General features: G+C 58.4%; 473 protein-coding genes, 4 tRNA genes and 3 pseudogenes (2 of these 480 running past the window's edge). 221 read left to right on the forward strand and 259 right to left on the reverse strand.

Annotated features, from left to right (window positions below):
* Nucleotides 1-562, forward strand: partial view of an FCD domain-containing protein gene (locus tag J7416_RS06215; protein WP_209223883.1) — the 3' portion only. 209 nt of this gene lie to the left of the window's left edge; the window shows 562 of its 771 coding nt (coding positions 210-771); the start codon falls outside the window, past its left edge; it ends in the stop codon at nt 560-562.
* 74 nt (nt 563-636) lie between these two features.
* On the opposite strand, the gene J7416_RS06220 is transcribed toward J7416_RS06215, so the two are convergent.
* The 6 genes from J7416_RS06220 to J7416_RS06245 form a co-directional block, all read right to left on the reverse strand.
* Nucleotides 637-1,497: a glycosyltransferase family 2 protein gene (locus tag J7416_RS06220; RefSeq protein ID WP_209223884.1), complete on the reverse strand. Its 861-nt coding sequence runs from the start codon at nt 1,495-1,497 to the stop codon at nt 637-639.
* Nucleotides 1,498-1,670: 173 nt separating this feature from the next.
* Nucleotides 1,671-2,231 (reverse strand): F0F1 ATP synthase subunit B, encoded by a 561-nt coding sequence (locus J7416_RS06225; protein WP_209223885.1) that lies wholly within the window; start codon nt 2,229-2,231, stop codon nt 1,671-1,673.
* A gap of 5 nt (nt 2,232-2,236) precedes the next feature.
* On the reverse strand, nt 2,237-2,788 hold the full coding sequence (locus J7416_RS06230) for a F0F1 ATP synthase subunit B' (protein ID WP_209223886.1): 552 nt from the start codon (nt 2,786-2,788) through the stop codon (nt 2,237-2,239).
* 86 nt (nt 2,789-2,874) lie between these two features.
* Nucleotides 2,875-3,099, reverse strand: a complete 225-nt coding sequence (locus J7416_RS06235) for a F0F1 ATP synthase subunit C (protein WP_005981269.1) — start codon at nt 3,097-3,099, stop codon at nt 2,875-2,877.
* 70 nt (nt 3,100-3,169) lie between these two features.
* The gene (locus tag J7416_RS06240) at nt 3,170-3,928 is read right to left on the reverse strand and encodes a F0F1 ATP synthase subunit A (RefSeq protein WP_170428883.1); all 759 of its coding nucleotides are present in this window, start codon (nt 3,926-3,928) and stop codon (nt 3,170-3,172) included.
* 2 nt (nt 3,929-3,930) lie between these two features.
* Complete coding sequence (locus tag J7416_RS06245; RefSeq protein ID WP_170428886.1) at nt 3,931-4,263, reverse strand: AtpZ/AtpI family protein; 333 nt, start codon at nt 4,261-4,263, stop codon at nt 3,931-3,933.
* Between the two features lie 231 nt (nt 4,264-4,494).
* Here J7416_RS06245 and J7416_RS06250 point away from each other — a divergent pair, with 231 nt between their 5' ends.
* Complete coding sequence (locus tag J7416_RS06250; RefSeq protein ID WP_209223887.1) at nt 4,495-4,830, forward strand: metalloregulator ArsR/SmtB family transcription factor; 336 nt, start codon at nt 4,495-4,497, stop codon at nt 4,828-4,830.
* A gap of 2 nt (nt 4,831-4,832) precedes the next feature.
* Here the strand turns inward: J7416_RS06250 and J7416_RS06255 are convergent, their stop codons facing one another.
* From J7416_RS06255 to J7416_RS06270, 4 genes are all read right to left on the reverse strand, one after another.
* On the reverse strand, nt 4,833-5,246 hold the full coding sequence (locus tag J7416_RS06255; RefSeq protein ID WP_209223888.1) for a universal stress protein: 414 nt from the start codon (nt 5,244-5,246) through the stop codon (nt 4,833-4,835).
* A gap of 82 nt (nt 5,247-5,328) precedes the next feature.
* Nucleotides 5,329-5,595, reverse strand: a complete 267-nt coding sequence (locus J7416_RS06260; RefSeq protein WP_209223889.1) for a hypothetical protein — start codon at nt 5,593-5,595, stop codon at nt 5,329-5,331.
* A gap of 58 nt (nt 5,596-5,653) precedes the next feature.
* Nucleotides 5,654-6,568 carry a DMT family transporter gene (locus J7416_RS06265; RefSeq protein WP_209223890.1) on the reverse strand — a complete coding sequence of 305 codons (915 nt, stop codon included), beginning with the start codon at nt 6,566-6,568 and terminating at the stop codon, nt 5,654-5,656.
* Complete coding sequence (locus J7416_RS06270) at nt 6,565-7,443, reverse strand: LysR family transcriptional regulator (RefSeq protein ID WP_209223891.1); 879 nt, start codon at nt 7,441-7,443, stop codon at nt 6,565-6,567. Before J7416_RS06270 ends, J7416_RS06265 begins: the two co-directional genes overlap by 4 nt.
* Nucleotides 7,444-7,561: 118 nt before the next feature.
* Between J7416_RS06270 and J7416_RS06275 the strand changes: the two genes are divergently transcribed.
* Both J7416_RS06275 and J7416_RS06280 read left to right on the forward strand, forming a co-directional pair.
* The gene (locus J7416_RS06275) at nt 7,562-8,143 is read left to right on the forward strand and encodes an NAD(P)H-dependent oxidoreductase (protein ID WP_209223892.1); all 582 of its coding nucleotides are present in this window, start codon (nt 7,562-7,564) and stop codon (nt 8,141-8,143) included.
* 73 nt (nt 8,144-8,216) lie between these two features.
* A complete protein-coding gene (locus tag J7416_RS06280) occupies nt 8,217-8,957 on the forward strand; it encodes an aspartate/glutamate racemase family protein (protein ID WP_209223893.1) in 741 nt (246 codons plus the stop codon).
* Here J7416_RS06280 and J7416_RS06285 read toward each other — a convergent pair whose 3' ends face one another.
* Entirely contained in the window at nt 8,958-9,488 is a 531-nt protein-coding gene (locus J7416_RS06285; protein ID WP_209223894.1) for a prolyl-tRNA synthetase associated domain-containing protein, read from the reverse strand.
* A gap of 88 nt (nt 9,489-9,576) precedes the next feature.
* Here J7416_RS06285 and J7416_RS06290 point away from each other — a divergent pair, with 88 nt between their 5' ends.
* From J7416_RS06290 to J7416_RS06345, 12 genes are all read left to right on the forward strand, one after another.
* A complete protein-coding gene (locus tag J7416_RS06290; RefSeq protein WP_209223895.1) occupies nt 9,577-10,095 on the forward strand; it encodes a hypothetical protein in 519 nt (172 codons plus the stop codon).
* A gap of 160 nt (nt 10,096-10,255) precedes the next feature.
* Nucleotides 10,256-11,761: a signal recognition particle protein gene (gene ffh / locus J7416_RS06295; RefSeq protein WP_209223896.1), complete on the forward strand. Its 1,506-nt coding sequence runs from the start codon at nt 10,256-10,258 to the stop codon at nt 11,759-11,761.
* 57 nt (nt 11,762-11,818) lie between these two features.
* Nucleotides 11,819-12,409 (forward strand): GNAT family N-acetyltransferase, encoded by a 591-nt coding sequence (locus J7416_RS06300; RefSeq protein WP_209223897.1) that lies wholly within the window; start codon nt 11,819-11,821, stop codon nt 12,407-12,409.
* Nucleotides 12,406-12,957 (forward strand): GNAT family N-acetyltransferase, encoded by a 552-nt coding sequence (locus J7416_RS06305; RefSeq protein WP_209223898.1) that lies wholly within the window; start codon nt 12,406-12,408, stop codon nt 12,955-12,957. The genes J7416_RS06300 and J7416_RS06305 overlap by 4 nt, the downstream gene beginning before the upstream one ends.
* Complete coding sequence (locus J7416_RS06310) at nt 12,954-13,250, forward strand: chorismate mutase (protein ID WP_074737903.1); 297 nt, start codon at nt 12,954-12,956, stop codon at nt 13,248-13,250. Before J7416_RS06305 ends, J7416_RS06310 begins: the two co-directional genes overlap by 4 nt.
* 43 nt (nt 13,251-13,293) lie before the next feature.
* Nucleotides 13,294-13,683, forward strand: coding sequence for a 30S ribosomal protein S16 (gene rpsP, locus J7416_RS06315; protein ID WP_170561254.1), 390 nt, complete (start codon nt 13,294-13,296; stop codon nt 13,681-13,683).
* 12 nt (nt 13,684-13,695) lie between these two features.
* A complete protein-coding gene (bluB, locus tag J7416_RS06320) occupies nt 13,696-14,331 on the forward strand; it encodes a 5,6-dimethylbenzimidazole synthase (protein WP_209223899.1) in 636 nt (211 codons plus the stop codon).
* Nucleotides 14,332-14,337: 6 nt separating this feature from the next.
* Entirely contained in the window at nt 14,338-14,487 is a 150-nt protein-coding gene (locus J7416_RS06325) for a hypothetical protein (RefSeq protein WP_200818612.1), read from the forward strand.
* Nucleotides 14,480-14,983, forward strand: a complete 504-nt coding sequence (gene rimM / locus J7416_RS06330; RefSeq protein WP_209223900.1) for a ribosome maturation factor RimM — start codon at nt 14,480-14,482, stop codon at nt 14,981-14,983. The genes J7416_RS06325 and rimM overlap by 8 nt, the downstream gene beginning before the upstream one ends.
* Nucleotides 14,983-15,798, forward strand: coding sequence for a hypothetical protein (locus tag J7416_RS06335; protein WP_209223901.1), 816 nt, complete (start codon nt 14,983-14,985; stop codon nt 15,796-15,798). Before rimM ends, J7416_RS06335 begins: the two co-directional genes overlap by 1 nt.
* Nucleotides 15,795-16,604, forward strand: coding sequence for a tRNA (guanosine(37)-N1)-methyltransferase TrmD (gene trmD, locus J7416_RS06340; protein ID WP_209223902.1), 810 nt, complete (start codon nt 15,795-15,797; stop codon nt 16,602-16,604). The genes J7416_RS06335 and trmD overlap by 4 nt, the downstream gene beginning before the upstream one ends.
* 133 nt (nt 16,605-16,737) lie before the next feature.
* Nucleotides 16,738-17,163 (forward strand): hypothetical protein, encoded by a 426-nt coding sequence (locus J7416_RS06345; protein ID WP_209223903.1) that lies wholly within the window; start codon nt 16,738-16,740, stop codon nt 17,161-17,163.
* Here the strand turns inward: J7416_RS06345 and J7416_RS06350 are convergent.
* Nucleotides 17,160-17,963 carry a GH25 family lysozyme gene (locus tag J7416_RS06350; RefSeq protein ID WP_209223904.1) on the reverse strand — a complete coding sequence of 268 codons (804 nt, stop codon included), beginning with the start codon at nt 17,961-17,963 and terminating at the stop codon, nt 17,160-17,162. The genes J7416_RS06345 and J7416_RS06350 overlap by 4 nt on opposite strands.
* A 379-nt stretch (nt 17,964-18,342) precedes the next feature.
* On the opposite strand from J7416_RS06350, the gene rplS reads away from it, so the two are divergent.
* The 4 genes from rplS (at nt 18,343) to J7416_RS06370 (ending at nt 20,139) form a co-directional block, all read left to right on the forward strand.
* A complete protein-coding gene (rplS, locus tag J7416_RS06355; RefSeq protein ID WP_010437578.1) occupies nt 18,343-18,726 on the forward strand; it encodes a 50S ribosomal protein L19 in 384 nt (127 codons plus the stop codon).
* A gap of 11 nt (nt 18,727-18,737) precedes the next feature.
* Nucleotides 18,738-18,959: a 50S ribosomal protein L31 gene (gene rpmE / locus J7416_RS06360; protein WP_170428949.1), complete on the forward strand. Its 222-nt coding sequence runs from the start codon at nt 18,738-18,740 to the stop codon at nt 18,957-18,959.
* Between the two features lie 114 nt (nt 18,960-19,073).
* On the forward strand, nt 19,074-19,817 hold the full coding sequence (locus J7416_RS06365; protein ID WP_209223905.1) for a hypothetical protein: 744 nt from the start codon (nt 19,074-19,076) through the stop codon (nt 19,815-19,817).
* A 94-nt stretch (nt 19,818-19,911) separates the two neighbouring features.
* Nucleotides 19,912-20,139: a hypothetical protein gene (locus J7416_RS06370; protein ID WP_209223906.1), complete on the forward strand. Its 228-nt coding sequence runs from the start codon at nt 19,912-19,914 to the stop codon at nt 20,137-20,139.
* Between the two features lie 6 nt (nt 20,140-20,145).
* On the opposite strand, the gene J7416_RS06375 is transcribed toward J7416_RS06370, so the two are convergent.
* Complete coding sequence (locus J7416_RS06375) at nt 20,146-21,744, reverse strand: MFS transporter (RefSeq protein WP_209223907.1); 1,599 nt, start codon at nt 21,742-21,744, stop codon at nt 20,146-20,148.
* Nucleotides 21,745-21,824: 80 nt separating this feature from the next.
* Nucleotides 21,825-22,712, reverse strand: a complete 888-nt coding sequence (locus tag J7416_RS06380; RefSeq protein ID WP_209223908.1) for an AEC family transporter — start codon at nt 22,710-22,712, stop codon at nt 21,825-21,827.
* A gap of 215 nt (nt 22,713-22,927) precedes the next feature.
* Between J7416_RS06380 and J7416_RS06385 the strand changes: the two genes are divergently transcribed.
* The gene (locus tag J7416_RS06385) at nt 22,928-23,737 is read left to right on the forward strand and encodes a division plane positioning ATPase MipZ (protein ID WP_209223909.1); all 810 of its coding nucleotides are present in this window, start codon (nt 22,928-22,930) and stop codon (nt 23,735-23,737) included.
* 21 nt (nt 23,738-23,758) lie between these two features.
* Here J7416_RS06385 and J7416_RS06390 read toward each other — a convergent pair whose 3' ends face one another.
* On the reverse strand, nt 23,759-24,997 hold the full coding sequence (locus J7416_RS06390; RefSeq protein ID WP_209223910.1) for an adenylate/guanylate cyclase domain-containing protein: 1,239 nt from the start codon (nt 24,995-24,997) through the stop codon (nt 23,759-23,761).
* A 60-nt stretch (nt 24,998-25,057) separates the two neighbouring features.
* Nucleotides 25,058-25,510 (reverse strand): MarR family winged helix-turn-helix transcriptional regulator, encoded by a 453-nt coding sequence (locus J7416_RS06395; RefSeq protein ID WP_209223911.1) that lies wholly within the window; start codon nt 25,508-25,510, stop codon nt 25,058-25,060.
* Nucleotides 25,511-25,567: 57 nt separating this feature from the next.
* On the opposite strand from J7416_RS06395, the gene hmgA reads away from it, so the two are divergent.
* From hmgA to fahA, 3 genes are read left to right on the forward strand one after another with little or no spacing between them, the layout of a single operon-like run.
* Nucleotides 25,568-26,923, forward strand: coding sequence for a homogentisate 1,2-dioxygenase (hmgA, locus tag J7416_RS06400; protein WP_209223912.1), 1,356 nt, complete (start codon nt 25,568-25,570; stop codon nt 26,921-26,923).
* A 7-nt stretch (nt 26,924-26,930) separates the two neighbouring features.
* On the forward strand, nt 26,931-27,554 hold the full coding sequence (locus J7416_RS06405) for a LysE family translocator (RefSeq protein ID WP_209223913.1): 624 nt from the start codon (nt 26,931-26,933) through the stop codon (nt 27,552-27,554).
* A 22-nt stretch (nt 27,555-27,576) separates the two neighbouring features.
* Nucleotides 27,577-28,833: a fumarylacetoacetase gene (gene fahA / locus J7416_RS06410; RefSeq protein ID WP_209223914.1), complete on the forward strand. Its 1,257-nt coding sequence runs from the start codon at nt 27,577-27,579 to the stop codon at nt 28,831-28,833.
* Here fahA and J7416_RS06415 read toward each other — a convergent pair.
* Nucleotides 28,823-29,086, reverse strand: a complete 264-nt coding sequence (locus tag J7416_RS06415) for a hypothetical protein (RefSeq protein WP_209223915.1) — start codon at nt 29,084-29,086, stop codon at nt 28,823-28,825. The two genes, fahA and J7416_RS06415, sit on opposite strands and share 11 nt — an antisense overlap.
* 121 nt (nt 29,087-29,207) lie before the next feature.
* Between J7416_RS06415 and J7416_RS06420 the strand changes: the two genes are divergently transcribed.
* The 3 genes from J7416_RS06420 to J7416_RS06430 all read left to right on the forward strand — a co-directional run bounded on the left by J7416_RS06420 (nt 29,208) and on the right by J7416_RS06430 (nt 31,527).
* Nucleotides 29,208-30,818, forward strand: a complete 1,611-nt coding sequence (locus tag J7416_RS06420) for an FAD-dependent oxidoreductase (protein ID WP_209223916.1) — start codon at nt 29,208-29,210, stop codon at nt 30,816-30,818.
* A 5-nt stretch (nt 30,819-30,823) separates the two neighbouring features.
* Nucleotides 30,824-31,024 (forward strand): DUF2783 domain-containing protein, encoded by a 201-nt coding sequence (locus J7416_RS06425; RefSeq protein WP_209223917.1) that lies wholly within the window; start codon nt 30,824-30,826, stop codon nt 31,022-31,024.
* A gap of 167 nt (nt 31,025-31,191) precedes the next feature.
* The gene (locus tag J7416_RS06430) at nt 31,192-31,527 is read left to right on the forward strand and encodes a DOPA 4,5-dioxygenase family protein (RefSeq protein ID WP_209223918.1); all 336 of its coding nucleotides are present in this window, start codon (nt 31,192-31,194) and stop codon (nt 31,525-31,527) included.
* Here J7416_RS06430 and J7416_RS06435 read toward each other — a convergent pair.
* On the reverse strand, nt 31,524-33,152 hold the full coding sequence (locus J7416_RS06435; RefSeq protein ID WP_209223919.1) for an acyl-CoA synthetase: 1,629 nt from the start codon (nt 33,150-33,152) through the stop codon (nt 31,524-31,526). The two genes, J7416_RS06430 and J7416_RS06435, sit on opposite strands and share 4 nt — an antisense overlap.
* Before the next feature lie 220 nt (nt 33,153-33,372).
* On the opposite strand from J7416_RS06435, the gene J7416_RS06440 reads away from it, so the two are divergent.
* The 3 genes from J7416_RS06440 (at nt 33,373) to J7416_RS06450 (ending at nt 36,215) form a co-directional block, all read left to right on the forward strand.
* Entirely contained in the window at nt 33,373-34,770 is a 1,398-nt protein-coding gene (locus J7416_RS06440) for an aminotransferase class III-fold pyridoxal phosphate-dependent enzyme (RefSeq protein WP_209224517.1), read from the forward strand.
* A 161-nt stretch (nt 34,771-34,931) separates the two neighbouring features.
* On the forward strand, nt 34,932-35,393 hold the full coding sequence (locus J7416_RS06445) for a hypothetical protein (RefSeq protein ID WP_209223920.1): 462 nt from the start codon (nt 34,932-34,934) through the stop codon (nt 35,391-35,393).
* A 177-nt stretch (nt 35,394-35,570) separates the two neighbouring features.
* Nucleotides 35,571-36,215 carry a hypothetical protein gene (locus J7416_RS06450; protein ID WP_209223921.1) on the forward strand — a complete coding sequence of 215 codons (645 nt, stop codon included), beginning with the start codon at nt 35,571-35,573 and terminating at the stop codon, nt 36,213-36,215.
* Nucleotides 36,216-36,349: 134 nt separating this feature from the next.
* On the opposite strand, the gene rplT is transcribed toward J7416_RS06450, so the two are convergent.
* From rplT to pyk, 5 genes are all read right to left on the reverse strand, one after another.
* The gene (gene rplT / locus J7416_RS06455; RefSeq protein WP_008756009.1) at nt 36,350-36,715 is read right to left on the reverse strand and encodes a 50S ribosomal protein L20; all 366 of its coding nucleotides are present in this window, start codon (nt 36,713-36,715) and stop codon (nt 36,350-36,352) included.
* Nucleotides 36,716-36,729: 14 nt separating this feature from the next.
* Entirely contained in the window at nt 36,730-36,930 is a 201-nt protein-coding gene (gene rpmI / locus J7416_RS06460; protein ID WP_010443552.1) for a 50S ribosomal protein L35, read from the reverse strand.
* Nucleotides 36,931-37,112: 182 nt separating this feature from the next.
* Nucleotides 37,113-38,663 (reverse strand): alanine/glycine:cation symporter family protein, encoded by a 1,551-nt coding sequence (locus J7416_RS06465; protein WP_209223922.1) that lies wholly within the window; start codon nt 38,661-38,663, stop codon nt 37,113-37,115.
* A gap of 14 nt (nt 38,664-38,677) precedes the next feature.
* Nucleotides 38,678-39,115, reverse strand: a complete 438-nt coding sequence (locus J7416_RS06470; protein ID WP_209223923.1) for a universal stress protein — start codon at nt 39,113-39,115, stop codon at nt 38,678-38,680.
* Between the two features lie 246 nt (nt 39,116-39,361).
* Nucleotides 39,362-40,807 (reverse strand): pyruvate kinase, encoded by a 1,446-nt coding sequence (pyk, locus tag J7416_RS06475; RefSeq protein ID WP_209223924.1) that lies wholly within the window; start codon nt 40,805-40,807, stop codon nt 39,362-39,364.
* 132 nt (nt 40,808-40,939) lie between these two features.
* Here pyk and J7416_RS06480 point away from each other — a divergent pair, with 132 nt between their 5' ends.
* The 3 genes from J7416_RS06480 to J7416_RS06490 all read left to right on the forward strand — a co-directional run bounded on the left by J7416_RS06480 (nt 40,940) and on the right by J7416_RS06490 (nt 42,375).
* Nucleotides 40,940-41,677 (forward strand): N-formylglutamate amidohydrolase, encoded by a 738-nt coding sequence (locus J7416_RS06480; RefSeq protein ID WP_209223925.1) that lies wholly within the window; start codon nt 40,940-40,942, stop codon nt 41,675-41,677.
* A 66-nt stretch (nt 41,678-41,743) separates the two neighbouring features.
* Nucleotides 41,744-41,983: a DUF6868 family protein gene (locus tag J7416_RS06485; protein ID WP_209223926.1), complete on the forward strand. Its 240-nt coding sequence runs from the start codon at nt 41,744-41,746 to the stop codon at nt 41,981-41,983.
* Nucleotides 41,984-42,060: 77 nt separating this feature from the next.
* Nucleotides 42,061-42,375: a DUF1244 domain-containing protein gene (locus J7416_RS06490; RefSeq protein WP_209223927.1), complete on the forward strand. Its 315-nt coding sequence runs from the start codon at nt 42,061-42,063 to the stop codon at nt 42,373-42,375.
* 43 nt (nt 42,376-42,418) lie between these two features.
* Here J7416_RS06490 and J7416_RS06495 read toward each other — a convergent pair whose 3' ends face one another.
* From J7416_RS06495 to dgcN, 3 genes are all read right to left on the reverse strand, one after another.
* Nucleotides 42,419-43,279 carry a D-amino-acid transaminase gene (locus tag J7416_RS06495; protein WP_209223928.1) on the reverse strand — a complete coding sequence of 287 codons (861 nt, stop codon included), beginning with the start codon at nt 43,277-43,279 and terminating at the stop codon, nt 42,419-42,421.
* A 76-nt stretch (nt 43,280-43,355) separates the two neighbouring features.
* Nucleotides 43,356-44,321, reverse strand: a complete 966-nt coding sequence (gene dgcA / locus J7416_RS06500) for an N-acetyl-D-Glu racemase DgcA (RefSeq protein ID WP_209223929.1) — start codon at nt 44,319-44,321, stop codon at nt 43,356-43,358.
* 64 nt (nt 44,322-44,385) lie between these two features.
* Complete coding sequence (gene dgcN, locus J7416_RS06505) at nt 44,386-45,387, reverse strand: N-acetyltransferase DgcN (RefSeq protein WP_209223930.1); 1,002 nt, start codon at nt 45,385-45,387, stop codon at nt 44,386-44,388.
* Between the two features lie 295 nt (nt 45,388-45,682).
* Here dgcN and J7416_RS06510 point away from each other — a divergent pair, with 295 nt between their 5' ends.
* Entirely contained in the window at nt 45,683-46,642 is a 960-nt protein-coding gene (locus J7416_RS06510; protein ID WP_209223931.1) for an L-malyl-CoA/beta-methylmalyl-CoA lyase, read from the forward strand.
* A gap of 38 nt (nt 46,643-46,680) precedes the next feature.
* Here the strand turns inward: J7416_RS06510 and J7416_RS06515 are convergent, their stop codons facing one another.
* Together J7416_RS06515 and J7416_RS06520 are read right to left on the reverse strand one after the other, a co-directional pair.
* Nucleotides 46,681-47,259, reverse strand: a complete 579-nt coding sequence (locus tag J7416_RS06515; RefSeq protein WP_209223932.1) for a PA14 domain-containing protein — start codon at nt 47,257-47,259, stop codon at nt 46,681-46,683.
* A 111-nt stretch (nt 47,260-47,370) separates the two neighbouring features.
* A complete protein-coding gene (locus J7416_RS06520; protein WP_170469611.1) occupies nt 47,371-47,823 on the reverse strand; it encodes an Lrp/AsnC family transcriptional regulator in 453 nt (150 codons plus the stop codon).
* Nucleotides 47,824-47,896: 73 nt separating this feature from the next.
* Between J7416_RS06520 and J7416_RS06525 the strand changes: the two genes are divergently transcribed.
* Nucleotides 47,897-48,493, forward strand: a complete 597-nt coding sequence (locus J7416_RS06525; RefSeq protein ID WP_209223933.1) for a LysE family translocator — start codon at nt 47,897-47,899, stop codon at nt 48,491-48,493.
* A 1-nt stretch (nt 48,494) separates the two neighbouring features.
* Here J7416_RS06525 and J7416_RS06530 read toward each other — a convergent pair whose 3' ends face one another.
* The gene (locus tag J7416_RS06530; RefSeq protein ID WP_209223934.1) at nt 48,495-49,328 is read right to left on the reverse strand and encodes an AraC family transcriptional regulator; all 834 of its coding nucleotides are present in this window, start codon (nt 49,326-49,328) and stop codon (nt 48,495-48,497) included.
* 121 nt (nt 49,329-49,449) lie between these two features.
* On the opposite strand from J7416_RS06530, the gene J7416_RS06535 reads away from it, so the two are divergent.
* On the forward strand, nt 49,450-50,412 hold the full coding sequence (locus tag J7416_RS06535) for an acetyl-CoA carboxylase carboxyltransferase subunit alpha (protein ID WP_209223935.1): 963 nt from the start codon (nt 49,450-49,452) through the stop codon (nt 50,410-50,412).
* A 4-nt stretch (nt 50,413-50,416) separates the two neighbouring features.
* Here the strand turns inward: J7416_RS06535 and J7416_RS06540 are convergent, their stop codons facing one another.
* From J7416_RS06540 to J7416_RS06550, 3 genes are all read right to left on the reverse strand, one after another.
* Nucleotides 50,417-51,544 (reverse strand): lytic murein transglycosylase, encoded by a 1,128-nt coding sequence (locus tag J7416_RS06540; RefSeq protein WP_209223936.1) that lies wholly within the window; start codon nt 51,542-51,544, stop codon nt 50,417-50,419.
* Nucleotides 51,545-51,655: 111 nt separating this feature from the next.
* Nucleotides 51,656-52,303, reverse strand: coding sequence for a GntR family transcriptional regulator (locus tag J7416_RS06545; protein ID WP_209223937.1), 648 nt, complete (start codon nt 52,301-52,303; stop codon nt 51,656-51,658).
* 30 nt (nt 52,304-52,333) lie between these two features.
* Nucleotides 52,334-53,029, reverse strand: coding sequence for a SprT family zinc-dependent metalloprotease (locus tag J7416_RS06550; RefSeq protein ID WP_247744167.1), 696 nt, complete (start codon nt 53,027-53,029; stop codon nt 52,334-52,336).
* 100 nt (nt 53,030-53,129) lie between these two features.
* On the opposite strand from J7416_RS06550, the gene J7416_RS06555 reads away from it, so the two are divergent.
* From J7416_RS06555 to J7416_RS06565, 3 genes and pseudogenes are all read left to right on the forward strand, one after another.
* Entirely contained in the window at nt 53,130-53,456 is a 327-nt protein-coding gene (locus tag J7416_RS06555) for a TIGR02300 family protein (RefSeq protein WP_209223939.1), read from the forward strand.
* Between the two features lie 141 nt (nt 53,457-53,597).
* Nucleotides 53,598-53,673: transfer RNA gene (locus J7416_RS06560), tRNA-Ala, on the forward strand.
* A gap of 247 nt (nt 53,674-53,920) precedes the next feature.
* Nucleotides 53,921-54,177 (forward strand): annotated as a pseudogene (locus tag J7416_RS06565) (IS3 family transposase); the annotation flags it as partial.
* Here J7416_RS06565 and J7416_RS06570 read toward each other — a convergent pair.
* From J7416_RS06570 to J7416_RS06585, 4 genes are all read right to left on the reverse strand, one after another.
* On the reverse strand, nt 54,174-55,559 hold the full coding sequence (locus J7416_RS06570; RefSeq protein ID WP_209223940.1) for an aldehyde dehydrogenase family protein: 1,386 nt from the start codon (nt 55,557-55,559) through the stop codon (nt 54,174-54,176). The pseudogene J7416_RS06565 and the gene J7416_RS06570 overlap by 4 nt on opposite strands.
* Entirely contained in the window at nt 55,556-57,229 is a 1,674-nt protein-coding gene (locus J7416_RS06575) for an acetolactate synthase large subunit (RefSeq protein ID WP_209223941.1), read from the reverse strand. Before J7416_RS06575 ends, J7416_RS06570 begins: the two co-directional genes overlap by 4 nt.
* 90 nt (nt 57,230-57,319) lie before the next feature.
* Nucleotides 57,320-58,828, reverse strand: coding sequence for an FMN-binding glutamate synthase family protein (locus J7416_RS06580; protein ID WP_209223942.1), 1,509 nt, complete (start codon nt 58,826-58,828; stop codon nt 57,320-57,322).
* A gap of 89 nt (nt 58,829-58,917) precedes the next feature.
* The gene (locus tag J7416_RS06585) at nt 58,918-59,646 is read right to left on the reverse strand and encodes an ATP-binding protein (RefSeq protein WP_209223943.1); all 729 of its coding nucleotides are present in this window, start codon (nt 59,644-59,646) and stop codon (nt 58,918-58,920) included.
* A gap of 330 nt (nt 59,647-59,976) precedes the next feature.
* Here J7416_RS06585 and J7416_RS22820 point away from each other — a divergent pair, with 330 nt between their 5' ends.
* From J7416_RS22820 to J7416_RS06600, 3 genes and pseudogenes are all read left to right on the forward strand, one after another.
* Complete coding sequence (locus tag J7416_RS22820) at nt 59,977-60,939, forward strand: helix-turn-helix transcriptional regulator (RefSeq protein ID WP_209223944.1); 963 nt, start codon at nt 59,977-59,979, stop codon at nt 60,937-60,939.
* A gap of 116 nt (nt 60,940-61,055) precedes the next feature.
* Nucleotides 61,056-61,432: pseudogene (locus J7416_RS06595) on the forward strand (transposase); the annotation flags it as partial.
* A gap of 218 nt (nt 61,433-61,650) precedes the next feature.
* Nucleotides 61,651-62,649 carry a LacI family DNA-binding transcriptional regulator gene (locus tag J7416_RS06600; RefSeq protein ID WP_209223945.1) on the forward strand — a complete coding sequence of 333 codons (999 nt, stop codon included), beginning with the start codon at nt 61,651-61,653 and terminating at the stop codon, nt 62,647-62,649.
* On the opposite strand, the gene J7416_RS06605 is transcribed toward J7416_RS06600, so the two are convergent.
* Nucleotides 62,650-63,783, reverse strand: coding sequence for a Gfo/Idh/MocA family oxidoreductase (locus tag J7416_RS06605; RefSeq protein ID WP_209223946.1), 1,134 nt, complete (start codon nt 63,781-63,783; stop codon nt 62,650-62,652).
* Between the two features lie 42 nt (nt 63,784-63,825).
* Nucleotides 63,826-64,929, reverse strand: a complete 1,104-nt coding sequence (locus J7416_RS06610; protein WP_209223947.1) for a Gfo/Idh/MocA family oxidoreductase — start codon at nt 64,927-64,929, stop codon at nt 63,826-63,828.
* A gap of 115 nt (nt 64,930-65,044) precedes the next feature.
* Here J7416_RS06610 and iolC point away from each other — a divergent pair, with 115 nt between their 5' ends.
* From iolC to J7416_RS06625, 3 genes are read left to right on the forward strand one after another with little or no spacing between them, the layout of a single operon-like run.
* Entirely contained in the window at nt 65,045-66,025 is a 981-nt protein-coding gene (gene iolC, locus J7416_RS06615; RefSeq protein ID WP_209223948.1) for a 5-dehydro-2-deoxygluconokinase, read from the forward strand.
* Nucleotides 66,026-66,034: 9 nt separating this feature from the next.
* Nucleotides 66,035-66,871, forward strand: coding sequence for a 5-deoxy-glucuronate isomerase (locus J7416_RS06620; protein WP_209223949.1), 837 nt, complete (start codon nt 66,035-66,037; stop codon nt 66,869-66,871).
* Nucleotides 66,868-67,707 carry a class II fructose-bisphosphate aldolase gene (locus tag J7416_RS06625; protein ID WP_209223950.1) on the forward strand — a complete coding sequence of 280 codons (840 nt, stop codon included), beginning with the start codon at nt 66,868-66,870 and terminating at the stop codon, nt 67,705-67,707. Before J7416_RS06620 ends, J7416_RS06625 begins: the two co-directional genes overlap by 4 nt.
* An 8-nt stretch (nt 67,708-67,715) precedes the next feature.
* On the opposite strand, the gene iolB is transcribed toward J7416_RS06625, so the two are convergent.
* From iolB to J7416_RS06685, 12 genes are all read right to left on the reverse strand, one after another.
* A complete protein-coding gene (gene iolB, locus J7416_RS06630) occupies nt 67,716-68,522 on the reverse strand; it encodes a 5-deoxy-glucuronate isomerase (RefSeq protein WP_209223951.1) in 807 nt (268 codons plus the stop codon).
* A gap of 47 nt (nt 68,523-68,569) precedes the next feature.
* Complete coding sequence (locus J7416_RS06635; RefSeq protein WP_209223952.1) at nt 68,570-69,751, reverse strand: phytanoyl-CoA dioxygenase family protein; 1,182 nt, start codon at nt 69,749-69,751, stop codon at nt 68,570-68,572.
* A gap of 48 nt (nt 69,752-69,799) precedes the next feature.
* On the reverse strand, nt 69,800-70,699 hold the full coding sequence (gene iolE / locus J7416_RS06640; protein WP_209223953.1) for a myo-inosose-2 dehydratase: 900 nt from the start codon (nt 70,697-70,699) through the stop codon (nt 69,800-69,802).
* Complete coding sequence (iolD, locus tag J7416_RS06645) at nt 70,696-72,528, reverse strand: 3D-(3,5/4)-trihydroxycyclohexane-1,2-dione acylhydrolase (decyclizing) (protein ID WP_209223954.1); 1,833 nt, start codon at nt 72,526-72,528, stop codon at nt 70,696-70,698. The genes iolE and iolD overlap by 4 nt, the downstream gene beginning before the upstream one ends.
* Before the next feature lie 84 nt (nt 72,529-72,612).
* A complete protein-coding gene (locus tag J7416_RS06650) occupies nt 72,613-73,431 on the reverse strand; it encodes an ATP-binding cassette domain-containing protein (RefSeq protein ID WP_209223955.1) in 819 nt (272 codons plus the stop codon).
* 1 nt (nt 73,432) lies between these two features.
* A complete protein-coding gene (locus J7416_RS06655; protein WP_209223956.1) occupies nt 73,433-74,557 on the reverse strand; it encodes an ABC transporter permease in 1,125 nt (374 codons plus the stop codon).
* An 81-nt stretch (nt 74,558-74,638) separates the two neighbouring features.
* The gene (locus tag J7416_RS06660) at nt 74,639-75,553 is read right to left on the reverse strand and encodes a sugar ABC transporter substrate-binding protein (protein ID WP_247744196.1); all 915 of its coding nucleotides are present in this window, start codon (nt 75,551-75,553) and stop codon (nt 74,639-74,641) included.
* 151 nt (nt 75,554-75,704) lie between these two features.
* A complete protein-coding gene (gene iolG / locus J7416_RS06665; RefSeq protein WP_209223958.1) occupies nt 75,705-76,718 on the reverse strand; it encodes an inositol 2-dehydrogenase in 1,014 nt (337 codons plus the stop codon).
* A 280-nt stretch (nt 76,719-76,998) separates the two neighbouring features.
* Nucleotides 76,999-78,417 (reverse strand): CAP domain-containing protein, encoded by a 1,419-nt coding sequence (locus tag J7416_RS06670; RefSeq protein WP_209223959.1) that lies wholly within the window; start codon nt 78,415-78,417, stop codon nt 76,999-77,001.
* Between the two features lie 238 nt (nt 78,418-78,655).
* A tRNA-Arg gene (locus J7416_RS06675) sits at nt 78,656-78,732 on the reverse strand.
* Nucleotides 78,733-78,753: 21 nt separating this feature from the next.
* Nucleotides 78,754-79,230 carry a GNAT family N-acetyltransferase gene (locus J7416_RS06680; RefSeq protein WP_209223960.1) on the reverse strand — a complete coding sequence of 159 codons (477 nt, stop codon included), beginning with the start codon at nt 79,228-79,230 and terminating at the stop codon, nt 78,754-78,756.
* Nucleotides 79,231-79,542, reverse strand: a complete 312-nt coding sequence (locus tag J7416_RS06685; protein WP_209223961.1) for an ETC complex I subunit — start codon at nt 79,540-79,542, stop codon at nt 79,231-79,233.
* A gap of 154 nt (nt 79,543-79,696) precedes the next feature.
* Here J7416_RS06685 and J7416_RS06690 point away from each other — a divergent pair, with 154 nt between their 5' ends.
* From J7416_RS06690 to J7416_RS06705, 4 genes are all read left to right on the forward strand, one after another.
* Nucleotides 79,697-80,176: an SRPBCC family protein gene (locus tag J7416_RS06690; protein WP_209223962.1), complete on the forward strand. Its 480-nt coding sequence runs from the start codon at nt 79,697-79,699 to the stop codon at nt 80,174-80,176.
* Nucleotides 80,177-80,256: 80 nt separating this feature from the next.
* A complete protein-coding gene (gene uvrB, locus J7416_RS06695; RefSeq protein ID WP_209223963.1) occupies nt 80,257-82,443 on the forward strand; it encodes an excinuclease ABC subunit UvrB in 2,187 nt (728 codons plus the stop codon).
* Nucleotides 82,444-82,473: 30 nt separating this feature from the next.
* Entirely contained in the window at nt 82,474-83,340 is an 867-nt protein-coding gene (locus J7416_RS06700; RefSeq protein ID WP_209223964.1) for a hypothetical protein, read from the forward strand.
* A gap of 155 nt (nt 83,341-83,495) precedes the next feature.
* Nucleotides 83,496-84,203, forward strand: coding sequence for an ORF6N domain-containing protein (locus J7416_RS06705; protein ID WP_209223965.1), 708 nt, complete (start codon nt 83,496-83,498; stop codon nt 84,201-84,203).
* On the opposite strand, the gene J7416_RS06710 is transcribed toward J7416_RS06705, so the two are convergent.
* The 3 genes from J7416_RS06710 to J7416_RS06720 all read right to left on the reverse strand — a co-directional run bounded on the left by J7416_RS06710 (nt 84,200) and on the right by J7416_RS06720 (nt 85,433).
* Complete coding sequence (locus J7416_RS06710) at nt 84,200-84,553, reverse strand: MmcQ/YjbR family DNA-binding protein (RefSeq protein ID WP_209223966.1); 354 nt, start codon at nt 84,551-84,553, stop codon at nt 84,200-84,202. The two genes, J7416_RS06705 and J7416_RS06710, sit on opposite strands and share 4 nt — an antisense overlap.
* Nucleotides 84,554-84,603: 50 nt before the next feature.
* Nucleotides 84,604-84,894 (reverse strand): hypothetical protein, encoded by a 291-nt coding sequence (locus J7416_RS06715; RefSeq protein WP_209223967.1) that lies wholly within the window; start codon nt 84,892-84,894, stop codon nt 84,604-84,606.
* Between the two features lie 98 nt (nt 84,895-84,992).
* Nucleotides 84,993-85,433 carry an excalibur calcium-binding domain-containing protein gene (locus J7416_RS06720; protein WP_209223968.1) on the reverse strand — a complete coding sequence of 147 codons (441 nt, stop codon included), beginning with the start codon at nt 85,431-85,433 and terminating at the stop codon, nt 84,993-84,995.
* A gap of 111 nt (nt 85,434-85,544) precedes the next feature.
* On the opposite strand from J7416_RS06720, the gene J7416_RS06725 reads away from it, so the two are divergent.
* Nucleotides 85,545-86,036, forward strand: coding sequence for a pyridoxamine 5'-phosphate oxidase family protein (locus J7416_RS06725; RefSeq protein WP_209223969.1), 492 nt, complete (start codon nt 85,545-85,547; stop codon nt 86,034-86,036).
* On the opposite strand, the gene J7416_RS06730 is transcribed toward J7416_RS06725, so the two are convergent.
* Together J7416_RS06730 and J7416_RS06735 are read right to left on the reverse strand one after the other, a co-directional pair.
* Entirely contained in the window at nt 86,033-86,440 is a 408-nt protein-coding gene (locus tag J7416_RS06730) for a universal stress protein (RefSeq protein WP_209223970.1), read from the reverse strand. The two genes, J7416_RS06725 and J7416_RS06730, sit on opposite strands and share 4 nt — an antisense overlap.
* 65 nt (nt 86,441-86,505) lie before the next feature.
* Complete coding sequence (locus J7416_RS06735; protein WP_209223971.1) at nt 86,506-86,832, reverse strand: antibiotic biosynthesis monooxygenase family protein; 327 nt, start codon at nt 86,830-86,832, stop codon at nt 86,506-86,508.
* 134 nt (nt 86,833-86,966) lie between these two features.
* Here J7416_RS06735 and J7416_RS06740 point away from each other — a divergent pair, with 134 nt between their 5' ends.
* On the forward strand, nt 86,967-87,629 hold the full coding sequence (locus J7416_RS06740) for a hypothetical protein (RefSeq protein ID WP_209223972.1): 663 nt from the start codon (nt 86,967-86,969) through the stop codon (nt 87,627-87,629).
* Between the two features lie 23 nt (nt 87,630-87,652).
* On the opposite strand, the gene J7416_RS06745 is transcribed toward J7416_RS06740, so the two are convergent.
* The 5 genes from J7416_RS06745 to J7416_RS06765 all read right to left on the reverse strand — a co-directional run bounded on the left by J7416_RS06745 (nt 87,653) and on the right by J7416_RS06765 (nt 93,384).
* Nucleotides 87,653-89,941 carry a glycosyl hydrolase family 28-related protein gene (locus J7416_RS06745; RefSeq protein WP_209223973.1) on the reverse strand — a complete coding sequence of 763 codons (2,289 nt, stop codon included), beginning with the start codon at nt 89,939-89,941 and terminating at the stop codon, nt 87,653-87,655.
* Nucleotides 89,942-90,076: 135 nt separating this feature from the next.
* On the reverse strand, nt 90,077-90,478 hold the full coding sequence (locus tag J7416_RS06750) for a DUF4864 domain-containing protein (RefSeq protein WP_209223974.1): 402 nt from the start codon (nt 90,476-90,478) through the stop codon (nt 90,077-90,079).
* Nucleotides 90,479-90,526: 48 nt separating this feature from the next.
* Nucleotides 90,527-92,101: a lysine--tRNA ligase gene (locus J7416_RS06755; protein WP_209223975.1), complete on the reverse strand. Its 1,575-nt coding sequence runs from the start codon at nt 92,099-92,101 to the stop codon at nt 90,527-90,529.
* 121 nt (nt 92,102-92,222) lie between these two features.
* On the reverse strand, nt 92,223-92,576 hold the full coding sequence (locus tag J7416_RS06760; protein WP_209223976.1) for a 4a-hydroxytetrahydrobiopterin dehydratase: 354 nt from the start codon (nt 92,574-92,576) through the stop codon (nt 92,223-92,225).
* A 7-nt stretch (nt 92,577-92,583) separates the two neighbouring features.
* Nucleotides 92,584-93,384, reverse strand: coding sequence for a phenylalanine 4-monooxygenase (locus J7416_RS06765; protein WP_209223977.1), 801 nt, complete (start codon nt 93,382-93,384; stop codon nt 92,584-92,586).
* A gap of 108 nt (nt 93,385-93,492) precedes the next feature.
* Here J7416_RS06765 and J7416_RS06770 point away from each other — a divergent pair, with 108 nt between their 5' ends.
* Both J7416_RS06770 and J7416_RS06775 read left to right on the forward strand, forming a co-directional pair.
* Entirely contained in the window at nt 93,493-93,960 is a 468-nt protein-coding gene (locus J7416_RS06770; RefSeq protein WP_209223978.1) for an Lrp/AsnC family transcriptional regulator, read from the forward strand.
* 81 nt (nt 93,961-94,041) lie between these two features.
* Complete coding sequence (locus tag J7416_RS06775) at nt 94,042-94,464, forward strand: tellurite resistance TerB family protein (protein WP_209223979.1); 423 nt, start codon at nt 94,042-94,044, stop codon at nt 94,462-94,464.
* 2 nt (nt 94,465-94,466) lie between these two features.
* Here the strand turns inward: J7416_RS06775 and dacB are convergent, their stop codons facing one another.
* The 3 genes from dacB to J7416_RS06790 all read right to left on the reverse strand — a co-directional run bounded on the left by dacB (nt 94,467) and on the right by J7416_RS06790 (nt 97,048).
* Entirely contained in the window at nt 94,467-95,945 is a 1,479-nt protein-coding gene (gene dacB / locus J7416_RS06780) for a D-alanyl-D-alanine carboxypeptidase/D-alanyl-D-alanine-endopeptidase (protein ID WP_209223980.1), read from the reverse strand.
* A gap of 66 nt (nt 95,946-96,011) precedes the next feature.
* The gene (locus tag J7416_RS06785) at nt 96,012-96,632 is read right to left on the reverse strand and encodes a nicotinate-nucleotide adenylyltransferase (protein WP_209223981.1); all 621 of its coding nucleotides are present in this window, start codon (nt 96,630-96,632) and stop codon (nt 96,012-96,014) included.
* Between the two features lie 32 nt (nt 96,633-96,664).
* Nucleotides 96,665-97,048, reverse strand: a complete 384-nt coding sequence (locus J7416_RS06790) for an MOSC domain-containing protein (RefSeq protein WP_209223982.1) — start codon at nt 97,046-97,048, stop codon at nt 96,665-96,667.
* A gap of 545 nt (nt 97,049-97,593) precedes the next feature.
* Between J7416_RS06790 and ettA the strand changes: the two genes are divergently transcribed.
* From ettA to J7416_RS06810, 4 genes are all read left to right on the forward strand, one after another.
* Nucleotides 97,594-99,261 carry an energy-dependent translational throttle protein EttA gene (ettA, locus tag J7416_RS06795; RefSeq protein ID WP_010442471.1) on the forward strand — a complete coding sequence of 556 codons (1,668 nt, stop codon included), beginning with the start codon at nt 97,594-97,596 and terminating at the stop codon, nt 99,259-99,261.
* Between the two features lie 167 nt (nt 99,262-99,428).
* Nucleotides 99,429-100,004 (forward strand): hypothetical protein, encoded by a 576-nt coding sequence (locus J7416_RS06800; protein WP_209223983.1) that lies wholly within the window; start codon nt 99,429-99,431, stop codon nt 100,002-100,004.
* 185 nt (nt 100,005-100,189) lie between these two features.
* The gene (locus tag J7416_RS06805) at nt 100,190-100,396 is read left to right on the forward strand and encodes a cold-shock protein (RefSeq protein WP_039523244.1); all 207 of its coding nucleotides are present in this window, start codon (nt 100,190-100,192) and stop codon (nt 100,394-100,396) included.
* Between the two features lie 178 nt (nt 100,397-100,574).
* Nucleotides 100,575-101,135 (forward strand): L,D-transpeptidase, encoded by a 561-nt coding sequence (locus tag J7416_RS06810; protein ID WP_209223984.1) that lies wholly within the window; start codon nt 100,575-100,577, stop codon nt 101,133-101,135.
* Between the two features lie 5 nt (nt 101,136-101,140).
* Here the strand turns inward: J7416_RS06810 and J7416_RS06815 are convergent, their stop codons facing one another.
* Nucleotides 101,141-101,755: an SOS response-associated peptidase gene (locus J7416_RS06815; RefSeq protein ID WP_209223985.1), complete on the reverse strand. Its 615-nt coding sequence runs from the start codon at nt 101,753-101,755 to the stop codon at nt 101,141-101,143.
* A gap of 3 nt (nt 101,756-101,758) precedes the next feature.
* Nucleotides 101,759-102,400: an arylesterase gene (locus tag J7416_RS06820; protein WP_209223986.1), complete on the reverse strand. Its 642-nt coding sequence runs from the start codon at nt 102,398-102,400 to the stop codon at nt 101,759-101,761.
* 50 nt (nt 102,401-102,450) lie between these two features.
* Here J7416_RS06820 and J7416_RS06825 point away from each other — a divergent pair, with 50 nt between their 5' ends.
* The gene (locus tag J7416_RS06825; protein ID WP_209223987.1) at nt 102,451-103,146 is read left to right on the forward strand and encodes an ATP-binding cassette domain-containing protein; all 696 of its coding nucleotides are present in this window, start codon (nt 102,451-102,453) and stop codon (nt 103,144-103,146) included.
* The gene (locus J7416_RS06830) at nt 103,143-105,671 is read left to right on the forward strand and encodes an FtsX-like permease family protein (protein ID WP_209223988.1); all 2,529 of its coding nucleotides are present in this window, start codon (nt 103,143-103,145) and stop codon (nt 105,669-105,671) included. Before J7416_RS06825 ends, J7416_RS06830 begins: the two co-directional genes overlap by 4 nt.
* Here the strand turns inward: J7416_RS06830 and J7416_RS06835 are convergent.
* The gene (locus J7416_RS06835) at nt 105,668-106,120 is read right to left on the reverse strand and encodes an Rrf2 family transcriptional regulator (protein ID WP_209223989.1); all 453 of its coding nucleotides are present in this window, start codon (nt 106,118-106,120) and stop codon (nt 105,668-105,670) included. The two genes, J7416_RS06830 and J7416_RS06835, sit on opposite strands and share 4 nt — an antisense overlap.
* Before the next feature lie 95 nt (nt 106,121-106,215).
* On the opposite strand from J7416_RS06835, the gene J7416_RS06840 reads away from it, so the two are divergent.
* Nucleotides 106,216-106,785: a gamma-glutamylcyclotransferase family protein gene (locus tag J7416_RS06840; RefSeq protein WP_209223990.1), complete on the forward strand. Its 570-nt coding sequence runs from the start codon at nt 106,216-106,218 to the stop codon at nt 106,783-106,785.
* 52 nt (nt 106,786-106,837) lie between these two features.
* Here J7416_RS06840 and gltX read toward each other — a convergent pair whose 3' ends face one another.
* Nucleotides 106,838-108,163 (reverse strand): glutamate--tRNA ligase, encoded by a 1,326-nt coding sequence (gltX, locus tag J7416_RS06845; RefSeq protein WP_209223991.1) that lies wholly within the window; start codon nt 108,161-108,163, stop codon nt 106,838-106,840.
* Between the two features lie 241 nt (nt 108,164-108,404).
* Here gltX and J7416_RS06850 point away from each other — a divergent pair, with 241 nt between their 5' ends.
* Nucleotides 108,405-109,337: an MBL fold metallo-hydrolase gene (locus tag J7416_RS06850; RefSeq protein WP_209223992.1), complete on the forward strand. Its 933-nt coding sequence runs from the start codon at nt 108,405-108,407 to the stop codon at nt 109,335-109,337.
* A 4-nt stretch (nt 109,338-109,341) separates the two neighbouring features.
* On the opposite strand, the gene J7416_RS06855 is transcribed toward J7416_RS06850, so the two are convergent.
* The 3 genes from J7416_RS06855 to J7416_RS06865 form a co-directional block, all read right to left on the reverse strand.
* Entirely contained in the window at nt 109,342-110,670 is a 1,329-nt protein-coding gene (locus J7416_RS06855; protein WP_209223993.1) for an FAD-binding oxidoreductase, read from the reverse strand.
* Between the two features lie 154 nt (nt 110,671-110,824).
* Nucleotides 110,825-111,109: a hypothetical protein gene (locus J7416_RS06860; protein WP_209223994.1), complete on the reverse strand. Its 285-nt coding sequence runs from the start codon at nt 111,107-111,109 to the stop codon at nt 110,825-110,827.
* A 281-nt stretch (nt 111,110-111,390) separates the two neighbouring features.
* Nucleotides 111,391-113,049 (reverse strand): NAD+ synthase, encoded by a 1,659-nt coding sequence (locus tag J7416_RS06865; protein WP_209223995.1) that lies wholly within the window; start codon nt 113,047-113,049, stop codon nt 111,391-111,393.
* Between the two features lie 149 nt (nt 113,050-113,198).
* Between J7416_RS06865 and J7416_RS06870 the strand changes: the two genes are divergently transcribed.
* Nucleotides 113,199-114,656, forward strand: a complete 1,458-nt coding sequence (locus J7416_RS06870; RefSeq protein WP_209223996.1) for a 2-isopropylmalate synthase — start codon at nt 113,199-113,201, stop codon at nt 114,654-114,656.
* Nucleotides 114,657-114,660: 4 nt separating this feature from the next.
* Here J7416_RS06870 and J7416_RS06875 read toward each other — a convergent pair whose 3' ends face one another.
* A complete protein-coding gene (locus J7416_RS06875) occupies nt 114,661-115,326 on the reverse strand; it encodes an SDR family NAD(P)-dependent oxidoreductase (protein ID WP_209223997.1) in 666 nt (221 codons plus the stop codon).
* 286 nt (nt 115,327-115,612) lie between these two features.
* On the opposite strand from J7416_RS06875, the gene J7416_RS06880 reads away from it, so the two are divergent.
* Nucleotides 115,613-117,181, forward strand: a complete 1,569-nt coding sequence (locus tag J7416_RS06880; protein WP_209223998.1) for a 2-isopropylmalate synthase — start codon at nt 115,613-115,615, stop codon at nt 117,179-117,181.
* A gap of 272 nt (nt 117,182-117,453) precedes the next feature.
* On the forward strand, nt 117,454-118,971 hold the full coding sequence (locus J7416_RS06885; protein ID WP_209223999.1) for an ABC-F family ATP-binding cassette domain-containing protein: 1,518 nt from the start codon (nt 117,454-117,456) through the stop codon (nt 118,969-118,971).
* Between the two features lie 45 nt (nt 118,972-119,016).
* Here the strand turns inward: J7416_RS06885 and J7416_RS06890 are convergent, their stop codons facing one another.
* From J7416_RS06890 to rlmJ, 3 genes are all read right to left on the reverse strand, one after another.
* A complete protein-coding gene (locus J7416_RS06890; RefSeq protein WP_209224000.1) occupies nt 119,017-119,511 on the reverse strand; it encodes a DUF2141 domain-containing protein in 495 nt (164 codons plus the stop codon).
* An 18-nt stretch (nt 119,512-119,529) separates the two neighbouring features.
* On the reverse strand, nt 119,530-120,429 hold the full coding sequence (locus J7416_RS06895; RefSeq protein ID WP_209224001.1) for a sterol desaturase family protein: 900 nt from the start codon (nt 120,427-120,429) through the stop codon (nt 119,530-119,532).
* Nucleotides 120,430-120,620: 191 nt separating this feature from the next.
* Complete coding sequence (gene rlmJ, locus J7416_RS06900) at nt 120,621-121,418, reverse strand: 23S rRNA (adenine(2030)-N(6))-methyltransferase RlmJ (RefSeq protein WP_209224002.1); 798 nt, start codon at nt 121,416-121,418, stop codon at nt 120,621-120,623.
* Nucleotides 121,419-121,573: 155 nt separating this feature from the next.
* On the opposite strand from rlmJ, the gene J7416_RS06905 reads away from it, so the two are divergent.
* Genes J7416_RS06905 through J7416_RS06930 form a run of 6 tightly spaced genes read left to right on the forward strand, consistent with a single transcriptional unit; the run spans nt 121,574 to nt 128,141 of the window.
* Nucleotides 121,574-122,620, forward strand: a complete 1,047-nt coding sequence (locus J7416_RS06905) for a rod shape-determining protein (protein WP_039523195.1) — start codon at nt 121,574-121,576, stop codon at nt 122,618-122,620.
* Nucleotides 122,621-122,679: 59 nt separating this feature from the next.
* Nucleotides 122,680-123,582, forward strand: a complete 903-nt coding sequence (gene mreC, locus J7416_RS06910) for a rod shape-determining protein MreC (RefSeq protein WP_209224003.1) — start codon at nt 122,680-122,682, stop codon at nt 123,580-123,582.
* Entirely contained in the window at nt 123,575-124,111 is a 537-nt protein-coding gene (locus J7416_RS06915; protein WP_209224004.1) for a rod shape-determining protein MreD, read from the forward strand. The genes mreC and J7416_RS06915 overlap by 8 nt, the downstream gene beginning before the upstream one ends.
* On the forward strand, nt 124,108-126,057 hold the full coding sequence (mrdA, locus tag J7416_RS06920) for a penicillin-binding protein 2 (RefSeq protein ID WP_209224005.1): 1,950 nt from the start codon (nt 124,108-124,110) through the stop codon (nt 126,055-126,057). The genes J7416_RS06915 and mrdA overlap by 4 nt, the downstream gene beginning before the upstream one ends.
* Nucleotides 126,054-127,193 (forward strand): rod shape-determining protein RodA, encoded by a 1,140-nt coding sequence (rodA, locus tag J7416_RS06925; RefSeq protein WP_209224006.1) that lies wholly within the window; start codon nt 126,054-126,056, stop codon nt 127,191-127,193. Before mrdA ends, rodA begins: the two co-directional genes overlap by 4 nt.
* Before the next feature lie 15 nt (nt 127,194-127,208).
* Nucleotides 127,209-128,141, forward strand: a complete 933-nt coding sequence (locus tag J7416_RS06930) for a glyoxylate/hydroxypyruvate reductase A (protein WP_209224007.1) — start codon at nt 127,209-127,211, stop codon at nt 128,139-128,141.
* Here the strand turns inward: J7416_RS06930 and J7416_RS06935 are convergent.
* The 6 genes from J7416_RS06935 to J7416_RS06960 form a co-directional block, all read right to left on the reverse strand.
* The gene (locus tag J7416_RS06935; protein WP_209224008.1) at nt 128,138-130,153 is read right to left on the reverse strand and encodes a M3 family metallopeptidase; all 2,016 of its coding nucleotides are present in this window, start codon (nt 130,151-130,153) and stop codon (nt 128,138-128,140) included. The two genes, J7416_RS06930 and J7416_RS06935, sit on opposite strands and share 4 nt — an antisense overlap.
* Before the next feature lie 198 nt (nt 130,154-130,351).
* The gene (gene moeB, locus J7416_RS06940; RefSeq protein ID WP_209224009.1) at nt 130,352-131,401 is read right to left on the reverse strand and encodes a molybdopterin-synthase adenylyltransferase MoeB; all 1,050 of its coding nucleotides are present in this window, start codon (nt 131,399-131,401) and stop codon (nt 130,352-130,354) included.
* Complete coding sequence (dut, locus tag J7416_RS06945) at nt 131,401-131,856, reverse strand: dUTP diphosphatase (RefSeq protein ID WP_209224010.1); 456 nt, start codon at nt 131,854-131,856, stop codon at nt 131,401-131,403. Before dut ends, moeB begins: the two co-directional genes overlap by 1 nt.
* A 14-nt stretch (nt 131,857-131,870) precedes the next feature.
* Entirely contained in the window at nt 131,871-133,067 is a 1,197-nt protein-coding gene (gene coaBC / locus J7416_RS06950; protein ID WP_209224011.1) for a bifunctional phosphopantothenoylcysteine decarboxylase/phosphopantothenate--cysteine ligase CoaBC, read from the reverse strand.
* A gap of 63 nt (nt 133,068-133,130) precedes the next feature.
* Entirely contained in the window at nt 133,131-133,946 is an 816-nt protein-coding gene (locus tag J7416_RS06955) for a ChaN family lipoprotein (RefSeq protein WP_209224012.1), read from the reverse strand.
* Nucleotides 133,943-134,821 (reverse strand): RNA polymerase factor sigma-32, encoded by an 879-nt coding sequence (locus J7416_RS06960; RefSeq protein WP_170427070.1) that lies wholly within the window; start codon nt 134,819-134,821, stop codon nt 133,943-133,945. Before J7416_RS06960 ends, J7416_RS06955 begins: the two co-directional genes overlap by 4 nt.
* 100 nt (nt 134,822-134,921) lie before the next feature.
* Between J7416_RS06960 and cobU the strand changes: the two genes are divergently transcribed.
* From cobU to J7416_RS06980, 4 genes are read left to right on the forward strand one after another with little or no spacing between them, the layout of a single operon-like run.
* Nucleotides 134,922-135,443 carry a bifunctional adenosylcobinamide kinase/adenosylcobinamide-phosphate guanylyltransferase gene (gene cobU, locus J7416_RS06965; protein WP_209224013.1) on the forward strand — a complete coding sequence of 174 codons (522 nt, stop codon included), beginning with the start codon at nt 134,922-134,924 and terminating at the stop codon, nt 135,441-135,443.
* Nucleotides 135,440-136,018 carry a histidine phosphatase family protein gene (locus tag J7416_RS06970; RefSeq protein ID WP_209224014.1) on the forward strand — a complete coding sequence of 193 codons (579 nt, stop codon included), beginning with the start codon at nt 135,440-135,442 and terminating at the stop codon, nt 136,016-136,018. The genes cobU and J7416_RS06970 overlap by 4 nt, the downstream gene beginning before the upstream one ends.
* A 58-nt stretch (nt 136,019-136,076) precedes the next feature.
* Entirely contained in the window at nt 136,077-136,961 is an 885-nt protein-coding gene (locus J7416_RS06975; protein ID WP_209224015.1) for a glutathione S-transferase, read from the forward strand.
* Between the two features lie 45 nt (nt 136,962-137,006).
* Nucleotides 137,007-138,521: a YifB family Mg chelatase-like AAA ATPase gene (locus J7416_RS06980; protein WP_209224016.1), complete on the forward strand. Its 1,515-nt coding sequence runs from the start codon at nt 137,007-137,009 to the stop codon at nt 138,519-138,521.
* Here J7416_RS06980 and gshB read toward each other — a convergent pair.
* The 3 genes from gshB to rsmI form a co-directional block, all read right to left on the reverse strand.
* The gene (gene gshB, locus J7416_RS06985) at nt 138,518-139,450 is read right to left on the reverse strand and encodes a glutathione synthase (RefSeq protein ID WP_209224017.1); all 933 of its coding nucleotides are present in this window, start codon (nt 139,448-139,450) and stop codon (nt 138,518-138,520) included. The genes J7416_RS06980 and gshB overlap by 4 nt on opposite strands.
* Nucleotides 139,451-139,511: 61 nt before the next feature.
* Entirely contained in the window at nt 139,512-139,883 is a 372-nt protein-coding gene (locus J7416_RS06990) for a YraN family protein (RefSeq protein WP_209224018.1), read from the reverse strand.
* Nucleotide 139,884: 1 nt separating this feature from the next.
* Complete coding sequence (gene rsmI / locus J7416_RS06995) at nt 139,885-140,742, reverse strand: 16S rRNA (cytidine(1402)-2'-O)-methyltransferase (protein ID WP_209224019.1); 858 nt, start codon at nt 140,740-140,742, stop codon at nt 139,885-139,887.
* Nucleotides 140,743-140,830: 88 nt separating this feature from the next.
* Between rsmI and J7416_RS07000 the strand changes: the two genes are divergently transcribed.
* From J7416_RS07000 to murJ, 3 genes are read left to right on the forward strand one after another with little or no spacing between them, the layout of a single operon-like run.
* Nucleotides 140,831-142,003, forward strand: a complete 1,173-nt coding sequence (locus tag J7416_RS07000) for a penicillin-binding protein activator (protein ID WP_209224020.1) — start codon at nt 140,831-140,833, stop codon at nt 142,001-142,003.
* Between the two features lie 10 nt (nt 142,004-142,013).
* Nucleotides 142,014-144,782: a [protein-PII] uridylyltransferase gene (locus J7416_RS07005; RefSeq protein ID WP_247744199.1), complete on the forward strand. Its 2,769-nt coding sequence runs from the start codon at nt 142,014-142,016 to the stop codon at nt 144,780-144,782.
* Nucleotides 144,779-146,320 (forward strand): murein biosynthesis integral membrane protein MurJ, encoded by a 1,542-nt coding sequence (gene murJ / locus J7416_RS07010; protein WP_209224022.1) that lies wholly within the window; start codon nt 144,779-144,781, stop codon nt 146,318-146,320. Before J7416_RS07005 ends, murJ begins: the two co-directional genes overlap by 4 nt.
* On the opposite strand, the gene J7416_RS07015 is transcribed toward murJ, so the two are convergent.
* On the reverse strand, nt 146,321-147,007 hold the full coding sequence (locus J7416_RS07015) for a rhomboid family intramembrane serine protease (protein WP_209224023.1): 687 nt from the start codon (nt 147,005-147,007) through the stop codon (nt 146,321-146,323).
* A gap of 86 nt (nt 147,008-147,093) precedes the next feature.
* On the opposite strand from J7416_RS07015, the gene trpS reads away from it, so the two are divergent.
* The 13 genes from trpS (at nt 147,094) to J7416_RS07080 (ending at nt 158,664) form a co-directional block, all read left to right on the forward strand.
* Nucleotides 147,094-148,122, forward strand: coding sequence for a tryptophan--tRNA ligase (trpS, locus tag J7416_RS07020; RefSeq protein WP_209224024.1), 1,029 nt, complete (start codon nt 147,094-147,096; stop codon nt 148,120-148,122).
* Between the two features lie 59 nt (nt 148,123-148,181).
* Nucleotides 148,182-149,045, forward strand: coding sequence for a branched-chain amino acid aminotransferase (locus tag J7416_RS07025; protein ID WP_209224025.1), 864 nt, complete (start codon nt 148,182-148,184; stop codon nt 149,043-149,045).
* Nucleotides 149,046-149,109: 64 nt separating this feature from the next.
* Nucleotides 149,110-149,565, forward strand: coding sequence for a universal stress protein (locus tag J7416_RS07030; protein ID WP_170427056.1), 456 nt, complete (start codon nt 149,110-149,112; stop codon nt 149,563-149,565).
* A gap of 10 nt (nt 149,566-149,575) precedes the next feature.
* Complete coding sequence (locus J7416_RS07035; RefSeq protein WP_209224026.1) at nt 149,576-150,169, forward strand: 2-hydroxychromene-2-carboxylate isomerase; 594 nt, start codon at nt 149,576-149,578, stop codon at nt 150,167-150,169.
* Between the two features lie 69 nt (nt 150,170-150,238).
* Nucleotides 150,239-150,802, forward strand: a complete 564-nt coding sequence (locus tag J7416_RS07040; RefSeq protein ID WP_209224027.1) for a NifU family protein — start codon at nt 150,239-150,241, stop codon at nt 150,800-150,802.
* Nucleotides 150,792-151,379: a tRNA (adenosine(37)-N6)-threonylcarbamoyltransferase complex dimerization subunit type 1 TsaB gene (tsaB, locus tag J7416_RS07045; protein WP_209224028.1), complete on the forward strand. Its 588-nt coding sequence runs from the start codon at nt 150,792-150,794 to the stop codon at nt 151,377-151,379. The genes J7416_RS07040 and tsaB overlap by 11 nt, the downstream gene beginning before the upstream one ends.
* Complete coding sequence (locus tag J7416_RS07050; RefSeq protein WP_209224029.1) at nt 151,376-151,789, forward strand: GNAT family N-acetyltransferase; 414 nt, start codon at nt 151,376-151,378, stop codon at nt 151,787-151,789. Before tsaB ends, J7416_RS07050 begins: the two co-directional genes overlap by 4 nt.
* A 159-nt stretch (nt 151,790-151,948) precedes the next feature.
* Nucleotides 151,949-152,947, forward strand: coding sequence for a BMP family ABC transporter substrate-binding protein (locus J7416_RS07055; RefSeq protein WP_209224030.1), 999 nt, complete (start codon nt 151,949-151,951; stop codon nt 152,945-152,947).
* Between the two features lie 85 nt (nt 152,948-153,032).
* Nucleotides 153,033-154,562: an ABC transporter ATP-binding protein gene (locus J7416_RS07060; protein WP_209224031.1), complete on the forward strand. Its 1,530-nt coding sequence runs from the start codon at nt 153,033-153,035 to the stop codon at nt 154,560-154,562.
* Nucleotide 154,563: 1 nt separating this feature from the next.
* Nucleotides 154,564-155,658, forward strand: a complete 1,095-nt coding sequence (locus J7416_RS07065) for an ABC transporter permease (RefSeq protein WP_209224032.1) — start codon at nt 154,564-154,566, stop codon at nt 155,656-155,658.
* Nucleotides 155,658-156,626, forward strand: coding sequence for an ABC transporter permease (locus J7416_RS07070; protein WP_209224033.1), 969 nt, complete (start codon nt 155,658-155,660; stop codon nt 156,624-156,626). Before J7416_RS07065 ends, J7416_RS07070 begins: the two co-directional genes overlap by 1 nt.
* 347 nt (nt 156,627-156,973) lie before the next feature.
* Nucleotides 156,974-157,894: a sulfite exporter TauE/SafE family protein gene (locus tag J7416_RS07075; protein WP_170427047.1), complete on the forward strand. Its 921-nt coding sequence runs from the start codon at nt 156,974-156,976 to the stop codon at nt 157,892-157,894.
* A gap of 2 nt (nt 157,895-157,896) precedes the next feature.
* Complete coding sequence (locus J7416_RS07080; protein WP_209224034.1) at nt 157,897-158,664, forward strand: TIGR02186 family protein; 768 nt, start codon at nt 157,897-157,899, stop codon at nt 158,662-158,664.
* Nucleotides 158,665-158,667: 3 nt separating this feature from the next.
* Here J7416_RS07080 and J7416_RS07085 read toward each other — a convergent pair whose 3' ends face one another.
* From J7416_RS07085 to J7416_RS07115, 7 genes are all read right to left on the reverse strand, one after another.
* Nucleotides 158,668-159,396, reverse strand: coding sequence for an SDR family oxidoreductase (locus J7416_RS07085; protein WP_209224035.1), 729 nt, complete (start codon nt 159,394-159,396; stop codon nt 158,668-158,670).
* Nucleotides 159,393-160,925 carry an AAA family ATPase gene (locus J7416_RS07090; protein ID WP_209224036.1) on the reverse strand — a complete coding sequence of 511 codons (1,533 nt, stop codon included), beginning with the start codon at nt 160,923-160,925 and terminating at the stop codon, nt 159,393-159,395. The genes J7416_RS07085 and J7416_RS07090 overlap by 4 nt, the downstream gene beginning before the upstream one ends.
* 60 nt (nt 160,926-160,985) lie before the next feature.
* Nucleotides 160,986-161,624, reverse strand: coding sequence for an acyl-homoserine-lactone synthase (locus J7416_RS07095; protein WP_209224037.1), 639 nt, complete (start codon nt 161,622-161,624; stop codon nt 160,986-160,988).
* Nucleotides 161,625-161,708: 84 nt separating this feature from the next.
* Nucleotides 161,709-162,428 carry a LuxR family transcriptional regulator gene (locus J7416_RS07100; RefSeq protein WP_209224038.1) on the reverse strand — a complete coding sequence of 240 codons (720 nt, stop codon included), beginning with the start codon at nt 162,426-162,428 and terminating at the stop codon, nt 161,709-161,711.
* Nucleotides 162,367-162,585 carry a hypothetical protein gene (locus J7416_RS07105; protein WP_209224039.1) on the reverse strand — a complete coding sequence of 73 codons (219 nt, stop codon included), beginning with the start codon at nt 162,583-162,585 and terminating at the stop codon, nt 162,367-162,369. Before J7416_RS07105 ends, J7416_RS07100 begins: the two co-directional genes overlap by 62 nt.
* A gap of 206 nt (nt 162,586-162,791) precedes the next feature.
* On the reverse strand, nt 162,792-164,078 hold the full coding sequence (gene ccrA / locus J7416_RS07110) for a crotonyl-CoA carboxylase/reductase (RefSeq protein WP_170427041.1): 1,287 nt from the start codon (nt 164,076-164,078) through the stop codon (nt 162,792-162,794).
* Between the two features lie 111 nt (nt 164,079-164,189).
* Complete coding sequence (locus J7416_RS07115) at nt 164,190-165,578, reverse strand: 1-acyl-sn-glycerol-3-phosphate acyltransferase (RefSeq protein ID WP_209224040.1); 1,389 nt, start codon at nt 165,576-165,578, stop codon at nt 164,190-164,192.
* Nucleotides 165,579-165,680: 102 nt separating this feature from the next.
* On the opposite strand from J7416_RS07115, the gene J7416_RS07120 reads away from it, so the two are divergent.
* From J7416_RS07120 to deoD, 3 genes are all read left to right on the forward strand, one after another.
* The gene (locus J7416_RS07120) at nt 165,681-167,690 is read left to right on the forward strand and encodes a protein meaA (RefSeq protein ID WP_348540248.1); all 2,010 of its coding nucleotides are present in this window, start codon (nt 165,681-165,683) and stop codon (nt 167,688-167,690) included.
* Between the two features lie 124 nt (nt 167,691-167,814).
* The gene (locus J7416_RS07125) at nt 167,815-168,132 is read left to right on the forward strand and encodes an H-NS histone family protein (RefSeq protein ID WP_209224518.1); all 318 of its coding nucleotides are present in this window, start codon (nt 167,815-167,817) and stop codon (nt 168,130-168,132) included.
* A gap of 24 nt (nt 168,133-168,156) precedes the next feature.
* Nucleotides 168,157-168,870 (forward strand): purine-nucleoside phosphorylase, encoded by a 714-nt coding sequence (gene deoD, locus J7416_RS07130; RefSeq protein WP_209224042.1) that lies wholly within the window; start codon nt 168,157-168,159, stop codon nt 168,868-168,870.
* 269 nt (nt 168,871-169,139) lie between these two features.
* Here the strand turns inward: deoD and J7416_RS07135 are convergent, their stop codons facing one another.
* Together J7416_RS07135 and J7416_RS07140 are read right to left on the reverse strand one after the other, a co-directional pair.
* The gene (locus J7416_RS07135; protein ID WP_209224043.1) at nt 169,140-169,286 is read right to left on the reverse strand and encodes a hypothetical protein; all 147 of its coding nucleotides are present in this window, start codon (nt 169,284-169,286) and stop codon (nt 169,140-169,142) included.
* 137 nt (nt 169,287-169,423) lie between these two features.
* The gene (locus J7416_RS07140; protein WP_209224044.1) at nt 169,424-170,203 is read right to left on the reverse strand and encodes a succinate dehydrogenase iron-sulfur subunit; all 780 of its coding nucleotides are present in this window, start codon (nt 170,201-170,203) and stop codon (nt 169,424-169,426) included.
* 162 nt (nt 170,204-170,365) lie between these two features.
* Here J7416_RS07140 and J7416_RS07145 point away from each other — a divergent pair, with 162 nt between their 5' ends.
* Nucleotides 170,366-171,421 (forward strand): glycosyltransferase family 4 protein, encoded by a 1,056-nt coding sequence (locus tag J7416_RS07145; protein WP_209224045.1) that lies wholly within the window; start codon nt 170,366-170,368, stop codon nt 171,419-171,421.
* A 73-nt stretch (nt 171,422-171,494) separates the two neighbouring features.
* Here J7416_RS07145 and sdhA read toward each other — a convergent pair whose 3' ends face one another.
* The 8 genes from sdhA to J7416_RS07185 all read right to left on the reverse strand — a co-directional run bounded on the left by sdhA (nt 171,495) and on the right by J7416_RS07185 (nt 177,679).
* Nucleotides 171,495-173,303: a succinate dehydrogenase flavoprotein subunit gene (sdhA, locus tag J7416_RS07150; RefSeq protein ID WP_209224046.1), complete on the reverse strand. Its 1,809-nt coding sequence runs from the start codon at nt 173,301-173,303 to the stop codon at nt 171,495-171,497.
* Nucleotides 173,304-173,327: 24 nt separating this feature from the next.
* The gene (sdhD, locus tag J7416_RS07155; RefSeq protein ID WP_209224047.1) at nt 173,328-173,699 is read right to left on the reverse strand and encodes a succinate dehydrogenase, hydrophobic membrane anchor protein; all 372 of its coding nucleotides are present in this window, start codon (nt 173,697-173,699) and stop codon (nt 173,328-173,330) included.
* Nucleotides 173,700-173,710: 11 nt separating this feature from the next.
* The gene (gene sdhC, locus J7416_RS07160) at nt 173,711-174,094 is read right to left on the reverse strand and encodes a succinate dehydrogenase, cytochrome b556 subunit (RefSeq protein WP_209224048.1); all 384 of its coding nucleotides are present in this window, start codon (nt 174,092-174,094) and stop codon (nt 173,711-173,713) included.
* A gap of 199 nt (nt 174,095-174,293) precedes the next feature.
* Nucleotides 174,294-174,956 carry a DUF1194 domain-containing protein gene (locus tag J7416_RS07165; protein ID WP_209224049.1) on the reverse strand — a complete coding sequence of 221 codons (663 nt, stop codon included), beginning with the start codon at nt 174,954-174,956 and terminating at the stop codon, nt 174,294-174,296.
* A 57-nt stretch (nt 174,957-175,013) separates the two neighbouring features.
* A complete protein-coding gene (locus J7416_RS07170) occupies nt 175,014-176,042 on the reverse strand; it encodes a MaoC family dehydratase (protein WP_209224050.1) in 1,029 nt (342 codons plus the stop codon).
* Complete coding sequence (locus J7416_RS07175; RefSeq protein WP_170332370.1) at nt 176,042-176,248, reverse strand: DUF1737 domain-containing protein; 207 nt, start codon at nt 176,246-176,248, stop codon at nt 176,042-176,044. Before J7416_RS07175 ends, J7416_RS07170 begins: the two co-directional genes overlap by 1 nt.
* Before the next feature lie 12 nt (nt 176,249-176,260).
* Nucleotides 176,261-176,815, reverse strand: coding sequence for an NnrU family protein (locus tag J7416_RS07180; RefSeq protein WP_209224051.1), 555 nt, complete (start codon nt 176,813-176,815; stop codon nt 176,261-176,263).
* Between the two features lie 6 nt (nt 176,816-176,821).
* The gene (locus J7416_RS07185; protein ID WP_209224052.1) at nt 176,822-177,679 is read right to left on the reverse strand and encodes a CoA ester lyase; all 858 of its coding nucleotides are present in this window, start codon (nt 177,677-177,679) and stop codon (nt 176,822-176,824) included.
* 181 nt (nt 177,680-177,860) lie between these two features.
* Between J7416_RS07185 and J7416_RS07190 the strand changes: the two genes are divergently transcribed.
* Nucleotides 177,861-178,160 (forward strand): hypothetical protein, encoded by a 300-nt coding sequence (locus J7416_RS07190; RefSeq protein WP_209224053.1) that lies wholly within the window; start codon nt 177,861-177,863, stop codon nt 178,158-178,160.
* On the opposite strand, the gene J7416_RS07195 is transcribed toward J7416_RS07190, so the two are convergent.
* Nucleotides 178,161-178,916: a sulfite exporter TauE/SafE family protein gene (locus tag J7416_RS07195; RefSeq protein ID WP_209224054.1), complete on the reverse strand. Its 756-nt coding sequence runs from the start codon at nt 178,914-178,916 to the stop codon at nt 178,161-178,163.
* 160 nt (nt 178,917-179,076) lie between these two features.
* Between J7416_RS07195 and mdh the strand changes: the two genes are divergently transcribed.
* From mdh to lpdA, 10 genes are all read left to right on the forward strand, one after another.
* Nucleotides 179,077-180,039 carry a malate dehydrogenase gene (gene mdh / locus J7416_RS07200; protein WP_209224055.1) on the forward strand — a complete coding sequence of 321 codons (963 nt, stop codon included), beginning with the start codon at nt 179,077-179,079 and terminating at the stop codon, nt 180,037-180,039.
* A gap of 70 nt (nt 180,040-180,109) precedes the next feature.
* Complete coding sequence (locus J7416_RS07205; protein ID WP_209224056.1) at nt 180,110-180,958, forward strand: putative nucleotide-diphospho-sugar transferase; 849 nt, start codon at nt 180,110-180,112, stop codon at nt 180,956-180,958.
* Between the two features lie 225 nt (nt 180,959-181,183).
* Nucleotides 181,184-182,377, forward strand: coding sequence for an ADP-forming succinate--CoA ligase subunit beta (sucC, locus tag J7416_RS07210; protein WP_209224057.1), 1,194 nt, complete (start codon nt 181,184-181,186; stop codon nt 182,375-182,377).
* Between the two features lie 83 nt (nt 182,378-182,460).
* Nucleotides 182,461-183,342: a succinate--CoA ligase subunit alpha gene (sucD, locus tag J7416_RS07215; protein WP_209224058.1), complete on the forward strand. Its 882-nt coding sequence runs from the start codon at nt 182,461-182,463 to the stop codon at nt 183,340-183,342.
* Between the two features lie 41 nt (nt 183,343-183,383).
* The gene (locus J7416_RS07220; RefSeq protein ID WP_209224059.1) at nt 183,384-183,926 is read left to right on the forward strand and encodes a DUF805 domain-containing protein; all 543 of its coding nucleotides are present in this window, start codon (nt 183,384-183,386) and stop codon (nt 183,924-183,926) included.
* Nucleotides 183,923-186,880: a 2-oxoglutarate dehydrogenase E1 component gene (locus tag J7416_RS07225; RefSeq protein ID WP_209224060.1), complete on the forward strand. Its 2,958-nt coding sequence runs from the start codon at nt 183,923-183,925 to the stop codon at nt 186,878-186,880. The genes J7416_RS07220 and J7416_RS07225 overlap by 4 nt, the downstream gene beginning before the upstream one ends.
* Nucleotides 186,881-186,883: 3 nt before the next feature.
* Nucleotides 186,884-188,392: a 2-oxoglutarate dehydrogenase complex dihydrolipoyllysine-residue succinyltransferase gene (gene odhB, locus J7416_RS07230; protein WP_209224061.1), complete on the forward strand. Its 1,509-nt coding sequence runs from the start codon at nt 186,884-186,886 to the stop codon at nt 188,390-188,392.
* A 2-nt stretch (nt 188,393-188,394) separates the two neighbouring features.
* The gene (locus tag J7416_RS07235) at nt 188,395-188,664 is read left to right on the forward strand and encodes a hypothetical protein (RefSeq protein ID WP_209224062.1); all 270 of its coding nucleotides are present in this window, start codon (nt 188,395-188,397) and stop codon (nt 188,662-188,664) included.
* The gene (locus J7416_RS07240; protein WP_209224063.1) at nt 188,661-189,071 is read left to right on the forward strand and encodes an MAPEG family protein; all 411 of its coding nucleotides are present in this window, start codon (nt 188,661-188,663) and stop codon (nt 189,069-189,071) included. Before J7416_RS07235 ends, J7416_RS07240 begins: the two co-directional genes overlap by 4 nt.
* Before the next feature lie 70 nt (nt 189,072-189,141).
* Complete coding sequence (lpdA, locus tag J7416_RS07245; protein ID WP_209224064.1) at nt 189,142-190,530, forward strand: dihydrolipoyl dehydrogenase; 1,389 nt, start codon at nt 189,142-189,144, stop codon at nt 190,528-190,530.
* Between the two features lie 20 nt (nt 190,531-190,550).
* Here the strand turns inward: lpdA and J7416_RS07250 are convergent, their stop codons facing one another.
* On the reverse strand, nt 190,551-191,129 hold the full coding sequence (locus tag J7416_RS07250) for a TetR/AcrR family transcriptional regulator (protein ID WP_209224065.1): 579 nt from the start codon (nt 191,127-191,129) through the stop codon (nt 190,551-190,553).
* Nucleotides 191,130-191,232: 103 nt separating this feature from the next.
* On the opposite strand from J7416_RS07250, the gene J7416_RS07255 reads away from it, so the two are divergent.
* Nucleotides 191,233-191,826 (forward strand): NAD(P)H-dependent oxidoreductase, encoded by a 594-nt coding sequence (locus J7416_RS07255; protein ID WP_209224066.1) that lies wholly within the window; start codon nt 191,233-191,235, stop codon nt 191,824-191,826.
* A gap of 8 nt (nt 191,827-191,834) precedes the next feature.
* Here J7416_RS07255 and J7416_RS07260 read toward each other — a convergent pair whose 3' ends face one another.
* The 4 genes from J7416_RS07260 to J7416_RS07275 are packed head-to-tail and all read right to left on the reverse strand — an operon-like array spanning nt 191,835 to nt 194,740.
* Nucleotides 191,835-192,440 carry a pyridoxamine 5'-phosphate oxidase family protein gene (locus J7416_RS07260; RefSeq protein ID WP_209224067.1) on the reverse strand — a complete coding sequence of 202 codons (606 nt, stop codon included), beginning with the start codon at nt 192,438-192,440 and terminating at the stop codon, nt 191,835-191,837.
* Nucleotides 192,427-193,167 carry a lysophospholipid acyltransferase family protein gene (locus tag J7416_RS07265; protein WP_209224068.1) on the reverse strand — a complete coding sequence of 247 codons (741 nt, stop codon included), beginning with the start codon at nt 193,165-193,167 and terminating at the stop codon, nt 192,427-192,429. The genes J7416_RS07260 and J7416_RS07265 overlap by 14 nt, the downstream gene beginning before the upstream one ends.
* On the reverse strand, nt 193,167-194,066 hold the full coding sequence (locus tag J7416_RS07270) for an FtsX-like permease family protein (protein WP_209224069.1): 900 nt from the start codon (nt 194,064-194,066) through the stop codon (nt 193,167-193,169). The genes J7416_RS07265 and J7416_RS07270 overlap by 1 nt, the downstream gene beginning before the upstream one ends.
* Entirely contained in the window at nt 194,063-194,740 is a 678-nt protein-coding gene (locus tag J7416_RS07275) for an ATP-binding cassette domain-containing protein (protein ID WP_170467143.1), read from the reverse strand. Before J7416_RS07275 ends, J7416_RS07270 begins: the two co-directional genes overlap by 4 nt.
* Before the next feature lie 184 nt (nt 194,741-194,924).
* On the opposite strand from J7416_RS07275, the gene J7416_RS07280 reads away from it, so the two are divergent.
* The gene (locus tag J7416_RS07280) at nt 194,925-195,659 is read left to right on the forward strand and encodes a zinc-ribbon domain-containing protein (protein WP_209224070.1); all 735 of its coding nucleotides are present in this window, start codon (nt 194,925-194,927) and stop codon (nt 195,657-195,659) included.
* Between the two features lie 9 nt (nt 195,660-195,668).
* On the opposite strand, the gene J7416_RS07285 is transcribed toward J7416_RS07280, so the two are convergent.
* The 5 genes from J7416_RS07285 to argH form a co-directional block, all read right to left on the reverse strand.
* On the reverse strand, nt 195,669-198,212 hold the full coding sequence (locus J7416_RS07285; protein ID WP_348540249.1) for a TIGR02302 family protein: 2,544 nt from the start codon (nt 198,210-198,212) through the stop codon (nt 195,669-195,671).
* A 36-nt stretch (nt 198,213-198,248) separates the two neighbouring features.
* The gene (gene lysA, locus J7416_RS07290; RefSeq protein ID WP_209224071.1) at nt 198,249-199,514 is read right to left on the reverse strand and encodes a diaminopimelate decarboxylase; all 1,266 of its coding nucleotides are present in this window, start codon (nt 199,512-199,514) and stop codon (nt 198,249-198,251) included.
* 65 nt (nt 199,515-199,579) lie between these two features.
* The gene (locus J7416_RS07295; RefSeq protein ID WP_209224072.1) at nt 199,580-199,729 is read right to left on the reverse strand and encodes a hypothetical protein; all 150 of its coding nucleotides are present in this window, start codon (nt 199,727-199,729) and stop codon (nt 199,580-199,582) included.
* Nucleotides 199,730-199,813: 84 nt separating this feature from the next.
* Nucleotides 199,814-199,996 carry an argininosuccinate lyase gene (locus tag J7416_RS07300; protein WP_209224073.1) on the reverse strand — a complete coding sequence of 61 codons (183 nt, stop codon included), beginning with the start codon at nt 199,994-199,996 and terminating at the stop codon, nt 199,814-199,816.
* The gene (gene argH / locus J7416_RS07305) at nt 199,996-201,384 is read right to left on the reverse strand and encodes an argininosuccinate lyase (protein WP_209224074.1); all 1,389 of its coding nucleotides are present in this window, start codon (nt 201,382-201,384) and stop codon (nt 199,996-199,998) included. Before argH ends, J7416_RS07300 begins: the two co-directional genes overlap by 1 nt.
* 21 nt (nt 201,385-201,405) lie before the next feature.
* Here argH and J7416_RS07310 point away from each other — a divergent pair, with 21 nt between their 5' ends.
* The 10 genes from J7416_RS07310 (at nt 201,406) to J7416_RS07355 (ending at nt 209,642) form a co-directional block, all read left to right on the forward strand.
* The gene (locus tag J7416_RS07310; protein WP_209224075.1) at nt 201,406-201,972 is read left to right on the forward strand and encodes a TlpA disulfide reductase family protein; all 567 of its coding nucleotides are present in this window, start codon (nt 201,406-201,408) and stop codon (nt 201,970-201,972) included.
* A gap of 327 nt (nt 201,973-202,299) precedes the next feature.
* The gene (locus J7416_RS07315; protein ID WP_209224076.1) at nt 202,300-202,629 is read left to right on the forward strand and encodes a hypothetical protein; all 330 of its coding nucleotides are present in this window, start codon (nt 202,300-202,302) and stop codon (nt 202,627-202,629) included.
* A gap of 60 nt (nt 202,630-202,689) precedes the next feature.
* A complete protein-coding gene (locus J7416_RS07320) occupies nt 202,690-203,076 on the forward strand; it encodes a hypothetical protein (RefSeq protein WP_209224077.1) in 387 nt (128 codons plus the stop codon).
* On the forward strand, nt 203,073-204,044 hold the full coding sequence (locus J7416_RS07325; protein ID WP_209224078.1) for a sterol desaturase family protein: 972 nt from the start codon (nt 203,073-203,075) through the stop codon (nt 204,042-204,044). Before J7416_RS07320 ends, J7416_RS07325 begins: the two co-directional genes overlap by 4 nt.
* 91 nt (nt 204,045-204,135) lie before the next feature.
* Entirely contained in the window at nt 204,136-204,324 is a 189-nt protein-coding gene (locus tag J7416_RS07330; protein ID WP_209224079.1) for a hypothetical protein, read from the forward strand.
* 102 nt (nt 204,325-204,426) lie between these two features.
* Nucleotides 204,427-205,260: an EAL domain-containing protein gene (locus tag J7416_RS07335; protein ID WP_209224080.1), complete on the forward strand. Its 834-nt coding sequence runs from the start codon at nt 204,427-204,429 to the stop codon at nt 205,258-205,260.
* A gap of 183 nt (nt 205,261-205,443) precedes the next feature.
* Nucleotides 205,444-206,619 carry an acetyl-CoA C-acetyltransferase gene (locus tag J7416_RS07340; protein WP_209224081.1) on the forward strand — a complete coding sequence of 392 codons (1,176 nt, stop codon included), beginning with the start codon at nt 205,444-205,446 and terminating at the stop codon, nt 206,617-206,619.
* Between the two features lie 187 nt (nt 206,620-206,806).
* On the forward strand, nt 206,807-207,529 hold the full coding sequence (gene phbB, locus J7416_RS07345; protein WP_155149791.1) for an acetoacetyl-CoA reductase: 723 nt from the start codon (nt 206,807-206,809) through the stop codon (nt 207,527-207,529).
* Nucleotides 207,530-207,831: 302 nt separating this feature from the next.
* The gene (locus J7416_RS07350) at nt 207,832-208,779 is read left to right on the forward strand and encodes a transcriptional regulator GcvA (protein ID WP_209224082.1); all 948 of its coding nucleotides are present in this window, start codon (nt 207,832-207,834) and stop codon (nt 208,777-208,779) included.
* Complete coding sequence (locus tag J7416_RS07355) at nt 208,776-209,642, forward strand: EamA family transporter (RefSeq protein ID WP_209224083.1); 867 nt, start codon at nt 208,776-208,778, stop codon at nt 209,640-209,642. The genes J7416_RS07350 and J7416_RS07355 overlap by 4 nt, the downstream gene beginning before the upstream one ends.
* On the opposite strand, the gene J7416_RS07360 is transcribed toward J7416_RS07355, so the two are convergent.
* The 3 genes from J7416_RS07360 to J7416_RS07370 all read right to left on the reverse strand — a co-directional run bounded on the left by J7416_RS07360 (nt 209,639) and on the right by J7416_RS07370 (nt 210,910).
* Nucleotides 209,639-209,803: a DUF465 domain-containing protein gene (locus tag J7416_RS07360; RefSeq protein WP_082643634.1), complete on the reverse strand. Its 165-nt coding sequence runs from the start codon at nt 209,801-209,803 to the stop codon at nt 209,639-209,641. The genes J7416_RS07355 and J7416_RS07360 overlap by 4 nt on opposite strands.
* Nucleotides 209,804-209,924: 121 nt before the next feature.
* On the reverse strand, nt 209,925-210,698 hold the full coding sequence (locus J7416_RS07365) for a methyltransferase (RefSeq protein WP_209224084.1): 774 nt from the start codon (nt 210,696-210,698) through the stop codon (nt 209,925-209,927).
* The gene (locus tag J7416_RS07370; RefSeq protein WP_170387439.1) at nt 210,695-210,910 is read right to left on the reverse strand and encodes a DUF2007 domain-containing protein; all 216 of its coding nucleotides are present in this window, start codon (nt 210,908-210,910) and stop codon (nt 210,695-210,697) included. Before J7416_RS07370 ends, J7416_RS07365 begins: the two co-directional genes overlap by 4 nt.
* Nucleotides 210,911-210,966: 56 nt before the next feature.
* Here J7416_RS07370 and J7416_RS07375 point away from each other — a divergent pair, with 56 nt between their 5' ends.
* A complete protein-coding gene (locus J7416_RS07375; RefSeq protein ID WP_209224085.1) occupies nt 210,967-211,965 on the forward strand; it encodes a polyprenyl synthetase family protein in 999 nt (332 codons plus the stop codon).
* On the opposite strand, the gene J7416_RS07380 is transcribed toward J7416_RS07375, so the two are convergent.
* The 4 genes from J7416_RS07380 to soxR form a co-directional block, all read right to left on the reverse strand.
* A complete protein-coding gene (locus J7416_RS07380; RefSeq protein WP_209224086.1) occupies nt 211,958-212,779 on the reverse strand; it encodes a 4-(cytidine 5'-diphospho)-2-C-methyl-D-erythritol kinase in 822 nt (273 codons plus the stop codon). The two genes, J7416_RS07375 and J7416_RS07380, sit on opposite strands and share 8 nt — an antisense overlap.
* Nucleotides 212,769-214,481, reverse strand: a complete 1,713-nt coding sequence (locus tag J7416_RS07385; protein WP_209224087.1) for a tetratricopeptide repeat protein — start codon at nt 214,479-214,481, stop codon at nt 212,769-212,771. Before J7416_RS07385 ends, J7416_RS07380 begins: the two co-directional genes overlap by 11 nt.
* Nucleotides 214,482-214,585: 104 nt before the next feature.
* Nucleotides 214,586-216,232, reverse strand: a complete 1,647-nt coding sequence (locus J7416_RS07390) for an electron transfer flavoprotein-ubiquinone oxidoreductase (RefSeq protein ID WP_209224088.1) — start codon at nt 216,230-216,232, stop codon at nt 214,586-214,588.
* A gap of 136 nt (nt 216,233-216,368) precedes the next feature.
* Nucleotides 216,369-216,824, reverse strand: coding sequence for a redox-sensitive transcriptional activator SoxR (gene soxR / locus J7416_RS07395; protein WP_209224089.1), 456 nt, complete (start codon nt 216,822-216,824; stop codon nt 216,369-216,371).
* Nucleotides 216,825-216,913: 89 nt separating this feature from the next.
* Between soxR and J7416_RS07400 the strand changes: the two genes are divergently transcribed.
* The 3 genes from J7416_RS07400 (at nt 216,914) to J7416_RS07410 (ending at nt 218,912) form a co-directional block, all read left to right on the forward strand.
* On the forward strand, nt 216,914-217,294 hold the full coding sequence (locus J7416_RS07400; RefSeq protein ID WP_209224090.1) for a VOC family protein: 381 nt from the start codon (nt 216,914-216,916) through the stop codon (nt 217,292-217,294).
* Nucleotides 217,295-217,434: 140 nt separating this feature from the next.
* A complete protein-coding gene (gene greA, locus J7416_RS07405) occupies nt 217,435-217,905 on the forward strand; it encodes a transcription elongation factor GreA (protein WP_209224091.1) in 471 nt (156 codons plus the stop codon).
* 14 nt (nt 217,906-217,919) lie between these two features.
* On the forward strand, nt 217,920-218,912 hold the full coding sequence (locus J7416_RS07410) for a hypothetical protein (protein ID WP_209224092.1): 993 nt from the start codon (nt 217,920-217,922) through the stop codon (nt 218,910-218,912).
* Here the strand turns inward: J7416_RS07410 and glp are convergent, their stop codons facing one another.
* From glp to J7416_RS07435, 5 genes are all read right to left on the reverse strand, one after another.
* Nucleotides 218,913-220,178, reverse strand: coding sequence for a gephyrin-like molybdotransferase Glp (gene glp, locus J7416_RS07415; protein ID WP_209224093.1), 1,266 nt, complete (start codon nt 220,176-220,178; stop codon nt 218,913-218,915). It lies immediately after the preceding gene.
* Nucleotides 220,175-220,666, reverse strand: coding sequence for a molybdopterin-guanine dinucleotide biosynthesis protein B (gene mobB / locus J7416_RS07420; RefSeq protein ID WP_209224094.1), 492 nt, complete (start codon nt 220,664-220,666; stop codon nt 220,175-220,177). Before mobB ends, glp begins: the two co-directional genes overlap by 4 nt.
* Entirely contained in the window at nt 220,663-221,307 is a 645-nt protein-coding gene (gene mobA / locus J7416_RS07425) for a molybdenum cofactor guanylyltransferase MobA (RefSeq protein WP_209224095.1), read from the reverse strand. Before mobA ends, mobB begins: the two co-directional genes overlap by 4 nt.
* 59 nt (nt 221,308-221,366) lie before the next feature.
* Nucleotides 221,367-222,320 (reverse strand): AEC family transporter, encoded by a 954-nt coding sequence (locus J7416_RS07430; protein WP_209224096.1) that lies wholly within the window; start codon nt 222,318-222,320, stop codon nt 221,367-221,369.
* A 98-nt stretch (nt 222,321-222,418) separates the two neighbouring features.
* Nucleotides 222,419-223,360, reverse strand: coding sequence for a formate dehydrogenase accessory sulfurtransferase FdhD (locus J7416_RS07435; RefSeq protein ID WP_247744169.1), 942 nt, complete (start codon nt 223,358-223,360; stop codon nt 222,419-222,421).
* On the opposite strand from J7416_RS07435, the gene J7416_RS07440 reads away from it, so the two are divergent.
* On the forward strand, nt 223,359-224,075 hold the full coding sequence (locus tag J7416_RS07440; protein ID WP_209224097.1) for an AzlC family ABC transporter permease: 717 nt from the start codon (nt 223,359-223,361) through the stop codon (nt 224,073-224,075). The two genes, J7416_RS07435 and J7416_RS07440, sit on opposite strands and share 2 nt — an antisense overlap.
* Entirely contained in the window at nt 224,072-224,404 is a 333-nt protein-coding gene (locus J7416_RS07445; protein WP_209224098.1) for an AzlD domain-containing protein, read from the forward strand. The genes J7416_RS07440 and J7416_RS07445 overlap by 4 nt, the downstream gene beginning before the upstream one ends.
* Here J7416_RS07445 and J7416_RS07450 read toward each other — a convergent pair.
* The 7 genes from J7416_RS07450 to J7416_RS07480 form a co-directional block, all read right to left on the reverse strand.
* Complete coding sequence (locus tag J7416_RS07450; RefSeq protein ID WP_209224099.1) at nt 224,393-225,025, reverse strand: hypothetical protein; 633 nt, start codon at nt 225,023-225,025, stop codon at nt 224,393-224,395. The two genes, J7416_RS07445 and J7416_RS07450, sit on opposite strands and share 12 nt — an antisense overlap.
* Before the next feature lie 20 nt (nt 225,026-225,045).
* Complete coding sequence (locus J7416_RS07455; RefSeq protein ID WP_209224100.1) at nt 225,046-225,180, reverse strand: aa3-type cytochrome c oxidase subunit IV; 135 nt, start codon at nt 225,178-225,180, stop codon at nt 225,046-225,048.
* 68 nt (nt 225,181-225,248) lie between these two features.
* Complete coding sequence (locus tag J7416_RS07460; RefSeq protein ID WP_209224101.1) at nt 225,249-225,809, reverse strand: hypothetical protein; 561 nt, start codon at nt 225,807-225,809, stop codon at nt 225,249-225,251.
* A complete protein-coding gene (locus J7416_RS22825; RefSeq protein ID WP_209224102.1) occupies nt 225,796-227,634 on the reverse strand; it encodes a glycerophosphodiester phosphodiesterase in 1,839 nt (612 codons plus the stop codon). Before J7416_RS22825 ends, J7416_RS07460 begins: the two co-directional genes overlap by 14 nt.
* Nucleotides 227,635-227,700: 66 nt before the next feature.
* Entirely contained in the window at nt 227,701-228,153 is a 453-nt protein-coding gene (locus tag J7416_RS07470) for a DUF6173 family protein (protein WP_209224103.1), read from the reverse strand.
* Nucleotides 228,154-228,157: 4 nt separating this feature from the next.
* Nucleotides 228,158-229,204: an MBL fold metallo-hydrolase gene (locus tag J7416_RS07475; RefSeq protein ID WP_209224104.1), complete on the reverse strand. Its 1,047-nt coding sequence runs from the start codon at nt 229,202-229,204 to the stop codon at nt 228,158-228,160.
* Nucleotides 229,204-230,907 carry an acyl-CoA dehydrogenase gene (locus J7416_RS07480; RefSeq protein WP_209224105.1) on the reverse strand — a complete coding sequence of 568 codons (1,704 nt, stop codon included), beginning with the start codon at nt 230,905-230,907 and terminating at the stop codon, nt 229,204-229,206. Before J7416_RS07480 ends, J7416_RS07475 begins: the two co-directional genes overlap by 1 nt.
* 135 nt (nt 230,908-231,042) lie before the next feature.
* Between J7416_RS07480 and J7416_RS07485 the strand changes: the two genes are divergently transcribed.
* Entirely contained in the window at nt 231,043-231,987 is a 945-nt protein-coding gene (locus J7416_RS07485; protein WP_209224106.1) for an L-threonylcarbamoyladenylate synthase, read from the forward strand.
* On the opposite strand, the gene J7416_RS07490 is transcribed toward J7416_RS07485, so the two are convergent.
* Entirely contained in the window at nt 231,988-232,542 is a 555-nt protein-coding gene (locus J7416_RS07490) for a YqgE/AlgH family protein (RefSeq protein ID WP_209224107.1), read from the reverse strand. It abuts the gene before it with no gap.
* Nucleotides 232,543-232,693: 151 nt separating this feature from the next.
* Between J7416_RS07490 and J7416_RS07495 the strand changes: the two genes are divergently transcribed.
* Both J7416_RS07495 and J7416_RS07500 read left to right on the forward strand, forming a co-directional pair.
* Nucleotides 232,694-233,494, forward strand: a complete 801-nt coding sequence (locus J7416_RS07495) for a protein-disulfide reductase DsbD domain-containing protein (protein WP_247744170.1) — start codon at nt 232,694-232,696, stop codon at nt 233,492-233,494.
* 13 nt (nt 233,495-233,507) lie between these two features.
* Complete coding sequence (locus tag J7416_RS07500; RefSeq protein WP_209224109.1) at nt 233,508-233,927, forward strand: NUDIX hydrolase; 420 nt, start codon at nt 233,508-233,510, stop codon at nt 233,925-233,927.
* Here J7416_RS07500 and J7416_RS07505 read toward each other — a convergent pair.
* The 6 genes from J7416_RS07505 to J7416_RS07530 all read right to left on the reverse strand — a co-directional run bounded on the left by J7416_RS07505 (nt 233,924) and on the right by J7416_RS07530 (nt 241,418).
* A complete protein-coding gene (locus J7416_RS07505) occupies nt 233,924-237,322 on the reverse strand; it encodes an efflux RND transporter permease subunit (protein ID WP_209224110.1) in 3,399 nt (1,132 codons plus the stop codon). The two genes, J7416_RS07500 and J7416_RS07505, sit on opposite strands and share 4 nt — an antisense overlap.
* Nucleotides 237,323-237,327: 5 nt before the next feature.
* Nucleotides 237,328-238,782 carry an HlyD family efflux transporter periplasmic adaptor subunit gene (locus tag J7416_RS07510; RefSeq protein WP_209224111.1) on the reverse strand — a complete coding sequence of 485 codons (1,455 nt, stop codon included), beginning with the start codon at nt 238,780-238,782 and terminating at the stop codon, nt 237,328-237,330.
* A gap of 106 nt (nt 238,783-238,888) precedes the next feature.
* On the reverse strand, nt 238,889-239,431 hold the full coding sequence (gene moaB / locus J7416_RS07515) for a molybdenum cofactor biosynthesis protein B (RefSeq protein WP_209224112.1): 543 nt from the start codon (nt 239,429-239,431) through the stop codon (nt 238,889-238,891).
* 6 nt (nt 239,432-239,437) lie between these two features.
* Nucleotides 239,438-240,058: a LysE family translocator gene (locus J7416_RS07520; protein WP_209224113.1), complete on the reverse strand. Its 621-nt coding sequence runs from the start codon at nt 240,056-240,058 to the stop codon at nt 239,438-239,440.
* On the reverse strand, nt 240,055-240,654 hold the full coding sequence (locus tag J7416_RS07525) for a metallophosphoesterase family protein (RefSeq protein WP_209224114.1): 600 nt from the start codon (nt 240,652-240,654) through the stop codon (nt 240,055-240,057). The genes J7416_RS07520 and J7416_RS07525 overlap by 4 nt, the downstream gene beginning before the upstream one ends.
* Complete coding sequence (locus tag J7416_RS07530; protein WP_209224521.1) at nt 240,651-241,418, reverse strand: uracil-DNA glycosylase; 768 nt, start codon at nt 241,416-241,418, stop codon at nt 240,651-240,653. Before J7416_RS07530 ends, J7416_RS07525 begins: the two co-directional genes overlap by 4 nt.
* Nucleotides 241,419-241,588: 170 nt before the next feature.
* On the opposite strand from J7416_RS07530, the gene J7416_RS07535 reads away from it, so the two are divergent.
* From J7416_RS07535 to J7416_RS07570, 8 genes are all read left to right on the forward strand, one after another.
* Nucleotides 241,589-241,768 carry a hypothetical protein gene (locus J7416_RS07535; RefSeq protein WP_209224115.1) on the forward strand — a complete coding sequence of 60 codons (180 nt, stop codon included), beginning with the start codon at nt 241,589-241,591 and terminating at the stop codon, nt 241,766-241,768.
* A 409-nt stretch (nt 241,769-242,177) separates the two neighbouring features.
* Nucleotides 242,178-243,113, forward strand: a complete 936-nt coding sequence (locus J7416_RS07540) for an aspartate carbamoyltransferase catalytic subunit (RefSeq protein WP_209224116.1) — start codon at nt 242,178-242,180, stop codon at nt 243,111-243,113.
* A complete protein-coding gene (locus tag J7416_RS07545) occupies nt 243,110-243,628 on the forward strand; it encodes a hypothetical protein (protein ID WP_209224117.1) in 519 nt (172 codons plus the stop codon). The genes J7416_RS07540 and J7416_RS07545 overlap by 4 nt, the downstream gene beginning before the upstream one ends.
* The gene (locus J7416_RS07550; RefSeq protein WP_348540250.1) at nt 243,613-243,999 is read left to right on the forward strand and encodes a hypothetical protein; all 387 of its coding nucleotides are present in this window, start codon (nt 243,613-243,615) and stop codon (nt 243,997-243,999) included. Before J7416_RS07545 ends, J7416_RS07550 begins: the two co-directional genes overlap by 16 nt.
* Nucleotides 243,996-245,276, forward strand: coding sequence for a dihydroorotase (gene pyrC / locus J7416_RS07555; RefSeq protein ID WP_209224118.1), 1,281 nt, complete (start codon nt 243,996-243,998; stop codon nt 245,274-245,276). Before J7416_RS07550 ends, pyrC begins: the two co-directional genes overlap by 4 nt.
* The gene (gene plsY / locus J7416_RS07560; protein ID WP_209224119.1) at nt 245,276-245,881 is read left to right on the forward strand and encodes a glycerol-3-phosphate 1-O-acyltransferase PlsY; all 606 of its coding nucleotides are present in this window, start codon (nt 245,276-245,278) and stop codon (nt 245,879-245,881) included. Before pyrC ends, plsY begins: the two co-directional genes overlap by 1 nt.
* A complete protein-coding gene (locus J7416_RS07565; protein WP_209224120.1) occupies nt 245,878-246,144 on the forward strand; it encodes a hypothetical protein in 267 nt (88 codons plus the stop codon). The genes plsY and J7416_RS07565 overlap by 4 nt, the downstream gene beginning before the upstream one ends.
* A 193-nt stretch (nt 246,145-246,337) precedes the next feature.
* Nucleotides 246,338-246,811, forward strand: coding sequence for a YHS domain-containing (seleno)protein (locus tag J7416_RS07570; protein ID WP_170426955.1), 474 nt, complete (start codon nt 246,338-246,340; stop codon nt 246,809-246,811).
* Between the two features lie 70 nt (nt 246,812-246,881).
* Here J7416_RS07570 and J7416_RS07575 read toward each other — a convergent pair whose 3' ends face one another.
* Entirely contained in the window at nt 246,882-247,871 is a 990-nt protein-coding gene (locus tag J7416_RS07575; RefSeq protein ID WP_209224121.1) for a quinone oxidoreductase, read from the reverse strand.
* A gap of 192 nt (nt 247,872-248,063) precedes the next feature.
* Here J7416_RS07575 and J7416_RS07580 point away from each other — a divergent pair, with 192 nt between their 5' ends.
* Nucleotides 248,064-248,921 carry a DUF2189 domain-containing protein gene (locus J7416_RS07580; RefSeq protein ID WP_209224122.1) on the forward strand — a complete coding sequence of 286 codons (858 nt, stop codon included), beginning with the start codon at nt 248,064-248,066 and terminating at the stop codon, nt 248,919-248,921.
* 28 nt (nt 248,922-248,949) lie between these two features.
* Here the strand turns inward: J7416_RS07580 and J7416_RS07585 are convergent, their stop codons facing one another.
* Both J7416_RS07585 and J7416_RS07590 read right to left on the reverse strand, forming a co-directional pair.
* Entirely contained in the window at nt 248,950-249,936 is a 987-nt protein-coding gene (locus J7416_RS07585) for an NAD(P)H-quinone oxidoreductase (RefSeq protein ID WP_209224123.1), read from the reverse strand.
* 55 nt (nt 249,937-249,991) lie between these two features.
* Nucleotides 249,992-250,684 (reverse strand): COQ9 family protein, encoded by a 693-nt coding sequence (locus tag J7416_RS07590; RefSeq protein WP_209224124.1) that lies wholly within the window; start codon nt 250,682-250,684, stop codon nt 249,992-249,994.
* A 111-nt stretch (nt 250,685-250,795) separates the two neighbouring features.
* On the opposite strand from J7416_RS07590, the gene rpsU reads away from it, so the two are divergent.
* Entirely contained in the window at nt 250,796-251,002 is a 207-nt protein-coding gene (gene rpsU / locus J7416_RS07595) for a 30S ribosomal protein S21 (RefSeq protein ID WP_005614280.1), read from the forward strand.
* A gap of 290 nt (nt 251,003-251,292) precedes the next feature.
* On the forward strand, nt 251,293-252,333 hold the full coding sequence (locus J7416_RS07600; protein ID WP_209224125.1) for a CAP domain-containing protein: 1,041 nt from the start codon (nt 251,293-251,295) through the stop codon (nt 252,331-252,333).
* Between the two features lie 45 nt (nt 252,334-252,378).
* Here J7416_RS07600 and ppk2 read toward each other — a convergent pair whose 3' ends face one another.
* Nucleotides 252,379-253,296, reverse strand: a complete 918-nt coding sequence (gene ppk2 / locus J7416_RS07605) for a polyphosphate kinase 2 (RefSeq protein WP_209224126.1) — start codon at nt 253,294-253,296, stop codon at nt 252,379-252,381.
* A 269-nt stretch (nt 253,297-253,565) separates the two neighbouring features.
* Nucleotides 253,566-254,024 (reverse strand): Lrp/AsnC family transcriptional regulator, encoded by a 459-nt coding sequence (locus J7416_RS07610; RefSeq protein ID WP_209224127.1) that lies wholly within the window; start codon nt 254,022-254,024, stop codon nt 253,566-253,568.
* Nucleotides 254,025-254,161: 137 nt separating this feature from the next.
* Here J7416_RS07610 and ald point away from each other — a divergent pair, with 137 nt between their 5' ends.
* The gene (gene ald / locus J7416_RS07615) at nt 254,162-255,280 is read left to right on the forward strand and encodes an alanine dehydrogenase (RefSeq protein WP_209224128.1); all 1,119 of its coding nucleotides are present in this window, start codon (nt 254,162-254,164) and stop codon (nt 255,278-255,280) included.
* A gap of 191 nt (nt 255,281-255,471) precedes the next feature.
* Here ald and J7416_RS07620 read toward each other — a convergent pair whose 3' ends face one another.
* Nucleotides 255,472-256,278: a mechanosensitive ion channel domain-containing protein gene (locus J7416_RS07620; protein WP_209224129.1), complete on the reverse strand. Its 807-nt coding sequence runs from the start codon at nt 256,276-256,278 to the stop codon at nt 255,472-255,474.
* A gap of 217 nt (nt 256,279-256,495) precedes the next feature.
* On the opposite strand from J7416_RS07620, the gene J7416_RS07625 reads away from it, so the two are divergent.
* Complete coding sequence (locus J7416_RS07625; protein WP_209224130.1) at nt 256,496-257,194, forward strand: glutathione S-transferase N-terminal domain-containing protein; 699 nt, start codon at nt 256,496-256,498, stop codon at nt 257,192-257,194.
* On the opposite strand, the gene J7416_RS07630 is transcribed toward J7416_RS07625, so the two are convergent.
* The 11 genes from J7416_RS07630 to J7416_RS07680 form a co-directional block, all read right to left on the reverse strand.
* Nucleotides 257,175-258,782 carry an FAD-dependent oxidoreductase gene (locus tag J7416_RS07630; protein ID WP_209224131.1) on the reverse strand — a complete coding sequence of 536 codons (1,608 nt, stop codon included), beginning with the start codon at nt 258,780-258,782 and terminating at the stop codon, nt 257,175-257,177. The two genes, J7416_RS07625 and J7416_RS07630, sit on opposite strands and share 20 nt — an antisense overlap.
* 73 nt (nt 258,783-258,855) lie before the next feature.
* Complete coding sequence (locus J7416_RS07635; protein WP_209224132.1) at nt 258,856-259,302, reverse strand: YtoQ family protein; 447 nt, start codon at nt 259,300-259,302, stop codon at nt 258,856-258,858.
* 81 nt (nt 259,303-259,383) lie between these two features.
* Nucleotides 259,384-261,780, reverse strand: coding sequence for a phenylalanine--tRNA ligase subunit beta (pheT, locus tag J7416_RS07640; RefSeq protein ID WP_209224133.1), 2,397 nt, complete (start codon nt 261,778-261,780; stop codon nt 259,384-259,386).
* A 71-nt stretch (nt 261,781-261,851) separates the two neighbouring features.
* Nucleotides 261,852-262,625 carry a type 1 glutamine amidotransferase gene (locus tag J7416_RS07645; protein ID WP_209224134.1) on the reverse strand — a complete coding sequence of 258 codons (774 nt, stop codon included), beginning with the start codon at nt 262,623-262,625 and terminating at the stop codon, nt 261,852-261,854.
* Nucleotides 262,626-262,707: 82 nt separating this feature from the next.
* A complete protein-coding gene (locus J7416_RS07650; protein WP_209224135.1) occupies nt 262,708-263,514 on the reverse strand; it encodes a prolyl oligopeptidase family serine peptidase in 807 nt (268 codons plus the stop codon).
* Between the two features lie 753 nt (nt 263,515-264,267).
* Nucleotides 264,268-265,341 carry a phenylalanine--tRNA ligase subunit alpha gene (pheS, locus tag J7416_RS07655; protein WP_170426939.1) on the reverse strand — a complete coding sequence of 358 codons (1,074 nt, stop codon included), beginning with the start codon at nt 265,339-265,341 and terminating at the stop codon, nt 264,268-264,270.
* A 65-nt stretch (nt 265,342-265,406) separates the two neighbouring features.
* On the reverse strand, nt 265,407-266,474 hold the full coding sequence (locus tag J7416_RS07660) for a Hint domain-containing protein (RefSeq protein ID WP_209224136.1): 1,068 nt from the start codon (nt 266,472-266,474) through the stop codon (nt 265,407-265,409).
* Between the two features lie 119 nt (nt 266,475-266,593).
* The gene (locus J7416_RS07665) at nt 266,594-267,964 is read right to left on the reverse strand and encodes a glutamate--cysteine ligase (protein ID WP_209224137.1); all 1,371 of its coding nucleotides are present in this window, start codon (nt 267,962-267,964) and stop codon (nt 266,594-266,596) included.
* A gap of 66 nt (nt 267,965-268,030) precedes the next feature.
* Complete coding sequence (locus tag J7416_RS07670; protein ID WP_209224138.1) at nt 268,031-268,558, reverse strand: hypothetical protein; 528 nt, start codon at nt 268,556-268,558, stop codon at nt 268,031-268,033.
* Nucleotides 268,555-269,403 carry a GNAT family N-acetyltransferase gene (locus J7416_RS07675; RefSeq protein ID WP_348540251.1) on the reverse strand — a complete coding sequence of 283 codons (849 nt, stop codon included), beginning with the start codon at nt 269,401-269,403 and terminating at the stop codon, nt 268,555-268,557. Before J7416_RS07675 ends, J7416_RS07670 begins: the two co-directional genes overlap by 4 nt.
* Nucleotides 269,400-270,125, reverse strand: coding sequence for a 16S rRNA (uracil(1498)-N(3))-methyltransferase (locus tag J7416_RS07680; protein WP_209224139.1), 726 nt, complete (start codon nt 270,123-270,125; stop codon nt 269,400-269,402). Before J7416_RS07680 ends, J7416_RS07675 begins: the two co-directional genes overlap by 4 nt.
* Nucleotides 270,126-270,137: 12 nt before the next feature.
* On the opposite strand from J7416_RS07680, the gene ubiA reads away from it, so the two are divergent.
* The 3 genes from ubiA to J7416_RS07695 all read left to right on the forward strand — a co-directional run bounded on the left by ubiA (nt 270,138) and on the right by J7416_RS07695 (nt 273,410).
* Nucleotides 270,138-271,100, forward strand: a complete 963-nt coding sequence (ubiA, locus tag J7416_RS07685) for a 4-hydroxybenzoate octaprenyltransferase (RefSeq protein WP_209224140.1) — start codon at nt 270,138-270,140, stop codon at nt 271,098-271,100.
* A gap of 65 nt (nt 271,101-271,165) precedes the next feature.
* A complete protein-coding gene (locus J7416_RS07690; RefSeq protein WP_209224141.1) occupies nt 271,166-273,088 on the forward strand; it encodes an OmpA family protein in 1,923 nt (640 codons plus the stop codon).
* A gap of 1 nt (nt 273,089) precedes the next feature.
* Nucleotides 273,090-273,410 (forward strand): hypothetical protein, encoded by a 321-nt coding sequence (locus J7416_RS07695; protein WP_170426932.1) that lies wholly within the window; start codon nt 273,090-273,092, stop codon nt 273,408-273,410.
* 2 nt (nt 273,411-273,412) lie between these two features.
* Here J7416_RS07695 and J7416_RS07700 read toward each other — a convergent pair whose 3' ends face one another.
* Genes J7416_RS07700 through pgsA form a run of 4 tightly spaced genes read right to left on the reverse strand, consistent with a single transcriptional unit; the run spans nt 273,413 to nt 276,014 of the window.
* Nucleotides 273,413-274,621, reverse strand: a complete 1,209-nt coding sequence (locus tag J7416_RS07700) for a PLP-dependent aspartate aminotransferase family protein (RefSeq protein WP_209224142.1) — start codon at nt 274,619-274,621, stop codon at nt 273,413-273,415.
* Between the two features lie 27 nt (nt 274,622-274,648).
* Nucleotides 274,649-275,092, reverse strand: a complete 444-nt coding sequence (locus J7416_RS07705) for a molybdenum cofactor biosynthesis protein MoaE (RefSeq protein ID WP_209224143.1) — start codon at nt 275,090-275,092, stop codon at nt 274,649-274,651.
* 4 nt (nt 275,093-275,096) lie between these two features.
* A complete protein-coding gene (gene moaD / locus J7416_RS07710) occupies nt 275,097-275,342 on the reverse strand; it encodes a molybdopterin converting factor subunit 1 (protein WP_209224144.1) in 246 nt (81 codons plus the stop codon).
* Nucleotides 275,343-275,345: 3 nt separating this feature from the next.
* Nucleotides 275,346-276,014 carry a CDP-diacylglycerol--glycerol-3-phosphate 3-phosphatidyltransferase gene (gene pgsA, locus J7416_RS07715; RefSeq protein WP_170469205.1) on the reverse strand — a complete coding sequence of 223 codons (669 nt, stop codon included), beginning with the start codon at nt 276,012-276,014 and terminating at the stop codon, nt 275,346-275,348.
* Nucleotides 276,015-276,189: 175 nt separating this feature from the next.
* On the opposite strand from pgsA, the gene J7416_RS07720 reads away from it, so the two are divergent.
* Entirely contained in the window at nt 276,190-277,074 is an 885-nt protein-coding gene (locus J7416_RS07720) for a DMT family transporter (protein WP_209224145.1), read from the forward strand.
* Here the strand turns inward: J7416_RS07720 and uvrC are convergent.
* The 7 genes from uvrC to J7416_RS07755 form a co-directional block, all read right to left on the reverse strand.
* Nucleotides 277,071-278,945, reverse strand: a complete 1,875-nt coding sequence (gene uvrC / locus J7416_RS07725; RefSeq protein WP_209224146.1) for an excinuclease ABC subunit UvrC — start codon at nt 278,943-278,945, stop codon at nt 277,071-277,073. The two genes, J7416_RS07720 and uvrC, sit on opposite strands and share 4 nt — an antisense overlap.
* A gap of 290 nt (nt 278,946-279,235) precedes the next feature.
* Complete coding sequence (locus J7416_RS07730) at nt 279,236-280,015, reverse strand: SDR family oxidoreductase (protein ID WP_209224147.1); 780 nt, start codon at nt 280,013-280,015, stop codon at nt 279,236-279,238.
* Nucleotides 280,016-280,036: 21 nt separating this feature from the next.
* Nucleotides 280,037-280,999, reverse strand: coding sequence for a calcium/sodium antiporter (locus J7416_RS07735; protein WP_209224148.1), 963 nt, complete (start codon nt 280,997-280,999; stop codon nt 280,037-280,039).
* Between the two features lie 168 nt (nt 281,000-281,167).
* Nucleotides 281,168-281,965, reverse strand: a complete 798-nt coding sequence (locus J7416_RS07740) for a S49 family peptidase (RefSeq protein ID WP_209224524.1) — start codon at nt 281,963-281,965, stop codon at nt 281,168-281,170.
* A 119-nt stretch (nt 281,966-282,084) separates the two neighbouring features.
* On the reverse strand, nt 282,085-282,846 hold the full coding sequence (locus tag J7416_RS07745; RefSeq protein ID WP_209224149.1) for an ABC transporter permease: 762 nt from the start codon (nt 282,844-282,846) through the stop codon (nt 282,085-282,087).
* Nucleotides 282,843-283,772: an ABC transporter ATP-binding protein gene (locus J7416_RS07750; protein ID WP_209224150.1), complete on the reverse strand. Its 930-nt coding sequence runs from the start codon at nt 283,770-283,772 to the stop codon at nt 282,843-282,845. Before J7416_RS07750 ends, J7416_RS07745 begins: the two co-directional genes overlap by 4 nt.
* Nucleotides 283,773-283,873: 101 nt before the next feature.
* Nucleotides 283,874-285,139 carry a TAXI family TRAP transporter solute-binding subunit gene (locus tag J7416_RS07755; protein ID WP_209224151.1) on the reverse strand — a complete coding sequence of 422 codons (1,266 nt, stop codon included), beginning with the start codon at nt 285,137-285,139 and terminating at the stop codon, nt 283,874-283,876.
* Nucleotides 285,140-285,262: 123 nt separating this feature from the next.
* Between J7416_RS07755 and J7416_RS07760 the strand changes: the two genes are divergently transcribed.
* A complete protein-coding gene (locus J7416_RS07760) occupies nt 285,263-286,372 on the forward strand; it encodes a CaiB/BaiF CoA-transferase family protein (RefSeq protein WP_209224152.1) in 1,110 nt (369 codons plus the stop codon).
* 47 nt (nt 286,373-286,419) lie between these two features.
* On the opposite strand, the gene hemE is transcribed toward J7416_RS07760, so the two are convergent.
* Complete coding sequence (gene hemE / locus J7416_RS07765) at nt 286,420-287,463, reverse strand: uroporphyrinogen decarboxylase (RefSeq protein ID WP_209224153.1); 1,044 nt, start codon at nt 287,461-287,463, stop codon at nt 286,420-286,422.
* Between the two features lie 107 nt (nt 287,464-287,570).
* On the opposite strand from hemE, the gene hemC reads away from it, so the two are divergent.
* A complete protein-coding gene (gene hemC / locus J7416_RS07770; protein ID WP_209224154.1) occupies nt 287,571-288,539 on the forward strand; it encodes a hydroxymethylbilane synthase in 969 nt (322 codons plus the stop codon).
* A gap of 203 nt (nt 288,540-288,742) precedes the next feature.
* On the opposite strand, the gene J7416_RS07775 is transcribed toward hemC, so the two are convergent.
* The 8 genes from J7416_RS07775 to J7416_RS22830 form a co-directional block, all read right to left on the reverse strand.
* On the reverse strand, nt 288,743-290,020 hold the full coding sequence (locus J7416_RS07775; RefSeq protein WP_209224155.1) for an aminotransferase class III-fold pyridoxal phosphate-dependent enzyme: 1,278 nt from the start codon (nt 290,018-290,020) through the stop codon (nt 288,743-288,745).
* A gap of 418 nt (nt 290,021-290,438) precedes the next feature.
* Complete coding sequence (locus J7416_RS07780) at nt 290,439-290,825, reverse strand: hypothetical protein (RefSeq protein WP_209224156.1); 387 nt, start codon at nt 290,823-290,825, stop codon at nt 290,439-290,441.
* 96 nt (nt 290,826-290,921) lie between these two features.
* On the reverse strand, nt 290,922-292,031 hold the full coding sequence (locus J7416_RS07785; RefSeq protein WP_209224157.1) for an enolase C-terminal domain-like protein: 1,110 nt from the start codon (nt 292,029-292,031) through the stop codon (nt 290,922-290,924).
* On the reverse strand, nt 292,028-292,312 hold the full coding sequence (locus J7416_RS07790) for a cupin domain-containing protein (RefSeq protein WP_209224158.1): 285 nt from the start codon (nt 292,310-292,312) through the stop codon (nt 292,028-292,030). The genes J7416_RS07785 and J7416_RS07790 overlap by 4 nt, the downstream gene beginning before the upstream one ends.
* Complete coding sequence (locus tag J7416_RS07795) at nt 292,309-293,415, reverse strand: enolase C-terminal domain-like protein (protein ID WP_209224159.1); 1,107 nt, start codon at nt 293,413-293,415, stop codon at nt 292,309-292,311. The genes J7416_RS07790 and J7416_RS07795 overlap by 4 nt, the downstream gene beginning before the upstream one ends.
* The gene (locus tag J7416_RS07800; RefSeq protein ID WP_209224160.1) at nt 293,412-293,990 is read right to left on the reverse strand and encodes a dimethylsulfonioproprionate lyase family protein; all 579 of its coding nucleotides are present in this window, start codon (nt 293,988-293,990) and stop codon (nt 293,412-293,414) included. The genes J7416_RS07795 and J7416_RS07800 overlap by 4 nt, the downstream gene beginning before the upstream one ends.
* On the reverse strand, nt 293,987-295,069 hold the full coding sequence (locus tag J7416_RS07805; RefSeq protein ID WP_247744171.1) for an alcohol dehydrogenase family protein: 1,083 nt from the start codon (nt 295,067-295,069) through the stop codon (nt 293,987-293,989). The genes J7416_RS07800 and J7416_RS07805 overlap by 4 nt, the downstream gene beginning before the upstream one ends.
* A gap of 97 nt (nt 295,070-295,166) precedes the next feature.
* Nucleotides 295,167-295,376, reverse strand: coding sequence for a hypothetical protein (locus J7416_RS22830; protein WP_348540252.1), 210 nt, complete (start codon nt 295,374-295,376; stop codon nt 295,167-295,169).
* Nucleotides 295,377-295,444: 68 nt separating this feature from the next.
* Between J7416_RS22830 and J7416_RS07815 the strand changes: the two genes are divergently transcribed.
* On the forward strand, nt 295,445-296,344 hold the full coding sequence (locus J7416_RS07815; protein WP_209224161.1) for a MurR/RpiR family transcriptional regulator: 900 nt from the start codon (nt 295,445-295,447) through the stop codon (nt 296,342-296,344).
* A 152-nt stretch (nt 296,345-296,496) separates the two neighbouring features.
* On the opposite strand, the gene J7416_RS07820 is transcribed toward J7416_RS07815, so the two are convergent.
* The gene (locus J7416_RS07820; protein WP_209224162.1) at nt 296,497-298,110 is read right to left on the reverse strand and encodes an adenylate/guanylate cyclase domain-containing protein; all 1,614 of its coding nucleotides are present in this window, start codon (nt 298,108-298,110) and stop codon (nt 296,497-296,499) included.
* 623 nt (nt 298,111-298,733) lie between these two features.
* On the opposite strand from J7416_RS07820, the gene J7416_RS07825 reads away from it, so the two are divergent.
* The 7 genes from J7416_RS07825 (at nt 298,734) to J7416_RS07855 (ending at nt 304,609) form a co-directional block, all read left to right on the forward strand.
* Nucleotides 298,734-300,035, forward strand: coding sequence for a site-specific integrase (locus tag J7416_RS07825; RefSeq protein ID WP_247744172.1), 1,302 nt, complete (start codon nt 298,734-298,736; stop codon nt 300,033-300,035).
* A 31-nt stretch (nt 300,036-300,066) separates the two neighbouring features.
* Nucleotides 300,067-300,858: a hypothetical protein gene (locus J7416_RS07830; protein ID WP_209224163.1), complete on the forward strand. Its 792-nt coding sequence runs from the start codon at nt 300,067-300,069 to the stop codon at nt 300,856-300,858.
* A gap of 349 nt (nt 300,859-301,207) precedes the next feature.
* Nucleotides 301,208-301,582: a hypothetical protein gene (locus J7416_RS07840; RefSeq protein ID WP_209224165.1), complete on the forward strand. Its 375-nt coding sequence runs from the start codon at nt 301,208-301,210 to the stop codon at nt 301,580-301,582.
* Entirely contained in the window at nt 301,579-301,911 is a 333-nt protein-coding gene (locus tag J7416_RS07845) for a hypothetical protein (protein ID WP_209224166.1), read from the forward strand. The genes J7416_RS07840 and J7416_RS07845 overlap by 4 nt, the downstream gene beginning before the upstream one ends.
* A gap of 104 nt (nt 301,912-302,015) precedes the next feature.
* Nucleotides 302,016-302,150: a hypothetical protein gene (locus J7416_RS22770; RefSeq protein ID WP_280636825.1), complete on the forward strand. Its 135-nt coding sequence runs from the start codon at nt 302,016-302,018 to the stop codon at nt 302,148-302,150.
* A 54-nt stretch (nt 302,151-302,204) separates the two neighbouring features.
* The gene (locus J7416_RS07850) at nt 302,205-302,921 is read left to right on the forward strand and encodes a helix-turn-helix domain-containing protein (protein ID WP_209224167.1); all 717 of its coding nucleotides are present in this window, start codon (nt 302,205-302,207) and stop codon (nt 302,919-302,921) included.
* Nucleotides 302,921-304,609: a hypothetical protein gene (locus tag J7416_RS07855; RefSeq protein ID WP_209224168.1), complete on the forward strand. Its 1,689-nt coding sequence runs from the start codon at nt 302,921-302,923 to the stop codon at nt 304,607-304,609. The genes J7416_RS07850 and J7416_RS07855 overlap by 1 nt, the downstream gene beginning before the upstream one ends.
* Before the next feature lie 85 nt (nt 304,610-304,694).
* Here J7416_RS07855 and J7416_RS07860 read toward each other — a convergent pair whose 3' ends face one another.
* Nucleotides 304,695-305,147, reverse strand: a complete 453-nt coding sequence (locus tag J7416_RS07860) for a very short patch repair endonuclease (protein WP_209224169.1) — start codon at nt 305,145-305,147, stop codon at nt 304,695-304,697.
* Nucleotides 305,148-305,204: 57 nt separating this feature from the next.
* Here J7416_RS07860 and J7416_RS07865 point away from each other — a divergent pair, with 57 nt between their 5' ends.
* Nucleotides 305,205-306,719 (forward strand): DNA cytosine methyltransferase, encoded by a 1,515-nt coding sequence (locus J7416_RS07865; RefSeq protein ID WP_348540253.1) that lies wholly within the window; start codon nt 305,205-305,207, stop codon nt 306,717-306,719.
* A 221-nt stretch (nt 306,720-306,940) separates the two neighbouring features.
* Here the strand turns inward: J7416_RS07865 and J7416_RS07870 are convergent, their stop codons facing one another.
* The 10 genes from J7416_RS07870 to J7416_RS07915 form a co-directional block, all read right to left on the reverse strand.
* Entirely contained in the window at nt 306,941-309,025 is a 2,085-nt protein-coding gene (locus J7416_RS07870; protein WP_209224171.1) for an AIPR family protein, read from the reverse strand.
* Nucleotides 309,018-310,007 carry a PD-(D/E)XK motif protein gene (locus J7416_RS07875; protein ID WP_209224172.1) on the reverse strand — a complete coding sequence of 330 codons (990 nt, stop codon included), beginning with the start codon at nt 310,005-310,007 and terminating at the stop codon, nt 309,018-309,020. The genes J7416_RS07870 and J7416_RS07875 overlap by 8 nt, the downstream gene beginning before the upstream one ends.
* Nucleotides 309,967-312,732 (reverse strand): Z1 domain-containing protein, encoded by a 2,766-nt coding sequence (locus J7416_RS07880; RefSeq protein WP_209224173.1) that lies wholly within the window; start codon nt 312,730-312,732, stop codon nt 309,967-309,969. The genes J7416_RS07875 and J7416_RS07880 overlap by 41 nt, the downstream gene beginning before the upstream one ends.
* Complete coding sequence (locus J7416_RS07885) at nt 312,729-314,234, reverse strand: ATP-binding protein (RefSeq protein WP_209224174.1); 1,506 nt, start codon at nt 314,232-314,234, stop codon at nt 312,729-312,731. The genes J7416_RS07880 and J7416_RS07885 overlap by 4 nt, the downstream gene beginning before the upstream one ends.
* A 406-nt stretch (nt 314,235-314,640) precedes the next feature.
* Nucleotides 314,641-314,722: transfer RNA gene (locus tag J7416_RS07890), tRNA-OTHER, on the reverse strand.
* Nucleotides 314,723-314,943: 221 nt separating this feature from the next.
* Complete coding sequence (locus J7416_RS07895; RefSeq protein ID WP_209224175.1) at nt 314,944-316,281, reverse strand: RNA-binding domain-containing protein; 1,338 nt, start codon at nt 316,279-316,281, stop codon at nt 314,944-314,946.
* Nucleotides 316,282-316,530: 249 nt separating this feature from the next.
* Nucleotides 316,531-316,620: transfer RNA gene (locus tag J7416_RS07900), tRNA-Ser, on the reverse strand.
* Nucleotides 316,621-316,786: 166 nt separating this feature from the next.
* The gene (locus J7416_RS07905) at nt 316,787-317,854 is read right to left on the reverse strand and encodes a hypothetical protein (RefSeq protein ID WP_209224176.1); all 1,068 of its coding nucleotides are present in this window, start codon (nt 317,852-317,854) and stop codon (nt 316,787-316,789) included.
* A 119-nt stretch (nt 317,855-317,973) separates the two neighbouring features.
* Complete coding sequence (locus J7416_RS07910) at nt 317,974-318,291, reverse strand: DUF3775 domain-containing protein (protein ID WP_209224177.1); 318 nt, start codon at nt 318,289-318,291, stop codon at nt 317,974-317,976.
* An 86-nt stretch (nt 318,292-318,377) separates the two neighbouring features.
* Complete coding sequence (locus tag J7416_RS07915; protein ID WP_209224527.1) at nt 318,378-319,151, reverse strand: DUF1365 domain-containing protein; 774 nt, start codon at nt 319,149-319,151, stop codon at nt 318,378-318,380.
* 149 nt (nt 319,152-319,300) lie between these two features.
* Between J7416_RS07915 and J7416_RS07920 the strand changes: the two genes are divergently transcribed.
* Both J7416_RS07920 and J7416_RS07925 read left to right on the forward strand, forming a co-directional pair.
* Nucleotides 319,301-319,957, forward strand: coding sequence for a sigma-70 family RNA polymerase sigma factor (locus tag J7416_RS07920; RefSeq protein WP_209224178.1), 657 nt, complete (start codon nt 319,301-319,303; stop codon nt 319,955-319,957).
* 10 nt (nt 319,958-319,967) lie between these two features.
* Nucleotides 319,968-320,618: a ChrR family anti-sigma-E factor gene (locus tag J7416_RS07925; protein WP_209224179.1), complete on the forward strand. Its 651-nt coding sequence runs from the start codon at nt 319,968-319,970 to the stop codon at nt 320,616-320,618.
* A 47-nt stretch (nt 320,619-320,665) separates the two neighbouring features.
* Here the strand turns inward: J7416_RS07925 and J7416_RS07930 are convergent, their stop codons facing one another.
* The 7 genes from J7416_RS07930 to J7416_RS07960 all read right to left on the reverse strand — a co-directional run bounded on the left by J7416_RS07930 (nt 320,666) and on the right by J7416_RS07960 (nt 329,322).
* Nucleotides 320,666-321,961, reverse strand: coding sequence for an adenylate/guanylate cyclase domain-containing protein (locus tag J7416_RS07930; RefSeq protein ID WP_209224180.1), 1,296 nt, complete (start codon nt 321,959-321,961; stop codon nt 320,666-320,668).
* A 50-nt stretch (nt 321,962-322,011) separates the two neighbouring features.
* Nucleotides 322,012-323,241, reverse strand: coding sequence for a DNA recombination protein RmuC (rmuC, locus tag J7416_RS07935; protein ID WP_209224181.1), 1,230 nt, complete (start codon nt 323,239-323,241; stop codon nt 322,012-322,014).
* Between the two features lie 52 nt (nt 323,242-323,293).
* Nucleotides 323,294-325,144, reverse strand: coding sequence for a DNA mismatch repair endonuclease MutL (mutL, locus tag J7416_RS07940; RefSeq protein WP_209224182.1), 1,851 nt, complete (start codon nt 325,142-325,144; stop codon nt 323,294-323,296).
* Between the two features lie 283 nt (nt 325,145-325,427).
* Entirely contained in the window at nt 325,428-326,357 is a 930-nt protein-coding gene (locus J7416_RS07945) for a metal ABC transporter permease (protein ID WP_209224183.1), read from the reverse strand.
* Nucleotides 326,354-327,559 carry a metal ABC transporter permease gene (locus J7416_RS07950; RefSeq protein WP_209224184.1) on the reverse strand — a complete coding sequence of 402 codons (1,206 nt, stop codon included), beginning with the start codon at nt 327,557-327,559 and terminating at the stop codon, nt 326,354-326,356. Before J7416_RS07950 ends, J7416_RS07945 begins: the two co-directional genes overlap by 4 nt.
* 2 nt (nt 327,560-327,561) lie before the next feature.
* Nucleotides 327,562-328,365: a metal ABC transporter ATP-binding protein gene (locus tag J7416_RS07955; RefSeq protein ID WP_209224528.1), complete on the reverse strand. Its 804-nt coding sequence runs from the start codon at nt 328,363-328,365 to the stop codon at nt 327,562-327,564.
* A gap of 3 nt (nt 328,366-328,368) precedes the next feature.
* The gene (locus tag J7416_RS07960; RefSeq protein WP_209224185.1) at nt 328,369-329,322 is read right to left on the reverse strand and encodes a zinc ABC transporter substrate-binding protein; all 954 of its coding nucleotides are present in this window, start codon (nt 329,320-329,322) and stop codon (nt 328,369-328,371) included.
* A gap of 198 nt (nt 329,323-329,520) precedes the next feature.
* Here J7416_RS07960 and deoC point away from each other — a divergent pair, with 198 nt between their 5' ends.
* The 4 genes from deoC (at nt 329,521) to J7416_RS07980 (ending at nt 334,758) form a co-directional block, all read left to right on the forward strand.
* On the forward strand, nt 329,521-330,519 hold the full coding sequence (deoC, locus tag J7416_RS07965; protein WP_209224186.1) for a deoxyribose-phosphate aldolase: 999 nt from the start codon (nt 329,521-329,523) through the stop codon (nt 330,517-330,519).
* Between the two features lie 47 nt (nt 330,520-330,566).
* A complete protein-coding gene (locus J7416_RS07970; protein ID WP_209224187.1) occupies nt 330,567-332,900 on the forward strand; it encodes an aldehyde dehydrogenase family protein in 2,334 nt (777 codons plus the stop codon).
* A gap of 224 nt (nt 332,901-333,124) precedes the next feature.
* On the forward strand, nt 333,125-333,940 hold the full coding sequence (locus tag J7416_RS07975; protein WP_209224188.1) for an SDR family oxidoreductase: 816 nt from the start codon (nt 333,125-333,127) through the stop codon (nt 333,938-333,940).
* An 86-nt stretch (nt 333,941-334,026) separates the two neighbouring features.
* Entirely contained in the window at nt 334,027-334,758 is a 732-nt protein-coding gene (locus J7416_RS07980) for a cyclic nucleotide-binding domain-containing protein (protein WP_209224189.1), read from the forward strand.
* 6 nt (nt 334,759-334,764) lie between these two features.
* Here the strand turns inward: J7416_RS07980 and J7416_RS07985 are convergent, their stop codons facing one another.
* The 7 genes from J7416_RS07985 to J7416_RS08015 form a co-directional block, all read right to left on the reverse strand.
* Nucleotides 334,765-336,069, reverse strand: coding sequence for a pitrilysin family protein (locus J7416_RS07985; protein WP_209224190.1), 1,305 nt, complete (start codon nt 336,067-336,069; stop codon nt 334,765-334,767).
* Nucleotides 336,066-337,406, reverse strand: coding sequence for a pitrilysin family protein (locus tag J7416_RS07990; RefSeq protein ID WP_209224191.1), 1,341 nt, complete (start codon nt 337,404-337,406; stop codon nt 336,066-336,068). The genes J7416_RS07985 and J7416_RS07990 overlap by 4 nt, the downstream gene beginning before the upstream one ends.
* Before the next feature lie 81 nt (nt 337,407-337,487).
* Nucleotides 337,488-338,006 (reverse strand): DUF3035 domain-containing protein, encoded by a 519-nt coding sequence (locus J7416_RS07995; protein ID WP_170425729.1) that lies wholly within the window; start codon nt 338,004-338,006, stop codon nt 337,488-337,490.
* A 50-nt stretch (nt 338,007-338,056) separates the two neighbouring features.
* Entirely contained in the window at nt 338,057-338,527 is a 471-nt protein-coding gene (lspA, locus tag J7416_RS08000; RefSeq protein WP_209224192.1) for a signal peptidase II, read from the reverse strand.
* Nucleotides 338,527-340,116 carry a bifunctional phosphoribosylaminoimidazolecarboxamide formyltransferase/IMP cyclohydrolase gene (gene purH, locus J7416_RS08005; RefSeq protein ID WP_209224193.1) on the reverse strand — a complete coding sequence of 530 codons (1,590 nt, stop codon included), beginning with the start codon at nt 340,114-340,116 and terminating at the stop codon, nt 338,527-338,529. The genes lspA and purH overlap by 1 nt, the downstream gene beginning before the upstream one ends.
* Nucleotides 340,117-340,138: 22 nt before the next feature.
* The gene (locus tag J7416_RS08010) at nt 340,139-341,878 is read right to left on the reverse strand and encodes a heparinase II/III family protein (protein ID WP_209224194.1); all 1,740 of its coding nucleotides are present in this window, start codon (nt 341,876-341,878) and stop codon (nt 340,139-340,141) included.
* 90 nt (nt 341,879-341,968) lie between these two features.
* Nucleotides 341,969-343,225, reverse strand: a complete 1,257-nt coding sequence (locus J7416_RS08015) for a transcription antitermination factor NusB (protein WP_209224195.1) — start codon at nt 343,223-343,225, stop codon at nt 341,969-341,971.
* Nucleotides 343,226-343,314: 89 nt separating this feature from the next.
* Between J7416_RS08015 and J7416_RS08020 the strand changes: the two genes are divergently transcribed.
* On the forward strand, nt 343,315-343,497 hold the full coding sequence (locus J7416_RS08020; protein ID WP_209224196.1) for a DUF1674 domain-containing protein: 183 nt from the start codon (nt 343,315-343,317) through the stop codon (nt 343,495-343,497).
* A 4-nt stretch (nt 343,498-343,501) separates the two neighbouring features.
* Here the strand turns inward: J7416_RS08020 and J7416_RS08025 are convergent, their stop codons facing one another.
* On the reverse strand, nt 343,502-344,356 hold the full coding sequence (locus J7416_RS08025; protein ID WP_209224197.1) for a LysR family transcriptional regulator: 855 nt from the start codon (nt 344,354-344,356) through the stop codon (nt 343,502-343,504).
* A gap of 97 nt (nt 344,357-344,453) precedes the next feature.
* On the opposite strand from J7416_RS08025, the gene J7416_RS08030 reads away from it, so the two are divergent.
* From J7416_RS08030 to J7416_RS08045, 4 genes are all read left to right on the forward strand, one after another.
* Entirely contained in the window at nt 344,454-345,590 is a 1,137-nt protein-coding gene (locus J7416_RS08030; RefSeq protein ID WP_209224198.1) for a gamma-butyrobetaine dioxygenase, read from the forward strand.
* Nucleotides 345,587-346,177, forward strand: coding sequence for an HD domain-containing protein (locus J7416_RS08035; RefSeq protein ID WP_209224199.1), 591 nt, complete (start codon nt 345,587-345,589; stop codon nt 346,175-346,177). The genes J7416_RS08030 and J7416_RS08035 overlap by 4 nt, the downstream gene beginning before the upstream one ends.
* Nucleotides 346,174-346,842 (forward strand): ureidoglycolate lyase, encoded by a 669-nt coding sequence (locus J7416_RS08040; RefSeq protein WP_209224200.1) that lies wholly within the window; start codon nt 346,174-346,176, stop codon nt 346,840-346,842. Before J7416_RS08035 ends, J7416_RS08040 begins: the two co-directional genes overlap by 4 nt.
* A gap of 106 nt (nt 346,843-346,948) precedes the next feature.
* Nucleotides 346,949-347,806, forward strand: coding sequence for a hypothetical protein (locus J7416_RS08045; protein ID WP_209224201.1), 858 nt, complete (start codon nt 346,949-346,951; stop codon nt 347,804-347,806).
* A gap of 6 nt (nt 347,807-347,812) precedes the next feature.
* Here J7416_RS08045 and dapB read toward each other — a convergent pair whose 3' ends face one another.
* Nucleotides 347,813-348,622 carry a 4-hydroxy-tetrahydrodipicolinate reductase gene (gene dapB, locus J7416_RS08050; RefSeq protein WP_209224202.1) on the reverse strand — a complete coding sequence of 270 codons (810 nt, stop codon included), beginning with the start codon at nt 348,620-348,622 and terminating at the stop codon, nt 347,813-347,815.
* Nucleotides 348,623-348,713: 91 nt separating this feature from the next.
* On the opposite strand from dapB, the gene rbfA reads away from it, so the two are divergent.
* The 13 genes from rbfA (at nt 348,714) to J7416_RS08115 (ending at nt 359,625) form a co-directional block, all read left to right on the forward strand.
* Nucleotides 348,714-349,109, forward strand: coding sequence for a 30S ribosome-binding factor RbfA (gene rbfA / locus J7416_RS08055; protein WP_010438628.1), 396 nt, complete (start codon nt 348,714-348,716; stop codon nt 349,107-349,109).
* Nucleotides 349,106-349,843, forward strand: a complete 738-nt coding sequence (locus tag J7416_RS08060; protein ID WP_209224203.1) for a phosphodiester glycosidase family protein — start codon at nt 349,106-349,108, stop codon at nt 349,841-349,843. Before rbfA ends, J7416_RS08060 begins: the two co-directional genes overlap by 4 nt.
* 60 nt (nt 349,844-349,903) lie before the next feature.
* Complete coding sequence (gene truB, locus J7416_RS08065) at nt 349,904-350,809, forward strand: tRNA pseudouridine(55) synthase TruB (protein WP_209224204.1); 906 nt, start codon at nt 349,904-349,906, stop codon at nt 350,807-350,809.
* 21 nt (nt 350,810-350,830) lie between these two features.
* Nucleotides 350,831-351,334, forward strand: coding sequence for a DUF1643 domain-containing protein (locus J7416_RS08070; protein ID WP_209224205.1), 504 nt, complete (start codon nt 350,831-350,833; stop codon nt 351,332-351,334).
* A gap of 95 nt (nt 351,335-351,429) precedes the next feature.
* Nucleotides 351,430-352,434: a calcium-binding protein gene (locus J7416_RS08075; protein ID WP_209224206.1), complete on the forward strand. Its 1,005-nt coding sequence runs from the start codon at nt 351,430-351,432 to the stop codon at nt 352,432-352,434.
* Nucleotides 352,435-352,577: 143 nt separating this feature from the next.
* Complete coding sequence (gene rpsO, locus J7416_RS08080; RefSeq protein ID WP_209224207.1) at nt 352,578-352,847, forward strand: 30S ribosomal protein S15; 270 nt, start codon at nt 352,578-352,580, stop codon at nt 352,845-352,847.
* An 830-nt stretch (nt 352,848-353,677) separates the two neighbouring features.
* A complete protein-coding gene (gntH, locus tag J7416_RS08085; RefSeq protein ID WP_209224208.1) occupies nt 353,678-354,979 on the forward strand; it encodes a guanitoxin biosynthesis MBL fold metallo-hydrolase GntH in 1,302 nt (433 codons plus the stop codon).
* Nucleotides 354,980-355,057: 78 nt separating this feature from the next.
* Complete coding sequence (locus J7416_RS08090; RefSeq protein WP_209224209.1) at nt 355,058-356,086, forward strand: GTP-binding protein; 1,029 nt, start codon at nt 355,058-355,060, stop codon at nt 356,084-356,086.
* 5 nt (nt 356,087-356,091) lie between these two features.
* Nucleotides 356,092-356,439 carry a DUF1622 domain-containing protein gene (locus J7416_RS08095; RefSeq protein WP_209224210.1) on the forward strand — a complete coding sequence of 116 codons (348 nt, stop codon included), beginning with the start codon at nt 356,092-356,094 and terminating at the stop codon, nt 356,437-356,439.
* A gap of 19 nt (nt 356,440-356,458) precedes the next feature.
* A complete protein-coding gene (locus tag J7416_RS08100) occupies nt 356,459-356,884 on the forward strand; it encodes a DUF202 domain-containing protein (protein ID WP_209224211.1) in 426 nt (141 codons plus the stop codon).
* The gene (locus J7416_RS08105) at nt 356,884-357,777 is read left to right on the forward strand and encodes a hypothetical protein (RefSeq protein WP_209224212.1); all 894 of its coding nucleotides are present in this window, start codon (nt 356,884-356,886) and stop codon (nt 357,775-357,777) included. Before J7416_RS08100 ends, J7416_RS08105 begins: the two co-directional genes overlap by 1 nt.
* Before the next feature lie 38 nt (nt 357,778-357,815).
* Nucleotides 357,816-358,475, forward strand: a complete 660-nt coding sequence (locus J7416_RS08110) for a hypothetical protein (RefSeq protein ID WP_209224213.1) — start codon at nt 357,816-357,818, stop codon at nt 358,473-358,475.
* 40 nt (nt 358,476-358,515) lie between these two features.
* The gene (locus tag J7416_RS08115; RefSeq protein ID WP_209224214.1) at nt 358,516-359,625 is read left to right on the forward strand and encodes a biotin/lipoyl-binding protein; all 1,110 of its coding nucleotides are present in this window, start codon (nt 358,516-358,518) and stop codon (nt 359,623-359,625) included.
* 619 nt (nt 359,626-360,244) lie between these two features.
* On the opposite strand, the gene J7416_RS08120 is transcribed toward J7416_RS08115, so the two are convergent.
* Complete coding sequence (locus J7416_RS08120) at nt 360,245-360,910, reverse strand: GntR family transcriptional regulator (RefSeq protein WP_209224215.1); 666 nt, start codon at nt 360,908-360,910, stop codon at nt 360,245-360,247.
* A 357-nt stretch (nt 360,911-361,267) separates the two neighbouring features.
* Between J7416_RS08120 and J7416_RS08125 the strand changes: the two genes are divergently transcribed.
* The 4 genes from J7416_RS08125 (at nt 361,268) to J7416_RS08140 (ending at nt 366,135) form a co-directional block, all read left to right on the forward strand.
* The gene (locus J7416_RS08125) at nt 361,268-362,230 is read left to right on the forward strand and encodes a hypothetical protein (RefSeq protein ID WP_209224216.1); all 963 of its coding nucleotides are present in this window, start codon (nt 361,268-361,270) and stop codon (nt 362,228-362,230) included.
* Between the two features lie 432 nt (nt 362,231-362,662).
* The gene (locus J7416_RS08130; protein ID WP_209224217.1) at nt 362,663-363,829 is read left to right on the forward strand and encodes a hypothetical protein; all 1,167 of its coding nucleotides are present in this window, start codon (nt 362,663-362,665) and stop codon (nt 363,827-363,829) included.
* 263 nt (nt 363,830-364,092) lie between these two features.
* Nucleotides 364,093-365,109 (forward strand): AraC family transcriptional regulator, encoded by a 1,017-nt coding sequence (locus J7416_RS08135; protein ID WP_209224218.1) that lies wholly within the window; start codon nt 364,093-364,095, stop codon nt 365,107-365,109.
* 99 nt (nt 365,110-365,208) lie between these two features.
* Nucleotides 365,209-366,135 (forward strand): alpha/beta hydrolase, encoded by a 927-nt coding sequence (locus tag J7416_RS08140; protein ID WP_209224219.1) that lies wholly within the window; start codon nt 365,209-365,211, stop codon nt 366,133-366,135.
* A gap of 360 nt (nt 366,136-366,495) precedes the next feature.
* Here J7416_RS08140 and J7416_RS08145 read toward each other — a convergent pair whose 3' ends face one another.
* Complete coding sequence (locus J7416_RS08145; protein WP_209224220.1) at nt 366,496-368,097, reverse strand: BCCT family transporter; 1,602 nt, start codon at nt 368,095-368,097, stop codon at nt 366,496-366,498.
* Between the two features lie 232 nt (nt 368,098-368,329).
* On the opposite strand from J7416_RS08145, the gene J7416_RS08150 reads away from it, so the two are divergent.
* Nucleotides 368,330-369,238, forward strand: coding sequence for a hypothetical protein (locus J7416_RS08150; RefSeq protein WP_209224221.1), 909 nt, complete (start codon nt 368,330-368,332; stop codon nt 369,236-369,238).
* A 200-nt stretch (nt 369,239-369,438) separates the two neighbouring features.
* Nucleotides 369,439-371,586 carry a polyribonucleotide nucleotidyltransferase gene (gene pnp, locus J7416_RS08155; RefSeq protein WP_209224222.1) on the forward strand — a complete coding sequence of 716 codons (2,148 nt, stop codon included), beginning with the start codon at nt 369,439-369,441 and terminating at the stop codon, nt 371,584-371,586.
* A gap of 52 nt (nt 371,587-371,638) precedes the next feature.
* Here the strand turns inward: pnp and J7416_RS08160 are convergent, their stop codons facing one another.
* The 3 genes from J7416_RS08160 to J7416_RS08165 form a co-directional block, all read right to left on the reverse strand.
* On the reverse strand, nt 371,639-372,202 hold the full coding sequence (locus J7416_RS08160) for a class I SAM-dependent methyltransferase (RefSeq protein ID WP_348540254.1): 564 nt from the start codon (nt 372,200-372,202) through the stop codon (nt 371,639-371,641).
* A gap of 21 nt (nt 372,203-372,223) precedes the next feature.
* Nucleotides 372,224-372,382, reverse strand: a complete 159-nt coding sequence (locus J7416_RS22615; protein WP_247744173.1) for a hypothetical protein — start codon at nt 372,380-372,382, stop codon at nt 372,224-372,226.
* Nucleotides 372,383-372,579: 197 nt separating this feature from the next.
* Complete coding sequence (locus tag J7416_RS08165; protein WP_209224223.1) at nt 372,580-373,218, reverse strand: DUF1326 domain-containing protein; 639 nt, start codon at nt 373,216-373,218, stop codon at nt 372,580-372,582.
* A 212-nt stretch (nt 373,219-373,430) separates the two neighbouring features.
* Between J7416_RS08165 and J7416_RS08170 the strand changes: the two genes are divergently transcribed.
* Nucleotides 373,431-374,153 (forward strand): glycosyltransferase family 25 protein, encoded by a 723-nt coding sequence (locus tag J7416_RS08170; RefSeq protein WP_209224224.1) that lies wholly within the window; start codon nt 373,431-373,433, stop codon nt 374,151-374,153.
* 45 nt (nt 374,154-374,198) lie between these two features.
* On the opposite strand, the gene J7416_RS08175 is transcribed toward J7416_RS08170, so the two are convergent.
* Nucleotides 374,199-374,849 (reverse strand): peroxiredoxin, encoded by a 651-nt coding sequence (locus J7416_RS08175; RefSeq protein WP_209224225.1) that lies wholly within the window; start codon nt 374,847-374,849, stop codon nt 374,199-374,201.
* A 205-nt stretch (nt 374,850-375,054) separates the two neighbouring features.
* Between J7416_RS08175 and J7416_RS08180 the strand changes: the two genes are divergently transcribed.
* Nucleotides 375,055-376,491 (forward strand): aldehyde dehydrogenase family protein, encoded by a 1,437-nt coding sequence (locus tag J7416_RS08180; protein ID WP_209224226.1) that lies wholly within the window; start codon nt 375,055-375,057, stop codon nt 376,489-376,491.
* 48 nt (nt 376,492-376,539) lie between these two features.
* Here J7416_RS08180 and J7416_RS08185 read toward each other — a convergent pair whose 3' ends face one another.
* Both J7416_RS08185 and J7416_RS08190 read right to left on the reverse strand, forming a co-directional pair.
* A complete protein-coding gene (locus J7416_RS08185; protein WP_209224227.1) occupies nt 376,540-377,442 on the reverse strand; it encodes a cation diffusion facilitator family transporter in 903 nt (300 codons plus the stop codon).
* A gap of 51 nt (nt 377,443-377,493) precedes the next feature.
* Nucleotides 377,494-378,345 carry a bifunctional helix-turn-helix domain-containing protein/methylated-DNA--[protein]-cysteine S-methyltransferase gene (locus tag J7416_RS08190; RefSeq protein WP_209224228.1) on the reverse strand — a complete coding sequence of 284 codons (852 nt, stop codon included), beginning with the start codon at nt 378,343-378,345 and terminating at the stop codon, nt 377,494-377,496.
* Between the two features lie 118 nt (nt 378,346-378,463).
* Here J7416_RS08190 and nth point away from each other — a divergent pair, with 118 nt between their 5' ends.
* Together nth and J7416_RS08200 are read left to right on the forward strand one after the other, a co-directional pair.
* Complete coding sequence (gene nth, locus J7416_RS08195; RefSeq protein WP_170426444.1) at nt 378,464-379,108, forward strand: endonuclease III; 645 nt, start codon at nt 378,464-378,466, stop codon at nt 379,106-379,108.
* On the forward strand, nt 379,105-380,094 hold the full coding sequence (locus tag J7416_RS08200; protein ID WP_209224229.1) for an adenosine kinase: 990 nt from the start codon (nt 379,105-379,107) through the stop codon (nt 380,092-380,094). The genes nth and J7416_RS08200 overlap by 4 nt, the downstream gene beginning before the upstream one ends.
* A gap of 7 nt (nt 380,095-380,101) precedes the next feature.
* Here the strand turns inward: J7416_RS08200 and J7416_RS08205 are convergent, their stop codons facing one another.
* Both J7416_RS08205 and J7416_RS08210 read right to left on the reverse strand, forming a co-directional pair.
* On the reverse strand, nt 380,102-380,941 hold the full coding sequence (locus J7416_RS08205; RefSeq protein ID WP_209224230.1) for a DUF547 domain-containing protein: 840 nt from the start codon (nt 380,939-380,941) through the stop codon (nt 380,102-380,104).
* Nucleotides 380,938-382,311 (reverse strand): radical SAM protein, encoded by a 1,374-nt coding sequence (locus J7416_RS08210; protein ID WP_209224231.1) that lies wholly within the window; start codon nt 382,309-382,311, stop codon nt 380,938-380,940. The genes J7416_RS08205 and J7416_RS08210 overlap by 4 nt, the downstream gene beginning before the upstream one ends.
* A gap of 145 nt (nt 382,312-382,456) precedes the next feature.
* On the opposite strand from J7416_RS08210, the gene J7416_RS08215 reads away from it, so the two are divergent.
* Entirely contained in the window at nt 382,457-383,149 is a 693-nt protein-coding gene (locus tag J7416_RS08215; protein WP_209224232.1) for an NYN domain-containing protein, read from the forward strand.
* Here the strand turns inward: J7416_RS08215 and J7416_RS08220 are convergent.
* Nucleotides 383,137-383,622 (reverse strand): RNA pyrophosphohydrolase, encoded by a 486-nt coding sequence (locus tag J7416_RS08220; RefSeq protein ID WP_209224233.1) that lies wholly within the window; start codon nt 383,620-383,622, stop codon nt 383,137-383,139. The two genes, J7416_RS08215 and J7416_RS08220, sit on opposite strands and share 13 nt — an antisense overlap.
* 137 nt (nt 383,623-383,759) lie before the next feature.
* On the opposite strand from J7416_RS08220, the gene J7416_RS08225 reads away from it, so the two are divergent.
* The 3 genes from J7416_RS08225 (at nt 383,760) to J7416_RS08235 (ending at nt 386,508) form a co-directional block, all read left to right on the forward strand.
* Nucleotides 383,760-385,787 (forward strand): NADPH-dependent 2,4-dienoyl-CoA reductase, encoded by a 2,028-nt coding sequence (locus tag J7416_RS08225; protein ID WP_209224234.1) that lies wholly within the window; start codon nt 383,760-383,762, stop codon nt 385,785-385,787.
* A gap of 86 nt (nt 385,788-385,873) precedes the next feature.
* Nucleotides 385,874-386,134 carry a hypothetical protein gene (locus tag J7416_RS08230; protein ID WP_247744174.1) on the forward strand — a complete coding sequence of 87 codons (261 nt, stop codon included), beginning with the start codon at nt 385,874-385,876 and terminating at the stop codon, nt 386,132-386,134.
* Nucleotides 386,131-386,508, forward strand: a complete 378-nt coding sequence (locus J7416_RS08235) for a hypothetical protein (protein WP_209224235.1) — start codon at nt 386,131-386,133, stop codon at nt 386,506-386,508. Before J7416_RS08230 ends, J7416_RS08235 begins: the two co-directional genes overlap by 4 nt.
* A 26-nt stretch (nt 386,509-386,534) precedes the next feature.
* Here the strand turns inward: J7416_RS08235 and J7416_RS08240 are convergent, their stop codons facing one another.
* Nucleotides 386,535-386,975, reverse strand: a complete 441-nt coding sequence (locus J7416_RS08240) for a DUF4399 domain-containing protein (RefSeq protein ID WP_209224236.1) — start codon at nt 386,973-386,975, stop codon at nt 386,535-386,537.
* A 229-nt stretch (nt 386,976-387,204) separates the two neighbouring features.
* On the opposite strand from J7416_RS08240, the gene J7416_RS08245 reads away from it, so the two are divergent.
* Complete coding sequence (locus J7416_RS08245; protein WP_209224237.1) at nt 387,205-388,110, forward strand: LysR family transcriptional regulator; 906 nt, start codon at nt 387,205-387,207, stop codon at nt 388,108-388,110.
* A gap of 74 nt (nt 388,111-388,184) precedes the next feature.
* On the opposite strand, the gene J7416_RS08250 is transcribed toward J7416_RS08245, so the two are convergent.
* From J7416_RS08250 to J7416_RS08270, 5 genes are all read right to left on the reverse strand, one after another.
* The gene (locus tag J7416_RS08250; protein WP_209224238.1) at nt 388,185-389,087 is read right to left on the reverse strand and encodes an OmpA family protein; all 903 of its coding nucleotides are present in this window, start codon (nt 389,085-389,087) and stop codon (nt 388,185-388,187) included.
* On the reverse strand, nt 389,084-389,656 hold the full coding sequence (locus J7416_RS08255; RefSeq protein WP_209224239.1) for a peroxidase-related enzyme: 573 nt from the start codon (nt 389,654-389,656) through the stop codon (nt 389,084-389,086). The genes J7416_RS08250 and J7416_RS08255 overlap by 4 nt, the downstream gene beginning before the upstream one ends.
* 5 nt (nt 389,657-389,661) lie before the next feature.
* On the reverse strand, nt 389,662-390,381 hold the full coding sequence (locus J7416_RS08260; protein WP_209224240.1) for a GNAT family N-acetyltransferase: 720 nt from the start codon (nt 390,379-390,381) through the stop codon (nt 389,662-389,664).
* Nucleotides 390,378-391,100 (reverse strand): molybdopterin-binding protein, encoded by a 723-nt coding sequence (locus J7416_RS08265; protein ID WP_209224241.1) that lies wholly within the window; start codon nt 391,098-391,100, stop codon nt 390,378-390,380. The genes J7416_RS08260 and J7416_RS08265 overlap by 4 nt, the downstream gene beginning before the upstream one ends.
* A gap of 70 nt (nt 391,101-391,170) precedes the next feature.
* Nucleotides 391,171-391,734: a TetR/AcrR family transcriptional regulator gene (locus tag J7416_RS08270; RefSeq protein WP_209224242.1), complete on the reverse strand. Its 564-nt coding sequence runs from the start codon at nt 391,732-391,734 to the stop codon at nt 391,171-391,173.
* Nucleotides 391,735-391,833: 99 nt separating this feature from the next.
* On the opposite strand from J7416_RS08270, the gene J7416_RS08275 reads away from it, so the two are divergent.
* From J7416_RS08275 to map, 6 genes are all read left to right on the forward strand, one after another.
* Nucleotides 391,834-392,589: an SDR family oxidoreductase gene (locus tag J7416_RS08275; protein WP_209224243.1), complete on the forward strand. Its 756-nt coding sequence runs from the start codon at nt 391,834-391,836 to the stop codon at nt 392,587-392,589.
* A 39-nt stretch (nt 392,590-392,628) separates the two neighbouring features.
* A complete protein-coding gene (sfsA, locus tag J7416_RS08280; RefSeq protein ID WP_209224244.1) occupies nt 392,629-393,330 on the forward strand; it encodes a DNA/RNA nuclease SfsA in 702 nt (233 codons plus the stop codon).
* Between the two features lie 160 nt (nt 393,331-393,490).
* Complete coding sequence (locus J7416_RS08285) at nt 393,491-393,862, forward strand: hypothetical protein (protein WP_209224245.1); 372 nt, start codon at nt 393,491-393,493, stop codon at nt 393,860-393,862.
* A gap of 81 nt (nt 393,863-393,943) precedes the next feature.
* Nucleotides 393,944-394,219 (forward strand): hypothetical protein, encoded by a 276-nt coding sequence (locus J7416_RS08290; RefSeq protein ID WP_209224246.1) that lies wholly within the window; start codon nt 393,944-393,946, stop codon nt 394,217-394,219.
* 151 nt (nt 394,220-394,370) lie between these two features.
* Nucleotides 394,371-394,577, forward strand: coding sequence for a hypothetical protein (locus J7416_RS08295; RefSeq protein ID WP_209224247.1), 207 nt, complete (start codon nt 394,371-394,373; stop codon nt 394,575-394,577).
* A 181-nt stretch (nt 394,578-394,758) separates the two neighbouring features.
* A complete protein-coding gene (gene map, locus J7416_RS08300; RefSeq protein ID WP_209224248.1) occupies nt 394,759-395,571 on the forward strand; it encodes a type I methionyl aminopeptidase in 813 nt (270 codons plus the stop codon).
* Here the strand turns inward: map and J7416_RS08305 are convergent.
* The 3 genes from J7416_RS08305 to J7416_RS08315 form a co-directional block, all read right to left on the reverse strand.
* Nucleotides 395,559-395,726, reverse strand: a complete 168-nt coding sequence (locus J7416_RS08305) for a hypothetical protein (protein ID WP_348540255.1) — start codon at nt 395,724-395,726, stop codon at nt 395,559-395,561. The two genes, map and J7416_RS08305, sit on opposite strands and share 13 nt — an antisense overlap.
* Before the next feature lie 35 nt (nt 395,727-395,761).
* Complete coding sequence (locus tag J7416_RS08310) at nt 395,762-396,397, reverse strand: HAD family phosphatase (protein ID WP_209224250.1); 636 nt, start codon at nt 396,395-396,397, stop codon at nt 395,762-395,764.
* A 121-nt stretch (nt 396,398-396,518) separates the two neighbouring features.
* On the reverse strand, nt 396,519-397,361 hold the full coding sequence (locus tag J7416_RS08315; protein WP_209224251.1) for an SDR family oxidoreductase: 843 nt from the start codon (nt 397,359-397,361) through the stop codon (nt 396,519-396,521).
* Between the two features lie 124 nt (nt 397,362-397,485).
* Here J7416_RS08315 and J7416_RS08320 point away from each other — a divergent pair, with 124 nt between their 5' ends.
* Nucleotides 397,486-397,818, forward strand: coding sequence for a helix-turn-helix domain-containing protein (locus tag J7416_RS08320; protein ID WP_348540256.1), 333 nt, complete (start codon nt 397,486-397,488; stop codon nt 397,816-397,818).
* Here J7416_RS08320 and rsmD read toward each other — a convergent pair.
* Both rsmD and J7416_RS08330 read right to left on the reverse strand, forming a co-directional pair.
* Entirely contained in the window at nt 397,815-398,372 is a 558-nt protein-coding gene (gene rsmD / locus J7416_RS08325) for a 16S rRNA (guanine(966)-N(2))-methyltransferase RsmD (protein ID WP_209224253.1), read from the reverse strand. The genes J7416_RS08320 and rsmD overlap by 4 nt on opposite strands.
* Nucleotides 398,369-399,580: an FAD-dependent oxidoreductase gene (locus tag J7416_RS08330; RefSeq protein WP_209224254.1), complete on the reverse strand. Its 1,212-nt coding sequence runs from the start codon at nt 399,578-399,580 to the stop codon at nt 398,369-398,371. Before J7416_RS08330 ends, rsmD begins: the two co-directional genes overlap by 4 nt.
* Nucleotides 399,581-399,679: 99 nt before the next feature.
* On the opposite strand from J7416_RS08330, the gene J7416_RS08335 reads away from it, so the two are divergent.
* The 4 genes from J7416_RS08335 to J7416_RS08350 all read left to right on the forward strand — a co-directional run bounded on the left by J7416_RS08335 (nt 399,680) and on the right by J7416_RS08350 (nt 401,215).
* Entirely contained in the window at nt 399,680-400,165 is a 486-nt protein-coding gene (locus tag J7416_RS08335; protein ID WP_209224255.1) for a peroxiredoxin, read from the forward strand.
* Between the two features lie 102 nt (nt 400,166-400,267).
* Nucleotides 400,268-400,513 (forward strand): glycine zipper 2TM domain-containing protein, encoded by a 246-nt coding sequence (locus J7416_RS22775; RefSeq protein WP_209224256.1) that lies wholly within the window; start codon nt 400,268-400,270, stop codon nt 400,511-400,513.
* A 12-nt stretch (nt 400,514-400,525) separates the two neighbouring features.
* Nucleotides 400,526-400,873, forward strand: a complete 348-nt coding sequence (locus J7416_RS08345; protein WP_209224257.1) for a hypothetical protein — start codon at nt 400,526-400,528, stop codon at nt 400,871-400,873.
* 33 nt (nt 400,874-400,906) lie between these two features.
* Nucleotides 400,907-401,215: a hypothetical protein gene (locus J7416_RS08350; protein ID WP_209224258.1), complete on the forward strand. Its 309-nt coding sequence runs from the start codon at nt 400,907-400,909 to the stop codon at nt 401,213-401,215.
* On the opposite strand, the gene J7416_RS08355 is transcribed toward J7416_RS08350, so the two are convergent.
* The 4 genes from J7416_RS08355 to J7416_RS08370 are packed head-to-tail and all read right to left on the reverse strand — an operon-like array spanning nt 401,212 to nt 403,954.
* Nucleotides 401,212-401,505, reverse strand: coding sequence for a 4a-hydroxytetrahydrobiopterin dehydratase (locus tag J7416_RS08355; protein ID WP_170425837.1), 294 nt, complete (start codon nt 401,503-401,505; stop codon nt 401,212-401,214). The genes J7416_RS08350 and J7416_RS08355 overlap by 4 nt on opposite strands.
* Nucleotides 401,502-402,689, reverse strand: coding sequence for a GNAT family N-acetyltransferase (locus tag J7416_RS08360; RefSeq protein ID WP_209224259.1), 1,188 nt, complete (start codon nt 402,687-402,689; stop codon nt 401,502-401,504). Before J7416_RS08360 ends, J7416_RS08355 begins: the two co-directional genes overlap by 4 nt.
* Nucleotides 402,690-402,734: 45 nt before the next feature.
* Nucleotides 402,735-403,502 carry a glycerophosphodiester phosphodiesterase family protein gene (locus J7416_RS08365; RefSeq protein WP_209224260.1) on the reverse strand — a complete coding sequence of 256 codons (768 nt, stop codon included), beginning with the start codon at nt 403,500-403,502 and terminating at the stop codon, nt 402,735-402,737.
* Nucleotides 403,499-403,954, reverse strand: coding sequence for a RidA family protein (locus tag J7416_RS08370; RefSeq protein WP_209224261.1), 456 nt, complete (start codon nt 403,952-403,954; stop codon nt 403,499-403,501). Before J7416_RS08370 ends, J7416_RS08365 begins: the two co-directional genes overlap by 4 nt.
* A 337-nt stretch (nt 403,955-404,291) precedes the next feature.
* Here J7416_RS08370 and J7416_RS08375 point away from each other — a divergent pair, with 337 nt between their 5' ends.
* The gene (locus tag J7416_RS08375) at nt 404,292-405,074 is read left to right on the forward strand and encodes a VacJ family lipoprotein (RefSeq protein ID WP_170426447.1); all 783 of its coding nucleotides are present in this window, start codon (nt 404,292-404,294) and stop codon (nt 405,072-405,074) included.
* Nucleotides 405,064-405,678 (forward strand): ABC transporter substrate-binding protein, encoded by a 615-nt coding sequence (locus tag J7416_RS08380; protein WP_209224262.1) that lies wholly within the window; start codon nt 405,064-405,066, stop codon nt 405,676-405,678. The genes J7416_RS08375 and J7416_RS08380 overlap by 11 nt, the downstream gene beginning before the upstream one ends.
* A 57-nt stretch (nt 405,679-405,735) precedes the next feature.
* Here J7416_RS08380 and ugpC read toward each other — a convergent pair whose 3' ends face one another.
* The 4 genes from ugpC to J7416_RS08400 are packed head-to-tail and all read right to left on the reverse strand — an operon-like array spanning nt 405,736 to nt 409,903.
* Complete coding sequence (gene ugpC / locus J7416_RS08385) at nt 405,736-406,833, reverse strand: sn-glycerol-3-phosphate ABC transporter ATP-binding protein UgpC (RefSeq protein ID WP_209224263.1); 1,098 nt, start codon at nt 406,831-406,833, stop codon at nt 405,736-405,738.
* 3 nt (nt 406,834-406,836) lie between these two features.
* The gene (locus tag J7416_RS08390) at nt 406,837-407,736 is read right to left on the reverse strand and encodes a carbohydrate ABC transporter permease (RefSeq protein ID WP_209224264.1); all 900 of its coding nucleotides are present in this window, start codon (nt 407,734-407,736) and stop codon (nt 406,837-406,839) included.
* Nucleotides 407,729-408,601 (reverse strand): sugar ABC transporter permease, encoded by an 873-nt coding sequence (locus J7416_RS08395; RefSeq protein WP_209224265.1) that lies wholly within the window; start codon nt 408,599-408,601, stop codon nt 407,729-407,731. The genes J7416_RS08390 and J7416_RS08395 overlap by 8 nt, the downstream gene beginning before the upstream one ends.
* A 57-nt stretch (nt 408,602-408,658) precedes the next feature.
* Nucleotides 408,659-409,903 (reverse strand): ABC transporter substrate-binding protein, encoded by a 1,245-nt coding sequence (locus tag J7416_RS08400; RefSeq protein WP_209224266.1) that lies wholly within the window; start codon nt 409,901-409,903, stop codon nt 408,659-408,661.
* A 217-nt stretch (nt 409,904-410,120) separates the two neighbouring features.
* On the opposite strand from J7416_RS08400, the gene J7416_RS08405 reads away from it, so the two are divergent.
* Both J7416_RS08405 and J7416_RS08410 read left to right on the forward strand, forming a co-directional pair.
* On the forward strand, nt 410,121-410,852 hold the full coding sequence (locus J7416_RS08405) for a response regulator transcription factor (RefSeq protein ID WP_209224267.1): 732 nt from the start codon (nt 410,121-410,123) through the stop codon (nt 410,850-410,852).
* Complete coding sequence (locus J7416_RS08410; protein WP_209224268.1) at nt 410,849-412,291, forward strand: HAMP domain-containing sensor histidine kinase; 1,443 nt, start codon at nt 410,849-410,851, stop codon at nt 412,289-412,291. The genes J7416_RS08405 and J7416_RS08410 overlap by 4 nt, the downstream gene beginning before the upstream one ends.
* A gap of 4 nt (nt 412,292-412,295) precedes the next feature.
* Here J7416_RS08410 and fliP read toward each other — a convergent pair whose 3' ends face one another.
* The 4 genes from fliP to fliF are packed head-to-tail and all read right to left on the reverse strand — an operon-like array spanning nt 412,296 to nt 415,492.
* Nucleotides 412,296-413,027, reverse strand: coding sequence for a flagellar type III secretion system pore protein FliP (fliP, locus tag J7416_RS08415; protein ID WP_209224269.1), 732 nt, complete (start codon nt 413,025-413,027; stop codon nt 412,296-412,298).
* Nucleotides 413,027-413,314, reverse strand: coding sequence for a FliM/FliN family flagellar motor C-terminal domain-containing protein (locus tag J7416_RS08420; RefSeq protein WP_209224270.1), 288 nt, complete (start codon nt 413,312-413,314; stop codon nt 413,027-413,029). The genes fliP and J7416_RS08420 overlap by 1 nt, the downstream gene beginning before the upstream one ends.
* Nucleotides 413,307-413,903 (reverse strand): ABC transporter ATP-binding protein, encoded by a 597-nt coding sequence (locus J7416_RS08425; RefSeq protein ID WP_209224271.1) that lies wholly within the window; start codon nt 413,901-413,903, stop codon nt 413,307-413,309. The genes J7416_RS08420 and J7416_RS08425 overlap by 8 nt, the downstream gene beginning before the upstream one ends.
* Nucleotides 413,903-415,492, reverse strand: a complete 1,590-nt coding sequence (gene fliF, locus J7416_RS08430; protein WP_209224272.1) for a flagellar basal-body MS-ring/collar protein FliF — start codon at nt 415,490-415,492, stop codon at nt 413,903-413,905. Before fliF ends, J7416_RS08425 begins: the two co-directional genes overlap by 1 nt.
* Before the next feature lie 119 nt (nt 415,493-415,611).
* Here fliF and J7416_RS08435 point away from each other — a divergent pair, with 119 nt between their 5' ends.
* From J7416_RS08435 to J7416_RS08455, 5 genes are read left to right on the forward strand one after another with little or no spacing between them, the layout of a single operon-like run.
* Nucleotides 415,612-416,109, forward strand: coding sequence for a flagellar basal body-associated FliL family protein (locus J7416_RS08435; protein ID WP_209224273.1), 498 nt, complete (start codon nt 415,612-415,614; stop codon nt 416,107-416,109).
* A gap of 9 nt (nt 416,110-416,118) precedes the next feature.
* Nucleotides 416,119-416,589 (forward strand): hypothetical protein, encoded by a 471-nt coding sequence (locus J7416_RS08440; RefSeq protein WP_209224274.1) that lies wholly within the window; start codon nt 416,119-416,121, stop codon nt 416,587-416,589.
* On the forward strand, nt 416,586-417,161 hold the full coding sequence (locus J7416_RS08445; RefSeq protein WP_209224275.1) for a hypothetical protein: 576 nt from the start codon (nt 416,586-416,588) through the stop codon (nt 417,159-417,161). Before J7416_RS08440 ends, J7416_RS08445 begins: the two co-directional genes overlap by 4 nt.
* A 46-nt stretch (nt 417,162-417,207) precedes the next feature.
* On the forward strand, nt 417,208-418,077 hold the full coding sequence (gene motA / locus J7416_RS08450) for a flagellar motor stator protein MotA (RefSeq protein ID WP_209224276.1): 870 nt from the start codon (nt 417,208-417,210) through the stop codon (nt 418,075-418,077).
* Entirely contained in the window at nt 418,074-420,206 is a 2,133-nt protein-coding gene (locus tag J7416_RS08455; protein ID WP_209224277.1) for a hypothetical protein, read from the forward strand. The genes motA and J7416_RS08455 overlap by 4 nt, the downstream gene beginning before the upstream one ends.
* Before the next feature lie 61 nt (nt 420,207-420,267).
* Here the strand turns inward: J7416_RS08455 and J7416_RS08460 are convergent, their stop codons facing one another.
* The 3 genes from J7416_RS08460 to betB all read right to left on the reverse strand — a co-directional run bounded on the left by J7416_RS08460 (nt 420,268) and on the right by betB (nt 425,636).
* Nucleotides 420,268-421,611: an MmgE/PrpD family protein gene (locus tag J7416_RS08460; RefSeq protein ID WP_209224278.1), complete on the reverse strand. Its 1,344-nt coding sequence runs from the start codon at nt 421,609-421,611 to the stop codon at nt 420,268-420,270.
* On the reverse strand, nt 421,608-424,052 hold the full coding sequence (locus J7416_RS08465; RefSeq protein WP_209224279.1) for an FAD-dependent oxidoreductase: 2,445 nt from the start codon (nt 424,050-424,052) through the stop codon (nt 421,608-421,610). Before J7416_RS08465 ends, J7416_RS08460 begins: the two co-directional genes overlap by 4 nt.
* A 129-nt stretch (nt 424,053-424,181) precedes the next feature.
* On the reverse strand, nt 424,182-425,636 hold the full coding sequence (gene betB, locus J7416_RS08470) for a betaine-aldehyde dehydrogenase (protein WP_209224280.1): 1,455 nt from the start codon (nt 425,634-425,636) through the stop codon (nt 424,182-424,184).
* Nucleotides 425,637-425,800: 164 nt separating this feature from the next.
* Between betB and J7416_RS08475 the strand changes: the two genes are divergently transcribed.
* Nucleotides 425,801-426,130, forward strand: a complete 330-nt coding sequence (locus J7416_RS08475) for a hypothetical protein (protein WP_209224281.1) — start codon at nt 425,801-425,803, stop codon at nt 426,128-426,130.
* A 14-nt stretch (nt 426,131-426,144) separates the two neighbouring features.
* On the opposite strand, the gene J7416_RS08480 is transcribed toward J7416_RS08475, so the two are convergent.
* Nucleotides 426,145-426,645 (reverse strand): potassium channel family protein, encoded by a 501-nt coding sequence (locus J7416_RS08480; protein WP_209224282.1) that lies wholly within the window; start codon nt 426,643-426,645, stop codon nt 426,145-426,147.
* A 76-nt stretch (nt 426,646-426,721) separates the two neighbouring features.
* Nucleotides 426,722-427,627: a rhodanese-related sulfurtransferase gene (locus tag J7416_RS08485; protein WP_209224283.1), complete on the reverse strand. Its 906-nt coding sequence runs from the start codon at nt 427,625-427,627 to the stop codon at nt 426,722-426,724.
* 97 nt (nt 427,628-427,724) lie between these two features.
* Between J7416_RS08485 and pncA the strand changes: the two genes are divergently transcribed.
* Nucleotides 427,725-428,318 (forward strand): bifunctional nicotinamidase/pyrazinamidase, encoded by a 594-nt coding sequence (pncA, locus tag J7416_RS08490; RefSeq protein WP_209224284.1) that lies wholly within the window; start codon nt 427,725-427,727, stop codon nt 428,316-428,318.
* Here pncA and J7416_RS08495 read toward each other — a convergent pair.
* On the reverse strand, nt 428,315-428,848 hold the full coding sequence (locus tag J7416_RS08495) for a hypothetical protein (protein WP_209224285.1): 534 nt from the start codon (nt 428,846-428,848) through the stop codon (nt 428,315-428,317). The genes pncA and J7416_RS08495 overlap by 4 nt on opposite strands.
* Nucleotides 428,849-429,013: 165 nt before the next feature.
* Here J7416_RS08495 and pncB point away from each other — a divergent pair, with 165 nt between their 5' ends.
* Nucleotides 429,014-430,306 carry a nicotinate phosphoribosyltransferase gene (pncB, locus tag J7416_RS08500; protein ID WP_209224286.1) on the forward strand — a complete coding sequence of 431 codons (1,293 nt, stop codon included), beginning with the start codon at nt 429,014-429,016 and terminating at the stop codon, nt 430,304-430,306.
* 3 nt (nt 430,307-430,309) lie between these two features.
* Here the strand turns inward: pncB and J7416_RS08505 are convergent, their stop codons facing one another.
* From J7416_RS08505 to J7416_RS08530, 6 genes are all read right to left on the reverse strand, one after another.
* On the reverse strand, nt 430,310-431,761 hold the full coding sequence (locus J7416_RS08505; RefSeq protein WP_209224287.1) for an aldehyde dehydrogenase family protein: 1,452 nt from the start codon (nt 431,759-431,761) through the stop codon (nt 430,310-430,312).
* Nucleotides 431,762-431,794: 33 nt separating this feature from the next.
* Nucleotides 431,795-433,393: a dipeptide ABC transporter ATP-binding protein gene (locus tag J7416_RS08510; protein ID WP_209224288.1), complete on the reverse strand. Its 1,599-nt coding sequence runs from the start codon at nt 433,391-433,393 to the stop codon at nt 431,795-431,797.
* Nucleotides 433,390-434,205 (reverse strand): ABC transporter permease, encoded by an 816-nt coding sequence (locus J7416_RS08515; RefSeq protein ID WP_209224289.1) that lies wholly within the window; start codon nt 434,203-434,205, stop codon nt 433,390-433,392. The genes J7416_RS08510 and J7416_RS08515 overlap by 4 nt, the downstream gene beginning before the upstream one ends.
* Nucleotides 434,202-435,149: an ABC transporter permease gene (locus J7416_RS08520; RefSeq protein WP_209224290.1), complete on the reverse strand. Its 948-nt coding sequence runs from the start codon at nt 435,147-435,149 to the stop codon at nt 434,202-434,204. Before J7416_RS08520 ends, J7416_RS08515 begins: the two co-directional genes overlap by 4 nt.
* Nucleotides 435,150-435,189: 40 nt before the next feature.
* Entirely contained in the window at nt 435,190-436,260 is a 1,071-nt protein-coding gene (locus J7416_RS08525; RefSeq protein WP_209224291.1) for a hypothetical protein, read from the reverse strand.
* 62 nt (nt 436,261-436,322) lie between these two features.
* Nucleotides 436,323-437,810 (reverse strand): ABC transporter substrate-binding protein, encoded by a 1,488-nt coding sequence (locus J7416_RS08530; protein ID WP_209224292.1) that lies wholly within the window; start codon nt 437,808-437,810, stop codon nt 436,323-436,325.
* A 170-nt stretch (nt 437,811-437,980) separates the two neighbouring features.
* Between J7416_RS08530 and panB the strand changes: the two genes are divergently transcribed.
* The 3 genes from panB to glpK all read left to right on the forward strand — a co-directional run bounded on the left by panB (nt 437,981) and on the right by glpK (nt 441,205).
* Nucleotides 437,981-438,820, forward strand: coding sequence for a 3-methyl-2-oxobutanoate hydroxymethyltransferase (gene panB / locus J7416_RS08535; protein WP_209224293.1), 840 nt, complete (start codon nt 437,981-437,983; stop codon nt 438,818-438,820).
* Nucleotides 438,817-439,659 carry a pantoate--beta-alanine ligase gene (gene panC, locus J7416_RS08540; RefSeq protein WP_209224294.1) on the forward strand — a complete coding sequence of 281 codons (843 nt, stop codon included), beginning with the start codon at nt 438,817-438,819 and terminating at the stop codon, nt 439,657-439,659. The genes panB and panC overlap by 4 nt, the downstream gene beginning before the upstream one ends.
* Nucleotides 439,660-439,726: 67 nt before the next feature.
* Nucleotides 439,727-441,205, forward strand: coding sequence for a glycerol kinase GlpK (gene glpK, locus J7416_RS08545; RefSeq protein WP_209224295.1), 1,479 nt, complete (start codon nt 439,727-439,729; stop codon nt 441,203-441,205).
* 13 nt (nt 441,206-441,218) lie between these two features.
* Here the strand turns inward: glpK and smpB are convergent, their stop codons facing one another.
* From smpB to J7416_RS08595, 10 genes and pseudogenes are all read right to left on the reverse strand, one after another.
* Complete coding sequence (smpB, locus tag J7416_RS08550) at nt 441,219-441,701, reverse strand: SsrA-binding protein SmpB (RefSeq protein ID WP_170382128.1); 483 nt, start codon at nt 441,699-441,701, stop codon at nt 441,219-441,221.
* A gap of 47 nt (nt 441,702-441,748) precedes the next feature.
* Nucleotides 441,749-442,291: an isopentenyl-diphosphate Delta-isomerase gene (gene idi, locus J7416_RS08555; protein WP_209224296.1), complete on the reverse strand. Its 543-nt coding sequence runs from the start codon at nt 442,289-442,291 to the stop codon at nt 441,749-441,751.
* A gap of 209 nt (nt 442,292-442,500) precedes the next feature.
* A complete protein-coding gene (locus J7416_RS08560; protein ID WP_209224297.1) occupies nt 442,501-442,914 on the reverse strand; it encodes a cytochrome C in 414 nt (137 codons plus the stop codon).
* Nucleotides 442,915-443,025: 111 nt separating this feature from the next.
* The gene (locus tag J7416_RS08565; protein WP_209224298.1) at nt 443,026-444,042 is read right to left on the reverse strand and encodes a P1 family peptidase; all 1,017 of its coding nucleotides are present in this window, start codon (nt 444,040-444,042) and stop codon (nt 443,026-443,028) included.
* Between the two features lie 81 nt (nt 444,043-444,123).
* Entirely contained in the window at nt 444,124-444,870 is a 747-nt protein-coding gene (locus J7416_RS08570; RefSeq protein WP_209224299.1) for an SDR family oxidoreductase, read from the reverse strand.
* A gap of 60 nt (nt 444,871-444,930) precedes the next feature.
* Nucleotides 444,931-445,350 (reverse strand): alternative ribosome rescue aminoacyl-tRNA hydrolase ArfB, encoded by a 420-nt coding sequence (gene arfB, locus J7416_RS08575; RefSeq protein WP_209224300.1) that lies wholly within the window; start codon nt 445,348-445,350, stop codon nt 444,931-444,933.
* Nucleotides 445,351-445,615: 265 nt separating this feature from the next.
* Nucleotides 445,616-446,257 (reverse strand): annotated as a pseudogene (locus J7416_RS08580) (queuosine precursor transporter); the annotation flags it as partial.
* 91 nt (nt 446,258-446,348) lie between these two features.
* Nucleotides 446,349-447,233 (reverse strand): esterase-like activity of phytase family protein, encoded by an 885-nt coding sequence (locus J7416_RS08585; RefSeq protein WP_209224301.1) that lies wholly within the window; start codon nt 447,231-447,233, stop codon nt 446,349-446,351.
* Nucleotides 447,206-448,069, reverse strand: a complete 864-nt coding sequence (gene mepA, locus J7416_RS08590) for a penicillin-insensitive murein endopeptidase (RefSeq protein ID WP_209224302.1) — start codon at nt 448,067-448,069, stop codon at nt 447,206-447,208. The genes J7416_RS08585 and mepA overlap by 28 nt, the downstream gene beginning before the upstream one ends.
* Nucleotides 448,066-449,433: an MFS transporter gene (locus J7416_RS08595; RefSeq protein WP_209224303.1), complete on the reverse strand. Its 1,368-nt coding sequence runs from the start codon at nt 449,431-449,433 to the stop codon at nt 448,066-448,068. Before J7416_RS08595 ends, mepA begins: the two co-directional genes overlap by 4 nt.
* Before the next feature lie 129 nt (nt 449,434-449,562).
* Between J7416_RS08595 and J7416_RS08600 the strand changes: the two genes are divergently transcribed.
* Nucleotides 449,563-449,850, forward strand: coding sequence for a YggT family protein (locus tag J7416_RS08600; RefSeq protein WP_209224304.1), 288 nt, complete (start codon nt 449,563-449,565; stop codon nt 449,848-449,850).
* A gap of 78 nt (nt 449,851-449,928) precedes the next feature.
* Nucleotides 449,929-450,110, forward strand: the 5' portion of a protein-coding gene (gene recQ, locus J7416_RS08605) for a DNA helicase RecQ (RefSeq protein WP_209224305.1). It continues 1,858 nt past the right edge of the window; the window shows 182 of its 2,040 coding nt (coding positions 1-182); it begins with the start codon at nt 449,929-449,931; its stop codon lies off the right edge, out of view.

Below are 450,110 nucleotides of genomic sequence, written 5' to 3' on the forward strand. Positions count from 1 at the left end.
AGGCATCTACGTGGCCGAGGTTCTGGGATCAGCCTTTTCCCCCGCTCTGATCCGACTATTCAGCAGCCATGAGGAAGCGGTGTTCGACTATCTCTCTTTCCGGCGCGACCTTGAAGGGCTGGCGGCCGAGCGGGCTGCACGTTTGGGTTCAGCGAGTGATCTGAAAGTCGTTCAGACGATATTCGACAAGATGGAAGCTGCCCATGCCCGCAACGCCGCCGAGGACGAAGCTCAGTTAGACGCGCAGTTCCACATGGCGATCATCGAGGCCAGCCATAACGTCGTTATGCTGCACATGATGCGGTCGATGTACGATCTGCTTCGGCAGGGCGTGTTTTACAATCGGCAGATGATGTTTCAGCAACGAACCACGCGCGAGGCCATTCTGGACCAGCACCGCGCCATCAACACCGCCCTTCAGGCCCGTGATCCCGAAGGCGCCCGCGAGGCCGTGCACAGACATCTGAGCTATGTGCAGCAGTGCATGGAAGACCACCAGAAGGCCCAACGCAACGAAGCCATCGCGCAGCAACGTCTGGATCACGAAACAAGTTACAACTGAACGCCACTTCAGAGTTAAAAGCTTGTTCCGGTGTTTCAGGGCCTAACGCCAATCACCCTGGAAATCCCCTGAAGTCAAAGGCCATAGAAGCGTCGCAACACCGCGTGCTTCATCAGTTTCAGGCGGTCGATTGGTTTGGGGTCTTTCTCGGCCAGTCCGGGAAAACGACCCTCAGCCTCTGAGCGTGTCCGCACAGCAACCGGCGTCGCCAGAATATCCCGGATCACATCGTCTGTGGGCTGTTCTAACTGATGCTCACGCGCAATCGCTGTCAGCATCTCGGCGTGATAGGCCTGCATCGACTCGGACCGTTGGCCCTTGCGGAACCGAAACGCTCCAATTTGGGCCCGGACCGAGGTCAGGTTTGCGTACCGGGAAAATCGCAGCCAGAGTTCACCATCCACGGCCAGACTAAGGGACTCATCCAGATGCCCACCGGCCTTGTCCCACAAGCCGCGCCGCCAATAGGTCGATTCCTGCTGAACCCATTGATAGTCACCCGCCAAAAGACGCGCGCGGGATATCGGTTTCGGGCGAATGTTCGTGACGATGTTGTCGTCCTCATCCAGACAGGTCATGCGCCCCGTCACCCAATCGATACCCGCATTCAAGGCAAACAACGATCCCACCAGGGACAAACCGCCGGGCATGAGCATGTCATCAGAGTTGATCCATCCCATCACCTCGCCCGTCGCCTTGGCAAACCCCTTGTTCAAAGCGTTTGCCTGTCCCGTATCCGGCTCGGAAATGATATGGGAGAACGCATCGCGATAGCGTTCTGCAATTTCAATCGACCCATCGGTGCTGCCGCCATCTGCCAGGATCAGATCCAGCATGGGATAGTTCTGATCCAGTACCGACTTGATCGTGCGTTCGATGAACGTGCTGCAATTGTAGTTCGGAATAACAACACTGATTGAAGGCAGGTCAGGCATTGGACCTCTTGTAATAGCAATCTGGCCCGAACCCTGAGAAGCCGCACCATTGGTGGTGCAAGCGTAGTCGAAAAGCCGCGCGTCGCAACAGCCAAGCGAAAGGCCGATGAACTCAGATCATAAGGAAGGGGAAACGGGTCGGACCCGGCAGGTTACCGCCGGGTCACCAAAGACTAGTGCAGCTTGTCACCAACGTCGGCGATGGCCGCGTCGATCAGCTTGTTGGCCTGCGCCGCAGTCATCTGCTTGGCCAGAACTGCGTTGGCCGCGGAAACCGCGACGGTGATTGCCTGATCACGGACTTCTTTGACCGCCGAAGCCTCGGCCGAAGCAATCTGGTCCTGCGCGGCTGCCAGACGGCGGGCGATGGATTTTTCCAGATCGGCCTTTGCCTGTTCCGCTGCCAGAGCAGCGTCATCCTTGGCAGCGGCTACAATCGCATCTGCCTGGGTCTGAACTTCGCGTTGCTTGCGCTCGTACGAGGCCAGCAGGCTGCGCGCTTCTTCGTGGAGGGCGCGGGCTTCGTCCAGTTCGGACTTGATGCCTTCGGCACGGTTGTCCAGCGCGCCACCGATCATCGACGGCACCTTGAAGTAGAACAGAACCGCGATGAAAACGATGAAGCCCAGGAAGACGACAAAGTCGGTGTTGGCCAGCGAGAAGAACGGACCTTTGGCAGCAAAGGCCGGGCTGGCTGCGCCGAAGGTCAGGATAAGGGCAAGAGTGTTCCGCATGTCACTTATCCTTTCATCTGCGCGTCAATAGCACCGTCGATGGCTTTGGCATCTGCCTCGCCGCCCAGTGCGGTGACCAGTTCAGCTGCCGTATCCTTGGCAACCACTTGAATGCTTTCCAGCGCACCGGCACGGATGTCGGCAATCGCCTTCTCCGATTCAGCCGCCTTCGCAGCGATTTCTGCGTCCGCCTTGGCAATCGCGTCATCCAGATCAGCCTGGATTTCCGCACGTGCTTCGGCAGCGATACGCTGCGCTTCGGCACGGGCATCGGCCAGCGCCTTGTTATAGGCCTCTTCGGCCTCGACCGCCTTGGCCTTCAGATCTTCGGCCGCAGCCAGGTCATTTGTAATGGTCCCCTGACGCTCCGCCAGGATAGCCGCGATGCGAGGCAGAGCCACGCGGGACAGGACCAGAAAGATGACGACCAGCGTGATGACCAGCCAGAAAATCTGGTTGGGGAACCAATCGAAGCAGAGCTGCGGCATCCCGATGGCAGAGCCATAGGAGTCGACGCACGAGCCGGCTACCTCTTCTGTAATGGGTTCAGTCGCCATGATATCCTCCGTCGGAAACTTGTCTTTACAACAGGTGGGCCGCTATGGCTTGGACCCACCTGCGCGTAAGGATCAGGTTCCGCAGATTATACGGCGAACATCAGCAGCAGCGAGACCAGGAATGCGAAGATCCCCAGGGCTTCTGCGAACGCGATACCGATGAACAGGGTTGCGGTCTGCGAAGCAGCCGCCGAAGGGTTGCGCAGGGCGCCGGCCAGGAAGTTGCCTGCAACGTTGCCCACCCCGATTGCGGCTGCGCCGGAACCGATTGCTGCCAGGCCTGCGCCGATGTGTGCGAGATCGCCTTCCATGATGTATCTCCTTACGAATTGGAAGTTTCGATGTTGGGTTATCGTTCCTGTGCTCAGGGCAGCGCCCTGATCAGTGATGCGGATGCAAAGCGTCCTTCAGGTAAACACAGGTCAGAATGGTGAAGACGTAGGCCTGGATGAAGGACACTAGGACCTCAAGGCCGTACATTGCGGTGATCGCCAGAACGGACACGGGCGAGATCGCGGCGATCGCGGCAAAGCCTGCGAACACCTTGATAACTGCGTGGCCTGCCATGACGTTACCGGCAAGACGAATGGAGTGGCTGACCGGACGCACGAAGTACGAGATCAGTTCGATGATCGCCAGGATCGGACGCAGCGCCAGCGGGGCGCTCGAGACCCAGAACAGGCTCAGAAAGCCAGCGCCGTTTTTGACAAAGCCCAGAACCGTCACGGTCAGGAAGACCGCCAGCGCCAGCGGAATGGTCACGGCGAAATGCGATGTGGTGGTAAAGGACATGGGGATCATGCCCAGGAAGTTCGCGCAGACGATGAACATGAACAGGGTCATGACATAGGGGAAGTACTTGACGCCTTCCTTGCCGCAGATGTCTTCCAGCATCTTGTAGATAAAGCCGTAGGTCAGTTCAGCGACCGACTGCATACGGGTTGGGACAATGGCGCGCTTGGACGTGCTCAGCACCAGCAGGCCAAAGACTGCGACGATCGCCAGGAACAGCCACAGGGTCACGTTGGTGATCGTGAACATGCCAACTGCACCGTCACCGAACAACGGCTTAACGATGAACTGATCCATCGGGTGGAAAACCAGGCTGCTGCCTTCTGCTGCGGTGGTCTCAGTTGCCACGTTCAGTCCCTCTCGTCCTTCTCGGCAGCCGTCGCCGCCGCTTGTTTCTCTTGAACCTCTTTCGCGCTGCGGAGCATAACCTTCACGCCCGCGACAAGGCCCAGCAATGTGAACAGCACCAGAAAGATCGGGATCGTCCCGAGCAGGCTATCCAGCCCGTATCCGATGCCAAATCCGATCCCCAGACCGGATACCATTTCGATGACCATCCTCCAGGCAAGTTCGCCCCCGGATATGTCACTGTCTGCGCGGGTCTCGGGCTTTTTGGCCTTTTTCGCCGCCTCGATCTTGGCCTCCAGCTGCGCCATACGCTGCTTTTGGTCGTCATCGGTCACGGGCAAATCCCTCGCACAGTCTTGGGTAGGGTGCTAAGGGCGAAGGCGCTCAGAGTCAACGCTGTTGAGCGCCCGAAATGACGCAGGTTAATGCTTTGTTTTTGAACAATTATTACGTCGGGTGGGAGTGTGAGATTGCGGCCCGCTTATGGCCTAGACCGCCAAAAGCGATGAATCCGCATATTCAACCAAATGGTTGACCAAACCCGAGCGCTATGATTGAGCGAGACCATGTCCAAGGATCTCGACACAGTATTCGCCGCCCTCGCCGATCCCACCCGCCGCGCCATCCTTGCGATGTTGCTTGAGGATGATATGGCAGTGACCGATGTGGCCGAACCTTTCGAGATGTCTCTGGCCGCGATTTCGAAACATCTGGTGATCCTGACCAAGGCCGGGCTGATCTCTCAGGAAAAACGTGGTCGGGTGAAGTGGTGCAAACTGGAGCCCGACGCCCTACGAGCGGCGTCGGTTTGGATGCAAGGGTTCGGTCAATTCGAGCCGGTCAATCTTGACGCGTTCGAACGGTTTCTTGAGACCGAACTCCCCTCTTCAGACAAGGCCTGAGCCTATCTGACCACAAACACCGAAACCTTGGCATGCTTGGCCAGATAGCCAGCATGGCTGGAAAAGATGTGGTCGGTAATTCGCGGTGCATGCGTTCCGACGACGATCAGGTCCGCCCCAATCTCTTCGGCCGCTCGGGTCAGATCACCATCCACCTCGGCAGCCACGTCGACCGAGTGGATATTGCGGGCCTCGACGTCGGCCCCGCTCTGTTCTGACAATTGATCCACGATGGTTTGCAACTCGGCGCTGACCGCCGTACCCGACTGTGCGACGTCGCCGGGCTGCGTTCCCGTTACACTGACAATGGTGACCTTGGCCTGTTGCCATTTCGCCATTTGCGCCGCGACATCCAGCGCTTTGCGAATTTCTGGCGGCAGGTGAATGTCCACCGGGATCATAATGTGACTAAACATGGTTTCCTCCTTCTCCTGACCGCAAATCTAGCGCTTTCACGAGGGCGCACCTTGATCTGCCTCACATATGCGGACGAAAGGATTATCCCTCCTGACTGTACTCGACCCCGATAACCACACCGGTGGCATCCGCCAGGCAAAGCCAAGGGGCCTGAGCGCCTGCAACCTCGACCGTTGTAATAGTCCCGGTCGGAACAGACTCGGTCGAAGTGGCTTTGATATCGGCCGCCTGAACGCCCGTTTCGGCTGAAACCAACGCCTCGCATGAGGCCTGAAGTGGCGTTTCAGACGTGCCCTGAGCGCAGGCTGATAAGGTCACGGCGGCAACACACAAAATGGCTGACCTCATTCTTTCCTCCCGATTGATACGAGCGGAAGGTTGAAGGTTTACCACGAAATAGCAAGCATCATTCGGATTGATGTGCAGCGCCGGCGACGGGCCGGTCTTCGCTTTTGAGCAGAAGGACCAGGGCAATCACGGTCAAAAGCACGCCCACCAGAACAAGGCTTGTCGGTGCAGGCCGGCCCAGCGCGATTTCCCAAAGGATCACCCAAGTGGGAATAATGTAAGTGTAAGCCATGACCTTGGCCGATGGCAGGCGCAGCGCTGCAAATTGCACCAGAACAAAACTGGCCGCCGTGGCAAAGAAGGACAGGTACAGCAAGCTCACCCAGACGATCAGAGGAAGGTTCGCCCAGTCGGTGGCACGAATGTCTGACCAACCAACCACCGTCAGGATCACGCACCCCGCAACCAGGGTGCCGAAAGTGAATACCACGGCGGGTTCGCCCCTATTCAGCTTGCGCACCATTGGCGTGTAGATCGCATGGGCCATGCAGCCCCAGAAAAAGATGATCTCTCCGATCCCAATCTGAAAGGCACGAAAGGCCTGCCAATCGGCCCGAAAGATCACCCACATTGCTCCGGTCGCCCCAACTGTAAGAGCCAGCGCCATGCGTGGAGTTGTGACCTGCCGCAGCAGAACCCAGCCAGCAATGGCGGACATGACAGGCGTCAATGTAAACACCGCAGAGGTACTGACCGGATCAGCCGTTTTCAGGCCGTAGAACATCAGGACAAAGTAGGTGGCGAACAACCCGCCCAACACGGCATAGCGCCACGGAGCCTTGGCCGCGCTGCGTGGCAGGCCGGTGGTCACCAACGCGGCCATGCCAATGATAAGCGCCGCGATCAGAAAGCGACCAGCCGTGATTGCCAAAGGCGCGATCTGGTTGGCCACGATGGACCCGAGCGAGAAGCTGCCTGCCACTAAAATCGAAAATGTAATCATGGCCAGATGGCCACGCGCCTGCGGTGTCACGAAAGCCAGCCCTTGGACTGTTCCTTGAGGAACGACAGAAACGCCTGAACCTTTGTCGTGCGGTGGAGGTCCACGTGGGTCACCAGCCACAGCTTGCCGGACCATTCGGGCAGCGGCTCCATAACTTCGACCAAATCGGGGTCGCGCGACGCTTCCCACCGGGCCATGAAACCGATACCGGCCCCAGCCAGCACTGCCTCGCGCATGCAGAAATTGTTTGTGCAGCGAAATGCGATCGCCTCGGCGGGAACAGTCTCGCGCAGCCACTTGGAAAAAGGTGCCCGGCTGTTTTCGTCATCAGTGCTGACGAACAGATGGTCCGGGAATTCGTCCAGGCTTGACGGTTTGCCGCGGCGCGCGATGTAGGACCGGCTGGCAAACAGCCCGACCTCCTGAGGGATAAAGGGCTGCACCACATTGTCGGGCTGGTCCGGTGCGGCCCCGGCACGAATAGCAACGTGCGCCTCACCATATTCCAGGCGGAACAGGCGGTCGCCCGTCAGATAGCGCACGATCAGGCCGGGATGCATCGTCTGGAATTCGGACAGCGCCGGAACGACCAGAGGCGCCAGCGAAGCCAGCGAGGTCACCACCAGCTCGCCCGAGACATCATCGCCGCGCCCTTTCATGCGGCCGACCAGCTGATTGAACTGATCCTCTGTGGCCTGAGCGACGCGCAACAAGTCTTCGCCGGCATCGGTTGGGGTGTACCCGCGGGCATGGCGTTGGAACAGTTTGACGCCCAACCGCGCTTCAATCGCGTCGATATGGCGGATTACCGTGGCGTGGTGCACCCCCAAAATCTCGGCCGCGCCGCTGACAGTGCCCATCCGGGCGACCTGATAGGCGGTTTTGACTTCGTCCCAATTGTCCATCACCCAAACCTATTGTGCAAAATCCAACAATACCTGTTGGTATATCCGTGTTTCGTTCGCAGACACAACACTCATATTGGTCCCAGACACAGAATCCCTGCCAAAAGGAACCGATGACATGACCAAGACTATCCTGCATATCGACGCTTCGGCCCGTCGCACCGGATCGGCCACCCGTGACCTGTCCAACCAGATTGTCGGCCATTTGGGCGCAGAACGCATCATCCGCCGCGATCTGGCCAGCCCTCTGCCCTTGCTGACCGAAGACTGGATCAACGCCAATTTCACCCCGGCCGATCAGCGCGACGAGGTTCAACGCGACCTGCTGGCCCTGTCGGATGAGCTGGTCAGTGAATTGCAAAACGCCGACACCATCGTCATCGGGCTGCCAATCTACAACTTTTCGGTGCCTGCGGCCTTCAAGGCCTGGATCGACCTCGTTGCCCGCGCCGGTCTGACCTTTGCTTATTCGGAAAACGGCCCCAAAGGTTTGCTGGAAGGCAAACGCGCGATCCTTGCCATTGCATCAGGCGGCACCGAAGTCGGATCCGAGATCGACTTTGCCACCAACTATGCCAAGCACGTCATGGGCTTTATTGGCATTCACGATGTGGACGTCGTGGCCGCTGACAGAATGGCGCTGGATGCAGAAGCCGCCCTGGCCAATGCCCAAAAGGCGGTTTTGGAACTGGCCGCCTGATCCGGCTCTGGCCTTTACCTTTTGAAACGTCCAGTCTGCACCCGAACCAAACTTGGCAGACTGGGCGTTTATCATGAAGAAAATCGGCATTCTGGGCGGCGTTGGCTGGGCCTCGACCGTGGATTACTACCGCGCCATCGCGGAAGGGGCCAGCCGACACTTTGCCGAACGCGGTCATGGGTCCCCCTTACCTATTCCTCCGATGACTATCGAATCCGTGACGCAAGCCAAAACCCGAGCCTTGCGTGGTACTGCTGGGGACGAGGCAAGCTGGGCCGCGTTTGACGCGGTCTTCCGCGAGGCGCTGCTGACGCTGGAAAACGCGGGCTGCGACTTTGGCATCATCGCCTCGAACACGCCGCACGCACGCCTGCACGCGATCCGGCAGGGCGTCACCATGCCCGTCCTCAGCATTTTTGATGCCACAGCCGAAGCAACCGCATCGACAGGTGCGTCAAAAGCGCTGGTATTGGGAACCACCGTGACCATGCAGGCCACCAACTACGCAGACCGGTTGGCCGTCGAGGGCATCACGGCCAACGACCGACTGCCCGAGCCGGAGATTGCCGAGATGCAGGCGATGATCGACAGCGACTTTTACGGCGGCGCATCCGATAACGCGCACGCACGGCTGCTGGCGTTCTGTGACAAGCACGCCCGCCCGGGCACAGCCATTCTGTTGGCGTGCACCGAACTTCCGCTGGCCTTCCCCGACCATCTGGACGACCCTGTGTTCGAGGCGAATGGCCATCTGTTCGTCAACCCATCGGCCGCGCACGTGGCGGCCACGCTAAAAGAGGCATTGCGGGACTAATCAGGGAAGCCAGTTAATTTCGCACTCGATCCGGTCAAAGAATGCCATCAGATCGTCGCGCGTCATGGCAACAGTCCGGTCGTTGACCAGCGGGTGCATATAAATGACGTCTGCTGTCCGGGCAGAGGCGTCCATGAAGAACCGCACGTCGTTTTGCACCCCATTGATCATCGCCAGAGGGCTAACCGCACCGGGACGAATGCCGAGGTTCTGCAACAACCGATCCGCCGATCCAAAGGACAGGCTGCCGACGCCCAATTCTGCACCCAACGCTTTCAGATCAATCTCGCGGCTTTGTTCCAGCGTCACCAGATAGTTTCGCTTTTTCCTGTCCCGCAGGTATAGGTTCTTCAGGCGAAGAGCGTTTTCGCCCGGCACCATGAACTGATCCTCAACCGACATTGCCTCCTCAACCGTGCGCAGTGGCACGTGAGTATGCAGCCGAAACGCCAGCCCCCACGCGTCCAGTTGCGCCAAGAGCGCGTCAGAGCTGAGCGGCAGCGTATCCTGAAAAGCAGATGATGCGTCCATGGGAACCTCCTGTTGGATGCGCTCATCGCCCAACGCGAGGACGAATTCAAGCCACGACAGTGCCAGAATTCGGTGTTAGCGTGCCGCCATGAAAGTGACGCGCAATACCCCCGACCAATTGATCCTGTCCAACACGCCCTGGTTCATCGGCATCTCGCTGGTAATCTTCATCCTCATCTTTTTCGGTGTCGGCCTGTTTATGGTCAGCGAAGGCGGCGAGGGCGTTTTGTTTGGCATCTTCTTTGCCCTGTTCGGTGGCGGGATGGGGATCGGCGCGTTCTGCGTCTTTGTGCGCCGCGTTCAGGTCATATTGGACCGCAACAGCAATAGCATTTTGATCCGTCGCCAATCGGTCTTTGGCTATGACACCGTAGAACATGAGCTGTCGAACTTGTCCCATGCCGAGGTGGAAACCGCCAGGCCGCGCCGCGACAGGACCACGTCCAAGATGCATCGTCCCGTTCTGATCCTGGAAACAGGCATGAGCGCTGGTCGCCACCCGATTGTCGAAGCTTATGTCAGCGGACACGGCGCGCACCGGCTGGTGGATGCCGTCAATGGCTGGCTGCCCGCGCGCAAGGTTGACTCTGCCAGCCAATCGGCCTAAATCGCCGCAAACATCCGGAAGCGTCTGATCTTCCGGTCCCTTGAGTCGTTCAGGGATCGCCCCCCACCAGCGAGTTTCGCCCGTGGGGGCAATTGTGTATTTAACCGGTGTTTCCTACCTAGGAAGTGCCACCAGATAACCGGCTAAGGAGGCCGAAGGCATGTTTGAAAATCTATCCGAACGCCTCTCTGGCGTCTTTGATCGGCTGACCAAACAGGGTGCTCTGTCCGAAGAAGACGTCAAAACCGCCCTGCGAGAGGTTCGGGTTGCGCTGCTTGAGGCTGACGTCTCGCTGCCGGTTGCCCGCGAATTCGTTAAGAAAGTGCAGGATCAGGCCACTGGTCAGGCCGTCACCAAATCGGTCACCCCCGGTCAGCAGGTCGTCAAAATCGTCCACGATGCGTTGGTGGATGTGTTGCGCGGCGAAGAAGATCCCGGCGCGCTGAAGATCGACAACCCGCCTGCACCGATCCTGATGGTTGGCCTTCAGGGCTCGGGTAAGACGACCACAACCGGGAAACTGGCGAAGCGCCTGAAAGAGAAAGAGGGCAAAAAGGTCCTGATGGCCTCGCTCGACGTCTATCGCCCGGCGGCGATGGATCAGCTTGCTGTGCTGGGCACGCAGGTCGGCGTGGATACGCTGCCGATCGTTCCCGGCCAGAAACCCGTAGATATCGCTAAGCGCGCCAAGCAACAGGCGACGCTGGGCGGCTATGACGTCTACATGCTCGACACCGCGGGCCGTCTGCACATCGACGAAGTCCTGATGGACGAGGTCGAGCAGGTCCGCAACGCGGTTGACCCGCGCGAGACCCTGCTGGTCGTCGACGGCCTGACCGGTCAGGTCGCTGTTGAGGTGGCCGAAGAGTTCGACGCCAAGGTTGGCATTTCTGGCGTGGTTCTGACCCGGATGGATGGTGACGGCCGCGGCGGTGCGGCGCTGTCGATGCGCGCTGTTACCGGCAAACCGATCCGTTTTGTCGGTCTGGGCGAGAAGATGGATGCGCTCGAAACCTTCGAGCCGGACCGGATCGCGGGACGTATTCTGGGCATGGGCGACATCGTTGCTCTGGTCGAAAAAGCCCAGGAAACGATGGAGATGGAACAGACCGAGCGCATGATGAAGCGCATGGTCAAGGGTCAGTTCAACATGAACGACCTGAAGATGCAGCTGGAACAGATGATCCAGATGGGCGGCATGCAGGGCATGATGGGCATGATGCCGGGCATGAACAAGATGGCCAAACAGATGGATCAGGCCGGTCTGGACGACAAAATCCTGCGCCAGCAGATCGCCATGATCCAGTCCATGACCAAACGCGAACGCGCCAACCCTCAGTTGCTGCAGGCCAGCCGCAAGAAACGGATTGCCGCTGGTTCGGGGATGGAGGTCAGCGACCTCAACAAACTGCTCAAGATGCACCGGCAGATGTCGGACATGATGAAGAAGATGGGCAAGATGGGCAAAGGCAAGATGCTGAAACAGGCCATGAAGGGCATGTTCGGTAAAGGCGGCCCCAGCCCCGAGGAAATGGCAGCGGGCATGGACCCCAAGGCGTTGGAACAGGCGGCCAAGGCGATGGGCGGCAAGATGCCCGGCATGCCCGGAATGGGCGGCGGCATGGCTCTGCCTCCGGGCCTCAGCGGGTTTGGCAAGAAGAAGTAACGTGGCATTCGCCCCCTGCATATCCCTGCGCGCATGCGCCAAACCGGAGGTTCTGCAATGACCTTCCGGTTCGAAGCTGCGCCGAATGCTCAGGGGGCGGAACTGGCGGCTCGGGTGGCAGGTGCCGTACCGACGTTGGAAACCGAGCGTCTGGTTCTGCGTGCGCCGCAATTGTCGGATTTCGACACCTATGCTCAGATCGTTGCCAGCCCTCGCGCGCGATATCTGACGGTCATGTCGCGCGAGGATGCGTGGTATGATTTCGCCCAGATGGTCGCAATCTGGTCGCTACGTGGCCACGGTATGTGGTCGGTTTGCGCCAAGAACAATGCACAGCTGCTGGGTTTTGTCGTGCTCGGGTTCGAGCCGGAAGACCCCGAGCCAGAGCTCGGCTTCATTTTCACCGAAGCCGGTGAGGGACAGGGTTACGCGTTCGAAGCTGCCTCTGCCGCGCGGGATTTTGCGTTCGACCAGCTCGGATGGGATACGCTCGCCAGTTTTGTCGTCAAAGGCAACGAACGCTCAGCGCGTCTGGCGGAAAGGCTTGGCGCGTTTGTTGAACGCGAAATTGTCGAAGAGGACGGCGTTACGTTGGTTTATCGTCACCTCTCAGCCGATGGTGACGGTGGGATGGAGGCATACGCATGACCTCGTACATCATTCCTACCGTTGAAACCGAAAACCTGATCCTGCGCGCGCCGCAGGAAGGCGACCTACCTGCGATGACGGCTTTCTTCTCATCCGAACGCAGCCACATGGTCGGCGGCCCAAAAACTCCGATCGAGGCCTGGCGGTCGTTGCTGGGTCGGTTCGGGCATTGGGCCATCATGGGATATGGCGGCTGGCACATCGTCGAGAAGGCCAGCGGAGCTTTCGCGGGCTGGACCGGGATCATTAACGCGCCGGGCTGGGACGAACCCGAATTGGGATGGGTTGTGTTCGAAGGGTTCGAAGGCAAAGGCATCGCCTTCGAAGCGGCCACCGCCGCCCGCGCCTATGCCGCCCAGCATCAGGGTATCAATGGTCCGATCTCGTACATCGCCCACCAGAATAACCGCTCGCGTGCGTTGGCCGAGCGCCTTGGCGCTGCTTACGAGCGTGAAGGCGAGGTGATGGGCGAACGCTGCCAGGTCTGGCGGCATCCGAAACTCGATATTTCTGACACCGCTCCGACGACCGAAAGGACCAGCCAATGACCAACCCTGTGACACAGGCTGCGACGTTGCTGAAAGAACATCGCGAAAGCATCGACCGGCTGGACGCGATCCTTGTCTATACGCTGGGCGAGCGGTTCAAGCATACGCAAGCCGTTGGTAAGCTGAAAGCGGCACACGACCTTCCCCCGTCCGACCCCTCGCGCGAGGCCGCGCAGATCGCACGGTTAGAAGACCTGGCGAAAGAGGCCGATCTGGACCCCGATTTCGCCAAGGCTTTCCTGAATTTCATCATTCAGGAAGTCATCCGACACCACAAGAAACATCAGAATTAACCGGAAACGATCCCGGTAAACGCCATCTAAAGGAGATACCACCATGGCAATGAAAATTCGTCTCGCCCGCGGCGGCTCGAAAAAGCGTCCCTTCTATCGCATCGTTGCGGCTGACAGCCGCATGCCCCGCGACGGCCGTTTCATCGAGAAGCTGGGCACCTACAACCCGCTGCTGCCGAAAGACAGCGAAGAGCGCGTGAAAATGAACATGGAGCGCGTTCAGTACTGGCTGGACCAGGGTGCCCAGCCCACCGACCGTATCGCACGTATGCTGGAAGCTGCCGGTACACGTGACAAGGCCGAGCGCAACAACCCCAACAAGGGTACCCCGGGCAAGAAAGCGCAGGAGCGCGCTGAAGAGAAAGCTGCAAAGGCTGCTGAAGCCGCCGAAGCAGCTGCTGCACCGGCTGAAGAAGCTGCGGCAGAAGAATAAGCAGGCGGACGCGTGCAGGATCAGACTTTCACCGACGATTTTCGCACGCAGTTTGAACTGCTGATGCGGCTCCGGCGCGATGTGCGCCGGTTCCGTACAGATCCCGTGGACGAGGCGGTACTGATGCGCTGCCTCGACACGTTTCGACTGGCCCCTTCTGTAGGGCTCAGCGAACCCTGGCGCGTCATTCGCGTCGAAAGCGAAGCGGCACGCGCTGCAGCGCTGAAGAATTTCCAAAACGCCAATGAACAGGCCCTTGCAGGCTATTCCGGCGACAAGGCGCTGAAATACAGTCGCCTGAAACTGTCCGGCATGCAGGAAGCGCCCGTTCAACTGGCGGTTTTCTCGGACGAAAGCACCAACAAAGGCCTGGGTCTGGGCGCGGGCACGATGCCCGAGATGCGCCGCTATTCGGTTGTTGCCGCGATCACCTTGTTCTGGCTGGCCTTGCGGGCTGAAGGGCTGGGCCTGGGCTGGGTTTCGATCCTGGATCCCGAACAGATGAAACACGACCTGGATGTACCGGACGACTGGTCTCTGGTCGGCTATTACTGCGTGGGCTGGCCCGAAGAAATGTCGGAACGACCCGAGCTTGAGCGCGCAGGCTGGGAAAAGCGCAACGCGCGTTTGCATCTGGAAACGCGATAAAGTCAGATGTTTGGACTGATACGACTTCCCATCCTTTTGCTGATCGCATTTATTGTCGGAGTGTTTTTCGAACGCTCGAACCAGCGCGAGGCGTGCGCTACGCGCGGCGACTGGCAGGACGGGCTATGTGTGACGACGGAAGGGCCAAATGACTGATCTGATCTGCGTGGGCACACTTGCCGGGTCATACGGCGTGCGTGGCGAAGTGCGGTTAAAAAGCTATTGCGCCATCCCCGAAGACATCGAAGCCTATTCGCCGCTGACTGATGAGCATGGCAAAGAACGCTATCCTTTGGTTCTGACCAAGGCGATTAAGAACGGGTTTGCCGCCCGTCTGGGCGGCATTGAGACCAAGGAACAGGCCGACGAGTTGAAGGGCCTGCGCCTGTTTGCACGGCGTGATCAGCTGCCATCTTTGCCGGATGACGAATTCTACCACACCGATCTGATCGGGCTTGAGGTTTACGATACAGGTGGCGCATTGCTGGGCCGGGTCAAATCGGTGCAGAACCACGGCGCGGCGGATCTGCTGGAATTGCACGGGCCGGGTTTGAAAGCCACCGTCTTGCTGCCCTTCACGCTGGAGGCTGTTCCGACAGTCGATCTGGACAAAGGCCGCATCATCGCAGACCCGCCCGAAGGGCTGATCTGATGCGGCGTGTTCTGCTGCATTTGGGATTCCACAAGACCGGAACCACTGCGGCACAGTCGTTTCTGTATGAAAACCGTGAGCTGATCTGGCCGCATTTTGCCCTGATGTTGCCCTACAAGACGCGCAAGCTTGGCTTGTCAAATGCCGCTACACGGCACTCTATCTACGGCACGCTGGGCACTCTGTCCGACTTCAGCAAGCAACTGCGGGATTATCTGGCCACGCGCAATTTTGGCACACGGCGCGGCCTGATCCTGAGCGAAGAGAATTTCAGTGGCCTACGCCCCAGCCGCAACATCGACCAAGGCTATGCAGCAGCGCCGGATCTGGCCGCTTGTGTGGTTGACGCGGTACACGACCGGTTCGCAGGCCAGGAGGTCGACATCACGATCTACCTGTCCCTGCGCCAGCGCGGTTCCTGGCTGCGCAGCCTTTGGGCGCATGACCTTGAAAGAACCCGTGAGGTTCAGGACTTTGAGGCGTTCCGCGAGAACATGGATCACCTGCCCTCACTTGAGGACACCGTTGAAGACATCCGCCAAAAGCTGCCCACAGTCAAAGTCACCGTAGATTGGCTGGAGGAGATGCAGTTGCGCCGTTTTGGTTCCGGCACACCCTTTGCCGAGTTCCTGAACCTGCCGCGAGAAAAGGCCGGACAGTTGGGGCCGCCCACAAAGATCAACACGCGCCTGCCCGAAGATGTACTGGCCGAGTTGCTGGTGCTGAACCGATCCCGGCTGGACGAAGCCGCGCTGACCCTGCAAAAGGCCGAGGTAATTGAACAGGCGAAAAACGCGATGGTCGGCACGACATGACAGACAAGCCAGGTAAATCCTATGGACGCAAAGCCATTCGCCCCACGCTCAAGCCGCGCGAATTGCTGACCCCGACCCCCGATTTGCACGGGGTCTGGAAAGCCAAGATCATCACCCTGTTTCCCTCGGCTTTTCCCGGGGTTCTGGGCGAAAGCCTGACCGGTAAAGCCCTGCAAGAAGGTCTGTGGCAGCTGGAAACCGTTGATTTGCGCCAGTTCGGTGTGGGCAAGCATCGCAATGTCGACGACACGCCCGCAGGCGGCGGCGCGGGCATGGTGCTGCGCGCCGATGTGCTGGGCGAGGCGATCGAACACACGATGGCAGGTGTTCGGGGCAACTGGCCGCTGATCTATCTTAGCCCACGGGGTCGCCGGATGGACCAGCGCATGATGCAGAACCTTGCGCGCTGCGATGGAATGACCCTGCTCTGCGGTCGTTTCGAAGGTGTTGATGAGCGCGTGCTGGAGCACTACGGCGTTCAGGAAGTCAGCCTGGGTGACTTCGTCATGACCGGCGGCGAAATCGCGGCGCAGGCCCTGATCGACGCGACCGTGAGGCTGATCCCTGGTGTTCTGGGCAATCAGGCCTCGGCCGAAGAAGAGAGCTTTTCATCAGGCCTGTTGGAACACCCGCAATACACGCGACCGGCCGACTGGAAAGGGCGACCGATCCCTGACATCCTGATGTCCGGCCACCACGGCCGTATCGCCGAATGGCGCCACAAAATGTCCGAGCAGATCACGCGCGAACGGCGCCCGGACCTTTGGGAACGTTATTCAGATCCGGGACGCGACACACAGGACTAAGAGCTTTTGTGTGGTTTTTGTGCCGCAAGCCTGGGCTTTCGCAACACACTACTTGTGGCTGTTTTTCTCCGAAATTACTCATCCATAAGATGGTATCAGAAGTGATTTCCAATAAGACTATACAGGCTGCAATATGAAAAAATACATTTGTGTCTCGGTGCTTGCCTTGTCGGCTTGCACTACGAAACCTCTTGAGATGTCAGTGCCGACACAAGCCGGTCATAAACTGCATTCGGCCCGTGTTGCCGTCCAGTCTTGCGCGACCGAGGCAGACATTGGCGGCAATGCCGCGGTTATCGGCGCTTATCCGACGTTTATCCTGATGTCATCTGTTCTGGTAGGTTCCGTAATCGCCTACACAGGGCGTGAGGAATTGCGCCGCCAAGGCGAAATCGACCAGGTAGATCGCTGCATGACTGAGCTCGGTTTCGAACGCCGCAATCTGACAGGAGGAGAGCAGTTCTGGCTGCATCATTCTTCGGGCACCGAGAGGGTACGCCGCCTGGACCACCTTGTCGGCGGTGGCACAATCGAAAGCTATGCCGAACCCAAAGTCTAATTTCCGCCCGCCTTCCAACGCGCCCAGATCTCGGGCGGGCCGTTAAACGTGTTGATATCTACTTTGCCCTGAACACCCGGAACCAGGCCGGTACCCGTGTATTGCCAGAATCGCCAAACGGCCTTGGGGTAAACGTTGCGGGGGTGCCCGGCCACCGAGCGCAGCCAGAACTCTGTCTTGGGTAGACGGTCAATATCGGTGTCACCGTAAAAGTCCACAGTCGTGTAAACGATGGGGCGGCGGCCATAGTGGCGCTCGAGTATATCAAGGAACCGTTTCGCCTCGGACCGGACTGTCGCGCCATCGGGTCTTAGGGTGCAGGTCTTGGAATGTGGCGTCCACTCCATGTCCAGCACATGCGGCAGGTCCGCGCCCTTGGGTACGTTTTTTATGAACCACCTCGCCTGCTCATGCGCCGGACGACAGAAATAGTAATAGTGATAGGCCCCCCAAGGCACACCCGCGGCTTGTGCACCGCGGCGGTGGTCCTCGAACATGGGATCGGCGACATCCCCGCCTTCGGTGGCCTTGATGAATACGAAGCTGACGCCAGACGCTTTGGCCGTGCGCCAATCTATGGGCCCCTGCCAACGCGACACATCCAAACCATGCACCGGATAGTGACCGGGATGTCGCCCTTCCCAAGGATGCGGATCCGCATCGCCAAACTTGGGGAAGATAACCGAGGGCGACGTTGTGCTTAGAAAAGCCTTTGCCTCGACCTGCTGAGGCGGAGGGCTGCTGCGACCGCAAGACAGTGTCGCAAAGGCCATAACGGCCAGCATCAAAGCTGTGCGCATGGTAAGGTCCTGTTCCAAATTTCTGCTCTTGTAATTCCCCCCAGAATGCCTGATCCGCGTCACAAGGCAACGGTGTTGTCTTTGGGTGGCGAAATCCCACCGTCCAACCCTGGATTTTATGGCGATTCAGGCTTGATCCCTGCGCACAAAGCCCGTAAAGCAGCGCAATCCGGTGCCGCGTCATGCGACTCCGGTGTTTTGGTTTGCATCATGTCGCAACACCCGGCTTTCTTCGGCCATGGCGCGGCGGCGCAGACCAGACATAAGGAACATTCGATCTGACCTCTGGCGGGCTGTACGCAGGACCCGGTGAAGACCAAGAGCTCTCAGGCCGTGCTTAACTTCGTGGACCAACCACGAGCAGATAGGAGTAACAGCGATGGACCTGATCGCACAGCTTGAGGCGGAACAGATTGCCGCCCTGGGGAAAGACATCCCCGATTTCAAAGCCGGTGACACCATCCGTGTCGGCTTTAAAGTGACCGAAGGGTCGCGCACCCGTGTGCAGAACTACGAAGGCGTCTGCATTGCGCGCAAAGGTGGCAACGGCATCGCCGGTTCGTTCACCGTCCGTAAAATTTCGTTTGGCGAAGGCGTGGAGCGTGTGTTCCCGCTGCACTCGACCAACATCGACAGCATCACCGTAGTCCGCCGTGGCCGCGTTCGCCGCGCCAAGCTGTACTACCTGCGCTCGCGTCGTGGTAAATCCGCGCGTATCGCAGAAGTCACCAACTACAAGCCCAAGGCTGGCGCCGAGGCGTAAGGAGCGGAAAGATGAAAAAAGACATCCATCCCGATTATCACGTCATCAACGTCAAAATGACCGATGGCACCGTGGTTCAGATGAAATCCACCTGGGGCGCCGAAGGCGACCAGCTGGCTCTGGAAATCGACCCCTCCTCGCACCCCGCGTGGACCGGTGGCTCGTCGCGCCTGATGGACGCCGGCGGCCGCGTGTCGAAGTTCAAGAAGAAATACGAAGGTCTGGGCTTCTAAGCCTGACCGGGTTGAATTGCAAAAGGCCGTCCCTTGGGGCGGCCTTTTTTGTGGCGTCACCGTCCGACCGCAATTCTATTTGTCGTCTGATGCGATCAGTGGGAACTTGCATCCATGCTTCGGATTTTGCTTCACACTTCTATCGTTTTGATCCTGACTCTGCTGACGCAGATTGGCGGGATCGCCTGGATTATTGCCCTGTGTTTCAAGAGGCGATTGATTTCTTTCGTTCTGGCTTATGTCGCACTCTCAGTTGCTGCAATCTGGATCGCGCCGCAATTTGGACGTGTTGCGCTTGACTGTTCGTCTGATGGTCCGCTGCAAGTGCAAAGCTGGATGTATTGCGCCCTCAACAGAAACTACGTCTCTCCAGAACTTGCGGAGGTATTGCACGATACTGCTCTTGAAATGGATCAGTTGCACCCCGGGACCATTACACTTGTTCTGGACGCAAACTTTCCGTTTCTGGATGGCTTTCCACTGCTGCCTCACTTGTCGCACGATGATGGCGAAAAAGCCGACCTGGCGTTCTACTACGCAGATGAAGATGGGTATTTGAAAGGCGCAACCCGTTCGCCAATTGGATATTTCGCATTCGAAAAGGGTGCGACAGATTGCGAAAAGCGCTGGCCGAGCCTGAGGTGGGATTTCGAGTTTCTGCAGCCTTTATGGCATAGCCACATCGTTGATAATCAACGTATGCAGTCTGTACTTGCGATACTGTCCAAAGACGAACGCGTGTCCAAAGTCTTTGTCGAGCCGCATCTTATCGATACTCTTGGGTCATCTCATCCTAAAATTCGTTTTCAAGGCTGTCGGGCTGCGCGCCATGATGATCACATTCACTTTCAGCTTTGATCCCTCGCATTCATCGAAGGGAAATTTCGTTGACAGAAAACAAGTGCTACAGTGATCGGCAACGCAGGTTCGAAACCCACGGAGGTCCATGAGAATGCCCCAGTACAATGACATGATCGAGCTATCGGTCGAGGATATGGACCTGATCGAAACAGCGCTGCGTGGTTCGGTTGCAACCCTGTCGCAAACTGCACTGCAGGACGGTGATACCGGCAAGGCCCAGCGCGAAGACACGCTGCGGCGAATCCACGATCTTTTGGGCAAGCTTCACGACCAGAAGGTTTTCTATCGCCCCAAAGACAAGGTGTATCTTGGGGGCTAACAGCCCTCAGTTTTGCGGCCCGCGCGTCAGGTCAACCGCGCTGTGGACGGGTGGCACCGGCCCGCGCAGCAACATCAACGCCAGCGCCATGCCGGCCAGCGCTGCGATGGCCGCCATCAGCATTGCGCTGTCAAAGGCATTGTCCTGCACGTCACGCAGTGCTTTGGCCAGGGTCTTGCTGGTCTCGGGGTCCATTGCCGCGATCAATTGCTGAATCTGGCTGGGCGTTCCGTGGGTCAGAGCGTGGGCCAAATCCTCACGCTGGGTCGAGCCCGAAGGCAGGGCTGCGATCACCTCGGACAAGCCCCGGCGGGTGGTGATCGCTTCGGCCAGACCACCCACCACGGCACCCAACGTGGCGCCGAAATAGAGGCAGGCGTTGATCACACCGGACCCCTGCCCCACATGCTCTTCCGGCAGCAGACGCAGGCCCAGACGGGGAAGCAGCGAAAAACAGATCCCCAGCCCGACGCCGACGATCACCAGTTTCCACCAGATTTCGGCATATTGCGTTGTGTTCGTCGTTGTCATCAGCAACAGGAACCCGCAGGCCATTGCCCCCAGCCCAATCGCGATAGGCCACTGAAAGCTGTAGGGTGCCAGGAAACGTGGCGCGGTGACCGAGACCACGAACATGCTGAGGCTCAACGGCATGATCGCAAGCCCAGCGCCGATAGGCGAATACCCAAAGGCATCGGGCGATTGGACAAATGTATTGAAATAGACAAAAAAGCAAAACAGCGTGAACCCGGTGAAGAACATACCAGCGGCGGCCATGAAATACCGCGGGTGCTTGAAGTAGCGCAGCTCGATCAAGGGATCTTCGCTGCGCCGAGACACAACGACAAGGATGATCGTCGCCACCCCCGCAACAGCCAGCGGTACCAGGGTCAGAGGCGTTGCCCACCCGCTGCTTTCCCCATTGCTTAAGGCAAAGGACAACGGCCCCAGGAAAAACAGCACTGCACAGGCCCCAGGATAGTCGAACTTTGTACCGGCCAGGCGCGTGTCCGGCACATATCCCCTTTTGCTGACGGTCAGACCGATCGCGAAAGCAATAACCAGCAACACAAGGTCGGTCGCGAATACAGCCCGCCAGCTGATGTAATGTGCAAAAGCCCCGCCAAGGATGGGCCCGACCCCAATGGCCAAACCTACAATCGCGCCCCATGCCCCGGTGACGCTTGCACGTTGCTCCTCGGGTGTGGCGGCGGTCAGCAACGATAGTGACGTTCCAAACAGCGCGGCGGCCCCCGCCCCCTGCGCGCCACGACCGAACAACAACATCGCACCGTCTTGCGCAAACAGGACCGAAGTAGAGCCGATGGCAAATACGATCATGCCGAAGAAAAAGACACCCATCTTGCCGGTGATGTCACCCAGACGGCTGACGATGGTCACCAACGATGCGCTGGCCACCGTATAAGACGCCATGACCCATTGCAGGCCGGACGGGGTCAAATCGAATTCAGATTTCAGATTGGGCAGAATGGTTGCCACGGCAGTGGTATTGAAGCCGACAACCATCATACAGATGGCCGTCATCGCCAACACGACGCGGGCACCGCCTTGGTGAACCGGATCAGCAGACGGCTTTTCGGTCATAACACCACCCTAAAACTGTTGATCTTTAATGCAATTATTCAGCAGTTTAGCGATTTTTTTCGCTGCGCATAGGGCGCGGCTCATATCCAATAGGACAATGCAATCGGCAAAACGAGGATCGTGGCCAAAGTCGACACGAGAATAAAGCCAGCCACATCCGGCCCGTATTCCGGCACATGCTGGTCGATGAACAGATATGTCGCCACCGAAGACGGCATCAGGCAACACAGGATCACCGCGCCGCGTTCCGTCCCCGTGAACCCGAATGACCACACCAGCGCATTGGCGATGGCAACCGCCATGCCCAGATGCAAAACAGTCAGCAGCACCGCTCGGCCAAGGCTTTTGATCTGTAACGTTGCCAGTGTTTGGCCCAGCGTCAACAGCATCAGCGGGATCGACAATCCGCCCAGGATGTCGAAGGATTTTGCCACCGGCTGAGGCAGGCTATATCCTGTCGCCATCAGGATCAGCGAGATGACCACCGCATAAATGATCGGGGACGTGGCCAGTTTCCGGGGCGAGAACTCACCCGCCGGAATCCACATGCCAACAGTAAAAATGCTGATCAGCACAACAACGACAAATCCCATCGTGTACGCCATGCCCGCGTCGCCCAGCGCAAGCAGTGTGATCGGCAAGCCGATATTGCCGACATTCCCGTGCATGAGCGGTGTCAGAAACGCACGCACGGGCAGGCGCATCACTTTGAGTGCAGCAAAACCCAACAGGCCAAATCCCGCTATGGCCAAGGCCGCGGCCGCCATGACGTCCAAAAAGGTTCCAACGGCAATCTTGGTGGTGGACAGGTGCGAGATGATCAGCGTGGGGTACCCAACCCGCGAAACGATGCCGCCCACAACCTTGTTGTCGAACGGGGCCTTAATAACTGCCAGGGCATAGCCAACCCCGGCACAAATCAACACCGGCAGAACCACGTTCAACACGTTCAGAAACAAATGGTCCAACCGGTTCCCCTATTGCAAAACCCTGAATTAAACAGTGAAACAGCCGTTCTGCTTTGGCAAGCGCGGGGTCTAACCAACGCACCCGATTGAGTTTTCCAAATTAGAGCCTGATATTACCCTGCGATGATGCTCGGGGTTCTTCCCTTCCCGCCTTCCACAACATATAGTGGTTGATAACAACGTGTGGTTAAGCACGGCGGGACGTGGGAAAAAGCATGGCACATATCATCGTAGTGGGGAACGAGAAGGGCGGCGCAGGCAAATCGACCGTGTCGATGCATGTGGCAACGGCGTTGGCGCGTTTGGGTCACAAAGTCAGCACCCTGGACCTTGATCTTAGGCAACGCAGCTTGGGCCGGTATTTCGAAAACCGCGGCAACTTCCTGAAAAACTCGGATCTCTCCCTGCCCAGCCCGCGCCACCACGACTTGCCCGAGATTGACGCGACCAAGCTGAAGCCGGGTGAGAACATCTATGACCACCGCCTGTCCGCCGCCGTGTCCGAGTTGGAAAGCGACAGCGATTTTATTCTGATCGACTGCCCCGGTTCACACACACGTCTCAGCCAGGTGGCCCATTCGCTGGCCGATACACTTATCACACCGCTGAACGACAGCTTTATCGACTTTGATCTGCTGGCGCGGATCGATTCCAAAGGCGAGAAGATCCTTGGCCCGTCGGTCTATTCGGAAATGGTGTGGAACGCGCGGCAACTGCGCGCGCAGGCCGGGTTGAAGCCCATCGACTGGGTCGTTGTCCGCAACCGGGTCGGCACCCAGCGCATGGTCAACAAGGAAAAGATGCAGCGCGCGATTGAAATGCTGTCTCAGCGGATCGGCTTCCGCGTCGCATCGGGCTTTTCCGAACGGGTTATCTTCCGCGAGCTGTTCCCGCGTGGGCTCACCCTGCTGGACCTTAAGGACATCGGGGTCAAACAGCTCAACATCTCGAACATCGCCGCCCGGCAAGAGCTGCGCGACATGATGAAAGAACTGAACCTGCCGGGCGTCGAAATCGACTTCTGACGCGCCTGCACAAGACAACCGTCACTCAGCCGGTTGGTACACCGTGAACAGCTCTTTTGGTTCCGCCACCCCACGCAGCATATAGCGCCCGACCGAGATCAGATCGGCGGACGCGCAGGGTTGAGCAGCCTTGGCCACATCATCCGAGATCAGGATGCGCTGCCCCAGCGCACGGTGCATTCCCGCGATCCGAGCGGTCTGGTTCACAGTCGGCCCAATAACCGTAAAGTCCAGGCGGCTTTCAGACCCGATATTGCCATACAGAATCTCACCCGCGTGAAGCGCCAAAGTGAAGTTCGACACCGGCAAACCATCCGCCTCGCGCCGCGCATTCAGATTGGCCATGCCCTCTTGCAGGTCTGCAACCGCGGCCAACGCGGCACGTGCATCCGCATCGATCTCACCCACATCGAACATGGCAATCAATCCGTCGCCCATGAACTTGAGGATGTTGCCGTCGTTTTGGTGAACGGAATGAACCGCCACGGCCAGATAATCGTTCAGCATGTCGATCAGCGCATTGCCCGGCAGTTCCTCGGACAAGCTGGTAAAGTCTTCGAGGTCAAAATTCAGGATCACCGCATCGATCTGCTGCAAAGATCCGCGACGGATTTCACCGGACAGAACTCTGCGCCCCGCATCGCGTCCCAGATAGACCCGCATGAGGTCTTTCGATATCCGCGCGTCCGAGGCCGCCTTGAGCGCGAGCCCGAGATGCGGCATCGCCGCATTGATCAATGCCAGATCGTCTTCGTGAAACCCCTCGGGCGCATTCGATGTCCAGGACAACAGCACTCCGCTCACCACTTTGTTCGTCGTGGCGGCACCGATATGAGTCGGGGTGTTGAACGAAACACCGGTCGCATAATACTCTGTGGCGCCATGTTCGCGCAGTTCATTCAGCAGCGGATACTTGCTGGGTTCGTTCTGGTCGACCAACCGTTCGTGCACAACGCTTAGGCCCTCGTTCAGGACGGCATACAGAGGGCTCGCGCGCCAGTGGTCGCTGGGTTCTTCGGTATATTCGAACTTCTGATGCTCTCCACCCTTGCCTTGATACCAGCTATAGCCGGTTCCACCGTAGACCGGGTGCAGCGTGGATTGCGCCGCGTGAAAACGCATCAGCGGAACACCCAAGTCCACCAGTCGGTTGCAATACCCGTCCAGCAGTTCTTCTTTTGGCAATCCTTCAAGCCCGCGCGCGACCAGCCAGTTGATAAGGTCGCTTGATTTGCCCGCCACGTTGTCCGAGGTCGTCATATGTTGTCCCGTTTTTGTTCTGCTGTTCATCTGGGAATGAGGACAGGGAATTACCAGTGCCTAATCCATATGCGCCAGTCGTCGAAGCATTTTGCGTAGCAGGTCCGTTTCCTCTGCAGAAAACAATCCCGCGAGTTTTGCGTCATATGCCTGCGCGACCTTGCGTAAATCGCGATATGCCGCTTGACCGGCAGATGTCAATGCCAGCTGTTCCACCCGACGGTCGGCGGCATCACGCGAACGCACCAGGTATCTGCGTTCTTCCAGTTTTGAGACCGAGCGGCTGATCTTGGTTTTGTGGATCCGAGCGCGCAAGCCAATCTCTTTTGCGGTCATCTCGCCGTAGTTGCCCAAGTGAAACAATACCCGCCACTCGGTCCGCAGCATCCCATACCGATCCTTATAGACCTGCTGAAACTCTAACGAGCTTTCCTCGGCGGCCCGGTTTAGCAAGTAGGGCAGGAAATCTTGCGGATCAAACTCATCTTTTTTGTCGGAAACGTCTTGTGTCATCCTTGTTAGTTACAAAATCAACTATTATCCGACAAGCAGCAAACGGAGGAATACGGAATGAATCGTCAGACCGATCCGCATAAATTGAACCAGGCCAGCACGCCTGTTGGCACCCATGCGGGCTATATGCCCGGCTTCGGAAATGATTTTGAGACCGAGGCGCTGCCCGGCGCTTTGCCTCAGGGTATGAACAGTCCGCAGCGCTGCAATTACGGCCTCTATGGTGAACAGCTGAGCGGTACGGCCTTTACCGCCAATCCGCCCGAACGCACATGGTGCTATCGCATCCGCCCCTCGGTAAAGCACTCGCATCGTTACGAAAAGATCGACCTGCCCCATTGGAAATCCGCCCCTTGCGTCGACCCTGACGTGATCAGTCTGGGCCAGTACCGTTGGGACGCGGTGCCTCATTCTGATGAGGGGCTGACCTGGCTGACCGGCATGCGTACGATGACAACGGCGGGCGATGTGAACACGCAGGTGGGAATGGCCAGCCACATCTACCTGGTCACCGAGTCCATGGTGGATGACTATTTCTTCTCGGCCGATTCCGAGATGCTGGTGGTGCCACAAGAAGGTCGCCTGCGGTTTGCGACCGAATTGGGCATCATTGATGTCGAACCCAAGGAAATCGCCATCATCCCGCGCGGTCTGGTCTATCGGGTCGAAGTTCTTGAGGGTCCTGCCCGCGGTTTTGTCTGCGAGAACTACGGTCAGAAATTCGAACTGCCGGGCCGCGGTCCGATCGGGGCAAATTGCATGGCCAATCCGCGCGATTTCAAAGCGCCCGTGGCAGCGTTTGAAGACCGCGAGGTGCCCTCGACCGTTACCGTCAAATGGTGTGGGCAATTCCACACGACGAAGATCAACCAAAGCCCTCTGGACGTGGTCGCCTGGCACGGCAATTACGCGCCCTACAAGTACGACCTGCGCACCTATTGCCCGGTCGGCGCGATCCTGTTCGACCACCCGGACCCGTCGATCTTTACCGTGCTGACCGCCCCCTCCGGCCAACCGGGCACAGCCAATATCGACTTTGTTCTGTTCCGCGAACGCTGGATGGTGGCCGAGGATACGTTCCGCCCGCCCTGGTACCACAAGAACATCATGTCCGAGCTGATGGGCAACATCTATGGCCAGTACGACGCCAAACCGCAGGGATTTGTTCCCGGCGGAATGAGCCTGCACAACATGATGCTGCCGCACGGACCGGATCGCGAGGCGTTCGAAAAGGCCTCAAACGCCAACCTGGGCCCGGACAAACTGGACAATACCATGTCCTTCATGTTCGAAACCCGGTTCCCGCAGCATCTGACGCCCTTTGCCGCCAAAGAGGCTCCGTTGCAGGACGACTACATTGACTGCTGGACCTCTCTTGAGAAAAAGTTCGACGGAACCCCGGGCAAAAAGTGAGGCCGAGATGAGCTTTGATATCTGGTTAACCTATGTGGCCACGGTCTTGCTGCTGATGAGTACGCCAGGTCCCAGCCAGTTGCTGATGCTGTCCAACTCCGCGACCAACGGCCTGGGCCGGGGCATTTTTACGGCTGCCGGGGACCTCACGGCCAATTTGCTGCAAATGCTGGCGGCAGGGCTTGGGTTGGCTGCAATCATCGCAGCCTCGGGTACAGCGCTGGCTGTGATCAAATGGCTGGGCGTTGCTTATCTGGTGTTCCTGGGGGTCAAGATGATCCTCAAGGCGGACCGCAAGACAACGCAGACGGCCCCCCGCGCCAGCCGCAAATCGCTGTGGATGCAGGGCTTTGTCACATCGGCCGCCAACCCAAAGGCAGTCGTGTTCTTTGCCGCCCTCTTTCCACTTTTCATCGACGGCACGCTTCCGTTCTGGCCCCAATTCGCCATTCTCTCGGTCACCTACCTGACGCTTGATGGGCTATTCCTGACAGCTTATGGCGGCAGCGCCAGCTGGCTGGCCACGCGGCTCAAAGGCTCTGCCCGGCTGTGGCTGGACCGCACCGGCGGTGGGTTCATGATTCTGGCCGCTCTCCTGCTGGGACTGAAATCCCTGCGGGATGCCCAATAACTCAATAACGTAAGGATCACAGATGTCTCTGATGAAATCCTGGGTGGTCTCGGCCAACGATGCCGACCACCCGTTCCCCCTGAATAACCTGCCCTATGGTGTCTTCTCGACCGAAGGCGAAGATCCACGCTGCGGCGTCGCAATCGGCGACATGATCCTGGACGTCACCGCAGCCGAAGCCGAAGGGCTGATCACGCTTGCGGATGAGCCGCTGTTTGACCTGCCCTTCTGGAATCCGTTGATGGAAGAAGGTCCCGCCGTTTGGACCGCCCTGCGCAACCGGCTGACCGCGCTCTTGGCCGAAGGGGCGGAAGACCAAGAAACGGTCGAACCTTTGCTGGTCGGCCAAAGTGATGCAGAAATGCACATGCCGTTTGCTGTCAGCGAATACACCGATTTCTACGCGGGCCGGCATCACGCCCAAAACGTGGGCACCATGTTCCGTGGTCCTGAAAATGCCCTGCCCCCGAACTGGCTGCACATCCCGATCGGTTACAATGGCCGTGCCTCATCCGTCGTGGTGTCCGGCACGGATATCCGCCGCCCTTGGGGTCAGCTCAAGTCACCCGATCATGACCGTCCTTCATTCCTGCCAAGCCGCCGCTTTGACATCGAGCTCGAGATGGGCGCAATCGTGGGCACACCTTCGGATGGTCCCATCACCGTGCAAGAGGCAGATGACAACATCTTTGGCTATGTCCTGCTGAACGACTGGTCCGCACGCGACATCCAGGCCTGGGAATACCAACCTCTTGGACCCTTCCAGGCCAAAGCCACCGCAACCTCGATAAGTCCCTGGATCGTGACCAAAGCCGCGCTGGAGCCCTTCCGCTGCGATACGCCCGCTCGTGAACACGAGCTGCTGGATCATCTCAAGGATTGCGGACCGATGCTGTATGACATCGATCTGGAAGTCACGATGGCCCCGGATGGCAAGGACGCCACGACCATCGCCCGGACGAACTACAAAGAGATGTACTACTCTGCGGCGCAACAGCTGGCACATCACGCGACATCGGGATGCCCGATGAATACCGGTGATCTTCTGGGATCGGGCACCATCTCGGGCCCGACCAAGCCTGAACGCGGTTCGCTGCTGGAGCTCAGTTGGGGCGGTAAAGAACCGCTGACACTGGATACAGGCGACACGCGCAACTTTATCGAGGACGGCGATACCCTGACCCTGACGGGCCAAGCCCGTGGCGATGGGTACACGATTGGTTTTGGTGATTGCACCGGCACCGTACTGCCCGCACTCGAAGACCCGTTCAAGCGCTGAAGAAACTAAGCCAGCGCGCAACTTTTGTTGGCTGCATCGCAATGAACCTGGACGGGTTCATTGCCGATGAGGCGGGCAGCAGCGCAATCTGGAACTGCCTGACGTCGCACAACATTCTGTGCGGCATCTTGCAAATCGATTGCAACATCAAAGGCTGACCCAGATCGCCAAGGCCTATGCGTTCCGGGCAGGCTAAAGAGTAGGCACGGTTGCCGCGGCCCGGCAGCCCTGCTGGGGTGAGGAAGTCAGCCAAACTTGATCCAGATCGTTTTTCGTCAGCGGATTAAGTGGAATCATGGACTCAAAGCCTTTGGCACACCTGTGTTGAAGTTCGAACCTTGCGCCCTCGGCGCCAGAGTATTGGGGGAGAACCCATGAACAAGATCTTCGAAGTTCCACTCTATCCCTACGAACGCAGCCCTGATCAGGACGCGGCGACCTCGGTGCGTCACAAGGTGATCGTGATCGGCGCGGGGCCGGTTGGACTGGCGGCAGCTATTGATCTGGCCCAGCAAGGTGTTGAAACCGTAGTGCTGGATGACAATGACAAGGTCAGTTTCGGCAGTCGCGCGATCTGTTTCTCGCAACGCTCACTGGAAATCGCCGACCGTTTGGGTGCCGGACGCAAGCTGGTTGAAAAAGGGGTGCTCTGGGATGCGGGCAAAGTCTATTTTGACAACCGGCAGGTCTATGAGTTCAACCTGCAACCAGATACGGGTTATGGAAACCCGGCCTTCATCAATCTCCAGCAGTATTACATGGAAAAGGCCCTTGTCGAGCGGGTACGGGAATTGCAGGCCGACGGCGCACCCATTGAAATTCGGGGGCAGAACAAGGTCGAAGCCATCGGCACGCACGACGATCATGTCACGCTGGAAGTCGAAACGCCCGAAGGCCCCTATAACGTCGAGGCCGACTGGCTGATCGCCAGCGACGGTGCGAACTCTCCAACCCGCCGGATGCTGGGTCTGGATTTCGAAGGACGCGTCTTCGAGGACAACTTTCTGATCGCCGACGTGGAGATGCAGGCCGATTACCCGACCGAGCGCTGGTTCTGGTTCGATCCGCCCTTCAATCGCGGACAATCCGCTTTGCTGCACAAACAGCCGGACAACGTTTGGCGGATTGACTTGCAGTTGGGGAACGACATCGACCCCGAACAGGAAAAACAACCCGAAAAGGTTATTCCAAGGCTAAAGGAAATGCTCGGCGAGGATGTCGACTTCGAACTGGAATGGGTTTCGATTTATACATTCCAATGCCGCCGTATGGAGCGGTTCCGGCATGGCCGTGTGCTGTTTGCGGGCGACAGTGCCCACCAAGTCAGTCCATTCGGAGCGCGCGGGGCCAATTCAGGCCTGCAGGACGCGGACAACCTGTGCTGGAAGCTGAAACTGGTCATCGACGGCAAAGCGCCTGAACTGTTTCTGGACAGCTACAGCCGAGAGAGGGTTGAGGCCGCGGACGAAAACATCCGTATGTCCACACTCTCGACCGAGTTCATTACGCCGAAATCCGACATGTCACGCCTGTTGCGGGACGCCGTTCTGGACCTTAGCGAGCACTACGAATTCGCCCGCCCGCTGGTGAATTCCGGTCGTCTCAGCACGCCGTGCGCCTATTCTGGTTCGCCCCTCAGTTCAGCCGATGCGCTGAACGGACCTGAGGTGACGCGGCCGGGCTCGGCCTGCCCCGATGCGCCACTGGGTGATGAGTTTCTGCTGCCGAAACTGGCGGGGCAGTTCACCTTGCTGACGATTGATGCGGATGCGCCTGACAGCCTCGAGGAAGGCGGAGTTACGGCCACGCGGTTGGCCCTGTCCGTCAAGGACGATCTGACGTTGGAGCTTAAGCGCAGGTATCTGGGGGATGCACCCAGCGCAGTGTATCTGATCCGTCCCGACCAGCACGTAGCCGCCCGCCGCGACAAGTTCGAAGAAAACGCATTCCGGCAAGCGATCCGCCGGGCCACCGGTAAGGAGTAAGCGATATGGCCGATCTGATCCTCACCCCCAACTTGGACAATGCCGATAGTTTCTATGCCGACCTGGTGGCTGCTCATGACGGGCTGGACCGGCATGACAGCGACGCTCTGAACGCGCGGCTGGTGCTGATACTGGCCAACCACATCGGCGATACAGCCGTATTGTCAGACGCGCTGAAAGCCGCGGCACTGAAAGACACTCGATAGTTTTGGAAGGCTGGAATGAGCGGCCAGCGGCGATCACCACAGCCTTGCCGAAATTAACCCGGACACCAACGCTCGCATGACCCTGCGCACACAAGCTGTGTGTGGGCGCGAGTGGTCACACCGTCCGGCCGTGCTTACCTTCGTCGAAATCGTTGCAGGAGGTCCAGATGCCCGAAATCACCGGCTATCACGCCCATGTCTATTTCGACGCCGACACGCAGGACACGGCCCGACAGGTCTGCGAAGAGGCTGCCCGTCTGTTTCCTGTACAAATGGGGCGGATGCATGCGAAAAATGTCGGCCCACACCCTAGGTGGAGCTGTCAGTTGGGCTTTGCGCCTGACGCTTTTGATCAGGTGATCCCGTGGCTGATGCTGAACCGGCAGGGCCTGACTATCTTCACCCACCCGGAAACCGGCGACCATCTGGCGGATCACCGGGACCGGGCGGTTTGGATGGGCGAACTTCTAGAGCTTGACCTGTCGATTTTCGACAAGGCTTAATCCAACGCCCGCGCCTGATCCCGCAGTTTGAACTTCTGGATCTTACCAGTCGAGGTCTTGGGCAAAGCTCCGAACACCACGGACTTCGGGGCCTTGAAATGGGCCATGTTATCGCGGCAGAACCCAATGATCTCGGCTTCGGTCGCTTGCGCGTCCGGCTTCAGCTCGATGAAGGCACAGGGCGTTTCACCCCATTTATCATCGGGGCGCGCCACCACCGCAGCCTCCATCACGGCGGGATGTTTATATAGAATATCCTCGACTTCGACCGACGAGATGTTCTCGCCACCCGAAATGATGATGTCCTTGGACCGATCTTTGAGCGCGATGTAACCGTCCGGATGCATCACACCAAGATCACCCGAGGCAAACCAGCCACCTCGGAATGCTTTGTCCGTGGCCTCGGCGTTCTTCAGGTATCCTTTCATGACGACGTTGCCTTGCATGAAAATCTCGCCCATCGTTTCGCCATCAGCGGGCACTGGATCCAGCGTATCCGGGTCGGCTACCATCAACCCGGACAAGGCCGTATACCGCACGCCCTGACGCACCTTGAGCGCAGCGCGCTCTTCGGCACCCCTATCGTTCCACTCGTCTTTCCAGGCGCATACGACAGAGGGACCATAGGTCTCGGTCAGACCATAGACGTGGGTAACCTCGATGCCCATGTTCTCCATGCTCTCGATTACGGCCGCAGGCGGCGGGGCACCAGCTGTCATCACCTTGATCTCATGGTCGAAATCCTTGAGGTGATCGGGCGCGTTGGCCAGCATGTTCAGGACGATCGGCGCGCCGCAGAAATGCGTGACCTTCTCATCCCGGAACGCTGCATAGATTGGCTCGTCCCGAACAGCCCGCAGACAGACCGAGACCCCGGCATTCGCCGCCATCGCCCAGGGGAAGCACCAACCGTTGCAATGGAACATCGGCAGGGTCCAAAGATAGACCGAGTGCTTGGGCATGTTCCAATCCAGCAGGTCCGATTGCGCGTTCAACGCAGCCCCTCTGTGATGATACACGACGCCTTTCGGGTTACCGGTCGTCCCCGAGGTATAATTCAGCGTGATCGCGTCCCATTCATCGTCAGGCAAGGACCAGTCAAATTCCGGGTCACCTTCGGCCAGCAGGGCGTCGTATGTCAGGCCACCCAGCTTTTCGCCACCGTCAAAGCTGGGGTCTTCGATGTCGACGACCAGAATGTCGTGATCAACCTGTTTCAGCGCCTCTTTCACAACGCCCGAGAATTCAGGATCGACCAGCAAGGCCTTTGATTCCGCATGGTTCAGGATGAAGGCGATGATCGGCGCGTCCAACCGGGTGTTGATCGCGTTCAGAACTGCCCCCGCCATTGGAACGCCAAAATGTGCCTCGTACATCTCGGGAATATTGGCGGCAATGATTGACACCGTGTCCCCGACCCCAAGCCCACGCGCGGACAAAGCGCCGGCCAATCGGCGACAGCGGGAATAGGTTTCGGCCCAGGCATAGCGGCGCGTGCCATAGATCACCGAAGGGTAATCCGGGTAGATCAGCGCCGTCCGCTCGATAAAACTCAGCGGTGACATCGGCGTGTAATTCGCGCGGCTTTTGTCCAAATGACGCTCATAGATATTGGCTTGTGTCATTTGCTGACCCTCCCTCTTCACTTCGGGCGAATTGAGCACAAACTTGTTCATCTGACAAATCCGTAAAAATACGGCGCGGCCATGGACTGGAATTACGGGATGATGCAATCTGGCCCTATCTCCGAAACAGCTTTCGCGGTGATCTGAGCCATCGAAAACACAAAGCCGGGATAGTCCATTTTTGGCAACCCGTGCACCAGCCATTCTGAAAGGACATGTCATGGACGGCACGTTCAACGAAAACGATCTTTCCCACGTGGTCGAAGCTGACCGCGCCCATATCTGGCACCACCTGCTGCAGCATAAACCCTTTGAAACCAATGATCCGCGTATCATTGTTGAAGGCAAAGGCATGCGTGTCTGGGACCAGAATGGCAAAGAGCATCTGGACGCTGTGTCCGGCGGCGTTTGGACCGTCAACGTAGGCTATGGCCGCGAATCGATCTGTAAAGCCGTCTATGACCAGCTTATGAAGCTGTGCTATTTTGCGAACACGGCTGGCTCGATCCCCGGGTCGATCTTCGCTGAAAAGCTGATCGACAAAATGCCGGGCATGAGCCGCGTTTACTACACCAACTCGGGTTCGGAAGCGAACGAGAAGGTGTTCAAGATGGTGCGCCAGATCGCGCACAAGCGCTATGGCGGCAAGAAAACCAAGATCCTGTACCGCGACCGCGACTATCACGGCTCGACCCTAGCGACCATGTCGGCAGGCGGTCAGGACGAGCGTACGGCTCAGTACGGCCCGTTTGCACCTGACTTCATCCGCGTTCCGCACTGCATGGAATACCGCAAGCACGAACTGGGTATGGAAGACCTGACCGGTGAGGCATTCGGCAAAGCATCCGCAGATGCCATCGAAGAGGTCATCCTGCGCGAAGGTCCTGAAACCGTTGGCGCGCTGTGCCTCGAGCCTGTGACCGCAGGTGGCGGCGTGATCGAAGCCCCCGAAGGCTATTGGGAGCGTGTGCAGGAGATCTGCAAGAAGTACGACGTCCTGCTGCACATCGACGAAGTTGTCTGCGGCGTGGGCCGTACCGGCAAATGGTTTGGCTATCAGCAATACGGCATCAAGCCGGATTTCGTGACCATGGCCAAAGGTGTCGCCTCGGGTTATGCGGCAATTGCCGTGATGGTCACCACCGAAGAAGTCTTTGACATGTTCAAGGACGATGCCTCGGATCCGATGAACTATTTCCGCGATATCTCGACCTTTGGCGGCTGCACGGCCGGTCCAGCGGCCGCGATCGAAAATATGCGCATCATCGAAGACGAAAACCTGCTGCAGAACTGCACCGATATGGGCTTCCGCATGAAGGACAATCTGCAGGCGCTGATGGAAAAGCACAAGGTGATCGGTGACGTGCGCGGCAAGGGTCTGTTCCTAGGTGCCGAACTGGTCGCAGATCGCGCCACCAAGGAACCGATGGAAGAGAAAAAGGTTCAGGCAGTTGTTGCCGACTGTATGGCGCAGGGCGTCATCATCGGTGCCACCAACCGCTCGATCCCCAGCCGCAACAACACGCTGTGCTTCTCGCCGGCGCTGATCGCAACCGCGGACGACATCGACCAGATCACCGACGCGGTCGATGGCGCTCTGGGCCGCGTGTTCGGCTGAACCTAACGGAATACATCTGCCAGCACTCACGCACTTCCGGCAGATGAACTTTAACCGGCGCGCCCACCGCGCCGGTTTTTTGTGTTTTCTGACACGGGTTTGCCAAATCCCTCGCCTCGGGTACCCTGTACCGACCACACCCCATGCAGGAGACGTGTCCAATGGTACTCAACTTTATCCGGAGCCTCGCCACCATTGCCCTTCTCGCGGTCGCCTCCGCCACCAGCGCAGACGAAGGCAGTGGCTTTCCCCAGATCGTAGGTACCTGGCACGGCACCTATCTGGTGGGCTTTGCCAAATCGAACCCGAACCACGAGAAAGGTCTGCTAAAGACCGAAATGGAACTGGAGATCACCAAGCTGGACGGCAACCTGATCACCGCCACCAATCGCTGGCGTCGTATCGGGGATACTGACTGGATCGTTGAAGAGGCGATGGGCACCTTTTCGCTGGACGAGCCCACCCGCTTTGTTCTGGCCGAGGCAGGAATATCCGGGGATGACGTTTCCGCCGGGATATTCAACGGGGTGTATCTGGATGACGTGATCATGATCACCTATGCCGGGCCAGGCACAGGCGTGTCGTTTGCGGCGCAGTTGGTGAAAAAGGACGGCAGCAACTAAAGCCTGCGGAAAGTTTGTTCGACTGAGAACTCCTAATATGCAAAGACCGTTTTCGCTCAAGTCCGCAATGCGGGCAAAGTGAACTTTCGCTGCATCTGCGCCAAGGTCTGCTTTCAAGAACGCTATAAACCGGTCAGCTACGACTAGCATCATCCTAAGCAGTGGAGATTGACGCCGTTGAAGTATAAAGCAGCTCGAAGGGCGAAATTGGTTGATCTTGAACCGATGTTGCGACTGCCTAAAAGGCCGGGGCACAATTCTGTAGGCAGGAGAAGCTTAGCTTTCTGCCATCCAAATCACAGTCGAGAAACGCTAGAGGCTTATTTTGCAACTTTCCCACAAGCGATGTTTGTGAGCGAGGAAGAAGACCAAATCATCAGTTTTGCATGTGCGATCCGAACATCTGGCAAGCCAATCCAAGAGCCAATGGTTTGGTCTGATGCGACAGGTGATGGCGCGGCTTTAAATCACGACAAAAACGGAGCGTGGCTATATGTCAGTCGCTTTGCATATACGGCAGGTCCCGGACATGCTCACGTATCGAAGGAAATTGGTCCGCTCCTTGTGTCCCTGCAAGAATTAGCCGTGAGGCTAAAACTACAAGGCGTAGCTTTCCCTACACATTTTTTTGGATTCCGCGAAAGGTCGGGAACGACCGAGTTTCAAAGGTCGACAATTGACGACCAGGTTTCGTTGGAACGGTCGGGACTACGGCCTCTCGGCATCGCCTTCCAAGCGGGTTTTGAACATGAAATAGCTTTGCCTAACTATCTGGGTGATGGGAAGCACTTCGCAATGATGGTTTGGCGAAACGCGCAGTAAAAAAACGCGAACCTGAAAGCTGACGTTCTTGATCACAGCATTCAGCACTTTGGGCCCGAAGCGGACTTATCTATTCATAAAAAATAGCCGCCCCAACCGGGACGGCCTTTCTTTCACTGTCTCTTTTCAGAGGATCAGGCAGCCAGAGCGGCCTGAGCTTTGGCGACAATCGCGCCGAACGCTTCCGGTTCGTGCACGGCCAGGTCGGCCAGAACTTTGCGGTCCACTTCGATGCCGGCCAGGTTCAGGCCGTTGATGAAGCGGGAATATGTCAGGGCTTCGTCATGCGAACGGACAGCAGCGTTGATACGCTGGATCCACAGCGCGCGGAAGTTGCGCTTGCGGTTCTTACGGTCGCGGGTTGCGTACTGGTTGGCCTTGTCGACGGCCTGACGGGCAACCTTGAAGGTGCTCTTACGGCGGCCATAGTAACCTTTGGCGGCCTTGATGACCTTCTTGTGACGGGCGTGAGTTACGGTTCCACCTTTAACGCGGGACATCTCTTAATCTCCTCTTAGCGGTCGTAGGGCATGTAGCCCTTGACGATCTTGGCGTCGGGGGCGGACAGGGTGGTGTTGCCACGGGCGTCGCGGATGAACTTTTTGGTCCGCTTGATCATGCCGTGCCGTTTGCCGGCCTGGCCAGCAAGGACCTTACCGGTCGCAGTCACCTTAAAGCGCTTCTTGGCGCTCGACTTGGTCTTCATCTTAGGCATTTCCGTCTCCTTTCAGGGTTCGGTACTAAACGCGACTCGGCATGCCATCTCGGCCGGTCACGCGATCAGAAGCGCCGTTTACGCAAGTTCAGTCATAGTGGCAAGGGGGTTTTGACCAGAATCTGCGCTTTTCGCAGTGCGGTCAGGCACCGGGGCAACCTTGGCTGCCCCGGTGCAAGGTCTTAGTGTTCGAATTTACGGATTTCACCGGTTCTCAGTCGTTCGGCATAGCTGGCCAGTTCCTGGCGCACAACCTTCATCAGGAAGTAGAGCGCAAAGACATTGACCACCGCCATCGCAAAGATCGCCGCATCCGAGAAGTCGATGACCGGGCCAAGGTTGGCCGCCGCACCGATGATGACGAAGATGCAGAAGATGACCTTGAACACCAGTTCCTTGGTGTGGCCTTCGCCGAACAGATAGGTCCAGGCCTTGAGGCCATAGTAGGACCAGCTGATCATGGTCGAAAAGGCAAACAGTACCACCGCAATGGCCAGCACATATGGGAACCAACCAAAGGCACTGGCAAAGGCCGCCGAGGTCAGGCTGACACCGCTATTCCCATCAACCGTGGCAATCGCATTGCCCGCTTCGTTCAGCATGTAGTTACCGGTTGCCGGATCAACGATCAGCTGCTGAGTGATGATGATCACCAGCGCGGTCATGGTACAGATCACAACCGTATCGATGAACGGCTCGAGCAGGGAAACAAAGCCCTCGGTGATCGGCTCTTTTGTCCGCACCGCCGAGTGTGCAATGGCTGCAGAACCAACGCCCGCTTCGTTCGAGAACGCTGCACGGCGGAAGCCCTGGATCAGTGCCCCGACCATGCCGCCAGCGACACCGAGGCCGGTGAAGGCACCTGCGAAGATCTGGCCAAAGGCCCAGCCAATTTGATCGGCATGCATAAGGATGATCACCAGCGCGGCCAGAACGTACATGACGCCCATGAAGGGCACGACTTTCTCGGTCACGCGCGCGATGGACTTTAGGCCACCCACAATCACCAGGAAGACGATAATGGCAAAGACCACCCCGGTGATCCAACCCGGATAGTCACCTGTGATGCCCGCGATCTGTTGGTGCGCCTGATTGGCCTGGAACATATTGCCCCCGCCCAGCGCGCCAAGAATACAGAAGATCGAAAACAGAACCGCTAGGATTTTGCCGCCCGGCAAGCCTAGCTCGTCAAAGCCCTTGGACATATAGTACATAGGTCCGCCGGAAACGGTGCCGTCTTCGTACTCGTTCCGGTATTTCACACCCAGGGTACATTCAGTGAATTTCGATGCCATGCCCAGCAAGCCTGCGACAATCATCCAGAAGGTCGCGCCCGGCCCGCCGATCCCGACGGCCACCGCAACACCAGCGATGTTTCCCAGACCGACAGTACCCGAAAGCGCTGTGGCCAAAGCCTGAAAGTGGCTCACCTCACCTGCGTCATTGGGATCAGAGTAATCGCCTTTGACAAGGCTGACCGCATGCCCAAAGAACCTAAGCTGCACGAAGGCGAAATAGAGCGTAAAAACAGTCGCCGCGATCACCAGCCAACCCACGATCCATGGGAACCCGGTGCCGGGAAACGGCGCAAAGATGAAACTGACGAAAGGCCCCGTGAAATCGGCAAAGGCCTGGTTGATCCTATCATCCAGACCCGGTGCGTCTTGCGCAAAAGCAGGGTTGGTGAACAAGGTGGCCAATGCGGCCAAAGCAAAACGTTTCAGCGTGTTCATTCCTCTTGCTCCCCTCAGTTCACGACGGTGACAGGCACGTCGGCGTGCATGACCAGATTCTGGGTCGAGCTGCCGAACAGCCGTTTCTTGAACCCATCGGCCGAGGCGCGCCCGACAATGATCTGCGTTCCGCCGTTTTCGACCGTGATTGCGTTCAGCGTTTCGGCCACATCTCCGTGGCGCACGATACCTTGGGCCGTAAAGCCTTCGGCCTTCAGGGCCTCAACGGCAGGAGTGACAATGCGGTTGGTGGCCAAGGTGACCTCTTCCTCGCGGCGTTTGTGCCGCAACGCATTTTCCTCGGGGGTTTGAAAAGTGAATGGGGACCATTCGATGACATAAACCACCAGCAATTCACATGCGCCGATCAGCTTGGCCAGATCTTTGGCAAAGGCGATGGCACGTTCTCCGGTTTCTGTCCCGTCCAGTCCAATGACAATTTTCGTTGTCATGACGTTCCTCCAATAATTTTGGTTATGCCGGGACCCGTGCCCCCGGCAGGGCAGCCGGAACCTGGAACTTTCTGAGTAGACTGCCCCTGGGGCTCAGTATCCCGGAAAAACCCCAAAAAAGAGAGGGTTATCTTTTCAATTCAACCAAATACGCACTTAAGCACTGAAAATGCTATGTATTTTTTGTCTAAAATTTAGGCAGAATCCCGAGAATCCACGACATTCGGGCGCCCTGCACGACCCGGATCAACCCGGGTCGGTGTTATAGATCAGACGTTCATCACAGGGCGCGATGCGCAGAATATTGGTTGTTCCCGGCACGTTAAAGGGCACGCCGGCGGTCACTACGATCTGATCCCGTTCCGAGGCGAACCCTCCGGCACGGGCGGCGCGGGCGGCGTTTACGACCGCGCCCTTGAATCGCTCAAGCTCGGGCGTCATCACGCAATGGCATCCCCAACTCAGGCACAAGCGCCGCGCGGTTCCGGTGGCGGGGGTCATCGCGATGATCGGAACGCCGGGGCGTTCGCGCGCGGTTAGCAGCGCCGTCGTTCCGCTTTGGGTAAAGCAGCAAATTGCTTTGATGTCGGTCTTTTCAGCGATCTCGCGCGCGGCGGCCACGATGCCGTCCGCAATAGTCGTCCCCTTGGCGGTGCGGGAGGCCGCGATGATCTGCGTATAGGTTGGATCAGCTTCAACCTCGATGGCGACCTTGTTCATGGTTTGAACGGCCTCGACCGGATAGGAACCGGCGGCCGATTCAGCGCTGAGCATGATGGCATCGGTGCCTTCATAGATCGCAGTTGCCACGTCCGAAACCTCGGCCCGGGTGGGCATCGGGCTTTCGATCATGCTCTCCAGCATTTGCGTCGCCACGATGACAGGCTTTGCAGCGCCACGGCATTTTCGCACCAGTCTTTTCTGGATTGGGGGAACGGCCGAGACGGGCAGCTCAACCCCCAGATCGCCGCGTGCGACCATGATCCCGTCCGAGGCATCCAGAATATCGTCAAACGCCTCAACCGCGGCGGGCTTTTCGATTTTGGACAGAATCGAGGCGCGACCGTCGGCCAGTGAACGCGCCTCAAACACGTCCTTGGCGCGCTGCACAAAGCTCAGCGCCAGCCAGTCCACGCCCAGTTGGCACACAAACTCAAGGTCGTCCCGGTCCTTGGCCGACAGGGCTGCCAATGGCAGCACCACATCAGGCACGTTCACGCCTTTGCGGTTCGAAATCGTACCACCGACCTCAACGGTGCAATTGGCAAAGTCCTGGCCACACTCCTTAACGATCAAACGGATTTTGCCGTCATTGACCAGAAGTCGCGCGCCCGTTTCCAGCGCGGCAAAAATCTCGGGGTGCGGCAGGCACACGCGATGGATGTCGCCGGGTTTAGGGTCGAGGTCCAGACGGAACACAGCGCCCTCTTCCAACTCCTCTGCGTCATTGGCAAACACGCCCACCCGCAGTTTGGGACCCTGCAGGTCGGCAAGAATGGCAATGGGGCTGTCCAGATCCTTTTCCACCTGACGGATGATCCGGTGACGCTCGCGGATTTCATCGTGGCTTCCGTGGCTCATGTTCAGGCGGAAGACATCCGCGCCTGCTTCGTGCAGGGCACGGATGGTGTCATAGTCGTTGGACGCCGGTCCCAGCGTCGCCACGATTTTCACATTTCTCAGGCGTCGCATTGGTCTTGCCCCCTTAACGTCTTCTCTTGATTCCGCGAAAATGTTACCGCAAACATTGCTTAGGCCGCTTATTGCGCAATTCCCTTTTCAAAGCAACTCCCGTACACCTGCGACAAACTAGATGACAGGCTTATGACGTATTCCCCGTTTTTTATCCATGGTGCCGATCGCCCTTCGCGTTGGCTGATCACATGTGACCACGCGACCAACATGGTACCCCCGGACATCAATGGGGGTGATCTGGGCCTGCCGCGCGAGGATATGGAGCGCCACATCGCCTATGACGTAGGCGCGTATGAGGTCTCCAAGCATCTGGGCGAACTCCTGAACGCACCGGTCATCGCCGCCAATTTCTCGCGTTTGGTGATTGACCCGAACCGGGGTGAGGATGACCCGACCTTGCTGATGAAGCTGTATGACGGGTCCATCATTCCCGGCAACCGCCACGCCGACGCGACCGAGCGCGAGCGTCGCCTGAACATGTGTTATCGCCCTTATCATGACGCACTGGCGCAAATGGCTGCCCTGCCCCATGCCGTGATCGTGTCGATGCACTCGTTCACGCGGCAATTGCGGGGTCGTGACCCGCGTCCTTGGCATGTTGGTGTTCTGCACACTCCGGACGAACGGTTCGCGCGCCCTTTGATCAACCAACTGGAGGCTGAAGAGGATCTGTGTGTGGGTGTGAACGAACCCTACACCGGCGTTTTACCAGGGGACGCGATCGACAAACACTGCACCAGCTTTGGTCGTCCCAACGCCCTGATCGAACTGCGCAATGACCTGATCGCTGACCATGCCGGACAGCGGGCCTGGGCCGAGCGCCTCGCCCCGATCCTGCAGGATGCACTGGTCGATAGCAGCTTGTGACAAAAGCCCTCACGGCATTGTGAGGGATCACCTAACACCCCACATTATAGGGGAAAGGAGGCGACCATGACACAGGAATTCCTGACGGCCGTCTTTGGCTGGATGGCCGTACTGAACATCGCGGTTCTCTTGTTCACAACGCTGATGATCTTGCTGTTGCAGGACTGGATCGCAGGCATCCACGGCAAAATGTTTCAGATGGAGCGCCCTGCAGTGAAACGGGCGTACTTCCGATATCTGGCCAACTACAAGATCCTGACACTGATCTTCTGTATCACCCCTTGGCTGGCTTTGAAACTGGCCTGAGGCGCTGTTTATTGAAACATCGCCCTGGGGCCGCTAGGTCAGGTACAGCACCCAATACAGTCATTCGGAGCCAAACCATGGACAAGCAAACCGAAATCGAACTTCAGGCCGCCGCGTTCCGTCGGCTGCAGAAACACCTGATGGAAGATCGCACCGACGTTCAGAACATCGACATGATGAATCTGGCCGGGTTCTGCCGCAACTGCCTGTCGCGCTGGTATCAGGAAGCTGCCAATGAAAAGGGCATCGAAATGGGCAAAGACGAAGCCCGTCAAATTTTCTACGGCATGACCATGGATGAGTGGAAAGCCAACTATCAGACCGACGCCAGCCCCGACAAACAGGCCGCGTTCAAGGTCGCATTCGAAGAGAACGTCACAAAAAAGGGCTGACGCCTATAACGAAGAAGGCCCGCCGATCTGGCGGGCCTTTTCTTTAGACTGCGGCCTTGCGGCTTTCGTCCAGGTATATCTCGCGCAAGCGCTTGGCGATTGGCCCGGGCGTTCCATCGCCCAGCGCGACGCCGTCGATCTCAACCACCGGCATGACGAATGCACTGGCCGAGGTGGTAAACGCCTCATCCGCCTCTTTCGCCTCATCAATGGTGAACAAGCGCTCTTCGACTTCCATCTGAGCTTCTGCCGCCATGCGTAGCACGGCCTTACGGGTGATCCCGTGCAGAATGTCGTTCGACAGCGGGCGCGTAACGATCTTGCCGTCTTTGACGAAATAGGCGTTGTTGCTGGTGCCTTCAGTGACGTATCCGTCTTCGATCATCCACGCGTCATCGCAGCCCGCTTTCTTGGCCATCATCTTACCCATCGAGGGGTAGAGCAACTGAACGGTCTTGATGTCGCGGCGACCCCAACGGATGTCCTCGATCGAGATGACCTTGGCACCCTTCTGAGCAGCCGGGCTATTCGCCAGACCGGGTTTGTTCTGCGTGAACAGGACGAGGCTGGGCTTAGTATCCGCAGGCGGGAACACGAAATCCCGGTCGCCATCCGAACCGCGGCTGACCTGCAGATAGACCAGGCCTTCTTCAATGCCGTTCAGCTCGACCAGTTTACGGTGGATTTCCAGCAATTCGTCCTTGGTGCAGGGCTCGGCCATCTCCAACTCGTCCAGCGACCGCTTGAGGCGCACGGCGTGGCCTTCGAAATCAATCAGCTTGCCGTCCAGAACACTTGTGACCTCATAAACCGCGTCTGCGAACAGAAAACCACGGTCAAAGATGGACACCTTTGCCTCGGTCTCGGGCAGGTATTCGCCATTTACGTAAACGGTGCGGGTCATGTCTTATCCTTTTCGTCTCCGGGCTTCGTCCGTTCCTCACTGAAAACGATCCACTGGATCGATTTCCGGGCGTTCGTCACCCCCAAAGCGCAGCCACGGGCGGGTGCACTCCGGCGTTATCAAAAATCAGCGGGTTGTCGCGGTCTTCGGCCAACAGCAGCGGCCCGTCAAGGTCTGTTATGATCGCACCCTGCGCAACAAGTGTAGCAGGCGCCATGGCAAGCGAGCTGCCAACCATGCAACCAACCATGACTTTGTAGCCCTCGGCCAGCGCCGCTTCGCGCAGGGCCAACGCTTCGGTCAGGCCACCTGTTTTATCCAGCTTGATGTTGACCACGTCATACTTGCCTTTCAGCTTAGGCAGGCTGCTGCGGTCGTGGCAGGACTCATCGGCGCACACAGGCACAGGGCGGTCCATTCCGATCAGGGCATCATCTTCGCCAGCAGGCAGTGGCTGCTCGACCAGCGCCACGCCCAGACGCACCAGATGCGGAGCAAGATCTGCGTAAACCGCAGCGGACCAGCCTTCGTTGGCATCCACAATGATCTTGGAATCCGGAGCACCCGCCCGCACCGCCTCGAGCCGAGGCATATCGTCCGGTGTGCCCAGTTTGATCTTCAGCAGAGGACGAAAGGCATTCTCTGCAGCCTGGGCCTGCATCTTTTGCGGCGTATCCAGCGAGAGGGTGTAGGCGGTGATCTCAGGCGCTGGCACCGGCAACCCGGCCAGATCCCAGGCCCGCTTTCGGGCGCGCTTGGCCTCAAGGTCCCACAGAGCACAATCCACCGCATTACGCGCGGCGCCTGCAGGCAACAGGTCCATCAGGCTTTGGCGAGTGAACTCGGCAGGCAGCGCTGCAATCTCGGCCTCGACCGAGTCCAGCGTTTCGTCATAGCGGGCATAGGGTACACATTCGCCCCACCCTTGATGCGTTCCGTCAGAAATCCGTACCGTCAGCACTTTGGCCTCGGTCCGAGATCCGCGCGAGATTGTAAAAACCTGCGCCAGCCGAAACACGTCACGAGAAACTTCTACCTGCACGCGCCAGCTCCTTCTTCATTTGAAAAACTTGTCCGCCGGAGGTGTCCCCGGCGGAGTCTTTTGATCACATCGCAGCCAAGGCGTCGACCAGTTTACCCGCGCCAAAGCGATAGGGGTCGGTCGCGGGCAGGCCCATTTCGGCCTCGACCTGTTCGATATAGGCGCGCGCGTCTTCTTCGCTCAGATGCTGGGTGTTGATCGAGACACCCGCGACCTGACAATCAGGATTGGCAACCCGCGCAAGCGGCAATGCCGTTTCACGCAGCTGCGCCAGCGTCGGCAGCGAGTATTCAGGCAGGCCGCGCATATGTGTGCGGGTCGGCTCGTGGCACAGGATCAGGGCGTCGGGTTGACCGCCGTGGATCAAGGCCATGGTGACACCGGAATACGAGACGTGAAACAGCGAGCCCTGCCCTTCGATGTGATCCCAGTGATCCGCATCGTTTTCCGGCGTCAGATACTCCACTGAACCGGCCATGAAATCCGCAACCACCGCGTCCAGAGGCACGCCCTGACCGGTGATCAGGATGCCGGTTTGACCGGTGGCGCGGAACGTCGATTTCATGCCGCGCTTGCGCATCTCGGCATCCATGGACATGGCCGTGTACATCTTGCCAGCCGAGCAATCCGTGCCAACTGCCAGGCAACGCTTGCCGCTGCGCTTTTTGCCGTTGGCAATGGGATAACCAACTGTCGGGACGCGCACGTCATGCAGAGTACCGCCATGTGTCTGCGCCGCAGCCACCAGATCACCTTCGTCGCGCAGCAGATTGTGCAGGCCCGAGGCCAGGTCATATCCCATTTCCAGCGCGGCAATCAGAACCTCTTTCCAGGCTTCACTGATAATACCGCCACGGTTGGCCACGCCGATCACCAGCGTCTTTGCACCGGCCTCTTTCGCCTCGGCCAGTGTCATATCGGTCATGCCCAGATCAGCCTTGCACCCATCCATCCGGTACTGACCTACGGCGTTCTCAGGGCGCCAGTCTCTGATGCCTATCGCAACTTTGGCCGCCAATTGGTCGGGCGCATCGCCCAAAAACAGCAGGTACGGTGTCTCGATCATTGCGGTTCACTCCTTTGATTCCGACGCAGCCTATGGGACGATTTCAGCGAGTGTTTCGCGTTTTCGTCTGGCAACACCCCGTCACGCGGGAAATTTTTGCGCTCTTTTTGCCCTTGACGCATGATCCTTCCAAGTTTTCAAAGCGATTAAACTTTAATCGCTGTCCAGTCGAGAAAAGACGGCGATTGCTGCGAATGCATTGCCGCATCTGCACAAAGGCGCTTGCTATGGCCCACGCAATTTAATACCTCATGAGGCAAGAAAATCGTAATTTCCTTTCTCGCACGAGGTCCAGATGAGCTTTCGCATTCAACCCGCCGCCCCTGCGCGACCCAACCGTTGCCAACTGTTCGGGCCGGGTTCCAACACCAAACTGTTCCCGAAAATGGCCGCGTCGGCGGCGGATGTGATCAACCTTGATCTGGAAGACTCGGTCGCGCCTTCGGACAAGGACGTGGCGCGTGCGAACGTGATCGAGGCGCTGAACACCGTCGACTGGGGCAACAAATACATGTCTGTACGTATTAACGGGCTGGACACACCCTATTGGTATCGCGACGTGGTTGATCTGTTGGAACAGGCTGGCGACCGTCTGGATCAGATCATGATCCCCAAGGTTGGCTGCGCCGAAGATGTCTATGCCGTGGACGCGCTGGTCACCGCGATCGAGCGTGCCAAGGGCCGCACCAAGCCGGTCAGCTTCGAAGTCATCATCGAATCCGCCGCCGGTATCGCCCATGTCGAGGCAATCGCCGCCTCTTCCCCGCGGATGCAGGCGATGAGTCTGGGCGCGGCGGATTTCGCGGCTTCGATGGGAATGCAGACGACCGGTATCGGTGGTACGCAGGAAAACTATTACATGCTGCGCGAAGGTGAAAAGCACTGGTCCGACCCGTGGCACTGGGCACAAGCCGCCATCGTGGCCGCCTGCCGGACGCATGGCGTTCTGCCGGTGGACGGTCCGTTCGGTGATTTCTCGGATGATGAAGGCTATATCGCGCAGGCCAAACGTTCGGCCACGCTGGGTATGGTCGGGAAATGGGCAATCCACCCGAAACAGATCGCACTGGCCAACCAGGTGTTCACCCCATCGGACGAGGCTGTATCCGAAGCCCGGGAAATCCTTGCCGCTATGGAACAGGCCAAAGCCAATGGCGAAGGTGCCACCGTCTACAAAGGCCGTTTGGTCGACATCGCCTCAATCAAGCAGGCCGAAGTGATCGTCGCACAGGCCGAACTGATCGCGGCCAACTAGTCTAAAAGGATAAGGCGCCCCCGCGGGGCGCCTTTGCTTTATCGGCCGAACACGTCGTTTGGTGTCCAGGTGATCCTCTCACCCTGCTTGCCCCATTTCATCATCAGGCACGACGTTCCGTATTTCTGAAAGTAAGTGATCTTCAGCGGATACCACCCCGCTTGCGGCACCTCTACAGCGGTGCGTTGATTGGCTTCGCAGCCCTGCCTGCCATTGACATAGCCGATCTGCTGACCCCCTACCCAAGCGTCGATGCCATCATTCGACCAGGTTTCGAGCTCATAAACTCCGGGTGAATCGAACCGTATATAGCCCGTGACCTCTGCAGCGACGTTGAATGCCTGATTGTAGGTCAGAACAGGATCGCCTTCGTTCGTGTCCCGATAATCCAATCCACGCAGCGGCGCACCGGGTTTTGCTTTCTTTAGCAAAAAGCCCACTTTACTCAGGTTTTGGATTTTGCGCGGCGGGTTCCCCTCCCACGCATATTTCACATTTAGACCCGCCTGCGGGCTGGGTTGAGGATTGGCCGGTTGCAGCTTGAGCGGTGCAGCAAATGCCGCGCCAGCAAACAACGCCACAACAGTGGCCAGCGCTCCGATCCGAAAAAGTTTCATTGTCTTCTCCCTGTGTGCGGTCTTTGGGTGTTTCCCCCAATTCGACCTTTGAAAAGACAGTAGGCTGTGAAATTTCGCCCTGCAAGACGGTAGGACATCACATTTCCAGCGTCAGGCGCGCATATCCTTGGGCGAGTCCATCACGACATAAGATGTAATCGAGGTGACATGCGGCAGAGTCCCAAGCACTTCGGTGTGGAATGTCTTGTACGACGGCAAGTCTGCGCATTCGACGCGCAACAGGTATTCGATTGTGCCCGTGATATTGTGGCACTCGACCACTTCGGGGGCAAGCTGCAGGGCGCGTTCGAAGCCTTCCTGCGCAGCTTTGGTATGCTCACCCAACCCGACGCCGATATAGGCCACGAACCCCACACCCAAAGCCGACGGGTTCAGAACCGCCCGATAGCCCGAGATCACGCCAGACCGTTCCAACTCCTGAACACGACGCAGGCAGGCCGAGGGTGACAGACCCACCCGGTCAGCCAGATCCAGATTGCTGATACGGCCGTCCTGCGACAGCTCTCGCAATATTTGCTGGTTTATGTGATCAATTTTCGCCATTGATTGCGACATTAGACCAGCGCCGCACTAAAACGCAATTTCATTTGCCGAGATTGCAGCAATTATCCACGATATGACCTACGATATCCTTCTGGCCCTGATCGCCTTTGCCTTTGTCTCGTCCATAACGCCGGGACCGAACAACCTGATGCTGATGGCATCGGGCGCGAATTTCGGGTTCCGCAGAAGCATTCCGCATATGCTGGGAATTGGATTGGGGTTCACCGTAATGGTGCTATTGGTTGGTGCCGGGCTGGTGCAGCTGTTTGACACCTACCCGGTCAGCTACACCGCACTGAAGGTCGCCTCAGTCGCCTATCTCTTGTTTCTGGCGTGGAAAATCGCGCGGGCCGCGCCGGCAGAAGGACATAGTGAGACGGGCACGCCGATGACATTTCTGCAAGCAGCGGCATTCCAGTGGGTAAACCCCAAAGCCTGGGCCATGGCCCTGACGGCAACCACCGCATACACGCCGGATCAAACCCTTCAAGCCATAGTGGTCGTGGCATTGGTGTTCGGCTCGGTGAACCTGCCTTCGGTCAGCACATGGACCGTTCTGGGCCAGCAGATGGCCCGTTTTCTGACTAACCCTCGCAGGCTTGTGGTTTTCAACTGGGCAATGGCCGCGTTACTTGTCGCGTCGCTCTATCCTGTTCTGTGGCCGAACTGAGTTACTTCAACGGCAAACAAATCTCGGTCAGCAAATCCTCGGGCGCGGTAACGCGGGGATCGTTCAGGTAGATCTCATAACAGGGCTGATCTGCTGGTTCCTCGCCCGAGGTCGGCAACCAGTTGCCAAACAAGCTGAGATAGGCCGCGCGAATGCCAGAGTACGGGCCCTTATAGGTCAAAACTGCTGTCTTGCCGCCGGGGATTTCCAGGCTTTCCATACCTTTGGGCGTCTCATCGCCGAAAAACTCGGCCCCGGCAAAACTGCGCAATTGATCCTCGGGGGTGTCCTCCGGGCTGTCCAGAAACACCGCCAGAACCGGGCCAAGCTGAGGCCATAGCTGACGCGATTCACATAAAGCTCCAAAAGCCTCAAAGCTTTTGCCGATCCGCGTATAGTCCCCTTTATGTGGCAGGGCGATAACGCGGCGTGGTGGGTCGGTGCGGGTGACAACGGGGTGCATGGGGTAATCTCCGATTTTGAAACGTGGATGGGCAGGAAGGAACTGACCGGCCTTGCGAAATGCGGCCGGGCTGCTGCCGTAGGCTTCGGAAAAGGTACGCCTAAAGGATTTGAGATTGGGGTAGCCGACATCTGTTGCGATCTCGGCCACCGGCCGATTGGATTGCACCAGCCAATTGGCCGCCCGGTGCAAACGCACACGGCGCACGGCCTGCGCACAGGTCTCTCCGGTGATAGCGCGGAACACGCGATGCCAATGAAACCGCGACATAGCTGCGACATCTGCCAGCGCATCCAACGACAGGTCCTTAGCAGGGTTGTCGTGGATGTAGGCCAACACGCGCAAAACGCGATCTTCGTAGCTGGTAGCCATTTGCGCTTTCCTTTTTTCCTGCCCATTCGACGTTGCATAATCGTCGACCGCAAATCTTGCTGAGTTGCATCCCAGGCGACGTCAGGTCATATAGCAATGAACTTCCGCGTTGAGAGGCGTCATGACCCAGTATCTGGATTTCGAAAAACCCCTGGCCGAGATAGAAGGCAAGGCCGAGGAATTGCGCGCTCTGGCCCGCGCTAACGAAGAGATGGATGTGGCCGAAGAGGCCGCCGCACTGGACGCCAAGGCCGCCAAACTGCTGGACGAGCTGTACGGCGATTTGACCCCATGGCGGAAATGCCAGGTGGCCCGCCATCCCGAGCGGCCGCATTGTCAGGACTATGTCAAAGAGCTGTTCACCGAATTCACGCCTTTGGCCGGGGATCGCAACTTTGCCGACGATCTGGCGGTGATCGGCGGTCTGGCGCGGTTCAACGACCAGCCGGTCATGGTCATCGGTCACGAAAAGGGATCGGATACCAAATCTCGGATCGAACGGAATTTCGGCATGGCCCGCCCCGAAGGTTACCGCAAAGCCGTGCGCCTGATGGAAATGGCGGGCCGCTTTGGCCTGCCGGTGATCACTCTGATCGACACGGCCGGTGCCTATCCGGGCAAAGGGGCCGAGGAGCGCGGCCAGTCCGAGGCGATCGCGCGCTCGACCGAGATGTGCCTGAAGATCGGTGTACCGTTGGTGTCCGTCATCATCGGCGAAGGCGGCTCGGGCGGGGCTGTGGCCTTTGCCACGGCGAACCGCGTCGCGATGTTGGAACATTCGGTCTATTCGGTGATCTCGCCCGAGGGCTGCGCGTCGATCTTGTGGAAAGACTCAGAAAAGATGCGCGAGGCCGCCGAGGCGCTGCGCCTGACCGCGCAGGACCTCTATAAGCTGGGTGTTTGCGACCGCATCATCACCGAACCCAAGGGCGGCGCCCATCGTGACCGCCCTGCTGCCGTCGAGTCCGTACGTGCAGCGATTGCCGCCATGCTGAAAGAGCTGGATGGCAAGGACGAGGCGGCCCTGATCAAGGACCGCCGGCAGAAATTCCTGGATATCGGATCAAAAGGGTTGGCGGCCTAAGCCGTCAGCCCCCAAGCTGGCGCAACAACGCTGCCGAAGGCTCACCGGTCACGGTAAGGCCATTGGCGCGCTGATAGCCGCTGATGGCGGCTTTGGTGTTGTTTCCGATCACCCCATCCGCACCTTGCGTGTCATACCCCGCCGAGGTCAGGCGGCGCTGCAATTCTTTGCGGTCTTCCAGCGTCAAACCGGTCGCATCCGGACCGAACGAGGCCTGGAACGGCGCGCCACCCCCGATCCGGTCCGACAAATGCCCAACGCCGATCGCATAGCTGTCCGAGTTGTTATAGCGCTTGATCACCTGAAAATTGCGGAACACCGCGATGCGCGGCCCGGGTTTCTGCGGTTGCAACACAGCGACTGGCGAGCCCGAGACCGTGCCGACCTCACCCCCCCAGGGCTGCCCGCGCACCCAACCTGCACGCGCCAGATAAGCCGCGGTCGAGGCCAGAGAATCCGTCGGATCCTCGGACCAGATATCCCGGCGGCCATCGCCTGTGAAATCTACCGCGTAAGCCAGATAAGAGGTCGGGATGAATTGCGTGTGCCCCATTGCCCCGGCCCAGCTGCCGGTCATGTTTGCGGGTGTCGTGTCACCTTCCTGAATGATCTTCAGTGCGGCAATCAGTTGTTTTTCAAAAAACGCGCCGCGCCGACCGTCATAGGCCAGCGTTGAGGTCGCGGAGATGACCGGCACGTCCCCACGGCGCGCTCCGTAGCGGCTTTCCAACCCCCAAACGGCTACCACAACCTCTCGGTCGACACCGTACTGCGCCTCGATCGCAGACAATGTACCGGCATGGCGCACAAGCATCTGCTTGCCTGTCGCGATCCGCTCATCCGAGGCAGCAATCGCCAGATAATCCTCGAGCGAGCGTTTGAACTCGACCTGATTGCGATCGCGCTCGATCACGTCCGGCAAATACCCTGCCCCCTGGAACGCGCGGTTGATCGTGGTCTGAGAAATACCCTGCGACGTCGCGCGCGACTTGAACCCGGCGACCCAGGCGTCCCATCCTGCGTTCGGAACCGCCCGCATCCGGGTTGCAGGCGCGCTGGTCGGCGCGCCGGTTGAACATGCGGCCAACAGTGTTGACCCGAGTCCAAATGAAAAAAGGCGTCGATTGATCATGGCTGAAATCTGCTCTTGTTGTGATTTGGGTCAGAGTACCGCAGAGCGGACGCTCAAGCCAGCATGGCGATACTGCTGATCGGTAATCTGACCACCTCGGCAACAAGCCGCTCAGCTGACCAGCATACGCAGCCCCTGCGTCACATCCGACCGCACCGCTAACCGCAATCCAGGCTCATCCCCGGCCTTCAACGCGGCAATGATCAGCTTGTGGTAATGGGGCGGTTCCGTCCGGCGCAGCCGCCCGTACAGCGCGCGCATCGTGGGTCCCAGCTGCAGCCAAACAGTTTCGACAATCGCCAACATCGCTGGTGCCTGGGCGCGCAGGTAAAGAGTACGGTGAAACTCCAGGTTCGAGCGGATATAGCCGACGGCGTCCCGCTTGGTGACCATTTCCGCAACGGTCATGTTGATGCTTTGCAGCCGGTCGATCAGCGCCATATGCGCGCGGGGCAAGGCCCGGCTGGCCAGCTCGACCTCAAGCAGCGCGCGCAGGGCCGCCAATTCTTCAATCCGGTCATTGGACAGTTCGGGCGTAGACACGCGACCGGACGAGGACAGAAACAAGGCACCTTCGGCCACCAACCGCCGCACTGCCTCGCGTGCGGGCGTCATCGAGACATCGAACTCCTTACCGATCCCACGCAGTGTCAGGGCCTGCCCCGGCGCCATCTCTCCGTGCATGATACGAGAGCGGAGCGCCCGATAGACAAGATCATGGGCTGCGGGCTGAGAGTCAGATGAACGGGCACTTAGCATGCCCCCATGTGATCACAAACCGCTGTTTGGTCAACTCGTCGGTGCGTCAAATCTGTACTGATGTAGCTGCGCCCCGTTGTCGCGCAGCCACCGCCTTTGATCTTTGCAGGGACCAAACAAACGTTCAACCTGCGCCCAAAAGGCAGGCGAATGATTCATCTCGGCAAGATGTGCAACTTCATGAGCCGCGACATAGTGCAAGATGTCCGAGGGCGCCAAAATCAAGCGCCACGAGAACATCAACCCGCCGGCGGAACTGCAGGACCCCCATCGAGACCGCGTATCGCGCAACGTCAGGCTGGAATAAGGGCGGCCCAACATCGCCGCATAGTCGTCACAGGCCTCGGTCAAACGATCCCGCGCCAGTTCCTTCAGGAAACGCGCCAACCGGCGCGCCTCGGCTCCTTTCGGCACCCCAATCTCGGTGTCGCCCAGCAGAACGCGCCGACCCTCGGCGGCTACGATTCGCCTGTCTTTGCCTTCGACAGGGACTGTGCGCCCGACCGCGACAACCGCCGGGGTGGGCCGATCCTGCAGATGCTGGCGGATCCAATCTTCCTTGACCCTGGCGAAGTCAAGCGCCTCGGCCTCGGCCACGCCCTTTGGGTAAGTCAGCGTAACCCGCCCATCCAATTGAGAAATCCGCAAGCTGATACGCCGCGCCCGCGCCGATTTGCGCAGCGTCAGCGGCACCGGCGGTTGTCCGGGCAATGCGTGGTCCCCCATATGCCTGTTTCTCCTGCGCAAAGGCTTTGACAGTGCCTGCTGCATGTGGCACGTGACCTGAATCATTATTACGACTCACCTGATATCAAGGGGATTTGACATGCCCAAGGAAGAATGGGGCGTAAAGCGCGTTTGCCCGACCACCGGTAAGCGGTTTTATGACCTGAACAAGGACCCGATCATCAGCCCCTATACCGGCGAGATCGTGGAGCTTGAGACCGGCAAAAGCCGGATGATTGCCGCAGACGCGGAAGACGCCGCATCGGCGAAGGCACGCGAAAACACATCGGACGAAGATCTGGTGCTGGACGACGACGACAATGTCGAAGTCGAGCTGGACGACGATTTGCTGGACGATGATGATGACGGCAACGACAACGTTTCGCTGGATGACATCACCGATATGTCGTCGGAAGACGAAAACTAAAACCGGTCGGGGCGGCCTCTGCGCCGCCTCAAACCACCCGCGGACGCAAGGCAGAATCTTTTCCGCAATTACCATTTTTGGTCTTGCACTCGACGCCGACGTCTCATAAACGTCCGTCCACCGCAACAGCGGTACATTGATGGGGCCTTAGCTCAGTTGGGAGAGCGCTTGCATGGCATGCAAGAGGTCAGGGGTTCGACTCCCCTAGGCTCCACCAAAATCCACTGATTTTATTGAATAAATTTTGGCAGAGCCCGTTTTACCCCTAACCCAACACTAAAATTTAACCGCTTCACCTGGCTTTTGTCAGCACCAACCCAACGCCACCCGAGTCGGAATGTCGCACCCCACCCCCCGGCATCACCCGGACGCGGAGCTCTGTTGTTTAAATCCCCCGCACACAAAGCGCGGGGTTTCTGAACTTTTTGACTGTTAGGTGAAACGAACCGAGGAGGACGTATATGGGTCAGGGAACTCAGCGCGTGGATGCGGTCCGCGAAGTGCGGATCACTGAGCCGACCTACTGCCGCTGACGCAAGCAATATCGCGCAATGTGCACCGACCAACTAAGGGAACAAAAGCGGCTGCAGATAGAGAACGACCGGCTGCGTCGGGCCGTTTCTGATCGGACCGTGGACAAGCTCATCCTGTCGGAAGCCGCAAAGGGAAACATCTGAGCCCCGCTCGCCGCCGGGGCTGCATAGATCATGTGCGCATTCAGAGCCTGATCACAGCCATCTTGTCCTGCGTCATGTCGTGCATCGTGTAGCCGATTCCACCAGTGTTGTATCCAGACTGTCGACGACCCGCGAAAGGCATCCAGTCAACCCGAAAGGCTGTATGGTCGTTGACCATGACGGCAGTGGCATCCAACCGCTGTACGGCTTGCATCGCTGTGCTGAGCGTGTTGGTAAACACCGCAGACTGAAACGCATATGGCAAGTTATTTGCAACCGCATATGCCTGATCGATTTGGTCGTACCCATAGACGCAAACCACCGGACCAAAGATTTCGGCTGTCGACACGCGGGCGTCCGTAGGCGGGTTCAATAGGACGGTTGGCGCGTAGGTGGTAGGGCCCAGGCGCTTGCCTCCGGTTACTGCTTTGGCGCCGCCCTGAACGGCCTCATCAACCCATTCCTCGACCCGATCGACCTCGGCCGGTCGGATCAGGGGGCCGCATTCAACGCTCGGATCACGGGCATCACCGACCTTGAGCGCCGATGCTGCATCCGCCAGTTTTTCGGCCACCTCTGCGGCCATATCCGCGGGCGCGAATACACGTTGGACCGAAACGCAGACCTGACCGGAGTGGTAAAAACCGCCTTTGGCCAAAAGCGGGATCATGGCGTCGACGTCCGCTGTATCGTCAACAATCACTGGGGCAGCACCCCCATGTTCAAGCGCGCATCGGGTTCCGGGTGCCAGTTTCGACCGCAGCATCCACCCCACACGTGCCGACCCGATAAAGGAAAAGAAACCAACGCGCGGATCGGTGATCATTTTCTCAGCCACATCGTTATGACAGGTGACAAACTGGCACCACCCCCGTGGCAGGCCTGCCTGATGCAGAATGTCGACAAGTGTCTTGCAAGACAGCGGTGTGTCCATGGCGGGTTTAATGATCACAGGACAGCCGGTGGCCACAGCTGGTGCTACCTGATGCACAATCAGGTTCAGCGGATGATTAAACGCGCTGGCCGCGACCACCACGCCAATAGGCTCTCGCTGTGTAAAGGCGATGCGGCCCGCTCCGGCGGCTGTCAGATCCATCGGGATTTCCCGCCCGACCATCTGGCCTATCTCGTGGATGCACAATTCGACCCCATCGATGGCGCGCGTAACCTCAACTCGTGCGTCAACCAGGGGTTTACCACCTTCGCTGGCGATCAGCATGGCCAGCTCTTCTGCGCGACCAGACATGAGCCGCGCAGTTTCTTTCAGGATTGCGATCCGCTGATAGGCTGGCAACCACTCATCGCGTTTGCGATAAAGTGCGTTTGCCACGTCCAGCATGGCATCCACCTCATCCCAAGCGCTGAGGTCGACACTGTCGATCACCTCAAGATCAAAGGGGTTAAGGACGTCGACCGAAGCGCTCATATCAGGCAGACCTTCTCGGCCAGTTCGTCGATCAGAACACGCTGGTTCTCGCTGTAATCCACCGGCAGATCAATGAGATGAACCCCGCCCGCCTGGAACGCGTTTTCAAAGGTCGGTACCAAATCCTCGGTACGTTCAACCCGGTGGCCCGTCGCGCCATAACTTTGGGCGTATTGCACGAAATCAGGGTTGTTGAACTCCAGCCCCCAATCATCGAACCCGGCATGAGATTGCTTCCAACGGATCATGCCATATGAGCTGTCGTTCAGGACCGTCACCACCAGATTAAGGCCCAGCCGAACCGCTGTTTCGATCTCCTGACTGTTCATCACAAAGCCGCCGTCGCCGCAGATCGCCATAACCCGACGCTCGGGGTAAAGCTTGGCGGCCATCATGGCCGAGGGCAGCCCCGCCCCCATAGTGGCCAGCGCATTGTCCAGCAAAACGGTGTTGGGCTGATACGCCTGATAGTTTCGGGCGTACCAGATTTTGTAGATGCCATTGTCCAGAGCGATAATATCACAATCGCGCATGACCTTTCGCGTATCGGCCACAAAACGCTGCGGGATCACAGGGAAGCGCGGGTCGTCGGCCCCTTCCGAGGTGTGCAGGTCTGTCTCTTGTTTGACGCGTTGGAAATAACCGCGATCAAACTCGAGCGGGCCACCCAGAATCTCACCCAGACGGGCAATGGATTTCGCCAGATCACCCACCACTTCGACCTGTGGGAAATAGACCTGATCGACCTGCGCTGCCTTGTAGTTCACATGGATCACCTTGGTGCCGCCTTCCTCCATGAAGAAAGGCGGTTTTTCCACCACGTCATGGCCCACATTGATGATCAGGTCGGCGCGATCGATCGCGCAATGCAGGTAATCCCCGTCCGACAGGGCCGCGGTTCCCAGAAACAGGTCCGAGCGTTCATCTATCACGCCTTTGCCCATCTGAGTATTGAAGAACGGAATTTGCGTGACATCGACAAACTGACTGAGCGCACTGCGCGCATCTTTCCGATTTGCGCCCGCCCCCAGCAGCAGCAGGGGCATCTTGGCCGCACGGATCATTTCAGCCGCTTCGTTCAAAACCGTGTCACCGGCCACGGCATAATATCGCGGATGGGGCTGCAGAACGGGTTCGTTGGTCTCTTCAGCGGCGATATCCTCTGGCAATTCGAGCAAAACCGCACCGGGACGTTCCTCTTGCGCGACGCGAAACGCCTCGCGGATCAAGGACGGTATCGTGTTACCGTGAACGATTTGCTTGGACATCTTGCAGATGGGATCAAACAGGCCCACCACATCAATGATCTGGAACTGGCCTTGCTTTGACTTTTTGATCGGTTTTTGCCCCGTGATCATGATCAGCGGCATGCCCCCAAGATGCGCATAGGCCGCAGGCGTCGCAAAATTGGTAGCCCCTGGCCCAAGCGTTGCCATGCAGACCCCGGCCTTGCCCGTTAGGCGGCCATAGGTGGCAGCCATAAACGCTGCACCCTGTTCATGGCGGGTCAGAACCAGTTCGATCTTTGAGGTTCTGAGCGATTCAAGAACGTCCAGATTTTCCTCACCTGGTACTGCAAAGATGTATTCCACGCCCTCTGCCTCAAGCGCTGCGACCAGCAGATCCGAGGCCTTGGTGACGGGCGATGCGGTGTGGGTAGACGCTGACATATGATCTCCTGGTGTGTGGTCGGGTCGACTGGATGAGCCTGACCCGCAGTTTGAACCTAACACTCTGCCATTTTGGTCAGAAAGCTTCGCTTACTCAGCAGCATCAAGACGCTGAGGTTCGGGATACAGGTCGGCCATCGAGGCAGAGCGGCCATTGTCCAGCACGATGCGCGCATGATACCGCTTCAACCGCCGCGGCTCGGCCACACCGCAACTATGCGCGATGATGCTGACCTCTTTCTTCATGTTCTTAGCATAGCTGGCAACGCGCTCCGCCTTGCTGGTCGGATCGAGCCCATACTGCAACTTTGGGTTATGCGTTGTAATCCCGGTCGGGCAGGTATTTTTGTTGCACTGCAAGGCCTGAATGCAACCAAGTGCAAACATGAAACCACGGGCCGAGTTCACAAAATCTGCACCGGCACAAAAGGCCCATGCAACCTCGGACGGGTTGATCATCTTACCGCTGGCGCAAACCTTGATCCGATCTCGAAGCCCGTGCCTGTTCAGCATATCCACGGTCAGAGGCAGGCTTTCACGCAGGGGCATACCCATATTGTCGATCAGGCTCATCGGGGCGGCACCGGTTCCACCATCGGCACTGTCGATGGTCACAAAATCCGGCGCGCTTTCGGGTCCGCGTTTATTGATCTCTTCGCACAGGTCATCAAAGAACCCATAAGCTCCGATCACGGCCTTAAAACCCACAGGTTTGCCGGTGACCTCGCGCACAAAGCTGATCATATCCAGCAAATCGCCAACGCTGTTGACCTCGGGATGTCGGTTGGGGCTGATTGCATCCTCCCCTACTTTCAGGCCACGGATCTCAGCAATATCTTCGGTCACTTTTGCGCCGGGTAGAATACCGCCCTTGCCAGGTTTGGCTCCCTGGCTAAGCTTGATCTCAAACATCTTGACCGCGTCATGCGCAGCGACTGCGCGCAACTTGTCTTCGTCAAAACCCCCTTCGGGTTTGCGCACACCGAACTTGCCGGTTCCAATCTGAAAAACGATGTCCGCGCCGCTTTCCAGATGGTAAGGCGACAACCCCCCTTCCCCTGTATTGATCCAGATACCGGCTTTTTTGGCCCCTTGCGACAAAGCCCGGACTGCCGGGATCGAGATCGCGCCATAGCTCATGCCCGAGATATTGAACAGCGCGTCTGTCGTGTAGGGGATCCGGGCATATGGCCCGACCGTCACGGCCGAGGGACCTTTGGCGTCCTGCTCTAAGGTCGGGAAAGGGCAGTTTACGAAATAGACTGTTCCGGTGGGACGTAAATCGCGCGTTGAACCGAAGGCGACGGTTGAATCCACGTTCTTTGCTGCCCGATACACCCAGGATCGTTCCGCTCGGTTAAACGGCATTTCTTCACGATCCTGCGCAAAGAAATATTGCCGGAAAAACTCGCCCATATGTTCAAAGAAATACCGAAACCGCGCCACGACCGGGTAGTTTCTGCGCAAGGTGCTTTCGGTTTGGGTTTTGTCCCGGAAATACGTGACCACGATCCATAGGACAGCAAGACCAATTGCGAAAATGAATGCATATGCGAGGTACTGAAGCACATTCAAAACAAAAGCAGGAACTTCTGACATCAGTTGGCCTTCCTTTTTTGGTCGCCGCACAGCCTATTTTAATGGCGAAAAGTCATGACAGTTCAGTGCTACAAGGAAAGTAGTCCACGTCAGGTTTTCAATGGGGCAGTCAGTTTCGACAGTGGATCGTCCTGCTTTCCACCTTCCGGAACAGCAATTGGCAACGTCAGGCAGTAGACCGTTCCATCGGCTTTGTATTGCTTGCGTTCCAGTTTCGCCTTGATCTCGATGGCAAGCGAGTCCGCGATCAACAACCCCAATCCGCTGCCTATGCCCTGCTCTTTTGGAGTTGTTCCGGTGCCAGTATCCTCAACAAAAATGAGCGTGCGGCCATCTTTACAATGAGTCCGGATCGATACCTCACCCCCGCGTGAGGCATTCAGTGCAGTGACCGCATTGAAGACAAGATTGGCTAGGATGCGAAACACGGCCGTCGCAATTCTGCCGAGGTTCTGGTCCACGATTCCACAGCAGGTAACTTTTGTGTTAGCTTCAGCAACAGATGCACCCAATTCGGCCACATCTCTTGTTATTCCAAGAAGTCTTTGTTGCGATTTCGTCTTAGCCACTGAGCATTCGCAGACTTGTGCGATCCGCTCACAGGCGCGAAAAATCCGGGCGCCCAATATTCGGGTCCTTACATCTTGTGAGCCCTGCAACTCTTCTGCCGCTAGGTACAGGCTAGAGGCAATGTTCCGCACGTCATGCACCTGCATATTTGCAATGCGCGTAACTTGCCTGGTGGGCAACAGATGCTCTTCTAAAGCACGCGTATGAACCGACATTTGCCCCCCAAAAGACCGAACCATCAAACCCATTCAGGTCTGTTGGCAACGAGCATGCCAGCATGATGCCGATGTATCTTTCACTTGTTTGCAGAATTTCAGCCAGTTGTAGGAAAACTCAACGAAGATGTAACAAATTCGTGAATACTGTCTTTTGCTAGTTAGTTGTCCAACAACCCTTTTTGACCTTCTGATTATCGCTTCCGCAGTTGCACAAAAAATAAACTGGTCTTGGCAGCTTTCATCGCGCAAGCTGGATAGCGTCGGAAACTGCAAGCTCTCATTGTGTCCAAGCTCAAGAGTCGTGCGTAGCAAAGTCTACCCGACATCCAAGTTGTTCTTCTGCTGCAAAGTAACGCTAAAGTGACTGAAACAGGCCCTCAAGAGAACCTTCTGAAAATCGATCAGCTCATTGCCAGCCATCAAGCCGATCATACCACGTTGCTTCGTGGACTTGGACATAGCGACGCGGGCCCCTTTGCAGTAGAACTTCGACGTTCGGCGGGGAGGCATTTTGTGGCCCCTTGCGAATTCCACCGCGTCACGATGCAAATTTCAGGCCGTCAGAATTTGATCTCTTTTGAAATGGGCCAAACACGCCAACCCGTGCCTGCACAAGCGGTACCTGGTACCACCAGTTTTGTTCCCGCTGGCCAGCCGCTGCAAGCCGTAACATCGGGTGACGATTTCCATGCATTTCAGATTATTATACCGCGCGACCAAATGCATCGGGCAAGTGAGATCGTACGAGGTGCCGACGCGCAGAGCGACACCATCTTACTAGGAGGCATTGGTGCCCCAAGCAGTAAGCTGTTCCGCCTTATTCAATTGGTTTACGACGTGTTCCGCGAATGCGGCGTCGGCGATACGGCAATGGTCGAGACTTTAGTTCAGGCGATCTGCATACAACTCGCTCGCGACTTGGAGACAAACAAACAGCACTTGGCGGCTCGGCAGATGTCGACCCTATTGCGAGCTAAGACATTAAGCTTAATGGAAATTGCGGTTGATGGCAGCCTTTCACTTGGGGATCTTGCAGAAGAGCTTGGCATGAAACCATCTGGTTTTTCACGCAAATTCCAAGCTAGTTTTGGAGAGAAACCAAGCAGCTATCTTTCCAGACTGCGCCTGAATCGTGCTCAGCAGATGCTAAGACAAACCGATGCAGCACTCGTAAGCATATCCATGGAATGCGGATTTTCATCGCAAGCTCACATGACAACCCGCTTTGTTGAACACTTCGGAATAACGCCGGCAAAATACCGTGCGCGGCATTCAAGAGTTGAAAAACCTGCGGGTCTGGAATTGAGCAGATCAATCAAGTGAGAAAGTCTTTTGGGTGAATAGGATGCAGCGTGGCACTGAGCAGCCTCGTCTGACTGGTCCAAGTTGATTTTTGGTCGTGTCGTCAAAAGGGATTCACATCAGGCTTTGAGCAGTTCATGCTTTCCGTTCGCGCCCCGAATGGGCGCAAACCCACCAACCACCGCCTTGTTCTTGATGACGTGTTCTGGATAGCACGCACCGGCGCACCGTGGCGGGACCTTCCTGAAGAATTTGGGAAATGGTCGAGAGCATATCCGAGAGGTCCGGCGTTGGATACTTGCTGGCCTCCGGGAACAAATCCTCGATGCGCTGACCGAGAGCAGGATTGTTCCTGACGCCCGGCCAGACGTCCGATTATCTCGGCTTCGATCTCATGTTGGACGACAATCTGCCGGAACCTTTAGGGCTGCTGACCGACAAGGGGTACGATGCCGACAGCATTCGTGACCAAATGCGCAACCGATTCATCCAAACGGTAATTCCCATGCGGAAGTTGGCGACATAGTTACAATATGCAAAGTAGCCCGTTGTTTATTTTACTCTGCCGGGAGTTGGAGCCTTTCATCACCGACCATTGCCCCCAATGAACTACGACACCCAACGTCAAAGAGGTCAACGCATTGCAACCGATTGCAAGTCTCTTGCAATAGTGCATAGTGTTTTCACCATGAATTCACGAATTAGCCTTACCCTGAACAAAGGGTGCCAATCATGGGTGTAACCCTAAAGGATGTGGCCGCATTGGCCGGTGTTTCGCGGTCTGCCGTTTCCAGAACCTTCACCGAAGGTGCGTCCGTTTCCGCCAAGACACGCAGCAAAGTTGAAAAGGCAGCAAAAGAGCTGGGCTACAGCCCCAATGCGCTGGCCTCGTCGCTCACGACGGGGCGCACCAAGCTGATCGGATTGATTTCCAATAACTTTCATAACCCTATTTTCCTTGAAGTATTCGACCAGTTCACGCGTGCGCTGCAAGAACGAGGCCTGCGTCCCCTCATCGTGAATCTGACCGATGAAACCGAGCCGGCCAACTCGGTCCGGATGCTGCGCCAGTATTCGGTCGACGCTGCGATTGTGGCGTCTTCCACCCTGCCGCCCAGCTTTGCCAAGGCCTTTCACGACGCCGGGGTTCCCGTCGTGCACACATTTGGACGCTCGGCAACGTCGCCCGAGGTACACGTGGTCGGGATCGATAACGTCGAATGCGGTCGGATGGCGGCCCGGGAACTGCGCGCGCGCGGCTACAAGCGTATCGGATATCTGGGCGGCCCCAAAGACGCGACTTCGGCGATGGACCGATATCGCGGTTTCATGGAAGAGGTCGGGAAAAACCCCGACCTCGAAGTGTCTCACTCTTTCGCGGGCGCATATTCGTTTGAGGCCGGACGCGAGGAAATGCTGAAGCTGTTAAAGGACAAAGCGGCGGACGGGTATTTCTGCGGCGATGATATTCTGTCCATCGGTGCCTTGTCCGCACTCTCAGATCACGGCCTGAAACCCGGCAAGGACATCGGAATAATCGGCCTGAACGACATGGAGATGTCCCGCTGGGAAAGCGTTAATCTGACCACGATTCATCAGCCGATCAAACAAATTATCACATCGTCGGTCGACCTGGTCGAAGAGATGCTGAAAGACCCGCACCGCTATCCCGAGGCGCGGATCTTTCCCTGTCGTGTGATCGAGCGAGGCACGTTAAGGCCCCGCCCCTGATCAACGGAACATCGGCGGGCGCGCGTCCGTCCAGGCTCCGTCAGCCTCGGACGAAGCGACCGCTGCATGAACCGCCGCAATCGAACGAACCCCATCGGATGGCGTGGGAAGGCCGTCCCGGACCTCTCCTTGAATTGCGTCGGCCAGATCACAATAGATGTTTGCGACCGCCAGAGGGAACCCTTCGGGATGCGCGATGGCGACGCGGGACAGGCGCTGCGCTTCGTCGTGAAGCCCACCTTCACCCTTTTCAATGATCTGCGTGCGGCCGCCAACTGGCGTGTAAATCAGCTGGTTGGGCTGCTCGGACGCCCAGCGAAGACCACCGGTTTCGCCAAACACCTGAATGTCAAACCCGTGCTGACGCCCGATCGCCACCGAAGAGGTCCACAACCGGCCAACCGCGCCCCCTTCGGTGCGGAAGTTGATCATCGCGTCGTCTTCCAGTTCGCGGCTTGAGATGGTCGACGCCATGTCGGCCGACAGGCTTTTCACTTCGTCGTCACTGATAAAGCTGGCCATGTGCAGCGCGTGAATACCGCAATCGGCAAACTGCCCGGATACACCCGCCATCGCCGGATCATAGCGCCAGCGGACACGGGGGTTGTCCGCGTCGGTGGCGTCGCCGTGGTGACCGTGGCTGAAATTGGTCACGACCAGTCGGACTTTGCCAATATCCCCCGCACGCACCATTGCGCGAGCCTGTCGGACCATCGGATATGCGGAATAGCAGTAGTTCACCGCACAGATCTTGCCCGAGGCTTCGGCAACGCGCACGATCTCTTCCCCTTCTTCAACCGTCATGGTCATGGGTTTTTCGCACAGCACATTGAACCCGGCCTCTAGAAACGCCTTCGCAATTTCAAAATGAGTCGAGTTCGGCGTGGCGATCGTAACCAGATCAACTCGATCCGTTCGGTCCTTTTCGCCCGCCAGCATCTCTTGCCAATCGCCATAGGCACGATCCGCGGCGACGCCCAGCCTTTGGGCGTATTCACGACCGACATCGGGCCGGTGATCCAGCGCGCCGGCGGCGAATTCGAACATCCCGTCGGCCAATGCGCCCAAGCGGTGGGCTGGTCCGATCTGGCTGCCTTCGCCACCACCAATCATTCCCCATTTCAGCTTTGCCATGGTTCTCGTCTCTCTTAGGTTCTTTTTTGTTGTTTACAGCGCTCAGAAGTCGCCGATTTGTTGCCATTGCCGCCGCTCAGATGATGCCAAAGCCGCAGCCAGAACACGGTTAACCTCATGCCCGTCACGGAATGTGGGCCAGATTGCCCGTCCGGTGTGGATTGCCTCAAGGAAGTCCTTGGCCTCAATGATGATCTGGTCCTGATACCCGGTCCCATGTCCGGGACCCTGGCAGAATGGCTCATAGTCCGGGTGGGCTGGACCCGTCAGTATCTTGGTAAAACCTCTTTCTGCCTCGGGTCCATCACTGCGATAGAGCCACAAGGCGTTCTGGTCTTCCTGATCGAACCGAATGGCCCCTTTTGTGCCCGATATTTCATAGGCATAGCCCATCTTGCGACCCGTCGAAATACGACTGACATAAATGTTGCCCATCGCGCCATTGGCAAAGCGGCACATGATCTGGGCGTGGTCATCATTGGTTACTTGCCCACCGGGACGCTCGTGGTGAACGGTTTCAACCTCGGCCATAACCTCGATAATCGGCCCGATCAGGGCCATGGCGCCGTTGACCATATGCGGGGCCAGATCGCCGATTGTACCGTTGGCCATTCCGGTCGTGCGCCACGTCGCCGGAGCCTCGGGGTCGGCATAAAAGTCCTCGGTATGCTCGCCGCGGAACCAGGTGATGTCCCCCAGCTCTCCCTGCGCGATCAGCTGGCGCGCAAACTGAGTTGCCGGGGTCCGGACATAGTTGAACCCGACCATGTTGGTGACACCGGCCGCTTCCGCCGCGGCGACCATGGCCTGGCCGTCCTGCAACGACGAACCGAGCGGCTTTTCACACAGGACGGGTTTGCCCAGCGCAAATGCCGCTTCGGCGATCTGTCGATGCGTTGTTTGTGGCGAAGCGATCACGACGGCCTCGACCGCCGGGTCATTAACCAATGCTCGCCAATCCTCGGTCGCCCGTCGAAAACCATAAGCCGCGCGATATCGCTCGGCACTTTCCGGGCTGGACGCACAGATCATCTCAAGGCGCGGTCGCAAGGCAGTGTTAAACACCGCACCGACAGCAGACATCGCGACCGAATGAGCCTTGCCCATATAGCCGCCACCAACGATTCCAATTCCGATTTCAGGCATCTGCCACGGCTCCGAACAATGTATTTGCAACCGGTTGCAAAATCAGTATCGTGTGAATCGATTCAACGCAAGGACCAACGATCCTCGCCAGCCCCTTTTTGCCGGAGGTAACGACGTGAGCGCTTTGATAGACGGTATCAAAGGAAACCGGTTTGCGGTCTTTGGTCGCGCTGGCATGGACCTTTTTGCCGATCCTGTCGGCGTCAAAAGCGAAGACGCCGACACGTTTCACGCGGATCTGGGCGGGTCTTCGGCGAATATCTGCGCGGGGCTGGTCAAGCTGGGCAGTCAGGCGGCGCTGATCACTTCGGTCTCGGACGATGCAGTGGGTCGGTTCTGTTTGAACAAATTGGCCCAGTATGGAGTCGACACATCTTATGTCCGGGTCATCGGTGGCGAATACCGCATGTCGCTGGCCGTCTACGAAAGCCGGATCGAGAACTTCCAGAACGTCATCTACCGAAACGGCGCGGTCGACTTTCAGGTGACCGAAGAAGATATGGACAAGATCGACTACAGTAAGTTCTCGGCCGCGATCTCTGCCGGAACGGTGTTCGCTTCGGAACCTTCGCGCAGCGCCACGTTTCGCGCGTTCGACAACGCCCGCAAGGCGGGTTTGCCGGTGATTTTCGACATCGATTACCGCCCCTACAGCTGGCCGTCTCCTGAGGTCGCCGCCGAGGTCTTGTCGCGCGCAGGCGAAGCCAGCGATCTGATCGTTGGCAATGACGAAGAGTTCGGGTTCATGGCAGGTGGCATCGAAAAAGGCTTTGCCAAAGCCCAGGAACTCGCCTCCAAACCGGGCCGGATCGTCATCTACAAGATGGGCGAAAAAGGCGCGGTTACTTTGGTGGACGGGCAAGAAATAGAAACCGGTATTTTTCCAGTCACTGCCGTAAAACCCAATGGCGCAGGCGATAGCTTTATGGCCGGGCTGCTGGCCTCGATCGCTGCTGGCAGCGCGCTGAAAGAGGCGGTCATGCGCGGCTCGGCCTGCGCGTCAATTGTCGTGTCCAAGCCCGGCTGCGCACCGGCCATGCCTACAACACCGGAACTGGATGCGTTCCTTGCATGCCATCCCGGCCCAACGACATAGGAGACCCACATGCATATCGCGCCCTATGACAATCAGAACAAACCCATCGTCGATGCCGATGACCCCACAGTCCCTCTGAATTACTTCAACATCGTCAAACTGAAAAAGGGCGAAGCGTTCGAGTATCAGGTGCCGGGTTACGAGACCTGCATCGTTCCCGCCACCGGCAGCGTCGATGTCGACGTCGAAGGCGTGCAATACGCCAAGCTGGGCAAACGGGGCGAGGACGTTTGGGATGGTGAACCGGAAGGTGTTTACGTACCGGTCGGTGCCAGGGTTCAGTTGGTTTGCGTATCGGACGACACAGAAGTTTTCATCGCCGGCGCCAAATACGACAAGGTGTTGGAACCCTTCGACGTGCGTGAACATGATTTGGTTCAGTACGGAAGCGACGACACCAAAACCCATCGCAAGATCAAGCACATCCTCGGCCAGAAGCAGCACGATAAGGTCGGTCGCCTGCTGGTCAGCGAGCTGTTCACTGTTGGGCAAGGCGGCTGGTCCGGCTTCCCCAGCCATAAACACGACACCAATCGTTTGCCGGACGAAACGCGGCACGACGAGACCTACAATTTCCGCTTCAAACCCAACTGGGGCTCGGGCCTGCAGATGTTGCAGCGCGAAGACAACGAGCCGGGCGATGCCTACCACATCGTCGACGGCTCAACCATCTGCATCGACAAGGGCTACCATCCATGCTGCGTGCTGCCGGGATATGAGATGTACTATTTCACCATCCTCGGCGGCCTGACTCAGCGATCCCTGGTCCAGTACTTCCAACCAACCCATGCCTATCAGGTCGAGACGATCCCGGGCATCAAAGACATGATAGCCAAGTTCAAATGACACTGGTCACCCTGAAAGACGTCCTCACCCCGGCATATGAACAAGGTTATGCGGTAGGCGGCCTTGTAACCCTTGGGTGGGAAGACATGCGCGCCTATGTGGCCGCTGCCGAAGCCGAAAACGCGCCAGTGATCCTGCAGGCAGGTCCAAGCTGCCGTGAGCACACGCCGTTGCCAATTCTTGGCAAGATGTTCCGCCATCTGGCCGAGAACGCCTCGGTCCCGGTCGTTGCGCATCTGGATCATGGTTACACGTTCGAAGAGTGCAAGATCGCGCTGGACAGCGGCTTCACATCCCTGATGTTCGACGGATCGCGCAAGCCGCTGCGGCAAAACATCGACGAAACCGCCGCCATTGCCGAAATGGCCCATGCGGCCGGTATTTCCTGCGAGGGTGAGATCGGATTTGTGGGCTATTCCGGCGGCGAGGGATCGAACGGAACAGACCCAGCCGAAGCAGCCCAATTCGCGCGCGAAAGCGGCGTCGATGCGATGGCCATCTCGGTGGGTAACGTCCACTTGCAGCAGAACAAGGAAGGCGGCTTGGACGAAGCCCGGATTGCGGACATAGACGCCGCGACCGATGTGCCGTTGGTCATTCACGGCGGCTCGGGCGTACCGGTCGAACAACGCAGCCACCTTGCGCGCGAAACGTCGATCTGCAAATTCAATATCGGGACCGAACTCCGCATGGCGTTTGGCAACGCCCTGCGCGCAGCGGTCAACAGTGACCCGGACCGGTTCGACCGCGTAACGATCCTGAAAGAGACCCACGACCCGGTCGAGGCTGCGGCCCGTGTGGTCATCCGAGCGTTTGGCGCGCCTCCGCAGAGGTAGCCGACGCGTTAGGCGTCGCGCTCCATGATCCACTCGACTTCGGGGGCCGCAACAAAGCGCCATTTGCGCAAAGGACCGGCCATGACGTTCAGATAATACATCTCGAACCCATAAGGTGCGCCGCAAGGATGATGACCGCGCGGCACACACACCACATCGCCATCTGACACGGCCATCGTTTCGTCCAACTGGCCGTCATCGGTATAGACACGTTGAATGCCGAACCCGTTCGCCGGGTTCAGGCGGTGGTAGTAAGTCTCTTCCAGATAGGTGATCCGGGGGAAGTCGTCTTCGTCGTGCCGATGGCTGGGGTAGGATGACCAATGCCCGTTTGGAGTGAAAACTTCGGTTACCAACAGACTATCGGCGTAGTCTTCATTCTCCATCGCGATGTTGTTGATGTAGCGGGTATTCACACCCTTGCCACGCTCGGTCAGAGTTATGCCGTCCGGACCAATACGGCGGGCGGCATGCCCCCCCTTGCCGGGGGCTGAACACACCGCGATAACACAATCCGTTTCCGCTATCGCCGTCCATTCCGTGCCGTTCGGCAGATACAGGCAATGTGGCGCTGTCTTTTCGAACACGTTCATCCGATCCCCCAAAACGCCCCAGTCGCGATCAGCACCAGAGATGCGGGCCTTACCCTCGACCATGACCAGAATGACCTCGCGGTCACCTGTGGCCTCGGCCGCCGTATCGCCTGCCTTCAGGTGGTAAAGCCCAAACCCCACATAGCGCCAACCGGCACTGGCCGGGGTGATGTCGTGTACTTTGCCACGCGCACCAAAAGGCTTTTTCAGCAGATCCGCCATCTCTTCTTCTCCGTCTGGGGCGGGCTAGAACACCCGCCCGTTTTGCGTCAGGCAGCTTGCCTTGATTGCAGCGCCGAGAAGGTCTCGGCCAATTGCGCTTCGGTCCAGCCTTCAGAAACAGCCCGACGTAGAATATCGGCCTGGCTTTCCGGGGCATTGCCACCGACCGGAGGGTCCGTATCCAGATTTGTTGGGAACGGGTATCCCTCTGCCGTAGCAGCGATGGCGGCATCCAATTCAGAGCCGACCAAGGCGCCCCGCTGCTTCAATGCGACAAGCGAGGGGAACACCGCCTCGGACATGGCCCTTCGGTCAATGGCTTCCATCGCACGGCCAAAGGCGGACGAGATCTGCAACAGGTTCGCCATCCGGTCGATACCCGCACTGCGGTTTTCACCGGCAGCATGAAACAGCGCAGGGTTAAAGAACACAGCATCGCCCTTCTCAAGCGGAAGCTGAATGTAGCTGTCCTCGAAATATGCGCGATGGCCTTCGTCATGAAACGCCAGATATCCCGGCGGATACAGTTGCGAAAACGGGAGCAGTTTTGTCGGGCCGCTTTCGACCGGCATATCGCAATGGGCAACCGCCCCCTGCAAGGTCAGTGTTGCCGTGACCAGATGGGCGTGCACTGGATAGCGTGCCGCATTATCGGCGCTTTGGAACCCCAGATGGTAGTCCCTGTGCGCCTGCTGCGCCTTGCCGCCCGGGCGCACCTGGTTGATTTGCGCGGTGACCTGATAGTTCGGCCCCAACCATGCCTCGCACGCGGCTGCGACAGACGTATTCCCGAAATAGAGCGCAAAGCCCTCGGGGTCATGCAGACATTGCTTTTGCAACGCGTTCCAGATCCGGTCATTCGCGCCGGATGCCGCAAAATGGTCACCCTCACCGGCGCCGCTTTGCCGTTCTTCATCGATGATCTGACGAAAGACATCTGTTGCCCGGTCGATCACCGAAGTATCGGCGAATGCAGCTTTCAGAACGATCACGCCCGCTGATTTGTCCAGCACACGCCCCCATTCTGCCAGCAAAGCTTTGCGCTTGCCCGCATCTTCCAGCGCGGGGCGCAGAACGTGCATGTCGTAGATCGGTACGTTCTTTTCGATCGAGGCCGCGTGCGGCACGGCCTCGGCCAAAAGGTTCTGCGAGGTCAACACCTTGAATTCATCCAGATCACAGGATTCCCGGTCAAAATATCCGACAAAACCTAGTTCCTGATTTACCATGAGATATCTCCTTTTTCATGGCTTCGGTGTTTCCCCCGCAGGGGTTGGTTAAGCCTGTACCTCCAGTCCTGCTTGCCCACAGACATCGAGAATGTGCGCGTAGCCTTTCTTGGAGTATTCGTAGGGCGGTGCCTTGGCCGGGTCCTGTTCGGCCTCAACAACAATCCAGCCGTCGTAGTCCATCGACTTGAGCGCATTCGCCACGGCCTGAAAGTCGATGCAGCCATCGCCTGGCACGGTAAAGGCTCCGGCGACGACTGCGTCCAGGAAACTGCGATTATGCTCTTTGACGTCCTGCACAACAGACGGGCGGATGTCCTTGAAATGCACATGATGCACGCGATCACCCCAACGGTTCAGGGTCGCCATGACATTGCCGCCGCCAAAAAGCAGGTGGCCGGTGTCAAAGCACAGCTTCACCTCGGGGCCCGAGCCTTCCATCAACCAGTTCACGTCATCTTCGGTTTCGATGATGGTGCCCATGTGATGGTGGTAAGCCATCGGCATGCCCTGATCGCCCATCCATTTGGCCAGTTCGGTGATCTTGGCGGCATAGGCCAGGACCTCGTCTTTGGTCAGTTTGGGGCGGTTGTTGACCGGAGTTCCAGCCTGACCTTGGACGGTGTTTGAGCATTCCGCATAAACGATGCAAGGGCTGTTCAGCGCCACGAACTGTTCGACCTGTTCGCGCACGGCTTCGCGTTCCGCTGCGAAGTCATTGACCAGCGATGCGCCCGAGCACCAGCCACCGCACAGCGCGATGTCGTTGCCGTCCAGATAGGCGCGCAGTCCCTCAGTATCACTGGGCATACGCTGTCCGCGTTCGACGCCGGTATAGCCGATCTCGCGCGCCTCTTTCAGCGCCTGCTCCATCGTGTACGCCGCCGTCAGGTCCGGCAGGTCATCATTCTGCCAGGCGATCGGAGAGATCCCGATTTTCACGCTCATTTCGTGTTTCTTTCCTTAATCGCCAGTTCGTATGCTGCGCGTTTTTCGTTCACTTCGGGGCGGATGCTGACTTCGGGCACAGCAACTTCCCACCACGTGCCGCCGTATTCGGTCGACGGGTAGGGATCGGTGTCGATGACCACCACATAAGGCCCTTTGATTTCGCCGCGTTTAGCCAGAGCGTCTTCCAGTTCGGCAATCGAGCTGACCTTGACCGAAGTCGCCCCCATCGCCGCAGCGTGGGCGGCAAAATCGATGGCCGATGGGTTTTCGTGCACCGCATGGTCCAGCAGGTTGTTAAACTCGGCCCCACCGGTGCCCATCTGAAGACGGTTGATACAGCCAAAACCGCGGTTGTCAGTGATGACTACGGTAAACGAGACACCCATCATCGCCGCCGTCGCCATTTCCGAGTTGGCCATCATATAGGTGCCGTCACCGGTAAAGCAGATCACATCGCGATCCGGCTGAGCCATCTTGATGCCCATCGCACCAGCGATCTCATAGCCCATGCAGCTAAAGCCGTACTCCATGTGATAGGCACCGGGGCGCGGCGCTTTCCACAGCTTGTGCAGCTCTCCGGGCATGGTTCCGGCCGCGCACATAACGACCGTATCGTCATTTGACGCCCGTTGAACCGCGCCGACCACCTGCATGTCGGTTGGCAGCGCATTGCCGTCATCGGGTGCATCCGTCAGCTTGTCGACCTTGCCATACCAGTCGGCCTTCAGCGTATCCGCCACAGGATCGGCCCGGTATCCTTGCAACGCTGCGCCTAGCTCTTCCAACCCGATCCGCGCGTCCGATTGCAATGGCATTGCGCCGTGTTTTTCCGCGTCATAGGCAGCCGTATTCAAGCAGATCATCTCGCGTTCCGGGTTGGAAAACAGCCCCCATGACCCGGTGGTGAAATCCTGCAGGCGAGAGCCGACGGCCAGGACCAGATCTGCCTCGCCACAGACTGAATTAGCGGGTTCCCCACCAGTCACGCCTACGGGTCCAAGGTTCAGCGGGTGGTCCCATGCCAGCGCGGATTTGCCCGCCTGTGTCTCTGTGATCGGGATGTTGTGCGTTTCCACGAAGTTTTGCAGCGCATCCGTCGCGCCCGAATAGTGCACTCCGCCCCCGGCCACGATGACCGGGCGCTTTGCCGCTTTGATGGCCGCGACGGCGCGGGCCAGTTCGCCTTCATCGGGGCGGATGCGACGCTGGTACCAAACGCGCGGCTCAAAGAAGCTTTCGGGGTAGTCATACGCCTCGGCCTGAACGTCCTGACAGAAGGCCAAAGTCGCCGGGCCACAGTCCGCCGGGTCGGTCATTGTTCGGAACGCGCGTGGCAATGCGGTCAGCAGATGCTCGGGCCGCGAGATGCGGTCGAAATACCGGCTGACGGGCTTGAAGCAATCGTTGGCGCTGACCGTTCCATCACCAAAGCTCTCAATCTGCTGCAAAACGGGATCGGGCCCACGTGTCGCGAAAACATCGCCGGGAATGATCAGAACCGGCAACCGGTTCACATGGGCCAGCGCGGCTGCCGTCACCATATTGGTTGCACCCGGCCCGATGGACGAGGTTACAGCCATGGCCCGCGTACGTCGCACTTGCTTGGCATAGGCGATGGCACAATGCGCCATGGTCTGTTCATTGTGGCCGCGATAGGTCGGCAGGCTGTCCTTCACAGCGTGTAACGCCTCGCCCAACCCGGCCACATTGCCGTGACCAAATATCGCCCAGACACCTGCGATGAATGGCTCTCCGGCCTCATTCATCTGCGCGCCCAGATAGCGGACCAGAGCTTGCGCTGCGGTCAGTCTGATAGTCTTGCCCATATTGATCCCTTTCAACTTAAGGCCACACCGGCCAGTCGGTTGAATTCCAGTTTCTTTGATATGTCCGATCCGCGCGGGACCGCGTCAGACCGTACCGCCCAAAGACCCTTCCAGCTCGGCCAGTTCCTGACCACCTGCCATCAGGTCCTGCAGCTCTTCGGGCGAGATTTCGCCGCGTTTTGCGGTGCCCAGCGTCTGGCCCCGGTTCAACACAGTGAAACGATCGCCAACAGCCAATGCGTGGCGTACGTTGTGGCTGATGAAAACCACGCCCACACCCTGACTGCGCACTTTGTCGATGGTCGCCAGAACGTTCGATGTCTGGCGTACACCCAGCGCCGAAGTCGGCTCGTCCAGGATCAGGATCTTAGCGCCAAAATGCACAGCCCGTGCAATCGCGACTGTCTGGCGTTCCCCGCCGGACAGAGTACCCACAGCCTGATCCGGCCCGCGCAGGTTGATGCCCATCTTGCGCATCTCTTCCATGGTGATTTCATCGGCCAGCTTCTTGTCGAAGAAATTGATCCCCGCAACCTTGCGCGTGGGTTCGTTGCCCATAAAGAAGTTCCGGCTGACGCTCATCAGTGGGATCATCGCCAGATGCTGGTGCACCGTCGCGATCCCGGCTTCGATGGCATCGCGTGGGTCCTCGAAATGCATCGGCTTGTCTTCGAAGATGATCTCACCCGAAGTCGGCTTATGCACCCCCGACATAGTCTTGATGAAGGTCGATTTACCCGCACCGTTGTCACCTAACAGACAGTGACACTCGCCCGGTTTCAGATCAAAGCTGACCCCTGCCAGAGCGATTACGGACCCAAAGTGCTTTTGGATGTCGATCATCTGGATGATCGGCTTCTGGTTCTGAGCATCGCCATGATGGAATTTGGTATCTTCGGTCATCTCAGCGTTCTCCTGTGATGATGCGACGAATGTAGGTGTTCAGGATCACCGCACCCAGAAGGATCACGCCCAGGAACACCCGGAATAGCGAGCTTTCGACGCCCGCGAAGAACAGCCCTTGCTGCACCACGCCAAAGATCAGAGCCCCGAGCGCGGCCCCAAGAACCGAGCCATAGCCACCGGTCAGCAGCGCGCCGCCGATAACCACGGCAATGATCGCTTCGAACTCTTTGAGCAACCCGCGGTCGGCACCGGCCGAGCCAAACTCCATCACCTGACAGGTGGCGAAAACTGTTGCACAGAAGGCGGTGAACATGAACATCAGGATCTTCACCCGGTTCACCGGAACACCCGAGTTCCGCGCGGCTTCGGCGTCTCCGCCCGAAGCAAAGATCCAATTGCCGAACTTGGTCTTGGTCAGCAAAACATGGCCAAAGATGATGATCGCCAGTGCCCAGATCAGCAGCATCGGAATCCCGTCGACCACGGGCTGACCCTGGCGTGTGCCGCGTTCAAATGTTTCGATCAGGCCGTTGTCACCGAGCCAGACGAAAAAACCTTGCCCGACCTTACCGCCGAATACCGACGCCAGCCAATCGCCTTCAGCCACATCGCGGATGCCACCGATGATGGTTTTCCGCTCGATCGTCTGGGGCAAATAGATGGTGAAGCCGCGCAGAATGAACAGGAAGGCCAACGTCACGATAAAGCTGGGCAAGCCGGTACGGACAACGATGTATCCGTTGACCGCCCCGATCGAGACGCACAGCGCAAAGGTGACAATGATGGCCATCCAGACCGGCCAGCTGAGTGTGACCGAGAAGATCGCGATCATCATTCCGGCAAAGCCGATCATCGAACCAACGGACAAATCGAACTCGCCCGCGATCATCAGCAAGCATGCACCTACGGCGATGATCATGAACTGCGCGGAAACCACGGACCAGTTCATTACGCCCTGCGCGGTGAACATGCCGCTGTCAAAGGCAAACAAAAGGAAAAATGTGAACACCGCCACCGTGCCGACCATGCCACCCAGTTCGGGGCGTATCAGGGCCCGGCGCAGGGGTGAGATCTCTTTGATCCGCTCGTCGCCGCCACTCGCGGTTTGCGCTGACTCAGCCATTGTTGCCTCCTTCGCGCGTCGTTCTGAATGCTTGAATAAGGGGGTGCGGACGCATATCCGGCGTCCGCACCGTTATGAAGATCAGCGGTATTCGCCCGCGAATTCTTCGATCTTTTCCAACCCGTCCGCGGTCACGAAACCGGGGCCCGAGTTGATGTTGTTGCCCGGCAGAACGCCATAGCGGTGGTAGTTGGCCATCACGACAACCGGCAGGTAGGCCTGCAGGAAGGGCTGCTGGTCAATACCCCACTGGATCACACCGCTTTTGATGCCTTTGACGATCTCGCCACCCAGGTCAAAGGTGCCAAAGTAGATGTCACCGGCCATGCCGTTTTCTTCCAGCGCCAAAATGGTCGGGTCAGCCGAGGTCGGGCCAAGCGTCAGAACGGCCTCAGTCTCAGGGTTGGCCGACAGATAAGCCAGAACGCGGTTCTTGATTTCGGCGGGGTCCTGACCTGCGTCGATCATCTGCTCGCCCAGTTCGATACCTAGACCGTCAGCAAAGCCCTGGCAACGCTCCTGGCTGGACGGCTGCACGATGTAGTGGTTCACGCACAGGAAGGAACCGATGCCATCGTCCTTGGCACGCTGGCCTGCAGCGAAACCGGCGTCATATTCCGGCTGCCCCACATACATGAGCGCGCCAACTTCACGCGCCTTTTCCGGCGTGCCGGTGTTCATGATGATGACGTCGATGCCAGAGTCCACGGCCGCTTTGATCGGGCCTTCAAGAATGTCCGGGTCTGCCAGAGTGGTGATGATGCCGTTGGGACCGGACGCCGCGGCCTGATCGATGATCCGTGCCATGTCGGCAAGGTCGCCGGTCGGCGGATTGCGGTATTCGACCTCGACGCCCATCTGATCGCCCGCCAAGGCGATGCCGTTCTTGATGGTATTCCACCAGCTGTCACTGTCCGGGGCGTGGCTGATCAGAATATACTTCTCGCCTTCCGCTGCCGCGCCAGTGGCACCGGCGAACGCGACGGCGCTGGCCATCAGAACCCCTTTTACGAATGTTTTCATTTCCATTCCTCCCAATAGAACTGTCAATCGTTTTGTCTGGGCTTCAGCCCCAGTTATTCGGCCTTGGCCGAATCTCCTCCGCCCCCAAGTGAACCGGGGCTATGTTCAGTTTCAGGAAATCCGATCATTTTGCAACCGGTTTCAAAACTTCACCCATCATGACCGGCGTTCCCGAGCGCGCCGAACGGGTCGCAACCTCGGCCATCGCCAGTGCTGCAACGCCGTCTTCCAGAGTGACTGGCATGCTTGACCCGGCCTGTACGGCATCAACAAATGCGCTCCACTCACTCCGGTAAGCAGTCATGTAACGTTCCAGGAAAAAGTAGGTCGGTTTAGCACCGACAACACCATCCGCCGTCGACTTCACCACCGAGTTCTCAAGGATGTTGTGCGCCTGAAGCAGCCCCTTGGACCCCAACAGCTCAACCCGCTGGTCATAGCCATACACCGCGCGCCTGGAGTTCTTGATCACAGCGAGCCGACCATCCGCGTAAGTCATTGTAACAACAGCGGTATCGAAATCCCCTGCCTGGCTGATCTCAGGGTCGACAACTGATGTTCCGACTGCTGAAATCACTGTGGGCAGCTGACCCATCAGATAGTTCGCCATGTCAAAATCGTGGATCATCATGTCCCGAAACAACCCGCCCGAAACTTTGACATAGCTGATGGGAGGGGGTGCCGGATCAAAGGAAGTGATCGACAACAATTCGGCTTTGCCAACCTCTCCAGCTTTGAACGCGGTTTTCAGTGCGGTGAAATTTGGATCGAACCGGCGGTTAAACCCGACCATGACTGGCTGACCAGTCTCCGATGCGTTTTTCTGGCAGGCGATGGCCCGATCAAGGTCCAGATCGACGGGTTTTTCGCAAAGCACGGCTTTACCGGCCCGAGTCGCCGCCTCGATCAGGTCGGAATGCGTGTCTGTGGGCGTAGCAATCAGCACCGCATCAATCGACGAGTCAGCGATGATGTCTTCGGAACTGCGTGTTTCGGCCTGATATTCGCCCGCCAGACTATCAGCCGCCTCGGGAACAGCATCTGACACGGCGGCCAGTATGCTTTTGGGGTGCTCACTAATGGCTTGCGCATGTACGCGGCCAATCCGTCCGGCCCCTAACAATCCGATCTTGAGCATGCGGCTTCTCCGAATCCAGTCTTCGCGGCGCAGCATGTTTCTCTTTGCAACCGGTTGCAAGTTTTTTTTCACCAACTTCCAAAAGTTGCGAGGGATCGCCTTGTCATCAACAACTTGCAAACCGGCCGATTTGCTCGCGGTCAGCGATTGGCTTTGCCGTGTACGAGGAAATCAAAGCACCAAACACAGGCGAATTGCCCCGGCAAATCACTGTGTTTGCCGAGAAAGCCTTGGACCTTTTGGTCCCACTGTGGGTTATTTTCGCCCGCTGCGCGTCAGCCTAGACGGCGTCCGCCTCAACGCGGGTAACGGTGAAGACGACATCTTCGAAATCAAAGTCTCCACCACCGGTCAGATCTTCGAACCCAATGATCATCGCATCACCGCCCCGAACGACACCGGACAGAGCGTGCTGCTGATCATCGGTGTTCAAGGCCGCGTTTTCGGCGTGGAACGTGGTAACGCCTGCCGCATCGCCGTTCACGGTTAGGACAAAGTCAAATTGGTCATCCACATCCGCCAAACCGCCGTTGCTGGCGACGAAACCAAGATCGTCGGTATCGGACAAACCAGCGGCCCAAGCCGCCCCATCCTGAACAACGAAGAACCCAAGGCGGTTTCCGTCCGCCAGATTGCTGAGCTCTACTGCTCCGCTCGCTTCTTTGGTGTTCGCAAAGATAAGGCGGACGTTGGCGATTTGGCCGTTTTCCAGAATATCGTACACGCCCAGAACGTTGTTGAAATCTGCGGTTCCGAGATTGACCATCTCAATTCGGAAATCCGCTGTGCCGTCACCTTCAAGATAATCTTTATTGACGATCCCGTTGACCGCGCTGTCCGCGACGCGGACACCGGGCGCAAGGCCCGGCAAGAAGTTCGCATAGCTTACGACGGTGTTCCCGTCCTTGGTAAAGACAAATACGTCACCATCTGCCCGCCCGTCGCCAAGCAGAATCGTCAAATCCGTATCGCCATCGCCGTCTGTGTCCACTTCCAAATCCGAGTTGCTGTTGAATCGGACATCCGAACGGTTGAACTCGGCCCCTTCGATGACAAGCGACTTGCCAACGTCGAACCCGGTGACCACATCCTGATCCAACTCTTCCGGAGTTCCGCTGACCGTTTCCGAGTCGCCAAAAGACGTGGTCTCTTGCGATGACGTCGACCCGGGGCCGTCCGCCGGTTCTGTCGGTTCAGGCGCGACAACCACAGGGTCCGAGGGTGGCTCTGATGCACCGCCCGTATCAAGCTGAACTGCAGCTGAAGTACGCGCAAAGTTTTGTGTGACGATGACAGCAGGTACGCCGCCGAATGAGCCGACTTCAATGCCGATGCCAATGTACCGCAAGTTCGGGTCAAGGATGTTGGCACGGTGATCTGGACTGTTCATGAGCGAGTTGTGTAGCCCAACAACGTCGTCTGAAAACCCGGGCTCTCCACGTTGGCTTTGCCAGGCAATGTTTTCTGCGGTCCTCCACGAACCGGACAAAACAAAGCCTGCGTCACGCATACGTTGGGTGGCGGAACTGCCGCCCTCGCCGGTATGCGAGAAATTCCCGGTCGCCAGCATCCATTGGCTGTGCTCTTCCGCCGACGTGTTCAGGCGGAGTTCAAGCGCAACGGGTTCAAGGCCGCGCGAGGTACGCTCGGCATTGATCAGTTCTAGCATTTCCCGCTCAAGTGTGCTGGCCTGAGTCATCCCCAACTCTCCAATTTTGCGCATATGTCGAAGCCACGTTGGGCAATAAACGGGCAGATAGCAGTGCAAAAGGCTGGGCCAGGCTCAATCGGCAAAGTCTTGCCAGCACACGTAGTCGCGATGGCAATATCTTGCGTATGCCGGGATCAGATGGGGCAATATCTACGCATTGGCAGACTGCGCTATCCGATGGTCGCCGCGTGGTATTCTGGTAAGCGTGCACAAGTATTGGCGAAAATGGCGATCCCGGAAGGACTCGAACCCTCAACCTGCTGATTAGAAGTCAGCTGCTCTATCCAGTTGAGCTACGGGACCGCTGAGCCCTTCTTGCGGTTTTTAGTTCCGGGGTTCAAGAGCCAAGCGCATAAAGGCGCTGTTGGGGTCATTTTCATACCCAAAAATCGGTCCGCAATAGGAATAGCCAAGCCGTTCATAGAGCTTACGGGCTGCCGTATAGTCCGGCAGATGCGCAGCACCGGTTTCAAGAACCAGTGCCGTCGCCCCCTCGGTGCGGGCGACATCGGTCAGGTGATTCATCATTTCACGCGCCAGACCACGCCCGCGTGCCTGCGTCACAATGTGCACCGACTTCACCTCGACCGTACCATCTGGCAGAGCTTTCAGCGCGCCACAGCCAACCGCCTGATCGCCATCAAACATGGCCCAGAACCGAATCCCAACCCCGGCCAATGCATTGGCATCCATGGTGTGATTGCTTTCTGCGGGTCCCGCCGTTTCGCTATGCGCAAAATGCGCCTCAACCACCGGGCGCAACGCGTCCGAGGTCGGGTCGGCCTCGCGAATTTCGATCATTCAGTGTGTCCAGGGTGCGCGTCGATCGGTGGCGAAGTTTTCGCCATAACCACGCGCGCGCAGGTTGGGTTTGCGCTTGTGCGGCTCGCTCACCTGAACCTCGATCCCGTTGTCCTTGGCATAGTCCAACGCCTCTTCCTTGGTGTCGAACTTCAGCCGCACCTGAGTTTGCGTGTCATCAGACGAGGTCCAGCCCATCAGCGGATCAACCTCGCGCGCGGACGACGGCGCAAATTCCAGAACCCACTTGTGGGTCTTGGCCATACCCGAAGTCATCGCATTCCTTGCAGGCTTGTAAATCCGTGCGCGCATGTCGCCTCTCCGTCCTCACTTGGCTGGCACTGTTTATGCGCCAGAGCGCAGGCTGGGACAAGGTGGCAATTGTCGCGGTTGTTGAGACACCTGATGACAGAAACTGGCAACAGGACTGTTTATCAATGTAACACCCCATGAAAAGGACACCGACATGATCCACCACGATAGAAGCCTGGACATTGATGCCCAACCGCATGCCATCTGGTCCATCCTCAGTCGCTTTATGCATATCGATGAATTCGCGCCGCAGGTCACCTCGGTCGACGCATTGACCACTGGCAAAAATGGCGTCGGCTCGAAGCGACGTTGCCACTTCGAAAACGGAACCTCCCTGGTCGAAGAAGTAACTGATTGGCACGTCAACAAGGGATACCGGGTACGCCTGTCCGAAATGGCAGCCATGCCGTTGACCGAAGGCCATGCAGAGATCAAAATCGAGCCCCTGGCAAACGGCCGCTCGCGTGTGATCTGGAGCATGGACTACCAAATGAAATACGGCCCCTTGGGGTGGCTTATGGGTCAAACCCTGATGAGAGCCATGATGGGCCGCGTTCTGGATGGCAACCTGAAAGCTCTCGCAGACAAAGCGCAGGCAGACGATATCCCCTACATGCAATTTGCCTATTACTGAAACTGACTTTCCAGACCGGATCAGGTCTTGCAGTTGGACAAAATAAGAACAACTGTAAGGGCCTGATCCGGAGCCTACCCATGCCATACGCCCATTCCGACAAGACCCAACTGACCGCCGAAGACGTCCGCGCGCGCCTGAAACTCGAAGGCGGCAAGCAGTTCGTGATGCACACGGAATTTGCCCCTGCCGGCGACCAGCCAACAGCGATCAAGGAACTGGCCGGGGGTGTTATGGACGGGGAACGCGATCAGGTTCTGCTGGGCGCGACCGGCACAGGCAAAACCTTCACCATGGCCAAGGTGATCGAGGAAACGCAGCGCCCCGCAATCATCCTCGCGCCCAACAAGACGCTGGCGGCGCAGCTCTATGGTGAGTTCAAAGGCTTCTTCCCCGAAAACTCGGTGGAATACTTCGTATCCTACTACGACTACTACCAGCCCGAGGCCTATGTGCCGCGAAGCGACACCTATATCGAGAAAGAATCGCAGATCAACGAACAGATCGACCGGATGCGCCACTCGGCCACGCGGGCGTTGTTGGAGCGGGACGACGTGATCATCGTGGCGTCGGTGTCGTGTATCTACGGTATCGGTTCGGTGGAGACCTACGGGGCGATGACGCAGGACCTGAAGGTCGGAAAAGAATATGACCAGCGGCAGGTGATGGCCGATCTGGTCGCCCAGCAATACCGCCGCAACGATCAGGCGTTTCAGCGTGGCTCCTTCCGGGTGCGGGGCGACAGTCTGGAAATCTGGCCTGCTCACCTTGAAGACCGCGCCTGGAAGTTTTCGTTCTTTGGGGAGGAGTTGGAACAGATCACCGAGTTCGACCCGCTGACCGGAGAACGCGCCGCGACGATGGAACAGGTCCGGGTCTACGCGAACTCGCACTACGTGACGCCGAAGCCGACGATGCAGCAGGCGATCATCGGCATCAAAAAGGAACTCCGCATCCGGCTGGACCAACTGGTCGGCGAGGGCAAACTGCTGGAGGCGCAACGGCTGGAGCAGCGCACCAACTTCGACCTCGAGATGTTAGAGGCCACCGGCGTCTGCAACGGGATCGAGAACTACTCGCGCTATCTGACCGGCCGCGCGCCGGGCGAGCCGCCCCCGACCCTATTCGAATTCATCCCCGACAACGCCATCGTGTTTGCCGACGAATCCCATGTCAGCGTGCCGCAAATCGGCGGCATGTACCGGGGCGACTATCGGCGCAAGTTCACGCTGGCCGAACACGGGTTCCGCCTGCCCTCCTGCATGGACAACCGACCCCTCAAGTTCGAGGAATGGGACGCCATGCGCCCCCAATCCGTCTTTGTCTCCGCCACCCCCGCGAAGTGGGAGATCGAGCAGACCGGCGGCGTCTTCACCGAACAAGTGATCCGTCCCACCGGCCTGCTGGACCCCGAGGTCGAAATCCGCCCCGTGTCGATGCAGGTGGACGACCTGCTGGACGAGGTGCGCAAAGTGGCCGCCAACGGCTTCCGTACGCTGGTCACCACGCTGACCAAACGTATGGCCGAGGACCTGACCGAATACCTGCACGAACAGGGCATCAAGGTGCGGTACATGCACTCGGATATCGACACGCTGGAACGCATCGAAATCCTGCGCGACCTTCGCTTAGGGGCCTTCGACGTGCTGGTCGGCATCAACCTGCTGCGCGAAGGCCTCGACATCCCCGAATGCGGGCTGGTCGCCATTCTGGACGCGGATAAAGAGGGCTTCCTGCGGTCGGAAACATCCCTGATCCAGACCATCGGCCGCGCCGCGCGGAACGCCGATGGCCGGGTGATCATGTACGCCGACAAGATCACCGGCAGCATGGAGCGCGCCCTGAACGAAACCAACCGCCGCCGCGCCAAGCAGATCGCCTATAATGAGGAACACGGCATCACGCCCGAGACGGTGAAAAAGAATGTCGAGGACGTTCTGGCCGGTCTCTACGAAGGCGACGTCGACATGAACCGCGTCACCGCCACCATCGACAAACCGATGCACGGTGCGAACCTCGAGGCGCATCTGGACGGTCTACGCGACCAGATGCGCAAAGCCGCCGAGAACCTGGAATTCGAAGAGGCCGCCAATATCCGGGATGAGATCAAACGTCTGGAAGCGGTCGACCTCGCCGTCGCCGACGACCCCATGGCGCGGCAGTGGGCGGTCGAGAAAGCCTCAGAAGACGCGGTGAAATCGCGCGGACGGTCAACGGCTGGCAGGCCGGGGCAGCGGGGTGGGAATGTGAAGCGGCGGAAGCGGTGAAATCTGCCTAAGCGGTATTGACGCCACCCGATGCAACTATATCGTGCGCACGATTTGAATGCGTTGGGGATTGAAAATTTGGATTTTCTTAAAGACTTGTCGGAAGCGTGGTCTCAACGCCTGCGAAGCCCCATTATTGGATCAATTGCGATTAGCTTTTTTGCAGTTAACTGGCAGCCCATATGGTACCTTTTGTTTGCCGACCGGCCAGTTCGACAAAAATTTCTCTACTTTGATGCGAACACATCATTTTTTTCGCTTGCCGTATTCCCAGTATTAGCTGGCGTTATACTCGCCATGGCAACGCCTTGGCTCAGGACACTTGGGGCTTGGTGGGCACAACGGCCTAACTTGAGGATGAATAGTATACAACACAAAGCTGCTCATGACCTAAAGGTCCTTGAGATTTTGATGGAGACGGAACGAGTTGATGCCGAGGCAAACTTGCAAGCCAAGCAGGAGCGAGCAAAGATTGAAGCTGCCAGACGGCTTGAAGAAGCAGGTGAAGTTGGCGGCGAGGAACTAAAGGAAGATATAGAAAAAGACCGCCAGTCAAATAGCGGTGATCAATTCAATGATCGCGGATTTTTTGGAAACATTAGGGATTGGTCTGGTATTTTATCACCGGTTGCGAGTCAGTTTTTGACGTCTGCGTCGCGGGGTGATGGACTGATAATATTCGATAAAACCCTTGCCGGAACGAAGGTGTCGGCCGGCAAACGTTCTTACGGACAGCATCGTATTGGCCGAGAGCTGGCTAACCTTGAATCTGCGCTGGAGGAGTTGAAAAGATTCTCGCTCATTAAATCGCAAAACGCTAGTGGTACACATTTCGTATTAACTACAGACGGTTATACTGCGGCAGATCAGCTGGAGAGATCTGACCTCTCTGACTAAGCCTGCTTTTTTCGATCAATCTTGTTATACCCAATCTCCGTCGCGTCATGCCAAGAGAATTTTGCTCGTTCCCAACATACTCCCACTCCACCCTTGCACCCCGCCCCACCCTCCTCCACGTTTGAAATCACAATTTGTGATTCCAAACGGCTGCCATGACGAACTCCAACACCCTACCCAGCACGCATGAGGTCCAAAGCGCCATTCACAGGGTGCGCGATACTCGCGTGGTGCTGGCCGAGGATCTGGCGCAGTTCTACGGAAAATCCGTCAGTGCCTTCAATCAGGCGGTCTCGCGCAACAAGGACCTGTTCGAGGGCTACCGTTTTCAACTGACCGATGCCGAGGTCGCCGATTTGCAATCACAAAATGTGATCTCAAAACCCAAGGGCCGCGGCGGGCGGCGGGTCAATCCTTGGGTCTATACGGACTACGGCGTGGCCATCGCCTCGGCCCTGTTCAAGGACCCGCGCGCGATCAGGATCACCCGCATGATCACCGAAGCCTTTGTCGACGGTGCGAATGCTCTGGCCGAGACACCACGCAGCGTGCCTGAAATCCTGCCGCCCGAAGACGCCCCTGCCCCTTTGCTGCCCAATGGCGAGCAGTTGCGTGATCTGGCCGAAAACATCCTCGACTCCGGGCAGCAGAGCCTTGTCGATTACATCGCAAACCCCACCACCAAGCGGCAGCAGGCGGTGGCGGTGATCATGAAGACCCTCGCCGAAACCGCCGGTGAAGAGGTCCGCACCCAACAGGAACGCCTGCGCCTGCGCATCGCCGAGCGTCTGGCGACCGGTGACTACACGGACGATGACGACCGCAAGGGGCTACTAGAACTTTTGCAGGCGATGAAGAGTTAAACGCCCAGTTCGGCCCGCAGCTTTTTGGTCAGCTTGGCCACGACCAGATCATAGGACGTCACGATATGTTCGCGCAGCGAGGCGTCGCTCATCCCGCGCTCTTCATAGACCTGCAGCCACTTCATCCCACGTGAGGCCAGATAGGGCGCTGGGCGGATGCCGGGTTCATCGCCCAGCACCTCAAAGGCCAGATCGGTGGCCTTGAAGGTGAACGCATCCGCACCCTCGTTCCAGCCGCAGATCGCAAAGACCTTGCCGCCCACTTTCCACACGTCCGCGTTGCCCCACTGCACAACATGGCTGGTGGCTTTGAGGCTGGCGCAAAAGTTGTTGAACTCGTCGCGGGTCATCGCCCCTACTTTGGCGATTGGCCGGGGTTTGGCAAGCGCCGGGTGGCGCTTTATCCCTTGTCCCAGTGAACCACGACGTCGAACCCTGCCGGCGCAGGCGGGCCTTCGAGGAATTCCGCAAACTGACCCCAAAGCTCGGTCACTTTGGGGGCGTTGGCATTGGAAAGTTCTTCGCTTTGAACCACCGCGACGACGAAACCGCTGCCGTCTTCGTTCATGGCATTGGTAAAGCTGTGCATGCCCTCCATGCCCATGATCTGGTCTTTCAGTTCATTCATTCTGGCTTCGGCTGCATCGCGCATGCCGGGCTTCATTTTGAACTGTGTGATGCGTGCGAACATGACTTCTCCTCCCTCATTGGGCGAAATCCCCGATGACCGCCGGACTGGCGCGTCGCGTGCAGTCTACCACACTCTGTCAGATTCCCGGATCAGTCCGCTCAGGGCCGCACGAATTTGGCCGTGCCCAACTGCCGCGATTGCTGAGCTTCGGCTGGTTGGGGCGATTGCGGAGCCTCGGCTGATTGGGGAGTCGCAGCTACGGGGGCAATCGTGCCGCAGGCAACACCATCCCCATCCAAATCGTTGCGCGCGTGATAGCCCGGCTCGCCCTCGCGGTAAGGGCCGGGCACCAATGAACCGGCCGTATCGCAACTCACCATCGCGATCAGGTGGAGCAGCGCCTCGTGGCTCTCGAATTCAGAGGTCCGCAGGTACACACCGACCGCAATCGCAGCAGTGGTTGCTGGTAGCATGAGAAGCATCAGGATAATGCGCACTGGCGACAAGGCCCGTCTGCGCTGGGCGTCCGCACGGCGATGCCGTGCCGAGGTTCTTGTGCATTTCTTCGGCCTGTCCAGATCGGGATCATTGTGTTCCATGCATGAAGCCTTAGATCGAATTTATGGCAAAACCGAGACCCGCCCCCTCGTACCTTGACGAAGAGGGATATAGGGTCTGGTCAGAAATCAACAGCGACGGCAAACACCCAGATGACAAAGACTGACCCGTATCGCCCAGTTGACGAAACCGCCCGTCAAATGGCCCATGATCTGATTGAGGGGGCCAGTTACGGTGCACTGGCCGTGTTGCGTCCGGATACCGCCTTGCCGTCCGTTTCCCGCGTGGCTCTGGCGACGGATGAGGACGGCCGGCCGGTCACGCTGATCTCAACCCTTTCCGATCACACACGGGCGTTGCAGGCCAACCCTAACTGTGCCCTGTTGGTTGGTGAGCCTAGCGAAACCGGCGATCCGCTGACGCACCCGCGACTGACGCTGCACGCCACCGCCCGTTTCGTGGCCCGCGGGACCGACGAACATGATACGCTGCGCACGCGGTATTTGCGCCTGCGTCCGAACGCGAAGCTCTACATGGATTTCGCCGATTTCGGCTTCGTGCGGTTTTCTGTGTCCGATGCCGTTCTGAATGGCGGATTTGGCAAAGCATGGCGCCTTACCCCAACTGATATCTGGCCCGCTTAGCGCACTACATGAACGGCACAGGCCGCGTGGCGCACGACATGGTTGGCTGTTGAGCCCAGCAGCAGATCCTGCATCCCTGGGCGGTGAGACGCCAGAATGATCAGGTCAGGCTTATGCTCATCAGCCCAATCCAGAATGGTGCGACCCGAGTGGCCCTCGACCAATACGCCTTTGGCGTTAGGCAGCTTTTCCGCCAAAGTGTCCAGTTCTGTATGCAAGGCCTTGCGCGCCTCGGACAGATATTCAGGCGGCATGTAAGAAATGGCATAGCTCGGGATATGCTCGACCACGTGTAGCAGGGTGACCTGCGCATCTGGCGTCGAAAGCACTTGGGCCAGCTTCAAGGGCCCAGAGACGTCTCGTTCGGCATCAAAGGAAATCGGGACAAGAATGTTGTGATACATGACGCGCACCTCCGTTTTCATACCTAAAACCTGCACCAGGTCAGGCAGTTAGGCATTGATCCAGATCACGCGCCGCCAAAAGTCTCAGCCACGTCGTACATCACGGGCTCAAAGCTTTTGCACAGCTCGTTGATCTTGCGGTTACGGTCCCGCATCTCCGGAGTACGTAGCATGGCCAAAAAGTCCTCGCGGCTTTGCCATTGCGAGTAGTTGGCTATCCGCGTCTGGGCATCGTTCACATGCAGACCAGCGGACACAAAACCCGGCTGCTTCGAGATAAACTCGGAATAGGCATCCGTCAGCGCCTCTAACAAATCCTGACAGGTGCCGGGCGTCATTTCAAAGGTTGTGATGACAGTCTGTACGCTTGCGTCTTTGGCGATGTTCGGCATCTGGATTCTCCTTTGTCTCGCTTAAGTTTAACATAGGTTGCCCAAAGGTCTCGCCTTTCCTTTTCATGTCCGAAGACCGCGAAGGACGGTTAAATCCTAACGATCCGTTAACCATGCTAGCGGATGCTGCGCGCATGCGTTGGGTTTCTTGCATTCTGATATGGATTTTTGCGGCTTCGCCCGCATGGTCCGGCGCGTGGTTACGCGATAAGGGCAGCGCCTTTGTGTCAGCGGCCGCGACGGCTTTCGAAGACCAGGACCACGGCTACGATTACAAAGCGTCGCTTTACGCCGAATATGGGTTGCGGGAAAACCTTACACTCGGGCTGGATATCGAGCAGAACCGCGACATTTACGGGCACGCCCTGATCTTTGCGCGGTTGCCCGTTGCTGATTTCGATAATGCTGGCCGCTTTGCCGCCGAGTTTGCTGTTGGCGCGCACCACCAACAAATCCGCGCCTGGGCGGTGTACAAGGCCACCCTGTCCTATGGCAAAGGGTTTCAAACCGGTTGGGCCAGTGGTTGGGTCGCAATTGATGCTGCGTTGGAATACCGAACACATGACGCACTGTACCGCAAGTTGGATCTGACGGCTGGATTATCCTCTGCTCGTTTGATCAACCCGCTTTTGCAGATCGAAACTGCGTACCGCAGCGACCGCCCTTTGCATTGGAGGGTCAGACCCTCGATCATGATCCGCGCAAAGGACAGCTCGAGGACTTGGGTTCTGGGTCTGGAGCGCAATGATGCCCGCAAGAACACGGGCATCAGGCTAGCGCTTTGGAACACGTTCTGAGGTTCCGTCAGAGGCGCCCCCGCTCAGTAGTCCATGCGCATCATGGTTGAGACCGAACCGCTCAGCGGCAAGGGCCAGCGCAACTGAATGTTGTCCTGGTTAGCCCCCTGCTCCAGCTCGACATAGGGCGTCGCGTGTACGATCTGCGCACCTGCGTTCTTCAGCGGACCCAAGACGGTCACCGCATCACAGCCCCGTGCCTTACCGCCAAAGGGCAGACGACCCCCGGCAGAAATTGACCAGACTGACGAAGCCGAGTTCTGCGAGCTTCGGATCCGAAGCGGGTTTTCGACCTTCGCGTTGATGCCGTTGAATGTATTGTCCTCGAAAATCACGTTCAGATGAGCCGAATGGTTCAGATCGGCAAAACTGGTATCGACGCGCTCGGCCCGATCGATACGACCACTGCTTGAGCGGAACTTGTTTCCCGTCACAACGACTCCGTTCAGGTAGTGCCCCCCGCCATGCGGTCGGATAACGATCTGGCTGAACCATGGCGCGACTTCGTTCGCATAAAAAATGTTGTCCGAGATTGTCATCGAACTGAAAGAGTAGCCGCTGGTGTAAACGGGGTTCGCATCGCGTTCGTTCGTCCACTCGACAAAACAGTTGTCGACGTAATTCTCGGAAATGGTCGAGCTGTTGTAGGTCCCGATCATGATCAATCCAGCACTGCGAACTCCCTGTGGGATGCGGTCACCCTGAAAGAAGTGGTTGCCCAACACCAAATTGTTCGTCCCCGCCAGAACGGCAAAATGTAGGAAGCGCACAGCGCGATTGTGGCGCAGCTTGATGTCGTTGGCGTTAGCATTCAATGCGATGGATTTGCGATCCGGAACGTTGAAGGATTCTTCGGTCGACAGAAACTGGCAATTGTCGATCAGCATACCCTGACACCCGGTTCCATGCGATGTGATACCGCGGTCCTTTGGACGGCTGATAAAGCAATTCGTCACCGCAAACGTGCTGCCTGAAGGCGCAAGCCGGATTGCGCTGCACCGGCCATTGCACTGGAACTCGATCTCTTCCATGCCGAACTTGCGCAGCGTGCTGAACCCGCTGAAATCAAGAAGGTATTTGAATGACTGAAAGGTGAATGTCTGCGTGCCCGACGCATCATAGATCGGATCGTTCAGCGTGATTTCACCCGCCCCGACATCCTTGGACCGGACATAGATCTCGCGCCCCACACCGTTGCCCTGGACCAGCGCACCGACCGGGATGTTGGCGATGTTTTCGACATTGGTCAGCTTGGTGGCGTCAGACGGGTTGTACGTGGCGACCGAGGTGAAGGTCTCGGTATCCCAGGCCGAGCTGTTCTTGACATCAAATTGCCCGTTGCGGATCACGCGCCGAGTCGAAAAACCACCTTGCCGGTTCGGAACCGCAGCAGCCATGTCTATCGGTGCCGTGACCGAGACTTTCCGACCACCCATATCCAGCGATTCATGGTCAGAATTGTTCAGCAGCGCCTGAAACGCTTTTTTGAACGCCAGCTCTTCGTCTCCAAATGCCGAGATATAGGCCGGCAGATCGAAATTCTTGGTTAGCAAAAGCATCTTGTCGTCGGGCATCGTGATCGTGCCCTCGAAATCCATCTCAGACGCCATCGAGGTGTTCTGCGCCAGAAGATATGCACCCTTCGGGACATAAATCCGACGTCCGCTGGCTGCCTGATCGGCCGCCTCAAACGCGGCGGAATCGTCGGCAACGCCATCACCAATCGCGCCATAGTCCCGTACATCGACCGTGCTGATCATTTCGCGCAGGAAGATACTGGTTGCGTCCGTGATCTGAATGTCGTCCACGCGAATTACCGCGCCATTCGCGCCTTCGATGTTCAGGCCAAAATGACCATAAAGCGCGGCGACACCCCACGGCATATCCACGCCGGATCGTTTGCCGGTACCGACAATCGCGGTGATTTCGTGCACCGTGCCGTAGCCTGACAATTGGGTCACCGGGCCCTGATCCACCACACCCGTGACCTGCTGATCGCTTGCACCACCAGCCCAGGCGGCAATACGCACCTGCGGCAAGGGACCACTGATCGCCTTTACCCGCGCCTTGATCCGCAGATAGCAGCCCGGGATGAGAGGCGTTTGACCCATATAGCGCAGCTTTTGCGTGGCCTGCACCTTCAGAATTTCAAGACAGCCGCCGAAATCCGGATCTGCTGGCACAAAAGCTCCGATGCCAGAGCCTTCGTAGATCGGCGAACCCGGTGTTCCGTCGCCTCTGGACCAAACGTTTAAACCATTTGCAAAAGCAGGCGGCATGAAAACGATGCCGTCGGTGATTGCCTTGTTCATAGAAATCCCTTTCCCAAACGCGCACAACGGGTGGCCGCGCGCACAAACCCAGTGTCCGGGGCTGCCCGAACGCAAATGCCTGAGTAGTGAAAAGGGGTTAACCGCCGCTCATATCACCGTGACGGTGGTGTTGCGCTAGGCGGCTGGATCAGAATTGCCCAAAAGCTGCACACCGTTGATCTTCCAGCCGTTTTCCTGCTGCACCATTTGATAGTCCAGAATGTGCACTTGTCCGTTGCCATCCGTGATCATGACCTTTTGCCATAAGGCACCGGCGATTTCGCGAAGTTCAAGAAACCTCACCTCGGCGGGTCGCCAGACCATGGGATAGCCATTGCGGACCATGGCTCCGAAATTCTCGGGCGTCCGAAACAAGTTTTGGATGTTGGGGCTGGCAAAGGTAAAGGCGGTGACAAAATCATCCGCTTCAAACGCCTCAATCTGCGCCGCGATGTTGGCTTCGATCTCATCACTCTGGGCAAACGCCCCGGATGCCAGTCCAGCGCTGAGTGATAGGGCAAGCAGTAAGCGACGCATGGGGCCACCTCCTGACGAAAGGGTAGCCCCACGCGGTACCAGGTCAAATCAGACTAGTTCTCCGGCCAGCGCTTTGTCGATCAGGGCGATGGTTTCCGGCACGCCATAAAGCGCGATGAACCCGCCAAAACGTGGGCCTTGTGACGCGCCCAGCAGCACCTCATAGAGCGCGGTGAACCACCCCCGCATCGGATCGAACCGCTCGCGTCCGATGGAATAGACCACCGATTGCAGCGCCTCATCCTCGATCGGGCCATCATAGCTTTCAAGCGCGGCTTTCAAAGCCTCCAACGCTTCGCGTTCCTGATCGGTCGGCGCGCGGTGCTGACGGGTGGGCTTCACGAAGTCGTTGAAATAGCGCACAGCAAAGCCAGCCGCCTGATCCAGATCAGGATGCGTCTCGGCAGTGGCTTGCGGGGCGTAGCGTCGGATAAAGCCCCACAGCGCCTCTTTGTCTTCGGCACCCGATACGGACGCGAGGTTCAGCAACATTGCGAAGGGCACCATCAGAGTGGATTCCGGCACGTTGCCACCGTGGATATGCCAAACGGGGTTGTTCAGCTGAGCCTTCAGATCCTGCCCCGGATAAGCCCGCAATTGCTGGTGGTACTCATCCACCGCCTTGGGGATCACATCGAAGTACAGACGCTTGGCCGTTTTGGGTTTCTGATACATGAAATACGACAGGCTTTCAGGCGCGGCATAGGTCAGCCACTCCTCCATCGACAACCCGTTGCCTTTCGACTTCGAGATTTTCTGGCCCTGCTCATCATTGAACAGCTCATAGCTCAACGCTTCGGGCGGCTGTTTGCCCAGCGCTCGACAGATTTTCGACGACTGCGTGACCGAGTCGATCAGGTCCTTGCCCGACATCTCGTAATCGACGCCCAGCGCCGCCCAGCGCATGGCCCAGTCCGGCTTCCACTGCATTTTGACGTTGCCGCCGGTGACCGGGATCTCGACCTTTTCGCCATCGGGCTCCTGATAGACGATCGTGCCTTTGGCAACGTTGCGTTCCAATGTCGGCACCTGCAGCACGTGGCCGGTCTTGGGGCTGATCGGCAGGAAACACGAATAGGTTTCGCGCCGCTCGGGCCCAAGGGTCGGCAACATGATTTCCTGAATCTTGTCGAACCGCTCCAGCGCGATCAGCAACGTCTCATCAAACTTGCCGCTGGTATAGTAATCGGTGGCCGAGGCGAATTCGTATTCGAACCCGAAACTGTCCAGAAAATCGCACAGCATCGCGTTGTTGTGCTGCGCAAACCCCGCGTGCGTGCCGAACGGATCGCGGACCTTGGTCAGCGGCAGATGCAGGTCTTGTTTCAGTTCTTCCTGCATCGGCACGTTGGTCGGCACCTTGCGGAAACCGTCCATGTCGTCCGAGAAGCAGATCAGCTTGGTCGGGATGTCGCTGATCTGTTCGAACGCATGGCGCACCATCGACGTCCGGGCGACCTCACCAAAGGTGCCGATATGCGGCAGACCCGAGGGGCCATAGCCGGTCTGAAACAGAACATATCCCTTTTCCGGAGCGCCCTTCTGATAGCGTTTGAGCACCCGGCGCGCCTCTTCAAAAGGCCAGGCCTTAGACGCAATCGCGGTTTCACGCAGTTCAGACATCAGATTTGCTCCATCGGGAAAAACACTGCCGGTCGCCCCATGCAACCGACCGGCCCCTCCTATTGTGCCGGTGCAGCATGAGTCAATAAAGCGGGCTGTTTTTCCTGATAGAAAGGCCGGTTTAGGCGGTCAACTGATCCAGTTTAGCGGCCCAGATAAAGTCATTCTCGCTGAGCCCGCCAATCTCATGCGTGGTCAGTTTGACATCCACGTACCCCCAACCAAAACAGACGTCAGGGTGATGCCCCTGCTGGTCGGCCAGCCAGACGCACAGATTAGCCAGATAGGTCGCTTTGGCAAACCCTTTGAATTTGAAATGCCGCCTCAGCATCTTTGCATCCGCGTCCAACTGCCAATCCGATGACAGCTGGGCCATGTGAGCGTTGGCCTCATCGCATGTCAAAGCCGGCACGCCGCCAGAGCAGGGCACACAGGTTTTGTCCGACAGGCTGCAGGTTTCTCCGGTAAGGGTCATGATCTGTTCACTCCGCTGCGGTTGCTTTTTCAGGGAACTTGTTCGGCAGCAATCCAAGGGATTGAGCTTGCCGCACGTCGGCCAGCAGGTCGCGATCGGCGGCTGCAAACAATTCCTCGGGCGACTCTAACACGAAATAGCCCATCTGATGCATGTCGATGCGGTAAGGCGTTCGCAGGATCGTCAGAACATCGAACGGATCGCGGTCAGGAAGATCGCTCTCGACGGCGTAGACCAACTCGGTCGGCGACGAAGCAAGCCCCGACCCAAGTGCCTTGATCTGGCCGTTCTGTCGACGCAGCCCAAACTCGATCGAGAACCAATACAGTCGGATCAACCAAGAATAATCCTTGTCGCTCGCCTGAACGCCAGCCTTCCCGATGGCATGACTGAATGCCGCGAAACGCGGATCACTCAGCAACGGCGTGTGGCCGAAAATCTCGTGAAATATGTCGGGCTCTTCTATGTAGTCGAAATCCTCACGCGACCGGATGAAAGATGCGGCCGGAAACACCCGGTCGGCCAACATTCCAAAAAAGGTTTTGAAACCGATCAACGCGGGCACCGGCTGCACCCGCCAATCGGTCAGATCCAATAGCCGTTCGGATATGTCAACGCAGGACGGAACAGAGGTTTTCGGCAAGTCCAGTCGCGCCAACCCGTCCAGATAGTCCTGCGCCATATATCTCTGAACGTTTTCCTCTTGGGCCGCGTAAAGATCGGCCCAAACAGCGTCCTCTTCCGGTGTGTAGGCAATATGGCCGCGCGCATCAGCGACTTTGGCGACATATTTGGTCGACTTGGGCATCACTTTTCCTCCTTGGGAAAAGTTTAGCGCTGTTGGCCGGAAAGTTTGGTTTGGAATAACGCTTCTTCACTAGTATTTTGGTCAATACATGTCACTGAGTTACAATTTATGAAACAAACACTTCAACCTGCCGACATTGCCATTCTGCAGGAGCTTCAAGCCGACGGTCGCCTGTCCATGCAGGACCTTGCTGATCGCACAGGACTGTCCGCGTCCCAATGCTGGCGGCGCGTGCGGGATCTTGAAGCCGTCGGCATCATCGCAGGCTATACGGCACAGGTCCGCGCAAAATCCGTTGGGTTGAACGCAATCGCCTATGTCCACGTGGCGCTGCGGGAACACCAGGAGGACAGCATAAACGCATTCCTGCGCCTGATCGAAACCGAACCCCAGATCGTCGAGTGTGCGTCAATAACCGGTGATCACGACTTTATCCTGAAGGTCTATGCCAAAACCCCTGAAGAGCTTGAGCACTTCATCATGCAGCGCCTTTTGAAATCCGGTCTGGTCCGCGACACGCGCAGCAATTTCGTGCTGCGCCAAACCAAAACCCGCGGGCCATTGCCCATTCTCTAGCAGCGGCGACGCGAAATCCGTTGAACCCACGCGCTGGCCCACCTATCGTGCGGGCGCAGAAAGCCTAATCAGGACGACACCATGAACGATCAAGTACCTCACCCGATGTCCCCTCAGGATTGCCTTGTTGCGATCATGGTTGCGATCTCTGCCTCTGACGAAACCATCCGGACGGCCGAACTGGTCAAAATCGAAGGCGCAGTGAACATGCTTCCGGTATTTGCGGAATATGACATCGACCGCACCCGCCGCGTTTCCCAAATCGTGTTTGACCTGTTCGAACAAGTAGATGGATTGGACGCCCTGTTCGGCCTGATCCGAGACAACCTGCCAGAACGCCTGCACGAAACAGCTTATGCCCTCGCCTGCGATGTAGCAGCGGCAGACGGATCGCTGGCCGAGACCGAGTTGCGGTTGTTGGAAGAAATCCGGTACGAGTTGAACATCGATCGCCTTCACGCCGCCGCCATCGAACGTGGTGCCCGAGCCCGCCACACCACCTGACCTCAGCTTCCGGCCATTGACCCCCAACGCTCGATCAAAGCGCGTTGCAGCTTGCGCGAGCGATTGTTCCAACTGCGCGCGCCTTGCGGCCGTTCACGGTTTGCGCGCGGGATCGTTGCCCGGTGGTCGACATCAGCAGTAAAAATGGCAAAGGCCAACTCTGCCCCGCCTGGCGTTGTGATGAACCCGCCCAGACCGGATACGAAATTCAGCGTCCCGGTCTTAGCGTCGACTTTGATCGGGTGGTTCTTGACGGGGCGCCCTTGACTGTCCGCTAGGGTGAACTTCTTCAACAGTGGCCTCAAGGCACCCGCCTGTTTTGCAGCGACCAAAGCCGTCACCAAATCACCCGGTGCCATACGCGAGGCATCGCCGAGGCCCGAATGATCCACCATAGCGATCCCTGTCACGCCATAGGTTTCAGCCGCCCAGCGATTCATCTCGGCCGCGGAATCCTGCAGCGTTTGCAACTGTGCCCCGCGCGCGCGCGACGCAGCCATTCCAACCATTTCAGCCGTCAGGTTGGTCGAGTACTTCAACATACCGCGCAGAATACTGTCCAATGGATCGCTTTGGTGCACCACCAGCACCGTTCCCTGCGGCGCTTCGCGCGTCACCTGCACCCGACCCAGCACAATTCCATTCGCGCGCGCCAGGGTCTGGAAAACGTCACCCGCGTAAAGCGCGGGTTTGCGAACCGGCAACCACCGCGCGCCACCATTGCCAAGCGCGCCCTTGGCCACGGTCCAGCGATCCTGTCGCGCGCTGGGTTCATAAGTATAAATTGGCAGCTTGCGGGTCTCTACCTGCATCGAGGCCATTTCGACCGAAGGTTGGTACCGCGCACTACGCGCGTCCATCGTCACATCATAACGGGTGCCATCGCGCTTCCACTCGAAATGCACCCGGTTGAAATTCAATGATATTCCGCTGATCGAAGGGCTGTAGCCCAGATGATCCGGCTGCCCCGGATCAATACTGAACACATAAGGCAGAGCGCCGTCGTAAACCTTAAACGCACCCTGAACTTCGGTAATCCCGGCCTCACGCAGGTTCGCCGCCATCGTCGCCAGAGCATCCGTATCCAGCAAAGGGTCGCCGCCACCCACAAGGATCAGATCCCCTTTGATGATCCCGTTTTCGATCGGGCCATCTGCCATCAAAACCGTCTCGAACCGATAATCCGCGCCCAGAACATCCAACGCATAAAGCGCCGTCAAAGCCTTTCCGACGCTAGCCGGTGGCAACCCCTGGTCACCTCCGAATGCCTCAAGCGCCGCACCTGTTGTGGCGTCGGCTACTGCAAATACAACCTCGCCTCGCAGTCCGGCCGCCTGAACCAAACGCTCGGCCCCCGAGGGCAGGTCGCCGCGCAATTGCGGCCGCAACGACACCAATGGCGCCTCTGCCAAAGCCATGCCAGGGGCCAAAGCCGCGCCCAGCCCTGCTAGAAATCCACGTCGAGAAAACCGATTAGCCATGGGTCAGATAAAATCTCACGGAACAAATGCGCACAACCGTTGATATAGATTATGCGCGCATAGGGGCTATTCCGGCAACACCCTGCCATCCCATTCACCGCGCGCGCGGATCTGGCTCGAACTGACATCGACCATCGGTACGTTCACGAAACACCACGCAGGCGCATCGGCCCGCCCCAATAGATGCCGCGCCTGTCCATCAATCCTGTACTTGGCATAAAGCCGCGCCGCAGGCGACATGCGCGCCGAAATCCGATCGCCGGGCCGTGCAATTACGCCCACTGGTACGCTGTCCATGATCAGCCGCCAGTTCTTCCACTTGTGGAATTGCGCCAGATTGTCCGCGCCCATCAGCCAGACGAACCGCACCCCGGGATAAAGTCGCCGCAGCGCCATAAGCGTATCCGCCGTGGCCCGCGTTTTGGTCAGCGCTTCGATATCCGTGATCTCGACCCGGGGATGATCGATGACTGCCCGCGCTGCCTCGACCCGCTGGGCCAAGGGCGCCGGTCCACGAGACTTTAGCGGATTGCCGGGGGACACCAGCCACCAAACGCGATCCAACCCAAACGCCTTCATCGCCTCAACAGTTACATGCACATGGCCCCGATGCGGCGGATCAAAGGACCCACCAAACAGCCCAATCACCTGACCGGGTCGCGCGTATGGAATGTTGCATCGCTCCATCCTCCGCTGATGTTCAGAACTGAAGCGGCTTGTCAATCAACTGGTTGCACTGGATCGCCCAGCTTGACCTGCCCGGGCTGCACCACTTCAGCACACCAGCCTCCATGCCCACGCACTGCGGAGTAACCGCCCTTGCCCAGAGCCTCTTCCATCCGGCTGCACGGCGCGCAGATCACAGTAAAGCGCAGAATTGCCTCGCCCACCTGCACCTCGCGCCCCTTGAGCGCCGCCAGATTGATCCCCGAAACCACCAGATTTCGCCGAAGCACCTCAGGCGCAACCGCCTCGCGCCCCAGGTACGACCCAATCGCCGCCAGATGTTCCTGCTGGATCAAAGTCACCGCCCGCTTGCCCGCGCGGCTGCGGTCGCCAAAAAGGCCACCGTCGTAGATCATGACCTCCTCGACGTTAACCATCAAATCGCGCCGCGCAGGCCGCAAACCGATCCAGTTGACGCAGCCGGGTTGAGACCAACCGGAGACAAGATGTTTTAACAACAACCAAACCTTAGTTTGCCAAGCATGAAAAATAGACTCATGCACGTCACCACGTCGAAAGCTACCCACTTACCTTCACTTAAAAAATACCTGCGGTAAGCAATGTCTTCTGGCCGGGTGTGTGACCTTCGCGGGAGAACTGGAGGATGTATCCGATCCACAGGACGAACAGGTTCATTGTAGATCTCCGACCGTACGCGTACGGCGTCCCGATGAAACCTCTTCATTCGGTAAATTGAAAAGAAGAGCAAACTTAATCCCACAACGGCGTTTAATAGCGGAATAAATTCCATGTCTTCGCTCCTGCCCGCGCCCAAAATCCTACAAGCAGCTATCACTACTGCAGCTACTCCAAGGCTCTGCCACGTTCCATCCTTTTTTCCAACGATCCTATCCATTGCCCCCACCCCAACCATCCGCTATCACACCGTCCAACTTGATTTCCCCGACCCAGAGGACGCGACATGGCCGCCTATCAATATGTCTACCACATGCAGGGTGTCTCCAAGACCTATCCCGGTGGCAAGAAGTGCTTTGAAAACATTCACCTGAGCTTTCTACCCGGTGTGAAGATCGGTGTTGTCGGCGTCAACGGCGCGGGTAAATCGACGCTGATGAAGATCATGGCCGGCCTCGACACCGATTTCACCGGTGAGGCCTGGGCCGCCGAGGGCGCGAAGGTCGGCTATCTGCCGCAGGAACCACAGCTGGATGAAAGCCTCACCGTCCGCGAAAACGTCATGCTGGGTGTGGCCGCGAAAAAGGCCAAGGTCGACCGGTTCAACGAGATCGCCATGGAGATCGCCGAGAACTATTCGGACGAGCTGATGGAAGAGATGACCACCTTGCAGGACGCGATCGACGCGGAAAACCTGTGGGACCTCGACAGCCAGATCGACGTCTCGATGGAGGCGCTGCGGTGTCCGCCGGACGACGCCAACATTGCCAACCTCTCGGGTGGTGAGAAACGCCGCGTGGCGCTGTGCAAGCTGCTGCTGGAAGCGCCCGACATGCTGCTGCTCGACGAACCGACCAACCACCTGGATGCCGAGACCATCGCCTGGCTGCAACAGCACCTAATCGACTACAAGGGCACCATCCTGATCGTCACCCACGACCGTTACTTCCTGGATGACATCACCGGCTGGATCCTCGAACTCGACCGCGGCCGCGGCATTCCGTACGAAGGCAACTACTCCGCGTGGCTGGAACAAAAGGCCAAACGGCTGGAGCAGGAAGCGCGCGAGGACAAGTCCAAGCAGAAGACCCTGCAGCGCGAACTGGAATGGATGCGTCAGGGCCAGAAAGCCCGTCAGGCCAAGTCCAAGGCCCGGATCAACGCCTATAACGAGCTGGCCGAACAGTCCGAACGCGAAAAGCTGACCCGCGCCCAGATCGTCATCCCCAACGGCCAACGCCTTGGCGGCAAAGTGATCGAAGTCGAAGGCCTGTCAAAACACATGGGCGACAAGCAACTGATCGAAGGGCTGGACTTTGCCCTGCCCCCCGGCGGCATTGTCGGCGTCATCGGCCCCAACGGTGCCGGTAAATCGACACTGTTCAAGATGCTGACCGGTCAGGAGCAGCCTGACAGTGGCACCATCACGCTGGGCGACACGGTCGAGCTGTCCTATGTCGACCAGTCCCGCGACGACCTGAAAGACAACGACACTGTATGGGAGGCGATCACCGGCGGCGCCGAGATCATCCAGCTAGGCGACGCGCAGGTCAATTCCCGCGCCTACTGCTCATCCTTCAACTTCAAGGGCGGCGACCAGCAGAAGAAAGTCTCGCTGCTGTCGGGTGGTGAGCGCAACCGCGTCCACATGGCCCGCCTGCTGAAAGAGGGTGGCAACGTCCTGCTGCTGGACGAACCGACCAACGATCTTGACGTCGAGACCCTGCGCGCGCTGGAAGACGCGCTGGTCGATTTCGCTGGCTGCGCCGTCGTCATCTCGCACGACCGCTTCTTCCTTGACCGGATTTGCACGCATATTCTGGCCTTCGAGGGTGATGCGCATGTGGAATGGTTCGAGGGTAACTTCGAGGATTACGAAGAGGACAAAAAGCGCCGTCTGGGACCAGATGCACTAGAGCCCAAGCGGTTGAAGCATAAGAAGTTTGCGCGGTGAACGACGTTTGGCGAACCCGTGCAAAAAAGTGGCGGCGCAGCATCCGCAAGTTGTTGGCGCCACTCAGGGCACGTGTTCGGCCATATAGCGGGCAGGAAATCTGCATCATAGTTGCAAGCAATGGGCGGTCCGGAAGCACGCTGACCTATGCAGCTTTCGTAAAGTCAATGGAGGAGGTTGACCCTCTTGCCGGAAAACGGTCGGCCTTCGTTGCGCGGCTGAAGGACGCCACTTTCCAATCTCCGTGCGTTTTCAAGACACATGATTTCCCGGATGCGCTGTCTTCCTGGCCCGAAAACACCCGTGTCGTCTTTTGCTTCGGATCTACCAAGGAATCAGCATTCTCCGTATATTCCGCCAAGGAAAAATACGGCGACGCATGGGTCGAGCAGCACTTTTACAATCTGAATGCGACCGGCACCTATGATGAGCTGTTCGAACGGGATGTCCTGCAACAGGCGCGGCAGGTAAAGGAATGGGCCACCTTTGAAAGTGTCCCAGTTTTGTGCGTGCACTACGATGCGCTTTGGGAACATAAAGAGACCATTTCTCAGTTTGCCGGTTGGAAATTCGACCCACCTGAGCGTCGCGACCGTGCACCTAAAAACATCCCGGCCGAACTCAGGGCGGCTGCGGATAGGGTCTATGGTCCAATCGACGCAGTAATCGACCAATTGCCCAAGTGCTTTGTTGCTTCGTCCATTTACCGCAGAACCGTGGACGAGTTGCCCATCGACGCTTAAGCAAGACTCGCACCCCTTGGCGTGATCCTCCCTTGTCCTGCGGCCTTCTGGATGCCATATCCAAGGGGCTAACGTTTTTCTATTTCGACCTACTGTCTCCGTCATCGGCGCTCAGTCACTCGATCCAGACCGACGACGCCAGGCTGCCGCAACTCCGTGGGCAGCACTAAACAGGAGACACGGATATGCCTGCAGGCACCGTAAAATGGTTCAACACCACCAAAGGCTACGGCTTTATCGCACCCGAAGATGGCGGCAAAGACATCTTCGTTCACATCTCGGCCGTCGAGCGTTCGGGCCTGACCGGTCTGGCCGACAACCAGAAAGTCACGTACGAGCTGCGCTCGGGTCGTGACGGCCGCGAAAGCGCCGACGACATCGCGCTGGCCTAAGGCTATGAAAGGGCAGAGGTTAGCTCTGCCCTTTTCACACCACGCGGGACAAAACTGCAACAGAAGTGTGTCTCTGCGATTACATCACATTTCGTTTACTCTTCACCAATGATTGACCAGATCGGCTATCATTCCGACACTGGTTTACGATTTTTCTGTTGTCCTGAAGAGAGCCGATATGTTCACACGTCGCACATTCCTTGCATCTTCCGCGGCCGCGGGCCTGACGCCCAGCCTTGCGTCGGCCAAGAAGAAAGCCGTTGAATACGACCCCACGCCTCAGTTCGTTCGGGTCAAAAAACAATTCCAGCCGGGCCAGTTGCTGGTCGCGCCACGGTCGTACTATCTTTATTTCATCACCGAACCACGCAAAGCGATCCGCTATGGCTGCGGCGTCGGCAGGGCGGGGCTGGAATTCACCGGTACAGCGACCATCGACGTCAAGAAAGAATGGCCGACATGGCGCCCCACCGACGAAATGATCGAGCGCGAGCCGGTTACCTATGCCAAGTTCAAGGACAATGACTATGTCCAACCCGGCGGCGGGGACAATCCACTCGGAGCTCGCGCACTGTACCTGTTCCAGAACGGGGTCGACACGTATTTCCGCATCCACGGCACCACGCAACCGCAGACCATCGGTCGGGCGGCCTCGAACGGCTGCATCCGGATGCTGAACTCGCATGTGATCGATCTGTACGCGCGCGTCCCGATCGGCACCGTCGTCACAGTTGTCTGAGGCGTTTACGGCCCGGACCAGTCGACATCTGTCGCCTCTTCGATCTGCAATAGCCCGTCCGGCCACGGGTGGGCCAAGGCCTTGGCCTCGTCTTCCGTGCCGTTAAGCCAGGTCTGAACGTCTATAGGGTTCAGCAGCACGCCCATACGATGGTGTATCGGCTCAAGATCTTTATTGGGCGGACAGGTCACTGCGGCAAACTGGTCCACGCGCAAGCCGCCGGGCGCTTGCCATGTGTCGGTGATGACCGCGAAAAACAGTGGCGCGCCATCGGCTGAGGCAATGCGCCATGCGGTTTTGCGGCGCTTTTCACCGGTCCATTCATACCACCCGTCCACCGGGACCACGGCCCGCCCCACGCCTTCGAAGGCGGTCTTGTCAAACACCGTCTCGGATCGGGCATTGATGATGGTCTCCATCACCGGACGACCGCGCGCATTGACTCGTCCAACCGGGATCATCCCCCATCGCATCGGTTTCAGGCCATCCGGCGTCACTACGATCACTTCCTGCCCCGGCTGGATATTCCTGCGTGGCGTTTGTTCGGCGACCTCGTCAGGCACATTCAGCGCCTGGGCGATTTCAGACAGCGGACGTGTCAGGAAAAAGCGCCCCGGCATGGGTCAGTCCTGCCCGGCTGACAGATTGACCAGTTCGAGCACAGACGGCCCAAGCGCTTCGACGATCCGGGCCACGCCTTTTTTGTTGGGGTGAATCCCGTCAGGCTGCATGTACTGCCGAACTGCGTTCGGATCACCATTTGGTTGCAGCCCCTCAAAGAAGCTCTCCGCAAACAGTAACTGATACTCGCCCGCCAGATCCGGGTACATCGCATCAAAGGCCTGTTTGTAGTCAGGCCCGTAATTCCCCGGAGCCTGCATACCAACCAGCAGCACGTCCACGTCCGCCTCACGCGCGGAATTGACAATAGTCTCAAGATTGGCACGCGACACCGCAGGGTCAATCCCGCGCAGCAGGTCATTGCCACCCAAGGCCACGATCATTCCATCCACCTCGGGCGTCAGGGTCCAATCCACGCGTGCCGCACCGCCAGCGGTGGTATCCCCGGACACACCAGCATTGATCAACCGCACGTCCGCACCTTGGTCCTTTAGCCACCGATCCAACTGAGGGACAAACCCATCCTGCTCTGGCAGTCCATATCCTTGCGTCAACGAGTCCCCCAGCGCCGCGATCACCACCGGCTCGGCTGTGGCGGCAAAGCCGCAACACGCAAACAGCACCGACATCAAGACCTTGCGCATTTTTTCAACCGCTCCATATCCCAATTGACCGCCCCCTTTTGGAAAGACCTATGACGACACCTGTTCTTTCGCTTAAAAATGCCGCTTTGTCGCTGGATGGCAATGCCGGACGGGTCGATATCCTGCACGAGGTTAACCTGACCGTCCAAAAAGGCGAAACGCTGGGGTTGGTTGGGCCGTCCGGGTCAGGGAAATCCTCACTTCTGATGCTAATGGGCGGCTTGGAACAAGCGACGGGCGGAACGATAACAGCGCTCGGCCAGAACCTGACCGATATGGATGAGGACGCTTTGGCCCGTTTTCGACGCAATGCAATGGGCGTTGTATTTCAGAACTTCCACCTGATCCCGACCATGACCGCGCTGGAAAACGTGGCGACACCTTTGGAGTTGGCAGGTCAGAAAGATTCGTTTCAACGGGCTGAGGCCGAGTTGGACGCGGTCGGGCTGTCCCATCGGCGTGACCACTACCCGGCGCAATTGTCAGGCGGTGAACAACAGCGCGTAGCACTTGCAAGGGCGGCGGCTCCGCGTCCGCAGATATTGCTTGCGGATGAACCCACCGGAAACCTTGATGAAACGAATGGCGCGGCCATTGTGGACTTGTTGTTTGGACTGCGGGACCGACACGGGGCGACTTTGGTGCTGGTGACCCACAGCCATAGCCTGGCGCGCAGATGCGACAGGGTTGTTCGTTTGCGTGACGGGCGTATCTCGGAAGACACTCAGCAAGAGGCGGCGGAATGAGCCTTCGGCTGGCCGGGCGGCTGGCACGCCGGGAACTTCGGGGCGGTCTGCGAGGATTTCGCGTTTTTCTGGCCTGTCTGGCGCTTGGGGTAGCGGCAATCGCAGCAGTCGGCTCGGTCCGGCACGCCATACAGGCCGGCCTGACCGAAGAGGGCGCGGCCCTGCTGGGCGGTGACGCGCAGCTGGAGTTCACCTATCGCTTTGCAACCGATGAAGAACGCGCTTGGATGGACCAGACCGGGACTAATGTCTCAGAGGTGGTCGATTTCCGATCAATGGCCGTGGCCGGTCAGGGCGACCAGACGCAGCGGGCGCTGACGCAGGTCAAGTCGGTCGATGACGCTTATCCGCTGCTGGGCACTCCGGTTTTGGACCCTCAAATGACCCTGACGGCCGCACTTGGCGGGCAACAAGGTCTGCCCGGCGCGGTCATGGACCCGGCACTGATTGATAGGTTGGGCTTATCTGTCGGGGACCAGTTTGCGCTTGGGACGCAGGACTTCGTTCTGACAGCTGCCCTGATGCATGAACCCGACGGGGCCGCTGATGGATTTGGGCTCGGCCCTCGAACGCTTGTTCGGACCCAGGATTTGCAAGCCTCCGGACTGTTGGCCCCCGGCACCTTGTTCTCCACAAAGTACCGCCTGACCCTTCCACAAGGCACCGATTTAGCAGGCCTGTCTATGGAAGCCCGCGAGAATTTCGAGGGCACTGGCATGCGTTGGACCGATGCGCGCAACGGCGCGCCAGGCATCGCCGAATTTGTCGGGCGGCTCAGCGCGTTTCTGGTGCTGGTGGGTTTGTCTGGTCTTGCGGTCGGTGGCATCGGCGTTTCAGCAGCTGTACGCGCCTACCTGTCCCAAAAGACCGAGACCATTGCGACTCTGCGCACGCTGGGTGCTGACAGAACGACGATTTTCCAAACCTACATGATCCAAATCGGCGTCCTTTCAGCAATCGGTATCCTGCTGGGTTTGGCTCTCGGTGGGCTGCTCCCCTTGCTTTTGGCCCCGGTGATCGAGGCTCGGTTGCCGGTCCCCGCTGTTTTCTCGCTGTATACCGCTCCGCTGGCCGAAGCCGCCCTATATGGCTTGCTAACGGCCTTCCTGTTCACACTCTGGCCCCTGGCGCGCACCGAAGACGTGCGCGCAGCGACCTTGTTTCGCGACGCGCTAACCTCGGCCCAAGCGCTCCCTCGGGGCGTTTACCTGACAGCCACCGGCCTTGGACTGGCTTTGCTCATCGCATCGGCAGCCTGGTTCAGCGGCTCGGCCCGGCTGACACTCTGGACTGCCGGAGGGCTGGTAGGCGCGCTCCTCCTTCTCTCGCTCGCCGCGTTCGCAGTGCGAAAGCTGGCCCGCGTCAGTGCCCCATCAGCGCGCGGGCGTCCGGCCTTACGCTGGGCGTTGTCCGCCATTTCCGACCCACGCGAGGGCGCCGCATCCGTGGTGTTGTCTCTGGGGCTGGGGCTTTCAGTGCTGGCTGCCGTAGGACAAATTGACGGCACGCTTCGCAACGCCATTTCAGGAAACCTTCCGGATGTCGCGCCGTCTTACTTCTTCGTCGATATTCAAAAGGACCAGATGCCGGGATTTACCGAGCGGCTGACCTCGGACCCTGCCGTCAGCCGGATCGAAAGCGCGCCAATGCTGCGCGGGATCATCACGCAGATCAACGGTCAGCCCGCGCGCGAGGTGGCAGGTGACCACTGGGTTCTGGATGGCGACCGCGGTGTGACCTATTCAGCGCAGCGCCCTGATAATGCACGCATCATCTCGGGCGAGTGGTGGTCGGAGGACTATTCCGGCACGCCGCAAGTCAGTTTCGCCGCTGAAGAAGCCGAAGAGATGGGGCTAAAACTGGGCGACCAGTTGACGGTGAATATTCTGGGCCGGGACATCACTGCAGAGCTTACTTCGACACGCGAGGTCGACTTTTCGAACGCGGGGATGGGCTTCATCATGTCCATGAACCCAGCGGCCCTTGCCGGTGCGCCCCACAGCTTTATCGCGACGGTCTATGCCGAGGAAGACGCTGAAACCGCAATCCTGCGCGATCTGGCGGGGCAGTTCCCCAACATCACCGGGATCCGGGTTCGCGACGCGATAGACCGTGTCTCGGGCCTGTTGGCGGGCATCGCTGCCGCCACCTCCTATGGCGCGGGGATTTCTCTTCTGACGGGTTTTCTGGTGCTGATCGGTGCTGCAGCAGCGGGGGAACCTGCACGCCGCTATGAGGCTGCGGTTCTCAAAACGCTCGGAGCTGACCGGCGGCGCATCTTGTTCAGCTTTGCCTTGCGCGCCGTCCTGTTGGGCGCGGCCGCTGGTGGCGTAGCCCTGTTGACCGGCATCTTGGGCGGCTGGGCTGTAGCCACATACATCTTCGACACCAATTTCGCGGTGATCTGGCCGTCAGCCATTGGCATCGTTGTGGCCGGCGTCATCGTAACACTTGGTGCCGGACTGATCTTTGCCTTGCGTCCCCTGGCCGTTCGCCCGGCCCGCATTCTGCGCGCCAGCGATTAACCGACGCGCGCGCAAGCCACAGGTTGCAGGATCTGAAGCAACTTATCATTGTCACATACCAGGGCATCCAAAGTGATATCGTCCAGCGAGGCATAGAACACCTCGGCCGCGTCCTGCAGCGCAAGGCGTAACCGGCAGGCGTCGGTTAGCGGACATGTGTTGTCAGCATCCGCAAAACACTCAGCCAACGGCAGGTTGCCTTCAACATCGCGAAACACCGATCCGATGCGGATCTGACTGGCGGGCCGCGCCAGCATCATACCGCCGTTGCGCCCACGCTGGGTACTGAGATAGTCCAGCTGGCTCAGTTGATTGATCACCTGCGCCAAGTGATTTTCCGAGATATTGCACACTTCGGCGATCTCGGACTTGGTGACCAGCCTGTCCTGATGAGCCGCACAATACATCAGCAGGCGCACCGCTATGTTCGTCCGTTTGGTAATCCGCATCGTGACCTCCCAAAATTCCAGATGCGACCTTATTGCATGTCCGGCAAAAAACCGGTTTGACATACATCAATCGTCACGAAAGGACGCTGAGGCTGATGGCAGACCCTTATTTCTTTGGCTACGGCAGCCTTGTAAACCTGTCGACGCATGATTTTCCCGACCCGCGACCGGCCCGCCTGAAGGGGTGGCGGCGCGCCTGGAGGCACACGGATCTGCGCCCGGTCGCCTTTCTGACAGCGGTTCCTGATGCTGGTTCCGAGATTGAGGGCATGATCGCACACGTTCCCAAAAACGACTGGGCCGCGCTGGATGAAAGGGAATGGGCCTATGACCGGGTGCCTGCGACCCGATCCATCACTCATCCGTTGAAACATGAGGTCGAGATTGCGGTCTACGCCGTGCCGCACGACAAGCACAATGCACCAAGCAATCAGCACCCCCTGCTACTCAGTTACATAGACGTCGTGGTTCAGGGGTATCTGCGCGCGTTTGGGGAAGAGGGCGCGGATCGGTTTTTTGATACCACCGACGGTTGGGACGCACCAATCTTGAACGACAGGGCAGAGCCCCGATATCCACGCCACCAGCAATTGAAGCCCACCGAGACGGAATTTGTGGATGACCGCCTCGGCCGTATCGCGGCGCGGATTGTGCAAACCGCATAGAAAAAGGCGGGACCGCTAGATCCCGCCTTTCCGAGTTCATTTCCTGAAACGATCATGCCTTGGCGCGGATCACCTGCAACAGCGGCAGCAGTGCGGCCATCTCGGGCCCACGCTCCATCCCTGTCAGCGCCTTGCGCAACGGCATAAACAGGCCTTTGCCTTTGCGGCCCGTGGCTTCCTTGACCGCGCTGGTCCATTTGCCCCATGTCTCACCATCAAAGGGACCTTCGGGCAGAAGGGCGATGGCCTCGGCGATAAAGTCGCGATCCTCATCCGCAATTAGCGGCTCGGCCCCATCACGGCACAGCTCCCACCAGCCTTTGAGGTCGGCCAGAGTGGTGATGTTCTCGCGCGCCATTGCCCAAAACGGCTCGGCCAGATCAGCGGGCACGCCAGCTTCTGCCACAGCATCGGCAACATCGGCCAGCGGCAGCGACTGCAAGTGCTTTGCGGTCAGCGGGAACAGATCCTGTACATCAAACTTTGTAGGAGCAGCACCGAACCGGCCAATGTCGAACCCTTCAATCAACTCGGCCATGTCCGAGCGCAGCTCGACCGGATCAGACGAACCCAAACGCGCCATCAAGCTCAGCAGAGCCATCGGTTGGACGCCTTGCTCGCGCAAATCACGTAGCGCGAGCGTGCCCAGACGTTTCGACAGCGCCTCGCCTTGCGGGCCGGTCAGCAGCGAATGGTGGGCAAAGCGCGGGCAAGTGCCGCCCAGCGCCTCAATGATCTGAATCTGGGTCGCGGTATTGGTCACGTGATCCGAGCCACGCACCACGTCCGTCACACCCATCTCGGTGTCATCGACCACGGACGCAATCGTGTATAGAACCTGGCCATCACCGCGGATCAGCACCGGGTCCGAAACCGATGACGCGTCAATCGAGATATCGCCCAGAATGCCGTCATTCCACTCGATCCGCTCGTGATCCAGCTTGAAACGCCAGACGCCGTTACCACGTTCGGCGCGCAGCGCCTCTTTCTCGGCATCGCTGAGGTTCAACGCGGCGCGGTCATAGACCGGCGGCTTGCCCATGTTCAGTTGCTTCTTGCGCTTCAGGTCCAGCTCGGTCGGCGTCTCGAACGCCTCATAAAACCGGCCCATCTCGCGTAGTTTGTCTGCGGCTTCGGCATAGCGGTCCAGGCGATCCGACTGACGCTCAATCCGGTCCCAGTGCAGGCCCAGCCATTCCAAGTCCTGCTTGATGGCATCGACATATTCTTCCTTCGACCGCTCGGGGTCAGTGTCGTCGATACGCAGGATGAACGTCCCGCCAGCTTTGCGGGCGATCAGGTAGTTCATCAGGGCGGTACGCAGGTTGCCCACATGGATGTAACCGGTGGGCGACGGGGCAAATCGGGTGGTGGTCATAGGTGTCTCCTGTTGGCGCGGCTCTTGTCACAGGATGGCGCAATTGTCCAGCAAAGGCGTTTTGGGTGGAAAGGGTCGGATCGAGCGAGTGCCCGGCAACGGCTCGGCTGGCAAATCCCGACCTAAACAAAAATTAACACGTAATGTTCATCCATGCAGCCCATCTTACACGTGTATAAACTGGCAACAGACTCACGCAGACCTAGACTTACCAAATGGTGTTCTGACAGGGAGAACCAAAATGACCATCAAAATGACACGCCGCGCAGCACTTGGAAGTGCAGCCGCCTTGCCTTTCGCCGCAGCAGCAACACCGGTTCTGGCAGCCGGGGCTGAGACCAAGGCAAATTCGACCATCGCCAAGTCTTTCGCGCTGGGTGATTTCACCGTCACCACTCTGCTGGACGGCAGCTTGCCGCGTGACGGTGCGCAGGAGATCTTTGGCGGCGGCGCTTCGGACGAAGACTTTGCCAAAGTCTCGGCAGACAATTTCATTTCGCCAGACGTGGCGCAATTCTTCTTCACACCAACGCTGGTCAACACCGGATCCGAGCTGGTTCTGTTTGACACCGGCCTCGGCCAAGGCGGTATTCAGGCCGCGCTTGCAGATGCAGGTGTCACACCGGACCAGATCGACGTCGTGGTACTCACCCATATGCACCCCGACCATATCGGCGGCATGACAACCAATGATGCGCCGACCTTTGCGAACGCGCGTTACGTTACTGCGTCACCCGAATATGACTTCTGGTCCGCGCAGGACGCCGGCAATCGTGTTGGCGATCTGGTCGCCGCCAAAGTGACGCCGCTGGCCGAGAAGATGACATTCCTTGAAGACGGCGGCGAAGTTGCGTCAGGCATCACAGCTGTCGCGGCCTATGGTCATACGCCGGGCCACACGGTCTATCACCTGGAAAGCAACGGGCAGCGGCTGGTTCTGACCGCCGATCTGGCCAATCACTATGTCTGGTCCTTCGCCCACCCCGAATGGGAAGTGCGCTTTGATATGGACAAAGCCGCCGCAACTGCAGCGCGCCGCAATGTGCTGGGTATGCTGGCCGCCGACAAGGTTCCGATGATCGGGTATCACATGCCGTTCCCGGCGGCCGGGTATGTAGAGACCCGTGGCGATGGTTTCCGCTTTGTCCCGGTCAGCTATCAGATGATGGGCTAGCGCCTCAGTAACCCGCGTCCGGCCGCACTTTCGACCCATCCGAGAATCGGGACAGTCGAAAGGCGGCCGGATCGACACACGGATCAGTCTCGCACACTAGATCGGCCATCAATCGCCCCGCCCCGGGTCCGATACCAAAGCCGTGACCTGAGAACCCGGTTGCGATGAACATCCCCAAAATCTCGTCGACCGCCGAGATGGCCGGAACCGCGTCCGGCGTGACGTCGATCATTCCAGCCCAACTTTGCACGATCTCGGCCTGCTCCAAGGCCGGGAACCCCTTGCGCGCGTGGGTCCAAGCCCGTCTCAAAGCCCTGGCGGAGGGCTCTGGGTCCAAAACGCGGCAATGTTCGAATGGGGTGACGTCTGTCGGCAACCATGATCGGTCCTGTCCGGCCTCAATCGACCAGCGCTTGGATAGGCGGAAGCCCAAGGACCTCCATTCCTGCCGAAACGCGGGCAAAAACTGCCGTGCAAGCCGGAAGCTGTCTGGCACAATGTCCACCGTGTTCTCATGTCCGGAAGCAATCGTATAGCCGCCATCGGCCCTTTTTCGTATGGCAAAATCGTTCGACCACAGGGCGGTTTCCGGTCCTTGCACTGGCGACGTACGCAGAACCGTGTTGAGGACCTTGAGCTGTGGCAAATCTATCCCTGCGTTTCCGGCGAACAAGCGAGACCATGCGCCCCCCGCCAGCACGACACGCGTGCAAGAGACCCGGCCGCGTTCGGTAAAGACACCTGTGATTAGACCGTTTTGAACATCGACGCTGCGCACAGCGCAATTGGTCATCACGTACGCACCTTTGTCACGCGCCGCTTCGGCGATGGCCGGAGTTGCCCATTGTGGCTCGGCCCGTCCATCCCACGGCATGTGCAAAGCGGACTTCAGACCGGTTTGGTTGCCAGGCAACAGGTTGCCCAATGCAGCACCCGAAATCATCTGCGCACCGGTTTGCATGCCCTCGACATTGCGCATCCAGCGCTCAAGATTGTCCTGATCGCGCGCGCCTGACGCGCCGAACAGAATACCGGACCGTGTGAACCCGGTTTTGCGACCAATGCGCTGGTCGAGGTCCTGCCAGACTCTATGCGCTTCGATCATCAGCGGAATTTCACGGGGGTCTCGCAGTCCCAAGCGCACCCAACCCCAGTTTCTGGAACTCTGCTCGCCCGCGATCTGACCCTTTTCGCATAGCAGAACCGATGCGCCCCGCTCGGACAGCTCCAAAGCCGTCGAAGCACCAATAATTCCCCCGCCTATGACGACGACGTCCACTGCTTTGGGCAGATGCAGGTCAGGTTCTACGGGGGTTGGCTTTGGGCCAGGCATCTGCCGCTCTTACTTCATTGCTTGGACCGCAATGAATGCGTGGTATCCGCCCTTAAGCAACACGTCTCAGGGCGTGCAGATCACAATTTTCAAAACATGTGTCCGTAGTGCCAGATTGATCCCTGGCACTATTCTCTTTCACCTGATCAGACGGTCAGGCAGCCCCGCAAAGCTCGGCCCATTTCTGGCGCAGTGTCGCGGCCAGTCCGGCCCCTTGGGCAGACGTTTCTTCGTTCATGCTTTCCTGAGAAGGCAACTCAGGCAGACCCGCAGCAGTCGGGGGTTCGTCCTGCGGCGCTGGCTGCGGGGTCGGCTGTTCAGCCTCCAGCAGATCGGCAATCGCAGAATCGAGTTTGCCTTCGTTCAGTTCGTGTCCCTCGGACTCCATGGTTTTCCACGGCAATGGCGAGTGGAGAGACCTGTCGTATTGCTCACGCATATTTACACCAAATCGTTAACACAGACACCCAGTTAATGACGCGTCACACAAACAGCCCGACCGAAATAACGAGCTAAACTTAAATGCGCCGCATCTGCCCCACTTGAGGCGGCAATTAAGCTAAAATGTGGCAGAAAAATGTCGTGTTTTCAAGAGTGTTGGGCACCATTGTGCAAATCAAACCAGTCGCTGTTCCCGCATCGGATACAATGCGAGAAAGTCGTGTTGATTGTTGGGTTTTTGAAACTGTTTAGCCGCGCCAAAATTCGGGCGGAGTCGACCTAGTTGCGATCGCGCCAGCGGTTCACAATCGGGTATCTGCGGTCCAGCCAGAAGGCGCGGCTGGTCAACCGGGTTCCCGGGGCGGACTGAAACCGTTTGTACTCGCTGATGTAGATCAGATGCTCGACCCGACGGGCCACATCCGCATCAAATCCAGCCACCTCGCAATCAGCGATTGAACCCTCTTGATCCACCAGGATTTCCAGAATGGCATCCAGTTCGGGATAGTCCGGCAGGCTGTCGCTGTCTTTTTGGTCTTCGCGCAGCTCGGCGCTTGGCGGTTTGTCGATGACCGAAGGACGGATCACCTCACCCCCTGGCCCCATCATCCAGTCGCGATGATTGGCATTGCGCCAGCGGCAGGTCTCGAACACGCGCGTTTTGTACAGGTCCTTGATTGGGTTATAGCCGCCATTCATGTCGCCATAGATGGTTGCGTACCCGACTGCGACCTCGGATTTGTTGCCCGTGGTCAGCAGCATTTCGCCAAACTTGTTCGACATAGCCATCAACAGCAGACCGCGCAGGCGCGACTGTATGTTTTCTTCTGTCAGATCCTCATCTCGTCCCGCAAACAGAGGGGCAAGGGTCTGAGACACAGCCGCGCGGCTGTCCGAGATCGGCACATAGTCGTAATGCACGCCCAACGCCTTGGCGACAGCTTCGGCGTCGTCCAATGAGGCCTTGCTTGTGTATTCCGAGGGCAGCATGACACAACGTACGTTTTCCGCACCGATTGCATCCACCGCGATGGCTGCGACCAGCGCCGAGTCCACGCCCCCGGACAACCCCAACAGCGCCTTTTTGAACCCGGTTTTGCCCATATAGTCACGCAGGGATTGAACCATTGCGCGATAGTCCTGCTCCCACTCATCGGGCTGCGGAACAATTTCGGCCGGGATGATACGCCAGCCGTCATTTCCGCGCTCAAGGTCTACATGCGCGACAGCCTCGTCAAAGACAGGCATGCGGAATGCCATGTCTCCGCCGGGGTTCAGGCCGAATGTGGCACCATCAAAAACCTGATCGTCCTGCCCGCCCACCATGTTCAGATAGATCAGCGGCAGGCCCGTCTCGACCACCCGAGCGACCATGTGGTTCAGGCGCACATCATACTTTTTGCGGAAGTAAGGCGAGCCGTTCGGAATCAGTAGAAACTCGGCGCCTGTTTCCTCTAGGGTTTCGGCGACGTCCGGGTGCCAGCTGTCTTCGCAGATCGGGCTGCCGATCCGGGAGTTGCCGACCGAGTATGGCCCGCCCAGCGGACCGGCGTCATACAGGCGCACTTCGTCAAACACAGTTTCGTTGGGCAGATGATGCTTCAGCACCTTGCTGCTGATGCGGCCACCTTTGAGGATCAGGTAAGCGTTATACAGCTTGTCATCCTCGGCCCATGGCCCACCAATTGCGATGGCCGGCCCGTCAGCACAATCCTCGGCCAGTTGCTGAACCGCCGCCATCGCCGCGCGATAGAACACCGGCTTCATGATCAGGTCCTGCGTATTGTAACCGGTGATGAACATTTCCGGACAGGCCACCAGATCGGCACCGACCTCTTGCCCCTGTTTCCATGCCGCACGCGCTTTGGCCGCGTTGCCTTGAATATCCCCAACCGTGGGATTCAGTTGCGCCAGAGTAATGCGGAAACGGTCGGCCATGCTGCCCTCTTGCCCTCGTCAGTCCTATTGCCATTTAGCAGATCGGACCGCGAGTAAAAGGCAAATGCGGCAAAACACGTTGCTCTGTCCGCACGGGTATCCTAGTTTTGCGCGAACAAGTCATAAACCTGGGCAACGCAGGAACTACCATGAACGCATTCCGCATTTCTTTTGCCGCAACGGCGTTGGCATTGCTGGCCACATCCGGCTTTGCGCAGGACGGGCAGGTGATCGTTGCGGATGATGACGTTGGTGGGGTGTACGAAGGCACCTTCCTGAACGGCTTGCGCCATGGCGAAGGCACCTACCGCCTGCCCAACGGGTTCGAATATGTCGGCGAATGGGTCGAGGGCGAGATTCAGGGCAAGGGCATTGCGCGATACGTCAATGGCTCGGTCTATGAGGGGATGTTCGCGCAGGGCCAGCCTGAGGGTCAGGGCAAGATCATCTATCCCGATGGCGGCAGCTATGAAGGGGAATGGGCAGACGGGTCCATCAACGGAACCGGGGTCGCAAAGTATACAAACGGAGTACGATACGAGGGCGGCTTCAAGGACGCGCGTTATCACGGCACAGGCGTTCTGACCGATCCCAGCGGGTATACTTACGAAGGTGACTGGGTGGATGGCGTCAAGCACGGGACCGGCAAGATCACCTCGGCGCAGGGCAGTGTCTATGAAGGCGACATCAAGGACGGCCTGCGCGATGGTCAGGGCACCCTGACGGTCCCGGATGGCATGACCTATACCGGCACTTGGTCTCAGGACCGCATGACCGGCAAGGGCCGCTTGCTGCAAGCCAATGGCGATCTGTACGAAGGCGATCTGGTAGATGGCCGCCGTCAGGGCACGGGCAAGGCCACATATGCCAATGGTGCGACCTACGAAGGCGAATACGCCGACGACCGGCGCCACGGCAAAGGGCGTTTCCTGGGCACCGACGGGTTTGACTATACCGGTGAATGGGTCGACGGACAGATCGAAGGTTTGGGTGAGGTCACCTATCCCGACGGCGCAACTTATACCGGCGACTTCAGCGCCGACCTGCCTCACGGCAAGGGGGTCCAAACCTATCCCGACGGAACGGTCTATGACGGTGAATGGCAAGCTGGAATTTTCGAAGGGAATGGCAAAGCCACCTACCCCAACGGCGTTGTGTACCAAGGCCAGTTCAAAAACGGCCTGAGCCACGGTAACGGGGTCCTGACCTTCGCAAATGGATACCGGTACGAGGGCGATTGGGTCGAAGGCGCACGTCAGGGTCAGGGCAAGGCGACTTTTCCTGACGGCACCGTCTACGAAGGTGCTTTCAACGACGGCCAACGCCATGGCGAGGGTACTATCACCACACCGCGCGGCTTTAGCTATACCGGCGGTTGGGCCGAGGGCAAAATCAGCGGCCAAGGCGTGGCAACCTATGCCACTGGCGATGTCTATGAAGGCAACTTTCTGGACAACAAGCGCCACGGCAACGGTACGATGCGATATGCCAATGGTCAGGAAGAGACCGGCGTTTGGGAAAACGGCGTCCTGCCGCGTGAAAATGTGAGCGCGCCCGAAGAGAGCGATACCGAAGCCGCACCAGATACGTCATCCTCGGACGGCTGATCCACTACCAAGGCACCGGTTTTCCGGCCCAGTCAAAAAACCCGCCCGTATCCTCGGGGCTAAGTTCTGCCGTGACAGTTAGCAGGTTGTGGGCAGCCTCATCCGGCGCGACGGCGGGGTGTCGTCCAACATATTTCTGGGTAAAGGCCGTCTGCACCGTGCCCGGGTGCAACGAAACGCAAATTGCCTGTTTGTGGGTGCGGGCCAGCTCGATCGCGGATGTGTGGACGATCTGGTTTACCGCCGCCTTTGCTGCCCGGTAACTGATCCAACCCCCAAGACGGTTGTCCCCAATCGATCCCACCCGCGCTGACAGCACCGCAAAAACGGCGCGACGATCGCGCGGCAAAAGGCGGGCGGCATGCCGCAATACCAATGCTGGCCCGACCGCGTTCAGCGCAAACTGATCCATCATTGCCCGCGCAGACACCGACCGGATGGTTTTTTCGGGTGTTGCGCCATCAATCTCGAGCGCGCCAGAGGCAACGAGGATCAGATCAAACGGGCCGGACAGATTCGACAAAAAATGGTCAACCACCTCGGGGTTGGTCAGGTCAAATCCGTCCTGCGATCGCGACAGGCTGGTGACGGCAACTGACTGCTGTTGCAATCTTGCGGTGATTGCATTGCCGATGCCACCTGATGCGCCGATGATAAGTGCTGTTTCCATGCAAATTGACCTAGCCGCCTGACCCGACCGATCAACACGGGCGAAAAAAGAATTCGTCGCGCAGAGATGGCGAAAATTGGTTCTTTTCATTCCCGTCGCGCAATGTATAACCTCAACCCCATGATCAACCGCGCAGATATCCTGATTGCCGACGCCGCCCTTCGCGGTGCGTCTCTGCGTGGCCTACTGATCCTAATCCGCCTCTGAGCGTGCCATCCGGCGCGCCCGCTCAGAGGAGGACGCCCGCGCGCCAAATGGCTTTAGGACAGACAAGAAAGAGATTCCCATGACAAACGTGACCGACCAAGACCGCGTCGTGATCTTCGACACTACCCTGCGCGATGGCGAGCAAAGCCCTGGCGCGACCATGACCCACGCCGAAAAGCTTGAGATTGCTGAGCTGCTGGACGACATGGGTGTCGACATTATCGAGGCCGGTTTCCCGATCGCTTCCGAAGGTGACTTCAAAGCCGTTTCCGAAATCGCCGAACGGTCGAAAAACAGCCGCATCTGCGGACTGGCCCGCGCCAACTTTGCCGATATCGACCGCTGCTGGGAGGCTGTGAAACACGCCGAAAAGAACCGTATTCACACGTTCATCGGCACCTCGCCGCTGCACCGCGCCATTCCGAACCTGACCCAGGACGAAATGGCCGACAAAATCCACGAAACGGTCACCCACGCGCGCAACCTGTGCGAAAACGTGCAGTGGTCACCGATGGATGCGACACGCACCGAGTGGGACTACCTGTGCCGCGTGATCGAGATTGCCATCAAAGCCGGTGCGACAACGATCAATATCCCGGATACCGTAGGCTATACCGCTCCGATGGAGTCCGCGGACCTGATCAGACGCCTGATCGAAACGGTCCCCGGCGCGGATGACGTGATCTTTGCCACCCACTGCCACAACGACCTTGGCATGGCGACCGCGAACTCTTTGGCGGCTGTAGCCGGCGGCGCGCGCCAGATTGAATGCACGATCAATGGTCTGGGCGAACGGGCGGGCAATACGGCGCTGGAAGAGGTCGTGATGGCGCTGCGCACCCGCAATGACATCATGCCCTGGCATACCGGCATCGACACCACCAAGATCATGCATATCTCGCGCCGGGTGGCGACTGTGTCGGGTTTCAACGTGCAGTTCAACAAGGCCATCGTCGGCAAGAACGCTTTTGCCCACGAAAGCGGTATCCACCAGGATGGCATGCTGAAGAACCGCGAAAACTTCGAGATTATGCGCCCCGAGGATATCGGCCTTTCGGGCACATCGCTGCCGCTCGGCAAACACTCGGGCCGCGCGGCGTTGCGCGACAAGCTGGAAACGCTGGGCTATGACGTCGGCGACAACCAGCTCAAGGATATCTTCGTACGGTTCAAGGATCTGGCCGACCGCAAGAAAGAGGTGTTCGACGACGACCTCATCGCGTTGATGACACTGGATGAAGAGGACGACCACCTGCAACTGGTGTCGATGAAAGTGACCTGTGGCACAGGCGGTCAGGCGGAATCGACTGTCGAGCTGGAAGTGGACGGCAAGGATATCATCGCAACCGAACACGGAGATGGTCCGGTTGATGCGACCTTCAAAGCCATCCGCGCGATCTATCCGAACAAGGCGCATCTTCAGCTGTATCAGGTGCACGCGGTGACTGCGGGCACCGATGCGCAAGCCACCGTTTCGGTGCGGTTGGAAGAGGACGGGATGATCGCAACCGGCCAGTCAGCCAATACTGATACGGTCGTGGCTTCGGCCAAGGCCTATATCCACGCGCTGAACCGCCTGATCATGCGCCGCGAAAAAACCGGCCCCGGTGCAGATGCGCGTGAGATCAGCTACAAAGATCTGACCTGACACCGATAGGGGCGGCGCCGCGCGTGCCGTCCCTTAGCCCCCGCTCTGCTGAACTGAGGGTTGCCAGAACGGACTTGGCTGCATAATCTGCCGCAAGGTTCACATTCAACAACGGGAGGGCAAGAGCTGAACATGCGTATCATCCGCCGACTTCAGCATGGTCCCCGTTTTGCCCTGCAGATCCGTTTGCAGGGCTGACCCGAGAACACCACCTTTATCGACGGTCTGCCCATAGCCGCGCTGCGGCCCTATTTCCATGACCCGAGATACCTATGACCATCATCAATATCCGTGCGCTGGGGGTGACCCTTGGCGACCCGTTGTTCTCAGACCTGAACTTGACGATCTCGAAATCTGACCGTATCGGCCTTGTCGCTGCCAATGGCCGCGGCAAATCCACGTTGCTCGCCTGCCTTGCTGGTGATCTGGAACCCACCACAGGCGACATTACGCGTGCCCGTGGTCTGCGGGTCGGCCACGTGCGTCAGAACATCCCGTCCGAGGCATTGTCACAGACATTGTACGAGCACGTCCTGGCCGCACTTCCGACCGAACAGGCCGAATACGAAAGCTGGCGGGTGGACGTGGTGCTGGACGAGCTCAGCGTCCCCTACGATCTTTTTCACAAGAAACTCGGCATGCTTAGCGGAGGCTGGCAACGCACTGCGCTGCTTGCCGCTGTATGGATCACCGAGCCGGACCTGCTGTTGCTGGATGAGCCTACAAACCACCTGGACCTGCATCGCATCGCGCTGCTCGAAAACTGGTTAGGCGGGATGCCCAGGGATACACCGGTTGTTATCACCTCGCATGACCGGGCGTTTCTGGATGCCACGACCAACCGAACCCTGTTTCTGCGGCCCGAAAACTCTCAGGTCTTTCAGTTGCCCTACTCGGCGGCCCGCGCGGCGCTGGCTGAAGTTGACGCGTCGGACGAACGCCGCCATGCCAACGATCTGAACAAAGCCCGCCAGTTGCGGCGTCAGGCGGCCAAGTTGAAGAATGTCGGGATCAATTCGGGCTCTGATCTATTGCTGACCAAAACCAAGCAACTTGCGGACCGGGCCAACAAGTTGGAAGCGGCGGCCAAACCCGCGCATCGCGAACGCTCGGCCGGGGATATCCGGTTGGTCAACAGCGGGACGCATGCCAAAGCATTGATCACCTTGGATGATCTGACCGTTGAGACCCCTGACGGAACGGCGCTCTACAAGACCGGTCAGAAATGGATCACCAAGGGCGATCGCGTTGTTCTGTTAGGAGCCAATGGCACCGGCAAAACCCAATTGGTTCGTATGATCCAAGGCACTCTGACTGGTGCCGACAGCCCGGTCAAAAGCACAACGTCATTGGTTCCGGCCTACTCGGACCAGCATCTGAGCCAGTTGCACAGTGATAAAACGCCACTGGAGATGGTGACAAGTCAGTTCGACATCGGCGATCAGCGCGCGCGGACTGTGCTGGCGGGGGCCGGAATCGCCTTTGGAATGCAAGACACCCAGAGCGGTGAGCTGTCAGGCGGGCAAAAAGCGCGGCTGGCAATGCTCATGCTCAGGCTGCGCAACCCAAATTTCTATCTTCTGGATGAACCGACAAACCACCTGGATATCGACGGGCAGGAAGCGCTGGAGGCTGAACTGATCCGCAATGACGTCTCTTGTCTGTTGGTCAGTCACGACCGTAGCTTTTTGCGGAACGTGGGTAACCGGTTCTGGCAGATCCAGGGCCGCAAGCTGGTAGAGGTGGACACTCCCGAAGCGTTTCTGAGTGCCGAAATGACGGCGGGCTGATAGATGGTTTTCCGGATGCCGGGAGTGCCGGCATCCGGTTGTTTGTTACCAGTAGAATAAGGTCAGGTCTGACGCCCTGCCTGGTTCGATCAGCGAATACTCGAAGACCGGCATGCCGTTGAGATCGTTCATCCCCGACACCGCATAGCCTTCTGTTGGGAGGTATTCGGCATCATAGTTCAGACCGTAATCTCCGTTCTCGTCATGAAAGGCGATGACGGCATAGTAGCCGCTTTTCAAATCTGGAAAATCGAAACGCATCGTCTGTTCTGAAGCTGGAACCTCAAGGTATCCGGCGGCCTTGGTGTAGTCCATGTTGTCAAAGGCCGTCGCCTGATCAAACGCAATGACGACCACGTTGCCCTTTGTGCTGCGCGCACCGTGCAGGTTGACACTCAGGCCGCTATGCAGGGCGGTGGCCGATTTCGACGCTGCGGCGTCGCTGACGCTTGTCCCGAACCCCGAGGCGACCCAGGCACCTCCGACGAACAGTCCCGCCGTTACGATGGCCGCGACGATGCGTTGTGTGTTGCTTGGCATCTTGTGCGTTCCTTCGGCTTAATCTGCTGGCTTGCGTTGTTTGCGCGCGCTCTCTGGCTGCCAGCCCGGCGGGCCGAAAAACACGCCCAGCTTGTTGCCTAATCCGGGCATATTCCAGACATCCTTGAACAGCCGGGCAAAGCCATGAAGGAAGGCGACGAACGGGTTGACCGAGTCGATAGGCTTGACCAGGCCATAAACCACCTCTTCCTTTTCTTCCTCGAACGTGCCGAACATTCGGTCCCAGATGATCAGAATACCGGCATAGTTCTTGTCTAGGTATTTCGGGTTCGATCCATGGTGGACGCGGTGATGCGATGGCGTGTTGAAGACGTATTCGATCGGACGCCAGAGCTTTTTGACCACCTCTGTATGCAGGGCCGTTTGATACAGTTGCACCAGCAGTTCCGCGACCAGCACCATGAACGGGTTGAAGCCCAGCAGCACCAGCGGCAGGTGAAAGAACAGCGGCCAAAGCCCATCCAGCGGACCGTGTCGATACGCCACCGAGATATTAAAGAAAGGTGAGCTGTGATGGACCGAATGCGTGGCCCAGAGAAAGTTGATCCGGTGCAGAATCCGGTGTTCCCAGTAATAGGCGAGGTCAGCCAGGACCAGCACGATGATGAACGAGGCCCACGTCGTCGGGATATCGAACACCGCATATTGCGAGGCCCAGACATATGCGCCGATGTAAAAGCCGGCCAGCAGGATAAAGGTGATACCAATGAAGAAGGCCAGAGTGATGAAGTTGGTGACCGTGTCACCAACCATCGTCCAATTCAGTTTTTTAACGACGGCATAGCGGATCAACTCAAAGGCCAGAAAGGCCAAGGCAAAGACGAAGAACCAGTCGTCGATCATGGTTTCCCAGTAACTTAGGTGAAAGTCACTGATATGGCGGTTTAGGAAGTCCATCAAAGTACTCCGATTCCCGTTATTTGTCACATATGACAGTTTAATTGCAAAACGATCGCCAAAATTCAAGATGCACACCTTAAAAAAAGGCGTGCATTCCACGAGGTTATTGTTGTCACATCAGATTTTTTGCCAGGCCGGGGTGCCGTTCAGCAAAGAGCGTTCGTGTGGACAGTGAGCCACCCAGTCACTCAGGTCTGGGCAGACAGCCTGCCAAACAGAACGTCCAACTGATCCGCGGCATTGCCAAGGCCGTAAGGCGCGTTCACGACGAACATGCCAGAGCCGATCATCCCGTGCCCTTTGCGCGCGGCGGGAAACTGCACCTCATGATGCAGCACTTTCGGAAAATCCCGTTTCGCCAAGGCGTCACGCATCGCCCGGTGGCGCCCGTTCGCAAGAATCGGATACCACAAGGCGATCACACCCACATTCCACTTGCGGTTCAGCGAGGCGATTATGCCGGGCAACCGCTCGTAGTCTGTTTTAACTTCGTAACTTGGGTCAATAAGCAACACACCACGTCGGGGCGTGGGCGGCAGCAGGGATTGTGCCAACTCGAACCCGTCCTGGCGATAGGTTCGCGCATCGGTCGTCACCAAAGCCGCTGACAAGGCGCGGAATTCCTGTGGGTGCAGTTCGGCCAAATGCATCTTGTCCTTCGGGCGTAACAACTTCGCCGCGATCAGCGGTGACCCCGGATACGCGGACGGGCCATGTTGAGCCTGCACCGCTGCGATCGCCCGGCTCAGCGGGTGGTCGGCATCGAACCAACCGTCGGACTGAACACGCTCGATCCCCGCCGCGGCCTCACCGGTCTGAATGGCCTGATCCGAGTCCAGATGGTACAGCCCGCGCCCCGAATGGGTTTCGATGTAGCTCAGCGGCTTATCCTTCTGGGTCAGATACGCCAGTGTTTCCGCCAAAATTGCGTGCTTGTGGACGTCAGCAAGGTTACCTGCGTGGTAAATATGTTGATATGAGAGCATTTTGCCTTCTAAAGTCCCTACCATTAAGGCGGAAAGGTGCTGATTGCCGTGGAATCAGCCCTTTTACCGGGCGAGTTGGCACCCTATAAGTCATCCGTCCCGGAACCGTCGAGTCGCGGGCAGTAGAAAAACCGACATACAGGATCAGGGGAAACATGGGGATCTTTGGCAATCTGGGCGGCCTGTTCACAGCGGACATGGCTATCGACCTTGGGACAGCGAACACGCTGGTTTATGTCAAGGGACGCGGTGTGATCCTGTCTGAACCTTCGGTCGTCGCGTATCACGTCAAGGACGGCGTGAAAAAGGTTCTGGCCGTGGGCGAGGATGCCAAGCTGATGCTGGGCCGAACCCCCGGTTCGATCGAAGCCATTCGCCCGATGCGTGAAGGCGTAATTGCAGACTTCGACACCGCCGAGGAAATGATCAAGCACTTCATCCGCAAAGTGCACAAACGTTCGACCTTCTCGAAACCCAAAATCATTGTCTGCGTCCCCCATGGCGCGACTCCGGTCGAAAAGCGGGCGATCCGTCAGTCGGTTCTGTCAGCAGGCGCGCGCCGCGCTGGCCTGATTGCCGAACCGATTGCCGCCGCAATTGGCGCGGGGATGCCGATCACTGATCCGACCGGCAACATGGTTGTCGATATCGGCGGTGGTACAACCGAAGTTGCCGTCCTGTCGTTGGGCGACATCGTTTACGCCCGCTCGGTCCGTGTTGGTGGAGACCGGATGGACGAGGCCATCATCTCGTACCTGCGTCGTCAGCAGAACCTGCTGGTCGGTGAATCTACCGCCGAACGGATCAAGACCACCATCGGTACCGCGCGTATGCCCGATGACGGCCGCGGCCAGTCGATGCATATCCGTGGCCGCGACCTGTTGAACGGTGTGCCCAAGGAAATCGAAATCAGCCAGGCCCAGGTGGCCGAGGCCCTGTCGGAACCGGTCCAGCAGATCTGCGAGGCGGTGATGACCGCGCTGGAAACCACGCCACCCGATCTGGCGGCGGATATCGTGGACCGGGGCGTGATGTTGACCGGTGGCGGCGCGCTGCTGGGCGATCTGGACCTTGCTTTGCGCGAACAGACCGGTCTGGCCGTGTCGATTGCCGATGAAAGCCTGAATTGTGTGGCTTTGGGCACCGGCAAGGCGCTGGAATACGAAAAACAACTGCGCCACGCGATTGACTACGAAAGCTAAGGCGCGCACCCTTTACCAAATAGGGTAAATTCGGCACGAGCAGCACGGGAAGGTTACCTGTGGCAAAAGACCGATCACAGCGCGATGAATACACGACCCCCTTGCGCCGCCTGTTGCTGGGGATCGTCGTGTTGTGTCTGCTCGGCATCTTTCTGATCTGGCGGATCGACAGCCCGCGCGTGGAACGGTTTCGTGCGCAAGTCGTAGACCGTGTTGTGCCCTCGATGGAATGGGCCATGGTCCCGGTCACCGCCGCCGTCAATCTGGTACGCGATTTCCAAAGCTACCAACGGCTCAGCGCCCAGAACCAGGAACTGCGCAGCGAATTGCGTATCATGCGCGCCTGGAAAGAAGCGGCGCTGCAACTTGAACAGGAAAACGCCCGACTGCTGGACCTGAACAATGTCCGTCTGGACCCGCGCCTGACCTACATCACCGGGGTTGTGATGGCAGACAGCGGCTCGCCGTTCCGCCAGTCTGTCCTGCTGAACGTAGGAGAGCGGGACGGTATTCGCGATGGCTGGGCCACAATGGACGGGATTGGTGTCGTTGGGCGCATCTCGGGTGTTGGCCCGGACACCGCGCGGGTGATCCTGATGACAGATGCCTCCAGCGCGATTCCAGCCACGATACAACCATCCGGCCAGACCGCCTTGATCACCGGCGACAACACCCAGTCCCCGTCAGTCGAATTCCTTGAGAACCGTGAACTGGTCCGCCCGGGTGACCGCGTTGTGACCTCGGGCGATGGCGGCGTGTTCCCCGGCGGTCTGCTGATTGGCCAGATCACCGAAGACCCCGGGGGGCGCCTGCGCGTGCGCTTGTCGGCAGATTTCGAACGGCTCGAATTCCTACGAGTACTGCGCTTTCATTCGGCCCCCGTGATCACCGATCCGGGTGACATTGTCGGGCCCCGCCGACCCGAAGCCGCCCTGACCCCGTCGGAGACAGGTGATGGATAGGCAAATCTCGCATATCTGGATCATGCGGGCGCTGTACCTTTTTCTGGCGGTGCTGATCATGTTCCTGCATCTTCTGCCGCTGGACACGCAGCCCGATCGCTGGCCATTTCCTGACTTTCTGATCGCGATGACATTCGTTTGGGTTTTGCGCCAACCCGACTATGTTCCGATCCTTCTTGTTGCGGCAGTGATGTTGATGGCGGACCTGCTGTTGCAGCGTCCCCCAGGGCTGTTGGCCGCCCTTGTCGTATTGGGAACCGGTTATCTGCGCTCGGCCGCGCCGGGGATGCGGGATGCGGGCTTTGTCGCCGAATGGACAAGTGCCGCTGTGGTGATCACAGGGGTTTTCCTTTTGAACCGCGTCATTCTTGCTATTCTGTCCGTACAACAAGCGGCATTGGGCCCGGTGGTGGTGCAAGTGGTTTTGACAATTGCAGTCTATCCTCTGTTCGTTCTTCTCAGCCAAAACGTGTTTGGCGTCCGGCGCGTGTCGGTGTCCGACTCTGTCACCGGAGGAGCGCGGGCATGAAACAGCGTAAGCCAAAAAGCCAGGGCCTGGCCTACAAGCGCCTGCCCCGCAGGGCTTTGGTCCTGGGCGGGCTGCAGGCGGCTTTCATCGGTGGTCTGGCGGCCCGCATGCGGTTTATGCAGGTGGATCAGGCTGACGAATACCGCCTGCTGGCCGAGGAAAACCGGATCAACATTCGCTTGATCCCACCGACGCGCGGTCGCATTTATGACCGCACCGGCCAGATCATTGGCCAGAACACGCAGTCTTATCGCATTGTGATGGTCCGCGAAGACGCGGGTGATGTCGACAAGGTCATTGCCAAACTTTCCGAGCTGATCCCTCTTACACAGGATGAAATTGATCGCGCCAAGACCGAAATGCGCCGATCCGCTCCGTTCCTGCCCGTCACGCTGGCCGATCAGGTTACGTGGGAGGATATTTCGAAAGTCGCCGTCAACGCGCCTGCCCTGCCTGGCGTCACGCCCGAGGTCGGCACCGCGCGCCTCTACCCCCGGTACGAGGATTTTGCCCATGTGGTCGGTTATGTCGGGCCCGTCAGCGACTATGACCTCAGCCAGATCGAAGACCCCGAGCCTGTTCTGCGCATTCCACGGTTCCAGATCGGCAAGGTCGGGCTGGAAGCCAAACAAGAAAGTATGTTGCGCGGCAAAGCAGGCGCAAAGCGGGTCGAGGTCAACGCAACGGGCCGCGTCATGCGCGAACTTGACCGGCAAGAGGGCGAGGCCGGGGCCGATCTGCAATTGTCCGTCGATGCGGACCTTCAGCAATATGCCCAAGCGCGCCTGGCCGGTGAAAGCGCTGCTGCAGTCGTCATTGATTGTGAAACCGGAGACATAAGGGCGATCAGTTCGGCCCCCAGTTTCGACCCCAATCTGTTTGTACGCGGCATCTCGGTCGCGGATTACCGCACGCTGACGGATGACAAGTATCGTCCGCTTGCAAACAAGACGGTGCAGGGAACCTATCCGCCCGGATCGACCTTCAAAATGATCACCGCGATGGCCGCGCTTGAGGCCGGCGTGGTCGGCCCTGGCAACACGGTCTATTGCCCCGGTCACCTGAAAGTCGGCAGCCGCCGGTTCCACTGCTGGAAGCGCGGTGGGCACGGAACGGTGGACCTGAACCTGTCACTCAAACGCAGCTGCGACGTTTATTACTACGATGTGGCACTGCGCACCGGAATCGACAATATCTCGGAAATGGCGCGCAAGTTCGGCTTGGGTGTCAAGCACGACATCCCGATGTCCGCCGTCGCGGCGGGTCTGGCACCCAATCAGGCTTGGAAAGAGAGGGTTCACGGGGAAAGCTGGCTGGTGGGTGACACCGCCAATGCTTCGATCGGGCAAGGGTTTATGCTGGCCTCACCGCTGCAGCTTGCCGTCATGACTGCGCGTATCGCTACGGGCCGGGCCGTGAAACCACGCTTGGTTCGGTCCGTGAACGGTATCGAAGAACCCTCGGGCGCGGGCGAGCCGCTGGACGTCAACCCAGCCAATTTGGAACAGGTGCGCAAAGCGATGTTCTCGGTCTCGAATGACCGGGGCGGCACGGCGTATCGCAGCCGCATCATCGCCGATGATCTGCGTATGGCGGGCAAGACCGGAACCAGCCAGGTGCGCAACATCACCAAGGCCGAGCGTGCGGCCGGTGTGATCCGCAATGAAGATCTGCCCTGGGAACGGCGCGACCACGCCTTGTTCGTCAGCTATGCACCCTATGACAATCCGAAATACGCCATTGCGGTTGTGGTCGAGCACGGCGGCGGCGGTTCCAAGGCCGCGGCCCCGGTCGCGCGCGATATCATGCTGCAGGCGCTTTATAACGGCACGCCGCCGCTTGAGGCATATCCAGTCGCTGATCGCGAGCGCATCAAGGAACAGCAAAAACGGCTTGAAGGCGACCGCCGCCCCAAAGCGCGCCCGTCCGAAAAGGACCGCGCATGAGCTATCTTGAGTATGCCGTCAAATCTACGCCGACCGGGTTTCGCAAGTTCCTGTTTATGAACTGGCCGCTGACGCTGTTATTGATCAGCGTCGCCAGCGCTGGCTTCCTGATGCTGTACTCTGTCGCGGGTGGGTCGTGGATGCCGTGGGCCGAACCGCAACTGGAGCGTTTCGGGCTGGGCTTGACTGTGATGTTCATCATCGCGCTGGTGCCGATCTGGTTCTGGCGCAACATGTCGGTTCTGGCCTATCTGGGCTCGATTGTCCTTTTGGTTTTTGTGGAGCTGTTCGGCACCATCGGTATGGGCGCGCAGCGATGGATCGACCTTGGCTTCATGCGATTGCAGCCATCTGAGGTGATGAAGGTCGCGCTGGTCATGGTCTTGGCGGCCTATTACGACTGGCTGCCTTCGCACAAAACCTCGCGCCCGCTTTGGGTCTTGATCCCGGTGGCCCTGATCCTGATCCCGACGGCCATGGTCCTCAAGCAACCTGATCTTGGGACATCGATCCTGTTGCTGGCGGCAGGCGGGGGCCTGATGTTTCTGGCCGGTGTCCACTGGGCCTATTTCGCGGCCGTTATCGCCGCCGTTGTCGGGTTGATAGCGACGGTGTTCAACAGCCGCGGGACCGAGTGGCAATTGCTCAAGGACTACCAGTTCCGCCGCATCGACACGTTCCTTGATCCCTCGACCGACCCGCTGGGGGCTGGCTATCACATTACGCAGTCCAAAATCGCACTTGGTTCGGGAGGCTGGAACGGGCGCGGGTTCATGCAGGGCACTCAGTCGCGCCTGAACTTCCTGCCCGAAAAACACACTGATTTTATCTTTACCACGCTGGCCGAAGAGTTCGGATTTGTCGGTGGCATCACCCTGCTGGTCCTTTACGCGCTGATCATCATCTTCTGCATGGTCACGGCTCTGGCCACCAAAGACCGGTTTTCGTCGCTGGTAACGCTGGGCATTGCGCTGAACTTCTTCCTGTTCTTTGCGGTCAACATGTCGATGGTCATGGGCTTAGCACCGGTTGTGGGTGTACCCCTGCCAATGGTCAGCTATGGCGGTTCGGCCATGCTGGTTTTGATGGCAGCCTTCGGTATCGTCCAAAGCGCGCATATCCACCGCCCCCGTTAATCTGAAAGGCCCTTCATGCCAGTAAACGTCCTGTTTTCCGCGCGCCCTGAACAATGGCCCGTGTATGAACCGCTGCTGTCCGAGGGTCTGACCCAAGCCGGTCTGGACTTCCACCTCGCGACCGATTTTGAACCGGATCAGGTCGATTACGTGGTCTATTCCCCCGCCAGTGGATTGCTGGACTTCTCGCCCTTTACACGCCTGAAAGCGGTTCTGAGCCTGTGGGCCGGGGTCGAGAAAATCGCGGGCAATGACACGCTGACCGTTCCCTTGGCACGGATGGTGGATGACGGGTTGATGCAGGGCATGACGGAATGGGTGGTCGGACAGGTGCTGCGCTATCACCTGGGTATGGATCGCTATATCACAGTCCAGGACGGCGTTTGGGCCCCTGATGCCCCGCCGCTTGCGACCCAACGGCATGTCTGCGTGCTGGGTTTGGGTGCGTTGGGTGAGGCTGCTGCGCGAGCGCTCGCCGCGCTGAACTTCAACGTGACGGGGTGGAGCCGTACCGCAAAGGATATCCCCAGAGTAACCTGCCTGCACGGAGCCGAAGGGTTGCGCACCGCGTTGTCCAGTGCCGAGATCGTGGTTTTGCTGCTGCCCGACACCCCCGCCACCGAAAACGCGATGAACGCAGACACGCTGGCCTTGCTGCCCAAAGGCGCGCGGATCATCAACCCCGGTCGTGGCCCGCTGATCGATGACGACGCCTTACTGGCCGCGTTGGATGTAGGTCAGATCGGTCATGCGACACTGGACGTGTTCCGCGTGGAACCTCTGCCTGCGGAACACCCATACTGGGCGCACCCCAAGGTCACTGTCACACCGCATATCGCGTCGGAAACCCGCCCAGTCACTGCGGCGCAGGTCATCTGTCAGAACATCATCCGAGGGGAGGAAGGCAAACCCTTCCTTCACCTCGTTGACCGTTCTCTGGGCTACTAAGCCGCGATTAGCCCACGGCCTTTCAACAGCGCCTCAACCCCCGGCAAACGCCCGCGGAAGGCCAGATAGAGGTCTTCCGCCTCGCGGGAACCACCGGTGGAAAGGATGTTTTCTTCAAGCGCCTTGGCGCGGTCCGGGTCAAAAGCTCCGCCAGCCTCTTCAAAAGCAGCGAAGGCGTCCGCGTCCATGACCTCGGACCACATATAGCTGTAGTAGCCCGAACTGTACCCGTCGCCCGCAAACACATGCGCAAAATGCGGTGTGGCGTGTCGCATCCTAATGGCTTGCGGCATACCGATTTCAGCCAATACCTCAGCCTGTTTTGCCATCGGATCGGCTGGTGCCGCGCCATCGTGGAACGCCAAGTCAACCAGCGCCGAGGCCACGTATTCCACCGTTTGGAACCCCTGATCGAAGTTTGCGGCTTTCAAAACCTTCTCCAACATTTCCTGCGGCATTGGTTCGCCGGTCTCAGCATGCGTAGCAAACTCAGCCAGCACTTCGGGCACTTCCAGCCAGTGTTCGTAAAGCTGGCTGGGCAATTCCACGAAATCGCGCGCAACACTGGTGCCCGATATGCTTTCATAGGTCACGTTGGACAGCATCTGATGCAGGGCGTGACCGAATTCGTGGAACAATGTGCGTGCATCGTCATAGGACAACAGCGCCGGGTTGCCTTTGGCAAAGTTGCAGACGTTGATCACGATAGGGGCCTGCACCTCGGGGAACTTCGCCTGGCTCCGCATTGCGCTGCACCACGCGCCTGAGCGTTTCGATCCGCGCGCGAAGTAATCGCCTATGAACACAGCGATATGCTGACCATCTCGCGTCACTTCCCATGCACGACAATCCGGATGGTACAGCGGCACGTCCAATGGCGCGAACTCCAGGCCGAACAGGCGGTTGGCGCAGGCAAAAGACGCCTCGATCATTCGGTCGAGCTGGAGGTAGGGCTTCAGCGCCGCCTCATCCAGATCATGTTCGGCCTTGCGGCGTTTCTCGGCGTAGTAGCGCCAGTCCCAAGCCTCAAGCGGGCCGTTGACACCATCGTCCTGCATCATTGCGGTCAGGATTTCCGCATCCGCATCCGTTCTTTTCTTGGCTGGCTCCCAAACCTGCATCAACAGATCACGAACTCTGTCCGGCGTGCGCGCCATTTCGGTTTCCAGCTTGTAGGCTGCGAAATTGGGGTAGCCCAACAGTTTGGCCCGTTCTTCCCGCAGGTTCAGAACCTCTGCCGCAATCTCGCGGTTGTCAGTTTCACCGCCATTGGCTCCGCGCGCGGTCCAGGCGCGGTAGGCTTTCTCACGCAGATCGCGACGGGGAGAGAATTGCAGGAATGGCACGATCAGGGACCGGGACAAGGTGACCACGGGACCATCTGCGCCCTTCTCTTCCCCGGCGGCGCGGGCGGCATTCACGACGAAATCGGGCAACCCTTCCAGGTCACCCTCAGACAGGTCCATGTACCAATCGCGCTCGTCGGCGAGCAGGTTTTGAGTGAAGGAGGTTCCCAGCGAGGCCAAACGCGATTTGATGTCTTGCATGCGGTCGTCATCTGCGCCTTCCAGCGCCGCGCCTGCCCGGACAAACCCGCGATGGGTCAACATCAAAACGCGAGCCTGTTCTTCCGTCAGCTCCAGCTCATCCTTGCGCGCCCAAAGATCGGCCACGCGCTGAAACAGTGCCTTGTTCGACGATATCCCTGAGAAATGCGCCGACAGCTTTGGAGAAAATTCGCGTTGCAGCTCTTCCCGCTTCGCATTGCTGTCTGCCCCTGCAACAGTGAAAAACACAGACAGCACCTTGTCCATCTGCTCGCCCGCCGCTTCGAGCGCTTCGATCGTATTGGCAAAGCTGGGCTGTTCAGGGCTATTTGCAATCGCGTCGATCTGCGTGTTGTGGGCGGCCATGGCCTGTTCCAACGCGGGCGCGAAATCCTCATCCGAAATTTCGGCGAAAGGTGCGATTTCGAACGGCGTGGTCCAGTCGGACAGGATCGGGTTGGTCATGCGGATCTCCTTTGCTGGTCAAGCTAGGGAGCGGGAACAGGATGGTCCAGAGGTCGCCCTGAATATGGCCGCGAAAAAGGCGAAGATTTGGAGATGCCACAGCCGTAGCGAACAGGGTCTCCCGCCCCTGCAGCGCGCATCAAAGATGCGCCTTGGCAGGGTTGGGCCGGGCCGCGCGCAGGCGCGCGGCGGTTGCGCCTAAGACTTGGCCGTCCCGCAAATGGGGCAGTCCGAACGCCGGGTCAGCGTGATTTTGCGGCTTTCGCCATAGAGCGCATCGTAGATCAACATCTCGCCCCTCAGGGCCTGCCCTGCCCCGGTGATCACCTTGATCGCTTCGACCGCCATCATGGACCCGACCACACCGGGCAGCGGACCGATCACGCCGGCTTCGGCGCAGGACGGGGCCAGACCCGGAGCCGGGGCTTCGGGGAAGATGCACTGATAACAGGGGGCACCGTTGGTCGGGTCGAAGACGCTCAGCTGTCCTTCCCATTGCGACAAGGCACCCGAGATCAGCGGTTTGCCCAATGCGACGGCTGTTCGGTTCGCCAGATAGCGGGTGTCGAAATTGTCGGTGCCATCGAGGATCAGGTCGAAATCGCCGAACAAGTCTGTTGCGATCTCTTCGTTCAAACGGCGGTGATAGGGCAGCACGACCACATTGGGGTTCTGCGCCTGCATGGCTTGCTGTGCCGAGAACACCTTTGGCATCCCGATATCGGCATCGCGATGGATCACCTGGCGCTGCAGGTTGGCGTTTTCCACAACATCATCGTCGATCACACCGATCGTGCCCACACCAGCCGCTGCGAGATACTGGAGTGCCGGAGCACCAAGCCCGCCCGCGCCAATCACCAGCACGCGGGCCTGCTTCATCTTTTTCTGACCCGGTCCGCCCAGTTCACGCAGAACGATATGGCGGGCATATCGTTCCAGCTCGGTTTCCGAGAACTTGTCGGAAGGCGCATCGGGTTCGTCCGCTGTCTGTGGGGTTGCGCGATTACGCAGTGCCTGCAGCACCCTGCCATAGATCAGCACCAAAACCGCGGTGCCGCCCAAAATCAGCCACAACGCCGCAGATCCGCCAGTTGCCTCGCGCAGAGGATGCCCATCCGGCAATGTCAGCTGTATGATCAGCACTCCGGCCAACAATACGCTGACCGACACGATACGAGCGGTCCGGGATACTCCGGCCAGATAGCCAACGCCCCACAAACCGGCGGCAAGGATCAGGACAAGAAACATCAGCCGCGCCCGGTCGAGCCGAAGCCGCCTGCGCCACGGTCCGTGTCACTGAGGACCTCAACAGGTTCGAACGTGGCCTGCACCACAGGGGCGACGACCAGTTGCGCAATACGTTCGCCATGCGCAATCTCAAAGCTTTCCTGACCCGCATTCAGCAATATTACGCCCAAGGGCCCCCGATAATCGCTGTCGATTGTGCCGGGCGTATTGGGCAGAGTGATGCCGTGCTTCAATGCAAGGCCAGACCGGGGTCGCACCTGCACTTCGTACCCGTTGGGAATTTCGATCCGCAACCCTGTGGGAACCAAAGCGCGTTGACCCGGCTCGAGAGTGATGGACGCGCCATCCGGCAGGTTCGCGCGGACATCAGCCCCGGCTGCTCCGGTCGTTTCGTAAGACGGCAAGGCAATCGCCGGGTCGGCCCCCTCGTCGCGGATCACACGAATTGCTACCATTCGGTCCCTCTTGTTCAGCTATTCAAAGCGTCGGCGATCTTTTGTGCCAGACGTTGCGCCACGGCATCCTTGCCCATGCGCGGCCATTCCTCGGCCCCATCGTCAGATATTAGCGTAACCGCGTTTTCCGAACCGCCCATGATACCCGTTGCCGGGCTGACGTCATTGGCCACGATCCAGTCGCACCCTTTGCGCGCCCGTTTTGCCGTGGCGTGTTCGATCACATTGTCGGTTTCCGCCGCAAAACCAACGACCAGCGAGGGCCGTCCGGCCTCTAGCCTTGATATCCGTTTAAGGATGTCCGGGTTCTCAGCAAACTCGAGCACGGGCAGGCCATCGCGGCTTTTCTTGAGTTTCTTGTCCGAAGCCGTTGCCATCCGCCAATCGGCCACTGCAGCGGCAAAGACGCCCGCATCGACCGGCAAAGCAGCGTCCACGGCGTCCGACATCTGTTGCGCGGTCTCGACGCGAACAAATTGAACGCCCTCGGGCGGCGGAACGTCCGCTGGCCCGGTGACAAACACCACGTCAGCGCCCAGCGCGGACAATGCCCGTGCCACCGCCGTACCCTGCGCGCCAGAGGACCGGTTGGCAATGTAACGTACCGGATCAATCGGTTCGTGCGTCGGACCAGAGGTGACAAGAACACGCTTGCCCTTCAATGGGCCGTCGCCCAGAGCGGCCTCAACCGCTGCCACAATCTCAAGCGGTTCGGACATCCGGCCAGGGCCGTATTCGCCGCAGGCCATGTCGCCTTCATTCGGGCCGACAAAACGGATGCCATCGGCTTGCAGTTGCGCGAGGTTGCGCTGGGTCGCGGGGTGATCCCACATGCGCACATTCATCGCGGGCGCGCACAGAACGGGCGCGTCCGTTGCCATCAACAGGGTCGAGGCCAGATCATTGGCCAATCCAGACGTCGTCTTGCCCATCATATCCGCCGTTGCCGGGGCGACGACGATCAGGTCAGCAGAGCGCGACAGCTGGATGTGGCCCATCTCGGCCTCATCCGTCAGGTCAAACAAATCGCGGTATACCTTCTCACCGGCCAGAGCGGACACGGACAAAGGGGTCACGAACTCTTCGGCAGCACGGGTCAACACCGGCGTCACCGAGGCACCGCGTTCTTTCAATCGCCGGATCAGATCCAGCGATTTATAGGCCGCGATTCCTGCGCCGATAATCAACAGAATGCGTTTCGATGCCAGCATGTCGTGCCCTTCCCGTCCCGGTCGGCCCCGACATTAGGCAAGGCCAAGGGACAGTTCCAGCGGTTAATTCTGTGTCTGAAAAGCCTGGCAGGGGTCCTCGCGCTCAATGCCGGGGCTGTCGAGCACCGCGTCGAATTCTCCGGTTATTGCGCCATCCTCGGACTGGCCCAGAACAAAGACGTTCAAACCCGGACGCAGGCGGGACATAAACGTGGGAATACCACGGTCTTTTCGGGCGTGCCCGTTACCCGTGATCACGGCCACAGGCCCACCGGTTTCGTCGGTGGCGCGCAATATCGACCGGGTCAAGACCGCATCGCGCAACCTTTGGATGGCGACCAACTGCGGCAGGGCACTTTCAGGGATCGCGTCGCAATGGGCCGCCAACTGATCCGCTTCGCGTTCTGCTTGCTCGTCTCGGGGTAAAGGAACCGTCAGGCCATAGCGCGCAGCATCCGCGCCCAGCGCAGTGGCAGCACCACGCTCCATCGCGGCCCGCGCAGCCGTACGCGGGACCATCGCGCCATAGACGGGCGCGTCAGATGCCTGGAACACCGGGTAATACATGCTGAGAGGCGGCCAGCCGGATTCAATCCATTTCAGGATACGGGCAAGCTCTTCGGGATTGGACACCGCCTTGTCCGCAAGTCGCTGCGCGCCTTCTTCTGTCACCATTTCCCAAACGACAGCCGACGGGTTGATGGCCTTCAATGCCTCGGCCTGAATGACGTGGTGCTGGGGGTTGTCGTGAATTTCACCCAAAATGACGACGTCCGCCGAAGTCATAGAGGCCAGAACGTCGTCAGGTATAAGGTCTTCGGCATGGCCCGTTGACGCCATAACCACAAGTGCGCAAAGCAGAATCGCAAGGTGTCTCATGCGATGAAGTGTTGCACCTCACGAGACTGGGCTTCAAGGTTCTTGCGCATCTTCACAAAGGCCGCGGCCTCAAGTTGACGGACGCGTTCTTTCGACAACCCGAGTTCCTGGCCAAGGCTTTCAAGGGTCCGCGCCGGTTCGCGCAGCTTGCGTTCGCGTACGATAAATCTTTCGCGATCATTCAGCGATTTCATCGCCGTGAGCAGCCATTCGCGCAATTGTTCGGTATCGTGGCTGTTTTCGACCGTTTCGGCAGCCTGTTCGCGATCATCTTCCAGCGCGTCGATCCATTCCCGACCATCCTCATCCGCCGATTGCACAGCGTTCAAAGAGAAATCGGACCCGGACAAGCGGCCTTCCATCATTTCAACGTCGCGCAACGGCACGCCGATCTCAGCGGCGATCATCTGGTGCAACTGGTGCCGGTCCAGATCCATGCCCTCGGTCGCGGCTTCCCGCTCAAGCCGGGCCTGAACACGTCGCATGTTGAAGAACAGGGATTTCTGGGAAGAGGTCGACCCCGTGCGCACCATGGACCAGTTGCGCATCACATAATCCTGAATGCTCGCTTTGATCCACCAGACCGCATATGTCGAAAAGCGGACGCCGCGGTCCGGATCAAACTTGTCAGCAGCCTTCATCAGACCCAGACCCGCCTCTTGGATCAGATCATTCATCGGCGCGCCATAACGTTTGAATTTCGCCGCCATTGAAATAGCTAACCGCATATAGGCCGTGATCAAACGATGCAGCGCCTGTTCGTCGCGGTCATCCCGCCACGCATATGCAAGTTGTAATTCGGTTTCCGCGTCCAGAAGCTCGGCTTTCATCGCTTGCCGGGACATCGAGAAGTCGTTCGCATTGTCCAGTGCCATTGAAATCTCCCCTTTTCACAGGCGCGGGCCGGGGTTGCTTTGCCGACCTATGACCGATACGCAAAACAGAACCGGGTGGATCACATGAAAGGTAATAATAGTGGATCCGGATTTAACCTTTGTGTTGGGCGGGGCGGCCTCGGGAAAGTCGGCTTTTGCCGAACAGCTTATTGTTTCTTCAGGGAAAAAACGGATCTATCTCGCGACATCACAAGTGTTTGATGACGAGATGAAAGATAAGGTTCAGCGCCATGTTTCGCAGCGCGGCAAAGGTTGGGAGACGATCGAAGCCCCTCTGCACCTCGGTCCGACACTGGCGACTCTGCCGCCCAACAGCGCCTGCCTGATCGACTGCGCCACCATGTGGTTAACCAATCATCTGTTGGCCGAAAGCGATCTGGAACAAGCCCAAACTACCCTGCTTCAGTCCCTGCGGCAGTGTCCGGCGCAGGTCGTCATCGTTTCGAACGAGGTCGGGCACGGGATTGTCCCCGACAATGCGTTGTCCCGCCAGTTCCGCGAGGCCCAAGGGCGGTTGAACATCGCCTTGGCGGCGGAAGCTGACATAGTGGTTCAGGTCACTGCAGGCTTGCCCTTGGTTCTGAAAGGACGCCTGGATTGACCCGCTTGCACCTTGTCCGCCACGGCCCGACCCACGCTAAAACGATGGTCGGCTGGTCCGACCTGCCGGCTGACTTAAGCGACCGCGCGGCCATTGCCCGGCTGCATGACCATTTGCCCGCCGAAGCGATTGTCATTTCCTCTGATCTCAGCCGCGCTGATCAGACCGCCTCGGCCATTCAGGGAACCCGACACCGACTGCCGCATCAGCCCGAGCTGCGCGAAATCAACTTTGGCGCGTGGGAGTTGCGCGGCTTCAAAGAGATCGAAGCCGAAGACCCCGAGCTTGCCTTTGCCTACTGGGACAATCCCGGCGATGTGCGCCCCCCGAACGGCGAGAGCTGGAACGAGGTTCGCGCTCGGGTGGATGGGGCCGTCGACCGGCTTATCGCACAGCACACCGGGCGCGACCTTGTGATCGTTGTGCATTTTGGTGTGATCCTGACACAGGTGCAACGCGCGCTTGGCGTCGACGCACAAGAAGCCTTTAGTCACCGTATCGACAACCTGTCGGTCACCGAAATCACACATCACGGAAAGCACTGGTCTGTTGAGCGGATCAATCACCTTCCGTGATACGGCCCAGCACAAATCAAAGTTTTACTGAACACGCGCAACGCGGCATCGTCCTGTCATGACCTATGATTTGTTTATTGGGGACCGCCTGTTTTCCAGCTGGTCTATGCGCGGATGGCTGATGCTGGAAAAGTTCGGCCTGCCCTATCGATCTTATATGATCGGGCTGTATTCCGGCACGATGGCTGTGGATATGAAACCCCTCGCTCCGGCTCGACTCGTTCCGGCTCTACGCTTGCCAAATGGTACGGTCGTGGGCGAAAGCCTTGCTATGGCTGAAACCTTGGCCGAATTGCACCCCGAGGCAGGATTGTGGCCGGACGACCCCGCTGCGCGCGCAACCGCACGGTGGCTTTGCGCGGAAATGGTAGCCGGATTCACCGCGTTGCGCGGCCAGTGCCCAATGCAACTGAAACACTGCTGGCAAGGGTTTGAGCCATCGCCCGAAACGCGCACCGATCTGGGCCGGATCGAAGCTCTCTGGGCCCATGCTCGGAGTGTTTCCGGCAAGGCCAGCGGCCCATTGTTCGGACAGTATTCGTTGGCGGACGTGTTCTACACGCCAGTCGCGGCGCGGATCATCGGGTATGGTTTGCCGGTCTCAGACGCAAATCGCGCGTATTGCATTGAATTGCTTTCGGATCTGTCGGTGCGCCAATGGCGCGCGATGGGGCTGACGGTGCGCTACGAGCCGTTCCCTTACGCAATGGATCTACCGTCCGAACCCTGGCCGATTGGCGGAGTATCCCGGGCCAAATCTGTTCAGGGCAACGCGGCGATCAACGATGCTTGCCCCTATTCGGGGAAACCTGTGGCCGATGTCCTTGAACTTGACGGTCAACGCTGGGGGTTCTGCAACCGCTTCTGCCGGGACAAAACCGTCGCAGACCCCGGAGCGTGGCCAAAATTCTCGACCATGATCGGAGCTGTTAACGATTCTTAAACCGTGACCGTGGCAGCAACGACCTGTTAACCAAAAAGGTCGTTCATGGTCGCCCGCGCCCACACAGTTGCTTTTCAAGGCGTAGAAGCTCGCCCGGTTGAAGTTCAATGCGCCGTCTCACCGGGTCTGCCCGCGTTTTCCATCGTTGGGCTGCCCGACAAGGCAGTTTCTGAGGCACGAGATCGTGTGCGCAGCGCGCTCAGCTCGATGGCGATTGCACTGCCGTCCAAGCGGATCACGATCAACCTCTCCCCCGCCGATCTGCCAAAAGAAGGCAGCCATTTCGACCTGCCAATCGCAGTGGCCCTGCTGTCAGCGCTGGAAATCATACCACCCGACGCTGCCGAAGGTTCCGTCTCGCTTGGCGAACTGTCGCTGGACGGTTCGTTGGTCCCGGTGGTTGGTGCCCTGCCCGCAGCCATGACCGCTGCGACCGAGGATCGGGCGTTGCTTTGCCCCCGTGCCTCCAGCGCCGAAGCGGCGTGGGTCGATGCAACTCAGGTGATCGGGGTCGGGTCGTTGGGTGATGTCGTGCGGCATTTCTCGGGCCAATCTCCCTTGCCTGCTGCGCAACCGGGCGAAGTCACGCTAGAACCCAGCGCGCGTGATCTGCGCGACGTCAAAGGGCAGGAACGTGCCAAGCGCGCCTTGGAAATCGCCGCGGCCGGCCGGCACCACCTGATCATGACCGGTACGCCCGGTTCAGGCAAATCCATGCTGGCCGCCCGATTACCCGGCATTCTGCCACCGCTCACCCCGACCGAAGCGCTGGAAACCTCGATGATCCAATCCCTGTGCGGGCTGTTGGATGAGGGCGGGATCAGCCGCAGCCGCCCATTCCGCGAACCGCACCACACCGCATCCATGGCCGCGATTGTCGGAGGTGGCCGGGGTGCAAAACCCGGTGAGATATCACTGGCCCATAACGGGGTGCTGTTCATGGACGAGTTCCCCGAGTTTCCACGCACGGTTCTGGAAACCCTGCGCCAACCGATTGAAACCGGCGAGGTCATGGTGGCGCGGGCCAACGCGCATGTAAAATACCCGTGCCGGTTCATGCTGGTCGCCGCAGCCAATCCCTGCAAGTGCGGATATCTGACCGACCCGGCCCGCGCTTGTTCCCGCGCGCCTGTATGTGGCGAAGACTACCTGAGCCGTATCTCTGGTCCGCTCATGGATCGGTTTGACTTGCGGATCGAGGTGCCCCCGGTCGGGTTCACAGATCTGGATCTGCCGCCGTCCGGCGATAGCTCGGCGACCGTTGCGGCACGCGTAGAACAGGCGCGAAGCATCCAGGCCGAACGCTTTCAAGAGGTATCAGACGTCCGTCAGAACGCTGATGTCGAAGGCAAGTTGCTTGAGGAAGTTGCCGCCCCCGATCCCGAAGGCAAAGAGCTGTTGGTCAGGGCTGCCGAGCGGTTCGGCTTATCCGCGCGCGCCTTCCACCGTATCCTTCGGGTTGCGCGGACCATTGCAGATCTGGAAGGTGCTGCCGAGGTTCGCCGCCCCCATGTGGCCGAGGCGCTGAGCTTTCGCATCAGCGCCAAGGCAGCACTTTAGAGTTTGGCTTCGATCGCCTGCCAGATCTTTTCGGCGACATTCACACCGTTGAAACGCTCAAGCTCTTGGATACCCGTCGGAGAGGTCACGTTTATCTCGGTCAGGTAGTCGCCGATCACGTCGATGCCCACAAAGACCTGCCCCTTTTCATTCAACAAAGGACCAATCGCGGCACAGATTTCAAGATCGCGGTCCGTCAGACCGATTTTCTCGGGCCGACCACCCACATGCATGTTCGAACGCGTCTCACCTTTGGCGGGCACCCGGTTGATCGCGCCCACGGCTTCACCATCGACGAGGATCACGCGTTTGTCGCCATTGCTCACGTCCGGCAGGAACTTCTGAACGATTAATGGCTCACGCGAGAAACCGGTGAACAGCTCGTGCAAAGACGTCAGGTTGCGGTCATTGGCATCCAATCGGAAAACCCCAGCGCCACCGTTGCCGTAAAGCGGTTTCAGGATGACATCGCCATGTTTTTGCTTGAACGCCTTGATGGTCTGCAGATCGCGCGCGATGGTCGTTGGCGGCGTCAGGTCAGGAAAATCCAGCACCAGCAGTTTCTCGGGATAGTTCCGCACCCAGAACGGATCGTTGACCACCAGTGCTTGCCCTTTCAGGCGGTCCAGCAGATGGGTGGACGTGATGTAGTGCATGTCGAACGGAGGATCCTGACGCAACCAGATCACGTCAAACTCGCTCAAATCAACTTCGCGTTCCGGTCCCAGCTCAGCTGGGTTGCCAGCTATGCGTTGAACCTTCATGTCCTGTCCACGTGCGGTGATCCGGCCCTCTTGATAGGCCAATTGGTCAGGGCTGTAGAAAAACAGCGAATGCCCGCGCGCCTGCGCCTCTTCGGCCAGTCGGAATGAGCTGTCGGCATTGATGTCCACGGCCCCGATCGGGTCCATCTGAAAGGCGATTTTCATGGCGTGTCCCTTAGCTTCACGCCCGATACATGGCCCAGCCGCGCTGGCGGTTCAATGGGGATCAGCCCAAATCGAACGCGTTTTCGATGATTTGAACAGCGCCTGCGCCATCCACCAAAGCGGCATCAAAGCGGACATTCGTCAGTTGCCCGTTGGGTTCGGATTCAAGAAACTGAGCGGCTGAGGCGCAAATCCGATCCATCTGACGACGGTTGATCCGGTGGGCAGCGACATCGAAGCTGCGGCTTTTCTTGACCTCGACAAAGACCACCTCGTCCGCACCACGCACGATCAAGTCAATTTCACCGCCAGCACCCCGCCAACGGTGATGGGCAATGGAGTAACCTCGACGCTCATAATCGGATGCGACCTGCTGCTCCGCCGCTTGCCCAGCATGATACGACACCGAGCTTTTGACGGATCGTGCAGTCATGTCATCCCTTTCCCAGTTTCAGAGCCTTCTGGTAAATCGGGCGGCGCGGTAGTTTGTACATTTCAGAAACCAGATCCGCCGCATCCCGAACCGAATGGGTTTCCAAGGCTCGTTTCAACGCCTCTTCTATGTCGGATTCGTTAACAGTTTCCGAATGACCCCGGTCCACGAGTACAACGATCTCTCCTTTGACGGTTTGATCTTGTAGCCCCGCCGCCAGGTCCTCCAACGACCCACGTCGGACCTCTTCGAATTTCTTGGTCAGCTCCCGGCACATTGCCGCCTGCCGGTTCCCACCCAACACATCGGCCAGATCAGACAGGCAAGCCGAAACGCGTTTTGGCGACTCGTAAAACACCAATGTCCCGGGCACGCCCCGCAACGCTTCGATCCGCGATCGGCGGGCGCCGGAGGCATTGGGCAGGAAGCCTGCAAAGAAAAACGCATCCGTGGGCAACCCCGCCAGCGTCAACGCCATCAGCGCAGCGGATGGTCCGGGGGCACATGTCACCGTGTGGCCCGCCTCGGCTGCTTGCCGCCCAAGATCGTAACCCGGATCAGCGATCAGCGGCATGCCAGCCTCAGAAGCATACGCGACGGACTTACCCTCGCGCAGCGCCTCCAGGATTTTCCCGCGTGCACCCGCGCCGCTATGATCGTGATACGCCAGGATTCGGCGTCCGTCCAAAGGGACGCCGTGAATCTCCATCAACCGGCGCAAGCTGCGCGTGTCTTCGGCGGCGATTACGTCCGCCGATGCCAGCACATCCAGCGCCCTGAGCGTGATATCGCGCGCTGTACCGATCGGAGTGGCAACAAAATACAGGCCAGCGCCCAATCTTACTTTTTGGAAATTCAAAGCTGGACCCTCACAGCGTGACGTTTATTATCGCGGCCTAACAGATTGGTGGTACCCCAAGCCGCCGGGACAGGGAGTTCTCATTTAGATGTTTACCGTTTGCAAGCCCGTTCGCAAGCTGGCGCAATCCGCTGCTATTCTTGCCACCGCCGCGTTGCTGGCCGCATGTGAGCCCGGAAATCTGGGCGGAGGCCCCTCGATCAACACATCCAAACCCGTTCCGGTTGCCCTTTTGGTCCCAGCAGGGTCGGGCAATTCCGGGGATGCAGCTCTGGCCCGCAGCCTAGAAAACGCGGCGCGTCTGGCGATGGCCGATCTGCAGAATGTCCAGATTGATCTGCGCGTTTATGACACCCGCGGCAGTTCGAACACGGCGGCCGAAGTTGCGCAGCGCGCGGTGGCCGACGGAGCGAAGGTCATTCTGGGCCCGGTCTATGCACAGGCAGCCAACTCGGCCGGATTGGCCGTGCTGAGCAACAACGTCAACGTTCTGTCTTTCTCGAACAACACAAGCATCGCAGGCGGCAACGTCTTTGTGCTTGGTCCGACTTTCCAGAACACGGCAAACCGTCTGGTCAACTTCGCCGGATCGCAAGGCAAGTCCAGTATGGTCATCGTTCACAGCAACGACTCGGCCGGACAACTTGGACAATCGGCCATTGCCAATGCGCTGAGCAGCAGCCGTGTCGGCAACGCAGGAACCGTCGGGTATGACCGCTCGCAGCAAGGTGTGATCAACTCGGTTCCAACCGTCAAATCGACCGTGGATGCGGCGGGCGCGGACTCATTGTTCCTGACAGCCACAACGGCCGGGGCGCTACCGCTGTTTTCGCAGCTTTTGCCTGAGGCCGGAGTCTCGCCGTCGACAACGCAGTATATCGGGTTGACACGGTGGGACATCCCGGCTCAAACGCTGGAACTGCCCGGCGTACAGGGTGGTTGGTTCGCCCTGCCTGACCCGTCCAAGGCGCAGGCGTATCGCCAACGGTATAACAACACCTATGGTGAGGCCCCGCACCCGATCAGCGGTCTGGCCTATGACGGAATTGCTGCGATTGCGGCGCTGGTCAGCCAGGGCAAATCCGACGCGCTGACCGCTTCGGCATTGACACAGAACGCCGGTTTCCAGGGTGTTGGCGGAATCTTCCGCTTGCGGTCTGACGGCACGAACGAACGCGGTCTGGCCGTTGCCACGATCCAGAACAAACAGGTAGTAGTGATTGACTCCGCCCCTCAAAGCTTCTCCGGCGCCGGTTTCTGATCAGTCGGCGCTGACGCTCACCCCGCAGGGTGAGCTGATCTGTCCGGCCGATGAAATTTTCGACAGTACCGCCGTCCTGGCACAACTGTCGGAAGCCTTTGAAAACACGCAAGACAACAGCGCACGGCGGCATGAAACCGTGCGTATTTTGCGTGATGCCCAAAAAGCCGGGCGCAAGGCCATCGCGGATGCGTTCGCCCAACGCCCTTTTGACGCAAGGCCTCTGACCCGGTCCTATACCTACCTGACAGACGGGCTGGTCTGTACTGCAATGCAAGTCGCCAGTGTCGATCTGCATCCGTTAGCCACGCCGACGCAGGGCGAAAAGATCGCCGTTCTGGCCGTGGGGGGTTATGGACGCGGCGAAATGGCCCCTGCCTCGGACGTCGATCTGCTTTTTCTGACCCCCTACAAGATCACCGCATGGGCTGAGAGCGTGATTGAATCCATGCTCTACATCCTGTGGGACTTGCGGCTGAAGGTTGGGCATTCATCTCGTACGATCAAAGATTGCCTGCGGCTTGGGGCCGACGATTTCACCATCCGCACCGCCATGCTGGAACAGCGATATCTGGCGGGGGATACGGCTCTGGCCGATGAGCTGGAAAAGCGCCTCAAGACCGAACTGTTCAAAGGCAGCGAGCGTCAATTCATTGAGGCCAAGCTGCAGGAACGCGACGAACGCCACCAGAAGCAAGGTGAGCGTTACATGGTCGAGCCCAACGTCAAGGAAGGCAAAGGCGGTCTGCGCGATCTGCAATCCCTCTATTGGATTGCAAAGTACATATACGGCGTTCAGGACGTGGCCGAACTGGTTCCGCTGGGTCTTTTCACGCCTGAAGAGTTCAGCACCTTTGTCGAAGCCGAAGAGTTTCTGTGGGCGGTTCGATCCCACTTGCATCTGGTCACTGGGCGCGCGACCGAACAATTGACCTTTGACCTGCAGGTCGAGGTGGCCGATCGCATGGGATATGAGGATCGGGCCGGACGCCGGGCTGTGGAAGTGTTCATGCAACGCTACTTCCGTGAAGCGACGCGGGTTGGGGAACTGACTCGCATTTTCCTGACCAAGCTCGAAGCCTCCCACGTCAAAGGTGAGGCATTGCTGGATCGGATTTTCCGACGCAAGCCGCGTGTCAAATCCGGGTACAAGGTTGTCCATGGGCGTTTGGACGTCGCCGACGCCAAGACTTTTCTGGCCGACAAGCTGAACCTACTGCGTTTGTTCGAAGAAGGCCTGCGCACCGGTATGCTGATTCACCCGGACGCTATGCGACTGGTGACCGCTAACCTTCACCTGATCGACGATGACATGCGCCACGACAAAGAGGCGCAGCGCATCTTTCTGGACCTGATGCTGAAACACGGCAATCCGGAGCGCGCCCTGCGCCGGATGAACGAACTAGGCGTGTTGTCGGCCTTTTTGCCGGAATTCGAGCACATCGTGGCGATGATGCAGTTCAATATGTATCACAGCTATACGGTGGACGAGCACACCATCCAGACCATCGTCAACCTGGCGCAGATCGAACGGGGTGAACTGGTTGAATCGCTGCCGCTGGCCTCGTCGATCCTGAAAGGCGGCGTCAATCGCAAGGTTCTTTACGTCGCTTTGTTGCTGCACGATATCGCGAAAGGCCGCCCCGAGGATCATTCGATCCTGGGTGCACAGATCGCGCGTAAGGTGGCTCCGCGGCTGGGACTGAACAAATCCGACTCGGAAACCGTGGAATGGCTGGTACGCTATCACCTTCTGATGTCGGACATGGCGCAGAAACGCGACATCTCGGATCCGCGCACAGTGCGTGACTTTGCCAAAGCGGTGAAGACTGTCAAACGGCTGGACCTGCTGACGGTTCTTACGGTCTGCGACATTCGTGGTGTCGGCCCGAATACCTGGAACAACTGGAAAGCCACATTGCTGCGTGCCCTGCATGCAGAAACCAAGCGGGCGCTGGAAACCGGCATGGAGGACCTCAACCGCGCCAACCGCGGCGCCGAGGCCAAGAAAGCATTGCGCGCGGCACTTGGTGATTGGTCCAAAGCGGACCTCAAGGCGGAAACCGGACGCCACTATGCGCCCTATTGGCAGGGTTTGAACCTGTCGACGCATGTTGAATTTGCCAAAATGCTGCGGGCGCTGGAACACAGCGGCGATCCCGGCGCGATGGAAATTCACCTGCATCCGGATGACGACCGCGACGCCACCCGCGCCTGTTTTGCCATGGCGGATCACCCGGGTATTTTCGCTCGGATTGCCGGAGCACTGGCGTTGGTCGGGGCAAACGTGGTGGATGCGCGCAGCTATACGACCAAAGATGGCTACGTCACCGATGCGTTCTGGATTCAGGATGCCGAGGGTCATCCGTTTGAGGCCAGCCGTCTGCCGCGACTGACCCAGATGATCCACAAAACGCTGAAAGGCGAAGTTGTTGCGAGCGACGCGCTAAAATCCCGCGATAAGATCAAGAAACGCGAGCGCGCGTTCAACGTGCCCACGCATATCATCTTCGACAACGACGGGTCCGAGATTTACACGATCATCGAGGTCGACACACGCGACCGCCCCGGCCTGCTGTACGACCTGACCAGAACGCTTGCGGCGGCGAACGTGTATATCGCCAATGCCGTGATCGCGACCTATGGTGAACAGGTCGTCGACACCTTCTACGTCAAGGATATGTTCGGCCTGAAATACCATTCGGAAAGCAAACAGCGCGGTCTTGAGGCCAAGCTGCGCAAGGCCATCACTGAGGGTGTGGAGCGCGCGAGCTCATGAAGCAGATCCGGCTGTTTTCCGGCCTCTTCACAGTCGGGTTCTGGACTCTCGCCAGCCGGATACTCGGGTTTTTGCGAGAGATCCTGCTAACCGCCTATATCGGGCCGGGCCCGGTCATGGACGCGTTTGTCGCCGCTTTCCGACTGCCAAACATGTTCCGCCGCTTCTTTGCCGAGGGCGCGTTCAACGCCGCCTTTGTGCCGATGTTCTCTAAACGCCTCGAGGGCGAGGAAAACGCCGAAGGGTTCGCGCAGGACGCCTTTAACCTGCTTGCGGCAGCCGTTCTGGCGTTGGTGGGGCTGGCAATGGTCTTCATGCCCGGGCTGGTCTGGCTAACCGCCGAAGGGTTTTATGGCGATGAACGGTTCGATATGGCCGTGGACTACGGCTATGTGGTGTTTCCCTATATCCTGTTCATGTCGTTGGCGGCACTGTTCTCGGGCGTATTGAATGCAACAGGTCGATTTGCTGCGGCGGCAGCGGCACCGGTTCTGCTGAACATATTTGCGTGTACCGCCCTGATCGCAGGGGCTTTGTCCGGCGGTGAGGTCATCCGGTGGCTGATCACAGTCATCCCAATTGCAGGCATCGCGCAATTGGCACTGGTTTGGGTGGCGACCGAGCGCGCAGGCATTCGCATTCGTCCCGGATGGCCAAAGCTCAGCCCGGAAATGCGCCAAATGGTGCGCATTGCGGTGCCCGCCGCCTTGGCGATGGGCGTCACACAAGTTAATCTGGTGGTTGGCCAGCTTGTTGCCTCGAAAACCGAAAAGGCAGTCAGTTGGCTGTTTGCCGCAGACCGGCTGTATCAATTGCCACTGGGAGTGGTCGGTATCGCGGTGGGGATCGTTTTATTGCCCGACCTATCCCGTCGCCTGCGCGCCGGGGACAAGGACGGCGCGCGCAATGCCTATTCGCGCGCCGGAGAGTTCACGCTACTGCTGAGCCTTCCGTCCACGGTTGCCTTTCTGATCATTCCCATACCGCTGGTGTCAGTGCTGTTCGAACGCGGCCAGTTCAGCGCCGAGGATACGGCGGCTACTGCACTGGCGGTGGCAGTCTATGGCATCGGCCTGCCCGCATTCATGCTGCAAAAACTGCTGCAACCTTTGTTCTTTGCGCGCGAGGATACGCGGTCTCCGTTCCGTTACGCCGTGGTTGCGATGATCGTGAATGCCGGGTTGGCGTTTGGGCTTTACCCTCTGGTGGGGTGGATTGCGCCGGCTATTGCGGCGTCGGTCGCGGGGTGGGCCATGGTTGCGCTGTTGGCGATCGGCGCGCGGCGTTTCGGCGAAGAGGCGCGCATGGATGATCGATTCAAACGTCGCGCATGGCGGATCGTTGCGGCCTCGGCCGGAATGGGCGTCGTACTATATGCCGCGATGCATCTTTTTGGCTGGGCGTTCCAAGAACCCGGATGGCGCTATCTGGCGCTGCTGATCCTGATCGTTGTTGCTGCAGTGGTGTATTTCGCCCTTGGTCACCTGCTCAAAGCGTTTGAACTGTCCGAGTTCAAACGGGCATTGCGCAGATCCTGATCAATCGCGGCGGATGCGCCCGACGATCCGCGCCCATCCGCCCGGCGCCAGGAAAAATGACAGGCCAAACCCTGTAGCAAACCCACCCAGATCGGCGACCCAATCGGACGTGCCGCCGAACAACAACCCGAACAACAGCTGGATGCCCATCAAGACCGCGATCAGGCTGAAGGCGCGGGACTGATTTTCGCCGACCAGAGAAAGCTTGCGCCACAGCAACCACGTGAATGCACCAATTAGGCCATAAACCGGGGGAAACCCTCCAACCAACGGATACTGCGGATTCAACAGCAGCGCATAGACCAAGGCCCCGCCAACCCCAGACAGGACAAAGATGATCAGCATCTGAATGCCGCCGAAGACTTCGGCCACCATTTTCCCCATGGCCAGAACAAAGACACTGACGAAAATCGCCTGCGTAAAGCTGCCGGACACGAACGGATAAGTGACAAACCGGATCAGATGTTCAAACGGCCAGCGACCATTTTCAATCATCCAATGGAAGATATCAGGGGAAAAGGCGTAGCTTTGCAGTGCCTCCAGCCGCCATCCGACGGCAGATGGTCCACCGACGATCCCGCGCGAACCCAGCGTAAACGCCAGTTCGATCCCCATGATGAACACCACCAGCGCCACCACCACGGGCGGCAGAGGGTTCACGGCGGGTGTATAATGCTCACTGCTCATTGGGCTGGCCTTTCGCGGCTGTTGACGTCCCTTGACCTCATGGGTAAGCGACGGGAGCTGATTTTTCCAGACGGGAGTTCCCTTCGATGACCGAAACCAAGTTCACGCCGCGCGTGTTTTCCGGCATCCAGCCTTCGGGAAACCTGCACCTTGGCAACTATCTGGGTGCGCTCAAGCGTTTTGTGGATATGCAGGGCGAAGATTTTGAGACCATCTATTGCATGGTCGACCTGCACGCGATCACCGTCTGGCAAGACCCGACCCGTCTGCGCGAAAAGACGCGTGAGGTTTGCGCTGGCTTTATTGCCGCTGGTCTGGACCCTGAAAAGTCCATCCTGTTCAACCAAAGCCAGGTGGCCGAGCACACGCAACTGGCCTGGATCTTCAACTGCATCGCCCGCATGGGCTGGATGCAGCGAATGACGCAGTTCAAGGATAAGGCCGGCAAGAACGCGCAGAATGCCTCGTTGGGTCTGTTTGCCTATCCGGCGCTGATGGCGGCGGATATTCTCACCTATCACGCGACGCATGTGCCGGTTGGCGAAGATCAGAAACAGCATCTGGAACTGACCCGCGACATCGCGATCAAGTTCAACCATGACTATGGCGTGGATTTCTTTCCGGTGACCGAACCCGTCATCGGCGGCCCTGCGCCGCGCGTGATGAACCTGCGTGACGGTTCACGGAAAATGTCGTCGTCGGACCCGTCCGACATGACCCGGATCAACATGACCGACGATGCCGATGCAATCGCCAAGAAGATCCGCAAGGCCAAGACAGACCCGGACGCCCTGCCCTCCGAGGTTGATGGCCTGTCCGAACGCCCCGAGGCGCGCAATCTGGTCAACATCTACGCCGCGCTCAGCGATCAGACTGCCGAACAGGTTCTGGCTGAAGTCGGTGGCAAGCAGTTTGGCGAGTTCAAACCGATGTTGGCTGAACTGGCGGTTGCCAAACTGTCCCCGATCTCGACCGAAATGGCCCGTTTGATGGGTGAAGAGGCCGAGATTGATCGAATTTTGGCCCAAGGCGCGGAAAAAGCACGCGCGATTGCCGCTCCGATCCTGCAACAGACCTACGACATCGTGGGCATGGTGGGCGCAAAACAGGGTTGATTGCGCTGGACCTTCCCGTGACGCCTTCCTAGGTTGCCCCAAGGGCAAAGGAGGGCGTCATGGCAGTTGGTAAAAACATCCGCACCTATTTCGATGGTCAGTGGCACAACGGGGACGCCCCGATTATGCGGGCTGCCGACCACGGCGCATGGCTTGGCTCGTCGGTCTTTGACGGCGCGCGGTTCTTCGACGGGCTGGCCCCTGACCTTGAGGCCCATTGCGAACGAGTGAACCGTTCTGCCGAAGCACTGATGTTGACCCCGACCGTGACGACCGAACAGATGGTCGAGATTGTCCGCGAAGGGTTGGAGAGCTACGCCAAAGGCTCTGCCGTTTACATCCGACCGATGTATTGGGGCATAGACGGCGACGCCACGGCGATCGTTCCACAGCAGGACAGCACGGGATTTGCCATTTGCCTTGAAGAAATCCCAATGCCCCCCGAGACCGCATCGGTCACGCTGACAACCACACGGTTCCGCAGACCGGTGCTGGAATCCGCCGTGGTCAATGCCAAGGCCGGATGTCTGTATCCTAACAACGCCCGAATGCTGAAAGAGGCCAAGTCCAAGGGGTTCTCGAACGCCCTGGTCGCAGACGCGCTTGGCCACGTGGCGGAAACCGCCACCGCCAACATTTTCATGGTCCGCGATGGTGAGGTGTTCACCCCCACTCCAAACGGCACGTTCCTGGCGGGTATCACACGCGCGCGACATATCAAGAACCTGCGTGCTGACGGTGTGACGGTACACGAATCTGTCCTCGGCTTCGAAGATTTTCACGAGGCAGACGAAGTGTTTATGACCGGCAATATGAACAAGATAACGCCGGTGACAGCCTTGGAAGACACACAATACCAGGTTGGACCAATTGCGCGCCGCGCGCGCGAGCTGTACTGGGATTGGGCTGCAAGCACCCGCTAGTCATCCACTCTGTTGCCAGCCTGTATCACGTCAGGCATGATCCCCGAAATACATGAGGATACCCATGCGTAAGTTTCTAGTCATTCTTGATGACAGCCGCGAATGCCTGAATGCGATGCGTTTCGCAGCAATGCGCGCAGCCCATACCGGTGGGGGTGTGACAATCCTGTCCGTCATACCACCGGATGAGTTCAACCACTGGATCGGTGTCGCGGAAACAATGCGGGAGGAGGCGCGGGAACGCATCCACGCGCATTACGAGGTATTCGCCAAATGGATGCGTGACAAACAGGGAATCGACCCCGAATTGTCCATTCGCGAAGGTGAACCCGTGCCTCAGATCATCGAGCACGTGCAATCCGACCCCGAGATCGGCGTTCTGGTTCTGGGTGCCGGTATCGAAAAGAAAGGGCCCGGTCCTTTGGTCACGCAGCTGACCAAGAATTCGGGCAGCTTGCCGATTCCAATCACAATTGTGCCCGGCGACCTGAGCAAGGAAAAGCTTGAAGCCATCACCTGAGGTCCCCCTCATGCAGCGCCGTATCCAATTCTGGTTCGAATTCGCGTCGACCTATTCCTATCTCAGCGCCATGCGAATCGAAGAGGCGGCGGCGCAGCACAATGTCGCCGTGGAGTGGCACCCTTTCCTTTTGGGTCCCATTTTCGCAGCACAAGGCTGGGACAACTCACCCTTCAATATCTACCCGGCCAAGGGGCGCTATATGTGGCGCGATATGGAGCGTTTGGCGGCCCAGCGCGGCCTGACATTTAGTCGGCCCGAGTTGTTCCCACAAAACGGCCTGAAGGCCGCGCGGTTGACCCTCGCGATACAGGGTCAGGCCCAGAAAGGCCGTTTTGTGCGCGCTGTTTACTCGGCCGAGTTTGCTGATGGTCGCAATGTCTCAGAGGAATCGGTGCTTGCAGATTGCCTGATGGCTGCGGAATTGCCAGCAAACCTGATGGACAAAACCAAAGACCCCGAGATCAAGGCGGCCCTGATAGAGCAAACAAAAACCGCACAAGCCAGGGGCCTGTTCGGCGCGCCCAGTTTTCTGGTTGGGAATGAACTGTTTTGGGGTGATGATCGCTTGGATGATGCACTAAGGCTGGCCGCCGGTATTTAGAATCGTTCCAAATCTTGACTTATCCGGCGCGGACCCGCATATCAGAAACAACTGAAACGGAGCCGTGACATGTTCATCCAGACCGAATCCACGCCGAACCCCGCAACTTTGAAATTCCTGCCCGGCCAGACCGTGCTGGAAGCGGGCACTGCAGATTTCCCGTCGGCGGAAGCCGGTGAAAAATCTCCTTTGGCCAAACGGATTTTCGGGGTCAACGGTGTGACCGGCGTGTTCCTTGGCAATGACTTTGTAACCGTCACCAAATCGGACGACATTCAGTGGGATCACATCAAGCCCGCCATCCTTGGTGCGGTGATGGAGCACTACCAATCCGGCCAGCCGGCCATCGGTGCGGACGCAACGCCGGCTTCGGGCCATGCCGAGCATACGGGTGAGGATGCAGAAGTCGTCAACCAGATCAAAGACTTGCTGGACAGCCGCGTGCGTCCTGCGGTCGCGCAGGACGGTGGTGACATCACCTTCCACGGCTTTGACCGGGGCGTCGTCTACCTGCACATGCAGGGGGCTTGCGCCGGGTGCCCGTCTTCGACCCTGACGCTGAAGATGGGGATCGAGAACCTGCTGCGCCACTATATCCCCGAAGTGACCGAGGTTCGCCCCGTTGCCGTCTGACCAGATCATTCTGGCATTTGATACATCGGCCGCGCACTGCGCGGCCGCTTTGTTGCGGGGTGATCAAATCGTGGCCTCTCGCGTCGACCCCATGACACGCGGTCAGGCCGAGCGCCTTATGCCGCTGCTCGAAGAGGTTCTGGCCGAGGCCGGTTGCACATGGAAAGACCTGACCGCAATCGGCGTTGGCGTCGGGCCCGGAAACTTCACTGGCATTCGTATCTCGGTCTCCGCCGCGCGAGGTTTGGCCCTGGGCCTTGGGATACCCGCCGTAGGAGTATCGGGATTCGAGGCTTTGGCCGAGATATCATCCGACGCCCTGCCCGCTATTCGGGCGCCGCGTGAACAGGTTTACGTTGCTGTACCCAACAAAGGCCCGGTGCTGATGGCGCAAACCGAAGCAGAATCACTCGGCCCCCTGATCATGAATGACGAGCCGGACGCTCAGGTCCACGCCATTGCACGGATTGCCGGAGTGAAATGGCAGACCACGACCGTGCCGCCGGCCCCCCTATACGTGCGGCCTGCAGATGCGGCACCGTCCAAAGACACTCCTCCGGTTCTGCTGGACGGATGACCCCGGAAGAACTGTCCAAAACACACGGCGCGGCCTTTACCCAGTCGCGCCCCTGGACAGCAGATGAATTCGCGGATCTGCTGGCCAATCGGTTCACTCATGTTGTTGGAAATGCTCAATCATTTGCACTGTTCCAAGTGGTTTCTGATGAGGCGGAGCTGTTGACAATTGCCACCCACCCGACGCTGCAACGCCAAGGCATGGCCCGCGCACGGATGCAAGAATGGCATGCGCAAGCCACAGCGTTAGGGGCCACCCGTGCGATTCTGGACGTTGCGGCAGACAACCTGCCCGCGATCGCTTTGTACGACCTCTTTGGGTATCGCCGCTGCGGGCTGCGAAAAGGATACTATCCGCGCGAGAACAATCAAAAAATCGATGCGATCGTGATGGATTTTTGGCTTCAGTAAGCCGTCACACTGCATTTTTTCGACCAATTGGTCAAAAATCAGTTGACCACGGCGGTTGCAAACGGCCTTAATTCCCGCCATCACAACAGTTATGCTCGCTCACAGTGGGTGAACGGGGCTATCTTGGCCCCGACCGACAATAACCAACGGGAGTAACAAATGACCCTGATGAAATCTTTGATGGGCGCTGCCGCCGCTGTTGCACTGACCGCAGGCGCAGCCTTGGCCGAACCGGCCCTGATCTTTGACCTTGGCGGCAAGTTTGACAAATCGTTCAACGAAGCAGCCCATAACGGCGCGCAGCGTTGGGCCAATGAGACCGGCGGCACTTATCGTGAGATCGAGCTTCAGTCCGAAGCACAGCGCGAACAGGCGCTGCGCCGCTTTGCCGAAGCCGGTGCCAACCCGATCATCACCATGGGCTTTGCCATGGCTGATCCGCTGTCCGCCGTTGCTGGAGACTATCCCGACACCAAGTTCGTTGCGGTTGACGTGAACTGGCTGGACGCTCCGAATATCCGTCAGGTCAGCTTTGCCGAGCATGAAGGCTCGTACCTGGTCGGCATGATGGCCGCCATGGCATCCGAGTCGGGCACCGTTGGCTTTATCGGTGGTATGGACATCCCGCTGATCCGTCACTTTGGCTGCGGCTACGCGCAAGGCGCCAAGGCCGTGAACCCGGACATCAACATTGTTGCCAACATGACCGGTACAACTCCGGCGGCCTGGAACGACCCGGTGAAGGGTTCCGAGTTGACCAAGGCGCAGATCAGCCAGGGCGCTGACGTGATCTATGCAGCCGCGGGCGGTACCGGTGTTGGCGTCCTGCAAACCGCAGCCGACGAAGGCATCCTGTCGATCGGCGTGGACAGCAACCAGAACCACCTGCACCCGGGCAAGGTTCTGACATCGATGCTGAAGCGTGTTGACGTTGCCGTCTATGACGCAATGACAGCGGGCACAGATCTGGAAACCGGCAAGTTCGCAATGGGTCTGGCCGAAGAAGGTGTTGGCGTTGCAATCGATGACAACAACCGGGAACTGGTTGACGCACAGATGGCTGACGCGGTCGAAGCCGCGCGTCGTGGCATCATCGACGGCAACATCTCGGTCGTCAGCTACTACGAGAACGACAGCTGCCCGGCACTGCAGTTCTGATAACGCGCGGGGCGGGGGTAGACCTCCGCCTCGCTTCCACTCTGCCGCGTGTGCACCGCGGCCTTTCGGCAATTGAGGGCAAGACATGACCGTCCCCGCCATTGAGCTCAAAGGGATTTCCAAAGCCTTTGGGCCGGTTCAGGCCAACAAAGACATTTCCATCAGCGTCGCCCCCGGCACGATCCACGGGATCATCGGTGAAAACGGTGCGGGCAAATCCACGCTGATGAGCATTCTCTACGGCTTTTACAAAGCCGACAAAGGCGAAATCTGGATTAACGGCGACAAGACCGACATCCCTGACAGTCAGGCGGCAATTGCTGCGGGCATCGGGATGGTTTTTCAGCATTTCAAACTGGTCGAGAATTTCACCGTTCTGGAAAACATCGTTCTGGGCGCCGAAGATGGGGGGCTGCTGGCTCCGTCCTTGTCCAAGGCCCGGAAAGAGCTGAAAGATCTGGAAGAAGAATACGAACTGTTCGTCGACCCCGACAAACGCATTGACGAGATCGGCGTTGGGATGCAGCAACGGGTCGAGATTCTGAAGGCGCTGTATCGCAAGGCCGAGATTCTGATCCTCGACGAACCCACCGGTGTTCTGACCCCGGCCGAAGCCGATCAGCTGTTCCGCATTCTGGACCGCCTGCGGGCCGAAGGGAAAACAATCATCGTGATCACGCACAAGCTGCGTGAAATCATGGAAAACACCGATACCGTTTCGGTCATGCGGCGCGGGCAGATGACTGCCACCGTCAAAACCGCCGACACGAGCCCCGAGGAATTGGCCGAGCTGATGGTGGGCCGAAAGGTTCTTCTGCAGGTCGATAAGGTGCCCGCACAGCCTGGCAAACCTATCCTTGAGGTCGAGAACCTGCGTGTCTTTGATTCGGCTGGGGTCGAGCGTGTCAAAGGCATCGACCTGACCGTATGCGCCGGCGAAATCGTCGGCATCGCTGGTGTTGCTGGCAACGGTCAGTCGGAACTTTTGGAAGTTCTGGGCGGTATGCGTCCGGGTGAGGGCTCGATCAAGCTGAACGGCGCGCCCCTGGCGCTGAGCGGCGCGGGGTCGGACGGGCAGGCCCGCCGCGCGCAGCACATCGCGCACGTGCCCGAGGACCGTCAGCGCGAAGGTCTGATTATGGACTTTCACGCCTGGGAAAATGTCGCCTTCGGCTATCACCGGGATCCGGCCTACAAGCGCGGGATCTTCATGGACAACGCGGCCCTGCGTGCCGATACCGAAGCCAAAATCGAGAAGTTCGATGTCCGTCCCCCCAATGCCTGGCTTTCCGCCAAAAGCTTTTCGGGCGGCAACCAACAGAAAATCGTCGTCGCGCGCGAGATCGAGCGTAACCCCGACCTGTTGCTGGTGGGACAACCGACCCGCGGTGTGGATATCGGCGCGATCGAGTTCATTCACAAACAAATCGTTGCTCTGCGTGATCAGGGCAAGGCGATCCTGCTGGTCTCGGTCGAGTTGGAAGAGATCTTCTCGCTCTCTGACCGGATCGCGGTGATGTTTGATGGTCATATCATGGGTGAGCGTCTGCCCCATGAAACAGATGAAAAAGAACTGGGCCTGCTGATGGCCGGTGTTGCGGGAGAGGCCGCGTAACATGGATAAAATGCCCAAATGGGCCGATGTCGTTCTGATCCCGGTGATCAGTCTGATACTGGCCGCTATTCTTTCCGCGCTGGTGATCCTTGCCATCGGTGAAAACCCGGTTGAGGCCGTGAACCTGATGGTCACGGGCGCGCTGGGGTCGACCTATGGCTGGGGCTATACGCTGTACTATGCAACCAACTTCATGTTCACCGGTCTGGCGGTGGCCGTGGCCTTTCACGCCCGCCTGTTCAACATCGGCGGCGAAGGTCAGGCGATGCTGGGTGGGCTTGGCGTCGCGATGGTCTGCCTTTACATAGACTGGCCGCATTGGAGCATTGCCCTGCTGGCCGCAGGGCTGGGGGCCGCTTTGTTTGGTGCCGCATGGGCTGCGATTCCGGCCTATTTGCAGGCCAAACGCGGCAGCCACATCGTCATCACGACGATCATGTTCAACTTTATCGCCGCCGCCTTCCTGAACTATATGCTGGTCAACGTGATGCGCCCGCAGGGCTCGCAAGACCCGGCGACGGCGCGGTTCCCGGAAGCCGTTCACCTGCCTACCTTCCAGTCGATGTTCTCGACCGCAGAAAACGTGATGTTCCGCGGCGCGCCTGCGAATATCTCGTTCTTCGTGGCGCTTCTGGCCTGCGTGGTTGTCTGGGCGCTGATCTGGCGGACGCGGCTGGGTTATGAAATTCGCGCATATGGCCATTCTGAAACCGGTGCCGTTTATGCCGGGATTTCCCCGGTGCGGATCACCATTGTCGCAATGCTGATCTCGGGTGCTCTGGCCGGGCTGATGGCCATCAACAACGTGATGGGTGAAGCGGAACGTCTGGTTCTGAACTCGACCGAGGGCGCAGGCTTCATCGGGATTGCCGTGGCACTTATGGGCCGGTCGCATCCGTTCGGGGTTTTCCTCGCCGCGATCCTGTTTGGCTTTCTCTACCAAGGTGGTGCAGAGCTGGCGCTGTGGACTTCGATCCCGCGTGAGCTGATCGTCGTCATTCAAGCGCTGGTCATTCTGTTCACAGGGGCGCTGGACAACATGGTTCGGATGCCGCTTGAAAAGCTGTTCCTGGCTATGCGGAAAGGGGCCGAGTGATGGAGTTCTTTGTAACACTGATCCAGGTCCTCGATTCGACCATCCGTCTGGCAACCCCTCTGCTGCTGGCCTGCTTGGCGGGTCTTTACTCGGAACGCGCCGGTATTTTCGACATCGGTCTGGAAGGCAAGATGTTGATCGCGGCCTTCTTCTCGGCGGCGGTCGCGGCCGTGACGGGGTCAGTTTGGCTGGGCTTGCTGGCCGGTATAGGCGCATCGCTGGTTCTGTCAGCGCTGCACGGGGTTGCTTCAATCACCTTTCGGGGCAATCAGCTGATCTCGGGCGTTGCCATCAACTTTTTGGCCTCGGGGCTGACCGTTTTGATTGCCCAAAGCTGGTTCCAACAAGGTGGTCGAACGCCCTCGCTGTTCGGCGGCGGTCGGTTCGAACCGATTGAGTTTCCCTTTGCGGAAGCCATCAGCGGTGTTCCGATTATTGGACCGATCTATTCCGAGCTTTTGTCGGGCCATTCCATCCTGGTCTACATTGCCTTTCTGATGGTCCCGCTGACGTGGTGGATTCTGTTTCGCACACGCTTTGGACTGCGCCTAAGGGCCGTAGGCGAAAACCCCGCCGCCGTTGACACCGCTGGCGTGTCGGTCGTTGGTCTGCGCTTTGCCGCCGTCGCCATATGCGGTGTGCTCTGCGGGATCGCGGGCGCGTATCTGGCGACCGCGTTGCAGGCCGGGTTCGTCAAAGAGATGACCGCCGGTCGCGGATTCATCGCACTGGCCGCTCTGATCTTTGCGAAATGGCGGCCTTGGCACGCGATGTGGGCCTGTTTGTTGTTTGGTCTTTTGCAGGCCATTGCGCTGCGGTTCCAGAACATCGACTTGGGTGGTGTCGTCATTCCGGTGCAGGTCATGGACGCCCTGCCCTATATCCTGACGGTCGTCATTCTGGCCGGGTTTGTGGGCAAAGCCATCCCGCCGCGCGCGGGTGGTGAACCCTATGTGAAAGAGCGCTGATAAGTCCAGTTTCGGACTCAGTTCAGTCCTGTTCGCTGCAGGGCGGCATGCAGAGTTGATTTTGCATGCCGCAACCGTTCTAAAGGGGTATGCAAGCGCCCCCAATTATACCACGTGACTCGGAACCGGCCCCAAACAGGCCGGCGGGATTGCATGAGCACCTTAGACTTGGGGTCTGCCGGGTTTCTCAGCCTTATCAATCTGCTGGCACCAGACCCATTGCACCAGTATTCGCCATGAGGCGCCCGGGCCTTGCCGCCGCGCGCCGCATCAATTTCACACCCCTTTCCCCCGAGGCAGCCTGCGCCACCGTTCGTGGTCCGTCAGCCCTCGTGCAGTAGCTCGATATGCAAATTTACCTTCCTATCGCCGAAGTTTCCGTCAACGCCTTCCTGCTTTTGGGGCTTGGAGGGATGGTCGGCATTCTGTCGGGCATGTTCGGTGTCGGCGGCGGCTTTCTTATGACGCCCCTGCTGTTCTTCATCGGCATTCCGCCCGCTGTTGCAGTTGCAACCGAGGCCAACCAGATCGTTGCGTCTTCGTTCTCAGGCGTGCTGGCGCATTTCCGACGAAAGACGGTGGACCTCAAAATGGGAACCGTCTTGTTGATAGGGGGGTTAACGGGCGCCGCGCTCGGCGTGGTGATCTTTAACTATCTCAAGGGGCTGGGGCAGGTCGATCTGCTTGTGACCCTGTGCTACGTCGTGTTCCTTGGCGTAGTTGGCAGCTTGATGTTCATCGAAAGTCTGAACGCACTGCGCAAGTCCAAGAAAGGCGGGTCTGCACCGCCAAAACGTCGCCAGCGGGGCTGGGTCCATGCGATGCCGTTCAAGATGCGGTTTCGGACATCGGGCCTGTATATCTCGGTCATTCCACCAGCGCTGGTGGGTCTGTTCGTTGGTATTCTGTCGGCCATCATGGGCGTCGGCGGTGGCTTCATCATGGTCCCCGCGATGATCTATTTGCTGGGAATGCCCACCAAGGTGGTTGTCGGAACCTCCCTGTTCCAGATCATCTTCGTGACCGGTTTCACCACGATGCTGCACGCAACCACGAACTATACCGTCGACGTTGTTCTGGCAGTTCTGCTGCTGGTCGGTGGCGTGATCGGGGCCCAGATCGGCACTGTGATCGGGGCGCGTATGCCCGCCGAGCAGCTGCGCGTGCTGCTGGCCGCATTGGTTCTGGTGGTCTGCGGCAAGCTGGCTCTGGACCTGTTGCTGGAACCAGCCGAGCTGTATTCGCTTGGTACTGGCGGGGGGCACTGATCATGCTGAAACGCTTGCTTGCAGTACTTGCCTTCTGCGCCAGCCCGGCGCTTGCAACCGACGAAGCGGTTGTTCTGGGCCTGAGCCAGGATCGCGTCGCCATCACCGCCAATTTCGACGGATCGGAAATCCTGATCTTTGGCGCGGTCAAACGCGAAGCCCCCATTCCTGACGGCCCACCGCTTGAGGTGATCGTGGCATTGGCTGGCCCCTCCAGCCCGGTGACCGTGCGGCGCAAAGAACGCAAACTGGGTATCTGGGTGAACACCGATAGCGTATTGGTCGACCTTGCCCCCAGTTTCTATGCGGTTGCGACCAGTGGACCGCTGGACGATATCCTGCTGGATACCGAGGATCTTCGTTATCGGATTTCAATCGAACGGGCGATCCGGTCTGTTGGCGCGGCCATGAATGTTCGTGGCGCGCAGGACTTTGCAGATGCGGTCGTGCGTATCCGCGAAGACGAAGGGCTTTATTCGATCCGCGAGGATACAGTGGCCGTGGACGAACAAACCTTGTTCAGAACCTCGATCGAGATGCCTGCAGACCTGACCGAAGGCGAATACACGGCGCGGATTTTCCTGACCCGCGGTGGTTCGGTCATTTCCCAATTCGAAACCACAATCGACGTGCGCAAAGTCGGGTTGGAGCGGTTCCTGTACAACATGTCCCGCCAACAGCCGGTCTGGTATGGCCTGATGTCATTGGTCATTGCCATTGCCGCAGGTTGGGGGGCGTCGACCGCGTTCCGGTTGCTACGCGAGAACTGATCGTCATCCACGCCCGATATAAGGCATCGTGGTTGCCATGACGGTCATAAACTGGACGTTCGCCTCAGGCGGCAGGTTCGCCATATGCAGGACGGACCGCGCAGCATCTTCAACGGCCATTGTCGGATCGGGCTCTTGCCCGCTGGCAATGGCCGCATCGACCAGCCCCTGCACCATCTGAGTGCGCGCGTTGCCGATGTCGATCTGCCCACATGCAATGTTGAACGTCCGGCCATCCAGCGACAGGCTGCGGGTTAAGCCCGTAATAGCGTGCTTCGTCGCCGAGTAGTGCGCCGAGTTCGGGCGCGGGACATGTGCCGCTATTGAGCCGTTGTTGATGATGCGCCCGCCCTGTGGCGACTGGTGACGCATGATCCGAAACGCCGCGCGGGCACAAAGGAACATGCCATTCAAATTGACGTTGACGCTTTGATACCAGTCGTCCAACACGATCTCGTCAATCGTGCCGCCGGGCGCGAATATGCCCGCATTGTTGAACAGGACATCCAGGCGGTCCGCCTTGTCCTGAAACGCGTCGAAAGCGGCTTCGACAGCTTGCGCGTCAGTGACATCCGCGACCAGAGGCACGGCATTGGCGTGGTCCGCCGCCATCTGGTTCAGCGTGTCTGCACTGCGGGCCAACAGGCCAACGGTCCAACCCTCGGCCAGGAATTGCTCGGCCGTGGCACGCCCGATCCCCGAGCTTGCGCCGGTTACAATGATGGATTTCATGTCTCTTCCGCCTCCAGTGTCAGCGAAGCCGCCGGTACGGCACGCAGATCATCCACTCGCAGCGGATGGGTCGGTTTGGCCAACCTATTCCGCACGACCCAGATCAACCTCTCCTGCGCACGAGTAATCGCCACATAGGCCAGACGCTTCCACAGCGGCTGACCCGCCTCAGTCCGGCCCATGCGTGCAGCGGCGTAGATGTCAGGGGCAAAGACCTGAACAGTGTCCCACTGCGAACCCTGCGCCTTGTGAATGGTTACTGCCGCACCGTGCAGAAAGGTCGCGCCCATGCGGGCCGCATAGGGGATAAAGGGCTCTTCCTCGTCCGGCATCTCGATTTTGACGATCGAGGCGGCGCTGACCTGCGGATCCTCGGCCCCCATCACGTGCAACCGGGAAAACCCCGGCTTGCGCCCCGGTCCCAGATAGATGACCTGCGCGCCCTTGATCAGCCCGCGCGCCTCAAGGTCCAGACGCTTTTTGCGGTGCTTCAAAGGCAGTTCGATCCCGTCGCAGATCAGCGGTTCACCTTCCAGCAGTTCGGTGTCAGGCGCACCATGCACATGGCGGAACGCTTGAATCAGCCGAATACGTGTCGCGTTGCGCCAAACAAGGACCGGGCTACGCGCCATCAGATCCACCTCGACCCGCTGACCCCAGACAACGCGGTCGTCCTGACGGGCTGTCTGTTCGACCATGCGCTCAAAGTCTTCGAACCCCATTTGCGGGTCCGCCAAAGCATGGGCCAGATCGAGAATTGGGTTGTCCGCATCCTGCCGATGCACCCGGTGCAGGATTTGCTTGCGCGGTTCCGGCAGCGCATCAAACACCATGCTACCGGACTGGTTAACCGGGGCCAGCTGAGCGGGATCACCGAACAGCAACAGCGTCGGGAAGATCTCTTGCAGGTCTTCAAACTGCCGGTCGTCCAGCATCGAGGCCTCGTCGACAAAGCCGATATCCAACGGCTCATCCCTGCGCTTCCAGCCGGTGATGAAGTCCGACCCGCGCAACCCAGCGGCCGCCAAAGCACCGGGGATAGACTTGTTGTTCTCATAAAACGCCGCAGCACGGTCCAGCGCTTCGTCAGTCAGGCCTTCGATCTCGGGGCGTTCGTCATTGCCTGCCAGCCACTCGGCGATGCGTTCGTATTCCGGGTCATAGACGGGCGTGTAGAGAATGCGGTGAATCGTCGTTGCTGGCACGCCACGAAGACGCAAGACGCTGGCCGCCTTGTTTGTCGGGGCCAGAATGGCAAGGCTACGTTTGTCGCGGGCCTTGCGGCTTTCGAAATCGCCCGAAACAATTTGAACACCGGTTTCCGCCAGTGCCTTATACAGTTCGGCCAGCAACAACGTCTTGCCAGACCCTGCCTTGCCGATCACCGCCATCACGCCAGATTTCCCGTTTCCAGGAAGTTTCAGCAGCGCATCATCATCAAGGTCTACGCCTGCCGATTTCAGCATCTCAGAGATGCTGTCATATGCGGCGGCCTGGTCATCAGAGAAAGTCACGGGGGGCAAAGACATGGCGCGACCCTACAAGGCCGCGCCAGCTATCACCAGACGTGGATTTCGGTTTTCGTGCCGTCAGGCGGACATAGCAAACCGGGGCTGAGTGCCAACTCCAAAGGCCGTCTTGAACCACAGCCGCGACAGCTCGCGCGGGATGCCCGCCCGTTGGGCAACGCGATTGCAGTCATCGGCTGAGTACGGCCACAGCCCGACTGAGATCTGATCGCGCCCCTTTCCTTCAGTGCCCAGCACGATCGGAGACGACCCAATCAGGCGGTAAATCCGAATCATGCGCGCATCGAAAACGCCTGCGATGTGGGTTAAACCAAACCCTTCCATCATCTCACCCCCGCTGAGCATGATCGCCCCTGCGGTGTGTGGGCTCGCCGTGCGCGACAGGCAAAACCGTGTCACTTCCCAGATCAATGGGCTGTTGATCGGTTTTCCACCGGTCAGGTGGCCGAACACCTCGTTCACCATGACCGGGCCGGTCGTGGGCAAGACACGCATGGACCCGCCGTGGCTGCCGTCAGGTTCCTCCCAAATCACGTAGATCGGGTTCAGTTCATCGTACTGATCCCGCTCTTCCCCCTTATCATTTACGTGAACATCCCAACCCAGCCGGGTCTTGAACTGATCGGCGCGGTCCCGAAACATCCCCTCGGCCAGTTTTGGATATTTGTGCAATTCGTCCGCATAGACATAGCGCAACATGACTCTTTTCCCCTTGTCGTCCTGTGCAGGAACAAAGGGGGTACAGAGTCTTGGTTAATTTCCTGTTTTGAGAGCGCGCGGTCCTTAAACCACTATTAACCCTCTGCTGAGTGCCGTGGCGATGGCGTGCGTCGTATTCTGCGCGCCCAATTTCGCACGGGCGCTTTCGATATAGACCCTCAACGTGTGTTCTGAGATCGACAGGGAATGCGCCACCTGCGCCCGGCTATAACCCAGGGCAAGCAGAGTCATGGCATCCACTTCGCGCGGTGATAATCCACGCGCGGATTCGGGCTGCCGGTCGCTTTCGAATTCCAGCGCTTTGCGGTTGAAGTAATGCGCGATCAGGATCAACTCGCGACCATGCGTCTCAATAAACTTGAGCCACGCGTCATCATCACAGGAGTGGTTGACCGTGAACAAAGCGAATTGACCATTCGGGCCGCGGATCGGGATGGAATAGCCCTGATTTCCAACGCCGTGCTCTGACGCGTCTTTCAGGAAGGTCTTGGCAACTTTGCTTGACCAATCCAGTGTCTTCCAATCCACTGGATGAAAACGCTGAAAACACCCCAAGATCACCGGGTCTATTCTGTGGTAATTTCGGTCGCGGTACCGCTCGGCCCAGGCATCGGGATAGGTCGTATATCCGTATTGGTCTCCGGCCCCATCAACCCAATGGTAGATCAGGTGTTCGACCTGCAGTCTGTCCCGCAAACGCGTGGCAACATCGCCGAGTTCATCAAGCGTGCTGGTGTTTTCCAAGTCCTCCAGAACCTGGCTCATATCGAGTTTTGTTGCCATCGGCCGGCGCCCGCACCTCATTCTTTCCAGACGCGATCTCGGCTGCGGCGATCAGTTTGGTATCGTCCAACTGCTCGGCCAACGCGGTCAAACCGTTTTCAACAGCAAAGGCGCTGAGGTCCGACAGAACGTCCAGTATCCACTCATTTTGCGCCATCAGGGTCTCTCCGAAACGGTTAACGAAGGGTTAACACAACCATAGCATGCGGAGATTTTCTTAGCCTATTCACTGGTTTCTACTCCCCAAAAACAGTGGGGTTGGAATTTGCAACACTTTGAAAGCAAACGTTTAAGTTCGGAAAATGGAACACCCGCGAACCGAAAAACCGATTCGCGGGTGTGTTGCATAAAAGTTAACGCGGCTTAGTCGCGCGCGGCCAGAACCTCTTCAAGCGTCCGCATTCCGGTGCGCGGTGCCTGGACCAGAACCGACATGTTGCCCGGCTTATGCTCGTTACGCAGCATCTTCATATGCGCCTCGGGCAGGTCGGCCCAGGTGAACACTTCGGACATGCAGGGGTCCAGGCGACGCTCGACCATCAGCTGGTTCGCTGCCGACGCTTGTTTCAGATGCGCAAAGTGCGAACCCTGCAGGCGTTTCTGGTGCATCCACATATAACGAACGTCGAAGGTGCAGTTGAAACCGGTGGTGCCGGCGCAGATCACGACCATGCCGCCTTTTTTGCAGACCAGCGACGAGACCGGGAAAGTGGTTTCACCGGGGTGTTCAAAGACCATGTCGACGTTCACACCTTTGCCGGTGATGTCCCAAATCGCCTTGCCGAACTTGCGCGCCTCTTTCAGCCAGGCCGCGTATTCAGGCGTGTTGACCGTAGGCAGCTGGCCCCAGCAGTTAAAGTCCTTGCGGTTGATTACGCCTTTGGCGCCCAGCCCCATCACGAAATCGCGCTTGCTTTCGTCCGAGATCACACCGATCGCGTTTGCACCTGCAGTGTTGATCAGCTGGATCGCGTAGGAACCCAGACCGCCCGATGCGCCCCAGACCAGAACGTTTTGGCCGGGCTTCAGGTCATGCGGCTCATGCCCGAACAGCATACGGTACGCGGTTGCCAGCGTCAGGGTGTAGCAGGCGCTTTCTTCCCAGGTCAGGTGTTTGGGACGCGGCATCAACTGCTGGGCCTGTACGTTGGTGAACTGTGCGAATGAGCCGTCGGGCGTCTCATAACCCCAAATCCGCTGGCTGGGCGAGTACATCGGATCGCCGCCGTTGCAGTGCTCGTCATCGCCGTCGTCCTGATTGCAGTGGATCACAACCTCGTCGCCAACTTTCCAGCGCTTTACCTTGTCGCCGACAGCCCAAACGATACCGGACGCATCGGAACCAGCGATATGGAATGGTTGACCATGGCCGTCAAACGGGCTGATCGGCTTACCCAGCGAGGCCCAGACACCGTTGTAGTTGACGCCTGCCGCCATCACCAGAACCAGCACTTCGTGGCTGTCCAGCTTCGGGACATCGACCACTTCCAGCTGCATCGCTGTATCCGGTTCGCCATGGCGTTCTTTGCGGATAGCCCATGCATACATTTGTTTGGGCACAAACCCCATCGGAGGGATTTCACCCATCTCATAGAGGTCTTTTTCCGGTGCCTCGTACGACGCGATGCCGCTGTCGGTGTCCAGAGCCATGTTGGCCTCCTTTATCTAGTCCTTTGCCGCGATGCAGAATCGCATGCGTTAACCGATGGAATATTGCTCATCGAGAAATAATGCAACCGATTTTGATCTTGTTTTGAAATTTTATGACCCAGCGGATGCAGAAAAACCTTTTGCGCCCGCAGCATCTCCGGTATGTGGCCCCAATGGGGCGGATGCTGCGTAGTATTCCAGCAGATCAACCCTTTGGCCTGATTGGGATATTTTTCCATCAACTCGTTTCAGAATACGCCGCTCGACCAATTGATTGATCGCTGCGTCGACCGAAGCGCGGTTTTCTTCGTCGGAAATCCCGTTCCGCCGCATCAGGTCGACAATCATATGTGCCAGGTCCTCTTCGGGCATCTCCTCGTGCTGTTGCATCAACCAACACGCCGCAGGAACTGGTACCAGCGGGATCGCATCACGAATCTCTGCCATCAGGGCGCGCGCCAGATCGGTCATCAGGTCGCGCGGGTGATCGGTCCGAAACGCGCGCAACGAAACCGGATGGCCGTACCGGACCGAAGCAATACCGAACCGTTTGTAACGCCCGATGATACGCCGCCAGATCTGTTTGAGGATCCACCCTGTGATCACTCCGATCTTGGCCCGAAACCGGCGTTCGTTGCCCAATGAAGCCCGGGTTAGAATTGTATCCTCGAGGACACGATCGTAGTTCAGCGCCACGGGAACAAACACGACATCACGACCGTCCGCTGAGGTACCGTCGATAATATACTTCAACAATCCCAGCTTTGGGCGGCCTAATGCCCCTGTCAGGCTCAGCCCGCCCTCTGGGAACATGGCCTGGGTCACCCCGGCCTCGGTCGCATGACGCACGTAGCAGGCCAGAACTTGACGGTAGAGATCGTTGCCCGACCTGCGGCGTATAAAATACGCGCCCATCGCGCGGATCAGACGGCTTAGGGGCCAGACGCGCGCCCACTCACCCACCGCATAGGATAGCGCGGAGTGCTGCGCCGCCAGATAGGTAACCAAGACATAATCCATGTTGCTGCGGTGGTTCATGACAAACACCACCGTCGCATCAGGGTCGATATTCTCGACGGCTTCTTCGTCCCGATAGCTGAGCCGCACCTGATAGAACGCGTTGCTCAACAACCGTGTCAGTCGGATCGCAATGCTGAAATAGGCAACGGCCGAGAACGATGGAACAATCTCGCGGGCATATCGGCGGGCCTGCTCAAAGGCAACGGCCTCTGGGACACCTGTGTCGCGCGCGTGCTGCTGTAAGGCCTGTCCAACTTGGGGGTCATAGATCAGGCGCTGAATCATGTCGTGGCGGTGGGCCAGTTTGAACGGCTGGATAGGCCGTTTAAGGCGTTGATTCAATCGTTTTACGGCGCGTTCCAGACGCCGTCGAAAAAACCAACGCACGGATGGAAACAAAAAATGCGAGGCAAACGTGACCGCGGCGAACACCAGGATCAGCAAAAAAAGCCAAAGCGGAAGCTCTACAGTCTGCGTCATGCGCGCACCCTGCCACCAAACGCTGCGTCCTACAATCTGAAGAACGTGATATGCCGCGACGCAGCGAATTGACATATCCCGAAAATTGCGCTTTAGAAGCCGGTGACGAAATTTTCTTGCCCGCCCGAAACACGAGGTCCAGCTATGACGCAGACGCAGAAAGATCGCCCCTGGCTCATCCGAACCTATGCCGGTCACTCCACCGCCAAAGCGTCGAACGCCTTGTATCGCGGGAACCTTGCAAAAGGTCAGACCGGTCTTTCGGTGGCCTTCGACCTGCCGACTCAGACCGGTTACGACAGCGACCACACGCTCGCACGCGGCGAAGTGGGTAAGGTGGGTGTGCCCGTCTGCCATCTGGGGGATATGCGCGTCCTTTTCGACCAGATCCCGCTGGAACAGATGAACACCTCGATGACGATCAATGCGACGGCACCTTGGCTGCTAGCGCTTTACATCGCAGTGGCCGAGGAACAGGGTGCAGATGTCTCTAAACTGCAAGGCACGGTTCAGAACGACCTGATCAAGGAATACCTAAGCCGGGGCACCTATGTCTGCCCGCCGAAACCTTCGCTGAAGATGATCGCGGACGTTGCCGAGTATTGCTATACCAACGTTCCGAAATGGAACCCGATGAACGTGTGTTCCTATCACCTGCAAGAGGCGGGCGCGACGCCCGAACAGGAGCTGGCCTATGCGTTGGCCACCGCCATCGCCGTTTTGGATGAGCTGCGCCCCCGCGTCCCGGCCGAGGATTTCCCTGCCCTGTGTGGACGGATTTCGTTCTTTGTGAACGCGGGCATCCGCTTTGTTACTGAAATGTGCAAAATGCGCGCGTTTGTCGATCTTTGGGACGAAATCCTGCAAGAGCGCTACGGCGTCGAAAACCCGAAATTCCGCCGATTCCGTTACGGTGTTCAGGTGAACTCGCTGGGCCTGACTGAGCAGCAGCCGGAAAACAACGTCTACCGTATCCTGATCGAAATGCTGGCGGTGACCCTGTCGAAAAAGGCGCGCGCACGTGCGGTGCAGTTGCCGGCATGGAACGAAGCCCTTGGTCTGCCCCGCCCGTGGGATCAGCAATGGTCGATGCGGATGCAGCAGATCCTGGCCTATGAAACCGACCTGCTGGAATACGGCGACCTGTTTGACGGCAACCCCGCTGTGGATGCCAAGGTCGAAGAACTGAAAGAGGGCGCGCGGGCGGAACTGACCAACCTGGATTCGATGGGTGGCGCAGTCGCCTCGATCGAGTACATGAAATCGCGCCTTGTGGATTCGAATGCCGAACGCCTGAACCGCATCGAACGGAACGAAACCGTTGTTGTTGGCGTGAACAAATGGATCGAAGGCGAGCCCTCGCCTCTGCAGACCGAGGACGGCGGTATCATGGTGGTCGATCCGGCCGTCGAACAAGAACAGATCGCACGTCTGAACGAATGGCGTCAGGAACGTGATGATACCGCTGTCAAAGCTGCCCTGTCCACGCTGCGTGAGGCGGCGCAAAACGGAACCAACATCATGGAACCGTCGATCGCCGCCGCCAAGGCGGGCGTGACCACGGGTGAATGGGCCGAGGAAATGCGCAAGGTCTATGGCACCTATCGCGGGCCAACCGGAGTGTCCGGCTCGGTCTCGAACAAGACCGAGGGGCTGGAAGATCTGCGTGCAGCCGTGGACGCAGTTAGCGACAAGCTGGGGCGCCGGCTGAAATTCCTAGTCGGGAAACCTGGGCTGGACGGGCATTCGAACGGTGCGGAACAAATCGCCTTCCGCGCGCGCGATTGCGGCATGGATATCAGCTATGAGGGTATTCGCCTTACGCCAGAGGAAATCGTAACGGCCGCAGCAGAAGACGACGCACACGTAATTGGACTGTCTATCCTGTCGGGCAGCCACATTCCGCTGGTGCAGGATGTCATGAACCGACTACGCGACGAAGGGATGGAACATATTCCGGTAGTTGTCGGCGGGATTATCCCGGATGACGATGCGGCAAAGCTTAAGGCCATGGGTGTCGCAAAAATCTATACGCCCAAAAACTTTGAGCTGAATGCAATCATGGGTGACATCGTTACTTTGGTTGACCCCCAAAATATGGCTGCTGAATAAACGACCTGCAAAATACATTCGCTCTGTTTCTATCCCCTGTGCAAAGGGGATAGATAATCTTTTCCTTTGGAATTACGGTGGGCCATCGCGAACATTGCCTATCAATATTCTGGGGAGAGGAATTGTGGCTGTGAATCTGGAAAAAATGTCGCGCAAAGACCTGTTGGAATTGCGCGATCAAGTTGAACGGGCCTTGGTGGAAGCTGAAAAACGCGAGCGTAAAGAAGCTCTGCAAGCGGTTGAAAAGGCGGCCGCGAAATACGGATTTTCATTGTCTGATCTGGCTGTGGATGCGGTTCCGTCGGGCAAATCTGCGAAAACAAAGGCGAAATATAGAAATCCCGGAAATCCAAATCAGACATGGTCCGGGCGCGGTCGGAAACCGCAATGGATTCATGACGCGCTGCAATCCGGCGCTGATATTTCTGATCTGGAAATCTGAAACTCAATTGGAACTGATCTTAAAATGACAATTCATATTGGTGCCGAAAAGGGCGAAATTGCCGAAACTGTTTTATTGCCTGGCGACCCATATCGGGCGAAATGGGCAGCCGAAACGTTTTTGGACGATGTAAAACAAGTCAATGACGTGCGCGGCATGCTTGGCTTTACAGGTATCTGGAAAGGCAATCGCGTAACAATTCAGGGCAGTGGCATGGGAATGCCGTCTTTGTCGATCTACGTGAACGAATTGATCCGCGACTTCGGTGCCAAAACCCTGATCCGCATTGGATCGTGCGGCGGGATGCAGGACAGTGTGGGTATTCGTGATGTAATTCTGGCAATGACGTCGACCACGCTCAGCACACCATCGCGCGGCATCCTGAAAGAACTTAACTTTGCCCCCTGCGCGGATTGGGGACTGTTGCAGGCCGCCGCACAGGCCGCCGCAGCGAAGGGGACACCCACTCATATCGGCGGGATTTATTCTTCGGACGTGTTCTATGACGAACGCCCCGACCTGAACGAACAGATGGTCCGCCACGGCATTCTGGGGGTCGAAATGGAAGCGGCCGAGCTTTACATTCTGGCCGCCCGCCACAAGTGCCGCGCGTTGGCCGTTCTGACTGTGTCAGATCACCTGTTGACGGGTGAGGCCTTGCCGTCGTCCGAACGCGAAAGCAGCTTTGGTGATATGGTTGAAATCGCACTGCAAGCGGCATTTCCTGACGCTGCATAGTCACCGACAGGGCGCATGGTCGCCCTGCTCTTCTATTTCCCTTTCAGGCAGCTGGTCGGTGAATCTGCGCCTTCCTTCTGCGCCCCGCAATAGGCACAGATCCAGACACCTTCCTTACGGTGCTGGCGCCACCGACAATCACGCGTCAATGAAGATGTACGTGACCGCCACAGGAAATAGGCAAATACACCGCCAGCCAGAACAAGAAGCAAAATGGGCATACCCCTGCATGGCCCATTTTGTACATCGCCTGCAAGTCTGCTGTCGGATTAAGCAGCGTTTGCGTATTCGAAGAGGGCCGGTTCACGCTGTTCTTCTGCTACGGTAGGTTCGGGCGTGTAGTACGCCCAGGCCTGATTCAACAGCTCAAGCGCGTCTGAGGTGCTTGTCTTGGATTTTGGTTCTTGATTTTCCATCGGAGCGATCCCGTTCTCGGTAATATCACCCCTCCCTGACCGTAGAATAGTACTGATCAGGGGCAGTCGCATTGCCTAAATTTGCATTGTCGGCATGCACTCACCGCAACGCGGCAAGTGCTTGATTTTAAGCCGATTTAGACTGCGCGGTCGACCATCATCTTCTTGATCTCGGCGATCGCTTTGGCCGGATTCAAACCCTTCGGGCAGGTCTTGGCGCAGTTCATGATCGTGTGGCAACGGTACAGCTTGAAGGGATCTTCCAGCTCGTCCAGACGCTCGCCCGTGGCTTCATCCCGGCTGTCGATGATCCAGCGATAAGCGTGCAACAAAGCGGCGGGCCCAAGGTAGCGATCACCGTTCCACCAATAGCTCGGGCACGAGGTCGAGCAGCTGGCGCACATCACGCATTCGTACAGACCATCCAGCTTTTTGCGATCCTCGATGGATTGTTTCCACTCTTTCGCCGGGCGGTTTGTCTTGGTTTCCAGCCACGGCATGATCGAGGCATGCTGGGCGTAGAAATGAGTCAGGTCCGGGATCAGGTCCTTCACCACCGGCATGTGCGGTAGCGGGTAAATCTTCACATCGCCCTTGATCTCATCCATGCCGTAGATACAGGCCAGAGTGTTAATCCCGTCGATATTCATCGCACAGGATCCACAAATCCCTTCACGACAGGACCGACGGAAGGTCAAGGTGGGATCGATTTCGTTCTTGATTTTGATCAGCGCGTCCAAAACCATCGGGCCGCAACTGTCCATGTCCACGAAATAGGTGTCTACGCGCGGGTTTTGCCCATCGTCCGGGTTCCAGCGATAGATTTGAAACTTACGAACATTCTTGGCGCCTTCCGGCTTGGGCCAGGTTTTGCCCGTCGTAATCCGAGAGTTCTTTGGCAGGGTGAGTTGTACCATTTCCGACCTCGCTAAAATCCCGCTAATAGATATACTCCGCAGCGCAGAAAGCCAACCTTTTAACCTTGAAAACACCTAAGAAAATTAGGCAAATTCGCCTTTACGGACTCCTGACGCAAAAAGAATGTGCAGGTGCAAAACGGGCTGAGGGCAGAACATAGAATGCCGACAAACGTCGTTAACATACCTTACGGGACCAAGAACCCTTATCAGAATATGATGTATTCGGCCTGCGCACCTGAATTCAATCTGTCCGGCCCACGCACCGTTTTATTTTCCGAATTTGCCCAGCCCGAATTTCAGGCCGAAAACGAAATCATTCACATTCACTGGGATGACCGTCTGTTTGGAAACCCAGAGAGTGAAGAAGAAAACACCATTTTTCCCATCGCGTTTGACCGGCTCAGGCAGTTTCAGGCAAATGGTGGGCGGATAATCTGGACCATTCACAACAAATTCGCTCATGCCGCCGCAGATCAAAGCGCGATTTTCTGCGAGAGCCGCCGGCAATTGGCTCAGCTTGTGGATTTGGTGCATGTTCACACACCCAACGCCAAACACCACATGATCTCGGAATACGGCACTAACCCAGATAAATTGCGCCTGATTCCGCACCCCAGCTATCTGGGAGTTTATGAACCGGCCGAGCATACTCTGAACCGCCCTTTGCCTTTGCGCGACACCACGCGGCTTTTGACATTCGGCGCGATGCGCGGAAGCCGGGAATTGGATCGGCTGCAGCAGGCGACCCAAAAGCTCACCAACCGGGGTTATGAATTTCACCTTTCAGTAGTTGGTCGCGTATTCCGCTCGGGGCGCCGCTTAGCACGGCGCATTCAACGAAACCCGAACAACACCGTAGTCGCAGATCGCATTCCCGATGAAGAGGTCGCGCACGTGTTTTCGCAGGCACACGCTTACGTTCTGCCGTCGACCACAACTTTCACATCCGGCACTGCCATGCTTGCCCAGACATTCGGGCTGCCGCTCATCGGCCCGGACATTGACCCACACAAACAAACAACACCCGAGGCTTGCCACGATCTGCTATATCCGGCTCAGAACCCTCGCGGGTTGATCCGCATGCTGATGCGCGTCATTGCAATGTCGGATGCGGAGTTGATCGAAAAGCGAAAGGCGTGTTTCGAGTTCGCTATCGCACGCGAACCGGCGCGCATCTCCAACGATCTCAAAATGGCTTTGTCTGAATTGTTGTAGAGAACCTGCGAAAGCAGCAGGACCTTACAAATAATTGCGCCCCCCAAAACAGGAGGCGCGCAGTGCTTCGGATTTAGAATGTCCGCGCTTTGGGCGCGATTTTCTGCAGGCTGATACCGCCTTCATCTTCGGTGGTCAGCGGATCGACGATCACCGGACGATAGCTGAGCTCGACCTTGTTGCCATCGACACGCGAGACGGTGTGGACACGCCAGTTTTCGTCATCACGTTCGGTGAAATCCTCATGCGCGTGTGCGCCACGGGATTCCTTACGTGCCTCGGCACCCACGATGGTGGCCAGAGCGCTTGGCATCAGGTTGGTCAGTTCCAGCGTTTCCATCAGGTCACTGTTCCAGACCAGCGAGCGGTCGCTGACTTTCAGGTCGTCCATTTTAGCTGCAATCGCAGTCATTTTCTCGACGCCTTCGGCCATGGTTTTGGCGGTCCGGAATACGGCCGCGTCCTCTTGCATGGTGCGCTGCATCTCCAGCCGCAGATCCGCAGTCGGGATCGCGCCACTGGCATTGCGGATGGCATCAAACCGATCAAAAGCCTTATCGACGGACGCCTGGTTCAGAACCGGGTTCGGCGCGTCCGCGTCAACAACCTTACCGGCCTTGATCGCAGCGGCGCGGCCAAAGACAACCAGGTCGATCAGCGAGTTCGAGCCCAGGCGGTTTGCACCATGGACCGAGGCACACCCCGCCTCACCCACAGCCATCAGGCCTGGAACCACGGCAGTTGGGTCGTCAGCGGTCGGGTTCAGAACCTCACCCCAATAGTTCGTCGGGATACCGCCCATGTTGTAGTGAACGGTCGGCAGAACCGGGATCGGCTCTTTCGTTACGTCGACGCCTGCAAATACGCGCGCCGATTCCGAGATACCCGGCAAACGCTCTGCCAGCGCGTCGGCTGGGAGGTGGCTGAGGTTCAGGTGAATGTGGTCACCATTTTCACCATGGCCGCGGCCTTCACGGATCTCCATGGTCATCGACCGCGAGACATAATCGCGGGGTGCCAGGTCCTTGTACTGGGGCGCATAGCGCTCCATGAACCGTTCGCCTTCCGAGTTGGTCAGATAACCACCTTCACCCCGTGCGCCTTCGGTAATCAGGCAGCCCGAGCCGTAGATGCCGGTTGGGTGGAACTGCACGAATTCCATATCCTGCAGGGCCAGGCCCGCGCGGGCCACCATGCCACCACCGTCGCCGGTGCAGGTATGGGCAGAGGTTGCGCTGAAATAGGCGCGGCCATAGCCACCGGTCGCCAGCACCACCATCTTGGCGTTGAAGACATGCATCGTGCCGTCGTCCAGCTTCCAGCAGACGACACCCTGACACTGCCCGTCCTCGGACATGACCAGGTCAATGGCGAAGTACTCAATGTAAAACTCGGCGTTGTTCTTCAGCGACTGACCGTACAGCGTGTGCAGGATCGCGTGGCCGGTTCGGTCAGCGGCGGCACAGGTCCGCTGCACCGCGGGACCTTCACCGAATTCGGTGGTGTGGCCGCCGAAAGGACGCTGATAGATCTTACCTTCTTCGGTCCGGCTGAAGGGCACACCATAGTGCTCCAGCTCATACACGGCCTTAGGAGCCTCACGCGCGAGGTATTCCATCGCGTCGGTGTCACCCAGCCAGTCCGAGCCCTTGACGGTGTCGTACATGTGCCACTGCCAATGGTCGGGTCCCATGTTCGAAAGCGACGCGGCGATACCGCCCTGCGCAGCAACCGTGTGCGAGCGTGTCGGGAAAACCTTGGTCACGCATGCCGTGCGCAAACCCTGTTCCGCCATACCCAGTGTGGCGCGCAGACCGGCCCCACCGGCACCGACAACAACCACGTCATATTCGTGTGTTTCGTATTCGTATGCAGCTGTCATTTGTCTATTTCCTTACCGCGCGTTTCACAGAGCCAGCTTGATCAGGGCAAACAACCCTGCAGCCATCAATGTGTAGCCAAACGCCGCGACGGCCATGAGGCTCAGCTTTTCTGCGACACCGTGGACATAATCTTCGATCGCTACCTGTGTTTCACGCACCAGGTGCAGAATGACGACGACCATTGTCAGGCCAGTCACAATGGCCGGGAACGGACGACCGTAATACGCCAGAACCTCTTCGTAGGATTTGCCCAGCCCGTTGGCAAAGACGAACACGAAAAGCGGCACAAGAACAACCAGCGCGGCCGAGCTGACCATCATCTGCCAGTGGTGATGCGTACCTTCGCCGCCAGCCCCGGTTCCCTGCGCGCGCTTGCGGTCAGTGAGATAATTCATAACCAGTCTCCTTAAACCGCGATCGCCGTGATGAAGGCGAGGATCGTAGCCAGCACCAGCATACCGATCCCCAGCTTCTCGGAAATCCGCACATCCACGCAGTACCCCAGGTCCCAGATCACGTGACGCAGACGGCCCAGCATGTGGTAGAAAATCGCCCAAGTCGCAGCGAACATCACCAGATCACCCAACCAGCTTCTCATCAGGCCGTCGATAAAATTGAATGACGACTCTGAAGTCGCGGCTGCCAGGAACCACCAGACGACAAAGAATGCGATCGCCAGTGACGCAATTCCCGTGATACGCACGAGGATTGAGGTCACCGAAGTCAGCTGCGGGCGATAAATCGAAAGATGGGGTGAAAGAGGGCGATTGCCCCGATTTACATCGGCCATGTTGGCTCCTTTACGGTTGGCTTCCGAAGGTTTTACCGTTTTTTGCCGTTCTGTCACGTGCTGCAGCTGCAAAAAAGCTGATAATTGATGCAAAATGGCGGATATTTGTGATATGTGATCACACAAAATAAAGTCGTGATCACAAAAGCATTATGAGACATGTGATGTTAGCGCCTGAAACCCCGAATCTGCGATTCAGCTATTTCAATTCAGCGGTTTGCTGGGTCACTTCACGCAGCAATTTCTTCCGGATACGCGCGGGATAATCGGCAAACCCCGAGGCCGAAACGACAAATGCTCCCTCGCCTACGATCACGTTTTCAAAGAAATAGGCCGTCAGGTCTGGTTCGGTTTCCTCGATGGCAATTGCGTTCACCGTCACACCACGGGTCCGCAGGATTCGGTGCACTTCAGACGGCTCGATCCCCTCGTTCGACACACCATCGCCCGAGATGTCGATCAGATGCCGCTCGCATTCGGCAACCTCGTCAAAATAGGCCATAGTCGTTTCCAACGCCTCGCCTATCGCCGTCGAGAAATTGCGCCAGACACGAGGATCATTGCCTACCCTGTCCGCAAACTGATCTATCGCCTCGAAACTGTCGATGCGTGTCCAGGGAACCGTGACTTGCTGGCGCGACGATCCCGTCCATTGCACCAGCATCACTTGGGCCCGTCCGCGTACCAGCGCCTCGGACACAATCGGGTCGCGCAAACCGGCGGCAAGACCGTCCATTTGAATACGGTATTCCGTACTGTCGACCGACCCCGAGACATCCACCGCCAACGCCAAAGCGAGATCGCAGGCATAGGCGGGCGGCGACAGGCAGACGCAGGTTGCTAATGTGCGAAACAGGGTCATGACCGCAGCCTAGCACGAATGGCGCAGGCCGCGATCAAATGAATGTCAGGGAAGACGTTAAATTGGCATCAACGCCCAATAGTCCAGATCAAGCAGCACATTCGGCAGATACCGCCCGTCTTCGTTTTTCAGCTCGAACGGCGCACCGCCCTTGGTGGCGACTAAACGCAGACGGATCGCACCAACACCCGGGACGCCGGTTTCCGCCTTGTCCAGAACTTCGGACCAGGCCTTGATCGTGTCACCAGCAAAACAGGGATTGGCGTGCGCGCCCCCGTTCAAACCAACAATCATCTGCGCATTGGCCAGACCATTGAACGACAGGGTCCGGGCCATCGAAATCACGTGACCGCCATAAATCAGCCGCCCGTCGGGGCGGAAGGTCAGGTCGAAATGCACCTTGGCGGTGTTCTGCCACAGGCGTGTGGCCAACATATGCTCGGCCTCTTCGACAGTGACGCCGTCCACGTGATCAATTGTCTCGCCGATGTCGTAATCACCCCAGCGATGCGCTTCACCGGCTTGGGTGAAATCGTAGTTCGAGAAATCGAGGCCCTCGGGCACAATCAAATCCTGTGCGCCCAGAGCCTTTTTCAGTTCCGGCACAACCGTCTCGGGCGCGGGTGCGTCCAAATCGGATTTGCGGACCATCACCCAGCGGACATACTCGATCACAACCTCATCGCGCTGATTCAGGCCGCGCGTACGCACCCAGACAACCCCTGTCTTGCCGTTCGAGTTCTGTTTAAGGCCGATCACCTCGGATTCCGAACGCAGCGTATCGCCGGGATAAACCGGCTTCAGCCAGCGCCCCTCGGCATAGCCCAGATTGGCCACCGCATTCAGCGAGATATCGGGGACAGTTTTGCCAAACACAACGTGGAACGCGGCAAGATCATCAATCGGGCTTTGCGGCAAACCAGAGGCCCGGGCAAACTCGTCCGAGGAATAGAGCGCGTGCCGCGCAGGATAGAGCGCATGGTACAGCGCCCGCTCGCCGGTGGTCACGGTGCGTGGAACTGCGTGTTGCAGGACCTGACCAACAGAGTAATCCTCGAAAAAGCGGCCCGGATTGGTTTTTGCCATTATTGCTGTCCCAGTTTCATGTCAGGTGAATAATCGGCCTCGACCTCTTTGGTCACGGCCTGTGCGCAGCGCATCATGCGGCTGTTTTCGTCATAGGCGTAGGATGGATCGCCATACAGCTCCCACCCCTTTGCCAGCGCGTCGGACACTTTGTGGCAGAACGCGGATGTGTCTTCCTCGGTCAACAGACGATAGAGTTTTGCCATGATGTCAAATCCTTAAGACGGGAAAGGCGACGGACCGACCAGCCCGTGAATGTAACCGATGATGCCCAGCAGAACGATCGAAGCGACAAAGAACATCGCGTCCTTCCCATAGGTGCCGGGTTCGCCGGGGGTCCAGTCGGGTTCGGACTTGTTGATCACGATCACTTCGACCACGGCCCAGGCCAGCAATCCGCCAAACAGGATGATCGAGGCCAGATCACCATTCACAAGCAAATGCGCGAAAGCCCACAGTTTGAACCCGCCCAGCATTGGGTGGCGCAATTTGTTCAGCAAACGCCCTTTGGTCCCTGCGGGGCTCATCATGAAGATCGCAATCAGCACCAAAAGGTTGTTGATGTGGATCATGAACGTTGGCGGCGCCCAGACGTAGATGAAATCGGTCATGCGATAACCGAAGATCATCAGCAGGATCGACGCGACCAGAGCCAGTGCGACCGCACCCTTACCGCCATCGCCCATGGCGGCGCGGCGCTCCGGCATCACGCGTTTGAACAGATGTGCGGCCCACCACAGTGCCACACCGAGAATCAGAAGAACAAAGCCCATGCTGGCTTACCCCGCTTGCAAAGCTGTAATTGCCTCCGCTTTTGCCAGAATTTCGCGGGCAGTTACAACGTGCAGGTTTTCCACGATCTTGCCATCAACCACAGCAACGCCCTGCCCTTGCGCCTCGACCTCTTCAAAGGCGGCGATCTGGCGACGTGCCAGGTCGATCTCGGTCTCGGACGGAGCGTAAGCCGCGTTGGTGACATCGACCTGCGCAGGGTGGATTAGCGTCTTGCCATCAAAGCCCATGTCACGCCCCTGCGCGCATTCGGCAGCCAGACCTTCGGCGTCTTTGAATGCGTTATAGACACCGTCGACGATGATCAGCCCTTCGGCCTTGGCGGCCAGCAGGCACAGGCCCAGTGACGTCATCAGCGGCAGACGATCCGGACGGAAGCGGGTTTGCAGCTCTTTTGCCAGGTCATTGGTGCCCATGACAAAACCCGCCATCAGCGGATGGGCCGCAATCTCGGCCGCGTTCAGCATCCCACGCGGGGTTTCCATCATCGCCCAGATCGGAATGTCTCCGGTGATCGCGGCCAGCGCATCCACATCTGCGGCCGAGTTCACCTTGGGCAGCAGAACAACATCCGCGTCCATGTCGCGCACGGCCTCGGCGTCGGCGCGGCCCCATTCGGTGTCCAGCCCGTTGATGCGCACGATCTTGACCCGCGCGCCATATCCGCCCGCAGCAAGCGCGGCTTTGAGCGTTTCTCTCGCATTCTCTTTCTCATCCGCTGCAACTGCGTCTTCGAGGTCGAAAATGATCGCATCGACTGGCAGGGTGCGGGCCTTGTCCAGAGCCCGATCTTTCGAGCCAGGGATGTAAAGAACAGATCGATAGGGGCGCTGGCGCGGGTCCATTGGCTTCTCCCGAAGAAATAAAGTTGCGCGGAATGGGGCATTTTTTGTCGGAAAGTTCAAGCGCAAAATCGCCGCGCCGCAGCATTCCGATACGTGACCCAGCGCAACGCGCGTTCGTTTAACCGAATTTGGGCGCTCTCTCGGCACCCTTATCCGCGACTGGAATCGAAAGGGGTCAGGGATGCAAAAGGCACTGTTCAAGATGACGATGGGCCTTGGAATCATGGTTCTGGCCGCTGGACAACTGCACGCCCGCACATGCGCACCGCGTGACGAGGTGATCAAACGGCTGGCCGAAACCTACGGCGAAACCCGTCAGGGCATTGGCATCGCGCGGCAGGGGGCGGTGATGGAGGTTTACGCCTCGGATCAAAGTGGCAGCTGGACGATCACGGTGACGCTGCCGGATGGAATGACATGCCTTGTCGCCTCGGGGCAGGCATACGAAACGATCGCCGAAAGCCTGCCGCCCAACACCTGATCAGGTCAGCGCATCCCAGATCAGCTTGCTGCCCGTCAGGGTCAGAAGAACGTAGGCGATGCCAAAGAACAGGCGTTCAGACATCATGAAATGCGCCCGAACGCCAAGCCAGGCCCCAAGGATTGCGAAAGGGGTCAGCAACAGATCGGCCCAGGCCGTGTGCCACGTGAACAGGCCCAAATAAGCGTAGGGCACAAATTTGGCGATGTTGATGACCCAAAAAACCAGAACTGTACTGGCCTGAAACTCAGTTTTCGAAAGGCGCTGCGACAGTAGGTAGACGGCAGCCGGGGGGCCACCTGCATGGCTGACGAAGCTGGTGAACCCCGCGACGACCCCGGCAAACATTCCGGCGGACGGCGGCAGTCGATTGGCAAAACCACGCACCCAGCCCCTGGTCTGGGCGAGGTGCCATATGACAAAGCCGATCGAGATCCCTCCGATCAACAGGCGCAAAAGGTCGTCATCTGTGGTCCTGAACAACCACGCGCCCAACGCAACACCGGGCAAGGCCCCGAGAATCAGAAGGCGCGCATCCGGCCAGCTCCAGCGTTTCCAATAGGGTCCCAGTGTGGCCACGTCGATCACCATCAGGATCGGCAACATCAGCGCCAGCGCCTGCCCCGGATCCAAAATCAACGCCAGAATCGACGACGACGCAAAGGCCACGCCCGAGCCAAAGCCGCCCTTTGAGATGCCCGCAAAGATCACGGCCGGGATCGCTACAGCAAAAAACATCAGGTTCAATTCGAACATGCAGCGCCCCGGTTTCAGCCTGTATCACTGGTCGTTTAGCGCAATCACAACCCCGGGCGCAAACGGTATGCGGTTGCATGCCGCGCCGCTGAACACTTGCGCGAAAGCCATTTAACGACTAGCACAACCGCGATTTCAATTCCGACCGGAGATTTTCCAAATGGCCAGACCCAAGATTGCGCTGATCGGCGCAGGGAACATCGGCGGCACGCTTGCGCACCTCGCAGCTGTCAAAGAACTGGGTGACGTTGTCCTGTTCGACATCGCAGACGGATTGCCGCAGGGCAAAGCGCTCGACATCGCTGAATCCGGCCCCTCGGAAGGGTTCGACGCCGCGATGTCCGGCACCAGAGATTATGCCGATATCGCAGGCGCAGACGTTTGCATCGTCACCGCCGGTGTCGCACGTAAGCCAGGCATGAGCCGTGATGACCTGCTGGGCATCAATCTCAAGGTCATGAAGTCGGTCGGCGAAGGCATCGCAGCCCACGCGCCCGACGCGTTCGTGATCTGCATCACCAACCCGCTGGACGCGATGGTCTGGGCTCTGCGCGAGTTCTCGGGTCTGCCGCACAACAAGGTCTGTGGTATGGCTGGCGTTCTGGACTCGGCCCGTTTCGCTCACTTCCTGTCGGAAGAGTTCAATGTTTCGATGCGTGACGTCACCGCGTTTGTTCTGGGCGGTCACGGCGACACCATGGTGCCGTCGGTCCGTTATTCGACCGTTGCTGGCATCCCGCTGCCCGACCTGGTCGAGATGGGCTGGACCACGCAGGACAAGCTGGACGCCATCGTTCAGCGCACCCGCGACGGCGGCGCCGAGATCGTTGGCCTGCTGAAGACCGGCTCGGCCTACTACGCGCCTGCCACTTCGGCGATCGAAATGGCCGAAGCTTACCTGAAAGACCAGAAACGCGTTCTGCCCTGCGCCGCTTACTGCAATGGCGAACTGGGTGTTGACGGCCTCTATGTCGGCGTCCCAACCGTGATCGGTGCCGGTGGTGTCGAACGCATCGTCGACATCAAACTGAACGAAGACGAGCAAGCCGGTTTCGACAACTCGGTCAACGCCGTGAAAGGCCTGATCGAAGCATGCAAAGGGATCGACGCCTCTCTGGCCTGATCCGAAAGCAACGGCTAAAGATGACCCGGCCCACCTGTTGGTGGACCGGGTTTTTTTGTGGGAGTTTGTCATGTCATCTCAGGGATTTGTCATAGCCGCCAGTGGCGACCAGTACATCGAAACTGCTGTGGCAGCGGCCGAGTCCCTCAAAGCTGCAATGCCAAATGAAGCAGTCGATTTGTTCACCGACGTTGAGGGCGTATTGGGGACTGAGGTCTTCGACCAAATACACATGCTGGACAAAAGCTGGTTCCGCCCAAAATTCGAAAGCCTTGTGCGGTCGCGGTTTGACAAGACTGTCTATCTGGATGCCGACGTACGCTGCCTCGCGGATATGTCAGACATCTTCACCGTCCTCGACCGGTTCGACATTGCCATGGTGCATGATCCCTTGCGCAATTCGCAGCATACTCGGCGCATCTGGAAAACACCGCTGCCCAATGCGTTCCCACACCTGAATGGCGGATTGGTGGGTATCCGTGCCTCGGACCAGGTGTTGGCCTTTCTGCGCGAGGTGCAGGACACGATAGTTGCGGAAGACCTGAAATCCGATCAGGCACTGATCCGCGAGAAACTGTTCGAGAGCGATCTGCGGTTGGCTGTTTTACCACCGGAATACAATTTCCTCGACTACCGGCAGGCCGAGATGTTCGGGTTCCTGCACAGCGCGCCTCGGCTGCTGCACCACTACAAGTTCCATAGCCGACACGACAAACGGCTGGACAGCGCTCGGTCCGTCGCAGGCCTCGTAGGGCCAGACCTGGAACGTCACCTAAACGACCTGATCCAGGCAGATGCACAACTGACACCGGGCACAACAAAGAAGGTGCGCCCACTGGTGGACAAGGGCATCCTGGGCAAGTTGCGCAAGCTCGTCATGAGCGTGAAAAAGGGAGTCGTTCGCCTGCGCCGCAGCTGAGTCCGGGTTTAGCGCTAGCTGAAAACATTGTTTATTCTAAAGGCCGTCGGCGGCAACGAATCAAATTTCAGCTTTACCTCCACATTTGTGATCACACCCCAAAAAACTGTGATCACAAATAATGAAAATCTTCGTGAAAAACTGCATCCCTGTCAAAAAAGCCTTTAAACTTGCCCCCTAGACACCCCTATAACGGTGTAATCGCAGTCAGACAGGACAGTTTCGATGAACATTCACGAATATCAGGCCAAAGCGCTTCTTCGTAGCTATGGCGCTCCGGTCTCCGAAGGACGCGCGGTTCTGCGCGCCGAGGAAGCCAAAACCGCAGCTGGTGAATTGGACGGCCCGCTTTGGGTTGTCAAAGCGCAAATCCACGCAGGTGGCCGCGGCAAAGGCTCGTTCAAAGAGGCCGACGCCGGTGAAAAAGGCGGCGTCCGTCTGACCAAGTCGGTGGAAGAAGCCGCCGAAGAAGCCAAAAAGATGCTGGGCCGCACACTGGTCACCCACCAGACCGGTCCCGCAGGCAAGCAGGTCAACCGCATCTACATCGAAGCTGGATCCGGCATCGAGCGTGAGCTGTACCTGGCCCTGCTGGTCGATCGCCAGACCAGCCGTATCTCGTTCGTCTGCTCGACCGAAGGCGGCATGGACATCGAAGAGGTGGCCGCCGCAACGCCCGAGAAAATCCTGTCCTTCTCGGTCGATCCCGCGACGGGCTATCAGCCCTATCATGGCCGCCGTATCGCCTTCTCGCTGGGCCTGGAAGGTGCGCAGGTCAAACAATGCGTTAAGCTGATGAGCCAGCTCTATGCAGCCTTCGTCGAGAAGGACATGGAGATGCTGGAGATCAACCCGCTGATCATTTCGGACAAGGGCGACCTCAAGGTGCTGGACGCCAAAGTCGGTTTCGACGGCAACGCGGTCTACCGTCACCCCGACATCGCCGAGCTGCGCGACACGACCGAGGAAGACCCCAAGGAACTGGAAGCCAGCAAATACGACCTGAACTACATCGCACTGGATGGTGAGATCGGCTGCATGGTCAACGGTGCCGGTCTGGCGATGGCGACGATGGACATCATCAAGCTGTACGGGGCTGAGCCTGCCAACTTCCTGGACGTTGGTGGTGGTGCCACCAAAGAGAAAGTGACCGAAGCGTTCAAGATCATCACCTCGGACCCGCAGGTCAAAGGCATTCTGGTCAACATCTTCGGCGGCATCATGCGCTGTGACGTCATCGCCGAGGGCGTCGTCGCCGCGGTGAAAGAGGTCGGCCTGCAGGTTCCGCTGGTCGTGCGTCTGGAAGGCACGAATGTCGAGAAAGGCAAAGAGATCATCAACACCTCTGGCCTGGACGTGATCGCGGCGGACAACCTGAAAGACGGTGCCGAGAAGATCGTGAAGGCCGTCAAAGGCTAATCCAATTCCGTGGGGTGGGTTTCGACCCGCCTTTCCGAAGAATTCTGGCAGGCTTTGGCCCGCCTAAAATAGGAGAACGCCAAATGGCAGTCCTCATCGACGAAAATACCAAAGTGATCTGTCAGGGCTTCACCGGCTCGCAGGGCACATTCCACTCTGAACAGGCCATCGCCTATGGCACCAAGATGGTCGGCGGCGTGACCCCCGGCAAAGGCGGGATGACCCATCTGGACCTGCCCGTGTTCAACTCGGTCCACGAAGCCAAGCACGTGACCGAAGCCAATGCCTCGGTGATCTACGTGCCACCGCCCTTTGCGGCTGACTCGATCCTCGAAGCGATTGATGCCGAGATGGAAGTAATTGTCTGCATCACCGAAGGCATCCCGGTTCTGGACATGATGAAGGTGAAGCGCGCGCTGGAAGGCTCGAACTCGCGCCTGATCGGCCCGAACTGCCCCGGTGTCATCACGCCGGATGCATGCAAGATCGGCATCATGCCCGGCCACATCCACAAGCGCGGCTCGGTCGGCGTTGTTTCACGCTCGGGCACTCTGACTTACGAGGCCGTAAAGCAGACCACCGATGTGGGTCTGGGCCAGTCCACCTGCGTGGGCATCGGCGGCGACCCGATCAAAGGCACCGAGCATATCGACGTGCTGGAATGGTTCCTGGCCGATGACGAGACCGAGTCGATCATCATGATCGGTGAGATCGGTGGCTCGGCCGAAGAAGAAGCCGCGCAATTCCTGGCGGATGAGGCCAAGAGGGGCCGCAAGAAGCCAACCGCAGGTTTCATCGCAGGCCGCACAGCCCCTCCGGGCCGCCGCATGGGCCACGCGGGCGCGATTGTCGCCGGCGGCAAAGGCGGTGCGGAGGACAAGATCGAAGCCATGCGCTCGGCCGGTATCGTCGTGGCCGAAAGCCCTGCCCAGCTGGGTGAGGCTGTGTTGGAAGCGATTGGCTGATATGGCGGCTTCGGCCGTCTAATCGGGGAGGAACGGAACACATGACCTTTGGTGAGGCTGTCAGAACGTGTTTCTCCAAATTCTTCACTTTTTCGGGCCGCGCCTCGCGGCCCGAATACTGGTTCTTTTTCCTGTTCATCGTGATCTGGAACATCATCGCCGGAATCATCGACTGGCAACTCTTCACGCAAGTCTCGGTCAGCCAAAGCGATGAGGTGAAATCCGTCACTGCAACGTCCTCGGCACCGGTGCAGAGCATCGTGGGCCTGATCGTGTTCATCCCGCATCTGGCCGTCGCGTGGCGGCGGATGCATGATACCGGGCGCAGCGGGCTGTTCGCCCTGTTGCCGATCCTTCTCATCCTCGGCGCCGGGGCGGTTCTGTTCTTTGGCATCGGCCTTGCCTCCAGTTTCCAGCACGGCGGCAATCTGGACATCCTGTTCACCCGCGCCACCCTGCTGATTGTCATTCCGACACTGCTTGTTCTTTTTGTGTCGCCCCTCCTGGTTCTTTGGTGGCTGACCCGCCCCAGCCAGCCAGGCACCAACCAATACGGTCCCAACCCAACAGAGGTAGCCCAATGACCGAACATACGCCTAACTCTGCCTTTCATGCCTCAAGCTTTATGCAGGGGCACAATGCGGAATATCTGGAGCAGCTTTATGCCCAGTACACCAAGGATCCGAATGCGGTAGATGCCGCCTGGGTCGAGTTCTTCCGGGCGATGGGCGACGCCACCCCGGATATCCAGCGCGAGGCTGAAGGGCCGTCCTGGGCACGGACCGACTGGCCTCCGATGCCGACGGATGATCTGACCGGTGCGTTGACGGGCGAATGGGCGGAAATCGATGCCAAGGCGGCTGGCAAAAAGATCAAGGACAAGGCCGAGGCCAAGGGCGTTCCGGTCAGTGAAGATCAGATCAAACGCGCCGTGCTGGACAGCCTGCGGGCGCTGATGCTGATCCGGGCTTATCGCATCCGGGGCCATCTGGCCGCCGATCTGGACCCGCTGGGCATGCGCGCGGCCAGCACCCACCCCGAGCTGGACCCCAAGACCTATGGCTTCACAGAGGGCGACATGGACCGCCCGATCTTTATCGACAACGTGTTGGGCCTGCAGATGGCCAGCATGCGCCAGATCGTCGAGATCGTGAAGCGGACATATTGTGGCACATTCGCGCTGCAATACATGCATATTTCGAACCCCGAAGAGGCCGCGTGGCTGAAGGAACGGATCGAGGGGTATGGCAAAGAGATTCAGTTCACCAAGGAAGGCCGAAAGGCGATCCTGAACAAGATGGTCGAGGCCGAAGGCTTCGAGAAGTTCTTGCATGTGAAATACATGGGCACCAAGCGGTTCGGTCTGGACGGCGGTGAGGCGCTGATCCCCGCGATGGAGCAAATCATCAAGCGCGGTGGCGCGTTGGGTGTCAGCGATATCGTGATCGGTATGCCGCACCGCGGTCGCCTCAACATCCTGGCCAACGTGATGCGCAAGCCGTATCGCGCCATCTTTAACGAGTTCCAGGGCGGTAGCTTCAAACCCGAAGATGTCGACGGGTCAGGCGACGTGAAATACCACCTCGGTGCTTCCAGCGACCGCGAATTTGATGGCAACTCGGTGCACCTGTCGCTGACGGCAAACCCCTCGCACCTCGAGGCGGTGAACCCGGTTGTTCTGGGCAAGGTTCGCGCCAAACAGGATCAGTTGGGCGACGAAAACCGCACCAGGGTCATGGGTATCCTGTTGCACGGCGACGCAGCCTTTGCCGGTCAGGGTGTTGTGGCCGAAGGCTTCGGCCTGTCCGGCCTCAAGGGTCACAAGACCGGCGGCACGATGCACATCGTGGTGAACAACCAGATTGGCTTCACCACCGCGCCGCACTTCTCGCGCTCGTCCCCATACCCGACTGATATCGCGCTGATGGTCGAAGCGCCGATTTTCCACGTGAACGGCGACGACCCTGAGGCCGTTGTCCACGCGGCCAAGGTCGCGACCGAGTTCCGCCAGAAGTTCCACAAGGACGTGGTCATCGACATCTTCTGCTACCGTCGGTTCGGGCATAACGAGGGCGACGAGCCCATGTTCACCAACCCGATCATGTACAAGAAGATCAAGACGCATAAGACCACGCTGTCTTTGTATACCGAGCGTCTGGTCAAGGATGGCCTGATCCCCGAGGGTGAGATCGAGGATATGAAAGCGGCCTTCCAGGCGCATCTGAATGATGAGTTCGAGGCCGGGAAGGACTACAAACCCAACAAGGCCGACTGGCTGGACGGGCGCTGGTCGCATCTGGACAAGAACAAAGAAGAATATGTCCGCGGCGAAACCGCAATCGCGCCCGAAACGCTGGCCGAGGTTGGGAAAGCGTTGACCCATGCCCCTGCGGATATTGCAGTCCACAAAACGGTGGCACGTCTGCTGGATCACAAGAAGCAGATGTTCGAAACCGGAACGGGATTTGATTGGGCAACGGGCGAGGCGCTGGCGTTTGGCTCGCTGCTGACCGAAGGGTTCCCCGTACGCCTGTCCGGTCAGGACGCAACCCGCGGGACGTTCAGCCAACGTCACTCGGGCTTCGTGCATCAGGAAACCGAAGAACGCTACTACCCGCTGAACAACATCCGTGAGGGCCAGTCGAAATACGAAGTGATCGACTCGATGCTGTCCGAATACGCGGTGTTGGGTTTTGAGTACGGCTATTCGCTGGCGGAACCCAACGCGCTGACGCTGTGGGAGGCGCAGTTTGGCGACTTTGCCAATGGCGCGCAGATCATGTTCGACCAGTTCATCAGCTCGGGCGAAAGCAAATGGCTGCGCATGTCCGGTCTGGTCACCCTGCTGCCGCACGGGTTCGAAGGGCAAGGCCCCGAACACTCGTCCGCGCGCCTGGAAAGGTTCCTGCAGATGTGTGGTCAGGATAACTGGATCGTGGCGAACTGCACCACGCCTGCGAACTATTTCCACATCCTGCGCCGTCAGCTGCACCGAACCTTCCGCAAGCCGCTGATCCTGGTGACACCCAAATCGCTGCTGCGCCACAAGCTGGCAGTCAGCAAGGCCGAGGAATTCACCACCGGTTCCAGCTTCCACCGCGTATTGTGGGACGATGCGCAGCAGGGAAATTCGGACACAAAGCTGGTCAAGGACGACAAGGTCAAGCGCGTGGTGATGTGTTCCGGCAAGGTCTACTACGACCTGCTGGAAGAACGCGATGCGCGCGGCATCGACGATGTCTACCTGATGCGGATCGAACAGTTCTATCCCTTCCCGGCGCATTCTCTGATCAATGAGCTTGAGCGCTTCAAGGGTGCCGAAATGATCTGGTGTCAGGAAGAGCCCAAGAATCAAGGCGCCTGGACCTTTATCGAGCCGAATATCGAATGGGTACTGACCCGCATCAAGGCCAAGCATACCCGGCCACGCTATGTTGGTCGCGCCACATCGGCCTCGCCCGCGACGGGTCTGGCCAGCCAACACAAAGCCCAACAAGAAGCGCTGGTGAACGAAGCGCTGAGCATTGAAGGAAAATAATCGATGTCCATTGAAGTTCGAGTTCCCACGCTTGGCGAATCGGTTACCGAAGCAACGGTTGCCACTTGGTTCAAGAAACCCGGCGACGCTGTGGCCGTGGATGAAATGCTGTGTGAGTTGGAGACCGACAAGGTCACCGTCGAAGTCCCTTCGCCCGCCGCTGGCGTAATGGGCGAAATCGTCGCCGCCGAGGGCGAAACTGTTGGTGTAGACGCATTGCTGGCTACGATCGTCGCAGGCGAAGGCGCGGCCCCCGCTCCGGCGGCGGCTCCGGCCCCTGCGGCGGCCGCTCCGGCGGCGTCGGGCGGCAGTGTTGACGTTATGGTGCCAACCTTGGGTGAATCCGTGACCGAAGCGACTGTTTCGACATGGTTCAAACAGGTCGGTGACAGCGTCGCGCAGGATGAGATGCTGTGCGAGCTGGAAACCGACAAAGTGTCGGTCGAGGTCCCCGCACCCGCAGCGGGCGTTCTGGCCGAAATCGTGGCCCCAGAAGGCGCGACCGTTGACGCCACCGCGAAACTGGCTGTGATCTCGGGTGCGGCAGCTGGGTCTGCTCCGGCTCCGGCGGCAGCAGCGACGGCCCCGGCAGCGGCCAGCACAGGCAAGGATATCGCCAACGCACCCTCGGCAGAAAAAGCCATGGCCGAAGCTGGCCTGTCCACCAATCAGGTCACCGGCACCGGTCGTGATGGCCGGATTATGAAGGAAGACGTGGCCCGCGCGGCTGCAACGGCAGCGGCCCCCGCACCGGCCCCAGCAGCACCTGCACCGGCACCGGCTCCGCGCGCGCCCGTGGCGGCAGCAGATGCCGGCCGCGAAGAACGCGTGCGTATGACCCGTTTGCGCCAGACCATTGCCAAGCGCCTGAAGGACGCGCAGAACACCGCCGCCATCCTGACCACCTTTAACGAGGTCGACATGACCGAGGTGATGGCCCTGCGCAATCAGTACAAGGACCAGTTCGAGAAGAAGCACGGCGTCCGTTTGGGCTTTATGTCCTTCTTCACCAAGGCCTGCTGCCACGCGCTGAAAGAAGTGCCTGAGGTGAATGCCGAGATTGACGGCACCGACATCGTCTACAAGAACTTCGTCCATATGGGCGTGGCCGCCGGTACGCCGCAGGGTCTTGTGGTTCCGGTCATCCGTGACGCCGACAGCATGTCCTTTGCTGCAATCGAAAAGGCCATCGCCGAAAAAGGCAAACGCGCCCGCGACGGCAAGCTGAGCATGGAAGAGATGCAGGGCGGCACCTTCACCATCTCAAACGGTGGTGTCTATGGCTCGTTGATGTCTTCGCCGATCCTGAACCCACCGCAATCGGGCATTCTGGGTATGCATAAGATCCAGGACCGCCCGATGGTCATCAATGGTGAGATCAAGATCCGCCCGATGATGTATCTGGCCCTGTCCTACGATCACCGGATCGTTGACGGCAAAGGCGCGGTGACCTTCCTTGTTCGCGTAAAAGAGGCGTTGGAAGACCCACGCCGCCTGCTGATGGATCTGTAATCATGGCAACCCATGTACTCTGGCAAGCTGACGTGGCCGACTTTGATGTCTGGTTGAAAGTGTTCGAAGAAGACAAACCGATGAGAGAGGCCGCGGGCATCCGCGACCTCCACATCTGGAAAGATCCTACACGCAAGGATCACGCGGTCGCGCTGTTCGAGATCACGGATCTGGAGCGGGCTCAGGACTTCATCGACTCGGAAGAACTGGCCATGCACCACGAACGCGGTGGCGTGGCCCATATCCAGACCAAGGTATTGTCTCCCGTATGACCCCGGAACTTACGGCCCTGACGCTTGCGGCATTGCTACAAGTTATTCAGTTCGCTCTGATGGCCGTTCCGGCCAATATCGAACTTGGGCCGGGCAAGACCATGTCCGCACGTGACAGGGTGCGTCTGGGCGGATCGCTAGAGGATCAATTGTCGGAAGGTACGGCGCGGCTTTATCGGGCCATGAACAACCATTTCGAAGGATTGATCCTGTTTGCGATTGCGGTCACTGTGGTGACTCTCTCGGATCAGGCGAGCGGCTTTACCGCAACCTGTGCATGGATCTACCTTACAGCCCGTGTGGTTTACATCCCTGCATATTATTACGGCTGGAAACCTTGGCGCAGTATCATCTGGTTTGCGGGTTTTCTGGCCACCACCTTCATTCTTTTGGCGGTGCTATTGTGATGCCGCCAGACTATAACTTGCACAGAGGTTCCTAGCCCTGTGAACGCCCGAACTCTCAAGGAGACCCTTCATGGCAAACTATGACGTTATCGTAATCGGATCCGGCCCCGGCGGCTATGTCTGCGCCATCCGCTGCGCTCAACTGGGCCTGAAGACCGCTTGTGTCGAAGGGCGCGAGACATTGGGGGGCACTTGCCTGAACGTGGGCTGTATCCCTTCCAAAGCGCTGCTGCACGCCTCACACCAACTGCACGAGGCCGAGCACAACTTTGCCAAAATGGGCCTGAAGGGCAAAAGCCCGTCGGTCGATTGGAAACAGATGCAGACCTATAAGCAGGAAACCATCGACGGGAACACCAAGGGGATCGAGTTCCTGTTCAAGAAAAACAAGATTGACTGGCTGAAAGGCTGGGGGTCGATCCCCGCCGCCGGTCAGGTCAAGGTGGGTGACGAGATTCACACCGCCAAGAACATCATCATTGCCTCGGGGTCCGAGCCGTCGGCGCTGCCTGGCGTAGAGGTAGATGAAAAGGTTGTCGTGACCTCGACCGGGGCTCTGTCGCTGAACAAGGTTCCGAAGAAAATGATCGTGATCGGCGCGGGTGTGATCGGGCTGGAACTGGGCTCGGTCTATCAACGTCTGGGTGCCGAGGTGACTGTGATCGAGTTCCTCGATGTGATTACCCCCGGTATGGACCCCGAGGTTCAGAAGACCTTCCAGCGTATCCTGAAAAAGCAAGGCCTGAACTTTGTCATGGGGGCCGCGGTTCAAAAGACCGAAGCCACTAAGACCAAAGCCAAGGTCACTTACAAGCTGCGTAAGGATGATAGTGAGCATGTGATCGAAGCCGACACCGTTCTGGTTGCCACGGGCCGCAAGCCGTTCTCGGACGGTCTGGGACTTGAGGCGCTTGGGGTCGAAATGACACCGCGCGGTCAGATCAAGGTGGGCTCGGACTGGCAGACCAACGTGCCGGGCATCTACGCCATCGGCGACGTGACCGAAGGCCCGATGCTGGCGCACAAGGCCGAAGACGAAGGCATGGCCGCCGCTGAACAGGTCGCGGGCAAGCATGGTCACGTCAACTATGGCGTCATCCCCGGCGTGATCTACACCTGGCCCGAAGTCGCCAATGTAGGCGAAACCGAAGAAACGCTGAAGGAACAGGGTCGCGCCTACAAGGTTGGAAAGTTCATGTTCATGGGCAACGGTCGCGCCAAAGCCAACCTGATGACAGACGGGTTTGTTAAAATCCTGGCGGACAAGGAAACCGATCGCATTCTGGGCTGCCACATCATTGGCCCAGCCGCTGGTGACCTGATCCACGAGGTTTGTGTCGCGATGGAATTCGGTGCCTCAGCCGAGGATCTGGCCCTGACCTGCCACGCGCACCCGACCTACTCCGAGGCCGTACGCGAGGCCGCTCTGGCTTGCGGTGACGGGCCGATTCACAGCTGACCAAGTAACCCCGGCGGCGATCACGTGGCCGGGGTTAACCACGCGTCCAGATAGATCTCCAATCTATCTGAAAAGCTCTCAGCCTCATGCAGAGCGCAAAACTTCAGAGACATTGACTGTATGGCGAATGCCTGAACACCTTCGGCAAGTAAGTCGGGGGAAATGTCTTTGCGCACCTTTGCGGTTTCCAGCCAACCGGCAACTAGCCTGACATAGCGCTCAAAACACTGCGCAATGGGCCCGATCTCGGTTATTGCTGCCGCCCCGGAATACCGAATGATCAGATCAAACACATAACGTTCCGACGTCATGAAAGAGTGGATGGGTTGCAACGCATAAGCTATCTCGGGGGCCGTGCGGGGGACGGGCCCCTGTTCCACCTGATCAAAGCACGCAACCAGCCTTTCACCGATCAGATGCTCCATCAGTGCATCTTTGTCCCGGAAATGGGCAAAGAAGGTTCCTTTGGCAACACCGGCGGCCTGAACCACATCTTCCACGCGCAAAGCCTGATATCCGTGTCTTTCAATCACGTCGTCCGCGGCTTCGATCAGCCGCGCCCGAGTTTTGAGTGTTCTCTTTTGAACTGTCTTTTGCATAAGCCCTGTTCGCATGTTTTTTGACCGTGGTCAAATTTTATTATTGACCGCGGTCATTTTTTGCCTCTATAAAGTGACCGTGGTCATTTTTTGGAGATTCACAATGCAACGAAAGAGAATTCTGATCCTCGACGGACACCCCGGTGAAACCAGCCTGTCACGCACGTTCGCCGAAACTTACGCCCAATCCGCCCAGCAAAAAGGGCATGAAGTTCGAATGATCCACCTCAGCGATCTGCAATTCGATCACGATTTCGGACAGGGCAACTATAACGAATACAAACCGCTGGAACCGGTCCTTGAAGACGTGTTGAACGACTTGGAATGGAGCGAACACCTGGTTCTAACCACACCCATGTGGTGGGGCGGTCTGCCTGCAAAGCTGAAAGGTCTGATTGACCGAGCCTTTATTCCGGGCCGCACCTTTGACACGCGGAACACGACCCGGATCGGATTCCCATCACCAATGCTGACGGGCCGTACAGCGCGGGTCATCCTGACGTCAGACACTCCCGGTTGGTTCATGCGCCTGATCTACAGACAGGCCATGATCCGTCAGGTCCGCGATCAGATTCTGGGTTTCGTTGGGTTCAAACCCACCAAGTTCACCTATTTTGCAGGCGCCAGCGATCCAAAGCCCGGCAACGTGGATCGGTGGATATCTAAGGTGCAGCAGATCGGCGCTCAGGCAGCTTGATCCAGTGCCTACCACATCGTCTTCGCGGCGCGCGCACCCCATTCCTGATCATAAAGCGCGCCGCCCTCTTCCCCGTTGGACATTTCGGCCAGGATCTCGCCCGCTGTGGGCAGATCCGTGCCTTCGTTATCAGAGGTCCAAGTCCTTGCCCGCATCAAGGCACGGGCGCATTGGGTGTAGATTTCGACAATTTCGATAACGATCACCGTCGCCGGCTTTTTGCCGTGCTTTTCGAATTGCCCGCGCAAGCCTTGATCATCGGTGACATGGGCCCTGCCATTCAACCGGACGACGTTATTCGACCCGGGCACAATGAACATCAGAGACACCCGCGGATCGCGCACGATATTACGCAACGAATCCAGCCGGTTGTTGCCGCGCCAGTCCGGCATTGCCAGCCTATGCGGGTCAAGCTCAAGCACCACGGGGCCGTCATCACCGCGCGGGCTGCCATCGACGCCTTCGGGACCAACGGTGCTGAGGATGCACAGGCGCGAGGCCATGATCCATTTGCGATAGAGCGGCGTCAGATGCTGCGCCACCTTGCGCAGCGAAGGCGCGCCGGGCGTGCCATACAGCGCCTCAAGCGCTTCGATATCTTTAATGAACTGCATCCGGATCAAACCCCACTTCGCGCATCAATGCGTCGGATCGCGTTTCGATCACCTCTTCAAGACGACCGAGGAAGGCGGTCTTTTCAACACCCGGCTCGATCGGATCAAGGAAATCCACGATGGCCAAACCCGGTTTTCGCATAACACCAGTGCGCGGCCAGAACACCCCGGCATTGGTCGCCACCGGTACGCAAGGGAACCCCAGCCCTTCGTAGAGAACCGCGGTGCCAACTTTGTACGGTCTCTGCACCCCGGGCGCGACGCGGGTGCCTTGTGGGTAGATCACCAGCTGGCCAGGTTCCGAGAACTCCTTGGCGACGTCCTTGACCATTTTGGCGACGGCCACACCCTTTTTCCCACGATCAACCGGAATACACCCAAGGCGGCGCGCATAAAGGCCAATGATCGGTGTCCACAGAAGCTCTTTCTTCATAATGAACTTACCATGCGGCACCGCGTTGAAGATCATCATGATATCAAGGAAAGACTGGTGCTTGGCACCTATTACAACCTCGTCCACGGGCACGTTGCCGCGCACCTCACACCGAATGCCAACCATCCAACTGGCCATCCACATCGTACTGCGCGCATAGGTTTTACAGGCCTGCAGCGCACCGCGCTTTGTGAACAGCGCATAAGGTGCAAACACGATGCCAAGGATCAGCATCCATGTGTAAATCACGATCATGAAGATCAAAGAGCGTATCCATTGGATCGCTGTAGCCATCAGGAAAGCTCCTTTAGTTTTCGCACAGCGGCTGTCCAGGTGGCCAGAAACGCCACCGCAGCCCCCAATAGCGGTATCAACGCAGGCAGAAGCCAGCCAAACCCCTGAAATCCCAACCCGGTCAAAAAACCGCCTTCTTGCGAGGCTTCGGGCAATAGCAGAACACCGGTCATGCCAAACAACACCCCTACCAGCGCACCGAAGAACGCGCGGTATGTGAACCGACGCACGAAGGCGCGGGCGATAAAGCTGTCGCGGGCACCCACCAGGCGCAAAACCTCGATGATCTGCGCATTGGCGGCCAATGATGCATTGGCCGCCAGTGTGATCATGGCAGCTGTTGCGCCACCGATCAGAAGGATGGACACCCAGCCCAACCGCCGCAGAGAGTTCGCGGCCTCGACCAGCGGTTTGCGCCAGCGTGAATGATCGTCCAGAACAGCGCCGGGGACCTCTGCCCCCAGCCGCAGGCGCAATCCGGCAGCGTCCAGACCCGGCTCGCCCTCGATGATCTCAATCAGCTGAGGGATCGGCAGTGTATCCAGCGGCAGGTCAGAACCAAACCACGGTGACAAAAGGGCGACCTGTTCTTCGGCGCTCAGCGCACGGGCGGACGCAACGCCCGGCGTCTGCGACAGCACAGTCAGCGCAGCTTCGGTCTGGGCAGCAAGCTGTTCCGAAGGCGCGTTGATGCGCAACGTCGCGGCCCCGGCCAATTCCGAGGCCCAGCGATCCGCCAATCGACCGGACGCCAGCGACAACGCCAGCGCGAAAACGGCCAGAAAGCCCATTGCGCCAGAAACGAACAGGGTCAGTTGCGCTGTGTAGCCTGATGGCGGAACGACCCGGTCGGCGCGCTTGTCCCGCGCCAGCAAGCTGCGAATGGTGCCCTTGCTCATAAGTCTGCTCCTGCCAGCTGAATCTGACGCTGCGAAATCCTGAGAACACGCGCCTGCACCTGACTTTTGGTCGCACGGATCAGGCTCAGGTCATGGGTCGCGATCAGCACGGTTTTGCCCATCTTGTTCAGTTCGACCAGCAGCCGCATCAATCTCTGCGACATTTCCCAATCCACGTTTCCGGTCGGCTCATCTGCCAGCACCACGTCCGGTGACAGGATCACCGCCCGCGCCAGCGCCGCGCGCTGACGTTCCCCGCCCGACAACTCGGGCGGAAGCGCATCCAGGCGTGAACCCAGGCCGACCCAATTGAGCAGTTCGAACAGATCCTCTTTCTGGGCGTTCTCGCCTTTGCCGGAAACCATCAGCGGCAAAGCCACGTTTTCCGACAGGGTCATATGGTCCAGAAAGCGGCAATCCTGATGCACGACCCCGATCCGCCGCCGCAGCAGCGCCATCTGGTCCCGGTCGAGTCGCGAAACATCCTGCTCGAATGCGCTTAATCGTCCCGAAGTTGGCAACAATGCGCCGTAGCACAGTTTCAACAGCGTGGTCTTGCCCGCGCCCGACGGGCCGGTCAGAAAATGGAACGACCCAGGCTGTAACTGAAGCGATACATCGCTCAGCAATTCACCATCACCATAGGTGTAGCTGACGTTTTCCAGCTCGATCACAAGGGCCCCCGTTTCGTGTCGCCGCCCTTCTTGCCCGAGCGCGGTTGTGGTTTCAATGCCTGTACCGGGTCGAATTGGTGACACTTACCGTAGGAAACCGAAAACACCCTTTGCGGTCAGGTCTTAACGGAATATCATCCCTGAAAAAACTATTATCAGGTCGGCGCCCCGACCGGGAGGCAGCATGCGTCTTACTTGTCCGAATTGTGGTGCTCAGTACGAGGTACCAGACGAGGTCATCCCCGAGGAAGGCCGCGATGTGCAGTGCTCCAACTGCGAGAAGACCTGGTTCCAACCCAAGCACCCGGAAACGGCGGCCGAGCCTGCCAAGGCTGCACCGGCGCCCGCCGCACGCGAGCCGGAAAAGGCAGAAGCGCCTGCGCCCGCAGAAAAGCCTGCCGAAGCGCCAAAGCCAGCCGCCGAACCGGCAGAGGCGGCATCAACTGGAAATGTCGATCCGGCTGTTGCAAGTATCCTGAAACAGGAAGCCGCCCGCGAGGCCGAATTGCGCGCGCAGGAAGGTGGCAGCATTGAGACACAGACAGATCTTGCCTTGGATGAGCCGCCCGAGCCGGAAAAGGCCGCCAAGGACTTGATCGCGACCGAAACCGCCAAAGATTCGGGCCAGAATGACGCGCTGCCGGATGTTGAGACCATCAATTCCAGCCTGCGCAGCGAAGACCCTCTGCCCAAACTGGACGAAGAGACGCCGCCGCCCCGCAAATCCGGCGGCTTCCGCCGCGGGTTCATCCTGATCCTTATTATTGGTGTGATCCTGCTGCTGATCTACAGCAACTCGCAACGGATTTCCGAAGCCGTTCCGCAGGCTGACCCTGTTCTGAACAGCTATGTCTCGCTGGTTGATCAGGCCCGCGTTTGGCTTGAGGCACAGACGGGCACAGCATCATCCCAGAACTAAGAAGACCAATCAGAACCGTTCTAGCAGGCGTTTAAGGTATTCCAGCTCGATCTGCGGGCGATCCGTCTCGCCGGTCCGGCGGCGGATCTCGTCCAGCAGTTCGCGCGCACGGCGATAGACATCCTCGCCCTGTAGCAGGTTCTCGTCCGTCGAGATCGTTCCATTCGCCCCTGGGCTGCGGCCCAGCGGATCCCGGTTGTTGGCCTGCATGTCGCCCTCTTGCGCGCCCTGCCCCGGCTGGTTCTGCTGGTTTTGCGCCAGCGCTTCGCCCAAGGACCGCATGCCTTCGCGCAGGGCTTCCATCGCTTCGGACTGACGATCGATGGCTTCGGCCAGATCATCGCTGCGCAGCGCCTCTTCGGCACCCTCCATCGCGCGCCCGGCACGGTCCAGCGCATCGCGCGCGGCATCACCTTCGGGCGTACCGGCCCCCGGCAGACCCTGTTGCTGGCGGTTCAGCTCGTCGCGCAAGGCCTGCTGGCGATCCGCCAGTGATCCCTGACCCTGCTGCCCGGCACCGTCTTCGGCCCCTTGCTGCCCCTGACCGCCTTGGCCTTCATGGCTTTGACCACGGCCCTGGCCGCCCGAGCGGCCCTCGTTGCCCTGGTTTTCTCCGGCCTGTGCGCCGGGGTTGAACTGTTCCTGCAGGTCGCGGAACGCCTGATCGCTCAGGCCCTGCTGTTCGCGCAGTGTTTCCGCCAGACCTTCCATCGCCTGCTGGCCTTCGGATTGCTGGCCTTGTCCCTGGCCTTGCGTCACACGCATGTTTTCCATCATGCGCTGGAATTCTTCCAACGCCTGCTGCGCCTCGGCCATGCGGCCCTGTTCCATCAGTTCCTGAATGCGGTCCATCATGCGCTGCAGGTCATCCTGCGTCATCTGCATGGTCTCGCCGTTTTGCCCTTGCTGGTTCTGGTCAAACTCACCGTTTTCCTGTGCCAGTCGCTGCAACTGGCGCATGTAATCCTCGGTCGCCTCGCGCAGTTCCTGCATCAGTTCGGCGATCTCTTCGTCGCTTGCTCCGTTCTGCATGGCTTCGGTCAGGCGCTCTTGCGCACGGCGCATACGTTCCAGCGCATCGGCAAGCGTTCCGTCTTCGATCAGAAGCCCAAGCTCCCAAAGGGCTTCGGCGATTTCGGCTTGCTGGTCCGGTTTCAGACCATATTCGTTGAACGTCTCCAGCCGCCGCAGGATGACGCGAAGGCGCAAATAGGCGGTGTCGGACCGGAACAGGTCTTCGGGCAGGTGCGACACCGCCCGCAGCATCTGTGCCACGCGGGTTGCGTTGTCGCGCGTCCACAGCAAATCGCGGCGCTGTTCGATCACGGCGGCGGCAAGCGGGTCAAAGAACCGACGCGCGGGCAAAGCAGTCATAAAGGGTTCGGACTGCCCCTCCTGTTCCGCTGCATCACGGGCCATCAGCGTGATTTTGACCGGCAGATGTGCCCATGGATGCTGAGAGAAGTCTTCGATCAGATCCTCGGTAAATTCACCCCGGTCGCCCGCGATAGGCATGGGCAACTCTACCTGAATGACCTCACGCGGTTCAGGGACGGCAGACAGACCATACCGACGATCGACCGAAGCCAGATCCAGTTCGATTACAGCCGACCCGGATACAACGCCATAGTCATCACTGGCGGCAAAAGGCAGTTTCATCTGCCCGCCAGCCTCGGATTCCGCTGCGCCATCAACGCCAATCAGAGGTGGCGTATCCGCCACGATGTTCAGTGCCCAGGAACGACCTGACGGGCCGTCAATGGTCAACTCGCCGGGCCGTTGTACGACGAAATCCTGTTCAGGTTCAGTCGCGGCTTCTTTTCCCAAAGGTGTTGTCGTTTCCGTCAGTCTGTGCGCGCCGACTTCGCCATAAAACCTCAGCGTAATGCGGCTGCCTTGCGGCACGGTCAACGTCGGGTCAGCTTGGTCCGCCAGATACAGCGTCGGAAGTCCGGTGTAGCGCGGCGGCTCGACCCAGCCCTCCCAGCTTGGTCCTTGCCCGGCCACGGCGGCGCCCGGCGTCATTTCGGTCACCGATCCGATCCGCCAGAACGAACCAAACAGCGCGGCAATGACAAGTGCCAGCAATGCCGAATAGCGCAGAGCATATGGGTCGCGGTCGGCCAATCGCAAATCGGGTTTGACGGGCTCTGCCTGCGCAACACGCTGCGACATTCGGTTTTGGTGCGCGTGCCACAAAGCGACAGAGTCGGAATCCGCCGCCCCAATTGCCTGATCATCCATCAAAGCCTGAATCGGGCGACCCGGCAGGGCCTCATCCAAGCGCATCAGTGCTTCGGCGCGGGTCGGAAAATGGAATCGCCTTACCCCAAGGATCAGAGTCGCAAGCAGGCCCAACAAAGCCACTGCGCCCGTGGCCCAGACGATTTCAACGCGCACTTCATCCTGCAGGCCCAGCATCAAAGCGGCCAAAATAGCCATCAAAACCGAGAAAAACGGCCAAAACGCGCGCATAACCCGTTCGGCCAGCATCCCTGCATGCGTTAGCCACAGGGACAGTTTCGGGATCGGCAGGGTCTGTCTTGCGGTCAAGGCGGGCCTCCAGATCGGGCCCGCGCGCCTATCGCGTCAAAGCCACGTGGGTATGGTATCGCGGTTTATGATTTCGTCAAAGCTTGGCCGTTCACGAATAACTGCAAATTGATCCCCATGCACCAGAACCTCGGGGATCAGGGGGCGCGTGTTGTATTCGCTGGCCATCACAGCACCGTAGGCACCCGCACTGCGGAACGCGACCAGATCGCCCGGCTCAAGCGGCGGCATATTGCGTTCCTTGGCAAAGGTATCGCCACTTTCGCAGACCGGACCAACAATGTCATAAGGACGCTGTTCGACACCTGGCACCGGCTCCTGCACCGCCACGATATCGTGATGCGCCTCATACATCGCGGGACGGATCAGGTCGTTCATGGCCCCGTCGAGGATCAGGAAATCGCGCCCCTCACCGGATTTCACATAGATCACCTTGGTCACCATCAAACCGGCATTTCCGGCGATCAGACGACCCGGTTCGATCTCGATCTCACACTCCAGATGACCAAGCGTTTTCTTGACCAGTGCGCCGTATTCCACCGGCAGCGGCGGCGCATCGTTCGAGCGGGTGTAAGGAATGCCTAAACCTCCGCCCAGATCGAGGCGGCGGATATTGTGGCCCTCGGCGCGTAGTTTTTGGGTCAGCTCTGCGACTTTGGCGTAGGCCAGCTCGAACGGCTCCAACTCGGTCAGTTGCGAGCCGATATGCACGTCGATCCCGATCACCTCCAGACCCGGCAGGCTGGCCGCGTGGGCATAGACTTCGGACGCGCGCGCAATCGGTATACCGAACTTGTTTTCGGATTTGCCGGTCGCAATCTTGGCGTGGGTCTTGGCGTCCACATCCGGGTTCACACGAACGGTGATCGGCGCGACCACGCCCAGTTCCAGCGCGATTGCGTTGATCACGTCCATCTCGGGCTCGGATTCAACGTTGAACTGGCGGATACCTCCGGTCAACGCGGCGCGAATCTCATCTGCCGTTTTGCCGACGCCCGAGAAGACGATCTTGTCGCCCGGCACGCCCGCGGCCTTGGCGCGCAGGTATTCCCCGCCCGAAACCACATCCATACCCGCACCGGCCTGTGCCAGCGTCTTTAGAATCGCCTGATTGCTGGCCGCTTTCATCGCATAGCAGACAAGATGATCGGTGCCTGCAAGTGCGTCATCAAACAGCTGGAAATGCCGCAGCAGGGTTGCGGTGGAATAGACATAGAACGGGGTTCCGACCGCGGCTGCGATTTCGGAGATCGGGACATCCTCGGCGTAAAGCGCGCCGTCGCGGTAGAGAAAGTGATCCATGACAGCGCGCTTAGACCAAAAGGCCCCTGCGGATCAATGGATTCCGCGTCGCCTGCGGCATTGCGCTAGTTGGATGTTGAAACACCAACCCGGCCATAGCCGGAAATCTTGATACCAGACCCGCTTGAGGTATCCGCCGGTTCCGGGCGCGGTTGGTACGTCGGATCGCAGGCTGCCAGAACGGCAAGAGATAGGATCAGGCCGAAAATTCTCATGTCTTTGTCTTCTTTTTGGGTTTGGCACTTGGCCGTTGTTGCCATGCAAATGGGCATGACTGCTCGAGATTGCAATCGGCGCGATTACAGCCCCAGAAATACACCTAGCCCGCCGCGTTGCAGGCCCACACCGACGCCGCCATAGGTACCGCTGCTTCCGACGCCGATATTGGCGCTCATCGACGGTTGGATGGGTTCACCATCCGCTCCGCATCCGGCCAGGAAAATCCCGACCGAGATCACAACAACCGCACGTAATATCCGCATCACACCAGCGCCTTCCACCGCTTGACCTGGGCACGGACCTGATCGGGGGCCGTGCCGCCATAGGATTGGCGCGAGTTTACCGAATTTTGCACGGTAAGGACAGAATAGACATCATCGGTGATGTCGGAATGGACCGATTGCATGTCTTCCAGAGTCAGATCCGGCAGATCGCAGCCCTTGTTTTCGGCCATCGCCACCAATGATCCGGTCACGTGGTGCGCATCACGGAAGGGCAAGCCCAGCACGCGCACCAGCCAGTCGGCCAGATCTGTCGCCGTCGAAAAACCTGATCCCGCAGCAGCGGCCAGGCTCTCGCGGTTGGCGGTCATATCCTTGACCATCCCTTCCATGGCGGCCAGTGCCAGCATCCAGTTGTCGGCGGCGTCAAAGACCTGTTCCTTGTCTTCCTGCATATCCTTGGAATAGGCCAGCGGCAGACCCTTCATCACCATCATAAGCGCGGTATTAGCGCCATAGATGCGGCCCACCTTGGCGCGGATCAGCTCTGCCGCGTCTGGGTTTTTCTTCTGCGGCATAATCGATGAGCCGGTCGAGAAGCGGTCGGACAACGTCACAAACCGAAACTGGGCCGAGGACCAGATCACGAGTTCTTCAGCAAAGCGCGACAGATGAACGGCGCAAATCGAGGCGGTCGACAGGAACTCCAGCGCGAAATCCCGGTCGCTGACCGCATCCAGAGAGTTCGCGGCGGGGCGGTCAAAGCCCAGCGCTTCGGCTGTCATCTGGCGATCGATTGGGAAAGAGGTCCCAGCCAGCGCGGCGGCCCCCAATGGGGATTCGTTCATCCGGGCACGCGCATCGCGAACGCGGCTCAGGTCGCGGCCAAACATCTCGACATAGGCCATCATGTGGTGGCCCCAAGTCACAGGCTGCGCGGTCTGCAAATGGGTAAAGCCCGGCATGACCCAATCGGCTCCAGCTTCGGCCTGCGCCAATAGCGCCTGGATCAGGGCCAGCAGGCCGGATTCCGCCGCATCCAATTGGTCGCGAACCCAAAGTTTGAAATCCGTTGCCACCTGATCATTGCGCGAACGACCAGTGTGCAAACGGCCTGCGGGCTCTCCGATCACCTCTTTCAGCCGCGCTTCGACATTCATGTGGATGTCTTCCAGCGCAGTCGAGAACTGAAACTCTCCGTTCTGGATTTCTGACAAAACAGTGAGCAGCCCTTCCCGAATAGCTTCCGCATCACTATCACTTATGACGCCTGTAGCGGCCAACATGGCGGCATGGGCGCGCGAGCCTGCGATGTCCTGGGCTGCCATCCGCTGATCGAACCCGATCGAGGCGTTGATTGCCTCCATGATCGCGTCTGGACCGGCGGCAAAGCGGCCGCCCCACATCTGGTTCGAAGATTGATCGGTCATGTAAGAAAACCCGGAGTTGATATGCGCCTATTTCGTCTGATCCCCCTTTATATGGCCCTTGCGCTGGGTGCAAACGCGGCTTTGGCCACGGATGCCGAAACTCTGGCCCCACTGCGGGACGGCACACTGAAACGGCTGATCCTGCACAAAGAACCCAAGCCCGTCGAAGCGGTAGAATTCCAGCTTGAGGATGACGGTGGCACCAGTTCGCTTGAGGACTACAAGGGCAAGTATGTCCTGCTGAACTTCTGGGCCACGTGGTGCGCGCCGTGTCGCAAGGAAATGCCCCAGATCGCCGAGCTGCAGGAAGAGTTCGGGGGCGACAAGTTCGAGGTCCTGACACTTGCCACGGGCCGCAACTCACCTGCCGGAATTAAGAAGTTCTTCGAAGAGAACGGCATCGAAAACCTGCCCCGTCATCAGGATCCCAGATCGGCTGTTGCCCGTGAAATGGGCGTGCTCGCCCTGCCTATCACGGTCATATTGGACCCCGACGGCAATGAGATCGCCCGCTTGATTGGCGATGCAGAATGGAATTCGGACAGTGCCAAGGCGATCGTGTCCACGCTGGTGGGCGCCGAAAGCTGAGAACACGTAGAATACTTCGAAGCGTGATGTCCTCCTGGGATTGTAACCAGGAGGATTTTTCATGAATCGCTTGTACCTTGTGACCGTGCTGACCAGTTTTGCTTTGCTCGCTACCGGAGCTGCGGGGGCAAAAGGCGTTTCCCGAAGACTGCCTGAAAGAGTCGATTGAAGGAAATCAGGTGAAGTTCACTCGAAACAAGGGCAAAGGCGATTCTATCAACTATACGGTTGCCGAATAGAGAACCGGCGCTGCATCGCAAATTGTGCTAAGGTGAAACCGGCCCCAGCGGGCCGGTTTTCTTTGCAACTGTTGGAAGGGAGGTGGCGATGAAACCGGTAGTTCTGTTGATAGGGAAATTGCCAAATGTGATCGGAGATGTCGCGCGGCAGCTGGATCACCTGCCCATCCAGTGGCTTGGAGCGCATGATCCGGATGAGGTCAGGCAGCAGCTGGAAGAAGAGCCGCGTATATCATGTGCCATTATGGGTGCCGGGCTCGATGACAGAATACGCGGCGAAATGGTGGGTATCATCGCGGCGCGCAGACCGGACATCTGCATCCATCTCAAGGACCGCAGTTCGGGACCGGACGGGCTGGTTCCTTTTGTCCAGCGCGTGGTGCAGTCGGAAATTCTGGACAGTCTGGAGAATAGCTGACGCCACGCCACCTTTGACAGCCTGCCCGCTGCTTTGCACTCTGCCAGGCGGGAGGACGGAATGCCGCTGGATATTCTACTGGTTCTGGTGGTCGGAGGGATCGCTGGGATAACGCTATTGCTGCACCTGACGGGAAAATCCCGCTTGTGCGTGCTGACGCCGGATGTCGCGCGGTCGGAATGGCTGCGGCATGCGCCCGATGACACGGTAGTCGATGTCACCGTCGCCCGTGATGCGCATGCAGCGCTGATCCGCACTGATAACGGGTCCGGGCTACTATGGTCTTTCGGCGCAGATACGGTCGCCCGCCCCCTGCTGGACTTTGACCTGGTGGAACACCCGCGAGGGCTTGAGGTCCAGTTCCACGACTTTGGCACCCCCAAAGCCATCATCCACCTTGATGACCTTGAACGCCGCCACTGGCAGCACCTGATGGAGCCGGCATGACCGACCAAGTGACTTTCCCGGACGCCGTGCAATGGGCCGTCCCCTTCTTCATCGCCGCCATTCTGGCCGAATTCCTGTGGATCGCCGTCAAAGGGCGCGGCGGGCGGTACGAGACACGCGATGCCGTGACCTCTTTGATCATGGGGGCAGGCAATATCGCGTCGGGTTTCCTGCTGGGATTCATCGCATATGCGTTTTTCATGTGGCTGTGGCAGATCACGCCTCTGAACCTTGGCACCTCAATCCCCGTCATCATCCTGTGCTTTGTGCTGGACGATTTCCGCTATTATTGGGTGCACCGATTTGGCCACCGCATCCGCTGGGTCTGGGCCAGCCATGTGAACCACCACAGTTCGCAGCACTACAACCTGACGACCGCGCTGCGGCAGACCTGGACCTATACGTTCACCTTTATGATGGTCGTGCGCGCGCCGCTGATCCTGTTGGGCTTTCACCCGGCAATGGTGCTGTTTGTGGGCGGTCTGAACCTGATCTATCAGTTCTGGATCCATACTGAGGCCATCGGCAAAATGCCGCGCTGGTTCGAGGCGGTGATGAACACCCCCAGCCACCACCGCGCGCACCATGGACGCAATGCACGGTATCTGGATTGCAACTATGCTGGCGTCTTCATCATCTGGGACAAACTGTTCGGAACCTTCGTACCGGAACAGGAAGATGACCGGGTCGACTATGGCCTCGTGCACAATATTGGCACGTTCAACCCACTGCGCGTGGCGTTTCATGAATGGGTCGGCATTTGGAGGGACGCGACACAACCCGGTCTGACCCTGCGCCAACGACTGGCCTATTGCTTTGCCCCTCCGGGCTATAGCCACGACGGCAGTCGGGACAACTCCGACCAGATCAAAGCCAAGCATCTGGCGCGCCACCCTGAAGATCGCGGAACGCCCGGATTTGAGCATTTCGAGGCCAATCAGCCCAATACGCAGGCAAAACAGGCCTGATCCCGCCGACCTGACTGGTCCGATTCTTGAACTTCGGCCATGGCGCCCCATATGCAGGCGATGTGCAGCGTATGAGTAGCCGGAGGCCGATATGACCAGATTGACAACCCTTTCCACCATTACGGGTCTGGTCGGTGTCATGCTTGCTATGCTGACAGCCCTGGCAGGCGGTGCCTCGGCAATTGTGGCGTTGGGCTTTGCCATGATGATGCTGGGCTTTCTGGGCGCAGTGGTCGGTGGCTTTGCCGCTCTTGGCCGTATCTGGGAAACTTCACGCTAATCCCGACTGATCTCATCCAATCGCGCTGGCTTTAACCGCAGATTCATTTCTTTGTCCTGAAATCCCTCTCTGACCGGTACGGCGAAGGGATTCGGGCGGCACATGCGGAAAAAAGAACTGGCAGATTTGCCCGAAGGTGGCGACAGCCCGCTGAACGCGGCCGTCAAATCCCGTGATGCATCAACAATCGAAATGGCGTCCGAGGCGGTCAAGCACAAACAATGCAAGCTTGCATTCCAACCGGTCATACAAGCGAATGCGCCCCGTGAAGTGGCATTCTATGAGGGGTTCATCCGGGTGCTGGATGAAACCGGGCGCGTCATCCCCGCCCGCGAATTCATGCCACAACTGGAAAACACACCCATCGGGCGCGAACTGGATTGTGTAGCGCTGGAAATGGGTCTGCGCACCCTTGCCAGAAATCCGGGCATTCGCCTGTCCATCAATATGTCGGCACGCTCGATCGGCTATGCCCGCTGGTCGCGCGTGCTCGAGCGTTTTTTGAAGAAGGACACCAGTATCGGTGAACGCTTAATTTTGGAGATCTCGGAAAGCTCGGCCATGACTGTGCCAGAGTTGGTGATCGATTTTATGGATCGTTTGCAACCGCGCGGCATCGCTTTTGCGCTGGACGATTTTGGCGCCAGCAATTTCAGTTTTCGCCATTTTCGCGAGTTTTTCTTCGATGCCGCCAAGATTGACGGGCAGTTCATCCACGGCATCAGCGACAACCCGGATAATCAGGCGCTGGTGCGAGCTTTGATCGCAGTCGCGCGGGAATTTGAGATTCTGGTCACTGCCGAATCAGTCGAAATCGAAAAGGACGCCGAATTTCTTATCGCTAACGGTGTCGACTGCTTGCAGGGGTTCTTGTTCGGTGCGCCGACCGTATCGGCCCCATGGAAGGCGAAAAACCGCGAACGTACAGCCAGTTAGCTTGAATTTTCCAGTCCACAACCCGGCTGAGACAAGCTGACCGTTGCTGCAACTGCAGCATTACGCTATGCCATGAGGAGTTGGAGCGGGGAACATGAGGCGCTCTTGCTATCACAGGGCTGTCTCTGTGCAATCTGCGCCGTCGAATATCCCGCAGGACCTTGACGGTAAAGGATTGTCTAAATGACCAACGTAGTAATCGCATCCGCCGCGCGAACCGGTGTCGGCAGCTTTGGCGGCTCGTTTGCAAACACACCCGCACATGATCTGGGCACCGCCGTACTGGAGGCCGTGGTCGAACGCGCAGGCGTGGACAAAGGCGAAGTCAGCGAAACCATCATGGGCCAGGTGCTGACGGCTGCTCAGGGTCAGAACCCCGCCCGTCAGGCACATATCAACGCTGGTCTGCCGCAGGAAAGCGCAGCCTGGGGCATCAACCAGGTCTGTGGTTCCGGTCTGCGCGCTGTCGCTTTGGGCGCACAGCACATCCAACTTGGCGACGCAGAAATCGTTGCCGCGGGAGGTCAGGAAAATATGACCCTTTCGCCCCACGCTGCTGCGTTGCGCGCCGGCCACAAAATGGGCGACATGAAATACATCGACACCATGATCCGCGATGGTCTATGGGATGCCTTCAACGGCTACCACATGGGGCAGACCGCTGAGAACGTTGCCGAGAAGTGGCAGATCAGCCGTGACATGCAGGATGAATTCGCCGTCGCATCGCAGAACAAGGCCGAAGCCGCTCAAAAGGCCGGTAAGTTCGCCGACGAAATCACCCCGTTCACCATCAAGACCCGTAAGGGCGACATCGTGATGGACAAAGACGAATACATCCGTCACGGCGCGACCATGGAAGCCATGGCCAAACTGCGCCCGGCCTTCACGAAGGATGGTTCGGTCACAGCGGCCAACGCATCCGGCCTGAACGACGGCGCGGCAGCCACCCTGCTGATGTCGGCTGAGAACGCCGAAAAGCGGGGGATCGAGCCTCTGGCCCGTATCGCATCCTACGCCACCGCGGGTCTGGACCCGTCGATCATGGGCGTTGGCCCGATCTACGCCTCGCGCAAAGCGCTGGAAAAAGCGGGTTGGTCGGTTGACGATCTGGATCTGGTTGAAGCCAACGAAGCCTTTGCCGCGCAGGCCTGCGCCGTGAACAAGGACATGGGCTGGGACCCGTCGATCGTGAACGTGAACGGCGGCGCGATTGCCATCGGCCACCCGATTGGCGCTTCGGGCTGCCGCGTTCTGAACACGCTTCTGTTCGAAATGAAGCGTCGCGATGCGAAAAAGGGTCTGGCGACCCTGTGCATCGGTGGCGGCATGGGCGTTGCCCTGTGCGTGGAGCGCGACTAAGTGCTTTGACAACCAGATAGAAAGGGGCGTCCGTTGGGCGCCCTTTTTTGTTACATTGGGGTCCTACCCCTTAGATGCGACGATATTGCCGTGGGAAAAACCGAAATTCATGACGAAACAATATTGCGCACGATCACCTCTCAAAGTAACAGCATTACCAAGACGACTTAAATTGGAGGATTCCTAAATGGCACGTACAGCACTCGTTACCGGCGGCTCCCGCGGCATCGGCGCAGCAATTTCCAAGGCGCTCAAGGCCGAAGGGTACAACGTTGCGGCCACCTATGCGGGGAACGACGAAGCCGCTGCGAAGTTCACCGAAGAGACCGGCATCGCCACCTACAAGTGGAACGTGGCCGACTATGACGAGTCCAAAGCGGGTATCGAAAAGGTCGAGGCCGAAGTTGGACCGATCGACATCGTGGTCGCCAATGCTGGCATCACCCGCGACGCGCCGTTCCATAAGATGACCCCTGAACAGTGGCATCAGGTGATCGACACCAACCTGACCGGCGTGTTCAACACCGTACACCCTGTCTGGAACGGCATGCGCGAGCGTAAATTCGGTCGCGTTATCGTCATCAGCTCGATCAATGGTCAGAAAGGTCAGTTCGCGCAGGTGAACTATGCCGCGACCAAAGCGGGCGACCTGGGCATCGTGAAGTCGCTTGCGCAGGAAGGTGCACGCGCGGGCATCACCGCGAACGCGATCTGCCCCGGTTACATCGCGACCGAGATGGTCATGGCGGTTCCGGAAAAAGTCCGCGAATCCATCATTGGCCAAATCCCGGCAGGCCGCCTGGGTGAGCCGGAAGAGATCGCGCGCTGCGTGGCTTTCCTGGCCTCGGACGATTCTCAGTTCATCAACGGCTCGACCATTTCGGCCAACGGTGCACAGTTCTTCGTCTGATCGCAGACACAAAACGAAAACGGGCCGGTCCATTGCGGACCGGCCCTTTTTTATCCCGTAAGAACGCGCGCGCTGCGTTCAGCGGGAACCGAATAGCCAGCTGAAAGCCCGTGCAATCGCTTTGCTGCGCTCGGCATGCGCCCGTTGAAAGGCGCGGGCGGCTGCTGGGTTTGTCGTCATCTCGATCATGGCAGTCTTCCTTTCAGTTCAGCTATGTTTGACTTGAACCCAATATGGGCCTTATCAATCATACTGACAAACGAGCTTTCTTCGGGTTTCAGTTAAGATATTCTTGTGCATCAATGAGCGACTATCTTCCTCCTCTGACCGCCCTGCGCGCCTTTGACGCCGCAGCACGCCATATGTCCTTTGCCAAAGCCGCCGAAGAGTTGCGCGTTACCCCAGCGGCTCTATCGTTCCAGATCAAATCGCTGGAAGAGCATTTGGGACGACCCTTGTTTCACCGCCTGAACCGCGCGGTCGAACTGACCGAAGCCGGGCGCGCCCTTGCCCCAGGTGCGGCTGAAGGCTTTGCCGCCTTGCAAACCGCATGGCAGGCCGCGCGACGACAGGGCAACGATACCTCGCTGACCGTAACGGCAGGGCCCGCGTTGACCGCCAAGTGGCTTGCCCCGCGCCTTTACGATTTTGCCCGGGCGCACCCAGAGATCGACCTGAAATTCTCGGCCACCCTGCGCAATATGGATCTTGAGCGTGATGACGTGGACGTCGCCATCCGGTTCGGCTATGGCGGGGATGAGGGGTTGTACTCTTTGCCTGTGCGCAAAGAATGGTTGACACCGGTCATGACGCCGGAACTGGCCGAGCAGTTTCCAACCCCTGAAAGCCTGAAAGACGCCCCCCTGATCTTTGACGACTCGATCGCGTTCCTGCAGCCACCCAGCGATTGGCCAACCTGGTTCCGGGCAGTCGGTGTGGATTTTGCGCCCAGCCATGGGGCGCATTTCTCGAACGCGGACCATGCAATTGATGCCGCGGTTGCCGGTGTCGGCGTGGTTCTTGGGCGCCGTGCGATGATCATCAAGGACCTGACCGAGGGTCGCCTTGTAGCCCCGTTCAAAACCGCCATTGAAACACAGGGTCGTTTTCGGTTCCTATGCCTGCCGGGGGCGGAAAACAGACCTCAGATCGCGGCGTTCCGCGATTGGTTCATGTCCGAGATTGAAAAGACGGCCCATATTTCGGATGAGTTCGAGATCATCCCGGTGGAAGAGGTTCCGACCACATGACGAAATCGCGCGCCACGGCCATTGGGTTCATCGCCGTCCTTCTCTGGTCTTTGCTGGCACTGTTCACGGTAGGCTCGGTGCCCACGCCGCCGCTGTTGCTGAACGCCATCTGTTTTTCCATCGGCGGAGCTTTGGGCCTGATGTGGACGTGGCGCAGTGGTGGGCTGCGCCAATTGCTGGATATCCCATGGACCACATACGTTTTTGGAACAGTTGGCCTGTTTGGCTATCACGCCCTTTATTTCTCGGCCCTGCGTATGGCACCTGCGGCCGAGGCGGGCCTGATCGCCTACCTCTGGCCACTACTTATTGTGTTGCTTTCAGGGCTTCTGCCGGGTGAGCACCTTCGGATCGGACATCTGATCGGTGCTTGCCTGGGTTTTGCCGGAGCGGCCGTGATCATCGCGGGCGGCGGCAACGCCGGCTTTCAGGCCGAACATCTGCCGGGGTACGCATTAGCCCTGCTATGCGCACTGACCTGGTCTAGCTACTCCGTCCTGTCTCGTCGTTTGGGCGAAACACCCACCAGTTCAGTCGCCATATTCTGCATCGCTACAGCCATCGCCTCAACCGTACTGCATCTGGCGATGGAGGATACAGTCTTGCCGAACACGGCCGTTGGGTGGGCATCCATTATCGCACTGGGGCTGGGTCCGGTCGGGCTGGCGTTTTATGTGTGGGATATCGGGGTGAAACAGGGCGACATTCAGGTCTTGGGCACGGCGTCGTACGCGGCACCCTTGTTGTCTACGCTGGTTCTTGTTTTGGCCGGGATCGCCGCCCCGTCCTGGGGTCTGGCGATCGCGGCGCTTTTGATTACGGGCGGCGCGATCATTGCCGCGCGTGCAAGTCTGAAACGCTAGTTTGACAGGCGCTCGATCTCTTCCTTTAGCCTTAGCTTCTGTTTTTTGAGTTGAGCGATATGGAGATCATCGATGCCTGGCGAGCGTTGGGCTTGTTCGACTTCAAGACCGAGAGTTTCGTGCTTTTTCTTCAGTTCGGTCAGATGTGCGCTCACGCTCATGGCGATACTCCTTCGTTGGTGTCTCAGGTTCACGTAAGAATTTGACCACATCGTTTCCAGCCTGTCACGCTGCAGACGCACAGAATCTGTAATAAATCCGACAAATTCGGCTGGTTAATGCCTATTGACCAAAAAACCCGGTCATCGCAGCCCCATCACGTAGCACTGCTGACACCTGCGGTTCATAGCTTTCGCCGTCCTTTTCGTGCCGTTCCCCCGCGTGCAATATCAGCGGCGCATGCAGTCGAAACGCGCCTTTTCCGCCTTTTCTGGCGCGCAGAATAACCAGTTCAGCGGCCCGACCGGTCCGCGCGGCCAAGGGCAATACTTCGACCGATCCCAGACGCCCCACACAGGCGGCAAGCATGTCGGGCAGCCGGTCCGCTTTTTGGATCATGTGCAGATAGCCCCGCGGGGCAAGGCGTTTGGCCGCACAGTCGAACCAAAGCGCCAGCGGCGTTTGTTCGCCCAGCGCGATACTGCGCCCTTTGTCCTCAGCCGAGCTGTGCGCCCCAGCCCGGTAGTAAGGCGGGTTGGCGATCACGTGGTCAAATTGTTGTTGCTTCAAATCAGCTGGCAAGGCGCTCAGGTCCGCCTCGACCACCTCTAATGGTGCGGCATTCTCGGCCGCATTGCGGCGCGCCAGATCGGCATAGCTGGCTTGCAACTCGACCCCCACAGCCTGCAGACCCGGCACGCGGGCAAGCAGGCACAGGATCGCCGCCCCGGCCCCGCAGCCCAGTTCTAAAACGGTGTGACCACGTGTCGCCGGGACGGTCGCGGCCAGCAACACCGGGTCCACCCCGGCACGATACCCCGACCGTGGCTGCCAAAGTCGAACACGGCCGCCCAGAAAGTCGTTTCTCGTCACATCAGTGTCGGAAAACAGGGTCATCGACCCAGCGGAATGTCATTGTCACGCATCACCCGTTCCGCGCGGGTCAGATCATCCGCGCGCACCATCAGGCGGCGCGGAAAGATTCCGATACCTCCTTCGAGGATGCTCATATTTACGTCCATCTGAAAGCAGTCTATATCCTCGCCTTCAAGAAGGGCGGAAGCAAAGGCCAGGATCGTCGGATCGGTGCTGCGCAGTAGTTCTTTCATGGGGATTGATGTAAGGGCAAGGCGAGGCGGAAGTCGAGCCTTGTATCAGGAGAGTGATGAACATCGGCACTATCTCGAAACCGCATGAGCGACTTGCTGAAATTCTGGCAGGCGAAATGGATGCGGTGAATCAACTGATCCGCACGCGCATGGCCTCGGAACACGCGCCGCGCATTCCCGAAGTGACCGCACATCTGGTCGAGGCCGGCGGCAAACGTCTGCGTCCAATGCTCACGTTGGCAGCTGCGCGTATGTTCGACTACCCGGGCGACCACCACGTACGCCTGGCTGCAACGGTCGAGTTCATTCACACCGCGACCCTGCTGCACGACGATGTCGTCGACGAAAGCGCTCAACGACGGGGCCGACCCACTGCGAACCTGTTGTGGGACAACAAGTCCAGCGTTCTGGTTGGCGATTATCTGTTTTCCCGCAGTTTCCAGCTGATGGTTGAAACCGGGTCGCTGCGTGTTCTGGACATCCTGGCCAACGCCTCGGCAACAATTGCCGAGGGCGAAGTGCTGCAGATGACCGCAGCCACCGATTTGGGGACCACCGAAGCCATTTATCTGCAGGTCGTGCGCGGTAAGACCGCCGCGCTGTTTTCTGCCGCGACCGAGGTGGGCGGTGTGATCGCCGGTGCCTCAGAGGCGCAGGTGAAGGCGCTTTATAACTATGGCGATGCTTTGGGGATTGCGTTCCAAATTGCCGATGATCTGCTGGACTATCAGGGCGACAGTAAGGCGACTGGCAAAAACGTGGGCGACGATTTCCGCGAGCGCAAGCTGACGCTGCCGGTGATCAAAGCCATAGCTCAAGCCACGCCAGATGAGCATGCATTCTGGGAACGCACAATCGGCCGGGGACGTCAGGAAGACGGCGATCTGGACCACGCGCTGAGCCTGATGAACAAATACAGCACGCTCGAGGCGACGCGCTCGGACGCCTTTGGCTGGGCTGCGAAGGCAAAAGCCGCGCTGGACACGTTGCCAGATCACGAAATCCGTACATTGCTGCGCGAGCTTGCAGACTACGTGGTTTCACGCCTCAACTAAGCTGCGTCGCGCGGCACCACCAATCGGGATGGGCCGCGCCAATCTCATAAGCGGCAAAATGCGCAGCTTTCATCGTCGGATAGAGTGCGAAACAGGTCGAGCCTGAGCCCGACATGCGGGCTAGTAGCGCCTCTTTGGTATCCGCCAATTCGTCCAGCACACGGACCACCTCGGGCGCGAGGCCTTTGGCAGGGGGCTCAAGATCGTTTCGTTGGTTTTGCAGCCAGGCAGCACAGCCATCGGGTGTTTCAAATGCCGGGATGTCGTCTGGCATCGCAGGGTTATCGCGGCTTTGCAGAGCCGAGAACACCGCACCTGTCGGCACCTCGACACCAGGATTGACCAACAGCGCAGGCAAATGCGGCAAAGACACCGGTTCTAACCGCTCACCAATGCCACGCATCCGCGTGGCCTTCGCGGCCATGCAGACAGGCACATCTGCACCAAGGGACAAAGCTGTGCCATCCGGAATTTCTGTGCCTTGCTCGGTGATCATACGAAGCGTTGCAGCCGCGTCCGAAGACCCGCCGCCAATCCCGCCACCGTGAGGCAGCACTTTGTTTAGCGCGATATGCCCCGTCCAGCCCGCGGCCTCAGCCGCTTTCCAAACCAGGTTACGGTCATCTGTAGGTACGCCCGCCGCATGTTCACCTGTCACCGAAATCGACAGTTCGGGCCCGGGCGTGAACTCCAGCGTGTCGCCAACGTCCGCAAAGACCACCAATGAGTCCAACAGGTGATACCCGTCGTCGCGGCGGCCGGTCACATGCAGGGTCAGGTTGATCTTGGCGGGCGCGAAGGCCTTAGTTGCCATTGGCGACCTTCAGCGGCTCGGCCCCTTCTTCTGCCAGAACCGCGTCCAGCCCGATCTCAAGCTTGCGACGGATGCGGTCCGGGTCGGCCTCACCATCGGTGTCTTCGGGATCAATGAAAGACAGCGCGCGCTTCCACTGGAACTCGGCCTCGCGGGCGCGGCCCACGGCCCAGTACACATCGCCCAGATGGTCGTTTACCACCGGGTCGACAGGCATCAGTTCGACCGCGCGTTCCATATGCCCCACCGCCTCGTCATACCGGCCCAGACGGAACAGAACCCAACCCAGGCTATCGACGATGTATCCGCTGTCAGGTCGAGCTGCCACGGCGCGCTCGATCATGTCCAGCGCTTCGTCCAGTTTTTCTTTCCGCTCGACCAGCGAATAGCCGAGATAGTTCAGCACCTGCGGCTGATCAGGGTTCAGTTCCAATGCCTTGCGGAAATCAGACTCGGCAGACTCCCAGTTTTTCAGGCGTTCATGCGAAATGCCCCGCGCATAATAGAGGAACCAGTTGCCGCTGATGCCCTGCTCGGTCAGTTGAATCGCCGTGTCATACGTGCGCACAGCGTCTGCATAGTCCTCTTGCCGCCGCTGCAGATCGGCCAGGGCCACATGCACGCTGGGCAGATCGGGGCTTTGGGCAGCAAGGTTTTGCAAAACCTCTGCTGCTGCATCGGTTTTGCCAGACCGGCCAAGAACTTCGGCCCGGCCCAGTTCAGCCGCGTGGTAATCGCTGCTGGTGGGAGGCACCATGCGATAGGCCTCAACCGCCAGATCGTACTGTTCCAGAGCGTCCAGAAGCTCGGCGCTCAGAAGGATTGCATCCACATGATCCGGGCGTAGGAATGCAGCGATCCGGGCGTACAGCAGCACATAGTCCTGCGATGCCTCGCTGCTGAGCGCCGCACCCACGGAAAAGAACACCTCGGCCATGCCATCCTGGGCAGACTGGACATGGGTGAAGGGCAGTGTTTCACCATCCTCTAACCGGGCCACATAACCTTCGATGGATGGGTCGCTGCCAGCGGCAAATACCTCATCCAAATACTGTATCGCATCCTCGTTGCGGTCCAGTTGTGAAAGAACCTCGGTTCGGGCCAGGGCTGCACGGCGTGAGAACCGCGAAACGGCCCCATTATTGGCCGAGAAAACTTCTTCCGCCCCTTCGAAATCACCGATCGATGCCAGGGCCAAGGCTTTGTGGAACATGGCGAAATCCCGCAAACCCTCTTGGGTACTGACCTCATCAAACTTGTCCATCGCGCTGGTCATTGAGCCCTGCGCCACATGGGCCCAGGCCAATACCAAGCCGTCTACCAATGGTCCAACGCCCTGCGTCTCGGGGTCACGCGCCTGCAGCTCTTCCAGATTGTCGTCGGCGATCAGGTTCGCCATGATGACCATCTTGGCCGCCTGGCTGGGCAGCCCAAGCTCTTCTATGGAACGTGCCACCGCCAAGGCGCGAGCGACCTCACCCAAGGCAAGGCGCGCAACCACCACGTTTTCCAGTAATTTGCCGTTTTCAGGATCGGCGCGCAGCGCCTGCGCATAGTATTTCTCGGCAGAGATATAGTCGCTTTGGTAAATCGCCTGACGCCCGGCCAGATATGACCCAGAGCCTGTGTCCGACAGAGCCGGAAGTGCAATTGACGTGGTTAACAACGCGACCAATGCTGCGCGACGAACGAGGGATGCCACCAAAATCCTGCCTTGCTATCGTTGACTGGCCAACAAGCTAGGGCTTTGACTGGAAAGAGGCAATGGCCAGGCCTTCACGACCCCGCCATTGCCCATGTTTTCGCTTACATGTTGGGATAGTTCGGTCCGTCCCCGCCCTGCGGTGTGGTCCAGGTGATGTTCTGGCTGGGATCCTTGATGTCGCAGGTTTTGCAGTGGACGCAGTTCTGGAAGTTGATGACGAATCGTGGGCCGTCTTCATCCTCGACCATCTCGTATACGCCTGCGGGGCAGTAACGCTGCGCCGGCTCGTCGAACTTGGGCAGATTGACTTTGACCGGGATCGACGGATCAGCCAGCTTCAGATGGCAAGGCTGGCTTTCCTCGTGGTTGGTCATCGCAAACGATACGTTGGTCAGACGGTCAAACGACAGCGTGCCATCGGGCTTGGGATAGTCGATCGGCTGGTGCTTGCTGGCATCCTCGGTCGATTCCGCATCATTCTTGCCGTGACCCAGAGTGCCCAGCAGCGAGAAGCCCAGCGTGTTGGTCCACATGTCCATACCACCCAGCATCAGGCTGGCGGTCAGGCCGTATTTCGACCACAGCGGCTTGACGTTGCGCACCTTTTTCAGGTCGGCGCCAATTGCGCCTTCGCGGACATCAGTTTCATACGCGGTCAGTTCGTCGCCCGAACGGTCCGCTTTGATGGCGTCGAATGCTGCTTCGGCGGCGGCTTTACCCGACAGCATCGCATTGTGGTTGCCCTTGATACGCGGCACGTTGACCATGCCCGCCGAACAACCCAGCAGAGCCACGCCCGGCGCAACCAGCTTCGGCATCGACTGATAGCCACCCTCGGTAATTGCACGGGCACCGTAAGCCACGCGCTTGCCGCCTTTCAGCAGCTCGGCCACCATCGGATGGTGCTTGAAGCGCTGGAATTCCATATAGGGGTACAGGTGGGGGTTCTTGTAGTTCAGGTGAACCACGAAACCGACATAGACCTGATTGTTTTCAAGGTGGTAGATGAACGACCCGCCACCAGCGTTGCTGCCCAGCGGCCAGCCCATGGTGTGCGTGACCGAGCCTTCTTTGTGCTTGGCCGGGTCGATCTCCCAGATTTCTTTCATGCCAACACCGTATTTCTGCGGCTCTTTGCCGGCAGACAGGTCGTATTTGGCGATGACTTCCTTGGACAGCGAACCACGGACGCCTTCCGACAGGAAGACATATTTGCCGTGCAGCTCCATGCCCGGCTCGGTGTTCGGACCATAGGAGCCGTCCGCTTCCAAGCCGAAGACACCGGCCACAACGCCTTTAACCTCGCCATTGTCGCCGTAGACCAGTTCCGAACACGCCATGCCCGGGAAGATTTCCACGCCCAGCTCTTCGGCCTGTTCAGCCATCCAGCGGCAAACATTGCCCATCGAGACGATGTAGTTGCCGTGGTTGTTCATCAGCGGCGGCATGGGGAAGTTGGGAATGCGCAGCTTGCCCGCCTCGCCCAGCATGTAGAAATTGTCTTCATGCACCGGCACGTTCAGCGGCGCGCCTTTTTCTTTCCAGTCCGGGATCAGAGCGTCCAGCCCGCATGGGTCCAGAACTGCGCCCGACAAGATATGCGCGCCCACTTCCGAGCCCTTTTCCAGAACGACAACGTTCAGGTCGGCATCCAACTGTTTCAGACGGATGGCCGCCGACAGGCCCGCGGGACCTGCACCCACGATCACCACATCGTATTCCATCGCTTCGCGTTCAATCTCGGCCATCGCGGGCTCCTTAGCTAACTTTTCCGAATTGGCGCTTTCACTGCGTGGTCTGCGCAATTTTGTTTCACGGCTGATTACATGGTCTGAAAGACCTTGGTCAATCGAAACACGGCGTAACATTGCTGCAATGCGGCAGTTATGCCTCGGGAGAGTCCCCCATCAGGTATCTGGGACCGCTACCATTGGATTTGGCGCGGTCATCGGGGTTGTAAAGGGCACATTTTGGCAAGCTGAGGCACCCGCAGCCGATACAGCCGTCCAAATTGTCGCGCAATCGCGTCAGTGTATCGATTCGCTGATCCAGATGCGCCCTTAACCCCTTACTGATTTCTTGCCAGTCCTTCGGCGTCGGCGTCCGGTTTCCCGGCAAGCCAGACAAAACCTCGCGAATCTCGGGCAGCGTCAGGCCGAATTGCTGGGCGATCATGACAAAACTCAGCCGCCGGATGTCGGCCCGCTGGTACCGACGTTGCCCGCCCGCATTGCGCCAGGGCGAAATCAGCCCCTGTGCCTCGTAGTATCGGATCGCCGATACGGCTAGCCCTGTGCGCTGCGCTAACGCGCCGATTGCCAGGCCATCAGAAACCGCCATTTCAACCTCACAAAAAATACCTTGACCTAAAGTTAGGTTTAGAAATTACGGTGAGTCGGGACAAGCCTCAAAACGAAAAAGGAGATCCCATGATGGCGACATTAGAACATACCAATTTCACGGTCCGCGACCCACAGGCATCAGCCGCGTGGATGCACAAGGTGTTTGGTTGGAAAACGCGCTGGGAAGGCCCGGCAATTGCGGGCGGCTATACGGTGCACGTCGGATCGCAGCACACCTATCTGGCGCTGTACGCACCCAGCGACCCCAGACAAGCGACGGAAAGCAGTTATGACATCGTCGGCGGGCTCAATCATGTAGGTGTTCTGGTCGAAGACATTGATGCCACCGAGCAAAAGGTGATTGATGCGGGCTTTACCCCGAAATCGCATGCCGATTATGAGCCGGGCAAGCGGTTCTACTTCGACGACGACAATGGCATCGAATTCGAAGTGATTAGCTACGACTAGGCCGTAATCCGCGCGTCGCGCGGCCATGCCCTCTTGCAATTCACGCCTCATTTGGGTCAGGTATCTGACGACCCATCACATCGCCCCGACGCTTGTCTCATGCGGCGGGGCGAAACAATTTATGCGTGGACGACAAGAACATGGAAAAAATTCCAATGACGCCTGCGGGCAATGCCGCGCTCGAGGCGGAGCTTAAGAACCTGAAATCCGTCGAGCGCCCAGCCATTATCGAAGCGATCGCCTCGGCGCGCGAACTGGGCGACCTGAAAGAAAATGCTGAGTATCACTCGGCCCGCGAAAAGCAGGGCTTCATCGAAGGTCGCATCAAAGAGCTGGAAGGCATCCTGTCTCTGGCCGATGTGATTGACCCTGCCAAGCTGACCGGAGCGATCAAGTTCGGCGCAAAGGTGACGTTGGTGGACGAAGACACCGACGAGGAAAAAACCTGGCAGATTGTTGGTGAGTACGAAGCCAACATCGAAAACGGCCTGCTGAACATCAAATCACCCATTGCCCGGGCATTGATCGGCAAGGAAGAAGGCGACAGTGTCGAAGTGCGCACGCCCGGCGGCGTGCGGTCCTATGAAGTTCTGAGTATCGAGTACGCCTGATCGGAGCGTTGACCATGTCAGAGCCCAATCCAGAACAGGATACCGAACGGCCAACCCCGCTGGGGATCTACGACAAGCCGTCGCATCCATCGGTGACCGAGATCGAGATCGTGGCCATTGCCCTCAGCGTGGTCTGGCTGATCGTGTCGATTGTGTTTCTGGTGCTGCCCGGCAAGGTCGATGGCGGTGGTTTTGTCGTGACACTGCTGGCAGTTTTCATGCCGGTCGCGATGATCTGGGTCGCGGCGACTGCCATGCGCGCCAGCCGTGTCATGCGCGAAGAAAGCGCACGACTGCAAACGGCGATCGATGCAATTCGTCAGGCCTACGTGATCCAACAGCAGCGCGCTGCCAGTTTGCAGGAACCCGGCGTCACCCAAAAGCTGGACGAAATCGCCGAAGCCACCAAAAAAGCGGAAACAGCTCTGGCGACTTTTTCGTCAAAACGGACCGAACCGGCGCGGGACAACAACCCGGCCCAAAGCGGCGATCAGACCTCGTTGGAGTTGGGCACTCCGGCGGAAGAGATTGCGCCACCTCTGACGACAGATATCTTCATCCGCGCCCTGAACTTTCCAGAGACACAGGATGACGAAGCCGGGTTTGATGCCCTTCGTCTGGCGCTGCAGGATCGCAAGGTCGCGCAACTGGTGCAGGCCTCGCAGGATGTGCTGACACTATTGAGCCAGGAAGGCATCTACATGGATGACCTGCGCCCTGATATGGCCCGACCGGAAATCTGGCGGCAATTTGCGCAGGGCGCACGTGGCCGCGCCGTGGCCGCATTGGGCGGTATTCGCGACCGGTCCTCGCTGGCGCTGACAGCGGCCCGCATGAAGCAGGACCCGATTTTCCGTGACGCCGCCCACCATTTCCTGCGCCGCTTCGATCACATGATTGTCGAGTTCGAGCCGGATGCCAGCGATGCGGATCTGAATGCCTTGGGCGACACGCGCACGGCGCGGGCATTCATGCTGTTGGGGCGCGTTGCTGGAACCTTTGACTGATCACAGCCCAAAACTGCCATAGGGAATGAAACGCACCAGATCACCGGGCGTGATCTGGCGTTCGCCATCCCCAATCTCTACCAGCCCTTCAGCCCAGCTGAGGCCACTGATCCGGCCCGACCCTTCCGAGGCAAACACCTCGACCCGGCCCTCTCGGACGCGGGCTCGCAGGTATTCGCGACGCCCTGGTTTCTTGCGTTTCTCAAAATCCGCAGGCAGGTCAAAGCCCTGTGGAGCGGACCAGCCTTCACCCGCCATCAGGCCAAGCGCCGGGCGGGCAAAGATCAACGTGCAGACCATGGCAGCAACAGGGTTGCCGGGCAGGCCAAATACCGGCGTCTGGTTCCACATCCCCAACGCCAGCGGACGACCGGGCTTCAATGCGATACGCCATTCCTGCATCGCTCCGGCCTCGCGCAACAGGGCCGAGACGTGGTCTTCATCCCCCGCAGATGCCCCGCCGCTGGTCAGGATGACGTCTGCCTGTTCCGCTGCCTGATCCAAGCGGTTGCGCAAATCGTCCCGGCTGTCTGACACCCGCCCCATATCAACCGGCTGAAAACCAAGCCGGGCGACCAACGACAACAGCATCGGGCGGTTGGCGTCGTAAATCTGACCCGGCCCGGCTGTGTCCCCGGGCTCGATCAGCTCATCCCCGGTCGACAAAACCGCAACCCGCAGAACCTTGCGCAATGGTACGTCAGAGATCCCGGTCGCCGACAGCAGGGCCAGGTCGGCAGGGGTCAGCCTGCGCCCGACGGGCAGCACCAGCTCTCCTTCCGCCACGTCCTCACCGGCTTTGCGAGTGTTCGCCCCCTGTTTCAGCGGACCGTGAAAGGCGATGTGGCCATCCTGAACGGTCACGTCTTCCTCCAGTATCACCGTGTCCACACCGGACGGGAGGGCCGCACCGGTCAACACGCGCAGCGCCGTTCCTTGTGGCACTGCACCATCAAATGGTATCCCCGCCGCCGCGCGCCCCGGATGCAACGGCATAATCTGCGGGCCAGCCGGTGCCGCATCAGAGAACCCGTAACCATCCACGGCCGTGTTGGGCTGAGGTGGATTTGATCGCTTCGCATAAATGTCTTGCGCTAGAATACGCCCCGAGGCTTGTCCCACAGGCAGGGTCTCAACGGCCGTCACCACAGTAAGGCGATCCCGCAACAGGGCTAGCGCGTCGTCTACAGGGGTCCAGTTCACCCCGGCGGGCAAGGCAAAACAGTCGTTTCGCAGCGGCGGAGGAGAGATGTTCGGCGGCGTCATAACCCGACCTCCTGCAAGATAAACGCAGCAATGGCGGCGGTGTCGTTCAGGTCAAAAACGGGGACGTTCAATTTCAGGGGTGCATCGCTGGCAACGGCGCGGATTGTGCTGTTTTCACCGGCCATCAAAGGGTTTCCCGCTTCGGCCCGAAAGGCCTCGACCTTGGGATGGCTTTCCCTTTTATACCCTTCGATCAACACCAGATCGACAGGTGACAGGCGGGTCAGCAATTCGGCCAAAGGCGGTTCGGGCGCGCCGCGCAGCTCCTGCATCACCGCGACGCGTTTACCAGAGGCCAACAGCACCTCGGTCGCGCCAGCCTCGCGATGGCGATAGCTGTCCGTGCCCGGCTGATCCACATCAACCGCATGATGGGCATGTTTGACGGTCGAAACGGTGAAGCCACGCCCGGTGATCTCGGTCACCAACCGCTCCATCAGGCCGGTCTTTCCAGCGTTCTTCCAGCCCGTAACGCCGTAGATTCTCATGCCTGCTCCAGCAACTGTTGTGCACGCGTCAGATCGTCGGGCGTGTTGACGTTGAAGAAGGGATCAAACGGTTCAGCGGGGAACAGGGCCTCGCGCCCGTCATGCTCGTCGGTCCACAAGACCACCTTGCGCAATCCGCCGTTCAAAGCGTCGCGCAGATCATCGCGTAGGGCCACGGGCCACAGGCCAAAAGTCGGGTGCCGGTTCACCCGCTTACCGCCGCCGGATTTCAAGGCTTCGTCCCCGGTTCGCGGCGTTGTGGCCAAAACCAGCGGGTGCTTTTGGCCGTTTGATGCAGCAACCAGTCTTTCGACCAGATCGCGCGGAAAAAACGGCGTATCGGCTGCGGCGGTGACGATACTGTCGCCCCCCTGCTCTGCCGCCCAGTCGAGGCCCGCCAGAACGCCGGCCAAAGGGCCGGCAAACCCTTCGATCGTGTCTGGCAGAACGGGCAGGTTCAGATCAGCAAACCGTTCCGGATCACCATTGGCGTTCAGCGCTATACCGCCCACCTGCGGCGTCAAACGGGCGATCACATGAGACAACAGGCTCTGCCCGCCAATGGTCAGCAGGCCCTTGTCACCCCCACCCATCCGAGTGGCCAGACCGCCTGCGAGGATTACGCCCAAAGGGGTGTTCATTACCGCACCTTACTGCTTTCACCGAAGTGATCCGTCATTGGCACCGTTGTAGATTGAACTCAGTTCAATTGGAACGCCGTTGGATACATATGGTGCAGGACAAACAGCCACATGATCAACGTACCGACCGCCAGAAAGGATGTCGCCGACACGATATGCGCGGCAAGCTGCGGTTCCTGATCGTAATGCTTGGCCAAAAGAAAGATGTTTTTGGCCGTGGGCACAGCGGCGGAAACGGTCGCCGCGATGGTCCACAGCGGATCAAGACCAATCAGATGCGCCGCCAGCATGACAAGACCCGGCGCCACGATCAGTTTGACGACCGTCAGAAACAGGATCAGTGGCCCCGTCTGAACAATTGTCCGAACGCTGGTCGTAAACCCGATCGCAAACAGCGCAACCGCGGCCAACGCCTGACTGAGAAGTTCCAGATAGTCGGAAACAGCATCCGAAAACCCGATTCCGGTAATTGAATACACCACGCCCAACAGGGTGGCGGCGATGATCGGGTTCTTCAGAACGTTCAGCAGAATCTTATAGATCGGCGTTCTGGCGTTTGCTTTGTGCCCCGCCGAGCTTTCCAGAATGGTCGTCATCACCAAAAACAAGATCGCGACGACAAGGTTCGCCAAAACCGCTGGCAATGCTCCCTTGGAGCCAAAAATCGCGTGCAGGATCGGCAGGGCAACCAATGCCGTATTTGACGCCACACCTGCAAATGCAGCTACGGTCGCCGAACCCACCTTAAACGCGACCACAGTCTTAAGACCCAGAAACAACACGACGAACAGCGCCAGCAAGGTTCCGCCGTAAGAGATGTAGAAGCCATAGTTCAGAAGGTTCGCAAACTCTTCCTGCCCGATCAGATAGAACATGATGGCCGGGATCAGGACATAGACCGCGAATTGCACCAGCGCGTCGGATGTCTCCTTGCTCAGCAAGTTGGTCCACGAAAACACATAGCCGGTCAGGATCACCGCAAAGACCGGCGCAATGAGATTGATCAACTCCATAACATACTCAAAATGCCAAAAACCCTTGTCGGGCCAGCTTAGAGCACACCCATCGGAATTCGCAGAGTTTTTTCAGGTCAGCTACGGGGCGCGAGAAATCAGGCCTGCGAGCTTTTCCTTTTGTGCTTCTTGTCTTCGACCGGAACAGTTGACGGGTCCACATCCCGAACCAGTCGATCTTCGCCCGACAGACACACGAACCGCTGCCCCCGCATACGTCCGATCAACGTCAGCCCGACCTCGCGCGCGATCTCAACGCCCCAGGCGGTGAATCCTGACCGCGACGCAAGCACGGGAATGCCCATCATCGCCGTTTTGATCACCATCTCCGAGGTCAAGCGACCGGTGGTGTACAGTATTTTATCCTCGGCCGCCTCGCCCTCGGACAACATCCAACCAGCGATTTTGTCGACGGCATTATGCCGACCGACATCTTCCATATAGACCAGAGGGCGGTTTTCCCGGCACAGAACTGTGCCGTGGATCGCTCCGGCCTCTAGGTACAAAGACGGGGTCCGGTTGATCCTTGCGGCCAAATCATACAGCCAAGAGGTGCGCACCTGAACCTGCGGCAGGCGGACGTCCTCCAACCCCTCCATCATGTCGCCAAACACCGTACCTACGGCGCAGCCACTGGTGCGGGTCTTTTTCTTCAGCTTGTCCTCATACGAGGTCTCGCGTGCAGTGCGCACGACCACGGTTTCCAGATCATCATCGTATTCGACACGTGTGATCTGGTCGTCGGCCAGCAGCATCCCCTGATTGCGCAAAAATCCCAGCGCCAGATATTCCGGGTAGTCGCCAATCGTCATGGCGGTCACGATTTCCTGAGAATTGAGGAAAATCGTCAGAGGGCGCTCTTCGACCACCGAGATCTGGCTGGCTTCGCCATTCTGATCCACGCCCTCGACGGCGCGGGTCAAGCGGGGCGCGCCGGGATCGGGGGCGATGATGTAGTCTGACAGGTTCTGTTCCGTGGCCAATTGCAACCCTTTCCCAAGACCGCTACTGCTGCGGACAACACCATAGGATTTAGCCATGGCAGACACCACATCCAAGTCATACTACTGGAAGGGTTTTCGCGACGGGACCCCGTTTGTTTTTGTGGCGATTCCTTTTGGCACCCTGTTCGGCGTCTTTGCAACCGAGGCTGGCCTGAACATCATCCAGACAATGGCCTTCACGTCGACCGTGTTTGCCGGGGCCGCACAGTTTGCTGCGTTACAATTGCTGCAGGATCAAACCCCGACCGCAATTATCCTGATTTCCGCTCTGGCAGTGAACCTACGGATGGCGATGTATTCGGCCTCGCTGACGCCCTATCTGGGTGCTGCGCCTATGTGGCAAAGGGCCTGCGCGGCTTATCTGACCGTTGATCAATCTTACGCAAGCTCGATCGTTCAGTTCGAAAAAGAGCCGAAAATGACCGTTCCCCAGCGCATGGCGTATTTTGTGGGCTCGGTCACTCCGATCACGCCGCTTTGGATACTGGCGACCTACCTCGGGGCGGTATTGGGCACGCGAATCCCCGAAAGCTGGGCATTGGATTTCGCCTTGCCGATCACGTTTCTGGCCATGATCGGGCCGATGATGCGCACTTTCCCGCATGTTGTGGCTGCGCTTGTGGCTATTGTCGTCTCGCTTCTGACGGTGGCAATTCCATTCAATCTGGGCCTGCTGATCGCGGGATGCGCAGGCATGATCGCAGGGGCGCAGGCCGAAGTGATTGCTGAACGCAGAAAGGTCAACGCATGACCAAGCCGGATCCCGTCACCATCTGGACGATCATCGTCGGGCTTGCAATCGGCAGCTATGCCTTGCGGTTCGTCTTCATCGGTCTGGTTGGCGATCGCCCCATGCCACCGTGGCTGCTGCGCCATCTGCGCTATACTGCCGTGGCCATCATTCCTGCCCTGATCGCCCCGCTGGTGGTCTGGCCAACGGCGACGGGCGGTCAACCGGATATTCCGCGCATGGCAGCGGCGGCTGTGGCAGTGACTGTTGGCCTGTTCACCAAAAACGTAATTGCCGCGATCTTTTCGGGCGCGGGTACATTGTACAGTCTTCTTTACCTACTGGGGTGATGTCGCTTCCAGCTGGTTCAAACGCTCGTTGTTAAACGCCAGCCCTTTTTGCAGATCTGCATCGTCGTTTTCACGATATTCAGCCGTCTGTACGCCCGGCAACTGGCCAAACTGCTCGGACAATTTTACCGGGTAGAACGTGGTCTTTATCTGCTCGAAACCAGGCACCTGCTGCAATAGCTGCGCGGTCGAATTGGCACAGAATGCACCGGCCACCGGACCTGATTGTTTTGCCAACTGCAGTGCGATCTCGGCCTGTTGGGGCGACACCTCGATCGTCTGGATACGCGCATAATGTGTCTCGCGCGCGTGGCTGCTGCGGTAGGCGCGCTCGACATTCGGAGTGATGCCGTACAGCACATCATCCTTGATCGGCACCACATCTGCCCGGAATGAGCCGGCAGGATCAAAAATCACCCGCTCACTGCCGCTGATCATCAGCGACGTGTGCGCACCCGAGCCTGTCCGGGTGCTGATCATGGTATAGAGCGTCAGGGTCGACGGCCCCGGATCCCGGTAGGACCGCGCCGCTACTTCAGCCGGATCCGCCTGTGGGCGCTGCGACCCGGCACAGCCCGCAACAGTTGCTGCCAAAAGGCAGGCAATCAAAATCCTGATCACGGTCGACCCCGTTTCTTGGATTAAGAGGCGAAGACCGCCAGGAACAGGCAAAGAAAGACAATGGCAACCACACACCAGGTGGTCGCTTTGATGAAGCCATCAAAGGTTTTGGTTTGAACAGTGATGTCCATTTCGCCGTGCTTGTGTTCAGCCATGTGACTCAGATTCCCAATTCGCGTGTTTGAGATGTTGGATAATCGAAAATAAAGGGCCTGTCACCACGTCATTCGCGCGCAGGTGTCAAAGGTGCAAACACCGAACATCCCGGATACCCAAACCCCCATCGCCACGGCAGCCCCGAACAGGGCCCGCCGCCAAAACGAACGGCCGCGAACATCGCCTCGGCCGTGACAGAATGAGCGGTGCGAATCTGTTCGGGCGTCATATCGTACCGCTCGGCGTATTCGTCGGCATGGTCGACCCCGTGCTGGCTGACGCAGGCGCGCAACGTGTCATCGGCCGACAGGCGCGCGGTATAGCTATCTTCGGCCCGAAGGGCGCCACCCGCGTGGTGATAGGCGCGGTCATGGGCGACGCAGCAATACTCCCACGGTGGATGCGCCTCATAAAGCGCGCGAAAGCTGGGAAAGGTGTCGGCCACAAAACGCCAGCTCGACGATAGGCCACCCGAGCAGCCATCGGTTTCAAAAGCGGATAAATCGGCACCATCCCTTTGCGCCATCAGGGCACGATGAGCCGGCAATTCGAACGTGCGCAGGACATCCTGCGCCTGGGCCGGTGCAGCGATCAGAAAAAGGACCGCCGCCAGACTAAGGGCTTTCATCGCGCATCGCCTGAGTATCAACGGACATGCCGAAGGTTGTGGCCAGCCACAGCAGCAAGCGCTCGCCCGGACCCATCTCAGCGCGCACGCGCAGTACTTCGTTGGCCATGGCGGGTCGGTCGGTGATCAACCCGTCTACACCCATCGAAGCCATGGCTGACATCTGCAGCGGATCATTCACTGTCCAGACATAGATATCCTTGCCGGCCGCATGGACCGAATTCACCAGTCCGGGCGTTGCCATCGCTGCGTTCACGGCAACAAAATCACCCTCCAGCCCCGACAAATCGCCCACAGCAGTCGCCGCAAGAACCCCTGCCCGCCAGTCGGGCCGGATGGACTTCATCTTTTGCACCGCCGGGTATTTCAGCGACATGGTTGCGATATCGTCCTGCATGCCAAGTTCCTCGACAATGGCTGCAACCCGGTTCTCCAGATCGACATCGTGACCGTAATACTTCAGCTCAATGATGACCTTGGACTTGCCTTTTGCCGCCTCCAGCACATCGCGCAGCGTGGGCGTACGTTCCTCGGCGAATTCGGGACCAAACCAGCTGCCGATATCGATCTGGGCGATGTCGTCCATCGTTGCATCCCAGACCTTGAGGTCGACGCCTGCCAGTTTCATGAAGTCGCTGTCATGCGCAACGATCACCACATCGTCCGCGGATTCCTGAACGTCAATCTCGACCCAGTCAGCCCCGTCTTCGATTGCCTTAACGACCGACGCCATAGTGTTCTCGGGCCGCAGCGCGGCTGCTCCGCGATGGCCGATCACCTCGGCCCTGTCAGGGGCTTGAACGCGTTCCAACAGGTACTGTCCGAACCACAGCCCAACAAACACGGCGACGGCTGCGGCGCCGACTGCCGCAAGCAAAGGAACGCGTAGACTGCCGGGTTCAGGATGCGGCGGCTCCGAAGTCTCGATCTCGAAGAACCCGTCAAGCAATACCGCAAGAGCGCCAAGTGCCGTTGCCGCCAGAACCAAACCAGCCAGTGACCAGATTCCGGCAACACCCAAGCTGTAGATCAGCGCCAGGCGCAGGTTTGCCGCCCCCTGCAGCGGCACCAGCGCGAACAAAAGCCCCGCCACCCAGGCGATCACTGCAGCAATGACAAGGCGCATCCCCAGCCACATGGCCAACTCTAACTTGAGGCGTCCGCGCTTGCCCTCCATCCGGTTCGCGCTGACGTTGAATGCGTGCCCCGGATGGACACCTTCGAACAGCACCAGATGCAGCGACAACGCCCAGGCTGATAGACGACGGATCAAAACCCAGGCCATGACCAGTACAACCGCGCCGATCAGCCCCACGGCCAGCCAAAATGACGGCGGGTGGAAGGTCAGGTAATAGTTGATGTCATATTCAGTAAGTGTCCACCACGCGATCAGCGCGGACACCGCAGCAAATGGCACAACCAGCACCAGAACCCGCAATACAAACCGAACGGCAAACCCGAACAGCGCAGGCAGGCGCGAAAGAATCAGACCAATGGCCGAACTGCCCGCACGCCAGGGGTCGGACTCGCCCATCCTCAGTGAGCCCGCCATGACCGAGAATACAAAGACCTCAGCCAGCAGGAACAGGCTGAGCACGGCAACGGCGGCGACAAACCCCGCCGGTGACAGGATGAACGCAGCGATGGCCTGATCGGTCAGCGCGGTTTGGTTGGACAAACTCACCGCCAAATTCACCACAATGGCTACACCCGGCGCGATCAATGCGACCAGCAGCAGGCGCACCACGATATAGATGGGAACAAACACGCGTCGGCGTGCCCATGCACCTTTGTATGCAGTTGAAACAGCTGAGAAATGAGTCACGCGCGGACGCCCCCTTGAAGATGCACTCATTCAAGGCTGCGCAGACGTGAATTGCAAGTCAGGCGGTCAGCTTTCTTCCAGATCCGCGGCCAGTCGGAACCCGATGCGGTTGGCGGGCTTGTCTTCGACCGATTTGGGCATGGCCCGCAACATGACGTTCAGCTGACTGACATGCTGCACCAGCTGGGTCCGCCCTCCAGTCGCGTCCGAACCGTAGAAGGTGATGACGTCGGGGTCAAAATACCCCATCCCTTCGATCCGCAGGACGCCAGCATCCCCGCCGGTGAAACCCATCGCGACCTCTTGGTCGCCGGTCAACGTCTTTTCGAAGTTCTGGATGTACAGGATCAGTCGTTCATAGGCCCATTGCGCCGGGCTTTTGGTCTCAACCGGTTTCTGCAATTGGCCGGGCAAATCCTTGTTGCCCGACTCGGCTTCGGGGTTGGCATGCACTTCGTAACAGCGGGGCAGTGCCGCGGCTTCGGCGGCTTCGGCCGATGTTTCGATCTGATCCTGCATGGCTTTACCCTTTATGCTGAAACTCCCACGCCCCATCCGCGCGACGCGTTCGGGTGACAGCTCCAATGTGGTAAAGATGGTTCAGATGTGCAACCGCTTCGACCAGAGCCAGACCATACTCACCCGGGCCGATCTGACGCTTGAACAGGGGCACAAAACACTCTGCTGCCGTTTTGGGTGTGTCCAGATAGTCCTGTAACCGCTTCAGCGCACCATGGTGATTGTCGATCAACTGCTTCATCCGAATGGGCAGTCCTTTGAACGGCAACTTGTGCCCGCCCAGCGCAAGATGATCGGGCTGCGCGAGCCCCATGAGCCTCTCGCAGGCCTCAAGCCATTCTGCAACCGGATCCGCCAAGGGTTCGGTGACATAGACCCCCAGATTGGGGCTGATCGAGCTGAGAATCTGGTCGCCAGTGATCACGAGGTTGTCGTCGCGGCTCCAGAAAGTGGCGTGTTCGGGAGCGTGGCCGTTACCCATATGGACGTCCCAGTCGCGCCCGCCCATACGGATCACGCTGCCCTGCTTGATCCGGGTAAAGCCCAGAGGCATCGGGTAGACCGTGTCGCAATAGTTGAACGGACGCTCAGCCATCCGCTTGGCCAGAATGTCGGGTGCCATACCCGCGCTGCGGTAGTAATCTAGCGTTTCCTGCGGCCAGCTTTCCTGAACATCCAACTGCAGCATGCGCGAAAACAGCCATGACGTGCGCGAGGTTACCAGCTCGGCGCCATGTTCCGACTGGAACCAGCCCGCGTTGCCCACATGGTCGGGGTGATGGTGCGTCACCACCACGCGTTTGATCGGCTTGCCCGCCAACGGGCCCGCCATCAGCGTTTCCCAAATACGCCGGGTTTTGTTCGACGACATGCCCGTATCGATGACGGTCCAGCCATCGCCATCATCCAGCGCATAGATATTGACGTGGTCCAGCGCCATGGGCAGCGGCAGCCGCATCCACAGAACGCCTTCGGCAACTTCGATCGCCTCGCCTTCCGCCGGAGGTTCGGGCCAAGGGTATCTGATCGCCAAAGGGGTATCGCCATCCATTACGCCACAAACTCCTCGGCACTCAGGGCAAAGACATCATTCGCCCCGGGCTGGGCCTGACCCAGAAAACCTGAAAACTCGGGCAACAGCGCGTTGATATAAAACCGCGCCAGTTTGAACCGTGGTCCATCAGGCTGCGCCAAGGCAGCTTTCAGATGGTAGTGGGCGCCCAGAACACGCGCAAAGGCCCGCAGATATGGCACAGCTCCGGCAAAGCGGGCATTCAGGTCCGATTGTGCGACCATCCATTCGGTCGTTTCGCGCAGGCTTTCGGTCGCCTCCCATACGGGACCGGCCAGCTCGGGCATCGTGGCGCGGGCCTGTTCGGCGTGATCCTCGATCTCGTCCAGCAGGCGCGAGGCCGCATCACCACCATCCATCATCTTGCGCGCAACGAGGTCCATGGCTTGAATGCCGTTTGTGCCTTCGTAAATCGCGGTGACGCGGACATCGCGGTAGTATTGTGCTGCACCGGTCTCTTCGATGAAGCCCATGCCCCCGTGCACCTGCACACCGGTTTCAGATACGCGCATGCCCGTCTCGGTTCCAAAAGCTTTGCTGATCGGTGTCAGCAGAGCGGCACGGGCAATCCAGTCAGGGTCGCCGGTGGCGTTGCCCATGTCGATGGCGGCCGCGTTTGCCAGCATGATTGCGCGCGCGGCGAATGTATCAGCGCGCATGCTCATCAGCATCCGGCGCACATCCGCGTGGTCAATGATCGTACCCGACGGCGTCTTGCCCTGCTTGCGTTCCAGCGCATAGGCCAGCGCGTGCTGATACGCACCTTCGGCACAGCCAACGCCCTGTCCGCCGACACCCAGACGCGCGTTGTTCATCATGGTGAACATCGCAGCCATTCCGCCATGTTCCCGACCAATCAACCACCCCTTGGCACCGTCATACTGCATGACACAGGTAGGCGAGCCGTGCAGGCCCATCTTGTGTTCGATCGAGACGACTTTCAGATCATTGGCAATACCGGGGTTTCCTGCCTCATCCGGCAGGAACTTCGGAACCAGGAACAGGGATATCCCTTTGGTTCCCGGAACACTGTCCGGCAAGCGCGCCAGAACCAGATGACAGATATTCTCTGCGAAATCATTGTCGCCCCACGAGATATAAATCTTCTGCCCCGTGATCGCGTAGGTGCCATCCCCATTGGGCACGGCTTTGGACGTCAACGCACCAACGTCCGATCCGGCCTGCGGTTCGGTCAGGTTCATGGTCCCCGACCATTCCCCCGCCATCATCTTGGGCAGATAGAGCGCTTTGATCTCGTCGCTGGCGTGGTGTTCCAGCGCTTCGATTTGGCCCTGTGTCATCAGGGGGGCAAGCTGCAGCGACAAGCAGGCCGCCGACATCATCTCGTTAACGGCCGTGGTCAGGGTCATCGGCAGACCCATGCCGCCATATTCGGGATCACCGCTCATCCCGATCCAACCGCCATCGGCGATTGCCTTCCAACCATCTGCGAATCCGGGCGAGGTCCGCATCACGCCGTTTTCCAGCCGCGCGGGCTCAAGATCGCCGGGGCGTTGCAGCGGGGCCATGACCTCTTCACAGAGTTTGCCGGCTTCGGTCAGGATTGCACCAACCACATCTTCGCTGGCGGACGAAAACTTCTCGGTTGCCGCGATTTCGTCAAAGCCGACAGCGTGCCGGAACAGGAATTCATAATCAGAGATTGGCGCGCGATATGGCATATCTTCCCTCGGGGCTGTCTGATTGCGTTTTGCGACGGGCTTGGAATTTCTGAAGCCCACCTTTATGCATCTGGGTTCAACCGATTACGTATCGGGCCACATGCTATACGCAATCAGAACGCGGCGTCACCACCCATGATCCCCAACGGCACAATGAATTTATCCGCAGATCCGGCCGGAATCGCGCAGGCCGCAGACCTTTTGCGGCAGGGGTTGCTGGTGGCCATCCCGACCGAGACAGTTTATGGCTTGGGCGGCGATGCCCGCAATGGCGAGGCCGTCGCCAGCATCTATGCCGCCAAGGGGCGGCCCAGCTTCAACCCTCTGATCGCGCATGTGGCTTCGGTCGAAGCCGCGCAGCGTTTTGTGGCGTGGTCCGATCAGGCACAGGCCTTGGCCGACGCATTCTGGCCCGGCCCGCTGACTCTGGTTCTGCCGCTGCGCCCCGGTCACGGCATTTCCTCGCTGGTCACCGCCGGGTTGGAAACCCTTGCCGTCCGTGTCCCTGCGCACCCCGCCGCGCGTGCCGTTCTAACCGCGTTCGATGGGCCGGTCGCTGCGCCTTCGGCCAATCCGTCGGGGCAAATCAGCCCCACGACGGCTGCTCATGTACTGGCTGGCCTGAACGGACGCATCGCTGCGGTGTTGGACGATGGGCCCTGCGGCGTCGGCTTGGAAAGCACGATTGTGGGCCTTGCGGGTGAGCCCGCCCTGTTGCGCCCCGGTGGTGTCGCACTGGAACAAATCGAAGCTGTTCTGCACACGCAACTGCATCACCATCAACCCGGCGACGCGCTGAATGCGCCGGGGCAACTGCAATCCCACTACGCGCCAGATGCGCCCGTTCGCCTGAACGCCAGCAGCGCTCAGGGTGACGAAGTTTTATTGGGTTTTGGACCGGTGGACTGCGACCTGAACCTGTCAGCTGCCGGTGATTTGACTGAGGCAGCCGCGACCTTGTTCGCTGCGCTGCACAAGCTGAACGAAACCGGCAGGCCCATTGCCGTCACGCCGATTCCGCAGCACGGTTTGGGTGCAGCGATCAATGACCGCCTGCGTCGGGCCGCTGCCCCACGCTAGTCACGCACGCCCAGAATCGGCCGACAGGATCAGTGGGTCAACGCCCAAGGTTGCCAGCGCGGCCTCCCATTTTTCGTCATCGGGCACATCGAACACCAATTTCGAGGACGCCTCGGTCGTCAACCAGCCGTTCATGCCGATCTCATCCTCAAGCTGCCCCGGCCCCCAGCCGGAATAGCCCAAGACCAGAGTTGAGTTCAAAGGCCCGCGTCCCGAAGCCAGGTCTTCGAGAATATCCAGCGTCGCGGTCATGCTGAAATCTTCGTCGATCTGCATCGAGTGCAGGTTGGCCTCATAGTCTGAGCTGTGCAGGACAAATCCGCGCGACATCTCGACCGGGCCGCCAAAATGGACCAGACGCTCACCCACAACAGGGATGCGGCACGGGATATTGAGCTGGCCCAACAAGGTCTTCAGCCGCAGATCCGACGGTTTGTTGATGATCAGGCCCATCGCGCCTTCTTCGCCATGGCTGCACAGGTACACCACCGAATGATCAAAGCGCGGATCACCCATGCCGGGCATCGCAATCAACAGTTTTCCGGTAAGATCCATAGGCCGACATCTCTTGGTAGGTCTGTGGCAACAATGACCCTTGGTCACCCGGAATAGCAAGGGATCAGCGCATATTTCCGCAGATTTCATCCCGGTGACCGGAACGTGACTTGGAATCCCGGCGCTGACCGCGCATTTATAGGACATGAACATGAAGATCACGGTCCCTGCGATGGCTCTGACCATCGGTTTGTCCCTGCCCGCAACAGCGCAGGTCAATGGACCTGTGGCCGAGCTGGATATTCTGGACGGCGGGCGCACCGCACAAGGCACTTACCTGGGCGCCGTGCGCGTGACGCTGCAGGACGGGTGGAAGACCTATTGGCGCGCACCGGGTGACGCGGGCATTCCACCAGAATTCGACTGGAACCAATCCAACAATGTGGGCGACGTGTCGATTACCTGGCCCGCCCCGGATGTATTCGACCAGAACGGGCTGCAATCGATCGGATATGAAAACCAACTGGTTTTGCCGGTCGAGATCACGCCGAAGAACCCTTCCAAGCCCATAAAGCTGAAGGGAACAATGGATCTGGGCGTCTGCAAGGATGTCTGCATCCCTGAACAACTGGAATTCAATCACACGCTGGATACCGAGGCGGGGCGCAACCCTGCGATCGCGGCAGCGCTTGCTCAGAGGCCATTCTCGGCGCAAGAGGCGAGTGTGTCTCAGGCCAGCTGTCGCCTGTCGCCTACATCTGACGGAATGCAGATCGAAGCGCGGGTTACCATGCCTTCGGCCGGCGGGCGCGAGGTCGCGGTGATCGAACCGGGAAACCCTGCCCTTTGGGCCTCGCAAACTCAGACCACGCGGGCGGGCGATACGCTTGTCGCGACGTCCGAGGTGATCAACGCGGCGGGCGGGCCATTTGCGCTGGACCGCTCCGAGATTCGGATCACCGTTCTGGGGGCCAATCACGCCGTGGACATCAAAGGGTGCAGCGCAGGCTAAGCCCCATGAGATCATGACCCAATCCCCGAAAATCGGCGCTTTGGCGGTTGTCCTGCATCAGGATCACGTATTGCTTGTGCAACGCAGCAAGCAACCGGACGCAGGTTTGTGGGGGTTCCCCGGTGGTCACGTGGAATGGGGTGAAACCGTCCTTGAGGCCGCACAGCGGGAATTGCGCGAGGAAACTGCGGTCATCGCCGAGCCGCTGCACTATCTGGACAACCTCGACCTGTTGCGCCGGAATGAAAGTGGCGAAACTCTGGTGCATTACCTGCTGGTTGGAGTGGCTTGCCAGTACCAATCCGGAACGCCGGTCGCAGGCGATGATGCGCTGGATGCACGTTGGTTCCCGTTGGATCAGATCCGCCAAGGCGATCTGCCGATGAGCAACCGTGTTATCGACTTGCTGGAAACCGCCCTTTCCCGCGCCTAGGTCGTCGCCCCTTTCAGCCGAGAATACACCAGACCCGAAACCGTGACGCTAAGTACCAGTATAACGGCAGCGCCAGCAAGGAATGCACCCAGCCCCATCTGCAAAATGGCGATACCATCTTCGGCGGCATAAAGCCCGGACACCGCCCCTATAGGCGCGCCATAGACCGCAGGCCAGACCATTGTCAGCCCAAACCAGATCAGCATCGCCAGACCTGTACAGGCCAACGCCCCCTGCACCACGCGGTCCGGCGCGCGGGCGGCCCGGCGCATCGCTGTCATTGGGCGGGACAGATCGTTCAGAATGGCCAACAGCGCCGGAACCAGAAGCAACACCAGCAACATGCCAAAGCCAAGGCCGTACACCAGCGTTATGACGGTGGGTTTGAGGAATTGCGCTTGTTGTGAGCCTTCGTAAAGCAATGGGGTCAGACCCAGAACCGTGGTCAGCGTGGTCAGCATCACGGGGCGCAACCGGTCTGCCGTGCCCTCGATGATCGACGGCACCAGTCCGCGCTCTTGTTGGTATTCGTCGATTGTTGTCACCAAAACAATCGAGTCGTTGATAATGATCCCCGTCATCCCCAGCAGGCCGACAACCGTGAACATACTGAGCGGCACATCCCACAGGTAGTGTCCCCAGATCGCGCCCACCAAGCCGAACGGAATAATTGCCATCACAACCAGCGGCCGCGACCAGCTGGCGAAAACCCAGGCCAGCACAAGATAGATACCGGTCAGGCAAAGAATCAGGCCTGTTCGCGCCTCGGACAAGAACTCGTCCTCTTGTTCGCTCAATCCAGCCATGCGCCATTCGACCTGCCGTTCCGAGGCGATCTTGGGCAGGATTTCTTCGCCCATGGCGCGCGCGATCTCTGCCGCCTGCGCCGGGTCGTCTTCCGAGATATCACCATTCACCGCGATCACCCGAAGACCGTTTTCGCGCCGGACGGTCGAGAAACCGGATTTCCGCTCGACCGAGACAATATCGGCCAACGGCACGTAGACACCGTCCGGCGTGCGCATCAGTGTGCGCTCCAGGAAGTCGGCTGTCAGCTCGCCCTCGGGCAGCTCGACCCTGATCTCGGCGCTACGCGGACCATCTGGGAATGTCGCCGCCTCGATCCCGTTCAGCCGGTCGCGCAATACCCGGCCCAGCGTTTCAATGCGGAAGCCCAGCGCCTCGCCCTGCGCTGTCAGGTCGAGGATGTATTCTTCCTTGTCATAGGCCAGATTGTCTTCCAGAGCCGACACCTCGGGGTATTTGGACAATTCGGTCTGCAAATCTTCGGACGCAGCCTTGAGCGTGTTCACATCCGCGCCATAGAACTGAACATCGATGGCATCGCCGCCCGGACCGGACCGCCAGCCGCGGAAACTGAGCAGCTCGACCTTGGGATGACGCGGGACGAAATCCTGCAACTCTCCCACGAATTCGAAACTGGAATAGGGGCGCAGGTCGGCATCGATCAGCTCGATCGAAATTCCGCCCAGAAGATCATTGTCCTTACCATCCGCAGCGGACAGCCCAAAGCCTGCGCTGCCGCCAACTTCGGCCAGCACATAATCGATCGGGTTACGGCCGTGCCGCTCTTCGTAGATTTTGCCCAGTTCGTCAGCGGCGCGCTGCAGCTCGTGCATCATGGCCAATGTGTCGTCCCGGGTGGCTCCTTCGACCATGATGAAGTTGCCTGTGACCGAACCACGTTCCGGTGCGTTGAAGAACCGCCAGTTCACGTCGCCCCGGATGAACAAGGCCAATTGGCTGGCCAGGATCACCACCATCAGCGCCACGACCACGTAGCGTCCCCAGACGACCCAGGCAATCAGCGGGCGGAACAGATGATCGCGCACCCAACGGAATCCGCGATTGACCACGCGGTTGGGCATATCATACCAGTGTTCCTTGGCCGAATGCGCGATGGCATGGGCCATGTGGTTGGGCAGGATCAGAAATACCTCGATCAGCGAGGCGATCAGAACCGCGATTACGGTGAAGGGGATGTCGCGGATCAATTCCCCGAACCTGCCCCCGATTGCGGTCAGACCGAAAAAGGCAATCACTGTTGTCAGGGTTGCGGCAAAGACCGGCATCGCCATGCGCCGCGCGGCGCGCTCGGCGGCCACCACCGGTGCCTCGCCCAGACGACGCGCGCGGAAATCGGCATGTTCACCCACAACGATGGCATCATCAACGACGATGCCAAGCGTGATGATCAGCCCGAACAGCGAAACCATATTGATCGACAGCCCGCCGATATACATGAAAGCAATTGCCGCAGACATTGCGACCGGAATCCCGGCGGCAACCCAAAAGGCGATGCGCGCGTTCAGGAACAAGAACAGCAGGCAAACCACAAGGCCCAATCCCACCAAACCATTATCGACCAGAATATCCAGACGGTCGGTGATGGCTTGGGCACGGGTGCGGATCAGCTCGACCGTGACACCTTCGGGCAGGCTGGCCTGCATTTCACGCACGACGTCTTCGACAGTGTGTTGGATCTCGATCGCATCGCCGAGGTTCGAACGGTCGATCCTGATCGACATAGCCGGGTTTTCGCCGACAAAGTAGCTGCGATCGCGATTGACCCCTTCGACCCGAATCTGCGCCAGATCACCCACAAGCAGCTTGGACCCATCGGCAAAGTTACGCAGGGCGATGCCTTCGATTTCTTCAGGCGTGCGTTTCTCGGTTCCCGTGCGAATACGGGCATTCGCGCCGGTCACATCCCCAGCAGGATTTGCATTCACCTCGGCGGCAACGGCTGACGCCACTTCGGACAGCGTTATGTCGTTGGCAATCAACTGAGCAGTTGAAATTTCCACCACTATGCGAGGCGCGGCAAGGCCCCGGATTGTCGTGCGCGTGACGCCGACAGCGAAGAGACGGTTGATCAGTTCGTCCGTGAATTTGGCCAATTGATCAGGGTCGACCGGACCGGTAACGACCACATCGGTCACCCGATCCCGCCATGCCCCGCGACGGATTGTCGGCTCTTCCGAGTCGTCTGGCAGGTTTGTGACACTGTCGACCGCCGTGCGCACTTCTTCGACAGCCCGCGACATGTCCCAATTGGGTTCAAACTCCAACCGGATACTAGCGCGACCTTCGCGAGAGGTCGCCTCGGTACTGGCAACCCCCTCAACGGCCAGCAAGGCGGGTTCAAGGACCTGAACGATGCCGTTGTCGACATCTTCGGGACCGGCCCCGTCCCATTCCACATTAACGTCGACACGTTCGAGGATGACATCGGGAAAGAACTGAGCCCGCATGTTCGGGATCGCCGCAGCACCCAGAACCAACATCACGAGAAGCAGCAGATTTGCGACCGTGCGGTGACGCGTGAAATAGCTGAGGATGCCGCCCGCTGCGCCGGGGATTTCGCGCATCATAACGCCTAGCCCCCAGCCCGGTTTTCAAGTCGCTGCACCAACGATGCAGGCACCTTGGCCTCGCTGAGTTGGCCCAAAACCCGTTCCTTGACGGCCTCGGGCATGCGAGTGCTGGATTCAACCTGAGCGACAAGCCGAGCGCGCTGTTCCTCTGACAGCTCGACCATATCCGGCGCGGCTCCGGCGTTTTCGTCAATTCGCAACGGCCGCACCCGCACGCCTGAGCCCAGCAGCGGTGTGCGAGCAATCACGATCTCGCGCCCTTCCAGACCTTCGCCCCGCAGCAGAACTTCGTCCCCCTGGCGGCGGATCAGTTCTACCGGCAACGCCTCGAGCCGGTCGCCTTCAGCCAACACCAGAACCGTACCAACGGCATCCAGAACCGACGACGGCAGTCGCACAACGTTGTCCAGCGGTTGCTCCTCGACAGTGACGGTTACGAAATCGCCCGGCTTGAATCCCGAGGCGTCATCCAATCGGGCATAAATCAATCGCCCGGTCTGACCTTCGCCCGCCGAGCCGCTGTCACGGCTGATGCGGCCCTGGGCTGTCAGATCGGTTCCCGTGACCTCAAGCGAGACAGTAACCGGCGCGTCGATCAGATCGCCATCGGCATCCAGCAATCGAACGTATTGTGCGGTCGAGACACGAAAGGCGACCTCAAGCGCAGTGGGGTCGACAAGCTCAGCAAGCTTTTCATTCGCGGACACCAATCGCCCTTCGACCAGCGTCACATCGGTCAGTGTCCCGCTAAAACGGGCGCGGATGGTCATGTCATCAAGATCGCGTTCTGCGGCTTCCAGCGCGATGCGGGCCCGGGCCAGCAGCGTTGTCGCCTGATCCACGCGGGATTCGGCCTGAGCCAGCGCAATCCGGCGCGCCAGAACCGCTTGCTGCGCCGCAGCCTCGGCCAGTTCGGCCTCTTCCACCGCGGCTGCAGCCCCAACACCACGGGTTTGCAGGTCCTGCTGGCGCTGCAACGCGCGCCCCCGCAGTTCTGCCTGCGCCTCGGCCGCGTTCAACTCGTCCTGCGCCAGCAACAACGACCGTTCTGCGTCCCGCTCTTCGAACTGCGCATCCAGCAGATCCGACTTGGCGCGATCCAAGGCAGACTGGGCATCAGCAGGGTCCAGTTCGACCAAAATCTCCTCAGCGGTGACTGCGCCACCATCTTCAAAATCCTCGGACAGCCCAACAACGCGCCCACCCAAAGCGGCCCGCAGTTCCAGCCTGCGGCGGCTTTGAACTTCGCCAAAGGCTTCCAGGTTCGGGGTAACCGTTTCAAATTCCGCTGGCCGCACTGTCACAGCAAAGACGCGTTCGCGCGCCTGCGGGGCAGAGTCTTCGCGCGTCAGAACGTCCTGCACTGCGCCCGAGATCATTTGCGCGGCCACAAACAACAGTGCCAGCGTCAGCGACGCCAGAAAGACTCCTACAAGGCTTTGCCTCAGAAATCGCATATAAAAATCACCCCGGTTGCATCAGGCTGCCATTCACAAAAGGTAGCCGCACAGCAGAAAATGCCAAGCCACAAAGCGGTTACGAATGTTTAAACGTGCGGCCAGTCTACTTCCGTCGCAAATGTTCGTCCAATCGGGGCATTATTTCCACAAAGTTGCAGGGACGGTGGCGGTAGTCGAACTGTTTCTCCAAAATCCCGTCCCAGGCGTCCTTGCACGCGCCCGGACTGCCCGGCAAAGCAAACAGGTAAGTCCCGCCGGCAACACCACCCGTGGCGCGCGACTGGACCGCTGAAGTACCGATCTTTTGCATTGAAATGATGGTGAAAACGGTGCCGAAGGCGTCGATTTCCTTCTCGTAAACGTCCCGATGTGCCTCAACCGTCACGTCGCGGCCTGTCAGACCCGTGCCACCGGTCGAAATCACGACATCAATTTCGGGATCGCCGACCCACAGGCGCAGTTGCGCCGCGATTTCACCGCGCTCGTCACGGATGATCTTGCGGTCAACCAAGACATGACCCGCGCGCTCGATCCGTTCGACCAATGTCTGGCCCGAGCGATCATCTTCGACAGACCGCGTGTCCGAAACGGTCAGAATAGCAATACGGATCGGAATGAATTCAAGACTTTCGTCAATGCGTGACATATTGCGTCAGGCCCTTTCCATGATGGCGAGTCGAACGGCGAGGGCCGTGAAAATCCCTCCGGTCACCCAACCCATGATGCGTGAGGCGCGCGGGTTCGAGATCAGCATTTTGCCTGCGCCACCGGCAAAAATGCCAACCAGCCCGTTCACCACAAAACCGCCGATCGCAATAATCGCGCCAAACGTCAGGAACTGCACAAGGATCGAGCCCGCGGCCGGGTTCACGAATTGTGGGATAAAGGCCAGTACAAACAGGATCACCTTGGGGTTGGTCAGATTCACGATCAGCCCATCCCGAAACGCGAACCGCGTGGGTCTGGGTGGTGCATCCGCCGAGACGGCACCGTTTCGTATGGCTCCCCACGCCAGGTACAGCAGGTACCCCACGCCCACCCAACGGATCACATCGAATAGCCACGGCAGGCTGTTCACAGCCGCGCCCAAGCCCAGACCGGCCAGCAAAACATGCACCAACAACCCGGTCGCAACACCCGCGCTGGCCACCAGCGCCGGTCTGGAGCCTGACTTCAGACCCTGACCAAAGCAGAACATCATGTCAGCGCCGGGCGTGAAATTCAGCGCCAGAGCTGCCGGGATGAAGGCCAGCAGCGTAACCGTGTCAATCATGTGGTTACCTCGAACCAATTTATCTTGGGGCCCAGGTTGGCGACCTGCGTTACGCCGATCGAGCCGCGATACCCCCAGCTGTCATGAATATGACCGCACAAAGCGTATTGCGGCTGCAACCGCTCGATCGCATCCCGCACGGCAACCGAACCAACCGCGTCGCCCATCGACGTGGTATCGCCATGACCCTTGGGTGGAGAATGGGCGATCAGAATATCAGCGCCATCGCATCTGTCCAAAAGCTCGGCCGCTTCGGGCTCTGTCAGATCGCAAGACCAGTCGCCGAACGGCGTCACCGGAACTCCATAGCCAAGGCCGAACAAACGCAGCCCGTCCACCGTCATGCCGGTACCATGCAGCACGTGCACACCTTCGGGTGCGGCATCGACCAGTTCACCGGCACTTTCCGCATTGCCCGGAACCAGTATCAGGGGGGTGTTGATGCCAGACAGCATCGCCATCGCCTCGCCCAGCCCCTGCCGCATGTTGCAATAGTCCCCGGCCCCGATGACCAGATCCGCCTCGTCGCTGGCCGCCACCACCTCGGCTGCGCGATTGCGCGCCATGTGCAGGTCCGAGAATGCGAGGATTTTCACGCCTTGCCCTCCAACCTTGCTTTCAACTCGAGCAAATCGGCCCAGGTCTGCCGTTTCATCTGTGGTTGGCGCAACAGGTAGGCCGGGTGAAACATTGGGATCACTGGCAGATCCATCGCCTGATCCCACTGACCCCGCAACCGCGTGATGCCCCGTTTGCCCAGAACGGCCTGACAGCTGATGTTGCCCATCACCACCAGAACCTCGGGTTTAGCAAGCGCTACATGGCGTTCAAGAAACGGCTTCATCATGCCGATTTCTTCGGGCTTGGGGTCGCGGTTCTGCGGCGGACGCCATGGCAGGACGTTGGTGATATAAACGTTCTCGGCCCGGTTCAGGTCAATCGCCGCCAGCATCCGGTCCAGCAATTGCCCGGCGCGTCCCACGAAAGGCTTACCCTCGCGATCCTCATCGCGGCCCGGTGCTTCTCCGATAATCATCACGCGGGCACCCGGCGTGCCGTCGGCGAAAACCAACTGCCGCGCGCCGCGTTTGAGTTCGCAATGGTCAAATGCGCCCATAGCCGCTTGCAATTGGTCCAGCGATCTCGCGGCCTGAGCCGTGGATTTGGCAACTGCGACGGGATCCACCTCTTTGGGCTTCTCGGGCGCGGTCTGAGCCTGTGGGGGCTTTTTGGCTTTTGGTGCGTTATCCGGCAGCGCATACCGATCTATCGGTGTATCCCCGATCGCATCCGTTGCGCCCAGTTCAATCTGCCATTCCAGCAGCGCCCGCGCGGTATGATAGTCCAAAGCCGATTCCATAACCCTCAATCTAACCACCTTTTGACCGAGGGAAAGCAGATAGGCCTTGATTGGGCGGTCCGTCGCGCCGACCATTGGCCTGTTCATGTTGTGTGTTTTGCGATTCCTTTTGTTCAGTTTGCTGCTGACCGTGTTCAGCGGCCCGGCCTCTGCGCAGTTTCCGGACAGATATGGCCAGTGCCGTGCCGGGCAGTTCAAATGCGGCAGCACCTGCTGCTCTGGCGGCCAAAGGTGCAGCTTTGACGGTCGCTGTATCCCCTTGGGCGGCACCTATTGCGGCGGCGGCAGAACCTGCGGCCCGTTCGAACGTTGCGTTGCGGGCGGCACGCGTTGTGCACCAGCCGGGTTGAACAAGTGCCGATCTCGGCTGGACTGTCCCGGCGGTAGCTTTTGCAATGCCCGAGGCGAGTGCGAGAAAAACACTCCCGACTTTCTGACCCTGCCGCCGCGCACGTGTGACGACGGGCGAACCTGTGCCTCGGGAACGTCATGCCTGCCGGGTGGGGGATGTTCGCGCCCGGGCTGGTATTTTTGTGAGAAAACCGGCTCGCAATGTCGCCAAGGGTTCAAGTGTTCGCGAAATCAGGGATGCGTGCCGGTCAAGGCCGTCGATTGCGGCTATGGCAAATGGTGCAAGCCCGGGGAACAGTGCCTGCCCAAAGGCGGATGCGAGAAACTGCCGGAAGGGTCTGATCCTTAGGTTGCCTTGCGCAGCGCGGCTTCTTATAAGCGGCTCGATTGTCAGACAGGAGCCCGCCCATGCGTTTCGCCCATCGTCACCTTCTTGGCATCGAGCATCTGTCACAGTCTGATATTACCGCCATTCTTGATCTGGCCGAAAAATATGTCGACATGAACCGCCAGTCGACCAAGCATTCCGACGTGCTGTCGGGGCTAACCCAGATCAATATGTTCTTTGAAAACTCCACCCGCACGCAGGCCAGTTTCGAGATCGCAGGCAAGCGTTTGGGCGCAGATGTGATGAACATGGCGATGCAGGCCAGTTCGATCAAAAAGGGCGAAACGCTGATCGATACGGCGATGACGCTGAATGCAATGCATCCCGATCTGTTGGTTGTGCGGCATCCCCATTCCGGCGCGGTCGATTTGCTGGCGCAGAAAGTGAATTGTGCGGTGCTGAACGCGGGTGACGGCAAGCACGAACATCCGACGCAGGCGCTGCTGGATGCGTTGACCATCCGCCGCGCCAAAGGTCGCCTGCACCGGTTGAACATTGCGATCTGCGGAGATGTCGCGCACTCCCGCGTGGCGCGGTCAAACCTGATCTTGCTGGGCAAGATGGAAAACCGCATTCGCCTGATCGGCCCGCCGACTCTGGTGCCCGGCCAGTTCGCCGAGTTCGGTGCCGAGATATACGACGACATGAACGAAGGCCTGAAGGACGTCGACGTCGTGATGATGCTGCGGCTTCAGAAAGAGCGGATGGACGGCGGCTTTATCCCCTCGGAGCGCGAATACTATCACCGCTATGGCCTCGACGGTGCCAAATTGGCGCAGGCCAAGCCCGACGCCATAGTCATGCACCCCGGTCCGATGAACCGCGGGGTCGAGATCGACGGAACGCTGGCTGACGACATCAATCGGTCCGTCATTCAGGAACAGGTTGAGATGGGCGTCGCCGTCCGCATGGCCGCGATGGACCTGCTGGCCCGCAACCTGAGCGAGGCCGCATGAGTGATCTGACCGTCGCCCCCCATGAACGCGGTGTAATCCGCCTGTTCGCGCTGGATATGCGCCCGGAAGAGGCGAAGTTTCTGCGCGAGCCCGGAGCCGCAGATCAGATCTTGGGGGTTGAAGGGCTGGACCCTGATCAGATCGACATTTTCCCTGTCTCTGACCTCGAGGATCTGGGCCTTTATGGCTACCTGAACGAAGGCTGCGGCGTGTCCAAGGATGAACTGGATCAGGAGATGTTAGCCGGTATCGATGGCTGGGTCATGGTCCTGCGCAGTGCGGCGTTCCACGACCGCGCGACTAAACTGAAACCCGACCCGCGGCTGCGCCTGATCGGCCTTTACACAGAAGAGGCCACAAACTGGGCCGGCGGAACCATAAAAACCGAAAGCGCCAAGCCGTATTCGGCCCCCCAGACGCCAGTTTCGGATGAAAACCCGCGTCGGATCGGGTCGGCAGTTCTGGCGGTGATCATCCTTCTTGCCATCGGAGGACTTCTGTGGCTGATCCTGTGATCTTCACCCCCGACAGGGGCACCTACATTCGCACCAACGCATGGCTTGCTGCCGGGGCTATGGCCGTTGCGATGATCGTCCTGTGGCTGATTGGCAATCCCTATGTCTGGACCGGTGCTCCTGCCGGGCTGGCCGCCGTGGTTGTTCGCGCCTGGTATCTGGCCTCGGAAGAGCTGGTCGCCAACTGGGAAATGACAGAAACCACCCTGACCGGCCCCGGCCCACGCAAGGTCGCCCTGAACCAGATCGCCGCCGTGAATATCCTGGGCAGCTTTGTCCAGATCGTGACCAAGGGCGGCGACAAACATCTTATCAAATACCAGGCCAATCCAGCTGCAACCAAAGCCGCTATCGAAAGGGCAATGGCATGAGCAACATCACCTTCACCAACGCCCGTCTGATCGACCCGGAACAGGGAACGGAAAGCATTGGATGGTTGCAAGTCTCGGATGGTCGGATCGTTGACCTTGGCGCAGGCGATGCCCCAGCCTCGGGCGCAGAGGCCATCGATTGCGGCGGGCAGTGTCTTGCCCCCGGTATCGTCGACATCGGTGTCAAAGTCTGTGAGCCGGGTGAGCGTCACAAGGAAAGCTATAAATCCGCCGGACTGGCCGCAGCCGCGGGGGGCGTGACCACGATCGTGACCCGCCCCGACACCACTCCGGCCATCGACACCCCGGAAAGTCTGGAGTTCGTTACCCGACGGGCACAGGCCGATACGCCGGTCAACGTTCTGCCGATGGCCGCCCTGACCAAAGGGCGCGAAGGGCGCGAGATGACCGAGATCGGGTTTCTGCAGGATGCCGGGGCGGTCGCTTTTACTGATTGCGACCATGTCGTTGCCAACACCAAGGTGTTTTCCCGCGCCCTGACCTATGCCCGGGCCTGCGGCGCGCTGGTCATCGCCCACCCGCAAGAGCCCATTCTCAGCAACGGCGCTGCGGCGACCAGTGGTAAGTTTGCTGTGCTGCGTGGCCTACCCGCTGTTTCCCCCATGGCGGAACGCATGGGGCTGGACCGTGACATAGCGCTGCTGGAAATGACAGGGGCCGCCTATCACGCTGACCAAATCACAACCGCCCGCGCCCTGCCTGCGCTGGAACGCGCCAAGCGTAACGGGTTGGACATCACAGCAGGCACCTCGATCCACCACCTGACGCTGAACGAACTGGACGTGGCCGACTATCGCACCTTCTTCAAGGTCAAGCCGCCGCTACGGTCCGAGGACGACCGGCAAGCGGGGATCGAAGCGGTACGTACTGGTTTGATCGATACGATCAGCTCGATGCACACACCGCAAGACGAGGAAAGTAAACGCCTGCCGTTTGAAGAGGCGGCCTCGGGCGCGGTGGCGCTGGAGACGTTGTTGCCCGCCGCGCTGCGCCTGTATCACGCAGGCCAGCTGGACTTGCCGACCCTGTTTCGCGCGATGTCTCTGAACCCCGCCAACCGGCTGGGCCTGAATAGCGGTCGCCTGTCCGAAGGAGCCCCCGCCGATCTGGTGCTGTTCGACCCGGATGTTCCCTTTGTGCTGGACCGGTTCTCGCTAAAATCGAAGTCCCAGAACACGCCGTTTGACGGCCAGCGCATGCAGGGTAAGGTCACCGCGACTTTCGTTGCAGGACAAGAAGTTTACCGGAGACCCTGATGCCGATCATCGACAGTGCAATGACCCAGCTGATCCTTTGGGCCGCCCTTGGGTATCTGATGGGATCTGTCCCTTTCGGCATGGTGATCGCCAAGGTCATGGGCCTGGGCAACCTGCGCAATATCGGGTCGGGCAATATCGGTGCAACCAACGTGCTGCGCACCGGCAACAAGGCCGCAGCCGCCCTGACCCTGATCTTCGACGCCGCCAAAGGGGCCGTCGCGGTGCTGCTGGCCCGTACCCTCGCCGGAGAAGACGCCGCTCAGATCGCCGCGATGGCCGCATTTCTGGGCCACTGCTTTCCGATCTGGCTGGGTTTTAAGGGCGGCAAGGGTGTTGCCACCTTTCTTGGGATCTGGCTGGCGCTGGACTGGCGCATCGGCGTCGCCTGCTGCCTGACCTGGCTTGTGGCGGCCGCGATCTGGCGGATCTCATCGCTGGCCGCACTTGTCGCCGCCGGGATGTCGATCGTCTGGGTTCTGGTCCTGACGGATGCGAACGCACTGCTTTTGGGCATCCTGCTGGCCGGGCTGGTGTTCTGGCGCCACGGTGCCAACATTGGCCGCATCAGGGCAGGCACCGAGCCCAAAATTGGACAATCTTGAGCGCCCCTGACGCCTTTCTGAACGCCTTTTTTCGCATCCCCAAGGGGTCATCGACCGGGCGCGCGCATGGCAGGCGCTACATCGTCAGCCGAACGGAAATGGCCCGCGGAAAATCCCATAAGCTGGTCGCCCAGCAGTTGGGCGGCGGGGACTATATCAGCCTCAACCTTTATCAGACTAACAGCGGCGACTTGCTGCGCCCCTGCGAGATGCCCGCAGAAAAAGTCATGGATTTCGTCTTGGATTTCGTTGCCGACCCCTAGGTTCAGCCCTGCATTTCTGAACAACACCTCTTCACATCTGCACATTCACAATTGATTGCTTTGAACGTGATGAGCCGCCTGCCCACTTGGGTTTCGTGACAGCCAATTACCGGCTGCACGGACAAAAACAACGGGTTGTCTGGGCGCAATTTTCTGCGTCATCGGGTGGCCCTGTTCACGAAAGGTGAAAACCATGAACAAGTTCAAATCTCTCATCGGCGGCGTTGCGCTGTCTGTCGCGATCGCAAGCTCGGCTCTGGCCGCAGGGGTCGAACTGAACGCAAGCTCGACCGGTCTGGCCTTGCAGGGCTATGACCCGGTTGCCTACTTCACCGAGGGTGAGCCGACCAAAGGTGACTACCGCATCACCGCGCTGCACAATGACGCGCTGTACCGCTTTGCCAATGAAGAGAACAAAGCCGCGTTCGAAGAAAACCCCGAGGCATACCTGCCCGCATATGGCGGCTACTGCGCATTTGGTGCCGCGATGGGCTTCAAGTTTGACGGTGACCCGAACTACTGGAAGATCGTCGACAACAAGCTGTACCTGAACCTGTCGCAAGACATCCAGCAACGCTGGGAAGGTGACATTCCGGGCTTTATCGACCAAGCCAGCGCCAATTGGGAAACCATTGCGGACAAGACACCAGCTGAGCTGCAGCAATAGTCTTGCTAAGCAAAACAACAGAACGGCGGCAGAAAACTCTGCCGCCGTTTTGCGTTTCAGGGCTGCACGGTCAGTCCTGAAGCTCCAGCACCGTGCTGCCAGTGGTTTGGCGCGCCTCGAGAGCCCGGTGCGCTTCGGCCACCTGATCCAGCGGGAACCGCTGATCGATGTGGATCTTGACCTCTCCGCCCTCGACCTTGCCGAATAGTCGTCGCGCCATTGCCTGACAGACGGCGTGATCGGCGATATGTGTAAACAGGGTGGGGCGCGTGATCTTCAAAGACCCCTTCTTGCCCAGAATACCGATATCCATCAGCGGCACCGGCCCCGAGGCATTGCCGAAGGAGATCATCATCCCCAAGGGTTTCAGACAATCCAGCGACCCGTTGAACGTATCCGCACCGATGGAATCCATCACCACATCCACGCCCTTGCCATCGGTAATCTCAGCCACGCGCTCTGCGAAGTTTTCGGTCCGGTAATTGATGCAATGCGCGGCCCCGTTGAACTGGGCCAGGCTGCATTTCTCATCAGTTCCCGCTGTTCCGATCAGGGTGATCCCCTCGGACTTGGCCCATTGGCAGGCAATCAGCCCCACCCCACCAGCGGCTGCATGAAACAGAACCGTATCGCCGCGTTTCAAAGGTGTTGTGCGGTGGAACAGATACTCGACCGTCATGCCCTTAAGCATCATCGCAGCGGCCGCATCATAGGAAATTCCTTCGGGCAGAGGACACACCTGCGCTGCGGGCATCACGCGCGCCTCGCAATATGCCCCAGAGGGTGCCGATGCATAGGCCGCTCGCTGGCCGGGTTCCAAGTGCGTGACACCTTCGCCCACGGCCTCGATCACGCCTGCGGCTTCCATGCCCAGCGCGTGCGGCAAATCCAGGGGGTACAGACCGGTGCGCTGATAGACGTCGATGAAATTCAGTCCGCAAGCCTTGTGACGGATGCGAACCTCGCCCGGGCCGGGATCACCCAAGGGACGGTCTTCGATCTGTAGAACTTCGGGGCCGCCGTGTTCATGGATGACGACGGTTCTTGCCGTTTGCTGCATGCTGACCTCCTGTTGCCTGACGCCAAGCTAACACGGCTGAAAATAAGGGCAATTGGTAGGATTCCGCCGCAACGCAACCGCAAGGCGAAAAACTGTGCTATAATAGGAGCCGAGCGTTGCCGGCTGGTCCGGCCAAGGGCAACCTGCACCGGATTCACCCCGCCACGCCGCTGGCTAAAGGAGGGGATCACGATGGCCAAAACAATTGGGAATCCAATTAGTTGGGCCGCCCGGAACATCGGGGCGACCGGAGATCATATAGCGGAAAGCGTCAACCGCATCGGCAGTGCGGACACCCGACATCTGCCCAAGGTTCAAACCGTGACGATGCAGGACCTGAAGGACTGCTTGCGCGCAGGGTATGACGATTTTCTGGAAACGCGAGCGGACGCCATTTTTGTCGTGCTGATCTACCCGATCGCCGGTCTGTTGATGTTCGGGTTTGGCCTGAACCGCAACATGGTGCCACTGCTGGCACCGCTGATCATGGGATTTGCACTGATCGGCCCGGTTGCCGCCGTTGGTCTTTATGAAATCAGCCGCAAACGCGAAATGGGGAAAGAAGTTCACTGGCTGGATGCCTTCGGGGTGTTCCGGTCCCCGTCCTTCGGCGCGATTCTGGCGCTGGGGTTCTACCTTGTGATGTTGTTGTTGATCTGGCTGATGGCAGCTCAGAGCATTTTTGCGCATACGATAGGACCTGACGTGCCGACATCTTTGGGGGCTTTCCTGCGCGAAGTTTTCACCACAAGCGCGGGCTGGACCATGATCCTGTTCGGAAACGCGGTCGGGTTCTTGTTTGCCTTGATCGCGCTGGCAATCAGTGTGGTCAGCTTCCCCCTGTTGCTGGACAGACCGGTCGGCCTGCCCGTGGCCGTGGTGACCTCGGTCCGGGTGCTGCGGCAAAACCCCGGCGTCATTCTGGCCTGGGGGTTTATAGTAGCCGCTCTGTTGATCATTGGGGCAATCCCGATGCTGCTGGGGCTGATCGTTGTGATGCCTGTGCTTGGCCACGCGACGTGGCATCTGTATCGCCGCGCGGTGGCCTGAGCGACCACGCGGCACGCGCCCCGTCCTTTTACCCAGCGACCTTCAGGACGATCTTGCCGATATGGCCCGAGCTTTCCATCCGCGCGTGTGCCGCAGCGGCTTCGGTCAGATCAAACTCGCTGTCCATGACAGGGGCTACCCTCCCGGCATCCAACAACGGCCAGACCGCCTCGTGCAGATCCTGCGCGATCTTCGCTTTTGCAAGATCGGATTGCGGACGCAGCGTGCTGCCGGTCAGCGTCAGACGTTTCACCATCATCATGGCAAAGTTCAACTCGACCTTCGGCCCTTGCAGGAATGCGATCTGGACCAGACGCCCGTCCTCGGCCAGCGCCTTGACGTTGCGCGGGATGTAATCCCCTCCGACCATGTCGAGGATCAGGTTCGCCCCGCCTTCGGCTCGCATGACCCCAACAAAGTCCTCATCGCGATAGTTGATCGCTTTTTCGGCGCCCAGCTTTTCGCACGCCGCGCATTTCTCGTCGGAACCAGCGGTAGCGAAAACCCGTGCACCAAAGGCATGGGCCAGTTGGATCGCCGTCGTACCAATTCCACTGGAACCACCATGGACCAGAAACCGCTCGCCAGACTTTAGACCACCGCGTGTGAAAACATTCGACCAGACAGTGAAGAACGTCTCGGGCAGGCATGCGGCCTCTTTCAAACCCATACCCTTCGGCACAGGCAGGCAATGCGCGGCCGGTGTTGCGACGTATTCTGCGTAGCCGCCACCGGGCAGCAAGGCGCATACCTGATCGCCAACCGCCAAACCTTCGACCCCCGCACCGATGGCAACCACCTCGCCCGAGGCCTCAAGACCCGGCAGATCACTGGCACCCGGAGGCGGATCGTAAGCCCCGGCACGCTGCAATGCATCGGGACGGTTTACCCCCGCATAGGCCACTTTCAGGACCACCTGACCGTTTTGTGGGTCCGGGATCGGTCGTTCTGTCACCTGCAAAACATCCGGACCACCCGGTTTGGTGATCTCGACGGCGCGCATCATCTGGGTCATGGGCAATTCTCCTTTGCCCAATGCCTAGCAGGCAATTTCTGGAAGGCCCAGACGCTTACTTGCGCGGGTTCAGCATCCCCGGAAGGTCAGCGCGCATTTTCAGCGGCGGCTTGACCTGACCCGCCAGCCAATTCGGCACTGCCAGAAACGGTTTGAACAATGGGTTGCCATTCACCTGCGCCTTGATCTTTTCGATCTGCATCACGTCCGAAATGCGGCGATCCAGAAACTCCCACGTTTTCTGGTGGTCGGGGGAATCGTCACCTAGCCAATACAGCAAGGTCGAGGAATAGACGCCCGACAGCGTTGCGCGCTTGGTATACCAATTCACATCGTCCGAGGTATCGCCCAGCGTGTCCCAGATCAGGTCGCAGGTCTGCCAAAGGGCCTTGGCCCCGTCCGCCGCGTTGCTGGGCAACGAAAACAACGTCATTCCGCGTCGAACCAGTTCCTTGTCGGAAACCGCCTCAAGCCGGAACCGGACCGCAGTGGCGATGCGATCGCGGTATTTCAACGCGCTCAGATCCGTCGTGTTCAGCTTTTCGACCATCGCTGCATCGCCACGGGCGTGGAATGCCAGCGCCAGATCCACTGCGCCCCGCGGACAGATCGCGCGGGCCAGAGTGTCATCCATATCGCAATCCGAGACCGCAGCGCGAAAGCTGGCCTCGGACCAGCCGTCAAACGGCACGTGGATCACAATCGCATCCAACAACTGTTGCTTGGCGTCTTCATAAGTCACGGTCATGGCGGTTCTCCGGTTCTCGGGGCCAGTACTAGACAAGATAGAGCCGCTTTGCTATACGGCCAACTCCTGCAATTTCCTTGCAACTCTATCTAGAAAGGTGGTGACAACCACATGCAGGTTAGTGTTCGCGACAATAACGTCGATCAGGCGCTTCGTGCCCTGAAGAAAAAGCTGCAGCGCGAAGGCGTGTTCCGTGAAATGAAGCTGAAGCAACATTTCGAGAAACCGTCCGAGAAAAAAGCGCGCGAGAAGGCTGAAGCGATCCGCCGTGCCCGTAAACTGGCACGCAAGAAAGCCCAGCGCGAAGGTCTGCTCTAAGACTTTCCTCGTCCAGCTTTGGATGACACTATTTGACGACCCCCGAGGCCCTGCCCGGGGGTTTGTCGTTCTCAGGGCCTGTGCGAATCCGCCGATCTCCAGAACGCGGTGTGCAACAAGCTGCCATTTCGAGGCCAGCAGAACTTTGCCCAGCGTAATACAGCGCACGAATCATCCTTCGAAAGCACGCAGACGCCGAATCCCGCCCGAAATCCCAAACGCCCTGTCATAGCCTCCGGTCGCTTCATTAACTGGCGCCGTCGAAACCAAGACACCCCCACGGAGGCACTATGTCGACTGCAAGTTCATTCGAGCTAGAAATGCTGGCGCTCATCAACGAAGAGCGTACATCTCGCGGTTTGCAACCGCTACAACTTGAAACCCGCCTGAACGAGTCTTCTGAAGACCACAGCGCCTGGATGCTGAATACCGATGTCTTCAGCCACACCGGAGCTGGCGGATCCTCGGCGACTCAGCGTATGCGCGATGCCGGTTTTGATTTTTCCGGCAGCTGGCGCTCGGGCGAAAACATCGCCTGGCAATCCGAACGCGGTGCGCCGGGTATCAGCGATGATGTGGCCCAGCTGCATCAAAGCCTAATGGACAGCCCCGGCCACCGGGCAAACATTCTGAACCCGGATTTCAAATACATCGGGATCGGAATCGAACGCGGCGATATGCAGGGCTATGACGCAGTTGTGGTCACGCAGAATTTTGCGACCACCGACGCTGAGGTCGTGCTGGATACCGGCAATGCACCTGCAGCTCCGGCCCCGACCCCGCCGGTTGTTGTGGTGGATGATCCTGCCGAAACCGAAACCCCGGTCGTCGTGGAAGAACCCGCCGAGCCGGAAGCCGAAGCGCCTGTGACTCCGCCGCAAACACCGGAACCAACCCCTGTGGCCGAGGAACCCACCCCAGCAGAGCCCGAGACACCTGAAACCGTTGTCGAGGACTCCGAGCCTGAGGTCGTAGTTCCCGAGGAACCAGCGGCTGAGACGCCGGAAACAGAGATCGTCGAAACCGAAACTCCCGAGCCTGAAATGCCTGCCCCCGAGCCGGTTGATATTGGCGATGGTGGCTTTGACTACGGGGCTCTGCTTGCGCAGCTCGAGATGATCTTCGACGCGCTCCAGGCCGAGTTCGACGACTTTTACTGGTCTGCGTCGGTGGAAACACCCCCCGCGACCGACCCGGAGACAGTCGACGTCGTGCCGACCGGAACGCCCGATGCGGATGTTGAGACGACCGAGCCTACTGCGGATACGAACACACTCTGGGACTATGAGTGGTTCAGCGAATTCGACGTTAACTGCGTCGAAATCGCCTAACCTAGAAAGAAGAGAAGAGGCCGGTTTTTCCGGCCTCTTTTGTCATCAGTAGATCTTGGGCACGTACAGCTCGTCCGGTAGCGTCCGGCGTTCATATTCCGGGTTGTACTTGCGATCCGGCAGATTGACCTTTTCCTGCGCCACATCCGAATAAGGGATCTTGGTCAGCAAGTGCTCGATGCAATTCAGACGCTCGCGCTTCTTGTCATTGCCTTCGACAATGTACCACGGCGCCTCGGGAATATTGGTGCGGAAGAACATATCTTCCTTGGCCTTGGTGTAGGATTCCCACCGAATGCGGGATTCAAGATCCATTGGCGACAGCTTCCACTGTTTCATCGGATCGTGAATGCGCATCAGGAATCGCAACTGCTGTTCCTCGTCGGTGATCGAGAACCAGTATTTCAGCAGGATAATCCCCGAGCGCACCAGCATCCGTTCGAATTCCGGAACGTCCTGAAAGAACTGCTCAACCTGATCTTCGGTGGCAAAACCCATCACCCGTTCCACACCTGCCCGGTTGTACCACGACCGGTCGAACAGAACGATCTCGCCCGCCGCAGGCAGGTGCGGCACGTAGCGCTGAAAATACCACTGGCTTTGTTCCCGGCGGCTGGGTGCAGGCAAGGCGACCACCCGTGCAACCCGCGGATTCAGGCGCTGGGTGATGCGCTTGATCACCCCCCCTTTCCCGGCACTGTCGCGACCTTCGAACAGGATACAGACCTTGGCACCCGTGTGCTGCACCCAATCCTGAACCTTGATCAACTCGGCTTGCAAGCGCAGCAGATTGCGGAAATAGACCTTGCGATCCAGCATGTCGGGATGCTGATCCTTGTAGATCTTGCGGATTTCCATCGAGAGCATCGGCTCGCTGAACTCGATCTCAAAATCTTCGTCCAGCGTGTCTTCCAACTCGGCTTCCAGCCAATCCTTTGGGGCACCATTGTTTTCGTAAGCCAAGATCTGCTCCTTATAGTCAACGGGTTGCGACCGTACCGAGAGAGTGTAACCGCCTGATGTCATCCGAAGAATTGATGAAACCCCGCGCAGGTTCAATTCCGGGCGCGCAACGGGATCTAAGAAAACAGGCAATCGTACGGTCTTTGTTCATTTGTGGACCCAGCCGCGCCGGGATACAAGCGTCAGAATTGCCGCAATGCCAGGACCCCGGGGCGGCCCGGTGCCTGAAACGTACCAAAATTCAAAGGCTTATTGCGCCGGCCCGATTGTCACACTGGCAGTGCAGTGGTCTTGAACACAGTGCGCAGTGCAAACGAACTTTGCATCTGCGCCACCCCGGGCAACCGCGACAGGTACTGACGGTGGATACGGGCAAAATCCTCGGTGTTTTCGGCGACGACTTTCAGGATGTAGTCAGCAGTCCCTGCCATCAGGTGACATTCCAGAACATCCGGGATGCGCGCCACCGCTTTTTCAAAAGCATCCAAAAGCTCTTCGGCCTGGCCTTGCAGCGTGATCTCGACAAACACGGTTGTGGGAACGTTCATTTTACGCGCGTCCAGCAGCGCAACGTAGTTGCGAATGTACCCTTCCACTTCAAGCCGTTGGACACGCCGGTGGCAGGCGGACGGGGATAGGTTCACCTGATCGGACAGCTCTGCGTTCGACATCCTGCCGTTTCGCTGCAAGGCGGCCAGAATCTTTCTATCGGTCGTATCAAGGCTCATTCACGCAAATCCTTTGCACAGATATGCAAATATAGCGAATAATCTCGCGAAGAAAAACCGAATAGCGGGCAGAGTTTCACAGAAATTGCATCCCAACTTGCACATAATTTGGGCAGTTTATGAATGGAGGAGCAAAAATGAAGATCGGTTGCCCCAAGGAAATCAAACCCCAGGAATTCCGCGTCGGCATGACCCCAAACGCCGCGCAGGAAGCGGTTGCTCGTGGTCACGAAGTCATCATGGAAACAAATGCCGGTATGGGTTCCGGCTTTGATAATCAGTCGTACCTCGCGGCCGGCGCACGTATCGTCGACACCGCTGAAGAAGTGTTTGCCACAGCAGACATGATCGTAAAAGTCAAAGAACCCCAAGCTGGCGAGCGCAAAATGCTGCGCGAAGGCCAGTTGCTGTTCACCTATCTGCACCTGGCACCCGATCCGGATCAAACCCATGACCTGATCGAATCCGGCTGCACCGCCATCGCATACGAAACCGTGACAGACGCCAATGGCGGTCTGCCCCTGCTGGCACCAATGTCCGAAGTTGCCGGTCGCCTTGCGCCGCAGGTCGGTTCATGGACGCTGCAGAAGGCCAATGGTGGCCGCGGTGTTCTGATGGGCGGCGTACCCGGCGTTGGCCCGGCAAAGGTCATCGTCATCGGCGGCGGCGTTGTAGGTACACACGCGGCCAAGATCGCGGCAGGCATGGGTGCGGATGTCACTGTGCTCGACCGCTCGCTGCCGCGCCTGCGCTATCTGGATGACGTGTTCGGCGGCACTTTCAAAAGCCAGTACTCCACTGCGGGTGCCACGGCGGAACTGATCCAGAACGCCGACATGGTCATCGGCGCGGTTCTGATCCCGGGTGCCGCAGCACCCAAGCTGATCAGCCGCGACCAACTGTCGACCATGAAGCCCGGCGCGGTTCTGGTTGACGTGGCGATCGACCAGGGCGGCTGCTTCGAAACCTCGAAGGCAACGACCCACGCCGATCCGATCTACGACGTCGACGGCATCATGCACTACTGCGTGGCCAACATGCCGGGTGCCGTTGCGCGCACCTCGACCATTGCCCTGGGCAACGCGACGATGCCCTTCATGCTGGCACTGGCCGACAAAGGCTGGAAGCAAGCCTGCCAAGACGATCCGCACCTGCTGAACGGTCTGAACGTGCACGCAGGTCAGCTGACTTACTACGCGGTTGGCAAAGCACTGGGCATCGACGTCGTATCGCCCAACGTTGTGATCAAGGCCTGACCTCTCCCGTCCCTGAAAGCACCCCTGACGGGGGTGCGTTACAGCGTTGGGCAAAGCGCCGCGTCCTTGGACGCGGCGCGGTTGTTTTCAGGGGCAAGGGTCGAACAAATGAAACCGCGCCGCGCAATCAGCGCGGCGCCGGGCCCAACCGGAGGAGGGCATTTCAATGCCCGATCGACGGGCGGGAGGGCTTAGCCCTGTTTTTGGATCTCGACCGAATGTGGGTACGGGATCGAAACGCCCTTCGCGTCGAACGCTTCCTTGACCGCCTTGGTGATCTCGAACTTTAAGTCCCAGTAATCCGCAGCGTCGCACCACAAGCGTGCGGTCAGATCAACAGAACTGTCGCCCAGATTGGTCACACGCACCCAGGGCTCAGGGTCGGAGTGAATGCGCTCATCCGCCTGTGCGACATCCAGAATGATTTTCATCGCCTCATCCGCGCTGTCGCCGTAATCAATTCCGAACACCAGATCGACGCGGCGCGTATCATGGGCCGAGTAGTTGGTGATGATCGACCCCCAGGACTGCCCGTTGGGCACGATGATCTGAACATTGTCCGGGGTCACCAGTTCAGTCGTGAACAGGTTCAGGTCCTTAACGGTTCCCGCAGTGCCACCGATATCGACATATTGACCCAGCTTGTAGGGCCGAAAAACGACCAACATAACGCCTGCAGCAAGATCACTCAGCGTACCCTGCAGGGCCAGACCGATGGCCAGAGACGCCGCACCCAAAATGGCAACGATACTTGTCGCCTGAATGCCAAAGATACCCAACACGGCAACAAGCACCATGGCCAGGATTACCCATTTGACCAGGCTGGCGACAAAGTTCCCAAGTGTCTGGTCAATATGCGGCGTCGCATTGATCCGACGGCGCACCATGCCGCCAATAGCCCCGGCAACGATCCACCCAAGGATCAGAACGACCAACGCCTTGACCGCGTTCATGATAAGCGGGGCGAACGCACCCACCTGTGTTACGACGTCATCCACGCGCATCTCCTTTCGATTCACGACAAACCCGCGTCAACAGCGCGGGATTCACGGAATATTGATCTATTCATCCGAGTCGGTCTAGGTGCCAGTTTCGGGGGATTTCCCCGTTGTTCCCATGTACACAAGCTCTGACCGGCTGCGCACAACCCTAACACTGGTAACACGGGGCAGCTCCGCCTACCTTTTAACTGCAGCCCATAGACAGGAGCAAATCATGCTGGACACCGCCTCTCACCCGATCACAGCCCGTTGGCCTGCCAAGTATCCGGACCGGATCCAGCTGTACTCTTTCCCGACACCCAATGGTGTTAAAGCATCCATCATGCTGGAAGAAACCGGCCTGCCGTATGAGGCCCACAAGGTCACACTATCGGATGCAGACGTCAAAAGCCCCGCCTTCCTGTCGCTGAACCCCAACAACAAGATTCCGGCGATCATCGACCCGAATGGCCCGGACGGGCAGCCTCTGGGGCTGTTCGAAAGCGGTGCGATCCTGGTTTATTTGGCTGAGAAAAGCGGCATGCTTCTGGGCCATACCCAATCCGACAAGTACCGCGTCATCCAATGGGTGATGTTCCAGATGGGTGGTATTGGCCCGATGTTTGGGCAATTGGGCTATTTCCACAAATTCGCTGGCAGCGAAATCCCGGACCCCCGCCCCCGCGAACGCTATGTGGCCGAGGCCAAACGCCTGCTGAACGTCCTGAACCAACAGCTGGAAGGGCAGGATTGGATTGCCGGTGACTATTCGATCGCGGACATCGCCATCGCCCCGTGGCTACGCGGGCTTGAGTTCTACCAAGCTCATGAGCTTGTGGGCTGGGAAGATTATGCAAATGTCGTGGCTTACCTCGATCGATTCCTGGACCGCCCAGCCGTGCAAAAGGGATTGGTCACGCCGCCGCGGGATTGATCCCGTCTGCGATCTTCTCAGCAATCATGATGGTGGGCGCGTTGGTGTTGCCGCCCACCAGGGTCGGCATGACCGAGGCGTCCACAACCCGCAATCCTTCGACCCCATGCACACGGCCTTCGGTATCGACGACGGCCATGTCGTCGGTGCCCATCTTGCAGGTGCCCACCGGGTGATAGATCGTGTCGGCACGGTTGCGAATATCGGCTTCAAGCGCCTGATCGCTTCCATCATTCGGATAAAGGCGTTTCGCCCGCCATGGCGCCAACGGCGGGGCCTCGAGAATGGACTCCATAATCCGCGCGCCGCTTTTCAGCAGGTCCAGATCACGATCATCGCTCAGGTACGCGGGATCAATCCGCGGCGGCGCGCTGGCCTGATCCGAGCTTAGTCCCACGCTGCCCTTGCTGAACGGTCTCAGCACACAGACATGGCAAGAAAACCCGTGCTTAAGGTGGATCTTCCGCATGTGATCGTCGACGATTCCGACGACAAAATGCAGTTGAAGATCAGGCTTGGACACGGAAGGATCGGATTTGAAGAACGCGCCGCCTTCGGCAAATGGTGTGGTAAACAGTCCCGTGCCAGTACGCCGCCAGTCCAATCCAGCCTTGGCCAGATCCCACAACCCGCCCGGTGTCAGACCGATGACATCCTTTCGCTTGGATTCATAGCTGAGAACATAGTCCAGGTGATCCTGCAGATTCTGGCCAACGCCAGGCAGATGGTGCACGATCGGAATACCATGCTGGTTCAGTTCGGCCTCTGGCCCGACCCCCGACAGCATCAGCAGTTGAGGCGAGCCAAATGCACCACCAGACAGGATCACTTCGCGACGCGCGCGGACCTCGATCACCTTGCCTTTCTGACGCAACCGCACACCGGTGGCGCGCTTTTTGTCGAACAGAACCTTCTGTGCTTCAGCGCTGGTCAGTATGGTAAGGTTCGGCCGTAATTTGACATCTCGCAGATAGGCAGCAGCCGCAGAGCACCGTTCGCCCTTTTGATCGCCGTCATAGAATTGTGTCACCTGATACAGGCCCGCCCCTTCCTGTTCGGGTCCGTTGAAATCCTGCGTTTCGCGTATCTGATGCTGACCGCAAGCCTCGACAAAGGCCCGAGAGATCGCCCGCGGCTCGAACTGATCTGCCACCTGCAGCGGTCCATTCGCGCCGTGGAGGTCATCCGAACCGCGCGCGTTGCCCTCGGCCTTGCGGAAGTAGGGCAACACACTTTGCCAATCCCAACCGTCGCAGCCCAGCTCGGCCCATTCGTCGTAATCGCTGGCGTGGCCACGCACATAGAGCATGGCGTTGATCGCCGACGACCCCCCCAAGGTCTTTCCCCGGGGCTGGAACCCTTTGCGGCCGTTCAAGCCTGGCTGTGGTACTGTTTCAAAGGCCCAGTTATTCAACTTGGGCCGCCCCGAGATCATCGCCGCCACCAAAGCCGGCGCGCGGATCACCAAATCCTCACCCGCGCCGCCCGCTTCGATCAGGCACACCGAAGTGTCCGGGTTTTCGCTGAGGCGCGCGGCCATCACACAGCCAGCGGATCCTCCTCCGACGATGACATAATCGAATTCCATGGCTGCCTCTCCCGTCTCATGTCCTTAAACGGTAGAAAGCAGCCAGATTTCGGGCAAGAAAAACGTAACGTATTTACTGTGGCAGCTGACCGGTCAGGACATAGCGCAGAATCTCCACGACCTGCGCGGGATGTTCGGCCACAGCCAGTGCGGCGGCATCGACCTCTTTCAGCGCATGCTGGTGATCGGGTCCGTGCAGTACGATCAACGATTTCCCCAGCGCCGCAGCGTATCCCGCATCAAAAGCCGCGTTCCACTGTTTGTATTTCTCGCCAAACCGGACAACCACAACGTCAGCGTCGGAAATACCCTTGCGCGTGCGGATCGCGTTGACCATCGCACCCTTGTGGTCATGCCAATACTTGTTCGGCTCTTCGCCCAGAATGGCTACACCGCAGTCGTCACTGGCGGCGTGATTCGTGACCGGACTATTGAAGGTGATATCCAACCCCTGCGCGCCGTCGATGATCTGCTCGCGCCAGTCGGTGTGGATTTCGCCAGAGAGGTAAACGTTCAGCATCTTTCATCCTCCTCAAACAAAGAAAGGGCGCATCCGCCCCTTCATCTTTTCCAAAATACTCCCGCCGGAGACGGCACAGCCTTAGCCGCGCAGAACGCCGCCCGTCGCCTTGGTGACCTTGGCAATGATCTTCTCAGCCACCGCTTCGATATCTTTTTCCTTCAGCGTCGCATCCGTCGGCTGCAGGCGCACAGTGATGGCCAAAGACTTCTTGCCCTCACCCAGGCTGCCGCCGATGAACTCGTCAAAGACGCGAACATCTTCGATCAGCGCCTTGTCGGCGCCCGCCGCGGCATTCACCAGCGTCAGCGCCTCGACGCTGTCATCCACGACAAAGGCAAAGTCCCGCTCGACCGATTGCAGGTCACGTATTTCCAGCGCGGCACGCGTGGCGCCCGATTTACGGGGCATGGGCACCTCGTCCGGCCAGATGGTAAATGCCATCGCAGGACCTTTGATATCCATCGCCTGCAGGATACGCGGGTGCAGTTCGCCGAACACACCCAGCACCTTTTTCGGACCCAAACAGATCTTTCCGTGGCGACCCGGATGCCACCAGGCATCTCCGTCACGCAGAATCTGAACCTTCGCAGGCGCACCGATCGCCGCCAGAACAGCCTCGGCATCCGCCTTGGCGTCGAACACATCGACAGGGCGCGAGGCACCGTGCACGTCCTTGGGGCCGTTGCGGCCGACCAGCAGGCCGGTGATCTGGGTTTTCTGATCGCCGGGCTCACCGTCATGGAACACCGGGCCAACCTCGAACAGGGCCACATCTGCGTAGCCGCGCGCCTGATTGCGGGCTGCTGCCTGCAGCAGACCGGGCAGCAGATCGGGTCGCATATGGCTCATCTCGGACGAGATCGGGTTTTCCAGCTGCGTCGCTTCATCGCCGCCACCGAACAACGCGGCCGCGGCCTGATCGATGAAGGTGTAGGTAACGCATTCGTTGTACCCCAGCGCGGCACAGGTGCGGCGCGCCATCGACTGACGACGCTGTGTCGCGGTCATCACCGGTTTCGGGATTCCATCGATCACACGCGGCAGCGGCTTGCCCTGCAGTTTCGTGAGCGACGCAATCCGCGCGACCTCTTCAACCAGATCGGCCTCACCCATGATATCGGGACGCCAGCTGGGCACATGCGCCATCTCGCCTTCCAAGCGGAAGCCCAAACGGGTCAGGGTCTGGCGTTGTTCAGCCTCGGGAATGTCCATGCCGACCAGCGATTGCACCCGCTCGGCATCCAACTTGTAGGCCCGCGCGTGGTTCGGAGCCTTGCCGGCTTCAACCACTTTCGAGACCTCACCGCCGCAGATATCCAGGATCATCTGCGTCGCCTGTTCCAATCCTTCCAGCGTGTATTCAGGATCAACGCCCCGTTCAAAGCGATAGCGCGCGTCCGAGTTGATCTTCAACGCGCGGCCGGTCAGAGCAATCTGCACGTGATCCCAGAACGCGCTTTCGAGAAACACGTTAACGGTCTCATCGGTACAGCCGGTTTCCTCACCGCCCATAATACCCGCGATGGATTCGGGGCCTTTGTCATCCGAAATCACCATCATACCGGGCTGCAGAGTGTATTCCTTTTCGTCCAGCGCAACCAGCGTCTCACCACCCTTGGCACGATGGACGCGCAGGTTGCCCTGCACCTTATCCGCATCAAACACGTGCAGCGGGCGGTTCTGATCGAAAGTCATGTAGTTGGTGATATCAACCAGGGCCGAGATCGGACGCAGACCAATCGCCTTCAATTGATCCTGCAGCCATTGCGGGCTGGGGCCGTTCTTGACGCCCTTGATCAGGCGACCGGTGAAATGAGGCGCGCCGTCCAGCGTATCTTCATCAATTTTCACCTTGATCGGGCTGTCGAAATCACCCGGCACCGGCACATAGTCACGCTCTTTCAATGTGCCGACCCCACGGGCCGCCAGATCACGCGCAATACCCGCAACGCCCAGCGCATCGGGACGGTTGGGCGTGATCGCGATCTCGATCATAGGATCGACCTTGGACGGTTCATTCTCGGCAAGCCAGTCGACGAACTTGTCACCAACCTCGCCCGAGGGCAGTTCGATGATGCCGTCATGTTCATCCGACAGTTCCAACTCGCGTTCCGAGGCCATCATCCCAAAGCTTTCGACACCGCGGATCTTGCCGACGCTGATGGTCAGGTCCAGACCGGGGATATACATGCCCGGCTTGCAGACGACGACAGTGATGCCCTCGCGCGCGTTGGGCGCACCGCAGATAATCTGCAGATCGCCCTCGTCGGTTGCGACGGTGCATACACGCAGCTTATCCGCATCTGGATGCTTTTCCGCGTGTTTCACATGGCCCAACGTAAAGCCTGCCAGCCGGTCGGCCGGGTTCACGATCTCTTCGACTTCCAGTCCAAGATCGGTCAACGCCTCAGCAATCTCATCAACCGACGCATCGGTGTCGAGGTGGTCTTTCAGCCAGGAAAGAGTGAATTTCATCGGTCGCTATCCGCCAGAATTTTCGGGTCGGATCGCATGTAGCGGATATTCTCCGCAGGTGGAAGGGCCGCTTAGCCGCCAGAGACGAATTGCAGCCAATTGGCCAGCTCACGGCTGCGCTGGGGCAACACCAAGGCGTTCGGGTGGGTTCCCAAACGCGCCGCAGCCGCCAAATCCGTTTCGGCCTGTTCAAGATCATCAGCCAGATTGGCGTGGTCGGAAAAAATACCCCGCGCACGCACGTAGATACCGATATCCAATGGACTCAATTCCGGATGATACTGCGTGCCCCAAAACTGCAGATCGCCCTTCTCATAAACCGCTGCCTGAACCGGGGAATGGTCGTTGCCTGCCAACAGAATTGCTCCGTCGGGCAGCCTCTGAACCTCATCCCTGTGGATGCACGGAACGCCAAAACCAGACCTGCGCCCCATCAACATAGAATGCTCGCCACCTTCTTGGGTCAGCACGTTTTTCTGCGCCATGCCCACCTCTATGCCAACCGGAGATGCACCGACAGAGCCGCCCAGCATCAACATCGCAAGCTGCAACCCGTTGCACGACCCCCATACAGGTCGACCAGCGGCCAGTACAAGTTCTGCTGCAGCACGCTGAGCGGCCGCCTCGGGCGCATCCACAGACCAGCTGACACCCGATCCGGTCAGCACTACGGCGTCCACGCCATGCAGCTCATCGGGGTGCAATGCAGTGGCATAGGGATTGGCCAAACGGATACGGACATCCGGTGCCAGGGCCGCAAAGGTTCGGATGAACCCGTTAGCCCCCGCATGGCCCTTGGCCACCATGTCCGGTGTGTTGCCTTCAACGATCAGAATTGTGGTCATGACGTCCCCGTTTTCATTTGGATAAACGGGCGGCACGCAGGCCAGCAAACCTGTTCGCGACAAGGCCGGGTCGTTTTCCAGTTCAGGGATATGTCGGTTCGCGCCCCAGCAACTCATCCAATTGCCGACCAACCCAGCCGTGGGGGATAAAATGCCCGCCCGGATGCGTATCCAGAGCAACCCGTCCCTGCGTGCAGTCGGTCCATTCCACCCGGCTGAGCGTCAGGATCGGCACCACGCTCCAATCTCCGCGCGGAGTGGCCGTGTCGCAGCCGAACTTCTGCCGCCACAGCGCCACCGGGTAGGTCGTGTCACCGCCCGGGCCAAGGGGGAAATCCATCACCGTATCGCTGGTCCCGTGTACATGGCGCACCTCGGCCGGGGCCTGAGGGCAATCCTCGGTCTGCCGGATGCTGCCTGCGATGCCCAGCAAAGCCGCCGTATCATTGCCCGACTGGCAGACATAGCGCCACGCCATCGCGCCACCGTAAGAATAGCCTGAGACATAGATACGGTCGGGATCAATCGGATAGCGCTTGGCCACATCCTCTAAAACCGCGTCCGCAAAGGGCACATCGCCGGTGTCCGAGGTCCAGAAATCCCAGCTTTTGCCCAGCCCGTTTGGGGCCACCAGCAGCACGCCGCGCAGTTTCGTGGCCCCCGCAATACGCTCGTGATTGACCACCACGGTCCCCTGCCGCGCCCAGCCGTGGAAATGCATCAACACCGGCAGAGGCGTCTCGCCATCCCATCCGTCCGGCTCCAGCACATGGTACGAGCGGTCGCCGACCTGACAGGCCGTATCGCCGTGACAATCGTCACGCCATGGCCCCATGGCATAAGCAACAGAAGCGGACATCAGAAACAGGGCAAGCAGTCGATAGATCATGCGACCGACCCTAACCGCCTTGCGGCCCATGTCACGTCACAACCCCGTGGGGCAATGCAACAAGCCGCGCTATCGCCAGACCGCGGGATGGCGATCCTCGGGCTGTAGTGGGTGATTTATTCTGGCCAAATCCGTGTGACGTTCGAGCGTTGCACTGGCGGAGACAAATCGCCAGCCCGTGCGGGCGGTCTGGCGATAGCGCGGCGGCCTATCGGCCTTTGCTCCGCGCTGCAATCTACGACTGAAGGTTGCGCCATAAACTTCGACGAACACCATTTACGGCTTACTGAAAGCTGTCTTGAATACGTCTCGGGAGGTCACGGAGTCTCTTCTGACACGTTAAAGAGCTCAGTTCCTCTAGTTCGTAAGGCAAGTGTACTGCAACGACTTGAAACGCGCCAATTGCTTGGCGACTTAAGTTACAGAAGTTGACGGAAATCTCACCTGACTCTCTCGCCAGTTCATCGGCGATCGGAGCGATTTGCCGCGACCATCGTTCTGATTCTTCTAGAACGCTCGAAGGAGCATTAGTATTTAAGCAGTCAAAAGCCCTGCCATCACTCCCGACAAAATAAACAACTTGGTTCGACGAAAACCCATCTGAGAATGCACTTCGGATCTCCGCAACCTCGTCCTTCCAAAGCTCTAAACAAAGGCGGTCTTTTTCAGCTTGCTCTGCTGCGCACAGGCTTGGGGATATACCAAGAACAAGCCCGAAAGCCAGTTGAGCGGCATACCCCGGTGAGGTTTGGCTCAACGCGACAAACCACCATGCAGGTTCGGCATATCCAGCGCCGCAAACCCGTAGTGGCGCAGCCAGCGCAGATCGGAATCAAAGAACGCCCGCAAATCCGGAATGCCGTATTTCAGCATCGCCAGACGGTCGATGCCGATGCCAAAGGCAAAGCCCTGATAGACCTCGGGATCAATCCCACCGGCAGCGATCACCTTGGGGTGGACCATGCCGGAACCCAGAATCTCCATCCAGTCGTCGCCCTCGCCGATCTTCAGCTGACCGTTGTCCCACGAACAGCGGATATCGACCTCGGCCGACGGTTCGGTGAAGGGGAAGTGCGAGGCGCGGAAGCGCAGCTCGACATCGTCAACCTCGAAGAACGCCTTCACGAACTCTTCCAGAACCCATTTCAGGTTCGCCATCGAGATGTCCTTGTCGATGGCCAGCCCCTCGACCTGATGGAACATCGGTGTGTGGGTCTGGTCATAGTCGGCGCGGTACACGCCGCCCGGACAGATCACGCGGATCGGCGCGCCCTGCAGCTCCATCGAACGGATCTGGACAGGCGAGGTGTGGGTGCGCAGCACATGCGGCGGGCGGTTGTCGCCCTCGGCGCGGTGCATGTAGAACGTGTCCATCTCGGCCCGCGCGGGGTGGTGGCCGGGGATGTTCAGGGCGTCAAAGTTGTGCCAGTCGGTTTCAATCCGCGGCCCTTCGGCCACCGAGAAGCCCAGTTCGGCAAAGATCGCGGTCAGTTCCTCGGTCGCCTGGCTGACCGGGTGGATCGAGCCCTGACGGCGCGCGCGGGTCGGCAGGGTGACGTCCAGCCATTCGGTGCGCAGACGCTCATCCAGTGCGGCGTCGGCCAGAGCAGCTTTCTTGGCAGCCAGCGCCGAGTTGATCTCATCCTTCAGGGCGTTCAGCGCGGGGCCTGCGACCTGGCGTTCCTCGGGCGTCATCTTGCCCAGCTCGCGCATCTTCAGCGCGACCTCGCCCTTTTTGCCGACGGCCGCGACACGGATCGCTTCGAGCGCGTTTTCGTCGCCTGCATCGGCGATCTGACCCAGATATTTTGCCTTAAGATCGTCCATGACGGTTCCCTGAATGCTGTTGAGGCTCTGCTATCACAGCAGTCCGCGAAAGCAAGAGGCAGGGATCAGATCGCCCGCAGCATTGCCGCTTGCGGGCCGCACTGCACAGGCCGGATGGTTGGCCCATAGCTTTGTGGATACTTCCGAAGTTCGGGGAAAAGGGCAAACAGCTCATCCGCGGCCGCGCGGTCCAGGCTCGACAGGGCCTGTGCACCGGGAAAGAAGCTTTCCGAGATTAGACCCGATGTCGTTACCAGCTGATGCCTCTCAAAGAACAGATGGACATAGCGGACCAGATCACAGGGTGCCGATGTGATGGTGGTTTCGTTGACCAGAGATTTGGCGGCGATCAACACCTCATCTTCCCCGCACAACAGCTGGGCTTGCCACCCGGTCACCAATAGACGGTGCTGCGGGGAAACGACAACATCCCGCTCTGCCCCAAGAGCTCCGGCATGGATGCGAACGGGGGTAAAGCGACCCCGGCCCACGACGGTGCGACCGCCAACCCAGCGGATCGGGCAAGCACCGTCATCCTGGGTCATCACCAGATCACCCGGCTTCAGCGTCTCAACCCGGCGCGGGCCATCAGGTGTGTCGACCAGCGTACCTGCGGCAAAACAGGGCGCACCGGTATCGCCGGGTGACAACGTGCCATAAACTAGCGTGTCCGGGTCGGGTTGGTTGAACTGCAGCGTCGTCGTAGTCTGGTTCGGAGACACCAGAACCGGCAGGTTTTCCGACGTGACACCCGCCGCCAAGCCGTTTTGCGCAACGATATTCGTGGTCCCGCCACCGATATCGTAGAAATCGATGACCTCGCCCGTGGACGTATTGGTCAGCGCATAGGCTTCAAAATTGTTGGCCCCACCGCCATTCGGGTCCGTCAGAAGGATCGGAAAATCATCCGCTGAAATAATGAAGACCTGCTCATTATTATCCGGATCAATCGAAACCTGAACCGATGGATCATCCAACGGAACCTCGATCCCGACCTGCCCGTTGGCCTGATAGAAGGACACAGTGAAGTTTGCTGGGTCTTCATCAGACCTCAGCGCGACCTCAAGAAACTCTGCGACACCGGTCTGCGCAGCATAGGCATTGGAGTAATGCAGTTCACTGATACGGGCCATGATCTTATCACGCTCAGGGGTTTCCTGCCGAGCATACCCGATACACCCTGCCTTATGGCAAGGTCACATTCAATGAATTGGCGAACACTCTCCTAAAGGCAACACTGCCCAGAGACAGGTTAGTAACTGAATTCGGGGTATATCCGGGTCAGATCGCCGTTCCAGTCGCCGTGGTAGTGGTCCAGCAGTTCATCGGCCGGCACCTTACCGGTTTCGATACTGTCTTTGAGAGCGTTCAGGAAATGCGTCTCGTCCGGCACCATGCCACCTGCGCCGGGGCGCGCCCGCGCTTTCAACCCGGCCTCGGCGATCGAGACCACTTCTCCCGCCAGATCGTGCATGTTGATGTTGCCGACCTGCGCCTGCAGGCCATCCTTGGCCCCCGCTACCCGCAGCTCTTCGCGTGTCTCGGCATCCCAGTCTTTGACCAGATCCCATGCCGCATCCAGCGCGCCCTGATCGTAGGTCAGGCCAACCCAGAAGGCTGGCAAGGCACACAGACGCCGCCACGGGCCACCATCGGCGCCGCGCATCTCCATGAATTTCTTGATCCGCGCTTCGGGGAAGGCAGTGGTCAGGTGATCGGCCCAGTCGGACAGGGTTGGCGTTTCACCCGGAAGGGCGGGCAGTTTGCCTTCCAGAAAGTCCCGGAAGGATTGGCCCAGCGCGTCGATATACTTGCCGTCGCGATAGACGAAATACATCGGCACATCCAAGGCGTATTCGACCCAAGCTTCAAATCCGAACCCGTCCTCGAACACAAATGGCAACATACCGGTTCGGGCATCATCCAGATGCCGCCAGATATAGCTGCGCCAGCTTTTCTGGCCGTTAGGCTTGCCTTCGAAGAACGGAGAGTTGGCGAACAGCGCGGTTGCCACCGGCTGCAAGGCCAGTGCAACGCGCAGTTTCTGCACCATGTCGGCCTCTGACCCAAAGTCGATATTGACCTGAACCGTGCAGGTCCGGCGCATCATCGACCGGCCCATCGTGCCGACCTTTTCCATATAGTCGTTCATCAGCCGATAGCGCCCCTTGGGCATCAGCGGCATTTCCTCATGCGTCCAGATCGGAGCGGCCCCAAGGCCGATAAACCCAACGCCGATCTTGTCCGCGATGTCCTTCACGTCGCGCAAATGCGCGTTCACCTCGTCGCAGGTTTCGTGAATGGTCTCCAGCGGCGCGCCGGACAGTTCCAGCTGTCCACCGGGCTCGAGCGAAACATTGGCGCCGTCTTTTTCCAGACCGATCAGCTTGCCCGCCTCTTCCACAGGGGCCCAGCCATGCAGATCGCGCAACCCCTGCAGCACGGCCAGAATCGACCGCTCACCTTCGAAGGGCAGCGGCTTCAGCGTGTCTTTGCAATAGCCGAACTTTTCATGCTCGGTTCCGATGCGCCAATCCTGCTTGGGCTTGCAGCCCGATTCCAGATATTCGGCCAATTGTTCGTGGCGTTCGATCGGTCCGCCGCCGGACTGGGGGATGGACATGAGACCCGTGCTCCGATCCTGATGTGTCTGTCGTTGGCTCAGTCCTGAGCGCAAACCGCGCCAGTGTCAATGCAACCGAAGATGCGCAGGCCGCGAAGGGGTCCGTTCCCAGATAACGACCGGATGTGTCGCGCCACCGTTCAGTTCCGACAGCATTTGTTCAGTTTTCAAGCCCGGAAGCGCCGAGAACACATCGAACAGCGCTTCTGCACCTTCTGCATTCACAGGAATGTGAAGGGTTGGTTGCCCAGGTTGGTCCAAGATCCAATGCGCCGGAGACGATGTCGGATCCAGTGCCAGACGCTCGATCTCCCGTGTCGCGACAATGCCGCCTGTTAGTGGGCCCAGATAGGTGATCTGCCCTTCGTCGATTGTCACCAGACCGGGGCCGCCTGCACCGGTGCGGAACCGTGCGCGCTGTACGCCGACGACCGCCAAGGCTGCAGACGCCGCAATCAGAACCCAGCCCAGCCAACCCAGCAATCCGCCGGGTCCACTGATCCAGCTGAGCCCCACCAGCAAGACAAGACCAGCAATCAACACTTCGCGCCAGCGCCACAGGGCCAGTTTAGCTTCGGGTCGGATAAAGCTCATGCCGTGTCCTCGGGGTTCTTGAACAGAATCAGGGAATAATGGCCCGCAGGCTGGAACCCAATGCCAATATAGGCACGCGCAGCGGCATCGCTAGCGGCAAACAGGATCGCGCGTGTCGCGCCTTTGGATTGAGCTTCGCGCAAATGCAGCGCAACCGCCAGACGCGCATAGCCACGGCCACGCAAATCCGGCGGCGTATAGACGCCCCCGATTTGAACAACTTCGGGCAACCGCGCGTTGAACCCGGTCATTGCCACCGGTTGGCCATCCATCAACAAAGCCCGATGTGATTTTCGTTGGATATAGGCCGCAATGTCCTTCTTTGCCTGCCGCTGCGCGCGCTCCGCATCGAAATCCATAGCCTCAACCAGATAACTCTGCCGCCACCCCTCGGTGATCGCGCGGTCGAGATCGCCCAGCGGCACCAGATCTGCGCCGGTCGTATCCGGCACGACCATCTGGTCCAGGTTCAGCGTGAACCCCGGCTCGTCGCTGTTCAGTGTCGCTGGCCTGACTTCCCACCCTGCAAGGCGCATGATCCGACGTCCCTGAGACGCTTCCGCCGCCATGCCGAACAGCTTGCGTCCCCGGATCAGGCGAATCGCCGCGCCGAGTTCTTCGTCCGAACATTGCGGGCATTGCGGCAGAACCATGCCCTCGTTCGTGATCCCGAAAACACCCCGTAGGCCATCACCCAATGTCCAAAAATTGACGGCACGCGGGTCCGGGCCGCGCAAACCGAAATCCCTAAGGTTGGCCAAGGGAAACATCGACGTCTGGATATGCTCGAACAGAAACCTGTCGATCTTGGGCACGTCTTCTTCCCGAGCTTCAAGCCAGCTCACGCCCAATCCCCCAGCGCTTGCTGCCACATGGCCAGCGCCGCAACAGCGGCCGTGTCCGCGCGCAGGATGCGAGGACCAAGGCTGACGACATGCGCATAGGGCAACGCAGACAGGCGCCCGCGTTCCCGGTCCGAGAATCCACCCTCGGGCCCGATCAGGATCGCCCAAGGCTGACCCGGATCACTTGCCGCCAAACGCAGGGCCGAGCCGACCTCGGCTTCGTCGCAAAACATCAACTGCCGACCATCAGGCCAGCTGTCCAGCACCCGATCAAGCCGCTGCAATTCGGTGACTTCGGGCACATAGGTTCCACCGCATTGCTCGGCCGCTTCAACCGCGTGGGCCTGCAGGCGGTCCTGACGAATACGCTCGGAGTTGGTGAATTCGGTCTGCACGGGCATGATCCGCGCAGCGCCCATTTCTGCGGCTTTTTCAACGATAAAATCGGTCCGCGCCTTTTTGATCGGCGCGAACAGGAACCACAGATCAGGCGGCAATTGCAGAGGTTTGGTCTGCTCAACACACATCAGAACACCGCCGCGCTTACTGGCCTCAGCGACCTCGGCCAACCACTCACCGTCCTGACCATTGAACAGGGCGACCTGCCCGCCAACAGCCAGACGCATGACGCCGAACAGGTAGTGGGCCTGGTCGCGCGTCAAAGGAACCGATTGCCCCTGCCCCAGCGGGTGCTCTACATACAGTCTGATCTTTGCACTCATGAGACCTTACATATGCAAGGCAATGCCCCAACACCAGACGGACAAGTTGCTGACGCTGTCAGCGGCAACTGGGTCGACACCCACGCCCCCACCTTCGCCCGCCCCTATCTGCGCCTAAGCCGCGCGGACAGACCTATTGGCACTTGGCTGCTGCTGATTCCCTGCTGGTGGGGCTTGGCTCTGGCCATCCTCAGCGACGGTAATCCCAGGTGGGAGGACCTGTGGATCGCCGTTGGGTGCGCGATTGGTGCTTTCCTGATGCGCGGCGCAGGCTGCACATGGAATGACATCACAGACCGAGAGTTCGACGGTCAGGTCGAACGCACAAGGTCGCGCCCGATCCCGTCGGGGCAGGTCAGCGTAAGGCAGGCCGTGATCTGGATGGGGCTGCAATGCCTGCTGGCGCTTGTGATTCTTCTGACTTTCAATCAGGCCGCAATTGCGATGGGTGTTTTGTCGCTGCTGCCGGTGACAATTTATCCCTTCGCCAAACGGTTCACATGGTGGCCGCAGGCGTTTCTGGGTCTGGCCTTTAACTGGGGTATACTGCTGGCCTGGGCGGCGCACACTGGGACGGTCGGAATGCCCGCGATTATCCTGTATCTGGCAGGTATCGCCTGGACGTTGTTCTATGACACGATCTATGCGCACCAGGATGCCGAAGATGATGAACTGATCGGGGTTAAGTCCACCGCGCGATTGTTTGGCACGGATACCGCACGATGGCTGAAGTATTTCCTGGTGGCGACGGTGGCGTTGATGGGAATGGCCATCATCGACGCGGCCACGTCGCAGGCATCTGTCATGGCTTTGGTGGTCGCGCTTGCCGGGCCTTGGGCGATGGGGTGGCATATGGCATGGCAGCTGCGCGGATTGGACACCGAGGACAATGCCAAGCTGCTGCAATTGTTCCGTGCCAACCGCGATACCGGCCTTATTCCGCTGATCTTCCTCTGCGTCGCCTTGCTGCTCTGATTGCACCTCGGCCTAGGCCTCTGTAAGAGTCCCGCACACTCACTCGAGGAGTCGATTGCCCGCACATGCGTCTGCCTTATTTCTTAGTTGTCACCTTTGTCTTCCTCATGTCAGCCGGGCTGTGCCTGCTGGCGGCCAGCTATTCGGTGACAAAGGTCGAGGAAGCCTCGGAATTTGCGGTGCGGCGCGCGCTGGACCTGAAAGGCCACGACTGGGCCGAGGTCCAATCGGACGGGCTGCGCGTGGTTCTCACCGGCACCGCCAAGGATGAGGCCACACGCTTCAACGCCCTGACCGCGGCGGGAACCGAAGTCGATACCTCGCGGGTCATCGACGAAATGGAGGTCGCGCCGACGACGCAGCTGGCAGCACCGCGGTTTTCCGCGGAAATCCTGCGTAACGACAGCGGGATTTCGGTCATCGGCCTGATTCCGGTCAGCGAAGATCGCGACGCGCTGACGGACCGGTTGCGCGATCTGGATGGCGGGCCGGTTTCGGACCTGATGGAAACGGCGGATTACCCTAAGCCCAAGGGTTGGGAAGACGCGATCAACTACGCGGTCGAGGCCTTGGCCCGGTTGCCGCGTGCAAAAATCTCGGCCAGCCCCGGCCTTGTGAAAATCACAGCTATCGCCGACAGCCAGCAGGAAAAAGAAAGGCTGGAGCAAGAGTTGACCCGCGCTGCGCCACCCAGCCTGCGCATTGGCTTGTCGATCTCAGCCCCGCGCCCGGTTATCACGCCTTTCACGGTGCGTTACCTGATCGACGAAGACGGCGGCCGGTTTGACGCGTGTTCAGCCCAGGATGAAAAGGCCCGCGCCCGGATCATCGCAGCGGCAGAGGATGCAGGGCTATCCGGTCCTTACTCCTGCACCATTGGTCTGGGCGAACCCTCACCTCGCTGGCCCGATGCCGCGGTGCTGAGTATTCGTGCACTGTCGGAGATTGGCCAGGGCTCGGTCACTTTGTCAGATGCCGACATCACTTTGGTCGCAGTTGAGGGAACGCAGACCGCGCTGTTCGACCGGGTCATTGGCGAGTTGGAAAACGCCCTGCCCGAGGTTTTTGTCCTGCATGCCGTTCTGCCCGAACCGCAAACCGAGGACCAATCTGGCCCACCCGAATTCTCGGCCACGCGGAGCCCCGAGGGCCTTGTACAGATGCGCGGACGCCTGGGGGATGAGACCCTGCGCGACATGGTCGATAGCTATGCCCGCGCCGCCTTTGGGTATGAACAGGTCCACACCGCAACCCGCATTGCCCCGGACCTGCCCGCCGACTGGCCCATTCGTGTTCTCAGTGGGTTGGAAGCCCTGTCGCAACTGCATAACGGCGCGCTGACAGTGACCCCAGATGATGTGGTGCTCAGCGGTGTCAGCCACGACCCGAAAACCCGGGCCTACGTGGCAGGGTTGTTATCGGAAAAGCTGGGCGACGCGCAGGATTTCACCCTTTCGATTACCTATCAGGAACCGCCCGAGCCCGCCGACAAGTTGCCTGACCCCGAAGTGTGCGAGGAACGCATTGTTGAGGTTCAGGCAGGTTCGAAGATCGCCTTTGAACCGGGCTCGGCCACGGTTGCAGCGGACTCGCGCGATACGGTCAATCAAATCGCCGACATCCTGCGGGACTGCGGCCCCATTCGTTTGGAAATTCAGGGTCACACCGACAGCCAGGGCCGCGAAGAGATGAACCAGCAGCTGAGCCAGGCGCGGGCGCAGTCCATCCTGAACGAATTGCGCGCCCGCCGGATACCAACCGCCAGTTACACCGCCATGGGTTACGGCGAAACGCAGCCCATCGCAGACAACGACACCGAAGAGGGGCGGGAGGAAAACCGACGCATCGAATTCCGTCTGATCCGACCCGAAACCATCGAAGACTCCGAAACCACGCTTGAAGCGGTGGAAACAGAAGCAGAGACGTCACAAGACGCGCCGACCGAGGGCGAAGCCTCGGACGAAGACGCGGACGCAGGGGACCAGTAACTTGAACAGAATCGAATTCATCATCGCCACCGCTGTCATCCTGTTTGCAGCCTTCTGTCTTGGATGGTTTGCCAATTGGCTGGCGCATCGCCTGTCGCGCGTTCGTCAAAGCGATGTGGCCGATCTTGACCGCATGAGCCAGGAGCTGCACGAGGCCGAAGAAACCCGCGATCAGGCGATCACCTACCTGCAACAGCGCGAGGCCGAACTGACTAACCAACTGACCCAGACCGAGGCAGAACTGGCCGCCGCGATGGACGGTCTGCGCGCCGCTCGGCAAGAGGCCGAAGAGTTGCGCGGGCGCATCAACAACGCGGACTAGAGTCAGATTATCTGAGCCAGATCCGCAATCAGATCCTCGGGATCTTCCAAACCGATGGACAACCGAAACACGCCCTCTCCGGCATAGTCCCGGTAGCTTTGCATGTTTTCACCTTCCAACCGGAACGACGTTTCCATCAAAGCATCGGTTCCCATCCAGAATATCAGACTGCGATGGTGACCCAGCGAGACGGCATAGTGGATTATCTTCAGCTTGTCGATCATCTGCTGGGCAAACGCCTCTCCGGTTGCGCGATCGCCGACCTGAAAGGTAATCATACCCGACATGTTCTTCATCTGCCGTTGCGCAAGTTCATATTGCGGATGGGACTTGAGGCCCGGATAGATCACCTTTGTCACTGCCTCGCGCGTCTCAAGCCATTGGGCAACGGCGGTTGCCCCGGCCTCATGCGCCTTCATCCGCAATGGCAATGTGGCCATACCCCGCGCAATGATCCAGGCGTTGAACGGGGACATGATGCTGCCGTGGTGAATGGCGGATTCGTTGCGCATTTTCTCGATCAGTTCTCTGCGGCCTGCAACCGCCCCGCCAATCGCATCGCCATGCCCGCCGATGTATTTGGTCACGGAATGCATGATCAGATCGACGCCGAGTTCCCGGCTTGATTGCCCAAGCGGTGAGGCAAAGGTTGCATCACACGACAACAACGCGCCCGCGTTCCGCGCAATCTCGGATATTGCCTTCAGGTCTGACAGACGACCAATCGGATTGACCGGAGTTTCCGTATGAATCAGCCGTGTGTTCGAACGGATCGCGGCGGATACGGCAGGTAGATCAGACATATCAACCGTAGTGACCTCGATCCCCATACGCGGCAGGGTATCGCGGGCCAGTTCCGCAACACCGGCATATGACACGTCGGATACGATCACGTGGTCGCCTGCGGACAGGAAGGTCAGAAAGATCGCCGTGGCTGCCGCCATGCCCGAGGCCAGACAGACACAATCCTCGGTGCCTTCCATAACGCTGATCTTGGTTTCGAGCGCCCGGACATTGGGGTTTGCCCAGCGGCCATAGAGATAGGGCGCTTCTTCTTCCAGATCGTGGGCGGAAAACCCGGCGACCTGATCGGTCACAAATGTCGATGACATCTGCAAGGCCGGGGCAGACGCACCGCTGACCGGGTCAGGCCCTTCACCCGCATGAATGGCTTTTGTCGCGAGACCCGCGTTTTTCAGTTCCTTGCCCATTTTCTGCCCTCTGTCGGCTTGCCGCGCTTACCAACGGGTCAGCGCGTCTTCGTCTTCGTCTTTGGCGTCGACCCATTCCGCGCCGGAAGAGGTGATTTCTTTCTTCCAGAACGGGGCACGGGATTTCAGGTAATCCATCAGGTACTCGGCCGCCTCGAACGCGTCCTTGCGGTGTGGCGCAGCCGTTGCAACCATCATGATACGATCCCCAGGGGCCAGTCGCCCGTGGCGGTGGATCACCAGCACATCGCCCAGTGACCAGCGCGCTTTTGCTTCCTCGGCAATCTTGGTGAGCGCCCGTTCTGTCATACCGGGATAATGCTCGATCTCCATCACATCCAGATCGCCGGATGCCAGATCACGCACCACGCCGGTAAAGGTCACGATGGCTCCGTTGGCGTTATCCCCTGCGGCAAAGGCGTTGGCCTCGGCCCCCAGATCGAACGCGTCTTCCTGAACCGCGATGCGCATGGTATCAGCCGCCGGTCATAGGTGGAAAAAACGCCACTTCGCGCACACCCGCCAGAGACGCGTCGAAATCGGACAGTTCCTGATCCAATGCAACACGCAAAGCCGACAGGTCTGCAAAGGCGGCGGCGTATCGGTCTTCGCGCGCGCTTAGCTCGGCAACCAGATCGGAAACGGTTGCGGCCTCGGTCTCAATCCGTTCTTTCGGCAGACCGATGCGTTCGCGCACCCAGGCGAAATACAACACGTCCATCCTTTAGCTCTCCTTCAGGTGGGGCATGGCTTTACGTAGGTAGTCATAGCCGGTGATCAATGTCAGCGCCGCAGCAATCCACAGCAGCCACAACCCAATCCTGCCGGCCCAGAACATCCCCTCAAGATGCCAACGCATATGGTTGATGTCCTCTAGCTGGCCGGTCAGCACCAGATCCATTGTGGCAGCATCCATGCCGAAGGTAGACATCACAAAATAGTGCTCGAAAATCCCCTGCGAAAACAGGACGGCAATCGCCACCATCTGCGCTGTCGTTTTCCACTTGGCCAGTTTCGTGACCTTGAGCGTCCCGGCCGTATCGCCCAGATATTCCCGCAGTCCCGACACAAAGACCTCGCGGAACAGGATCACGGTGGCGGGCAGCACCAGCCACGGCGTCCAGTGTTCGGTCGAATAGCCCACCAGGATCATGAGAGCGATCACCACCATCGCCTTGTCCGCGATTGGGTCCAGCATCGCACCAATCTTGGTTTCTTGTTTCCACGCTCGCGCGAGGTAGCCATCGAACCAATCGGTAATGGCAGCCGACAGGAACAAAATCAACGCAAACCAGTCCGCATAGGGCCGGGTGAAATACAGAAACATTACGGCCAGACCGGGTGCAGCCAACAGGCGCAGGACGGTCAGGATATTCGGCAGGTTCCACTTCATGCTCGGACCCTACAGTGCCGGTGAAGGACAGAAAAGACGGACGGGAAAAAAACTGTACCGATCACAGAGGCTTGGTCAAAGCGCCGCAGCATCCCTCGTTCAGGTTATTCACCTTGGCCTTTGGCCTGATTGCGGTCAGAGTGCGCGCAATCAGGCCCATGGCGAAACGACCCAGATGACCCCGAATATTGAAACCGATGCACGCTCGAACCTGATCGGAAGTGCGTGGATGATTGGCGCGATGGCATGCTTTGCGCTGGAAGACGCGTTGCTGAAAGCGGCGGCCATCACCTTGCCCATCTGGCAGATTCTGGTTCTGTTCGGAGCGGGTGGGTCGGTGATTTTTGCCGGTGTCGCATTGGCCAGGGGCACGCGGCTGCTGCAACCGGATGTTTTGTCGCCCGCGATGAAAATCCGCGCTGTTTTCGAGATCCTTGGGCGGCTGTTTTACATCCTGGCGTTTACGCTGACACCTTTGTCTTCGGCAACGGTGATCCTTCAGGCCACGCCGCTTGTAGTCGTCGCCTGCGCGGCCCTGCTGTTTGGCGAAACCGTCGGATGGCGGCGATGGAGCGCCATTCTCGTCGGCCTGCTCGGCGTTGTGATCATCATCCAACCGACCGGGGACAGTTTCTCAATCCTGTCCCTATTGGCTGTGCTTGGGATGCTTGGGTTTGCCGGGCGTGATCTGGCCAGCCGTGTCGCCCCCGCCAGTCTGGGCACCGAGGTGTTGGGCTTTTATGGGTTTGTCAGCGTGATCGTCGCGGGTGTTGCCTATGGGTTTTGGGAACAAGCCCCGGTCGCGCCAATCGGCCTGAATACCGGCCTGCATGTGACCGGAGCCGTGGTTTTGGGTTCGATCGCCTATGCGTCGTTGATGAAGGCCATGCGGACCGGTGAAGTTTCGGCGGTCACACCTTTCCGCTATTCCCGGCTGTTGTTCGGCGTCGCCTTGGGCGTGTTCTTTTTTGGCGAGGATCTGGACCGTACCATGTGGATCGGCAGCGCACTTATCGTGGCGTCCGGCCTTTACATCCTTTGGCGCGGGCGCAAAGCCTAGCCTTTGTCGTGGAAGAAGTCATAGACCTTTTGCGCCAAACCGGCCGAGATCCCTTCGACTGCTTTCAGGTCCGCCAGGTTCGCCCGGCTGACCGCCTTGGCGCTGCCAAAATGCGCCAGCAGCGCACGCTTACGTGCAGCGCCAACACCGGGGATTTCATCTAAAGGCGTCGCGCCCACAGCCTTAGCCCGCTTCGCGCGGTGGGTCCCGATAGCAAAGCGGTGCGCCTCGTCCCGCAGGCGCTGGATAAAGTAGAGTACCGGATCATTGCGCTTGAGCGCAAAAGGGCGCTGTCCGGTACGGTGAAACTCTTCTTTGCCGTGATCACGGTCGACGCCTTTGGCAACACCGACCATAGGGATGTCTTCGACGCCGTATTCGACCATGATCTCATGCACGGCGCTGACCTGACCCGCGCCGCCGTCAATCAGCAACAGATCGGGCCAATGGCCTTTGTCGCGGTCGGGGTCTTCCTTTTGCAGGCGGGTGAACCGACGGGTCAGAACCTCTTTCATCATGCCAAAGTCATCACCGGGGGTCAGATCATCGCCACGAATGTTGAACTTGCGATAGGCGTTTTTCATAAAGCCTTCTGGGCCCGCTACAATCATCCCACCCACCGCATTGGTGCCCTGGATGTGTGAGTTATCGTACACCTCAATCCGGCTTGGAGGACCATCCAGATCAAACGCTTCGGCCACGCCCCGCAGCAGCTTGGCTTGCGTAGCACTCTCTGACATCCGTCGGGCCAGAGACTCCCGCGCGTTGCGCAAGGCGCCCGCGATCAGTTCCTGTTTCTCGCCACGTTGGGGAACCAGGATTTCAACCTTGCGCCCTGCCTTCTCGCTCAACGCCTCTTGCATCAGATCCGCGTTTTCAATTGCATCCGAAAGGATCAACTGCCGCGGTGGTTCCTTGTTATCGTAGAATTGACCGAGGAACGCCTCCATTGCTTCGGCCGGAGACACATCCGCGCCGACCCGAGGATAGAAATCCTTGTTTCCCCAGTTTTGATTGGCGCGGATAAAAAACACCTGAACGCAGGCCTGCCCGCTATCCATATAGAGGCCGATCACGTCTGCCTCGGCCACACCGCGCGGGTTGATGCCCTGAGAGGTCTGGACCTGCGTCAGCGCCCGGATCCGGTCGCGCAGCCCAGCGGCGCGTTCGAACTCCATCGCCTCGGAGGCGGCCATCATCTGCTCGGCCAGTTCTTCCTGCACTTTGGTCGAGCGACCTGACAGGAATCGTTCCGCATCCTTGACGCTTTCAAGATAATCCGTCTCGGAAATCAACCCGACGCACGGCCCTGAACACCGTTTGATCTGATAGAGAAGACAGGGCCGTGTGCGGCTGTCGAACATCGAATCCGAACAGTTCCGCAGCAGGAACGCCTTTTGCAATTGGTTCAGCGTTCGGTTCACCGCACCCGCACTGGCGAAGGGTCCAAAATAGGCCCCTTTTTCCTTTTTGGCTCCGCGGTGTTTCTTGATCTGCGGAAAGGCATGATCCTTGGCGACCAGTATATTGGGAAAGCTTTTGTCATCGCGCAGAAGGACATTGTACTTGGGCTTGAGCTGCTTGATCAGGTTCTGTTCCAGCAACAGCGCCTCGGTCTCGGTCCGGGTGGTCAGAAACATCATCGACGCCGTCGCCGCGATCATCCGTTCGATCCGTCCCGAATGGCCGGGCCGGGCATAGTTCGACACCCGCGCCTTCAGATTCCGCGCCTTGCCCACGTACAGAACACGACTGTCCGCATCCAACATCCGATACACACCCGGCGAGCTATCCAGCGTTTTCACATAGCGCTGGATACAGGCATAGCCGGTCAGTTGAGTGTCAGAGGTCGGGTCGCTGTCTTTCGTCATTTGCCTGAAATATGATTCTCTGACTATGGCTGCAATCTTGTCGGTCTCAGTTCAAGAGAAAACAAATCCACGGTTTCTGTGGATAAGTGTGAAGATAAGTTTCAAAGGATGCCGATTTTCCCTTGTATACTTGGGCATTCCTTGAGTTGCACAAAAAATAGGCGACCTATTAACCATTTGATTTTGAATGACATTTTTTCGTACACAAGGCAAGTGTATGAAAAAAAAGACATTTTTGTAACGCGCACGTAACGGAAACGAGAGCGGTGCAAAACTTGCAACGGATTTACTTATTCTACGCCCAGAACATCCGGTGTCTTCCACCCAAGATGCTGACCGCCATCGACGCACAAAAGCTGCCCGGTGACCGCATGCGCATCCAGGAAATAGCCCAGCGCAGCCGTGATATCCGACGGGTTCGAGCCGCGTTCAAGCACTGTATTGGCGCGTTGCGTCTGAAAGTGCTCTTCGCTTTGCCTGTGGCCCTGCATCGTCGGCCCCGGCCCGATGGCGTTGACACGGATCGCAGGCGTTAGCGCTTGTGCCGCCGTGCGCGTCAATGCCCATAGACCCATCTTGGCAATCGTATAAGTCATGAATTCCGGCGTCAGTTTACGCACCCGCATATCGACCATATTGACGATCAGACCCGTGGCGACAGGCTCACCAGCTTCGTCGGTATCTGGTTGCAACCCCTGCTCAGCCATGGCCTGCGTTAAAACAAAAGGGGCGCGCAGATTGCTGTCCAAGTGGCGGTCCCAGCTTTGGCGCGTTGCGGTATGGATGTTGTCGTATTCAAAGATGGATGCGTTGTTCACCAAACAAGTGATTGGTCCGCCCAACGCCTCGGCCGCGCGCGGTAGCAGAGCCTGAACCTGTGCCTCGTCCAACAGGTCGGCCTGCAGGGTCACCGCTTTGCGCCCCAATGCCTGCACTTCAGCCACGGTCTCTGAAGCGGGTTGTTCAGAGGTCGCGTAGTGCACAGCGACATCATAGCCCCGCTGCGCCAGATACAGGGCCATTGCCCGGCCCAGACGAATACCAGCACCGGTTACCAATGCACGGGCCATGCCTATCCCTTTAATCCAAGATTACGCCAGCAGTGAGACGATGTAGATCCCGTACAACAGGGTCAACACCAAGCCCCACCCGCGCGTGATATCTTTTTTGAAAAACACGAACGGGATCAACAGAAGCGACGCGCCCAGCATGACCCAAAGATCGAATTGCAGGAACTCCGGGTCCACCGGGATGCGGCCGAACAGCGTTGCGATACCAACAATGGCCAGCAGGTTGAACATGTTCGACCCGATCACGTTGCCCAGCGCCACATCGGCCTGCCTGCGCAGCGCGGCCATAACGGTGGTCGCAAGCTCCGGCAGCGATGTTCCGACCGCGACCAGCGTCAGGCCGATCACCGTTTCGCTGACACCATAAGTGCGCGCGATGACCGTCGCGTTGTCGACCAGCAGATGCGCGCCCATGGGCAAACCGATCAGACCAAGGATCAGATAGATCGACAGCTTCCAATAGGGCATGTCTGGATCGGCCTCTTCCAGACCTTCCAGTTCGTCATCTTCGGCACAGGCGTCGCCGCAGGCTTTACGATGCGCGCGGGCTTCGCGGAATGCGTTGAACAGAACCAGCGACAAGGCGGCCAACAGGATTGCACCACTGGCCAGATTGAATACGCCACAGAAGGCCAATCCGATGAACAGAACCGTGGCCAACAGCATAAAGACATAGTTCTTACGGCTGTCACATTCGCTGGTGTGCAACGTGGCCAGCAACGCGGGCACGCCCAAAACCAACAGAATATTTGCGGTATTCGAACCCACGACGTTCCCCAGCGCGATCCCCGGCGCGTTCTCTTTGATCGCGCTGATCGCGATCAGCAGCTCAGGGGCCGAGGTGCCAAAGGCCACGATGGTCAGGCTGACGATAAGGGCCGGTACGCCCAGACGCAGGCTCAGGTTCACCGCGCCGCGTACCAATGCATCCCCCGCCAGCAGCAGGATCAACAATCCAAGGCCGGATAACAGCCATGCCGTCATGTACGGCCTCCTTTTTCGCAGGCACAGGGGCCTTTGCCGATCCTGAATCGTCCGCAACGCGGACATCTGGCAGATTGCAACCTTTTCTGCCCCGGAATGCGCAGCTTTCCGAACATTGCCAGGACACCCATGGCAATCAGGAAAAGAGTGACAATCTTGATAATCACGTCACAAACCAAAGCGCGCGAAGGCTGCACGCTCCTCAATCCCGGTGATTGCGTCCTGAGCAAGTGATGCTCCGAACCGCGACCAGATTGGTTTGCGCAGGCCATAGCGGCGGAACTTGACCTTGTCCCCGAAACGCTCTTGCAGTTTCGGCTTCAGGTGGGCGACGCCTTCGATCAAACCCAGTTCCTGCGCGCGTTTGGCCAACCAGACCTCGCCCGTGAACAGGTCCGCGCTTTGATCAAGCTTGTCCCCGCGGCGGGTTTTGACGTGGTTGATGAAATTCTCGTGGATGTCGCCCAAAAGGCCCTGCAGCCGCGCGACATCTTCCTCTTTCTCGGGCGAGAACGGGTCGAGCATGGATTTCGATTTGCCCGCCGTGTGTACGCGCCGCTCGATACCTTGCCGCGCCAGAAACACGTGCGCACCGAACCCGGCCGAGATTACGCCGATCGACCCCAGGACCGAGCTGTCATCGGCCCAGATTTCATCGGCAGCCGCAGCAAGCCAATACCCGCCCGATGCCGCAACATCCTCGACAAAGGCAATCACTGGCACATCAAGCTCTTCTGACAGCCGCCGGATACGCGCGCCGATCAGAGAGCTTTGGACCGGCGAACCGCCGGGTGAATTGATTTCCAACGCCACGGCGACGGGTTTGCCTTTGCGAAACGCCTTTTCCAGAACGGGGGCCAGCGCGGTGTCGTTCAACGACCCACGCCCCGCCATTCCGATGGCGCCCGACAGACGGACCACGGCCACGAGGGGCTGTTTTTTGACAAACGGCAGGCTGAGTTTCATGGGTGCCGATGTAGAGTGCGGGTCTGCGCGAAACAAGGGACGGTTCCGGCCTAATACGCGACGTGAACTAAATTCCCACACGTGGAGGGCAAAAATGCAACGCCCTTGCGGCCCGCACTCTAGCTGCGAATGCGCCAACCTGTTTTGAAGATCCAGCCAACAATGGCCAGACACAAGCCGGTAAAGGCGAGGATTGCCAACAGGCTCAGTCCGATCGGAACATCCGCCAACCCGTAAAACGACCAGCGAAATCCGGAAATCAGATAGACGACCGGGTTAAACAGCGAAATCGTTTGCCACACCGGCGGCAACATCGAGATCGAATAGAACGTGCCCCCTAGAAAGATCAGTGGCGTTACGACCAGTTGAGGAACCAGGGACATCTGTTCAAAGTTACTGGCCCAGATTCCGATGATGAAGCCCAGCAACGAAAAACTGAGACAGGACAGGATCAGAAACGCTGCCATCGCAAAGGGGTGTTCGATCCGTATGTCCACAAAGAATGTGGCTGTCACAAGGATCACCAGCCCGACGAACAAGGACTTCGTGGCAGCCGCCCCCACGTAACCGATGACAATCTCGATGAAATTCACAGGCGCGGACAGCAGTTCGTAAATCGTGCCCAGAAACTTGGGGAAATAGATCCCGAACGACGCGTTGGAAATCGCCAGCATCACCACCGAAAGCATGATCAGGCCGGGCACGATGAACGCGCCGTAGGACACGCCCTCGACTTCTTGGATGCGGCTGCCAATCGCGGTGCCGAAGACCACGAAATACAACGAGGTCGACAGGACCGGTGACAGGAAGCTCTGCGCCAGGGTACGGAAGAACCGGGCCATCTCGAACCGGTAGATTGCGGCAACGGCGGACCAGTTCATGCGGGTTCTCCCGATACCAGATTCACGAATATCTCTTCCAGGCTCGACTGGCGGGTTTGCACGTCGCGCAACACCAGCCCGGCCTGTGCAACATCGTTCAACAATGTGGTGATCCCGGTGCGATCCGCGTGTGTGTCATAGGTATAGACCAGCGCGTCACCGTTGCCGTTCAGTGTCAGATTGTGCGCCGCCAGACTGTCGGGAATGGCCTGAATGGGCTCGGTCAGCATGACCTCGATCTGCTTTTTGCCCATCTGGGACATCAGGGTGTCCTTGTCCTGCACAAGCAGCAGTTCACCCTTGTCGATGACACCGATCCGGTCGGCGATGGCCTCAGCCTCTTCAATGTAATGCGTGGTCAGAATGATGGTGACCCCGGCCTGTTTCAACTCGGCCACGATTTCCCACATGTCCTTGCGCAGTTCGACATCCACCCCTGCGGTCGGTTCATCCAGAAACAGCACGCGCGGCTCATGCGCTAGTGCCTTGGCGATCAGTACCCGGCGCTTCATGCCGCCTGACAGTTCTTTGATCGCGTTTTTGCGCTTATCCCATAACGACAGCTTGCGCAGAATCTCTTCGATCCGCGCATTGTCGCTGCCATATCCGAACAGCCCGCGCGAGAAGCGCACCGTGTTCCAGACCTTTTCGAAAGGCTCCAAAGCGATTTCCTGCGGCACCAGACCGATCATCCGGCGCGCGGCGCGATACTCGGTCTGGATGTCGTGCCCACCAACGGTGACAAACCCCGAGGTCGGAGTCGTTATGCCGCAAATGGTCGAGATCAGCGTGGTCTTGCCCGCCCCGTTCGGCCCAAGCAGCGCCAGAATCTCGCCCTGCTCGATATCCAGCGTCACGCCTTTCAACGCCTCGAATCCGTCGGCGTAGGACTTACGTAATTCCTTGATGGACAGAATGGTTGTCATGCACGTTCCCTGTTCTGGCGGGCACACTACCCCGGCAGATCAGCACAGAACAGGCCAATTCCGCACAGAGTTCTGCGCTTTTTTGTGGCTGACCTGTTGCGTCAGGTGCGGGCGTGCTGCTGCATCTCGGCGATCCGCTTTTGCACCAACTCGACGTGCAGACGGGCGTCGTACTGCCCTTGCCGATAGGCCGCAGGCAGCCGAAGCGTCGCCAGCCGTTCGTCCAAAGCGCTAAGATGCGACTGCATATCCTGCAGGGCGTCAGCGTCAGGATCATTGGCCAGTTCCTGTTCGATATCGCGGATCTCGGGGTAATGTTGCCAGACCCGCCACCGCATGGCGTAAGCATAGGCCAAGGGCAATAACCGCATCAAAGGCACTACGATGAAAAAGAACGGCAGTAACAGCAGCAGCACGCGGTTGATCTGCGCGGCGATCCAATAGGGCAACCAATTGTGCCAGGTCGAAGGACCGTCAAGGATCAGCTGCCGCGCCGTATTGCTGACAACCATTCCGGCACCTTCAAGGTTTGGGAAAGCACCCGGGTCGGCGAGGATGCCGCGCGTGCTGTGCAGTTCGATCGCGGCCATGGTCAGCCTGTTGATCAGCGCTGGATGCAAATCGGGCCGCACGACCAGACGGGCCTCAAGTGCGATCAGGTCTACCGGTTGGGGAGGCAAAACCGGATCAAGAGACATGCCACCGGCCGGGACTGTCACCACCGTCGCATATTCCAACCGGCGCGAGATCGCCTGAACATGATCAAGCGCCAGCACCCGCAGCCCCGGCTCGTCATAGGCTGCTTTCAGGTACGGTGCTTCGATCGGCGCGACAAAAACGGCGATATCCAACTCTCCGGCCAGCAAAGCCGCTGCAGCATCGGCATAGGGGATCGAAGCATGCGCGTTTTGCGCCTCACTCAACCCTACCGCCTTTTCGAAATCGCGAAACGCCGCTGCGGTGCCTGACCCCGGCGCACCGCTGTTAATCCGCAAACCAGTCCAAAGCGCCGGATTGCGCGGAATATCCGCATCTGCGTTCACCAGGAAGATGATCGGTTCAAAAAACACGGCCCCGACCGCTTCGGCCTTTCCCGGATCAACCCGGATACCACCCTGCAGAAAAGCCGCATCCACCTGTCCCGTGTTCAGCAAATCGGCGTTCTCAACCGACCCTGCGGTATCCACGATATCCAGCTGCAGATCGTCTCGCGCCAGAATCGCTGCATAGTCCTGCGCGACCGTTTCATAGGCCCCGCCTACAGGTCCTGCAGCCAACAGCAATCTGCCCGGCGGATGCAGGCGCGCAAGCACACCCACAACCACAGCCAGCGCAACGGCGCCGCCAATAAGGATCCACAACCGCATCCGAGCCTCGCTCTCCATCCCGCGTTTGACGCTAAGGACTGTGTGACCATCTGACAAGACAGCAGAATCCAGCCTTGCAATTCCAAGCCATCCCCGAAAACCTGCCTCGAAAGGAGGCACCCAATGCTCAACGGAATTCGGATCATAGAAGTCGAGGGCTTGGGACCAGGCCCGTTCGCCGCGATGCTGCTGGCGGATCTGGGCGCAGATGTCATCACGATCCACCGCAAAGGGCAACACGCTGCACCGGGTATGCCGGAACAATCCGTCTTGGATCGCGGCAAGCGCTCAATTGATCTGGACCTCAAGGACCCCACCGATCTGGACATAGCCCGCCGCCTGATCGCCTCGGCCGATGCAGTGATCGAGGGGTTCCGTCCTGGGGTTATGGAGAAGCTGGGTTTGGGTCCTGAGGCTTTCAGGAATTCAAACCCCCAGCTTGTTTATGGTCGCATGACCGGTTGGGGACAGGACAGCCCGCTTTCTGATACGGCAGGACACGATCTGAACTATATCTCACTGTCCGGCGCCCTGTGGTATTCCTCCGCCCCCGGCCAACCCCCGCAATCACCGGCCACGCTGGTCGGCGACATCGGCGGAGGCGCGATGTATCTGGTTGCCGGGGTCCTGGCCGGGATTCTGAACGCGCAAAGAACCGGACAAGGCACTGTCGTTGATGCCGCCATTTATGACGGCTCGGCTCATATGATGAACCTGCTGATGAGCCTGCGCCAAAGCGGCAACCTGTCTGAAACACGCGGAGCAAGCCTACTGGACGGCCCGCACTGGAGCCGTACCTACCCATGCGCAGATCAGGGATTTGTGTCGGTGCAATGCCTTGAGCCGAAGTTTTATGCCGAGTTCCTGCAAATACTGGAACTCACTGACGATCCCGATTTTAAAAAGCAATATGTGCCCGCGCTGTGGCCTGCACTCACAAAGCGACTTGAAAAAATCTTTGCGCAGCACCCCCGCGACCACTGGGCCGCACTGTTCCAAGGCACCGATGCCTGCGTCGCGCCGGTGCTTACCCCGCAAGAGGCCAAAACCCACCCCATGAACACTACTCGCCAAACCTGGGTCGACCACGGCGGCGTATTACAAGCAGCAGCCGCGCCACGCTTTTCGAACAACGAATGGCAGCCACAACCTATCCCGCGCCGGGGAGAACACAGACAGGACATTCTGGACGAGCTGACCTCAGAGGCAGCACCCGCCCCTTCACCTGGCTAACAATATCCCGGGGTGAATTGGCCGCAGGCCAAGAGGGGCTGGCCCCTCTACCCGTCCCGCCACGACCGTACAGTGTCGATCATCAGCTGAACGTTCTCAGGATCGGCATCGGGCGTGATCCCGTGGCCCAGGTTGAAGATATGCGGCCCGTTTGAGAACGCCTGCACGATGCGCCGCGTCTCATCCACCAGCGCCTGCCCGCCCGTCACCATATGGGACGAAGCCAGGTTACCCTGAACACACCCGTCCACCTGCACATGCTCGACCGCCCAGTCCGGAGACACAGAATTGTCAAGTGCAACACAATCTACACCAGTGGCCTTGGCAAAGCCGACATATGCGTCGCCCGCCTCGCGCGGGAACCCGATCACCGGGATGCCGGGATGGCGTTCTTTGATGGCCTGCGTGATCACGCGGCACGGCTCAACGGCATATTTTTGAAATGCCTCGCCCTTCAGCGACCCGGCCCAGCTGTCGAAGATTTTCACCACCTCGGCCCCGGCCTTGATCTGAGCCGAGAGGTATTCGATTGTTGCCAACGTGATCCGCTCCAGCAGCGCCTCGAAAAGCGCCGTGTCGCCTTCGCGCAGCGCATGGGCGGGCCCCTGATCCGGCGTGCCGCGTCCGGCGATCATATAGGTGGCCACGGTCCAGGGCGCGCCAGCGAACCCGATCAGGGTGGTCTCGGATGGCAGTTCGCGCGAAAGGATGCGGACCGTTTCGTAAACCGGCGACAAGGTTTCGTGGATATCCTCAACCGGTTTCAACGCGTCAAAATCAGATTGCTGCGTGATTGTCGACAGCCGTGGCCCCTCGCCCGTCACAAACCACAGATCAGCCCCCAGCGCCTGTGGCACCAGCAGGATATCGGCAAACAGAATCGCCGCATCGAACCCGTAGCGGCGGATCGGTTGCAGCGTCACTTCGGCGGCCAGTTCGGGGTTGTAACACAATGACAGGAAATCGCCGGCCTGCGCACGGGTTGCGCGATACTCGGGCAGGTAACGCCCAGCCTGCCGCATCATCCAGATCGGCGGCACATCCTGCACCTCGCCCGCCAGTGCCCGCAGCAGTTTCTTAGTCTCGGCCATCTTTGTCCCCAATCGTCTGGTTTGTCGCAACGGGTCGTGCCTCAGTGGCAATTTGTCAAGCTCTGCCCCCATTGTCAGGGCAATGTGACGCGACTAAAGCTGTGCGTATGACACTGACCCTGCCAACCCCCGCATCACCTCTCAAGATCGGCACGCGTGGCTCACCACTGGCGCTTGCACAAGCCTACGAAACCCGCGAACGGCTGGGCAAAGCCTTTGATCTGCCCAACGAGGCGTTCGAGATCGTGGTGATCAAAACCACCGGCGACAACCGCGCCATGATCGATGCGGATCGACCGTTGAAAGAGATTGGCAATAAGGGTCTGTTCACCAAGGAAATCGAAGAGGCACTGCTGAACGGCGATATCGACATCGCGGTGCACTCCACCAAGGATATGCCCGTCGAACAACCCGGCGGGCTGGTACTGGACACGTTCCTGCCACGCGAAGACGTGCGGGACGCGTTTATCTCACCCAGTCTCAGCTCGATCCATGACCTAGCCCAAGGGTCCGTGGTGGGCACGTCATCACTGCGGCGGCGGGCGCAGTTGCTGAACCGCCGACCCGATCTGAACGTAGTTGAATTCAGGGGTAACGTGCAGACGCGCCTGAAAAAGCTGTCCGACGGCGTGGCCGACTGCACCTTTTTGGCCATGGCCGGTATCCGTCGCCTGAATATGGGCGAGGTTCCCGCCACCGCCATTTCAACCGAGGATATGCTGCCCGCCATCGCACAGGGTACAATCGGCATCGAACGCCGCAGCGAGGATTCCCGCGCGGGTGAAATGCTCGAAGCCATTCACCATGCCGAAACCGGACAGCGACTGGCTGCCGAACGGGCATTGCTGGCGGCATTAGACGGGTCGTGCGAAACGCCTATCGCGGGTCTGGCCGAGATACAGGATGGCCAACTGCGCCTGCGCGGGGAAGTGCTGCGCCCCGACGGGTCAGAGGCAATCGCCGAAGACGTCACAGGTGCCATCGCTGACGGGGCAGACATGGGCCGCGCCCTGGCAGAATCCCTTCTAAAGCAGGCCGGTCCAGGTTTTTTGACTGGAGAAACTAAAAAAGTTTAAGAAAAGTGAACTACTTCACTGAGGCCGCGGTTCGAATAAGGCATAACTGTGTCATACCGATTGAGAAGTCGGGACGGTCTCGAAAAAGTCGAAAGTTTTTTTAGTCCGTTCTTTTTTTAAGTGGTATTCGAGGGGGCGAGGCCCCATCCCGAGTTCCAATCAGTTAGGGCCGTTGTCTGAGATGACAGCGGCCCGCTTAGTCGTTAGACCTCACTAATCGCCTGAACCGCTTTTTCGACGGCCAGTCGCGTGTGCTCCAGATCGGCTGCCGTGACCGCCAACGAGGGGTAAACCTTGCCCGGCGCTTTGAAAACGCCATTTGCACGCAAGGTCGCGTTGTAGAGCGCGCCGCGCTGCGGATCGTCATGCTGCGCGCTGCGATAGTCGCGGCAGTCCACGTCGGTGAAGTAGACATCAAACAGAGTCTCATCGCCACAGATCCGATGCGGGATTCCCGCCTGTGTCAGCGCATCCACCTGCATTTTTTGCAACTCAGCCCCGATTTCGCGCAGGCGGTCATACATGCCCTCGCGCCCCAGAACCTCCATCGTCTTCAATCCCGCGACCGAGGCGACGGGATTGCCTGACAACGTCCCCAACTGCATCAGCCAACCTTCTTCGCCAACTTGCGCCTTGTCGAAATGCTTCATGATCTCGGTGCTTGCGCCCAGCGCGGCCAGAGGGAAGCCTCCGCCAATGATTTTGCCAAGCGTACAGATATCAGGTGTCACCCCATATCGTTCCTGCGCACCGCCAAACGCCAGGCGGAACCCAGTGACGATTTCATCAAAAATCAACAGGACATTGTGTTTGTTGCATAGATCACGCAATCCCTGCAGGTATCCGGGCAACGGCGGGACGATCCGTTGCAAGGGTTCGACCATGATGGCGGCGATGTCGTCATGCTCGTTCAGCAGGTTTTCCACTGCCTCCAGATCATTGTACGGCGCGACCAGCATCTGCTCGGCCACGCTGTCGGGGATACCGGCGCTGTCCGGTACGGCCTGTGGGAAGTTCACACGGCGACTTGGGGCAAGGCTCATCTGCGCCTCGGCGCTCATGCCGTGATACCCGCCCTCGAACTTCAAAATCTTGTCTCGGCCTGTATAGGCGCGCGCCAGGCGAATGGCGTACATATCCGCTTCGCCACCCGATGCGACAAAGCGGACTTGTTCGCAGCAGGGAACCGCATCCACAATGGCTTCGGCCAGCTCTATGCCATGCGCGTTGTTGGCAAAGAAAGTCATGCCTTTGGGCAATTGCTCCAACACGGCCTCCATCACCTCGGGGTGGCCATGGCCCAGCAGCATCGGACCTGAGCCAATCAGGTAATCCACATACTCATTGCCGTCCTCATCCCAAACGCGACTGCCATCGCCGCGCGCGATGATGACTCCGGGATCGAAATTGCCGAATCCGCCGGCGGGCAAAACCGCGTTTGCGCGATCGATCCATTCGGATTGGGTGTTGATTTTCAGCATCTCAAACGATCTCCAGTAGTGGTGAGACAAGAACATCCGGGTCTGGTCTAACACCTAAACCCGGACCGTCTGGTGGAGCAATCCGTCAATTTCCACGGTTTCGCACCTCTGGGCAGATGCACGGTGACACTCAGGATGACAGGTCACAGGCAATCATCAAGGACCCATGCAGAGGCGAAATGCCAAACCCAACGACGCGGCCACGACGAACCCCGCGTGTACTCGGCGCAGATCTCGCCCCCCCGAAGTGGACGGTCAAACCGGTATCCGCCTCGAGCCAAAAGGTAAGAAAGGTCACGGTCTCACAGGTCTTGCCGTCGAGCAGTTGATAGCTTTCATGACTGGTGCGATCGACGGATCAGAGCACTGTTTTGGTTGCCTTCATAGCCGTGCCCACCCATAGCGGGGGCCGACCCGCTTAGGTCCGCCGACGCAAATTCACCGGACCTCCTGTGAGCAGTTTCCACAGTGTATAGACCGCCCAAACCCAACCTGCCACGGCAACGATCAGCCAACCGACGACAAACAAGCTAGCGCCACCGTCAACCGCGGAAAAGGTCGAAACGGCCATAAGGATGCCTGCAGACCACGCGATCAGCCAGCCAGTGAGAAACACGGAATAAAACAGTCGCATCCCGGGCGACATGTCGCTTTTCTTGTTCTCGCTGTGATCTGCGTCAAGCTGGAGCGTCGGTGCCAGTTGATTGCCAAAGGTCGACTCTGTGTCTTTTGGTTTTCGCATCCGTCCGATGACCAAACCGGCGCACAGGGTGACAATCGCCACGATCACATGTGAAGCCCCCATGTCTCCTCTCCGGTTTTTTGTTATATAACAAATATATAAGGAGGCTTCAGCGAGACCTTAAGAATTCGGCATACAAATGTATGCCGAATGAAGACATCACGCCCTGTACTCCGCCACCGGATCGCCCAGTGCATCTTCGTCGGGGTGAACGCCAAGGCCGGGCGTTTCCGGCAGGTGCAGGTGACCGTCGATATTGCGCGGGCCGCGCCCGCCCGCGATATCAACTGTAATCATATCCTGACAGGCCCAGACTGCGTGGCAATTGTCATCCGGAATGGTGGCCGCCAGATGCAGAGCCTCGGTATCGGCCAGAACGGTGCCACCGGTCGCCATGACAAACATGTCGATCCCATGCGCCAAAGCAATATCGCGCATGCGCGCCGCCTTGGTCAGGCCACCGACGCGGTTTAGTTTGATCCCGAAAACCTCGGCCAGCCCGTCACGCGCGATGCGGGCCGCATCCTGCAAGGTTACAAGGCTTTCATCGACGGAAACGGGCGAAGAATGGCGGTTTGCGATGGCGGCAATGTCGTCCAATGTCTCGCCCGGCTGTTCGAACATCACGTTGAGGTCCTCACAGGCGCTCATGACCCGCAGGGCCTGTTGCCGGGTCCAGCCACGGTTAACATCATACAGGACGATCTCACCGGGACGCCTGATACTTTCCACATCGCGGACGCGGGCAATGTCGCGTTCGACGTCGCCGCCGATCTTGACCGAATGCGCGACGTAGCCACGGCTGCGATAACGCTCCATCACTTCGCGGGTTTCTTCCGCGGTTTTTGCTCCAACAGAAGACGCAATCGGGCGCGGCGTGCGCGACCCGCCACCCATGAGATCGGCAATCGGCAAACCCGCCGCTTTTCCCGCGATATCCCAGCAGGCCATGTCGATGGGGCTTTTGGCGTAAAGATGCCCGGGCAGCGCAATGTCCATGGCGCGTTCGACATCCAGTACACGGCGCGGGTCGAGGCCCAGAATGAACGGGGCCATCGTTTCGATCCCGGCCCGGATACCCGGCCCATGCGCCGGGACATATGTGTGACCCCATGGGGTTCCTTCGCCCCAGCCGGTCAGCTCGGCATCCGTCTCGACCTTAACGAGGGTCGCGTCGAGGGTCTCAAACTTGAGCCGTCCACCGGACAGCCAGTAGGGATGCTCTAAAGGCAGGTCGACATGATAGACCGAGATTCGGGTAATTTTCATTTCAGTTCCACTTCTACAAAGGACATCGGCGCGTCCCCGGCATTGATTACGTTGTGCTCGACGCCCTCGTCACGGCGATAGGCGGTTCCAGCAGGAACCGTCACTTCGTTGACAGAACCGTCGGGCAGTTCCAGCCGCGTGTGGCAATCGGTAACGGCTGTGATGACGTAATCCATTGCGTGACGATGCCATCCCGTTTCGGCATCCGGCGCAAAGTCAAATCGGGTCACCCGAACGCGGGCGTCATCGATTATCTGGGTTGCAACGGCTTGCGGTCTCATAGGCGGAACTCCTCAATCGGCGCACCGAGGCTTTCGAAATCGGGTGTAACGCCCAGTCCTGGTGCATCCGAGGCATAAAGCTTGCCATCCCGCGACATTGGCCCGCCGTTTCCGGTCGAACAGGTGTTGTAGTTCATAAGGTCGGTCGTGTTTTGCAGATAGTCTGGCGGTGTCGAGGCCGCGAAATGCGCAACAACCGACGAGGTAATCTCACCACCCCAAGTATCCTCACTGACAACGGGAATCCGGTTTTCGACCAGATAGTCCCGCACGCGCCGCGCCTTGCTTAGCCCCCCAAGGTTCGAGATTTTCAGGCAGCAGATCTCGGCTCCGCGATCCGCGACGATCCTTTGGGCCATGTGTATACCGGTGATGCATTCATCCAGTTTCATCGGCTGTTCGGCCACACGGCGAACCTGCTGGCATTCCTCATAGGTGCGGCAGGGTTGTTCCAGAATGAAATCCAGATCGCGGGTGGCCCGCGCAACCCGGATCGCGTTGTCGACGCGCCAGCCCTGATTGGCATCCGCCATCGCCTTTTCGCCGGGTTGCAACAAAGGCACCGTGGTGCGGATACGGTCGATATCCGTCGCCCAGTCACTGCCCACCTTGACCTGGAACTGGCGATAACCCTGTTCCCGGTAGACATTCATCTCGGCCACGGTTTCGTCCACTGCCTTCTGCGGTGCGACGCGATACATCGGGGCACCATCTGTCAGCTTGCCGCCCAGCAACATCCAGACGGGCTGATCGCACGCCTTGCCCAATATGTCCCAGCATGCAGCGTCGAACGGGGCTTTTGCGTATCCGTGGCCTTGGACCAAATGGTCCAACAACTGCTCGATGCGACCCACCTGCCGCGGGTCTTCGCCTAAAAGTTTCGGGGCCACCAATCGGGCGAGCGCAACCACACCCTCGGAATGCGCCACCATGTAGTTCTCGCCGCAGGGCGTGAACTCTCCGCATCCCTGAAGGCCGGCATCCGTGTCGATCACAACGACGGATGCGGTGGCCGTTTCAATCGCGTTTCCCGCACCCCAGACATAGGCACCGCCAACATAGGGCAAGCCCGTTTGATATACGCGAATCCGAGTGATCTTCATGCCGCATCCATCCGTGGCAGATCCGCCAACCCCTCGCCCCGCCAAAGAACAAAAGTCAGGATCGGTTGATCAGTTGTGGTCATGGCATGGCTTTGCCAGCTGTCGTGTTGGTGTGTCTCGTTCGAGCCGACAAACCGTTCTTCCCCTTCGGTGCGAAAGATCGCGCCCCCGGCCAGGGTCAGATACAACTCTTCGGCCTGATGGCTGTGCCAGTCATAGTTCAGTCCCTCACCCCAATAGGCGACGTAGCCACGCAATTGGGTCGAGTGGAAATGGCCGGTCGGGCCAAACAACTCGTAATACCCATAGCGGCTCAGGAAATCGGCACCGACTTCTTCTTCGGAATAGGTTTGCTTCCAGTGGGCCAAATGGGCGCTGGCCTGGATCGCATCCGCCAACGCCTGGGTCGCGGCGTCCGGTGAGAATTCGGTTTGCTGCACCAACGCCATCGCCGGAATCGCGTTCGCAGCCAAATCAGTTGGTTCCAGATCGTCAGGCCATGCGCCAAAGGCTGAAAGCGCGGGGTGTGACTGATGTAGGTGCCGGGCGGCCTGAAGGACGGCATCCAGCGTCATGGGATCACCACGATGTTGCCGGTGTGCTGTTTGGCGATAAAGGCGGCCTGAGCCTCGCGCAGGTCCTCCAAGGGATAGGTCGCGGCAAGCGCAGGCTTGATTTCGCCGGCCTCGATATACGTCACGAGGTTCCGCATGACCTGCGGGTCGATCACGGTCGAGCCGGTGAACGTCAGATCACGCAGGTAGAATGTACGAAGGTCGAACTCGACCATTGGCCCGGCAATCGCGCCCGAGCATGTATAGCGCCCGCCGCGTTCCATTATGTCGATCAGGTGCGGCCAGTAAGGGCCACCCACCACATCCGCAACGACCGTGACCTTTTCATCGCCCAGAGAAGCGCGCAGGTTTTCAGGCGCGCGGGGCAGGATCTTGTCCGGCCCCAGTTTGGCCACATCCGCGTGCTTCGCCTCGGACGCCATGGCAATCACCCGGGCACCGCGTCGATTGGCCAGTTGCACCAACGCGCCACCGACGCCGCCTGATGCGCCCGGAACCAGAACGGTGTCCTTGTCGGTCACATTGGCGCGGGTCAGCATGCCCTCGGCCGTGGAGTACGAGCACGAGAACGTCGCAAGTTCCGCATCCGAAAGCTCCGAAGTGATCGGAACGGCGTTCACCGCAAGCGTTGTTGAATACTCGGCAAATCCACCGTCCCGCTCGGACCCGAAATAACCGGTCTTGTCCATGTTGTCCGGATCGGCGGGATCGCGCAGCCAGCCATCGGTGATAACACGCTCACCAATCCGCGCAGGATCGACACCGTCGCCGACAGCAACGATTTCACCGCAGATATCGGCCCCTTGTATGCGTGGGAAGGTGATCGGCGCGCCGCCCCAGGTTGGATCGTCCTCGCCCACTTCCTCAAACGCACCTCCGGTCGTCGCGTCAGTGACCGTCTTGGAGTACCAGCCGGACCGCGTGTTAACGTCAGTGTTGTTCAGACCACAGGCTGCGACCTTGATCAGAACCTCACCGGCGGCGGGTTCAGGGCGCGGCCAATCTTGATGCAACACCATCTGCTCCAGACCTCCATGGCCCATCGTGACCATAGCTTTCATTGTGTCGGGTAAGCTCATTATGCAGTCTCCAGTTTGGCATCAGTTCGCGGCAGCAGGCTTTGGGGAACACAGGCTGGCTTACCCGGCACGCGGGCCGCGTGGGGCTTGCCTTGGATCACGACCTCCATCGCGGGTCCGGCTCGTTCTCAAGGTATGCACACACCCAGGGCAGGTCGGAATTCAAGGGCTTGTCATTGCCCAGATGATCCTTGTAGATGCGTGCAAAGCGCAACAAATCGGCTTCGGCCAGATTGACTTCGTTGGCCAACTCGCCCGCGCCCACAACAACCACGCGGGCATGGGACGACAGGTTCTTCTCGGGCATGGGTGTTCCTCTTACCGAGTCGCGTTTCTGCTCGACAGGCTAGTTCCACAAATGTACCATCGTCAATCATGAATGACACAAATGTATCAACAATCGTTTTGGACCGCCTGAGCCAGGAGTGGGATGCCCTCACCCCCGAGGCACAGAAGGCCGCGCGCTACGTTTTGGAGAACCCAACGGAAGTTGGGGTGTCGACCGTACGCGAGATTGCCGAGGCGGCCAAGGTCAAACCCAACACGTTCGTTCGGATGGCACGTCAGGTCGGTTTCGACGGATATGAGGATTTCCGCGCCCCGTTTCGGGATGCTATTCGGCAAGGAGGGGTTTCGTTTCCCGACCGTGCCCGTTGGCTGCAGGACATTGGCAAGTCGGGCGAACTGGGCGGGCTGTATGCGGATATGGTCGGCGCCGCGATCAGAAACATAGAAGACACCTTTGCGGGGATTGACGCCGTAAGCCTGAAAGCCGCAGCCGAAGATATCTGGAATTGCCGCCAGATTTTCACGCTGGGTGTGGGCGTCAACAACTCGAACGCGCGCAATTTTACCTATCTCGCCTCGACAGGGATGAAACAGTTCCACGCCATCCCCCGGCCCGGCTCGACCCCGGTGGACGATCTGGCATGGGCCGACGAACAGGACGTGCTGATCGCCATCACCTGCCATCCTTATCGCACCGAAGTGATCGAAGCGATCAAACTGGCACGCCAACAGGGGCTGACGGTCATTGGGATCTCGGACAGTCGGGCCAGCCCGGTCATCCTGAATGCGCAGCACGGATTTGTCGTGGCTGCTGACACCCCGCAGTTTTTCCCATCCTCCGTCTCGACAATCGCTCTGTTGGAAACACTGCTGTCCTTCGTAATCGCAGTCTCCAGCGATGAGATAGTAGAGCGGGTGGAACGGTTTCATCTTCGCCGCCACCAACTTGGCCTCTACGCGGAGGAGCCCGATGGAACGCAACCCTAACGGCCTCATGGGACGCGCGCTGCTTCACTGACCTCGCGAGTTCCGGACAGGAAATGCGCGAACTTCTGACCCGGTCATTGCAGTGTGCAGGACATGTCGCGCCGGTGCGTGATCTGGAGTGACACAGCGGCAGACCGCGCTGAAACGAAACCTCACATCGGCAGCGCAGCCCGCGGTTTGATCAGGCTTGTCAGCTCATACGCTGCAACCTGACTGCCTATGCCCTTCAGGTCGAACGGTCCCGCCGGATCCATCTTGATCCGAACCTGCCGCGCCGTGGCGTTTGACACCAGCACCTGACCATCGCTGGCGATTTCACAGAGACGCGCCGCCAGATTTGGTGCGGGGCCGATGGCAGAATAGTCAAAGCGGCCCTCGAATCCGATCCGGCCCAGCGTTGCAGGGCCGGTGGCTATGCCGATGCCCAGCCCAAGACCATGACCGGCGCGGTACGGGGCCATGACCCTGCGAACATCCACCTGCATTTTCCGGGCCAGATCAACCGCCCGTTCCGCCGCATCATCCAACGGTACCGGCGCGCCGAACAGAACCATCAAACCATCGCCCAGAAACCGCTCGAGCGTACCTCCGCACGCCTCGACCAGCGGTCCGCAGGTACCGTGAAACGAATTGAGAGCAGCGATAACCTGATCCGGGCTGGCAGCGGCCGCAAAGGCTGTGAACCCGCGCAAATCAGCAAAAAGGACCGTGATCTCGGCCTTGCGGGTGCGCAGCACATCCGCCTCATCGGTGGCTCCGACAATCATCGCCGCGACCTGCGCCGGCAGGAACCGTTTCAGACGGTTGGTACGCTCAATCTCTTCGATCTGTTTGGCCACGCGCGACTCTAGCGCGGCGTTCCAATCGGCCAATTGCGCCTTTTGCACCTCGACCTGTCCATAAAGCGCGCCCAGTTTTTCGCTGGTCTGGTTCACGTGGCTGGCCAATTCGCCAAGTTCGTCTCGGTTGGGCACCGTAATCCGGCTGTCAAACCCGCCGCGGGATAGCTTGCTGAGCGCGGCATGGACACGTTCGATCGGCCAGAGCAAAGAAGACGAGATCGAATACCCCAGCAACAGCGCAATACCGATGGCGGCAACCGCCGCTGCCATGATGTTCAGGCGCGAGGTCAAATAGGCTTGGGAAGTGCGTTCCGCAAGATCGCGCACCTCTTGCTCAACGTCCTGCGCAACTGTGTAGGCCTCGCGCTGCATGGCTTGAAGCGGTCCGAATAACTGGTCCAGGCCATGGCGTGCCGCTGCCGCCAGATCCCCCGCCTGACTCAAGCGCCGCAGCTCTGAGATGGCAGGCAACAAATCCTGAAGGTCCGCCCGCAGGTTTGCGATGGCCTTTTCATCGGGCATGCCCGGCTGCCCAAAGCGGCGAAAACCCAGCGCCAGATTCCGTTCTAACCCCGCAGTGACGTGCTGGATCGAACGTGTGGAGGCAGAAGACACTCCGTTCTGGCCAGACCCGCCTTGCAGGTTTTGCGGAACAAACAGAGCCAGAATATAGGCGTTCAGGTTGGAAATCGTTGTGTAGGTATCGTTGAAAAAGGCAATCCGCTCCTGATCGCGCATCATCGCCTCGGTCCGCAGATTGGCCTGATGCAGAGCGAAGAGACCAAAGAGAACTAGAACGACAAGTAGCCCGGTAATCCCAAGAAAAGCGGCAAGCAGCTTGGCCCGAACCGACAAAGCGATCCTTGCGACACTGAGTGCAACAAATCGAAGCCCGAATTGGCCAATGTTGCTGTCTTTTGTCATGTGTGACCCCCGCCGAAATACGCGGCAGAATTGGTGTCAGTTTATACAATTAAGCCTAAATTATCCAGAAATACGGGGCTAATGTCTGCACAAATTTCGATATGACGGAGTGTTTCACCGTTATTTCGCACCAATTACTGTCCGAAACACGCCCAAGGTGTCGGCCCCTGCAATTTGCGCGTGAACTCTGATGAGTGCCACACTCATTGGTTTCAGGCGGAAAGACACACGACTCAGATTCGAATGCTACACGCACACATGACCGAGATTCAGAGGCTTGTCCTAAGGCAGGTTTGCCGCCCCAGCCAATCGCTGGTCCGGCACACCTGCCATATGCCGCATGAGGCAAAAGCAACGTCAGTCACTCAAAGCGTCGCAGGTCACTTTAGCCGAATGTCACCCTTGCAAGCGGTTGAGTGGTACCCGGCGCGATCGAACACTGATGGTGGGTGGCGGAGACGAAGTCCGCCATTCGAGTGATGCGGCTAGATGCATAGCGCTGGCTGGATGCCCCCTTAGCTATTGTTTCCATTATATTAAATAACTGTTTTTGATGCATAGTGATGTTGATAGATGTTTACAAATAAAGCATTTTAGGCGGGTAAGTAGGCGGGAGGCGTAACTTGCCACGAGTTGCAAAAGAAATGACGGCTATAGAGGTAAAGAGGCTCGGTCACCCTTCCGGGCAGGGAACAAACAAGACGTTTGCCGTGGGCGGCGTTTCCGGACTTCTTATTCAAGTTACACCGAATGATGCAAAAACTTGGTTGCTCAGAACTACTGTGGGTACGAAGCGCAGAGAGTTTGGTCTTGGTGGGTATCCGGAAGTTGGCCTTGCTTCGGCAAAAGAGCGGGCGCGGGAATTAAAAGAGAAGATCAGAAAAGGCGTTGATCCATCCGAAGAGCGAAAAGCAAGGAAATCTGAATTGTTAGCTGCTCAGCGCCGTGGCCTTACCTTTGAAGAAGCGGTCGACGGATGTCTTGCCGCAAAACTTGATCAGTACAAGAACCTGAAACACCGCCAACAATGGCGAAACACGTTGTACAAATATGCAGTGCCCGAACTTGGAAAGATGTTGGTTCAAGACATTTCTGTTCAGGACGTACTGCGCGTCCTCCAACCGATCTGGATGGAAAAGACCGAGACAGCTAATCGTCTAAGGGGACGGATCGAAGCGGTTCTCACATGGGCAACAGTTTCCGGTCACAGATCGGGCGACAATCCGGCAACTTGGTCGGGAAATCTCAAAGAACTACTGCCCGCGCCAAGCAGAATAGCAAAGGAAAAACACCAACCAGCCTTGCAGATTGAAGATGTAGAGCGGTGGCTACGCGGCGTGCGGTCAATGGATGGTATCGGGCGATACGCCCTAGAATTCACACTCCTTACCGCAACAAGGTCACAAGAAGTGCGCGGCGCTCGTTGGAACGAGATTAATCTGCGGAAGGGAGTTTGGACAATCCCGGCGGAGCGTATGAAAAAGGAACGTGAGCATCGCATACCTCTTTCCGACAGTGCTTTGGAACTATTACGGAACGTCCCAAAGTTCGAAGGCGTTGAATTGGTATTTCCCGCACCCAAAGGAGGCGAAATCTCTGATATGACGCTCAGCGCCGCCATGAAGCGACTGCACAATACTGATCTTAATGAAACAGGTATTGGCTTTTACGACAGGGTATTGCACCGTCCCGCCGTACCACATGGACTTCGCAGTACTTTCAGAGATTGGGTCGCTGAACGCACGGGGTTTCCGGGCGAAATGGCAGAAATTGCGCTGGCTCACAAAGTTTCCAATACAGTCGAAGCGGCTTATCGCCGGGGTGACATGATCGAGAAAAGACGCACAATGATGCAGGCGTGGGCCGATTTCGCTAATGGGCTAAAAAAAGACGAAAACGTCGTTGAACTAAGAACCACTTTCTAGTTGCAAATCGCTGCACCAAAACAGGCTCATTGTGACAAACGCATTCAAAGTATACGCTCTGAAAGAAATCCAATCCGAATTGAAGAACGCTATTTTCGATCTGGCTCCTATGGGTAGTGGGTTTGCGAAACAACGCGACCTCTCTGACTATGGCCTCACACCTGCGGAAAGCGCTCAAGTTAGTGCAAACAACTTTAGATTTTTGAGGCGTGGAATACTTCTCTACTGCATGTACGATTTTGTTTGGCCTAATGGTTTTCCAGGGAAATTATGCAGTGAAATTTCTAGCGCCATGGGCGATCGGAATATTCACTTAGACAGAATACAAAATTCACTACGTCCGAGAACAACTCTTAATCCTCAGCCTGTAGCCATCGGAAACCGAATTGATGCGCTAACCTATTATCACGCTGGCAAGAATGCGGAGGCACTTTACCCGCCTTTGGTTGAAGATTGGAAATATGGAGAAGAAGGGGAAACACGCTACATTTGCTGCAGGAGCCCGAAAACCCCAAAAGCACTGGCTAGGACGCTAAAGTCTGAACTGGAGTTTGTGATGGATGTGAACGGTCTCGCCAAACCAATTCTCCCAAGAAAGAACCACACCGGTCCATTCAAAAGAAAAGCAAATCAAATGGCTAGATTGTTTGTAAACGAGAAGGGCTCCGATGCATTGCCCGTCAGCCATAGTTGGATACAGCAACGATTATATCGCGACAGACTAATTCTTAAGACCAAAGAGGATGAGTACAACACAAGCGTCAGATCATATCGCGCTGCTGTCAACGACATTCTGATGTCACAAACGTATCTGAAACTCTGACCGCTCAGTTGCAACGAGTTGCAATTTTTCTAAATTATTCAATCAATTGATACAGGCAAGCATACCTGCTGTAGTTGATGCATCGAAACGCTGAACCACGCGAAGGGATGCAAACATGATTAACAATTCCTCCGATCACGTAGAAGGTTCATCGCCTTTCCTAGGCGAGAAATATCTACGTGATGTACATGTTGCGGACCGCTACGGCTGGCACCGCATGACAACGTGGCGCAGGGTAAAAACCGACCACACTTTCCCCAAGCCTAAGCGGTTCGGCCCTCGCTGTTCGCGTTGGGCATTGTCCGAGCTACTCGCTTGGGAAAACAGCAAATAAACAAGGAAGTATGTGATGAGCAATCCAAGGATCCCCGTCTTTGACGGTATTCAAGACGTGGCTAGAAAGGCCAAGGAAACGCGAAGAAGAGTTGCAGCCTCAAAGCCTGTGTCAACAGGTTGGAGCCTATCTGAGAAGACGGAAGCGGCCGCTGAAATTGAACCTCGATGTGACGCGGAGCGTGCTCGATTGCAACGGGCTGCAATGGCGCTCGGGGCAGATCCACAACAGGTCCGAACACCCGAAGAATTGGCTCAGTCGATGCCCGATACTCCTCGCGAAGAACAGGAGCGCAGGTTAGGGATCAAGATGGATGAAAAAAAGAGAAACACATCCAACAATATCGCAAATGCATTTGGCCTTCGTCGAACAACAGGAGAAGGCAAATGACCTGTGAAACCGACTTAAATGACAATTTTGAAGATCAGAGAAACGACAGCGCATGCCAAAGCTTTGTCACTGAATGGTTGGAGAATTTTCCAATCTGGAAGACAGTGCATGAGTATGAACTGCAAGACCTGTTCATACTCTTTGGTCTGATAAACCGCGTCGCCATTGCGGCTGAGAAAACCACCAATCCGGAAGAGAAGCTCGAGCTCTCGAAGCTAATGTTGAAGCTCCTAAGCAACGTGAACGATTGGGCGCGCAAAAAGAACTTTCTGTATTCGGAAATTGTCCGATGTGCGGCTAAGCAGCGCGAGTTTGAGGCCGACCGGTGATTTTATCAATCAGCATCTATCTTGGCTTGGCCGCTTTGACGTTTCGGCTCATGCTTCTTGTTTCTCTCCAAGAACAAGCACTATGTGACCACGACGATGATGCAATGTGGAGATTGGCTGCCATTCACGGCAGCCGATCCTACGCCGCAAGACTGTTCATGATCTGGTGCGCAACGTATCCCGTGATCCTCGTCTGGGCCTACCTCAAAGCGCAGTTCGGCGAAGAAACCACCAATTAGGTGCAGTTCCGGGGTCGGAACGTCAACTTCTGAACCAACGAGAAGACGAGAACGATGGAAAACGCGAAGCAACCTACGGAAATTCTGCCCCCTGTGCGTTCCCGCCGTCGTGCACGCGTAACCACTCCCCAACAGTGGGAACTGGTTCGCGCCGACCTTACGCCAATGTACCTCGAACGCCGCACTGTTGCAGATATTGCTGAACATTTTAGTGTCTGTGAAAACACGGCACGGGCATGGCGCAACCGTCTGGCCAATGAACTAAGAGAAGATGCATCTCTATTACAGCCATTGGACTATGCCACCGACAGTATGACGTCTATCGGGACGGCCCGCACTGAGGCGTGGAGAATTTATCGCGAGAGTGATGACACGCAAAGCCAACGCGCCGCCTTGTACGTTGTCCTGAGTGTCGAAAACCAGTCGCATAAACTTGGCGAATTGATTGGGTTCTACGGGCGTGCAGACGTGATGAAGAACCGAGAACGCCGCAACGAGGGTGTCTCGGAACTGCATGACATGATGGAAGAGTTTTTCAACAGCAGTCCATTAGACTACCTCAAAGGCGTATCCCATGGACAGTTTACCGACGAGCGCCCGGAAGAGGACCCAGGGTCTGAAAAGCCGCCACGCGCACCGGTCGTCAGTACAGGAAAGGCTGACGACGAAGACGACGCACTAGATCATGAACCGTGGGACGACGATTATTTCTCAAAATCAGCAGACCAACATCGGCATTCCAAACCTGCCGTTCCTTGGAGCATGGCGTAATGGGACCTATCAAGACACCGCCGATGCCGGACGACAGGATGAGACAGCAGGCTTATGAGATTGCCGCCGATCTGCGTTGGAAAATTCGGGCTCATCACAGTGCCGGGAACGTGCGCAAGACTGTCACAGCGACGCGTGGCTTCTTTAACTCGACAATCTGCAAGACGGCTTATGTATTCAAAGTCCGACCGGACATAGAGTTCTCAAACGCACAGATGATTGCCCAGCGCATTGATCCATTCAAAAAGCTGGATGCGCCAATAAGGTGGTTTAAACAGCAGAAGTACTCTGGTGGGTGGCGACCCGTATGTATGTACACAACCGCAGAGCAAGCAGCGCAGAAGATGATAGCTGACGCTCTTGCCGCCCAATGGGTCCGGCCCTCAAACCTTTTTGGTGCCAAGTCCGGTGATCCGAAAGACAAAGGGTATGGCCGTGACGCCGCCGCTAGACAGGTGCAGCGTCTCCTGCAGGTTGGCTACACTTATGTTGCGACGGCAGACATAAAAGATGCCTTCGGTAGCGTCGATCCCGACGCCCTTTATTCGCTTCCACTATCAAAGGGGATTATCGCCCAGAAACCTGACCTCAGAAACCAACACTTAAAAGAAGTCGATCCACCCAAAAAAGAAATTGCCCCGAACCAACGCGGTTGTTCATCAGAACTCGGCGAAGACCGCGTCCGGAGCAAGTATCTCATTGGTTGGAAAGACGGAAAGTCCCCTCGTCGACAAGATCATGCTGTTTCGGAGCAGGATGCTCAAACTCGACGAGGGGCGGGGATACACCAGCCATACGTGCCACTATCCTCTGCGCGTCGGAAGCAAGCCCAAGCGCTTGCACCTGCCAGCGCAAACCACAACCACGCCCCTATGGGGTGGGTGGAAGCGGTACCGCTTCTGCGGGACAGTCAGGAGGTTCGACATACCTCTGGGATTGCTCTTGGTACTATTCCTATCCCCTATGTTGACAGTGACATCCAAAGCGAACTCTGCCCAACAGGCATCGCCCAAGGTAGCGCTGCGTCGCCGATCATCTTTGCGATGCTCTTAGCCGGGCTTCCGAACGCACTTGATGACGCCCGGTATCTGGTTTGTCACGATGATATCATTATCTTGGCCCGGACACCGGAGGCACGCAGCAGCATGATCTTAGCCTTGGTTGATTTCTTTGCCGGTCAGTGCCGGGCAGGTTCGCTCACGATGGACACAAGATTGACGGTAGATGGGGAACCATTCGAATGGTTGGGATACGCGTTCGACCCATCGCGCGTGAAACACCCTGAAGGAGGCATTGGTGTCGGTGATCGCTCCTTCTCAAGTTTGGCTGCGAGGCTGAACACGGCCGAAATCGAAGATCTGAGAGACCTCGAAAAGTACGGCGTAAACCGAGCAAGCGCACAAACCTGCGGCTTTCCTATTAGAACATGGCATACTCTTAGGCAGTGGCGCAGCGGCTGTCGTGCTGTACATCCGGGGCATGAGGACTTGGCGGTATTCGTTGAAGGGTCGCGCTGGGTTGCAGAGAGGTACGCTGCTCACTTTCAAAACAGAAACGTTAGTCAGATGCACGATGCGATTTTCGAAGAAGAAACTCCAAACGATGGCGTCTCTTTAGAAGTAAGTCGGCGACTACGCAGTATTCTTTTCCAGTTCCCTCTAATTTCTAGCACTTTAACGTGGCGTTAGAAGTTGGTCTTTGCAAAGAGTTGCAAAAAAGATGGAATGTACTCATTTCGCAGTTCCGCGAAACGGCGAGCAAGACAAATCGGAATCAGCTTTTTTGTGGGGCTCGATCGCAAGTAACGTAAGAACTGCACAGCCACCGCGACACGCGATTCACGGTTTGATCAATCGAACTGCGGCTAAGCTCGCACTCCCAAACAACCAGCACACGCCAACCGGCTTCCTGCAACTGATTCAAGTTACGCCGATCACGCGCAATGTTTTTTGCGAACTTCTCCTGCCAGAATTCCTCCCGCGTGCCGGGTGTGGTCGCCTTCGGGCAACCCTGATGACGATGCCAAAAACAACCGTGAACGAAGACGGCAGCACCATACTTTGGAAACACGAGGTCGGGACGGCCCGGTAGCTGTTTGTGGTGCAGTCGATACCGGAAACCGCGAGCATGCAAAGCATGCCGCAGCAGAAGTTCCGGTTTCGTGTCCTTGCCACGAATATTGCGCATCATATGCGATCGGGTCTCGGCATCGACTATATCCACCATTTCACATACTTGCCATTTCTCCGAAAACCTGGGAAGAGGAGTTCTAGGAGCAACACAGTGTCTAAGCCCGTTCAAATTATTGATCTATTTTCCGGTCCCGGCGGGCTTGGCGAAGGTTTCTCATCTTGCAAGAGAAACGACGGATCTCGCGCATATGAGATTGCCGTGTCGATTGAAAAGGATCGCGCGGCACATAAGACATTGTTGCTTCGTGCTTTCCTCCGCCAGTTTGATGAATTTCCACCCGAGTACTATTCGTGGATAGCCGGTCGGCACGAATGCCCGGATTGGAAACAGCTTTATCCGAGGCAATGGAGCACCGCCGAGAACGAGGCGCTTTGCGCCGAACTTGGAAGATCAGATACGGCAGACATGCTTTCGGAAAGGATCCGGGAAACAAAAAGGATGGCGGGTAACGGCACGCTTTTGATCGGAGGTCCTCCTTGTCAGGCCTACTCCCTTGCTGGTCGATCGAGGAATGCAGGGATCCGTAATTACAAACCAAAAGACGATGACCGCCACTTTCTTTACCGCGAGTACTGCCGTGTCCTGAATGAGTTGCACCCTGCGGTTTTTGTGATGGAAAATGTTAAAGGCATGCTTTCCTCATCGGTCGAAGGTTTGGCTATATTCGAGCAAGTTGTATCCGACCTCGAGCATGCTGGCCCGGGCTACAAGCTTTTATCCCTATCAGCCGACTTGCAGTCCGACGACAAACCCGAACCGAAGGACTTTGTAATTCGCGCCGAAGAATATGGAGTGCCACAAGCACGGCACAGGGTAATTATTGTGGGTATAAGGCTTGATATCGCTGCCAATTTCACCCCAAGGCTCCGTCGCCAAAATACCGACGTCCACGTCAAGGATATGTTGACTGGTCTGCCTCGGTTGAGGAGTGGCTTGAGCAAGCGCGACGATGAATATGCTTGGCATGATGCAGTGATCAGTGCCACAGAAAAAATCGGTCAGATTACTCGGGAGTATCCTGGAGACAACATTGTCGGATTTCAGGAAGAGCTGAAGCGGGTCGAAAAGCAATTGTTGGCAACTTCAAGAGCGGGGCGCTCTAGTCATTTGCGAAATCCAGTCTCCAAAAGACTTGAGCCAGAGCTTGCTGCTTTCTTGGACGACCCCAAACTATTCGGCGTCTCGTGCCACGAAACCCGCGGGCACATGCCAACTGACATTGCGCGCTACATCTATGCATCCTGTTTCGCTAGGGCCGAAAAGCTTAGTCCTCGTTCGCATCAGTTTCCAGACATCTTGGCACCAAACCACAAGAATTGGAAAACGGGCAAATTCAATGACAGATTCCGGGTTCAAGTAGGTGTTGCTCCAGCTTCCACGGTAACGAGCCATATCTCTAAGGACGGTCACTTCTTTATTCACCCCGACCCGACGCAATGCCGCAGCCTGACGGTACGCGAAGCGGCGAGGCTGCAGACCTTCCCTGACAACTACCACTTCATGGGTAATCGCACAGAGCAGTTCGTGCAGGTCGGAAATGCTGTGCCACCGTTTCTAGCCTGGCAGATTGCACAGGTATTATTGCCGATATTTGACAACCTCTAGTATCGCTGTGCCCATCTTCAAACGACGACATTCACCGAACTCGGTTCACACTATTTTCAAGTTTTAGGGTGAAATTGAACGTCGCGCGGTTGCGACTGGTACATTGCTGCATTTCTCTTTGACCACGGCTTCGGGGCGGTGTCTCTATTCGACACGCATCTTTTCGCCACCAACTCCTAGTTTTGTTTGGATCAAACGAGCACGAGAAAAGGAGCGGCGCTTCAGGCCAAACCAGCGTCGACTCTAGCTGAGAATCCTTCGTCCTGAAGCTTCTTCAATGCGCTCATTGCAATCGCACACTGCTTGTCCGTCGGCAACTTGTTCGGGATCGCTGCGCAAGTTTCAAGCACACCATTTTCTCGCGGAGACAGACGGCCTCGTTCCCTAGCCCAGTTGCGGGCATCTGCCCAGAATGCCGCGCCGAGCCTATGCACCTCAAGTTCTGCCTCGACGCTGGTCTCGAATGCTTTATCTGAACGAGCCTCCTTTGCCCGTTCTTCGGCCAAGTCTGGTGAAATTAGTACTCGATCGAATTCTTCCGGATAGCTCAATTCCCGTTCGCTAAGCCACTTCCAGCATGGTTGCTTTTTTGCCCACTCGCTGAAGTTGCGCACGCCTTCGGGCGGATGTGTGATTACATCCTGCGCTTCAGCGGCGGCAACCAACAGCGGCGCCTTCAAGTCGGAAGAAACATCCTGATATCTCCAGACAGCGTCTAGGTCCACAACAGCGTCCCGTTCCTCCGCATCATGAACGAGCTTGGCAATCGCGTAGGTTACAATATTGGCCCTATAACCTCCCTCGTACCATTCCGCGCCAGAGACGAGCTTCTCGGTGGCCCGGAAGATGATGGCTTTTGCTATCATGCGCTTGAACCAGAGCTCGTCAAAGGCCGTCCCCTCGGAGCCCCATCGCTTGCCAATATCCTTGGCGAATTCCGCAAAGTTCTTTTGCGCGCCCAAGCTTACGATGTGCGGCAGGCCTGCCCAAGTGTTCTCGAATTTGGCAAGGTCAGTTTTCGTAAGGAACTGGGAGCGCGGGAATTCGGCGTCGAACCTCTTCCGCTCGGCAACGGTCCTTCGTCCGCGTTCGTCAGCATATTGCCCCCGTGCCCGTTCATAGAACCACTTGGTGTCCCGATATCCGTCCTCTCCCCGCGCAAGCACCTTCCTCGACAGCTCTTCGATACGAATATGAAAGGGATGATTAGCGAAGAAATCCGCTGCGTTCACCTTGTTCTGACTGTTGGCGTATTCTGAAATTCGTGGCACCACGAGTTCCGACTGTTCACGCGGCACAATGGTCAGCTTCATCTGAACATGTACCTGCTCAAGCTGCTCTGCCGAGGTCTTTCTGGCCGCGTGCAGCGAGGCTGTTGTCTGGCCACCATTGACGATCTGAAGGTTGTCCGCTCGAACTAGCTGCAAACCTTGATCTGTTTGCTCTACCTCGATCCCGTCCGCGGTTGCGCTGAGACCGTTGTTGTAGGAAAAGAACATGTGTGGTTCATCGCGGATCGTATCGCGAATGCCCCTATTCACCTTGTTGCGAGCCTGTAGGAAGCTTCTGACGTTGGCTTCGAGGAGACGCGGTCCCCACTTATCGTATATTTCAGCTAGTTGCTTTCCCGGAATCACTGCCAAGTAACTTTCAAGCGAGGCTTCAGTTCCAGATGCGGCGAGAAGCGGGATGCCGCTACCAAAATCCTTTGAAAAATCGATTACCAGATTTGCCCGCGCCTGACCCTGTTCCATGTACTGCTTGAGGCGTTTCAGGTCCCACACACTGAGGGTAACAGGCTTGCCATCGACGTCTGTTACCTTGGCCGCATCGGCTTGTGTCCTCGAGTCAGCATTCGAAACGATAATAAGTTTAATCTTTTCGACGTCTTTCCAAGTCGTGGCAATCAGATCAGCGACGCCAAAGCCGGAACTCGTTTCCTCGAGTCGTTCCCTGAAATCACGCTTCAGGCTTGCTTTGAGAAAGCGATGCAGTGTGTTCAGCAAGACTTGGAGCCGATCTTTACGAATCAACCTGACTTCATCAGTGATCGAGAAGTCGCAGAGGATTAAGCTCAGCACTCCATCACCGTCTCTGGGGTCGCCGCCGTAGCCGTCGATTCGTGCTGGGTTGCCTGAGACACTTCCTTCGAAATACGCGCGGTTTGCACTGTCTAATTCGCCGGCTTCTGTAAGCAGCTCGCCGACCTTTTCGAAGAACGCTTCAACTGTGACTAGGCCAAGAACGTCGGCATCGCCCTGAATATCGGCAATGAGTTCGTTATGAAACTCTTGTAGATCACTCATGCTCAAGTCCTCTCTGGATCACTTCGACCAGATCAACTTCCAGTCTGAACGGTTCACAGGCATCGAGACCTAGCGAATAACGCACGTTCTCCACTCCTGGCAAAAGGGGCGTAGAAATCCTCGGGAAACCTTCCGTCACCTCGTAATCAGCCGCGGTGCCAAGAAGCCACCGCCTGTCATCGTAGCCGTTCTCTGGATCATATCCTGTCGAATACAGCGTCTCCTCCCACGCTTCGAAGGCAGCGCCGTCTCTTTCGAACATCTCAGCTGTCAATTGCACGTGATCATGCAGGCTCTGACCTTCTGGCAGGACGGCCGATGCCACATTGACCACACGCAAGAACAGACGGCTGCCTTCGACATCTGCGAGTTGATCTTCCGAAGAAATAGCCACAAACGGCTTAGCAGCGGCCCTCCTTGTCTTCACCTCGACACAGCTTCCGATCAACTCGAAATCTTTGGCCGAGCCGGTCGGGCCGGTCCATGCCTCTATTGCGGTTTCTGGGCCCAAGTTGGACACAAGCTCCCGAAGGAAGGCCAACTCGCCAACAAGTCCTCGCTGCTCTTCGACGGATAGGCCACTTGTCTTTCCACCACGCAGAAGGTGATACCAGCGCCGCGTCCGTTGGAGCGCTCTGAAGAGCGCTTCGTCGCGATCCGCGCCTGCCTCACCTGCTTCGACCACATCCCGGCACAGAGTTTCGAAAATCTCAACCTGACTTCTTTCCTTCAGACCCAGAACGAACGCCGATCCACCTGATACAGTGCGGAAGGACGCGATCAGGTTCTTCAACTTCGGTAGTCGCGGCAATGGTCGCGGTAGGCTGGGCAGCTTTAACATCAAGCCCGGCATGCCTGCTTCCAACACCACCCAGAAGAAATCGAAACGCCCTTCTAAATCGACCCGCTTTGCTTCGTCCGGATCTAGTCTTTCCCAAGGATTACGAGGCTTCAAGAGCTGCCTCCTGATCATCGTCTTCATCTTCTTCACCGAAGAGTTCTTTAAACTTCACAGAGTTGACGATGAACTCTTCGCCCTCGTCATCGTAGAGAGACTCTGGCAGACTCAGTCCCCAAGCGACTACTGGTTGACAGGGAATCTTCATAGCCAACTCTCGAGAGTTCTCGTCCAATGCTTCTTCTAACGGACGCTTAGCTTTGACAAAGTGCAATATCAAAAGCCCACGCTCTCTGACCTTGCGATATTCCTTGTCTGGAAAGTTCGCTCTTTCGCCCTCTGCTAAGCCCTTTTTTTGGCGATAGTTGCGCTCCACTTCCTCTGCGCGCTTCGGATCAACGCCAGCTTTTTCAATTCCACGAGATGCAACTCTCATGGCCTTCCCGCTGAACGACATAAAATCGTGGGCAAGGTCATTTAGGTCAACCGAGCGGTTCGCTGGGACAATTGGAGTTCCGAGTGTATTCGTCGTATCGCGCCCATCCAAACTTGGAATAAGGACGTCCCATAACTTAAGCTGATCTGCCCGCCTTGGACGAATGTAGTTGCGAACGATCCTCGGGTCCGTCGTTACGCTACGCTCCTCATTACGCCAACCCGCCAAAAACTGATCTATCGCGTCTACGGGCACTTCGCTAATCAACTTCCCCCAAGGAGTGATTTTCTCTGGAAACGTCCCAGACGTTATTCTTTCAACCAGTTTTTTCGCCACCTCAATATTTGCGGTGAGATCCTCTTGCTTGACGCTGACCTTTGCGGTTTCAACAAACTTGTTGGATAACCCGACACGCATAGTAACTTTCTGGCCGGAACCCATTTTATTGCGCGCGGTCACGAGCAGCGAAGCCGGATGGCTCCGGACGGCTAAACCAAACATGCGGGGCGTCGCCTTTGCTTTCTCCATTGTATTCAGCTCATCATGAAGTTCCTCAGAAGCATTGGCTATGAACGCGTACCAGTCTATTGCTTCCTTGGGCATCCAAATGCGGCAAAGGTCCTCGTAGCCACCACGGTAGCCGAACCAACGCCCCATCTGCATAAGCGTGTCGTACATCATTGTGTTGCGAAGAAACCAAGTGACGGTCAGGCCTTCTAGCGTCAACCCGCGCGACAAAGAAAACCCTCCGACGGCAACAACTGACTGTCCTCGTTCTCCGGAGTTCGAATAATCAAGATCATTTGCGCGGCTATTTACCTCGACGATCTTTGCAGATGCGATTGCATCAAGGAGTTCGGACTGAATAGTGGGCCAGTCGAATTCTACATCGGCATACTCTTCCTGCCACACTCTGTGGAGAGCGCCAATTTCTGGGTCGCTCAAAGCGGCTAAACCCCTGCTCGCGTTAATCCGCACAGAGCTCTGAATCCGCTCGAGTAAATCGTGAAGACGATTACGCAAGCGGCTCTGAACAGCAGTGAAACGGCTGGCGTTGACCAGCATCGAACAATGCGCTGCTTTCTGACCGCGCAAGTTTCTAACGGTTCGCGCCAATAGGAAGGTACGCAATGCCCTAGTCAAAGAAGGCGGCAGCACATCTAAGTCATGGTCGATCTTGTGCTTGATCGGCAAGATGTCCTCGTTGTCGGTAATATACCGAAGCCAAGTCGGGTCACCAACATCGGGCAGTCCATCCACGAATATCTTGCTCGGGCCAAAGTAGTTGGTTGGTGCGTCTAGGCCGATGATGAAATTTTTAGGAAAGAGATCTTCATTGTACATCTCATCGTCCTGATCGGGGTCGATGAAGATATTTGCAAATGGTGTTGCCGTGTACCCGACATAAGAGCTTCTGTGGAACATGTTCAGAATGTCGCGAATTTGACCATTGATCTTAGTAACGAGATTTTGCCCCTTCGCCGATTTTCCATACTTTGTATTGATGGACGCGTTGTCGGCCTCATCGTCTATAAGCAGCATTGGCTGATCAATCATCGCTTGCGCATCGCGAACACTGGTATCGCCCAACCATTCGAGCAGGTTTTCAAGTGTTCTGTGGTTCTTTTTAATGACAAAAACTACAGGTTCTATGTAAGCACCAAAACCACTGCTGTCTTCGGTCGCTCTTGCCTTGTTGAAATCGAATATTCTAGTGGTTAATGGTACCGGTCGCCGGCTTGGATCAAATTCTCCTGCTCCCAGGACATATTTTCTACCAGCAACCTCTCTTCCCCATTCCTTGCCGCTGTCGTGTCCAATCAAACCCTCATCCACGCGTTCCTGAGTCTGGTTGCGAAGATTGTTGTGAATACCGGCAATGATGATGATCAGTCGGTATCCTGCGTCAGCAGCTTTGCAAACCAACCCTGTATAATTGGCGGTTTTTCCACTTTGAACGTGTCCGACCACCATGCCACGCCGATCCCAAGGAACATGTTTATTGGGGTTACCTAACCGGCTCAGGATCTTGTCTGTGACCTTGTCCGTCGAAATCACCACGTCTTTCGGTAGGCCGTTTTGTAGGAGTAGCTTCTGGTAGCGGTTCCAGTAGAACGGATTGATCGACGGCTTAGCATCATCCAGCCAAGGTTCGAAATCGTCACTATCGACCACCGCGCCAAGACCTGCTTTGATCCCCTGGTTGTGCTCGATCTCCCGCGCAATATGCTCGATTTCTTCCTCCGCGAGATGAGGTGCAACCGCAGCCGCTACCCCTCGGATCATCGAACGCAGTTCGTCTTCGGGCTTCCGGGGCTGATTAAACAGGCCCATTTCGACCATGTTCTTTACTGTCTCGATTGCTTCACTCATGAATTCCGCGTCCTCAAGAAATCTTCAAGTATCGGTGCGGCTGCCTCCCACCGTACTCGCAAAAATGGGTTGCTCTTCAGCGTGTCCGGCAAAGCTTCGGATGACACTCCGTTTTCTATCAGAGTCGCTGCGAGGGAGTGGACCAACTCTTCGAGGTCGTTTTCTAATGTCTCATCAGCTGTTACCGCTTCCGCGTTCCCGACAAGTTCCGCATGCAATGTTTCAATCGGTAGTCCAGAGCCGACAATGCGCAGGCAGCGCTCAAATCCCTCTCGCAGGTCTTCCGGCAACTGTTCCTCATAGGTCCGAAAGACCGGGTGTTCGAGGTTGGGACGAAAGAGGATTTGCCCATCCTTCTGTACCCGGTTCCAGATTGGAAAACGAGTTGCATCAACCAGCTTCTGGCCCCGGCTTCGATACGTGCGCTTGGACGTTCCGACAAACCGCTCGACTACCTTTTTAAGACGCTCGCGAACCACCGGTGGAAGTTGGGCAGATGCCTTCTTAACGTCGATTTTCCATTCCGCATCCATCGTATTCGGAATATCGACTGCGATCCGGCATAGTTTTGTGAGCTCGGTTTGACGAGCAAGTCCAAGCCATCCTCCCGCTATAATGAGACGTTCTTCGCGATAGACATAGAGGCCCTGTGCCTTCAAATGCCCCTCTGGACCGCCGGTTTCTTCCCACTCTTCCCGGCTCATTCGTTTATGGTGCGGAAGAGTGTGGCACCTGATCAGGACGTCACCTTGGCGAAGGCGAAGAACCTCTTCCGGGTCCATCTGCGTTGCGGGATGAGAAGCCGCCATTGGATCAATGGGATTTAGCAGACGACCGTTCAGGTATAGTTGCAAGCGTGGCTTTGAACCCTCAAGAAAGCGATGAAATACGAGGCGTAGATGGTATTCTGCGCGGGACAATTCCGAATTCATATGTTCGGCCCGCTTGCCGCGGTCATGCATATAGCCACCGCTCAAACGATCAAGCTTCTCCCAAAGGACCACAGTACCGGTTTCCTGAAGGAGTTCGTGTCCCTTTATGAGTTCGGGATTGTCAATGAGTTCGAGGCTCCAATCGTTCCGTCTGGCAACGCGATCTAAGTCCCATCGCGCACACGAAGTCTTTCCTTCTTTTCGCGTCAGAACTGTCAGACTTCTGCATTGTGAGAAACTGGCACTCTTCAAACCAAGCCCGAATCTCCCGAGGTCTCCGGTCTCACGTTCATCTGTCGGGTTCTTCGAACCGAGCCTCATGGCTTCTACGAGCTCGGTCTCCGTCATACCGGAGCCGTCGTCTGCCAAAGCTATCCAAGGTTCGTCCGAGACAGTGTCCGCAATTAGTTCTACCTTGCTAGCTTTTTTGGCGATGGCATTGTCGATGATGTCGGCGAGTGCAGTCTCAATGCTATAACCGAAATCCCGGTGCCCCTCGATTAATGACACCGCATAGGGCGTCGCATCCACTTCTCTCGTTTTAAGTTCGTTTGTTGCTTCCAAATTCATTAGACTTTTCAATGCACAAAATATTTGATTTGCAAGGTGTTGTTCGTCGACATCCAGATTCAGTGAATGTTGTTGGTGGGTTGTCCAGGTCTCTCATCCCGCATTACTTCGCCGAATACTTGTCCGTTGCCTCCGACCATGGGGAACTCCAACCAAAACTTTTTCGATGTTCAGATAAGTTCTATGAACTGCATCGACATTTTAGAATCGGACAAAGACTTTCGAATTTAAGCCAAATCAATGTTGTAGTATTTTTGTCACTGGCCGCGACCTATGGGCAATAGTTTCGAAATGGCCGCACTTTTGCTTCTGGCACGGTACCGAAATTAGCAGTTCTCATTTTGGCGGGTTTTTAGGCGGGTATCTGCTCAATATAACAAAATTATTTAATAAAAACAGATGTAAATGGCGGAGACGAAGGGATTCGAACCCTCGAGACGGTTTCCCGCCTACTCCCTTAGCAGGGAGTGAAAGGCTCCACTTTTTCCTATTAAAAACAGATACTTAAAATTCAATAGCTTCGGCGCTGTGTCAGTTTTGTGCCAGATTTGCACGGTAAATTTTGCACCTCCATAGTTTAACGTGCGCGTAAAACTCCAAACCTGACAGTATGCCCAGACCCTCTAGTGACAATTCGTTGTGTTCTTGCGTGCACGGAAAAAATGGATCTGCCCTAGCAAAAACACAAAAACACTCCCTGCGTTTTTGCTTAGCCGCGGCCCTCTCGCATGCGTGTTAGTTCCTGGTCGACAAGTTGCGGGCTGAGCTCGAAAAAGCCGAAAACTTCATAAAACGGGGAAAGAAGCTGATGAATTATTTCGACCATATTGTCTCTCAGTTGCTCAACAGACGCGACTGTCTCCAGAACAACTTCTGGCGTTCGGCTTGTACGATAATCCATCATCAGCCTGCGGTTTGAGATGCTTGTTAGTGTCCGATCAAGCAGACCCGTAAACCGAACGCGAATGGCGATTGACGAAGCGCCCTCAAATTTGTCAGCAAATCTAGAAGCGAAGTAAACCGCTTCGCCAACCCTCCAAACAGGAAGCGCCACATCTGTTGCCCGCCCAGGAGGAACACGGTCTCCCAAACCATCCTCAGTGTAACCTCTGATTGTATAGAGCATTCCATCTTGGCTTGCGCGCCAGAAATCGCAGTGACCAGGCTCGGGGCTGACGTCTCGACCAGCAACAGGATTTCCAAGCCATGCCTCAATCTTCCCATCGTGCGGATATGGATGCCACTCGCGCCTAGGCATCGAAAGAAACGGTCCCCAACCGGTCATTTGAACACGGCGCGCGTTGCTTAACCGATCTTGAATCGTGGTCAGATTTGGAGCTGGTTCGCTACCCGACATCGCAAATCCCATCTCGTAGAAACCATGAGGAAAACGGGCCGGCTCTTCGGGGGGCATGTCTCCTGTCAAGCTCAGCCAACGTTGATGAGCATCATTCGAAAATTCTGCCAACTGCGCCATTACATCAGGTGTGTCGGCGGGCGGGTCAACCCGCCCAGAAACTATGTTTCGTATTGCATCCAGCATGTCCTCGCGGCCTGCTCTAACACACCTATCAATTAGAATTCTCCAATCTTCACTAGTCTGCGGTTCTTGGCTCCTTGGACCGGGCTTTCTGATGTAACAACGATGCAGGTTTATTACCCCCTGGGATTCCCGTTTGCTCATTACAGGTTGAGTGAATCCCCCTGGCACACAAACAACTGGATGCACTGTTCCAGTCAGACCACAGTCGAGAAAGTGCACCTCGCAATGAAATGCGGGGTCGGAATACCTTTGGATCGCATTGTTGACCATATCTTGGGTCAAATCTGGCATGTCATCAGGTTTCTGAACTGAAACCAGGTTCTCACCTTGTTCGTCAAATCCAATGATGATGAACCCGCCGCCATGATTCGCCATCGCAATAGCTGCTTTCGCCAAAGTCGCACGACCTTGGTTTTCAGACAGAGAAAGCCAAGTCTTGTACTCAGCGCCTAAGTCTTCGCGTGGGTTGTCGACGAGAGGTTGCAAATCTGCAGGGGTATTCACGGCAATTCTCCAAAAACACTAGCGCATGGTCAATGCAATGCCGCACTGCAGAATTCTGTAAATCTCTGTAGTCAGTTTCGTCCAATTGCGTCGATTTTGTGCCAAAGTTACTGATGGGGTTTTTCAATATATTGATTATATTGCAAATTTTTTTCAGCGTTTCCAGATCGACTTTCGCCAAAATAGGCGTTTTGTAAATTTTTCCGCAATGCAGCGTAAATTTATTTGCAATAAATAACAATGAGTTAGTGGCGGAGACGAAGGGATTCGAACCCTCGAGACGGTTTCCCGCCTACTCCCTTAGCAGGGGAGCGCCTTCGACCACTCGGCCACGTCTCCGCTGGCCGGTATATCCCTGCCTGTCGACCAGATACAAGGCGATTTTGATCATTGGAGTTATTTTTCTGAAACACGCCGCGCCACTGATCTTGTGGACACGAAACCAAAGTAAATAGGCGGCTCACCTTGCAGCTACCCAGATCAGCAATCGAAGGCAGCCGTTCTGTCAGCCCGGCACATCACCGGCGAGTGTAGCGCGGATCAGGAACTCGGCAGCCGGGTCTAGTGCGTCACTGGCCATTAATCCCTCGAAGGCGGGCGTCAACACATCCGTGCCCCAAGGTTTGACGGCCAGGGCAATCCAGATCGCAAGGGTGTTGTCTGCTTCCAGCTGGCGCTTATAGACGTTCAGGATCTCAGGCTGCAATTCTGGGTGGGCCGTACCTCCATCAGCAAGGCTGCGGATCAAGAGCCGCCTTTCGTCGGGCGAACGGTCCGGGCGTGCCAATGCACTTTCGATGCGAGAAACAGCCACCGTACGATCGACTTCGATCCCTGCGAGTGCCCAGTCATAAAGGTTGAGGGTGCCGCTACGCAGGGCGTCCTGATACCGAAGCCGCACCCGATCTTTGGCCTGAGGGTCGGACTGAAGCCCAAGCAACCGGATGAAAGCCGGCGCATAGGCAAGGCGATTGGGATTTCGCATCTCTTGCAACAGCTGCGCCGGTGGCACAACATCTGTTAAATGGGCAACGAAGTGATAGGGCGCGCGATGGAGTTCGATCAACGCCGCATTGCGCAACAGGCGGTCCTCGTGCGTCAGATATGGACTGAAAAATGCAACACGTGCCTTTTTGTCAGACCAGTCTTTACCCATCACTCGCAAGGCATCCAGAAATTGTGCGCGTTGCGACGTCATCAGGAATGCCTTGGTCCAGCTGCTGGACCCGCCGCGACCGGCCTTGTCGCGATACCCGGACCCGTAAATCATCAAAACCGCCCGGTTCGGATCGGCGCGAAAAGCTGAACGGGTCACGCTATCAACCAGAAACGGAATCTTGGGCAACGCCTCGATTTGCTCTGATGTGCCTTTCAGGGTTGAGACGGGGACAAAACGGAACGGATTTTCGGGCGACGGCGCGGCCAACACTAGGACGCGGGCGGAAAGGATACGGTCGGCCAGCGAATACTCTGGTAGTTCAACGCACACACCGCAGGCAAAGGCCGCGCGCGGAACCGACGCGAACGCAAGGCAAAGTGCAAGGACCGCAATCATGTGCAGTATCTGCCGCATAAGTGATGCTCCGTTCCCCAACAGCCCAGCCAAAGCGGGGCTGCTTTCGGATTTTGCACCTAGACTACCCTAAGAATCGGTTTTCACCGAATGGATTGCGGCTTTGTGCACCTTAACCCTTACATCAGATCGTTTTCCACATCCTCTGCCGAAATTCCCAGAGCATCCAAACCGTTCTCAAGGTGGTCCGACAGGTGCGGTGTACCGATCAGGTAATCGGCGCAAGGAGTCGAAGCCTCGGACTTGGCGGTTGAAATGGCCTCGGCCAGATCTTCTGCGAAAAAGCTCTCGCGACCCACCCACATCACAGCCACTAGTTCGGCCTGTTCATCTTCGCTCATCCGGTCGATGAAGGCGCGCAACTCGCCCTCGGCACGATCCAGCTCGCGCCCCATCATGGCGACCTGAGCAATCTTTCTTGCCGAAATTTCCATCATGACCCAACTCCTTGTGTTCGCGGTTTCACGCGCGAGCCAAGCATGTGGACGGGACCGCGTCTTTGATCTTGGACAAAAAACCAAGCTTATGGCTCGCGACTGCGCGAGATCGGATGCTCGGGCACTGGCGACGTGCGGAACGGAACGAAACGCGCCTTCTTGATCTTGAGTTTCAGCGCTTGCCACACAATCAGAAAGAACGTCCGACGCGCCCCGAAAGGTCGGCGCAGCAACGACCATGCGATGCTGCGATTGCTCAATGGCGCGCGGGGGCCGGTCAATGTGGCGATCAAACCGCCATTGGCGCGCCCGTAGTCGATCCAGACGCCAACACGTTCCGGCCTGTAGTCGAAGCGAAACGTATAGTTGCCTTCAATCTTCTGGAAGGGCGAGACATGCATCAGTTTGTCCGCAACGATGCGGTCCGATGGCTGAATCGTCGCAAAACCGGGATTGTGGCACAAATAGCTATGGCGCGTACCATAGGTGTTCGTCACCTCGGCCACGACCGCATACAGTTGCCCGGTCGCGTTGAAGCAGAACCAAAAGCTGACCGGATTGAAGACATGCCCCAACACGCGCGGCTGCGTCAGAAGCTCAAGCCTGGCGGGTTGATCCACGCCCATCTCGTCAAAACGCGCGCGCAGCCATGTTGCCCCTTGACCGTGCCCCGGCTCGCCTCCGTGATCTTTCTCGCGCCAGCTCATCGCGTTGGGGCGATTGACCGAAAACAAAAACGGAGTGTCTGGCAGGTGTTCCGGGTCCAGCAGGATATAGTCGATCGAATAGCGGAATGCGTTTTCGATCGCGCCTTTACGCCCGTGAAAAGTATGGCCTGAAATGTGGTCGATCTGGGTCATCTCGGGCTGATTTCCACTTTGCATGTAAACCGTTCAAACGGCATTGTTTTTTGCAGGATGTTCATACTTGGTATACGAAAACCGGTCCGAAATGGATTAAATTATTCGCTTAGTGTGATCCAGCTTGGGGCGCGCTGCGTAATGTGGTTATGTTTACCGAGATCGATACCGCGACCTTGGATGAACCGGTGGCCAACAGGCCTGCACAAAAACCTTGGCGCGCAAAGAAACGCATCAGGGGTAAACCGGTGAACGGAGCGGGAGACAGTTGTGACGCAAGGGCTGAGTGGGTTGACCACGTCAGGCGTATAAGGGACGCGCAGGATCAGGCTGCATTTGCTGAACTGTTTCAGCATTTCGCGCCACGCATCAAAGCGTTTCTGATCAAGTCGGGTTCTGATCCGGCCCTTGCAGAAGAATGTGCGCAGGAAGTCATGGCCACTCTTTGGCATAAGGCGCACCTGTTCGATCCCGCGCGGGCAACCGTGGCCACCTGGGTGTTCACGATCGCTCGGAACAAGCGCATCGATGTCCTGCGCAAGCAACGCCGACCCGAACCCGAAGATCTGGGATGGGGCCCCGAGGCGGAACCGGAGCAGGATGACGTAATTGCGTTGCAACAGGAAACCGCGCAGCTGCGGGACGCACTATCCGCGTTGCCAGAGGCGCAGAGACAATTGATCGAGAAAGCCTATTTCGGCGATCTGAGTCATCGGGAGATTGCATCCCAGACCGGATTGCCGCTGGGTACGATCAAATCACGGATACGGCTGGCGCTGGACCGCTTGCGCCATGCGATGAATTGAGATGACGAGTATGAGCAACAAGATCAATCATCACCTGACAGACGACCTGCTGATGGCCTATGCCGCAGGGACTCTGCCCGAGGCTTTCGACCTGATGGTCGCAACGCACTTGTCCTTGTGTGATCATTGCCGTGCGCGGGCCGAAAGCTTTGATGCTGTCGGCGGGCACGTTCTTGAGGAGCAAGGGGACGTCGTTGCGATGAACGAAAAGTCGTTGGCCGAAACGATGGCGCTCATTGCCAACGGCGCGCCGATCGCCAAACCGAAGCGCGCGCAGTGTTCGGTGCTGCCGACCCCGCTGCAGGACTACGTCGGAGGCGACGTGAACGATATTCGCTGGCGCCCGATTGGCATGGGTGTCAAACAGGCGATCCTTCCGACATCTGGCGACGCCATGGCGCGGTTGCTGTTCATCCCGGCCGGAACGGCGGTGCCAGATCACAGCCACAAAGGCATGGAGTTGACCATGGTCCTGCAGGGTGCGTTTTCGGACGAGGTTGACCATTTTGCGCGCGGTGATGTCGAGATTGCAGACCAAGACCTGCATCACACGCCGACAGCCGATATCACCGAAGACTGCATCTGTTTGGCGGTCACCGACGCACCGCTGAAGTTCAACAAACTGATGCCGCGTTTGTTCCAGCCATTCTTGCGGATCTGATCGGATCGCAAGAGTGGTTTGGAGGTCGGTACAGCCATAAAATCAACTCAACGCTGTATTGGTACGCCCAGTAATTCCAGTGCGCCCGACCTCCCTCTGACCTCGAATGGTTCTAGTCGGGTGAATGCACCGTCAAAACCGGTGTCATTTGCCGCCTGTTCCAATTCGGCGGATAAGATCAGGTCCATTTCAAGGTCGCGGGTCAAACCCTCCAACCGGGCCGCAATGTTCACGGCATCGCCGAAAACGGAAAACTCCAACCGGTCCTGATCACCGATGACACCGGCGAACACCTCGCCCCAATGTGCGCCAGTCCCGGTGTGTAGCGCGGGCAGGCCTGATGCCTTGCGCTGGGTCGTCCAAAGGTTCATTTCCTCGACCAAACCCATCGCACAATGCAACGCACGGCGGGCGGCGTCGTCGCCCAGAAAGACAATCATCACCGCATCGCCGATGAACTTGTCGATAATCCCGTTTTCCTTCCGAACCACCGTCGACACGTGTCGGCGGTAGTCTGAGATCAGTTCCGAAACCTCTTCGGGTTGCAGGTGTTGTGAAAGCGTCGTGAAGCCGCGCAAGTCTATGAAAATCACGCCCGCCATCTGGCGGCGACCCTCTTGCAACGCCGCCATGCCACTGTCGCTCAGGTCATCGACAACCTGCGATGGCAAGTAGCGGTTCAGGTTTGCACGTCGTTGCGTCTCGGTAATCGATTGGAACAACAAAACATGGGCGCGCCGGGCGGCAACGACCAGCACAACCCCCGCCAATGCGATCATGAAAACTCGGATGAGGTTCGGAGGGGGTGACAGAAACAACCAGATCGGGCTGTCGGTCTTACCCCGCATTGAGCCTGCATTTACTGCGACCAGAACCAACAAACCAACGACCAGCAAGGCCACCTTGAACGCCATTACTTTCGGGTTGCCACGCAGTGCTCCAAACGCCAGCACAACAGGGACCAGCCATACCGCAGGCAGCACGAACAGACCGTCCCCCGCAAGGCCGACATTCAGCATCCCGAACCAGACGGACAGAACCAGAAACAGGATATCCGCAGCCGAGACCGGCCAAGCCATCCACCCCGAGAACCGGCCGCGTCGCGCAATCACCCATGTGCAAAGCCCCAGCAGAAAGTAGACCAGCATGGTCGCTATTGCGAAAAGCCACTGGCGTTCCAGTACCGCTTGTCCGGTGTTGCTGACTGGTTGCACCGTGGCCAAAAAGAAGGTCAGCAACCCGGTCGCAACAACCATTCGCAGAATGCCGACAATCCGCTCTGCGTCCTGTTCCGCATTTGCCAGAAGACTGGCGACTTCGGGCGGGGTGCGGCTGCTGTTCATAGCTTTGGGTGCACCCGAAACAGGCTTTCATGTGGCTCGGGCATCTCAGGTCACGCTTCGGTTTTTCCCAGTGGCACGACGTTGGCGTGCTCGTCAGGTGCCAGTTCTTCAAAGTCAAAGTTATCCAGCCGCTGCGCCCGGCGCCCGGCCTTTTCTGCGCTGATCTTGATGTCCGAGATATCCTTGGCCGCTTGCCCGAAATGCCGATCCAGGTTCGAGACGCGATCCCCCAGACGCTCGACATCTTTGTGCAGCATCCCAAGCTCTTTGCGGATCGCACCTGCCTGTTCCCTCATCCGTGCGTCTTTCAGGATCGCGCGCATAGTGTTCAGCGTCGCCATGCACGTGGTCGGGGACACGATCCAGACGCGTTTGGAAAAACTCTCCTGCACCAGTTCCGGGAATTTAGCGTGCAATTCGGCATAGACGGCTTCGGACGGCAGGAACATCAACGCGCCATCGGCGGTTTCGCCGTCCAGAATATACTTCTCCGAGATATCGTTGATGTGCTTTCGCACCGTGCTGCGGAACATCTGAACGGCCGCTTTCAACTCTGCATCGTTGGTCGAGCCGATCAGCGCCTCATAGGCCTCCAATGGAAACTTGCTATCGATCACGATCGGCCCCGGAGGGTTCGGCAAATGGATCAGGCAGTCTGCCCGTCGCCCGTTTGACAGAGTTGCCTGCAGCTGAAAACTGTCAGCAGGCAGCGCTTTGGACACGATATCGTTCAACTGAATCTCACCAAATGCGCCGCGTGTCTGTTTGTTTGACAAGATGTCCTGTAGCGACAGCACATCGCCCGAAAGTTTGGTGATGTTGTCCTGCGCTTTGTCGATGGCGGCCAGGCGTTCCTGCAACTGGGTCAACGAGGTCGCCGTCTGTTTCGACGAGCCGTGCAGCGATTCCTTCATCCGCTCTTGCATTTCGGCCAGCGCCCGCGCCGATTTCATCGCGTTATCGGCCAGCCGGTCGTTCATCTGCTGCTGGACCGAAGAGAGACGGGATTCGACAGTCTGGATCACTTGCACCTGCGCATTGGCCTGCGTGTCCGAGACATGTTGCAAACCGCCGCGCAGCTGTTCTTGCCCCTGCCCCAGTTGCTGAACGTGCTGGCCCAAATGCGCCATCTGCCGGGCCAGTGGTTCAGCCATCCGGGCGGACCGCTGCGCTGCCCGCAACGACAGGAACAGCAGCAACAGGATCAGCGCGACAAGCCCGCCCACGGCCAGGATCAGGGGGTCGTTCAGCGCATATTGTGTTCCTGCAATCTCGATCATGTCGCCTCGAATGTTCTTGTTTTATTCTTCATAGCCCGGCAAGGCCACCGGATCAACTGCGTCCGAACAGGCGTTCGATATCGCTCAGTTTCAATTCCACATATGTCGGCCGCCCGTGGTTGCATTGGCCGGAATGTGGCGTCGCCTCCATCTCGCGCAGCAGGGCGTTCATTTCCTCGGCGCGCATCCGACGACCCGACCGGACCGAGCCATGGCAGGCCACCCGGCTTAGGATCGCCTCGATCCGGGCCTGCACCGTCTGGCTTTCCCCCTGATCGGCCAGTTCGTCCAGAATATCCAGGATCATTGCCCGGGCGTCGACCTCACCCAGAATGGCTGGTGTTTCCCGCACGGCGATGGCCCCACCGCCAAAGGGTTCCAGCGTCAGACCAAGGCGTGAGAGATCATCCGCAACCGCCATCAATCGCGCGCAATCGCTGTCGGACAGCTCCACGATCTCGGGGATCAGCAGAGCCTGAGCGGCGACGCCATTTTCGGCCATCTGGGTTTTGAGCTTTTCGTAGACCAGCCGCTCATGCGCTGCATGCTGGTCGACGATCACCATGCCATCGGCGGTCTGGGCGATGATATAATTCTCATGCACCTGTCCGCGCGCAGCCCCCAAGGGCAGATCCTCAACCGGAGCCACCGGGGTCGGTGCCGGCGTCGGCTCGACCACACTGCCGCTATAGTCATGGGACAGCTCGGCAAAGCCCGGCGCTTGCGCCCGGTACGCAACTTGCCGCGCAGCGGGTGACGGACGATCCATCTGATACACCCGCGCCGGCGCGGGCTGCGCCGGTTCCGGCCGCATTGCGCCCAAGGTCGCGTTCGCCACGGTTGTGGATGCGCGGTGCCCAGCATCAGCCAACGCATGCCGAAGGGCCGAGACGATCAACCCCCGCGCCACGCCGGGATCACGAAAGCGGACCTCGGATTTGGCGGGGTGTACGTTGACGTCCACAAGCGTCGGATCACAGTCGATGAACAGAGCCGCCGCCGGGTGACGGTCGCGGCTGAGGAAATCGAAGTAGGCTGCGCGCAGCGCGCCTGTCAGCATCTTGTCCCGCACGGGCCGACCATTCACGAACAGGTATTGCGCCACCGCCGCGCCGCGCGAATAGGTCGGCAGCGCCGCGTAGCCATACAGGCGGATCCCCTCACGCGTGGTGTCGATCTGCAGGGCGTTCTCGGCAAACTCGCGCCCGATCACGCGGGCCAGACGGGCATGCAGCGCATCGAACAGATCGCCATTCTCGCGATCAGCGCGGAAGGTCACGCGCCCTTCGCCCCCGCCGGAAACGTCGCGCAGGGTGAAGGTGATCGCCGGCTCCGCCATGGCCAAACGTTTGACAGTGTCGGTGATCGCCTGCGCCTCGGCCCGGTCGGTGCGCATGAACTTGAGGCGCGCGGGCGTTGCGAAGAAAAGATCGCGCAGCTCGACCACCGTTCCCGCGCGCAATGCGGCGGGTTTCACAGCCTCCATCCGGCCGCCGGATACGTGGACCTGCGCTGCCTCGCCCCCCGGCACACGGCTGGTAATGGTCAGCCGCCCAACCGCGCCCAGCGAGGGCAGCGCCTCACCCCGGAAACCGAAGGTGTGGATATTCAGCAGATCAGTGCCGTCGATTTTCGAAGTCGCGTGGCGGGACAACGCCAGCGGCAAATCCGCAGCGGCAATCCCACATCCATCATCGGTGACACGAATCAGCGTCTTGCCGCCATCGGCAATATCGATTGCGATCCGTGTGGCACCTGCATCGATGGCGTTTTCCACCAATTCCTTGACCGCAGACGCCGGGCGTTCGACAACCTCGCCCGCTGCGATACGGTTGATCGCTGCGTCGTCAAGCTGCCGGATGACAGGGCGGTTTTCGCTGATATTGGGGTTTGCCTGCGCCATACCACCAGACCTAGCACAGGCGCGCACGATTCTGCCACCGGTTTGGCTCATATAAATTGGGGTGAGAGGGGGGCGTTCGAACAATCGCGCCTATATCGCCAGAAAGGCGATCAAACTGGTCGCAATTGTTCGAACGATCCAAGTGAGTGGTGGTCATCCAAAATTCAATTGTTAATTTTATACCACGAATCCGGTCACATAACGTGAAGACTCTGTGCGTGGCATACCGGGTGGCGGAGTTCAGCCGATGCGGTGCGGGACCTGGTGGCGGGAAGATGCCGGGTCAAGAGGCACTGGGCGCGCCGGCACGGGTTCGGCAAGGTCCCCAGATCGCCGCCCCAGCAAGGATCAGGCCGGACATCGTTGCGATCATGCCCGCCGCGCTGACGGCATCCGCCGCGCCCAGCCAAAGCGGACCGTATCCGGCGAGGACGTAACCTGTGACAGCCGACAGGATGGCAAAAGCAACGCTCCATCCGATTTGAGTTTCCAGCCGGTTGGTCATCATGCGTGCCGCCGCCGGAGGGCAGATGAACATCGCGATCACGATGATCGAACCGACGGCATCAAACGCCGCAACCGCAGCGATCGCAGCCGTGATCACCAGCGCCATCCCCAGAACGCCGGTTCGGATACCGACAGTGCGGGCGAACCCTTCGTCAAAGGTAGATATCTTCAGCGGTCGCCAGAAAAGCCAAACGAACAGGGAAACGCCCAGCATGGTCAGCGCGATCCGGGGCAATTCCGGTGGCAATCCGGCCAGCGCCTCGGGGTCCAAAACCGAGGCCCAGCCCGTTGCATCCAGCCAGATCAGGCTTTCCAGATTGCCATAGAGCGCGTGCTCTACATCCAGATGCACACTCGACGTATCGGTCTGTTCCAGCAACAGAACCCCCGCCGCGAACATGGTGGTGAAAACCACGCCCATCGCGGCACCTGCTTCGATCTGGCCAAGCCGCCGAACGGCCTCGATCATGATCACGGCAAGGATAGCTGCGCCTGCAGCGCCCAGCATCATAGGCCAGGTCGAAATTGCTCCGGTCAGGATAAAGGCGACCACAATGCCCGGCAGCACCACATGGCTGATCGCGTCTCCGATCAGGGCTTGTTTGCGCAGCACCAGAAAATTTCCAGGCAAAGCGCAGGCGATGGCCGCAAAGGTGCCAATCAGCAGAGGCGTCAGCGACAGGGGGACGAATTCTTCACCGCTCATGCCGGGACCCCCTGCGGGCCGCCGATCTGGCGATCAATCTCGGCGATCTGGTCGCGGGTCAGAACGGTTTCAATGTCCCGCAACCCGTCATAAAGCGCGGCTGTCGCTTCGTGCGCCAGATCGGACCGGACAACCTCCCACCGTTTTTCATCCCGCAGCGCTTTGGCCGCGCGGGCTTTGCCAGTGTCCGTCGCCACCCCGTCAGCGCGCACCAAACCGGAACGCCGTAGCAGGCGCAGCGTCAGCGGTTCATAGATCTGCTGCCCCTGCGCCAAAGCCAGCAGGCCCTGCCGGATATGCACGCGGCGCTGAAACCGAAGGTGCCGCAGAACTGCGGCAAGGACACCGCGGACGGGTGCGAACAGCAGAGACAGCGCAAAGAACCCAAAGCTGACCAGCACGATGATCGGACCCGTCGGCAGGTTGGGGGCCGAGGCAGACAGGGCAGCACCCAGATAACCCGCCAGACCGCCAGCCAGACCAGCCAGCAGAACGACCCTTTCAGATCGCTGCGACCAGAACCGAGCTGTGACAGGTGGTATGATCAGCAAAGCGACGATCAGGATAAGGCCAACGATCTTAAGCCCCACGACAGTGACCGCCATCACCAGCCCCATCATGGCCAGGTCAATCCGGTGCACCGGCAGACCCTGCGCAGCGGCATATTCCGGGTCAAAGGCGACCATGGTCATCGGACGGCGTATGATCATCACGAGCAAAAGCGTCGCCGCCCCACCCAGCGCAATGATCAAAGCATCTGTCCACAGCATCCCGGCTGTTGAGCCCAAAAGGAACCCCTCCAGACCCGCCTGACGACCCACACCCATGGTCTGGATCACAGTCAGCAAAACGATGCCAAAACCGAAAAAGACCGACAGAACCGCTCCAATCGCGGCATCTTCGGCCAGCCTGGTATGACGCGTCAGCCAGTTCATGCACAGCAACCCGACCCAGGCCGAGGCCGCTGACCCGGCCAGCAATCCCAGCAGATTGCGCCCGTCGCCACCCAGCGCCACCAGCAGCATGAAACCGATGCAAACGCCCGGCAATGTCGCGTGGCTGATTGCATCGCTGACCAGCGCACGTTTGCGCAGGAACAGGAAGGTGCCGGTCACACCGGCCGATATCCCAAGCAAGGTCGCACCGATGGCAACCAGCGTGGCGTTATAGCCCAGCTGAAGCGTCAGAGCATCCCAAAGCATGATTATCCCAGCGCGCGAGAGATTTGGTCGATCTGCGCAGTGGCCAGACGCCCCCCATACGCCGACTGCAAGGTCTCGGCGGTAAAGGCGTCGGCCACGGGCCCTTCGGCAACTTTGCGCGTGTTGATCAGGAAAACATGATCGAAATAGTCGGTGACGGTGGCCAGATCATGATGAACAACCACGACCGTCTTGCCATCCTGTTTAAGCGATTTCAGCACCCCAATGATCGCCTTTTCGGTGGCCGCGTCGACGCCTGCAAAAGGTTCGTCCAACAGGTACAGGTCCGCGTCCTGCGCCAGAGCGCGGGCAAGAAACACGCGCTGTTGCTGACCGCCGGACAGCTGGCCGATCTGTCGATTGGCAAAGTCATGCATTCCAACCCTGTTCAGACACTCCATCGCGCGCGCCATGTGTCGGCCACGGATGCGGCCCAGCAATCCCAACTGACGGGACAGGCCCATCAGCACGACATCGATCACACGTGTCGGGAAATCCCAGTCCACGCTTGCGCGCTGCGGAACATACGCGATCCGGGCGCGTTGTTTTTCCAGCGGTGCACCGAATACGGAAACCTGCCCGGACAAGGGCTTTACGATACCCAAAGCGGCTTTGAGAAGGGTCGATTTCCCTGCCCCGTTCGGCCCGATGATCGCAGTCATCGCACCGGGTTGCACGGTCATGTCCACCGAAAACACAGCGGGTTTCTGACCGTATGATACGGTCAGACCACGAATAGCCAGCGGCCTGTCCTCAGTGTTCTGTTCGGCAATCGAAACACCCTGATGAGCCGCCAGCGAAAGCATCACTCAAAACCCCGCAGACAGTTTGCCATTCAGGCCTCGCGCGGGCACATCGGCACCCAGCGCGTCTGCGATGACGGTAATGTTGTGATCCAGCATGCCCACATATGTGCCCTCGTAGGTGCCTGGCTCTCCCATGGCGTCGGAATACAGCTCGCCCCCGATCGCGACATCATGACCTTTGGCCGCAGCCCCTTCGACTAGGGCGCGCATGGACCGGTCCGAGACCGAGCTTTCAACGAACACCGCCTTTAGCTGTTTGTCGACCAGCGTATCCACAAGCTCTCCGATCCGGTTCAGCCCGGCCTCAGACTGGGTCGATATGCCTTGAATGCCCATAACCTCATAGCCGTGTTCGGCACCGAAATAGCCGAACGCGTCATGGGCGGTCACCAGAACACGGTTGTTTTCGGGAACGGCGGCCAGCGCCTGATCGGCATAGGCCTTCAGCGCGTCAATCTCGGCCAGATGGGCCGCCGCATTGGCCGCAAAGACATCGGCCGCCTCGGGGCGTGCCTGGGTCAGAGCGTTCTGCACCTCAACCACTACGTCGCGCCACAGCGCCGGGCTCATCCAGACGTGCGGATCGTATTTGTCGGCGTAATCGTCATGCGCGCGCAGTTGGGATTTATCCAATCCCTCGGCCACTGCCACGACGGACCGCTTTCGGGCAAGGTCGTGGAAGAACTCTTCCATTTGCGCTTCCAGGTACAGCCCGTTCCACAGGATCAGGTCTGCGCGTGTCATTGCCACTATGTCACTGCGGGTCTGGCGATATGCATGCGGGTCAACACCTGGCCCCATCAGCCCCTTCACGTCCACCTGATCGCCGCCAACCTGACGCGCAGCGTCCGCGATCATGCCCGTCGTCGCCACAATCTTCAGCGGCGCTTCGGCCCAGGCCGCAAACGGCGTAGCCACGACAAATGCCATAGCAGCAATGAATTGACGGCGAATCATTTCAGACCTCATGGTGGCGACCTCTTAAGAATGAATATGAGAACCATTCGCAACTTAGTCAATGCTATTGCGAATTATTCGCAAAAAACTGCTAATTTTGTCCATTTGGTCAAAAAAATTCCGATAACGCACTTCGCACGCCTTCCATTTGGTCGCAAGCCGTGCGAATTTGACGCAAACCTCCCAAAGGATGTGAAGATGGATACGCAGAGCTCAGAAAGCCCAGTGCGCACGGCGCATCTGCCACAAGTGACCGAGCCCAGAAACCCTGGCATGGATCTGGACCTGGACTGGGTGCGCGCCGTGCAGGCCAATACCTCGGCGATCGAGCGCCGCGCCGCGACCCTGCCCGGTCGTCGGTCGGTGAAAAAGGACTATCAGGCTGCTTGGTTGCTGAAGGCGATCACGATGATCGACCTGACCACCCTGTCGGGCGATGACACGGTTGGTCGTGTGCGCCGCCTGAGCGCCAAGGCGCGGCAACCCGTGGCCCCTGCAGTCCTGCAAGCGTTGGATATGCCGCCAATCACCACCGGGGCCGTTTGTGTCTATCACGACATGATCGAAACAGCCGTGGACGCGCTGCATGGCACAGGCATTCCAGTGGCTGCCGTGTCGACGGGTTTCCCGGCAGGCCTTTCCCCCTTCCACCTGCGCGTGGCCGAGATCGAAGAAAGCGTAAAAGCCGGGGCCGAAGAGATCGATATCGTCATCTCGCGCCGTCATGTTCTGTCGGGCGACTGGCAGGCTTTGTATGAAGAGATGAAGGCCTTCCGTGTCGCCTGCGGCGATGCGCATGTCAAAGCCATCCTCGCCACCGGAGAACTGGGCAGCCTGCGCAACGTCGCACGCGCATCGCTGGTCTGCATGATGGCGGGTGCGGATTTCATCAAGACCTCGACCGGGAAGGAAAGCGTCAACGCGACCCTGCCCGTTTCGCTGGTAATGATCCGCGCTATTCGCGACTACTATGACCGCACCGGGTACCGCGTGGGCTACAAGCCTGCGGGAGGGATTTCCAAGGCCAAGGACGCGCTGGTTTATCTGTCGCTGATCAAAGATGAGCTAGGCGACCGCTGGCTGGAACCGGACCTGTTCCGCTTTGGCGCATCGTCGCTGCTGGGCGATATCGAGCGACAGTTGGAACACTATGTCACCGGGGCATACTCGGCTGGATACAGGCATTCGATGGGCTGAGCCCGCGTTGAAGTCTGGACAGTGAGTATTTGAGAAAAGATGAAGCTATGACAGTCAAAGAGATTTTCGAAACCATGGACTATGGCCCCGCCCCGGAAAGCGCTGCTGAGGCTCTGGCCTGGCTGGTCGATCAGGGTGACAAGTTCGGTCACTATATCGATGGGGCGTTCACCAAACCCGGCAAAGGCTTCGAAAGCCGTAATCCGGCGACCGGAGAGGTTCTGGCCAAGCTGACGCAGGCGAAACAGGGCGATGTGGATGCTGCCGTTGCCGTCGCCCGCAAGGCGCAACCGAAATGGGAGAAGCTGGGCGGCGCGGGCCGGGCGCGGTACCTCTATGCCATCGCGCGGCTGCTGCAGAAACATTCGCGTCTGTTTGCCGTGCTCGAGAGCCTCGACAACGGCAAGCCGATCCGTGAATCGCGCGACATCGACATTCCGCTGGTGCAGCGGCACTTCTACTACCACGCGGGCATGGCGCAGCTGATGGAAAGCGAGCTGCCCGATGCTGAGGCGCTGGGCGTTTGCGGCCAGATCATCCCGTGGAATTTCCCGCTGCTGATGCTGGCTTGGAAGGTGGCCCCAGCGATAGCAATGGGCAACACGGTGGTCCTGAAACCGGCCGAGTACACCTCGCTGACCGCGCTGCTGTTTGCCGACATCTGCTCGCAAGCCGGGCTACCGAAAGGTGTGGTCAACATCGTCACGGGCGACGGTGCCGTCGGCGAGATGATCGTGAACGCGGATGTGGACAAGATCGCCTTTACCGGCTCGACCGTCGTTGGGCGGCGCATCCGTGAGGCAACCGCCGGTTCGGGCAAGGAACTGACCTTGGAGCTGGGTGGGAAGTCCGCCTATATCGTTTTTGACGATGCCGATATCGACAGCGCCATCGAAGGCTTGGTTGACGCGATCTGGTTCAATCAGGGCCAGGTCTGCTGTGCGGGTTCGCGCCTGTTGGTGCAGGAAGGCATCGCGGATCGTTTCTATGACAAACTGCGCGCCCGGATGGACAAACTGCGTATTGGCGATCCATTGGATAAATGCATCGACGTGGGTGCCGTTGTGGACCCTGTCCAGTTGCAGACAATCAAGGGCATGGTCGAAAGCAATACGGTTGGTCACGTGCATCAGGCCGCGTGCGATCTGCCCGCGAATGGCTGTTACTATCCGCCGACGCTGATCTCTGGCCTCGAAACATCCGACCCGCTGATGCAGGAAGAGATCTTTGGCCCGGTGCTGGTGTCGTCCACCTTCCGCACACCGGAAGAGGCGGTCGAGCTGGCCAACAATACTCGCTACGGGCTGGCAGCGACTGTGTGGACCGAGAACGTGAACCTCGCGCTGGATATCGCGCCCAAGCTGGTTGCCGGCGTGGTCTGGGTGAATGCCACCAACCTGTTTGACGCCGCCGCCGGATTCGGCGGTGTGCGTGAAAGCGGCTTTGGCCGTGAAGGCGGTTGGGAAGGTCTGGCGGCCTACACGAAGCCTAAGGGCAAAGCCAAGCCACTGGCGAAGGTTGAAGCGATCATGGGCGAGGGTACTCCGGTCGACCCGATTGACCGCACCGCCAAGATGTATGTCGGCGGCAAGCAGGCACGCCCCGATGGTGGTTATTCGAAACCTGTGTGGGGCAAGTCCGGGCTGCTGGGCCATGTGGGCCTTGGCAACCGTAAGGACGTGCGCAACGCGGTTGAGGCTGCGGCGGGTGCCAAGGGCTGGTCCAAGACCACTGGCCATCTGCGTGCGCAAATCCTGTACTACATCGGTGAAAACCTGTCGGCCCGTGCTGATGAATTCGCGGCCCGCATCGACGCCATGACAGGCAAGAAGGACGGCGCGAAGGAGGTTGAAGCCTCGATCCAGCGCCTGTTCACGGCCGCTGCCTGGGCCGACAAGTATGACGGTCAGGTACACGGCGTCCCGATCCGCGGCGTTGCGATTGCCATGAAGGAGTCCGTTGGTGTCATCGGAGCGCTCTGCGCCGACGAAGCCCCTCTGCTTGGCTTGGTTTCGGCGATGGCTCCGGCAATTGCGATGGGCAACCGGACGGTTCTGGTGGCTTCGGAGCCTTATCCGCTGGCCGCGACGGATTTCTATCAGATCCTTGAGACCTCTGACGTGCCCGCCGGTGTGGTCAACATCCTGACCGGCAGCCATTCGGAACTGGCGAAACCGCTGGCCTCGCACCTGAACGTCGATGCGGTCTGGTCGTTCTCGTCCACGGACCTGTCGAAAGAGATCGAGGCCGTCTCGGCCGGGAACCTGAAACGGACCTGGGTGAATAACGCGACGGCAATTGATTGGGGCGTGGACCATTCGCGTCGCTTCCTGCAGGCTGCGACCGAAGTGAAGAACATCTGGGTGCCCTACGGCGAGTAGCGCTCCTGCGACCGGAGTATTCGATTTGGTATTGCCAGCGGGGAAGAACGCACGGACATCACTTGCTCGTCTTGTTGTTATCTCGCTGGCTATCTCCGTAGCCGTGATGATTTTTCTGTTAGCGAATTTCGAAACCCATATCCTTCCGATGCTTGAAGAATCACGGAATGCGGTAGGCCGAGATAATCACGCTAGATCAGCAGAGAATAACTAGAGAGGCCCTTATGGATTTTGCAAACAAAACCGTCATCGTCATTGGCGGCACCAGTGGCATCAATCGCGGCATTGCCGAGGCCTTTGCGGCTTCGGGTGCCAAACTGGCCGTGGCCAGCCGGTCGCAGGATAAGGTGGATGACACAGTCGCGGCGCTGAAAGAAGCCGGCGCACAGGACGCTATCGGTGCATCCTTTGACGTCCGCGACCCCGAGGCGGTCGCGGCTGGCTTGAAACAGTTCCACGACGCGTTTGGTGATTTCGATGTGCTGGTATCAGGCGCGGCGGGCAATTTCCCTGCGCTGATGTCAGAGATGTCCGTGAACGCATTCAAGACCGTGGTGGACATCGACCTGATGGGCACGGTCCACGTGATGAAAGGGGCCTATCCCTTCCTCAAACGTCCGGGCGCCAGCATCATCAACATCTCTGCCCCGCAATCCTATTTGCCCTACGAAGGTCAGTCGCATGTCTGTGCTGCCAAAGCCGGTGTGGATCAGATTACCCGGTCTCTGTCGATGGAATGGGGTGTCGAGGGCATTCGCGTGAACTCGGTCGTGCCCGGTTTCATCGAAGGCACCGAAGGGGCCAAACGGCTGGCCCCGACCGAAAACGCCCATGAAGAGCTGCGAAAGGATGTGCCTTTGGGTCGCTGGGGACAGCCGCAGGACGTGGCAAACGCGTGCCTGTTCCTCAGTTCGGATCTGGCCAGCTACATCAGCGGCACGGTTATGGCCGTGGACGGTGCGCTGTATCAGCGCGGGTCGGGCAAGTTTGGTCAAATGATGGGTCAGATGTTGCGCGCACAGGCGAAAGCACGCTCATAACGGCGAATAAGCTGTGAAGCTGTTCATATACAGCTTTGCTTTGTTGACGCAGCGTAAGGCTCATCCGAAACACGGGTGGGCCAAACATGCTGAATTTACCATTCGATATTCCCGAAGCCGTTCAACTGGTGACAATGATCGGTGTGTTTGGTGCCGGGCTTTATATCCTGAACTACTTTCTGCTGCAGATCGGTGTTATTCGGGGCAACGGGGTGCTGTACCCCGTTCTGGTGATCATCGCCGCAGGTTGCGTGATGATCAGTATGGCGGAAGAGTTCAATCTGGCTGGGGCAATCATCCAGATGGCCTATATCGCGATTTCGGTCATCGGTTTGCTGCGCGGCTACCTTTCGCGCCACCTGGTTCGTTTCACTCAGCCAGAGCGCCAGTTTATCTCGCACCATTTGGAGTCTCTGAAACCGCATCAGGCGCGCCGGTTGCTGAATACGGCATCCATTCGCGAACACAAAACCGGAGATATTCTGATCGAAGAGGGCAAGATCACTGATTTCCTGGGCTATGTCCTGAACGGGCAGACAACTATTTTGAAGAACGGTCAGGTCATCAATTCCTGCGGGTCAGATGAGATACTAGGAGAGCTGACATTTGGCCTTGGGCTGCCGGCTACAGCCACGGTGATCGCCACAGAACCCACCACATGCCTTGTGTTCGACAACATCCAATTGTCGCGCCTGCTCCGGCGCAACCGGCATATCGACGATGCACTGAAGGCCGCGCACTTCCGTCATGCGCGGCAAAAGCTGCTGAGCAGTAACAAACACACCCTGCGGGCCCACAAGCAGCCCGCCGCGGCCTGAACGGGTTTAACCGTCCAGACCCTCGGGTTTTCCAACGATGGTGAAATGCAGCCCTTCTGGATCGAGCAACTCGCGGGCCACGCGGTTGACCTCTTCCAGCGTCACCGCGTTCACCTTGTCGTTGCGGGTGGCGATATAGTCGATGGGCAGGTCTTCCATCTGCATTCCGACCATGATCCCCGCTATCCGGCCATTGCCATCGAACCGCAACGGATATGCGCCGGTCAGATAGGTCTTGGCATCATCCAGCTCTTCCTGCGTCACGCCTTCGGACGCTGCACGCGCCCATTCGTCCCGGATGACCTCAACCGCCTCGGCGATGCGGTCATTGCTGGATGAGACCGATCCCAGATAGACCGAAGCCAGATCCTTGGGCACAAGGTAGGTCGCGATTCCATAGGTCAGGCCACGTTTTTCACGCACTTCCTGCATCAGACGGCTTTCAAAACCGCCACCACCCAGGATGTGGTTCAAGATAAAGGCCGCAAAGAAATCTGGATCATCACGGTCAATGCCCGCATGACCAAACAAAGCAACCGATTGAGGTGTATCGAACTCGACCACGCTGACGCCGCCAGGGATGTTTACGTCCGCACGTTCGGGAATCGCTTTGGCGGTTTCAGGCAGATCAGCCAGCAGCTTGTCCAGCAATGCACCAAGTTCGTCAGCGGTGATGTCACCGACTGCACCGACATACATGCGGTCCTTGGCAAAGACATCGTCATACGCAGTGACCACGTCATCGCGGGTCAGGGCTGACACGCTTTCGATCGTCCCCTTTCCTTCCGAACCGTACGGGTGTTCGCCATACGCCATCCGCGCAAAGTTACGGCCTGCGATGTCATTCGGGTCGGTCTGGTCCGATTTCAGGCCCGACAGCACCTGCGCCTTTACCCGCTCTACCGCGTCCTGATCAAATCGCGGTTCGTGAATTGTGGTGCGCAACAGGTCGATCACCTGATCCCGGTTTTCGGTCAGAAACTGCGCCGAGATCGACACCGTGTCGTCAGTGGCGTTGTACCGGAAGGACGCGGCCAGCGACTCCAGCTCGCGCGCATAGGTGCGGGCATCCATCTCGCCTGCGCCTTCCTCGATCAGACCGCTCATCAGATAAACAGCGCCGCGTTTGTCCGGATCATCCAGCGAGGTGCCCCCGCGAAAGCGCAGTTCCAGCGCTGTGAAGGGGATCGAATGATCCTCGACCAGCCAGGCTTTGATTCCACCGGGCGAGGTGACCTCTTTGATTTCGATCTCGGCCCAGGCGGGCAGAGCGATCACAAAGGCGATCAGAGTAGCAAAAATCCGTTTCATTGCGTCACCTCATCGTCACGCATCAGCCATCCGGTTACCGACGTCTCGGGCTGTATCACTTCGCGGGCTGCGGCGATGATCTCGTCGCCGGTCACGGCCTGTAGAATTTCGGGCCACGCCTGCACATCCTCGACGGTCAAACCGCTGGTCAGGGCCCGACCATAGCGGTTGCCGATCCCGTCCACATTGTCACGCGCATAGGTTTGCGCGGCTCGCAACTGCATCTTGATCCGGTCCAGGTCTTCTTCGTTCACACCTTCGGCGATGAAATCGGCCACGGCTTGATCCATCGCATCTTCAGCCTCTTGCAGAGACACCCCTTGCGCAGGAACCACCAGCAGATCGAAGGTTGTGTCATCCAATGAGACGCCGCGATAGAACGCCCCGGCATAGACGGCCTTTTGCTGCTCGAACTGTAGCTTTTCGTTCAGATAAGACGTGGTGCTGCCGCCCAGAAGCTCAGCCAACAGAAACAGTGCAGCGGCCTTTTCCTGCTCTCCCGGATCGCGTTCTGGCGCCAGATAGCTGCGCTGAACATAAGGCTGCGACACGCGCGCATCCTTGAACGTCAGGCGTCGTTCCGCAGTTTGGGGCGGTTCCTGCGAGCGGAACCGTTCGGGCAAGTCCGGGTTGGCCGGGATAACGCCATAGTACTCCTCGGCCAAGGCCTTTACGTCGTCCGGTTCGACATCGCCGGTCACAACCAAAATGGCATTATTGGGCGCGTAATGGGTCTGGTAGAAGGACAGCGCGTCCTCCATGTCCAGCGTCTCCATCTCGTGCCGCCAGCCGATGATCGGGACGCCGTAGCGATGGTTCAGGTATTGTGCCGCGCTCATCTGCTCGCTGAACAGGGCACGAGGGCTGTTGTCGGTGCGCTGGTTTCGCTCCTCCAGGATCACGTCGCGTTCTGTGGCGATGTCCTCGTCGGTCAGACGGATGTTGCGCATCCGGTCTGCCTCCATCCGCATCATCAGTTCCAGGCGGTCTGCGGCAACACGCTGGAAATAGGCGGTATAGTCGTAGGACGTGAACGCGTTGTCGTTGCCGCCATTCGCTGCAACGGTGGCAGAAAATTCGCCCGGTGCCAGCGTATCGGTGCCTTTGAACAGCAGATGCTCCAGGAAATGGGCCACACCCGATGATCCCACGGGCTCATCCGCGGATCCCGCGCGATACCAGACCATGTGCTGCACGACCGGTGCGCGGTGATCCTCGATCACGACGACATCCATGCCGTTATCCAGCGTAAAGGTTGTCACCGCTTCATGCCCCTCGCTTGCGGCAAGAGGGGTCGCGGCCATCAGGGCAGCCGAAAGGGCAAGGGCCCGAACCATGGGGCGTCCTCCGTTTGATCTATCGTGTTCAAACTACGGTGACGCCGCGCGGGTTCAAGCCCGATGACGAAAAGTTAAAGATTATTCATTAACCGGCGGCGACGACGGAGTTTCGATCCCGGCGCGGCGGGCCGCTTCGTTCTGGGCGTCTGGATTCAGCGTCTCGCGGCGGTAAACCTGCGAGTAACGGTCTACATTGAACAGGCGCAGACGCGTCAAGCGCGATTGCTTTCTACGGAACTCAGCATCTTCGGCGTTAACCACCTGACGTGCATTGGCCGGAACGCCATAACGGCTGGTCGCGGTCACAAGTGCTGCATCGGTGGACGGAATGGCCGTGTTCGGATTCAACGCCGCTGCGTTACCACCAAGGGCTGCGACCGCCTCGGCCTTTGGATTTGGATCCGTCAGGTTGCCGCCACCGGGCGTCGGCGCAGGCAGGAACGCGTAATCCTTTGGCTGAGTCAGCGGCTTGACCGGCAGGACAGAGAATTCATCCGGTCCCGGCCCCGGTGCCTGAAGATGGCGCAGGCCAATATCGGAACAGCCCGCAGCAGCAAAGGCCAATGTCACAGCAAAAATGGAACGCGGCAGCCGCATCAGAGTCTCCAGCCTGTTTCAGGCGCTTTTATCGCATTTCAAATGGCGCGTCACGAGGCCTTTTTGCCCTCGAACAAAACCAGCCCGATCGCTCCGGCGAAGATAAACACATCGGCGAGATTGAACACGAAAGGATTGTTGATGCCGCAACAGGACATGTTCAGGAAGTCCAGAACAAAGCCGTACAATACGCGATCCAACACGTTACCAAGTGCGCCCCCGATCAGCAGGCCACCACAAACCAGCATCAGCTTTGATGGCGCTGTGCGCATCAACCAGATCAGCACGCCGACCGAGATTGCCAGCGACACACCGATCAGAATCCAGCGCGCAGCGTCGGAATTGCCCTGAAAGAGGCCGAAATTGATGCCCCGATTCTCGCCGTATTTGAAAACCAGCAGCGGCGGCAACACTTCGATATGCCCCTCGGCCACGCGCATCACGTGAACGACCAGATACTTGCTGATCTGGTCGATCAAAAACGCGGCCACAGCGGCCCAGAGAAGAAGGCGCATGCGCATCAGTGACGGAAGTGGCGCATGCCAGTGAAGACCATCGCCAGACCGGCCTCGTCCGCCGCCGCGATCACCTCGTCATCCCGCATCGAGCCACCCGGCTGGATGACGCAGGTCGCGCCAGCCTCGGCAGCTTCCATCAAGCCGTCGGGGAAGGGGAAGAACGCATCCGAAGCTACGGCTGAGCCAATGGTCAGCGGTTGGGCCAAGCCCAGCGCATCCGCCATGCGTTCGGCTTTTTTGGCGGCAATCAGGGCCGAGTCCACACGGCTCATCTGACCCGCACCCACACCGACGGTCGCGCCGTCCTTGACGTAGACGATGGCATTGGACTTGACGTGCTTGGCCACTTTCCACGCAAACAGCAGGTCGCGCATCTGCTCCTCGGTCGGGGCCTTTTTGGTGACCACTTTCAGGTCATCCATGCCGACAAAGCCATTGTCCTTATCCTGAACCAGCAGACCACCGGCGACCTGACGTACAGTTTTGCCACCTGCGGTCACATCCGGCAGGCCTTCGGTGGTCAGAAGGCGCAGGTTCTTTTTGGCGGCGAAGATCGCCTTGGCCTCATCCGATGCACCGGGCGCAATCACAACTTCGGTGAAAATCCCAGTGATTTCCTGCGCGGTTTCGGCGTCGAGCGGTTGGTTCAATGCCACGATCCCCCCAAAGGCCGAGGTGCGGTCGCAATCGAACGCAGCTTTGTACGCCTCAATCAGGGTCGTGCCCGTGGCCACTCCGCAGGGGTTGGCATGTTTGATGATGGCACAGGCCGCGCCTTGCGCCGGATCGAATTCGGCCACCAACTCAAAGGCGGCATCCGTGTCGTTGATGTTGTTGTAGCTCAGTTCTTTGCCCTGATGCTGCACGGCAGTCGCGACGCCCGGGCGGTTGGTGCCGTCGGTATAGAATGCCGCCTGCTGGTGGCTGTTCTCGCCATAGCGCAGGGTCTGTTTCAACTCACCGGCAAAGGCGCGGCGCTTGGGTGCCTCAAGTTGCAGTGCATCGGCCATCCAGTTGGAGACTGCGGTGTCGTACGCAGCCGTCCTAGCATACGCTTTTTGCGCCAGCCACTGGCGGAAGCCATAGGATGTCTTGCCGTAATTTTCTTCCAGCTGATCCAGCAGAGACGTGTAGTCCTCGACATCCACAACCACGTTCACGAAGGCATGGTTCTTGGACGCCGCACGGATCATCGCCGGACCGCCGATATCGATATTCTCGATGCATTCATCATAGCCCGCGCCTTTGGCCACGGTCGCCTCGAACGGGTAGAGGTTCACCACCAGCAGGTCGATCGCGCCAATACCATGCTCCTCCATCGCCGCCACATGAGTGTCGTTGTCGCGCAAAGCCAACAGGCCGCCATGCACCATCGGGTGCAGGGTTTTGACACGGCCATCCATCATCTCGGGGAAGCCGGTGATCTCGCTGACGTCCTTAACCTCCAGCCCTGCATCGCGCAGCGCCTTGGCGGTGCCCCCGGTCGAGAGCAGCTCGACCCCACGCTCGGCCAATGCCTTGCCCAGCTCGATCAGCCCGGTCTTGTCGGAAACGGAAAGCAACGCGCGGCGCACGGGGTGAAGATCGGTCATGGGTCCAAAGGTCCTTTTGGCGTCAGTCAAACTCGGGCTCGTCCCGGTGCAGATCGCGTACGGCATAGGCGGTATCCTGTGCCTTGCTCAACGTCCACCGGGTGCGGGTCGCATACTCCATTGCGCGCCCGGATAGAACGATCTGTTTTGTCGCGCGTGGCTTTAAACGGCCTTTTTCAAGGTAAACGCTTGGTTCGACAGATAATTTTCCTACGCCATCATGGCGGAAAACCCAAATCTCACCGCTTTTGAGAGCCATCGACACCGCCGCGCCGCCCAGATCCAGCGCCGCATCCACATCCGGATGCAGGTGAAACCGGATATCAAACCCGATACCCTTGAGGCCCGAGGCGTCCAGCGCCTTGTCAAATTGCCGTTTTGCCTTGTCGGTGGCGGTCAGCAGAATGTCCTCACACGCCAATTCGCGCCCGTCAAAGCGCAGTTCGAACGTGCGGGCATGGGTCAGACCAAAGACCTTGGTGTATCCATCGTGCCCGGCCATGAACCGTGTGCCTTCGATAGCGTCTTCAAAGTCGACCGGGACCTCGTGCGGCGCATCCACCAAGGCCTCACGTTCGCTGCCGGGGGTAGGATCGGCCAACCGAGCGCTGGAGTACCCGTCGAGGCACAGCGTCGAATGTGACGGCGTGGCGCGGCCCGCGCGCCGCCATTCCATCCCAAAGCTTTCGCCCGAGCCGCAATTCACGATCAGGGGCCTGCGGCCCGATGACAGCTCGAACGCAAGCGTCGAAGCATGGGCATTGAACGACGCCGCCCCTTTGGGTGGCGGGCTGGCATCCACGATCACACTGGTCCGCGCGGCGTAAAGGCGCGCAAACCCCATGGACAACCCCGAGGCGTGCTGCGGTCTCACCCCGCTTTGGGCAAGGGCCTGGTCCAGACGCCCCTCAACCCCGCGCCCGCCGCCATGGAACCGGGCAAGCGCCCCGTCCGAATGGCGCAGGCTGCGCAAGGTGGGGGCCATGCGTTTGATGGCGTTCGCCTGCGCCCCGGGCGTGCCCCGTCCCAACTCGCTGAGCGCAGCCGACGTCCAGGACAGCAGTGTAAAAACCTCAAGCAATTCTTCCGGGTTTCGGGTTGGGATACCGCCCTGAGCATCAATCTGGCCGTCGCATTCACGCGCCAAGGCCCGCAATGCGGGATCGGCCATTTTTTCCAACCCCTCCAGCGCCAGCCCAGCCTGTACAAGACCGGCCAACGCCTCGAACCGGGGCAGGCCCGGCGTTGCCGCCTTCCAGCGTTTGGACAGAAACCATGTCTGCTGCGCCAAGGCGCGGAAGAAGATCTTGCGTTGCGTGTCGTGCATGCCGCGCAAAAGGAACATGGCGTGGTTGATCCAGCGGATCACACGCCGTCCCGTCAGATCCGGGGCCCAGCCCGGCCCCTGCCCCCGGCCATGAACCTTGATCCAGCCCCAAACCCATCGCTGAGCCTTTTCCCGGGCGCGCATATCACCCACGGCGGCCAGATCATCCAACCAGGCAAAGCCGTGACGCTCATTGTCGAAACCGGTGCTGGGGGCAGCCACATCCCATAACTCGGTATCCTGCGCCTCGACCAGATAGCCCGCAAACAACAGATTCCCTGCAACCAGCTGACGTCCGCGGGCAAAGGAGCCTACCGTGCGCGGTTCCGGCTCACCAACAAATCCCGAGACCGCTTTGCGCCGCTGGCTGAGCCGCGCGTAGAGACGGTTCTGAAACCGTGTCCACCGATTGGTCATGGAATCCGTCTTTGACATGACGCTCGTTACTCTGCCCCTTGCGCTCTGCTGGCGCCTGAGACCCAACGATAGACCGGGGCGATCGTCAAGTCATCGAAAAGCGTGTCATTACGTCGATTTGTTCAGGCAGGCGATGTAGAACCCGTCCATTCCGCCGCGGTCAGGCCAGTAATCGGGCCGCAGGCGCAGGCCGCCCTCTTCGGTCAACCAGCCCGGTTCGACCCCTTCGATTTCCAGCGCGCCGCGATCCACTGCCATGTTTGGATATTGATCCAAAGCCTCTTCCACCTGCACCTCACCCTCATCCGGCAGCAACGAGCAGGTGCAATAGACCAGCCGCCCGCCGGGCTTTAGCAACGTCCAGGCATGTTCCAGCATTTGGGCCTGTAACTCAATCAGCCCACCGAATTCCGAACCGTCCTTGGCAAAGGGCAGGTCCGGGTGGCGACGGATCGTACCTGTGGCCGAGCAAGGCGCGTCCAGCAGGATGGCGTCGTATTGTCCTTGATGTTCCAGCGCATCCCCAGCAATCACGGTCGCCTTCAACCCGGTGCGCTGAAGGTTCTCACGCACCCGTTCCAAGCGGTTCTCGGACACATCCAGCGCGGTGACATCGGCTCCGGCAGCAGCCAGTTGCAGCGTCTTGCCACCCGGTGCCGCGCAGAGGTCTAGGATCTTTTCACCGGGCTGCGGAGCCAGTACACGCACCGGCAACGCGGCGGCGGCGTCCTGTACCCACCAGTCGCCCGATTTAAACCCTGGCAGGGCCGAGACCTGCCCCGCATCCTGAATCCGCAACGATCCGGTTGGCAAAACCTCTCCGGGGCCGGTTGCACCGGGTTTCAGAGAGATATCAAGCGGCGCACCTGAAAACTGCGCCTGCTCCATGCCTGCAACAGCCTTTGCACCCCATGCCATGATCAGTGGCTCGCGCAGCCAGTCCGGCAAACGCGGAACCCGCATTTTGGGCCAAGCCTCGGGACCTTCGGCGGCCACTTTGCGCAGAACCGCGTTGACCAGCCCTTTGAGCCGTCCGTGTTTGCGCGACCGGCCCACAATCTCGACCATCGAGTTCACCACCCCATGCGCGGCTTCACCGTTGCATAGCTCAACCGCTCCAAGACGCAGGGCGTTGTGAACGGTCAGCGCCGGTGTCCGGTTTAGGTGATTGTCCAGCAGACGATCCGCACGCTCGAGCCCGCGCAGAGTTTCAAGCGTCAGGCGTTGCGCCCGCGCGCGATCCTCTGGCCCCAGCCGATCCAGCGCACCAGCAGCCAGACATTCGGACAACAGCCGCCCCTCCCCCAGAATCTGATCCAGCAGAAAGATCGCGCTGCGTCGCGCCGCTGTTGCGTTGTCGGACATGGAACCGCCTTTGATGAAACCCTCATCCACATTGCCAAATGCGGACGGGGGCGTATATCAAGCCCGTGCACGGAAAGGAACCCGATGTCATGAGTGATGACCGCAACGACCTGCCCCCTGCCGCCCAACGCGCGTTGGCCGAGGCGGAAGAGCGCCGCAAAAAGGCGGAAGCTGAGGCCAAGAAGATACCCAAGGAATTGGGCGGGCGCGACGGTCCCGATCCGGCCCGCTACGGGGATTGGGAGAAAAAGGGCATCGCGATCGACTTCTGATTGCTCATCCCCGCAGCGCGTCAAGAAAATCCGCGATCAGTGCGCGCTGTTTTTTGGACTTTGCCCGATCCTCGGGCCAGGTCAGCCAATACCCATCTTTGGTTTTCAACTCGGGCAGGTTCAACCTGCGCAAGCGGCCCGCCTGCAAATCCGCCTTTGCCAAAGCGACCGACCCCAATGCCACGCCCATGCCTTGCCGCGCGGCTGAAAGTGCATGTTCCATTGAATCAAAGCTGATGTTCGACGTCGTCACATCGCCCTGACTCGACTTCCGCGCCCAATCCCGCCAACCCGGGCGCTCTCCGCGCAGATCAATCAAAGGCGCACCCCATTCCACGCCCGGGGCCGCCATAGGCACGAGCACTTCGGGCGCGATCAATTCGGAATCGCGCCCCGGCCAAGCCCCACGACCGTAGCGGATCTGCAGCCACGTGCGCTCTTCATCCAACGATGACCGACGCGCCACAGAATCCGTCATCACACGCACTTTTGGCCGTCTCTCCTGAAACCGGACAAGGCTTGGCACCACCAGTGCATGGATATTCGACGACAACCCGGCTACGCGCAATTCACGCGGAGATTTTCCGAACAGATCCTCGGTGTTGCGCTCCAACGCCTGCAGGCTGTCCTGCACCAGTGGCAGATAGCTTTCGCCTTCGACGGTCAGCGACACGCCTCGTGCCTCACGTACAAACAACGTCCGCCCCAGCCAGGCCTCAAGATTGCCAATCCGCTGGCTGACCGCAGCCTGCGTCAGCCCGAATTCCCGGGCAGCCGCCGAAAAACCGCCCAGACGCCCCGCCGCTTCGAACACCCGCAGCCAGTCTAAAGGCGGCAACCCGATCTTTTTCTTAGCCATAAGTTTTTCCAAGCCTCAGCAGAAAGAAGGATTAATTGTGGTAATGCCATAAGGGGCGTATCTGCTCAACCAAAGCCGCGCTGAACAGGAGACCCCCATGCTGCGCACCGCCACTCACGACGCCTCGGTCGTGACCGTTGAATTCGAAACCGGCACCACGGCCCGTTTCCACGCCATCTGGCTGCGCGACAACGCGCTGGACCCTGAAACCCGCGCGCCCGGCAACGGCCAACGTCTGATCACCATCGGTGATATCCCTTCAGACATTTCGGTCAGCGCCGCCGAGGTCAGCAACGGTGACTTGACCGTTACTTTCCAACCCGAAGGCAAAACCGTCACCTTCCCCGCCAATTGGCTGGCCGACCACAGCTATGACCGCGACCATAGTCTTGCCACCGGGCGGACCGCCCCCGGCATCACCACCTGGGAACGCGGGATCGACGCGCCCAGCGGCGATTGGGACAAGGTGCATGCTTCTCCGACCGCCAAGCGCAATTGGTTGGCGGCAGTGGCCGAGTACGGTTTCGCCAAACTCACTGGCGGGCCGACCGAACCGGAATCGCTGCTAAAGGTGGCCGATCTGTTCGGTTACATCCGCGAGACCAACTATGGCCCCTATTTCGAAGTTCGCACCGAGGTGAACCCAACCAACCTCGCCTATACCGGCCTTGGTCTGCAGGCGCATACGGACAACCCCTATCGCGATCCGGTTCCGACGTTGCAAATTCTATACTGCCTCGAAAACAGTGCCGAGGGCGGTGACTCCATTGTCGTCGATGGCTTCCGTGCTGCCGAAAAACTGCGCGAACAGAACCCGGATGGGTTTGCCCTGCTGGCAGGCTATCCTGCGCGGTTCGAATACAAAGGCTCGGACGGGGTCTGCCTGCGCGCGCGCCGCCCGATGATCGAACTGTCACCGGACGGGGAGCTGATCGGCATCCGTTTCAACAACCGCTCGACCGCGCCACTGGTCGATATCCCGTTTGACAAGATGGAGGCATATTATGCCGCCTATCGCCAATTGGGTGAGATCATCGACGACCCGGCCATGGGCGTGTCGTTCAAGCTTGAACCGGGCGAGAGCTTCATTGTCGACAACACCCGCGTCTTGCACGCGCGTCTGGGATATTCCGGCGCGGGTTCGCGGTGGTTGCAGGGATGTTACGCCGACAAGGACGGTCTGCTGTCCACATTAGCGGCGATGGAGATGACACAGCCGGAGGCGGCGGAATGAAACCCGATTTCTCGACCCTGAACCGGGACAATATCGTGGCCTTCATCGGCGATATTTTCGACCGCCGGGGCGGCGAAGAGTACCTGGGCGAACCTGTCACCATGGCCGAACACATGCTCCAAGGCGCGACCATCGCCGAACAGAACGGCCAGCCCGAGGAAATCATCGTCGGCGCGCTGCTGCATGACATCGGCCATTTCACATCTGAGTTCGGCACCTACCATCCCGACGATACCGAAGATCGTCACCATGAAGACGCGGGCGCGGAGGTGCTGGAACAGTTCTTCCCATCGGTCATAACCGATTGTTGCCGGTATCACGTGGCGGCCAAGCGGTACCTCTGCGCCACCAAACCCGAGTATTTCAACCGGCTCTCTGCTGCTTCGGTTCATACCCTGGAACTACAGGGCGGCCCCATGAGCGCCGATGAGGTCGCCGAATTCGAGGCCAACCCGAACCTGAAAGAGATCATTCAGGTCCGGTATCTGGATGAGGCCGGCAAGCGCCCCGATATGGAAACACCGGATTTCGCCCATTTCGCACCGATGGTTCAGCGCATGGTCGACAGGCATCTGGGGGCCGCATGACCGCACCGGAGTATATCTTTGAGGCCAGTAGCAAGCCGTCTCTGCCGTGGCACGAGGTCCCGCTGATCCGGGCAACGGACGAGTCGGTCAAGGGCTATGGCTGTCTGGTAGACGATCCCGATACCTTCGAGATCGAAATCGTGCGCTGGCCCCAACAGGGCTGGCGACCGATTGACGAAGGAACCGGCGACGAGGGTGGCTGGGTCGAGGGCACTTTCGAATGCAACTGGCAGGGCGATGTCCTCTACGGTGAGAACGAAGCGGTGAAGGGTCACTATGTGCTCGGCTGGTCTGCGGACCCGCAGCAGGCGCAGACGGTGCGGCAAACCGCGCCGCGGGATCAGGTGCTGCTATGGCACATGAATTATCATCCGGATGGAGGTCAGATGTTCTTGCCGCTGGACAACAAACCTTTCGTCGTTCCTGCCGCCCTGCCCGGGGACAACCTCACCCCGGACAAAGTGGTCGCGTTCTGGTGCGATGGGTCACGCGGACTCTATATCCATCCCGGCATTTGGCATGAGGGGATTTTCCCGGTCGAAGACAATCAGCGGTTCCTCGACCGGCAAGGCAAGGTCCACGCCCGTGTCAGCGCAGATATCGGCAAGGAATTCGGAGTTTACCTTGCCTGCCCGCTCCGGGCCGACAAAATCAAGGACCTCTGAAGGGCTGGGCAACACGCCGGTGCCGCGCGTTTTCACAATCCCTTAACCGTTGGCGGCCACATCTGTGATACGCTCGACACTGTCCAGTTTAAAGGGGAGGCCTCTGATGGGATTGAATAGGCGTCGAGTGGTTCAGCTTGGAACTGCGGCAACGGTCGGAACCTTGCTTCCGCGCGTCGGGGCTGCGGCCGCTGACCAGAATGACACGTTCGAACAGGAATTCGCGAATACGATCAATCAACTGAGAACCGCATTCTCCGAGCTTGGCTTTATTGAGGCTGAGCCCCTCTCGCTGGCCTCGGGGGTCGACGACTATAATGGCGGGTTGCGGCACGACTTCGATCAGTCCGCTCTGCCTTCGGGAGAATATGTGATTCAGCCGCTGGCGCGCGTCGCGGATGTTGACGAAAAATCACGTGCCGACGTGTTGCCTCTGTTTCACGAGGTGGGCTGTCATCCTGCCGATGCTGACGGGGAGGCCACGACCCGGCTGATGATGCAAGTTCTGACTCAGAGCTTTGGCCTGGACCCGTCCCGCATTGCCTTTGTCACTGTGCCGCAAGCCGATGACATGCGCCCTGTGCTGGACGCGTTGGGCTTACCATTCACCGAAAAGGTGCTGCTGCGCGATAAGGCCGAGGCATTGGCGGCGCGCGATGCCTCGGGCTTTTTCTTCCCCGACCCGTTTGGGGATGAGTACCTTGTGACGATGGGCGTCTACTATCGGCTGGGTGGTACGGATGAAGCGGCCCCCACCGCATACCCACCGTCGGACAACTGGACCGAAATCGGCGAGGTTGTGATTGGCGGGCAGGCCGCACCCCTTGGCATTTCCATAGGGGCCGAACGCCTGACTTACGCGCGGACGGGTCAATACCCGACCTGGGATCAGCGGCTAGGCGCACTGTTTTCCCGGATCGAGGACGAGGGCGCTGAGCCGCCCGGTCTTGCCGCCTTCCGCTAAAGACGCTTAAAGCCCCAGCACATCCACCATGTCGTATTGGCCTGGGTCTTTCCCCTGCCCCCAAATCGCCGCCTTCAGCGCGCCACGGGCAAAGATTGCCCGATCGGTGGCCAGATGGCGCAACACGATGCGCTCGCCCGGCGCGGCGAAAAGGACGTCATGTTCGCCAACAATGTCGCCGCCGCGAATGGCGTGAAAGCCGATATCGCCGCGCTTGCGGGCTCCGGTAATGCCATCGCGACCGCGATCCGCCACGTCCGCCAGATTGACACCCCGCCCCTCGGCGGCGGCCTCGCCCAGCATCAGCGCTGTGCCCGAGGGCGCGTCGACCTTATGGTGGTGGTGGCCTTCGATCACTTCGATGTCGAAGTCTTCGTCCAGCGCAGCGGCGACCTTTTTGGTCAGTTGCACCAGCAGATTAACGCCGAGGCTCATATTCCCGGCCCGCACGATCACCGCATGGCGAGACGCAGGCTCGAGCGCCGCGATCTGCTCATCCGTCATGCCGGTGGTGCCGATCACATGGACACAACGCGCCTGCGCGGCCAGAGCGGCAAACTCCAGCGTTGCCTCGGGCGCGGTGAAGTCGATCACCGCCTGCGCCTGCGCAAACGCCTCAAGCGGGTCGTCGGTCACGGTGACGCCCAGCGGCTGGCCACCCATTGCCGTGCCAACATCCTGACCGATCCAGTCATGGCCCGCGCGTTCAACCACGCCGACCAGACGGGCCTGATCGCTGTCGGTCACGGTCTTGATCAGCATCTGCCCCATACGGCCCGAAGCCCCTGTGATGACGATCCCCGGAATATGGGTCATTGCGCTGGTCCTTTCGCGTTGGTCGGCTCAAAGCCTCCTACCCCGTTCACGCCCGCTTGGCAAAGCCCTGCTTTGGGCTTAGATCGGGGATATGGCAAAGAACAAATTTCACGATGGCCCCGGCCCGTCCCAAAGACAGCTGCGTGTCGGCGAACTGATCCGTCGCACACTGTCCGAGGTTCTGGCGCGCGGAGATGTCCACGACCCCGACCTGAACCGTATGTCGATCACCGTGGGCGAGGTGCGCACCTCGCCCGATCTGAAGATCGCCACTGCCTATGTGCTGCCCTTAGGCGGCAAAGGGCAGGAGGATGTGATCGAACTGCTCGCCCGCAATAAGGGTGAGCTGCGGCGCATGGTCGGCAAGAAGGTCGGCCTGAAATTCTCGCCCGATCTTCGGTTCCGTCTGGATGACACGTTTGATCGTCTCGACGACACCCGCCGCATGTTCGAACAGGACGCGGTGCGCCGCGATTTGGACGAGTGATCCGCGCAATTGTCACTCTGGGCGCGGTCCTCTGGGCGGCGCAAGCCTCTGCGGTCACCTGTGAAAAGCTGACCCATGAGGACAAGCGGTACACCATCTGCGAGGTGGATGCCGCGGGCGAAGAGCTGCGTTTATTCCTGAATGACGAAAACGGCGATGTGCTGGGGCATTTCTCTTCGGTGAACGAGGCTCTGGCCCCGCAAGGCAAACGCCTGGCGTTCGCGATGAATGCAGGCATGTATCACGACGACCGCTCGCCCGTCGGGCATTATGTCGAAGGCGGTCAGGAGCAGATGCGCGTGATCCCCAATGCGGGTCCGGGCAATTTCGGTTTGCTGCCGAACGGGGTATTTTGCATCCGCGAAGGCCGCGCCGATGTGTTCGAAACACTGGACTATGTCGATCAGGCGCCCAGCTGCCGGTTTGCCACGCAATCTGGCCCGATGCTGGTCATTGATGGCGAATTGCACCCGCGTTTTCTGCTCGATTCGACGTCGCGCTATGTGCGCAACGGGGTGGGCACCAGCGATGACGGCACCCGCGCCGTGTTCGCAATTTCCGAGGACTACGTCACCTTCCACGAATTCGGCAGCCTGTTTCGCGATGTGCTGGAAACGCCGAATGCTCTGTTCTTCGACGGCAATATCTCTCGCATGTATGACCGGGCGAACAACCGGTCCGATGTCGGATTCTCGTTGGGGCCGATCGTTGGCGTGGTCGAAGATGCACCCTGAAATTGACAGGGGCAGAGTGATCCGCTAACTCGCGCGCCTCGGCAAGATTCTAGGTGTGATATGGGACGCAAACGCAAGGGCCGCGACATTTCCGGTTGGCTGGTGGTGGATAAGCCAGCAGGCATGACTTCTACGTCGGTGGTCAACAAAGTGCGTTGGGCGATGGACGCCAAGAAAGCCGGCCATGCGGGCACGCTTGACCCCGAGGCGACCGGCGTTCTGGCCGTGGCTTTGGGTGAGGCGACCAAAACCGTTCCTTACATCACCGATGCTTTGAAAGCCTACACTTTCACCGTACGACTGGGTCAGGCCACCAATACTGACGACGCCGAGGGCGAAGTGGTTGCGAGCAGCGATGCGCGCCCCTCGGATGAGGATATCAAACAGGCGCTGGCCCCGTTTCTGGGTGATATCATGCAGGTGCCGCCCAAGTTCTCGGCCGTGAAGATCGACGGACAACGCGCCTATAAGCTGGCCCGCGATGGCGAGGATGTGGAACTGGCTGCACGTCCGCTATGGGTCGAAGAACTGATTTTGCTCGACCGTCCCGACGAAGATCATGTCGTTTTGGAAATGACCTGCGGCAAAGGCGGCTATGTTCGCTCAATCGCCCGCGATCTGGGCGCGGCGCTGGGGTGCCACGGCCACGTCAAAGAGCTGCGCCGAATCTGGTCCGGCCCGTTCGAGGTCGAAGACGGGCTGTCCATCGAACAGATCGACGAGATGGCCAAGACAACTGCGCTGGACGACTATCTGCATCCGCTGGAAACCGGCCTCGCTGACCTGCCCGAGCTGAAATGCACCCCCGAAGGCGCCACCCGCCTGCGCAACGGCAACCCTGGTATGGTTTTGGCCTCGGATGTCGAATACGGGGATGAGGCCTGGGCCTCGCTGGATGGCAAGGCTGTGGCTGTGGGCATCTACAAATCCGGCGAATTGCACCCGAGCCGGGTGTTCGTTGATTGAGTGGCGTGCTAGGCGGTTGGAATGATCACCCGTTCGCACACCAAGGGCGACGCGCCCTCGACCGCCATCTATTCCGACTGCGAAATGTATCGCTATAGCCTGACCCGCGTGTGGGACGCTGACGGGCGCAAAGCGTTGTTCGTAATGCTAAACCCTTCGACCGCGACTGAGGTTCAGAACGACCCCACCGTCGAACGATGCGAACGCCGGGCGCGGGCCTTGGGGTTCGGGGCCTTTCAGGTGACCAACATCTTTGCCTGGCGCGACACCGACCCACGGAAAATGCGCGCGGCTGACGATCCTGTGGGTCCCGAGAATGACGCGGCCATTCTGGACGGCGTCGCATGGGCCGATCAGATCATCGCGGCATGGGGCACCCACGGCGCGCATCTGGAACGCGGCCCAGCGGTGGAAACCTTGTTGCGCGGCACTGGCCAGCCCCTGTTTCATCTGGGCCTAACCAAGGACGGTCACCCCAAGCATCCTCTTTACATCGCCTATACACAGCAGCCCGAACCTTGGTGACCATAAGTTAACCACAAACCCAGCTTGGCTTTGACCAACTGACTGACCGCATGGGATATTTCACTCTCGGAGAAATCTGCTCTCGGAGGGGTATCATGTTTCTGGCTGGATTGATTGGCCTCGCCGCGATGAGCGGTGCAGCCTTTGCGGTAGGTGATCTGTTCGACTCTGATGAAGATCCGGAAGAGGATGACATCATCGAGGATGAACCGCCGGAGGTGTCGGAGGGCAACTTCCTGGATGTGGGCGAAAACGTCGACGACCCCGAGCCTTCGACTGGCACCATCATATCAGAGTTTGAGGGGGATCTGATCATCGCCGGAGATGACGGCACGGATGTGCTGACCGGGCAGGACGGCGACGATCAGATCAACGGATATGGCGGTGACGACTCGGTGCTTGGAGGCAAAGGCGATGACACCCTGCACGGCGGAGAGGGCACCGATACCATCGCGGGTGGCGGTGGTGACGACGTTCTTCACGGGGAAGGCGGCAGCGATACTTTGACCGGGGATGAAGGCGATGACAGGCTTTACGGCCATTTCGGCGCAGACATGTTGGATGGCGGCGAAGGCGACGATGAGCTCTATGGCGGGCAGGACAACGACACGCTGACCGGTGGTGCTGGTGACGACGCACTGCACGGCGGCTACGGCGACGATCACCTCACAGGTGGTGCGGGTGAGGACGTCGTGTTCGGGGGCGACGGTGACGACGTTCTGTCTGGGGATGACGGCGAAACCGAAGACTCAGTGGACTTTCTGAACGGCGGCGCTGGGGATGATACGATCCAGGCACATAGCGGTGATGTTGTGACCGGCGGCGACGGCGCAGACAGCATCCAGTTGGCACCCGAAAGCGGCGACGCCCCGGTCAAGGTGATGGACTTCGAACCCGGACAAGACAAACTGCTGATCTCTTGGGAGGGGGAAGAGGACCCAGACATCCAGCTTGAAACCGATACCGAAAACGAAAACCTGACCCGCATCCTGGTTGACGGGCAGAACGTGGCCCAACTGCTCGGGGCGGACGGGTTGACGGTGGATGACATTCAGCTGATCAATGGTCAGGACCTGTCCCAGCTTGGCGCGCTTTACTAACGCAACAGAATCCCTTTGCCATTTGCATGAAATCCGCCTATACGCGCGCATCTGCATCGGAATCGGTGCGGTTTTCTCCATGGGCCTGTGCTGGACGACATCCCGGCCTGCGCCATCAACTCTAACCTTTAAAGGAGACCCCGATGTCGATTACTGCCGCTGATAAAGCACGCGTCATGAAAGAATTCGCAACCAAAGAGGGCGACACCGGTTCGCCTGAAGTCCAGGTTGCCATCCTGACCTCGCGCATCAACACCCTGACCGAGCACTTCAAGACCCACAAAAAAGACAACCACGGTCGTCGCGGTCTGCTGAAAATGGTCGCCCAGCGCCGTAAACTGCTGGACTACCTGAAGGGCAAAGAAGAAGCGCGCTATCAGGAACTGATCAAAAAGCTGGGCATCCGCCGTTAAGTTCGGATCGCATCGCTTTCAGATTTTGAACGCCCGCCAAATTGGCGGGCGTTTTTCTTGTTTTGTGACGCTGCCGCCATTCGCTGTAAGTGCACCCCCGGTTTGCGCACTTATGCGCAAAGCGTCCAATCTGTCCGCGCCACTGTAGTAGCCCTCCAAGCCACGCCTCAGACTGCAGGCTTCAACCCGATCGAAGTTTATTGCCCCGCCGTTCTCGTCAAGTTCCTGCTCGGCAATGTATCTTGGGAACGACTTCAATCTGGGTGAGCCAGAAGACTCTGTATTTGTAAGGACGCGCTCAAGTATTCGCCTGAATTCTTCAGCCGTTACCATTCGTACGGACTGGAATCTAAATTATATTATTATTTTCAATATTTTAATGACCAATACGCCCCTCTGAATTTAAGCTTAACTCACCCCTAGCTCACCGTAACTCACTTTCGGTCCATTCCATCCGCCTTCAAACATATTGGCTAACGTGAATACAAAAAGGTCACATCCAGCCATGAACTGCAGGGAACTCCACGCCCTCATACCCGAGCATTCCCAAGCTGCTCTATTCCGAGCGCTAAGGAGCAAAAATGTACTTGAGGCGGTGGAAGACCTTGATGAAGCCCTTAAGCAAGTAGCCCTCTCCCCGGAAAAGTCTCCCGCACGAAGAGAGTGGGAGACGGTTCGAGACGAACTGCTGTCTGAAATTCGACGACTTACGCAGAGGGTAATCGAAGCCGATTGACATCGACAATGTCTAAGAACCGTAGATTCCGATCTTCAGGAACCCAGAGCAAGCCAAAAACCGTGCGCCAAACCAATACTCGGAGGATCCCAAAATGAGCCAACCCCGCAACCCCTACGGCAAACGCCCTGGCGGCGGTATTACACTGCCAGATTACTACCGCCCAACCCCAGGCTGCAGCAGCAACAACTTTTTCCCACCGAATGAGTTTCTGCCAAAGGGTGAGATGCGCATCTGTTTCACCGGCAGCACGCCATGGCCACCCACGCTTCAGCAATCAGGCACCTCAATTGTGCTGGAACTCGGCAACGGCACGCCCTTCCCGCGCAGGCTTTTTTTCGATTTTGGCAATGGTTGCGTAAAGAACATCATTCAGCTCGGTATTTTGCCGCCGATGGTGCGCGACATCTTCATCAGCCACCTGCATGTAGATCACTATGCCGACCTGCCCTACTTCATGCCGTTCCGCGCTTGGGGTGGTGGTTGGCGCAATGGTCTACGCATCTTTGGTCCGACTGGCGACCGTCCGGAAACGGGCACGCAATACATGGTCGACAAAATGCATGAGATGATGACGTGGCACCTTGAAAACTTTGACCACTGCCCGATCGGCGAAGGATACAACACCGAGGTTGTCGAATTCGATTACAAGGACGAAGGCGGCATCGTTCTCGAAGAACCCGGTTTGAAAGTGACCCACTGGGCGCGGAGTCACGTTAAGAACGGCGCCTCGGCGTACCGTGTTGACTGGGAAGAGGCCGGATTGTCCTTCGTCTGGACGGGCGACGGGCGCCCAGATGAGAGTACGATCAAGTTCGCGAAAGGCTGCGACATCTTCGTAACTGAGGGTCAGGCCGACGTGCCAAAACTCTTCAACTACAAATATGGCACACCGACCGAGGTGCTTCAGTTTACGATCGATACCTACCATACGCCTTATTATGCGGCAGGGTATCTGATGAATGAAATCCAGCCCCGAGCCGGCGTCATCTGCCACTACACCGAAAATCCCGAAGGTGAATCAATCCAAGAAATCCGCGCGCACTGGGATGGGCTGTTTATGTGGGGTGGGCCTGACATCAAAGTCATCAACGTCACAAAAGACAGGATCTGGGAGCGCATGGCCCTGAGGCCAGAGACACCGGCGATGCAGCCACCAGACCCCAGAACTCTGCCGGTTGAGATTTTGCCGGGGGGCGAGCTTCCTGACTTTATCCCGATGCCCAAGCCACGGCGGCCGCGGGAAGAACAGCAGGATGCCTTCCTGCGCGAGCGCGAGTTGGACCCGAAGATCTACACACCTGAGGATGTGCAGCGTCCGCTGACGCAACATTATGACGAGGACTTCTTCAAAATCGATGTTCAGGCGCTGATCGACGCCCGTGACGGGAAATAAGGCCGTTCACAAACAAAGCGGGCCGCACCATTGCGACTTGGTGGTTCGGCCCATTATGCGCAAAACAAGGGGTTTCAAATGTCCACTGCAGTAAAAGAAGCTGTCCCATTGACGATCCTCACCGGATTTCTGGGCGCGGGCAAAACGACACTATTGAATCACATTCTCACCGGTGACCACGGGTTGAAAGTCGGTATCCTTGTGAACGACTTCGGGGCAATCAACGTGGATGCCGAACTCGTCGTAGATGTCGAAGATGGCATGGTCAGTCTGGCAAACGGCTGTGTGTGCTGCCAGATCAGGGACGACCTGATCGAATCCGTCGCTGAATTGCTGGAGCGTGAAGACCCGATCGAGTACATCATTCTCGAAGCAAGCGGTGTTGCCGATCCTTCGGGTATCTACATGACGTTTGCGGACTCTTCATACCGCGACATGATCCGACTAGACAGTGTGACCTGTGTCGTTGATACCGACCAGGTCTTCTCGCATGAAGATCCGGAACTCGTGAAACTAAAACTGGAACAAATCGGCTTTTCTGATCTTGTGATCATGAACAAAGTTGATCTGGCCGGCGTGGAAGAGGCTGCAAAAGTCAAAAGCTGGATTGATGGGCACTTCAAGCGTGTGCGCATCGTACCTGCGGTGAAATGCGAGGTGCCGCTCGAAATTTTGCTTTCAGTAGGTCGCTTCGATGTAGCACGGTCCGTTCCGGACTCAGATCACGACCACGACCATGGGCACCACCACGGGCATCATCATGGGATCACCTTCAAAACCTGGAACGGAACTTGGGCTGAACCGGTGTCGCGCCGTGCGCTTGAACGCATGATCAAACGCGAACTTCCCGGCAATATCTACCGATGCAAAGGTTTCGTGCATTTGGCCGAGGATCCGGCGCACCGATACGTTTTGCAGGTTGTCGGCAGACGTCTTGAACTGATGCGGGACCGTCCATGGGGCGAAGAAACGCCGCAAACACGGCTTGTTGCGATCGCGCATGGATCAACGCTCGATCCAGAACATTTGGACGCGTTGTTCAATGCTTGCACGGTCTCGTCTGTCGGAAACGAAAACAGCCAAGTTGTAACTGTCGCCGCGGGATAGTTACTATGCATGCGTTGGAAGTGCTGATCGTTCAAGGGGCGAGCTACATCCAGATACTGTTCGAAGCGGCAAGTGTCTTCGTTGTCGCTGCGGGAGGCATAGCCTTCGCACGAGCGTTCATCATGCATCGAAAGTCGGACGCCGAGCCAGCCGCGCGGCGCATCCTCGGAAAGTACCTGATCGTGGCGCTCGAATTGCAACTAGGCGCAGACATTATCGCAACCGCAACAGACCCTTCAATCGAGGAACTCGCGAAACTGACGGCCATCGCCTTTGTCCGCACCTTTCTGGATTACTTCCTGGTTCGGGAAATTCGCGAGGAGCGCGTCGCAGACAAACCAAATGAAACCTGAAAATGCACTGAGGCATACTATGGACTTTGATGACGAGGATGAAGCGGTGCGTTCTACCAACCAGATGGCTGGAGAACGCACGGACCTTGCATTCGAGCGTTCTCGGCTCGCGTCAGACAGGACGACTATGGGATACATGAGAACGGCCACGTCACTCATTGGTTTCGGTTTTTCCATACCCGCACTATTTCGAATTCTGACTGAAGTGCCTGGGTTGGAAGAAGCTCCGGTGGAACACGCACGTTTCGTCGGACTATTCATGCTGGTACTGTCGGTGCTAATGCTGTCTGTCGCCTTAGTGCAGCAAATTACTTTTCTTAAGCGGATCTCTGATATCTCCGGAAAGCCATTTCCGATCTCACCAGCGTTGGTCTCAGCCGGGTTGATCTTGGCAGTCGCTATTTACGCTACAATCAGCATACTTTGGAATGTGGAACCACTGTGATGGAGTCCCCGCTTCCTTTCGAAGAATCCGTCACGCTGTTTATCCATATTTTTGTTTGCCTCGCGATGCTCTGTATAGGGATGAGTGCAACCTTTCGTGAAATGGGAGACGCCCTTCTCGAACGCAAAAGGCTTACTCGTTTGCTTGCAGCAAATGTCTTCATCCCGCCTATAATAGCGATTTTGATCATAGGGTTCTTTCCACTTCCGCGACCAGTGGGCGTCGTATTGTTTTTGTTGGCTGTGGCGCCCGGCGGTATCAACGCAGTCCAGTTCTCGACCAAGGCACCAGGTCAAGCGGGTGCAGCTGGTGCCTTGTTGTTTCTACTCTCGACCATTGGCTTGATACTGGCACCGGCTGCGGCACAGATTGTTCTGCCTGCCGATGCACTTGAACGTGTTGCTTGGGATCAATTGGTGATCCGTATCGTGGGTGTCATCGGCATCCCGCTATTGTTGGGAATGTTGATCCGGCATTTTCTGTCAACAGTGGCCGAGCATATCTACAAACCGGCAATGCTCATATCGACGGTTTCTTTTATTCTATCTGTCGTAATGAGCCTGAGCATCAGGCAGGAAGCTGCGGTCGGACTGGGACCGGTGAGCCTGATCGCAATATTGATCTTCATTCTCTCGCTGATGACAGTTGGGTGGTTTTTTGGTGGCGACGACAGGGAGTTCAGACAAGTACTGGCAATATGCACAAACCTGCGCAATGTCGGCCTCGTTTACCTTCTTGTAGATGCGTGCTGCTTCAATCCTGCCTATTCGTCCACTGTCTTGGCTTTCATGGCATTGATGGTTCCAATCAACCTGGTTTTTACAATTGTCTGCGCGGTAGCTCGCAAACGGAAAGACCAATCCGGGCAAGATGATGCGGGCGCCAATACATGACAATTGGGCGAACGAAATCGCGAACATGTCTTGCAACCATGTTCATTTTTGCCGCTTCCGTTTCTTGGGCACAAACCGGTGAAAATGAAAAACTGGCGGATGATCCCACCAAAATCGTTACGAAATTCGGTGCCCGTTATAGTGATTTTGGCACCGTATTCGGTTCGGTTGCGTTCGGGCCTGTAACGAAGATCAATGTCTCGATCTCAGAAGACGATCAGTGGCGCATTGGCGGCTCTTATCTCTTTGATTTTGGGATAGTGAATTTTTCGGCGTCCGAGCAGAAGCTTGAAGGCGGCGTCAAGCAAACGCAATACGCCATAGGAACGTTTGTACCGCTTGCTGCTTTTGACATCCAACCGAAGGGATGGCTTTTGTTCCCCGCACTCGGCGCAAATTATACCGATGGTCGGATCAGCAACAGTGACTTTGACTTTGCTGATGCCTTTCCCGCTGAAGTGGCCAGCAAAGGAGGTTATGTTGGTATACTTGGTCTCAAGCCACTGTCTGAACGGTGGGTTATAAAAACCGGCGGTGTCCTATCTGCCGGTTCCAACGACTACTCGGGGTTTACCATCGGTGCGGGCGTTACCTTCAACGCATCGCCGGACGATAGCATCAGCGTGTTCGGCAGCCACATCGACAACACATTCGGGCAACGTGATCTGGTTGGCATCAGCTATACGCGCGAGTTTTGACGACAACAGATCAAATGAAACACAGTGAGGGCGATTTACGATGCTCATTATTCTCGGTCTTTATTTTGGCATTGTCTGGCTGGTTTTTGCGAAACTCAAAGTCCTGCCTTGGAACGGGTTCTTCAAGACAGTCGTTTATAGTGGAGCATTGGTTATAGCGCTGGTTGTGATCGGAGCCTTAAACCACACGACACCGTCTGGGGCTGTGTCTGTGCAAGGTGCGGTCATCAACATAGCGCCGAACGTATCCGGTCCGGTCACTGAAGTGGCGGTAGAAGCGAACCAACCGGTGAAGAAGGGCGATGTGTTGTTTCGGATAGATGACACCACCTACGCGGCTGAAGTTGCCCGACTTCAGGCCTCGCTCGCATCAGCACAATCGGCAGCGGACCAGTTGCAGACAGACTATGAGGCGGCGTTAGCAGAAATCGACTCTCTTGAAGCTCAACTCGCTTTCGGTGTGCAGCGTCGCGACGACATCGTTCAGCTTACTGGGCGCGGCGCTGCAGCAGAGTTCCAATTGCAAGAGGCAGTTTCCACGATTGAACAACTCGAAGCTGGCCTGCGAGCAGCGCAGGCGCGCAGGCAAAGCCTTGAACGACGCATCGCAGCTCAGGTGGATGGAGTTGATGTTGGGGTCGTTGAAGTTCAGGAAGCGCTGGCCCAGGCTGAGTGGGCTTTGCAGCAGACGGTCGTGCGCGCGCCTGGTGACGGTGTTGTGACGGCGCTCTCGCTTCGGCCTGGCAATCGCGTCACGACCTTGCAGGGCGCTATAAACTTCATGGCTCCCTCGGATCGGCTGCTGATCGCGCGGTTACCGCAAAGCAGTTATCCCAACGTGTCCGTTGGCGATACGATCCGGATCGCTTTGGGCACAATGCCAGGTCAAGAGTTTGAGACCACTATTCTGTCAATCCCGCCGGGAACGAGAGAAGGTGCGTTGGACACAAGGGGCGGGCTGCCTAGCCTGCGCGAACTTGCAGGCACGTCAAGCTACATTGTCACCATTGATATCCCAGATGGCCTTCCTTCAGATCGTGCGCAGCTTGGTACATCAGGAACCGCACTGATAATCACGGAAGAGGCCGGTGCAATCTCAGTGCTCGCGGAAATCCTGTTTTGGATCAACAAGAAGCTCAACTACATTTGAGCTCGATAACGGTAGTGAGAAGATTTGGTTTCATCAAGAACAGGATAACACAGTTACTGTGCATACCCCGGACCCGGAAACCAATGGCTTTTTATGTGGGCTTACCGCGGCCGTCAGACGGCACCCGTTCGAATGGGAGCTGTGAGCGGTTTTTTCGAGTGTGGTAGTCCAATTGTTACGGTCCATCTCCCCGTTCATCCGTCGGTTGCGCCGCCAGAGACTTTGATGTTGATCTTCACGAACTCCGTCCTGTTCGAACGCGCCTACTGGGTTCTTTGGGAGAAACATCACAACCAAACTGCATCGCCCGACACATTATCAGACACGGCATCCCATAGAACCTAACTGTTCGTGTTGCGATTTGCGAAACCGCAAAGCCCAGATTGAATGTCCGGTTTGGGTCTGGCTATCAGCCAATCCGCACACCGCCGAGACCGGCGAATTCGCGCCCGAAGTTGAAGCTGACTTATTGAAGGATCGACGGGATCCAAGAGCAGGGAATCCCAAAACTCAGATTTTCCAGTTTTAACGCCTGACCCGTTCGGCACTGAAGAAAAGACACCGGCTAGCCTGGCCGTCTGCAAAATCGCTTTGTCACTTGCTACTTACTTCAAGCTCTTCAATCTTCCAGGATCTCTGGCACCTGAAGGAGCAGACTGAAAACCCAATCGAAATGCTCAGCGAGCGTGTTCTCAAGATCAGCTAAATCGTTTCTTTGAAGGGCCGTCAAAATACGTCCGTGATGGTCATTGGCTTGCTCAGAAACCACTGAGCTTTTCTCAAGTCGACTGCGTGCAGCCATGGAACAGACCATCACAGGTTGATAGGCCTGCAACAGAAACTCGTTCCCACTCGCCGCCACGAGACGTCTGTGAAATTCCGTATCGACGTCATTGAATGCATCGTACGACGTTGCCGACTCGACAGGGCGATACAGGTCCGGTGTAAGCGATTCGAGATCGGAGGCCAAAGTCTCACGTTCTTTTCTAGAAGCACCCTGTACGCCTGCCATTTCGAGTAGGCGGCGTGCCACGAAGAGCTTTCGAAGGCGTTCTTTGTTCAAATCAATAACCCAAGATCCGGCTTGCGCCCGGATCTGCACCAAACCTTCGGTGCTCAATGAAAGCGTCGCTTCGCGAACTGGAGTGCGGCTGACCCCAAACTTAGACATATATTCCGATTCAGGAATTCTTTGTCCAAACCTGAGTGTGCCTCGCATGATATCGGTGCGAATTGCATCGGCGATACGCTTTCGGGTTCCCCTTTGTGTCGGGAGAATTTCCATCGAAATCGGCTTATTTGCGATAGTGATGTGAAGCGCCTCCTCACAGCTAAAGACGTATTCAAGGTCAGCGAATCGAGCGGTGCACCGCGCTAGCAGTTTCTATTCATTAAATCTTAACAATAGCGGTGGGTCGAGATCACATTTTAGCTGGCTTCACGGTCTTGTCTTGAACGCAACACATTGTTCGCAAGCGAAAAGAACCTCGGGTGCGGGTGAATTTGCGCAAATTGCGTGGCGAGATTGTGTTGAGATTGTGGTCGTTTTCGCCATCTGGTATACCAGTTCCATCTCCCGTGGGGTGCGGGACGTGTATCTTTTTGTGCCGCCCTTTTGGCGGTTGGTTAAAGGAAATGGATAATGGGAAATGTACCTGTTGACTTGAGAGACAGCGCAAGCCGCGAAGTGGACGTCGACTACAGCGCCGACAAGGTTAGTTTTGGCAATCTTCCAGGGTCGTTTAACGACCTTAAAGACATTACCGGGAACAAGTTAGATTTCGACGAAGTACCTGAGCTTTTCAAGAAAGCACTTGCCGGCGAAGTTGAGGGCGTTTCCGTCACAAACATCGGATGCGGAGAGAACGGTGATCTTACGTTCTCTTTGGTATTCACCAAAACGAACAGCGAAGGCGAGGTTGTAACCACCGATATTGCCAATATCTCTGGCGTGCCCATGGATGATTTTGATGCTTCAATCGACAGCAAAGCCAACATCGGCGACGGTCGTTCATCATTCAATATCTATGATCTGAGTGACGGCAAGATTGGGAAATTTGCGTTCGGCACATCCAAGAATATGGGTGACGGCGAGGGTGGAACGACGAACATAGGGGATCTCGTCGGAGGCTCGGCAAAAGGTGAGAAGGATCTGAAGGCTCTTTTTGAGGCTGCATTGAACCCCGAGGACACACGTGTTGAGCTCGTTGGCCTCGACGGAGACTCCTTTACAATCAAAGTCCAGTATCACGACGGATCGCCAGCAGATACGATGATGTTCAAAGGTGCGGGTGACTTCATCGCTGATGTTCTTGGACCGGACAGCCTGATCAACCCCAAAAATCCGGCCGATCAGTTCGTTTTTGTGGACCTCGAAACCTCCCCCAACAAGATCGGCATCGGAACGGATAACGTGTCTGTAGGCGACGAGCCTGATCCGACGGGGGGCTCTGTCGTGCTTGGGGATTTGCCTGGCATCGTCGCAGAGGCGGATCAATTAGAAAACATCGAAGTCACCGAAGTCTTTGGACTCACCAAAATCGAAATCACGGATAATAGCACCGATACGATTTACATTCCGACAGACGATCTAGCGTTTCTCTGAAGCACATTCAGATCACCTTTAAGGCCGGCCAATGCGCCGGCCTTTTCTTTGTTTGAGGCTCAGGATAAATCGACGATTCACCAGCCCCTAAACGAGGTACGATCACCACAACGATCAATTCCCCGGGTTGCACTGGCACCACTTGTACTTCGGTTTTCGCTTTCTTCGAAACGAAACAAGACCCTGGGTGGCCACTTATGGCTCGCCGTTTAGCAAAAGCGTCTGTTTGGGTCCGCAGCCCTGCCATCTGTGAAGCGTCGGGGAATGCCCGGTTTGCCGCGGCTTTGCGGTAAGAGCCCAAACTAACTGATGCTCCACGCAGCACCAATGTACGCTTCAATCTAGCTTGGTTTAACGACACACCCAAAGTGTGTTTGTTTTGCAAGCCAAATTTACCTAGGCATGAAAGCAAGTGCATTTCGGTGAAATACAATGTTCGCAAGATATTCGGTTTCTATCTCTGCTTTGATTTGTGTCTTTGGGCTTATTCTCGCGTTGGTTCTGTTCTTCGATCCCATTCGTGCGAGCTGGATGGGCACGGAAAACTCCAGCACTGCAACTACCGCAAAAACAGTAACTGAGGTCGGAGCCCAACCAGTTGCTGGAAAAGTTGACCCACATCTGATCGCCTATGTGCGTTACCGAACTGGTCACAATGGGACTGAGGAGTTTTCATACCGGTTAAGGATGCTTGAAGACTTCAAATTTGCACGTGAAAACCCACCGAGTCTCTGGCTCGAAACGATGCGCCCTGACTGGCCACAACACCCAGATGTTTCGCCCATCATTGGAAATTCGTGCTTGGAACCGCATCGTGGCGAAGCACTGACGACCGATAAAGACCTCGCGCTCGCCTATTCAAATTATGTGGTCTGCCGTGTTGTCGCCGAGAAAACTGATGGGTTTGATGGCGTCTATGACAAAGATGCGTCTCCAAAAGCAGTGATTGGGTTTCTCTGGGGCAAACCTAATCACCAGCCAGTTTCGCGGTCGCGAGAACGCTGCAATGCTGAGGCACGCGTTTGGGCAACCACGATTGCGCAACCCGATGACAGGTTCATTCTATGCGTCATGGTTGTGGATGCAGCAGAAGGTGTCGTTGAGAGCTATGCCTACGAATTGTCACCTGGTTACGTTTTTGCCTTGCCACAAAACGGGTCCGAGATGACATCGCGGTGGCGGCGAATTCCGACCAAGCGGCGAGCTTCAGCCAACTTGGAAACGTATATACAGATTCAGGATTGGATCAAAAACGATGATGACCGAAAACGTGCGCTAAAGGAAACTGGCCCAGGCATCTTGACTGCAATTTCAGAGTTACCACCGTCGCGAGATTTTAGCTTTGTCGAAGCCACCATCTCAGATGAGGTGATCAAACTGACGATTGAAGTTCAAAGACCCAACGAGTTCAAGACTTGGACAGGCAACAGTGCGGCTCGCAAAGCAGCAAGCTGGCTTCGGAAACCATTGTGTAATTCTGACCACGGCGGGGCTCTGTTGGCGTATCAGCAGAATGTCACGAGCTTCCGCGTGACTTTTGTAAAACCGGACCAGTCCCCGCTAAGAGAAACATGGCTACCGCCAATGCTCTGTATCTGAGGCTTGATGTTATCAGCATGCTTCGGAGAATTTTACGCAAACGGCAACTTTGTCCGTTCTCCCGCCTTCCGCCCTTTGTCGTTGACTTCGAATGTCTGCTCTGGGCCCAAAGAGCCAGATGCTGCGCCTTTGTTGAATGACCACTTGGGTCGTGACAGCAAGATGTGCCGGTTGGCGTGTTATGCGAATGGTTTGGCGGGTGCGGCTATAAACTTCTGCGGTGTCAGAGGCTATGTTCTGTTCCGACACCGAGGAATAAGAAAATGCAAACCCGCGACAGAATAAAGACGCCCGACACTTTCTGGAAAGCTCTCGAGAGCCTGTCGATTAGCCGCGCTGTGCTCATGCGAGATGCCAACCTTCCATCACGCGTGTTCTCGTCAGAGGGGCGCATGACGACGAGGCAGCTCTTCGCAATGTGGGAGGTCCTCCAAACCCTCGGCGGTGATGATATTGGCCTCGCGGTTACGGAAACAATGCATGAAGCAACCTTGCCGCCGTCCTTTCTTGTCGCGTTCCATGCCAAGAATGTTGGGGAGGCTTTGTATCGTGTCGCGCGGTTCAAAGCGCTTTGCGCGCCTGAAGAGTTTCGCGTGGCGGTCGAAGGCGACGGGTGTGCTGTGACAACTGCTTGGACCTATGCCAAGCAGACAGAACCCGACGCACTTACAGATGCGACCTTTACATTTCTTGTGAACATGGTCCGGGCGGGAACCGGACAAACATTATCGCCGAAAGGAATCGAGCTACGTCGGAGCCGAAGCGAACGGTTAGAGACCTGGTACGATTGCCCCATTTCGTGGAACGCTCCGCACGCCCGGATTACCTTCAACAAAGCGGACTTGGAGATACCCTTCACCAGCTACAATAGCGAACTTCTCGCGATGCTGGACGCGGCGCTCAATGCCGATTTGAATAAAGCCGAGAACAGCACGTCACTGACCGATCAAGTCCGTTGGCACCTGCGCCGCGCTCTGACTGCCGGTCGCCCGGAACTCCGCAGCATCGCGCGTGACATGGCCATCAGTGAGCGCTCCTTGCAGCGCCATCTGAAAAGCGAAGGCCACAGCTTTAAGTCGCTGCTATCAGACACGCGCCGCCAACTGGCGCGTGAATACCTGGACGAGCCTTATTTCGACATCAGCGAGATCGCATACCTTCTTGGATATGAGGACCAGGGGTCTTTCTATCGAGCCTTCCAGAAGTGGGAGCACCAAACCCCGGCAGAATGGCGTTCCCGCATTCCAGACAGCCCGGACAAGGTGCCTAACGACACCTAGCGTCGGCTTCTCTCAAACGACCTTCACCATGAACCACTTCCAACGGGCTCGGACGACCGGCCCCGAACAATCAAACTCGCCAATTGCAGGAGAAAAGAAATGACGGCTCAACCAACCCCGGAACAACTTGCAACACTCAAAGCGGTGGCCCGTGGCTATGTGTCCATTGATGGCGAGCGCGCACCAATCTTGGAGACACCCAAGGACTATGGGATGGAATACGAAGATGTCACGTTCACTGCCGATGACGGCATCAAACTGGCGGCCTGGTTTATCCCCGCTGAAGGGTCAGACAAGCTGATCATCTGCAACCATCCGACCACCCTCAATCGCTATGGTTATCCGGGGCATATGAAGCCCTGGAGCGATTTCCAGAACGTCGAAGTGAAGTTCGGTAAGGTTCACAAGGCTCTCCACGACGCGGGTTACAACGTTCTCGCCTATGACCTGCGCAACCATGGTGAAAGCGACTACGCTCCTGACAATGCCTGGGGTCAGGGATTCTCCGAGGAGTACAAAGATGTCATCGCGGCCTTTGACTACGTTAAGTCGCAGGAGCATCTGCGGGATATGAAAACCGGCCTCTTCAACCCGTGTGCCGGTGGTGGCGCTGCGATACACGCCATGACCGAGAACCCAGAGTATTTCGAGGACGTGAAAGCATTCGTTTGCGCTCAGCCTGCCTCAATCAACATCATGTCTAAGGTAGCCCTCGATGGCATGGGTTTGGGCGAGTTCTACGACACGTTTGTGCAAGAAGTCGAAAACGTCAGGGGACTAAACCTGAATGAAATGACGCCTCATCTGTTCGCCAAGAATATCAAGATGCCGACCTATATCGTGCAGAACAAAGATGATGTCTGGACGGTCCCGGAAGACGTGCAGACCACCTTTGACTTGCTGCCGAACCCGAACAAGAAGCTGCATTGGATCGAAGACGGCGGTACCCGCCGCTTCATCGGCTACAACTTCTTTGGTGAGCACCCTGAAACGATGGTCGAGTTCTTTGATACGCACATGAGCTAAAATTGACCTCGAGGAAGGTGCGGCCTGCCGTTCCTTCCTCGAAGATAGTCTCGCCGACTTCTAAGCGGTCATTCATGCGAAAGACCCCAATGTTTGCATTATCCGCAGCCCTGCCATCTGTGAAGTGCCGGGGAACGTCCGGAATGTAGTGAAGCAGACACAAGACCTAGTTACTCTGCGGTCGGCTTGGTCCGCTCAACCGCCGTTTGCGATCCAGTTTTGAATATCCGGTTCGCGACCTGCTGTATGAGCGAAAGGCTAAAGTAGGTTCATGGGCCGCTTCGGGCTCATAGCTACCTGAAATCCGCATATGAAAACGCCCGCCCAGCGGCGGGCGTTTTCGTTGTTTACAGCAGAAATTTACATCTTGGCCTTCTCCGATTTCAGCGCCAGCCACAGGCAGTAGCACATCATCAGAACGACCAGCGTGAAAGGTATCCCTGTCGACACCGCCGCGCCTTGCAGGGCGGACAATCCGCCGCCCAACAGCAGCGCGATGGCGACCAGACCTTCCAACGTGCACCAGAACACGCGCTGGATTACCGGCGCATCCATCTTGCCGCCTGCGGTGATCGTATCGATCACCAGCGAGCCGGAATCCGACGAGGTGACAAAGAACACCACGATCAGCACCAGCGCGATGGGGGCTACGATGCCGTAGAGCGGTAGCTCTTTCAGGAAGCCGAACAGGGCTCCTTCCGGGGCGTAACTGTCGATCACTGTGGCGCGGACACCTTCGGCTCCGCCTGCGTTCAGCATGTCGATGGCTGCGCCGCCAAAGGTCGACATCCACAGCGCGCAAACCGCCGTGGGGGCCAACAGCGCACAAAGGATGAACTCACGCACCGTCCGACCCTTGGAAATGCGGGCAATGAACATGCCCACAAAGGGCGACCATGCGATCCACCAGGCCCAGTAGAAGGTTGTCCAGCCGTGGAAGTAACTGGTGTCTTCCCGCCCGAATGGATTAGACAGCGCCGGTAGATGGGTCACGTAGTCCACCATCACGTTGAAATACCGCGCGATGGCCGTGCCGACGCCGGTGACAACGATGACAAAGATGAACAGGCCCACGGCCATGATCATGTTGATCTCACTCAACCGTTTGACGCCGGCATCCATCCCCATCAGAACCGAGCCCAGCGCAATCAGCGTGATACCGATGATCAGCAGGACCACAACGGTCGGACTGGGTTCGATACCAAACACTTCGTTCAGGCCCGCCGCAACCTGCTGCGCGCCAAGACCCAGCGAGGTGGTCAGGCCAAACAGCGTCGCAAACACCGCCAAAGTGTCGATGATATGACCCCACCAACCCCAGACACGTTCGCCCAGAATCGGGTAGAAGGCCGAACGCAGGGTCAGGGGAAGATCAAGGTTGTACGCAAAGATGGCCAAGCTCAGACCCACAGCGGCATAGACTGCCCAGCCTTCCAGCCCCCAGTGATGGATTGTGCCAACGATGCCGATATATTCATTGCCCGGAACCGCGATATCAATGCCCAGCGGGCGCGCATTACCGTCCTCGGCAAAATTGTAATACACGGGCTCCATGACCCCGAAGAACAAAAGCCCGATACCGATACCGGCCGCGAACATCATCGCAATCCATCCGGCATAGGAATAGTCGGGCTTTGCATCCTTGCCACCAATCCGAACCTTGCCCACCGGCAAGACGATCAGGACCAGGCAGAACAACGTGATTGCATCGACCGACAGGACCAGGAACCAGTCAAACGTGCTGGTCAGCCATGGCCGTAGCCAGCCAAACAGCGCTGCGGCACCTTCTTGATTGGCCAGTGCGATCAGAACAAACGCGAAGATCAGGATACTCGAGATCAAAAAGACCGGGTTGTGGATGTCCAGACCGAATGGCCGGACGTTGTCCTGCCCCAGTTCGTATTCGGTTTCGAAATCATAGATCCGTGGATCCGGATCCAGCATTTTCTTAGTCTGAGCCATACGATGCCCCTCTGTTCACTAGGTGCAAACGCCAAGGTATTCGGCCGACTGACGGATATGAGTGTTATACCCCCTTGGCGCGCTTCCGTCTTTTCAGCCGCGGGTTCAGTGGTAACAGGCTACACCGCAATCACTTTTTCACAAAACGCATTCGCGTATGGGAATGTGACGGTGTCGCGAGCATCCCTTGCGCGCCACTCTCCTTTGGGTAGATTTGGGGCATTCGTACTTTATGAAATTGACAAGTCCTGCCCCCAATGTGACCCTCATTCTCAACTCGCTTTTGCTGTCGATCCGCGTGACGCTGCGCATGATTGTCCCCATCCTTGTGATCATGCTTGCTTCGATCATTGTTTGGACGGTTCTGGGGGTCTTCACCCTCGGGATGGCTGGATACATCAGCGAGCCTGTTACAACCGCCTTTATCACCCTTTTCGGAATACGTGTGGCCCTTGAGTTGAAAGGCGACAAGCGGCACACGGATTTTCGGGCCATGGTCCTGTACTCCGCGATGTATGGGCTGTTTTTTGCCGCCGCTCTGGCCGTGATCGTTTTTGCTATCAACCTGTCGGCGATCGGTTTTGCCATGTGGCAGGTCGGAGAGCCCTTCTCGTTTACAGCCCTTCAGAATGCCGCCCGGTCCACGCAGGTCGCATTTGCTTTCATCGCTGTCGGCAGCAGTCTGATCGCAAAATGCATCGCGCTAGCCGCGTTTTATGCGGTGATGGCCGTGCCCCTGGCCAGCGCCGCACAGGCCTCGGGGCTGCGCGCGCCAAGTCACGCCTTTTTCAACGGGTTCGGACGCAGTTTTATCCCGCTGTTCTGCGTGTTTTTCGCCTCGATCTTCCTGCAAGTCTATTTCGGCTTCTTCACGACCTTGTACGCCTTGTTGCCGATCCTTTTGTCCGTGGTCTCGGTCATCACAGAGCAAGCTTTGCCGGACTTCGACCTTGAATTCATACTGAAAGGTGTTGCCTCGGGCGGGGCACTGCTATGGCTGAATGCGTGGCTCTGGTCGATCTCAGCCCTGGCGTTTCTGAAGACCGAGGATACTGGTACACCTCACCCTGTCGAACCGGTGGTGTCCGACCCCCTGCAAGATATCCGTGCCCTACGTAAATCGCGCGAGCAGTCCTTCTAAGGCGCATCCAAGGCCCAACGCATTCCCGATGCGGTTTCCCTTTCCTTTGATCGCATTCTCATGTATGCGCCTGACATCTGAGACGTTGTGCCCTGACCCCGGCACTCGAATGGAAGATAAAGTGGGGTCGGCGGCAATGGGGCCGCCATGCAAAACCGGAGACCCGCAGGGGCGGGAGTGCTCCGTTCTAGGATACGCATATGTTTGATGTAACGAAGAAATCGATGCAGTGGGGCGAAGAGACGCTGACACTGGAAACCGGCAAGGTTGCCCGTCAGGCGGATGGCACCGTGATTGCCACGCTGGGCGAAACCAGCGTCATGGCCAACGTGACCTTTGCCAAACAGCAAAAGCCCGGTCAGGACTTTTTCCCGCTGACCGTGCACTACCAAGAAAAATACTATGCCGCCGGTAAGGTTCCTGGTGGCTTCTTCAAGCGCGAGGCGCGCCCGACCGAGAAAGAGACGCTGACCGCACGTCTGATCGACCGACCGATCCGCCCGCTGTTCGTTGACGGCTTTAAAAACGAAGTTCTGGTGATGTGCACCGTGCTGTCCCACGATCTGGTCAACGACCCCGACATCGTTGCGATGATCGCAGCGTCCGCTGCCCTGACCATCTCGGGCGCGCCGTTCATGGGCCCTATCGCCGGTGCCCGCGTTGGTTTCGTGGATGGAGAATACGTCCTGAACCCGACCGTCGACGACATGCAGGACCTGCGCCTGAACCCCGAACAGCGTCTGGATCTGGTTGTTGCCGGCACCAAAGACGCCGTGATGATGGTTGAATCGGAAGCCTATGAGCTGTCCGAGGCAGAAATGCTGGGCGCTGTGACCTTCGCGCACGAGCAGATCCAGCCGGTTATCGACCTGATCATCTCGCTGGCCGAAGAAACCGCGAAAGAGCCGTTCGACTTCCAGGCCCCCGATTACTCGGAACTCTACGCCGCTGTTTCCGCAGCCGGTGAAGAGCAGATGCGCGCCGCCTTCGCGATCACCGACAAGCAAGAGCGCACCGCCGCTGTTGCCGCAGCTCGTGAAGCGATCAAGGAAGCACTGACCGAGGAACAGCTGGAAGACGCCAACCTTGGTTCGGCGATGAAAAAGCTGGAAGCCGGCATCCTGCGCGGCGACGTCGTCAAAGGCGGCAAGCGCATCGACGGTCGCTCGACCACCGATATCCGCGCCATCGAAGCCGAAACCTCGATGCTGCCGCGGACCCACGGTTCCGCCCTGTTCACCCGTGGTGAAACACAGGCTCTGGCCGTGACCACACTGGGCACCGGTGACGATGAGCAATTCATCGACGCGCTGCATGGCAACTTCAAATCGAACTTCCTGCTGCACTACAACTTCCCTCCGTATTCGGTGGGTGAAGTTGGCCGCGTTGGTGGCCCGGGCCGTCGTGAGATCGGCCACGGCAAGCTGGCATGGCGCGCCCTGCAGGCGGTTCTGCCTGCGGCAACCGACTTCCCCTACACGATCCGCATCGTGTCGGAGATCACGGAATCCAACGGCTCGTCCTCGATGGCGTCGGTCTGCGGCGGCTCGCTGTCGATGATGGATGCAGGTGTTCCGCTGAAAGCACCGGTTGCCGGTGTGGCCATGGGTCTGATCCTGGAAGATGACGGCAACTATGCCATCCTGTCGGACATTCTGGGTGACGAAGACCACCTGGGCGACATGGACTTCAAAGTGGCTGGTACCGAAAACGGCATCACCTCGCTGCAGATGGACATCAAGGTCGCGGGCATCACGCCCGAGATCATGGAGAAAGCCCTGGCGCAAGCCAAGGACGGCCGGATGCACATTCTGGGCGAGATGGGCAAAGCCCTGTCCGAGACCAACGAATTCTCGGTCCACGCCCCGCGCATCGAGACCATGAACATCCCCACCGACAAGATCCGTGAAGTGATCGGTTCGGGCGGTAAGGTCATCCGCGAGATCGTCGAGACCTCGGGTGCCAAGGTCGACATCAACGACGATGGCGTCATCAAGATCGCTTCGCCGGATGGTGAGTCGATCAAGAAGGCCTATGACATGATCTATTCGATCGTGGCCGAGCCTGAAGAAGGTCAGATCTACACCGGTAAAGTGGTCAAGATCGTCGACTTTGGTGCCTTCGTGAACTTCTTTGGCAAGCGCGACGGCCTGGTGCATGTGTCCCAGATCGAAAACCGCCGCCTGAACCATCCGTCGGATGTTCTTAAGGAAGGTCAGGAAGTAAAGGTCAAGCTGCTGGGCTTTGACGACCGCGGCAAGGTCCGCCTGTCGATGAAAGTCGTCGATCAGGAAACCGGCGAAGAGATCGTTCCCGAGAAGAAAGAAAAGAAAGAAGACGCAGAGTAATCTGCATTCCTTTTCAAATGATCAAGGCCCCGGTGCAAACGCCGGGGCCTTTTTAGTCAGGTTTGCGCCCGGCAACACTGGTTGCGCATCCGAAGAAGTGCCGTTTCAGCGATACCTCAAGACCGGCCTCGCGCAATGCCTGCGCCATATGCGCGCTGCTGCCGAAATTGCGCGTATAGGTGCCGATCATGCTGAAATCCTGCGCGCCGTTCAGAAAAAACCGCTCGATCTGTGGAAGCACCTTGTCCAGATACATCCGATAGACCGGCCGTAGGACCCAGCCGGTGGGATCAGAAGCTTCGATGAGGGCAAAGCACCCGCCCGGTTTCAGAATGCGCGCCACCTGACCCGCCAGTATCGACTGCTGTTCGGGATTGAAGGTTTTGAGCCCGAAGGTGGAGACAACCATGTCCGCAAAATGCTCGGGCAGGTCCGTCTCAAGCGCGTTGGCCTCCAGATGCGAGATCTTCTCGGCATATTGCCGGTGCAGCCGTTCCACCGCCTCGGTATGCATTCGGTGTGATATGTCCAGCGCCGTGATCGCGCCGATATCGGGAAAGCGCCGCAGCACGTGTGGCCAGACCTCACCCGTGCCCGCCATCAGATCAACGACCACTGCTGCGCCCCCGACAGGGGCCTACAGACGGGCAACACACTGGCGGCGCCATATCGAGGTGAAGCCAAAGGAACTGACCGCGCTCCAGCGTCGGTAGTTTGCCGAGCACCGGTCAAACAGGTCGGCAACGAATGCGGGATCATAAATGTCCTCATTCGCGGTCTCAGAGGTATCGGTCATTCAGAAATCTGCTCAATATTCCTGAATTTCACTCTAAAAGCCCAGATACCTTTGTCCATGTCTGAATGGGCAACAGAATTCCGGCCCGGCGCTGTATCTCGTGCCACTTGCTGTCAGAGCTCAAATGCACGCAAGCGGCACTGCGCCGCGAGCACAGTCTCAATCCTCTGGCCTTCTGCCCGGAGGCGCATGGCAGATTATGAATGCGCAACACCCGATGGTCCGTGCTTCATGACATGCCACTGGCCATAGCTGTCATTCAGATCAAGCTTGATCGCCGCATCCGCCTTGGTCGAAGCGCTACCGATCTCGGCCAGTGTGAATTCGATCCCGCCGGGGATGTCGATCCGCACGCGATGCGCACCGCCACCGTGGGGCGCCTGGATCGGCTGGCCCGTGGATCGCAGCACATCGCCAATCTCAACCCTGGCCTTGCGCCCATCCATGTCCATTTCGAAGTCAATCGGTGCGTAAAGGGTGTCATGGACCGTGTCACACATGGCCCTGAAAACGAACCAGTGGGTGGCCATTTCCTCGGTCTCCTCACCATGAAATACCTTCTCCAATGCCGCGCGCTGCGCGTCTGATGCACCGGGGTCTATGATCACCTGCATTTCTCCGCCGCCTTCGAAAATCGGGCCAGGCCAGGCGTAGATCAGCGCCGCCTTGGTGCCCGCAAGATCAAGGTCTCCAAAGTGACCCTTTGAGACGTCCAGCACTTCAAAGCCGCGGCAGTTTCCATGGGTCGGCATTTCTTCGAATTGGCAAGGGCAGGCGTAGCTGCAATTGCAATTCCCAAACGCGTCCCCTTCAATGTACCAATCTGTAAAAGCCATCGTCTTCTCCTGTGTTGAACAGTTCAAAGCCCGATGTCTGAGGTAACTTGCCCGTTTCAGGGACTATAACACGTTTTGGCTTTTCTCTGGAATTGACGCGCCCGCGCCAGACATCAGCTGACTCGCGCACCAAGCTTTTGGATTGATCCCTAGGCAATGTTTCTTTCCACTTCCTCTTCCCCCCAAGGCCACCGTGTTCTATGCACGACGCCATGAAATCTTTTGTCATCCACATGACCTCAAGCGCAGCGCGACGGCCCAACGCCGAATGGCTGTGCGCCCATCTGCCAAATGCAGAATTGTTCGAGGCTGTGAATGGCAAGGACCCTGAACAAATTGCCGATGTTCAGCTGTTTCCCGGCGATCTGTACAGGCCCAGATACCCTTTTCCGCTGCGTGCAGCTGAGATTGGAGTGTTTGAAAGCCACCGCCGTATCTGGCGCAAGATGGTGGATGAAAAGATTGATCGCGCGATCATCACCGAGGACGATCTGCGCATTGACCCGTGCCGCATGTCCGAAGCGCTAGAGATGCTGGAACCGATCGCGACCGAGGATCACTATATCCGTATTCCCGTGAAGCAACGCGAAGAAGCCGCGCTGACACTGGCCAAGCATAACGGGCTGCGTCTGATCCTGCCCAAGGTCATAGGCCTGCAATGTGTTTGCCAAATGGTGGGTCGGCGCGCGGCCGAACGTTTGCTGGCCGTGACAACCCAGATCGACCGCCCGGTGGATACATTCCTGCAGATGCATTGGGTAACAGGCCAGCCGATTTTGTCGCTGCAGGGCAGCGGCAATCAGGAAGTGGCTCAGGAGATCGGCGGATCCACCATTCAAAGCAGCCCGCCACTGGCAGACAAGCTAACGCGGGAGTTCAAGCGCGCGGCCTATCGTCGGAGACTCTATCAGTTTCCGCAGCACACGGCAGCCTGAGTGCGGTGAGTTGCGGGCGGGGCAAACAGCACCGCCCGCGCTGATTTAGCTGGGTGCTTTTGTCTTGCGCAGATATGGGAAGATGGTCTCAAACTCGCCAAACTTCTCTTTCGCTTCTTCATTCGAGACGGCAGGCGGGATGATGACGTCTTCGCCCGGCACCCAGTTTGCAGGGGTCGCAACGCCTTTCGAGCTCATCTGCAGCCCGTCCAACGCACGCAGGATTTCCGCAAAGTTGCGGCCCACAGTCATCGGGTAGGTCATCGACAGTTTCAGCTGTTTGTCCGGGCCGATGATAAAGACGGAACGCACGGTGGCGCTGTCTGCGGGGGTGCGCCCATCGGGCAGGTAAGCCTCGGCTGGCAGCATGTCGAACGCTTTGGAAACGGCCAAACCATCGTCAGCGATAATCGGGAAACCCGGATTGGCCTTTCCGTAGGCCTCGATGTCCTTCTTCCAGTTGCGGTGATCCTCGGCGCTGTCGACGGATACGCCGATCACCTTGGTGTTGCGCGCGGCCCATTCGTCGTTCAACTGCGCCACGGCGGAAAACTCGGTGGTGCAGACCGGAGTGAAATCCTTGGGGTGCGAGAACAGGATTGCCCAGCTGTCGCCGATCCAGTCATGAAACTGAATGGTGCCCTGATCCGTTTCTGCGGTGAAATTCGGAACGGTGTCATTGATGCGCAAACCCATGGGGCATCTCCTTTCGATGTGAATTATCCGAGTCGGTCGTCAAAGACCTAGTCACTCTGCGCCATTGTTAAACCATCCGCAGCCCAAATGGGTACGGATTTCTGAGGGAATAATTTGATCAAATTCCTCCTTGCCACGCTGACTGGCCAGTGCCAGAGTAGCGCAGATTCCCGATATCCGGGCCACAGGATCAGGAGAAAAAGCGATGATCGACAAGCGCAATTTCTACATCAACGGCGCATGGGTCGCCCCATCTGCGACGCATGATTTCGAGGTGATCAACCCCTCGACCGAAGAACCTTGCGCCGTAATTTCGCTGGGCGCGCAGGCTGACACGGACGCCGCCGTGGCAGCCGCCAAGGCCGCCCTGCCCGGCTGGATGGCAACCCCTGTGGAAGAACGCATCGCCCTGGTCGAAAAGCTGATCGGGATATACCAATCCAGGTCCGAGGATTTGGCGCAGGCTATGTCTCTTGAAATGGGCGCGCCTATCGACATGGCCCGCACGCAGCAGGCCGGCGCGGGGATCTGGCACCTTGGTAACTTTGTCAAAGCGGCAAAGGCGTTTCAATTTGACCGACCGCTGAGCGAGCACGCGCCCAATGACCGCATCATCTACGAGGCCGTTGGCGTCGCAACTCTGATCACGCCCTGGAACTGGCCGATGAACCAGATCACGCTCAAGGTCGGTGCCGCGGCTATTGCAGGCTGTACGATGGTTCTGAAACCGTCCGAACAAAGCCCGCTGAACGCGATGATCTTTGCCGAGATGATGGACGAGGCAGGCTTCCCTGCCGGTGTCTTCAACCTGGTGAATGGCGACGGGGTCGGCGTCGGCTCGCAACTGTCGGCGCATCCGGATGTGGACATGGTCAGCTTTACCGGCTCGACCCGGGCCGGGACGGCAATTTCCAAGAACGCGGCCGATACTTTGAAAAAGGTACACCTTGAGCTGGGCGGCAAAGGCGCAAACGTGGTCTTTGCCGACGCCGATGAAAAGGCGGTCAAACGCGGCGTTTTGCACATGATGAACAACACCGGCCAAAGCTGTAACGCCCCCAGCCGTATGTTGGTGCAGCGCCCGATCTATGACCAGGCCGTTGAGACTGCGGCCGAAGTGGCCAACATGGTCTCGGTCGGCAGCGCGCAGGACGAAGGCCGCCACATCGGCCCTGTTGTGAACGAAGTGCAGTGGACCAAAATTCAGGACCTGATCCAGAAGGGCATAGACGAAGGCGCCCGTCTGGTTGCAGGCGGCACAGGTCGACCAGAGGGTCTAAACAAGGGCTACTACGTGCGCCCCACCGTCTTTGCCGATGCCAACAACCAGATGACCATCGCACGCGAAGAGATCTTTGGCCCGGTTCTGACGATGATCCCCTTTGATACCGAAGAAGAGGCTGTCGAGATCGCCAATGACACACCTTACGGCCTGACCAACTATGTTCAGACTCAGGACGGCGACCGCGCCAACCGAATGGCGCGCGTGTTGCGATCCGGTATGGTCGAGATGAACGGCAAGTCCCGCAGCGCTGGGTCGCCCTTTGGCGGCATGAAACAGTCCGGCAACGGGCGCGAAGGCGGTCTGTGGGGGCTTGAGGATTTCCTTGAGGTCAAAGCTGTCTCGGGTTGGACGGCCTGACAAAAGGAACGCATGATCATTTGGCGAGGCGCCGATGACGCCGCGTTCTTATGCGGGTTGTTCCTTTGACTGCTGAAGTTCCGAGTCCGGCTCAAGATGGATGACGAACACCGAACCGGGGTATTTTCGAACCAAGGCTTCTTCGATGTCGTCGCAGATGTCGTGCGCATCGGCGACCGACATCGCCCCATCGACCACAAGGTGGAATTCCACGAAGATCATATTGGCTGACCGGCGTCCGCGCAGGTCATGATATTCCAGCGCTGGACCAAGATTGGCCTCGATCGTGTCGCGCACGGTACTCATCTCACTGTCGGTCAAAGAGGCGTCCATCAGCCCGTCGACCGAGCTGCGGATAACCTTCCACCCCTCCCATAGGATGTTGATCGCGACCAGAATCGCGATGATCGGATCCAGGATGAACCAACCCGTCGCCATCGCAACCAGCAAGCCCGCCACAACGCCGACTGAGGTCATCAGGTCGGTCAGAATGTGCTTGCCGCTGGCAACCAAAGCAGGGGAGTCTTCGCGCCGACCGATCCGCAACAGCAGAAACGCCCAGATACCGTTCAGGCATGTCGCGCCCACATTGATGGCAATACCCAGCATCGGTGCACCCGCGAGATGCGGTTCAAACAGGGCCGACGTGGCCTCGCGCAGGATCAACAGGGCCGCGAGAACGATCAGTGTACCTTCGACCACAGCCGAGAGGTATTCGGCCTTCTTATGTCCAAACGGGTGCTTTTTGTCCGGTGGCATGCCCGAAATACGCACCGCAAAATATGCCAGCAGCGCCGCCGCGACGTTCACGACCGATTCCAGAGCATCCGACAACAGCGCGACAGACCCGGTGACCCACCACGCCAGCAGTTTGAGCATCAGCACCGCAACCGATACCGGAATGGCCCAGGCCGCAATGGTTTGCGTGATGTTTCTGCTCGGCTGCCTCATAAGTCCTGACTATCATAGGACACTTGGACAGGCAGGCTCTTTTTGGCGTGACTACGCGTCCGCTTGGGCGGCCTCATAGGCCAGCATGGCGCGTTTGACCGGCAGGCCCCAATGATAGCCACCCAATCCGCCGGATTTTCGCAACGCCCGGTGACAGGGGATCAGCCAGCTGACCGGGTTACGTCCCACCGCCGTTCCGACCGCACGCACTGCCTGGGGCGATCCCACGCGTTGGGCAATCTCGGAATAAGTCGTGACTTGGCCGGACGGAATATGCATCAGCGCCTCCCACACCTTGATCTGCAAAGGTGATCCAATGAGGTAGAGCGGCGTGGGCTCCAACCGGTCGCTGGCTGCACCAAAGGCGCTGAGGACCCAAGGCCGTAGCCGCATCGGGTCTTCGACGAATTCGGCGTTTGGCCAGCGCGAGATCATGTCCTCCATCGCAGCCTCTTCCCCGGTTTCAGCCCCGAAGGCCATTCCACAGATGCCTTTGTCCGTCCCCATGACCAGTGCCGGACCAAACGGGCATTCGAACCAGCCCCAGTAGATCGTCAAACCTGCGCCTTTGCGGGCATATTCGCCGGGGCTCATGGATTCCCATTTCAGGAACAGATCGTGCAGACGACCACTGCCGGACAAGCCCACATTGTGCGCCGTCTCAAGCGTGGTGAACCGTTCCCGCAACAGCGCCTTGGCATGGCCAAGGGTCAGGTATTGCTGGTAACGCTTGGGCGACACACCTGTCCAACGCGAGAAAAGACGTTGGAAATGCGCGGGGCTCATGTCCATCTCGCGGGCCAGTTCTTCAAGGCTCATGCCCTCGCCGCCTTGATCGATCAGGTCGATGGCACGGCGCATGACGTTGTAGTGGTATCCGCTTTCCGGGGTCTGGACGTTCATGACTCTCACCTCGTTGTCTTGTTCCAACCATAACCTGCGGGCCACGCCCTCGCGACCCGGAACATGCGCATTGGCTTTGCACTTGTATCGCCGCGTCCTGAACGGCATTAAGGCCCGGATGGCAAAGCAGCTTGGATATCACACGATCCGCGAGATCTTTACGCGTTTTCACGACGCCGACCCCGCACCCAAGGGGGAGCTGGATCATGTGAACGTCTACACCCTGGTGGTCGCAGTTGCGCTGTCAGCGCAGGCGACCGATGCGGGCGTCAACAAAGCCACGAAAGAGCTGTTCAAGATCGCCGACACTCCGCAGAAAATGCTGGATCTGGGCGAAGAGGGTCTGATCGAGCATATCAAGACCATCGGCCTGTTTCGGCAGAAGGCTAAAAATGTCATCAAGCTCAGCCGTATTCTGGTCGATGATTATGGTGGCGAAGTGCCCAATTCCCGTGCCGCTTTGCAGTCTCTGCCCGGTGTCGGGCGCAAGACGGCCAACGTTGTGCTGAACATGTGGTGGCAATACCCGGCGCAGGCGGTGGACACCCATATTTTTCGGGTCGGCAACCGCTCGGGCATCTGCCCCGGCAAGAATGTCGACGCCGTCGAACGCGCCATCGAAGACAACATTCCAACCGATTTCCAGCTGCATGCGCATCACTGGCTGATCCTGCATGGCCGCTATCACTGTAAGGCGCGCAAACCCATGTGCGGCACCTGCATCATCCGCGATCTCTGCGAATTTGAGGATAAGAACCTATGAAAACCTATCAACTGACCGGCATCGGTAACGCTGTTGTAGACGTGATTTCCCAGGCCGATGACAGTTTCCTAGAGCTGATGGGCATCGAGAAAGGCATCATGCAACTGATCGAGCAGGAGCGTGGCGAGGTACTTTACGCCTCGATGGAAAGCCGGGTGCAGACGCCGGGTGGATCGGTTGCCAACACCATTGCTGGCGCAGGCGCACTGGGGCTGGATTCGGCGTTTATCGGGCGCGTCCACGACGACGCTCTGGGCCGGTTCTATGCGGACGCAATGAATGAAGATGGCGTCGACTTTGTGAACCCCCCGGTCCCGGGTGGTGAGCTGCCGACCTCGCGCTCGATGATCTTTGTCTCGCCCGATGGCGAGCGGTCGATGAATACCTACCTTGGGATTTCCTCGGAACTGTCGTCTCAAGACGTCTCGGAAGAGGTCGCAGGCAATAGCCAGATCATGTTCCTTGAGGGGTATCTGTTCGACAAGGAAAAGGGCAAGGCGGCGTTCCTAGAGGCGGCGCGCAACTGTCACAAAGGCGGCGGCAAGGCCGGCATCGCCATCTCCGACCCGTTCTGCGTGGAACGTCACCGCGTGGATTTCCTGCTGTTGATCGAAAACGAACTGGATTTCGTGATCGGCAACGAGGCCGAGATCAAGTCGCTGTTCGAAACCGATGATCTGGAAGAAGCGCTGGCCAAAACCGCTGCGATCTGCCCGCTGGTCGTGTGCACACGGTCAGGCGATGGCGTGACCGTTCTGAGTGAGGGCACGCGCTTTGACGTGCCGGTAGAAAAGGTTGTCCCTGTGGATGCAACCGGCGCAGGCGATCAGTTTGCAGCGGGCTTCCTGTTTGGCATGGCCACGGGTCGCGACTATGAGACCTGCGCCAAGATCGGCAATGTCTGTGCCCGCGAAGTCATCAGCCATATCGGCCCCCGTCCCGAGGCCAACATGCAGGAATTGCTGCGCGCCGAAGGGCTGCTGTAGCCGCCAGCTATGATCCAGCCGCCGCGTCGTTCAGCGCCCAGTCGTACTGGTATGCTTTGACACGCGGCGTCTGTTGCAGGCGCATGCGCAGATCAGGCTCTGCCGCAGTTTCGATATTGGCCAGAACAGCCTTTTCGTTCGGGCCAAAGTCCTCTCGGAACCAGATATAGATTTTGGACATTATAAGCCCGCCACGGTCATCAAACCGCACGCCGCGCGGGTCGTTGACATAGGCGCGCTCGGCTGCCGCAAAGTCGCGTTCCAGTGTTTCAGCGCGCCACGCACGGTCCATCAGGTTGGGGCACCCAACTGCGGCGCAGTTGAGCGCATAGTGAATGCGCGGTTCGTTGAACGTGGGCCGGATGATGCGATGTTCGATGTCATTGAGCGTCAACGCTTGACCCGCCACCTGCGCAAGCGGGCGGTTCCACGGCCCAATCGAGAGCGGCCCGTCCTTGATGTCACGGATCGAGGCGACCGGGTAATTCTCAAGCACCACATCGACTGTCAGCGCATTGTACAGGTTGATCCAATAGGCAAGTTGCTGATCACGGGTCAGTTGCGCAGGATCGGTGGCTTGCAACGCGGTAAGGTAGCTCTGCAAATTCGTCCGATCCTCGGGCGACACCTGCCCATAGGCCACCCGGTTCACCCCTTGCGCATCCGTGACAACATAGCGGTCCAGAAACCTGTCCCAGACACGGTGGTCGATCGCCTCGCCAGGCGGCGACGCAAAACGGGTTAGCGTCTGCCCTGGAAGGGCCTCAGGTGCTGGCAGGGCCAGACGTTCGACGTTGGCACAGGCGGCCAGCACCGGCAGCAAGAGCAGGATCAGAAGATTTCTCATGACGCGTCCTTTTGGGTTCGCCGCAGGGCCCGCATCTGCCCCTTGAGCCGTTTGAGAGGGGCCAGCGCCGGGTCGTTCAGATCCGGCAGGTCGGAACCGCCGGACAGGCGTGGAACCGCAGCGTTCCACCAACTTGGGCCGGTTGGGCCATCGATGCGCTCGGGCGTTGCCAGATGCAGGTCGCGCTGCGCGTTGTGAACGCACATGGACAGTGGACCGTTCGCCGTGGCAACCATGAAAACGCACGAGGCGCAGCGGTCCTCCTCCAAAGCATCCGCTGCCATGAAATTATGGACGAAAACCGATTGCCGCCGGACCGGGCCGCGCAACAGGCCGCGGCCCAGACGCAAGACGCAGCCAAGAAGATGCACGCCCGCTCTTGCAGCCAGCAACGGGTTTCTCCGCACCAGACGCCAAACGCTGTCGCGGATGTCGATATGGCCGTCTGTCGACTCATCGACCTGCGCAAGTGCGGCCATCACCTGATGTGTCAGTCGCTTTGCAGACAGAACTGAAACCGCGCGCCCGCCGGCCGTGACGACGCTGGCATAGCGGTTGCATTTGGAATGACCGACAGCAGCCGTGTCAAAATGCATCGGTGTTTCGTACCCGGCCTCAATCGCGTGAATCACACTGACCTGCGTGATCGCATCAGGCCTTTCGCGCAGCACTCCACGCCCTGTATCGGCCTGCATCTGGAACGAGACAAAGGCGACCTCGGGCTGATCGCGCAGGAACCGCGCCAGCGCGGGTAATTCATCGAAATTACCACCAAACACGGTCGTATTGAACAACACCCGCAGACCCAGCCCGCTTGCGTGGCGGATATAGGCAAGGCGCACAACGTTCAGTTCAGCCTCGCTGTCGAACCCCTTGCGTTCTTGGGTCATGTCCACATGAAAGGCCACGTCATCCAGACCCGCCGCTGCAAGCCGCGTCAGAAAGGCCCGGCTGGCGCGGATACCATTGGTCATCAGGCAGGATCGCATGCCCAGACGTTTGATCTCGCGGCACAGGGCCTCAAGGTCTTCGACCTTGCGCAGGGTCGGATCGCCGCCCGTGAGTTGGACCGAGACACCGGGGCCATAGTGACTGTGGATCGTAGCGATCCGCGCGAACAGCACCGAGAGTGGCGGATCATAAGTCATCTCGGCCCGGTCCGAGAGATAACAGAGCGTGCAATCCAGATTGCAACGCTGGGTGACTTCCAGCGCAACGCAAGCGATGGGATAGAACCGGCCTGCGGTCTGGCCAGCACCATATTCGCCGCATCCCTGCAAACCGCCACGCAGCGGAGCGCGGCGGTCAGTACCTGTGAACTTACGCCCGGCGGGGGAGATAGCAAAAGGAATAGGCGGGGTATCTTTCATGCGTCCCAAGCTAGAGACGCAGCGCGACCCGATCCACGCCCCCTCACGGCAAGTTGTCACAGGGTGATCAACAGGTCAGTGCGCCAAAATTTCGCCAAAAAATCAAGCTATCCGACAGGGATTGAAAAAAGGAATTTGACCACAAATGACCAAGCGGGTGGCAGTTCTGATTGATGGGGATAATCTCAGCCCCACCTTCGGAGACGCAATTCACCAGATCGGGCGGAATGGCGGGCAAGTCGATATTGCCCGGGTTTATACGGACGCCCAGCGCAACTCACTTTGGCACGAAGCGACACTGTTTCAACTGATCCACAGCGGCAAGGGAAAGAATGCCTCTGACCTTCTGCTGGCCATCGACGCAATGGAGCTGGCTTTGCGACAAATTGTCGATACGGTGGTGATCGCCAGTTCGGACGGAGATTTCGCGCACCTACACCGCCGATTGCGGGAATTCGGGATCGGGACGATTGGCCTTGGCGAACAAAAAACCCCACGTTCTCTGCGGGACAGCTGCACAAGGTTTCTCGAACTTCCGCAAAATCAAAATGATGTCCCCCACTCACACAACAAAACAGTGCGCCTGCCGTCTGATCTGGACGAGAAAATTCAAAGTGTCATTGCCGTCGGCAGCAAAAGTGGACGGGGGATACCCATCGCCGATCTCAACGTGCGAATGCGTCGATTGCACGACATCAAGATCAGTACCTACCCTGAAAAGACCTGGCGCGGCTACTTATCAGTACGGAAACATCTGTTTGAATTGGACCCCAAAGGCCCTGATGCGCATGTGCGTTTCCGACCAGACAGCTTCGCAGAAACCCATCAGCCCAAATAGTCCCCAAACGCCGCAACCACCTGCTGATAAACCTCGCGTTTGAACGGCACGATCTCGTCGATCAGTTTGCCGGGGTCCTGCCATTTCCACTGGGTGAATTCCGGGTGCTCGGTCTGGATGTTGATCTGGTCGTCGCGGCCGGTGAACCGCAGTAAAAACCATTTCTGTTCCTGCCCGCGATACCGGCCTTTCCAGATTTTAGGCACGATGTCATGCGGCAGATCATAGGGCAGCCAGCCATCCGTCTCGGCCATGACCTCGACCAGATCGGCGGTCACGCCGGTTTCCTCCCAAAGCTCTCGCAAGGCCGCGTCGCGGGGATCTTCGCCCTTGTCGACGCCCCCCTGCGGCATCTGCCAGGCCTCTTTGTGACGATCATTGCGCTGGCCGACGAAAATCTTGCCCTCATCATTCATCAGCATAAGTCCCACGCAGGGGCGATAGGGCAGTTTGGCGATTTCTTCGGGGGTCATGCGCGGCCTCGTGAATTATGTTGGAAACTCTGTAACAAGCGTTTCAGAAACAGCAAAGGGTTTGACGTTAGGTTTCACGTGACAAAGTTGACGCAAACGTCAATCTAACGCTGAGAATTCGGGAGGGAGAGTTCGCCATGACTGCGTACCCAAACATGCTGGCCCCGCTGGACCTGGGCTTTACCACTTTGAAGAACCGCGTCCTGATGGGATCGATGCATACGGGCCTTGAAGAAACCGGCGACTGGAACCGCGTGGCCGAGTTCTATGCCGACCGCGCCCGTGGTGGCGTCGCGCTGATGGTGACGGGCGGGATTGGTCCGAACCTTGAAGGCTCGGTTCTGCCGGGGGCGTCGATGATGACCAACGACAAAGAGGTCGCGAACCATTCCATCGTGACCCAGCGCGTGCATGAGGCGGGCGGCAAGATTGCGATGCAGATCCTGCACGCAGGGCGCTATGCCTATGGTCCGAAATGTGTTGCCCCCAGCCCGGTGAAATCCCCAATCTCGCCCTTTCCACCGAATGAGTTGGACGAAGAAGGGATCGAAAAGCAAATCGCTGACATCGTGAACGCCGCTGTTCTGGCCCAGAAGGCGGGTTATGATGGGGTCGAGATCATGGGCTCCGAGGGGTATTTCCTGAACCAATTCCTGGTGACCCACACCAATAAGCGTGAGGATCGCTGGGGCGGATCATACGAAAACCGCATGCGCCTGCCGATTGAGGTCGTTCGCCGTACCCGCGAGGCCGTGGGTACCGATTTCATCATCATCTACCGCCTGTCGATGATCGATCTAATCCCCAACGGCTCGACCCATGAAGAGGTCGTTGAACTGGCCCAGCGCATCGAAGAAGCAGGCGCCACGATCATCAATACCGGTATCGGCTGGCATGAAGCTCGGATCCCGACCATCGCCACCTCTGTTCCGCGCGCGGCCTTTGCCTGGGTGACGAAAAAGCTGATGGGAAAAGTGTCGATTCCGGTGATCACCTCGAACCGGATCAACACGCCCGAGGTTGCGGAAGAGGTCCTGTCGACCGGCTGCGCCGACATGGTGTCACTGGCGCGGCCAATGCTGGCCGATGCGGATTTCGTGAACAAGGCCATCGCGGGTGAGGCCGCGACGATCGCGCCGTGCATCGCCTGCAACCAGGCCTGCCTGGACCACACGTTTAGTGGCAAGCTGACCTCGTGCCTTGTGAACCCGCGCGCCTGTCATGAGACCGAACTGGAAATCACCACTGCCGAAGCACCAAAATCAGTTGCCATCGTCGGCGCGGGCCCGGCGGGCCTGTCCACTGCGATGACCGCAGCGCAGCGGGGACACAAGGTGACCCTGTTCGACCGCGCCGCAGAGATCGGTGGTCAGTTAAATATGGCCAAACAGGTTCCGGGCAAGGAAGAATTCTGGGGTCTGGTCGATTGGTATCGCACCATGCTGAACGATCTGAGCGTGAACGTGGAACTGAACCGCGACGTGACCGCAGACGACCTGACCGGCTTTGATGAGGTTGTCATCGCCACCGGCGTCACACCCCGTGATCCTCAGATTCCGGGTCAGGACCGGGAAAACGTCCTGAACTATATCGATGTGTTGCGAGACAAGGCCGAGGTTGGCAAATCCGTTGCCGTGATCGGGGCTGGCGGCATTGGGTTCGATGTGTCCGAGTTCCTGCTGGAGGACGGCCATAGCATCACCACAGACCTGCCCGCTTGGATGAAGGAATGGGGTGTGACCGATCCGGCCGAACACCGCTCGGGGTTGGCACCAGAAGGTCCACAACCAACGGCACCCGCGCGCGACATTACCCTGTTGCAACGCAAGAAACAGGCACATGGCAAGGGGCTGGGCAAGACCACTGGCTGGATTCACCGGGCCACGCTGAAAATGAAGGATGTCAACTTTGTTGGTGGCGTGAACTACGAGCACATCGACGAAGATGGCCTGCATGTGAGCTTTGGAGAAGAACGCGCCGATCCGACCGTGATCTCTGCCGATACGATCGTGTTGTGTTCCGGTCAGGTCTCCGAGCGTAGCCTTGCCGACGCGCTGATCGAACGCGGCATCACTCCGCATGTAATCGGCGGCGCAGATGTGGCCGCCGAGTTGGACGCCAAACGCGCGATCAATCAGGGTACAAGGCTGGCAGCTACATTTTGAGGCAATGTCACCCTTGAAATGAGGGAAGCCGTCTCGAAAGAGGCGGCTTTTTTGTGTCGCTTGACTCCTTTGGTACATAAGTACATATGTACTACATGAGTCAGAAAATAGAACGCACGCAAACGGGAATTCGAATCGAAAAGCGCCTGCTGAAAGTCCTTAAAGGACTAGCAGAGTCGCTGGACATGACACTTGGCGATCTGATCGAAGGCATCGCCCTGCACAGTTTTGAAAACAAACCGGCGTTTTCTGAGGAAACGCTGGAGAAGATCAAGCAGCTCAAAAGTGTCTACGACCTCGACTGGACAGCCGAGGACAGCCACCGTTTCAAGGAGGACGGAGAATGAGCACCGATATCACCAGCGCGTTTGAGGCACACGCCATCGACAATACGACCTTCGGGCATGTCGAACACGTGCGGGTCGCGTACGATCTGCTGCGCAAATATGATTTCATCGATGCCGCAGCGATCTACGCCAAAGGCATTCGTACGCTCGCTGCCAAAGCTGGCGCTCCGGACAAGTTCAACCTGACAATCACCTATGCGTTCATGAGCCTAATTGCCGAGCGTCTTGCCAAGACCCAAGCTAAGAACTTCGAAGCTTTCACACAGGAAAACCCCGATCTGATGACCAAGACCGTACTTGATCAATGGTATTCAAAGGATCGACTGAATTCGGCACTGGCGCGTGGTGTTTTCTTGTTGCCTGCCGCCGCTTAGAAAATACGACGGCATCATTACGCATCCTATTCAACGTTGATCGTAATCACCTCGGACACAATCGGGGGTGAATGCGGGACATGGCCTGCGTCACCCAGAACCAGTTGCAGCGTGTGTTGGCCCGCGGGCAATTCAAGCGTCGTTTCGGTTTGACCACCGCCAAAGTGCACATGGTTTTCATCAGCCGGAAGACCATAGGCCAACTCATCCAAGCCATCTTCGCCCTCTCCAATCGGGGGGCGGTTGATCAGCAGATGGTGATGCCCGGTATTCTCCGCCTCGGTGCCCGCCGGGGCCACGCCCATACCGCTAAGTCCAAAGACCACGGTGACCGGAGATGAGACCGTGTCACCGTCCGCAAGGTTCACAAAATAAACCCGTGCATCCGGGTTCGAGGGCGTCTCGCCACCGGCCCAAGCAAGGGTGGCGGATAAACATATGGCTGCGATGGTTAAAATGGCTTTCATGATCTCCTCCGTGGACACAAATTTGCCATTGTCATGTTAACACAATCGACCTCAGACGCCTAAAATCCTTAGGTTTCAGGCTTTGTGGCCATCTTGGAAACCACCGTTTCTGCGTTTCCCATATGCAAACGATCCGAATTGAAACCCTGATATTATCCAATGTCTGCCCTGTTTCCGCCCAGATTGGGCGTCAGGTTTAAAAAAAAGGAATAAGACCTGGGGAACGAGAATGGACAGACTGACCGAAATGGAAGCCTTTGCCAATGTGGTAGACCAGGGTGGCTTTACCGATGCGGCCAAGAAAATGGGCATCTCCAAATCGGCCGTGTCAAAGCATGTTTCAAGCCTCGAGGCCCGTTTGGGTGCGCGGCTTTTGAACCGCACGACACGGCGCGTATCGCCCACCGAAATTGGCCTGGCATATTATGATCGTGCCCGTCGCGTGTTGAATGACGCCGGCGAAGCCGACGCTCTGGTCACCTCAATGCAGTCCGCCCCCTCGGGTCTGCTTCGGATCAGCGTGGCCACGGATTTCGGCGTGAATCACCTGTCTCCGGTCCTCTCGGATTTTCTGGCTGCCTACCCCGACATCACCGTGAACATGGTTCTGAACAACCGTTATGTTGAACTGATCTCAGAAGGGTTTGACGTAGCCGTGCGCATTGGCGAGCTGGAAGACAGCACTTTGCGCGCCCGTAAACTGACCGAAACGGTCAAACGGATGGTTGCGGCCCCCAGCTATATCGAAAAATTCGGTCGCCCGCAGAAGATTGACGATCTGAACGAACACAAGCTGCTGCATTATTCCAGCCAGTCTTCCGGCAACGTCTGGAAACTAACAGCGCCTTCGGGTGAAAAGCGGCAGGTGCGTACCGCCGGATGGCTGAGCGTCAATGACGGCCAGTCACTGCTGAACGCGGCCATTTCCGGCCTGGGGATCGCATACCTGCCCAGCTATCTCTATGCGGAGGCGTTGAAATCCGGTGCCGTTCTGGATGCGATGCCGTCGCTGCCAGATGAGGTTCAGGGCGTCTATGCCGTGTACCCGCCCGGTCGCTTTACACAGCCCAAAGTACGGGCATTCATAGATTTTCTTGTCGACGCCTTTCACGAAAAAGGCCCGATGGATTGGTGAATTAACCTCGGTGAAACTAGATGGCCCGCGTGAATTGCGCGGGTCTTTTTTTTTGCCGATCGAACGCACAAAATTCAGTTTACCAGCAACACCGCCTCAACCCGGCGGTTCAGGTCGCGGCCTTCCGGCGTTGCGTTGGATGTCAGCGGGGCCAAATAACCGATCCCTCGCGCCTCAAGCCGGTCGGCTGCAACCCCATGCGCTTCGATCAGGCGAGCACGCACAGCCTGCGCCCGACCGGTGCTGACCGAGATATTGGCGTCCAGCGCACCGGTGTCATCGGTGTGCCCCACAAGCGCCAAACGAGTTTCCGGGTTTTTAGCCAAAAACTCGGCAATCAGTTCCAGTGAAGAAAATGGCCCCTCACCCAGCGTCATCTCGCCGGTACGGAAATGCAGATCATCCAGGATTACGTGGCCATTCTGTTCAAGTCCGGCAAGCAGGTCCGCGGGCGGTGTCACCGTATCTTCGATCACCAGGGGCGGCGGTGCTTCGGCTCCAACGGGGGTAACGCGGATCAATTGCACATAGCCATCTGGCGGGTTGCGGCTGACCAGCAGGCTCACCACTTCGCCCCCACGAATGGCGGACAGAAAGCGATAATCCTGAATGGCGACGTACATATCCGGCGTTGGCACGACCTCGGTGCCAAAGCGAAAATCGAACCCGCCACAAACGCGCGACTCGCAATCCAGCAGGATCTCGTACCCCTGCGCCTCGATCTGGTCGCGCAGCGGTGCGAGCAGCTGAAGCGTCGTGCTCGAGCCCGATTGCAGACGCCATGTGAACCGCTCGACCTTTCCTTCGACTTCGCGCGCAGGAACAGCGCCGTCCGCGAAGGGACCGATGGGCAGTTCATAGCTGTCCAGCTCACTGGTGCGATCGCTCACCAGCCGCGCGCCTGACGGCAGAGTCAGGTTTTGGGCCGCCCCCTGACCGGCCATCAACACAAGACAGATTGCAGCCGTTCGGATCATCGGGCCTGCGCGTGATATTCGTCGTTCGGGGCCATTGCCGTCGCACTGGCGACCCGGTTCGACATGTTGAAAAAGCCGGTCACATTCGCGATGTCCCAGATGTCCCGGTCGCTGAAACCCGCGTCCCGCAGACGCTGGCGGTCAGGTTCTTCAATCTCGGTGCTGGCGGTTGTCATCTTGGCGGCAAAATCCAGCATGGCGCGCTGCCGTTTGTCCAAGGATGCTACACGGTAGTTCATCACCAGCATCTCGCCCAATTGCGGATCACCGGACAATTGCCGGACTGCCGCACCATGAGCCACTAAACAGTAAAAGCACTTGTTGATCGCAGACACGACCACCGCAATCATCTCGCGTTCCAGTTTTGACAGCCCACTGTCGCCCAGCATCAGGTCGTTATACATGGCCGTAAACGCGTTCAGCTTGTCGATGTCGAAGGCGTAGGCCTTGAGGACATTGGGCACAAACCCCAGTTTATCGACGCAGATGTCAAAGTATTTCTGCGTCTCTGGTGGCAGCGGATCCACCATCTGCAGATCTAACGCGGTGGGCATTGTTTGGTCGGTCACTTCGGTCACTCTCCTTGGGCAAGGTGACGGTAATGGTATTCTCCGCTGATCTCCATCCCAAGCGCGCGGTACAGCCCGTTTGCCCCCTCGTTTGCCTTGGTGCAGATCACGCTCAGCGTATGCGCGCCGTTCTCTTTGGCCCAAAACGCCGCCTTCCTCATCGCCCATTGACCCAGACCCTGGCGTCGATGCTCTGGCAGGATTTCCAGCGCATGCACCATGGCGATCCCGTCGTGGATGGCGACAAAGCCTGTCCCCGCTGGTTTGTCAGAGTGGCGTAGTAACAGACCGGTTTTTGGCACTATGGCGCGGTCCATTATGGCCAGCCGTTCGGGCCCGATTCCCGCTTGTGCCCAAATCTCAACCATGATCGCCAAAGGGCTCCAAATGGTGAAGGCGGTGACTTTTGGGATCGGTTGATCCGTCAGGTGATCGACCGGACACTCGTAAATATTGACCGGATCAAGAATGTCATAGCCGCGATCCGCAAGCTGTTGGTCCAACGCTTCATCACCCGGGCGCAGGCAGAATATCGACCTTTGCCCCATCGCACGCATTGCCTCTTCGGCGGCTGTGATCTCGTCTTCTGACGCTAATCCCATCGCACTGGCGGCTGACACGCGCGAGCCCCCGCCCAATCCCTGCCGCAGTTTGAAAGGCCCAAGTGTCTCGTATCGGGCTGCGGGCCATGTGCCGTCAACGACGGCCGCCCAGTTCCGGCTCAAAGCTCCAGCTCTTTCGCCAACCTTGTGGTGGCCGCGTCAACTTTGGACCCATCGGTACCCCGAACCACCACGTTAGAGCCGAATACGCCGTTCACCTGAAACGGATAGCTACCAATGGCAAGGTCGGGAAAATCGCTGGCAAGAGCCGACAGGATCGACGCAATATCGCCTTCCCCACGGTTGACCCGCAGCGTCTGCGACAACAAGGGATCACCGCCCGTCAATCTGGGCAGAACACTGGCAACCATGGCCTGAAAAATCGTCGGAATCCCCGCCATCACATGCACATTGCCCAGCGTGAACCCAGGGGCCGTCGATACCGGATTGTCGATCAGCGTGGCACCGTCAGGGATACGTGCCATGCGCAGACGCGCTTGGTTCAATTCCAGCCCCGAATTCTCATAGTGACGTTCCAGCAGCGCGCGCGCATCGTCGCGCACGTCGATCGCCGCGCCAAAGGCTCGGGCTATGCAGTCGGCGGTGATATCATCATGCGTTGGACCAATGCCGCCACTTGTGAACACGTGATCGAAACGATCCGACAGGGTGCGCACGGCCTCTTCGATGGCGGCGGCGTCGTCACTGACCATACGGACTTCTTTCAGATCGATTCCCTGTTTCGTCAGCTCCTGCGCGAGGTAGTGCATGTTTGCGTCGCGAGTGCGCCCCGACAGGATTTCATCCCCGATCACAAGCATTGCTGCGGTTGGGTTCGCCATAACCTGTCCTTTCCTGCTGACACCTTGGGCGCAAGATATCGTTCCTGCCGGGCCGAGCAAGGGCCGTGTTTCATCCGCGAAGCACTTCGGTCGGCAAATCCGTTGTGATGCGTTCGAACAGGTCCATATCGTTCATCGACCGCGCCAGGATCATTGCGCCTTCCATGCGGGCAATCATATCGGCGGCGCGAACCTCTGGATTGGGAGTTCCGGCGGCGCGGAACACCGTTTCTAGCCAAACAAGATTGCGCTCAAAGAACTCACGCGTGCGTCGGGCGACCGGATCCGGCAATCTGGCGATTTCAGCACCGAACATTCCGCACAGGCACATGAGGTCCTGTTCGATCAAAGCCTGCCGATAGGCCGCCACATACTGAACCAACAGCTCGGACGGAGTGGACTCGTCCAGACGCCCCAACGCACCCAGAAAGCGATCTGTGTATCGGCCAACCAGCGCCTCACCCAAATCTTCTTTGGTGGGAAAGTGGTAGTGGATACTGGCCGATTTGATCCCGATTTCCGCCGCGATATCGCGGAAGCTAAAGGCATAATACCCGCCTTGCCGCGCCATTTTCTCGGCCACGTCAAGAATGCGGTTGGCTGTATCGGACAGGGGTTTTTCGGTTTTGGGCATCAGCGATCGAACCTGTTTTTTACCTATCAATAGATAGGGGCTTGTATTTGGTTTTGCCAGCCCAATATATCTACCTATCAGTAGATAGGGAATCCAATCATGACACAGCCAACAACTCTTATCATCGGCGGAACCAGCGGAATGGGTCTGGCCACAGCACGTCAAATCGTGGCGCAAGGCGGCCACGTTACGCTGGTCGGCTCGTCCGCCGACAAGCTGGACGCCGCGAAGGCAGAATTCGGTAGCGCCGCCGATTCACAACAGGTCGACCTGCGAAATCCGGCAGCGGTCGATGGGCTGATCGCACAGATCAAAGCTGAGACACGCCACATCCATGGGCTGGTGAACACAGCCGGTACGTTCGCGCCTAAGCCGTTTCTCGAACACACAGGCGAGGACTACGACAGCTACATGGACCTGAACCGCGCGACTTTTCTCATTACCCAGTCTGTCGCTGAAAACATGAAAGCGAATGGCGGCGGCAGTATCGTGAACATAGGCTCTATGTGGGCGAAACAGGCTGTCCGGGCCACACCGTCTTCGGCCTATTCTATGGCCAAAGCCGGGCTTCATTCGCTGACGCAGCACCTTGCGATGGAACTGGCGGAACACGGTATCCGCGCAAACGCGGTCTCGCCCGCTGTGGTGGTGACGCCCATCTATGGTGCCTTCATCGCACCGGACCAGATCGAGTCGACCCTGACCGAGGCATTCGACGCGTTCCATCCGATCGGGCGGGTTGGACGGCCCGAGGATGTGGCAAACACGGTCACGCATCTTCTGTCCGATGACGCCACATGGGTGACCGGAGCCATTTGGGACGTCGATGGCGGCGTGATGGCAGGTCTCGTCTGACCCTTCCCTTGCAGGCGGGCGCGCGCTAAGCGGGGTGGCATGAAGTTTGCCACCCCATTGATCCCCGCCCGCCTGATCCGTCGCTACAAACGCTTTCTGGCTGATTGCCTGTTGGAAGATGGCCGTGAGGTCACCGCCCACTGCGCCAATCCGGGATCCATGATGGGGCTGGCCGAACCGGGGGAAAAGATCTGGTTAGAGCCAAATGACGACCCCAAGAAGAAACTGAAATACGGCTGGCGACTGGTCGACCATGAGAATGGGCACTTCACCGGCGTCGACACATCCGTCCCGAACAAGGCCTTGCGCGCAGCGCTTGAGGCCGGCGAAATTCCCGAACTGGCGGCCTATGAAACAGTCCGCCCCGAGGTGAAATACGGCGAAAACAGCCGTATCGACTTTCTGCTGACACAGCCCGGCCTGCCCGACGCCTATGTCGAGGTCAAAAGCGTGACGCTGTCCCGCGAACCCGGCCTGGCGGAATTCCCCGACAGCGTCACCGCGCGCGGGACCAAACATCTGGGCGAGTTGGCCGCCATGGCGGCGCATGGCCACCGAGCAATCATGTTGTATCTTGTACAACGCACGGATTGCGACCGGTTTGCCTTGGCGGCGGATATCGACCCGGCCTACGCGAGGGCGTTCGAGTCAGCTAAGGCGCATAGGGTCGAGCGGCTGGTCTACGGGACGCAGATATCGCCCGAAGGGGTTTGGGTGGATGCAAACCGGTTTTGTACATAATTCCGGTGATGTGCGAACCTTTCGGGCTTTAATCAGAGAATTCTGAAGCAAGTGCGCGAATCTGAACAATCCGCCCTCAAACTGCCCCAATGCGTCAGCACACACTCTATGCGGGTTTGGCCCGCGCATTGAGTAACTCACACAGGCAAAACCAAAAATCATGAAGTATTTCGCAGCAACCATTATCGCAGCCATTGCCCTGACCGGCTGTTCCGTTGACCCGCAGGCCGCCGCAACACGACGTGCCGCCCTTGTGCAGACTGTATTTCCCAACCCGGCGGACAGGCAGGGCATCGATCTGGCGTTCCCGCTGGAATCCGGCGGGATCTACAAAACGCTTGAGGTCGGCTTTTTCCCGGATGAAGTCACCGAAACAGAGGTCCGAGGCCGCGTCGCATCCTTCTGCGCGCGCCAGAACTCGGCGCGTTTGACAGGCGGTGTCGCCATCAAGAAGGACCTGGGCATCAACAACAGAACGCAAGCAGACGGGTCGGTCCGGCCTGTGCACCAGATTTTCTACTCCTGCGTTTGATCCCGGTCGGTTCGTTGTCAGAGAAAGGCCCCGGCTGCGTTGCCGGGGCCTTTCAAGTGATTGGTACGGGTGGAGACTTACGTGCGAAGAATTGCAGGGTTTGTATTCCTGATTGGTGTTCTAATGATCGCAAAGGCGGCAATGATGGCGCTTGAAACCTATATGACCGACGACCGGAAGGCCGCCACACGCGACGCTTTGAACGCAAGACTAGACGAGGGGGCTGAACAATATGAACGCCGTCGTAAAGACGGTTGCATCCGCCGATGTGGCAGGCTCGCGTCGCTGTCGCATGCAATCGTCACATTGCGCGACGGTATTTTTCTGTCCCTGCCTTTTGATCCTTCAGGAGCGTGACGTAATGTAAGGCAAGAAGTTTTGCTTAAGGGGAGGAGCCAAACCCTTGGCAGAACTTGATGGTGTCGCAATTCGTACATGGAGTCAGAGTTCTTACAACATTGATACACGTGACTGGCCCCCAACGGACTAACGGCACTTGTCAATCTACATGGACGGACAAGTGGAAATCATGATCGTGGCTAAGGCGCCGGCTGAGGACCTTGTTGCGTTTCTGTCCGGGTTTGATCTGTCGCCGTTTGTTGAAGACCTGCCGAAAGTCCCGGACGGCTATACCCGTGGCAAGGGTGTTGTCATCTATGAGCAGGTCGTCGAAACGGAAGAGCGACACGGTGATGACCCTTTTGCGGAGCCGTAGACCTTTTACTGCTCACCGATCATAGAAATGTCATTAGGGCACCTGTCGCCAAACCCTTGAACTCGCGCGCCTTAGCCCCATTTTCATCGGTCGAAACCCACCGCGACTCTGCACCCTCTGGAACTTTCTGCACAAGCAGCGTAAAAGGACCGCTGCGCGCAACATTTGGAGCTTAGCGTCGATGAAAGAACATCGTGGCCGTCTGACCAAGGACGGCATCCGCATTTACGAACAGGGTGACTTTGCCGGCATGCATGCGGCAGGGGCCTTGGCCGCGCGGATACTCGACGACATTGCTGAACATGTCTTTCCGGGCCAGACCACTGGCGCCATCGACGGGCTGATCACGCAAATGGTTGAGGATGCGGGCGCGACATCTGCGACGATCGGCTACAAAGGGTATCAGCACGCCAGCTGTATCAGCGTGAATCACGTGGTCTGCCACGGCATTCCCGGCGACAAGCGGTTGAAGGATGGCGACATCCTGAACATCGACGTAACGGTGATCGTCGACGGCTGGTTCGGCGATACGTCGCGCATGTATGTGGCGGGTAAACTGCCCCGCAAGGCCGAGCGTCTGATTCAGGTGACCCATGACGCCCTGTTCAAGGGTATCGAGGCGGTCAAGCCGGGCAACACGTTTGGCGATATCGGCCACGCGATTCAGGCCTATGTCGAAGCACACCGGATGAGCGTTGTTCGCGATTTCTGCGGCCACGGGCTGGGCCGGGTGTTCCACGCGCCTCCAAACGTCCTGCATTATGGCCGTCCGGGTACGGGTGCTGTGCTGGAAGAAGGTATGTTCTTCACCATCGAACCGATGGTGAATCTTGGCCGCCCCGAAACCAAAACGCTGGCTGATGACTGGACCGCTGTAACGCGCGACAAGTCGCTGTCGGCGCAGTTCGAACACTCGGTGGGTGTGACAGCGAACGGGGTCGAGATCTTTACCCTGTCACCGGGCGACAAATTCCACCCGACCTATTCGTCCTGACCTTCGGCCTGATCCCGTAGCAGTTTCAGCAGCAATGTCTCTGACCCCCACGGCGTAACCGCGTCCTGGATGAAAACAGGTGCGCGCATCGGTTTGGGCTCTGGCCCGGTGGCAGTGTCGGCATCCTTGGAAAGGGCCCAGAGAGGTGGGGTCACAGCGCGATCCATGACCCAAACCTAACACGGTCGCGTCAGATTCCCAAAAGCGAAGGGACGTCAGCCATATCGGTGAAGACCTCTGCCCCCAGATCGGCCAGCTTCTCGGCATTTCCCTGTGGCGCGTAGGCCAGACACCGCATGTCTGCTCGCATCGCCGCTGTCACGCCGTTCTGACTGTCTTCGATCACCACGGGTGCCGCGGCGTTGAACCGTTTTGCGGCTGTCAGAAACATGGTCGGGTCCGGTTTGGCGGTGCCCAGCACATGGGCAGAAAACGCAACCTTGCTCAGGCGGTCCCACAATCCGTTCTGTCCCAACGTGATCTGCATCTTGTCCGGGCTACCATTGGAGGCGACACAGTAGGCTATGCCCTTTGAATCCAGCGTGTTCAGCAAATCCGCGACGCCCGGCATCAGGTCTACGCCATCCCGAAGACGGTCGTAGGTTTCGGCATAGACCTCATCCACCCAATCATCCGGCAGGTCCGCACCCAGTGCGCGCGCCTTGTCACGCACACCAACCATGGTGCCCCCAAGAAAGAAACCGACGCTGTCTTCAAGTGTCAGATTCAAGCCATAGCGGCCCAGATTGTCGACCAGCACCTGATTGGACAGTGGCTCGCTGTCGACCAGAACACCGTCACAATCGAAAATCACCAGATCGTGCATATGAACCTCTCGGATATGCTTTCGATCGGGCGTAACCCACGCGGCTGACGACTACAATTGCGCATTTTGAACGCTGCGAGAAGTGGCCGTGATCGCCTGATCAGCGATCACGGCGTCCACGTTACGCCAACGCAGCAGCGACAGCATCCTTCATTGAGGTGGGCGCGCGACCGATCAGGGTCTCCAACGCGTTGCTTTCATCCAGCAACCAACCATCCGCAGCTCCGGCCTCGGCATCAGCGATAAACGCCGCAACGAATTCCGGAAGACCGACCGAGGTGAGAATTTCAGAATATGCCTCTTTAGGCACTGAATTGTAGGGGATGTCCTTGCCGATTTGTGCGGACACTTCAGCAGCCATGTCCGCAAGCATAAATGCTGCGCCACCCAGTTCGTAAGTCTTGCCCTTGTGTTCTTGTTGAGCCACGGCAACAGCCAGCGCTTTGGCATAATCTTTGCGGGTGGCCGGGGTCACGCGTCCGTTGCCGACACTGCCGACCAGCGCGCCGGCCTCGATCGACGGCTTTAGTGAATCAGTCCAATTCTCCAGATACCACCCATTGCGGAGCACAGTGGTCTGCAAACCAGACGCCGCCAACAACTCCTCGGTCACCTTGTGATCTTCTGCAATGATCAGCGGTGATGTGTCCGCCTTAGTGATCGACGTGTAGACGATCCGCTGAACCCCTGCGGCTTTGGCAGCTTCAATCACGTTGCGATGCTGACCGACACGGTCATCAAAATCACTGGACGAGATCAGCGCCAGCACCGTAACACCCTGAAGCGCTGGCACCAGCGTGTCCGGCTTTGTGTAATCAAACGCCCGGGCCTCGACCCCCAGATCAGCCAGTTTTTCCGGGGATCGGGCCAAAGCCACAATCTCCTCAGATGGTGCCAGAGTTTTCAGTTTTTCGATGGCCAGGCGGCCCAGCTGTCCGGTTGCTCCGGTTATCGCAAATGTCATCTTACAAGTCCTTCCTGGGATGTTGACGACGCGACAGATAACGCCTAACTAACAAAAAGGAAGTACGCACAAATTTGTTAGTATGAAAAAAGAAACAGACTCTGACCAAATGAAAGCGGACGTGATGAGCGCGCAGTGCCCATCGCGGCAATTGTTGAATCACGTGACCAGCAAGTGGGGCGTTCTGGTTCTGCTGGCACTGGTCGAAGGAACCCAGCGCTACAGTGATCTGCGTCGCAGGATCGATGGCGTCAGCGAGCGGATGCTGGCCCAGACCCTGCGTACGTTAGAGGAAGACGGGTTTATCCTGCGCAAGGCGTACAAAGTCGTGCCGCCCCACGTGGAATATACACTGACGCCGTTTGGATTGGGTGCAGCGGAACGGGTCGTGTCTTTGGCCCATTATCTCGAGGGCGCTTTTGACACTGGGGTGGTTCAGGCATCTGCGTCGGCTTAACTGACGATCCTTCGTATCAACGAGATATGCGTGTCGCCATATTTCCGGCTGTCTTCCAACGAAAATCCGTCTGGCGCCGCCATCGGAGCGTTTTCTTCCCACACGATCAGTGCATCATCTGCGACCCAGCCGCCCTCGATCGCTTTGGTCAGGGCCTTCTGACCCAAGGATTTTCCATAGGGTGGATCGAGGAAAACCAGCTCACACGGATCGCCTCCATTCTCGCCCAACCGCGTGGCGTCACGGCGGATCAGGTCTGTGCGGTCGGCGCTGCGGGTCAGGTCGATATTTTTGCGGATCAACCCCTGCGCCACGCGCCCGTCGTCGACAAAAGTGACATGCGCTGCGCCGCGCGACAGCGCTTCGAGCCCCAGCGCGCCTGTTCCCGCGAAAAGGTCCAGAACGCGCAGGCCCTCAAAGTCGACCTGATGGTTCAGGACGTTGAACAGGCTTTCGCGCACCCGGTCCGTGGTCGGGCGCAAATGCGCCGCGGCATCGCCTTTGCCGACCGAGGCCAAAGCGCGGCCCCGGAACTCGCCGGCGATGATCCTCACGCTTTGAGCAGCGGCTTCAGATCCGCCTCAGGATCGGCAACGACCGCTGGGTCAGCGGTTTTGCCCGCGTCGATCAGGCGTTTGCCGACCATATAGGCGCGCGGATCATTCATCGCGTCGACGGCGATCAGTTGATCTCCTCTGTAGTACCAGAAGGACACCGTCTGCCCCTCGCCCTTGCGGGTCACAACGCGGTCATACCCGGTGTTCAGACCCGCAATCTGCAGTTTTACGTCGTACTGATCCGACCAAAACCACGGCGTTGCCACATAGTCTTTGGCCGCTCCCAGCATGTTCTGTGCCACGATCTCGGCCTGATCGATGGCGTTCGGCACGCTTTCCAGGCGGATGCGACCTTCGCCATGCGGAAAAGATGCGCAATCGCCCGCCGCCCAGATCGACGGATCGGATGTGCGACCGTGGGCGTCGGTTTTGATGCCATTGTCCAGGTCAAGACCCGCCATTTCGGCCAATTGCGTCGAGGGGGCGATCCCCACGCCAACGACGACAAAATCGACCTCAAGTTCCGATCCGTCTGTCAATACGGCACCGGTGACCTTGCCGTTCTCACCAACCAGACGATCCAACCCGACCCCTTCGCGAATGTCGGCACCGTATTCGGTGTGCAAAGCGCGGAAGTAGTCGCTGGTCTCGGGCGCGGCGACACGCTGCAGGATGCGGTCTGCCATCTCAACAAGGGTCACTTTCACACCGCGCTTGGCGCAGACCGCCGCAGCCTCGAGCCCAATATAGCCGCCACCCACGATCAAAGCGCGTGCGCCGTCTTTTACGCGGGGCTCCATGTCATCAATGTGGGTCAGGTCGCGCACGACATGGACACCTTCCAGGTCCCCACCGATGGCCGCGGGCAGATAGCGCGGATCCGAGCCGGTGGTCAGAGCCAACTCATCATAAGAAACCACCTCATCGCCCAAAGTTACAGTCTTGGCCTTCGGATCAATTGCTGTCACGCGCTGGCCCAGCCGCAGGGTAATGTTGTTTTCGGCATAAAAGCTCTCGGGGCGCAGGAACAGGCGTTCAAGCTCCATTTCACCAAGCAGGTAAGCCTTTGAGAGTGGCGGGCGCTGGTACGGCAAATGCGGCTCGGCACCAATCAGGGTGATGTCGCCTTCGAACCCGTCTTTGCGCAGCCGCGCAACAAGGGATGATCCCGCCTGTCCGGCTCCGATCACAACAATATGGCTCATCTTCGTCCCGCCCTGTGAATTTCCCATGGTTTCATTTTTCGGCTCACCTATATTGCGGCTGAGGCCGACTCTGCAAATCCAATCGACAGGAGGATCAAGATGATTTCAACCGGTGATATGCTTCCCGACGCAACGTTGACCCAAATGGGGGCAGAAGGACCCGAAGAGGTTCGGATTTCAGACAAGACCAAAGGCCGCAAGGTTGTGATCTTCGCCGTGCCCGGCGCGTTCACGCCCACCTGCCATTCCGCGCACGTGCCCAGTTTCATGCGCACCAAAGACCAGTTCGCAGCCAAAGGCGTAGATGAGATCGTCTGCGTTTCGGTCAACGACCCCTTTGTGATGGGTGCCTGGGGCGAAGCCACCGGCGCGAAAGAGGCAGGCCTGACCATGCTGGCGGACGCCGCATCCGAGTTCACCAAGGCCATTGGCATGGATTTTGACGCCCCCCCTGTCGGCCTGATCGCACGCTCCAAGCGCTATGCGATGCTGGTTGAAGACGGCAAGGTCGTAGCGCTGAACCTGGAAGAAAACCCCGGCGCCTGCGAAATTTCGGCTGGCGAAGGTCTGCTGGAAAGCATCTGATCTGAACGGGCCCCGGTACTCCGGGGCCACGTTAACCCTAATTCACTTGATGCAACTCTCTGATGGGCCGATACTTGCCCCATTCAATCAGGGAGTTTTTTGATGAAACTCAAAGTCATCACAGTACTTCTGGGCACTGCTGGCGCGCTTGCAGCCTGCGGCCCGGCCCCAACACCTCAGCAACAGGCTGCACGACAACACGAGATTGCTTGCCTCAGCGGCACGTTGGGCGGAGCGTTGATCGGCGGCGTGATCGGCAACCAATTCGGCGGCGGGTCCGGCCGGGACATCCTGACCGCTGGCGGGGCCGTGGCAGGCGGTGCCGCGGGCCAGCGTTACGCGTGTTAAAGGAGAGCGATCATGAAATCAGGTATTTTGACAGTCGCGCTCGTATTGCTGGCAAGCGCTGTATCGGCAGAAACCGTGGCGGAATTGCATGAACGGGAACTCAATGCGATAGACGCCAACAATGACGGGTTTCTGTCCAAGGACGAATTCAACGCCTTTTCAGACTATGCCTTTCAGGCCATGGACGAAGACAAGAACGGCACCCTGGGCATGGCAGAAGCAAAGCCGTTTCTGGACATAAAGCAGTTTCAAAACGTTGACCGAAACAACGACAGCGTTATCTCTCGCGCAGAGTATGACGCGCAAATGAATGACGATTTTTCAGCCGCTGATCAGGACGGGAACGGTCTGTTGGATTGATCACACCGCCGGGCGGATCGATAGGAGCGTTGAATGAATAAGTGGATTACCATCGGCATTCTGGGGTTTCTTGCCGCCTGCGACGCGCCACAATCCCCTGTGGTCACCGGACCGGACGGGCAGGCCCGCATTCAGATCAACACCTCGGGTCTGACCTGCTACAATACACGCTGTCTGGACATTAACCCGGCTGCGCGCAGCGTGCGCTCGGTTGGGAATCGCACAACCGGCATTCCGGGGGATATCAACGTAAGCGACGGCACCGTCACACCGGCCGAGTTCCGGCGTCTGGGCGAGGTTGCCGCGTTGGCGGGTGGAATGGGCTCGAGAGGTGACCGTTAAACGAGGCTGTCCATCTTGCGGGCCAGTTTCGCATCCAGTGATGACAAGCCGCCCACGTCATGGGTGGACAGGACAACCTCGACCGTGCGGTAGACATTGGACCATTCCGGGTGGTGGTTCCATTTCTCAGCAAAAATCGCCACTTGGGTCATCCAGCCGAAAGCGTGGACAAAGTCCTCGAATATAAAGGTTTTGGTGATCGCGTCCCGGTCCTTAACCATGGTCCAGCCGTTTTCGAACAGCGGGTCCAAAAGGGGGCCGCGTGTCTCGGTCGACAATAATTCCGTCATTGCTGTTCCTCCGGGTTCGACTTTCTGAACGGGCCATAATCCGTCAGAATCTCGATCTCTTCTCCCACTGCGCGGGCCTCGGCGTCCAGATACTTTTTGATCGCATCGGCAAAGCCCGGGTCGCTGACCCAATGCAGACTATGCGTTCTGGTGGGCAGATACCCGCGCGCCAGTTTGTGTTCGCCTTGCGCTCCGGCCTCGACGCGCGCCAGACCCTCGGCAATGGCAAAGTCGATCGCCCTATAATAGCACAGTTCGAAATGCAGGCAGGCGTGATGCTCGGTACAGCCCCAATAGCGCCCAAACAGCGTCTCGCGACCGATAAAATTCAGCGCCCCGGCAATCGGGTACCCGTCCCGTTCGGCCAGAATCAGAGCCATGTCGTCCGCCATGGTTTCATGTGCAATATCAAAAAACTGGCGGGTCAAATAGGGCATGCCCCATTTGCGCGACCCGGTGTCCTGATAGAATTGCCAAAAGGCATCCCAGTGTTCGGGGCGCAGATCATCGCCGGTCAGTGTTCGGATCTCGCCGCCAAAGCCGCAGGCCTGCGCGCGCTCTTTGCGGATATTCTTGCGCTTACGAGAAGACAGCGCCGCAAGAAACCCGTCAAAGTCAGCGTAATCGTCGTTCAGCCAGTGAAACTGCTGCGAATGGCGCGCCATCAGACCCATTTGCTCGCCCGCCAACGCTTCATCCTCGGTACAGAAAGTTGCGTGAACGGATGAGACCTGATTGTCCGCTGCCAGTTGCACCGCACCTTGCACCAGAGCGGACATCCCTAACGCCTCGTATCCCGGACGCACCAGAAACCGACGCCCTGTCGCCGGCGTGAACGGAACTGCGATCTGCAGCTTGGGATAGTAACGCCCGCCGGCGTTCTCATAGGCATGCGCCCAGCTGTGGTCAAAAATGTATTCGCCCTGGCTATGAGACTTGGCGTACATCGGTGCGGCAGCGACCAGCATTCCGTCCAGATAGGCCGTCAGATACTGCGGCTGCCAGCCGGTTCCACGCCCGACCGAGCCGCTATGCTCCAGCGCGATCAGAAATCGATGGGTGGTAAACGGATCAAGCGGGCGGCCACCATCTGCGGCCTCGGGGCAGGCGCAGCTGTCCCACTCTGCCGCCGGTATCTGAGACAGCGAGCTCAGTACCCGAACCTCAATCTGTGCCTGATCCATGTGCCCTCCGCGTCTGGTCTTTATCTGTGACGACGTGGGTCGGGTTCAACCCGGATGTGTGGCCAGATACCCTTCGAAGGTCACATTGTCGGCAACTTCGCGGGCCTTTGCCTCTTGTTCAGGCGACCGCACCGTCCAGCACAGGATCGGTACACCGCGCGCCTTCAGCTCGGCGACGCGGGGACGGTCCAGATCGGCCACCTCATGGCTGATGAAACTGGCACCAACCCGGTCGAAATCGGGAATCCCGCGCAGGTGGTCGCAAACGGCGTGCGGCAACAGTTCTTCCTTGGGCTGGTATGACCCCGTCACGATGCCTCGTGGCAGATGCGGGGCCAATCGCGCCAGTTCAGCGACCGAGTTGGGGTTGAACGACATCAACGCCACCGGCCCGTCATAACCATGCAACGCCCGCACCGCATCGCGTTCCAACGCCCCGACCGAGGTGCCCATGGCGCCGTCCTGATCCTTGAACTCGATCAGCAGAGGCACCTTGCCCGACACGATCTCGAGCACCTCGTCGAAGGTCGGTATGCCGTCATCAGCGTGCAGCAGTTTGGTGCCCGAGGCCTGATCAGCGGTGATCTGCTGGATCGGGCCAGACTGTCCCGTCAGGCGGGTCATGTCATAGTCATGAAACACCATCGCCCGATTGTCGGCGGTCAGCTGCAGATCAATCTCGATCGCATAGCCTGCCTCGACAGCGGCACGAATGGCCGCCCGGCTGTTTTCCGGGCGGTTGTCCTGTTTGTCATGCAGCGCACGATGCGCCACAGGAACGGTCAGGAAGGCTTCGGGCAGTGCTGGCGTCATTGAACTTCGAAGATGCCTTCGATTTCAACCGCCACGCCCAGAGGCAGCGCCGCCGCGCTTACCGCCGAACGCGAATGGCGACCCGCATCGCCCAGCGCTTCGACCAGGAAGTCCGAGGCCCCGTTGATCACCTGCGGTTGGTTGGTGAAATCCGCGGTCGAGTTCACGAATCCGGTCAGTTTGACAACGCGCACCAGCTTTTCGATATCGCCGCCACAGGCTGCTTTGACCTGCGCCAACAGGTTAATGGCGCATACTTTCGCCGCTGCCGCGCCCGCATCGACATCCATGTTGTCGCCCAGCTTGCCCGTGATCAGCTCATCCGCTTTCGAGATCTGGCCCGAGACGTATACGATGTTTCCCACGCGCACGAACGGCACATAGTTGGCAGCAGGTGCAGGTGCATCCGGCAGGGTGACGCCCAGACTTTCCAGTTTCGCGGCGATGCTCATGAGGTTTCCTCCCAAATTCGAGTCGGAGCGAAGCTAACCGGGAAGGCGGTTATGGAAAAGTGACAAAACGGCCATGCGGCCCGCGCCAAGTGTGGGCGTAACTTTTCTTATTCTGAACTGTTGAACCTGTGTCACTTTACCTTCGCCCATCAGGCGGGTTAAACGCTATTTGTTTCCCTATGGCTGTGAAACAACTATGTGACATTAAATTGCGCTGCCCGCAGCGGCGACAGGCAGTATTGATTAAGTGTTTGGGTTTAAACGGCCCAAAAGGTTTGGAGTAGCAGAACTCGTGTTGAGCAGAATCAGCCTTATTCCCCTGATCGCCCTGTCGCTGATGACGGTTCTGAGCGCCTGTGCCACGCGCCCACCCGAAGGCGCGCCGCAGAGTCAGGTTTTTGACCCCTACGAACGGAACAATCGCGGCGTTCACAAGTTCAATCTGGGCGTCGACCGCTTTCTGTTCCGCCCGGCCTCGAAAGGGTATGTAAAGATCGTGCCCGATCCGATGGTGACCAGCTTCAATAACTTCGCCGAAAATCTCACCATGCCCGGCCAGGCGTTGGACTACCTGTTGCAGGGCAATATCAAGCAATCGGGCAATGCATTGTTGCGGTTCGTCATCAATTCGACCGTTGGCGGCCTGGGATTGTCCGCCCCCGCAGACGAGTTGGATCTGCCGCCCGTCGACACGGATTTCGGCGAAACCCTGCATGTTTGGGGCGTCGGCGAAGGCGCATATGTCGAACTGCCCTTCTACGGCCCGTCAACCCAGCGCGATGCGATTGGCGTTGTGGTCAATCTGTTCTCGAACCCGATCAACTTTACGCCGGTCCGCCCGGTGGACAATATCGGCGTTTATGCCGAAGTCGTCCGCCGCATGGGAGACCGCGGGCGATTCTCGGACACAGTTGACTCGATCCTGTATGAAAGTGCCGACAGTTACGCTCAGGCGCGTACCATTTACATACAAAATCGTCGCTTCGAACTGGCGCGGGACGATGAAGAAGCCTATCTGGGTCTATATGACGACCCATATGCAGACACCGGGACGGACCCTGTCAGGGACCCCTACCTAGATCCATACGAGGACCCCTATGAGGACCCCTATGCCGAGTAACCTTATGAACCGTCGCGGTTTTGTCGCCACCGGCCTGACCGGGTTGGCACTGACCGCCTTTCCCCTTTCCGCCCTTGCCCAGACAGAGGCCAGCGCCAAGGCTCTGGTTGTCAGCGTCGTGGATGAGATCAATCGTGTGATCGCTTCGGGCAAATCCGAAAGAGCGATGATCCGCGATTTCGAGAAGATTTTCGTACAATACGCCGATGTCCCGATCATGGCGCGTTATGTGCTGGGGGCGGATGCACGCTCGGCCAGCCCGTCACAACTGAAGCAATTCACCCAGGCGTTTCAGGGCTATATCTCGAACAAGTATGGCCGCCGTTTCCGTGAATTCATTGGCGGTCAAGTCACCGTTCGCAACGCCCGCAAGATCAGGGCAGGGTATGAGGTGCGCACTTCGGTCAAGCTGCAGGGATCGTCCCCGTTTGAGGTCACATTCCTGGTGTCGGACAAGTCAGGCCGCGACAAGTTTTTCAACATGTTTATCGAAGGTGTGAACATGCTGCTGACCGAACGGACCGAAGTCGGCGCGATGCTGGATGCCCGTGGCGGTGATCTGAACCGCCTGATCAAGGATATGAAGCAGAACAAGGTCAGCTGATCTGGTTCCAAAATTGGAAAAGCGCCGCGCGACCCTGTCAGCGCGGCGCTTTTGCGTTTAGTTCAGGCGCTCGCCCGTTTCCTTGGCAAAGTACGACACCTTGCTCATGTCGAAGGCAAGGTTGAGCATCTTGCCCGCCTGTGCGCTGGTTTCCGCATGCAAGCGTGCGGTGACCTGTTTGCCGCCCAGTTCCGATACCACATAGGTGTCGGCCCCGGCGGGTTCCACCATATCGACCATGCAAGCCGCTTCCTGAACGCCGTCGCCAGCCCGGAACCCGGCCTCAGCAATATCTTCGGGACGCAGGCCCAGAATGACATCCTGTGGCAGCGACAGATCGCGTGCGTCGTTCAACACCAGCGTTTCGCCTTGGTCGCGCGCGATGGCGATCTGGGTGCCCGAGCCATTCCTGGTCGCTTGCGCCGGGATCAGGTTCATCGCAGGCGAGCCCATGAAATCGGCCACAAACAGGTTGGCCGGGTTGTTATAGATCTCGGCCGGAGTACCAATCTGCTGCACCACTCCACCCTTGAGAACCACGATCTTAGTGGCCAAGGTCATCGCTTCGATCTGGTCATGGGTCACATAGACGATCGAGGCATCCAACGTCTGGTGCAGCTTCTTGATCTCGGTCCGCATCTCAACCCGAAGCTTGGCGTCGAGGTTCGACAGCGGCTCGTCAAACAGAAACAGTTTGGGATCGCGCACCAGCGCGCGACCCATCGCAACCCGCTGACGCTGACCACCCGACAATTGGCTGGGGCGGCGGTTCAGCAAGGGTTCGATCTGCAGCAGCGAGGCGACCTCTTTCAGCTTGGCATCCTGCGTGGCCTGATCGACCCCGCGGACCTTCATGCCGAACGTGATGTTCTTGGCCACGGTCATGGTCGGGTACAGAGCGTAGGACTGGAACACCATCGCGATGTCACGGTCCTTGGGGCTGACATGGGTCATGTCGTTGCCACCGATGGACAGCGTCCCGCCGGTGATTTCCTCAAGCCCCGCGATGCAGTTCAGCAAGGTGGACTTACCGCAGCCCGAGGGGCCGACCAGCACCAGGAAATCGCCCGGTTCGATCGAGATGTTGATGTCCTTCAGAATCTCGGTCGCACCGTAATTCTTATAGAGTTTGTTGATATCAAGGATGGGAGCCATGGGTTATCCCTTCACGGAACCGGCGGTCAGGCCGCGGATGAAATACTTACCGGCAACGACATAGACGAGCAGCGTCGGCAGACCCGCGATGATCGCGGCGGCCATGTCGACGTTGTACTCTTTGACGCCGGTGGTGGAGTTAACAATGTTGTTGAGGGCAACGGTCACGGGCTGCGTGCCTGCCTGGCTGAACGACACGCCGAACAGAAAGTCGTTCCAGATTTGCGTGAACTGCCAGATAACGGTCACCACAACGATGGGCAGCGACAGCGGCAGGAAGATCGACCAGAAGATCCGCAGGAAACCGGCCCCATCTACACGGGCAGCCTTAGTCAACTCGGCCGGGATGGTGACATAGTAGTTGCGGAAGAACAGCGTGGTGAAGCCCAGCCCGTAGATGACGTGGACGAAGATCAGGCCCGGAATGGTTCCGGCGATCCCCATCATGCCCAGCAGACGCGCCATCGGCAGCAGCACCACTTGGAACGGGATAAAGCAACCAAACAGCATCAGCGAGAAGATGATGTTGGCCCCTTTGAACCGCCACTGCGCCACGACATAGCCGTTCAGCGCACCCAGCAGGGTCGAGATCGCCACCGCCGGCACAGCAATCAGGACCGAGTTCCAGAAATAGGGCCGCAGACCTTCACACTGGATACCGGTGCAAGCGCCTGACCATGCGGTTTTCCAGGCGTCGAAGCTGACTTCGCGCGGCAGTGAGATGAGAGAGCCAGTGCGGATTTCCTCAAGGCTTTTCAGCGACGTAGTGACCATTACGAACAGCGGCATCAGGTAGTACAGCGCGAACAGGCCCAACAGGACATACAGCAACCAACGCAGGGCAATCTTGCCAGTGCCACTTTGGGTGCGGGTTTGGGTTTGGGGCATCGAAATATCAGTCATTTTTAGCCCTCAGTTCTGAATAAAGGTAAGGAACCACGATGGCAAAGACGACCAGCATCATGATCATTGCAGACGAGGCCGCCTGACCAATATCACCGCGCGAAAACGCCATGGCGTACATGTAGGTGGCCGGCAAATCGGTTGCGTAACCCGGACCACCGCCTGTCAGCGCAATGACAAGGTCAAAGCTTTTGATCGCGAGGTGGGCCAGCACGATGAAGGCGGACAGGAAGATCGGGGCCATCGAAGGGATGATGATCGCCGTATAGATGCGCCATGTGGGGATGCCATCGACCTGCGCGGCCTTGATGATCTCTCCGTCCACAGACCGCAGCCCGGCAAGAAACAGCGCCATGACGAAGCCTGAGCTCTGCCAGATCGCGGCCATCACGATGGTGTAGATGGCGTAGTCAGGGTTCACCAGCCAGTCGAACTCGAAATTCGGAAAGCCCCAGCCCTGCACCATGGACTCGATCCCCAGACCGGGGTTCAAAATCCATTTCCACGCGGTGCCGGTAACGATCATCGACAGCGCCATTGGGTACAGGTAGATCGTGCGGATCGCTCCTTCGGCGCGGATCTTCTGATCCAGCAGGATGGCCAGCAACAGGCCCAGCACCATCGCGATCACGATGAACAGCGCGCCAAAGACATACAGGTTGTTGATTGCCGTGTCCCAGCGGGGTGAGTCGAACAGGCGCTCATATTGAATGAAGCCCTTGATCTCGTATTTCGGCAGTAGTTTCGATCGGGTCAGCGACACCCATGCAGTCCATCCGATAAAGCCGTAGACAAAGATCAATACGGCGATGAACGACGGTGCCAGCACCACCTTGGGCAGGTGGTTTTCCAGCCATTCGGACATTTTAGCCTCCGGGGAAAGGTGCTCTGCCCCTCAGTATAGGGGGCAGAGCGTGTTGGATCAGTAGCTGTTTGCTACCGCGTCCGCCAGTTGCTGAACCGCGTCAGCCGAGGACATATCCGAGTTGAAATGCGCGGTCACGACGTCGGTGATCGCACCGGACTGCGATCCGCGCAGGGCCATGCCATGGGCATAGGACGGCAGCAGTGAACCGGCGTCCGAGGTCGCGCCCATGTCTTTGGCTGACAGGTTGGCACAGATGTCGAAGTCATCCAGCGCCACGTCGGTCCGTGCAGGGATCGAGCCTTTGTTCAGGTTGAACACTTTCTGGAAGTTCGGCGCGACAATCAGCTTGGCCAGCAGGTCCTGACCGGCTTTCTTGTCGTCGCCTTCCACGTCGAACATGGCAAAGCTGTCAACGTTGTACAAGTAACCGTCACCTGGGGTCGAGGCGCACAGGAAGTCCTCGCCCGGCTTCTTGCCAGCCGCCAGGAATTCACCCTTGGCCCAGTCGCCCATGATCTGGAACGCCGCTTCGCCGTTCATGACCATGGCAGTCGCCAGGTTCCAATCACGGCCCGAGAAGTTCTCATCCACATAGCCACGCAGGGTGCGCATCTGGTCAAAGACCTGAACCATCGTGTCCGACGTCAGCGCTTCAGGGTCCAGATCAACCAGTGCCTTCTGGAAGAACTCAGGCCCGCCAATGCCCAGAACCACCGTTTCAAAGACGGTCGCGTCCTGCCATGCCTGACCACCATGGGCCAGCGGGATCACACCAGCGGCCTGCAGCTTGTCCGCGGCGGCGTTGAACTCTTCCCAAGTGGTCGGCATTTCGATGCCGTTTGCCGCCAGAACGTCTGCGTTGGCCCAGATCCAGTCCACACGGTGCACGTTCACCGGTGCCGCGCACCAGGTGCCCTCACACTTCATGTGACCCGCGATCGATGCGGGCAGCACTTCGGCCCAGCCTTCAGCCTCGGCGACGGACGAGATGTCGGCCAGAACGCCCTCTTCATACCATTCCTGAATGGCGGGGCCTTTCAACTGAACGGCAGCCGGCGCGTTGCCCGCCAGAACACGGGCCCGCAGCGCGGTCATCGCGGCGTCACCGCCACCACCTGCGACCGGCATGTCGGTCCATGTACCGCCGTTCGAGGCAAATTCTTCCTGCAGAACAGCGACCGACTTGGCCTCACCGCCCGAGGTCCACCAGTGCAGAACCTCAGCCTGCGGCTCGGCCACAACCGACGATGCGGCCGCAACAGCCAGCGTCGATACGGTGGCAAATGCAAAACGATTCATGTCTTGTCTCCTCCCTGAGAACTCAATGGCTGCCGAAGCAGCGATTGCGCTATTACTGAGGGCCGAATGCCATCTGACAACGCGTAATCCGCGCCAAGATGCAGACGAAGCCCAATTTTTCACCACTTTTGTTACAGCGTGTTACGTTGACATTGAATCCGTTTCCGTTCGTTACAATTGACGACGTCGGAGGAATATTATCGGGAGGACAGACAGAGTGAGCATTCCGCGGCTTCTGGTGGTGGATGACGACCCGGACATGCGGTCGATGATGACTCAACTGATGCAAAAGAACGGGTTCATCGCCCTGCCCGCCAGCACCGAGCGTGAAATCCGTTCGCACTTGTCCAACGGCCGGATCGACCTGATCCTGCTGGATGTGATGCTGGGGGATGAGAACGGCATCGACATTTGCGCCCGGCTGCGGCGCGAACAGGATGTGCCGATCATCCTGGTCTCGGCCCTGTCCGCAGACCATCAGCGCATGGCCGGTTATGAGGTTGGGGCGGATGACTACATCGCCAAGCCGTTCAACCCGCAACTGATGCTGGCCCGTATTCGCGCGGTGATGCAACGCGCGCGGCGGTCGTCGTCGCTGGCCTATCGTCGACGAACCCGCACCTTCCGCTTTGACGGTTGGGTCTATAACGGAAAGCGCGACGACCTACACTCCCCCGAAGGCTATCTGGTGTCTCTGTCGCAACGGGAAACCGCCCTGCTCAAGGTGCTGCTGGCCAATCCGCATATCCCGCTGACCCGAGAAGAGATCGTCGCCGCGCTGGATGTGACCGGCGACAGCGACAAGCCCGAGGCGCAGGGGCGCGCCATCGACATGCTGGTGGGTCGCCTGCGGTCCAAGATTGAGGCGAACCCGAAAGATCCGCAAATGCTGCGCACGGAACGCGGGGTCGGTTATATCTTTGCCGCTGACATCGCGGTCGAAGAATGACCCTGCGACTGCGCAATCTGGGATTGCTGTGGGCGTTGTCGGCTTTTGCCGCGGGGCTTGTTTCAGCCGGGCTGTGGTTCGCATCGGCGCGTGCCTGGAATGATTACCTGATCCAATCCTTCGTCGCCGGATTCACGGTGTACGAAGAGTTGCGCACCGGCATGGCCCCGTCCGAGGGTCTTTCGATCACACGCTTGTCGCCGAAAGATGCCGCGCTGGCCGAAAATGGCGAATTCCAGCGCCTGCCCGGGTTCTCGGACCGCCGGTTTGTCACCAACCTGTCGATCCTGACGGACAGTTCGTCGCCGCTCAGCGGGCGCGAGCTGACGGTCGCGATCCTGTCTGACCGGCTGATCTATCCTGTGTCAGACATCGTCTCGGGCATTGATCAAACCGGTCCCGAGAAGATGGGCAACCTGACCCGGTTGTTGGCCACCTATTGCAGCGAACCGATCCTGATCGCAAAATTCGGGCGTGAAGCTTGGTATCAGGTGGATGGGACGCGGATCTGGGGCTGTCAGGCCGCACCGATGGATTTGCGCCTGCCCGCCGTTCTGTTGGGGATTGTCGCGCTTGCGATCATCCTGTCTTCGGTCAGCAACGTTTCGGATACCTTCACCCGGTTCGCGCACGCCCTACGCCAACGGCAGCGGTTGGGCGGACCGGAAAGCTATGAGGCTGATGGCCCGGATGAGCTGCGCAATATCGTTTCAGCCGTGAACGCCCATCTGGATGCCGAGCGCGCTCAGCTGGAAAAACGCGCGACGGTCTTGTCCGGCGTCAGCCACGATCTTGGCACTCCCGCGACCCGCGTGCGCCTGCGTGCGGCCCTGATCGCTGATGACGAACTGCGCGAAAAGCTTGAGGCGGACGTGGACCAGATGACCGGCATGATCGAAAGCGTCCTGACCTACACGCGGTCCGAACTGGATGTCGAGGAACCACAACAGATCTCCCTGACCTCTCTGGTCGAGTCGTTGGTCGCCGACTATCAGGACATGGACCTGCCCGTGACCCTGAAACAGACCGATCCCGTCGCGGTCGAAGGGGCCACATCCGTCTTTATGTCCCGGCGTGGTCATGGTCAGCTTACCGAGACGCGCCGCGTATTGGTCGTAGCGCGGCCGATTTCTCTGCGGCGCGCGCTGACCAACCTGATCGACAACGCCCTGAAATACGGGCGTCATGCCGAGGTCCAGTTGGAGACTGACGCGACCACGGCCACCATCACGGTCGAGGATAAGGGCACTGACCTTTCCGTCTCCGATATCGAAAACCTGATGGCCCCGTTTCGGCGCGGATCGAACACCGGATCATCGGACGGATTCGGCTTGGGCCTGACAATTGCCTCCACCGTAGCCGAGCAACATGGCGGAGAAATGCGCTTTGAGGCCGGAGACTGCGGCCTGCGCGCCTGTCTGCAGATCGCTCGGCAGTGAGTACTCAGGTCGCATAACTGCGCACAAGTGCGCGGGCGATCAACGACCAGCCATCGGCAATGACAAAAAACGCCAGCTTGAACGGCAGCGACACGATGGCCGGTGGCACCATCATCATGCCCATCGACATCAAGACCGCGGCAACCACAAGATCGATAATCAGAAAGGGCAGGAACACCAGAAACCCAATCTGAAAGGCACGCGCGATTTCCGACAGCATGAAGGACGGCATCAGGATCGACAGCGGCGCATCGGGCGACAGAGGGATAGCATCCCCTTCGGGGCGCAAAGCGGCCATGGCGTGAAACGTATCAGGGTCCAGACGAGCCGCCATGAAATCGCGAAACGGTTGCACGGCGCGTTCCAAAGCGGGCTCAACCTCCATCGTCTCATTGACCATTGGGCGGATGCCAGCTGTCCAGGCTTCGGTAAAAACCGGATCCATGATGAAATAGGTCAGGAACAGAGCAAGGCTGACGATCAGCATATTCGGCGGAGACTGCTGCAAGCCGATCCCCTGCCGCAAGATGGCCAAAACGGTAATCAAAAACGGAAAACAGGTGATCATGATCGCAAGCCCGGGCGCGAGGCTGAGCACCGTAATCAACAGGATCAGCTGGATCGTGCGCGCCGAGATCGAGCCGCCCTCGCCCAGCGAGATCGACACCTCTTGTGCCGAAGCCAGAGACGGGGTCAACGCGGCAAGCACGACCACCAGCAACAGTAGCCGGTGCATCAGCCGATACCGTTTTGAAGATCAGCGATTTCGGTCAGGCGCACGGCAAGTTGACCCGCCTGCTCTCCCTCCATCTCTTCCAATAGGCCGCGCGCGACAAGTTGATCCCCAACATAAAGGTCCACCGGGTCTTCGATGCGTTTGTCCAGCGTCAAAACGGCGTTTTCGCCCATGCTTAGCAGATCGCGGATCAGCGGGCGCGCTCGACCCACCGACACGGTGACTTCGATCGGAACGGCCTCAAACGGGTTGGCCTTTTCGGTTCTCGGGGTCTGCGGATCACTCATGGTTCACTGCCTCTTTTGCCTGAAAAACATACGCCTGAAAGGCTTGATCGATCGCAGCCAGCACTCCGCTGCAATCCACTTCGCGCTGGGAAATCCCCACCTTGAGCCGCGCCTGCCCAAGGTCGAGCGAGGCGTCTTCGACAACCTGCACCGGTGAGGATATTGCGTTAGGAATCATGCCTTCCACTTCGGCCGCGCGTCCCTCGGGTACAAAAACCCGCATCGGCTGTCCGATCTGCGTGCGGGCCATATCAGTGAGTTCTTCCGCGAGGCGGGCAGCGAACCCCCGGTCCATCGTTTCGGGTAAAACCACCTTTGTTAGACTCTGAAACATGGGTTCAAGGGACTGGGCCATCCAGTGAACAGCCTCATGGTAAGTGAAAGACATATCCTCGAGCGATCTGGCCAGATCGTCGGAAACCTGCCCCCGGCTGCTCTCTTGCGCTTGGGTGGCGTCCTCCCAGCCTGCACTGTAGCCCTGATCAAACGAGGCAAGCCTTTGTTCTTCCAGTGCGTCCTCATCCAGGACATGCAACTGACCCCCATTGGCCTGCAGGGTGAAATCTTCAAGAAGATGGGCAATCGACATCACACACGCTCCTCACCTTCTTCCAGCCAGCTGCGCAGAATCTCGACCGTTTCCTCCTGCTTGTCGCCAATCATCGCGCGCAGCCGATCCACCGGGTCGGCCCCTGTACCCGTCGCCAAAGCTGGCACAGTCCCGCCTGGCACCTGCCCGGGCAGAGAGGTGAATTCTCCGCTGTCTTCGGTTGCGATTTCTCCGGTCAGGATTGTGTCAGGCTCGGGGGTCGCGCCCGCCGGCAACAGGGCCGGGGCGGCGGCCGCCTGTGTCAGGATGGGGCGGACGACAAATAGGCCAAGCACCAGAGATACAAGCGCCAGAACCGCCATCTGGATCAGCGACATCACATCGAAATGTACCTTCTGCCACAGCGATGCCGTTGCCAGCGTCCCCTGAGGCGCGACAGCGGGCAGGTCCAGCGACTTCAGCGTGATCACATCCCCGCGTTCTGCATCGAACCCAACGGCCGACGCGACCAGCTCTTGCAAGGCATCCAGTTCAGCCTGAGGCATAGGGGTAAAGGTTTCCACCCCATCCGCCCCGACCGACCGGGTTCCGTTTACCAACACTGCAACGGTCAGTCGTTTGATAGCGCCGGGACCGTTATGTACCTCAAGTTCAGTTTCTGAGACTTCATAGTTGATCCGCTCACGCGTCTGCGTCGCGTTCGAATTGGACTCGTCTCCGCCTGCGCCGTCGCCGTCTGGCAGGTTCGACGCAACCGTTACGTCCCCCGACTGATTGCGAGCACTATCAGAACGCTCTTCAACGTCGGTGCTGATGGCTACGCGACTATTGGGATCAAAACGCCGTTCGCGGATCGATTCGGTCTTTGTGACCGTATCGACGCTGACTTCGACCACGGCATTTCCTGTGCCCACACGCGCCTCGACCAGACGCAGCACCCGCTCCCGCAACTGGCGGGATTTATCGTCCGCGGTATCTGAAGCCACCGGGTTGTCCTGCGCCCCGATCACCGCGCCATTCGAGTCGATCACAGTGACATTTTCCGGCGCCAGGCCACTGACAGCCGATGAAACCAGGAACCGGATCGCCTTGGCCTGATCTGCCGTGATGTCCGCGCCGGACGCAACCAGGTAGACCGAGGCAGTCGGGGCGACGCTGCGTTGAAATGGATTCGACGATCCGTTGGCAATATGGACTCGAGCCTGGCTGACATGAGGGCTGCCGACGATGGTTCGGGCCAGCTCGCCTTCCTTGGCGCGCCAATAGGCGGCGTCGAACATCTGCGACGTGGTGCCGAAACCGCTGAGAGAATCCAGCAGTTCATACCCTCTGTTTCCATTGGCGGGCAGGCCCTCGCTGGCAAGGGTCATACGCAGCTCATCCCGCTGCGCACCGGGAACATAGATCGAGCCCCCACGAATCTCGTACTGCACACCGCGTTGATCCAGCGAGCGGACGATGTCTCCCGCTGCGCCGCTTTCCAGTCCGGCATAAAGCAGGGTCATCGACGGCGCGGTCACCAGCCGCGACATCGCGAGTATCCCCAGGAAAACCAGTACTCCTGCACCGGCGACGATGATTTGTTTACGCCTGTCCAAATTTGCCCAGACAGTTCCAATCTGCTGCACGCTCACCTCCGACTCGCCGACATTCTGCCCGGCGCATCCCTTGTTTGGACGATTGCCCTTAACAATCGGTTAGTCCCTGCCAGGTTATGACGATTGCAGATTGAAGGAATGAGGACGTCATGACCGACGCGACTGCAGAACAGGCAGAAGTCCCGGAAAAATCTGGGAAAAAGGGAATGATCATAGGGGTGATTCTGGCAATTGCCGGCGCTGCGGGCGGGTATTTCCTGACCACGTCAGGCCTGTTGCCGTTTGGTGGGAAATCTGCAGCGACGGAGGCTGCGGACAAGGGCGCGGACACGCCCGCCAAGGCCCTCCCAAAGGTCAGCTTTGTCGATCTCGCCCCAGTAATTGTCTCTGTCGACACTGGCGATTCGCGGCATTTGAAGTTCCACGCCCAGCTTGAGGTGAACGCGCAATACCAGGCGGATGTGGAGAAAATGAAACCGCGAATCATGGACGTGTTGAACGGCTATCTGCGCGCGATCGAGGTGTCGGACCTTGAGGATTCGCTCGCACTCATGCGCATCCGCGGGCACCTGCTGCGGCGTATCGAGATCGTCGTCGGTGAGGGTCGCGTGCGCGACGTGCTCGTCATGGAATTTGTACTGAACTAGGAGGCGAAATTGGAGCTGATTGCGGATATTTTGCTGGTTGCCGGCGCGTTGGGTGCGGGTCTTTACTGTTTCGTTCTGTCGCGGCGGTTGAAACGCTTTACCGACCTTGAAAAAGGCGTGGGCGGCGCGGTGGCGGTCTTATCCTCCCAAGCCGAAGAGCTGAAAAAGTCGCTTGATTCAGCCCGGGACGCCTCGGACCAGTCCGGTGCGACACTGAACGCGTTGACGGAACGCGCTGAATCCGTTGCTCAGCGGCTTGAGCTAATGATGGCTTCTCTGCACGACGTCGTGCCGCAAGACGAAACGGCCGCTGAGGTTTCGAAAGAACCAGAATCGGCACCAGAGGCTGTATCAGCGCGCCCGCAGCCCAGCGCCGAACCCGAGGGCGAGGGCGAGGATGAACCTGTCGCCGAACCTTTGGCAAAGAAACCCGGTGGCCTGATGTTCCTGCGCCACAACCGCAGTGAGGCCACGGCATGACGCGGAAGTCTGCGGACAATCGTCCAAAAAGCGGTGTTCTTGCGGTTATCGCGATGCTGATGATCGGCTCAGCGGCGATCCGGGTCGGATTCGAGGCCGGTCCGGCCTTGGCCAAAAGCGCCGAGCCCGAGCCGGCAGAACCTGCCGGTCGCCAACCCCAGCTGCCCGGAGCACAGGAACTGCTGACAGAGTTGCTGCGCCGGGAAGACGCCCTCAAAAAACGAGAGGCGGCTGTGGTGGACAGAGAAAAGGCACTGGAGATTGCCGATCAGGCCATCGAGACGCGATTGGTTGCGCTGCAAGAGGCCGAGGAGTCTTTGCGGCAAACCCTGGCGTTCGCGGAAAAGGCGGCTGAGACGGATCTGACACGTCTGACCGACGTGTATCAGAGCATGAAGCCAAAAGATGCCGCCGCACTTTTTGAAACAATGGACCCCGGTTTCGCAGCTGGTTTTCTGTCCCGCATGCCGCCGGACGCCGCCGCAGGTGTCCTGGCCGGGCTAAGCCCCGAGGCAGCCTATACAATCAGTGTCATCATGGCCGGCCGAAACGCCGCAGCCCCACAGGAATGATCGGCATGTTTATCACTTTCGCATCTGACATTGCAGGAGACCGCCCATGATCGGAATTATCGGAATCGTCGTCATCTTCGCCATGGTCTTCGGCGGCTACCTGGCTGCTGGTGGCAAGATGACGATCATTTTGAAATCGCTCCCGTTCGAGATGATGATGATTGGCGGGGCCGCTGTTGGTGCGTTTCTGATCAGCAATGACATGAGCGCGGTCAAACATACACTCAAGGACATGGGCAAAGTCTTCAAAGGCCCAAAGTGGAAGCCAGAAGACTACCGCGACCTGCTTTGCCTTTTGTTTTCGCTCATTCGCATCGCCAAGGCCAATCCGGTCGAGGTGGAACAGCATATCGAAGATCCCGAAAACTCATCACTGTTCGCAGCCTACCCAAAGATCAAGGCGGATAAGGAAGCCGTTGATCTGATCTGCGACACGATGCGTTCGGCGTCGATGAATTATGACGACCCGCATCAGGTGGAAGAGGTGCTGGAAAAGCGGATGGAGGCGAACTTCCATCACGCGATGCACTCGAGCCATGCCTTGCAAACGGTGGCAGACGGCCTGCCTGCGCTTGGGATCGTGGCCGCGGTTCTCGGCGTTATCAAGACAATGGGGTCTATTGACCAGCCACCAGAAGTTTTGGGCAAACTGATCGGCGGTGCTTTGGTCGGGACGTTCCTTGGCGTTTTCCTGGCCTACGGTCTTGTTGGTCCCTTTGCGGGCAAACTGAAAGCCGTGGTCGAAGAAGACAACCATTTCTATCAATTGATCAAAGAGGTTCTGGTCGCAAACCTGCACAACCACAATGCAGCCATGTGTATCGAAGTTGGTCGCCAGAACACACCAACACACAACCGGCCCGGTTTCTCCGAGCTTGAAGAAGCGCTGAAAGAACTCAAACAGGCTGCGGCATGATACGGACCATCTTCCTTGCAGGGGCGTTAAGCGCGGCGGCTTCGCTTGCGCAGGCGCGGGACGTGACCGTGCGCTCGGGTGAACATGACGGCTACACCCGTCTGGTCGCCCAGGTTCCGACCGGCACCGACTGGGTACTTTCACACAAAAAGAACGCGGCACGCCTTAGCGTTGAACTGGATGAGGTCACATTTGATACTCGATCCGTGTTCCAACGTTTGACGCAGGGTCGATTGGCGACAATTGCACAATCGGAGCCCGGCTCTGCCCTTGAGATGCAGTTCGGGTGCGACTGCGTTGCCTCTGCCTTTTTGTACAAAGAAACAATGATCGTGGTGGATATCGCACCGGGCACAACGCTTCCTCCGCTCAGCCCGGATATTCCGCCGCAAGTCTTGCCGAAAGCGGAGAAGGTAAAAGACCCGTTGCTGGCACAGAACCTGAAACAGCTAGAGCTGCCGCTGCTCAATCTCAGCGCTCAACGCTATGAAAACCAACTGTCAACGCTTCTGCTGCGAGGGGCGGATCGGGAAATAGTGGATTTGCAGTTGGCACCGGTCGGACCACGACCAACTGTCGCTGCAAATGGACCATTCATCCCATCGGATTTGAATGCGAACGTAAATGTGACATCAGTGTTGGACGGTTTGAACGAGCTGTTGGGGCCCTCACTTCCGCAGCTTGAAAAGCGCCCGCCCTGCATTTCAAACGCCGATCTTGGGTTTGAGACCTGGGCCGGAACCGGCCCGTTCCCGGAACAAGTCGCGTCACTGCGCAGTTCGATGTTTCAAGAGTTTGACCACATCGACAAAAAGAAGGTTCTCAAACTGGCGCAATTATATGCCTATTCCGGCTTTGGTGCAGAGGCGCTGCAGGCGCTGGACCTGCTGGGCAACCAAACCCCGGGTGCGGATCAGATTGCGGCCATCGCCAGGTATCTGGACGGCACGCCAGCGCCAAAGCCAAACCCGTTCGCAGACCTTCAACGCTGCGAAAGTGATGCCGCGTTATGGGCGGTCTTGACCGAAGGCAAATTGACGGAAGAGGCCGACCTGCAAGTGATTGAGCAGTCTTTTGTGCGGCTGCCGGACCATTTGCGTCGCCATGTTGGACCGACTCTGGCAGAGATTCTGACGGATGCGGATCATCTGGAGGGCGCGCGGCGTGTGCTGCGTTCGGTCGACCGTGTCGAAACCGACGCCAGCGCCGATACGTCCCAAGCAAAGGCCAAAGTTGCTGCCGCCGAAGGCGATGGGCCCAAGTCCGAGGCCTTTTTAAACCAGGTAATCGAGTCCTCGGGCGCCGAGCTTGAAGCACCACTGGCGCTTGCGCGTCTGGTCGACAAGCGCTGGTCGGACCGCGGATCCGTTTCCCCGCAGGAGCTTGAACTTGCAGCATCCTATATCCACGAATTTCATCGATCAGACATTGGCCCCCAGATGCTGCAAACACAGATCGTCGCGCTTAGCCTAGGGCATGAGTTTGATCAGGCAATGGATCTATTGCAGGCGCATGACACTGGAGGATCCGAGGCACTGAATCGTGTAACCCTTGTCCTGGCCGAGCGGGCCGACGACGCGACATTCCTGCGTCGCGCGTTAACGCTGACGCCATCGCAGAAACAGGCGCTGTCAACAGATACCGCAGTTGCTGCGGCCGAAAGACTGGCCGCGCTGGGTTTTGCCAATGCCGCGTTGGAACTGGCCAGCCGGTCGCAGGACAGGGCGCGGCGCTTAGACCGTGCCAGGATTCGCGCGCAGGCCGCCCTGCTTCAGGGTCGACCGCGTCAGGCAATGCTGGAACTTGCAGATGATCCCTCAGACGCGGCTCAAGTGTTGCGGGGACAGGCGCTGCAGATGACGGAAGATTATGAGGCAACAGCCAAACTTTTGCGAGAGATCGGACAGGGCGAAAAAGCCGACCGGTATGTATGGCTGGCAGATCGCCCTGAAACGGTGGACGAAGCAAGTGGGTCAAAGTTCTCGGCCATTCGCCAAACAACGCAGAACCTCTCTGCCCCGCCCGAACGAACACCCGACAAACCCCTTGCCGATGCGCAGAGCCTGTTAGACGACAGCGCACAAACACGAGAACGCATTTTGGACTTGCTGGCGAAGGTAACCCCTTGACAGGCGCGCTAAACCGGCGGCCAGTGTGCAGTCGCCGCACCAGTCCTGACTGACTTTACCTTTACGGATCGAACACCAAAGGCAACAAGTCAGAAATCTTGGAGCCGGGTTTGGTCCAACCCAGAATGGCATCCCGGATCGCATCCGCACGGTCCGGTCCGACAACAGGCGCAGAAAAGTCCGTGTACTTTGCGACCACATCCTCTTTGCTGAACGGGCCTTCCGGCCCTCCGCGCGCGTGAATATCGCCAGATGTCAAGCTGCGCCCATCAGTCGTTTCCAATGTGACATCGGCCCATCGCCCTTTGGGAAAACGGGTACTATGACGCGCATCCTCGCGGACGTGTATGCGCGGCAGCATAGCCGCCACAGACGGATCAGACAGGCCGGTGCCCGAGATATGCTCAACCCCGATCCGGCCATAGATCGCCTGAACTGCCACCGCAAAGGGCAGCGAATACTGTGCCTGAGATGTCGTCTCAGGCATCCCACCGTAAAGACAGGCAGCTTCGTGAAAGCTGTTGATGTGTAGGGATCGGATCTGATCATGAGTCAGGTCATGCTCGATCATCACCGCACGCACACCGTCGATTGCCGCATGCGCCCAACGGCATATGGGGTAAGGTTTCACATATTGATGCTCGACCTGCCAGAATTGGCCAAGATCGGCCCAGAACGCGGCGACATCATCAGCTTCGATGGTGATTGCTGGTGCTCCGGTGAACCCACGCTCGGCCAAAATCGCCGAGGAGATACCGACCATAGCGCCCCAGCCTGATCCGTCATGCAACATGGTCGGGTTCGCGATTTCGCGCATCATCTGGCTGCGCGGGCCATGATATTCGGCGATCCCCAGTGCCTGTCGAAACTGCCCCGCCGAATGACCACGCAAACGCGCGGCCATGGCGACTACGCCTAGCGCATTCCACGCGCCGGACGTGTGATAGTCACTGACCGATGCGTGCAGCGACATGCCCGCCCGCCCCGCGACCTCGTAACCGGTGATCACGGCCGCCAGTGCGTCGGGGCCAGATACATCCGGGCAATGCGCACCCAACGCGATGAGCGCTGGCAGCACAACAACGCCGATATGACCCTTAGTTGGGTTGTAACCGTCATGCCCATCCAGATTGTCGGTTTGGGTCGCGGCCGCAAAGGCAGCCCCTGCCATACTGACAGGTCGACCGTCAAACATCATCGGAACGCTATAGCCCGCGTCAGAACTGGCATAAAGCAAGGCCGCCGTACCGCGAGCAATCACGCCAGCTTCCATCGGACCGGAGGCGATGAGGATGCCCATTGTGTCCAGCATCATCAGGGCTGCAGCTTCTTTTGCGCTATCTGGCATCATGTCCGCCGGACAGTTCAGTGCGAACTCTGCGACGCGTTCGAAAGTTCCGCTCATTTGGCTGGTTCCATGACCTTCTGCTGAACATCGCGCAGGCGGTGACCAGACGGATCAAAAGGTGGTTCAGCCAGAATTTTGGCTTTGTGCGGCCTGCCAAGGATGAAAATTTCAACCGTATCCCCGGGCCGGGCAATAGCAGGATTGGCGTAGCCGATAGCAAGCGACTTACCCACGGAATAGCCATAGGCGCCCGACGTCACGCGACCCACCGGGGTGCCATCGGGGGCAAAAATTGGCTCTCCTCCTGTTGCATCCGCATCCGTCACGTCGACCTCAAAGATCGACAGCACCTCGCGCGCGGGGTTGTCTTTGACCTGAAGATAGGCGTCTTTGTGCAGGAAATCCTTGTCCAGCTTGATCAATCCCGCCAGCCCGACTTCCTGTGGCCAATACTCCTGCGAATACTCGCGGCCCCATGAACCATACCCTTTTTCGATCCGCAGAGACCCAAGGGCGCGACCACCCACCGGACCGCCGTCCAGCTCTCTGGCCGCCTCCAGAAGCGTTGTATAGAGCCTGATTTGGTCCTCTTCGGCGCAGTGCAGTTCCCATCCCAGATCGCCCGTAAAGCTGACGCGGATGGCCAGACAAGTTACCCCGGCGACCTCAATGGTCTGCGATCGCATAAAGCGGAACGCTTCGTTCGACAGATCCGCATTGGTCAGGCGCTGCAGCAAATCGCGCGATTTTGGCCCCGCCACGTTGAAGCCAGCGATGCGGTCCGTTGCCACTTCGAACGTCGTGTCTTTGGGCAGATCAACCATGTTGAAGAACCGCTGATGGTAGCGCTCGGCCATGCCCGAGCCGATCATCATGTATTCGTCCTCGGCCACTTTGGTGATTGTGAAATCGCCAGCAACACCGCCGCGGACGGAAATCAGCGGAGTCAGGCAGGACCGGCCTACCTCGGTCGGTACACGGTTGGCGACCAGCCGGTCCAGCCAATCATACGCACCCGGCCCTTTGATCACGTAGTTGGCGAAGTTCGAGATATCGATTACGCCGACACTTTCGCGCAGCATCTTCACCTCGCGGCCCACCGGTTCCCACCAGTTTTGGCGAGTGAAGCCGATCGTCTCTTCCGTGCCGGGTTGATCAGCAAACCACAGCGGGTGTTCCCAACCGCAGTTCAGACCAAAGACGCAGCCCATGTCCTTTTGCATCTGGTACGCGGGGCGCACGCGGGCGGGACGTCCGGCGCTGCGTTCTTCGTTCGGGAAATGGATGGCGAAACGGTGCGTATACTGATCCTCAACCCGCGCCTTGGTGAATTTCTTGTCCGCCCAATCGCCGAACCGGGCCAGATCCCAGGCGAACATGTCATATTGCGGCTCACCCTCGATCATCCATTGCGCGGCCAACAACCCAAGACCACCCGATTGCGAAAAGCCGGGGATCAGACCGCCGCAGAGGAAATAGTTCTGTAGCTCGGGCACCGGCCCCCAAAGCGCGCTGGAATCGGGCGACCAGATCATCGGCCCGTTGATCACCCGTTTGACCCCGGCGGTGGCCGCAACCGGCACACGTTCAGTGGCGCGGATTACGTTTTCCATGATCCGATCCAGATCGTCGGGGAACAGATCATGGGCAAAATCCAGCGGCGTGCCGTCCTCGGCCCAGAACTTCATGTCCTTTTCATAGGCCCCGATCAGCAGACCGTTACCTTCCTGCCGGAAGTAGTACTCGCCATCCCGGTCAGCGATTGAAGGGAGGCGGCGGCCCAGATTGGCAACTTCATCGATGGATTCGGTGACGAAATACTGATGCTCGGTCGGTTGCAAAGGCAGGGTCAGGCCGGCCAGCGCTGCCACTTCTCGGCCCCAGAGCCCCGCAGCGTTCACCACCCACTGGGTATGAATGTCGCCCTTTTCAGTCCGCACGATCCACGATCCGTCTGGCTGTTGATCAGTGCCTAACACAGGGCAAAAACGCTCAATCGTGGCCCCCATGGCCCGCGCGCCAGCCGCATAGGCATGTGGCACGCCCGAGGGGTCGACATTGCCGCCGTCGGGTTCGTACATGATGCAGCGAATATCGTCGAACTGCGCCAGAGGGTGCAGTTCCTTCGCTTGCTCGCGGCTGACCTCATAGAAGTTTAGCCCATAGAACCGGGCCTTGGCTTCCTGAAGACGCAGCTGATGCTCGCGTTCTTCGGTTTGGGCCAGATACAGCGAACCGGGTTGAAAGACACCGCAGCTTTGGCCGGTTTCCTGCTCCAGCTCTTTATACAGTTTCATCGTATAGTGCTGGATGCGGGTGATGTTGTTGTTGTCGTGAAGGCCGTGGATATTGGCCGCGGCGTGCCAGGTCGACCCTGACGTCAGCTCATCCCGTTCCAGCAGGACAACATCCCGCCAGCCAAGCTTGGCCAGATGGTAGAGTATCGAACAACCTGCCAAGCCTCCGCCGATCACTACGGCCTGTGCGTGCGTTTTCATGAGCGTGATCTCCTGCCGACGGCACCGCAATCGGCGCCCTTTGACAGGAGTCAGCCACAGGTCGCAGGCAGCTTATGCTCTGTTCCCGACGCGAAATGTCGGGAACAGAACCAAGATAGCCGGTTTTGATCAGTATGGCGCCTCGACATCGTTCATCGAGACGTAGACTGTCTTCATCTCGCTGAAGTGATTGATCGCCAGTTTTGAGTTTTCGCGCCCAACGCCCGACATCTTGGATCCACCAAATGGAGCTTCGACCGGGGCAAGGTTGTAGGTGTTGATATAGCACGTGCCCGCCTCGAACCCGGCCACGACGCGGTGCGCGCGGGTCAGGTCATTGGTAAAGACGCCAGCGGCCAGACCGAACTCGGTGTCGTTGGCACGCGCCAAAACCTCTTGTTCAGTGTCGAAATCCAGCACAGACATGACCGGACCAAAGATCTCCTCGCGCGCGATGGCCATGTCGTCGGTCACATCTGCAAAGACCGTGGGCTGCATGTAGTACCCGTTGCCTTCGATCCGGGTGCCGCCATAGACCAGTAGCGCGCCATCGGCTTTGCCCTTTTCGACATAGCTCAGCGCAATATTCAGCTGATTTTCGCTCACCATCGGTCCGAAATTGACATTTTCATCCAACGGGTCGCCAATTATTGCGTTTTCTAGCCGTTCAGAAAGGCGCTTGAGGAAGGCCTCTTTGATCCCTTTCTGCACAAAAACGCGGGTACCGTTCGAACAGACCTGACCCGAGGAGTAGAAATTGCCCAGAATCGCGCCGGATACGGCGTTTTCAATGTCCGCGTCATCAAAGACGATCATCGGGGATTTTCCGCCCAATTCCATCGTCACGTGCTTCATGCCATCGGCCGCAGCGGCATAGACCTTGCGGCCGGTCGGCACCGAACCGGTCAGAGACACCTTGGCGACGCGCGGGTCGGTCACAAGAGAGGCACCAACGTCGCCATAACCCTGGATCACGTTGTAAACACCCTTGGGCGCGCCCGCTTCGATTAGGATTTCAGCCACCTGCAAGGCCGACAGCGGCGTGGTTTCCGACGGTTTAAAAACCATCGTGTTGCCACACGCCAATGCAGGAGCACCTTTCCAGCACGCGATCTGGGTCGGATAGTTCCATGCGCCGATGCCGACACAGACACCCAGCGCTTCGCGAATGGTATAGACAAAATCACCACCGCCAAGCGGGATGTGTTCCCCCGTCAGTGACGCAGCCAGGCCCCCGAAATACTCCAGTGCGTCTGCACCCGAAGTGGCATCCGCTACCAGGGTTTCCTGCAAAGGTTTGCCTGTGTCGTGTGTTTCCAGGATCGACAACTCGCGATTGCGTTCGCGCATGATGTCTGCCGCCCTGCGCAAGACGCGACCACGCTCGGTGCCAGACAGGGCGGCCCAGTCAGCCTGGGCGTTTTTTGCACTTGTTAGAGCCTGATTCACGATATCAGGCGTGGCGGAATGCAGTCGCGCGATGACGTTGCCCGTGGCAGGGTAAATCACGTCAATGGGGGCGCCACTGGTGTCTTCGACATATGCGCCATTGATGAAATGGCTCGCCGTGGGCTGGAACTTCATGTCGGTTTCCTTCTCAGAGGTCTTTTCCCATGCGTGTATCTTTTATTGATTGGTCAGTCAATAAAACCGCATCACGGCAAACTCCCGCTGATGTGAGGGGGCCTCCACTTGAAAAAAATGGTTAATGTTCCATATATGTTCTTCATAGTCAGAGGAGCATTCCGATGTCTAATCAAGCCCGAAATGCCGAGTTGAACGGCCCGACGAACGACTATCACCTGCTGCCCGTCACTGACCGGCAAATGCGGTATGCCCGCGCGATCGCGCAGCAGTCAGCCTTGGAAATTCCGGTTGAGGCCCAGCGCGATCGTCGATCAATGTCCGCCTGGATTTCAGCGCACAAGCCGGTCGATCCGTCCCCCTTCGCGAATTATCCAACCGGCAAGCAGGTCGCCTTTGCCGAGCGGATATCCCGCACCAAACGCCGCCCGATCCCGTCCGAGTGTTTTCGGGACAAGCGGGCCATGTCTTTGTGGATCGACCACAACAAATAGCCCTGTATCAGAGCCTATTTCTCGTGGTTGCGCGCATACAAGGCGACGGCCGCAGCCACGAACAAGCCTAGTAAGATATACCCGGTCACAGCTTCGGATACCGCAAGACCCCTGCAAAGACCGGTTGGGGACATGTCGCCATACCCAACCGTGGTGAACGTAACATACGAGAAATACAGGATGTCGCCCGGCCCTTCGGCCCCGATGACGCAGTTGTCGTTATAGCCGAACGCGCCATAAACGGCCGCAAACAGGAACGGCACCACTTGGATGAACGACACCCCCATCAGGAACAACAGCCTGCGCGGAGAGGTGACCTGGGTCATGTAAAACCAGGATTGCGAAACGATCCAGATGAACAGAACAATTGACGCGAAGGTACCGATTGTGTCACCAGCCGTGGCTTCACTCAGGCGTGACAGGCCAAACCAGGCCAAAAAGCTGGCCAGCACCATTCCGGCGGCGGACAGCAGGGTCGACTTCCATTCCGCCAAAGTTGTGGGTTTGCGGGACATTGCGCCTCCGATCCGCTGAATTGATCCGGATCATCCGGCTTTACGCGCGGTCTCGCAACCGGAATTGCATGCCGGATCAGTCGGCGCCCAAATGCTCTTCGCCGCGCTGGCGCGACAGCAGGATCTGCTTCTGACGCTCGCGGAAGCGCATTTTGTCCGCCTCAGAGGTTTCATTGATGCAATGATGGCAGCACACGCCATGCTCGTATTCCGGGCGCTTCATATCCTCGGGCAGGATCGGGCGGCGGCAGCCATGGCACAGGTTATGCGGCCCCTCGACCAACCCGTGCCCAACCGAGACGCGGTTGTCGAAGACAAAGCATTCGCCCTGCCATGTGCTGTCTTCGGCGGGCATTTCTTCGAGGTATCGCAGGATGCCGCCTTTCAGGTGATACACATCCTCGACCCCCTGCCCCAGCAGGAAGTTTGTCGATTTCTCGCACCGGATACCGCCGGTGCAAAACATGGCGACGCGCTTGTTGTGAAAGCGGTCCTTGTTGTCTTCCCACCAGGCCGGGAATTCGCGGAAACTGGCCGTTTCAGGGTCTATTGCGCCCTCGAACGTACCAATCGCCACCTCATAGTCATTGCGTGTGTCAATCACCACTACATCGTCCGAGCGGATCAGATCATTCCAATCCTCAGGTTCGACATAGTTGCCGACGCGGGTGCGCGGATCGATTTCAGGCTGACCCATGGTCACGATCTCTTTTTTAAGACGCACCTTCATCTTGCCAAAAGGCGGGTGATCCGCGGTCGCCTCTTTCCACTCAAGATCGGCGCAACCAGGCAATGCCTTGATATGCGCCAGTACCGCGTCGATCCCGGCACGAGGACCAGCAATGGTGCCATTGATGCCTTCTTGCGCCAGCAGCAACGTGCCTTTGACCGATTGCGCACGGCAAAGATCCAGCAGCGGGTCGCGCAGGCCGGCGTGGTCCGGGAAACGGGTGAAGTGATAGAGAGCAGCGATCGTATACATGCGCGCGGTCTAAACCTGCTGGCACAGAGTCGCAAGGGATCGGATTGACGCCCCCCTTTTGGCCCCCTACCGATAGGGAAATGTGAGGAGGCCCGCGATGACCCATGCCCTGATTGTAGTCGACGTTCAGAATGATTTCTGCCCCGGAGGTGCACTGGCCGTGCCCGGAGGCGACGAAATCGTGGGCACGATCAACGCCATGATGGAGGACTATGACGCGGTGATCCTGACCCAGGATTGGCACCCGGCAGGGCATTCCTCGTTTGCCAGCGAACATGACGGCAAAAAACCGTTCGACATGACCGAGATGCGTTATGGGCCGCAGGTCTTGTGGCCTGATCACTGTGTTCAAGGCACCGAGGGTGCCAGTTTTCACCCAGAGTTGAAGACGCATGCTGATCTGGTCATTCGCAAAGGGTTCAGGCCCGGTATCGACAGCTACTCGGCGTTTTATGAAAACGATCAAAAGACACCAACGGGCTTGGAAGGCTACTTGAAATCCCGCGGCATCGACACGCTGACCCTTGTGGGATTGGCCACGGATTTCTGCGTGCATTTTTCGGCCGTAGACGCGGCGCGTTTGGGATTTGATGTGACTGTCCGCATGGACGCGTGTCGGGCAATAGATCTGGACGGATCACTGGCTGCGGCCGAAGAGGCGATGCGGTCTGCCGGTGTGAAGCTGGTTTAAGGCGTACTGCCGGTTTCAGCGAGGTATCTGAGAACCGCAAACAGGATGACCGCCAGCCCCAGCGCTACGCCGATGCGCCCCGGCAGGGTGCGGCGCTCCGGTGTCGCAGGGGATTTGTATCGCGGGTTCGGTGTCCAATCGACCACCTTGCGCGGCTGACCATTGCGCGGCCTGGCGGTTTTGACCTCTGCCAGAAAGCGGTGGAAATCAAACTCGCCGCAGTATTCGCCTTTGATTCCCATTGTACGGATATTGTCGAACAGGGCGCGCAGAATCCGTTCGCGCTCGGGTTCGTCCCGTGGCGGATAGAAGCCATGCGTCAGTTCGCTGTCGGTTGCGTCCAGATCGAATCCGGCATCCTGGAAAATCTTACGGATTTTTGGAGAGGTCGCCCTGAGTGCATCGGCAGTTTTGACGTCGCGAAACTGAGCACGCACAGTTTCTGCGTTCGCCGCATCTCCCTGCGCCGTATCAGGATCACCTTTCACTTGCTCAACAAAAACGATATCGAAATCGTACTCAAGAACCATTCACTAAATTAACCTCGTTCAACCATCCCTTTCTTTTCACTAAACGGTGAAAAGATCACACAATATGCTCGCAATGTGACCTGACCTTGTCATTGTTATCATTCTAGCGACTCTTGCCATTCCACGCACCGATTGATCTAACAACGGAAATCGCAGGAGTTCCCCATGGTCGATATTGCGACGCGTGTGTACAATCATAAATGGAAGATCGACCCGATTGTACGGTCTTTAATCGACACAGATTTCTACAAACTGCTGATGTGCCAGTCAGTGTTTCGAAATAAGCCTCAAACGGATGTCACTTTTTCCCTGATCAACCGGTCGAATCACATCCCATTGGCCAAACTTATTGACGAAGGTGAGCTGCGCGAGCAGTTGGATCATATCCGATCTCTCGGCCTGAGCCGAGGGGAAAGTACGTGGCTGCGGGGCAATACGTTCTATGGCAAGCGCCAGATGTTCCGCTCGGATTTCATGGAATGGTTCGAAAACCTGCGCTTGCCGCCGTATCACCTTGAACGCAAGGGCGATCAGTACGAGCTGACGTTCGAAGGCAAATGGCATGAGGTCATGCTATGGGAAATTCCTGCGCTGGCGGTCCTGATGGAGCTGCGCTCGCGCGCTGTCCTGAACGACATGCGCCGGTTCGAGCTGCAGGTTCTGTATGCCCGAGCCATGACCCGCGTTTGGGAAAAGATCGAGAAGCTGCGGGATATCGACGGGCTGGGGATCGCGGATTTCGGCACCCGGAGACGGCATTCCTTCTTGTGGCAGGACTGGTGCGTGCAGGCCATGATTGAAGGGCTTGGTCCGGCATTCAGCGGCACCTCGAACTGCCTGATCGCGATGCGGCGCGAGGTCGAGGCGATCGGCACCAACGCGCATGAGCTGCCCATGGTCTACAGTGCACTGGCCAAGGACGATGCGGAACTGGCGCAGGCCCCCTATGACGTGCTCAGCGACTGGCACGAGGAACATGACGGTAACTTGCGCATCATCCTGCCCGACACTTATGGCACGCAGGGCTTTCTGGATCGTGCGCCCGATTGGTTGGCCGGGTGGACCGGTATCCGTATCGACAGCGGCGATCCGGCGGCAGGTGCGGAAACCGCGATCAAATGGTGGCAGTCACGCGGCGAAGACCCGATGGAAAAGCGCGTAATTTTCTCGGATGGGCTGGACGTCGACAAGATCCGCGAACTGCACACACAGTTTGCCCACCGGACCAAGGTTTCATTTGGCTGGGGGACGCTGCTGACAAACGATTTCCGCGGACTTGTGCCGAATGACGCTCTGGCGCCCTTTTCACTGGTCTGCAAGGCAGTGTCCGCCAATGGTCATCCGACGGTAAAACTGTCGGACAACCCGGAAAAGGCGATGGGCCCGAAGGACCAGATCGAACGCTACAAACGTGTGTTTGGCGTCGGCGCGCAAGAAGCCATCGAGGTCATCGTTTAGACCCTAACCATGGAAAGCTGCTACAGTTTTAAGCTGTGAGAAGCCGTAAAGCGCCTCGAACCCCTTTTCGCGGCCATGGCCGGACTTGCCGACGCCGCCAAAGGGCAGTTCGACGCCTCCGCCGGCACCGTAGTTGTTGATGAACACCTGCCCTGAGCGGAGTTGCTTTGCCACCCGCATCTGCCGTGCCCCATCGCGCGTCCAGATGCTGGCGACCAGACCATAATCAGTGCTGTTGGCGATCTTCACTGCCTCTTCTTCGGTATCGAATGGGATCAGAACCTGAACTGGCCCAAAGATCTCATCCCTAGCCAGAACGTGATCCGGTGCGACGTCCGCGAATAGCGTCGGCAGAACGTAAGCCCCTTCGGACGGGGTGCCGTCCACGATGTGTCCTTGCCCGGCAACGGTTAAATCGGCACCCTTGGCCAGAAAACCTGAGACGATGTCTTTTTGCCGGGCTGAAATCAAAGGGCCAACCCGAAGGTCATCCTGCGCCGGACCAACGGTCAGCTCTTCGTAGGCCTCAGCCATGCGCTGTTTGACCTGATAATACACACCGCGTTGCACCAGAATGCGGGACGAAGCGGAACAGGTTTGGCCGGCATTCTGGATGCCTGCGTTCACCAGAAACGGCAGGGCCGCGTCCAGATCGGCATCGTCAAACACCAGCTGCGGCGACTTTCCCCCCAGCTCCAATGTCACCGGTACCACGTTCCGCCCGGCAGCCTGCTGCACCAAGGCCCCGGTCGCGACCGATCCGGTGAACGAGATATGGTGCACACCCCGATGACCCGACAGCGCGGCCCCGGCCTCGGCCCCCAATCCGGGTACCACGTTCAGGGCACCGGCCGGCAACCCTGCCTTTTGTGCCAAATGGGCAAAGGCGAGCGCCGTAAGACAGGCCTCTTCCGCGGGTTTCAGGACGCAGGCATTGCCCATCGCCAACGCAGCGCCAACCGAACGGCCAATGATCTGCATGGGATAGTTCCACGGCACGATATGGCCCGTGACCCCATGCGGTTCGCGCAACGTGTAAACGGTATAGCCGTCCAGATAGGGGATGGTTTCTCCCATGACCTTATCCGCAGCACCGCCATAGAACTCACAATACCGCGCCAGAGCGACAGCATCAGCCCGCGCTTGCGTCAGGGGTTTGCCCACATCCATGGCCTCAAGCTGGGCAAGCTCGCCAACGCGTTCCAGAACCAGCTGCCCCAACCGGCTAAGGATACGCCCCCGTTCCAACGCGGTTTTGCGGCCCCAATCTCCGTCCAGTGCGGCTTGGGCCGCATGAACCGCAGCATCCACATCCTGCGCATCGCCGCGGGCAATCTGGCAAATCTCTGACCCGTCCGAGGGGTTGATCAAGGGCAACGTCTTCTTTTCGGCAGGCGCAACCCAGTTGCCGCCAATCAAACAAAGGTTGGGATCAAACCAAAGGGGGCTGGGCATGTGACACTCCTGTTTTGGCTCTAACAAAGGGCATTATGCAACGACTTTACCAATGTCCGGCAGTGTAGGCGCAGCATTGATCAGGTCTTTTGTGTATTGATGTTGCGGGTCGGAGAAGACGCTTTCCGTGCGCCCTTCTTCCACGATCTGACCGGACCGCATCACCATGACGCGGTCGGTGATGGTGCGTACGACACTCAGGTCGTGACTGATGAACAGATAGGTCAGGTCATAGGCCTCGCACAGTTCGACCAGCAGATCCAGAATCTGCGCACGGACCGAGACGTCGAGGGCCGAGACCGCTTCGTCAAACAGGATCAATTCGGGGCGGATGATCAGAGCGCGCGCAATGGCAATGCGCTGGCGCTGCCCGCCCGAAAACTCGTGGATGTATTTTCCCATGTCATCGGGGCTGAGACCCACAGCCGTCAGCATCTCAGCTATCCTGTCCTGCCGTTCCGAACCGGTTGGAGGCGTTTCCAACAGGTGAAATGGCTCAGTTATCAGACGCGCTACGCGGTGACGCGGATTGAAGCTGCCATAGGGGTCCTGAAACACGACCTGCATCTTGCGCCGTACGGCAAGGTTGGCTTTGTGGCCCGAAAATACAGGTTGAGCATCCAGCCGAATATCCCCGCTCTGCACCTCTTCCAAGCCCAAAATTGCCCGCGTTAGGGTCGATTTTCCACAGCCAGACTCACCGACAAGCCCCAACCTTTCCCCGCGATTGAGGGTGAAGCTCACGTCATCCACCGCACGATGATGCCCCGATGTTTCAAACAGGCCCTTGCGCGGCAGGCGATAGTCGCGGACCACGTTTGACACCTCAAGCAGCGGTTTCGGCTGCCCGGGGTCCGGCAGTGTTACCTGATGGCCCGAGGCTTCGAACAGCATGCGGGTGTAGGGGTGCTGCATGTGATGCAAAAGATGGTTGGTCGCCCCGGATTCAACAACCTCTCCGTGACGCATGACGACAATCTGATCAGCCATATCCGCCACCACCGCAAGATCGTGGGTGATCATCAGCAGCCCCATACCAAATTCGGTGACCAGCCCTTTCAAAAGATCAAGAATCTGCGCCTGCGTGGTGACATCCAGCGCTGTGGTCGGCTCATCCGCGATCAGCAGTTTGGGACGCAACGCGATGGCCATGGCGATCACGACGCGCTGGCGCTGACCGCCCGACAACTCATGCGGAAAGCGGGACAGTGGAAACCGATCCGGCGGAAGGCCGACGCGGGTCAGAACCTCTTCGGCGCGCGCGCGCGCCTGCGGGTGCGGCATGGCTTTGTGGATCAGGATGGTCTCCATCACCTGATCGCCGATGGTCTTGACCGGGTTCAATGCGGTCATCGGTTCCTGGAACACCATCCCGATCGCAGCCCCGCGCAGAGCACACATCTGATCCTCGGTTTGGTCCAGAAGGTCCTTTTCGTTCAACCGAATAGCGCCATCTGTCTGCGCCCCGTTTGGCAGCAACTGCATCACCGCCAAAGCGGTCATAGACTTCCCCGATCCGCTCTCACCAGTCACGGCCACGATCTCACCGGGCGCGATGGACAGGTTGACCTGTTTCAGGATGTCCGTGTCATGAATGGCCAATGACAGGTTTTTGATCTGCAACAAGCTCATGCGCGGGCCACCCTGATCCTTGGGTCCAACCAATCGCGCAATCCGTCGCCCAAAAGGTTCAGTCCCAGCACCGTGATGATGATTGCCAAGCCCGGAATTAGAGCCAAATGCGGGGCAAAACTGACCATTGTCTGCGCGTCGGCCAACATCCGGCCCCAGCTGGGCGTGGGCGGTTGCGCGCCAAGGCCGACATAGGACAGGCCCGCCTCGGCCAGAATGCCAAGGCTGAACTGGATGGTGCCCTGCACGATCAACAGGTTCGCAACGTTGGGCAGGATATGCTCGACCGATATCCGCGCGGCCCCTTTGCCCGAAACACGTGCTGCGAGGATGAACTCCCTCTCCCATAGCGACAGCGCGGCGCCGCGCGTGATGCGGGCGAAAACGGGGATATTGAAAATCCCGATGGCAATGATGGCGTTGATGGCCCCTGCGCCGAAGACGGCAGTAATCAGGATGGCGATGACCAGCGAGGGGAAAGCAAAGACCAGATCATTGCCACGCATGATCACCTCGTCCAGCCAGGATCCTTTGCGCGCTGCTGCCGCCAGACCCAGTGGCACGCCCAGCGCCATCCCGATGCCGACGGCCACCAGTGCCACCGCGATGGAGGTTCGCGCGCCGACCATGATCATCGAGAACATATCGCGCCCGAAATGGTCCGTACCGAACAAATGCTCGGCATTTGGCGGCTGCAGCTTTTCGGGAATGTTCAGCGCCGCGTAATCGTATGGCGTCCAGACAAAGGACACCAAAGCGGCCAACAGCACCAGCGAGGACAGGCACGCGCCAAGGATCAGGTTGCGGCTCATGTGCGGCTCCTCAGGCGTGGATCCACGGCGGCATAAGCCAGATCGACCAGAAAGTTCACGGTGATGACGGCGAACACCAGCAGCATCACAACCGACTCAACAACGATCAGATCGCGTGCGGAAATGGCCTGAAACACCAGTCGCCCAAGGCCTGGCAGGTAGAACACCTGTTCGATGATGATCGACCCGGCCAGCAAGAATGAAAACTGCAACCCGATGATAGTCAGAACCGGGATAAGCGCATTCCGCACCCCATGCCGCCATAGCGCCTGACGCCGCGACAGGCCTTTGGCGCGGGCGGTGCGCATGAAATCCTCGCCGAGGATGTCCAACAAGGATGACCGCATGACCCGCGCCAGAATCGCTGCCTGCGGCAAAGCCAACGCAATGGCGGGCAGTGTCAGAGAGTGTATCCCGGTCCAAAAGCCATTGTCCCAGCCCGCGAACCCTCCGGCATTGAACCAGCGCAGGTTGATCGCAAAGATCAGGACCAGCATCATGGCGAACCAGAAATTGGGCACCGCGATGCCCAACTGCGTCGCCCCCATCACTGTCAGATCACCCGGCTTGCCCCGGCGCGCGGCGGCGTAGATGCCGACTGGAAACGCGATCACCGTCGACAGGGTCAGCGCATACAGCGCCAACGGCAGTGAAACCCACAGCCGATCTGCAATCATCTGCGAAACGGGCGTGCGATAGGTGTAGGACGTGCCGAAATCCCCCACCAACATACCGCCAACCCAGTTGAAATACCGCTGCACCTTTGAGCCATCCAAACCCAACTCGGCCCGCAAGGCAGCCAGCGTATCTTCTTGCGCGTTGACGCCCAACATAAAGGACGCCGGATCACCCGGCGCGACCTCGATCACCGCGAAGATGACCACCGAGGCAACAGCCAGGCTGATCATCAGCGATATCAGACGTTTGAGGGCATAGCGAAGCATTGGGGTCACGTTAGGGTCACGTATGCCGCGGGTCCAGCACCTATGGTGTCAGAAGATAAGCAAATATCGCGTAACCCACGATTGCAGCATAGCCCAAAGGGTAGATCCACTTGATCGCGTAGTTATCCAGCATACGGGCCCCATCCTCGCGGCCTGAGACCTTTAGCTTGCGCAGCGCGACGTTGAAAACGATCAGTGCTCCGGTCATCAGGAACATGCACTGCAACACGAAATCCAGAAAGGTCAGGTAACCAAGCTTTGGTAAATCGGCAGAGATGGCCCAGTTGAAGGCGACGAAGACCAGCAAGTTGCCGCCCGCAATCTCGATCCGCCTCCGATACTCGTCGAGGAAAAACAGTGCCCAACCCACGGTGATTAGCACCAGCATCGGAAGGAATACGCGGATGACGTAGTAGGTCAGATGCCTGTGACCTTCGAAGATCAGCGAAACTTGATCGCTTTGCTGACCCGACAATCCGATGACCTGCGATCTTTGCAGTCGCGGGTTATCGAGAATCCATTCTTCCTCGCCCAGCATATCCCCAAGGCCCGAGGACTCCTCCAATGGATAATAGGACACAAAGTCCGACGGAAAAACCGAAACGACCTCGAAATGGAACTCCTGCGTGTCGAACGGGTATTTTCGGAAATCGAAATGAGGAGCCTGCAAAGTCAGCGACGATTTTTCGACATAGCGAACACGCCCATCGTGGCGCACTGCAGCCGCGGATTCGTGAATCCATTTGTTGGTCTGCTGGTTGTGGATTACAAAGGCCGGAACAATCGTTCCAATTTTTGCCGCGTGATCCGCCAGGTCCGGAGGATAAAAGACCCGAAAGTCACGCCCTAGGTCCCGAGGATCAAAGGCCAGCGCCGGGTCGGTCCACTCAACACGCAGAACAACTACGGCGCCGTAGTTTTCAGCCTTCTGATCAACGCTGGTGATCTGATCAATCTGGATTCCGATGCCGACATCCAGCGGGTTTTCCGGAGTACCAACTAGCGCATCCAACCGGCCATCCAGCGTGTTTTGTGCCCCAACACCAGTCACCGTCGCTATGGTCGAAACAACGGTCAAACTGATGAGAATTAGGGCGCGAAACAACGACATCACAAAACGTATTCACAAACAGTGGGAAACAGGGGCCGAAACCAGCGGACCCCTGCCCCGTATTATTCAGACCAACTAATCTGAGTCAGGTCGATCGCTGCTGTCGGCGCATTTGTCCAAAGGCCCTGAACACCGGCCTTGGCGACACCCAGTTTGGCCAGCTGGAACAGGTAGCCATTGACGTAGTCGCTTGAGATCAGGCGTTGTGCCTCACCCATCAGGCGCGTGCGTTCTTCCGGGTCGGTGGTCGAATTCAGCGTGTCCATCAGCGCCTGAAAGTCGGTGCTGTCATACTGAAAATAGTAATCCGGTCGCGCGTAAATCCCGATGTCCATTGGCTCGGTATGACTGACAATGGTCAGGCCAAAATCCTTGCCTTTGAACACGGTTTCCAGCCACTGGGCCCATTCCACGTTGATGATTTCCGCCTGAATCCCGACCTCGGCCAGTTGGGCGGCGACAATCTCTCCACCGCGCCGTGCATAGGATGGCGGCGGCAAGTGCAGCGTTGTATCAAACCCGTCTGCATATCCGGCATCCGCCAGCAGCTTGGCCGCTTTCTTGGGGTCATAGGACGAGTTTCCGGTCAAATCGACATAGGCCGGATTGTGCGGTGCGAAATGCGTGCCGATCGGGGTGCCATAGCCAAACATCGCGCCATCGATAATCGCCTGACGGTCGATGGCATGGGCCAGCGCCTGCCGTACCATGATGTCATCGAAAGGCGGCATCTTGTTGTTTGTCGACAGAATGGTTTCCCCTTCGGTCGAGCCGACCAGCACCTGAAACCGCGGATCGGCCTCGAATTGCGGCAGGTTCTCGGGTGCCGGAAAGTTGTCAAACACATCGATATCCTCAGCCATCATGGCAGCAAAGGCTGCCGTCGGGTCCGAGATGAATTTGAACGTTGCAGTCTCTAACGCAGGCTGATCACCCCAATAGTCCGGGTTGCGGTTCAGCGTGATGCTGTCGCCCTGAACCCATTCGCCAAAGGTAAAGGCGCCGGTTCCCACCGGGTTAGTTTTGATGTTCTCGATGCTCTCGGATGCGACAATGACCGCATCGCCCCAGGCCAGGTTGAACAGGAAGTTTCCGTTCGGTTCCGACAAGGTCACTTTGACGGTCAGCGGATCGACCACTTCGACGCTTTCGATTCCGTCAAACAGGGCTTTTTGCGCGTTGGCGCTGTCCTCGGACCGGGCGCGGTCCAGGCTGAACTTGACGTCCTCGGCATCCATGGTGTTGCCGTCGTGGAATGTCACGCCATCGTGCAGCTTAAAGGTATAGACCTTGCCATCGTCGGATATTTCCCAGCTTTCAGCCAGCCCGGGTACAACCGATCCGTCGCCCATAAACCGGGTCAGACCCTCGAAGATATTCGTGTATACCACCGAATCGATTGCCTGCGCCGCAGCGCTGGTCGGATCCAGATGCGGCGGCTCAAGCTGCATCGCGATGGTTATGTCAGATTTGGCCCAGACCTGCGTTGCAAACAGGCTGGCACTGACCGCCAGCACCGAGGCAAAGGATCGAAATACCTGCTTTGTCATCAAAATATCTCCCCACTGAATCAAGGAACCCGGTGATTTTTTGGGTCTTTCTGCACCTAACTTCCCTTTAAACCTTAGGTCATTCAAGGAAATGTTCGCGCAATCGGGGTTTCTATGGCCCGTGGCCATCTGCTATGCCGCGCTGCAACATGACAACCGGAGGAGCGAGAATGAGCGCCACCGCCCGCAAAAAAGCCCCGAACGCCGAGGATATTCGCGCCCGAAAAGGGGGCGAGCCTCTGGTCAGTCTGACTGCCTACACCACGCCGATGGCGCGGTTGATGGATGACCATTGCGATTTTGTGCTGGTGGGCGACAGCGTCGGCATGGTGCTGCACGGGTTGGAATCGACGCTGGGCGTGACGATGGAAATGATGGTGATGCATGGTCAGGCCGTCGCCCGCGGCCTGAGCAAGGCGATGATGGTCATCGATATGCCCTTTGCCAGCTATGAGCATTCTCCGGCCGAGGCCTTCCGCAATGCCGCCCGGCTGATGTCGGAAACCGGTGCGGGTGCAGTCAAGCTGGAAGGCGGCGTGGAAATGGCCGACACCATCCGCTTTCTGGTCAAGCGCGGTATCCCGGTGATGGCGCATATTGGCCTGACACCCCAATCGATCAACACGCTGGGCGGATACAAGGTTCAGGGCCGCGACGAGCAAGCCGAGGCCGTCCTTGCCGATGCCCACGCGGTGGCTGGGGCCGGCGCGTTCTCGGTCGTGCTGGAAAAGGTGCCGCAAGGTCTGGCCGATCAGATCACGGCTGAAATTGCCATCCCAACCATCGGCATCGGCGCTTCGGCAGGATGCGACGGCCAGATTCTGGTCGTGGACGACATGGTTGGCTTTTTCACCGCCTTCAAGCCGAAATTCGTCAAACGTTATGCCGAGCTTGGCCCGTTGGCCGAAACCGCCATCGCCGAATACGCCGCCGAAGTGCGCGCACGCACCTTCCCGGCGAAAGAACATGTCTTTGCCGATCAAGCCCCGGCCAAGGGACCCAAGACATGACCGCTCCAATCCTGCGCCGTCTGGCCGATCTGCGCGCTCTGACCTCAGACTGGCAAAGCACGGGCCAGACGATTGGCGTTGTCCCAACCATGGGTGCGTTGCATCAGGGGCATCTGTCTTTGGTCGAGGCCGCCAAGGCAGGCTGCGACCGGGTGATTGTGACGATCTTCGTGAACCCCAAACAATTCAACAACCCCGAAGATCTGGCCAAGTACCCGCGCACCGAAAACGAAGATGCCCAGAAGCTGGCCCCCTATGGCGTTGACGCGATCTATGTGCCGGAACCCGAAGAGATTTACCCGCAAGGCTTTGCCACCACCGTTTCCGTCGCTGGTCTGACCGACGTGATGGAGGGTGAATTCAGACCCGGTCACTTCGACGGCGTCGCCACAGTCGTGGCCAAGCTGTTCCTGCAAACACAGGCGGATCGAGCCTATTTCGGAGAAAAAGACTATCAGCAACTGATGATCGTGACCCGCATGGCCCGCGATCTGGACATCGGGACCGAGGTTGTTGGGTGCCCCACGGTGCGCGAGCCCTCGGGTCTGGCCATGTCGTCCCGCAACCTGCGTCTGACACCCGAGGGGCTTGAGGTAGCCGCGAACAAAAACCGGATTATGAACGACCTGGCCAGCGCCCTGCAGAACGGTGCAGAGTTCGGCCCCTTGGTGAAACTGGCAGAGGCCGATCTGCTGGCTGCTGGCTTCACCCAAGTCGAGTACATCCAGCTGCGCAGCGCCGAAACGCTGGAACCTCTGACTCATGCCAGCCGCCCTGCCCGCCTGTTTGCTGCAGCCTGGGCAGATGGTGTTCGGCTGATAGACAATATTCCTGTCTGAACGCTCTGGCACGTTTGTCGGTGTTTGCGCTAAAGTCCCGCAAAACATAACGGGAGGGGCACGAGGCGTGACCTATATTCTTGCCATTGATCAGGGCACCACTTCATCGCGGGCCATTCTTTTCGACGCCAACATGCAACGCGCAGGCACCGCGCAGCACGAATTCACGCAGCACTTTCCGCAGGAGGGTTGGGTCGAGCACGATGCCGAGGAAATCTGGGACAGCGTCCTGCGCGTCTGCCGCGAGGTGATGGAGACCACCGGTGTCACCTCCGATCAGATCGCGGGCATTGGTATCACCAACCAGCGGGAAACAACCGTGGTCTGGGACCGCACTACAGGCAAGCCGATCCATAATGCCATTGTCTGGCAGGATCGCCGAACGGCCGAGATCTGCGCACGCTACAAGCAGGCCGGGTGCGAGGATGACGTAACCGCCCAGACCGGGCTGCTGCTGGACCCATATTTTTCCGGCACCAAGGTCAAATGGCTGTTGGATACCGTACCGGGCGCGCGGGAAAAGGCAGACGCCGGAGAGCTGATGTTCGGCACCATCGACAGTTTCCTGATCTGGCGGTTGACCGAAGGGCGCAGCCACGCCACCGACGCCACCAACGCTGCGCGCACCCTGCTGTTCGACATCCACAAAGGGGAATGGAGCGCAGAGATCTGCGATCTTTTGGATGTGCCGATGAACATGCTGCCCGAAGTCCACGATTGCGCCTCGGACTTTGGAAATACGACTCTATTTGGCGGAAATATCCCGATTTTGGGGGTTGCAGGGGACCAACAGGCCGCGACCATCGGTCAGGCATGTTTCCAGCCAGGCATGTTGAAATCTACCTATGGCACCGGTTGCTTTGCACTACTGAACACCGGCGACACGCCTGTCGTCTCGAAAAACCGTTTGCTGACGACGATCGCCTATCAGTTGGACGGCAAACGGACCTACGCGCTGGAGGGGTCGATCTTTGTGGCCGGTGCCGCGGTGCAATGGCTGCGTGATGCCCTGCAAATCATCGAAACCGCCCCGGAAAGTGGTGAGTTGGCCCAGCAGGCCGACCCGAACCAACACGTGGTTCTGGTACCCGCATTCACCGGTCTGGGCGCGCCCTATTGGAAACCCGACTGCCGCGGCGCGGTATTCGGCCTGACCCGCAATTCCGGCCGAGCAGAGTTTGCCAGAGCAACACTGGAAAGCATTGCCTACCAGACCCGCGATCTGTGGCACGCGATGCAGGGCGACTGGAACACCGACACCGATGTCACGCTGCGCGTCGATGGCGGCGCAAGCGCATCAGACTGGGCGATGCAAGGGCTGTCTGACTATCTGGGCGCGGCAGTTGACCGCCCGGTAATGCAGGAAACCACAGCGTTGGGAGCGGCGTGGCTAGCCGGGATGCGCGCGGGTGTCTATCCCGACCAGCAGGGTTTTTCAGAAACCTGGGCATTGGATCGCCGGTTTGAACCGGAGTTATCCGCTGAAGAACGCGACGCCGCCTATGACCGCTGGAAACGCGCAGTTTCGGCAGCGATGGCATTCTAAGACAATGGAAGGATCAGCTGTGATCCTTCATCAACCGCTGCTTTTGGCGTGACCAGTCCCGCTTGGCCTGGGTTTCGCGCTTGTCGTGCAGCTTTTTACCCTTCGCGATGCCGATCTTGAGCTTCGCCCGGCCCTTGTGGTTGAAATACAAAACCAGCGGCACCAGCGTCATACCTTTGCGCTGGGTCGCGTTCCAAAGGTTTGACAACTCCTTGCGCGACACCAGCAACTTACGGCGGCGGCGCTCTTCGTGTTTGAAGACCTTCGCCTGTTCGTAGGGCGCGATATAGCTGTTGATCAGCCACAGCTCTCCGTCATCGACCGAGGCATAGCTTTCGGCAATGTTCGACCCACCTGCACGCAGGGATTTGACCTCGGACCCTTCCAGCACGATGCCGCACTCGATATCCTCTTCGATCGCATAATCGAAGCGGGCACGCCGATTTTCGGCGATGACTTTGTAATTCGGGTCTGTTTTCTGCTTTTGCTTGGCCATGACGCGTTGATTTAGGCGGCTTGAGCGCCCCTTGCAAGCCGAAGCCGTCAGGACGTGGCCGAGATAATCAGATCGGGGCCGAAAATCGTGTCGGCGTGATTGTGCAGATAGATCTTGAGCCAGGGTGTGAACCGTTCGGGGTAACGCTGCACCTCGGCCAGAAGATCGTGATAGTCGATCCAGCGGATATCCATGACTTCTTCTGGATTAGGCTCGATTTTCAACGGGCCACGGACATGGGCCAGAAAGATATCGACCACCTCGTGTTCGATCATGTTGTTGCCCACATCGGCGTGATATTCCAGCCGGTGGCGGTATTCGGGGTAGAGGCCGGTGATGCCCAGTTCTTCGTGCAGACGACGCACGGCGCACTCCGAGGGTGTTTCCCCCCAGTCGGGATGGGTGCAGCAGGTGTTCGCCCACAGACCGGGGGTATGATATTTGCCCAGGGCCCGACGCTGCAGCAAAATCTCGGTGCCGCGCACAACAAAGACCGACACCGCCTTGTGCCGTAGGCCTTTTTCATGCGCTTCCAGCTTGTCCACGGGGGTCAATTCGCCATCAACCCAGGCCGGGATCATGATTCCCATCTGTTGTCTCCTGCTGCCGATCCGTATGTATGGCCGAAGGTTCAAATCTGGCTGAGGCCGGGTCGGCTTGGCTGTACGAAGCCCAGCATGCAATACAAGCAAAGCGACGCGCCTCCAAGGTGGCGCTGATCCGTTTGGTTATCAATCGCACGAAAGGCCGCAGGGGCTGCGGCCTTTTTTTCCTCAACTCTCAAGCAGTGGTGGCGGTGTTACTCGCCCGACACGCTTACGATATAGGCATAGACGTCTTCGGCACCCTTCTTCAGCTTGAAGGTCATCTTGGACTTGGCCGAGGTCTCACCCAGATAGTCTTTCAGGAACGCTTTGGGATCCTGCGCGTAGGACACGAAGGTTTCTTCATCCCAAACCAGACCGTTCTCACCCGCTTCGACGATACTGTCGCCGTATTTGAAGCCTTCGACAGTGCCCGCGGTGCGGCCGGCGATTCCATACAGGTTCGGGCCGGTCTTGCCACCCTTTACGATCACTTCACCTTCGGGGTCGGCAATCAAGTGGCACGACTTGCACTTGTTGAAGGTCTTTTTCCCGGCTTCGGCGTCACCTTCGGCATATGCGGGAAGGGCCAGAAGGCCGACGATTGCAGTCGCGAGGATGCGATTCATAGCTTTGCTCCGATACGAATTGGCTGCACCGAATGGACCGTCGGCGCACAAAAGAGTCAACGCGCAGATTGCCGCGCGGTGACAATCTGCCACCAATCTAAATCGGCGTCTTTATCGAAACTCATGTCCATCGGACCAGCAGGGCAAAAGATCACCCGGCGCAGGTGTGGCCAGGTAGATCGCCCGCGCAATGGCCCGCGCAAGGCAGACAGAGGCCGCGTGACCCAGCAAGCCCAGATCGGACTCGGCCTCAAGCGCGCGGGTGCCTGCGCTGACACCAAACACAAGATCGCCATCGCCCGGTGTATGCGCAGGCACGATGGCGCGCGCGATCCCGTCATGGGCCGCTACTGCCAGCCGCTGGCATTGTGGTTTGGACAGCGCTGCATCGGTGGCCACGATTGCGATCGTCGTGTTGGCCTTGTCGGGTTGCGCCGGACGCATGGCGCTTGCCTTTCGGCTGACGATGCTGCGCCCGAGGCCTGAACTGGAATCAGGCCCTAATCCGCCAAACTCACCCTCTATTTCAAAGGGTGCGGCCCAGAAATGCCGGTCGCCGGGGGTGGTGACACTGCCCATCGGGTTGGCAGCGACCAGTGCGCCGACGGTGATCCCACTGTCCAGCACCAGCGACGCCGATCCCAGCCCGCCCTTGTGCATCGCAGCCAGTGCGCCGGTGCCAGCACCGGCGCTGCCCAGATCGAACTGGTCTGAGGCGTCGTCGAACGCGCGTCGCCCCAGCACGTGATAGGGGTTTTCGACCCATTCTTTCTTGCCGCCATTGAGCAAGTCAAACAGGATCGCACCGGGTACAATGGGGACGACGACATTGCCGATCTGAAACCCGCGCCCATCTGCCCGCAAAGCCTCGGACACGCCAGAACAGGCGTCCAGCCCAAAGGCCGAACCACCAGAAAGCACGATCGCATCAACACGCGACACCGATTTATCGGGGGCCAGCAGGTCCGTTTCGCGCGTCCCGGGCGCGCCGCCCATCACGTGGACCGAGGCCGTAAACGGATCAGCCGCCGTCAACACCGTGGTGCCGGATTTCAGCGATTCGTCCTGCGCATTCCCTACCAATAGGCCGGGGATATCGGTGATCAGATTTCGGGGCCCGGGTGTCATCATTGCCTTTGAGGTTGGGGCCGGAAAGCGCGCAGGCGCGCTGCCTCCGGCGGGGATATTTTTAGCCAGATGAAGAGCGGATCAGATGCAGCGGCCACCGTCGACCTCTAACGCAGCGCCGGTGATCATACTGGCCTCGTCCGAGCACAGGAAACAGGCGGCGTTTGCCATATCCTCGGGGGTTGAGAAACGGCCTAGCGGTATGGTCGAAAGGAACTTGGCCCGAATTTCGGGTGTGTCCTCGCCCATGAAGGATTTGAGCAGCGGCGTTTCGCCTGCGACCGGACATATGGCATTCACGCGGATGCTGCTTGGGGCAAGCTCAACCGCCATGGTTTTGGTGGCGGTAATCATCCAGCCCTTGGATGCATTATACCAGTTCAGGTTCGGGCGAGGCGACAACCCAGCCGTCGATGCGACGTTCAGGATCGCGCCTGCGCCCCGCGCTTTCATGTGCGGTACAAAAGCGCGCGCCGTCAGGTAGACCGATTTCATGTTCACGTTGTAGACGCAGTCAAAATCCTCTTCGCTGACATCCTCAAGCGGGGTCGGCAGATGCGTGACGCCTGCGTTGTTGACCAAGATATCAAGCTGGTCGAAGCGGTCGAATGCGGTATCCGCCATCGCCTGAACAGATGCGCCTTCTGCCACGTCAACCTGATGGGCAAAAGCGTTGGGGCCCAATTGATTGGCCAGAACCTCGGCCGCGTCCCCGTTGATATCGGCAATCATCACGCGAGCGCCTTCGGACAGGAACTTGCGTGCGATGCCAGCGCCAAAGCCCGAAGCGCCGCCTGTAACAATTGCGGTTTTTCCCTCTAACCTCATGGCTTTGTCCTTTTGCAGCTGTGCCAAATCAGAGTAGCGAAGCGCCGTAAAGATGCCAGATCAATCTTCGGACACCTTACCGCGCAGCGCTTTGACATCCGCCCTGGCCTTTTTGGCCGCCAGACGACGCTTGACCGAACCATAGGTCGGTTTGGTTGCGATACGCCGCTTTGGTTTGACCAGAGCGCGCCCGATCAGCTCGGCCAGACGGTTACGGGCAATATCGCGGTTGCGGGCCTGACTGCGGGTTTCGTCGCATTGGATGATGATCGCGCCCTCTTTGGTCCAGCGCCGCCCGGCCAACCGCTTCAGGCGCGCTTTGACCGGATCCGGCAAGGACGGAGAGCGCGCAGCCTCGAACCGCAGCTCGACCGTGGTCGAGACCTTGTTCACGTTCTGCCCGCCGGGTCCGGAAGACCGCACAAAGCTTTCGGTCATTTCCCAGTCCTGCAGGATAATATCATCGGTGATACGCAACATAACGCGACCTTACAGGCCTGATCCGCAAACAAAAAGGGCCGCCCTGGTGGGGCGGCCCTTCGAAAGTACAGGAGGTTGGGTCGGTTAGATCAATCGACCAGCCGGAGCGACCGCTCCGCCAAGGGCTGCCTTAACAGGCTTTCCCCCCGGTTGTTCCAACACCTCTCTCCAATCTCTTTCTCGACACTGGATCACCTCCTTTTCTATCTGTTGCGGTTAACTTGGAGCCTGACACAAGATGCGCCATTCTCAAAGCACTTTTTTTCGCAGGCTGAGCGGTCAACCGCGCAACAATCACCTTGAACGGGATCAGCGCGATCAGGGCCAGCGACAGTTTCACCAACCAATCGGCAAAGGCCAAACTCACCCACAGCGGGGCTTCGGGGCCGGACAGCATGAAGGGCACAGGCTCCCACGCCCAGCTGATGGCTGCATCTGCGTCCGCGCCGAAGATTGTGATCGACGCCGAAAAGGCGATGGTGAAGAACAGCGTGGTGTCCAGGGCCGATCCGACCAGAGTCGAGACCAGCGGCGCGCGCCACCAACGACCGCCGCGCATTGCGTTGAACACGGTAACGTCGGTCAGCTGCGCAATCAGGAACGCGGTGCCCGAGGCAACAGCAACCCGCAGCGGAACAGCGGCATATGTAAAGCCGTCGCCCTGCAGCATGATCTGCGTGCCGATGAGTGAACAGATGATACCGGTGATAAATCCGGCGAAAACCACGCGGCGCGCGGCTTCAACGCCGTAGACGCGGTTCATGATATCGGTGACCAGAAAAGCCACGGGGAAGGTAAAGGCACCCCAGGTCAGGAGGCCATCCAGCAACAGAAACTGGACCAGAATGTTTGAGGCCACGACAATGGCGGCCATGGCAAGGATGCCGGGAAAAAAGCTGCGTTGCATTTTCAGATGCCCGTTTTGACAAGGTAGCGGCGACTTGGCCAAGGGGTCATCCCAAGGCAAGCCGTGCGTTTAGACGTTTGCCGGGCCCCTGTCAATCGGGCAGAAGGTATTCAACCAGCTCGGTCCGCTGAAGTGCCAGAAAGTTGTCATCGGACACCATGGTCGCGCGCAATCTGCCCTGATCGTCGCGCCAGACCGACAATCCTTCGAGGTTGTCATGCGCGCCGGTACCCGTCTGGAACAGGATCTCTTCTTCCTGCGGGGTGTCGCCGCTAATCTGCCACCGCCGCAGGCGCGAACGGAACCCGGTCCAGCCCACATCACGTTCCAGCACGTAGAACCTGCCATCGGGCCCGAAATCTGCACCGACCGGCAGAAACTCATCACGTTGTGGCAGGACAAATGGCGTCGTCCATTTCTGCCCATCCCAGCGATAGACGGGGATGTCTCCTTGGGCCGTGCGGCTCTCCTCGGGCATTGTGTAAAGGCGACCCTGTCGGTCAATCGCAAGAGCCTCGAGCGATCCGTTGGCTTCAAACTCATCAAACGCCTTGGGTCGCGGCAAAACCTGCGCCTTGGCTCCGGGAGAAGCATAGAACGCGATGCGATGGACGCCCTCGAACGACACGAACAGACCGCCGTCCGGCGCAATGGCGAGCCCTTCGGAGTCCCCGGTGGGGCCCGACAAGGGTCGACCGGTACTGGACAGCAGAGGCCAGTGCGCCGTGATCTGCGCACCCGAAAGCTGATCCCCGTCACGCTGAATCTGTGCAGTGACCACGGTGGCCCGATCGCTTAGGGCGGTGATTTTGCTGCCGCCATCCGAGACATGGATGGCCGAGAGCCCGCCGAACCAATCGGCCTGATGGCTCCACGTGACGCGCGAAAGATGGGCGGCCGATTTGTGATCGACCGCCCAGACCGCTCCGGCCACCAAAAGGGCGGCGATCAGTTGGATTGCAGAACTTGTGCGCATTGCTGAGGAAGGTCGGCCAATCGGTATTCCCGTCGTGGTTTAGGTGCAGGCGCGTTTGGATCGGGTGGGGGCGGGTTGAGAATGTTGTTCACCCATTCCTGAGCCTGAGCGCACCCATCCCCCTTTGGCGGAGGATCTTGGTTCACGCACCCTCTGGAGCCCCGCGGACACTTGAGCCGAACGTGGAAATGATAGTGATGCCCCCACCAGGGCCTGATCTTGCGCAGATAGGCGCGATTGCCTTTTTCGTTCTTGCACATTTCGACCTTGGCACCGGGGAAAACGAAAATCCGCGCGACGCGTTTGTCCTTGGCCGCCTGGCGCAGCACCGCGTGGTGTTGTTTGGTCCAGTTCTGGTTGACAAATGCCCCGTTGGACCGACGCAGCGAAATGGACGAGATATTCTCGCGCGCCTTACGGCTGAGGCGCATGTTGTCACCTGGAAGCATCCAGATATCGATATCCAGCCCCAGCTGGTGCGAACGATGGCCCGAGGTCATCGGCCCGCCGCGCGGCTGGCTGATATCCCCGATATAGAGACCATTCCACCCCGGCTGCTTGGCTGCAAACTTGCTGAGGTCCTGAACATAGTCGATCGCCACCGGGTGCCCCCAGTTGCGGTTTCGGGACAACCGCATCGCCTGCCATGTGGGTCCCGTCTCGGGCAGTTGCACCGACCCGGCGGCGCATCCGCGCGAATAACTGCCGAAAGCGGCTGGCTTTTGCTGAGAACTCACTTTCTGCGCCCCGAACAATTGCTTGGCAAGCGGTTGCGCCGTTGCGGTATTGGTCAGGGCTGTCACGGCCAGTATTGCCAAAAAACGTAGTAAAATCATCTGCTCTGATCCCCTTCCGGTTTCACCCAGCGCATCAGGATTAGTCCCAGAATAAACAACAGAACGATGGGTGACACCCCCAGTCTGGCACTGCCGGTTACCGTTGTGGCAATTCCGATCAGCAAAGGGGCCGCAAAAGCGGTGGCGCGACCTGACAAACCATAAAGGCCAAAGCTTTCAACAGGGGCTTCGGGATCGGTATGACGTACCATCATCGAGCGGCTGGCGGACTGCAAAATACCGCCCATCCCGCCGATCAGAACCCCGCAGCCAAAGAACACCAGATCCGGCAGACCGGACCCTTCAGGCAATGAGATTCCAAATATCTGCGTCCGGTCCATCGACACAATGGTCGTGCAGACGAAGATCAAAACCCAGATAGCCACCAAAATCACCGGTTTAGGGCCGTATTTCTTGTCCAGCTTGCCGCCAACCCAGGAAAACGCGGCAGCGGCCAGAACACTGACGATACCAAAGACGCCGATCTTGATCAGGTCCCATTCCAGCACCAGCCGCGCATAAACGCCACCAAAGCTATAAAGCCCGTTCAGCGCGTCGCGGTAGAACATGGACGACCCAAGATACGTGGCCAGGCTTACCCGGTGGCGCAAGTTCGAGATCGACTTGGCCAGCAAGCTCAGCGCCTCACTCAAGCTGCCTTTTTTGTCGGTAGGCGCTTCATCACGAACCCAAAGGAAATAAGGGATCATGAACAGGATGAACCACCCGGCCGTGAACGGCCCCACAAAGCGCGTACCCTGCTGGGTTGCGGCGTCCAACCCGAACATCGGATCCATCCCGATCAAGGTCTTGCCATTGGCCTGCTCGACAAACAGCGCCAACATGATGGCCAGCGAGATCAGACCGCCGAAATACCCGAAGGCAAAACCCGAACCCGAAATCTCACCCACTTCGTTGTCGTCACCCAGATCGGGCAGCTGCGAGTTGATAAAGATCAGCGCGTATTCGGCCCCGACAAAGCCCAGACCGAAAGCCGACAACATCAGCCACATGTTCGACCCGTCCGGCATCGTGTACCACAAGGCGGCGGAACCCACGGCGTACATCACCGAAAAGGCAAAAATCCAGGGAATTCGCCGGCCCGAGACATCGGCCATCGCGCCCAGTAACGGCGCTCCAAAGGCGATGATCAGCCCGGTAATGGTCAGACAGTTGGCCCAGACGGTTTGTGCGCGCGCGGCGGCGGCCTCGGCATCCAATCCTGTTCCGGAAAAGTACCCGGCAGCAACCCCGGCAAAATACGGGCCAAACACAAAGGTCACCAGCAATGTGTGATACGGCTGGCTGGCCCAGTCAAAAAACCACCAGCCCCAGATGCGCTTGCGCTTGGAAATCTCTGCCATGACCGCCCCTGTTTATCGTTGCTTTTATAAGAGTGTTGTTTGCCCCAATTCGCAAGCGTTCTGTTGGAGCGGGCTTGCTCTTTGCCGCTCAGGCGCTTACGTCTCAGCAAACGTGCAAACGGAGTACCCATGCTGTCGCTGATCCAAATCCTTCTGCTGATCCTGGACATTGTCTGGTTCATCATCCTGGCCCATGTGATCATGAGCTGGCTGATCAACTTTCAGGTGCTTAACCTGCATCAACAGCTTGTCGCGCAAATCTGGTATGGGCTGAATCGCTTGTTAGAGCCTATCTATGGCCCCATCCGCCGTATCCTGCCCAATATGGGCGGGCTTGACCTGACCCCACTGGTGGTGCTGATCGGCGTGTACGCGCTGCGGATTATCCTGATCAACAATGTGGGCTATTTCGTCTGAGGCCTTGTTCACCGAATCTTAGTATGTGATTGTCCTGTCTTAAGAGCAGATAAACCTTAAAGCAGGGCCACCCCGCATATGTTCGACGCCGCACCGATGCTGCGAGATGTCTTTGGATTCGACGACTTCCGCCCCGGGCAGGAAGAGATCGTTGATGCCGTGACAGCTGGCGAAAACGTGCTGGCGATTATGCCGACGGGCGGCGGCAAATCCCTGTGTTATCAACTGCCTGCCATGATGCGGGACGGCGTGACGGTGGT

This window comes from Ruegeria sp. R14_0, assembly GCF_017743975.1.
GTDB lineage: Bacteria > Pseudomonadota > Alphaproteobacteria > Rhodobacterales > Rhodobacteraceae > Ruegeria.

Bases quoted from the DNA above. Each gene is read 5' to 3' on its own strand.
- J7416_RS06220 (WP_209223884.1), bottom strand. From the start codon at position 1,497: ATGCCTGACCTGCCTTCAATCAGTGTTGTTATTCCGAACTACAATTGC.
- J7416_RS06225 (WP_209223885.1), bottom strand. From the start codon at position 2,231: ATGCGGAACACTCTTGCCCTTATCCTGACCTTCGGCGCAGCCAGCCCG.
- J7416_RS06230 (WP_209223886.1), bottom strand. From the start codon at position 2,788: ATGGCGACTGAACCCATTACAGAAGAGGTAGCCGGCTCGTGCGTCGAC.
- J7416_RS06235 (WP_005981269.1), bottom strand. From the start codon at position 3,099: ATGGAAGGCGATCTCGCACACATCGGCGCAGGCCTGGCAGCAATCGGT.
- J7416_RS06250 (WP_209223887.1), top strand. From the start codon at position 4,495: ATGTCCAAGGATCTCGACACAGTATTCGCCGCCCTCGCCGATCCCACC.
- J7416_RS06255 (WP_209223888.1), bottom strand. From the start codon at position 5,246: ATGTTTAGTCACATTATGATCCCGGTGGACATTCACCTGCCGCCAGAA.
- J7416_RS06260 (WP_209223889.1), bottom strand. From the start codon at position 5,595: ATGAGGTCAGCCATTTTGTGTGTTGCCGCCGTGACCTTATCAGCCTGC.
- J7416_RS06270 (WP_209223891.1), bottom strand. From the start codon at position 7,443: ATGGACAATTGGGACGAAGTCAAAACCGCCTATCAGGTCGCCCGGATG.
- J7416_RS06275 (WP_209223892.1), top strand. From the start codon at position 7,562: ATGACCAAGACTATCCTGCATATCGACGCTTCGGCCCGTCGCACCGGA.
- J7416_RS06280 (WP_209223893.1), top strand. From the start codon at position 8,217: ATGAAGAAAATCGGCATTCTGGGCGGCGTTGGCTGGGCCTCGACCGTG.
- J7416_RS06285 (WP_209223894.1), bottom strand. From the start codon at position 9,488: ATGGACGCATCATCTGCTTTTCAGGATACGCTGCCGCTCAGCTCTGAC.
- J7416_RS06290 (WP_209223895.1), top strand. From the start codon at position 9,577: ATGAAAGTGACGCGCAATACCCCCGACCAATTGATCCTGTCCAACACG.
- ffh (WP_209223896.1), top strand. From the start codon at position 10,256: ATGTTTGAAAATCTATCCGAACGCCTCTCTGGCGTCTTTGATCGGCTG.
- J7416_RS06300 (WP_209223897.1), top strand. From the start codon at position 11,819: ATGACCTTCCGGTTCGAAGCTGCGCCGAATGCTCAGGGGGCGGAACTG.
- J7416_RS06305 (WP_209223898.1), top strand. From the start codon at position 12,406: ATGACCTCGTACATCATTCCTACCGTTGAAACCGAAAACCTGATCCTG.
- J7416_RS06310 (WP_074737903.1), top strand. From the start codon at position 12,954: ATGACCAACCCTGTGACACAGGCTGCGACGTTGCTGAAAGAACATCGC.
- rpsP (WP_170561254.1), top strand. From the start codon at position 13,294: ATGGCAATGAAAATTCGTCTCGCCCGCGGCGGCTCGAAAAAGCGTCCC.
- J7416_RS06325 (WP_200818612.1), top strand. From the start codon at position 14,338: ATGTTTGGACTGATACGACTTCCCATCCTTTTGCTGATCGCATTTATT.
- rimM (WP_209223900.1), top strand. From the start codon at position 14,480: ATGACTGATCTGATCTGCGTGGGCACACTTGCCGGGTCATACGGCGTG.
- J7416_RS06335 (WP_209223901.1), top strand. From the start codon at position 14,983: ATGCGGCGTGTTCTGCTGCATTTGGGATTCCACAAGACCGGAACCACT.
- trmD (WP_209223902.1), top strand. From the start codon at position 15,795: ATGACAGACAAGCCAGGTAAATCCTATGGACGCAAAGCCATTCGCCCC.
- J7416_RS06345 (WP_209223903.1), top strand. From the start codon at position 16,738: ATGAAAAAATACATTTGTGTCTCGGTGCTTGCCTTGTCGGCTTGCACT.
- J7416_RS06350 (WP_209223904.1), bottom strand. From the start codon at position 17,963: ATGCGCACAGCTTTGATGCTGGCCGTTATGGCCTTTGCGACACTGTCT.
- rplS (WP_010437578.1), top strand. From the start codon at position 18,343: ATGGACCTGATCGCACAGCTTGAGGCGGAACAGATTGCCGCCCTGGGG.
- rpmE (WP_170428949.1), top strand. From the start codon at position 18,738: ATGAAAAAAGACATCCATCCCGATTATCACGTCATCAACGTCAAAATG.
- J7416_RS06365 (WP_209223905.1), top strand. From the start codon at position 19,074: ATGCTTCGGATTTTGCTTCACACTTCTATCGTTTTGATCCTGACTCTG.
- J7416_RS06370 (WP_209223906.1), top strand. From the start codon at position 19,912: ATGCCCCAGTACAATGACATGATCGAGCTATCGGTCGAGGATATGGAC.
- J7416_RS06375 (WP_209223907.1), bottom strand. From the start codon at position 21,744: ATGACCGAAAAGCCGTCTGCTGATCCGGTTCACCAAGGCGGTGCCCGC.
- J7416_RS06385 (WP_209223909.1), top strand. From the start codon at position 22,928: ATGGCACATATCATCGTAGTGGGGAACGAGAAGGGCGGCGCAGGCAAA.
- J7416_RS06390 (WP_209223910.1), bottom strand. From the start codon at position 24,997: ATGACGACCTCGGACAACGTGGCGGGCAAATCAAGCGACCTTATCAAC.
- J7416_RS06395 (WP_209223911.1), bottom strand. From the start codon at position 25,510: ATGACACAAGACGTTTCCGACAAAAAAGATGAGTTTGATCCGCAAGAT.
- hmgA (WP_209223912.1), top strand. From the start codon at position 25,568: ATGAATCGTCAGACCGATCCGCATAAATTGAACCAGGCCAGCACGCCT.
- J7416_RS06405 (WP_209223913.1), top strand. From the start codon at position 26,931: ATGAGCTTTGATATCTGGTTAACCTATGTGGCCACGGTCTTGCTGCTG.
- fahA (WP_209223914.1), top strand. From the start codon at position 27,577: ATGTCTCTGATGAAATCCTGGGTGGTCTCGGCCAACGATGCCGACCAC.
- J7416_RS06420 (WP_209223916.1), top strand. From the start codon at position 29,208: ATGAACAAGATCTTCGAAGTTCCACTCTATCCCTACGAACGCAGCCCT.
- J7416_RS06425 (WP_209223917.1), top strand. From the start codon at position 30,824: ATGGCCGATCTGATCCTCACCCCCAACTTGGACAATGCCGATAGTTTC.
- J7416_RS06430 (WP_209223918.1), top strand. From the start codon at position 31,192: ATGCCCGAAATCACCGGCTATCACGCCCATGTCTATTTCGACGCCGAC.
- J7416_RS06435 (WP_209223919.1), bottom strand. From the start codon at position 33,152: ATGACACAAGCCAATATCTATGAGCGTCATTTGGACAAAAGCCGCGCG.
- J7416_RS06440 (WP_209224517.1), top strand. From the start codon at position 33,373: ATGGACGGCACGTTCAACGAAAACGATCTTTCCCACGTGGTCGAAGCT.
- J7416_RS06445 (WP_209223920.1), top strand. From the start codon at position 34,932: ATGGTACTCAACTTTATCCGGAGCCTCGCCACCATTGCCCTTCTCGCG.
- rplT (WP_008756009.1), bottom strand. From the start codon at position 36,715: ATGTCCCGCGTTAAAGGTGGAACCGTAACTCACGCCCGTCACAAGAAG.
- rpmI (WP_010443552.1), bottom strand. From the start codon at position 36,930: ATGCCTAAGATGAAGACCAAGTCGAGCGCCAAGAAGCGCTTTAAGGTG.
- J7416_RS06465 (WP_209223922.1), bottom strand. From the start codon at position 38,663: ATGAACACGCTGAAACGTTTTGCTTTGGCCGCATTGGCCACCTTGTTC.
- J7416_RS06470 (WP_209223923.1), bottom strand. From the start codon at position 39,115: ATGACAACGAAAATTGTCATTGGACTGGACGGGACAGAAACCGGAGAA.
- pyk (WP_209223924.1), bottom strand. From the start codon at position 40,807: ATGCGACGCCTGAGAAATGTGAAAATCGTGGCGACGCTGGGACCGGCG.
- J7416_RS06480 (WP_209223925.1), top strand. From the start codon at position 40,940: ATGACGTATTCCCCGTTTTTTATCCATGGTGCCGATCGCCCTTCGCGT.
- J7416_RS06485 (WP_209223926.1), top strand. From the start codon at position 41,744: ATGACACAGGAATTCCTGACGGCCGTCTTTGGCTGGATGGCCGTACTG.
- J7416_RS06490 (WP_209223927.1), top strand. From the start codon at position 42,061: ATGGACAAGCAAACCGAAATCGAACTTCAGGCCGCCGCGTTCCGTCGG.
- J7416_RS06495 (WP_209223928.1), bottom strand. From the start codon at position 43,279: ATGACCCGCACCGTTTACGTAAATGGCGAATACCTGCCCGAGACCGAG.
- dgcN (WP_209223930.1), bottom strand. From the start codon at position 45,387: ATGATCGAGACACCGTACCTGCTGTTTTTGGGCGATGCGCCCGACCAA.
- J7416_RS06510 (WP_209223931.1), top strand. From the start codon at position 45,683: ATGAGCTTTCGCATTCAACCCGCCGCCCCTGCGCGACCCAACCGTTGC.
- J7416_RS06515 (WP_209223932.1), bottom strand. From the start codon at position 47,259: ATGAAACTTTTTCGGATCGGAGCGCTGGCCACTGTTGTGGCGTTGTTT.
- J7416_RS06520 (WP_170469611.1), bottom strand. From the start codon at position 47,823: ATGGCGAAAATTGATCACATAAACCAGCAAATATTGCGAGAGCTGTCG.
- J7416_RS06525 (WP_209223933.1), top strand. From the start codon at position 47,897: ATGACCTACGATATCCTTCTGGCCCTGATCGCCTTTGCCTTTGTCTCG.
- J7416_RS06530 (WP_209223934.1), bottom strand. From the start codon at position 49,328: ATGGCTACCAGCTACGAAGATCGCGTTTTGCGCGTGTTGGCCTACATC.
- J7416_RS06535 (WP_209223935.1), top strand. From the start codon at position 49,450: ATGACCCAGTATCTGGATTTCGAAAAACCCCTGGCCGAGATAGAAGGC.
- J7416_RS06540 (WP_209223936.1), bottom strand. From the start codon at position 51,544: ATGATCAATCGACGCCTTTTTTCATTTGGACTCGGGTCAACACTGTTG.
- J7416_RS06545 (WP_209223937.1), bottom strand. From the start codon at position 52,303: ATGCTAAGTGCCCGTTCATCTGACTCTCAGCCCGCAGCCCATGATCTT.
- J7416_RS06550 (WP_247744167.1), bottom strand. From the start codon at position 53,029: ATGGGGGACCACGCATTGCCCGGACAACCGCCGGTGCCGCTGACGCTG.
- J7416_RS06555 (WP_209223939.1), top strand. From the start codon at position 53,130: ATGCCCAAGGAAGAATGGGGCGTAAAGCGCGTTTGCCCGACCACCGGT.
- J7416_RS06570 (WP_209223940.1), bottom strand. From the start codon at position 55,559: ATGAGCGCTTCGGTCGACGTCCTTAACCCCTTTGATCTTGAGGTGATC.
- J7416_RS06575 (WP_209223941.1), bottom strand. From the start codon at position 57,229: ATGTCAGCGTCTACCCACACCGCATCGCCCGTCACCAAGGCCTCGGAT.
- J7416_RS06580 (WP_209223942.1), bottom strand. From the start codon at position 58,828: ATGTCAGAAGTTCCTGCTTTTGTTTTGAATGTGCTTCAGTACCTCGCA.
- J7416_RS06585 (WP_209223943.1), bottom strand. From the start codon at position 59,646: ATGGGTTTGATGGTTCGGTCTTTTGGGGGGCAAATGTCGGTTCATACG.
- J7416_RS06600 (WP_209223945.1), top strand. From the start codon at position 61,651: ATGGGTGTAACCCTAAAGGATGTGGCCGCATTGGCCGGTGTTTCGCGG.
- J7416_RS06605 (WP_209223946.1), bottom strand. From the start codon at position 63,783: ATGGCAAAGCTGAAATGGGGAATGATTGGTGGTGGCGAAGGCAGCCAG.
- J7416_RS06610 (WP_209223947.1), bottom strand. From the start codon at position 64,929: ATGCCTGAAATCGGAATTGGAATCGTTGGTGGCGGCTATATGGGCAAG.
- J7416_RS06620 (WP_209223949.1), top strand. From the start codon at position 66,035: ATGCATATCGCGCCCTATGACAATCAGAACAAACCCATCGTCGATGCC.
- J7416_RS06625 (WP_209223950.1), top strand. From the start codon at position 66,868: ATGACACTGGTCACCCTGAAAGACGTCCTCACCCCGGCATATGAACAA.
- iolB (WP_209223951.1), bottom strand. From the start codon at position 68,522: ATGGCGGATCTGCTGAAAAAGCCTTTTGGTGCGCGTGGCAAAGTACAC.
- J7416_RS06635 (WP_209223952.1), bottom strand. From the start codon at position 69,751: ATGGTAAATCAGGAACTAGGTTTTGTCGGATATTTTGACCGGGAATCC.
- iolE (WP_209223953.1), bottom strand. From the start codon at position 70,699: ATGAGCGTGAAAATCGGGATCTCTCCGATCGCCTGGCAGAATGATGAC.
- iolD (WP_209223954.1), bottom strand. From the start codon at position 72,528: ATGGGCAAGACTATCAGACTGACCGCAGCGCAAGCTCTGGTCCGCTAT.
- J7416_RS06650 (WP_209223955.1), bottom strand. From the start codon at position 73,431: ATGACCGAAGATACCAAATTCCATCATGGCGATGCTCAGAACCAGAAG.
- J7416_RS06655 (WP_209223956.1), bottom strand. From the start codon at position 74,557: ATGGCTGAGTCAGCGCAAACCGCGAGTGGCGGCGACGAGCGGATCAAA.
- J7416_RS06660 (WP_247744196.1), bottom strand. From the start codon at position 75,553: ATGGCCAGCGCCGTCGCGTTCGCCGGTGCCACTGGCGCGGCAGCGGAA.
- iolG (WP_209223958.1), bottom strand. From the start codon at position 76,718: ATGCTCAAGATCGGATTGTTAGGGGCCGGACGGATTGGCCGCGTACAT.
- J7416_RS06670 (WP_209223959.1), bottom strand. From the start codon at position 78,417: ATGACTCAGGCCAGCACACTTGAGCGGGAAATGCTAGAACTGATCAAT.
- J7416_RS06680 (WP_209223960.1), bottom strand. From the start codon at position 79,230: ATGATCGAAATTCGCGAGGCCGACCCGACCTCGGACGCGTTGCGCCCG.
- J7416_RS06685 (WP_209223961.1), bottom strand. From the start codon at position 79,542: ATGCGCGCACGGATTTACAAGCCTGCAAGGAATGCGATGACTTCGGGT.
- J7416_RS06690 (WP_209223962.1), top strand. From the start codon at position 79,697: ATGATCCACCACGATAGAAGCCTGGACATTGATGCCCAACCGCATGCC.
- uvrB (WP_209223963.1), top strand. From the start codon at position 80,257: ATGCCATACGCCCATTCCGACAAGACCCAACTGACCGCCGAAGACGTC.
- J7416_RS06700 (WP_209223964.1), top strand. From the start codon at position 82,474: ATGCAACTATATCGTGCGCACGATTTGAATGCGTTGGGGATTGAAAAT.
- J7416_RS06705 (WP_209223965.1), top strand. From the start codon at position 83,496: ATGACGAACTCCAACACCCTACCCAGCACGCATGAGGTCCAAAGCGCC.
- J7416_RS06710 (WP_209223966.1), bottom strand. From the start codon at position 84,553: ATGACCCGCGACGAGTTCAACAACTTTTGCGCCAGCCTCAAAGCCACC.
- J7416_RS06715 (WP_209223967.1), bottom strand. From the start codon at position 84,894: ATGTTCGCACGCATCACACAGTTCAAAATGAAGCCCGGCATGCGCGAT.
- J7416_RS06720 (WP_209223968.1), bottom strand. From the start codon at position 85,433: ATGGAACACAATGATCCCGATCTGGACAGGCCGAAGAAATGCACAAGA.
- J7416_RS06725 (WP_209223969.1), top strand. From the start codon at position 85,545: ATGACAAAGACTGACCCGTATCGCCCAGTTGACGAAACCGCCCGTCAA.
- J7416_RS06730 (WP_209223970.1), bottom strand. From the start codon at position 86,440: ATGTATCACAACATTCTTGTCCCGATTTCCTTTGATGCCGAACGAGAC.
- J7416_RS06735 (WP_209223971.1), bottom strand. From the start codon at position 86,832: ATGCCGAACATCGCCAAAGACGCAAGCGTACAGACTGTCATCACAACC.
- J7416_RS06740 (WP_209223972.1), top strand. From the start codon at position 86,967: ATGCGTTGGGTTTCTTGCATTCTGATATGGATTTTTGCGGCTTCGCCC.
- J7416_RS06745 (WP_209223973.1), bottom strand. From the start codon at position 89,941: ATGAACAAGGCAATCACCGACGGCATCGTTTTCATGCCGCCTGCTTTT.
- J7416_RS06750 (WP_209223974.1), bottom strand. From the start codon at position 90,478: ATGCGTCGCTTACTGCTTGCCCTATCACTCAGCGCTGGACTGGCATCC.
- J7416_RS06755 (WP_209223975.1), bottom strand. From the start codon at position 92,101: ATGTCTGAACTGCGTGAAACCGCGATTGCGTCTAAGGCCTGGCCTTTT.
- J7416_RS06760 (WP_209223976.1), bottom strand. From the start codon at position 92,576: ATGACCCTTACCGGAGAAACCTGCAGCCTGTCGGACAAAACCTGTGTG.
- J7416_RS06765 (WP_209223977.1), bottom strand. From the start codon at position 93,384: ATGCCCAAGTCGACCAAATATGTCGCCAAAGTCGCTGATGCGCGCGGC.
- J7416_RS06770 (WP_209223978.1), top strand. From the start codon at position 93,493: ATGAAACAAACACTTCAACCTGCCGACATTGCCATTCTGCAGGAGCTT.
- J7416_RS06775 (WP_209223979.1), top strand. From the start codon at position 94,042: ATGAACGATCAAGTACCTCACCCGATGTCCCCTCAGGATTGCCTTGTT.
- dacB (WP_209223980.1), bottom strand. From the start codon at position 95,945: ATGGCTAATCGGTTTTCTCGACGTGGATTTCTAGCAGGGCTGGGCGCG.
- J7416_RS06785 (WP_209223981.1), bottom strand. From the start codon at position 96,632: ATGGAGCGATGCAACATTCCATACGCGCGACCCGGTCAGGTGATTGGG.
- J7416_RS06790 (WP_209223982.1), bottom strand. From the start codon at position 97,048: ATGGTTAACGTCGAGGAGGTCATGATCTACGACGGTGGCCTTTTTGGC.
- ettA (WP_010442471.1), top strand. From the start codon at position 97,594: ATGGCCGCCTATCAATATGTCTACCACATGCAGGGTGTCTCCAAGACC.
- J7416_RS06800 (WP_209223983.1), top strand. From the start codon at position 99,429: ATGGAGGAGGTTGACCCTCTTGCCGGAAAACGGTCGGCCTTCGTTGCG.
- J7416_RS06805 (WP_039523244.1), top strand. From the start codon at position 100,190: ATGCCTGCAGGCACCGTAAAATGGTTCAACACCACCAAAGGCTACGGC.
- J7416_RS06810 (WP_209223984.1), top strand. From the start codon at position 100,575: ATGTTCACACGTCGCACATTCCTTGCATCTTCCGCGGCCGCGGGCCTG.
- J7416_RS06815 (WP_209223985.1), bottom strand. From the start codon at position 101,755: ATGCCGGGGCGCTTTTTCCTGACACGTCCGCTGTCTGAAATCGCCCAG.
- J7416_RS06820 (WP_209223986.1), bottom strand. From the start codon at position 102,400: ATGCGCAAGGTCTTGATGTCGGTGCTGTTTGCGTGTTGCGGCTTTGCC.
- J7416_RS06825 (WP_209223987.1), top strand. From the start codon at position 102,451: ATGACGACACCTGTTCTTTCGCTTAAAAATGCCGCTTTGTCGCTGGAT.
- J7416_RS06830 (WP_209223988.1), top strand. From the start codon at position 103,143: ATGAGCCTTCGGCTGGCCGGGCGGCTGGCACGCCGGGAACTTCGGGGC.
- J7416_RS06835 (WP_209223989.1), bottom strand. From the start codon at position 106,120: ATGCGGATTACCAAACGGACGAACATAGCGGTGCGCCTGCTGATGTAT.
- J7416_RS06840 (WP_209223990.1), top strand. From the start codon at position 106,216: ATGGCAGACCCTTATTTCTTTGGCTACGGCAGCCTTGTAAACCTGTCG.
- gltX (WP_209223991.1), bottom strand. From the start codon at position 108,163: ATGACCACCACCCGATTTGCCCCGTCGCCCACCGGTTACATCCATGTG.
- J7416_RS06850 (WP_209223992.1), top strand. From the start codon at position 108,405: ATGACCATCAAAATGACACGCCGCGCAGCACTTGGAAGTGCAGCCGCC.
- J7416_RS06855 (WP_209223993.1), bottom strand. From the start codon at position 110,670: ATGCCTGGCCCAAAGCCAACCCCCGTAGAACCTGACCTGCATCTGCCC.
- J7416_RS06860 (WP_209223994.1), bottom strand. From the start codon at position 111,109: ATGCGTGAGCAATACGACAGGTCTCTCCACTCGCCATTGCCGTGGAAA.
- J7416_RS06865 (WP_209223995.1), bottom strand. From the start codon at position 113,049: ATGGCCGACCGTTTCCGCATTACTCTGGCGCAACTGAATCCCACGGTT.
- J7416_RS06870 (WP_209223996.1), top strand. From the start codon at position 113,199: ATGAACGCATTCCGCATTTCTTTTGCCGCAACGGCGTTGGCATTGCTG.
- J7416_RS06875 (WP_209223997.1), bottom strand. From the start codon at position 115,326: ATGGAAACAGCACTTATCATCGGCGCATCAGGTGGCATCGGCAATGCA.
- J7416_RS06880 (WP_209223998.1), top strand. From the start codon at position 115,613: ATGACAAACGTGACCGACCAAGACCGCGTCGTGATCTTCGACACTACC.
- J7416_RS06885 (WP_209223999.1), top strand. From the start codon at position 117,454: ATGACCATCATCAATATCCGTGCGCTGGGGGTGACCCTTGGCGACCCG.
- J7416_RS06890 (WP_209224000.1), bottom strand. From the start codon at position 119,511: ATGCCAAGCAACACACAACGCATCGTCGCGGCCATCGTAACGGCGGGA.
- J7416_RS06895 (WP_209224001.1), bottom strand. From the start codon at position 120,429: ATGGACTTCCTAAACCGCCATATCAGTGACTTTCACCTAAGTTACTGG.
- rlmJ (WP_209224002.1), bottom strand. From the start codon at position 121,418: ATGCTCTCATATCAACATATTTACCACGCAGGTAACCTTGCTGACGTC.
- J7416_RS06905 (WP_039523195.1), top strand. From the start codon at position 121,574: ATGGGGATCTTTGGCAATCTGGGCGGCCTGTTCACAGCGGACATGGCT.
- J7416_RS06915 (WP_209224004.1), top strand. From the start codon at position 123,575: ATGGATAGGCAAATCTCGCATATCTGGATCATGCGGGCGCTGTACCTT.
- mrdA (WP_209224005.1), top strand. From the start codon at position 124,108: ATGAAACAGCGTAAGCCAAAAAGCCAGGGCCTGGCCTACAAGCGCCTG.
- rodA (WP_209224006.1), top strand. From the start codon at position 126,054: ATGAGCTATCTTGAGTATGCCGTCAAATCTACGCCGACCGGGTTTCGC.
- J7416_RS06930 (WP_209224007.1), top strand. From the start codon at position 127,209: ATGCCAGTAAACGTCCTGTTTTCCGCGCGCCCTGAACAATGGCCCGTG.
- J7416_RS06935 (WP_209224008.1), bottom strand. From the start codon at position 130,153: ATGACCAACCCGATCCTGTCCGACTGGACCACGCCGTTCGAAATCGCA.
- moeB (WP_209224009.1), bottom strand. From the start codon at position 131,401: ATGTTTCTTGTCCTGATCCTTGCCGCCGGTTTGTGGGGCGTTGGCTAT.
- dut (WP_209224010.1), bottom strand. From the start codon at position 131,856: ATGGTAGCAATTCGTGTGATCCGCGACGAGGGGGCCGACCCGGCGATT.
- coaBC (WP_209224011.1), bottom strand. From the start codon at position 133,067: ATGCTGGCATCGAAACGCATTCTGTTGATTATCGGCGCAGGAATCGCG.
- J7416_RS06955 (WP_209224012.1), bottom strand. From the start codon at position 133,946: ATGAGACACCTTGCGATTCTGCTTTGCGCACTTGTGGTTATGGCGTCA.
- J7416_RS06960 (WP_170427070.1), bottom strand. From the start codon at position 134,821: ATGGCACTGGACAATGCGAACGACTTCTCGATGTCCCGGCAAGCGATG.
- J7416_RS06975 (WP_209224015.1), top strand. From the start codon at position 136,077: ATGACCTATGATTTGTTTATTGGGGACCGCCTGTTTTCCAGCTGGTCT.
- J7416_RS06980 (WP_209224016.1), top strand. From the start codon at position 137,007: ATGGTCGCCCGCGCCCACACAGTTGCTTTTCAAGGCGTAGAAGCTCGC.
- gshB (WP_209224017.1), bottom strand. From the start codon at position 139,450: ATGAAAATCGCCTTTCAGATGGACCCGATCGGGGCCGTGGACATCAAT.
- J7416_RS06990 (WP_209224018.1), bottom strand. From the start codon at position 139,883: ATGACTGCACGATCCGTCAAAAGCTCGGTGTCGTATCATGCTGGGCAA.
- J7416_RS07000 (WP_209224020.1), top strand. From the start codon at position 140,831: ATGTTTACCGTTTGCAAGCCCGTTCGCAAGCTGGCGCAATCCGCTGCT.
- murJ (WP_209224022.1), top strand. From the start codon at position 144,779: ATGAAGCAGATCCGGCTGTTTTCCGGCCTCTTCACAGTCGGGTTCTGG.
- J7416_RS07015 (WP_209224023.1), bottom strand. From the start codon at position 147,007: ATGAGCAGTGAGCATTATACACCCGCCGTGAACCCTCTGCCGCCCGTG.
- trpS (WP_209224024.1), top strand. From the start codon at position 147,094: ATGACCGAAACCAAGTTCACGCCGCGCGTGTTTTCCGGCATCCAGCCT.
- J7416_RS07025 (WP_209224025.1), top strand. From the start codon at position 148,182: ATGGCAGTTGGTAAAAACATCCGCACCTATTTCGATGGTCAGTGGCAC.
- J7416_RS07030 (WP_170427056.1), top strand. From the start codon at position 149,110: ATGCGTAAGTTTCTAGTCATTCTTGATGACAGCCGCGAATGCCTGAAT.
- J7416_RS07035 (WP_209224026.1), top strand. From the start codon at position 149,576: ATGCAGCGCCGTATCCAATTCTGGTTCGAATTCGCGTCGACCTATTCC.
- J7416_RS07040 (WP_209224027.1), top strand. From the start codon at position 150,239: ATGTTCATCCAGACCGAATCCACGCCGAACCCCGCAACTTTGAAATTC.
- J7416_RS07050 (WP_209224029.1), top strand. From the start codon at position 151,376: ATGACCCCGGAAGAACTGTCCAAAACACACGGCGCGGCCTTTACCCAG.
- J7416_RS07055 (WP_209224030.1), top strand. From the start codon at position 151,949: ATGACCCTGATGAAATCTTTGATGGGCGCTGCCGCCGCTGTTGCACTG.
- J7416_RS07060 (WP_209224031.1), top strand. From the start codon at position 153,033: ATGACCGTCCCCGCCATTGAGCTCAAAGGGATTTCCAAAGCCTTTGGG.
- J7416_RS07065 (WP_209224032.1), top strand. From the start codon at position 154,564: ATGGATAAAATGCCCAAATGGGCCGATGTCGTTCTGATCCCGGTGATC.
- J7416_RS07070 (WP_209224033.1), top strand. From the start codon at position 155,658: ATGGAGTTCTTTGTAACACTGATCCAGGTCCTCGATTCGACCATCCGT.
- J7416_RS07075 (WP_170427047.1), top strand. From the start codon at position 156,974: ATGCAAATTTACCTTCCTATCGCCGAAGTTTCCGTCAACGCCTTCCTG.
- J7416_RS07080 (WP_209224034.1), top strand. From the start codon at position 157,897: ATGCTGAAACGCTTGCTTGCAGTACTTGCCTTCTGCGCCAGCCCGGCG.
- J7416_RS07085 (WP_209224035.1), bottom strand. From the start codon at position 159,396: ATGAAATCCATCATTGTAACCGGCGCAAGCTCGGGGATCGGGCGTGCC.
- J7416_RS07090 (WP_209224036.1), bottom strand. From the start codon at position 160,925: ATGTCTTTGCCCCCCGTGACTTTCTCTGATGACCAGGCCGCCGCATAT.
- J7416_RS07095 (WP_209224037.1), bottom strand. From the start codon at position 161,624: ATGTTGCGCTATGTCTATGCGGACGAATTGCACAAATATCCAAAACTG.
- J7416_RS07100 (WP_209224038.1), bottom strand. From the start codon at position 162,428: ATGGCAACAAAACTCGATATGAGCCAGGTTCTGGAGGACTTGGAAAAC.
- J7416_RS07105 (WP_209224039.1), bottom strand. From the start codon at position 162,585: ATGGCGCAAAATGAGTGGATACTGGACGTTCTGTCGGACCTCAGCGCC.
- ccrA (WP_170427041.1), bottom strand. From the start codon at position 164,078: ATGGCTCTGGACACCGACAGCGGCATCGCGTCGTACGAGGCACCGGAA.
- J7416_RS07115 (WP_209224040.1), bottom strand. From the start codon at position 165,578: ATGACGCAGACTGTAGAGCTTCCGCTTTGGCTTTTTTTGCTGATCCTG.
- deoD (WP_209224042.1), top strand. From the start codon at position 168,157: ATGACAATTCATATTGGTGCCGAAAAGGGCGAAATTGCCGAAACTGTT.
- J7416_RS07135 (WP_209224043.1), bottom strand. From the start codon at position 169,286: ATGGAAAATCAAGAACCAAAATCCAAGACAAGCACCTCAGACGCGCTT.
- J7416_RS07140 (WP_209224044.1), bottom strand. From the start codon at position 170,203: ATGGTACAACTCACCCTGCCAAAGAACTCTCGGATTACGACGGGCAAA.
- J7416_RS07145 (WP_209224045.1), top strand. From the start codon at position 170,366: ATGCCGACAAACGTCGTTAACATACCTTACGGGACCAAGAACCCTTAT.
- sdhA (WP_209224046.1), bottom strand. From the start codon at position 173,303: ATGACAGCTGCATACGAATACGAAACACACGAATATGACGTGGTTGTT.
- sdhD (WP_209224047.1), bottom strand. From the start codon at position 173,699: ATGAATTATCTCACTGACCGCAAGCGCGCGCAGGGAACCGGGGCTGGC.
- sdhC (WP_209224048.1), bottom strand. From the start codon at position 174,094: ATGGCCGATGTAAATCGGGGCAATCGCCCTCTTTCACCCCATCTTTCG.
- J7416_RS07165 (WP_209224049.1), bottom strand. From the start codon at position 174,956: ATGACCCTGTTTCGCACATTAGCAACCTGCGTCTGCCTGTCGCCGCCC.
- J7416_RS07170 (WP_209224050.1), bottom strand. From the start codon at position 176,042: ATGGCAAAAACCAATCCGGGCCGCTTTTTCGAGGATTACTCTGTTGGT.
- J7416_RS07175 (WP_170332370.1), bottom strand. From the start codon at position 176,248: ATGGCAAAACTCTATCGTCTGTTGACCGAGGAAGACACATCCGCGTTC.
- J7416_RS07180 (WP_209224051.1), bottom strand. From the start codon at position 176,815: ATGGGCTTTGTTCTTCTGATTCTCGGTGTGGCACTGTGGTGGGCCGCA.
- J7416_RS07185 (WP_209224052.1), bottom strand. From the start codon at position 177,679: ATGGACCCGCGCCAGCGCCCCTATCGATCTGTTCTTTACATCCCTGGC.
- J7416_RS07190 (WP_209224053.1), top strand. From the start codon at position 177,861: ATGCAAAAGGCACTGTTCAAGATGACGATGGGCCTTGGAATCATGGTT.
- J7416_RS07195 (WP_209224054.1), bottom strand. From the start codon at position 178,916: ATGTTCGAATTGAACCTGATGTTTTTTGCTGTAGCGATCCCGGCCGTG.
- mdh (WP_209224055.1), top strand. From the start codon at position 179,077: ATGGCCAGACCCAAGATTGCGCTGATCGGCGCAGGGAACATCGGCGGC.
- J7416_RS07205 (WP_209224056.1), top strand. From the start codon at position 180,110: ATGTCATCTCAGGGATTTGTCATAGCCGCCAGTGGCGACCAGTACATC.
- sucC (WP_209224057.1), top strand. From the start codon at position 181,184: ATGAACATTCACGAATATCAGGCCAAAGCGCTTCTTCGTAGCTATGGC.
- sucD (WP_209224058.1), top strand. From the start codon at position 182,461: ATGGCAGTCCTCATCGACGAAAATACCAAAGTGATCTGTCAGGGCTTC.
- J7416_RS07220 (WP_209224059.1), top strand. From the start codon at position 183,384: ATGACCTTTGGTGAGGCTGTCAGAACGTGTTTCTCCAAATTCTTCACT.
- J7416_RS07225 (WP_209224060.1), top strand. From the start codon at position 183,923: ATGACCGAACATACGCCTAACTCTGCCTTTCATGCCTCAAGCTTTATG.
- odhB (WP_209224061.1), top strand. From the start codon at position 186,884: ATGTCCATTGAAGTTCGAGTTCCCACGCTTGGCGAATCGGTTACCGAA.
- J7416_RS07235 (WP_209224062.1), top strand. From the start codon at position 188,395: ATGGCAACCCATGTACTCTGGCAAGCTGACGTGGCCGACTTTGATGTC.
- J7416_RS07240 (WP_209224063.1), top strand. From the start codon at position 188,661: ATGACCCCGGAACTTACGGCCCTGACGCTTGCGGCATTGCTACAAGTT.
- lpdA (WP_209224064.1), top strand. From the start codon at position 189,142: ATGGCAAACTATGACGTTATCGTAATCGGATCCGGCCCCGGCGGCTAT.
- J7416_RS07250 (WP_209224065.1), bottom strand. From the start codon at position 191,129: ATGCAAAAGACAGTTCAAAAGAGAACACTCAAAACTCGGGCGCGGCTG.
- J7416_RS07255 (WP_209224066.1), top strand. From the start codon at position 191,233: ATGCAACGAAAGAGAATTCTGATCCTCGACGGACACCCCGGTGAAACC.
- J7416_RS07260 (WP_209224067.1), bottom strand. From the start codon at position 192,440: ATGCAGTTCATTAAAGATATCGAAGCGCTTGAGGCGCTGTATGGCACG.
- J7416_RS07265 (WP_209224068.1), bottom strand. From the start codon at position 193,167: ATGGCTACAGCGATCCAATGGATACGCTCTTTGATCTTCATGATCGTG.
- J7416_RS07270 (WP_209224069.1), bottom strand. From the start codon at position 194,066: ATGAGCAAGGGCACCATTCGCAGCTTGCTGGCGCGGGACAAGCGCGCC.
- J7416_RS07280 (WP_209224070.1), top strand. From the start codon at position 194,925: ATGCGTCTTACTTGTCCGAATTGTGGTGCTCAGTACGAGGTACCAGAC.
- lysA (WP_209224071.1), bottom strand. From the start codon at position 199,514: ATGGATCACTTTCTCTACCGCGACGGCGCGCTTTACGCCGAGGATGTC.
- J7416_RS07295 (WP_209224072.1), bottom strand. From the start codon at position 199,729: ATGAGAATTTTCGGCCTGATCCTATCTCTTGCCGTTCTGGCAGCCTGC.
- J7416_RS07300 (WP_209224073.1), bottom strand. From the start codon at position 199,996: ATGCGGATATTACGTGCGGTTGTTGTGATCTCGGTCGGGATTTTCCTG.
- argH (WP_209224074.1), bottom strand. From the start codon at position 201,384: ATGACCGATCAATCTTCGAACCAGATGTGGGGCGGCCGCTTTGCCGCC.
- J7416_RS07310 (WP_209224075.1), top strand. From the start codon at position 201,406: ATGCGCCTATTTCGTCTGATCCCCCTTTATATGGCCCTTGCGCTGGGT.
- J7416_RS07315 (WP_209224076.1), top strand. From the start codon at position 202,300: ATGAAACCGGTAGTTCTGTTGATAGGGAAATTGCCAAATGTGATCGGA.
- J7416_RS07320 (WP_209224077.1), top strand. From the start codon at position 202,690: ATGCCGCTGGATATTCTACTGGTTCTGGTGGTCGGAGGGATCGCTGGG.
- J7416_RS07325 (WP_209224078.1), top strand. From the start codon at position 203,073: ATGACCGACCAAGTGACTTTCCCGGACGCCGTGCAATGGGCCGTCCCC.
- J7416_RS07330 (WP_209224079.1), top strand. From the start codon at position 204,136: ATGACCAGATTGACAACCCTTTCCACCATTACGGGTCTGGTCGGTGTC.
- J7416_RS07335 (WP_209224080.1), top strand. From the start codon at position 204,427: ATGCGGAAAAAAGAACTGGCAGATTTGCCCGAAGGTGGCGACAGCCCG.
- J7416_RS07340 (WP_209224081.1), top strand. From the start codon at position 205,444: ATGACCAACGTAGTAATCGCATCCGCCGCGCGAACCGGTGTCGGCAGC.
- phbB (WP_155149791.1), top strand. From the start codon at position 206,807: ATGGCACGTACAGCACTCGTTACCGGCGGCTCCCGCGGCATCGGCGCA.
- J7416_RS07350 (WP_209224082.1), top strand. From the start codon at position 207,832: ATGAGCGACTATCTTCCTCCTCTGACCGCCCTGCGCGCCTTTGACGCC.
- J7416_RS07355 (WP_209224083.1), top strand. From the start codon at position 208,776: ATGACGAAATCGCGCGCCACGGCCATTGGGTTCATCGCCGTCCTTCTC.
- J7416_RS07360 (WP_082643634.1), bottom strand. From the start codon at position 209,803: ATGAGCGTGAGCGCACATCTGACCGAACTGAAGAAAAAGCACGAAACT.
- J7416_RS07365 (WP_209224084.1), bottom strand. From the start codon at position 210,698: ATGACCCTGTTTTCCGACACTGATGTGACGAGAAACGACTTTCTGGGC.
- J7416_RS07370 (WP_170387439.1), bottom strand. From the start codon at position 210,910: ATGAAAGAACTACTGCGCAGCACCGATCCGACGATCCTGGCCTTTGCT.
- J7416_RS07375 (WP_209224085.1), top strand. From the start codon at position 210,967: ATGAACATCGGCACTATCTCGAAACCGCATGAGCGACTTGCTGAAATT.
- J7416_RS07380 (WP_209224086.1), bottom strand. From the start codon at position 212,779: ATGGCAACTAAGGCCTTCGCGCCCGCCAAGATCAACCTGACCCTGCAT.
- J7416_RS07390 (WP_209224088.1), bottom strand. From the start codon at position 216,232: ATGGCCGAGATTGAACGCGAAGCGATGGAATACGATGTGGTGATCGTG.
- soxR (WP_209224089.1), bottom strand. From the start codon at position 216,824: ATGGCGGTTTCTGATGGCCTGGCAATCGGCGCGTTAGCGCAGCGCACA.
- J7416_RS07400 (WP_209224090.1), top strand. From the start codon at position 216,914: ATGATGGCGACATTAGAACATACCAATTTCACGGTCCGCGACCCACAG.
- greA (WP_209224091.1), top strand. From the start codon at position 217,435: ATGGAAAAAATTCCAATGACGCCTGCGGGCAATGCCGCGCTCGAGGCG.
- J7416_RS07410 (WP_209224092.1), top strand. From the start codon at position 217,920: ATGTCAGAGCCCAATCCAGAACAGGATACCGAACGGCCAACCCCGCTG.
- glp (WP_209224093.1), bottom strand. From the start codon at position 220,178: ATGACGCCGCCGAACATCTCTCCTCCGCCGCTGCGAAACGACTGTTTT.
- mobB (WP_209224094.1), bottom strand. From the start codon at position 220,666: ATGAGAATCTACGGCGTTACGGGCTGGAAGAACGCTGGAAAGACCGGC.
- mobA (WP_209224095.1), bottom strand. From the start codon at position 221,307: ATGAACACCCCTTTGGGCGTAATCCTCGCAGGCGGTCTGGCCACTCGG.
- J7416_RS07430 (WP_209224096.1), bottom strand. From the start codon at position 222,320: ATGGAGTTGATCAATCTCATTGCGCCGGTCTTTGCGGTGATCCTGACC.
- J7416_RS07440 (WP_209224097.1), top strand. From the start codon at position 223,359: ATGGCAGACACCACATCCAAGTCATACTACTGGAAGGGTTTTCGCGAC.
- J7416_RS07435 (WP_247744169.1), bottom strand. From the start codon at position 223,360: ATGGCTAAATCCTATGGTGTTGTCCGCAGCAGTAGCGGTCTTGGGAAA.
- J7416_RS07445 (WP_209224098.1), top strand. From the start codon at position 224,072: ATGACCAAGCCGGATCCCGTCACCATCTGGACGATCATCGTCGGGCTT.
- J7416_RS07455 (WP_209224100.1), bottom strand. From the start codon at position 225,180: ATGGCTGAACACAAGCACGGCGAAATGGACATCACTGTTCAAACCAAA.
- J7416_RS07460 (WP_209224101.1), bottom strand. From the start codon at position 225,809: ATGAAAGCCCTTAGTCTGGCGGCGGTCCTTTTTCTGATCGCTGCACCG.
- J7416_RS07470 (WP_209224103.1), bottom strand. From the start codon at position 228,153: ATGCAGGATCAGATCGAAACATCGGCCGAAGCCGCCGAAGCCGCGGCA.
- J7416_RS07475 (WP_209224104.1), bottom strand. From the start codon at position 229,204: ATGGATGGCGATACCCCTTTGGCGATCAGATACCCTTGGCCCGAACCT.
- J7416_RS07480 (WP_209224105.1), bottom strand. From the start codon at position 230,907: ATGCCATATCGCGCGCCAATCTCTGATTATGAATTCCTGTTCCGGCAC.
- J7416_RS07485 (WP_209224106.1), top strand. From the start codon at position 231,043: ATGATCCCCAACGGCACAATGAATTTATCCGCAGATCCGGCCGGAATC.
- J7416_RS07490 (WP_209224107.1), bottom strand. From the start codon at position 232,542: ATGGATCTTACCGGAAAACTGTTGATTGCGATGCCCGGCATGGGTGAT.
- J7416_RS07495 (WP_247744170.1), top strand. From the start codon at position 232,694: ATGAAGATCACGGTCCCTGCGATGGCTCTGACCATCGGTTTGTCCCTG.
- J7416_RS07500 (WP_209224109.1), top strand. From the start codon at position 233,508: ATGACCCAATCCCCGAAAATCGGCGCTTTGGCGGTTGTCCTGCATCAG.
- J7416_RS07505 (WP_209224110.1), bottom strand. From the start codon at position 237,322: ATGATGCGCGAAATCCCCGGCGCAGCGGGCGGCATCCTCAGCTATTTC.
- J7416_RS07510 (WP_209224111.1), bottom strand. From the start codon at position 238,782: ATGCGATTTCTGAGGCAAAGCCTTGTAGGAGTCTTTCTGGCGTCGCTG.
- moaB (WP_209224112.1), bottom strand. From the start codon at position 239,431: ATGTCACGCATTGACGAAAGTCTTGAATTCATTCCGATCCGTATTGCT.
- J7416_RS07520 (WP_209224113.1), bottom strand. From the start codon at position 240,058: ATGATTGACACGGTTACGCTGCTGGCCTTCATCCCGGCAGCTCTGGCG.
- J7416_RS07530 (WP_209224521.1), bottom strand. From the start codon at position 241,418: ATGGAATCGGCTTTGGACTATCATACCGCGCGGGCGCTGCTGGAATGG.
- J7416_RS07535 (WP_209224115.1), top strand. From the start codon at position 241,589: ATGGCCAGTGCCGTGCCGGGCAGTTCAAATGCGGCAGCACCTGCTGCT.
- J7416_RS07540 (WP_209224116.1), top strand. From the start codon at position 242,178: ATGCGTTTCGCCCATCGTCACCTTCTTGGCATCGAGCATCTGTCACAG.
- J7416_RS07545 (WP_209224117.1), top strand. From the start codon at position 243,110: ATGAGTGATCTGACCGTCGCCCCCCATGAACGCGGTGTAATCCGCCTG.
- pyrC (WP_209224118.1), top strand. From the start codon at position 243,996: ATGAGCAACATCACCTTCACCAACGCCCGTCTGATCGACCCGGAACAG.
- plsY (WP_209224119.1), top strand. From the start codon at position 245,276: ATGCCGATCATCGACAGTGCAATGACCCAGCTGATCCTTTGGGCCGCC.
- J7416_RS07570 (WP_170426955.1), top strand. From the start codon at position 246,338: ATGAACAAGTTCAAATCTCTCATCGGCGGCGTTGCGCTGTCTGTCGCG.
- J7416_RS07575 (WP_209224121.1), bottom strand. From the start codon at position 247,871: ATGCAGCAAACGGCAAGAACCGTCGTCATCCATGAACACGGCGGCCCC.
- J7416_RS07580 (WP_209224122.1), top strand. From the start codon at position 248,064: ATGGCCAAAACAATTGGGAATCCAATTAGTTGGGCCGCCCGGAACATC.
- J7416_RS07585 (WP_209224123.1), bottom strand. From the start codon at position 249,936: ATGACCCAGATGATGCGCGCCGTCGAGATCACCAAACCGGGTGGTCCG.
- J7416_RS07590 (WP_209224124.1), bottom strand. From the start codon at position 250,684: ATGACCGTGACTTATGAAGACGCCAAGCAACAGTTGTTGGATGCGATT.
- rpsU (WP_005614280.1), top strand. From the start codon at position 250,796: ATGCAGGTTAGTGTTCGCGACAATAACGTCGATCAGGCGCTTCGTGCC.
- J7416_RS07600 (WP_209224125.1), top strand. From the start codon at position 251,293: ATGTCGACTGCAAGTTCATTCGAGCTAGAAATGCTGGCGCTCATCAAC.
- J7416_RS07610 (WP_209224127.1), bottom strand. From the start codon at position 254,024: ATGAGCCTTGATACGACCGATAGAAAGATTCTGGCCGCCTTGCAGCGA.
- ald (WP_209224128.1), top strand. From the start codon at position 254,162: ATGAAGATCGGTTGCCCCAAGGAAATCAAACCCCAGGAATTCCGCGTC.
- J7416_RS07625 (WP_209224130.1), top strand. From the start codon at position 256,496: ATGCTGGACACCGCCTCTCACCCGATCACAGCCCGTTGGCCTGCCAAG.
- J7416_RS07630 (WP_209224131.1), bottom strand. From the start codon at position 258,782: ATGGAATTCGATTATGTCATCGTCGGAGGAGGATCCGCTGGCTGTGTG.
- J7416_RS07635 (WP_209224132.1), bottom strand. From the start codon at position 259,302: ATGCTGAACGTTTACCTCTCTGGCGAAATCCACACCGACTGGCGCGAG.
- pheT (WP_209224133.1), bottom strand. From the start codon at position 261,780: ATGAAATTCACTCTTTCCTGGCTGAAAGACCACCTCGACACCGATGCG.
- J7416_RS07645 (WP_209224134.1), bottom strand. From the start codon at position 262,625: ATGACCACAATTCTGATCGTTGAAGGCAACACACCGGACATGGTGGCC.
- J7416_RS07650 (WP_209224135.1), bottom strand. From the start codon at position 263,514: ATGATCTATCGACTGCTTGCCCTGTTTCTGATGTCCGCTTCTGTTGCT.
- pheS (WP_170426939.1), bottom strand. From the start codon at position 265,341: ATGGACGATCTTAAGGCAAAATATCTGGGTCAGATCGCCGATGCAGGC.
- J7416_RS07660 (WP_209224136.1), bottom strand. From the start codon at position 266,474: ATGGCCCGTATCAGTGAACTGCATTACTCCAATGCCTATGCTGCGCAG.
- J7416_RS07665 (WP_209224137.1), bottom strand. From the start codon at position 267,964: ATGTCCATCCCCCAGTCCGGCGGCGGACCGATCGAACGCCACGAACAA.
- J7416_RS07670 (WP_209224138.1), bottom strand. From the start codon at position 268,558: ATGAGCTTTATCCGACCCGAAGCTAAACTGGCCCTGTGGCGCTGGCGC.
- J7416_RS07680 (WP_209224139.1), bottom strand. From the start codon at position 270,125: ATGAGTGCAAAGATCAGACTGTATGTAGAGCACCCGCTGGGGCAGGGG.
- ubiA (WP_209224140.1), top strand. From the start codon at position 270,138: ATGCAAGGCAATGCCCCAACACCAGACGGACAAGTTGCTGACGCTGTC.
- J7416_RS07690 (WP_209224141.1), top strand. From the start codon at position 271,166: ATGCGTCTGCCTTATTTCTTAGTTGTCACCTTTGTCTTCCTCATGTCA.
- J7416_RS07700 (WP_209224142.1), bottom strand. From the start codon at position 274,621: ATGGGCAAGGAACTGAAAAACGCGGGTCTCGCGACAAAAGCCATTCAT.
- J7416_RS07705 (WP_209224143.1), bottom strand. From the start codon at position 275,092: ATGCGCATCGCGGTTCAGGAAGACGCGTTCGATCTGGGGGCCGAGGCC.
- moaD (WP_209224144.1), bottom strand. From the start codon at position 275,342: ATGGACGTGTTGTATTTCGCCTGGGTGCGCGAACGCATCGGTCTGCCG.
- pgsA (WP_170469205.1), bottom strand. From the start codon at position 276,014: ATGAAGTGGAACCTGCCGAATATCCTGACCGTCCTGCGCCTGTTGGCT.
- J7416_RS07720 (WP_209224145.1), top strand. From the start codon at position 276,190: ATGACCCCGAATATTGAAACCGATGCACGCTCGAACCTGATCGGAAGT.
- uvrC (WP_209224146.1), bottom strand. From the start codon at position 278,945: ATGACGAAAGACAGCGACCCGACCTCTGACACTCAACTGACCGGCTAT.
- J7416_RS07730 (WP_209224147.1), bottom strand. From the start codon at position 280,015: ATGGCCCGTGCATTGGTAACCGGTGCTGGTATTCGTCTGGGCCGGGCA.
- J7416_RS07735 (WP_209224148.1), bottom strand. From the start codon at position 280,999: ATGACGGCATGGCTGTTATCCGGCCTTGGATTGTTGATCCTGCTGCTG.
- J7416_RS07740 (WP_209224524.1), bottom strand. From the start codon at position 281,965: ATGAAACTCAGCCTGCCGTTTGTCAAAAAACAGCCCCTCGTGGCCGTG.
- J7416_RS07745 (WP_209224149.1), bottom strand. From the start codon at position 282,846: ATGAACTGGTCCGCCGTTGCCGCAATCTACCGGTTCGAGATGGCCCGG.
- J7416_RS07750 (WP_209224150.1), bottom strand. From the start codon at position 283,772: ATGACAACCATTCTGTCCATCAAGGAATTACGTAAGTCCTACGCCGAC.
- J7416_RS07755 (WP_209224151.1), bottom strand. From the start codon at position 285,139: ATGCGGTTGTGGATCCTTATTGGCGGCGCCGTTGCGCTGGCTGTGGTT.
- J7416_RS07760 (WP_209224152.1), top strand. From the start codon at position 285,263: ATGCTCAACGGAATTCGGATCATAGAAGTCGAGGGCTTGGGACCAGGC.
- hemE (WP_209224153.1), bottom strand. From the start codon at position 287,463: ATGGCCGAGACTAAGAAACTGCTGCGGGCACTGGCGGGCGAGGTGCAG.
- hemC (WP_209224154.1), top strand. From the start codon at position 287,571: ATGACACTGACCCTGCCAACCCCCGCATCACCTCTCAAGATCGGCACG.
- J7416_RS07775 (WP_209224155.1), bottom strand. From the start codon at position 290,020: ATGCTGAAAATCAACACCCAATCCGAATGGATCGATCGCGCAAACGCG.
- J7416_RS07780 (WP_209224156.1), bottom strand. From the start codon at position 290,825: ATGGGGGCTTCACATGTGATCGTGGCGATTGTCACCCTGTGCGCCGGT.
- J7416_RS07785 (WP_209224157.1), bottom strand. From the start codon at position 292,031: ATGAAAATTACCCGAATCTCGGTCTATCATGTCGACCTGCCTTTAGAG.
- J7416_RS07790 (WP_209224158.1), bottom strand. From the start codon at position 292,312: ATGAGACCGCAAGCCGTTGCAACCCAGATAATCGATGACGCCCGCGTT.
- J7416_RS07795 (WP_209224159.1), bottom strand. From the start codon at position 293,415: ATGAAGATCACTCGGATTCGCGTATATCAAACGGGCTTGCCCTATGTT.
- J7416_RS07800 (WP_209224160.1), bottom strand. From the start codon at position 293,990: ATGACGCTGGATGCCGTCCTTCAGGCCGCCCGGCACCTACATCAGTCA.
- J7416_RS07805 (WP_247744171.1), bottom strand. From the start codon at position 295,069: ATGAGCTTACCCGACACAATGAAAGCTATGGTCACGATGGGCCATGGA.
- J7416_RS22830 (WP_348540252.1), bottom strand. From the start codon at position 295,376: ATGCCCGAGAAGAACCTGTCGTCCCATGCCCGCGTGGTTGTTGTGGGC.
- J7416_RS07815 (WP_209224161.1), top strand. From the start codon at position 295,445: ATGAATGACACAAATGTATCAACAATCGTTTTGGACCGCCTGAGCCAG.
- J7416_RS07820 (WP_209224162.1), bottom strand. From the start codon at position 298,110: ATGACAAAAGACAGCAACATTGGCCAATTCGGGCTTCGATTTGTTGCA.
- J7416_RS07840 (WP_209224165.1), top strand. From the start codon at position 301,208: ATGAGCAATCCAAGGATCCCCGTCTTTGACGGTATTCAAGACGTGGCT.
- J7416_RS07845 (WP_209224166.1), top strand. From the start codon at position 301,579: ATGACCTGTGAAACCGACTTAAATGACAATTTTGAAGATCAGAGAAAC.
- J7416_RS22770 (WP_280636825.1), top strand. From the start codon at position 302,016: ATGTGGAGATTGGCTGCCATTCACGGCAGCCGATCCTACGCCGCAAGA.
- J7416_RS07850 (WP_209224167.1), top strand. From the start codon at position 302,205: ATGGAAAACGCGAAGCAACCTACGGAAATTCTGCCCCCTGTGCGTTCC.
- J7416_RS07855 (WP_209224168.1), top strand. From the start codon at position 302,921: ATGGGACCTATCAAGACACCGCCGATGCCGGACGACAGGATGAGACAG.
- J7416_RS07860 (WP_209224169.1), bottom strand. From the start codon at position 305,147: ATGGTGGATATAGTCGATGCCGAGACCCGATCGCATATGATGCGCAAT.
- J7416_RS07870 (WP_209224171.1), bottom strand. From the start codon at position 309,025: ATGAGTGATCTACAAGAGTTTCATAACGAACTCATTGCCGATATTCAG.
- J7416_RS07875 (WP_209224172.1), bottom strand. From the start codon at position 310,007: ATGAAGACGATGATCAGGAGGCAGCTCTTGAAGCCTCGTAATCCTTGG.
- J7416_RS07880 (WP_209224173.1), bottom strand. From the start codon at position 312,732: ATGAGTGAAGCAATCGAGACAGTAAAGAACATGGTCGAAATGGGCCTG.
- J7416_RS07885 (WP_209224174.1), bottom strand. From the start codon at position 314,234: ATGAATTTGGAAGCAACAAACGAACTTAAAACGAGAGAAGTGGATGCG.
- J7416_RS07905 (WP_209224176.1), bottom strand. From the start codon at position 317,854: ATGCGGCAGATACTGCACATGATTGCGGTCCTTGCACTTTGCCTTGCG.
- J7416_RS07910 (WP_209224177.1), bottom strand. From the start codon at position 318,291: ATGATGGAAATTTCGGCAAGAAAGATTGCTCAGGTCGCCATGATGGGG.
- J7416_RS07915 (WP_209224527.1), bottom strand. From the start codon at position 319,151: ATGACCCAGATCGACCACATTTCAGGCCATACTTTTCACGGGCGTAAA.
- J7416_RS07920 (WP_209224178.1), top strand. From the start codon at position 319,301: ATGTTTACCGAGATCGATACCGCGACCTTGGATGAACCGGTGGCCAAC.
- J7416_RS07925 (WP_209224179.1), top strand. From the start codon at position 319,968: ATGAGCAACAAGATCAATCATCACCTGACAGACGACCTGCTGATGGCC.
- J7416_RS07930 (WP_209224180.1), bottom strand. From the start codon at position 321,961: ATGAACAGCAGCCGCACCCCGCCCGAAGTCGCCAGTCTTCTGGCAAAT.
- rmuC (WP_209224181.1), bottom strand. From the start codon at position 323,241: ATGATCGAGATTGCAGGAACACAATATGCGCTGAACGACCCCCTGATC.
- mutL (WP_209224182.1), bottom strand. From the start codon at position 325,144: ATGGCGCAGGCAAACCCCAATATCAGCGAAAACCGCCCTGTCATCCGG.
- J7416_RS07945 (WP_209224183.1), bottom strand. From the start codon at position 326,357: ATGAGCGGTGAAGAATTCGTCCCCCTGTCGCTGACGCCTCTGCTGATT.
- J7416_RS07950 (WP_209224184.1), bottom strand. From the start codon at position 327,559: ATGCTTTGGGATGCTCTGACGCTTCAGCTGGGCTATAACGCCACGCTG.
- J7416_RS07955 (WP_209224528.1), bottom strand. From the start codon at position 328,365: ATGCTTTCGCTGGCGGCTCATCAGGGTGTTTCGATTGCCGAACAGAAC.
- J7416_RS07960 (WP_209224185.1), bottom strand. From the start codon at position 329,322: ATGATTCGCCGTCAATTCATTGCTGCTATGGCATTTGTCGTGGCTACG.
- deoC (WP_209224186.1), top strand. From the start codon at position 329,521: ATGGATACGCAGAGCTCAGAAAGCCCAGTGCGCACGGCGCATCTGCCA.
- J7416_RS07970 (WP_209224187.1), top strand. From the start codon at position 330,567: ATGACAGTCAAAGAGATTTTCGAAACCATGGACTATGGCCCCGCCCCG.
- J7416_RS07975 (WP_209224188.1), top strand. From the start codon at position 333,125: ATGGATTTTGCAAACAAAACCGTCATCGTCATTGGCGGCACCAGTGGC.
- J7416_RS07980 (WP_209224189.1), top strand. From the start codon at position 334,027: ATGCTGAATTTACCATTCGATATTCCCGAAGCCGTTCAACTGGTGACA.
- J7416_RS07985 (WP_209224190.1), bottom strand. From the start codon at position 336,069: ATGAAACGGATTTTTGCTACTCTGATCGCCTTTGTGATCGCTCTGCCC.
- J7416_RS07990 (WP_209224191.1), bottom strand. From the start codon at position 337,406: ATGGTTCGGGCCCTTGCCCTTTCGGCTGCCCTGATGGCCGCGACCCCT.
- J7416_RS07995 (WP_170425729.1), bottom strand. From the start codon at position 338,006: ATGCGGCTGCCGCGTTCCATTTTTGCTGTGACATTGGCCTTTGCTGCT.
- lspA (WP_209224192.1), bottom strand. From the start codon at position 338,527: ATGCGCATGCGCCTTCTTCTCTGGGCCGCTGTGGCCGCGTTTTTGATC.
- purH (WP_209224193.1), bottom strand. From the start codon at position 340,116: ATGACCGATCTTCACCCCGTGCGCCGCGCGTTGCTTTCCGTTTCCGAC.
- J7416_RS08010 (WP_209224194.1), bottom strand. From the start codon at position 341,878: ATGTCAAAGACGGATTCCATGACCAATCGGTGGACACGGTTTCAGAAC.
- J7416_RS08015 (WP_209224195.1), bottom strand. From the start codon at position 343,225: ATGTCCGACAACGCAACAGCGGCGCGACGCAGCGCGATCTTTCTGCTG.
- J7416_RS08020 (WP_209224196.1), top strand. From the start codon at position 343,315: ATGAGTGATGACCGCAACGACCTGCCCCCTGCCGCCCAACGCGCGTTG.
- J7416_RS08025 (WP_209224197.1), bottom strand. From the start codon at position 344,356: ATGGCTAAGAAAAAGATCGGGTTGCCGCCTTTAGACTGGCTGCGGGTG.
- J7416_RS08030 (WP_209224198.1), top strand. From the start codon at position 344,454: ATGCTGCGCACCGCCACTCACGACGCCTCGGTCGTGACCGTTGAATTC.
- J7416_RS08035 (WP_209224199.1), top strand. From the start codon at position 345,587: ATGAAACCCGATTTCTCGACCCTGAACCGGGACAATATCGTGGCCTTC.
- J7416_RS08040 (WP_209224200.1), top strand. From the start codon at position 346,174: ATGACCGCACCGGAGTATATCTTTGAGGCCAGTAGCAAGCCGTCTCTG.
- J7416_RS08045 (WP_209224201.1), top strand. From the start codon at position 346,949: ATGGGATTGAATAGGCGTCGAGTGGTTCAGCTTGGAACTGCGGCAACG.
- dapB (WP_209224202.1), bottom strand. From the start codon at position 348,622: ATGACCCATATTCCGGGGATCGTCATCACAGGGGCTTCGGGCCGTATG.
- rbfA (WP_010438628.1), top strand. From the start codon at position 348,714: ATGGCAAAGAACAAATTTCACGATGGCCCCGGCCCGTCCCAAAGACAG.
- truB (WP_209224204.1), top strand. From the start codon at position 349,904: ATGGGACGCAAACGCAAGGGCCGCGACATTTCCGGTTGGCTGGTGGTG.
- J7416_RS08070 (WP_209224205.1), top strand. From the start codon at position 350,831: ATGATCACCCGTTCGCACACCAAGGGCGACGCGCCCTCGACCGCCATC.
- J7416_RS08075 (WP_209224206.1), top strand. From the start codon at position 351,430: ATGTTTCTGGCTGGATTGATTGGCCTCGCCGCGATGAGCGGTGCAGCC.
- rpsO (WP_209224207.1), top strand. From the start codon at position 352,578: ATGTCGATTACTGCCGCTGATAAAGCACGCGTCATGAAAGAATTCGCA.
- gntH (WP_209224208.1), top strand. From the start codon at position 353,678: ATGAGCCAACCCCGCAACCCCTACGGCAAACGCCCTGGCGGCGGTATT.
- J7416_RS08090 (WP_209224209.1), top strand. From the start codon at position 355,058: ATGTCCACTGCAGTAAAAGAAGCTGTCCCATTGACGATCCTCACCGGA.
- J7416_RS08095 (WP_209224210.1), top strand. From the start codon at position 356,092: ATGCATGCGTTGGAAGTGCTGATCGTTCAAGGGGCGAGCTACATCCAG.
- J7416_RS08100 (WP_209224211.1), top strand. From the start codon at position 356,459: ATGGACTTTGATGACGAGGATGAAGCGGTGCGTTCTACCAACCAGATG.
- J7416_RS08105 (WP_209224212.1), top strand. From the start codon at position 356,884: ATGGAGTCCCCGCTTCCTTTCGAAGAATCCGTCACGCTGTTTATCCAT.
- J7416_RS08110 (WP_209224213.1), top strand. From the start codon at position 357,816: ATGTTCATTTTTGCCGCTTCCGTTTCTTGGGCACAAACCGGTGAAAAT.
- J7416_RS08115 (WP_209224214.1), top strand. From the start codon at position 358,516: ATGCTCATTATTCTCGGTCTTTATTTTGGCATTGTCTGGCTGGTTTTT.
- J7416_RS08120 (WP_209224215.1), bottom strand. From the start codon at position 360,910: ATGGAAATTCTCCCGACACAAAGGGGAACCCGAAAGCGTATCGCCGAT.
- J7416_RS08125 (WP_209224216.1), top strand. From the start codon at position 361,268: ATGGGAAATGTACCTGTTGACTTGAGAGACAGCGCAAGCCGCGAAGTG.
- J7416_RS08130 (WP_209224217.1), top strand. From the start codon at position 362,663: ATGTTCGCAAGATATTCGGTTTCTATCTCTGCTTTGATTTGTGTCTTT.
- J7416_RS08135 (WP_209224218.1), top strand. From the start codon at position 364,093: ATGCAAACCCGCGACAGAATAAAGACGCCCGACACTTTCTGGAAAGCT.
- J7416_RS08140 (WP_209224219.1), top strand. From the start codon at position 365,209: ATGACGGCTCAACCAACCCCGGAACAACTTGCAACACTCAAAGCGGTG.
- J7416_RS08145 (WP_209224220.1), bottom strand. From the start codon at position 368,097: ATGGCTCAGACTAAGAAAATGCTGGATCCGGATCCACGGATCTATGAT.
- J7416_RS08150 (WP_209224221.1), top strand. From the start codon at position 368,330: ATGAAATTGACAAGTCCTGCCCCCAATGTGACCCTCATTCTCAACTCG.
- pnp (WP_209224222.1), top strand. From the start codon at position 369,439: ATGTTTGATGTAACGAAGAAATCGATGCAGTGGGGCGAAGAGACGCTG.
- J7416_RS22615 (WP_247744173.1), bottom strand. From the start codon at position 372,382: ATGACCGATACCTCTGAGACCGCGAATGAGGACATTTATGATCCCGCA.
- J7416_RS08165 (WP_209224223.1), bottom strand. From the start codon at position 373,218: ATGGCTTTTACAGATTGGTACATTGAAGGGGACGCGTTTGGGAATTGC.
- J7416_RS08170 (WP_209224224.1), top strand. From the start codon at position 373,431: ATGAAATCTTTTGTCATCCACATGACCTCAAGCGCAGCGCGACGGCCC.
- J7416_RS08175 (WP_209224225.1), bottom strand. From the start codon at position 374,849: ATGGGTTTGCGCATCAATGACACCGTTCCGAATTTCACCGCAGAAACG.
- J7416_RS08180 (WP_209224226.1), top strand. From the start codon at position 375,055: ATGATCGACAAGCGCAATTTCTACATCAACGGCGCATGGGTCGCCCCA.
- J7416_RS08185 (WP_209224227.1), bottom strand. From the start codon at position 377,442: ATGAGGCAGCCGAGCAGAAACATCACGCAAACCATTGCGGCCTGGGCC.
- J7416_RS08190 (WP_209224228.1), bottom strand. From the start codon at position 378,345: ATGAACGTCCAGACCCCGGAAAGCGGATACCACTACAACGTCATGCGC.
- nth (WP_170426444.1), top strand. From the start codon at position 378,464: ATGGCAAAGCAGCTTGGATATCACACGATCCGCGAGATCTTTACGCGT.
- J7416_RS08200 (WP_209224229.1), top strand. From the start codon at position 379,105: ATGAAAACCTATCAACTGACCGGCATCGGTAACGCTGTTGTAGACGTG.
- J7416_RS08205 (WP_209224230.1), bottom strand. From the start codon at position 380,941: ATGAGAAATCTTCTGATCCTGCTCTTGCTGCCGGTGCTGGCCGCCTGT.
- J7416_RS08210 (WP_209224231.1), bottom strand. From the start codon at position 382,311: ATGAAAGATACCCCGCCTATTCCTTTTGCTATCTCCCCCGCCGGGCGT.
- J7416_RS08215 (WP_209224232.1), top strand. From the start codon at position 382,457: ATGACCAAGCGGGTGGCAGTTCTGATTGATGGGGATAATCTCAGCCCC.
- J7416_RS08220 (WP_209224233.1), bottom strand. From the start codon at position 383,622: ATGACCCCCGAAGAAATCGCCAAACTGCCCTATCGCCCCTGCGTGGGA.
- J7416_RS08225 (WP_209224234.1), top strand. From the start codon at position 383,760: ATGACTGCGTACCCAAACATGCTGGCCCCGCTGGACCTGGGCTTTACC.
- J7416_RS08230 (WP_247744174.1), top strand. From the start codon at position 385,874: ATGTACTACATGAGTCAGAAAATAGAACGCACGCAAACGGGAATTCGA.
- J7416_RS08235 (WP_209224235.1), top strand. From the start codon at position 386,131: ATGAGCACCGATATCACCAGCGCGTTTGAGGCACACGCCATCGACAAT.
- J7416_RS08240 (WP_209224236.1), bottom strand. From the start codon at position 386,975: ATGAAAGCCATTTTAACCATCGCAGCCATATGTTTATCCGCCACCCTT.
- J7416_RS08245 (WP_209224237.1), top strand. From the start codon at position 387,205: ATGGACAGACTGACCGAAATGGAAGCCTTTGCCAATGTGGTAGACCAG.
- J7416_RS08250 (WP_209224238.1), bottom strand. From the start codon at position 389,087: ATGATCCGAACGGCTGCAATCTGTCTTGTGTTGATGGCCGGTCAGGGG.
- J7416_RS08265 (WP_209224241.1), bottom strand. From the start codon at position 391,100: ATGGCGAACCCAACCGCAGCAATGCTTGTGATCGGGGATGAAATCCTG.
- J7416_RS08270 (WP_209224242.1), bottom strand. From the start codon at position 391,734: ATGCCCAAAACCGAAAAACCCCTGTCCGATACAGCCAACCGCATTCTT.
- J7416_RS08275 (WP_209224243.1), top strand. From the start codon at position 391,834: ATGACACAGCCAACAACTCTTATCATCGGCGGAACCAGCGGAATGGGT.
- sfsA (WP_209224244.1), top strand. From the start codon at position 392,629: ATGAAGTTTGCCACCCCATTGATCCCCGCCCGCCTGATCCGTCGCTAC.
- J7416_RS08285 (WP_209224245.1), top strand. From the start codon at position 393,491: ATGAAGTATTTCGCAGCAACCATTATCGCAGCCATTGCCCTGACCGGC.
- J7416_RS08295 (WP_209224247.1), top strand. From the start codon at position 394,371: ATGGACGGACAAGTGGAAATCATGATCGTGGCTAAGGCGCCGGCTGAG.
- map (WP_209224248.1), top strand. From the start codon at position 394,759: ATGAAAGAACATCGTGGCCGTCTGACCAAGGACGGCATCCGCATTTAC.
- J7416_RS08310 (WP_209224250.1), bottom strand. From the start codon at position 396,397: ATGCACGATCTGGTGATTTTCGATTGTGACGGTGTTCTGGTCGACAGC.
- J7416_RS08315 (WP_209224251.1), bottom strand. From the start codon at position 397,361: ATGACATTTGCGATAACCGGAGCAACCGGACAGCTGGGCCGCCTGGCC.
- J7416_RS08320 (WP_348540256.1), top strand. From the start codon at position 397,486: ATGAGCGCGCAGTGCCCATCGCGGCAATTGTTGAATCACGTGACCAGC.
- J7416_RS08330 (WP_209224254.1), bottom strand. From the start codon at position 399,580: ATGAGCCATATTGTTGTGATCGGAGCCGGACAGGCGGGATCATCCCTT.
- J7416_RS08335 (WP_209224255.1), top strand. From the start codon at position 399,680: ATGATTTCAACCGGTGATATGCTTCCCGACGCAACGTTGACCCAAATG.
- J7416_RS22775 (WP_209224256.1), top strand. From the start codon at position 400,268: ATGAAACTCAAAGTCATCACAGTACTTCTGGGCACTGCTGGCGCGCTT.
- J7416_RS08345 (WP_209224257.1), top strand. From the start codon at position 400,526: ATGAAATCAGGTATTTTGACAGTCGCGCTCGTATTGCTGGCAAGCGCT.
- J7416_RS08350 (WP_209224258.1), top strand. From the start codon at position 400,907: ATGAATAAGTGGATTACCATCGGCATTCTGGGGTTTCTTGCCGCCTGC.
- J7416_RS08355 (WP_170425837.1), bottom strand. From the start codon at position 401,505: ATGACGGAATTATTGTCGACCGAGACACGCGGCCCCCTTTTGGACCCG.
- J7416_RS08360 (WP_209224259.1), bottom strand. From the start codon at position 402,689: ATGGATCAGGCACAGATTGAGGTTCGGGTACTGAGCTCGCTGTCTCAG.
- J7416_RS08365 (WP_209224260.1), bottom strand. From the start codon at position 403,502: ATGACGCCAGCACTGCCCGAAGCCTTCCTGACCGTTCCTGTGGCGCAT.
- J7416_RS08370 (WP_209224261.1), bottom strand. From the start codon at position 403,954: ATGAGCATCGCCGCGAAACTGGAAAGTCTGGGCGTCACCCTGCCGGAT.
- J7416_RS08375 (WP_170426447.1), top strand. From the start codon at position 404,292: ATGACGGTTCTGAGCGCCTGTGCCACGCGCCCACCCGAAGGCGCGCCG.
- J7416_RS08380 (WP_209224262.1), top strand. From the start codon at position 405,064: ATGCCGAGTAACCTTATGAACCGTCGCGGTTTTGTCGCCACCGGCCTG.
- ugpC (WP_209224263.1), bottom strand. From the start codon at position 406,833: ATGGCTCCCATCCTTGATATCAACAAACTCTATAAGAATTACGGTGCG.
- J7416_RS08390 (WP_209224264.1), bottom strand. From the start codon at position 407,736: ATGACTGATATTTCGATGCCCCAAACCCAAACCCGCACCCAAAGTGGC.
- J7416_RS08395 (WP_209224265.1), bottom strand. From the start codon at position 408,601: ATGTCCGAATGGCTGGAAAACCACCTGCCCAAGGTGGTGCTGGCACCG.
- J7416_RS08400 (WP_209224266.1), bottom strand. From the start codon at position 409,903: ATGAATCGTTTTGCATTTGCCACCGTATCGACGCTGGCTGTTGCGGCC.
- J7416_RS08410 (WP_209224268.1), top strand. From the start codon at position 410,849: ATGACCCTGCGACTGCGCAATCTGGGATTGCTGTGGGCGTTGTCGGCT.
- fliP (WP_209224269.1), bottom strand. From the start codon at position 413,027: ATGCACCGGCTACTGTTGCTGGTGGTCGTGCTTGCCGCGTTGACCCCG.
- J7416_RS08420 (WP_209224270.1), bottom strand. From the start codon at position 413,314: ATGAGTGATCCGCAGACCCCGAGAACCGAAAAGGCCAACCCGTTTGAG.
- J7416_RS08425 (WP_209224271.1), bottom strand. From the start codon at position 413,903: ATGTCGATTGCCCATCTTCTTGAAGATTTCACCCTGCAGGCCAATGGG.
- J7416_RS08435 (WP_209224273.1), top strand. From the start codon at position 415,612: ATGACCGACGCGACTGCAGAACAGGCAGAAGTCCCGGAAAAATCTGGG.
- J7416_RS08445 (WP_209224275.1), top strand. From the start codon at position 416,586: ATGACGCGGAAGTCTGCGGACAATCGTCCAAAAAGCGGTGTTCTTGCG.
- motA (WP_209224276.1), top strand. From the start codon at position 417,208: ATGATCGGAATTATCGGAATCGTCGTCATCTTCGCCATGGTCTTCGGC.
- J7416_RS08455 (WP_209224277.1), top strand. From the start codon at position 418,074: ATGATACGGACCATCTTCCTTGCAGGGGCGTTAAGCGCGGCGGCTTCG.
- J7416_RS08460 (WP_209224278.1), bottom strand. From the start codon at position 421,611: ATGAGCGGAACTTTCGAACGCGTCGCAGAGTTCGCACTGAACTGTCCG.
- J7416_RS08465 (WP_209224279.1), bottom strand. From the start codon at position 424,052: ATGAAAACGCACGCACAGGCCGTAGTGATCGGCGGAGGCTTGGCAGGT.
- betB (WP_209224280.1), bottom strand. From the start codon at position 425,636: ATGAAGTTCCAGCCCACGGCGAGCCATTTCATCAATGGCGCATATGTC.
- J7416_RS08475 (WP_209224281.1), top strand. From the start codon at position 425,801: ATGTCTAATCAAGCCCGAAATGCCGAGTTGAACGGCCCGACGAACGAC.
- J7416_RS08480 (WP_209224282.1), bottom strand. From the start codon at position 426,645: ATGTCCCGCAAACCCACAACTTTGGCGGAATGGAAGTCGACCCTGCTG.
- J7416_RS08485 (WP_209224283.1), bottom strand. From the start codon at position 427,627: ATGTATACGATCGCTGCTCTCTATCACTTCACCCGTTTCCCGGACCAC.
- pncA (WP_209224284.1), top strand. From the start codon at position 427,725: ATGACCCATGCCCTGATTGTAGTCGACGTTCAGAATGATTTCTGCCCC.
- J7416_RS08495 (WP_209224285.1), bottom strand. From the start codon at position 428,848: ATGGTTCTTGAGTACGATTTCGATATCGTTTTTGTTGAGCAAGTGAAA.
- pncB (WP_209224286.1), top strand. From the start codon at position 429,014: ATGGTCGATATTGCGACGCGTGTGTACAATCATAAATGGAAGATCGAC.
- J7416_RS08505 (WP_209224287.1), bottom strand. From the start codon at position 431,761: ATGCCCAGCCCCCTTTGGTTTGATCCCAACCTTTGTTTGATTGGCGGC.
- J7416_RS08510 (WP_209224288.1), bottom strand. From the start codon at position 433,393: ATGAGCTTGTTGCAGATCAAAAACCTGTCATTGGCCATTCATGACACG.
- J7416_RS08515 (WP_209224289.1), bottom strand. From the start codon at position 434,205: ATGAGCCGCAACCTGATCCTTGGCGCGTGCCTGTCCTCGCTGGTGCTG.
- J7416_RS08520 (WP_209224290.1), bottom strand. From the start codon at position 435,149: ATGCTTCGCTATGCCCTCAAACGTCTGATATCGCTGATGATCAGCCTG.
- J7416_RS08525 (WP_209224291.1), bottom strand. From the start codon at position 436,260: ATGTCGTTGTTTCGCGCCCTAATTCTCATCAGTTTGACCGTTGTTTCG.
- J7416_RS08530 (WP_209224292.1), bottom strand. From the start codon at position 437,810: ATGACAAAGCAGGTATTTCGATCCTTTGCCTCGGTGCTGGCGGTCAGT.
- panB (WP_209224293.1), top strand. From the start codon at position 437,981: ATGAGCGCCACCGCCCGCAAAAAAGCCCCGAACGCCGAGGATATTCGC.
- panC (WP_209224294.1), top strand. From the start codon at position 438,817: ATGACCGCTCCAATCCTGCGCCGTCTGGCCGATCTGCGCGCTCTGACC.
- smpB (WP_170382128.1), bottom strand. From the start codon at position 441,701: ATGGCCAAGCAAAAGCAGAAAACAGACCCGAATTACAAAGTCATCGCC.
- idi (WP_209224296.1), bottom strand. From the start codon at position 442,291: ATGGGAATCATGATCCCGGCCTGGGTTGATGGCGAATTGACCCCCGTG.
- J7416_RS08560 (WP_209224297.1), bottom strand. From the start codon at position 442,914: ATGAATCGCATCCTCGCGACTGCAATCGTCGGCCTTCTGGCCCTTCCC.
- J7416_RS08565 (WP_209224298.1), bottom strand. From the start codon at position 444,042: ATGACACCCGGGCCCCGAAATCTGATCACCGATATCCCCGGCCTATTG.
- J7416_RS08570 (WP_209224299.1), bottom strand. From the start codon at position 444,870: ATGAGGTTAGAGGGAAAAACCGCAATTGTTACAGGCGGCGCTTCGGGC.
- arfB (WP_209224300.1), bottom strand. From the start codon at position 445,350: ATGTTGCGTATCACCGATGATATTATCCTGCAGGACTGGGAAATGACC.
- J7416_RS08585 (WP_209224301.1), bottom strand. From the start codon at position 447,233: ATGCGCACAAGTTCTGCAATCCAACTGATCGCCGCCCTTTTGGTGGCC.
- mepA (WP_209224302.1), bottom strand. From the start codon at position 448,069: ATGATTTTACTACGTTTTTTGGCAATACTGGCCGTGACAGCCCTGACC.
- J7416_RS08595 (WP_209224303.1), bottom strand. From the start codon at position 449,433: ATGGCAGAGATTTCCAAGCGCAAGCGCATCTGGGGCTGGTGGTTTTTT.
- J7416_RS08600 (WP_209224304.1), top strand. From the start codon at position 449,563: ATGCTGTCGCTGATCCAAATCCTTCTGCTGATCCTGGACATTGTCTGG.